The sequence below is a fragment of the Cohnella abietis genome (genome assembly GCF_004295585.1).
GTDB lineage: Bacteria > Bacillota > Bacilli > Paenibacillales > Paenibacillaceae > Cohnella > Cohnella abietis.
In genome coordinates, this window is record NZ_AP019400.1 from 1,567,915 (window position 1) to 2,029,287 (window position 461,373).

401 protein-coding genes, 3 rRNA genes, 3 pseudogenes, 2 riboswitches and 1 other annotated feature (2 of these 410 cut by a window edge) are annotated in these 461,373 nt (G+C 44.9%); of the genes and pseudogenes, 329 read left to right on the top strand and 78 right to left on the bottom strand.

The genetic code is table 11. From position 1 onward, the window contains the following. The 4 genes from KCTCHS21_RS06375 to KCTCHS21_RS06390 form a co-directional block, all read left to right on the top strand. Window positions 1–304, top strand: the 3' portion of a protein-coding gene (locus KCTCHS21_RS06375; RefSeq protein WP_130606008.1) for a carbohydrate ABC transporter permease. The gene continues 632 nt to the left of window position 1, outside the view; the window shows 304 of its 936 coding nt (coding positions 633–936); the start codon falls outside the window, past its left edge; its stop codon occupies window positions 302–304. A gap of 125 nt (window positions 305–429) precedes the next feature. Next, window positions 430–1,980 (top strand): ABC transporter substrate-binding protein, encoded by a 1,551-nt coding sequence (locus tag KCTCHS21_RS06380; RefSeq protein ID WP_130606010.1) that lies wholly within the window; start codon window positions 430–432, stop codon window positions 1,978–1,980. Window positions 1,981–2,096: 116 nt separating this feature from the next. Beyond that, window positions 2,097–3,857, top strand: a complete 1,761-nt coding sequence (locus tag KCTCHS21_RS06385; RefSeq protein ID WP_130606012.1) for a sensor histidine kinase — start codon at window positions 2,097–2,099, stop codon at window positions 3,855–3,857. Beyond that, window positions 3,850–5,463 carry a response regulator transcription factor gene (locus KCTCHS21_RS06390; protein WP_162309286.1) on the top strand — a complete coding sequence of 538 codons (1,614 nt, stop codon included), beginning with the start codon at window positions 3,850–3,852 and terminating at the stop codon, window positions 5,461–5,463. The genes KCTCHS21_RS06385 and KCTCHS21_RS06390 overlap by 8 nt, the downstream gene beginning before the upstream one ends. An 85-nt stretch (window positions 5,464–5,548) precedes the next feature. Here the strand turns inward: KCTCHS21_RS06390 and KCTCHS21_RS06395 are convergent, their stop codons facing one another. The 3 genes from KCTCHS21_RS06395 to KCTCHS21_RS06405 all read right to left on the bottom strand — a co-directional run bounded on the left by KCTCHS21_RS06395 (window position 5,549) and on the right by KCTCHS21_RS06405 (window position 7,911). Beyond that, entirely contained in the window at window positions 5,549–6,091 is a 543-nt protein-coding gene (locus KCTCHS21_RS06395; protein WP_130606016.1) for a DoxX family membrane protein, read from the bottom strand. A gap of 651 nt (window positions 6,092–6,742) precedes the next feature. Further along, window positions 6,743–7,603 (bottom strand): IS3 family transposase, encoded by an 861-nt coding sequence (locus KCTCHS21_RS06400; RefSeq protein WP_232058215.1) that lies wholly within the window; start codon window positions 7,601–7,603, stop codon window positions 6,743–6,745. 11 nt (window positions 7,604–7,614) lie between these two features. Continuing rightward, window positions 7,615–7,911, bottom strand: coding sequence for a transposase (locus KCTCHS21_RS06405; RefSeq protein ID WP_130606020.1), 297 nt, complete (start codon window positions 7,909–7,911; stop codon window positions 7,615–7,617). Between the two features lie 301 nt (window positions 7,912–8,212). Here KCTCHS21_RS06405 and tnpC point away from each other — a divergent pair, with 301 nt between their 5' ends. After that, on the top strand, window positions 8,213–9,661 hold the full coding sequence (tnpC, locus tag KCTCHS21_RS06410; RefSeq protein ID WP_157993967.1) for an IS66 family transposase: 1,449 nt from the start codon (window positions 8,213–8,215) through the stop codon (window positions 9,659–9,661). A 311-nt stretch (window positions 9,662–9,972) separates the two neighbouring features. On the opposite strand, the gene KCTCHS21_RS06415 is transcribed toward tnpC, so the two are convergent. Further along, window positions 9,973–10,458, bottom strand: coding sequence for a hypothetical protein (locus KCTCHS21_RS06415; protein ID WP_130606024.1), 486 nt, complete (start codon window positions 10,456–10,458; stop codon window positions 9,973–9,975). Between the two features lie 170 nt (window positions 10,459–10,628). Further along, window positions 10,629–11,540 (bottom strand): TetR/AcrR family transcriptional regulator, encoded by a 912-nt coding sequence (locus KCTCHS21_RS06420; RefSeq protein WP_157993968.1) that lies wholly within the window; start codon window positions 11,538–11,540, stop codon window positions 10,629–10,631. A 150-nt stretch (window positions 11,541–11,690) separates the two neighbouring features. Between KCTCHS21_RS06420 and KCTCHS21_RS06425 the strand changes: the two genes are divergently transcribed. Together KCTCHS21_RS06425 and KCTCHS21_RS06430 are read left to right on the top strand one after the other, a co-directional pair. Then, a complete protein-coding gene (locus tag KCTCHS21_RS06425) occupies window positions 11,691–12,419 on the top strand; it encodes an MBL fold metallo-hydrolase (RefSeq protein ID WP_130606028.1) in 729 nt (242 codons plus the stop codon). Next, window positions 12,419–13,546 (top strand): AbrB family transcriptional regulator, encoded by a 1,128-nt coding sequence (locus KCTCHS21_RS06430; RefSeq protein WP_130606030.1) that lies wholly within the window; start codon window positions 12,419–12,421, stop codon window positions 13,544–13,546. The genes KCTCHS21_RS06425 and KCTCHS21_RS06430 overlap by 1 nt, the downstream gene beginning before the upstream one ends. 130 nt (window positions 13,547–13,676) lie before the next feature. On the opposite strand, the gene KCTCHS21_RS06435 is transcribed toward KCTCHS21_RS06430, so the two are convergent. The 3 genes from KCTCHS21_RS06435 to KCTCHS21_RS06445 form a co-directional block, all read right to left on the bottom strand. Continuing rightward, entirely contained in the window at window positions 13,677–15,395 is a 1,719-nt protein-coding gene (locus tag KCTCHS21_RS06435) for an alpha-keto acid decarboxylase family protein (protein ID WP_130606032.1), read from the bottom strand. Window positions 15,396–15,635: 240 nt separating this feature from the next. After that, window positions 15,636–15,986, bottom strand: a complete 351-nt coding sequence (locus tag KCTCHS21_RS06440) for a hypothetical protein (RefSeq protein ID WP_232058104.1) — start codon at window positions 15,984–15,986, stop codon at window positions 15,636–15,638. Window positions 15,987–16,001: 15 nt separating this feature from the next. Beyond that, on the bottom strand, window positions 16,002–16,247 hold the full coding sequence (locus KCTCHS21_RS06445; protein WP_130606034.1) for a hypothetical protein: 246 nt from the start codon (window positions 16,245–16,247) through the stop codon (window positions 16,002–16,004). Window positions 16,248–16,353: 106 nt separating this feature from the next. Here KCTCHS21_RS06445 and KCTCHS21_RS06450 point away from each other — a divergent pair, with 106 nt between their 5' ends. Genes KCTCHS21_RS06450 through KCTCHS21_RS06460 form a run of 3 tightly spaced genes read left to right on the top strand, consistent with a single transcriptional unit; the run spans window position 16,354 to window position 21,590 of the window. Continuing rightward, window positions 16,354–21,036: a cation-translocating P-type ATPase gene (locus KCTCHS21_RS06450; RefSeq protein ID WP_232058105.1), complete on the top strand. Its 4,683-nt coding sequence runs from the start codon at window positions 16,354–16,356 to the stop codon at window positions 21,034–21,036. 45 nt (window positions 21,037–21,081) lie between these two features. After that, window positions 21,082–21,357 (top strand): DUF5132 domain-containing protein, encoded by a 276-nt coding sequence (locus tag KCTCHS21_RS06455; protein ID WP_232058106.1) that lies wholly within the window; start codon window positions 21,082–21,084, stop codon window positions 21,355–21,357. A gap of 8 nt (window positions 21,358–21,365) precedes the next feature. Next, window positions 21,366–21,590 (top strand): hypothetical protein, encoded by a 225-nt coding sequence (locus KCTCHS21_RS06460; protein ID WP_130606038.1) that lies wholly within the window; start codon window positions 21,366–21,368, stop codon window positions 21,588–21,590. Between the two features lie 149 nt (window positions 21,591–21,739). Here KCTCHS21_RS06460 and KCTCHS21_RS06465 read toward each other — a convergent pair whose 3' ends face one another. Beyond that, window positions 21,740–22,507 carry a hypothetical protein gene (locus KCTCHS21_RS06465; RefSeq protein WP_130606040.1) on the bottom strand — a complete coding sequence of 256 codons (768 nt, stop codon included), beginning with the start codon at window positions 22,505–22,507 and terminating at the stop codon, window positions 21,740–21,742. A 230-nt stretch (window positions 22,508–22,737) separates the two neighbouring features. On the opposite strand from KCTCHS21_RS06465, the gene KCTCHS21_RS06470 reads away from it, so the two are divergent. The 3 genes from KCTCHS21_RS06470 to coaD are packed head-to-tail and all read left to right on the top strand — an operon-like array spanning window position 22,738 to window position 24,350. Beyond that, the gene (locus KCTCHS21_RS06470) at window positions 22,738–23,328 is read left to right on the top strand and encodes a hypothetical protein (RefSeq protein ID WP_130606042.1); all 591 of its coding nucleotides are present in this window, start codon (window positions 22,738–22,740) and stop codon (window positions 23,326–23,328) included. Window positions 23,329–23,364: 36 nt separating this feature from the next. Next, window positions 23,365–23,874, top strand: a complete 510-nt coding sequence (locus KCTCHS21_RS06475) for a metallophosphoesterase (RefSeq protein WP_130606044.1) — start codon at window positions 23,365–23,367, stop codon at window positions 23,872–23,874. Then, window positions 23,871–24,350: a pantetheine-phosphate adenylyltransferase gene (gene coaD, locus KCTCHS21_RS06480; RefSeq protein ID WP_232058107.1), complete on the top strand. Its 480-nt coding sequence runs from the start codon at window positions 23,871–23,873 to the stop codon at window positions 24,348–24,350. The genes KCTCHS21_RS06475 and coaD overlap by 4 nt, the downstream gene beginning before the upstream one ends. Window positions 24,351–24,432: 82 nt before the next feature. Here the strand turns inward: coaD and KCTCHS21_RS06485 are convergent, their stop codons facing one another. Next, window positions 24,433–25,485 carry a DUF6786 family protein gene (locus KCTCHS21_RS06485; protein ID WP_130606046.1) on the bottom strand — a complete coding sequence of 351 codons (1,053 nt, stop codon included), beginning with the start codon at window positions 25,483–25,485 and terminating at the stop codon, window positions 24,433–24,435. Window position 25,486: 1 nt separating this feature from the next. Further along, a complete protein-coding gene (locus KCTCHS21_RS06490; protein ID WP_162309287.1) occupies window positions 25,487–26,170 on the bottom strand; it encodes a GntR family transcriptional regulator in 684 nt (227 codons plus the stop codon). Window positions 26,171–26,326: 156 nt separating this feature from the next. Here KCTCHS21_RS06490 and KCTCHS21_RS06495 point away from each other — a divergent pair, with 156 nt between their 5' ends. From KCTCHS21_RS06495 to KCTCHS21_RS06575, 17 genes are all read left to right on the top strand, one after another. Then, window positions 26,327–27,034 carry a PIG-L deacetylase family protein gene (locus KCTCHS21_RS06495; RefSeq protein WP_130606050.1) on the top strand — a complete coding sequence of 236 codons (708 nt, stop codon included), beginning with the start codon at window positions 26,327–26,329 and terminating at the stop codon, window positions 27,032–27,034. 31 nt (window positions 27,035–27,065) lie between these two features. Continuing rightward, the gene (locus KCTCHS21_RS06500; RefSeq protein WP_130606052.1) at window positions 27,066–27,842 is read left to right on the top strand and encodes an SDR family NAD(P)-dependent oxidoreductase; all 777 of its coding nucleotides are present in this window, start codon (window positions 27,066–27,068) and stop codon (window positions 27,840–27,842) included. A gap of 15 nt (window positions 27,843–27,857) precedes the next feature. Further along, on the top strand, window positions 27,858–28,205 hold the full coding sequence (locus tag KCTCHS21_RS06505) for a cupin domain-containing protein (RefSeq protein WP_130606054.1): 348 nt from the start codon (window positions 27,858–27,860) through the stop codon (window positions 28,203–28,205). After that, window positions 28,202–29,323, top strand: a complete 1,122-nt coding sequence (locus tag KCTCHS21_RS06510; protein WP_130606056.1) for a mandelate racemase/muconate lactonizing enzyme family protein — start codon at window positions 28,202–28,204, stop codon at window positions 29,321–29,323. Before KCTCHS21_RS06505 ends, KCTCHS21_RS06510 begins: the two co-directional genes overlap by 4 nt. A 36-nt stretch (window positions 29,324–29,359) precedes the next feature. After that, the gene (locus KCTCHS21_RS06515) at window positions 29,360–30,361 is read left to right on the top strand and encodes a zinc-dependent alcohol dehydrogenase (protein ID WP_130606058.1); all 1,002 of its coding nucleotides are present in this window, start codon (window positions 29,360–29,362) and stop codon (window positions 30,359–30,361) included. A 121-nt stretch (window positions 30,362–30,482) separates the two neighbouring features. Then, window positions 30,483–31,964 (top strand): SGNH/GDSL hydrolase family protein, encoded by a 1,482-nt coding sequence (locus tag KCTCHS21_RS06520; RefSeq protein WP_130606060.1) that lies wholly within the window; start codon window positions 30,483–30,485, stop codon window positions 31,962–31,964. 193 nt (window positions 31,965–32,157) lie between these two features. Further along, window positions 32,158–33,066 carry an ABC transporter permease gene (locus KCTCHS21_RS06525; RefSeq protein WP_130606062.1) on the top strand — a complete coding sequence of 303 codons (909 nt, stop codon included), beginning with the start codon at window positions 32,158–32,160 and terminating at the stop codon, window positions 33,064–33,066. Next, window positions 33,067–34,002 (top strand): carbohydrate ABC transporter permease, encoded by a 936-nt coding sequence (locus KCTCHS21_RS06530; RefSeq protein ID WP_130606064.1) that lies wholly within the window; start codon window positions 33,067–33,069, stop codon window positions 34,000–34,002. Window positions 34,003–34,066: 64 nt separating this feature from the next. Further along, window positions 34,067–35,740, top strand: a complete 1,674-nt coding sequence (locus KCTCHS21_RS06535) for an extracellular solute-binding protein (RefSeq protein WP_130606066.1) — start codon at window positions 34,067–34,069, stop codon at window positions 35,738–35,740. Between the two features lie 106 nt (window positions 35,741–35,846). Then, a complete protein-coding gene (locus KCTCHS21_RS06540; RefSeq protein ID WP_130606068.1) occupies window positions 35,847–37,898 on the top strand; it encodes a hypothetical protein in 2,052 nt (683 codons plus the stop codon). 162 nt (window positions 37,899–38,060) lie between these two features. Next, the gene (locus tag KCTCHS21_RS06545) at window positions 38,061–39,836 is read left to right on the top strand and encodes a sensor histidine kinase (protein WP_130606070.1); all 1,776 of its coding nucleotides are present in this window, start codon (window positions 38,061–38,063) and stop codon (window positions 39,834–39,836) included. Next, entirely contained in the window at window positions 39,829–41,289 is a 1,461-nt protein-coding gene (locus KCTCHS21_RS06550; RefSeq protein ID WP_130606072.1) for a response regulator transcription factor, read from the top strand. Before KCTCHS21_RS06545 ends, KCTCHS21_RS06550 begins: the two co-directional genes overlap by 8 nt. Before the next feature lie 232 nt (window positions 41,290–41,521). Continuing rightward, window positions 41,522–47,980, top strand: a complete 6,459-nt coding sequence (locus KCTCHS21_RS06555; protein WP_130606074.1) for an S-layer homology domain-containing protein — start codon at window positions 41,522–41,524, stop codon at window positions 47,978–47,980. A gap of 142 nt (window positions 47,981–48,122) precedes the next feature. Next, window positions 48,123–51,251: an alpha-mannosidase gene (locus KCTCHS21_RS06560; protein WP_130606076.1), complete on the top strand. Its 3,129-nt coding sequence runs from the start codon at window positions 48,123–48,125 to the stop codon at window positions 51,249–51,251. Between the two features lie 279 nt (window positions 51,252–51,530). Next, entirely contained in the window at window positions 51,531–51,899 is a 369-nt protein-coding gene (locus KCTCHS21_RS06565) for a DUF3992 domain-containing protein (RefSeq protein ID WP_130606078.1), read from the top strand. 26 nt (window positions 51,900–51,925) lie between these two features. After that, complete coding sequence (locus KCTCHS21_RS06570) at window positions 51,926–52,267, top strand: DUF3992 domain-containing protein (RefSeq protein WP_130606080.1); 342 nt, start codon at window positions 51,926–51,928, stop codon at window positions 52,265–52,267. 201 nt (window positions 52,268–52,468) lie between these two features. Beyond that, window positions 52,469–56,203, top strand: a complete 3,735-nt coding sequence (locus KCTCHS21_RS06575; protein WP_162309289.1) for an Ig-like domain repeat protein — start codon at window positions 52,469–52,471, stop codon at window positions 56,201–56,203. A gap of 129 nt (window positions 56,204–56,332) precedes the next feature. Here KCTCHS21_RS06575 and KCTCHS21_RS06580 read toward each other — a convergent pair whose 3' ends face one another. Together KCTCHS21_RS06580 and KCTCHS21_RS06585 are read right to left on the bottom strand one after the other, a co-directional pair. After that, complete coding sequence (locus KCTCHS21_RS06580; RefSeq protein WP_130606084.1) at window positions 56,333–56,665, bottom strand: S-Ena type endospore appendage; 333 nt, start codon at window positions 56,663–56,665, stop codon at window positions 56,333–56,335. 478 nt (window positions 56,666–57,143) lie between these two features. Next, the gene (locus tag KCTCHS21_RS06585) at window positions 57,144–58,949 is read right to left on the bottom strand and encodes a BclA C-terminal domain-containing protein (RefSeq protein WP_130606086.1); all 1,806 of its coding nucleotides are present in this window, start codon (window positions 58,947–58,949) and stop codon (window positions 57,144–57,146) included. A gap of 196 nt (window positions 58,950–59,145) precedes the next feature. Between KCTCHS21_RS06585 and KCTCHS21_RS06590 the strand changes: the two genes are divergently transcribed. From KCTCHS21_RS06590 to KCTCHS21_RS06695, 22 genes are all read left to right on the top strand, one after another. Then, window positions 59,146–60,168: a YbjQ family protein gene (locus tag KCTCHS21_RS06590; RefSeq protein ID WP_130606088.1), complete on the top strand. Its 1,023-nt coding sequence runs from the start codon at window positions 59,146–59,148 to the stop codon at window positions 60,166–60,168. Window positions 60,169–60,710: 542 nt separating this feature from the next. Then, the gene (locus tag KCTCHS21_RS06595) at window positions 60,711–61,688 is read left to right on the top strand and encodes a PHP domain-containing protein (RefSeq protein ID WP_130606090.1); all 978 of its coding nucleotides are present in this window, start codon (window positions 60,711–60,713) and stop codon (window positions 61,686–61,688) included. A 2-nt stretch (window positions 61,689–61,690) separates the two neighbouring features. Continuing rightward, complete coding sequence (locus tag KCTCHS21_RS06600) at window positions 61,691–62,653, top strand: PHP domain-containing protein (protein WP_130606092.1); 963 nt, start codon at window positions 61,691–61,693, stop codon at window positions 62,651–62,653. Window positions 62,654–62,661: 8 nt separating this feature from the next. Next, entirely contained in the window at window positions 62,662–64,014 is a 1,353-nt protein-coding gene (locus tag KCTCHS21_RS06605) for an MATE family efflux transporter (RefSeq protein WP_130606094.1), read from the top strand. 8 nt (window positions 64,015–64,022) lie between these two features. Beyond that, window positions 64,023–65,132, top strand: coding sequence for a 2-aminoethylphosphonate--pyruvate transaminase (phnW, locus tag KCTCHS21_RS06610; RefSeq protein WP_130606096.1), 1,110 nt, complete (start codon window positions 64,023–64,025; stop codon window positions 65,130–65,132). A gap of 7 nt (window positions 65,133–65,139) precedes the next feature. Further along, the gene (phnX, locus tag KCTCHS21_RS06615) at window positions 65,140–65,952 is read left to right on the top strand and encodes a phosphonoacetaldehyde hydrolase (protein ID WP_197726511.1); all 813 of its coding nucleotides are present in this window, start codon (window positions 65,140–65,142) and stop codon (window positions 65,950–65,952) included. Next, window positions 65,942–67,300 carry an aspartate aminotransferase family protein gene (locus tag KCTCHS21_RS06620; RefSeq protein WP_130606098.1) on the top strand — a complete coding sequence of 453 codons (1,359 nt, stop codon included), beginning with the start codon at window positions 65,942–65,944 and terminating at the stop codon, window positions 67,298–67,300. The genes phnX and KCTCHS21_RS06620 overlap by 11 nt, the downstream gene beginning before the upstream one ends. A gap of 137 nt (window positions 67,301–67,437) precedes the next feature. After that, entirely contained in the window at window positions 67,438–68,811 is a 1,374-nt protein-coding gene (locus tag KCTCHS21_RS06625; protein ID WP_130606100.1) for an extracellular solute-binding protein, read from the top strand. Window positions 68,812–68,908: 97 nt separating this feature from the next. Continuing rightward, window positions 68,909–69,841 carry a carbohydrate ABC transporter permease gene (locus KCTCHS21_RS06630; protein WP_130606102.1) on the top strand — a complete coding sequence of 311 codons (933 nt, stop codon included), beginning with the start codon at window positions 68,909–68,911 and terminating at the stop codon, window positions 69,839–69,841. A 22-nt stretch (window positions 69,842–69,863) separates the two neighbouring features. Next, window positions 69,864–70,694 carry a carbohydrate ABC transporter permease gene (locus tag KCTCHS21_RS06635; protein ID WP_130606104.1) on the top strand — a complete coding sequence of 277 codons (831 nt, stop codon included), beginning with the start codon at window positions 69,864–69,866 and terminating at the stop codon, window positions 70,692–70,694. Beyond that, entirely contained in the window at window positions 70,691–71,806 is a 1,116-nt protein-coding gene (locus KCTCHS21_RS06640) for an ABC transporter ATP-binding protein (protein WP_130606106.1), read from the top strand. The genes KCTCHS21_RS06635 and KCTCHS21_RS06640 overlap by 4 nt, the downstream gene beginning before the upstream one ends. A gap of 15 nt (window positions 71,807–71,821) precedes the next feature. After that, complete coding sequence (locus tag KCTCHS21_RS06645) at window positions 71,822–72,625, top strand: DeoR/GlpR family DNA-binding transcription regulator (protein WP_331871883.1); 804 nt, start codon at window positions 71,822–71,824, stop codon at window positions 72,623–72,625. Between the two features lie 178 nt (window positions 72,626–72,803). Next, the gene (locus KCTCHS21_RS06650) at window positions 72,804–73,829 is read left to right on the top strand and encodes a substrate-binding domain-containing protein (protein WP_130606110.1); all 1,026 of its coding nucleotides are present in this window, start codon (window positions 72,804–72,806) and stop codon (window positions 73,827–73,829) included. A gap of 267 nt (window positions 73,830–74,096) precedes the next feature. Beyond that, on the top strand, window positions 74,097–75,446 hold the full coding sequence (locus KCTCHS21_RS06655; protein ID WP_130606112.1) for an ABC transporter substrate-binding protein: 1,350 nt from the start codon (window positions 74,097–74,099) through the stop codon (window positions 75,444–75,446). A gap of 93 nt (window positions 75,447–75,539) precedes the next feature. After that, entirely contained in the window at window positions 75,540–76,460 is a 921-nt protein-coding gene (locus tag KCTCHS21_RS06660; protein ID WP_130606114.1) for a carbohydrate ABC transporter permease, read from the top strand. After that, the gene (locus tag KCTCHS21_RS06665; protein ID WP_130606116.1) at window positions 76,457–77,275 is read left to right on the top strand and encodes a carbohydrate ABC transporter permease; all 819 of its coding nucleotides are present in this window, start codon (window positions 76,457–76,459) and stop codon (window positions 77,273–77,275) included. Before KCTCHS21_RS06660 ends, KCTCHS21_RS06665 begins: the two co-directional genes overlap by 4 nt. Before the next feature lie 54 nt (window positions 77,276–77,329). Beyond that, window positions 77,330–79,813: a beta-mannosidase gene (locus tag KCTCHS21_RS06670; RefSeq protein WP_130606118.1), complete on the top strand. Its 2,484-nt coding sequence runs from the start codon at window positions 77,330–77,332 to the stop codon at window positions 79,811–79,813. A 39-nt stretch (window positions 79,814–79,852) separates the two neighbouring features. Then, window positions 79,853–82,060 carry a GH92 family glycosyl hydrolase gene (locus KCTCHS21_RS06675; RefSeq protein WP_130606120.1) on the top strand — a complete coding sequence of 736 codons (2,208 nt, stop codon included), beginning with the start codon at window positions 79,853–79,855 and terminating at the stop codon, window positions 82,058–82,060. Between the two features lie 26 nt (window positions 82,061–82,086). Next, window positions 82,087–84,306 (top strand): DUF6259 domain-containing protein, encoded by a 2,220-nt coding sequence (locus KCTCHS21_RS06680; protein ID WP_130606122.1) that lies wholly within the window; start codon window positions 82,087–82,089, stop codon window positions 84,304–84,306. 78 nt (window positions 84,307–84,384) lie between these two features. After that, a complete protein-coding gene (locus KCTCHS21_RS06685) occupies window positions 84,385–86,553 on the top strand; it encodes a hypothetical protein (RefSeq protein ID WP_130606124.1) in 2,169 nt (722 codons plus the stop codon). 1,170 nt (window positions 86,554–87,723) lie between these two features. Continuing rightward, window positions 87,724–92,331, top strand: coding sequence for an S-layer homology domain-containing protein (locus tag KCTCHS21_RS06690; RefSeq protein ID WP_130606126.1), 4,608 nt, complete (start codon window positions 87,724–87,726; stop codon window positions 92,329–92,331). 147 nt (window positions 92,332–92,478) lie between these two features. Further along, window positions 92,479–93,444, top strand: a complete 966-nt coding sequence (locus KCTCHS21_RS06695) for an Rpn/YhgA-type helix-turn-helix domain-containing protein (protein ID WP_130606128.1) — start codon at window positions 92,479–92,481, stop codon at window positions 93,442–93,444. A 107-nt stretch (window positions 93,445–93,551) separates the two neighbouring features. Here the strand turns inward: KCTCHS21_RS06695 and KCTCHS21_RS06700 are convergent, their stop codons facing one another. After that, complete coding sequence (locus KCTCHS21_RS06700; protein WP_130606130.1) at window positions 93,552–94,439, bottom strand: helix-turn-helix domain-containing protein; 888 nt, start codon at window positions 94,437–94,439, stop codon at window positions 93,552–93,554. A gap of 255 nt (window positions 94,440–94,694) precedes the next feature. Here KCTCHS21_RS06700 and KCTCHS21_RS06705 point away from each other — a divergent pair, with 255 nt between their 5' ends. The 16 genes from KCTCHS21_RS06705 (at window position 94,695) to KCTCHS21_RS06775 (ending at window position 121,622) form a co-directional block, all read left to right on the top strand. Continuing rightward, window positions 94,695–96,650 carry a glycoside hydrolase family 127 protein gene (locus KCTCHS21_RS06705; RefSeq protein ID WP_130606132.1) on the top strand — a complete coding sequence of 652 codons (1,956 nt, stop codon included), beginning with the start codon at window positions 94,695–94,697 and terminating at the stop codon, window positions 96,648–96,650. A 241-nt stretch (window positions 96,651–96,891) separates the two neighbouring features. After that, window positions 96,892–100,026 carry a carbohydrate binding domain-containing protein gene (locus tag KCTCHS21_RS06710; RefSeq protein ID WP_162309290.1) on the top strand — a complete coding sequence of 1,045 codons (3,135 nt, stop codon included), beginning with the start codon at window positions 96,892–96,894 and terminating at the stop codon, window positions 100,024–100,026. A 65-nt stretch (window positions 100,027–100,091) separates the two neighbouring features. Beyond that, window positions 100,092–101,696: an S-layer homology domain-containing protein gene (locus KCTCHS21_RS06715; RefSeq protein ID WP_130606136.1), complete on the top strand. Its 1,605-nt coding sequence runs from the start codon at window positions 100,092–100,094 to the stop codon at window positions 101,694–101,696. A gap of 115 nt (window positions 101,697–101,811) precedes the next feature. Then, window positions 101,812–103,344 carry an ADP-ribosylglycohydrolase family protein gene (locus tag KCTCHS21_RS06720; protein ID WP_157993969.1) on the top strand — a complete coding sequence of 511 codons (1,533 nt, stop codon included), beginning with the start codon at window positions 101,812–101,814 and terminating at the stop codon, window positions 103,342–103,344. A 133-nt stretch (window positions 103,345–103,477) separates the two neighbouring features. Then, window positions 103,478–105,274: a sensor histidine kinase gene (locus KCTCHS21_RS06725; protein ID WP_130606140.1), complete on the top strand. Its 1,797-nt coding sequence runs from the start codon at window positions 103,478–103,480 to the stop codon at window positions 105,272–105,274. A 28-nt stretch (window positions 105,275–105,302) separates the two neighbouring features. Beyond that, window positions 105,303–106,025 carry a response regulator transcription factor gene (locus KCTCHS21_RS06730; RefSeq protein WP_130606142.1) on the top strand — a complete coding sequence of 241 codons (723 nt, stop codon included), beginning with the start codon at window positions 105,303–105,305 and terminating at the stop codon, window positions 106,023–106,025. Window positions 106,026–106,183: 158 nt separating this feature from the next. Next, window positions 106,184–107,497, top strand: coding sequence for an ABC transporter substrate-binding protein (locus KCTCHS21_RS06735; RefSeq protein ID WP_130606144.1), 1,314 nt, complete (start codon window positions 106,184–106,186; stop codon window positions 107,495–107,497). 77 nt (window positions 107,498–107,574) lie between these two features. After that, window positions 107,575–108,465 (top strand): carbohydrate ABC transporter permease, encoded by an 891-nt coding sequence (locus KCTCHS21_RS06740; protein WP_130606146.1) that lies wholly within the window; start codon window positions 107,575–107,577, stop codon window positions 108,463–108,465. Further along, on the top strand, window positions 108,462–109,274 hold the full coding sequence (locus KCTCHS21_RS06745; RefSeq protein ID WP_130606148.1) for a carbohydrate ABC transporter permease: 813 nt from the start codon (window positions 108,462–108,464) through the stop codon (window positions 109,272–109,274). The genes KCTCHS21_RS06740 and KCTCHS21_RS06745 overlap by 4 nt, the downstream gene beginning before the upstream one ends. A 35-nt stretch (window positions 109,275–109,309) precedes the next feature. Then, a complete protein-coding gene (locus tag KCTCHS21_RS31915) occupies window positions 109,310–109,441 on the top strand; it encodes a hypothetical protein (protein WP_269472747.1) in 132 nt (43 codons plus the stop codon). A gap of 56 nt (window positions 109,442–109,497) precedes the next feature. After that, entirely contained in the window at window positions 109,498–109,872 is a 375-nt protein-coding gene (locus tag KCTCHS21_RS06750) for a hypothetical protein (protein WP_232058108.1), read from the top strand. A gap of 168 nt (window positions 109,873–110,040) precedes the next feature. Next, the gene (locus KCTCHS21_RS06755) at window positions 110,041–113,256 is read left to right on the top strand and encodes a glycoside hydrolase family 2 TIM barrel-domain containing protein (protein ID WP_130606150.1); all 3,216 of its coding nucleotides are present in this window, start codon (window positions 110,041–110,043) and stop codon (window positions 113,254–113,256) included. A gap of 351 nt (window positions 113,257–113,607) precedes the next feature. Then, window positions 113,608–114,522, top strand: coding sequence for a glycoside hydrolase family 130 protein (locus KCTCHS21_RS06760; protein WP_157993970.1), 915 nt, complete (start codon window positions 113,608–113,610; stop codon window positions 114,520–114,522). Next, window positions 114,515–115,270: an alpha/beta hydrolase gene (locus KCTCHS21_RS06765; protein ID WP_232058109.1), complete on the top strand. Its 756-nt coding sequence runs from the start codon at window positions 114,515–114,517 to the stop codon at window positions 115,268–115,270. The genes KCTCHS21_RS06760 and KCTCHS21_RS06765 overlap by 8 nt, the downstream gene beginning before the upstream one ends. A 9-nt stretch (window positions 115,271–115,279) precedes the next feature. Then, window positions 115,280–117,244, top strand: a complete 1,965-nt coding sequence (locus KCTCHS21_RS06770) for a glycoside hydrolase family 127 protein (protein WP_162309291.1) — start codon at window positions 115,280–115,282, stop codon at window positions 117,242–117,244. A 457-nt stretch (window positions 117,245–117,701) separates the two neighbouring features. Beyond that, complete coding sequence (locus KCTCHS21_RS06775; RefSeq protein ID WP_162309292.1) at window positions 117,702–121,622, top strand: S-layer homology domain-containing protein; 3,921 nt, start codon at window positions 117,702–117,704, stop codon at window positions 121,620–121,622. A 225-nt stretch (window positions 121,623–121,847) separates the two neighbouring features. Here KCTCHS21_RS06775 and KCTCHS21_RS06780 read toward each other — a convergent pair whose 3' ends face one another. From KCTCHS21_RS06780 to KCTCHS21_RS06795, 4 genes are all read right to left on the bottom strand, one after another. Then, window positions 121,848–123,284, bottom strand: a complete 1,437-nt coding sequence (locus KCTCHS21_RS06780) for an L-fucose/L-arabinose isomerase family protein (protein ID WP_130606160.1) — start codon at window positions 123,282–123,284, stop codon at window positions 121,848–121,850. Window positions 123,285–123,378: 94 nt separating this feature from the next. Then, window positions 123,379–124,593 carry a carbohydrate kinase family protein gene (locus tag KCTCHS21_RS06785; protein WP_130606162.1) on the bottom strand — a complete coding sequence of 405 codons (1,215 nt, stop codon included), beginning with the start codon at window positions 124,591–124,593 and terminating at the stop codon, window positions 123,379–123,381. Then, window positions 124,580–125,482 carry a sugar phosphate isomerase/epimerase family protein gene (locus KCTCHS21_RS06790; RefSeq protein WP_130606164.1) on the bottom strand — a complete coding sequence of 301 codons (903 nt, stop codon included), beginning with the start codon at window positions 125,480–125,482 and terminating at the stop codon, window positions 124,580–124,582. Before KCTCHS21_RS06790 ends, KCTCHS21_RS06785 begins: the two co-directional genes overlap by 14 nt. A gap of 790 nt (window positions 125,483–126,272) precedes the next feature. Beyond that, on the bottom strand, window positions 126,273–127,313 hold the full coding sequence (locus tag KCTCHS21_RS06795) for a LacI family DNA-binding transcriptional regulator (protein WP_130606166.1): 1,041 nt from the start codon (window positions 127,311–127,313) through the stop codon (window positions 126,273–126,275). A 298-nt stretch (window positions 127,314–127,611) separates the two neighbouring features. Between KCTCHS21_RS06795 and KCTCHS21_RS06800 the strand changes: the two genes are divergently transcribed. The 11 genes from KCTCHS21_RS06800 to KCTCHS21_RS06850 all read left to right on the top strand — a co-directional run bounded on the left by KCTCHS21_RS06800 (window position 127,612) and on the right by KCTCHS21_RS06850 (window position 143,423). Then, window positions 127,612–128,667 (top strand): LacI family DNA-binding transcriptional regulator, encoded by a 1,056-nt coding sequence (locus tag KCTCHS21_RS06800; protein WP_130606168.1) that lies wholly within the window; start codon window positions 127,612–127,614, stop codon window positions 128,665–128,667. Next, complete coding sequence (locus KCTCHS21_RS06805; RefSeq protein ID WP_130606170.1) at window positions 128,660–131,053, top strand: alpha-L-rhamnosidase-related protein; 2,394 nt, start codon at window positions 128,660–128,662, stop codon at window positions 131,051–131,053. The genes KCTCHS21_RS06800 and KCTCHS21_RS06805 overlap by 8 nt, the downstream gene beginning before the upstream one ends. A gap of 65 nt (window positions 131,054–131,118) precedes the next feature. Beyond that, complete coding sequence (locus KCTCHS21_RS06810) at window positions 131,119–132,459, top strand: ABC transporter substrate-binding protein (protein WP_130606172.1); 1,341 nt, start codon at window positions 131,119–131,121, stop codon at window positions 132,457–132,459. Window positions 132,460–132,536: 77 nt separating this feature from the next. Beyond that, the gene (locus KCTCHS21_RS06815; RefSeq protein WP_130606174.1) at window positions 132,537–133,415 is read left to right on the top strand and encodes a carbohydrate ABC transporter permease; all 879 of its coding nucleotides are present in this window, start codon (window positions 132,537–132,539) and stop codon (window positions 133,413–133,415) included. A 2-nt stretch (window positions 133,416–133,417) separates the two neighbouring features. Beyond that, on the top strand, window positions 133,418–134,251 hold the full coding sequence (locus KCTCHS21_RS06820) for a carbohydrate ABC transporter permease (RefSeq protein WP_157993971.1): 834 nt from the start codon (window positions 133,418–133,420) through the stop codon (window positions 134,249–134,251). 542 nt (window positions 134,252–134,793) lie between these two features. Further along, window positions 134,794–136,524 (top strand): sensor histidine kinase, encoded by a 1,731-nt coding sequence (locus KCTCHS21_RS06825; protein WP_130606178.1) that lies wholly within the window; start codon window positions 134,794–134,796, stop codon window positions 136,522–136,524. After that, entirely contained in the window at window positions 136,521–138,116 is a 1,596-nt protein-coding gene (locus KCTCHS21_RS06830; protein WP_130606180.1) for a response regulator, read from the top strand. The genes KCTCHS21_RS06825 and KCTCHS21_RS06830 overlap by 4 nt, the downstream gene beginning before the upstream one ends. Before the next feature lie 168 nt (window positions 138,117–138,284). Further along, window positions 138,285–139,811, top strand: coding sequence for an ABC transporter substrate-binding protein (locus KCTCHS21_RS06835; RefSeq protein ID WP_130606182.1), 1,527 nt, complete (start codon window positions 138,285–138,287; stop codon window positions 139,809–139,811). Between the two features lie 105 nt (window positions 139,812–139,916). Next, complete coding sequence (locus KCTCHS21_RS06840; protein WP_232058110.1) at window positions 139,917–140,846, top strand: ABC transporter permease; 930 nt, start codon at window positions 139,917–139,919, stop codon at window positions 140,844–140,846. An 18-nt stretch (window positions 140,847–140,864) separates the two neighbouring features. Next, a complete protein-coding gene (locus KCTCHS21_RS06845; RefSeq protein WP_130606184.1) occupies window positions 140,865–141,749 on the top strand; it encodes a carbohydrate ABC transporter permease in 885 nt (294 codons plus the stop codon). A 51-nt stretch (window positions 141,750–141,800) separates the two neighbouring features. After that, window positions 141,801–143,423, top strand: coding sequence for a glycoside hydrolase family 5 protein (locus KCTCHS21_RS06850; protein ID WP_130606186.1), 1,623 nt, complete (start codon window positions 141,801–141,803; stop codon window positions 143,421–143,423). A 200-nt stretch (window positions 143,424–143,623) separates the two neighbouring features. Here KCTCHS21_RS06850 and KCTCHS21_RS06855 read toward each other — a convergent pair whose 3' ends face one another. Beyond that, window positions 143,624–143,995 (bottom strand): hypothetical protein, encoded by a 372-nt coding sequence (locus tag KCTCHS21_RS06855; RefSeq protein ID WP_130606188.1) that lies wholly within the window; start codon window positions 143,993–143,995, stop codon window positions 143,624–143,626. A 1,018-nt stretch (window positions 143,996–145,013) separates the two neighbouring features. Between KCTCHS21_RS06855 and KCTCHS21_RS06860 the strand changes: the two genes are divergently transcribed. Then, entirely contained in the window at window positions 145,014–145,952 is a 939-nt protein-coding gene (locus tag KCTCHS21_RS06860; protein WP_130606190.1) for an AraC family transcriptional regulator, read from the top strand. Window positions 145,953–146,150: 198 nt separating this feature from the next. Further along, window positions 146,151–147,305: a glycosyltransferase WbsX family protein gene (locus KCTCHS21_RS06865; RefSeq protein WP_130606192.1), complete on the top strand. Its 1,155-nt coding sequence runs from the start codon at window positions 146,151–146,153 to the stop codon at window positions 147,303–147,305. A 153-nt stretch (window positions 147,306–147,458) separates the two neighbouring features. Here the strand turns inward: KCTCHS21_RS06865 and KCTCHS21_RS06870 are convergent, their stop codons facing one another. Next, entirely contained in the window at window positions 147,459–148,574 is a 1,116-nt protein-coding gene (locus KCTCHS21_RS06870; protein WP_157993972.1) for an acyltransferase family protein, read from the bottom strand. A 518-nt stretch (window positions 148,575–149,092) separates the two neighbouring features. Here KCTCHS21_RS06870 and KCTCHS21_RS06875 point away from each other — a divergent pair. The 13 genes from KCTCHS21_RS06875 to KCTCHS21_RS06935 all read left to right on the top strand — a co-directional run bounded on the left by KCTCHS21_RS06875 (window position 149,093) and on the right by KCTCHS21_RS06935 (window position 166,427). Further along, window positions 149,093–150,642, top strand: a 16S ribosomal RNA gene (locus KCTCHS21_RS06875). Window positions 150,643–151,015: 373 nt separating this feature from the next. Then, a 23S ribosomal RNA gene (locus KCTCHS21_RS06880) occupies window positions 151,016–153,929 on the top strand. 117 nt (window positions 153,930–154,046) lie between these two features. Continuing rightward, window positions 154,047–154,163: ribosomal RNA gene (gene rrf / locus KCTCHS21_RS06885) — 5S ribosomal RNA — on the top strand. Together the 16S, 23S and 5S rRNA genes form the textbook arrangement of a ribosomal RNA operon. Window positions 154,164–155,200: 1,037 nt before the next feature. Continuing rightward, window positions 155,201–156,157: an ABC transporter permease gene (locus tag KCTCHS21_RS06890; protein ID WP_130606196.1), complete on the top strand. Its 957-nt coding sequence runs from the start codon at window positions 155,201–155,203 to the stop codon at window positions 156,155–156,157. 39 nt (window positions 156,158–156,196) lie between these two features. Further along, entirely contained in the window at window positions 156,197–157,093 is an 897-nt protein-coding gene (locus tag KCTCHS21_RS06895; protein ID WP_130606198.1) for a carbohydrate ABC transporter permease, read from the top strand. A gap of 75 nt (window positions 157,094–157,168) precedes the next feature. Then, complete coding sequence (locus tag KCTCHS21_RS06900; RefSeq protein ID WP_130606200.1) at window positions 157,169–158,854, top strand: extracellular solute-binding protein; 1,686 nt, start codon at window positions 157,169–157,171, stop codon at window positions 158,852–158,854. Between the two features lie 90 nt (window positions 158,855–158,944). Continuing rightward, on the top strand, window positions 158,945–160,504 hold the full coding sequence (locus tag KCTCHS21_RS06905) for a response regulator (protein ID WP_331872309.1): 1,560 nt from the start codon (window positions 158,945–158,947) through the stop codon (window positions 160,502–160,504). 78 nt (window positions 160,505–160,582) lie between these two features. Continuing rightward, the gene (locus KCTCHS21_RS06910; protein WP_130616392.1) at window positions 160,583–162,292 is read left to right on the top strand and encodes a sensor histidine kinase; all 1,710 of its coding nucleotides are present in this window, start codon (window positions 160,583–160,585) and stop codon (window positions 162,290–162,292) included. Window positions 162,293–162,374: 82 nt separating this feature from the next. Next, window positions 162,375–163,133 (top strand): polysaccharide deacetylase family protein, encoded by a 759-nt coding sequence (locus KCTCHS21_RS06915; protein ID WP_130606204.1) that lies wholly within the window; start codon window positions 162,375–162,377, stop codon window positions 163,131–163,133. Window positions 163,134–163,332: 199 nt separating this feature from the next. Beyond that, window positions 163,333–164,199, top strand: a complete 867-nt coding sequence (locus KCTCHS21_RS06920) for a YitT family protein (protein WP_130606206.1) — start codon at window positions 163,333–163,335, stop codon at window positions 164,197–164,199. Between the two features lie 43 nt (window positions 164,200–164,242). Beyond that, window positions 164,243–164,935 carry a copper homeostasis protein CutC gene (locus KCTCHS21_RS06925; protein ID WP_130606208.1) on the top strand — a complete coding sequence of 231 codons (693 nt, stop codon included), beginning with the start codon at window positions 164,243–164,245 and terminating at the stop codon, window positions 164,933–164,935. Between the two features lie 128 nt (window positions 164,936–165,063). Next, window positions 165,064–165,501, top strand: coding sequence for an NfeD family protein (locus tag KCTCHS21_RS06930; RefSeq protein WP_130606210.1), 438 nt, complete (start codon window positions 165,064–165,066; stop codon window positions 165,499–165,501). Continuing rightward, window positions 165,498–166,427: an SPFH domain-containing protein gene (locus KCTCHS21_RS06935; RefSeq protein ID WP_130606212.1), complete on the top strand. Its 930-nt coding sequence runs from the start codon at window positions 165,498–165,500 to the stop codon at window positions 166,425–166,427. The genes KCTCHS21_RS06930 and KCTCHS21_RS06935 overlap by 4 nt, the downstream gene beginning before the upstream one ends. 52 nt (window positions 166,428–166,479) lie before the next feature. Here the strand turns inward: KCTCHS21_RS06935 and KCTCHS21_RS06940 are convergent, their stop codons facing one another. After that, window positions 166,480–167,019, bottom strand: coding sequence for a C40 family peptidase (locus KCTCHS21_RS06940; RefSeq protein WP_232058111.1), 540 nt, complete (start codon window positions 167,017–167,019; stop codon window positions 166,480–166,482). Between the two features lie 12 nt (window positions 167,020–167,031). Between KCTCHS21_RS06940 and KCTCHS21_RS31085 the strand changes: the two genes are divergently transcribed. Together KCTCHS21_RS31085 and KCTCHS21_RS06950 are read left to right on the top strand one after the other, a co-directional pair. Further along, entirely contained in the window at window positions 167,032–167,241 is a 210-nt protein-coding gene (locus KCTCHS21_RS31085; protein WP_130606214.1) for a hypothetical protein, read from the top strand. Window positions 167,242–167,303: 62 nt separating this feature from the next. After that, window positions 167,304–167,891 carry a guanylate kinase gene (locus KCTCHS21_RS06950; RefSeq protein ID WP_130606216.1) on the top strand — a complete coding sequence of 196 codons (588 nt, stop codon included), beginning with the start codon at window positions 167,304–167,306 and terminating at the stop codon, window positions 167,889–167,891. Between the two features lie 68 nt (window positions 167,892–167,959). On the opposite strand, the gene KCTCHS21_RS06955 is transcribed toward KCTCHS21_RS06950, so the two are convergent. Then, window positions 167,960–168,862: an AraC family transcriptional regulator gene (locus KCTCHS21_RS06955; protein ID WP_130606217.1), complete on the bottom strand. Its 903-nt coding sequence runs from the start codon at window positions 168,860–168,862 to the stop codon at window positions 167,960–167,962. Window positions 168,863–169,014: 152 nt separating this feature from the next. Between KCTCHS21_RS06955 and KCTCHS21_RS06960 the strand changes: the two genes are divergently transcribed. The 3 genes from KCTCHS21_RS06960 (at window position 169,015) to KCTCHS21_RS06970 (ending at window position 172,311) form a co-directional block, all read left to right on the top strand. Further along, complete coding sequence (locus tag KCTCHS21_RS06960) at window positions 169,015–170,148, top strand: Gfo/Idh/MocA family protein (protein WP_130606219.1); 1,134 nt, start codon at window positions 169,015–169,017, stop codon at window positions 170,146–170,148. Between the two features lie 143 nt (window positions 170,149–170,291). Then, window positions 170,292–171,428, top strand: a complete 1,137-nt coding sequence (locus KCTCHS21_RS06965) for a nucleotide-binding protein (protein WP_130606221.1) — start codon at window positions 170,292–170,294, stop codon at window positions 171,426–171,428. Beyond that, on the top strand, window positions 171,391–172,311 hold the full coding sequence (locus KCTCHS21_RS06970) for a TadA family conjugal transfer-associated ATPase (RefSeq protein WP_130606223.1): 921 nt from the start codon (window positions 171,391–171,393) through the stop codon (window positions 172,309–172,311). Before KCTCHS21_RS06965 ends, KCTCHS21_RS06970 begins: the two co-directional genes overlap by 38 nt. A 2-nt stretch (window positions 172,312–172,313) precedes the next feature. Here the strand turns inward: KCTCHS21_RS06970 and KCTCHS21_RS06975 are convergent, their stop codons facing one another. The 3 genes from KCTCHS21_RS06975 to KCTCHS21_RS06985 form a co-directional block, all read right to left on the bottom strand. Beyond that, window positions 172,314–173,789, bottom strand: coding sequence for a recombinase family protein (locus KCTCHS21_RS06975; protein ID WP_130606225.1), 1,476 nt, complete (start codon window positions 173,787–173,789; stop codon window positions 172,314–172,316). A gap of 12 nt (window positions 173,790–173,801) precedes the next feature. Further along, window positions 173,802–174,320 (bottom strand): ImmA/IrrE family metallo-endopeptidase, encoded by a 519-nt coding sequence (locus tag KCTCHS21_RS06980; protein ID WP_157993973.1) that lies wholly within the window; start codon window positions 174,318–174,320, stop codon window positions 173,802–173,804. Window positions 174,321–174,416: 96 nt separating this feature from the next. Then, the gene (locus tag KCTCHS21_RS06985) at window positions 174,417–174,773 is read right to left on the bottom strand and encodes a helix-turn-helix domain-containing protein (RefSeq protein ID WP_130606229.1); all 357 of its coding nucleotides are present in this window, start codon (window positions 174,771–174,773) and stop codon (window positions 174,417–174,419) included. Between the two features lie 150 nt (window positions 174,774–174,923). Here KCTCHS21_RS06985 and KCTCHS21_RS06990 point away from each other — a divergent pair, with 150 nt between their 5' ends. From KCTCHS21_RS06990 to KCTCHS21_RS30830, 40 genes are all read left to right on the top strand, one after another. Beyond that, window positions 174,924–175,142, top strand: coding sequence for a helix-turn-helix transcriptional regulator (locus KCTCHS21_RS06990; protein ID WP_130606231.1), 219 nt, complete (start codon window positions 174,924–174,926; stop codon window positions 175,140–175,142). A 269-nt stretch (window positions 175,143–175,411) separates the two neighbouring features. Next, window positions 175,412–175,663 (top strand): helix-turn-helix domain-containing protein, encoded by a 252-nt coding sequence (locus KCTCHS21_RS06995; protein WP_130606232.1) that lies wholly within the window; start codon window positions 175,412–175,414, stop codon window positions 175,661–175,663. A 2-nt stretch (window positions 175,664–175,665) separates the two neighbouring features. Beyond that, window positions 175,666–175,992, top strand: a complete 327-nt coding sequence (locus KCTCHS21_RS07000) for a hypothetical protein (protein ID WP_130606234.1) — start codon at window positions 175,666–175,668, stop codon at window positions 175,990–175,992. Beyond that, the gene (locus tag KCTCHS21_RS07005; RefSeq protein ID WP_130606236.1) at window positions 175,989–176,264 is read left to right on the top strand and encodes a hypothetical protein; all 276 of its coding nucleotides are present in this window, start codon (window positions 175,989–175,991) and stop codon (window positions 176,262–176,264) included. The genes KCTCHS21_RS07000 and KCTCHS21_RS07005 overlap by 4 nt, the downstream gene beginning before the upstream one ends. 13 nt (window positions 176,265–176,277) lie before the next feature. After that, window positions 176,278–176,703 carry a hypothetical protein gene (locus KCTCHS21_RS07010; RefSeq protein WP_130606238.1) on the top strand — a complete coding sequence of 142 codons (426 nt, stop codon included), beginning with the start codon at window positions 176,278–176,280 and terminating at the stop codon, window positions 176,701–176,703. A 14-nt stretch (window positions 176,704–176,717) separates the two neighbouring features. Then, the gene (locus KCTCHS21_RS07015) at window positions 176,718–176,897 is read left to right on the top strand and encodes a hypothetical protein (protein ID WP_130606240.1); all 180 of its coding nucleotides are present in this window, start codon (window positions 176,718–176,720) and stop codon (window positions 176,895–176,897) included. A 123-nt stretch (window positions 176,898–177,020) separates the two neighbouring features. Then, a complete protein-coding gene (locus tag KCTCHS21_RS07020; RefSeq protein ID WP_130606242.1) occupies window positions 177,021–177,884 on the top strand; it encodes a helix-turn-helix domain-containing protein in 864 nt (287 codons plus the stop codon). Beyond that, a complete protein-coding gene (locus KCTCHS21_RS07025; protein ID WP_130606244.1) occupies window positions 177,865–178,173 on the top strand; it encodes a hypothetical protein in 309 nt (102 codons plus the stop codon). The genes KCTCHS21_RS07020 and KCTCHS21_RS07025 overlap by 20 nt, the downstream gene beginning before the upstream one ends. Continuing rightward, entirely contained in the window at window positions 178,170–178,427 is a 258-nt protein-coding gene (locus KCTCHS21_RS07030; protein ID WP_130606246.1) for a hypothetical protein, read from the top strand. Before KCTCHS21_RS07025 ends, KCTCHS21_RS07030 begins: the two co-directional genes overlap by 4 nt. Beyond that, window positions 178,402–178,707, top strand: coding sequence for a hypothetical protein (locus KCTCHS21_RS07035; RefSeq protein ID WP_130606248.1), 306 nt, complete (start codon window positions 178,402–178,404; stop codon window positions 178,705–178,707). The genes KCTCHS21_RS07030 and KCTCHS21_RS07035 overlap by 26 nt, the downstream gene beginning before the upstream one ends. 239 nt (window positions 178,708–178,946) lie before the next feature. Further along, the gene (locus tag KCTCHS21_RS07040) at window positions 178,947–180,272 is read left to right on the top strand and encodes a PcfJ domain-containing protein (protein ID WP_157993974.1); all 1,326 of its coding nucleotides are present in this window, start codon (window positions 178,947–178,949) and stop codon (window positions 180,270–180,272) included. Beyond that, the gene (locus KCTCHS21_RS07045) at window positions 180,269–181,237 is read left to right on the top strand and encodes a DUF3102 domain-containing protein (RefSeq protein ID WP_130606252.1); all 969 of its coding nucleotides are present in this window, start codon (window positions 180,269–180,271) and stop codon (window positions 181,235–181,237) included. The genes KCTCHS21_RS07040 and KCTCHS21_RS07045 overlap by 4 nt, the downstream gene beginning before the upstream one ends. A 70-nt stretch (window positions 181,238–181,307) precedes the next feature. Further along, window positions 181,308–181,595 (top strand): hypothetical protein, encoded by a 288-nt coding sequence (locus KCTCHS21_RS07050; RefSeq protein ID WP_130606254.1) that lies wholly within the window; start codon window positions 181,308–181,310, stop codon window positions 181,593–181,595. Next, a complete protein-coding gene (locus KCTCHS21_RS07055) occupies window positions 181,588–182,289 on the top strand; it encodes a hypothetical protein (RefSeq protein WP_130606256.1) in 702 nt (233 codons plus the stop codon). The genes KCTCHS21_RS07050 and KCTCHS21_RS07055 overlap by 8 nt, the downstream gene beginning before the upstream one ends. Before the next feature lie 2 nt (window positions 182,290–182,291). Continuing rightward, entirely contained in the window at window positions 182,292–182,714 is a 423-nt protein-coding gene (locus KCTCHS21_RS07060; RefSeq protein WP_130606258.1) for a YopX family protein, read from the top strand. After that, complete coding sequence (locus KCTCHS21_RS07065; protein ID WP_130606260.1) at window positions 182,707–183,087, top strand: hypothetical protein; 381 nt, start codon at window positions 182,707–182,709, stop codon at window positions 183,085–183,087. Before KCTCHS21_RS07060 ends, KCTCHS21_RS07065 begins: the two co-directional genes overlap by 8 nt. A gap of 301 nt (window positions 183,088–183,388) precedes the next feature. Next, a complete protein-coding gene (locus tag KCTCHS21_RS07070) occupies window positions 183,389–183,820 on the top strand; it encodes a hypothetical protein (protein WP_145988926.1) in 432 nt (143 codons plus the stop codon). Between the two features lie 85 nt (window positions 183,821–183,905). Continuing rightward, window positions 183,906–184,538 (top strand): RNA polymerase subunit sigma-24, encoded by a 633-nt coding sequence (locus KCTCHS21_RS07075; protein WP_130606264.1) that lies wholly within the window; start codon window positions 183,906–183,908, stop codon window positions 184,536–184,538. Between the two features lie 259 nt (window positions 184,539–184,797). Then, complete coding sequence (locus KCTCHS21_RS07080) at window positions 184,798–185,388, top strand: tyrosine-type recombinase/integrase (RefSeq protein ID WP_130606266.1); 591 nt, start codon at window positions 184,798–184,800, stop codon at window positions 185,386–185,388. 212 nt (window positions 185,389–185,600) lie between these two features. Continuing rightward, window positions 185,601–186,365, top strand: a complete 765-nt coding sequence (gene terS, locus KCTCHS21_RS07085; protein ID WP_232058218.1) for a phage terminase small subunit — start codon at window positions 185,601–185,603, stop codon at window positions 186,363–186,365. Further along, entirely contained in the window at window positions 186,358–187,596 is a 1,239-nt protein-coding gene (locus tag KCTCHS21_RS07090; protein ID WP_232058112.1) for a PBSX family phage terminase large subunit, read from the top strand. Before terS ends, KCTCHS21_RS07090 begins: the two co-directional genes overlap by 8 nt. Window positions 187,597–187,607: 11 nt before the next feature. Further along, complete coding sequence (locus KCTCHS21_RS07095; RefSeq protein ID WP_197726512.1) at window positions 187,608–189,068, top strand: phage portal protein; 1,461 nt, start codon at window positions 187,608–187,610, stop codon at window positions 189,066–189,068. Next, the gene (locus KCTCHS21_RS07100; RefSeq protein WP_130606272.1) at window positions 189,061–189,267 is read left to right on the top strand and encodes a hypothetical protein; all 207 of its coding nucleotides are present in this window, start codon (window positions 189,061–189,063) and stop codon (window positions 189,265–189,267) included. Before KCTCHS21_RS07095 ends, KCTCHS21_RS07100 begins: the two co-directional genes overlap by 8 nt. Beyond that, window positions 189,264–190,961, top strand: coding sequence for a minor capsid protein (locus tag KCTCHS21_RS07105; RefSeq protein WP_130606274.1), 1,698 nt, complete (start codon window positions 189,264–189,266; stop codon window positions 190,959–190,961). Before KCTCHS21_RS07100 ends, KCTCHS21_RS07105 begins: the two co-directional genes overlap by 4 nt. Before the next feature lie 4 nt (window positions 190,962–190,965). Continuing rightward, window positions 190,966–191,220: a hypothetical protein gene (locus KCTCHS21_RS07110; RefSeq protein ID WP_130606276.1), complete on the top strand. Its 255-nt coding sequence runs from the start codon at window positions 190,966–190,968 to the stop codon at window positions 191,218–191,220. 182 nt (window positions 191,221–191,402) lie between these two features. Beyond that, entirely contained in the window at window positions 191,403–191,975 is a 573-nt protein-coding gene (locus KCTCHS21_RS07115; protein ID WP_130606278.1) for a phage scaffolding protein, read from the top strand. A 22-nt stretch (window positions 191,976–191,997) separates the two neighbouring features. Further along, entirely contained in the window at window positions 191,998–192,954 is a 957-nt protein-coding gene (locus KCTCHS21_RS07120; protein ID WP_130606279.1) for a major capsid protein, read from the top strand. Between the two features lie 12 nt (window positions 192,955–192,966). Continuing rightward, a complete protein-coding gene (locus KCTCHS21_RS07125) occupies window positions 192,967–193,335 on the top strand; it encodes a hypothetical protein (RefSeq protein ID WP_130606281.1) in 369 nt (122 codons plus the stop codon). After that, window positions 193,298–193,690, top strand: a complete 393-nt coding sequence (locus tag KCTCHS21_RS07130) for a phage head-tail connector protein (RefSeq protein WP_130606283.1) — start codon at window positions 193,298–193,300, stop codon at window positions 193,688–193,690. Before KCTCHS21_RS07125 ends, KCTCHS21_RS07130 begins: the two co-directional genes overlap by 38 nt. A gap of 1 nt (window position 193,691) precedes the next feature. Further along, window positions 193,692–194,057 carry an ABC transporter ATP-binding protein gene (locus tag KCTCHS21_RS07135; RefSeq protein WP_130606285.1) on the top strand — a complete coding sequence of 122 codons (366 nt, stop codon included), beginning with the start codon at window positions 193,692–193,694 and terminating at the stop codon, window positions 194,055–194,057. Further along, window positions 194,057–194,461 (top strand): HK97 gp10 family phage protein, encoded by a 405-nt coding sequence (locus tag KCTCHS21_RS07140; protein WP_130606287.1) that lies wholly within the window; start codon window positions 194,057–194,059, stop codon window positions 194,459–194,461. The genes KCTCHS21_RS07135 and KCTCHS21_RS07140 overlap by 1 nt, the downstream gene beginning before the upstream one ends. A 4-nt stretch (window positions 194,462–194,465) precedes the next feature. Then, on the top strand, window positions 194,466–194,894 hold the full coding sequence (locus tag KCTCHS21_RS07145) for a phage tail terminator family protein (protein WP_130606289.1): 429 nt from the start codon (window positions 194,466–194,468) through the stop codon (window positions 194,892–194,894). After that, on the top strand, window positions 194,891–195,082 hold the full coding sequence (locus KCTCHS21_RS07150; RefSeq protein ID WP_130606291.1) for a hypothetical protein: 192 nt from the start codon (window positions 194,891–194,893) through the stop codon (window positions 195,080–195,082). The genes KCTCHS21_RS07145 and KCTCHS21_RS07150 overlap by 4 nt, the downstream gene beginning before the upstream one ends. Then, entirely contained in the window at window positions 195,083–196,396 is a 1,314-nt protein-coding gene (locus KCTCHS21_RS07155; protein WP_130606293.1) for a phage tail sheath family protein, read from the top strand. Between the two features lies 1 nt (window position 196,397). Next, window positions 196,398–196,862: a phage tail tube protein gene (locus KCTCHS21_RS07160; RefSeq protein WP_130606295.1), complete on the top strand. Its 465-nt coding sequence runs from the start codon at window positions 196,398–196,400 to the stop codon at window positions 196,860–196,862. A 30-nt stretch (window positions 196,863–196,892) separates the two neighbouring features. Next, complete coding sequence (locus KCTCHS21_RS07165; protein ID WP_130606296.1) at window positions 196,893–197,318, top strand: phage tail assembly chaperone; 426 nt, start codon at window positions 196,893–196,895, stop codon at window positions 197,316–197,318. Window positions 197,319–197,548: 230 nt separating this feature from the next. After that, window positions 197,549–198,193, top strand: a complete 645-nt coding sequence (locus tag KCTCHS21_RS07170; protein WP_130606298.1) for a hypothetical protein — start codon at window positions 197,549–197,551, stop codon at window positions 198,191–198,193. Between the two features lie 53 nt (window positions 198,194–198,246). Then, window positions 198,247–200,751, top strand: a complete 2,505-nt coding sequence (locus tag KCTCHS21_RS07175; RefSeq protein ID WP_130606300.1) for a hypothetical protein — start codon at window positions 198,247–198,249, stop codon at window positions 200,749–200,751. Continuing rightward, window positions 200,748–201,452, top strand: coding sequence for a peptidoglycan-binding protein LysM (locus KCTCHS21_RS07180; RefSeq protein ID WP_130606302.1), 705 nt, complete (start codon window positions 200,748–200,750; stop codon window positions 201,450–201,452). The genes KCTCHS21_RS07175 and KCTCHS21_RS07180 overlap by 4 nt, the downstream gene beginning before the upstream one ends. A gap of 15 nt (window positions 201,453–201,467) precedes the next feature. Further along, window positions 201,468–201,632 (top strand): hypothetical protein, encoded by a 165-nt coding sequence (locus tag KCTCHS21_RS30830; RefSeq protein ID WP_157993975.1) that lies wholly within the window; start codon window positions 201,468–201,470, stop codon window positions 201,630–201,632. Here KCTCHS21_RS30830 and KCTCHS21_RS07185 read toward each other — a convergent pair. Next, window positions 201,627–201,881, bottom strand: coding sequence for a hypothetical protein (locus KCTCHS21_RS07185; RefSeq protein WP_130606304.1), 255 nt, complete (start codon window positions 201,879–201,881; stop codon window positions 201,627–201,629). The two genes, KCTCHS21_RS30830 and KCTCHS21_RS07185, sit on opposite strands and share 6 nt — an antisense overlap. Window positions 201,882–201,975: 94 nt before the next feature. On the opposite strand from KCTCHS21_RS07185, the gene KCTCHS21_RS07190 reads away from it, so the two are divergent. From KCTCHS21_RS07190 to KCTCHS21_RS07305, 24 genes and pseudogenes are all read left to right on the top strand, one after another. Continuing rightward, complete coding sequence (locus tag KCTCHS21_RS07190; protein ID WP_130606306.1) at window positions 201,976–202,935, top strand: XkdQ/YqbQ family protein; 960 nt, start codon at window positions 201,976–201,978, stop codon at window positions 202,933–202,935. Between the two features lie 3 nt (window positions 202,936–202,938). Then, complete coding sequence (locus KCTCHS21_RS07195) at window positions 202,939–203,235, top strand: DUF2577 domain-containing protein (protein WP_130606308.1); 297 nt, start codon at window positions 202,939–202,941, stop codon at window positions 203,233–203,235. Window positions 203,236–203,237: 2 nt separating this feature from the next. Then, window positions 203,238–203,639: a DUF2634 domain-containing protein gene (locus KCTCHS21_RS07200; RefSeq protein ID WP_130606310.1), complete on the top strand. Its 402-nt coding sequence runs from the start codon at window positions 203,238–203,240 to the stop codon at window positions 203,637–203,639. Next, window positions 203,632–204,711, top strand: a complete 1,080-nt coding sequence (locus KCTCHS21_RS07205) for a baseplate J/gp47 family protein (RefSeq protein WP_130606312.1) — start codon at window positions 203,632–203,634, stop codon at window positions 204,709–204,711. The genes KCTCHS21_RS07200 and KCTCHS21_RS07205 overlap by 8 nt, the downstream gene beginning before the upstream one ends. Continuing rightward, window positions 204,704–205,291: a putative phage tail protein gene (locus KCTCHS21_RS07210; RefSeq protein WP_130606314.1), complete on the top strand. Its 588-nt coding sequence runs from the start codon at window positions 204,704–204,706 to the stop codon at window positions 205,289–205,291. The genes KCTCHS21_RS07205 and KCTCHS21_RS07210 overlap by 8 nt, the downstream gene beginning before the upstream one ends. After that, complete coding sequence (locus KCTCHS21_RS07215) at window positions 205,288–205,572, top strand: ketopantoate hydroxymethyltransferase (RefSeq protein ID WP_130606316.1); 285 nt, start codon at window positions 205,288–205,290, stop codon at window positions 205,570–205,572. The genes KCTCHS21_RS07210 and KCTCHS21_RS07215 overlap by 4 nt, the downstream gene beginning before the upstream one ends. Then, window positions 205,572–206,477, top strand: coding sequence for a hypothetical protein (locus KCTCHS21_RS07220; protein ID WP_130606318.1), 906 nt, complete (start codon window positions 205,572–205,574; stop codon window positions 206,475–206,477). The genes KCTCHS21_RS07215 and KCTCHS21_RS07220 overlap by 1 nt, the downstream gene beginning before the upstream one ends. Before the next feature lie 23 nt (window positions 206,478–206,500). Continuing rightward, the gene (locus KCTCHS21_RS07225; RefSeq protein ID WP_130606320.1) at window positions 206,501–207,673 is read left to right on the top strand and encodes a hypothetical protein; all 1,173 of its coding nucleotides are present in this window, start codon (window positions 206,501–206,503) and stop codon (window positions 207,671–207,673) included. Window positions 207,674–207,737: 64 nt separating this feature from the next. Next, window positions 207,738–208,034, top strand: a complete 297-nt coding sequence (locus KCTCHS21_RS07230; RefSeq protein ID WP_197726513.1) for a hypothetical protein — start codon at window positions 207,738–207,740, stop codon at window positions 208,032–208,034. Window positions 208,035–208,047: 13 nt separating this feature from the next. Continuing rightward, a complete protein-coding gene (locus KCTCHS21_RS07235) occupies window positions 208,048–208,332 on the top strand; it encodes a phage holin family protein (RefSeq protein ID WP_130606322.1) in 285 nt (94 codons plus the stop codon). Then, window positions 208,329–209,915, top strand: coding sequence for a glycoside hydrolase domain-containing protein (locus KCTCHS21_RS07240; protein WP_130606324.1), 1,587 nt, complete (start codon window positions 208,329–208,331; stop codon window positions 209,913–209,915). Before KCTCHS21_RS07235 ends, KCTCHS21_RS07240 begins: the two co-directional genes overlap by 4 nt. Before the next feature lie 278 nt (window positions 209,916–210,193). After that, window positions 210,194–210,427, top strand: a complete 234-nt coding sequence (locus KCTCHS21_RS32075; RefSeq protein ID WP_157993976.1) for a LexA family protein — start codon at window positions 210,194–210,196, stop codon at window positions 210,425–210,427. Next, entirely contained in the window at window positions 210,417–210,614 is a 198-nt protein-coding gene (locus KCTCHS21_RS07250) for a hypothetical protein (RefSeq protein WP_130606328.1), read from the top strand. The genes KCTCHS21_RS32075 and KCTCHS21_RS07250 overlap by 11 nt, the downstream gene beginning before the upstream one ends. Next, the gene (locus KCTCHS21_RS07255) at window positions 210,611–211,015 is read left to right on the top strand and encodes a YhjD family protein (RefSeq protein ID WP_130606330.1); all 405 of its coding nucleotides are present in this window, start codon (window positions 210,611–210,613) and stop codon (window positions 211,013–211,015) included. Before KCTCHS21_RS07250 ends, KCTCHS21_RS07255 begins: the two co-directional genes overlap by 4 nt. Then, a complete protein-coding gene (locus KCTCHS21_RS07260; RefSeq protein ID WP_130606332.1) occupies window positions 210,999–211,265 on the top strand; it encodes a YolD-like family protein in 267 nt (88 codons plus the stop codon). Before KCTCHS21_RS07255 ends, KCTCHS21_RS07260 begins: the two co-directional genes overlap by 17 nt. A gap of 48 nt (window positions 211,266–211,313) precedes the next feature. Then, window positions 211,314–211,661, top strand: a pseudogene (locus KCTCHS21_RS07265) (CpaF family protein); the annotation flags it as partial. Continuing rightward, window positions 211,658–212,398: a type II secretion system F family protein gene (locus KCTCHS21_RS07270; RefSeq protein WP_130606337.1), complete on the top strand. Its 741-nt coding sequence runs from the start codon at window positions 211,658–211,660 to the stop codon at window positions 212,396–212,398. The pseudogene KCTCHS21_RS07265 and the gene KCTCHS21_RS07270, both read left to right, overlap by 4 nt. Further along, window positions 212,395–213,237 (top strand): type II secretion system F family protein, encoded by an 843-nt coding sequence (locus tag KCTCHS21_RS07275; RefSeq protein ID WP_130606339.1) that lies wholly within the window; start codon window positions 212,395–212,397, stop codon window positions 213,235–213,237. Before KCTCHS21_RS07270 ends, KCTCHS21_RS07275 begins: the two co-directional genes overlap by 4 nt. A gap of 58 nt (window positions 213,238–213,295) precedes the next feature. Next, window positions 213,296–213,472 (top strand): Flp1 family type IVb pilin, encoded by a 177-nt coding sequence (locus KCTCHS21_RS07280; RefSeq protein WP_232058113.1) that lies wholly within the window; start codon window positions 213,296–213,298, stop codon window positions 213,470–213,472. Between the two features lie 10 nt (window positions 213,473–213,482). Next, entirely contained in the window at window positions 213,483–214,169 is a 687-nt protein-coding gene (locus KCTCHS21_RS07285) for a hypothetical protein (RefSeq protein WP_130606343.1), read from the top strand. A gap of 33 nt (window positions 214,170–214,202) precedes the next feature. After that, window positions 214,203–216,503: a hypothetical protein gene (locus tag KCTCHS21_RS07290; RefSeq protein WP_130606345.1), complete on the top strand. Its 2,301-nt coding sequence runs from the start codon at window positions 214,203–214,205 to the stop codon at window positions 216,501–216,503. Next, window positions 216,466–217,416 carry a TadE family protein gene (locus KCTCHS21_RS07295; RefSeq protein ID WP_130606347.1) on the top strand — a complete coding sequence of 317 codons (951 nt, stop codon included), beginning with the start codon at window positions 216,466–216,468 and terminating at the stop codon, window positions 217,414–217,416. Before KCTCHS21_RS07290 ends, KCTCHS21_RS07295 begins: the two co-directional genes overlap by 38 nt. A 13-nt stretch (window positions 217,417–217,429) precedes the next feature. Beyond that, window positions 217,430–217,915 carry an A24 family peptidase gene (locus KCTCHS21_RS30835; RefSeq protein WP_157993977.1) on the top strand — a complete coding sequence of 162 codons (486 nt, stop codon included), beginning with the start codon at window positions 217,430–217,432 and terminating at the stop codon, window positions 217,913–217,915. A gap of 54 nt (window positions 217,916–217,969) precedes the next feature. Further along, complete coding sequence (locus tag KCTCHS21_RS07305) at window positions 217,970–219,499, top strand: DUF6382 and FHA domain-containing protein (protein ID WP_157993978.1); 1,530 nt, start codon at window positions 217,970–217,972, stop codon at window positions 219,497–219,499. A gap of 17 nt (window positions 219,500–219,516) precedes the next feature. On the opposite strand, the gene KCTCHS21_RS07310 is transcribed toward KCTCHS21_RS07305, so the two are convergent. The 3 genes from KCTCHS21_RS07310 to KCTCHS21_RS07320 form a co-directional block, all read right to left on the bottom strand. Next, window positions 219,517–220,422, bottom strand: coding sequence for a TIGR01777 family oxidoreductase (locus KCTCHS21_RS07310; RefSeq protein WP_130606353.1), 906 nt, complete (start codon window positions 220,420–220,422; stop codon window positions 219,517–219,519). A 22-nt stretch (window positions 220,423–220,444) separates the two neighbouring features. Next, a complete protein-coding gene (locus KCTCHS21_RS07315; protein ID WP_130606355.1) occupies window positions 220,445–220,858 on the bottom strand; it encodes a hypothetical protein in 414 nt (137 codons plus the stop codon). An 83-nt stretch (window positions 220,859–220,941) separates the two neighbouring features. After that, complete coding sequence (locus tag KCTCHS21_RS07320) at window positions 220,942–221,376, bottom strand: DUF2621 family protein (RefSeq protein ID WP_130606357.1); 435 nt, start codon at window positions 221,374–221,376, stop codon at window positions 220,942–220,944. A gap of 138 nt (window positions 221,377–221,514) precedes the next feature. Here KCTCHS21_RS07320 and KCTCHS21_RS07325 point away from each other — a divergent pair, with 138 nt between their 5' ends. The 4 genes from KCTCHS21_RS07325 to ppnP all read left to right on the top strand — a co-directional run bounded on the left by KCTCHS21_RS07325 (window position 221,515) and on the right by ppnP (window position 227,774). Further along, window positions 221,515–222,645, top strand: a complete 1,131-nt coding sequence (locus tag KCTCHS21_RS07325; RefSeq protein ID WP_130616396.1) for a deoxyribonuclease IV — start codon at window positions 221,515–221,517, stop codon at window positions 222,643–222,645. Between the two features lie 51 nt (window positions 222,646–222,696). Continuing rightward, complete coding sequence (purU, locus tag KCTCHS21_RS07330) at window positions 222,697–223,596, top strand: formyltetrahydrofolate deformylase (RefSeq protein WP_130606359.1); 900 nt, start codon at window positions 222,697–222,699, stop codon at window positions 223,594–223,596. Window positions 223,597–225,426: 1,830 nt separating this feature from the next. After that, the gene (tkt, locus tag KCTCHS21_RS07335; RefSeq protein ID WP_130606361.1) at window positions 225,427–227,439 is read left to right on the top strand and encodes a transketolase; all 2,013 of its coding nucleotides are present in this window, start codon (window positions 225,427–225,429) and stop codon (window positions 227,437–227,439) included. Window positions 227,440–227,459: 20 nt separating this feature from the next. After that, complete coding sequence (gene ppnP, locus KCTCHS21_RS07340) at window positions 227,460–227,774, top strand: pyrimidine/purine nucleoside phosphorylase (protein ID WP_130606363.1); 315 nt, start codon at window positions 227,460–227,462, stop codon at window positions 227,772–227,774. Window positions 227,775–227,880: 106 nt separating this feature from the next. Here the strand turns inward: ppnP and KCTCHS21_RS31640 are convergent, their stop codons facing one another. Then, window positions 227,881–228,279 (bottom strand): PilZ domain-containing protein, encoded by a 399-nt coding sequence (locus KCTCHS21_RS31640; RefSeq protein WP_269472764.1) that lies wholly within the window; start codon window positions 228,277–228,279, stop codon window positions 227,881–227,883. After that, a pseudogene (locus tag KCTCHS21_RS07345) lies at window positions 228,262–229,143 on the bottom strand (NAD(P)-dependent oxidoreductase); the annotation flags it as partial. The gene KCTCHS21_RS31640 and the pseudogene KCTCHS21_RS07345, both read right to left, overlap by 18 nt. Window positions 229,144–229,619: 476 nt before the next feature. On the opposite strand from KCTCHS21_RS07345, the gene KCTCHS21_RS07350 reads away from it, so the two are divergent. Then, the gene (locus tag KCTCHS21_RS07350; protein WP_130606367.1) at window positions 229,620–230,969 is read left to right on the top strand and encodes a glucose-6-phosphate isomerase; all 1,350 of its coding nucleotides are present in this window, start codon (window positions 229,620–229,622) and stop codon (window positions 230,967–230,969) included. Window positions 230,970–231,322: 353 nt separating this feature from the next. Here KCTCHS21_RS07350 and KCTCHS21_RS07355 read toward each other — a convergent pair whose 3' ends face one another. Further along, window positions 231,323–232,936, bottom strand: coding sequence for a helix-turn-helix domain-containing protein (locus KCTCHS21_RS07355; RefSeq protein ID WP_130606369.1), 1,614 nt, complete (start codon window positions 232,934–232,936; stop codon window positions 231,323–231,325). Between the two features lie 126 nt (window positions 232,937–233,062). Beyond that, a complete protein-coding gene (locus tag KCTCHS21_RS07360; RefSeq protein WP_130606371.1) occupies window positions 233,063–234,097 on the bottom strand; it encodes an ABC transporter substrate-binding protein in 1,035 nt (344 codons plus the stop codon). 1,989 nt (window positions 234,098–236,086) lie between these two features. On the opposite strand from KCTCHS21_RS07360, the gene KCTCHS21_RS07365 reads away from it, so the two are divergent. The 18 genes from KCTCHS21_RS07365 (at window position 236,087) to KCTCHS21_RS07450 (ending at window position 254,885) form a co-directional block, all read left to right on the top strand. Beyond that, window positions 236,087–236,869: a tyrosine-protein phosphatase gene (locus KCTCHS21_RS07365; protein WP_130606373.1), complete on the top strand. Its 783-nt coding sequence runs from the start codon at window positions 236,087–236,089 to the stop codon at window positions 236,867–236,869. 76 nt (window positions 236,870–236,945) lie between these two features. Then, window positions 236,946–237,701, top strand: coding sequence for a YveK family protein (locus tag KCTCHS21_RS07370; protein WP_130606375.1), 756 nt, complete (start codon window positions 236,946–236,948; stop codon window positions 237,699–237,701). Beyond that, a complete protein-coding gene (locus tag KCTCHS21_RS07375; protein WP_130606377.1) occupies window positions 237,685–238,365 on the top strand; it encodes a CpsD/CapB family tyrosine-protein kinase in 681 nt (226 codons plus the stop codon). Before KCTCHS21_RS07370 ends, KCTCHS21_RS07375 begins: the two co-directional genes overlap by 17 nt. Before the next feature lie 53 nt (window positions 238,366–238,418). Continuing rightward, window positions 238,419–240,257, top strand: coding sequence for a polysaccharide biosynthesis protein (locus KCTCHS21_RS07380; RefSeq protein WP_130606379.1), 1,839 nt, complete (start codon window positions 238,419–238,421; stop codon window positions 240,255–240,257). Window positions 240,258–240,295: 38 nt separating this feature from the next. Further along, window positions 240,296–241,645, top strand: a complete 1,350-nt coding sequence (locus KCTCHS21_RS07385; RefSeq protein WP_130606381.1) for a flippase — start codon at window positions 240,296–240,298, stop codon at window positions 241,643–241,645. Between the two features lie 2 nt (window positions 241,646–241,647). Then, window positions 241,648–242,775, top strand: coding sequence for a glycosyltransferase family 1 protein (locus KCTCHS21_RS07390; RefSeq protein WP_232058114.1), 1,128 nt, complete (start codon window positions 241,648–241,650; stop codon window positions 242,773–242,775). Beyond that, window positions 242,765–244,045, top strand: a complete 1,281-nt coding sequence (locus KCTCHS21_RS07395; protein WP_130606383.1) for a hypothetical protein — start codon at window positions 242,765–242,767, stop codon at window positions 244,043–244,045. Before KCTCHS21_RS07390 ends, KCTCHS21_RS07395 begins: the two co-directional genes overlap by 11 nt. After that, window positions 243,982–244,584, top strand: coding sequence for an acyltransferase (locus tag KCTCHS21_RS07400; protein ID WP_130606385.1), 603 nt, complete (start codon window positions 243,982–243,984; stop codon window positions 244,582–244,584). The genes KCTCHS21_RS07395 and KCTCHS21_RS07400 overlap by 64 nt, the downstream gene beginning before the upstream one ends. After that, the gene (locus KCTCHS21_RS07405) at window positions 244,562–245,800 is read left to right on the top strand and encodes a glycosyltransferase (RefSeq protein WP_130606386.1); all 1,239 of its coding nucleotides are present in this window, start codon (window positions 244,562–244,564) and stop codon (window positions 245,798–245,800) included. Before KCTCHS21_RS07400 ends, KCTCHS21_RS07405 begins: the two co-directional genes overlap by 23 nt. Then, window positions 245,797–246,834, top strand: coding sequence for an NAD-dependent epimerase (locus KCTCHS21_RS07410; RefSeq protein ID WP_130606388.1), 1,038 nt, complete (start codon window positions 245,797–245,799; stop codon window positions 246,832–246,834). Before KCTCHS21_RS07405 ends, KCTCHS21_RS07410 begins: the two co-directional genes overlap by 4 nt. A 25-nt stretch (window positions 246,835–246,859) precedes the next feature. Then, window positions 246,860–248,653, top strand: coding sequence for a sugar transferase (locus tag KCTCHS21_RS31920; RefSeq protein WP_130606390.1), 1,794 nt, complete (start codon window positions 246,860–246,862; stop codon window positions 248,651–248,653). Further along, on the top strand, window positions 248,650–249,336 hold the full coding sequence (locus KCTCHS21_RS07420) for an acetyltransferase (protein ID WP_130606392.1): 687 nt from the start codon (window positions 248,650–248,652) through the stop codon (window positions 249,334–249,336). The genes KCTCHS21_RS31920 and KCTCHS21_RS07420 overlap by 4 nt, the downstream gene beginning before the upstream one ends. A gap of 30 nt (window positions 249,337–249,366) precedes the next feature. Continuing rightward, window positions 249,367–250,545, top strand: a complete 1,179-nt coding sequence (locus KCTCHS21_RS07425) for an aminotransferase class I/II-fold pyridoxal phosphate-dependent enzyme (protein ID WP_130606393.1) — start codon at window positions 249,367–249,369, stop codon at window positions 250,543–250,545. Further along, on the top strand, window positions 250,532–251,434 hold the full coding sequence (gene galU, locus KCTCHS21_RS07430; protein WP_130606395.1) for a UTP--glucose-1-phosphate uridylyltransferase GalU: 903 nt from the start codon (window positions 250,532–250,534) through the stop codon (window positions 251,432–251,434). Before KCTCHS21_RS07425 ends, galU begins: the two co-directional genes overlap by 14 nt. 1 nt (window position 251,435) lies before the next feature. After that, window positions 251,436–252,779, top strand: a complete 1,344-nt coding sequence (gene tuaD, locus KCTCHS21_RS07435; RefSeq protein WP_130606397.1) for a UDP-glucose 6-dehydrogenase TuaD — start codon at window positions 251,436–251,438, stop codon at window positions 252,777–252,779. Further along, window positions 252,742–253,305: a VanZ family protein gene (locus tag KCTCHS21_RS07440; RefSeq protein ID WP_130606399.1), complete on the top strand. Its 564-nt coding sequence runs from the start codon at window positions 252,742–252,744 to the stop codon at window positions 253,303–253,305. The genes tuaD and KCTCHS21_RS07440 overlap by 38 nt, the downstream gene beginning before the upstream one ends. A 2-nt stretch (window positions 253,306–253,307) precedes the next feature. Then, window positions 253,308–254,114, top strand: coding sequence for a hypothetical protein (locus KCTCHS21_RS31465; RefSeq protein WP_179952663.1), 807 nt, complete (start codon window positions 253,308–253,310; stop codon window positions 254,112–254,114). A 138-nt stretch (window positions 254,115–254,252) separates the two neighbouring features. Further along, entirely contained in the window at window positions 254,253–254,885 is a 633-nt protein-coding gene (locus tag KCTCHS21_RS07450) for a YigZ family protein (protein WP_130606401.1), read from the top strand. Window positions 254,886–254,895: 10 nt separating this feature from the next. On the opposite strand, the gene KCTCHS21_RS07455 is transcribed toward KCTCHS21_RS07450, so the two are convergent. Next, complete coding sequence (locus tag KCTCHS21_RS07455; RefSeq protein WP_130606403.1) at window positions 254,896–255,297, bottom strand: secondary thiamine-phosphate synthase enzyme YjbQ; 402 nt, start codon at window positions 255,295–255,297, stop codon at window positions 254,896–254,898. 257 nt (window positions 255,298–255,554) lie between these two features. Between KCTCHS21_RS07455 and cysT the strand changes: the two genes are divergently transcribed. From cysT to KCTCHS21_RS07480, 5 genes are all read left to right on the top strand, one after another. Then, the gene (gene cysT, locus KCTCHS21_RS07460) at window positions 255,555–256,361 is read left to right on the top strand and encodes a sulfate ABC transporter permease subunit CysT (RefSeq protein ID WP_408621794.1); all 807 of its coding nucleotides are present in this window, start codon (window positions 255,555–255,557) and stop codon (window positions 256,359–256,361) included. After that, a complete protein-coding gene (locus KCTCHS21_RS07465; protein WP_130606407.1) occupies window positions 256,358–257,155 on the top strand; it encodes a sulfate ABC transporter permease subunit in 798 nt (265 codons plus the stop codon). Before cysT ends, KCTCHS21_RS07465 begins: the two co-directional genes overlap by 4 nt. A 1-nt stretch (window position 257,156) precedes the next feature. Further along, the gene (locus KCTCHS21_RS07470) at window positions 257,157–258,221 is read left to right on the top strand and encodes a sulfate/molybdate ABC transporter ATP-binding protein (protein WP_130606408.1); all 1,065 of its coding nucleotides are present in this window, start codon (window positions 257,157–257,159) and stop codon (window positions 258,219–258,221) included. Window positions 258,222–258,264: 43 nt separating this feature from the next. Next, window positions 258,265–259,347, top strand: coding sequence for a sulfate ABC transporter substrate-binding protein (locus KCTCHS21_RS07475; protein WP_130606410.1), 1,083 nt, complete (start codon window positions 258,265–258,267; stop codon window positions 259,345–259,347). Between the two features lie 150 nt (window positions 259,348–259,497). Continuing rightward, complete coding sequence (locus KCTCHS21_RS07480) at window positions 259,498–260,427, top strand: GNAT family N-acetyltransferase (protein WP_130606412.1); 930 nt, start codon at window positions 259,498–259,500, stop codon at window positions 260,425–260,427. Between the two features lie 96 nt (window positions 260,428–260,523). Here the strand turns inward: KCTCHS21_RS07480 and KCTCHS21_RS07485 are convergent, their stop codons facing one another. Then, complete coding sequence (locus KCTCHS21_RS07485; RefSeq protein ID WP_130606414.1) at window positions 260,524–261,327, bottom strand: Cof-type HAD-IIB family hydrolase; 804 nt, start codon at window positions 261,325–261,327, stop codon at window positions 260,524–260,526. 666 nt (window positions 261,328–261,993) lie between these two features. On the opposite strand from KCTCHS21_RS07485, the gene KCTCHS21_RS07490 reads away from it, so the two are divergent. The 8 genes from KCTCHS21_RS07490 to KCTCHS21_RS07525 all read left to right on the top strand — a co-directional run bounded on the left by KCTCHS21_RS07490 (window position 261,994) and on the right by KCTCHS21_RS07525 (window position 269,312). Then, the gene (locus KCTCHS21_RS07490; protein ID WP_130606416.1) at window positions 261,994–262,458 is read left to right on the top strand and encodes a hypothetical protein; all 465 of its coding nucleotides are present in this window, start codon (window positions 261,994–261,996) and stop codon (window positions 262,456–262,458) included. A 97-nt stretch (window positions 262,459–262,555) separates the two neighbouring features. Beyond that, the gene (locus tag KCTCHS21_RS07495) at window positions 262,556–262,996 is read left to right on the top strand and encodes a hypothetical protein (protein ID WP_130606418.1); all 441 of its coding nucleotides are present in this window, start codon (window positions 262,556–262,558) and stop codon (window positions 262,994–262,996) included. Beyond that, the gene (locus KCTCHS21_RS07500) at window positions 262,993–263,556 is read left to right on the top strand and encodes a stalk domain-containing protein (RefSeq protein ID WP_130606420.1); all 564 of its coding nucleotides are present in this window, start codon (window positions 262,993–262,995) and stop codon (window positions 263,554–263,556) included. The genes KCTCHS21_RS07495 and KCTCHS21_RS07500 overlap by 4 nt, the downstream gene beginning before the upstream one ends. A gap of 61 nt (window positions 263,557–263,617) precedes the next feature. Then, window positions 263,618–263,980, top strand: a complete 363-nt coding sequence (locus KCTCHS21_RS07505; protein WP_157993980.1) for a DUF3221 domain-containing protein — start codon at window positions 263,618–263,620, stop codon at window positions 263,978–263,980. A gap of 323 nt (window positions 263,981–264,303) precedes the next feature. After that, window positions 264,304–265,308 (top strand): hypothetical protein, encoded by a 1,005-nt coding sequence (locus KCTCHS21_RS07510; protein WP_130606424.1) that lies wholly within the window; start codon window positions 264,304–264,306, stop codon window positions 265,306–265,308. Between the two features lie 139 nt (window positions 265,309–265,447). Then, window positions 265,448–267,193 (top strand): B12-binding domain-containing radical SAM protein, encoded by a 1,746-nt coding sequence (locus KCTCHS21_RS07515; RefSeq protein ID WP_130606426.1) that lies wholly within the window; start codon window positions 265,448–265,450, stop codon window positions 267,191–267,193. Between the two features lie 19 nt (window positions 267,194–267,212). Continuing rightward, window positions 267,213–268,202 carry an L-glyceraldehyde 3-phosphate reductase gene (gene mgrA, locus KCTCHS21_RS07520; protein WP_130606428.1) on the top strand — a complete coding sequence of 330 codons (990 nt, stop codon included), beginning with the start codon at window positions 267,213–267,215 and terminating at the stop codon, window positions 268,200–268,202. 150 nt (window positions 268,203–268,352) lie between these two features. Next, window positions 268,353–269,312, top strand: a complete 960-nt coding sequence (locus tag KCTCHS21_RS07525; protein WP_130606430.1) for an acetylxylan esterase — start codon at window positions 268,353–268,355, stop codon at window positions 269,310–269,312. A 471-nt stretch (window positions 269,313–269,783) separates the two neighbouring features. Here the strand turns inward: KCTCHS21_RS07525 and KCTCHS21_RS07530 are convergent, their stop codons facing one another. From KCTCHS21_RS07530 to KCTCHS21_RS07550, 5 genes are all read right to left on the bottom strand, one after another. Beyond that, complete coding sequence (locus KCTCHS21_RS07530) at window positions 269,784–270,296, bottom strand: DUF5367 family protein (protein WP_130606432.1); 513 nt, start codon at window positions 270,294–270,296, stop codon at window positions 269,784–269,786. A gap of 78 nt (window positions 270,297–270,374) precedes the next feature. Continuing rightward, window positions 270,375–271,346 (bottom strand): type I phosphomannose isomerase catalytic subunit, encoded by a 972-nt coding sequence (locus tag KCTCHS21_RS07535; protein WP_130606434.1) that lies wholly within the window; start codon window positions 271,344–271,346, stop codon window positions 270,375–270,377. Window position 271,347: 1 nt separating this feature from the next. Then, window positions 271,348–271,749, bottom strand: coding sequence for a VOC family protein (locus tag KCTCHS21_RS07540; protein WP_130606436.1), 402 nt, complete (start codon window positions 271,747–271,749; stop codon window positions 271,348–271,350). A gap of 13 nt (window positions 271,750–271,762) precedes the next feature. Then, window positions 271,763–272,344, bottom strand: coding sequence for a tRNA 5-(aminomethyl)-2-thiouridylate-methyltransferase MnmM (locus tag KCTCHS21_RS07545; protein ID WP_130606438.1), 582 nt, complete (start codon window positions 272,342–272,344; stop codon window positions 271,763–271,765). A 1-nt stretch (window position 272,345) separates the two neighbouring features. Beyond that, window positions 272,346–273,305 (bottom strand): tRNA modification radical SAM protein MnmL/YtqA, encoded by a 960-nt coding sequence (locus tag KCTCHS21_RS07550; protein ID WP_408621769.1) that lies wholly within the window; start codon window positions 273,303–273,305, stop codon window positions 272,346–272,348. Between the two features lie 312 nt (window positions 273,306–273,617). Here KCTCHS21_RS07550 and KCTCHS21_RS07555 point away from each other — a divergent pair, with 312 nt between their 5' ends. Then, window positions 273,618–273,803, top strand: coding sequence for a hypothetical protein (locus KCTCHS21_RS07555; protein WP_130606440.1), 186 nt, complete (start codon window positions 273,618–273,620; stop codon window positions 273,801–273,803). A 69-nt stretch (window positions 273,804–273,872) separates the two neighbouring features. On the opposite strand, the gene KCTCHS21_RS07560 is transcribed toward KCTCHS21_RS07555, so the two are convergent. The 3 genes from KCTCHS21_RS07560 to KCTCHS21_RS07570 form a co-directional block, all read right to left on the bottom strand. After that, the gene (locus KCTCHS21_RS07560; protein ID WP_130606442.1) at window positions 273,873–274,682 is read right to left on the bottom strand and encodes a YitT family protein; all 810 of its coding nucleotides are present in this window, start codon (window positions 274,680–274,682) and stop codon (window positions 273,873–273,875) included. A gap of 138 nt (window positions 274,683–274,820) precedes the next feature. Next, entirely contained in the window at window positions 274,821–275,183 is a 363-nt protein-coding gene (locus KCTCHS21_RS07565) for a hypothetical protein (protein WP_130606444.1), read from the bottom strand. 173 nt (window positions 275,184–275,356) lie between these two features. Then, a complete protein-coding gene (locus KCTCHS21_RS07570) occupies window positions 275,357–275,785 on the bottom strand; it encodes a cupredoxin domain-containing protein (RefSeq protein ID WP_157993981.1) in 429 nt (142 codons plus the stop codon). Between the two features lie 288 nt (window positions 275,786–276,073). Between KCTCHS21_RS07570 and trmB the strand changes: the two genes are divergently transcribed. After that, window positions 276,074–276,868 (top strand): tRNA (guanosine(46)-N7)-methyltransferase TrmB, encoded by a 795-nt coding sequence (gene trmB / locus KCTCHS21_RS07575; RefSeq protein ID WP_130616399.1) that lies wholly within the window; start codon window positions 276,074–276,076, stop codon window positions 276,866–276,868. 105 nt (window positions 276,869–276,973) lie between these two features. Here trmB and KCTCHS21_RS07580 read toward each other — a convergent pair whose 3' ends face one another. Beyond that, window positions 276,974–277,498, bottom strand: coding sequence for a phosphatase PAP2 family protein (locus KCTCHS21_RS07580; protein ID WP_232058115.1), 525 nt, complete (start codon window positions 277,496–277,498; stop codon window positions 276,974–276,976). A gap of 831 nt (window positions 277,499–278,329) precedes the next feature. On the opposite strand from KCTCHS21_RS07580, the gene KCTCHS21_RS07585 reads away from it, so the two are divergent. The 5 genes from KCTCHS21_RS07585 (at window position 278,330) to KCTCHS21_RS31090 (ending at window position 281,901) form a co-directional block, all read left to right on the top strand. Further along, window positions 278,330–279,568 (top strand): glycosyltransferase family 2 protein, encoded by a 1,239-nt coding sequence (locus KCTCHS21_RS07585; RefSeq protein ID WP_130606448.1) that lies wholly within the window; start codon window positions 278,330–278,332, stop codon window positions 279,566–279,568. A gap of 329 nt (window positions 279,569–279,897) precedes the next feature. Continuing rightward, window positions 279,898–280,410 carry a translation initiation factor IF-3 gene (gene infC, locus KCTCHS21_RS07590; protein ID WP_130606450.1) on the top strand — a complete coding sequence of 171 codons (513 nt, stop codon included), beginning with the start codon at window positions 279,898–279,900 and terminating at the stop codon, window positions 280,408–280,410. A gap of 16 nt (window positions 280,411–280,426) precedes the next feature. Then, on the top strand, window positions 280,427–280,627 hold the full coding sequence (rpmI, locus tag KCTCHS21_RS07595; RefSeq protein ID WP_130606452.1) for a 50S ribosomal protein L35: 201 nt from the start codon (window positions 280,427–280,429) through the stop codon (window positions 280,625–280,627). Window positions 280,628–280,667: 40 nt separating this feature from the next. After that, window positions 280,668–281,027, top strand: a complete 360-nt coding sequence (gene rplT, locus KCTCHS21_RS07600; protein ID WP_130606454.1) for a 50S ribosomal protein L20 — start codon at window positions 280,668–280,670, stop codon at window positions 281,025–281,027. 550 nt (window positions 281,028–281,577) lie between these two features. Continuing rightward, complete coding sequence (locus KCTCHS21_RS31090; RefSeq protein ID WP_130606456.1) at window positions 281,578–281,901, top strand: hypothetical protein; 324 nt, start codon at window positions 281,578–281,580, stop codon at window positions 281,899–281,901. Between the two features lie 194 nt (window positions 281,902–282,095). On the opposite strand, the gene KCTCHS21_RS07610 is transcribed toward KCTCHS21_RS31090, so the two are convergent. Next, window positions 282,096–282,776, bottom strand: coding sequence for a helix-turn-helix domain-containing protein (locus KCTCHS21_RS07610; protein WP_130606458.1), 681 nt, complete (start codon window positions 282,774–282,776; stop codon window positions 282,096–282,098). A gap of 370 nt (window positions 282,777–283,146) precedes the next feature. Here KCTCHS21_RS07610 and KCTCHS21_RS07615 point away from each other — a divergent pair, with 370 nt between their 5' ends. Beyond that, on the top strand, window positions 283,147–283,431 hold the full coding sequence (locus KCTCHS21_RS07615) for a 50S ribosomal protein L33 (protein WP_130606460.1): 285 nt from the start codon (window positions 283,147–283,149) through the stop codon (window positions 283,429–283,431). A gap of 57 nt (window positions 283,432–283,488) precedes the next feature. Here KCTCHS21_RS07615 and KCTCHS21_RS07620 read toward each other — a convergent pair whose 3' ends face one another. Beyond that, the gene (locus KCTCHS21_RS07620; protein ID WP_157993982.1) at window positions 283,489–283,947 is read right to left on the bottom strand and encodes a GNAT family N-acetyltransferase; all 459 of its coding nucleotides are present in this window, start codon (window positions 283,945–283,947) and stop codon (window positions 283,489–283,491) included. A 504-nt stretch (window positions 283,948–284,451) separates the two neighbouring features. Here KCTCHS21_RS07620 and ilvB point away from each other — a divergent pair. The 25 genes from ilvB to KCTCHS21_RS07745 all read left to right on the top strand — a co-directional run bounded on the left by ilvB (window position 284,452) and on the right by KCTCHS21_RS07745 (window position 312,537). Continuing rightward, window positions 284,452–286,197, top strand: coding sequence for a biosynthetic-type acetolactate synthase large subunit (gene ilvB / locus KCTCHS21_RS07625; RefSeq protein ID WP_130606464.1), 1,746 nt, complete (start codon window positions 284,452–284,454; stop codon window positions 286,195–286,197). Further along, entirely contained in the window at window positions 286,194–286,679 is a 486-nt protein-coding gene (ilvN, locus tag KCTCHS21_RS07630) for an acetolactate synthase small subunit (RefSeq protein ID WP_130606466.1), read from the top strand. Before ilvB ends, ilvN begins: the two co-directional genes overlap by 4 nt. A gap of 148 nt (window positions 286,680–286,827) precedes the next feature. Then, a complete protein-coding gene (ilvC, locus tag KCTCHS21_RS07635) occupies window positions 286,828–287,820 on the top strand; it encodes a ketol-acid reductoisomerase (protein WP_130606468.1) in 993 nt (330 codons plus the stop codon). 129 nt (window positions 287,821–287,949) lie between these two features. Then, entirely contained in the window at window positions 287,950–289,500 is a 1,551-nt protein-coding gene (locus KCTCHS21_RS07640) for a 2-isopropylmalate synthase (RefSeq protein WP_130606470.1), read from the top strand. A gap of 21 nt (window positions 289,501–289,521) precedes the next feature. Next, window positions 289,522–290,721: an aminotransferase-like domain-containing protein gene (locus tag KCTCHS21_RS07645; RefSeq protein WP_130606472.1), complete on the top strand. Its 1,200-nt coding sequence runs from the start codon at window positions 289,522–289,524 to the stop codon at window positions 290,719–290,721. A 162-nt stretch (window positions 290,722–290,883) separates the two neighbouring features. Beyond that, entirely contained in the window at window positions 290,884–292,116 is a 1,233-nt protein-coding gene (locus KCTCHS21_RS07650) for an ROK family transcriptional regulator (protein WP_130606474.1), read from the top strand. Window positions 292,117–292,313: 197 nt separating this feature from the next. Continuing rightward, on the top strand, window positions 292,314–293,144 hold the full coding sequence (locus tag KCTCHS21_RS07655; protein ID WP_157993983.1) for a carbohydrate ABC transporter permease: 831 nt from the start codon (window positions 292,314–292,316) through the stop codon (window positions 293,142–293,144). Between the two features lie 118 nt (window positions 293,145–293,262). Continuing rightward, window positions 293,263–294,606, top strand: a complete 1,344-nt coding sequence (locus KCTCHS21_RS07660) for an ABC transporter substrate-binding protein (RefSeq protein WP_130606478.1) — start codon at window positions 293,263–293,265, stop codon at window positions 294,604–294,606. Between the two features lie 62 nt (window positions 294,607–294,668). Further along, entirely contained in the window at window positions 294,669–295,580 is a 912-nt protein-coding gene (locus tag KCTCHS21_RS07665; protein ID WP_130606480.1) for a carbohydrate ABC transporter permease, read from the top strand. Window positions 295,581–295,609: 29 nt separating this feature from the next. Continuing rightward, window positions 295,610–296,263 (top strand): orotidine 5'-phosphate decarboxylase / HUMPS family protein, encoded by a 654-nt coding sequence (locus KCTCHS21_RS07670; RefSeq protein ID WP_130606482.1) that lies wholly within the window; start codon window positions 295,610–295,612, stop codon window positions 296,261–296,263. Window positions 296,264–296,303: 40 nt separating this feature from the next. After that, the gene (locus KCTCHS21_RS07675) at window positions 296,304–297,335 is read left to right on the top strand and encodes a zinc-dependent alcohol dehydrogenase (protein ID WP_130606484.1); all 1,032 of its coding nucleotides are present in this window, start codon (window positions 296,304–296,306) and stop codon (window positions 297,333–297,335) included. Between the two features lie 30 nt (window positions 297,336–297,365). Then, on the top strand, window positions 297,366–298,826 hold the full coding sequence (locus tag KCTCHS21_RS07680) for a CoA-acylating methylmalonate-semialdehyde dehydrogenase (RefSeq protein WP_130606486.1): 1,461 nt from the start codon (window positions 297,366–297,368) through the stop codon (window positions 298,824–298,826). A gap of 52 nt (window positions 298,827–298,878) precedes the next feature. Next, window positions 298,879–299,925, top strand: coding sequence for a zinc-binding dehydrogenase (locus tag KCTCHS21_RS07685; protein ID WP_130606488.1), 1,047 nt, complete (start codon window positions 298,879–298,881; stop codon window positions 299,923–299,925). Between the two features lie 33 nt (window positions 299,926–299,958). Further along, entirely contained in the window at window positions 299,959–300,906 is a 948-nt protein-coding gene (locus KCTCHS21_RS07690) for a sugar phosphate isomerase/epimerase family protein (protein ID WP_130606490.1), read from the top strand. A gap of 217 nt (window positions 300,907–301,123) precedes the next feature. After that, on the top strand, window positions 301,124–302,203 hold the full coding sequence (leuB, locus tag KCTCHS21_RS07695; protein ID WP_130606492.1) for a 3-isopropylmalate dehydrogenase: 1,080 nt from the start codon (window positions 301,124–301,126) through the stop codon (window positions 302,201–302,203). Between the two features lie 129 nt (window positions 302,204–302,332). Further along, window positions 302,333–302,881, top strand: coding sequence for a peroxiredoxin (locus tag KCTCHS21_RS07700; protein ID WP_130606494.1), 549 nt, complete (start codon window positions 302,333–302,335; stop codon window positions 302,879–302,881). A 183-nt stretch (window positions 302,882–303,064) separates the two neighbouring features. Further along, a complete protein-coding gene (locus KCTCHS21_RS07705; RefSeq protein WP_130606496.1) occupies window positions 303,065–303,490 on the top strand; it encodes a hypothetical protein in 426 nt (141 codons plus the stop codon). Between the two features lie 161 nt (window positions 303,491–303,651). Beyond that, entirely contained in the window at window positions 303,652–304,455 is an 804-nt protein-coding gene (gene sigI, locus KCTCHS21_RS07710) for an RNA polymerase sigma factor SigI (protein WP_130606498.1), read from the top strand. Continuing rightward, window positions 304,452–305,660, top strand: a complete 1,209-nt coding sequence (locus KCTCHS21_RS07715) for an anti-sigma factor domain-containing protein (protein WP_130606500.1) — start codon at window positions 304,452–304,454, stop codon at window positions 305,658–305,660. Before sigI ends, KCTCHS21_RS07715 begins: the two co-directional genes overlap by 4 nt. A gap of 139 nt (window positions 305,661–305,799) precedes the next feature. Then, window positions 305,800–307,188 carry an ATP-binding protein gene (locus tag KCTCHS21_RS07720; RefSeq protein WP_130606501.1) on the top strand — a complete coding sequence of 463 codons (1,389 nt, stop codon included), beginning with the start codon at window positions 305,800–305,802 and terminating at the stop codon, window positions 307,186–307,188. Between the two features lie 45 nt (window positions 307,189–307,233). After that, complete coding sequence (locus KCTCHS21_RS07725; protein WP_130606503.1) at window positions 307,234–308,763, top strand: leucyl aminopeptidase; 1,530 nt, start codon at window positions 307,234–307,236, stop codon at window positions 308,761–308,763. A 35-nt stretch (window positions 308,764–308,798) separates the two neighbouring features. Then, the gene (locus tag KCTCHS21_RS07730) at window positions 308,799–310,091 is read left to right on the top strand and encodes an MFS transporter (RefSeq protein ID WP_130606505.1); all 1,293 of its coding nucleotides are present in this window, start codon (window positions 308,799–308,801) and stop codon (window positions 310,089–310,091) included. Window positions 310,092–310,259: 168 nt separating this feature from the next. Beyond that, window positions 310,260–310,652 (top strand): hypothetical protein, encoded by a 393-nt coding sequence (locus KCTCHS21_RS07735; RefSeq protein ID WP_130606507.1) that lies wholly within the window; start codon window positions 310,260–310,262, stop codon window positions 310,650–310,652. 476 nt (window positions 310,653–311,128) lie between these two features. Next, a complete protein-coding gene (locus KCTCHS21_RS07740) occupies window positions 311,129–311,425 on the top strand; it encodes a HesB/YadR/YfhF family protein (protein WP_232058116.1) in 297 nt (98 codons plus the stop codon). Window positions 311,426–311,568: 143 nt separating this feature from the next. Further along, entirely contained in the window at window positions 311,569–312,537 is a 969-nt protein-coding gene (locus tag KCTCHS21_RS07745) for an aldolase catalytic domain-containing protein (protein ID WP_130606508.1), read from the top strand. On the opposite strand, the gene KCTCHS21_RS07750 is transcribed toward KCTCHS21_RS07745, so the two are convergent. After that, complete coding sequence (locus KCTCHS21_RS07750) at window positions 312,525–312,776, bottom strand: hypothetical protein (RefSeq protein WP_130606510.1); 252 nt, start codon at window positions 312,774–312,776, stop codon at window positions 312,525–312,527. The two genes, KCTCHS21_RS07745 and KCTCHS21_RS07750, sit on opposite strands and share 13 nt — an antisense overlap. A 149-nt stretch (window positions 312,777–312,925) precedes the next feature. On the opposite strand from KCTCHS21_RS07750, the gene KCTCHS21_RS07755 reads away from it, so the two are divergent. Next, the gene (locus tag KCTCHS21_RS07755) at window positions 312,926–313,546 is read left to right on the top strand and encodes a hypothetical protein (RefSeq protein WP_130606512.1); all 621 of its coding nucleotides are present in this window, start codon (window positions 312,926–312,928) and stop codon (window positions 313,544–313,546) included. Here the strand turns inward: KCTCHS21_RS07755 and KCTCHS21_RS07760 are convergent. Further along, a complete protein-coding gene (locus tag KCTCHS21_RS07760) occupies window positions 313,543–316,044 on the bottom strand; it encodes an MMPL family transporter (RefSeq protein ID WP_162309294.1) in 2,502 nt (833 codons plus the stop codon). The two genes, KCTCHS21_RS07755 and KCTCHS21_RS07760, sit on opposite strands and share 4 nt — an antisense overlap. Before the next feature lie 101 nt (window positions 316,045–316,145). Continuing rightward, entirely contained in the window at window positions 316,146–316,475 is a 330-nt protein-coding gene (locus KCTCHS21_RS07765) for a hypothetical protein (RefSeq protein ID WP_130606516.1), read from the bottom strand. 90 nt (window positions 316,476–316,565) lie between these two features. Between KCTCHS21_RS07765 and pxpB the strand changes: the two genes are divergently transcribed. The 3 genes from pxpB to KCTCHS21_RS07780 all read left to right on the top strand — a co-directional run bounded on the left by pxpB (window position 316,566) and on the right by KCTCHS21_RS07780 (window position 321,318). After that, complete coding sequence (gene pxpB, locus KCTCHS21_RS07770) at window positions 316,566–318,323, top strand: 5-oxoprolinase subunit PxpB (protein ID WP_130606518.1); 1,758 nt, start codon at window positions 316,566–316,568, stop codon at window positions 318,321–318,323. 18 nt (window positions 318,324–318,341) lie between these two features. Then, on the top strand, window positions 318,342–319,070 hold the full coding sequence (locus KCTCHS21_RS07775) for a LamB/YcsF family protein (protein WP_130606520.1): 729 nt from the start codon (window positions 318,342–318,344) through the stop codon (window positions 319,068–319,070). A 127-nt stretch (window positions 319,071–319,197) separates the two neighbouring features. Further along, window positions 319,198–321,318, top strand: coding sequence for a putative bifunctional diguanylate cyclase/phosphodiesterase (locus KCTCHS21_RS07780; RefSeq protein ID WP_130606522.1), 2,121 nt, complete (start codon window positions 319,198–319,200; stop codon window positions 321,316–321,318). A gap of 13 nt (window positions 321,319–321,331) precedes the next feature. On the opposite strand, the gene KCTCHS21_RS07785 is transcribed toward KCTCHS21_RS07780, so the two are convergent. From KCTCHS21_RS07785 to KCTCHS21_RS07800, 4 genes are all read right to left on the bottom strand, one after another. Then, window positions 321,332–321,529 (bottom strand): hypothetical protein, encoded by a 198-nt coding sequence (locus KCTCHS21_RS07785; RefSeq protein ID WP_130606524.1) that lies wholly within the window; start codon window positions 321,527–321,529, stop codon window positions 321,332–321,334. 956 nt (window positions 321,530–322,485) lie between these two features. Next, entirely contained in the window at window positions 322,486–324,795 is a 2,310-nt protein-coding gene (metE, locus tag KCTCHS21_RS07790; protein WP_331872315.1) for a 5-methyltetrahydropteroyltriglutamate--homocysteine S-methyltransferase, read from the bottom strand. Window positions 324,796–325,033: 238 nt separating this feature from the next. Further along, window positions 325,034–325,164: riboswitch (cobalamin riboswitch) on the bottom strand. A 165-nt stretch (window positions 325,165–325,329) separates the two neighbouring features. Continuing rightward, window positions 325,330–326,373 carry a ribonucleotide-diphosphate reductase subunit beta gene (locus tag KCTCHS21_RS07795; RefSeq protein ID WP_130606525.1) on the bottom strand — a complete coding sequence of 348 codons (1,044 nt, stop codon included), beginning with the start codon at window positions 326,371–326,373 and terminating at the stop codon, window positions 325,330–325,332. A gap of 77 nt (window positions 326,374–326,450) precedes the next feature. After that, window positions 326,451–328,676 (bottom strand): ribonucleoside-diphosphate reductase subunit alpha, encoded by a 2,226-nt coding sequence (locus KCTCHS21_RS07800; RefSeq protein WP_130606527.1) that lies wholly within the window; start codon window positions 328,674–328,676, stop codon window positions 326,451–326,453. A 156-nt stretch (window positions 328,677–328,832) separates the two neighbouring features. On the opposite strand from KCTCHS21_RS07800, the gene KCTCHS21_RS07805 reads away from it, so the two are divergent. The 7 genes from KCTCHS21_RS07805 (at window position 328,833) to KCTCHS21_RS07835 (ending at window position 340,858) form a co-directional block, all read left to right on the top strand. After that, window positions 328,833–330,503, top strand: a complete 1,671-nt coding sequence (locus KCTCHS21_RS07805) for a copper resistance CopC/CopD family protein (RefSeq protein WP_130606529.1) — start codon at window positions 328,833–328,835, stop codon at window positions 330,501–330,503. A gap of 318 nt (window positions 330,504–330,821) precedes the next feature. Further along, window positions 330,822–331,676 (top strand): sensor histidine kinase, encoded by an 855-nt coding sequence (locus KCTCHS21_RS07810; RefSeq protein WP_130606531.1) that lies wholly within the window; start codon window positions 330,822–330,824, stop codon window positions 331,674–331,676. Beyond that, window positions 331,673–332,350, top strand: a complete 678-nt coding sequence (locus KCTCHS21_RS07815; RefSeq protein ID WP_130606533.1) for a response regulator — start codon at window positions 331,673–331,675, stop codon at window positions 332,348–332,350. The genes KCTCHS21_RS07810 and KCTCHS21_RS07815 overlap by 4 nt, the downstream gene beginning before the upstream one ends. A gap of 140 nt (window positions 332,351–332,490) precedes the next feature. Beyond that, window positions 332,491–333,105, top strand: coding sequence for a YcnI family copper-binding membrane protein (locus tag KCTCHS21_RS07820; protein WP_130606535.1), 615 nt, complete (start codon window positions 332,491–332,493; stop codon window positions 333,103–333,105). A 69-nt stretch (window positions 333,106–333,174) separates the two neighbouring features. Further along, window positions 333,175–333,446: a binding site (T-box leader), on the top strand. A gap of 48 nt (window positions 333,447–333,494) precedes the next feature. Continuing rightward, window positions 333,495–334,529 carry a phenylalanine--tRNA ligase subunit alpha gene (gene pheS, locus KCTCHS21_RS07825; protein ID WP_130606537.1) on the top strand — a complete coding sequence of 345 codons (1,035 nt, stop codon included), beginning with the start codon at window positions 333,495–333,497 and terminating at the stop codon, window positions 334,527–334,529. Window positions 334,530–334,632: 103 nt separating this feature from the next. Then, window positions 334,633–337,080: a phenylalanine--tRNA ligase subunit beta gene (gene pheT / locus KCTCHS21_RS07830; protein ID WP_130606539.1), complete on the top strand. Its 2,448-nt coding sequence runs from the start codon at window positions 334,633–334,635 to the stop codon at window positions 337,078–337,080. A 130-nt stretch (window positions 337,081–337,210) separates the two neighbouring features. Next, window positions 337,211–340,858, top strand: coding sequence for a hypothetical protein (locus tag KCTCHS21_RS07835; RefSeq protein ID WP_130606541.1), 3,648 nt, complete (start codon window positions 337,211–337,213; stop codon window positions 340,856–340,858). Between the two features lie 165 nt (window positions 340,859–341,023). Here the strand turns inward: KCTCHS21_RS07835 and KCTCHS21_RS07840 are convergent, their stop codons facing one another. Together KCTCHS21_RS07840 and KCTCHS21_RS07845 are read right to left on the bottom strand one after the other, a co-directional pair. Next, window positions 341,024–341,407: a cupredoxin domain-containing protein gene (locus tag KCTCHS21_RS07840; RefSeq protein WP_130606543.1), complete on the bottom strand. Its 384-nt coding sequence runs from the start codon at window positions 341,405–341,407 to the stop codon at window positions 341,024–341,026. 262 nt (window positions 341,408–341,669) lie between these two features. Beyond that, on the bottom strand, window positions 341,670–342,035 hold the full coding sequence (locus KCTCHS21_RS07845; RefSeq protein WP_130606545.1) for a phage holin family protein: 366 nt from the start codon (window positions 342,033–342,035) through the stop codon (window positions 341,670–341,672). A gap of 114 nt (window positions 342,036–342,149) precedes the next feature. On the opposite strand from KCTCHS21_RS07845, the gene KCTCHS21_RS07850 reads away from it, so the two are divergent. From KCTCHS21_RS07850 to KCTCHS21_RS07920, 15 genes are all read left to right on the top strand, one after another. Then, entirely contained in the window at window positions 342,150–344,513 is a 2,364-nt protein-coding gene (locus KCTCHS21_RS07850; protein WP_130606547.1) for an endonuclease MutS2, read from the top strand. A gap of 22 nt (window positions 344,514–344,535) precedes the next feature. Beyond that, window positions 344,536–344,955 carry a DUF350 domain-containing protein gene (locus KCTCHS21_RS07855; RefSeq protein WP_130606549.1) on the top strand — a complete coding sequence of 140 codons (420 nt, stop codon included), beginning with the start codon at window positions 344,536–344,538 and terminating at the stop codon, window positions 344,953–344,955. A 106-nt stretch (window positions 344,956–345,061) separates the two neighbouring features. Continuing rightward, window positions 345,062–345,607, top strand: a complete 546-nt coding sequence (locus KCTCHS21_RS07860) for a hypothetical protein (RefSeq protein WP_130606551.1) — start codon at window positions 345,062–345,064, stop codon at window positions 345,605–345,607. Between the two features lie 3 nt (window positions 345,608–345,610). Continuing rightward, the gene (locus KCTCHS21_RS07865; protein ID WP_130606553.1) at window positions 345,611–345,895 is read left to right on the top strand and encodes a hypothetical protein; all 285 of its coding nucleotides are present in this window, start codon (window positions 345,611–345,613) and stop codon (window positions 345,893–345,895) included. A gap of 742 nt (window positions 345,896–346,637) precedes the next feature. Further along, a complete protein-coding gene (locus KCTCHS21_RS07870) occupies window positions 346,638–346,862 on the top strand; it encodes a hypothetical protein (RefSeq protein ID WP_130606555.1) in 225 nt (74 codons plus the stop codon). 11 nt (window positions 346,863–346,873) lie between these two features. Continuing rightward, window positions 346,874–347,248 (top strand): spore coat protein, encoded by a 375-nt coding sequence (locus KCTCHS21_RS07875; protein ID WP_232058117.1) that lies wholly within the window; start codon window positions 346,874–346,876, stop codon window positions 347,246–347,248. 137 nt (window positions 347,249–347,385) lie between these two features. Next, window positions 347,386–347,877, top strand: coding sequence for an Lrp/AsnC family transcriptional regulator (locus tag KCTCHS21_RS07880; RefSeq protein WP_130616403.1), 492 nt, complete (start codon window positions 347,386–347,388; stop codon window positions 347,875–347,877). 31 nt (window positions 347,878–347,908) lie between these two features. Continuing rightward, window positions 347,909–349,132 carry an aminotransferase class I/II-fold pyridoxal phosphate-dependent enzyme gene (locus KCTCHS21_RS07885; protein ID WP_130606559.1) on the top strand — a complete coding sequence of 408 codons (1,224 nt, stop codon included), beginning with the start codon at window positions 347,909–347,911 and terminating at the stop codon, window positions 349,130–349,132. A 109-nt stretch (window positions 349,133–349,241) separates the two neighbouring features. Next, window positions 349,242–349,493 (top strand): aspartyl-phosphate phosphatase Spo0E family protein, encoded by a 252-nt coding sequence (locus tag KCTCHS21_RS07890; protein WP_130606561.1) that lies wholly within the window; start codon window positions 349,242–349,244, stop codon window positions 349,491–349,493. 181 nt (window positions 349,494–349,674) lie between these two features. Further along, on the top strand, window positions 349,675–350,274 hold the full coding sequence (locus KCTCHS21_RS07895; RefSeq protein ID WP_157993984.1) for a bifunctional adenosylcobinamide kinase/adenosylcobinamide-phosphate guanylyltransferase: 600 nt from the start codon (window positions 349,675–349,677) through the stop codon (window positions 350,272–350,274). After that, window positions 350,249–350,827: a cob(I)yrinic acid a,c-diamide adenosyltransferase gene (locus KCTCHS21_RS07900; RefSeq protein WP_130606565.1), complete on the top strand. Its 579-nt coding sequence runs from the start codon at window positions 350,249–350,251 to the stop codon at window positions 350,825–350,827. The genes KCTCHS21_RS07895 and KCTCHS21_RS07900 overlap by 26 nt, the downstream gene beginning before the upstream one ends. A 3-nt stretch (window positions 350,828–350,830) precedes the next feature. Continuing rightward, window positions 350,831–351,805, top strand: coding sequence for an RluA family pseudouridine synthase (locus KCTCHS21_RS07905; protein ID WP_130606567.1), 975 nt, complete (start codon window positions 350,831–350,833; stop codon window positions 351,803–351,805). An 18-nt stretch (window positions 351,806–351,823) separates the two neighbouring features. Further along, window positions 351,824–352,195, top strand: a complete 372-nt coding sequence (locus KCTCHS21_RS07910) for a Spx/MgsR family RNA polymerase-binding regulatory protein (protein ID WP_130606569.1) — start codon at window positions 351,824–351,826, stop codon at window positions 352,193–352,195. Then, window positions 352,192–353,379, top strand: a complete 1,188-nt coding sequence (locus KCTCHS21_RS07915; protein ID WP_130606570.1) for an aminotransferase class I/II-fold pyridoxal phosphate-dependent enzyme — start codon at window positions 352,192–352,194, stop codon at window positions 353,377–353,379. The genes KCTCHS21_RS07910 and KCTCHS21_RS07915 overlap by 4 nt, the downstream gene beginning before the upstream one ends. 38 nt (window positions 353,380–353,417) lie before the next feature. Continuing rightward, window positions 353,418–354,284, top strand: coding sequence for a 5'-3' exonuclease (locus tag KCTCHS21_RS07920; protein WP_179952685.1), 867 nt, complete (start codon window positions 353,418–353,420; stop codon window positions 354,282–354,284). Window positions 354,285–354,492: 208 nt separating this feature from the next. Here the strand turns inward: KCTCHS21_RS07920 and KCTCHS21_RS07925 are convergent, their stop codons facing one another. Beyond that, the gene (locus tag KCTCHS21_RS07925; RefSeq protein ID WP_130606574.1) at window positions 354,493–355,080 is read right to left on the bottom strand and encodes a transposase; all 588 of its coding nucleotides are present in this window, start codon (window positions 355,078–355,080) and stop codon (window positions 354,493–354,495) included. A gap of 252 nt (window positions 355,081–355,332) precedes the next feature. Here KCTCHS21_RS07925 and KCTCHS21_RS07930 point away from each other — a divergent pair, with 252 nt between their 5' ends. From KCTCHS21_RS07930 to KCTCHS21_RS07975, 10 genes are all read left to right on the top strand, one after another. Then, a complete protein-coding gene (locus KCTCHS21_RS07930) occupies window positions 355,333–356,085 on the top strand; it encodes an ABC transporter ATP-binding protein (protein ID WP_232058118.1) in 753 nt (250 codons plus the stop codon). Window positions 356,086–356,128: 43 nt separating this feature from the next. Then, on the top strand, window positions 356,129–356,929 hold the full coding sequence (locus KCTCHS21_RS07935; RefSeq protein WP_130606578.1) for an ABC transporter permease: 801 nt from the start codon (window positions 356,129–356,131) through the stop codon (window positions 356,927–356,929). Between the two features lie 36 nt (window positions 356,930–356,965). Continuing rightward, on the top strand, window positions 356,966–358,021 hold the full coding sequence (locus KCTCHS21_RS07940; protein WP_130606580.1) for an ABC transporter substrate-binding protein: 1,056 nt from the start codon (window positions 356,966–356,968) through the stop codon (window positions 358,019–358,021). Between the two features lie 28 nt (window positions 358,022–358,049). Then, window positions 358,050–359,168: an acyl-CoA dehydrogenase family protein gene (locus tag KCTCHS21_RS07945; RefSeq protein WP_130606582.1), complete on the top strand. Its 1,119-nt coding sequence runs from the start codon at window positions 358,050–358,052 to the stop codon at window positions 359,166–359,168. Between the two features lie 4 nt (window positions 359,169–359,172). Continuing rightward, window positions 359,173–360,540 (top strand): LLM class flavin-dependent oxidoreductase, encoded by a 1,368-nt coding sequence (locus KCTCHS21_RS07950; RefSeq protein WP_130606584.1) that lies wholly within the window; start codon window positions 359,173–359,175, stop codon window positions 360,538–360,540. A 12-nt stretch (window positions 360,541–360,552) separates the two neighbouring features. After that, window positions 360,553–361,920: an LLM class flavin-dependent oxidoreductase gene (locus KCTCHS21_RS07955; RefSeq protein ID WP_130606586.1), complete on the top strand. Its 1,368-nt coding sequence runs from the start codon at window positions 360,553–360,555 to the stop codon at window positions 361,918–361,920. 20 nt (window positions 361,921–361,940) lie between these two features. Continuing rightward, window positions 361,941–363,383, top strand: a complete 1,443-nt coding sequence (locus KCTCHS21_RS07960; protein ID WP_130606588.1) for a 4-hydroxyphenylacetate 3-hydroxylase family protein — start codon at window positions 361,941–361,943, stop codon at window positions 363,381–363,383. 20 nt (window positions 363,384–363,403) lie between these two features. Next, window positions 363,404–364,540, top strand: a complete 1,137-nt coding sequence (gene ssuD / locus KCTCHS21_RS07965) for an FMNH2-dependent alkanesulfonate monooxygenase (RefSeq protein ID WP_130606590.1) — start codon at window positions 363,404–363,406, stop codon at window positions 364,538–364,540. 267 nt (window positions 364,541–364,807) lie between these two features. Next, window positions 364,808–366,214 (top strand): glucuronate isomerase, encoded by a 1,407-nt coding sequence (gene uxaC / locus KCTCHS21_RS07970; RefSeq protein WP_130606592.1) that lies wholly within the window; start codon window positions 364,808–364,810, stop codon window positions 366,212–366,214. A 62-nt stretch (window positions 366,215–366,276) separates the two neighbouring features. Next, window positions 366,277–367,695 carry a phosphodiester glycosidase family protein gene (locus tag KCTCHS21_RS07975; protein ID WP_130606594.1) on the top strand — a complete coding sequence of 473 codons (1,419 nt, stop codon included), beginning with the start codon at window positions 366,277–366,279 and terminating at the stop codon, window positions 367,693–367,695. Here the strand turns inward: KCTCHS21_RS07975 and KCTCHS21_RS07980 are convergent. Both KCTCHS21_RS07980 and KCTCHS21_RS07985 read right to left on the bottom strand, forming a co-directional pair. After that, window positions 367,672–367,968, bottom strand: coding sequence for a hypothetical protein (locus KCTCHS21_RS07980; RefSeq protein ID WP_130606596.1), 297 nt, complete (start codon window positions 367,966–367,968; stop codon window positions 367,672–367,674). The two genes, KCTCHS21_RS07975 and KCTCHS21_RS07980, sit on opposite strands and share 24 nt — an antisense overlap. Window positions 367,969–368,027: 59 nt before the next feature. After that, the gene (locus tag KCTCHS21_RS07985) at window positions 368,028–368,324 is read right to left on the bottom strand and encodes a DUF3055 domain-containing protein (RefSeq protein ID WP_179952665.1); all 297 of its coding nucleotides are present in this window, start codon (window positions 368,322–368,324) and stop codon (window positions 368,028–368,030) included. Between the two features lie 176 nt (window positions 368,325–368,500). Here KCTCHS21_RS07985 and KCTCHS21_RS07990 point away from each other — a divergent pair, with 176 nt between their 5' ends. Beyond that, window positions 368,501–369,547, top strand: coding sequence for an HRDC domain-containing protein (locus KCTCHS21_RS07990; protein ID WP_162309295.1), 1,047 nt, complete (start codon window positions 368,501–368,503; stop codon window positions 369,545–369,547). 74 nt (window positions 369,548–369,621) lie between these two features. Here KCTCHS21_RS07990 and corA read toward each other — a convergent pair whose 3' ends face one another. Further along, the gene (corA, locus tag KCTCHS21_RS07995; protein ID WP_130606600.1) at window positions 369,622–370,557 is read right to left on the bottom strand and encodes a magnesium/cobalt transporter CorA; all 936 of its coding nucleotides are present in this window, start codon (window positions 370,555–370,557) and stop codon (window positions 369,622–369,624) included. A gap of 359 nt (window positions 370,558–370,916) precedes the next feature. Then, window positions 370,917–371,029: riboswitch (SAM riboswitch) on the top strand. 132 nt (window positions 371,030–371,161) lie between these two features. Here corA and metA point away from each other — a divergent pair. The 4 genes from metA to mqnC all read left to right on the top strand — a co-directional run bounded on the left by metA (window position 371,162) and on the right by mqnC (window position 375,728). Further along, window positions 371,162–372,094 carry a homoserine O-acetyltransferase MetA gene (gene metA / locus KCTCHS21_RS08000; protein WP_130606602.1) on the top strand — a complete coding sequence of 311 codons (933 nt, stop codon included), beginning with the start codon at window positions 371,162–371,164 and terminating at the stop codon, window positions 372,092–372,094. Window positions 372,095–372,111: 17 nt separating this feature from the next. Then, window positions 372,112–373,269 (top strand): PLP-dependent transferase, encoded by a 1,158-nt coding sequence (locus KCTCHS21_RS08005; RefSeq protein WP_130606604.1) that lies wholly within the window; start codon window positions 372,112–372,114, stop codon window positions 373,267–373,269. 22 nt (window positions 373,270–373,291) lie between these two features. Continuing rightward, window positions 373,292–374,464: a MalY/PatB family protein gene (locus KCTCHS21_RS08010; RefSeq protein ID WP_130606606.1), complete on the top strand. Its 1,173-nt coding sequence runs from the start codon at window positions 373,292–373,294 to the stop codon at window positions 374,462–374,464. A gap of 127 nt (window positions 374,465–374,591) precedes the next feature. After that, on the top strand, window positions 374,592–375,728 hold the full coding sequence (mqnC, locus tag KCTCHS21_RS08015; RefSeq protein ID WP_130606607.1) for a cyclic dehypoxanthinyl futalosine synthase: 1,137 nt from the start codon (window positions 374,592–374,594) through the stop codon (window positions 375,726–375,728). Window positions 375,729–375,790: 62 nt separating this feature from the next. On the opposite strand, the gene KCTCHS21_RS08020 is transcribed toward mqnC, so the two are convergent. Next, on the bottom strand, window positions 375,791–376,789 hold the full coding sequence (locus tag KCTCHS21_RS08020; protein WP_162309296.1) for a GGDEF domain-containing protein: 999 nt from the start codon (window positions 376,787–376,789) through the stop codon (window positions 375,791–375,793). Between the two features lie 216 nt (window positions 376,790–377,005). Here KCTCHS21_RS08020 and ytxC point away from each other — a divergent pair, with 216 nt between their 5' ends. The 19 genes from ytxC (at window position 377,006) to glnA (ending at window position 399,869) form a co-directional block, all read left to right on the top strand. After that, window positions 377,006–377,905, top strand: a complete 900-nt coding sequence (gene ytxC / locus KCTCHS21_RS08025) for a putative sporulation protein YtxC (RefSeq protein ID WP_130606611.1) — start codon at window positions 377,006–377,008, stop codon at window positions 377,903–377,905. Between the two features lie 527 nt (window positions 377,906–378,432). After that, window positions 378,433–380,373: a threonine--tRNA ligase gene (gene thrS / locus KCTCHS21_RS08030; protein ID WP_130606613.1), complete on the top strand. Its 1,941-nt coding sequence runs from the start codon at window positions 378,433–378,435 to the stop codon at window positions 380,371–380,373. Between the two features lie 594 nt (window positions 380,374–380,967). Next, on the top strand, window positions 380,968–381,489 hold the full coding sequence (locus KCTCHS21_RS08035; RefSeq protein WP_130606615.1) for an RNA polymerase sigma factor: 522 nt from the start codon (window positions 380,968–380,970) through the stop codon (window positions 381,487–381,489). A gap of 47 nt (window positions 381,490–381,536) precedes the next feature. Then, on the top strand, window positions 381,537–381,674 hold the full coding sequence (locus KCTCHS21_RS30840; protein WP_157993986.1) for a hypothetical protein: 138 nt from the start codon (window positions 381,537–381,539) through the stop codon (window positions 381,672–381,674). Window positions 381,675–381,831: 157 nt separating this feature from the next. Then, window positions 381,832–383,271 carry a methyl-accepting chemotaxis protein gene (locus tag KCTCHS21_RS08040; protein WP_130606617.1) on the top strand — a complete coding sequence of 480 codons (1,440 nt, stop codon included), beginning with the start codon at window positions 381,832–381,834 and terminating at the stop codon, window positions 383,269–383,271. Between the two features lie 797 nt (window positions 383,272–384,068). Then, window positions 384,069–385,067, top strand: coding sequence for a cell wall-active antibiotics response protein LiaF (gene liaF, locus KCTCHS21_RS08045; protein ID WP_130606619.1), 999 nt, complete (start codon window positions 384,069–384,071; stop codon window positions 385,065–385,067). Window positions 385,068–385,070: 3 nt separating this feature from the next. Further along, window positions 385,071–386,096, top strand: coding sequence for a sensor histidine kinase (locus KCTCHS21_RS08050; RefSeq protein ID WP_130606621.1), 1,026 nt, complete (start codon window positions 385,071–385,073; stop codon window positions 386,094–386,096). A 33-nt stretch (window positions 386,097–386,129) separates the two neighbouring features. Then, entirely contained in the window at window positions 386,130–386,804 is a 675-nt protein-coding gene (locus tag KCTCHS21_RS08055) for a response regulator (protein ID WP_130606623.1), read from the top strand. A gap of 50 nt (window positions 386,805–386,854) precedes the next feature. Further along, on the top strand, window positions 386,855–387,268 hold the full coding sequence (locus KCTCHS21_RS08060; RefSeq protein ID WP_130606625.1) for a YugN family protein: 414 nt from the start codon (window positions 386,855–386,857) through the stop codon (window positions 387,266–387,268). A gap of 167 nt (window positions 387,269–387,435) precedes the next feature. Further along, a complete protein-coding gene (locus KCTCHS21_RS08065; RefSeq protein WP_130606627.1) occupies window positions 387,436–388,944 on the top strand; it encodes a S1C family serine protease in 1,509 nt (502 codons plus the stop codon). A 127-nt stretch (window positions 388,945–389,071) separates the two neighbouring features. Next, window positions 389,072–389,758: a response regulator transcription factor gene (locus KCTCHS21_RS08070; protein WP_130606629.1), complete on the top strand. Its 687-nt coding sequence runs from the start codon at window positions 389,072–389,074 to the stop codon at window positions 389,756–389,758. Between the two features lie 2 nt (window positions 389,759–389,760). Next, window positions 389,761–391,257, top strand: a complete 1,497-nt coding sequence (locus tag KCTCHS21_RS08075; protein ID WP_130606630.1) for a sensor histidine kinase — start codon at window positions 389,761–389,763, stop codon at window positions 391,255–391,257. A gap of 180 nt (window positions 391,258–391,437) precedes the next feature. Next, window positions 391,438–392,397, top strand: coding sequence for a 4-hydroxy-3-methylbut-2-enyl diphosphate reductase (locus KCTCHS21_RS08080; RefSeq protein WP_130606631.1), 960 nt, complete (start codon window positions 391,438–391,440; stop codon window positions 392,395–392,397). A 37-nt stretch (window positions 392,398–392,434) separates the two neighbouring features. After that, window positions 392,435–392,926 carry a DUF2062 domain-containing protein gene (locus KCTCHS21_RS08085; RefSeq protein WP_130606632.1) on the top strand — a complete coding sequence of 164 codons (492 nt, stop codon included), beginning with the start codon at window positions 392,435–392,437 and terminating at the stop codon, window positions 392,924–392,926. Window positions 392,927–393,050: 124 nt separating this feature from the next. Beyond that, a complete protein-coding gene (gene aroF, locus KCTCHS21_RS08090) occupies window positions 393,051–394,112 on the top strand; it encodes a 3-deoxy-7-phosphoheptulonate synthase (protein ID WP_130606633.1) in 1,062 nt (353 codons plus the stop codon). 227 nt (window positions 394,113–394,339) lie between these two features. Beyond that, complete coding sequence (locus KCTCHS21_RS08095; protein WP_130606634.1) at window positions 394,340–394,897, top strand: glycerol-3-phosphate responsive antiterminator; 558 nt, start codon at window positions 394,340–394,342, stop codon at window positions 394,895–394,897. A gap of 26 nt (window positions 394,898–394,923) precedes the next feature. After that, the gene (glpK, locus tag KCTCHS21_RS08100) at window positions 394,924–396,417 is read left to right on the top strand and encodes a glycerol kinase GlpK (RefSeq protein WP_130606635.1); all 1,494 of its coding nucleotides are present in this window, start codon (window positions 394,924–394,926) and stop codon (window positions 396,415–396,417) included. Between the two features lie 127 nt (window positions 396,418–396,544). Beyond that, window positions 396,545–398,200 carry a glycerol-3-phosphate dehydrogenase/oxidase gene (locus KCTCHS21_RS08105; RefSeq protein ID WP_130606636.1) on the top strand — a complete coding sequence of 552 codons (1,656 nt, stop codon included), beginning with the start codon at window positions 396,545–396,547 and terminating at the stop codon, window positions 398,198–398,200. A 244-nt stretch (window positions 398,201–398,444) separates the two neighbouring features. Then, window positions 398,445–399,869: a type I glutamate--ammonia ligase gene (gene glnA / locus KCTCHS21_RS08110; protein WP_130606637.1), complete on the top strand. Its 1,425-nt coding sequence runs from the start codon at window positions 398,445–398,447 to the stop codon at window positions 399,867–399,869. Window positions 399,870–401,586: 1,717 nt separating this feature from the next. On the opposite strand, the gene thpR is transcribed toward glnA, so the two are convergent. Beyond that, entirely contained in the window at window positions 401,587–402,213 is a 627-nt protein-coding gene (gene thpR / locus KCTCHS21_RS32080; protein WP_130606638.1) for an RNA 2',3'-cyclic phosphodiesterase, read from the bottom strand. Between the two features lie 125 nt (window positions 402,214–402,338). Here thpR and serC point away from each other — a divergent pair, with 125 nt between their 5' ends. The 3 genes from serC to KCTCHS21_RS08130 all read left to right on the top strand — a co-directional run bounded on the left by serC (window position 402,339) and on the right by KCTCHS21_RS08130 (window position 404,425). Beyond that, window positions 402,339–403,427, top strand: a complete 1,089-nt coding sequence (gene serC / locus KCTCHS21_RS08120) for a 3-phosphoserine/phosphohydroxythreonine transaminase (protein WP_130606639.1) — start codon at window positions 402,339–402,341, stop codon at window positions 403,425–403,427. Window positions 403,428–403,540: 113 nt separating this feature from the next. Next, complete coding sequence (trmL, locus tag KCTCHS21_RS08125) at window positions 403,541–404,002, top strand: tRNA (uridine(34)/cytosine(34)/5-carboxymethylaminomethyluridine(34)-2'-O)-methyltransferase TrmL (RefSeq protein WP_130606640.1); 462 nt, start codon at window positions 403,541–403,543, stop codon at window positions 404,000–404,002. Window positions 404,003–404,182: 180 nt separating this feature from the next. Further along, window positions 404,183–404,425 carry an AbrB/MazE/SpoVT family DNA-binding domain-containing protein gene (locus tag KCTCHS21_RS08130; protein ID WP_130606641.1) on the top strand — a complete coding sequence of 81 codons (243 nt, stop codon included), beginning with the start codon at window positions 404,183–404,185 and terminating at the stop codon, window positions 404,423–404,425. A gap of 553 nt (window positions 404,426–404,978) precedes the next feature. Here the strand turns inward: KCTCHS21_RS08130 and KCTCHS21_RS30845 are convergent. Continuing rightward, window positions 404,979–405,131 (bottom strand): hypothetical protein, encoded by a 153-nt coding sequence (locus KCTCHS21_RS30845; RefSeq protein WP_157993987.1) that lies wholly within the window; start codon window positions 405,129–405,131, stop codon window positions 404,979–404,981. Between the two features lie 128 nt (window positions 405,132–405,259). Between KCTCHS21_RS30845 and KCTCHS21_RS08135 the strand changes: the two genes are divergently transcribed. After that, entirely contained in the window at window positions 405,260–406,384 is a 1,125-nt protein-coding gene (locus KCTCHS21_RS08135; protein WP_130606642.1) for an aminotransferase class I/II-fold pyridoxal phosphate-dependent enzyme, read from the top strand. Here KCTCHS21_RS08135 and KCTCHS21_RS08140 read toward each other — a convergent pair. Beyond that, window positions 406,381–406,689, bottom strand: coding sequence for a Rieske (2Fe-2S) protein (locus KCTCHS21_RS08140; RefSeq protein ID WP_130606643.1), 309 nt, complete (start codon window positions 406,687–406,689; stop codon window positions 406,381–406,383). The two genes, KCTCHS21_RS08135 and KCTCHS21_RS08140, sit on opposite strands and share 4 nt — an antisense overlap. Then, window positions 406,686–407,534 carry a DUF2161 domain-containing phosphodiesterase gene (locus KCTCHS21_RS08145; protein ID WP_130606644.1) on the bottom strand — a complete coding sequence of 283 codons (849 nt, stop codon included), beginning with the start codon at window positions 407,532–407,534 and terminating at the stop codon, window positions 406,686–406,688. Before KCTCHS21_RS08145 ends, KCTCHS21_RS08140 begins: the two co-directional genes overlap by 4 nt. Window positions 407,535–407,705: 171 nt before the next feature. On the opposite strand from KCTCHS21_RS08145, the gene KCTCHS21_RS08150 reads away from it, so the two are divergent. Further along, window positions 407,706–409,601, top strand: a complete 1,896-nt coding sequence (locus KCTCHS21_RS08150) for a PrkA family serine protein kinase (protein ID WP_130606645.1) — start codon at window positions 407,706–407,708, stop codon at window positions 409,599–409,601. A gap of 92 nt (window positions 409,602–409,693) precedes the next feature. Here KCTCHS21_RS08150 and KCTCHS21_RS08155 read toward each other — a convergent pair whose 3' ends face one another. Together KCTCHS21_RS08155 and KCTCHS21_RS31095 are read right to left on the bottom strand one after the other, a co-directional pair. Then, window positions 409,694–411,250 (bottom strand): glycosyl hydrolase family 18 protein, encoded by a 1,557-nt coding sequence (locus KCTCHS21_RS08155; RefSeq protein ID WP_130606646.1) that lies wholly within the window; start codon window positions 411,248–411,250, stop codon window positions 409,694–409,696. A gap of 128 nt (window positions 411,251–411,378) precedes the next feature. Then, a complete protein-coding gene (locus KCTCHS21_RS31095) occupies window positions 411,379–412,236 on the bottom strand; it encodes a sensor histidine kinase (protein WP_162309297.1) in 858 nt (285 codons plus the stop codon). A gap of 778 nt (window positions 412,237–413,014) precedes the next feature. Between KCTCHS21_RS31095 and KCTCHS21_RS31100 the strand changes: the two genes are divergently transcribed. From KCTCHS21_RS31100 to KCTCHS21_RS08190, 6 genes are all read left to right on the top strand, one after another. Further along, window positions 413,015–413,677 (top strand): hypothetical protein, encoded by a 663-nt coding sequence (locus KCTCHS21_RS31100; protein WP_130606648.1) that lies wholly within the window; start codon window positions 413,015–413,017, stop codon window positions 413,675–413,677. Next, entirely contained in the window at window positions 413,667–414,197 is a 531-nt protein-coding gene (locus KCTCHS21_RS08170; protein ID WP_130606649.1) for an accessory gene regulator ArgB-like protein, read from the top strand. The genes KCTCHS21_RS31100 and KCTCHS21_RS08170 overlap by 11 nt, the downstream gene beginning before the upstream one ends. After that, window positions 414,194–414,313 (top strand): cyclic lactone autoinducer peptide, encoded by a 120-nt coding sequence (locus KCTCHS21_RS08175; protein ID WP_130606650.1) that lies wholly within the window; start codon window positions 414,194–414,196, stop codon window positions 414,311–414,313. The genes KCTCHS21_RS08170 and KCTCHS21_RS08175 overlap by 4 nt, the downstream gene beginning before the upstream one ends. Before the next feature lie 30 nt (window positions 414,314–414,343). After that, window positions 414,344–414,733 (top strand): LytTR family transcriptional regulator DNA-binding domain-containing protein, encoded by a 390-nt coding sequence (locus KCTCHS21_RS08180; protein WP_130606651.1) that lies wholly within the window; start codon window positions 414,344–414,346, stop codon window positions 414,731–414,733. 164 nt (window positions 414,734–414,897) lie between these two features. After that, window positions 414,898–415,677 (top strand): class I SAM-dependent methyltransferase, encoded by a 780-nt coding sequence (locus tag KCTCHS21_RS08185; RefSeq protein WP_130606652.1) that lies wholly within the window; start codon window positions 414,898–414,900, stop codon window positions 415,675–415,677. A gap of 108 nt (window positions 415,678–415,785) precedes the next feature. After that, window positions 415,786–417,132, top strand: a complete 1,347-nt coding sequence (locus KCTCHS21_RS08190) for an MATE family efflux transporter (RefSeq protein ID WP_130606653.1) — start codon at window positions 415,786–415,788, stop codon at window positions 417,130–417,132. Window positions 417,133–417,206: 74 nt separating this feature from the next. Here KCTCHS21_RS08190 and KCTCHS21_RS08195 read toward each other — a convergent pair whose 3' ends face one another. Together KCTCHS21_RS08195 and KCTCHS21_RS08200 are read right to left on the bottom strand one after the other, a co-directional pair. After that, on the bottom strand, window positions 417,207–418,109 hold the full coding sequence (locus tag KCTCHS21_RS08195) for an SDR family oxidoreductase (RefSeq protein ID WP_130606655.1): 903 nt from the start codon (window positions 418,107–418,109) through the stop codon (window positions 417,207–417,209). Between the two features lie 136 nt (window positions 418,110–418,245). Next, a complete protein-coding gene (locus tag KCTCHS21_RS08200; RefSeq protein ID WP_130606657.1) occupies window positions 418,246–419,208 on the bottom strand; it encodes a hypothetical protein in 963 nt (320 codons plus the stop codon). 270 nt (window positions 419,209–419,478) lie between these two features. On the opposite strand from KCTCHS21_RS08200, the gene KCTCHS21_RS08205 reads away from it, so the two are divergent. Both KCTCHS21_RS08205 and KCTCHS21_RS08210 read left to right on the top strand, forming a co-directional pair. Continuing rightward, on the top strand, window positions 419,479–420,042 hold the full coding sequence (locus KCTCHS21_RS08205) for a Uma2 family endonuclease (RefSeq protein ID WP_179952666.1): 564 nt from the start codon (window positions 419,479–419,481) through the stop codon (window positions 420,040–420,042). Between the two features lie 123 nt (window positions 420,043–420,165). Continuing rightward, complete coding sequence (locus KCTCHS21_RS08210; RefSeq protein WP_130606661.1) at window positions 420,166–420,375, top strand: hypothetical protein; 210 nt, start codon at window positions 420,166–420,168, stop codon at window positions 420,373–420,375. A gap of 62 nt (window positions 420,376–420,437) precedes the next feature. On the opposite strand, the pseudogene KCTCHS21_RS08215 reads toward KCTCHS21_RS08210, so the two are convergent. After that, window positions 420,438–421,025, bottom strand: a pseudogene (locus KCTCHS21_RS08215) (SpoVR family protein); the annotation flags it as partial. 88 nt (window positions 421,026–421,113) lie between these two features. Between KCTCHS21_RS08215 and KCTCHS21_RS08220 the strand changes: the two are divergent. After that, window positions 421,114–424,218: a TrlF family AAA-like ATPase gene (locus KCTCHS21_RS08220; RefSeq protein ID WP_130606663.1), complete on the top strand. Its 3,105-nt coding sequence runs from the start codon at window positions 421,114–421,116 to the stop codon at window positions 424,216–424,218. 18 nt (window positions 424,219–424,236) lie between these two features. Here the strand turns inward: KCTCHS21_RS08220 and KCTCHS21_RS08225 are convergent, their stop codons facing one another. From KCTCHS21_RS08225 to KCTCHS21_RS30850, 3 genes are all read right to left on the bottom strand, one after another. After that, window positions 424,237–424,644: a hypothetical protein gene (locus KCTCHS21_RS08225; protein WP_130606665.1), complete on the bottom strand. Its 408-nt coding sequence runs from the start codon at window positions 424,642–424,644 to the stop codon at window positions 424,237–424,239. A gap of 423 nt (window positions 424,645–425,067) precedes the next feature. Next, window positions 425,068–426,477 (bottom strand): SpoVR family protein, encoded by a 1,410-nt coding sequence (locus tag KCTCHS21_RS08230; RefSeq protein WP_130606667.1) that lies wholly within the window; start codon window positions 426,475–426,477, stop codon window positions 425,068–425,070. Between the two features lie 235 nt (window positions 426,478–426,712). Then, window positions 426,713–426,886, bottom strand: a complete 174-nt coding sequence (locus tag KCTCHS21_RS30850) for a hypothetical protein (protein WP_157993988.1) — start codon at window positions 426,884–426,886, stop codon at window positions 426,713–426,715. A gap of 374 nt (window positions 426,887–427,260) precedes the next feature. Between KCTCHS21_RS30850 and KCTCHS21_RS08235 the strand changes: the two genes are divergently transcribed. From KCTCHS21_RS08235 to recQ, 4 genes are all read left to right on the top strand, one after another. Next, window positions 427,261–427,494 carry a hypothetical protein gene (locus KCTCHS21_RS08235; RefSeq protein WP_130606669.1) on the top strand — a complete coding sequence of 78 codons (234 nt, stop codon included), beginning with the start codon at window positions 427,261–427,263 and terminating at the stop codon, window positions 427,492–427,494. Then, window positions 427,495–427,776 carry a hypothetical protein gene (locus KCTCHS21_RS08240; protein WP_130606671.1) on the top strand — a complete coding sequence of 94 codons (282 nt, stop codon included), beginning with the start codon at window positions 427,495–427,497 and terminating at the stop codon, window positions 427,774–427,776. A gap of 250 nt (window positions 427,777–428,026) precedes the next feature. Beyond that, complete coding sequence (gene helD / locus KCTCHS21_RS08245; RefSeq protein WP_130606673.1) at window positions 428,027–430,369, top strand: RNA polymerase recycling motor HelD; 2,343 nt, start codon at window positions 428,027–428,029, stop codon at window positions 430,367–430,369. A 70-nt stretch (window positions 430,370–430,439) separates the two neighbouring features. Beyond that, on the top strand, window positions 430,440–432,254 hold the full coding sequence (gene recQ, locus KCTCHS21_RS08250; protein WP_130606675.1) for a DNA helicase RecQ: 1,815 nt from the start codon (window positions 430,440–430,442) through the stop codon (window positions 432,252–432,254). Window positions 432,255–432,344: 90 nt separating this feature from the next. On the opposite strand, the gene KCTCHS21_RS08255 is transcribed toward recQ, so the two are convergent. Next, a complete protein-coding gene (locus KCTCHS21_RS08255; protein ID WP_130606677.1) occupies window positions 432,345–432,953 on the bottom strand; it encodes a 3'-5' exonuclease in 609 nt (202 codons plus the stop codon). A 159-nt stretch (window positions 432,954–433,112) separates the two neighbouring features. Between KCTCHS21_RS08255 and KCTCHS21_RS08260 the strand changes: the two genes are divergently transcribed. The 16 genes from KCTCHS21_RS08260 to KCTCHS21_RS08335 all read left to right on the top strand — a co-directional run bounded on the left by KCTCHS21_RS08260 (window position 433,113) and on the right by KCTCHS21_RS08335 (window position 453,384). Further along, complete coding sequence (locus KCTCHS21_RS08260) at window positions 433,113–437,609, top strand: choice-of-anchor I family protein (protein ID WP_130606679.1); 4,497 nt, start codon at window positions 433,113–433,115, stop codon at window positions 437,607–437,609. Window positions 437,610–437,818: 209 nt separating this feature from the next. Further along, complete coding sequence (locus KCTCHS21_RS08265; RefSeq protein WP_130606681.1) at window positions 437,819–438,598, top strand: DeoR/GlpR family DNA-binding transcription regulator; 780 nt, start codon at window positions 437,819–437,821, stop codon at window positions 438,596–438,598. 2 nt (window positions 438,599–438,600) lie between these two features. Next, a complete protein-coding gene (locus KCTCHS21_RS08270) occupies window positions 438,601–439,599 on the top strand; it encodes a histidinol-phosphatase HisJ family protein (protein ID WP_130606683.1) in 999 nt (332 codons plus the stop codon). Window positions 439,600–439,607: 8 nt separating this feature from the next. After that, complete coding sequence (locus KCTCHS21_RS08275; RefSeq protein ID WP_130606685.1) at window positions 439,608–440,375, top strand: MgtC/SapB family protein; 768 nt, start codon at window positions 439,608–439,610, stop codon at window positions 440,373–440,375. A gap of 141 nt (window positions 440,376–440,516) precedes the next feature. Continuing rightward, window positions 440,517–441,182, top strand: a complete 666-nt coding sequence (locus KCTCHS21_RS08280) for a hypothetical protein (protein WP_130606687.1) — start codon at window positions 440,517–440,519, stop codon at window positions 441,180–441,182. 156 nt (window positions 441,183–441,338) lie between these two features. Continuing rightward, a complete protein-coding gene (locus KCTCHS21_RS08285) occupies window positions 441,339–442,766 on the top strand; it encodes a SulP family inorganic anion transporter (protein ID WP_130606689.1) in 1,428 nt (475 codons plus the stop codon). 965 nt (window positions 442,767–443,731) lie between these two features. After that, window positions 443,732–444,559, top strand: coding sequence for a lipase family protein (locus KCTCHS21_RS08290; protein WP_130606690.1), 828 nt, complete (start codon window positions 443,732–443,734; stop codon window positions 444,557–444,559). Window positions 444,560–444,781: 222 nt separating this feature from the next. Beyond that, window positions 444,782–445,705, top strand: coding sequence for a LysR family transcriptional regulator (locus KCTCHS21_RS08295; RefSeq protein WP_130606692.1), 924 nt, complete (start codon window positions 444,782–444,784; stop codon window positions 445,703–445,705). Between the two features lie 31 nt (window positions 445,706–445,736). After that, window positions 445,737–446,303 (top strand): NADPH-dependent FMN reductase, encoded by a 567-nt coding sequence (gene ssuE / locus KCTCHS21_RS08300; protein ID WP_130606694.1) that lies wholly within the window; start codon window positions 445,737–445,739, stop codon window positions 446,301–446,303. 372 nt (window positions 446,304–446,675) lie between these two features. Continuing rightward, the gene (locus KCTCHS21_RS08305) at window positions 446,676–447,428 is read left to right on the top strand and encodes an amino acid ABC transporter ATP-binding protein (protein WP_130606696.1); all 753 of its coding nucleotides are present in this window, start codon (window positions 446,676–446,678) and stop codon (window positions 447,426–447,428) included. Window positions 447,429–447,480: 52 nt separating this feature from the next. Beyond that, window positions 447,481–448,644 (top strand): amidohydrolase, encoded by a 1,164-nt coding sequence (locus KCTCHS21_RS08310; RefSeq protein WP_130606698.1) that lies wholly within the window; start codon window positions 447,481–447,483, stop codon window positions 448,642–448,644. A 14-nt stretch (window positions 448,645–448,658) separates the two neighbouring features. Beyond that, window positions 448,659–449,801: an N-methyl-L-tryptophan oxidase gene (gene solA / locus KCTCHS21_RS08315; protein ID WP_269472765.1), complete on the top strand. Its 1,143-nt coding sequence runs from the start codon at window positions 448,659–448,661 to the stop codon at window positions 449,799–449,801. Between the two features lie 13 nt (window positions 449,802–449,814). Further along, window positions 449,815–450,309, top strand: coding sequence for a DinB family protein (locus KCTCHS21_RS08320; RefSeq protein WP_130606702.1), 495 nt, complete (start codon window positions 449,815–449,817; stop codon window positions 450,307–450,309). 37 nt (window positions 450,310–450,346) lie between these two features. Beyond that, window positions 450,347–450,883, top strand: a complete 537-nt coding sequence (locus KCTCHS21_RS08325; RefSeq protein WP_130606704.1) for a GNAT family N-acetyltransferase — start codon at window positions 450,347–450,349, stop codon at window positions 450,881–450,883. Between the two features lie 18 nt (window positions 450,884–450,901). Next, the gene (locus tag KCTCHS21_RS08330; protein WP_130606706.1) at window positions 450,902–452,221 is read left to right on the top strand and encodes an LLM class flavin-dependent oxidoreductase; all 1,320 of its coding nucleotides are present in this window, start codon (window positions 450,902–450,904) and stop codon (window positions 452,219–452,221) included. 203 nt (window positions 452,222–452,424) lie between these two features. Then, complete coding sequence (locus tag KCTCHS21_RS08335; RefSeq protein WP_130616405.1) at window positions 452,425–453,384, top strand: DMT family transporter; 960 nt, start codon at window positions 452,425–452,427, stop codon at window positions 453,382–453,384. A gap of 936 nt (window positions 453,385–454,320) precedes the next feature. Here KCTCHS21_RS08335 and KCTCHS21_RS08340 read toward each other — a convergent pair. The 4 genes from KCTCHS21_RS08340 to KCTCHS21_RS08355 are packed head-to-tail and all read right to left on the bottom strand — an operon-like array spanning window position 454,321 to window position 457,830. Continuing rightward, complete coding sequence (locus KCTCHS21_RS08340) at window positions 454,321–454,986, bottom strand: CoA transferase subunit B (RefSeq protein WP_130606708.1); 666 nt, start codon at window positions 454,984–454,986, stop codon at window positions 454,321–454,323. Between the two features lie 23 nt (window positions 454,987–455,009). After that, entirely contained in the window at window positions 455,010–455,699 is a 690-nt protein-coding gene (locus KCTCHS21_RS08345) for a CoA transferase subunit A (protein WP_130606710.1), read from the bottom strand. Window positions 455,700–455,731: 32 nt separating this feature from the next. Beyond that, on the bottom strand, window positions 455,732–456,940 hold the full coding sequence (locus KCTCHS21_RS08350) for an acetyl-CoA C-acetyltransferase (RefSeq protein WP_130606712.1): 1,209 nt from the start codon (window positions 456,938–456,940) through the stop codon (window positions 455,732–455,734). Window positions 456,941–456,945: 5 nt separating this feature from the next. After that, window positions 456,946–457,830 (bottom strand): 3-hydroxyacyl-CoA dehydrogenase family protein, encoded by an 885-nt coding sequence (locus KCTCHS21_RS08355; protein ID WP_130606714.1) that lies wholly within the window; start codon window positions 457,828–457,830, stop codon window positions 456,946–456,948. 119 nt (window positions 457,831–457,949) lie between these two features. On the opposite strand from KCTCHS21_RS08355, the gene KCTCHS21_RS08360 reads away from it, so the two are divergent. The 3 genes from KCTCHS21_RS08360 to KCTCHS21_RS08370 are packed head-to-tail and all read left to right on the top strand — an operon-like array spanning window position 457,950 to window position 460,930. After that, window positions 457,950–458,858, top strand: a complete 909-nt coding sequence (locus KCTCHS21_RS08360; RefSeq protein ID WP_130606716.1) for a LysR family transcriptional regulator — start codon at window positions 457,950–457,952, stop codon at window positions 458,856–458,858. A gap of 37 nt (window positions 458,859–458,895) precedes the next feature. Then, window positions 458,896–459,576, top strand: coding sequence for a response regulator transcription factor (locus KCTCHS21_RS08365; protein ID WP_130606718.1), 681 nt, complete (start codon window positions 458,896–458,898; stop codon window positions 459,574–459,576). Window positions 459,577–459,607: 31 nt separating this feature from the next. After that, on the top strand, window positions 459,608–460,930 hold the full coding sequence (locus KCTCHS21_RS08370; RefSeq protein WP_232058222.1) for a sensor histidine kinase: 1,323 nt from the start codon (window positions 459,608–459,610) through the stop codon (window positions 460,928–460,930). 41 nt (window positions 460,931–460,971) lie between these two features. Here KCTCHS21_RS08370 and KCTCHS21_RS08375 read toward each other — a convergent pair whose 3' ends face one another. Further along, window positions 460,972–461,373 carry the 3' portion of an SDR family NAD(P)-dependent oxidoreductase gene (locus KCTCHS21_RS08375; protein ID WP_130606720.1) on the bottom strand. It continues 357 nt past the right edge of the window, so only the last 402 of its 759 coding nucleotides appear in the window; its start codon lies off the right edge, out of view; the stop codon is at window positions 460,972–460,974.

A 461,373-nucleotide genomic window follows, 5' to 3' on the forward strand; every position in this document is an offset into this window, starting at 1 on the left:
GTTAGCCACGATCGGTTTGTTCAGTACGCTAGGCTATTGGAATGACTGGTTCAACTCCCTGATTTTCGTCTCCGACGCTAAGTGGTATAGCTTGCAGTATGTCATGCAAAAGACGCTGCTCGACGTGCAGTTTCTATCACAGCATTCCAGTAGTGGAGGCACCTCTGCCCTATTAGCCGCCGTTCCGACAGAGACGGTCAGAATGGCGATGGCGATCATTGGAGCCGGTCCGGTTGTGCTTGCTTATCCGTTCTTTCAACGTTATCTGGTACAAGGTCTGACGATCGGCGCTGTGAAAGGCTAATACCGAATATGGCTTAACAGCTTGAGAGGGGGGATGCGGCAGAGTAGATGCAAGGGCGTATGGTGAATTTGAAAGTCGAATAGTGGAGATACGTGTTAAAATGATAACATTGGAGGGTCATATCCATGAAAAAGCAATTCGTCATCATTCTTAGTTTAGTCGTAATATTGGGTGTTATTTTATCAGGGTGCGGCGATTCGAAGAACAACAACGCTTCTAGTCCGGCAGCAAGTCCTGCGGAGTCATCAACTAGCCCGTCATCGTCCGAAGAGCCATCAGATTCGGTAAAGCTTGATCCTTATAAGCTGGTCATGGTTTATCCGGGAGGCAATCCTAAGGATCTTAAGCTCGTTGAAGAAGAGATGAGCAAATATTTAACAGAGAAAATTAATGCGACTATCGAACTGAAACCGATCGATTGGGGTGCATGGGCTGACAAATCGAATCTCATGTTCACATCCAACGATAAGTTTGACCTTATCTTTACGGCTGCCTGGTTGCAGTACAACTCCAACGTTGCGAAGGGCCAATTCCTGGAACTGGACAAGTTGATCGATCAGTACGGACAAGGCGCTAAGGAAACACTCGGGCCGGATTGGATCAAAGGTAGCCAGGTCAATGGGCATAACTACGGGCTTCCGACTTTGAAGGAGTTCGCAGGTGCTGCAGGGCTGCTCTTCCGCAAAGATCTAGTAGAGAAATATAATATAGATCTGAATGCGATCAATACGATGGACGATCTCACACCGATCTTCCAAACGATCAAGGACAAAGAGCCGGGTGTCACACCGCTAGTCCAATCGCTATCTCTTAACCTGCCAGGCTTGATTTCAGGCTATTCCCTTGATTATCTCGGCGATAGCTATGGGGTAGTTGATCCAGATAGTGGAGACCTGAAGGTTGTGAACATGTTCGAAACAAAGAAGTATACGGACGCAGTTCAACAGATGCGGAAATGGAACAAGGCTGGATTTATCAATAAAGATGCGTCTACGATTAAAGACGATCAGCTATACAACGTGATGAAGGCGGGTAAAGGATTCGCGTTTGCCGCATCCACCAAGCCAGGAAAGAATGCGGAAATGAGCACGCAGCTCGGTGTAGACCTGTTGCAAAAGGATTTGATCAAGCCTCAGACGACGACGAGCGAGGCATCGGGAGCGATGCTGGCGATCTCTCGGACATCCGGAAATCCGGAGCGTGCGATGATGTTCCTTAACTTGCTGTATACGGACCAATATTTGATTAATTTGCTCGACTTCGGTATCGAAGGTAAGCATTACGTGAAGAGCGCAGACAATGTTCTCGACTTCCCTGAAGGAGTTACAGCTCAAACGAGTGGTTACAATCCGGGTGCAGCTTGGATGTTTGGTAACCAATTAAATACGTACTTGTGGAGCAACGAGGACCCGAACAAATGGAATAAATTCAAGGAATTTAACGACAGCTCTACCAAATCACTGGCGCTTGGCTTCGTTTGGGATCCTACCAATGTCAAGAACGAAGTGGCGGCAGTCGCGAATGCAAGAACGGAATTTAGCGGGGCGATCCAGACAGGGACGATCGATCCGGACAAATTTTTGCCGCAGTTTAACCAGAAGCTGAAGGATGCGGGTCTTGATAAGATTATTGAAGAGAAGCAAAAGCAATTAGATGCATGGGCTCAAAATAAATAAGCGTGCCTCCTAATCGGTGCGGAAAGCGTGAATCCTCTATAGGTTCACGCTTTCCCCTTTTGCTTTTATAATGGAGTGGCTCGAAACGTTGGATAGGACAGGAGGAAGAGCTACCGGTGACCTTACGAATGAAAGTTATCCTTGGTTTTTGCGTCATGACGATTCCGCTTGTATGTTTTCTGATCTATACCAACTATTACTCTAGTAAGGTCGTCAGGGAGCAAGTCGCAAACTTCAACTCCGGTCTGCTGACGCTTTATGGGGATCAGATTGATCAGACGCTTGCGAACGACAATAGCTTCCTCTATAAGCTAGCCACGCAAGAGCCTCTCGTGCGTTCTTTGATCTACAATCTCAATAATGAGGATGAGTATTCGTTAACTCGGGCCGCTGTATCCAACAAATTATATACGGACGCGACTTATTACAATAGCTTTGATGTTTTATTTGCCTATGTCCCGAATAATCGGGATTTAATTGTGGCGCAGCTTTCCCAGAAAAGCTATGGGGAAGAGGTCCAGATTCAGAGCTTTCTAAGAGAGCTGTTTACCGATGACGGAAAAACGGAGAACCATGAGGCATATGACATCCGGTGGACGAATTGCCAGATTGGCGATGATCAATTTTTGTTACGAATCGTACGCACGGATACGAATACCTATATCGGGGCGTTGATTAAGAATAGCGATTTGATGCGGCCACTTCAAGTGATTTCAAAGGAACGTAATATTAACTCGTATTTCTTGCGAAACGACGGGCAATGGATTGATTCGGTGCTTCCTGATGCCTCGGATCAAGTAACAGCGGCGATCCGGAATGGTCGGAATGCTTATCAAACTGTCAAGGGGCATGAAAAATATTTGCTCGTTTACCACAGGATGAAGCTCTCCGATCTGGTACTTACAATAATGATTCCGGAAAATGAAATGCTTCAGCAGGTTCCATTGTTCCAACGGATTACCTATGTTATTCCTTTCGTAGCTGGAGCCTTGTTACTTATTTTTCTAATGTATTTACAGAAGCTAGTGATCAAGCCGATGCAGCATCTGATTAAAGGCATGAGGCAGATCGGTAAAGGGAATCTAGATGCCAGACTGTCTACCCGTGGCTCGCTCGAATTTACACTGATTGACGATACCTTCAACAACATGGTCTCACAAATCCAGGATCTGAAAATTCATGTTTATGAAGAGGAAATACGTTCGCACAAGGCAGAGCTCAAGCAGCTGCAATTGCAGCTAAATCCACATTTTTTATTTAATTCCCTCAATATTATTTATAATTTAGCGGAAACGAAGAAGTACGACCTCATCCAACAGATGTCCCGACATATGGTCAGTTATTTGCGTTTTTTCGCGCATCTCAGAGATAACCACATTACAGTTCAAGATGAAATGAATAATGTTGATCACTATATGCAGATTCAGAAGCTCCGCTTCCCGAAGCATCTGGAATACGAGTGGAGAGTAGAGGAGGCGGTCATGGCGTTTCCGATCCCTCCGTTATTAATCCAGCCGTTCGTCGAGAATGCTATTAAGCACGGATTCTCGACAAAGGACAACGTATTCCGGATCAACGTTCATGCGGGTGTTCGCTTGCAGCCGGATCGCGAGTGCGACTATTGCGAGATCAGGATAGAAGACAACGGACGGGGTCTGCCCTCTGAATTAACAGACAATCTGGCCGAACGGCTGGAGGATCGCACTTTTACGGATGAACATATCGGAATATGGAACGTATACAATCAGCTTAAGATGATGTATCGCGGCGAAGCCGAGATGGTATTCACCAATCTTGTACCACATGGAGCGCGCGTTACTATTCGGATTCCTATGTACAAAGACGATCGTGAAGGAGGCAAAGCTGTCGATGTTTAATCTGCTGATCGTGGACGATGAGATTTATGCTGTAGAAGGGCTAAAGTCGGGTGTGAATTGGGCGGGTGTCGGATTTACCGGAGTTTATGAAGCGTACAATATTAGGGATGCCCAGGACATACTTGTCAGCGTTCCGATCGATGTCGTCATTTGTGATATCGAGATGCCGGGAGGAGACGGCTTTGAGCTGATTGAATGGATTCGCCGCCACGATTCGGATATCGTAACGCTATTTCTGACGTGCCATGCCGACTTTCATTTCGCTCAGAGAGCGATCCAGCTTGGAACCCAGGATTATTTGCTTAAGCCAGTCGATTTTGCGGCGCTCGAGGAAACAGCACACAAAATCGTAGCCTCTATACAGCAAGAGTGGGATCGTAAGTCCGCCTATGATAAAGCGAATACGTTTTGGGAGTCGAAAAAACCGCTGCTTGTTGAACGTTTCTGGCAGGACGTGCTGGGATCGCGAATTCCGTCTGCTTCTGATCAGCTTCGGAAGGCAATCGCGGAATACGCAGTTCCGTTTGACCCTGACCGTATGGATGTATTGCCGATTCTGATCAGTGTCGAGCAATGGATGCAGGCATTTAATGAGCGGGATGAAGAGCTAATGGAATACGCGATCCGTAAAGTAGCAGAAGAGATTCTGTTAGTTGACGGTGCGGGCTGCGCCGTTCAGGAGCGCAATGGAGCTAATGTTGCATTCGTATACTTCGACAAGGCTGCTACACCGGATCCGAATGAGTGGGTCAGAAGATGTGAGGAATTTCTGCTATATTGCGAGCGTCATTTTTATTGCAAATCTTCCTGCTATATTGGTCAGAAGTCGGCTATAGAACGTACGAAGTCAAATTACGAAGCGTTATTGAAGCTGGAGTTCGATAATATTTCGAAATCGCGTTCGGTGCATTTACATAAGCCGGAGCGGGAAGAGGTCAATCGGCTACGGACCTTTGATTTGTCGGAATGGCCTGGACTGATCGAGCAAGGGGCGGAAGCTGCTTTGCGCGAGCGAATTGTTCAATCGCTGGCGATTCTAAAGATTGAAGGGGGTAACGCTGAAGCGTTGCTCATTTATTACCACAGCGTTCTTCAGGCGATCTATTCGGTACTGCACAAGCGAGGGAAAAGCGTGCAGGAGGTATTCGCTGAGGCGGAAGCTCTTGAGCCCGCATTCGTACCGAAAACGATCAGCCAAATTGAGCAGTGGAGTATACGAGTAACAGGGGCAGTCAGCCGTTACGTGAAGAAGGATGAAGATTCAATCGTGCAGAGGGTGAAAGAGTATGTGATTGCCCATTTGGACGATCGCATCGAGCGGATGGAGCTTGCTGATTTGGTACACTTAAACCCGGCATATTTATCAAGGCTGTTCAAGAAGGAGACGGGAGAGTCGCTCACCGAATTTATTCAGTCTGAGAAAATGAAGCTGACCAAGCAGCTACTACGCGGTAGCGACAAGCCGATCAGCGAAATCGCACAAGTGGCGGGTTATAGCAATATGTCATACTTTTCGAAAGCGTTCAAAAAAATGTATGATATGAGCCCCTTGGCTTTTCGGAAAGGTTCCCCATCTAGAGAGGGGAGGAGAGGGGAATGGAAATAAAGCAAGAAATGGCGATGCAAGGATAACCCTTGTACCGCCATTTCTTTATTTTGATACGATTTTTTCAAGTTATAACTAGGGTCTGCTATTTAGCCAAAATTCCTGTGCCGGTAGCCGGATCTTTCGGCTTGCGGTGGAAGAGTTGATCAAAGCCCTTGTGTAGCAGTGGAAGGACGTAACGGTCAAGTCCGAAGCGACCTGCGTTCGTTCCAGCGACGACAACCAGCAATCCGAGAAGCATTAGCCAAGGGTTAGTGCTTACTGTTCCAGCGAATAAAAACATGAAGTTCATTAAGAGTCCGAAGAATGCAGCCGTAACAGTCAGCGTACCAAGGATGAGACCAAGACCTACTAGGAACTCTCCCCAAGGAATCATGACGTTAATAATTTTAACGTTCGGTAATGCGAAGTGTTCTAGGAAGGCTAGATACGTAGGGTATACCGCCTCGCCTGTCGCCTTATCGACAATCGGATTATTAATGGCTCCGTTCAGAAATCCTCCAGCATTAAAAGGTGTTGCTCCGGTAATTTTATGCCATCCTGCGGTGATCCAAGCGTACCCAACTACGAAACGGACAATGGTGACAAGGATTGCAGCAATACGATGCTCTCTCCACAATTTCATCATGACAATCACTCCTCATTTAGTGTATATAAAGCGTTAATTATGAAAGTAACGATTTGTAGTTATCGGTGTATTGTAGTTATCGGTTTATTGTATTTCTCACCGATGTTTGAGATCGAAACCGTTTCATCGGGATCACCATCCTCGTTTGTTTTCTTGTCTTCTTGTTTTCTTGTTTTCTTGTTTTCTTGTCTTGATTATAAATCTAATTTCAATCAATTTATGTGAAATAAATCACAATATCAGAAAAACTTTATCACCTATTTAGGGGGTTATAATCTCCGATTAGTTACACCATGCAATAACGCACTGAGGGCTACTAAGGGAGGAGGAAATCCTCATTCACGCAGGAATAACGCACTGAGGGCTACTAAGGGAGCGGGAAATCCGTATTTGCGGAGGAATAACGCACTGAGGGCTACTAAGGGAGCGGGAAATCCGTATTTGCGGAGGAATAACGCACTGAGGGCTACTAAGGGAGCGGGAAATCCTCATTCGCGAGGGAATAACGCACTGAGGGCTACTAAGGGAGCGGGGAATCCGCATTCGGGAGGGAATAACGCACTGAGGGCTACTAAGGGAGGCGAAAATCCTCATTCGCGAGGGAATAACGCACTGAGTGCTCTTCTGTCAATAAAGTAGACACCAATTAGTTTAAGCCATGTTAGCGTAGTAAAGTTGCTCAAAGCACACCGGCGACATATAACCAATAGTGCTATTTGAGCGTTTCCGGTTGTAAAAGAATTCGATGTAGCGATAGAGTTTTTGCTGGGCTTCTTCCACTGTCTTAAACTTAGGCTTACTGTAGATGAACTCACGCTTTAATATGCTATGAAAAGCCTCGATACAGGCGTTATCATAGCAGTTACCCTTACGACTCATACTTGGCTTCATTTTGTAGTCCAGCAACTGCGTACGGTAATCTTTGGCGGCATACTGTGAACCACGGTCGGTGTGGTGAATCAACCCCTTGGGGGGCTTCTTGGCAGCGTACGCCATTTTCAGTGCATCCAGTGTAAGGTCAGTCGTCATTCGATCGCTTAGCTTCCAGCCCACAATTTGTTTGGTGAATAAGTCCAGGATACTGGCGAGGTACAGTTTCCTTTGACGGCACGGGATATAGGTAATGTCAGCCACCCACTTCTCGTTGGGTTTTGTGGCCTTGAAATCTTGCTGTAGTACGTTGGGAGCGATGGGCAGATCATGGTTGGAATCGGTTGTGGAGACTTTGAACTTGCGGGACATACAGGAACGCAAACCCTCTTCTCGCATGATGAGACCAACCGTACGCTCGGAGACGATCCATTTTTCCTTTACAAGCTCCCCGTGTATTCTCGGACTACCATAGCTTTCATCCGAGTCGTAAAAGTGCCATTTTACCCGCTCGGCAAGCTTGGCTTTGCGTTTTTTGAGCTCGGATACTCCGGAGGTCAGCCACTTGTAATAACCGCTCATAGACACCTCTAGAACGTCGCACATCTTCTTCAATCGAAACTCGGAGCGATGATTTTCGATGAACTGGAACCTTAGTTCCTTTCTCTGCTGAAGATGTGCATGGCCTTTTTTAGGATTGCAATCTCTTCTTCCATATCCTCGATTTTACGTTTCTGATCTTCGAGAAGTTGTGATTGTTGACGAAGGGTTTCTCCTTGATTTACGGGCTCGTTATCGAACTCTCGATACTTTCCAACCCAGTTACGCAAAGTGCCTTGATTAACGTTAAGCTCATCTGCAATCTGCTCTAACGACTTCCCCTGCTCTTGCACATACTTTACGGCCTCACGTTTAAATGTCTCATTGTAATGTTGCCTGTTCCCACCCATTTTCAACACCCTCTTCGTATGCTTTTTTTCATTATCTGTCTCTCACTAAGAGGTGTCTACTTTTTATTCTAATTGCAGAGGGCTACTAAGGGAGCGGAAAATCCTCATTCGCGAGGGAATAACGCACTGAGGGCTACTAAGGGAGCGGGAAATCCGCATTTGTGGAGGAATAGCGCACTGAGGGGTTACTGCTTAGGTCTCCCCATATTGCGGGAGATTTTTTTATGTTCTTTAAAGGATTTCTTCGCCTCATGTCGAATACATAATTATGCCATCTTCAACAACGAGGAGCGTGACCAAGATGCTAACGCCGCAACAAGTGAACACGATTTGCAAAGGAGATCAGGAGATTGCGGGTTACTTCAACGCGCTTCTCACCGTGATAGATAAGCAAGAAAAACAAATCGAGAAACTCGAGAAACGGGTTCATGAATTAGAACGCCAACTCGGTCAGAATAGTAACAACAGTAGTAAACCGCCTTCGAGCGATGGATTTCGAAAACCGACCAATCTACGTCAACCCGGCGGTAAAAAGGGGGCGCCTAAAGGGCATGATGGACATACGCTTCGCTTTAGCACCGACCCAGATGAGATTGTCATCCATTCGGTTTCTTCTTGCTCGAATTGCGCTTCCTCATTAGCGTCCGTGACGGCTACGCGCTATATTAAACGGCAAGTATTCGATTTACCGCTACCTCGTTTGGTTGTTACCGAACATCGTGCGGAAGAGAAATGTTGCCCTACATGCCGGACGCGTCAATCTGCCGCTTTTCCGACACGCGTCAACGCGCCCGTTCAGTACGGAGATAGTTTTACGGCTTGGACGGCGTATTTGAACGTGTACCAGCTCTTGCCGTTAGATCGCATTTCGCGGTTGTTTGCTGATTTGACAGGACAGCGTCCTAGCGAAACGACTTTGATCACGCAATTGAGCACAATGGCGGACGTTGCGTTGCGAATGGAGCCTGCCATTCGCGAACAATTGGTGAAGCAACCGGTTTTGCATGCCGATGAAACGGGGATGCGCACAAACGGTAAAAAACAATGGCTCCACACACTCTCCAATGACCAATGGACGCTACTCTCATTGGCGGAGAAACGGTGCGGGCAGACTTTGGTAGACATGGGCGTACTTCCTGTTTATGATGGCGTGCTCGTGCATGATTGCTGCTTGGCGTACTTCAAACCGGTGTTTAAGTTTTCTCACGCACTGTGCAACGCGCATTTGCTTCGCGAGTGCCAAGGCATTGCGGAGCACGACCGCCACAAATGGGCGACCCAGATGAAGGAGTTGCTCCAACGAAGCTGGGTGCTGGCTAAAAAGTCTCGCGCGGCTGACGTCGCTTTGACGGAAGAAGTCCTCACCGAAATCGATGTGCGCTACGACGCCATCCTGGCACTTGGGAAAACCGAGTGGGTAAAAGATGCCGTTCGCGCCAAAACAGGGCCAAAAGGGCGAAAATGTAAAAGCAAAGCAGCCAATCTCGGACAGCGATTCGAACAGCACAAAGTGTCGATTCTTCGCTTTCTTCGAGATGCCCGAATACCGTTTGACAACAACCAGGCTGAACGCGACATCCGCATGTCCAAGGTGAAGCAAAAAATATCCGGCTGCTTCCGTACCAACGAAGGCGGACAACGCTTTGCCAGCATACGCGGGTTTATTTCCACGCTTCTAAAACAGCAACTTCCCCTACATGCTTCGCTTGTATCTGCACTCCGCGGACAATTCCGATTTAGCACGACCTAAGTAGTAACACTGAGGGCTACTAAGGGAGCGGGAAATCCTCATTCGGGAGGGAATAACGCACTGAGGGCTACTAAGGGAGGCGAAAATCCGCATCCGCGAGGGAATAACGCACTGAGGGCTACTAAGGGAGGCGAAAATCCGCATCCGCGAGGGAATAACGCACTGAGGGCTTCTAAGGAATCTGCCCCCGAGCCGAGACGTGCATACACGGTGCAAACAAGATGAGTGGTTTTCGTCAATAAGCAGAAGATTTCATGAAATCTTCTGCTAGAGAATGGGGTTAAGTGTATTAGCGTGCTGCGAAAGTTGAGCTATTTATTTAATAATTTACTGCTTAGATTTGCGATTTTCTTGGTGATTTCATTATTTAGGGGATCATCATGCAATTGCTTCAGGGTTTCACGCAAGGTTTGGATAGTATCAGAATTAATAGTATTAATGATTTCTTGATTATTTTCGGGCTGGAGCAAGGCAATATAAAGACTATATAGAGATCCATTCAAAAGCTCATTCTCTTTTTCATATGAGGTCAATCTTGATAAGGCTGATACAGCAGATAGTTGGGAAATTAGTTTTGGGTATTCACGTAAAACATCGTTTGGTTCTGATAAGTCTATTCTATTAAGACTACTCTCGGTCTCACCAATCTGATAAATAAACGCTTGGTCAATTTGATTGTGAATATCATGTAGCTTTTTCTTGTTCTGTTGATTCGAAAAAATAAAAACTATAGTAAGAATAGCTAGTGCACCAATAAGAAAAATACCTGTAATATACTTTTTATTTTGGCTTTGCAAAGTATCAACCCCTTAAATAGGTTATTAGACAATATCAGAAAAGCCAGTCTCGCCTATGAGATTGGGCTGGCTTTTCTGATTTGTTTGCAGGGCAGTCGTGAGCCGAAGTCGAAAAGCTCGTTGCAGCTCTCGAAAGGCATTTCTCGCGAGATGGCGAGGGGGGAATTCCCCTATTGCTTATCATGTTGCATTGACGAACGGTTCAGCATAAGGACGAGCTGGTTTACATAAGGTCTCAACTCGCTGACGGTATCTAGGAAGGTGACGTAAACCCGCAAAAGGGTACTATTTGGCTTAGGTTGTCCAAGCTCGCGCTGCAGCAGATCGATTACCTCGAGCAGCTCATCCTGAATGCGTACTAGCTGGGGTAGCTCCTTGATTTTGACGACAACAAATTTCAGAAACTCTTCAAGATTGGCCTTTCGTGTTTCGTCATCCAACTGGTTGATGTCGTTGAAATAAGCACTCGAAGTCTTGAGAACTGGTTCCGCTTTGCTTGCGATTAAATCGCTGATGATCACATCCATCCTATCTGTGAGGAATCCGGCCAAATCAGCCATGGGGACCGCGATTACGGACTGTACCGAATGAGATAAATATTCCTTCAACATGCCGCGGAAGATAGCCACGGTATCTCCCAGATAGGGGGCAATGGGCGCGCCATATGCTTCAAGGAAGCAGTCGTGGTGCATCGTAAGCAGCGTGGCTCTTTTTTTACGCCATTCATGCAGAAAATTCTCGTTGCTTGTAAGCGGCAGCTCCTTGAATTCGCTGGTGAAAAAGTAGTTTTCGAGCATAAATTGCAGCTGAAACACGATCTTGCGGCGCAAAATTTCCTTAGGCGGATGCCCCTCCAACGTAAGCGTGCGATCAAGCGCTCGTGCTTCTTCGAACAGTGTCCGGTGTACCTCGACGAAGATCCCGGTAAATAAATCCTCTTTCGAGGGAAATACTTTATAGATGCTCGCTTTGGCCATGCCACAAGCTTCAGCGATGTCCTGCATGGAGGCTGCGAAATATCCTTTTTCCTTGAAAATTCGCATTGCCGTATCTATGATTTGTTTTCTTTTGAATTGTTCCATATTTTCCACCTCTACACATTCTGACATGCCCTAACCTGATGGTCAATAAAGGAATTGACGCAAAAACCTTAAAGTCATATAATGTACTCGTGAGTTTTATTGTCAGAAAATATAAGGAGGTGAGCCAGAGCAACTAAGCTTTGGCGCAACATGAAAATTAATGAACAGATTGAGATGCTAGAGATTACTCTTCAGATGGGCGAGAACCATATGGTCATCAACCCGACGGTCATCCGTGACGAGCAGGCTTACGTATTAATAGATACGGGAATGCCCGGTTGTTACGGTCCTATTACGGAGCTTTTGACTCAAGCGGGCATCGATCCGAAGGCCCCTCATTCCATTATTCTTACTCATCAGGATCTCGATCATGTGGGCGGTCTGCCGGAGTTTAAAAGTGAAAGTGTGGACGTATATGCGCATGCGGATGACCAGCCGTATATAGATGGTTTGAAGCCGATGATTAAGTTAAGCGAGGAGTTTAAGCAAGGGTTGATCGCGTCTCTGCCACAGGACCTTGCGTCTTCTTTTGAGACCGCCTTTTCGGGAAAAGTAAAAAATGTGACCCACCTGCTGGCGGACGGGGAGAAGCTACCTTTGGGTGGAGGACTTACAGTCATTCATACTCCCGGACATACGCCGGGTCATATCAGCTTGTACCATGAGCCTAGCAAAACTCTCATTGCCGGAGATGCGATGGTCGTTGATAATGGGAAGCTCCAAGGTCCCAATCCAGCAGTTACACCTGACATGCAAACTGCCCTTGCGTCGCTTCGCAAATTCAAGGCATATCCGATCGACAATGTAATTTGCTATCATGGGGGCTTATTTCAAGGCGATGTCCAAGCAGTGATTGACGAGTTGACAGAGAGCCTGTAATGGACGGCACCGGGCATTCACACCAAAGTTCATCATGGAAAGAGAGCAAGTGGATCCGGTTTTTGACGACTTGTGTCATTGCAGTTTTGGGGGGCTTTTTCTTTCAGCTGATTCATATGCCAATTCCCTGGCTGCTGGGCTCTATGGTTTTTGTCTTGATTGGCTCCAAAATATTTAGGGGCGTTACGTTCTACTGGCCCGCACAGATCCGCAATACCGGGATGATCATCATTGGTTACACATTGGGGCTATCATTCACCGCGTCGACCTTGGTGCAAATCGGTCGCCAGTTGCCGTCGATGGTTCTGTTTACAGCACTTTTGCTTCTGTGCGCTGGAGGCATCGCATTCATCATCTCATTGCTATCCAAAATTCCTTTTCCGACCGTGCTTATGGGGAGCATTCCCGGCGGGCTAAGCCAGATAGTCTCACTGGCAGAGGAAATGAAGGGTATCGATCTGACGATTGTTACCTTTTTGCAGGTATCCAGACTGATCATGATCATGTTCTTCGTACCGCTGCTTGTCTTCAGTCCGCTGTTTCATGTCACACTCAACGACGGAGCCGCAGTTGCTGCAGCAGCCGGATCTGGGTGGGATCCAGCGTTACTCCAGCATATTTGGCTATTCGCAGTCGTATGCGTACTGTTAGCGCTCATCGGCCAAAAAATCAAGTTCCCGACGGCATTTCTGCTGGGACCGATGATCGGAACAGTGCTGTTGAATTTGTCGGGTTATACAGGCCATTCATTGCCGACGTTCGTGCTTGACCTGTCGCAATTAATGATGGGGAGCTACATCGGGCTGCTGCTGAAGCCAGAAAACTTGAAAAACAAGCTCAAAATGGTGTCACTCGCACTATTGAACGGGGTGGCGCTGATCGGGTGCTCGATCTTGCTTAGCCTGCTGTTGACGCGAATGCATGACATCACTGTAGTCACGTCATTCCTTAGTCTTTCGCCGGGCGGCATGGATCAGATGGCGTTCATTGCCAAGGAAGTGAATGGAGATTTATCGGTTATTACCTGTTATCAGCTGTTCCGAACTTTGTTTATCTTTTTTGCGGTACCGCCTCTTCTGAGGTTGATCTTCCGGTCGGTGCTGAAGGAAAAAAGAACGGCCCAGTAAGTTACAACGTGCAGACCTAACTTAAACAGCAACAGCCCTTCACCACTGAACTAGATGGTGAGGGGCTGTTGCTATTGTTCGTCATTCATTATTTGAGTAACGGGTTATTACGTTTCTTAACACTTATTTTCTAATTCTGACTTCGCTGCTTCTCCTGCATTTCTAAATAATTGCGCATACGGCGCATATTTTCAGGAGCGTCCATTGGGTCCGCGGCGATCATTTCAATAATACAGAGTCTTTCGGCACGTTCCTTATCAGTTTGGATGATAGCCTGATCCAGCTCTCCGTAAGTCCGGACAGTCACAGCAAACGCGTCGCCTCCGAAAGCTTCGGCCAGCTTGGCATAAGACCAGCTCGGAATTTTATTATACTGCTGATCCTCTGTTTTAACATTTAAGTATTTCTCGATCGTATAACCGTCGTTGTTCAAGATAAAAATAATGGGCTTACATTTATAAAAGAACATGGAGCTGATCTCTTGGGCTGTTAGCTGCAAGGAGCCGTCACCAGTAAATAACAACACCCGTCGGTCCGGCGCAGCGATACTTGCACCATATGCCGAGGGAGTAGCATAACCGATGGCCTCCCAACCTCCCTGAGCAATGTACGTTACATTACGCGGCAGCCTCACCTGCGCCATCCCGTTGTAAAACGTACCGGTCTCGGCGACCACAATATCCCCCTCTTTCAGCATCTGCTGAAAACGAGGATAATAAATAGCAGCAGTTAGTGCATCATCGGCACTGCCGGTTATTTGGTCGTATGGGAATGTTACTTTTCCCGTTACACCGTGGCCCTTGTACCCAATCTTCTGCACCGCAAGCATTATTTCGGCTGCGACCACATTCGGATATACCGCTTCTGCGACCTTAACCATGTCCGGTTGAATATCGACTGTCACCAGAGGGTTTAGCTTCGCGGTGAAGTTCGCAGTGTTATTGTCCGCCAATACCATGCCTACCGCAATGATACAGTCTGCATTTTCTACCGTGGCCTGGACTTCAGAGCTTCCGAAAGAGCCTTCGTACATTCCAATATAATTAGAATGTGTTTCGTCGAATGCTCCCTTTCCGAACATCATTGTCGCAACAGGTACATTCATGGCATCGGCCAACTGCCGAACCGCTTTCTCTAAGCCGAATCGCATGGTTTTGACATCAACCAGAATGACCGGTCGGTGGGAGCGCTGCAGTAGCTGGCGGATATGTTCTGTTGCTGCCTGAAGGGTTTTCAAATTAGACGTTGGTCTCGGCGGTACCAACTCTTCTCGGGAAATGATCGGCTTAGTCACTAAATCATCAGCAATAACAAGGTATACCGGCTTTTTCTTTTCCTTCGCCATGCGAATGGCGGCAGGAATTTCAATTTCGGCGTTTTCAGGCGTCAGCACCGCGGTATAAGCCGTAAGGAGCTCATACACTTTGTGGAAGATGTCGAAATTCCCATTCATTAGAGTGTGGTGCATTAGCTTATGTTCCTTTTGATCCTTTTCAGGAGGTGCACCTACAATGTGAATCACCGGCACATGCTCGCTATTAGCACCCGCTATCGCATTACAGGCACTGAGCTCCCCGACCCCGAAAGTCGTAATAAGAGCGGACAAACCTTTGATTCTTGCGTAGCCATCCGCCGCATAACCTGAGTTCAATTCGTTCCGTCCACTAATAAACCGAATCTCGTTATACCGCTCGAGCGTATCCAATAGTGTAAAATTATAGTCTCCAGCAACGCCAAAAATTTCGGTAATGCCTTCCAGCTTCAGGCAGTCGAACAAATACTGGCCAACTGTTTTTTGAGCTGTTCCAGTGTGGGGGTTAGGGCTGCCGACCGCTATCATAGTTCCCATCTTTTGCTCACTCCCTGATCCGAGCTATGGTTTCTCAACGGATGAATAATTGCACTAATTTTTGAACCAGCGTCCAAGTCGTACTGTAACGAATAGAGATTTTATCCAATATTTTATCTTTTTCCGAATTATTCATATCGAAGCTGCTCCTTTTGGCAAAAATCGGTTCACCCGCCTTATAAAAAAATAAAGGTGGGTGAACCGATTTTTGTTCTTATAATTTAATTAGGTTAGTACTGGTTACAGGGCTTCATCTAATTTTTCGGCTACATTTTGTGTAATCCGATTGTTGACTAACATTTTTCCCGCCTCGCTACCGACCTTGCGCCCAAAAGTATGGCCAAGCAGTCCGCCGCAGACGGAGCCGAGAACAGTTCCGACTCCGGGCATGATCGATGTACCCAGAATCGCTCCATACTCAATTCCCGCCATAACGCCTAGAGCACCTGTTACATTTTCCGACGTTTGAACCGCATATTGCGATTTGTCCATCTGACCATTAGTAAGGCTTCGGGTGTCTTTAAGCTGAGAAATACCGCCCGATACTAATCCACCCCAAAGAGATCCCCCTTGGAATATTCCTTGAATCATTCTTCATTCGCCACCTTATTGATCAATATGAGTTTGTTCCGTTGAAAGTATGCCCGCTTTTTCTGCATGATTCTCATCCTTGCCGCTGAGAACATTTGCCAAATCAACTTCCTTTATGCCAGCCTTCAATTGATCGTTCATATCCAGTACCCATTCCGTTCCCTTGACAGCTATTTTTCTTACAGCTTTTCGAGCATTAGGGGAAACGGCGAGAATGATACCCGCTGCGGCAAGTAATAGGCTAATCGGCGATTTAAACATGGGAGAGACCTCTTTTCATGGGAGTTGTTACCTTTACTTTGTATAAAAAGGGAATGGATTATTCATATTAACAGCGTAGATTTCATGTTGAGGAGCTGTTGCCATAGTGCCCCAGGAAAAACAAAGATTCCTTCGTGTAATGTCGGGTCGAATCCGCATCGAGATTACCGGCCTTAAAGAAAATCCGATTACGACGGAGTTACTGCTGAGGCACTTTTCGACAATGAAGGGCATATCTCGAATTGTGCCAAATACCGTCTCTGGTCGAGCGTTGATCGAATACGACGAGACTATTATGGATGCAGGAGAGATTATTTGCGCCATTCACGAAGTTGAGCTTCTCTTGAACGATAGTGTTCGTTCACAATCCGAGCAAAAGGAGGATAATCGAGCGCCAGAGACAGTTTTAACGAAAGCGAAGGGAGAAGCAGCTTCTGCGGCTGAAATGATGTCGGATCAAGATCAGTTGAACCCACGTGCATCATTGCTTTCAATGCCAACTCCCGAACCGAAAGAGAAAGTTCCTATCACGCTTGCAATCGCTATGGGAGGGCTAGCCGTCTTGGGGGCTAAAAGGTTAATTACAGGTAGATCGGCTTTGGCCGGAAGCCCATTACCCTTTTATTTGTCAGGATTGGTTTCGATCGTCACGGGATATCCCTTCATTAAACGCGGTTTTGAATCGTTCTCTCGGACGAGGAAATGGAATTCGGATCTAATACTCGGAACTTCCGCCTTGGCGCTCGCCTTAGTCAGAGAAAACCTGGTTGTTCTTGCGGGACTCAGCGTGCTTCAATTCGTCAATTGGAAGCGAAGTCAGCTGGCGCTTGAACCGGGTCAAGAAAACAGGCTGCCGCCGGAAATTCAAAGCTACAGCGAGAAAGCGCCGAAATGGGGGCTGGTCGGGGGCGCCTTAACTTGGGCAATCACCCGTAATCCATTGCAAGGTATAGCTGTAATGTTAGCAGCGAATCCAAGGCCAGCCACTATTCCTGCACAGTTCGCATGGCAGCAAGCCGAAGTCGTTTCGCATGAGCGGAACTTTACAATGCCCACGAATAGCTCGCTATCGCAGTTAGCCCGTACAAAAACGATGCTTATCGAGGATACATCACTATTGTTCGAACAAGAGGAAAATTCGGAGGAGATTATCTTCTTCGGCGAAGAGGATTTTTCCGAGAAAGCCATATGCTACGCTGCTTCTTTAATGAAGAGCAGCGATCATCCTTGGAAGGAAGATGTGTGGGAGCATGCCAAACGAACATGCCGCACCATTCGGTCGGCCTTTCATGTCATTGAAGAAGAAAACGGCATAACGGGTAAAATCAAAGATATTTCTATCTACGTAGGAAGCCCATCTTATATGAACGAGCATGGGATCACATGCGATACTTACAATTTGGAAGCTAAGCGTATGGAGCGGAAGGGCTTCAACGTTCTTTTCGTTGCCAAATCCGGCCATAAGACTGAACCATGTATAGGGTTTATCGCACGGAAGGAGGAAACGGTCTTTAATGAATGGGGGAAACAAATATCCTCATTCACGGATAAAGGCTGGGAAATCGGCGTACTGCGAAATCAGTCAAATGTGAGTGAGGCAGCTCTCAAGAAAAAAGGCATCGATACAGGCTGGTTGTTCCTTCAGCAGGGTGAAATCATTGAAAGATTAGCTCATATGCAGCAGCAGGGGGAGCACGCGCTATTATTAGTCGATTCGCAATCGAGTCCAATAAACGAGTATATGGCGGGGGCAGGTATCCCTACAATTACCACGGATCAAATACCTCGGGTATTCCAAACCTTGGATTATGTGAAGCAAATGGATCGAACCGTTAACAAGCATTTTCAAATTACGAAGAGCTGGAATCTCTTGGGCTCCGTTCTAGCATCTCTTGGAGCGCTGAGCGCGCCTGTTGTCAACTTAGCTGCAGATGCGTTATCGCTTGTTTTTTTAACCAGATCGAAAAAGGCAAGCGAAACGAATGAGCCCCCTTTAGAGCATTCACTCGGCATTCAGGAAATTGCCGTAGCTTCCGAAAAACCTACATGGCACTCCTACTCGAAAGATGAGCTTATTAGCCGGTTCCAAGTCGATGAATTTTCCGGGCTATCAGCTGCTCATATAACAGAGCTTCAAGAACGATATGGCAAGAACCGTCTGGAAGGAAAAAAACCGACACCTTGGTTTGTTACTTATTTCGGACAGTTCAAGGAATTTACGACGCTTGTTCTGTTGGGGACGACAACAATCGCGTTTCTAAGCGGTGGTTTATTCGACGGTATCGCGATGGGGGCGATATTACTTGCCAACGCCGCTATAAGCACTATTCAGGAACGGAAAGCCGAAAAAGTCGTTCAGTCCTTGAATCAATTTCAGCCCCCGTCCTGCAAGGTTGTCCGCAATGGAGAGGAATGTGAGATTTCAGCGATTGAACTGGTTCCGGGTGATATCGTACATCTAGAAGCGGGTGATCGTATGCCGGCTGACATTCGCCTCTTGCACGCCTCGAACCTCCGTGTGAACGAAGCTGCTTTAACCGGAGAATCGCTTCCGATTGACAAAACCGCCATGTCCATTGATGAGGATCTCCCGCTTGCGGAACGAACCAACATGTTATATATGGGAACCGATATCTGCGGTGGAAAAGGCATAGGAATTGTCGTAAACACGGGAATGGACACGGAAATGGGTCATCTTGTTGCCCTTCTTAAGCAGGAGGATAAAGAGGTTACGCCTTTGCAGGAGAAAGTAACCTCCATAAGCAAAACGTTCTTAAAGGGCGCTTTGGCGGCAGGGGCTATCGTATTCGTTGCCGGCTTGTTGCGTGGTATTCCTTTGAACCAAATGGTGTCGACGTCCATCGCACTTGCGGCTTCCGCGATTCCGGAAGGTCTTCCGGTTACGATTACGATCGCTTTAAGCGCAGGGATTTTCCGTATGGCCAAGAAAAAAACGTTAGTTCGGAAGTTGTCCGCTCTTGAAACGCTGGGTAGAATTACAGTCATTTGCACAGACAAAACCGGGACGCTCACCCAAAATGAAATGATGGTTCGAACCGTTGCTTCTGTTAACCGGTCGTGGGCTGTTACAGGTGAAGGGTACGAGCCTAAAGGAGACATTCTGGAGGTAGGCGCTGAAGCTGCCGCAACTGCGTCCGCCGAGCTATATAAGGAAACCGAAGTCGTCGATTCGGGAATTGACGGCGACTTGAGGAGAATACTGGAAATCGGCATTCTCTGCAATAACAGCAAGCTGGATCAGCAGGAAGGGAAATGGATCATTAAAGGCGATCCGACGGAAGGCGCGCTACTGACGCTAGCTGCAAAAAAAGGAATGTGGTCGCATCATTTAAGCGGTTGGCATAGAAGTCATGAAGTACCATTTGACTCGAATACAGGTAAAATGAGCGTTGTATGCAAGGATGCTGCGAAGTCGAACAGCGAATGCTTTGTCCTTACGAAAGGCTCTGTAGAAGCCGTTCTTCGGCGATGCAACCGATATCAGGCAAATGGCGAAATATTTGAATTAAAAGAAGATCAAAAACAGCAAATTTTGCAGCAAAACGATCAACTATCCGCGGATGCACTCCGCGTGCTCGGTTTTGCTTACAATCCTATAGATGGAGATCGGGATGAGACGTACATTGATGAACAGAACTTAATTTACGTCGGGATGGTAGGCATGGCCGATCCCCCCAAGCCTGCGATTGTAGAAGGTATTCGGGACGCGCAAGCGCTTGGCGTAAAAACAGTGATGATTACCGGTGACCACCCAATTACTGCCGTTGCGATTGGGAAGCAGATAGGCATTTACGATGGGACCCAGAAGGTTTTGTCCGGACATGAGCTGGACCGTATAACGGATGAAGAGCTGACCGGGATGGTAGAGGATGTATCGATTTTTGCACGGGTGACTCCGGAGCATAAGCTTCGGATCGTCATGGCATTCCAGAAGCTTGGGCATAAAGTAGCGATGACCGGAGACGGCGTGAACGATACCCCTGCTATTAAGCAGGCAGACGTCGGAATTGCTATGGGTGAGAAAGGAACGGAAGTGACTAAACAAGCGGCCGATATGGTGCTTCAAGAGGATCATTTCGGATCCATTGTCGATGGCGTTAAAGAAGGAAGAACGATCATCGGTAATATTAGTAGGGCGCTAGGATGCTTGCTCACAGGTAATCTCGCTGAGATTATTGTAACGAGTGCGGCCGTTATTCTTGGTCTACCCATTCCGCTCGTCCCCGTGCAAATCCTATTAATGAATCTGTTAACTGATGCATTGCCGGCAATGGTGCTTGCGGTTAATCCAGGAGATAAAACCGGCACAACTGAACGAACCGATATCGTGAATGGAAAATTGTATCGGAAAGTGCTTGTTCGCGGTGTTTTGCTCGGACTGGGTTCGCTTGGATTGTTCGCAGCCAGCATTGCGACCGGAGCTCCTATTGCAGTCGCGCAAAGCATTGCGTTTGCTACATTGGTTACGGGTCAGTTGTTCCAAACCTTTTCTTGGAGGAAGGAAGGAACCGAACAAAGCTCTAGCGAGTGGAAGAAGGACCGTTTCTTGATCGGCGCGCTCAGCGTATCTTGGCTCGCGCTTATGGCGGCTCTGTATGTTCCTGCTTTATCCGGGTTCTTCCACACGGCGCCATTGTCGTTGACTCAATGGATTCCAGTATTGCTGGTGGCCGGTTCTGTTTCTTTATTTTCCAAACCAATCCTGTCCCTTGTGTTACGACGTACCGTTGAGACACCTAGCTTACAAACAATCGTTGCTGCGGCTTAATCCGCGGCATCGGTTTTACTTCCCAAATGGTCTGGAGGATAAATCATGCCAAGAAACATCGAAAAACTGATTATGGGAGCTGCTCTCGTCGCAGCCTCCTCAGTTATTCTGCCGATTGCAAAATCAACATTGCGTCCCTTGCTGGCAAGTGGATTAACGGCAGGGGAGGGGCTCATGAATCGTGCCCGATCCTATGTTCAAATCGCGAAGGAAGAAGTTGAGGATATCGTGGCAGAGGCTCAATTCGAACGAATGAAGAAGCAGCTCGATAAAGAAATTGCATTAATGGAAACAGATAATACAGTTGGTGCAGGGAGCTGATTTAGTTAATGGAGGAACAAACGGTCGATTTTCATTTGCAACAGGCATTGTCTCATCTTGATGCCGCATTGAACAAAAGTATAAAGCTTATTGTCGACAATCAAGAGGAAAAACGAATGGTCGGCAGCAAGTGGGAAAAGTTTTTGGGTGAATTCTTTGGACTGGTTCGCGAGAAAGGAAAGCAATCGAAAATGAATCTGCTTAGTTGGATTACATTTCCGCGTATTCGATAACTAAGATATTGCTTGCGTTTTATTATATGGTTCATTGATGCGCCTTTTTAAGTATAAGGGTTTGTTCTTATCGGAACGATTCCCACTATACTAAAGGCGCATTTTTTGTTTTAATCCAGATTGTGTTGACAAGACAAGAACGGGAAAATTTAATACTGGATGTATTTTATATCGTCCCCGGAAATTGTGTCTGAACTATCATCCATATAGGTAATATCAATCTGTTGTAACTGTACTTTCTTAATAGTACTATTATACCAAGCATTTTCCCAATAGTATTCTGAACCAAACGATACACCTGATTTAATAGGGCCCGTATCTTTAGCTCTAAAAGTACTACGTCCGCCAATATCACTGCTTACTATATCGCCAACTGCATTAATTGGAACAACATCAAAATATATATATTTAATAGTTTTATTTGATTTGTTTGTCCAATGAATATATAAGTCTACACCATCTGCAGAATTTGGTTTACCTGGGTAAACTTTAGAAACTCTAATGATTGCTCTAGCTTTTTCTTGTGCTCCTTTTGCAGCCTCAGCCTTTTTCTTATCCTCTTCAGCCTTTTTTTCGGCTTTTATTTTATTTAATTTATCGATACTTGATTTAGCTAGCTCTTGGGCTTCTTTGTCCTCTGGGCTACCATTGAAGTTTTCGTGTAAAGTTTTTGCTTTTGAAATTACATCCTGATACTGTTCATTTTCAAAGCTATTCTTAATAGTAACAAGTTGTTTCAGGGCACCATTTTTAATTTCATCTAATTCAGTACTCAAAGAATTTATCTCGGTCTGCAGAGTATTTACATTTGACTTTAATGAATCAATTTCATTGTTTTTTTCAGTAATTTGTTTTTGTAGATCACCAACTATTTCTTGATTACTACTATTACTACATCCGCTAAGTAATGAAAGCACTAATGCTGTACCAATTAATAATATTAGCTTTTTTATGATGAGTCCCTCATTTCTGATAGTAGTAGCTTGTCTGATTCACTAAGTTGTATTAGACATATCCTTGTTATCGAATAATGTTACTAAAAATTAACTGGGTCAGAAGTTCTAGGTAGTTTATACCATTCGATAAATAGCGGCAAAATCCTGCTTATCATTTCTGTTTGACGGAGCAAGCTATTAATTGGAGTAAAATGGATGGAGAGGCACAGATACTTGAATATGATGAGGTGAAAATGATGGGCTTTTCTGTTTCCATACCAACGATAGTCATTCCTTTCAAAGCTCAAGAAGAGCATGATTGGGTAAGAGGGATAAGGGATAATTGTTCTGATGAGTATTTAAGGAAGCTTGTTGATCGTAATAGAAATTTTTCGATCAGCGGGTTTGGTGAACATATTGCTGGAAAGTTCTATGAATCACTAGGCTATCGATATCTTCATAGATACGGTATTTTCGGAGGAAATCGTATCGGTACATTTCCAGAGGGAGACGAGGTTTTGAAGAGAAGATTTGGGGAGGATTTTTTCCTGAAAAGCAGAACGTTATATCCTTCGTTTAGTAAGGTTAAGTTTGAACTGCCAGATCTCCTAATATACAACGAAGATTGCTCTTATATAAAATTTGTTGAAGCGAAGCGATCATTTACAAATGATAAAATAAGAGAACCGCAGGCGAGAGGACTAACATTACTTGCAACGCTCCTTGACTGCGAAGTGGAAGTAGCAGAGGTATGTGAAGAGACTAGACTGTATGAAGCCGAATTTAATACATTTGAATTTTGATCCGAAGAACACACCACTATGAAATGAGGACTGACCATGCAAAAAGTATTTTTTATTTCAGATCATCATTTTGGTCATAAAAATATTATTGATTTTGAATCTAGACCGTTTAAAGAAGTTGATGAAATGACTACAGAAATGATTGCTAAATGGAACTCAGTAGTAGGGGAAAACGATAAAGTATTTCATTTAGGTGATTTTTCATTCTTAAATAAAGAGAAGACAAAGGCTATTGTTGATAAGCTTAACGGCTACAAGATTTTGATTTTAGGTAATCATGATAGGGGCAGATCAAGAAGCTGGTGGCTAGATGTTGGCTTTAATGAAGTTAGTGAATACCCGATTATTTACAATAATTTCTTCTTTCTCAGCCACGAGCCAATGTACATGAATAAACATATGCCGTTTGTTAATGTACATGGTCATATTCATGGACAGAAATATGAGGGTAAAAATTATTTCAATGTGTGTGTGGAGCATTGGGACTATACGCCGTTAACATTCGAGCAGATTCGTGATTCTGTTGTCGTAAGCGAGGAACAATGATGAAAGCTGTGTATGCTGGTAGTTTCGATCCAATAACTCTTGGGCATGTGTCTGTAATTGAAAGAGCAGCTAGCATGTTTGATGAAGTTCATATTGTTGTAGCTAATAATCGCGACAAGAAGCATTTATTTAATATCGATCAACGTACAGAAATGGTCGTACTTTCTCTTGAACTAATCAATAAGGTGAAGGTTATACCATTTGAAGGAATTGTTGCGGACTACATCAACCAAAATCAAATTGATGTTGTCATTCGTGGCATTAGAAATGCAACAGATCTAGAATATGAGCTGCAGCTAGAACAATATATTCGCAATACGACCAAGGCGGATACAATCTATTTGTCTCCTTATACACAAAATATGCAAACAAGTAGCTCTTTGGTTAGAATGTTTGTTAACTCTGATAAAATCGAATTGGCAAAAGCTTATATGGATGATAAAGCATTTGGGAAAATGGTGTTATACAGTAAATGAAAGTTGGAGAACGGCCTGCAGGTGCCGACTATAAACGTGTGCCGCTGTCTAAAGACGGAGGCACACGTTTTATTAGGTTATTCTACGAGTGAAAACCGAGAAATACTCTAGCAATTTCTTGAATGGCTGGCGTGTCACCTACAAAATAATACAGCTGTGAGACGTCTGTCGACTGGCCTTGAACATCGATGGGAAGGGCGGGGGAATGATATTCAAGCTCCGCAAAATGCCCTAACTGTCCCCCGTCGAAGTAGAATTGCATGCACGATCCTAAGTGATTAGGTTGATTAGGAGGATAATCCGGATAAATACCGGTAGGATTTACACTGAATTGCCGGACGATGAGGCTGCTTTTCTTATCGTTTATTTGGCGTAAATACCCGTATCTCCCTGTTGAGGATAGGGCGTCGATGGAGAGCTTAAAGCTGCTCGGACCTTTACAAGGGAGCTGTAGTCCATTGGGCAGTAAAGTCATTTCGATATTTTCCGTCTGGGAGAACATCGTTAATGGACGCACGGAACCGTAGGTTGGAGCCAGAATCGTTCCACCAGGCGGCACTTGCATAATACTCCATAGATTGCAGTAGCCAGAAGAGGAAGAGCTGTTGTCCGCGGGTGTTGAATTCCAATTAACGGGAGTCAGGTTCATCTCGGTACAGACTTCATATCCCATATAAGAAATGCTCGAACAATCTGGTAGGGTAGAAGACATATTCATAGAGAGTGGATTTGGCAGAAGCGTATAACGCTTCTCAAGATCGATCTTCACTTCCTTGGACGAAGAACAATGCCGCAGCTCACAGGTCATTCTCGCAATAGCTTGCGAGGGAGATAGCTGCGTTAGCTTCCAGCTTCCGGGATCCAAATGTGCAGGTATTTGATAATTACCGGAGCTGTCTTTGAAATATTCGAGCTCGGGACTTACCCATGTGCGATCACCACCTGAATTCCAATTGTCGTCGGCAGTGAGAGCGCTCGGATCTCGCCAGAAAGCGGAATCGGTTTCCTCAGCGGTGATCATTTCCAGAGCTCGTGCACCCTTCTCTAGAATAATTAGCCGTCCCCCATCTTCGTGGGACAGATCAGCATAGGTATGACCGAATTGTTGAAGCTGTGAAATAAGTGTATTGGACAAGTTAATCAGTTCCTTCTACAGATTCATTATGAAAACAGAGCAGGCAATCCTCATCTTGGATATGTCGGGTCCATAGCGTTTCAATCACTTCGGTCGACTCATTCTGAAGAGCTATCAGCAAAGCAGTATGATCTTCGACCACCTTCTGTAAATCTGTGAACTGGCTTGTGTTCTTAATGAAGTGCATACGAAGTCTATTCACAATGCCTGACCATATTTGCATCGTGTATGAAGTGTTGTCTAGGGTGAGGATATGCTCATGGAATTGAATATCTTCCTCGACTAAAGAAAGTAAGTCCCCATTGGCTGCTGATACCTTCATACGTTCAACAATACTTCTCAGATGCTCGAAGAAAGCTTCGTCTTTCTTGGCTACATTGTGCTTGAGCGCGAACAATTCCAGTTGAAGTCGGATAGGAATCAGTAAATCGACGACCTCTTCCTTCCTAACATCCGCCACCGTTGTTTCTCGATAGGGCGAGCTAACGACCAGACCCAGTGCCTCCAAATCTCGTAATGCCTCCCGAATAGGCCCTCTGCTTATGGACATTTGTTGCGAAATTTCCAGTTCTTTAAGCTTATCACCGGGCTTGAGATGCCCCTGGATAATTGCATTTCGTATATCGTTCATTACACGTTGACGCAGAGAGAGATTTTCCTGACTTTTGAAATGAAAGGTTTCCATTATTCGCCTCCTCAATCTATTTGATTCGTAAACCCATATCCCTATTATAGAATAAAAGAAATCTGCACACAAATGATTGTTATCGATTGATTGTTGACAATCTTTAATTCGGAAAGTATGATAGCGATAAAACCGATACACAGGAGGAAAATTCCAATGAATGTACTGGCTATCTGCGCACATCCAGATGATGCGGAAATCTGGTGTGGAGGGACGCTTGCGAAATACGCTAAGCGTGGAGACAAGGTGACGATCGCAGTTGTCACGAACGGAGAAGTTGGTTCGCCGTCGCTTCCTAAGGAAGAGATCGCAGAGATCCGTCGTTTGGAAGCGATTGCAGCAGCTGAAGTCATCGGAGCGGAGCTCATCTGGCTGGGCTTTCGTGATGAATTTCTGTTCGATACGGAGGAGACAAGACTGTCTATTATTGAGGCGATGCGTGCTAGTAAAGCGGAAGTTGTACTAACGCACTGGCCGGACGACTTGTATAATCCAGACCACACGATAACTGGCCAGGTTTCTAACGATGTTGCAATAATGACAACAGTTCCTAATATTGTGACTTCAAGTCCGCCTCTCGCAAAGATCCCGATCGTTTATTTTATCGAAAGCGTCGCAGGACTTGGCTTCCAGCCAGAAGAGTACGTGGATATTACGGATACGTTCGAATTGAAGCAAAGTATGCTTGCCAAGCATGAGAGTCAGGTTGGTGATTGGCTGAAGGATCAATATGGCTCGAATGCCATGGAGATGATCGAGGTTATCGCTCGTTTTCGCGGGATTCAGAGTGGTGTTCGTTACGCGGAGGGCTTTATCAGAGCCAAAGCTTATCCACGCAATATTACAGGATCATTGCTACCTTGACGCTATTTGAAATAGGTAAGGAGGACTTATCATGAATCGGTTTACAGATCAGACGGTTATCGTGACTGGAGGAGCGACGGGCATTGGATTGGCAACCGCCAAGCTTTTCGCAGCTGAAGGTGCGAATGTTGTTATCGCAAGCCGTGGCGAGGAGAATGGGGCGCGCGCATTGCTTGAGCTCAAGGCGATTGGCGGAAATCCAATATTTATCCGTACAGATATCAGTGACGAGGAATCCGTCCAGAACTTGATTAATCGAGCTATCGAACATACCGGTCGTATTGATGTCATGGTTAATAATGCAGCAATGTTTTACGAAAGTGACTTTTTACTGGAAACGACTGAGCGTTGGAAGGCCGTCTTCGATACGATCGTGAATGGAGCCTATTGGTGCTCGAAGTATGCTGCAGATGTGATGGTTAAACGGGAAATAGGCGGGGCTATCGTTAATGTCTCCTCCATTAATGGTTATCGCGCATTAAACCGATCGAGCCACTACAATGCCGCCAAAGGTGCGCTCGATCAATTGACACGTTGTACGGCATTAGAGCTTTCTCCACATGGCATTCGGGTCAACGGCGTAGCTCCGGGCTTTATCGATACAGAGCTCTCAGTCGTTGGTGGAGTGAACGAGCTGGAGACAGAATGGTTTAAGCAATATTATGTAGAGCAAAGAAGAATTCCACAGGCGAGAGCTGGAACCGTTAATGAGGTTGCTTCCGTCATTGCTTTTCTGGCTTCAGAAGCTTCGACCTATATTCAAGGAGCAATTATCCCAGTAGATGGTGGATTGTCGATTACTTTCTAAGGAGTGCATGATGAGATGTCGCAAGGTGAGTGGCAGCAAATATCCCCGAGTATTCGTCGCAAAATTTTACCGTCAGGCAAGCAGCTGATGAGTATGCTTGTTGAATTCAAGCAAGGGGGATATGGACCGGAGCACGCTCATCCCCATGAGCAGCTTGGATACGTCGTATACGGGAAAATAAAAATGATACTAGGTGACGAGGATGTTGTGTTGGAGACGGGGGAGCAGATTTGGGTTCCAAGTGACGTCCCACACTCCGTCATTGCCCTTGAGGATTCGCTCGTGCTTGAAGTCTTTACCCCTTTACGCGAGGATTTGTTAGCATCAATGCACGTAACTAATGAAACGGAGATGAGCTCATGAAAATTACAGAAGTTGAAGCCATTTATTTAAGAATACCCGACCTGGATGCCGCACAATGCGATGGAACACAGGATACGCTCGTTATTCGTATTCATACAGATGAAGGAATCGTAGGCGTTGGAGAGGTTGATTCATCACCTTTAGTCGCGAAGGCTGTCGTTGATGCTCCAGCTTCCCACTCGATCGCTGTCGGTCTTCGTAGTCTGCTGATTGGGGAAAATCCAATTGAAATCGAGCGACTGTGGGACAAAATGTATCGAGGTACGATTTACTTCGGTCGTTCTGGTCCTGCACTGCATGCGATTAGTGGTGTTGATATCGCCCTATGGGACATTCTCGGCAAAGCGATGAACCGTCCCGTTTGCGAGATGATGGGTGGCGTATTCAATCGGAAGCTGAAGGCTTATGCCAGCATGCTCATGCCGGAAACGATTGTAGAAGCGGCCCGCATGGGGGAGCAATACGCGAAGCAAGGGTATAAAGCAATGAAGTTTGGCTGGGGCCCAATTGGACGGGATGCTAAGTTTGACGAGGCGCAGGTGAAAGCCATACGCGAAGCCGTTGGTGATGACATCGATATTATGATTGATGCGGGACTTGCTTGGGATTTGAAGGGTGCGCTGCGGATGGCGGATATTTACGAGAAATACGGCGTGTACTGGCTGGAAGAGCCTGTTCATTCTAATGATATCGCGGGGTATCGTGAGCTTGCTGATCGGACGAAGATTTCCATTGCAGGAGGGGAGCAAGAGAGTGGAAGACTTGCTTTCCAACGACTGCTCGATGAAGGACATTTGGACATTATACAGCCTGATCTTGCTAGAGTCGGTGGATTGACTGAAGGGAAAAGAATTGCTTATTTGGCTTATGATCGTCATAAGAAGGTTGTTCCGCATGCCTTTAAGACTGGCGTTCTGGTAGCGGCTAGCACACATTTTGCTGCTGCGATCCCCAATGGCTTCATGATCGAGCATACGGTTTCGAAATCGCCGCTGGTTCGGGATTTGGTCAGCCGGGAAGTGGAATTCAAAGACGGATACGTTACTGTTCCTCTCGATCGTCCGGGACTTGGGATTGACATCGATGAAGAGGTTCTGAACCGTTACCGGGTCCGTTAAACATAAAGTCAGTCGTGCAAAGGGGAGCGTTATCCAATGAAAGCATTAGTCTATGAAGGTCCTCGCCTGATGAACATGAGAGAGGTCCCCACTCCAGAGTTGAAGCCGGATGAGGTACTCATACGCGTGGAACGAACGGGAATATGCGGCTCGGAGCTTGGAGGCTATCTCGGTCATAACTCCTTGCGCAAGCCGCCGCTTATTATGGGGCATGAATTCGCGGGTGTGGTCGAGCAGCTTGGAGATCAAGTATCCACGCTTCAACTGGGGGAACGAGTTACCGCAAATCCACTCGTAACCTGCGGCACCTGCACCTATTGCCGTAATGGACAATCGCAGCTTTGCGGTGCGAGGGCCTTACTTGGAGCACATCGACCGGGGGCATTCGCTGAATTCGTTGCAGTCCCAGCTAGAAACGTCTATCCTCTACCAGATCATGTATCAATGGACGAGGGGGCATTCGCAGAGCCATTTGCTTGTGCTATTCATATCTGTCGTTTGTTAGAGCTAACGCCTACCGATAGATTGCTTGTATATGGGGCCGGTCCGATTGGTCTGTTTGCCTTGCAGGCGGCTCAGGTATATGGTCTTCGGGATATCGTTATTATTGATTTGAATGAATCCCGGCTTGAGATCGCGAGAGAGCTAGGAGGCATCGCAGTCACAGGTTTGGACCAGCTGAAGCCGGGTTCTGAAGGCGAATTTGATGCTGTAATCGATGCGGTAGGAGCTGAGGTTACTAGGCGTAAGAGTATGCAGGCTGCGCGACCTGGCGGAAGAGTCATATTTACAGGCTTGCACGAGGCGGAGAGCAACCTACCTGTGAATGAGATGATTCGTAGCGAAACTTCGGTGAAGGGTGCATTTGCCTATTCGCAGGATGACTTCGATACAGCGGTGAAATGGATCGGACAAGGACGCGTGAACCTATTGGAATGGACCGAGACGGCTTCCTTAAGCGATGGCGGAGCCAGCTTTGAGAAGCTGATCGCAGGACCCGGGAAAGTAGCGAAAATCTTGTTGCGTGTGAATGAGTAGTAGGAGGAGCAGCTAGTTGAGAGTAGGTGACTTCTGCTCCAATAACAAAATTGATTGTTGATAATAGACGAGTACGGAAGTATGATGCCATTAATATACAATCATTGGCTGGTGAGAATTAATGAGAGTGGACACGTTACGTTTTCTAGCGAAGGCTGCAATAAATCTAAAGGCCGCGAATTTTCCGGTATTAACTGCAAGACGAAGAGCGCATAGTACTACCGATTTGGAAGTGCTGATGCTAGGGGATAGCCATGGGTGGGGGCAAGGATCACCAGGATATGACGTTATTTTCCCTGCTTATTCAACGCATATGTCCGTTCCCTATAGTAAAGGATTTTTTGCTGGATTAAGGGAGCATATCATTAGAAAATATGATTTTTATCCGGCAGCGATTTTACCTGGGAGAGGTAATCAAGCGGGTAATCGTAATCCGGTGAGCGGCATTTATAAGGAAATAGAAGTTGATGTGGTAGCGCCCGTATCTGCGGCAGGTTACTATGCACCTCGTCATGACGAACGACAGGCTGCGGCCAATCTAGGCTATCTTGCATTCAATAACAAGTTTAGTGAGAAGCTACTGATCCTAGCTCCTGATACTAGCGGGAGTGCTATGTTTCAGGTAGACATGCTCACTCATGCTAGTAAAGTATATATCGGAGTATTAACCGGCAGGAGTGGGGCGAAGCTAGAGGTTTACTTTGAGCAGAAGGGGATAGATGGTGGGTTTGTCCATGATCAGGGAACAGTGAGGAGAGGGAATACCGGAGGCTTCTTGTATCCGCAAGCCGATGGTTATCCGATAATTACAACAATAGAAAATGGCGAACATCGAGTGCCGATCCGAAATGAAGTTACGGTTACAGAATCAAGTGTTGTGATCGATACGTTCAATCCCGACGGCAATGAAGAGGTCGTGTATTGTATTGATTATGGACAGAAGCAGCTCGGGAACCTTTGTTTCACTTATGCAGGAGCGAACGCTGATGCTGTTGCATTTGAACATCCCGAGTGTCCTTGCGAGGCGCCTGATCTAAGACTAAGAGGAATCATCTTCGATGGAAACAATGTTCGTAATTTCTCCATGGGCGGACACACAGTGGGGCAGTGGCTAGGTGATGGGACTCCGAGCTTTAATGATCCTCCCTACCCTCATGTAGATGAGCTGCTCCGGTATGTCCCTTTCACTCCGCAGCTCACGATTATTCAAGCTCCGATCGTGAATGAATATTTAAGGCAGACTCCGATTGCTACCTTTACCGCCAATTTAGCTAGCTTACTCGACAAATTAAACCATCACTACAATCATGAAGGCTTGAAGGGGATGGACGTACTCCTATTTACGACGCCAGGAGATAAGGTCATAACCTATGAAGGAGGAGCGTCTGCCCCGATTGGTTATGGCGAATATTATGGTGCGGTTAAGGCATTTGCAATCAAGTATGGCTATGGGTTTGTGGATTTTGAACAGTATTTCCGAGATTGTGTGACAGCAGGGCTGCTAGATTATGAATTTCTATTCGATGATAATATTCATCCGGGTCCCTACGTGAATGAATTTATCCGTGAAATGCTTAGCGATATTATCGATTTAATGATGTGAATAGGGATACTTGTGCGAGATAAATTAGAAGCTATGATCATTGCGATCATGGCTTCTTTTATTCGTTTATAAAGATATGACAGTACTAAGTTTTGTCTATAGAAGCACTAATTTGCCTCCATATTGTAAGCGCTCTATAAAAATTATAATAAGTTAAGTCTTAAGACAAGGTTAGCTGAAGGAGAGAGAGAACATGCAGAAAGTACTTTTCAAGGAGGTAGCCAAGCATAAGTACATGTACCTTCTGGTTGCTCCAGTATTGGTTTATTACATCCTGTTCGCCTACTTGCCGATGTATGGCATCGTTTTGGCGTTTAAGGATTTTGATTATTCCAAAGGCATAACGGGCAGTCCATGGGTGGGCTTGAAACATTTCCAAGAGGTAATACAGTATAGCGATTTTTGGAATGCATTTAACAACACTCTTATTATTAGCTTAGGTCGATTAATATTTGAATTTCCTGCCCCAATCATTCTCGCTCTATTACTGAATGAAGTAACTAGGTACAGACTGAAAAAGTTTTTTCAAACTGTATTTACGTTTCCGCATTTCTTATCATGGGTCATATTGGGCGGAATCATCACGAATTTTTTGGGAGACTCAGGGGTATTTAACCAGCTGCTGGTATCTATCGGGCTTGAAAAAAGAAATTTATTGGTTGAGCCTTCAAGCTTTCGCTATTTATTGTTTCTTACCGACACATGGCGGGAAATTGGTTGGGGTGCGATTTTATACTTAGCTGCTATTGCAGGGATTAATCCTGAATTATATGAAGCCGCTCATGTGGATGGTGCCAATCGATTTCAGCAGCTGAAGGCAGTGACTTGGCCATCAATACGTTACACAGCATCTATTCTTTTCATTCTAGCAGTCGGGAATGCAATGAATGGCGGCTTCGATCAAATTTTTAATCTTTATAACTCCGTGGTTTATGATGTTGCAGATATTCTGGATACCTATGTTTATCGCTACACGTTCATCACAGGAGATAGCTTCAGTATTTCTACTGCTGTTGGTCTTATTAAATCGATTATTAACTTTGCACTCCTTATTGGAGCTAATTACTTGGTGCGTTATTTGGGTGAGGAGGGAGTAACTTAAATGGAAACAGATCAGCCAGAGTTGTCTAATGGGGCAATCGAGCATCGAACCCGGATAGCTGGAAAAGGAAAGAATCGACTGGTAGAGCTCATAATAACAGCATTCTTGGGTTTACTTGCGTGCATCTCGATTTTCCCTTTTTATAATGTGCTTATTACTTCATTTGGAGAGGCTTCCGCAATGGCGAAGCAATCGGTTTATCTTATTCCGACATCCTTTAATCTCACTGCTTATGAATACATTTTTAGCGGAGACAAGATACTGAAGTCCTTTCTAATTTCGTTTGTGGTCACGGTTGGCGGTACGTTCACTAACCTGCTTTTATCACTTTGCGGGGCGTATGCATTATCGAAAAGGACTATGCCAGGTCGGAATATCATGCTGTATATGATTCTATTTACAATGTTTTTTAGCGGAGGATTAATTCCCTATTATTTAACCGTTAAAGATATAGGACTTGTTAATAACATTCTGGTTATGATTGTTCCCTTGGCGGTCAATACGTTTTATCTAATAATCGTGATGTCTTATTTCCGTACACTGCCGCCTGCACTTGAGGAATCAGCCAAAATTGATGGGGCGAACGACATCCAAATATTAGCCAAAATCATTATTCCGATATCCATGCCTACTATTGCGGCTGTTGGCTTGTTTTATGCAGTAGATCGTTGGAATGAATGGTGGCATGCGATGCTTTTTATAAGTGACATTAATAAGTATCCTTTGCAATTGCTGCTGCGTCAGGTTTTAGTGAATTTTAACGAAATCTTGCAGAATGGTATTGCTAGCTCAATGGCTCAAAAAGCGGCGGGGATTTACCCAGATACGATCAAAATGGCAGTCGTGGTTGTAGCTTCTATCCCGATTTTGCTGGTGTATCCTTTCTTACAAAAGTATTTTACCAAAGGTATGATGCTAGGATCTATCAAGGGTTAGTAAACGTGTATGCTTTCTAAGCGTATTCTTTTATTATAAAATTAAGATTATGGGGGAATAGTCAATGCAAAAAACGAAAAAAGTAGTTTCAGTATTAATAGCAGCTTTGTTCATGGTATCCATGCTAGCTGCTTGCAGTAAGGGAAATGATAAAAATGCGGGGGCAACGAGCACACCATTGCAAACGGTTTCAAATGAATCGGCAACACCTGAAGAAGCTTTAAATCCAGAAGATAAATTTAAAGATCCTATGGAAATTTCAATTGGCTATTGGGAAATTGGTAGTGCATTTCAACAGCCAGATAAAGATGAGCTGCTACAATTTCTGCAAAAGAAATTTAACATTACAATGAAACCGCGGCAAGTAGGCTGGGCGGATTATATGGAGAAATATAAGGTCTGGGCTGCATCAGGAGAGTTACCGGATATCTCTTCTATTAATATTGCCAATGATAACAGAGCTTTGTATAACAGCTGGACCTCACAGGGAGTCGTTCGTACCCTCCCAGATGATTTATCCCAATATCCGAATTTGAGCAAAGGACTTGAATCTGCGGATGTGCAAGCAATGAAAACAAATGGCAAGTTTTATATGTATCCGCGGTTAACCTATCCAACTCCAGATGTATGGCAGGGAGACAGAGCAATTCTGGTTCGCAAGGACTGGATGGATAAGCTGGGCATTAGCGATCCGAAAAGCTTTGATGATTTTTCAAAAATGTTAAAAAGTTTTGCCGAGAAAGATCCTGATGGAAACAACAAACAAGATACTGTAGGCTTGGAATCTCATAGTATTAGCCATCTTACTTATCTAGCTATCTCCACATTACCACAGTTTGCTAGCACATCTTGGTTGCTGGAGGATGGAAAATGGATTCCGCCCTATGCGTCCAAACAATTTCCTGAGGTTCTAAAGCAATTGAGGCAATTGGTTACCGATAATGCGATTGATAAAGACTTTGCCATCTTAAAGGGTAATGAAGCCTTAGAAAAATTTGCTCAAGGTCGTGCGGGGGCATTCTCCTATGCAGTCTCACCACTTAATTTAAAAATTCTTGCCGATGCATGGGATAAATATAACCCGGACAAGAAATTTACAGATACGGTAAAGGTACTGCCGCTATGGCCAGCAGCAGATGGAAATGTGTATCATTTCTCGGTTACAACACCTTGGTCAGAAAGCTATTTTAGTAAGAATGTTGATGACAAGAAAATGGACCGTATCCTTAGCTTGTATGATTATTTAGTTTCGCCAGAGGGTCAAATTTTGACTACTTACGGAATTGAAGGTAAGGATTATACCAAAGATGGTGATACATTTGTTATCACTCGACCTAAGGATGAGAAAACAAATCAGCCTTTAGCTTTAGCGGCCTCTTATCCTTCATTAGCTGTATTAGGAACGTTAGTAACTTGGGGTCAGGAAAAATCTTATTTAGACAATGAGATTAACAAGGTCAATTTTGGAGCTGATAATCTAAAGTTCGCAATTGCAGAATATGATTACTTGACCAAGAACACAAAATCAATTGACCAAAATTTTGCGGTAAACGCGATATCCACACCAGCCAAAGATGGCCTCTCGTACAATGTTGGTGATGACGTCATTAAAATTATGCTGTCAAAAGAGGATCCGACTAAGATGTGGCAGGATTTAATCAAGGGCTATAATACCAAAGGATTAGCAGAGGCTATAACAGAATTGAATGCAAAAGTAGCAGAATTAGGAATTAAGTAGTCTTGCATCTAGCAGGCAACCGTAATGTCGTTAGATTGTGGCGATATTGCGGTTGCCTTAGCGATTTGTCGATCAAGCTCAAATTATAGTAAGGAAGAGGAAAAAAATGAATAATGGAGATAGCACAATTACAATACCGGAAGCTACACATACATGGAATAACACAATGCCCTTAATCGTTTCTTTCCCAGGGGACTTGGACGAGTGCTTGCAGCAATGTAAAGCAATGGGGATCGATCGGGTATTTCTCCTTGCGAATCTGATAGTTAATGGGGACGCGCCCACTATGGATGATTTTCGCAAGGATGCTCTTGTTCTGAAGGAGCGTATGGCGTTCTTCCGTGAAGCTGGGATAGATGTAGCCTACTGGGGCGGCAGCATCGGTCACGGAATGCATGAGGCGCATGACTTCGGGTTTCAGGAGATTGTCGGAAATTCACTGAATTCGGCACCGGGTCAGTTTTGTCCGCTCGATCCGCAGTTTCAGGCCTATCTCTGCGATGTATACAGTTTAATGGCGGGGACAGGTGTCGACCTGCTCATTCTTGATGATGACTTTCGTCAGCATTCCCATTCCGATCCGATGAGCTGCTTCTGCCCGTTGCACTTGAAGGAGTTCGCGCAACGAACGAACCGCGAGTGGACCGCGGATGAATTGATGGAGGCAGTATTGATCGGGAAACCCACACAATGGCGCAAGCCTTGGCTAGAGATGATGGGGGATTCGCTTTATGAGCTAGCAGGTATGCTTGAACAGGCCGTTCATGCTGTCAATCCGCAAGCCCGTCTTGGACTCTGTTCGTCTATGACGCACTGGAGCGGCGAAGGCGTGCGGATGCCGGAGCTGTTAAAGCGCCTTGCAGGACCGACACGCCCGTTTCTGCGGGTGAACGGCGCACCCTATTGGTCTAAGGAGCCGCATCATGCAGGCTGGATTGTCGAATACGCCTGCTTACAGAAACAATGGATGAGCGGCATCGACGTCGAAATCATTGCCGAAGGCGATACGTTCCCGCATAACCGGTTTTATACATCAGCAGCAATGTTACATGCATTTCATCAGGGACTGCGGGCTCAAAGCTTTCCTGGTGTGCTGAATTACGTGCTCAGCTATACGCTAATGCCGCAGCATGAGCAAGGCTACGTAAAGAAGCTGGCTGAGCAAAGAGAGCATTATGAAGCGATTTCGCGATTTATACCAGCGAATTACCGGACGGTCGGTGTGCGGCCGTATTACGTGCCGTACAACTTTGAGCATATTGTCTTGCCGGATAAGATAAGTTCGAAAGATTTATACTGGCGGGAAGAACCTTATGCGCTGCAATACTTGGCTCGACTTGGTATTCCGATGACATACTCAGATGATGAGGGTCCAGTACTAATCAGCGGGTACAATGGTATCGGGTTATCTAATAGCGAGCTGGAGAAGCTGTTGGATAAGGGTGCAATAATCGACGGAGTAGCTGCAGATTGGTTAGTGGAACGGGGCATTGATATCGGTGTTGTGCAAATTGCCAAAGTGGGAGCTCCTGCGTTCGAGAAGTTCGTCGATCCCGAGATATGCCCCGGAAACTGTGGTGAATCCGTCTGGCTTCCAGTGGCGCCGCGGGAACATGTATTTTATGATTGTAAACTGCATGAAAACGCAAAAATGGTCAGTGAATTTTATCGACTCAGTAACGAGTATGCCTATCCGGGCGTCATCCACTATGAATCGTCAAGTGAACGGCGAGTGTGCATCCTGCCGTTCGACTTAGGTGGTGTACGGGAAATGAAGCAGATTATGTACAATTATGTGCGTCAGGAACAGCTAGCCCGCAGCATCGCCTGGGTTGGTCGCCAACCATTACCAGCCACGATCCATCACCATCCGGATACGTATCTGATCTGTCGATTGTCTCCGAAAGGCGACAGATTGGTTATCGTGTTGCAGAATTTGAGCCTCGACCCAGTAGTTAACCCAATATTCCAGCTGGATCCTGCTACAGCTATCAATGGGAGTATGGAATTGCTTCTGGACGGTGCAACGGCTCCAGTGCCTGTAGGAGCTTACAAGTATACCAATGACAGTCATCACGGATATTTGGAGCTGGAGCTAGAACTGAAACCAATGGGTTTTATGGCATTGGCCCTACAGCTAGATTCTAGAACTAATTAAAGTTTAATTATAGTTAAGAGCCTCTCGAAGTTTTGAGAGGCTATAACTTTTTCATTTAATAGGTAGACCCTTACCTGGATGGCTCCACCCTAGCTTTCTATTTGATTCATCACGAGTTAGCTATAGAATATACTCAAGTGTAGATTGAAGCGGGGGAGAGAAATGAAGCTTTTCAAAAGATTAAGAATCAAGACACAGCTATTAATTATTGCGCTCTCCACGCTAACGGTCATGATATTTATTATTTTCTTCAATTACTTCAAAGTCGCTGATGTGGTTACAGTTAAAAACGACGAGAGCACAGCGGAGATGTTATTTCAATTGCAGCAGGCGCAAAACTCTGATTTTGATGTATTAAATCGTGTACTGACCAACGTGGCCTATAATAAATTAGTTCAACAGTATTTAACCGTATCAGATGAGCTTAACAAGTTTGAGCTTTTTCAACAGCTGAATAATTTCATTGTCAATATGATGGAAATGAAAGAAGGAATTCTTGATATCATCCTGATCGGCAGCAACGGAACTTCAATTAGTTATAATGGCAGTTCAACCTTTGCAAATGCATATATCAAAGACATTCCGTCAAATAATGTACCTTATTATTTGGGAGTTAAAAAGTACAAAAATTATAATAGCCTTATCGTTGGAACGAAAGTTTACTGGCTAGTGGATGCCAAAGAATACTATAAGGAGATTGGCACTCTTTTTCTTGTCGTTGATGTAAAGGCGATCTCAAATAAATTTAATCCGCGGTCCAATCAAAATGGGACCAGTCTATACCTGCTAGACCGCGACAATTATGTATTTTCCACCAATACGTCCTTAGAGGTTGGTTCGAAATTTCAACTGCTGCCTCCGGAATTGATTAAGGAAGTAGGCAAATTTGACACAAAGATAGATGGGGAAGAAGTAACCGTTCAAATACAACCGATTTCGCAGATGTCGGGGAAAATGATCAATGTCATTCCACGGGATTTTTTGTTATCAGATGTTGCAAAGATTCGTAGACAGGAGCTGTATATATTTCTGATAGCGATGTTCTTATTAGCAATCCCATTGATATATATTACGAATAATATTTTGCACCCGTTGAAAAAACTAATGAGCTTTATGAGCTTATTAAAAAACGGCAGTATAAAAAACTTGAAGAATCGGATTGCTTTGGAAGGGTATGCCGAAATGACGGTAGTGGCTGTAGAGTTTAATACCATGCTGAATGAAATTGACAACTTGGCTGGCAAGCTTTTGGAGACAAATTCCAGATATTATCTGCTTGAATTGGAGAAAAAACAGGCTGAATTTGCTTACCTGAAAAGTCAAATTAACCCTCATTTTCTTTATAATACACTTGAATCGATTAAAGGGATCGCTTCTGTTCGTGGTGTTGCCGAAATTCATGATATGACCCAATCCTTAGGCCAAATATTTCAATATAGTATTAAGGGTGAAGATAAGGTAGCTTTGCGGGAGGAGTTAACGATAGTCGAATGTTATTTGCAAATTCAGCAAATTCGTTTTATGAATAAGTTTATTGTACACATGAAGATTTCGGATCAAGCTAGCGCGTGTATTATACCCAAAATGATTTTGCAACCAATTGTCGAAAATGCGATTTATCATGGTTTGGAGCCCAAGCTGGGAAAAGGCAACCTATGGATATCTGCAGAGGTAACAGACACGAATCATTTAGTGATTTCTGTTAAGGAGAACGGGGTAGGCATTGAGAGTCAGGCTTTAGCAAACCTAGAAGCAAGGCTTGGGCAAGCGCAAGATCAGATTCTTACGGACAAAAAGGCTGGCATCGGCATGGTGAATGTAGATAAACGAATTAAGCTCGTTTGCGGTGACCATTTTGGGCTTAAGATTCACAGCATCGCGGAGGAAGGGACAGAAGTAATTTTGAGCCTACCGGCATGGAGGGCTGATCATGTATAGGGTTCTGATTGTTGATGACGAAAGCTGGATAATAGAGAGCTTGAAAAGCAGCTTGAAATGGGAAGAGCATGGTTTTGTAATTATTGGACAAGCAGGAAATGGGATTGAAGCCTATGAGATGATAGAGCGGCTTGAGCCTGATGTTGTTTTTACAGATATTCGCATGCCTGGCATGAATGGGATTGAGTTAATTAAGAAGGGCAAGGCACTTTCACTAAAAACGCAATTTATCGTGATTAGCGGATTTGCTGATTTTGATTATGCTCAGAAAGCGATGAATAACGGAGCCATTGGTTACTGTTTAAAACCTTTTAAGCAAACAGAATTACTTGAACTCTTAAATAAGGCAAAGCAGAATAGGGGTAAAAGCGCTCATTTTGAATTTACGGATATGTTAGATTTATTGGATAACAGGACTCCTGAGGGCTATGCGTATTTAGAGCAGACTTTAGAACAATATGGCCTGATTTCACAAAACGCTTTAGATTCGGATGGAAATATAACTGCAAGCCAATATTATTTTTTGGTTTCTATAGGGAGTGGAACAATTACATTTGCTGCGGATATACCCAATATTCCCTTTAAACTGGGTCGCTTCAAAAAAGCGTATTTGATTTCAAATGCAGCCATAGATTTACTCAAGGAAAATCTATTACCACAGATTGGTGAAGACATAACTTTTATTGGAATCGGTAATAGAGCGACACAATTAGAAGAAATAAAGGATTCACTCGAAGCTGCGAATTTAGCTGCTCAACAATATTTTATCACTGCTATTAAAGAGGTTTATATTTATAGGCTGGCTAATGATATTGCATTCGATGAACAGATTCAACGTATTGGTACAGGCCTTCGTGACGCTGATTTGGAGGAGGTTTCAAGAGGAATAGATACAATAGCTGCTTTATTTGATCAGGGTATAGGGAATATTAAATCGGCTTTTCGCGTGTATAATAGGCTTCAATCCTTTTCAAGTCGGACTTCACTAGAAGGAGAAGAGTCTTTTCTTTATAGCTGCGAGCAGCTTTTTACATTGTTCGAAGATGTAAGGAAGATGATGAGCTATCTAAAGGATAATATGATATCGAGCATCATAGCTAAACCTAGCGCGGATTACCATCATTCAAAAAATGAATCTATGCAGGAAATTCTGCATTATATCAACCGAAATTATCATGAAGGCGGAATTTCAATTCAATCGCTGTCAGAGAGGTTTTTTATGAATCCGACTTACATTAGTCAGCTATTTAGAAAAGAAGTAGGCGAGACCTTTACGGAGTACATAAGCAGGCTGAGAATCAATCATGCCAGTGAGCTGCTAAGGACGACTGATTTGCCAGTGAATGAAATCAGTGAAAGGGTCGGCTTTCAGGATTATTTTTATTTTTCCCGTATATTCAAAAAACTGACAGGCCAAACATCATCCCAATATAGGGATTCAAACCAAACTTAATGGAAGAAAAATTCCGATACTTTCAGCAATTGTGCGAGTTTATTAGAAGCTATGGTCATTGCGACCATAGCTTCTTTTTTTGCGGATAAAGGAATGACAGTACTAAATTTTGTCTATAGAAACACTAAGTTGTCTCCATATTGTAAGCGCTCTACTAAAACTATAATAAGCTAAGTCTTAAGGTAAGGTTAGCTGAAGGGTAGTAAAAACAATAGAATGGGGAGGCAGTTGTATGTTAAAAAAGGCATTACTCATTTATTTGATTGTAAGCGTTATCTTTACGGGATTTGGTACGTTTCTGGGGGGGACTGCTGGGGTTGCTTCGGCAGAGGAGCTGATCGAACATAATATACCAGACTGGGGATTCGGGGGTGGCGCGCAAGCGGACTATTCTCTTGATTCGAGTACGGCTCATGGAGGTACCTATTCATTACGTCTAAATAACCTCTCTCCGGCTGCGCCAAATGTATATTTCTTTGCGGTTCAGAGAGTTCAAGTAAAGCCGAATACAGACTATACGCTCAGTGCTTGGGTTAAGGCGGATAATGCTTCGACAACATGGTTTGGGGGAGGTCCGACTTGGCTGTTGCGAAATCATGTGGCAACGATATCGGAATCCTATGATTGGCGACATGAAACCATTTCTTATACAACTGGTCCTCAAGAAACGACTTTTGATTTTAGAATCCTGATGGATGGACCGGTAGATCATATTTGGTTTGACGATATTTCGATGGTTGAAGCGGGTACAACGAACAATATTATAAAGAATGGAGATTTTGAGAAGAAGAGTCTTCCGGTTGTTATTCTACCAGATGTTACTTCCAATCAGCAGGTGGGAGAGGTTCAATCGGGCACTTCTGTACAATTAAACAATTCGATTGCGGGAGCGACCATCCACTATACGACGGACGGGAGTGATCCGCGAACCTCAGTGACAAGTAAGATTTATATACAGCCCATCATCATTACAGAGGCGATAACGATTAAAGCATATGCTACAAAGCCAGAATCGCTTGATAGTAATGTTATTAACTTTGAGTATTGGACTATCGATCGTGATGTACAAGGCTGGCTATTCGGTGGTAATGCGCAAGCAGACTTTACACTGGATAGGAGTACCGTTCACAGTGGCAGCTATTCCTTGCGTTTGAACAATCAGACTTTACAAACGCCTAATATGTATTTTTACGTTGCTCAAGAGGCTGAGGTGGAGCCGAACACAACCTATGATCTCAGCGTTTGGGTTAAGGCCGATAACGCATCAATGACATGGTTCGGAGGCGGCCCTAGCTGGGGTTTGCGCATTTCCGTTGCAAATGATAAGGAAACTTATGATTGGCAATATAAAACGATTCAGTATACAACAGGTCCTGAAGAAACTAGCTTTGATTTTAGAATCTTGACTGAAGGTAAGACAGATCATATCTGGTTTGATGATGTTTCGATGGTTAGAGTAGGTACTACGGACAATGTTATCAAGAATGGTGGTTTTGAGAAGCCGCTACCGGACGTTACTTCCAGTCAGCAGGACGGGGAGGTTCCACTAGGAACGAATATACAACTACACAACGCGATAGTGGGGGCGGAAATTCGTTATACAACGGATGGGAGCGATCCACGAACCTCGGAGACAAAGATGGTTTATTCGCAGCCTATTACCATTTCGCAAGCGATGACAATAAAGGCGTATGCGACAAAGTCAGATTCACCAGATAGTAATGTTGTCAGCTTCGTATATTCGATTGGTAGTGTAGTCGCGGGTGAGAGCTTTCTGGATTTGGAGCAGTTCAACAATAAGTTAGGCGAAGGCAGAAAAGCACCGATACTGAAGGCGAACAATATTCAGATTGACGGAAATATGGATGAATGGTCTAGCTATACGGGCGTGAAGATTCCTGTTAATGAAAAACAAATCCCTATACCCGGGTGGGGCGGAGAAAGCGATTTGTCTGCTCTTGCCAAGTTTGCCTATGACGACGATTCTTTCTATATGGCTATAAAGGTAAAGGACAATGTGCACCACACTTTTCCAGATTCTCTCATGTGGCTGGGGGATAGTGTACAAATTGCCTTCAGTCAGGATGGAATGTATGGTCCTGAATACGCTTTTTCGTTAAACGATGGACAGCCGCAGGTTTGGAGATTCGCCGAGGGTAAAGCAACGCTGGATATAGATTCTCTGACCTATCAGGCGAAAAGAATCGGCGATGAAACGATGTACGAAGCCAAGATCCCTTGGCTGGCGATATTCGACACAAAGCCATCGGCAGGAGATCGTGTTCCATTTACCTTTCTTGTGAATGATAACGATAATGATGGCCGAGGTAGAAGGTGGATTGAATGGACTTCAGCCATTGGATTTGGTAAAGATCCGAAAGGACTGGCTGAGCTGCAGCTTGTTCCGCAACAAGATAACTGGAGTGTCTCCCTAGACGGAAATCAGAAATTTGCAGTCAATGATGCAAACCCTTTTACAATTTATGTGCCTAATTTCAGTAATCAACCCTTACAGGTAAAGGTAAACTCAGATTTCTTCCATCTCGTGAATAAGCAAGTGGTGGTTCCAGCTCAATCCATCTGGAAAAAAGACATCCCTGTAACGTTGCCAACGAGAGGAAGCTATACCGCTGATGTTTCTGTACTTGACGAAACAAGGGGCATTACGAAGCAAGATGCGCTTCAGTTTAGCGTATCTAGCAATCCCAATGAACTGCGTAATCGATTGAATGCGCTAGAACAGAAGCTTCCTGCTCTAGAAAGTCTGCTAGCTTCCGTTGAAGCTCAGAAGATTCCAGCAGATTACGAAAAAATAAACGTTACCATTCTTAAAAATTTCATTAAGTACGCCAAAGAGGATATCGATCATGACTATCTCGACCGTGCCACTTATAATACCGACGAGCTTGATAAGCTTTATGCAGATGCTGAAAGTAATTTACAAGCTTATTTAGAGGGGACAAAAACACCAATCCCAGTTCCCCGTTATATGAATGGAAATGTGCAAATCCAAGGAAATTCCTTTATTGCTGACACGAAGATCACAGGCGCTGATGAAATCGTGCGCAGGCCCGTTTTTTTCAACGGCTATGGCCACTTCGCACAGGTGAAACAGGATGTTCCGCAATTTACGGGTTATGGTACCAATATTGTTCAGATTGAGATTGGGCCGAATAGTGTAATCAGACCAAAGGGCTACTTCTCTGATTGGAGCTTGCATACCTCTGGAGGTGTTCAAGCCAGCGCACTACTGGATAGTACGATTAGTCATTCAGGGAAAGCTTCCTTAAGATTGAATAATACATCACCAAGCAGTCCGAATGTTTATATGCAAGTTTCGCAGACGGTACCCGCCAAACCTAATACGACCTATGAAATGAAAATGTGGGTGAAGGGCGAGAATGTGAATGGCGTATCGTTTACGGGCGATCCAAGCTGGGGGAACCGAGTCTCATTCCCTACAGGAACGTACAACTGGACGGAAGTAACGAATTCATATACGACTAAATCAGATGAAACACAGATTGGATTTGTTATCTTGTCTGAAAATGTAGTCGGTAACGTCTGGATTGATGATATTAGCTTGACCGAGCAAGGAGTAACGGGGAATTTATTGAAAAATGGAAATTTCGATCAGGATTACGTGGATTTAGGCAGCGAGGAATATGTAGGGGATACAACATCAATTAAAAATGACGTTGTTAGTGTGCTGCAAAACGCAGATGAGAATAATATCGCTGTCAATTTACTGATTTCACCGCATTATTTTCCGGGATGGGCGCTAGCGAAGTGGCCTGAATTAAAGAGTGAAAGTGTTAGTTTTATTCAATTTAATATTAACGATCCAAGAGCCAGAGCAATTATGGAAGACTATTTGCGTCTGCTTATCCCTCTAATTAAGGATTATAAATCGTTGCATAGCATCACATTAAGTAACGAAACGGTGTACCAATCCTACAGGGATGCGTTTAATTTGCCAAAATGGCAGCTGTACCTGCAACAAAAATATCCGAGCATTCAGCAGCTTAATGAAACTTATCAAACAACCTATCAATCGTTTAATGATGTACCTATGCCTGCTAATGTCACTCGTACACCACTTTTCTATGATTGGGTTCAATTTAACAACAATTTATTTGGAGAATGGCACCAATGGATGGCTGATATTATTCATGATATGGCGCCAGGTATTCCTTTGCACGCTAAAGTGATGAATGGAGCATTGAGTGATGTTACTGCTCTGACTTGGGGTGTTGATTCAGAGCAGTTTACGGAATTTAGCGAAATTAACGGAAATGACAGTCATAGCTACTATGGCGGGGGACCTGCGGGTTACACGGAAGAATTGAAATTTTATGATTTTCAAGCTTCCTTGAAAAAGGCACCCGTGTTCAACTCGGAAGACCATCTTGTTCCCGATGGTAGTGAGCAGTATATTCCCGAAATTGCTTCTCACGTAAATACTGTCTTATGGCAAGGGGCAGTTCATGGTCGTGGAGCAAGTACCATATGGGTATGGGAACGGAGTGATGATGTACCTGACTTTAAAGGAAGCATCATGAATCGACCAGATGTTGTAGCAAGGGTAGGTAAAACGAATCTTGACTTAAACCGGTTAGCAGAAGAAGTTACGGCATTTCAGAATGATGAAGCAAAAGCCGCCATCTTGTACTCGATGAACTCTATGATTTATAGTCGTGCTTATCCGAAAGCGATCAACGAAGCGTATAATGCGATTACTTACAGTGGTCTAAAGGTTGGATTTGTTTCAGAAAAGCAAGCGAGAAGTGGTGTTTTGGATGGAATTAAAGTCCTATTCGTTCCAGAAGCGACCCATATTAATGCAGACACCTTAGTAAGTCTTCAGCACTTTGTGGAGCAAGGAGGCAAGCTGGTCATTACCGGAAGTGATTCATTAAGTTTTGACGAATACAACAGGGCTTTATCTAATTCCGTTCGTAATCAAGTCATAAATAATGCTAACACAACACTTATTGCCTCCAATACGTTTGCTAAACAAATTCGTGAAACGGTGACTCCGATTTTCGCTGAGGTCGGATTAAATGAAGTGATGTTGATGGATACGGCGACAAACCTTCCGGTTTATGATGTGGAATGGCGCTCAGTCTGGCAGAATGACAGATTGTTAATTAATATCGATAACTATTCGTCAGTTGTGAAAAGTGTCTACGTTCAGGTCAACGGTCAACGAATAGGAAATTGGAAGGACCTGATAAGCTCTACAACGGCAGTTGCAGCAGATACACTTTTATTATCACCATTACAGCCCTATCTTTTATCGGTAGAGCCGACTGGTATTACACTAGACTCGGAAAGCTATACGATAAAAGTTGGAGAGACGCACGATACAGTCGTTCATGCAGCATTTGAAAGTGGAGTTAATCAACTAGTCACTTCAGCTTCAAGCTATGTTTCATCTCATCCAAACATAGCGACAGTAGATATTAACGGCAAGGTTACTGCAGTGGCTAAAGGAACAGCACAGATAACCGTTACCTACCACGGGAAGCAAGCGATTATTAGTGTGAATTCCGTTAGTGATGATACAACAGAAACGCCAAATCCACCAATTAACAATATTGGTGGTAGTAATAAGGACAACATAACTAAAGTCACGCTAGAGAACGGTAAAGCAGTAGCCAAGCTCGAGAAAAATCAGACGACGGCAACCGTTCCATTAACAGAGATTGGGGACCATCCTTTCCAAGTGCAGGCAGGAGCTGTAATGGTTAATATTGATCAGGTGCAGCTAAATGCTTTGAGAAATCAGGGCGGTAATGAGGCAGGTGCAACCATTGAGGTACAGCTCAAGCCAGTGGTCGAAACCGGTGGCATGAGTACTTCATCTCAAGGAACAGCAGCGCAGATCAAATTGGCAGGTCAGGTTTACGAGATTAGTGTGAGGTTGATAAAAGCAAACGGTAGCACAATTGAGGTTAAACAGATATCAGGTAGCGTAGACATTACATTACCTTATGATGCCAATGGTGTTGATTCAGAGCTTCTCGGTATCTACTACTACAATGAAACGACCAAACAATGGGAGTATGTAGGCGGACAATTGAACAGTAGTGCGAAGACAATGACGGTTAAGCTACAGCATCTAAGTAAATATGCAGTTTTGCAATATAGCAAAACGTTTAGTGATGTGCCGGCTACGCATTGGGCTGCAAGGACGCTGCAAATACTGGCGGCTAAGCACGTTGTGAACGGTGTGAGTGATAACTTGTTCCAGCCTGCAGGAGAAACGACACGAGCGGAATTTGTAGCACTCTTAGTTCGCGCCTTGAACCTTGAAGCAGCTGAAGATGTGAAGGCATTCAAGGATGTGAAATCAGATGCTTGGTATGCAGGAAGTGTGCAAGCAGCTGTAAAGGCGGGCATTGTTACTGGTGTTAGTGTTGATCGCTTTGCGCCGAATGCTCCGATCTCGCGCGCGGAGATGGCTGTGCTTATTGCCAGAGCGCTTGGATTAAAGGATGATGCGAGCGTAAAGGTCGATTTTGCTGATTCGAAGGATATCCCTTTATGGGCAATTTCTTCAGTGGCAGAACTGAAGAAAATGGGCCTCATTCAAGGCAACGGGCACAATAGGTTCAACCCGCAAGCCAATGCAACAAGAGCAGAAGCGGCCAAGCTGATTCTGGGTACCATTAATCAACTGAAATAAGCATGAAGGAAGGGGCTCTAGGGCTTAAATCGCCTTAGGGTCCTTTTCCTTTCAGTGGGATCAGATTAATAGAGCATGGCATGTTCTATATTTATATTGTACAGTTGGAATAGTTTAACAACTAAATGGAGTGTGACGATGGATGTTTTGGACAGAGGAAAAGCTAGAAGCGAGAGTTAAAGAGCTAGCGTCATGGCGTTATCGGGAGGCGCAGCGTATCGAGGTGTTTCGTGCGCTTGTCGATGAGGAAGGCGAAGTCGGGGTTCGTCCTCCGGAGGGGGGCCAGTGGCGTGACATGAAACAGGGCGACCGCTGGGAAGGAAGAGATCTTTATCTCTGGCTCGATGCCAACGTATCTATTCCAGCAGAGTGGACTAACCGCCGGGTTGTCGGCTTATTTGATTTCGGGCTTACTGGCGCAGGTAACAACTCAGGCTTTGAATCTTTACTCTATTTGAATGGTGTGCCTTACCAAGGCGTGGATTCAAACCATAAAGAGGTGTTTCTGCCTGAAGGTGCAGCGGGAACGACTGTCCGGGTCCAGTTCCGATTGTGGTCAGGACTCGAAGGGGGAGGCGAGCCTCAGCAGCAGGAGCATCGGCTTCACCGCGCTGAAATCGTGTGGCTAGACGAAGCAACGGATCGCTTCTATTATATGTCCAAAGCTGTGCTACAGACGATAAAGGTACTAAGCTCTGGCATCGCTGAGCGGACAGATCTATTAACGGCGCTTGATCGTTCCTTCCTCAGCATCGACTGGTCCCGACCAGGCTCGGAGCGCTTTTACGAGTCGATTAGTGCAGCAGAGGACGAGCTACGTCAGGCGATTGAGGCAATACCTCGCAACAACTCATCAGTGACGGTGCGATGCATTGGGCATACACATATTGATGTTGCATGGCTATGGCGGCTAAAGCATACGCGGGAAAAGTCGGCTCGCTCGTTCAGTACGGTACTAAGACTAATGGAGCTTTTTCCCGAATATGTGTTTCTCCAGACGCAGCCACAGCTCTATGAATATTTGAAAAATGATTATCCAGACATCTATGCTGCGCTGAAGGAACGGGTGAAGGAAGGTCGCTGGGAAGCGGCCGGAGGCATGTGGCTAGAGGCGGATTGCAATCTGACAAGCGGAGAATCTATTGTTCGCCAGTTACTATATGGTACAAAGTTTCTTCGGGAGGAATTCGGCACAGAATGTACCTATTTGTGGCTGCCTGACGTATTTGGTTACAGCTGGGCGTTGCCGCAAATTCTGCGGAAAAGTGGCATTAGCACCTTTATGACGACCAAGATCAGCTGGAACCAATATAACCGGATGCCGCATGACACGTTCCAATGGCGTGGTATTGATGGCAGCAAGGTGTTAACGCATTTCATCACGACACCTGAAGACAGTGATAATTGGTGGTATACGTATAATGGAGATATCACCGCTTCAAGCGTGCAAGGCATTTGGGATAAATATCGAGACAAAGAGGTTAATCGCGAGCTGCTCCTCTCCTATGGCTACGGGGATGGCGGGGGAGGTGTTAACCGCGAGCACTTAGAAATGCGTAGACAGCTAGCTAATATGCCTGGCTTGCCGAAGGTGGAGACAGGACGCGCGGATGAATACTTCGCTAAGCTACAGCAAACGGTTGAACAATCCGATCGTTATGTACATACGTGGGATGGTGAGCTTTATCTCGAATATCATCGCGGAACGTATACGAGTCAGGCGTATAACAAACGAATGAACCGCAAGCTGGAGCTGCTCTCACGTGATGCGGAGTGGCTGCAGGTTTGTCGTGCTGCGCTGAGTGGCGATTGGTCGAACTATCCGCAGGAACAGCTCGATGAAAGCTGGAAAATCATTTTGCGTAACCAGTTTCATGACATTATTCCAGGTTCGTCGATTCCTGAGGTTTATCATGACTCCAGAGAAGAATATGAGCAAGCGAAGGATACGCTAGAAGATTGCCGCGTACAGGCGATAACTGCACTTTCTGATAAGGGGACTGTAGGAGACGATGAATATGTCATCTGGAATGCCTCCTCCTGGTCTTACAATGGTTTAGTCGCCGTGGAGAACTGCGCGAAGGATACAGCTTGGCGAGATGCCGAGGGGCGTTTGCTAGTGTCCGAATTTGATGGTGAGCGCCATTGGGTAAAGGTACAGGATGTACCTGCATTAGGCTTCGTTACACTCCGTCGTGAAGATTCGCTGGAAGCGGAGACGAAGGGAGTATCACCATTTTCCATACGTGATCGCGCAATCGACACCCCTTTCTATGAACTGGAATGGAATGAAAAGGGTCAATTGACACGTCTATACGATCGCGCTGCAGGACGAGAGGTGCTTGCTCCCGGTAATCGTGCGAACGTACTTCAGGTATTCGAGGACAAGCCGAAGATGTTTGAAGCTTGGGATATTGATATTTACTATGGCGAGAAAATGCAGGAGATCGATGGGCTCGTTTCCAGTCAGGTTGAGGTGGGGCTGCTGCGTACTGTCGTCACATTCGTCTGGTCCTATATGGATTCTTCTATTCGTCAGCGGATGATTGTCTATGCGGACAACCGCCGGATCGACTTCGAGACAGAGGTAGATTGGCAGGAGCGTCAGCAGTTACTCAAGGTAGCTTTCCCAGTCGATATTCGAACGACAGAAGCGACCTATGATATTCAGTTTGGCAACGTTAAACGACCTACACATTGGAATACAAGCTGGGATTACGCGCGCTTCGAGACGGTCGGGCACCAATGGGTGGATCTGTCGGAGCATGGCTATGGCGTAAGTCTACTGAATGATTGTAAATATGGTCATGACATCAAGGATGGGGTCATTCGATTAACGTTGATCAAGTCAGCAACCTATCCTGATCCGGGAGCTGACCAGGGTGAGCATCTGTTCACCTATGCGCTCTATCCGCATGAAGGGGATTGGAGAGAGGGCCATACCGCACAGGCGGCATGGCAGCTGAATCAGCCTGTATATGCAACTGCTGGTCGCGCCCCGACACCAAAGTTCTCGTTGCTACGGCTTGTACAAGGAGATGCGATGATCGATGCTGTTAAACGTGCAGAGGATGGCATGGGGTTAATTGTCCGATTGCACGAGTACAAGGGCGGAAGAAGCCAGATTGCGCTCGCAAGCGATGTGCCGATTCAGTCTTGGCAAGAAACAGATTTACTGGAGCGGCCTTTGGAAACTGCTGCTCAGTCTGGTCCAATCATCTTAGATCTCTCGCCTTATGAAATTAAAACGATACGGATTTCGCTCAGATAAACGTATTAATTCTAGAATTGGATGAGGCCGCAACGTGAGTTGCCTGGAGAAAAGCAGAACAATCGCGTGGTCTCGTTATGGGAAGTTCAATAGCAATATTCGGATAATAAAAATACCGACCAACCTCACGGAAGTTTTTTCGTTGGGTTGGTCGGTTATTTTTGTATGTATTTAACCGTTTTACGATAGCCCAATATAGGTTCATCGGGCGGATGTCCAAGCGAGATTGTAGCAGCCTGCATTAACTAACTAGCAAATTAAATAAGGAGGTTGCACACTATGGGATGCAATAGTTCCTCGTCTGCATTAAGCTGTTGCCCAGATAAAGAGTACGTGCAAGATAAGGTTTGTAGCCCTTGGAGTGGAACAGGTGCTGTTGCTGCTGTTGATGTCATTGTATACAGCAATAATATTACACAGAATATCGTAGGTACCGGTTATTTGCAGTATGACACTGGTGTTGGCAACATTACCCTAGAGGTTCTGGACAGCGCAGGGGCAGTTATCGGTACTGCGATCACACTAACACCAGGAACAAGTGTAGCTTTTACTTATCGTAGGTTCAGCGCTATCCAAGTTGTCATTCCTGCAGCAGCGACAGGAACATTTCAGGGAGAATTCTGCATAACTACTCGTTATCCTATGTAATTACTACAGAATTAAGGAGGTTTACGATGAGCGCATGTACATGTACATCTACTCTAAGCTGTTGTGGCAATAAAACGATTGTTCAAGATAAAGTGTGTATTAACTGGGCGGTCGTTGCAGGCGGTACACCAACTGTTTATTCGGATAACATTTCCCAAATCATAAGTGCATCTGGGTACGTTAAACTAGAAACCGGAGCAGGACCGCTGACAGTTACCTTTTTAGAAAATGCTGCAACAGTTAAGACGATTACAATTCCAACGGGGGGAAGCTCCACATTTACGATTTCCAAATTTGATACCATTACATTATCTTCAGCTGCTGACACACAAGGAGAATTTTGCATAACCGTTCGATATACCCTGTAAATAACCTTAATGAATTGACATACTTGCCCACCGACCATGAGAGTTAATAAATAAATTATTCGCCCGGGAGCTGATTTGCTCTCGGGTTATTTTTGCTCTCTTCATCTTACGGATTTTAGAGGTTAATTTTCGATAAAATTCGCTATTTTATGTTAAGATTGTTATTACTAGATTATGGATAGATTTATAGGAGGATTGGGGATGAAGGAAAAAATTCAGAACGTTTTTTTGAACAGTTGGATTCGCGTGGCTACTATAGCGCTTTTTATAACGTTAATAGGTTGGTCGGCGGCGAGTGCTGATTCAACAATCCAAACAACAACCACTTTGACTGGAGCTGCCCAATCTACCTACGGGGACTCCGTTACAATCAATGCAGTTGTCTCTGATGATACGGAGAACACATACAATGTGCCTGAGGGGATTGTCGACTTCTATGCTGGGAACGATCTCGTGGGTTCAACGGAACTATTCGAGAACCTCCCGGTCATTAAAGAAAGGCCAAGTAAGAGTGCCCCACAGATCCCGGATGCTAAGCTTACATGTGGCTCTGAATGTCCTACGATAGAATGGGGAGGACTCACCTATTGGGCGTATTCATACTCCATCAATAATGAATTTACACTGCTAGTTGCTGTGGATGCCCACAATAACATTGTGAAGAAATGGGAAAAAGTAGATTCTAAGCCCGTGCGGTATGTTAACCAAATAGAACTCGATCCGGCTAATCGTACTGTCACCTTTACGGGGCAAGGTGGAACTTTCACCCTGTCATGGGCTTTTTTGAGTCATGCAAATGCCCAAGCATCCATCACGCTCCCGGAGCTACCTAAAGGCGTGTATGATCTCAAAGCGGTCTATCGGGCAGGAGAGGGATCTCCACATAGCGGCAGTACCTCAACTGGGATTATACATACGGTGGGGGGATTAAATTCACAAACCAACCTGAGTTCAAACTCCGTGACTGTGGAGTACGGGGAAGAGGTGATCTTCACTGCGAATGTGGCAGGCTCAGTTACTGGACAGCCTAAACCTACAGGTACGGTGACCTTTATGGACGGAGCGGACATACTGGATACCGTTACACTAGGTGGAAATGGTATAGCGAAGCTGGCTAAAAGTGACCTCCCGCTAGGTACACATCTTATTACGGCGGTTTATAGCGGTGACGATAAAATTTACAATACTAGCAATTCCAGTAGTCTTACGCAATATGTGGTGGCTATTAAGACTAAGGCAACACTGACTTACACGCCAGCAGCTCCGAAATACGGGGACAAGCTTACGCTGCAAGCGAAAGTTGCTAATCAGTCGAACAATCAACATTTGCCTAATGGAGGCAAGGTGATCTTCCTGGATGGAAGCACAGAGCTAGGCGACGCGACTGTGTTGAACGGTGAAGCATCCTTAGAAATCTCGACTTTGGGAGCAGGAGAGCATAGCCTACATGTAATCTACAACGCACAGCCGGGCGATTTATTTCACAGTAACAGTACCTCTGTAGACTACGAAGTGACGGTTGGCAAAGCTAGTAGTCATTCAAATCTCAGCTCGGACTCCGCGACTGTGGAGTACGGGGAAGAGGTGACCTTCACTGCGAATGTGGCAGGCTCAGTTACTGGACAGCCTAAACCTACAGGTACGGTGACCTTTATGGACGGAGCGGACATACTGGATACCGTTACACTAGGTGGAAATGGTATAGCGAAGCTGGCTAAAAGTGACCTCCCGCTAGGTACACATCTTATTACGGCGGTTTATAGCGGTGACGATAAAATTTACAATACTAGCAATTCCAGTAGTCTTACGCAATATGTGGTGGCTATTAAGACTAAGGCAACACTGACTTACACGCCAGCAGCTCCGAAATACGGGGACAAGCTTACGCTGCAAGCGAAAGTTGCTAATCAGTCGAACAATCAGCATTTGCCTAATGGAGGCAAGGTGATCTTCCTGAATAGAAGCACGGAGCTAGGAGAAGCGACTATATTGAACGGTGAAGCTTCCTTAGAAATCTCGACACTAGGAGCAGGAGAGCATAGCCTACATGTAATCTACAACGCACAGCCGGGCGATTTATTTCACAGTAACAGTACCTCTGTAGACTACGAAGTGACGGTTGGCAAAGCTAGTAGTCATTCAAATCTCAGCTCGGACTCCGCGACTGTGGAGTACGGGGAAGAGGTGACCTTCACTGCAAACGTGACGGACTCCGTTGCTGGACAGTCTAAACCAACAGGAACGGTGACCTTTAAGAACGGAACGGACATACTGGGTACCGCTACGCTGGATGTAGATGGTAAGGCGAAGCTCGTTAACAGCGACCTACCGTTAGGCACACATCTTATTACGGCGTTCTATAACGGAGATGATAATTACAACACAAGCAATTCCAGTAGTCTGACACAAGCTGTGGAGGCTATTAAGACTAAGGCAACGCTGACTTACTCGCCAGCAGCTCCGAAATACGGCGACAAGCTTAAGCTGATAGCGAAAGTTGCTAATCAGTCGAACAATCAACATTTGCCTGACGGAGGCAAGGTCGTCTTTATGGATGGGAGCACGGAGCTGGGCGGAGCGACTGTATTGAACGGTGAAGCATTCTTAGAAACCTCGACACTGGAGGTAGGAGAGCATAAGCTGCGGGTGATATACAATGCGGAGCCCGGCGATTCGATTCATAGTAATAGTACCTCAGTGGACTACGAAGTGACGATCGTCAATGACAGTAGTAACTCAAATGTCAGTCCGCCAACAACGAGCATCCCACCGGTAGCCAGCGATAACATTGTAGGCTCTGATGGTAAAGCTAATGCTGACCTGTTGATTGCGGCCCTGAAGGCAAATCCGAATGCAATTATCCATACAGCGTCGGAAACCGTCTACTTGCCCGCCAATGCCCTATCCTCTAGTCATGCGTTATCAATCTACAACGATACCGGTGTATCCATCACACTGCCCCTGTCCACGCTGAAGCTGGAAGAACTCACTCAAGCACTCGGGGTTGATGTGAAGGATTTGGTCATCCGTGTGGAAATGAAAAAGCAGACGGGAGAAGCGGCTTCGACTGTATCGAATGCAATAAGCGACATTGGCGCCAATCAGCTTGCTGATGCCATCGACTTTCGCGTTGTGGCAACAGCTGGTGATAAAGAGATTGTCATCAGTAACTTTGGTCAGCTTATATCCCGTACGATCCCTCTGTCATCAGAGGTCACGGCAATGGCAACTGCTGTTCTCTACGATCCGGTTGAGGATAAGCTTAGCTTCGTGCCGAGCACCTTTACAGTGAAAGATAATATTACAACTGTCACGCTAAAGCGAGACGGGACCTCTATTTACACGGTCATCCAGAGAAAGCCAACGGAATTTAACGATATGCAGCAACACTGGGCTAAAAATGATGTTGCGACGCTATCCTCGAAGCTAATTGTCGAAGGTACAGAAAATAACCTTTTTGAGCCGAGCCGTCAGATTACACGTGCCGAGTTCGCGGCTTTAATTATCCGTTCACTGGGCATTCAGCCGATATCGTCTCCTACGAATACGTTCAATGACGTGCTGTCGTCCAAATGGTATTCGGGAACAATAGCTGCGATTACGAAAACAGGTCTAATGCAAGGGGACGAGAAAGGAAACTTTAAACCAGATTCTCCGATTACCCGCAAGGAGATGGTCGCAATTGTCGTTCGCGCAATGGGGTATGCTGGTAAATCGATTAAGCTATCGACCGCTGCGGAAGCAGATGCGGCACTGGCAGGATTTACAGACCGTGCAGATCTTCAATGGGCAAAGGTCGAGTTCGCTTCGGCGGTCAAAGCCGGTCTGATTCAAGGTCAAACTGCGACGAAGCTGGAGGGCAACGCCATTGCCAGCCGTGCTGAAGCCGCAGCGCTGATTGCCCGCTATCTAATTAACGCCGGTCTAATAAACTAAACAAAAATAAGCCCTCTTCTAAACCGTGATTGTACGGGGAGAAGAGGGTTTTTGGTGTCTGTCGATGATTCTATGGTTCTAATTTTACAAATTGTTGACCATCCCAGCTTCCTTAAAGATAGACATCTATCATTCGTCATCGCAGCAATCTTCTATTAATCTAAAAGAAGTAGTCACGCAATATTTACCTTCAATATAGGTGTGGTCGCCTTCCTTGGCGGAAACCTGAATGGTTTTAACATTGTGACCTGTAAAAGTGCTGGTATTACCCGGATACACTTGTAGGCTTAGTTGTTCATTACCTGTAATTTTTACTTCGAGAAAGCTTGTACTGGAGGGACTATTGAAGATAGAGATTTGAGCGAGGTCAACACAGATACTTTCCCCAGCTCTCCATATTTCTTGAGACTTTGTTTGGTGACCTTGAATGAGAAAGTTACCACAGCACTCTTTATCCCACAATTTGCACACGCTCGAAAGGGGGGGATCTGGGGGATCTATGGGTACTGGAGTAGGTAACTTTGGAGGAATTGATGGGATAGGCTTAGGAGTAGGAGGTATGCTTGGAGAAAAAGGTTGTGTATGGGGGCGAAGATAGCAGCGTGAAGAGAAGGGCTTGAGAGTTGACCTTCCCCTTTTACACGTCACTTTTCGTATAGGCTTATCATCACATTTATGATTATAGGAAATTCGGATTTTTAAGCGACGGTTTCCTTTTTGTTTTTTTCGATTTTTCGAAGGGCCGTTTAGGAGTAGGGCAGTTATTAAGCCAGCAATGGCTTCTTTTGAAGAATAAATTCTCCTTTTCAGCGGAAACCCCTTCTTTCGTTAATACGAATAAGAAAGCTATCCTGTATTAAATGTAAGGAAGGGGCAAAGGGTTATTTTTTTTAGGCTTTTTCATAGAAACCATGTTATATGCCTAGTGGGGAATCTGGTTCTAACTGACTTGTATAATAGAAACGGTGGCCGCAGCTGTTCCTGCTCCAAGCGTAACTGTAGCAACTAAAGAAGCATTGGCTGTGACTCGTATTGTATCTCCTGCAGTAATATTGATAATGATTTGATTGAAAACCATCCCGATTCCAATAGCGGCATTTACCTGTGTCCCTGGTACAGCTGTCGCATTTCGAAATAATTGAAACGAGGTTAGAAGTGTAAGCGTTGGATACAAGGAATAAGTGATGTGATATCTGCCTGCGGTGTTAATCGTAAACGTATCGGCTGTTGGATTATTAACTGTAATACCAGCAGACAAATTCTGAGCATTGGGAAAGGGTATATTAACCGTAGGATTTAAAAGCGTGATTGCAAGTGTCGCTCCGTTAGTATTAACTGCTGCTCCAGCTTGCAATGATGGCCCCGTTGGCCCGGTGGGACCCGTTATACCAGTAACTCCGGTTGCCCCAATGGCACCAGTGGCCCCAATGGCCCCAGTCGGTCCAATGGCCCCAGTCGGTCCAATGGCCCCAGTCGGTCCAATGGCACCAGTGGCCCCAATGGCCCCAGTCGGTCCAATGGCCCCAGTCGGTCCAATGGCCCCAGTCGGTCCAATGGCACCAGTCGCCCCAACGGCTCCAGTCACCCCGGTCGCACCAGTCGGCCCAATAGCGCCAGTAACTCCCGTCGCGCCAGTCGGTCCAACGGCTCCAGTCACCCCGGTCGCACCGGTCTCTCCAGTAGGTCCAGTATGTCCAGTAGGTCCAGTAGGCCCAGTAGGTCCAGTAGGTCCAGTAACACCAGTAGCGCCAGTAGCACCAGTAGCACCAGTAGCGCCAGTAGCGCCAGTAGCGCCAGTAGCACCAGTAGCACCAGTAGCGCCAGTAGCACCAGTAGCACCAGTCAGACCAGTAGCCCCAGTCACTCCGGTCGTTCCAGTGGGTCCAGTCACTCCAGTAGCGCCAGTCGGCCCAGTAGCCCCAGTCGGCCCAGTAGCCCCAGTCGGCCCAGTAGCCCCAGTAGCCCCAGTAGCCCCAGTAGCCCCAGTAGCCCCAGTAGCCCCAGTAGCCCCAGTAGCCCCAGTAGCCCCAGTAGCCCCAGTAGCCCCAGTAGCCCCAGTAGCCCCAGTAACCCCAGTAACCCCAGTAACCCCAGTAACCCCAGTAACCCCAGTAGCCCCGGTAGGTCCGGTAGCTCCGGTCTCCCCGGTAGCTCCGGTAGCTCCAGTCGCACCAGTCGCACCAGTCGCACCGGTCGCACCAGTCGCACCAGTCGCACCGGTCGCACCAGTCGCTCCGGTCGCACCGGTCGCACCAGTCGCACCGGTCGCACCAGTCGCACCGGTCGCTCCAGTCGCACCGGTCGCACCAGTCGCACCGGTCGCACCAGTCGCACCGGTCGCTCCAGTCGCACCGGTCGCTCCAGTCGCTCCAGTCACTCCAGTAGCCCCAGTCGGCCCAGTAGCCCCAGTCGGCCCAGTAGTCCCAGTCGGACCAGTAGCGCCAGTAGCGCCAGTATCCCCAGTCACTCCGGTCGCGCCAGTAGCCCCAGTCGGACCAGTAGCACCAGTAGCACCAGTCAGACCAGTAACACCAGTAGCCCCAGTCGGACCAGTAGCGCCAGTCGGCCCAGTAGCGCCAGTAGCCCCGGTAGCCCCAGTCACGCATTTACTGGATATACCATCACAGCATAAAGAGCCACAGGAATTACAATTGGAGCCACAGCCGACACTACTGACACCAGAACATGAGTTGACGCCTGAAATAGGATTGGAATTATCATTTGCATCGCCGCAATAGGCTTGCATGACGCGTCTCCCCCTCCACAGTCACTCGTCCACTCTTCGTTAATGTCTATCACTAGTCCTATTTTATGAATGCGTATCTTCTATTGATTGCACGCTAGCCTTTTCGAATCGCCCTTGTCAGGTACAGTGTCAATAAACAAAGGTAAATGCTGTATAATGTCGAAATTGTTAATAAAACACAATTGGGGGTTTGGTCATGAGCAAAAAGAAAATGATAATAACTACAACTTCAACAATTGAAGGTACAGAAATACAGCATTATAAAGGTATTGTTTCAGCGAGGGTAGTTACGGGAACGGGGTATTTTGCTGATCTTTTTGCTGATTTTAGTGATGTTTTTGGGGGACGATCCAATACATATCAGAAACAATTGAAAAGTATTTATGACGAGGTAATCGAATTATTAACGGATGAAGCGAGAAAAGTGAGCGCCAATGCTATTATTGGTGTGAGAATTGATCATGATGAAATTTCCGGAAAAGGAAAGCAAATGTTTATGGTAACAGCAACGGGAACCGCTGTAGCAATCGATAATTCTACGCTTTCAAATACGGAGGAAGAAAGGACTATCGAAATCAATCATGAGAGATTGGAATATGAGATCAACAAATTGCAAGTAATAAATAATATCAGAAATGATTCCTCATTAATTTCACAGTACATGCCGTACTTCATACAGCACAATATCTTCGAAGTAATGAATGAAGTTGTTAACTATTATTTACAAACAGAGCTCTATGAAGAGTTTAGTGTAAAAGTAGTCGAATATATACAAGAATTAGAGGTATATTCGAGACCGTATTTATATAAGGAGATACTTACCTCTATGAAGCCTATCAGAATTCTAAATTTGCTTGCTAGGGCAAAAATGCTAGATTATTCCAAGGTTAATGAGTATATAAATGTGAGTTCATTTGAATTCCAAAAAGCGAGTTTAAAAAGCATAATGAGCCATCAATCCTCTTACGATTTAAGTGATATTGATAAAATGGAAGCGATGAAACAAACCTTGAAAAGTGTATTTACAAATAGAGGTAAAGTTTTAGATAGTGAGAAATGGGAATGCGAGTGTGGAAAAACGAATAAGGCTTCTAGCGTCTATTGCAGGTCCTGCAACAAAGATATCAGAGGCTTTAGTATGACGGATATAGACCCTAATGTAGTCATAAAGTTTATCGATGAACGACAACAGATATTAAAGCAAATACTCCTTAAGTAAAGAAAAATGCCTATGCCCCACTATTGAGTAAGTCCGCAAAATCCATAAAGTTAGTCCATGATATATTGAATGTACTAAGAAACCTCATCTCTTAAATGGTTGCTCGACACTTCCATTTGACTAAAGAGAGGTTTCTTTTTGTGTTTTTACTGGCCTTAATCGATAAGAAAAGAGGGGAAGTATCTCCTGTAGGAGCGAAGCGTTTGTCTTTGAGATCGTGAAATCTCCTTTTAAGAGTTTACCCATTCAGATTTCACGATCTCAACAACAACCGGAAGGAGATATTTCCCCGCAAAAACTATAATCGATAGACATAGCAAGAGGTAGCCCTCCCCCTTTATCTTAAATTTAACTCAAATAGAAGAAGACAAAAGGGTAATGTTGGATCATGTGCTTTGTTGTTTTATTAACTTTGTAAACGCCGTGTTAAATAACTTCAATTCGATTGAAACCTCTTATTTCTAGCTGTATGATGAACACAAACAACATGATTCAAACTGAAAACACATAAAACAATATTATCCACATGAGGAGGAATTGTTATGAAAAACAAAATTTACTTAGATGGCAGCAAGCCTACGTATAAAGGGAATTTGCATCTTCATACGACATGGTCTGATGGATCTCTTCCGGCAGCTGAGGTCGTTCAAGCCTTCAAGGAGAAGGGCTATCAGTTTATTTCTATAAGTGACCATGACATATATTCGAGAACGGACGAGTTCAATTCTGCGGATTTCATTACGATTCCTGGAATGGAAAGAGGCGGTCTGAATCCTGTGCTCGACAAAGATCCAGGCTATCATATCGGCGTAATAGATGACCCTACTGTTGAGCCCGAAGAAGAAAGATTCGAGCATTTGCAGACCTTCTCAACACCAATTCCTTGGGAAGGCGATCATTCTCCGCAGGTGCTGATTGATAAGATGCGAGCGCACGGCAATTTGGTTATTTTTAATCATCCGGAATGGCACTTAACGCGCTTCGAAGACATGGTCAAATATGATGGATTCTTTGCTATTGAAATCTATAACCACGCAACAGAATGGTCAACCTCGAGCTCCTATGGAGCAGCTTATTGGGATCATGCGCTACAAAATGGCAAAAGAGTATTCGGTATCGCGGGAGATGATTCCCATGAGCATAATCCGAATTGGAAGGTTCCTGAATACGGTGGAGGCTGGGTGAAGGTACAATCGGCTGCGTTAACGCATGTAGACATCGTGCAAAGTCTAAAGCAAGGACAATTCTATTCAAGCAGCGGTCCAGAAATCTATGATTTGCGAGTTGAGGATGGCCAATTATCAATAGAATGCTCACCATGTAAATTCATTATGTTCAAAGCTTTTCCTCTTAGAGGACCTTTCGTAGGCAACTACGAGAGCGGGGAGCCAGTGTCTCAGGCATCGATGGCAATCGAAGAGGATATGGAATATATCCGTGTGGAATGTATCGATTTTCAAGGTAATGTTGCTTGGTCTAATCCAGTGTTTGTAGCGGACTTAATTCAGGGAGGTGAGTAGAGATGGGAACTGATCCGATCATCTACTTGGATGGAAGTAAACGTAAGTATAAAGGCAATATTCATACCCATTCAACACGAAGCGATGGACAATATGCTCCTGAGGTTGTTATTAACGCTTATAAGAATAAGGGCTATGACTTCATGTGCCTGAGTGATCATGAGATTTATTTCAAGTCCAATGCGCATGACGATGATCATTTTATTATGTTGGATGGCTACGAAATGGCCTGTGAGATGAGCTGGCAGAAGACAGGGCAGCAATATCATGTTCATGGGCTGCTTGACGAGTCACTAAATTCGGACAGTGAATTCGAGCATGACGAAGAGCACGAGAAGCCTGATTATGAGGATTTAGGGACCATTCAAAGCATGATTGACGATATGCGGAACAGAGGGAACCTTATTATCATGAATCACCCGGAATGGTCTAGAAATAAGCTGGATGATTTATTGAAGCTTCAGGGCTATTTTGCCATTGAAATCTACAACCATCAGTCCGAGCTTGATGAAGCGGTTGGTTACGGTGTGAAGCATTGGGACTATTTATTGAAAAATGGTCGCAAGGTTTTCGGGATTGCTGCAGATGACGCTCATGGTGGGGATATGAATACCGCCATATCAGAGTTTTTTGGCGGTTGGGTGTGCGTAGAAGCAGAGAAGCTGCAGCAGCAATCGATTATTTCCGCCTTGAAAAGCGGTCATTACTATTCATCGAATGGTCCAGAAATCTTTGACCTTCGGGTTGAGGATGGCTTCTTACACATTGAGTGTTCCCCGGTAAAATTTATTAGATTCATTACCCATCCTTTTAATGGACGGACTTTATATCATAAGGATGCTTCTCTAATAACCAAAGGAAGCTACAGGGTTGAGGGGCTAGAGCAATATATTCGCGTGGAATGTGTTGATTTTGAAGGGAATGTGGCGTGGTCCAACCCTATTTTCCCATCTGAGCTGTATTAGGAGAAGGTATGAGCAGCTTAGAAACGCAATTTCGCAAAGATATGAAGAAGCTTGTCCTGCCCTCCATTTTACAAATGCTAATCGGCAATTCATTTTCGTTAATCAATACGTTAATGGTTGGAAGCTTAGGAGACATAGCTATTGGAGTTATGGCAGCAGCAGGACAGATCAGCTTCATCCTCAGTATGATTTTAACGGCGATATTCGGAATTACTGCCTTTATAACACAATTTTATGGCACAAACGACTATGTAAATGTGAAGAAAGCATTCGGTCTTATGCTCATTTCCAGTATCGTCATTACTTTGGTTGTATTTATTCTAGTTTCCTGTTTTAAGGCTCCGCTTCTCTCGCTTTTTATCAAGGACGAAGAGGCTATCGCTTATGGTGTTCAATATTTATCCGTTATCGTATTCGTTTTTCTCATTAATTCGATTAAGGAAGTATACGGTAACGCTCTCGGCTCCATTGGCAAAATAAAGCTAACATTAGTAGTTGGCATCATTGCGATGATAGTCAATATTGTTCTGGATTATATACTCATATACGGAAAATTCGGATTTCCTAGCTACGGTATTGTTGGGGCGGCATGGGCAACGTTAGCCTCATCATTACTAAGTACATTCTTACTACTGGGCTACGTTTATTGGAAAAGGTATTACGTAAATGTCACTTTGAAAGAAATTTTCTCATTTGATTGGCCATTTGTGAAAAAAGTCTATACCACAACACTCCCACTCATGTTCCATGAAGGTTTATGGGCGGTCGGAAATATGTTATATGCCGTTGCATTCGGACATTTGGGCATAGTGGCGCTAGCGACCTATCAATTGGCGAATACGTTCAATAGCTATTTTATGATGGGAATATTCGGCTTTGCTTATGCAGCAAAAGTAATGATAGGACAGAAGCTAAGTCAGGATGATCCGAGTGAAGCGATTATTTACGCTCGTAAATTTACCCGCATCGCATTGTATTCAGCATTAGCTGTAAGTGCAGTGGTGCTTCTCTTAAATCCGTATCTTGTTTATCTATTTCCTAACCTCAGCAGTGAGGTCCAATCGGCATTTCGTCATGTCGTCATTATTCAAGCTTTAGTGTTGGTTATGTTCTTCTTAAATAACTTATGGATTGTCGGCATGTTTAGAGCAGGTGGAGATAACCTGTACACGATGAATTTAATTTTGATTACAACCTGGCTTATAGCCCTCCCATTAGTGTTTGCGGGGGCGTATCTTTTCCACTGGCCGGTGGAGTGGGTTTATCTCATGTTTACACTCGAGGAAGTATCTAAGGCGTGTATTGGATTTTTCAGATACCGTTCAAATAAGTGGGCTAGAAATCTTGTTCGCGACATGTAGGAGGAATTATGGAGAAGCCTTATATATTACTAACGCCCGGTCCGCTAACGACAACATTATCTGTTAAAGAAGTGATGCTGAAGGACTGGTGCACATGGGACAACGACTATAAACAAATCGTTCAGTCGATACGACATAAGCTCCTTCATCTAGGTCAAGCATCCGAGGATTTATATACTTCTGTGCTGCTACAGGGAAGTGGAACGTTCGGCGTTGAGGCGACGATCGGCACGGCGATACCTATTAACGGAAAGCTCTTAATTATGGCTAACGGTGCCTATGGAATGCGAATTCAGGATATTGCACGTGTACTAGGAATCCAACATAGAACGATCATCTTCTCGCCGGATCAATTGCTTGATGTCGAACAATTAAATGCTGCTTTGGAGCGGGATGCTGATATTACACACGTTGCTCTCGTGCATTGTGAAACGACAACAGGAATTCTAAATCCTCTAGAAGAGCTACTTAAGGTTATCAAAAGACATAACAAAATCGCAATCGTTGATGCGATGAGCAGCTTTGGTGGCATGCCCATTGCTGTCGAGGAGTGGGGCATCGATTATTTAATTAGCAGCGCGAACAAATGTATTCAAGGCGTTCCGGGCTTCAGCTTTATTATTAGCCTTAAGAGTGAATTAGCGAAGTGTAAAGGAAATGCTAGGTCATTGTCTCTGGATTTGTACGATCAATGGCAGGTGATGGATAAGGAAGCTGGCAAGTGGCGATTTACTTCTCCCACGCATGTCGTTCGGGCGTTCTATCAAGCTCTTATTGAATTAGAGCAAGAAGGCGGAATCGAGAAACGTTATGCAAGATATGTTCATAATCAGCAAACGTTAGTGCGTTTAATGGAGCATGCCGGATTTACAGCTTTTTTACCTGAAGTGTTGCATTCGCCTATTATTACAACCTTTGAATATCCGAATAATGATCGATTTACATTTGAATCTTTGTATGAATTCCTCAAAGAAAAGGGCTTCGTTATATACCCAGGCAAATTAAGCGAGGCGGAGGTTTTCAGAATCGGTACCATTGGGGACGTCCATCCAGAGGATATTGTTAAGCTGTGTGAAGCGGTGTCGACCTACGTTACAACTACACTACGGGAGTGCTGATGCGATAATGAAAGTACAAGGAATTATTTTAGATTGGGCAGGAACAGCAGTCGATTATGGGTGCATGGCTCCGGTGCATGTATTCTTGGATATATTCAGAACAAAAGGGATCGAGCCGACGTTGGAGGAAGTACGGGCGCCAATGGGCTTTCTGAAATGGGATCATATAAAGACGATGCTGGAGATGCCGCGAATTGGCAAGCTATTCGAAGAGCAGATTGGGCGTCCCTATACGGATAGCGATGTCGATCAAATGCACGATGAGTTTGAACCGAAGCTACTAGCAATCTTACATCAATTTGCCGATCCAATTGAGCACGTGATTAATGTAGTCGATCAATTACGGCAGACAGGCTTGAAGATCGGTGCAACAACAGGATATAACGATGCCATGATGAATATTGTTGCCAGCAAGGCAAGCGAGAACGGCTATGCACCTGACTATTGGCTAACGCCGGATTCAGTGAACGGTAAGGGACGTCCTTCTCCCTATATGATCTATAAAAATATGATTCAGCTGGATATGGGGCTGGTCTCACAGGTTGTGAAGGTTGGAGACACAGCATCAGATATACAAGAGGCAAGGAATGCCGGAGTTTGGGCAGTTGGCATCGTTAAAGGAAGCTCGATGCTAGGCTTGACTCAGGATGAAGTTAACGCAATGGAAGATAGCAAGCTTAGCGATCTAATAGAAGCAGCTAAGCAACGTTTCTTACAATATGGAGCCCATTATGTAATAGAGGACATGTCTCAGCTACCCGACATTATTGAAGCGATTAATACCCGCCTTATCGGAGGGGGACATCCAAGTGGAAATTAAATCTTATTTAAGAACCGAAGGCGACATTAATATATCTCCGGAGCGTGGGCAATGGCAGGAGGCTCATTTGAGTGAGCAAACGATGGATGTGCTAGACAATGACAGCCGTTATTTTCTTCATCAATCGATGTCGACGCCATGCTTGAATGTCATTAAGAACGCGGAAGGCATTTATTTAGAGGATATGGATGGTCGCAAAATAATAGATTTTCATGGCAATAGTGTTCATCAGGTCGGATATAAAAATCAATATGTCATTGAAGCCGTTAAGAATCAATTGGATGAGCTACCTTTCTTACCGCGTCGATATACGAGCCCTATTGCCATTCAGCTAGCTCAGAAGCTAGTTGAGCTTGCCCCGGGTGATTTGAACAGGGTGTTATTAACACCTGGAGGAACGAGTGCCATTGGATTAGCGATGAAGCTTGCAAGGAAAGCAACGGGTAAGTTCAAAACAATATCTACTTGGGATTCGTTTCACGGAGCAAGCTTAGATGCCATTTCAGTCGGGGGCGAAGGAGTATTTCGCAACGATATGGGTCCGCTGTTACCGGGAACAGAGCATATGATGCCCTTCAATTCTTATCGCAGTATTTTAGGTGAGTGTGATGATGGTGGCATGAAGGGCTTAGATTACTTGGAGTATGTGCTGGAAAGAGAAGGTGATGTAGGGGCTATTATTATAGAGCCTATCCGCAGCACCGATGTACAAATTCCTCCTAAGGCTTACTTTCAGCGACTGCGCCAGCTATGTGATCAATTCGGTGTTCTGCTAGTACTGGATGAAATTCCGACAGCGTTCGGAAGAACGGGGAAAATGTTCGTGCATGAGCATTACGATATTGTGCCGGACATTGTTGTTATTGGCAAAGGATTTGGCGGTGGTGTTTTCCCGATGGCAGGGATCATAGCACGTGAAGGTCTTAATATTGCACAAGACATTTCCCTTGGACATTACACGCACGAGAAAAGCTCTGTAGGCTGTGCAGCGGCATTGGCGACTATTGAATACATCGAAAATAATGGCTTACTTGAGCATTCAGAGCAGATGGGTGTCGTCTTGAAAAATCGGTTAACACAGATGATGAGCAAGCATGAAATCATCGGAGATGTGCGCGTTATAGGTATGCTAGCAGCGATTGAGCTAGTCAGGAGCAGGCAATCTAAGGAAAAGGCAGTAGAGGAAACGGAGAAAGTCATGTACCTGTGTATGGAAAGAGGTTTGAGCTTTAAGGTTTCTAATGGCAATGTAATTACACTAGTACCACCGTTAATTACGACCCAGGAACAGCTAGAACAAGCATTAGATATTATTGAAGCCGCAATTTCTGAAGTTTCTTCGCAATAAAACAACGATATAACATATGAAACAACAATAAAACAAATAATTAACGTGGAATTAATCCTCCTTTTACACTGCTTGCTTATACTAATCTTGTACGAGAGAAAAAACGAGTGAAGAGACCATAAGGAGGATACAAAGAAATGAAGAAGCTTGTAGTTACTGCTTTAAGTGTGGTCATGAGCGTTGGTCTGTTAGCAGGCTGCGGAACGAAAAATGATTCTGGAAATTCAATTGCAACAGGAAGCGCCAGCAATGGAGACAACACGAAGGTAGTTACGATTTCTGTTCGTGAAAACACTTGGGGAGCACGTAAAGACAACTTTATCGAAGCTGAGAAGCGCTTGAATGAGCAGTTAAAGGCAGAAAATGTTCAAGTGAAAATCGATTGGTGGCCAGGAATTGACGATGATGAGTTGATTCTTCAATTACAAGCAGGTAAAGCAGCGGACATCTTCATTAATTCCAGTGTCGATATTGGTTGGCAGCTTGATGCGGGTCTAATTCAAAAGATCGACTGGGTTAAAGACTCTGAAGTATTCAAAAGCGTTCCGGACTCTTATACAAATATTATGAAATATGATGGTCATTATTATGGTGTCATTCAGGATATGGATGCTTCCCCGGTATTTATTAGCCGTAAAGCGTTACAGGGCTTAGGCTGGACGGACGAGCAGATCAACGGCTTAAGAGCGCGTGTTGATTCCGGAGATTTTACATTCGAGGATTTGGTAAATCTTGCGGACGAAGCTAAGAAAAAAAGCTTGGTTAAAATCGGATTTGCTGTAGAAGATACAAGATTCGAAGGCTGGAACTATGCGTTTAACAACTTTAACTACAACGCAGAGCAAAACAAATTAGTGCTTGCTTCGCAAGCCAAGGACGTATATTCCTTCTGGTCCGATGCTGTGAAACGCGGAGTAATTACAGAAGGCATTGCAGATATTGATACAGATAAGGCCGCTCCTATGTTCGTTAAGGGTGAGGTTTTCGCAGAATTTGCCCGCACGGAGTTTTACCAGATGATGCGTGAAACGAACGGCATGAAGGATGATGTTGAAGGCTACAACACATGGTTTAATGACAATGTGGTCTGGATTCCAGTGCCATCAGCAGCTAAGGGAGGAAAGCCTTCTTCCTATAGTAACCCGGCTCTGATGTTCGTTGGTCCGAAAGTGGACGATGCCAAAATGCCTTACGTACAAAAATTAATTGAGCACGTTCTTGATCCCGACCTGCAAATCAATCATACCATTGCGAGTGGTAAGCTGCCTGTAACACCTGAAGCTCAACAGGATGAACGGTTTAAGGCGATGGAATTTTACAAGGATCACGCCTATTTGGTTCAATTTACTCGCACTCGCCCGGCACAGCCAGATTATGCAGTATTTATTAAAGGCTACACTTTAGGTGTGGATTCCATCCTAACTAAAGGTAAATCAGCAGAAGAAGCTTACGAATTATTCAAAAAAGAAGTGAAGCAAAATGTTCCTGCAGATCATGTTGTTATTCAATAAATAAATCGACGCGGGCTGCGCTCTGCTGAAAGGAGCTCTAATCTCAGGTTAGAGCTCCTTTCCACTTATATGATTAGGAAGTGGGTGAGAGATCGGTATGGAAAGCGTAGTTCCTCCACAAAGATACAAAAAACCGTTAACGAAAAAGCTATATCCTTATTTTTTCATCATGCCGTTCGCGATACTCGTGTTCATATTTTTCGTTCTACCTGCCGTTGCAACGATAGTGATGTCCTTTACCGATTTGAACGCCTCTATGAAGCCTAAATTTATCGGATTAACTAATTTTACGAGAATATTCAATGATTACAATCTCCCGTTAATTTTATGGAACACAGCAATCTTTGCCATTCTATCGTTGCTCATCTCGTTGCTCTTTGCTTTAATCATCTCAATTGCCACACAGTATTTTCTTAAAGGCAAAGTGTCAGCTGTAATATACAGAGTGTTATGGCTTATTCCTAGTATTATTCCTGCTGTCGTCTATGTGACATTCTGGAAATATGTATTCGATCCTACCGAGGAAGGCTTCCTCAACAATATTATGCATCAACTAGGTATCGTATCTGATCCTGTATCTTGGTTTACGAAAGGCGCTATGGCCATTGTTATATTGGCAACGATCGTATCCACGATTTCAGGAGGAATGATTCTGCTGTCGGCAGCTATTAACTCGATTCCTGAGGATTTGTACAAAGCAGCTCGAGTAGATGGTGCAAGTGAGAAATCAGTTATTTTCAAAATTATCCTTCCAACCTTAAAATGGCCGCTAATGTATATTACGATATCGGAGCTCATTGGCTTTGTGTCCTCTTATTTCTTTATCATGCTGCTGACGAACGGCGGTCCAATGCGGGATACAACAACATTGTCCTTATACGCCTTTCAACAAGCGTTTAACTTGAAATATTACGGTTACGGAGCGGCTGTATCATTAATCGTCGTATTTATCTCTTTTATACTGACCCTATTCTTTTTACGCCTGTTCGATTTTAACCAAATGATTAAACCTTCAAGAATAGAAGATTAGCATGTAAGAAGGAGATAAGATCATGTCACCTAGCACACTGAAAAAAGCGCTCGTCCATACGTATATGACATTGTTTACGTTGCCGATTATAGCGATGATCGTTTGGTATTTTCTATCGGCAACAATGAACTTTACGACAGGGCAATTTACAATGGACAATTTCTCCTTCTTCAAGGAGCCTGTGGAATATGCAGGAGTAAAGCTGCCGTTAATTTGGCCGATCGTACTAAATACGATTATGTACTCGCTGTTAATTGTCGCCATTGAGGTAGCCATATCTGTGCCTACAGCGTATGCATTCTCCAGGCTGGACTTTAAGGGGAAGAGAGCGGCGATGAAGTTTCTGTTTCTTATGAGATCTTTTCCAGGCGTCACGTTAATTATCGCGACCTTTTTCATCCTCGTTCAAATGCACTTAGTTAATACCTATTTAGGAGTGCTGTTAGTAGCGATTACGGGCTCTCTCCCAGGTCGAGTGTATATTATGAAAGGCTTCTTCGACGAAGTGCCTTGGGATATTGAATGGGCTGCAATGGTTGACGGCTGTACTCGGTTTACTGCTTTCAAAAAGGTGTTAGTCCCTTATGTATTACCTGGAATCGGCGCGATTGCTGTATTCTCGTTTCTTGGTGCATATGGGGAGTGGTTCCTCTTCAAGCTACTCATATTTAATGATGACATGCTGACGCTAGCAGGCTACTTATCTAAATTAATAACGAAGGAAAATCAAATTATTAATTACGGATTAATTACGGCTATCGGATTGTTCTATACGCTACCGATCGTTGTGTTCTACATCTTCACCCAGAAAATATTCATGAAGGTTAATTTGGGAGGGGCTAAGCAGGTATGATTACTTTGAAAAACATCGTGAAGGAATACGACGGCAAGCAAGAAGGAAATAAGGCTGTTGATGGTCTGGATCTGGAGATTAATAAAGGGGAATTCGTAGCATTACTTGGCCCTTCCGGCTGTGGGAAGACGACGACCTTGATGATGCTTGCGGGGCTGCTTAAACCGACGTCGGGAGAGATTTATTTCGGTGATAGGCTGGTCAATCATGTCGAGCCAAAGGATCGTAACATCGGGATGGTATTTCAATCGTATGCGCTATACCCTCACTTGACGGTACGGGACAACATCGCCTTCCCTTTAAGAGAAAGAAAGATTCCTAAGCAAGAGGCTTATGAGCGTGCGAAAGAAACGAGCAAAATTTTGCAAATTGATCATTTGCTTGATCGTAAGCCTTCCCAGCTATCAGGCGGACAGCAGCAACGGGTTGCGATGGCTCGGGCATTGTCCAAAAATCCAGAAATATTGCTGCTGGATGAGCCAATGTCTAATTTAGATGCGAGGCTGAAGCTAGACGTGCGTGATGAAATTCGTAAAATACAGCTTAAATTAAATGTAACAACGATTATTGTAACTCACGATCAAGAGGAGGCACTCGCGATTTCTGATCGAGTTGCGATCTTGAATGGGGGTAAAATTCAACAATACGCACCACCGAACGAGCTATTCAACCATCCGATCAATTTATTCGTAGCCAGCTTTTTAGGTAACCCGCCTATGAACCTAATCATGGGAACAGTTGAAGAGAGGTCTGGTCATCAAGTTGTCGTCACAAGTGGCTTTGAGTTTGTTCTTCCTGAGGATAGAAGACTCGCGAAGTCGGATATGGGGAAATCTGTCCAATTCGGAATTAGGCCGCATGATATTTCGTTCTGTGATGAAACGGACAATCAAGCCATTAAGATGAAGGTTGATTTAGTTGAGCATTTAGGCAGCGGGAAGCTGGTAAAGGCAATTGATCCTCAGCAGAAGCTCGAAACAATGATTCGGCTACTAATTGGCAATGAAATTGAGGTTAATTCGGGCGATATCGTTTATATTAAGTTTAGGGCTAGTAAGTTTCACATTTTTGATATGACGAATAATGGTCTTAATCTTCTACAATATCGGTAAAGCTGCTGTTAAATTATGAGGGGGAAGAGTAAGGTGTCTCTTGCAGGTGAAGAAAGAAAATTAAGTATAATGAATTTGCTAAATGAAAAAGGGAAAGTAATAGCGAATGAGCTTTCTCAGCTTTTTGAGGTTTCAACAGAAACGATTCGTAGAGATCTTGATGATCTCGAAAAAGAAAACAAGCTTAAAAAGGTATACGGTGGAGCGGTTAAGTTTAAGGTGGAAGTGGAGCCCGCGCATTACGAAAGAGAGTCTATACACGCAGAGGCTAAGCGCAAAATAGGCTTCTTAGCTGCAGGACTAATCGAGGATAACGATGTTATTGTCGTGGATGAAGGAAGCACCGCTTTGCAGATCATTCATTTCTTAGAAAATAAGCAAAACTTAACGATATTGACGAGCTCGATACCAACGCTTATGCTGCTAATTGAATACAACAAGCGTGGAACCTTTGATGGTAAAATTATTTTTATCGGTGGGGAAGTTAACGCTAAGCATCTGCGGGTATCAGGGCCAATTGCTGAGAAAATAATGGAAGACTTCTATGTCAATAAATCATTCGTTTCTGTTGACGGTGTCTCATTGGAGAATGGTATTACCAGCTACGATTACGATCGAGCTGCGTTCACAAGAAAGCTCATCCGTTCTTCAGAGACGACAATAGTTGTAGCCGATCACTCTAAAATAGTTAAACGTACGGTAGCTAAGATTGCTGATCTGAAAGATATCCATATCATTGTATCCGATCAAGAGCCTCCTGAGGGATGGTCTGATACACTTAAAAGCTTGGATTTAAGATGGATTAATCCTTTGGATTAAATAGATATATGAGTATGCTAAACCAGCTCCTGTGTTCTTGGGGAGCTTTTTCTATGTTTATTTTCGAATATAATGATCTCGATATCTCTACTTACTGTTGATTTCAATTGACTGAACTTGACAGAATAAATGACTTGCGATAAGTTTTAAACAAATGAATGTTAATGGAGGAACAATAATGTCGATCAGAAAGAAAAAAGTAACGATGCAAGATATAGCAGATCGTTTGGGGATATCGAAGAATTCCGTATCTTTAGCGATTATGGATAAAAAGGGCATTAGCGATGAATTAAGAGAGAAGGTAAATCAAGTTGCAAAGAGTATGGGATATAAGTTTGCTGCTAAAGCAGATGAAAGTCAGAAAAATGTACTCATATTGGTTCCTTTTCGAGCGATGATCTATCAGGATAACGATCAATTTCAATATTATTACGATTTGGTATGGGGAATTGAGAAGAGCGCACGAGATCAAGGATTTAACGCCATCATTGCCAAAATTGATGAAGAGATGGAACGTAACCTAGAGCTTCCGAGCTTAATCTATGAAGTTCAATTTTCCAGCATTATTCTATTTGGTATCGTCGAGAAAAATTATGTGCGTACTGTATTTAATCTGGGTAAGCCATTGGTAATGCTGGACTCGTATTACATGGATATTCCTTGTTCATCCGTAACCTCGGAAAATACGGGAGGTGCTTACAAGGCAACGAAGCTATTAATTGATGCAGGACATACGGAAATTGGTTTTATTGGTCCTGTAAATTTGGCGAGTAGTCATGCTGAACGTTGGCTAGGTTATTGGAAGGCGCATCAGGATTGTGGGATTAAGCTAAATATGGATTATTGCTTGACTGAATCAGAAGATTATAACTGCAATCTGGAAGGTATCTCCTCGTTTTATGATCATCTAAAGCAGAAGCCGACTGCCTTTTTCTGTGGAAATGACAGTATTGCCTCTAATTTAATGGATGTATTACATACACGTGGAGTAGCGATGCCGGAAGAAGTATCGATTGTTGGATTTGATGATATTAAGATTGCTACGTTTACAACTCCGCAGCTCACAACCATTAAAGTGGATAAGATGGCGATGTGTGAAGCGACTATAGATTTGGTTCAGATTGTTATGAAAAAACCAGATACATTCATTAAGTGGCAGATACCTACACATTTGATTGAAAGAGACTCCGTTCTTTCTTTATGATTTTGTAAAGTTAAGTAATGTTGTTTACAAATGACTATAATTGCAAATATAGGCAAATAAAGTGGGTGCGAACCTGTTTTTTTTGCGTTTTTTTTCAATTTTTATTCGCTTGAACTGTTAATTACTGTGATAATACAGAATGACTCAAATATATTGTGTAAAAGTAATTAAAAGTAACGTTATTTTGGTTTACAAACAGCTTGACTGTTGATACAATGATTTCAGCGCCCTATAAGCGCTTACATTATCGTACTAGGGGGAAATTAGATGTTTAGCTCAAAATTCTTGAAACGTTCAACTGCTGTTGTAATTTGTACGATGCTTTTGTTCGTCATGGCTGCTTGTGGAGGAAATAATGATACGAAGAGTGAACCGACATCAACCAATGGAACGGAATCGCCATCAGCAACTGCGAATGAAAAGCCAGTAACCCTTCGGTTAATTGGGTGGAACAATGTCCCTACTGTGGAAGCGCTTAAAAAGCTAAACGAAAAATTTTCTGCTAAATATCCCAATATTAAAGTGGATATGAATATTGTGGATACGAATAGCTTCGGACAGCTAAAGCTTACCCGTATGACAGCAGGTGATGTAGACATCATTCAATCTGCCCCTTTTTATTCGCCACCAGTTGATTGGGCAGTGACAGATAAACCAACTTGGATCAGTGACATTGAGCAAGGAATGTATACGGATTTGAGTGGTCAGCCGTGGGTGGGTAACTACACTGAGGATGCACAGAAGGCAATGAGCTGGGAAGGGAAGATTTACGGCATTCCAACAGGCTCAATTGCTTCCAATGGGATTTTCTACAATAAAGACTTATTCGAGAAGAATGGCTGGAGTGCTCCTAAAACATGGGATGACTTTGTGGTACTAGTGGATCAAATAAAAAAATCAGGTATTAGTGCAATTACAATCGGAGGCAAGGATGGCTGGCCGGCTAATATGATGATGAATAATTTGGTGGGTACTGTTATCCCCAATTACGAGGATTTAGATCGTCAACTATGGACAGGTGAAAGAAAGTTTAATGATGAGCAGTTTATGAAAGTATGGGAGCGCATGGATCAATGGAATGGATTTTTCGATAAAGGAATTCTTGGTGTGGATTATAATGCAGCACTAAGTCACTTTGTCACAGGAAAAGCTGCGATGCTGGCGGATGGCTCTTGGCGGGCTAGCGAGATTTCGGGTGCAGACGCGAATGTCAATTATGGTTATTTTCCTTTACCGAACGATGCAGGCGATCAAGTGCTGCAAGGGAACTTTGACATCGGTTACCTGATCAATGCCAAATCGCCTAATCAAGATGCAGCATTAAAATGGCTCGCGTTCTTGAATGAAAAAGAAAATTATACAGAATTTGAAAATACACAAGGACTTATTCCAACGCAAATTGGCACTGTTATGGAAAGTGAATTCATGAAAGAGTTAGGTACTTCATTAAAGCTACACTATGAATCTCTTCATTATACTCCAAAGGGTGTAGGTAAGTATGGCTCTGCGACGGCTGGAGCATTGCTGAAATCGTTCGGAGGACCAATTGCTACAACGAAAGAATTGGCAGATTTGGTGCAAGGCGATTGGGATAAGGCACTGAAAAGTAATAAATAACTAATTTGGAATAAGGTTTGGTTTAAAAAGGGGTAAGACTCTATGCCTAGCAATGCGGGTGGAGTCTTATTCCTAATCATAGGGGGGAAATGAATGTCATCCAACTTTAGCGTGTGGCGCAAATGGTCTCTCATCTTATGGATGATTCCAGGTATCCTCATATATTTAGTCTTTTTTGCTGGACCATCAATTGCTACTGCTGTTTTGTCCTTTACCGATATATCAGGAACTCCAGGTGCGCCATGGAAATATATTGGATTGGATAATTATAAAGAATTCCTATTTTTATCAAACAAACGCGATGTTGTAGATGCATTAAGAAGAACGTTTATTTACACCATAGCTGTGGTCGTATTTCAAACCTCTATTGGTCTTTTGTTTGCGTTACTTCTGAACAATAAGTTTAAAGGTCAGTCAGTTGCGCGTACGATCATTTTTACGCCTGTTGTACTAGGTGTCACGGTAGTCGGTATTTTATCTACGCTATTACTATCTAATGATGGACCTATTAATGTAATCCTTGGCTGGTTTGGGACTAGCTCTACTTTCTTAAGCTCCTATGATGCGGCTTTTCCTACTGTAATTGCCGTTAATATCTGGATGTATGCTGGATTTACGATGATCATATTCCTTGCAGGCTTACAAACGATTCCTAAAGATTTGTATGAAGCGGGCTACATAGATGGCACAACTCCGTGGTCCAAATTCACCAAAATTACTTTTCCGCTACTGCTGCCTACCTTAATCACAAATCTATTGGTGACGATGATAGGTTCATTGCAAAATTTCCAAATTATATATGTAACAACCGGCGGTAGGTTTGATACTGTTACGCTACCGATGATGATTGTAAATGCCGCATTTGGGATGGGAGTTAGTTCATCGGGAGGGACGGGTTCTAGCTATCGTGAAGGTTATGCCGCTTCACTATCTATGTTATTGTTCGTCATTATTCTCGTATTTACGATACTAAGCCAGTACTATGGAAGCCGTAAGGAGCGTGAAATGTTTTGAGAAGCACTACGTTTTCTAAAGGCTTGATGTACTTTGTAATTGCTGTAATTGTCGTCGTGTATCTGTATCCGCTTCTCTATACCTTTAATATCTCTCTGAAGACCTCTAATAATTTTATGCTTGATCCTGTAGGACTGAGTGAATCTCTTCATTGGAAAAACTATTTAGATGCATGGAAGACTGGGAATTTTGGGAACTACATTATGAACAGTTTTATATATACGATACTCGTTACTGTGATGACGATATTGCTTAATATTTTCCTTGCCTTTCCGATCGCACGTCAATATATAAGAGGTGCGCAGTTTCTAACTCTATTTATGTTGGCTGCGATGTTTCTGCCAGATGGAACGATCCCGTTATTTCAATTGTTCTTAAAAATGAATCTGTATAACACGAGTTTGGGCTACATTATTACTTTGCTCAGCATTGGTGGCCTTACTTTCTATTTTTTCGTTTCCTATATTAAGGCGATTCCTAAAGACTTTGACGAGGCCTGTGCCATTGATGGCTGTGGTTATTTGAGATATATGTTTATGATCCTTATGCCGCTCATGAAGCCTGCTATTGCGACAATGATCATATTTAATGCTATGAATGTTTGGAATGATATTATCCGAGCTACCATTTTCTTGTCTAACGATAAACTATATCCCATTACTAAAGGACTGTTCGTATTCTTTGGGGTTCACAACAATAACTGGACGGTATTAACTGCAGCCTTAATTATTGTATCCCTACCGATTACTGCTTTCTATTTAACTTTCCAGCGCTATATCGTAGATGGTGCACTTGCCGGAGCTGTTAAATCTTAATTAGATAATCAGATAGCCAATTGTTACTTCGTAGAGATGAGAGGAACGGTATAAATGATAGAGCTTCAACAATCAAATTTACAAAAAATAAGCCTTAATGGGATTTGGAATTATAGGATGGTGGGCGATCCGGACTGGAAAAATGCAAACGTCCCCGGCACGTTACTTACCGATCTATTGTCGGCTAATGAAATTCAAGATCCTTTTGATAGGGATAATGATAACCTTCTCTTACCTCTGTTTGACAATGATTATGAGTATTCCCGTACTTTTGAGTGGAGTGGAGATAGCGCCCAAGGTCGCAAGCAATTTTTACAGTTTGATGGTCTAGACACGCTTGCAGAGGTTCGACTAAATGGAGCTTGGATCTTAGATACAGATAACATGTTTAGAACCTATAGGGTAGATGTTTCTTCCTTATTACAGTCTGGGACTAATGAATTGGTTATTCGCTTAAATTCACCTGTCCAATATATGAAAGAAAAACAAGCGAAAAAACCTTTATTCGGCATCCCGATGGTCGTGCCGGGTTTCACTCATCTACGTAAAGCGCACTATATGTCAGGTTGGGATTGGAGTCCGAAGCTTCCCGATTGCGGAATTTGGAAGGATGTTACACTCCTCAATGTATCACACGCCATGTTGAAGGATGTCTATATCCATCAAAGACATGAAGAGGGAAGAGTGAGGCTCGGATTTGATTTGGATTTAGAAAGATTTACGGATATTCCATTGGAAGCGAGTGTTGACATTGTTGCTCCAGACGGGACAAAGTGGCAGCTTTCGGATTCAATTGGTCAATTCTCAACCGGTGAAATTATTATTGAACAACCAGATTTATGGTGGCCAAGAGGTTACGGGGAACAATCTTTATATAAAGTTGAAGTCGCACTATGCAATGGAGATACCGTGCTAGATCGTAAGCAGTATAAGATAGGCTTACGCACGCTTACGGTAAATACGGATGCCGACGAATGGGGAAATCAATTCGCCTTTGAAGTAAATGGGATCAAGATTTTCTCCATGGGTGCGAATTACGTCCCGGAAGATAATCTATTAGGGCGTTTGACTAGAGAACGAACAGAGAGATTGATTAAAGATTGTGCGGAAGCCAATTTCAACACGATTCGGGTATGGGGTGGAGGATTCTATCCTGGTAATAATTTTTATGAGCTATGTGATCAATACGGGATAATGATATGGCAGGATTTCATGTTTTCCTGTGGCATCTATGATTTCTCAGAATCATTCATTGAGAATTCACTGAAAGAGATTGAGGATAACGTTAAGAGAGTTCGCCATCACGCTAGTGTGGGTTTATATTGCGGGAATAATGAAATCGAAATGTTCTTTGGTGATGGGCGGATCGAGAGTACAGATGAGAATAAAGACGGGTATGTCCGACTTTTTGAGAAAGAAATTCCTACACTTATGGCGACTATTGCGCCAGACACTTTCTATTGGCCGGGCTCACCTTCTTCAGGCGGCGATTTCTTAAATACGAATTCTGAGGATTACGGGGACGGTCATTATTGGGAGGTTTGGTTTGGCAATAAGCCCTTTACAGAATATCGCAAAACCTATTTCCGTTACATGTCTGAATTCGGATTTGAATCTATACCCGATATGAAGACGATAGAGGCATTTACAATTCCAGAGGACCGTAATTTATTCGCTTATGTCATGGAAAATCATCAGAAAAATCCATCGGGCAACCAAATCATGCTCACTTATTTATCAGAGACGTTTCAGTACCCGAAGGATTTCTCTTCCTTAATATATGTATCACAGATTATGCAAGCTGAAGCTATGCGTTATGGCGTGGAGCATTGGCGGCGTCATAGAGGACGTTGTATGGGAGCTCTCTATTGGCAGTTAAATGATTGCTGGCCGACCTTATCCTGGTCGGGTATCGATTCTTTTGGCCGCTGGAAAGCACTGCATTATTACTCCAGGAATTTCTTCGCACCGATTCTTGTTTCTGCTTGCGAGGAGGGTACACAAGTATCGTTGCATGTAGCTAACGAGACGAGAGATTCCGTTCATGGACAGCTCCATTGGAAATTACGTGATGCACAATCAAGTATTTTACTTTATGGAAGCAAGGAAATCGCCGTTAGTGCACTCACTTCAGAGGAAATAGTGTCACTGGAGCTGGCAGAGAATCTTGTTACGATGGATGACAAAAGAAATACGTATCTGGAGTATTATCTGGAGGTAGGGTCTGAGATCATCGGTCGGGCAACTGTATTGTTTGTCCCAGCTAAGTACTTTCAGTTTAAGAATCCAGGGCTGAAGTTTACTGTTACGGAACAGACGACCTTTTATGAAATCAGCCTAACGGCAGAGGCTTTTGCTAAATATGTTCAGCTTTCTTTGACGGATATTGAAGGTGTGTTTAGTGATAATTACTTTGACCTTTCTGCTGGTGATGTTAAGAAAGTTAGATTAAATAAAGCAGATCTGGACAATGCGACAGTCCAGTTAAAGGATATAATCGATTCCTTAAAGGTGCTTAGTATAGTAGATAGCTATTAATTGTATAAACGTCTTCGCAGAGATAGGGGAATGCCAATCATGAGCTTACTTCAATATGTGAATCCTTTGCAAGGAACGGATTCCACCTACGATTTTTCTAACGGTAATACGCTCCCTCTCGTCATGAAGCCATTCGGGATGGCTTCTTGGAGCCCACAAACAAATGAGAAGGGGAAGGGGTGGTTTTTTCATCCTAACCATCGCGTCTTCCAAGGAATTCGACTGACTCACCAGCCTAGTCCATGGATTGATGACTACGGACATTTGGTCATTATGCCGCAGTCTGGACCACTATGCTTATCTGCCTCCAAACGCTCCTCCTCGTTTAAACCAGAGGAGATGAGTGTTAAACCTGATCATTTTAAAATATCGCTGCAGCGGTACCCGATCACTCTAGAGTTAACACCAACCGATCGATGTGCCAGTATGAGAATCAATTATCGTGAGTTAGAGCTCTCGCGATTAATCATTGCGCCTATTGAGGGGGAATGTAATTGGAAGCTTGATTCTGATGCCCGCCGTTTAACGGGATATACAAGGGCGAAAGCTGCAGGAGCACCTGATAATTTTGCTACTTATTTTGTGTTTGAATTCGATTGTGAGATCGATTTAGCTAACAGCAGTACATTTAGCGGTAATGAACAAGTGGACAATGGATGGTCAAAGCCACAGGAAGCGCTAGGTGCGTTCATCGGGTTTCTTCCATCGGAGTCCGGAATCGTGAATGTAAGAGTGGCCACTTCATTTATTAGTGTAGAGCAAGCTGCGATAAATTTGCGGTCTGAAGTCGGAATTCGTAGCTTTGAGGAAGTACGTGCAGAAGCTTCTGAGACATGGGAGAAGACTCTGAATCGCATCGATATTGAAGCGGAGTTAGAAGATGATCGGCGTACGTTCTATACGTGCCTTTACCGCGTAAGTTTATTTCCACGTATGTGGTACGAGTACGACGAAGAGGGATCGCAAATTCATTACAGCCCTTATGACGGAAAAATATACCCAGGCCCTATGTATTCCGATAATGGGTTTTGGGATACGTATAGAACAACCGTACCGCTGTTCAGCCTGCTTTATCCAACTAGATTAGGTGAAATTCTGCAATCATGGGTGAATGCTTATAAAGAAGGCGGATGGATGCCGAAGTGGGTTTCACCGGGTGAGCGAAGTGTCATGCCGGGTACTTTAATTGATGCGGTATTTGCGGATGCCTATGTTAAGGGAATTCAAGGCTTCAATATCGAAACAGCCTATGAAGGATTATTGAAGCATGCCACTGTAAATGCAGACAAACCTGCGTTAGGACGTAGAGGCTTGGATGATTACAATCGGTTAGGTTATCTTCCCTGCGATACTTACCATGAGAGTGTAAGTAATACGCTAGATTACGTTTACGGTGATTTCTGTATCGCCCAGCTTGCTAAAGGCATGGGTAAAGAAGCTGATTATGAATTTCTAATCACAAGAGCGAAAGGCTATGCGAAGCTATTTGATCCGTCTGTTCGGTTTATGCGTGGGAAAAAAGAAGACGGAACATGGAACGAATTGTTCGATCCGTTAACATGGGGGGGAGAATTCTGTGAAGGCGGCGCATGGCAGAGCAGCTGGGCAGTGCCTCATGATTTATTGGGATTAGCCAACTTAATGGGTGGACGAGATGCTTTTGTGCAACGACTACATGAGCTGATGAATGAGCCGCCAGTCTTCAAGGTAGGAAGCTATGGCTTCGAAATTCATGAAATGTCGGAAATGGCAGCGATTGATTTTGGTCAATTTGCGATTTGTAATCAGCCTAGCTTTCACATTCCTTACATCTTCACAGCACTCGGACAGCCTTCCTCTACGCAATATTGGGTAAGAAAGGCAGCGGAGGAGCTGTTTAGTGCAGAAACAGATGGGCTTCCAGGGGACGAAGATAACGGGAGTATGTGTGCTTGGTATCTTTTTAGTGCTATGGGTTTCTACCCACTCAGTCCTGGAGCTCCGCAATATGTAATGGGCAGTCCCTTGTTTCAACGATTGACCCTGCATCTTGAGGATGGAAACGACTTAATTATTGAAGCAAGTGATAATGGGACGGCTAACAAATATGTGGAATCCGTACAGATGAATGAAGAGTCCCATAATCAGTTGTTCTTTACGCATGAGCAGCTACAATCAGGTGCGCATATCCGTTTCCAAATGCGGGGTACACCTTCAGAAAAGACCTATGAAGCTGAGGCATTGCCTTTTTCAATGTCGAAGATTTGATTTGAACATCTAAAAATAGAAAGGTAGTGGATCAATTGCATATTGAAAAAACAGGTTATCATTTTACGTTGGATGACGCAGCTGGCTCTCTAACCTCTTTCTCTAATGGGAAGAAGCAATTCATAGCTTTTAGTGGCGAGGTGCAGCCTTTATTTACAATTCGCTTCCGTGATTCTGTAGGTAATATCATTGATATACATGCTTCTGACTTCGGTTCGGTCGACATTGTTAATGAGGTAGAGAGTGCGGCAGAACGCATATTTATCCGTTACACACAGCTTGAAACACAGCAAATTACAGCTACTGTAACGATTCATTGTCCGAAAAATAGCTCGTTAACCTACTGGAACATTGCCGTCGATCATGAAACGGATTGGCTGATTGAATGGATTGATTTTCCAAAGGTCGTGGTACCCAACGATCTTACCGCGACAGGGGGAACAGGGAAAATCATTTGGCCGGGAAATGAAGGTGTACTTGTTGAGGATGTTAACATTCGCGAGTCGACTGGATTTAGATATATAGAGCCCAACTACCCTAGCCGAGGGGTTGCCGGCATCTATCCTGCGGCAGTACCTACACAATTCATGGCCTACTATTGTGATGAAGGCGGCTTGTATTTTGGAGCGCATGACGACCAAGGGCATGTCAAGGTTGTTGAGTATTTTCCAGATGAGAATGGGATATGCCTTCAATTTCGGTTATACCCTGGCGTTGAAGGTAACGGAAGCTGGAAGATGAGCTATGACATGGTGCTAGGTGTGTTCGAAGGAGATTGGCACAATGCGGCGGATATCTATCGAGATTGGTATCTAGCTTCTACCAAATATAAAGCAGTACCGATAGAAGAGAATCCCAATCTACCGGAATGGTATAAAGAATCTCCCGTAATTATTGCCTACCCGGTAAGAGGTAAGCAGGATATGGACACTATGGAACCGAACAAGCTGTTTCCTTATGTTCAAGCGTTGCCTCATTTAGAGAAATTGGCAGAGTCTTTCGATAGTAAGGTTATGGCTCTGCTTATGCACTGGGAAGGAACAGCGCCTTGGGCTCCACCCTATGTGTGGCCACCGTATGGAGGGGAAGAAGCGCTAAAGGAATTTTCCGACCGGCTGCATGATTCGGGTCATCTGCTAGGTGTTTATTGCAGTGGAATTGGCTGGACGGAACAAAGTCACTTGATTCCTGAATATAATCGCAAAGAGCAATTTGATCGGGAAAATCTTGCGGAAATCATGTGCTCTTCTCCTACAGGCGAGCTTCCTTATTCTGATATATGTACGGGTCAACGAAGCGGGTATGACATGTGCCCCTCACAGGATTTTACGGTAGACGTGGTAGCGAAGGAAGTCAAAGATATGATTGAGGGTGGCTGCGATTATATCCAGCTGCTCGACCAGAATCATGGTGGCACCTCTTATTTCTGTTACAGTAAAACCCACGGACATCCTCCTGTTCCTGGAAAGTGGCAGACAGATGCCATGACAGGCTTGTATGATCGCTTGCAGGAGGTTGCAGATCAAGCGGGGAAAAAGGTGATTTTTGGTTGTGAATCGGCGGCAGCAGAGCCATTCATTCCGGGACTTCTTTTCAGTGATCTCCGGCTCACGATTAATTACTTTATTGGTACTCCTATTCCGATCTATCAGTATTTGTACCACGAGTTTGTTAATAATTTCATGGGAAATCAGCACCCAACTCAGGGAATTATGGATTTCGAAAACTCTCCAAACAACCTATTGTATCGTCTTGCTTACTCCTTTAATGCGGGAGATATGATGACGGTTAGCCTGAAGGATGATGGCGATATAACTTGGAGCTGGGGGACGGATTGGAATAAGGTAAATCCGGATCAACAAGCCGTTGCTGATTTCATCCAAAATGCGAATTCGTGGCGCAAGGGGATGGGTAAGCCGTATTTGTTAAGTGGACGCATGCTGAAGCCATATGCTGTTCAAGCGCAAACGGACGAAATTCATATGCTTGATGGGCGACTTTTGAAAGTGCCAACACTTCTTACAAGCAGGTGGACTGCCAAGGATGGCAGCGAGGTACAGTTTGTAATCAACTATGCGAAGGAAGCGCAAGCCTTCACCATCGATTTATCTTCATTTGCGGGCAGGCCAATTAAGCTGCGGGAAAGCGCCGATGCGCAAGAAGAAATAACGGTACTTGTGGGTGATGATGGAATTTTAACGCATCAGATTAGTGCACTGCAAACGATATGGATTCGTTTAGTTTGAGATAAGTGGTGAATAATTTGAACAATAATATATGGAAGTTTCGAAGTGGGTTTCCGAAACAACTGGAGGAGGATTCTTATGGCCAACAATAATAATGCATTTGAAGTTTCAAGCTCCTTAAATAATCATGTGGATTTTTCTTATTCATTTGGTACGCCGCATCGTTTAACGGTTGCACTGCCTGATAGCAGTAATAAAACCTTACTTGACTTAGAAGCTGATCGTTTGAAAATGTTATGGACTTATGAGGATTTGACCGCGATGCCGCTTGGGAGCTATAAGACACCGTCGGACTATTGGCATGTTATGCTCGAGCCATCCGTAGACAACAAAACATTCAAAGAGAATAAATGGTCACGAGGAGAAGGGAGTCTACCCATTCTCGTCAATAACTTCCAAGATATCAAGGGAAAGATGAAGCTGGAAGTCGTAGGTGCTGCCGAAGCTGCGATTACTAAGATCGAGATCCTTAATACAGACAAAGAAGAGCATACTTACCAGCTTTTTTGTGGATTAGATGGAGCAATGAGTGCTTCTAATCCTAATTGGGTTAACCGTAACGAACCTTCTGATTTAATATTGGCAGGCTGGAGGGAACGTGCGGATCGGATTCTAGTATTCGGAGTAGGTAACTATACTTCGGAAACGAAGGCAGCGAGCTTTCGGCTAACCTGGCAATTAAAGCCCGGAGAATCTGCTGAGGCTTATGTGATTCGTCCTTATAAGGCTTATCGTGATGATTTTGAGTCTTTAAGATTAGTAAATTGGGAGCAGGAAGCGGAGAAGGCCAAACAGGTATGGAGAGACTTACTGGCCGAAGCTGTGCAGATTCACGTTCCTGAGGCTTCAATTCGAGCTTGTTTTTATGCATCGCTTGCTGATGTATTCATCATGAGGGAGCCTGTTGCACAGGGTTATATTGCACCGACTCCGGGAACGGAAATGTACCGGGCTCCAAACCCGGCGGAGCCTTTATTGGGATGCATTGCATTGGATCAGTTGGGAATGCACGAACAGTCAGAGCGTGGATTCAGAATGGCAGTGGCCCAGCAGGAGGATAATGGGGACTGGACGGAGCCCAAAGGCTGGATTCATCTTATTTGGGCAGCGAGCGGTTTCAAAGCTTGGACAGTGATGGAGCATTATCGTCTTACACGAGATCTGGCATTTCTGGCTGAAGTGTATCCGCGGATGGCGGCGAGCTCCCGCTGGCAGGAAGGGATGCGCGCCTCTACCAGAGTTCTCGTGGATGGGATGCGAACAACGGAATACGGTCTAATGCCACGGGGAATGGGCGATTGCGGGCTTATGAATGATGATGATCATTATGGTGTCTTCTATTCGCATAATTTTTACAGCTTGTTTGCGGATCGGCTGACTGCTGAAGCTGCAGAGATTCTTCAGAAGCCACAGGAAGCCGCAGAATTTCGAGGTTACTATGACAGAGCCTTGGTTGATTTGAAGCAGTCTCTGGAAGCGGGTGCGATACAAGAGGACGGCTACCGCTGGATTCCGGGGGTAGCGGGGAAAACCTCGGGTAGCCGCTGGGGTGCATTAAATGTATTAACGCCTTGTGGATTACTTGATGTAGACAATGAACTATTGCAGGGTACAATCCGTTACATGGAAGCAAGAATGAGTCCGGGTGGTATGCCGATACACACCGGTTGGATGGAAGATGGGATGTGGATCGCTGCAACTCTCGATAATGTAGCACAATTCCATCTGGCATGTGGCAATGGAGATGCTGCAATCTCTTACTTGTATAGCTCTTTGAATCACGGAACTCCACTAATTACCTGGTGCGAGGAACGCGGGCAGGAGCCGGGTACAACTGATTGCGCAGGGGATCGCCAGCATTTGTGGACTCCCGTTGCGGTACTTCGCTTATTAAGAGATTGTCTTGTAATGGAAGATGAAGTCGGCTTGCACTTGGCAAGAGGCACTCATCGGGAGTGGCTGACAAGCGGGGAAGCAGTTGGAATTACCAAAGCACCGACGCACTTCGGTACCATAAGCTATGAATTAAGGTACAATGCGGAAGCGCAACAAATTACAACTGAAATCCAGTTTCCTATGGACAGCACAGCGGAATGGGTAATTGTTCATATTCGCCTGCCTGCAGGGTATAGAATAAGCGGGATGACGGCTGCAGCCGGAATCGATGTGACGATAGAGGCAACTGAAATCCGTTGGAATAAGCCTAAGGGTAATACAACAGTAATACTGGAGATTGAGAAGCAATAAAAAATAGATTTGGCACAATCGTTGATTGTGCCAAATCTAATAAGTAGAACACGGAGGACTTGGGATGGGAAATCAAAATTATATTACTTAGTTGGAGCGCGAAAATAAGGGTTTTAGATATGGATCGGGGCTAGCCAATTTTGAGACCAATACACTCGATTCTGGAGAAGTGTGCGGAATACTTGAGCTCAGGCATCAGACGCAAGTGATTTCTCTTCTTATTCGAACTTGGTGCTGCAGCAATGCTAATACAGGGGAGGATTGGAATCCTACAAAAGGATTGAAATGTGAGTTGTGGGTGGAGATGAAAGTGCAGGGAATAAATCCGAATTAGCAAAGCAGCATCCCAATTGGTTTGTCTCCAGATACGGAAAGATCAAGGAATGCATATTGGATTTAGCAATCCCGGAGGTTAAGGCGCATGTGGAGGCCGAGATTATCAGGGTTATTGAACGCTAACAATTGGATAATGTGAAGGGTATTGTATTTGATGGCCCCGGAGGAAAGCTGGCTTGCAATGGAAACCATGGCATCTTGCTATGTTTATGGGGCGGCCATTAAAGGGGACAAATTCCGGATTTCATGTCAACCAGGATATATAGAAAAGGGCGGTTCTCCGGTTATAGCCAAGAGCATAGCTCCCCATTTGACTCATTTTGGCGGCAAGTAAAGAATGGGCATCCTAAGTCTTTATTACTGAAGTGAAAGGATCTCATTACCACCCGTCTATTGGGTGGTTTTTTCTGTATGCGCGGCAAGGCGTGTTGCCCCCACTGTAACATTACTATACATTATTTTTTTGGTAAAATATAATTATTAGTAATGTGTCTATTTTGCTATTTGGTATGCCTAATGAGTCTGATGGTAGTGTTTAATGGAAAATAAACTGGGTTAAACCTTTGAATTATGATTTAACAGCATTTTACTAGTTGTTTATCCTTAATAAATAATGTAATTAGTAATGTTAATTAATGTTATTTATATTTACAAAAAATGATTACGGTGATAGGATGAATAAATAAAATAAAGCGCTTACTTAATTTGGGAGGGAAGGTTATGCAGATCGTTTGTTGTTGAATATGCTCAAATAGACATTGTACATCCGATTTCAGAAGCCATTTAAATGCGCTTACAGTAAGTGTTTAATAAAAAAAATGGGAGGTATTTAGGATGAGGTCAAGATTTTTAATACTCGTATTAATCATTAGTCTCTTTTATTCAACGGTTGCTAATGCGGCAGCTGATATTCATGAAAATGGTTTTAATGCAGTGAATGATAACGGGAATGGAGTAAGAATTACGTCTGGCAACTATGTTTATGTGACTCCACCAAATGCTGGAAGTGGAAGCATACCCGATGTCGGGGAAAGTGGGCTGATTGACTTCTCGGAGGGCGCATTGACTGATGGGGATTCAACAACATTTGCATCCTGGAAGGGGAACGGAGTAGGCAGCAATCAACAGACAATCGTATTCGATTTGTTGAAGGATTACCCGCTTGATCAAATTAAAATAATCAGTAACGCTTTAGATGAATGGTATGGGATCAAGAACATTACGATTAAATACCGCGAGGAGTCTGTAAGTAATTACTACACACTACTCTCTCAGGATTGGTATGGAACTGTACACCCGCTGCCTGCAGAGGTAGTACGTGAAAACACGCTAACAGGCACGATGTCAGACCGGATGGCAAGGTATGTAATTGTACAAGTAACACGACTGCATAACTGGCAGTTCACTCCACTTATGGATGTTGAAATCTATCAGGGAACTGGACCAGTCGGAGTAGCTCCGGCGCCAGCATTATCTGCAAGTGATTTGCTGCAGGAAATAAGCAAGCCATCTAGGCCTCTACCCAATTTGGATCAGATCATTGCCGGCAACTATGTATATGATAATCCCCCGAATGGAGGGAATGATCCCGACAAAGGGGCGAGTGGTCTGATTGCTTTCTCGGAGGGCGCATTGACTGATGGGGATTCATCAACATTTGCATCCTGGAGGGGGAACGGAGTAGGCGGCAATCAACAGACAATCGTATTCGATTTGTTGAGGGATTACCCGCTTGATCAAATTAAAATAATCAGTAACGCTTTAGACGAATGGTATGGGATCAAGAACATCACGATTAAATACCGCGAGGAGTCTGCAAGCAATTATTACACACTACTCTCTAAGGATTGGTATGGAACTGTGCACCCGCTACCAGCAGGAGTAGAGCGCCAAAACACGCTAACTGCGCCTATGTCAGACAGTAAAGCGCGATTTATTATTGTACAGGTCACTCGGATGCATAATTGGCAATTTGCTGCACTTATGGATGTTGAGATCTATAAGGGTATAGGAACGGTCGGAACAGCATCGACACCTGCGCTGACTTCAAGTGAAATGCTGCAAGAAATAAACAAGTCATCCAAAGCAATGCCTAAAGAAGGACAGATTATTACTGGTAATTACGTATATGGTAATCCACCGAATGAAGGGAACGTTCCAGATAACGGGAACAGCAACCTGATTGCCTTCTCGGATGGGGTGCTGACCGATGGGGAAGCATCGACAAGCGTAACCTGGAGGGGAGACGCTGGAGGTATAAATAATACAGGAACAATTGTTGTTGATTTGCTGAAGGATTATCCGCTGAGTCAGATAAAGGTTTTTAGTAATGCTGGGTCCCAGTGGCATGGCGTTAAACAAATAACAGTTAAGTATCGTGCGGAAGCTGTAAACACCTATGCCATAATGTACAACAATGAATGGTACGGCACTCATTTTCCTGACCAGTCCGTTAGGGAAGCTAATCAAGAGCTGACTATTAATGCATCTGATAAGCTTGCAAGATTTATAATCATAGAGGTACATAAAGCGAATCCATGGCAGTCGTTACCCCTTTCGGATATCGAATTCTATCAAGGGAATGGAGCAGTGGGAAGTCATCCCGGAGCAGCCCTTACGGGTGAAGAGCTACTAGGAGAAACTGATCGCACGACACTCTTAGTGGATAAATATGGACAATATCTTTATCAGGAATGGCCTGGTAAGGTAACCTCAGATGAGCAACTGCAAAGTGAGGCTGAGATAGAGGCAGATCAATTATCAAAGGTAGCTCTAGATCTTGTGAAATATGATCAATATGGCGGTATGAAAAGTGAAGGTACTTATCAGGGGACAGGCTTCTTCCAATTGAAAAAAATAAATGGCATATGGTGGTTTCTGACCCCTGAGGGTCATAAGTTTTTCTTGAAGGGCGTTGATGTAACCCAATTAGATGAAGGAGGTTATACGACTCGCTACCTCAATCACGATGGAACTCCAAGAGATGTTTTTGAGGAGCTTCCTGACCCTGTTCTTTATGCAGATGCGTACTATAATCGCAGTAATAGCTGGGGGGATGGATTGGTAAGCTTCCTTAAAGCAAATGTTATGCGTAAATATGGCTCGGATTATAGAATGAAAAATGCAGATATTACGAAAAAACGACTCTTAGATTGGGGCTTTAATACGTTAAGTAAGTGGTCAAGAAATGTGGATCTCCAAATGCCCTATATCGATAATTTCGGTGTTCCTGCAGATACGATTAAAATATTATGGACACAAGACCCTTTCGATCCGAACTATCAACAAATACTGGAGGATAGCTTTGCTCAAAAACTAACACAATTAAAAGACGATCCCTACCTTATCGGTTATTTCTATGATAATGAAGCGGGATGGGATAATGAAGTGGTTGCGGAAGTGCTGAGAAGGGGAGTCGAGTCACCTGCAAAAGGTGCATTTGTAGCGTTCCTATCAGAAAAATATAATGGGGATATATCATTAGTAAATCTAAACTATGGAACAAATGTAACGAGCTTTAATCAATTGGTTAATATAGCGATTGACATTGACAGTTTTACGGCTGAGCAGAAAGACAATATCGCCTCTGATCTCTCAGGTTATATTCAACTGGCTTCCAAAAATTATTATTCCAAAGTGAATCAGGCGATTAAGAGTATTGATACTAATCATTTATTCCTTGGATCTGCAGTAATACCTGGATGGAGGACTTCTAAAGACTGGGATTTGGGAGGGCTAGAATATATAGATGCAATTTCAGTAGATGTATATTCAGATGATGCAAGTTATTTGGAAGGTTACAAAGCGGTTGATAAACCCTTATTAAATTTAGAATTTTCGTTCAACTATATGGACAGAGGACTAAGTTCTATTAATGGGGCTACTAGCTCCACCAGTATTGCGAATAGAGGGGAGAAGTATCAAGCGTTTATTGAGGCGCAAGCGATCAATCCAACGTTTGTTGGTTTTGGATGGTTTTTATACTATGATCAACCTCTCACAGGAAGACCTGATTCTCAAATCGTGGTGTCAGGAGAGAATTTCAATCATGGTTTAGTGAATCAGCAGGATCAACCCTATACGGATATGGTCAATATCATGAGAGTAGCGAACGCCCAAATAGAAGCTGTTCACAATTCAACAGTCATTTCGAATGCGGATTTGATTGGAATAACGGTAAACAAGGGTATATTAAGTCCGGAATTCATAGTGGATGTAACGGAGTATTCAGTTGATGTTAGCAACAGCGTCACTACACTGGACGTGACAGTCACCCGATCGGATAATCAAGCCTCCGTCATTGTGAACGGTAACCCAATAAGTGCAGGAACGCCTATTAAGATGAACAATCTGAATATTGGTGCCAATACGTTATCTATCTTAGTTGTCGCTAAGGATGGAGCGCAGAAAACGTATACTATCACCGTGAATCGAGCTGACAATCCAATTGAAAGCAAGCCTACCGAGGGCAGTGGCGGCAACTCGATTGTTCAACCGAAAGCTGGTACTATCTCCCTGTCTGCAGGGGGTGCGGGCTCTGTCAGTCTATCTGATGACATCGTCATTAATATCCCTAAAGGGGCCTCGTCCCGAGCGATGGATATTAGCATTCAGAAGCTTACTGATCCTAAGAGCTATACTACGGATGGAATGACTCTCGTAAGCTCCGTTTACGAGGTGATCAAGAGTATAGAGGGGAGCTTTGATCAGCCAGTCAGCATTAGTTTGCTGTTCGACAAGGCGGGGAAAGAAAATAAACGTTTAGTGATTTGCTACTATGATGAGGTTGCGAAGAAATGGATTGAGGTGGGTGGTACCGTTAATGGCAATCGAATAACGGCTACAGTTAATCACTTCACGAAATTTGCTGTATTTGCGATGGATGCTAAATCCACTGTATTACCTACCTTTACAGACACGAAGGGACACTGGGCGGAAAGAAAAATAGCTGAAGCAACTGTACTAGCATTCATTGATGGATACTCCGACAATACATTTCGTCCGAACCAAGCTGTAACGCGAGCGGAGTTTGTATCCCTATTAGTACGTGTTCTACCTATGCAGGATGAAGCTACGCTTACGTTCAAGGATGCAAACGAGATTCCATCGTGGGCAAGAAATAATATAGCTAAGGCAGTAAAAGCAGGTATTGTGAGCGGTTATGCAGACGGTACCTTCCAATCAAATCGCACGATTTCAAGAGCTGAAATGGCAGTCATGGTCACTCGTGCATTCGGATTTAAGAGTGACGCCGCACGACTGAAGGAAACACACTTTAGTGATGAGACTGCTTTACCTTCGTGGGCTCTTTCAGCGGCTCTGACCTTGAAGGATAATGGAATCATTCAAGGCCAGAGTGGTGATCGGTTTTCACCAAGCACCGCGCTCACTCGTGCGGAAGCAGTAATCGTTTTGTTGAATGCTTATGTGCTAATTGAATAGACGTTACTCTACATTCATGATACGATAATAGCAATTAGCATACTCGGACGTGAAGCACACGCCACTCGTTCTCCAATAGGGAGAACTGGGTGGCGTTTTGTGTTTTCTACGGCATATTTGTGGCTACTATAGGAGGTCGACATGTATATGGGTATTGATCACGATCGTTTATTCAAAGAATTGCTTCAAACCTTCTTCAAAGAGTTTATGCAGCTATTTTTTCCGCAGGCTTGCCCTCATATCGATTTCTCACATGTGACTTTCCTGTCTGAGGAATTGTTTACGGATGTGACAGGAGGGGCCACTGGGCGTGTTGATGTTCTTATTGAGACTAAATTGATGGAAGAGGGTGGTAATAATGATAATTTAGATGAACTTAGTAAGGCTTTGATTATTGTACATCTGGAGCCGCAGTCTTATTATCAAAGCAACTTCGCAGAGAGAATGTTTCTCTATTCTAGTAAACTATACGAGAAATACCGTCGGCGCATTTTACCTATTGCAATATTTAGCCATGACCGGGATATACAGGAGCCAGATAGATTTACCTGGAGCTTTCCGTTCTTAAATGTAATGACTTTTCGGTATTTTACAGTACAATTAAGTAAGCACAAATGGCGAACATTTCTTGACAAAGGTAACCCAGTGGCCGCTGCACTCTTGAGCAGTATGGGATATAATAAGAGTGAGCGTGTTATGGTGAAGCTTGAATTTCTACGTATGATGACTAAGATGCAGCTAGATCCGGCAAGAATGAAGATGCTCACGGTATTTTTTGAAACTTATTTGCAATTAACCCCTGCTGAAAGCATTCAATTACAGGAAAATATAGAACGAATATATCCGCACGAGGAGGAGAAGCTGATGGAGTGGATGACCTCATGGGAGAAGAAGGGCAAAGAGGAAGGAATTAAGGAAGGTCTTAAGGAAGGTTTGCTGAAAGGTAAAGAGGAAGGGCTGCTCAAAGGCAAACAGGAAGGTATACAAGAGGGCATACAGGAGAGTAAACAGGAAATAGCTCTAAAAATGCTTGAAAAGGGACTTGACCCGGAAATTATTGAAGAGATAACGGGTTTAAGCTCATCGCAAATCAGCAAGCTTCATAAACACTAATCATTAACACTTAAGAATGATTCACCGTTAAAATGTAGAGAAACCTTGATGCCAGATTTCTGGTCATCAAGGTTTTTTTGTTCTTTCATGGGCAAGTTGGGCCATTACTAAGTGTTGGATGATCGGTAGAAGGCATTGCGATAGTCGGTGGGGGTGACCTGTTCATATTTTTTGAAAAGCTTCATAAAGTACTTCTCGTCTTCAAATCCAAGCAAATAGGCAATTTCTTTAATACTCTGTCCTGTTTGGGTTAAAAGCTCCTTAGACTTAGACATTTTTTGCAAAATAATATAGTCGTGAATACTAGTACCCATCTGCTTTTTGAATATACGGGACAAGTAATCCTTGTTGTAGAAAAATTCCTCAGCTATTTCCGCAACGTTAATATTCCTTGTGCAGTTGATTCGAATATATTCTAAAATTTTCACAAGAGGTGCACGACCAACATTTGTCTCACTCTCCTGAAGAGAGCTTGAAATATATTGCTCCGAGAGCTCGATGAGCAGAGAGGTAAGCGTGTAGTTGACGGCTTGCTTTGTATAGTAATTGGCGTTAGCCACATGAATCAGCTGGCGGAAAATAATATGAATCCGATCCATATGCGCTGGAGTGGAAAAAATGGGCAAGTAGATATAGGAGGTTAGCTTGTTGGTAGGGTGAACATTTTTCAATAGAAGGATCTCCGCCCTCGCAACATCCTCATCGATAATCTCATACGAGCTCTGACAGTAAAAGTGCAGCCAGTTAAAATTAATTTCCTCTTTTGATGGAGCATAGCCTTTATGTTCTTGGTTAGGGAGTAGTAGTAGCACTTGATCTCGTCCAACCTGGTACTGATTATTGTTCTGCTCAATATAGGGAATTCCCTTAAGACCTATAATAATCTCGAAGCTGTCCATCGTCCGTGTGGGATGAATGAAATTTTCCTTGTAAGCAAAGTGATCACCAGAGAGAAAGAAAAGCGGATCGTGTAGGGTTGTTTTCAAAAATTGCATGTTCCGCAGCCCTCTTTCCTTAGGTGTATGTGGGTTATTTTAGATAAGTATAATAGAAGATTTCTTATTGCGGAAGTCTCAAGAGTGAACAGCTACAGCTTACATGGAGTAACCCAATAAAGGTCTGTATTTTCCACCTAATCTAATAATCAGACCACTGCTGGCAAATGGGTTTATAGATAAAATATGAACAGATACGAAAACCCCTGTGAAGGCTACAGGAAAACTATAACTATTATGCGAGGATGAGAGAATATGTTTAAAAAGCTTAATTCTGTGTCGTTCGATAAAGTGACGATTAATGATTCATTCTGGTCTGGGCGGATAGAGAGAGTCAGAGAGAAGACACTGCCTCATCTATGGAATAATTTCGTGGAAGACGGCTATTTCCGTAATTTTGACAAGGCAGCGGGGATTATGGAAGGAGAATATGAGGGCGAGCTGTTTAACGACGGACTATTCTATACAGGTCTGGAAGGGGCTTGCTGGATGTATAAGCAGCGTCCTACTCCCGAGCTAGCACTAATGATTGATGAGGCTGTTGATAAGGTTATTGCGATGCAGCAGCCAGATGGTTACTTGAATTCATTTATTACGATTGTTGCTCCAGATCAGAGATGGACGGATATCCTGTTCGGACATGAATTATATACGGCGGGTACCTTCTTCGAAGCTGCAGCTGCCCACTATGATGCGACAGGTAATACGAAGCTTCTAGACGCTGCGCGTAGATTTGCTGATCATATCGATGCTACATTCGGACATGGAAAGCGTCTGATCTATGAAGGGCACGAAGAAATTGAACTAGGGCTGATTAAGCTTTATATGGCGACAGATGAAATACGGTATTACAAACTGGCGGAATTCTTCGTAGAGATGCGAGGCAATCCTGAGGCTAAGGAACAAATGTACGGCGGTTGGTCGGCAATGACTAAAGGTGCTCTACAACTGGAAGCACTCCCTTTTGGAGTGCATGGCAGAGAGAAGTATATGCAGGCGCATGTGCCGGTGAAGCAGCAGGATACCATTGAAGGTCATGCTGTTAGAGCGACATATCTCTATGCAAGTGTCGCGGATATTGTTGAGCTGTCAGGTGATGAAGAATACGCCCTAGCGCTGGAACGAATCTGGGACAACATGGTTAACCGAAGAATGTACATTACCGGTGGCATTGGTGACACCATCCGAGGCTGGGAAGGCTTCTCCGAGGATTATGTTCTGCCTAACGACGAAGCCTATTGTGAGACTTGTGCATCGATCGGCCTTGTCTTCTGGGGCCAACGGATGAATAACCTTTATGGAGACGCTAAATATGCAGACATTCTGGAGAGAGTGCTCTATAATGCGCTACTTGCGGGAATTTCATTAGATGGGGAGAAGTTCTTCTACGTTAATCCTTTGGATAGTGACGCTAAGCACCGCAGACAGGCAAACTTTACATGCGCTTGTTGTCCCCCGAATGTGCTTCGCTTTTTCCCGAAGATGGGGGAGTACATTTACAGCAGCAAAGAAAATGACCTCTACGTCAACCAGTTCATAGGTGGAACGGTAGACATTGATATCGAGGGCACATCAGTTAAGCTTCAGCAGGAAACAAATTATCCAAACGATGGCGATATTAAACTGGTTATTCAGCCAGACGCGGCCAAGTCCTTTAACCTCTACATCCGAATTCCTGGATGGAGCAAGGGAGCTGATATTCGCGTAAATGGGGAATTAATAGCTGATTTAGTGTCGGACAAAGGCTATGTATGCATTAGTCGAGAATGGCAGCAGGGGGATACCGTTGAAGTATCGATTCTAATGACCATTAAACAAATCCAAGCTCACCCAAATGTGGAGTCCAATCGTGGAAAGCTCGCTCTAGAGCGGGGCCCAATTGTTTATTGTTTAGAGGCGACGGATCATGATGAAGATGTTACACAAATCTCACTCCCGCGCGGTACCGAGCTCCATGCGGTATATCAACCTGAATTATTAGACGGAGTTCATGTCATTCGGGGACTAGGATATACCTTCAGCGATAAGGACAAGGCTCAAAGGCAGCAATGGAGTGCTCAGCTTTATAGCGAGGCGTTACCACCAGCATGGCAGGGCAAAGAAATCGATATTACGGCAGTTCCCTACTACGCTTGGGCCAATCGTGATGCTGGCAAAATGGTCGTTTGGATTAATGAGTCGCTGCAGGTTGCTCCGATTAGCAATGACTGATACACGTTAAATAAATAGTTTTCAAATAGATCACTTCTTCACTTTATGCTGTCTTGGTAAAGTGAAGAGTGATTTTTTTGTTGTTCCAATTGCTAAAGAGAGTAATCACAAGACTATAAAAGTAAGGGTAAACCATTAACGGGCTTGAAAGATTATGAGAACATATTGTTTGTAAGCGGTATCAAAAACAATCTAGATGCCGCTTATAAATTATCCCATACTTAGAAGGAGCGAAAACAACATGAAAATCAGATTCAAAGTATCAGCTTTTTATTATGTAGTGTGTTTTAGTTTCGCGGTATTAGCAGTTATTTTATTTAGTGCACCCACTTCTGCGTACGCAGCAAATTATTACATCAGTAATAATAACTGTAGCAATACGAATACTGGTAATTCCGGAACACTCACGGGTGGCAATGAAGGTCCATGGTGTGATTTTACCCCTGTAAATACGAAGACATTTGCTGCAGGTGATGCGATTTACCTGGAACGGGGCAGCAGCTGGACGCAGGAATTCAAGCCAGCAGGCGGTTCGGGAACTTCAGCAAACTGGATTCTCGTTGATGCTTATGGAACCGGTGAGCGGCCTATCATCCGTGGGAATAATAATGCAACAGATAGGACGTTTACGCTTAGGAATGCTGATTATTGGGAAGTCCGCAATCTTGAGATTAGTCATGCAGGAATAGGACCGCAGTTTCTCTATTCAACGATTGGACATCAGGGCATTATTTTCAAAAACAATTATATTCATGACATGGTTGGAGGTCCAAATGCAATAGCGGTTCAGGTAAGAAGTGCGGATGTAGCCGCTCTGCCAACTGCTGGACAATGGCTAGTAAAGGATGTTGAAATTTCTGAAAATAAAATTGGTCCAACTTCATCCTATGGTGTAGTTGTTATGCATAATAATGCTGCGGCTCCTACCAATACCTTTCAAAATATCAAGTTGAATAATAATGATTTGCAAGACATATCAGCCAAAGCAATTGTATTTATGAATGTACAGGATTCTTATTGGACGGGAAACCGAATAGACCGTGCTGCAAATGTAAATCAAGCGGGTGGAACTACGGCGAGCTTCTTATTCGGCACAAAAAATATAACGATTGCCAACAATTTATTCTTGAATACGCCTGATACGGGATCGACGGATCAATCAGCGATTGATAATGAAGGGAAAAATGATGCAAACCATTTTAGAGGCAACTACTTTGCCAACAACTTTGGTGGTGCCTTGGAATGGCTCATGTGTAATTGCATAGTTCCAGACCGACTAGGTACAGACTTTAACAGCAACAACGAGGTGTTAGGAAATACCTTTGTAAATAACGGTCTCGGAGCATTATGGGCGACAAGTGATACAGGGCAATCTACGGGCACTATTACTGACAATTTGTTCTTTGAGAATGAATTCCTAAGAGACGAAAGCCGCTTCACAGCCTGGTCATCAATAGTCAATAATGTATTCGTTCCGTCACCTTCCAAAATCAATAATGCTGCCAACGATTTCGGAGCTGTTGGACATTCTGGAAATTGGTCGCAGCAATTATACGATGGCACCAGCTATACGAATCTGAACTATGACTCTACCGAGAAATGGTACGGAACTACCGGCGGCTATATTTCGCAGTTTAATCTACGTGCTTCTGATACAGCAACAGACTGGATTTCCAGAGCTTGGACAGCGCCTTATAGTGGCATTGTAAGTCTACGAGGGCAAGCCTTCATAAATAGTGTCGGTGGAGACGGGGTATTGGTTCGCGTAACTCAGAATGGTCAAGTTATTTGGCCTGTTTCCAGCAATTCGCAGTCCATATCATCCAATGACTATACAGGATATGCAACTAATTTGGATTCCATCTCTGTTGCTCAGAATGATGTTATCCGCTTTGAAGTAAATAATGGAGGAATTGATGGGGCAAATGATGCCGTTAGTTGGACGCCTACTATTGCTTATACTAGTGGAGGTCATAGTAGCGCTGATGAAGCATCAGTGCCTGGTCACATTACAGATCTTGCAGTTAGTTCAACTCAACATAATAAAGCTATATTGACTTGGACTGCATCAGGTAGCAACGGAGGCACAGGAACTGCTTCGCGTTATGACATTCGGTATTCAACTTCGCCAATTACCGAACAGAACTGGTCCACTGCAACAAAAGTAGTAGAGAGACCATTCCCACAAATATCGGGGACATCACAATCTGTTACTATCCCCCTTTTGGATGCAAATACTCTTTATTATTTTGCTATAAAGACAATAAATGAAATACCTAATGAATCTTCGCTGTCCAATGTAACAAGCTCTTCAACGAATGCAGATATAACCGAATTAGTGAATCCTGGGTTTGAAGAGGGAATTGTTGCGCCATGGGGTGCACAGGGTGCATCGATTGATGTGAGCAATATCTATGCGCACACGGGCAACTATTCGCTGTGGGCCTCTAATCGTTCTGATACATGGGCAGGGGCATTTCAGGATATTACAAGTTTATTAAATTCGAAGGGACAAGGAACCTATTCCTTCGGAGTGTGGGCCAAGTTTGCAAACCATTCTTCAGGTGGAATGGTAACGCTTAATATTACAGATAGTGCAGGCGCGCATTGGTACACGACTCCCATTACGATGATAAGTAGTGATGAGTTTACGAAAATTATAGGCATTAAAGATATTGCATGGACAGGTACGGTTACCCGCGCAAGTATATATTTTCAATCTGATAGCTCTATGGAAGATATTTACTTAGATGATTTCTTTCTCGATAGGGCAATAGAGACAACAAGTGCATCAACCTTAATGGGTGATCATTTGGTTAATAGTGATTCGGAATTTGAACTGACGTATGGTCTTGAAGGGATTAACGAGATTGGATTTGATCATATTTATGCCCAAGATCTAACGATCACTTTTGATTCCACCAAGTTAGAGTATATCTCCGTCTCTTCATTAAAAGCAGGATTTACTGTTATTAGCGATGAGGAGATTGCACCTGGGAAAGTAAGGATCATCGCGGTTTCAAAAGGCTCCAGTATAGCAGCCATTGGAGAATGGTTAAAGTTTGTTTTCAAAGCTAAAACCTTTGTTGTGCCAATGGATGTAACCGTTAATGTCAGCGCTATATTGATAGCCAACATTCAGGGTGATGAGCTCGAAATCGCTGGTTCTTCTCTAGCCTTTAAAATCCAAAACCGTGGGGACTTGAACGGAGATGGTCGCATTAGCATAGGGGATTTAGCAATTGCGGGCTCCTATTATGGAAAGACCTTCTCGGATCCGAACTGGAACAATATATACAAAAAAGCGGATATCAATCAAGACAATGTGATTGACATTGCAGATCTGTCAGCCATTGCTCAGCTTATTCTGAATTAATTGCGGGCTAAAGGGAGAGGGGACAGGGATCTCTCTCTCTCTGCTAAATGAAAGGAAGATATTGAATGAAAATAACGAGATGGATATCTCTATTTGCAGTAATTTCTTTACTTTTTACAACCCTCTTCTCCGTACATGTCTTCGCAGCTTCATCATCTTCTTACTCGTTGCAGCCCTCCTCTTCAACGATAATAGCGGGCGACGAGTTCACGATTACGATTAGTGGAAATAGGCTCATGGATCTGTTCGGATATGAAGTTAACGTATCTTATGATACTGGTCTCTTACAGTTTCAAGGAGCGGTAAATTCTATTGGAGGATTTGCTATTGAACCTATTGTGCAGCAAGGCAAAATTACATTTGCGGGTACAAAAATTGGTCAAGCTCAAGGTGACAGTGGGACAGCTACATTATGTACATTGCGTTTTAAGGCAGTGGCTTCGGGTATAGCCGACATTACGTTGACTTCAGTGAAAGAAATTAACAGCCAACTCATGTCTACTACACAGCTTTCTAATACGGCTACCAAAGTTACTGTTAACTCTGTTGAAATATCAACGCCCAATGATGGCGTGAGTGTCAGCGGTACAACTATTGTGAAGATACAAGATTCAATAGCCGTAGTGAATGTTGAAGCGAATCGAAGGTCAGTTTCTATTCCTATTCGCGAAATTGGAGAGTTACCGGTTAGTATTCGTACTGGCTCTCTGACAATTAACATAAAGGCGGAGTTGCTGAAAGCCTTGAAGAAGCAATTAGGCAATAGTGAAGGAGCCTTATTGGAGGTAATGTTCCCTCCAGTTGATAATATAAATGCTGTTGAAACTGTATTGAAGAAAAATAAGGCCAAGGTGAATATAGTCGGAGAAGTGTTTGACGTCAGTATCAGCCTTAAAGCGACTAATGGACACCAAGTAATCGCTGAACAAGTGGGGTCAAATGTAGAGCTAATATTCTCTTATAAGGGCAATGTGCTCGATGCTAAGCTTCTAGGTATATATTATATCAACAGCGATCTTACTAATTGGGAATATATAGATTCCATTGTTAATGCTCAAACAGAAACAGTTACTGCTACACTTACTCATCTAAGTCAATATGCGCTAGTGGAATATAATAAGTCTTTTAGTGATATACCTTCTACGCACTGGGCCTTCCGTACAATACAGATTCTGGCTGCTAAGCATATTGTTAATGGTGTGACGATTGAAGAGTTCAATCCCAATAAAGCAACGACTAGAGCTGAGTTCACTTCACTGTTAGTAAGAGCACTTGATCTTAAGGCATCAAGCTTTCAAGGCTCATCGTTCGTCGATGTTACTTCAGATGCTTGGTATGCTAAAGATGTTGAAGCTGCGTATACAACCGGTTTGGTCAATGGCGTATCCAAGGAGCGATTTATGCCGGACGCAGTGATGACGCGCGAGCAAATGGCCGCATCTATTTTAAGAGCATTTAAATGGAAAAATAAACAAGAAGTACAGCCCGTGAATGCACGTGATACCTTTAAAGATGATAGCGGCATATCCAGCTGGGCTAGAGAGGACGTACATATGGCTCTCACTACTGGACTCATGAAGGGTAAACCGGGAAATGTATTTCAACCCAAATCCGCTACTTCTCGAGTAGAAGCGGCACAGGCGATTATGAATTTACTGACAGTAAGGTGATACAACAGATTTCCGTACTCTGAAGACTATTAATGTAAGGTAAGACCATTATGACGTCGAAATGGATATGATAATATTTTATTTGAATGCGCTACCAATAGAAGGAGGAAAGACAGTGAAGCTAAGCTTACAAGACTACAGAAGTAAATTGGAAGGCTGTTGGCTAGGGAAAAATATTGGAGGTACATTGGGTGCTCCGTTTGAATGCAAACGCGGTGTATTCGATGTGTCATTTTATACGCAAGAACTATATGGTGAACCTCTGCCGAATGATGATTTAGACTTACAGCTCATATGGTTAAATGCAGCTGAGAAATACGGAACTGCAGTAAACGCTCGTATACTTGCTGAATACTGGATATCTTATATCTCACCTAATATGGGTGAATATGGTGCGGGGAAGAATAATCTGCGAGCAGGATTAGTACCTCCCTTATCTGGCTATTATCATAATCTTTACCGCGATAGCAATGGAGCGTTTATACGTTCAGAGATTTGGGCGTGTTTGGCACCAGGTCATCCGGAAATTGCTGCAAAATATGCCTATGAGGATGCAATTGTCGATCATAGTCATGAGGGTGTATATGCCGAGGTGTTCTGTGCTGCGATTGAGAGTGCGGCGTTCGTAGAAAGCGATACGTATCGTTTAATAGCAATAGGCTTATCTTATATCCCTGAGGAGTCTGGTGTTGCCAAGGCTGTGAAAACTGCAATTGAATCCTATCAATCAGGAGTTACCTGGCAGGAAGCAAGAATAAATGTATTAACAGCTGTCCCTGGAAGCTTCGGATTGCTTAGTACTTCGGCAATTGATCCACAACAGGATGATGTACCCGTTGGACCGATCGGTTATGATGCGCCAAGCAATGTAGGCATCATGATCATTGGCTGGTTATACGGAGAAGGGGATTTCGAAAAAAGCATTTGCATTGCGACTAACTGTGGTGAAGATACAGACTGTACAGCGGCAACAATTGGCTCCATTCTCGGGATTATTCTTGGCAAAGAAGGGCTCCCATCGAAATGGTTAGATCCCATTGGAGATACAATTAAGACGATTACCCTAAATGTATGTGATCAGGGTACACGAATCCCTACCACCGTTGGAGAGCTGACTGAGCGCGTACTCAGGCTTGCTCCTACATTCCTTGGTACAGAGTATTGTGATCTGCTTCATGCTGGAGAAGGCTATCAAGTTGAGATGAACGAAGGGGATCAACTGTTTGATCATCCTGTGCGCATTAATGCATGGAAAAATAAAAGCTTCAAGGATACGTTATCCCTAAGCCCATTTGGGGTTAAATACGATTTTTCCATATTTAATGCTTTCATAGATTATGGACAAGACCCCATAGTGAGTGCTGGGAAACCTCGTACATTCAAGTTAGTTATCGAAAATAATCTGTTCATGCAACAGTTTATCCAGGTGAAATGGCATGTTCCAGCAGAATGGGAAGTAACCCCTGGAACCCATCTTAGCGTTCCTCTGGAGCATTATCATTGCAACATTGGAACGACCGAAATAGAGTTTACACTAACGGCTCATCAATTAAATCAACCGAGATACGATCTCTTAATCGAAATGACATCTGTAGGGCGTCCTACGAAAGGGATCGTTCCAATCGTACTATTGAATACTGGTAATTAATTTTAACCTCATCTGATTGCTCGATATAAACGTGTACTACCGTCCTAAGGACGGCGGTATACGTTTTACTTAATTATTCACCAACTTCGTGGTTTAATAGATTAAACGATAAAAGCGAATAAAGAGGTGGATCGTGAAGAAGTTCAAATTTAGATTTTCCAGCTTTGGTATGTCTAAGAAGCTCGTTATTATTTTTGTTTTTATGTTGATTATTCCTATAACGATTTCTGCTATCGTTTCTTACAACTATTACAGGGAGTCCATTGAACAAAATACAGCTGATTATGTATCACAAACCTCCATGGAGGTTCTCAATAAAATTGAGGATTATATTGATGACATGAGAATGATCACGAAAATCCCCATGTACTCAAGTGAGCTTCAAAGCTATCTAGCATCTCCTGAAAAAGGCATTGAAAAGGATATCCGAATTGATTTCTATATTCGCCTGATGTCAGAGATGAAAAAAGGAACGAATGCGGTCTATATATTTGATAATTATGGAAACTCCTTTTATCACAACAGTCTTGGAAGCAACGAGGAAGCTGCTACACATTATGACAAGCTCAAGCAAATTGCTCGTAATCAGAGCGGTTCCGCTGTATTGATTAATACGCAAGCTGTTAAAACAGATTCAGGCAAAACCAAGTATATTCTCACGATGGTGCGAGATATTATCGATCTGACTACCTATCAACCAATTGGTTTTGTCGCTGTAGAAACGGATCTAAGTACGGTGGAAGCTTACTTCAAACATCTGGATCAGATTACGGGTGGCAAAACGATTATTGTAGATGAGCAAAATAGCGTCATTTTTGATAGCGCTTACGAAAATATCTCAAGTAATTGGAGAGATAAAGAAAGTATCGAGAAATCGCCGAATGCTTCGGGTAATTTTCATATCGAGAAAAATGGGGAGCAATACTATAGCATCTATCTATCTTCTCAGAAGCTAGGCTGGAAGGTATATGTCTATGTAAAAACAAAAGAGTTATTCAGCAAAGCGAATAAGATTCGAAACTCTACGATGATTGTTACATCCGTAATTCTTTTGGTTACCCTGCTAAGCTCCATATTGATTTCATGGGCGTTCACTAAACCGTTGCGGGTATTAACTGGCTTAATGAAGAAAGTGCAGGAGGGTGATTTCATGGTCAGTTTCCCTGTGCGGTTCTTGGATGAAGTCGGTATATTGGGCGTTAACTTTAATCGAATGATCAAGAAAATAGTTGAATTGATAAACGATGTCCAGGTTGCATCCTTTCGAAAACAGGAAGCCGAAATGGAAGCCTTGCAGGCGCAGATCAATCCTCATTTTATATATAACACTTTAGAGACATTGAGAATGAAGGCTTTAATTAATGAGGATAGAGAAGTATCTGAGATGGCCCTATTCCTAGGTAAATTATTGAGATATAGCATCATTAAAAGTGGTGAAATCGTAACCGTCAAACAAGAGCTAGAGCATCTGACCAATTACATTAAACTTCAAAATTATCGATTCAAAAATCGTTATCACTTAACTATCGCTATCGATCCTGAGCTTGAGAAATATGCCATGATAAAGCTGGTATTTCAGCCCATCGTTGAGAATGCGATCTTTCACGGCTTGGAGAAGAGATCAGGGCAGGGAACCATTACGATTTCGTCAAAAATGGAAGGGGAATATTACTACGTCTTATTTGAAGATGATGGTGTTGGCATCTCACCCGAGCAGGTAAAGAAATTGAATAGCCGAATTCAGCTGGGTAATGTGGCTCCTAACGACAAGGGAGATACGGGCAACGGGATTGGATTACACAATGTAAACGAACGTATTAAGCTTCATTATGGGACTAAGTATGGCTTAACTATTGAAAGTGAGTTGGATAAAGGTGTAATCGTATTTTTGAAGCTTCCATCTGTTAAGAGCCATGTATTGCTGAAGTAAGAAGATCAACTTAGAGAGGGGATACATCATGTTAAATATTGCATTGGTAGACGATGAGGACACCATCCTGTTCGGTATGACTAAGCTTATTAGCGAAATGAACGATAATTATCATGTAATTGCCACCTTTAATAACGGCCAAGAGGTATTAGATTCAACATTGTTGGGGCAATTTGATTTGCTTATTACAGATATCAAAATGCCTTGTATGGATGGGCTGGAGCTCATTAAGGAAGTCGTGCTCCATTATCCGGATTTGCCTTGTCTTATTGTTAGTGGCTTTTCTGAATTTGATTATGCCAGAACAGCCATGCGTTATGGAGTCATTGATTATCTTCTCAAGCCGGTAGATCCGGATGAGCTTAATGAGAAGCTATCAAGTATTCTTCAAGCAAAGCAGCCTTTGGTCATTACACAAATAGATGGAGATAAGAATAAGGCGATTAGATTGGTGAAAAATTGGATATCAGCTCACTATGATTCCGAATTGGACATGTCTGCACTGGCAGAGCTTGTACACTTAAATCCAAATTACCTGTCACGTCTGTTCAAGATTGAGACGGGCGAGAGCTTGACAGGATACTTAATCCATACGCGAATGCAGAAGGCGAAAGAGCTTCTCGTTAACCAACTGGAACTTAAAATTTACGAAATTGCAGAACGAATCGGGTACAATGACTCAACTTATTTCACCAAGCTTTTTAAGAAATTGAATGGATATACGCCATTAGAATATCGAAACAAACAATAAACTGCGACGGTTATTAGGGGATCAGAAAACGTGTAATCCGAGCAATATAAATGTAATTACAGACCATTATGGTTGCTGATTCGCTATGATAAAATTCAGTTGTAAGCGATACCATCCGGCCGAATGGATTGTTGCATAATAAAAAATGGAGGCTTTATATGAAAAAATCAATAAGCGCTGTAGGGACAACTATTCTAGCTTTAACTTTACTAACCGCTTGTGGTGGAAATAATGAAGCCGATAAGAATAAGCAAACAGCTAGTGCCAGTAACTCTCCTACCGAATCAGCATTAACAGCGGAAACATCAACTCCGACAGAGGCTGATACGATTAAAGGAAAGATTACATTTGCAATTAATCGTACGGATATGGACGACAAGCTCAAGGAATATGCGGATAAATTTCATGAGAAATATCCAAATGCTGAGGTTGTCATTGAACCCATTAAAGACTATGAAGGAACGCTGAAAATCAGATTGGCTTCCAATGAAGCACCTGACGTTATGTACATGAACACGATCATTACACCGAGCACTGATTTATGGCCTGATTTTTATGCCCCAATTGATGACTTGGGTTATGCTGGGAAGTCATATCTTCCTTTATCCGAGTACGAGGGACACGCCTACTCTATAAGTGAAGGTGTATATGTAACAGGTGTGCTCTATAACAAGAAAACATTTGCTGACGCAGGTGTTACGGAATCTCCAAAAACCTATGATGAATTCATTAGTGTATTGGAAACTTTGAAAGCAAAAGGTGTATTGCCAATCGGTAGTATGCTAAAAAGCAATTGGCCTTTGAGTACATGGGAGACTGTTGCTTTTGCACAAACAGCTGATTCTCAAGCAGTGTTTGAGCAGATGGTCAATACGAATACCCCCTATACAGATGAAAACTCTTTAGTGAAGGGATTTAAATTCGTTAGAGAGTTAGTTGATAAAGGCTACTTCGAGAAAGATTTACTTTCCAGTGATTGGGATGTTTTACGTAAACAGATGGCTTCAGGAAAAGTTGGTATGCTCTATTTGGCAAATTACGGGTTAGCCGCCTTGGATGGAACGCCAGCTGAAGATGTCGGATTTTTCCCCTTACCGATTGATAATTCTGGACAGCCCGTTACGATGATGACCCCCGGCTGGAATTTGGTCATTAGCAAGGGCAGTAAAAATATGGACACTGCTAAAGCCTTTTATAAATTCTGGATTGAGGAATCCGGTTATCAGGACCATAACGGGTTAATTCCTCCTCTTAAAGACATGAAATCTAAAAATGCACCACTTGCAGATTTCTTGTCTAATAATCCGCGAATTGTAAGTGTACTGCCGCCACAAGATAGCTACAATAAGATTCTTAATAAAGCTCAAATCGGAAATACGATGATTTTGCAAGAAATCATGCTCAATAAGGACAATAATATCCAGCCTATTCTGGACAAATACAATAAAAAGTGGGCCGACGCTAGAAAATAATAAGGGTGAGGTTGGGAACAGGCGGTCAGGCAATGCTTGATCGCCTGTTCCCAAGATAGCCGGAAAGGTTACTTCTTATGGGTGTTCTATCGTTTCGTACGCAAAAATTAATCATTCTGTGCTCATTTCTAATCCTTCCCCTTCTTCTGTTGGGTGTATTCACTTATTATCCCGCATTCACTTTAATAAGAATAAGCTTCACAGATTGGAACGGAATTTCGTTACACAAAATGGGGATTGGCTGGGAAAACTATACGCGGATTTTTAGTGATTCCAAGTATCTTGGTATCTTTAATCATAACTTGATCTACTTTCTTGTTGGGTTTATACAAATTGGATTATCGCTTTATTTTGCAGTTATATTGAACAGCAAGCTGCGCGGAAAGAACATCTTCCGTGCAATCATATTCTCTCCTTATATCATTAACAGTGTAGCTATTGCCTTCATGTTCACTTTTCTTTTGAACAGTGAAGTTGGTGCCTTAAACGTTGTGCTGAAGGAAACAGGTTTACATTTTCTTGCGAAGAATTGGCTTAGCGATCCGCAAATCATCAACTATACACTGGCTTTTATGGCAACGTGGAAGTATTTGGGTTTTATGATGGTCATTATTCTAGGTGCGCTTCAATCGATTCCTAATGATCTATATGAAGCAGCAAGTATCGACGGAGCTAATGGCTTTCAGTCTTTTCGGTTCATTACATTACCAAGCCTGCGTAGAATTTTGGAATTATGTTTCTTCCTAAACCTGAATGGTGCTTTAGCGGCATTCGAATTTCCTTTTGTTATTTTCCCGTCAGGCTCACCGCTAGGCATGAGTGATACCTTCGTGACGAATACACTTCTTACTTCTTTCCGTTACAGTGATTTCGGTCTAGCCTCAGCAATGGGTGTTTTATTGATGATTATTACGATCATTCTCGTGCTTACTCAAAGATTGGTTTTCTTCGGGAGGGATGAGAAATGATTCGATCTCTTAAATACATCAGCTTACTGATCGCTGCGGTTTGTATCTTGTTCCCACCCTACATCGTAATCGTTGCAGCATTCAAGTCTCCAACAGAGTTTGCCTTGTCGGATGCGTATGCACTCCCAAGCAGTTTTCTTAATTTTGATAATTTTGTAATGGTACTGGAGAAAGGGCGGTTTCTACTTTCCTACTTCAATATTTCTTATATCATAGTCCTCTCACTAGCCGGAAATATCCTATTAGGAACGATGGTGGCTTATGCACTTGGGAGATTTCAATTCAAATTAAGATCTGCAATTCTCGGAGCTTATGCAGGAGCACTAATTATTCCCGGTATTACGACACAGGTAGCTACATTCGGAATTATTAAGAATTTGGGGCTATTCAATACTCATTACTCCATTATTTTGCTATCACTCGGAGCAGATGTGATTCAAATCTATATTTACTTACAGTTTATTAAGAACATCCCGTATGAGCTTGATGAGAGTGCGTATTTGGAAGGAGCGTCCCTGTTCCGCATTTACCGTTCCATTATTGTTCCTCTTTTGACGCCCGCTACGGCAACCGTTCTTATTTTGAAGACGATAAGTATTTACAATGATTTGTATTCTCCTTACTTGTATATGCCCGCCCAGAAGCTGGGTGTTGTTACGACTGAATTGATGAGATTTTCGAACAGTTATGGCTCGTCTTGGACGTTGCAGTCTGCAGCCATTATTCTAGTAGCTATCCCAATGGTTATATTTTATTTGGTTTTACAAAAATATATCTTCTCAGGCATTGTTAACGGCGCGGTCAAATAGGAATTGAAATAGAAATTAAGTAGAGGATGTGTTGAATGTTTAAAAAGCTAAATGCGGTACCGTTTGATCAAGTGAAAATTCAGGATACATTCTGGTCGGGACGGATGGAGCGGATCCGCGAGAAGACGCTGCCGTATTTGTGGCAGAATTTCTGCGAAGACGGTTAACAAGATTTTCGCTATGCAGCAGCCGGATGGTTATCTGAATTCATTCTATACCATTGTTGCACCGGAGCAGAAATGGACCGATATTCTGTTTGGGCATGAGCTACACCTTGGCGACCTTCTTTGTGGAAGTGCGGGGCAATCCCCAGGCCAAGGCGCAAATGTATGGCGGTTGGACCGCATTGACCAAGGGCTTTATCGAGTTCGATGCCCTTCCGTTCGGTCTATACGGCAGAGATACATACATGCAGGCGCATGTGCCTGTGAAACAGCAGGATACGATTGAAGGCCATGCAGTAAGGGCGGCATATCTCTATGCAAGTGTCGCAGATATCGTTAAGCTGACGGATGATGCCGAATACGCACAGGCCTTGGAGCAGTACAGCGGCCCATCGCAGGCAGCGGAATTTCCCCTGTTCTTGCTGTCCGCCTAATGTGCTGCGGTTTTTTTGCAGTTTGTGCCTAATGAAGCTGGAATCAATCCAACAAATCCGGATTCCTCATGATAGGCTAAAAGTATAAGGTATGCCTCTTGAAATTTAAGTCTAGTTCAACTCGTTGAACTAGACTTATGATATTCGAATAAGGAGGAAAAGCAAGAGATGAATTTAAAAATGTCAGGTAACATTTGGCAAAACCCAAGCATCCAGCAATTAAATCGTGAGCCAATGCACAGTCCTTGGGGAGCTTATGCCTCAGAGGAAGAATCAACTCGCTGTGACAGGTTAACTTCATCAATATACAAACTGAGTCTTGACGGTGAATGGACGTTTAAACTGTATGAAAATCCGGAACAAGTTCCGACAGGTTTTTATGAAGAGAGCTTTGACTTGAACGGATGGGGAACGATACAGGTACCGGGAAGTTGGGAATTGCAAGGGCACGATAAACCGATCTATACCAATATTGTGTACCCATTCCCAATCGACGATTCGTCTGAACCGCACTTGCGTGATCATGATCCGGAAGAGCTTGGCGGTGTGTACCTGCCTCTTAATCCTCCATATGTGCCCCGTAAGAACAATCCAACGGGGTGTTATGTAACCGAATTTTTGTTGCCAGGTGATTGGGAGGGGCGGGAGACGTTCATAAACTTCGGATCGGTTGAATCGGCATTTTTCTTGTGGGTGAATGGCGAGTTTGTTGGCTACTCGCAAGACAGTAAACTGGATGCAGAGTTTCACCTAACGCCCTATGTACGTTTGGGTAAGAATCGGGTAGCCATGCAGATCATGCGATGGTCGGACGGAACCTATGTGGAAGATCAAGATTATTGGCATCTATCGGGCATTCACCGCTCCGTCAAGCTATTCAGTAAGCCATCCGTCCATTTGCGTGATATGCGCGTGCATGCTTTGCTTGATGACAGTTATCACAATGGGCGGCTTATTGTGTATGCCTATGTCAACCGCAGTGCGGATTACAGACGCTATTCTGTTCATGCCAGGCTTATTGACTCATCTGGATGTGACGTAATGGAAAAGCTTGAATCTCCGGTCGCAACGGCAACACCTATGTATGAAAATGGGGAGTGGCCACCAGAGGATGGTGCAGCAATCTTAATCGCTGACATCAACAACCCTCGTAAATGGAGCGCTGAAGAACCAAATTTGTATACGCTGACACTGACATTACTCGATCATGGCGGAAACATTGTCGACTACGAGAGCGCCAAGGTTGGATTCCGTCGTATCGATCGGTCGCCTGAAGGCGTTATCCTTCTTAACGGAAAAAGGTTGATCGTTCGGGGCATCAACCGACATGAGCACCATCCTGATACAGGAAGGACCATTTCGCCCGAACATATGCGTAAAGAGATTATTTTGATGAAGCAGCTGAACTTCAACGCTGTTCGCACTAGTCATTATCCTAATGACCCCGTCTGGTATGACCTGTGTGACGAGCTTGGCATATACTTGGTAGATGAAACGAATCTTGAAACACATGGTGTGCAAACTGCGCTTTCGAAAGATCCCGAATGGTCTGGTGTCTATCTGGATCGTGTTGTGCGGATGGTGCTTCGAGACAAGAATCACCCATCCATTTTGTTCTGGTCATTGGGCAACGAATCCGGTGTAGGAGCAAACCATGCAGCGATGGCTGGCTGGATTCGTTACTATGATCCATACAGACTTGTGCAATATGAAAGTGGAAATCCAGGTCCGGCCATTTCCGATCTGATGGTACCGATGTATCCGACTCTTTCATGGGTAGAATCGGTCATGGTAGATCCCAATGAAAAGCGGGCTATGATCCTGTGCGAATACGCATTCTCTAAAAGCAACAGTGGTGGAAACTTCTATAAATTCTGGGATATGGTCGATAAATACCCGCGTTTTCAGGGAGGGTTCATCTGGGACTGGGCCGATAAGGCGATTCGGATCAAACGGGCAGATGGTTCTTTTGTCTGGGGCTATGGCGGCGATTTCGGTGAAAGCGTGACAGACTCCGTCCTCGACATGTGCCTGAGCGGTGTTGTCTCACCTGATCTTGAGCTTAAGCCGGCTGCTCATGAGATCCGTACGATCCAGTCTCCGGTCACTTTTTCTGAAGTCAATACGGACGCTGGGCAGTTTAGCATACGCAATAAATTCGCCTTTACTGGTCTGGAACACCTTGAGCTTGTTTGGACGGTCTTAGCAGATGGCGTGGAAGTAAAATCCGGTTTAATGGCAATGCCGAACACCCTCCCAGGCTGCAGTGAAGCATTCACTTTGCCGGTAGAGGCAATCAGCGCTTGCTCTTCCTCAACTGGTTCGGAGCGGTTCATCAATCTGCTTGCGCGGTTAGTCGAAGATACCTTCTGGGCAAAGGGTGGACACGTGGTCGCCGCCTCGCAGTTTGCACTACCGATAATCAGAAGCAGTACAAACAACAAAGATAGGCTACCTCCATATGTTGTTCCATTTTTGCCACTTTATGTTACGGAGACGGAGCAGATACTAGCTGTTCGTGGTTCTACTTTTTCACTTACCATTGACAAGCGCACCGGTTTGCTTTCAAATTATACAGCCCAAGGCGTCAGCCTGATAAAATCCGGTGCGAGCGAAAACTATTTCCGTGCCCCAACAGGCATCGATCTAGGCTTGCGAAACGGCATCTCCTATGCCGAAGAATGGGAACAAGCAGGGCTTAACCACCTTGTTCGCCAAGTTCGTGGTTTACAAATTCACAGCATCAATAGCAATACGGATATGGCAAACCTCATATCGATTCAAGTTAAAGTGAATTGTGTTATCCATTCGGAGGGAGTGACCGGGGGATTCGAAAGCGAGGTCATCTACACAATTGGAGGGAACGGTTCCATAGAGGTGAGAAATCGAGTAGATGCCACCCCTGACGTATCTTTGCTGCCGCGTATTGGTCTTACGCTCGAACTGGATGGATCTTTAGACCAACTAGCATGGTATGGACGAGGCCCGCAAGAAAATTACTCGGATCGGAAACGAAGTGCTTTCATTGGTTTGTACCAGACCGTCGTGGATGAGGAACCATGTCCTTACATCGTCCCTATGGAATGGGGAGGGCGCGAGGATGTACGGTGGATGAGTCTGAAGAACATCTCAGGCGCCGGACTCATTATCGAAGCATTTGCTCCTTTCCATATGGACGTGCATCGCAACAGTATTATCGATTATGCTAAGGCACGTCATTTGGATGACTTACCGAAACGCGATCGCCTTTGGTTAAATATCGACCATATCCACAGCGGCCTTGGTGGCGATAACGGTTGGACGCGCAATATATACGAAGAATTTCAGGTGAAGCCGGGACGGTACGAGTTTAGTTTTACAATCAAGCCAATCACGATAGAGTAAAAGCTGGATAGTGAGGAGCAGGGATGTAATCTCATTCATCACCTGTCGACAATGCAAATAGCCGTTACCTTTGATATGGGGATTCGGAAACGTGTAAGCTGAACAATGTAAATGTAATTACAGACCATTATGCTGCCAACAGCGGTATGATACAATTTAGTTGTAAGCGATACCATTCGGCCGAATGGAATAGTTACTGAACAAAAATAATGAGACAATGCTAGAAAATAATAACGGTGATGTTGAAAACAGGCGGTCAGGCTTTGCTTGATCGCCTTGTGCTTTTCGAGTGGAAATGTATATTCTCGCGCCATATTTAATGAAGGCGTCAAATAAGAAAGGAAAATGAAAATGAAACCAAGAATTCTTACCAAATATGCGAATAATCCCATTATGTCACCCGCTCAAATGCCAATAGACGTTTTATACACGTTTAACCCTGGAGCGATTAAATATAAAGGCGAATACATCCTAATGATGGATGTCACGACCTTGGATGATATTCATCGGATATGGATTTCAAGAAGCAAGGATGGCTATCAGTTTGTTCCCGATCCTGAGCCGGTCAAATGGCCTGCGCCCGATCCGGCACATCCTGAAACCTGTACGTATGATCCGCGAATTACACAAATAAGTGAAAATGAATATATCATTTTATACGCTAGTGATTTATCTCAGAATGATGTGAGAATTGGAATTTTGCGTACATCTGATTTTGTTAATTTCGAACGTATTACAACTGGAAGCGAGCTTGGCAACCGAAATGGTGCGTTATTCCCTGAGAAGGTGGATAACCTCTATATCCGTTTCGACCGCCCATTCGGAAATGAACTGAATCCTTCCTATATATGGGTGAGTTATTCTCCTGATCTTGTTTTCTGGGGGAAAAGCAAGCCTCTTACTTATCAAGGAAACCCCTTTCGCGACGGTTACAAAATGGGGGCTGGAGCTGTACCGATCAAGACTGAGCAGGGCTGGCTCGAGATCTATCACACTGTTTCCCAAACGTGTAATGGTTTTATTTATAGGCTTAAAGCGTGCTTGCTTGATCTTGATGACCCCTCTCGTGTGATTGGTTTTACAAGAGACTTCTTGCTATGGCCAGAGCATGATTATGAAATGAAAGGTAGAGTATCGAACGTAGTATTCACTTGTAATGCCATTCTTGAGGATGACGGGATGGTTAAGATTTATTATGGTGCTGCAGATACAAATATTGGTCTGGCAGAGGGTAATCTTCAAGAGATTATACAAGCATGTGTTTGAAAATTATGATAGATTACGCCCCTTTATTGTAGAGTCAAATGTTCAGACAGGGGCAATCATTGTTTGTCCGGGCGGTGCATATGGGGGGCTTGCGGAATATGAAGGCGAGCCGATTGCCTTGTGGCTGAACAGCTTAGGTATTACCGCATTCGTTCTGGAGTATCGGGTTTCACCGCATAAATATCCAGCCCCTCTATTGGATGCTCAAAGGGCCATTCGAACTGTTCGTCATAACGCAGAGAAATGGAATATTAGTTCGGATCGGGTTGGGATTCTTGGTTTTTCAGCAGGTGGACATTTGGCCTCTATGGCAGCTACTCATTTTGATTTGGGAATTCAAGATCATGAGGATAGTGTTGAACGGACAAGCTGTCGTCCGGATGTATTAATAGCTTGTTATCCTGTAATAAGCTTCGGGGAATATCGCAATAATGCTTCCATGAATAATTTGCTGGGAACCGATCCAGAGGATCGCCTTTTGAAACACTTATCAAGTGAATTGCAAGTGACATCGCAAACGCCGCCAGCTTTTCTGTGGCACACAGCGGGTGACCAAGCAGTTCCTGTAGAAAACAGCCTGTTGTTTGCACAGGCTCTGAGTAAAAACAAGGTTCCGTTTGATTTGCATATTTACGAAAGTGGTCCACATGGGATGGGGCTTGCGACAGACGATGCACATGTTGGAGCATGGACAGCTTCTTGCTTAGAGTGGTTAAAAAAACGAGATTTTATTGGAAGTAAAATATAGATTGCGAGGGTGAATGGAGTGTTTAAAAAGCTAGATGCTGTACCCTTTGATAAAGTGACGATTAATGATACTTTCTGGTCTGGACGGATGGAAAGAATTCGGGAGAAGACACTGCCTCATCTATGGAACAATTTCCATGAGGATGGCTATTTTAATAATTTCGATATAGCTGCTGGAGTCATGGAAGGAACGTTTGAAGGCGCATTTTTTAACGACGGATTGTTTTATACGGGCTTGGAAGGGGCTTGCTGGATGTACAAGCAGAAGCCAACTCCAGAGTTAGCATCCATGATTGATGAAGCTGCAAATAAGATTATTACTATGCAGCAACCAGATGGTTACTTGAATTCATTTATTACGATTGTTGCTTCAGAACAGAGATGGACGGATATCTTGTTCGGACATGAATTATATACGGCGGGTACTTTCTTTGAAGCTGCAGTAGCTCATTATGAAGCTACGGGTACTAGGAAGCTGTTGGATGCCGCAATTAAATTTGCTGATCTTATTGATTCCATCTTTGGCCACGACAAGCGTTTAGCTTATGAGGGACATGAGGAGATTGAACTAGGCCTGATTAAGCTGTATCAAGCAACGAATGAAGTGCGTTATTACAACTTGGCGTTATTTTTTGTAGAAATCCGAGGCAATCCAGAAGCTAAAGAACAAATGTATGGCGGATGGACTGCTTTGACCAAGAACTTCATGGAGTTTGATGCACTTCCTTTTGGTTTATATGGCAGAGATAAGTATATGCAAGCGCATCTGCCTGTGAAAGAGCAGGATACTATTGAGGGTCATGCTGTAAGAGCAGCTTATCTCTATGCAAGTGTAACGGATATCGTTCATTTTACGGACGATGTAGAATACGCTAAGGCATTGGAACGGATCTGGAACAACATGGTCAATCGGAGGATGTACATCACAGGTGGAATAGGAGATAACGTGCGACAATGGGAGGGCTTCTCCACAGATTATGACTTACCTAACGACGAAGCCTATTGTGAGACTTGCGCATCCATCGGTCTTGTCTTCTGGAGCCAACGGATGAATAACCTCTACGGGGACGCCAAATATGCGGATATTCTGGAGAGAGTGCTATACAATGCACTGCTTGCGGGCATTTCATTGAATGGAGAGAAGTTCTTCTATACGAATCTATTGGATAGTAAAGAAACTCATCGTAGACAGGAAAATTTCTCGTGTGCTTGCTGTCCACCCAATGTACTTCGCTTTTTCCCGAAATTGGGGGAGTACATTTACAGCAGCAAAGAAAATGATCTCTACGTCAACCAGTTCATAGGTGGAACGGTAGACATTGATATCGAGGGCACATCAGTTAAGCTTCAGCAGGAAACAAATTATCCTAACGATGGCGATATTAAACTGGTTATTCAGCCAGACGCGGCCAAGTCCTTTAACCTCTACATCCGAATTCCTGGATGGAGCAAGGGAGCTGATATTCGCGTAAATGGGGAATTAATAGCTGATTTAGTGTCGGACAAAGGCTATGTATGCATTAGTCGAGAATGGCAGCAGGGGGATACCGTTGAAGTATCGATTCTAATGACCATTAAACAAATCCAAGCTCACCCAAATGTGGAGTCCAATCGTGGAAAGCTCGCACTAGAGCGGGGCCCAATTGTTTATTGTTTAGAGGCGACGGATCATGATGAGGATGTTACACAAATCTCACTCCCGCGCGGTACCGAGCTCCATGCGGTATATCAACCTGAATTGTTAGACGGAGTTCATGTCATTCGGGGACTAGGATATACCTTCAGCGATAAGGACAAGGCTCAAAGGCAGCAATGGAGTGCTCAGCTTTATAGCGAGGCGTTACCACCAGCATGGCAGGGCAAAGAAATCGATATTACGGCAGTTCCCTACTACGCTTGGGCCAATCGTGATGCTGGCAAAATGGTCGTTTGGATTAATGAGTCGCTGCAGGTTGCTCCGATTAGCAATGACTGATACACGTTAAATAAATAGTTTTCAAATAGATCACTTCTTCACTTTATGCTGTCTTGGTAAAGTGAAGAGTGATCCTTTTGTGGTTGGATTCGTACGTCCTTATATATAATTACTTTGTATTACAAATATATTTATTTGTAATGTTTATTATTGTGCGAATTAAGAGAGGTATAAACTTTATCAACTTAGTATGCGATTAGAACACAACTATAGCTAGGTGATATCAAAACCCTTAATAGACAAGAGTTAATAAGGGTTTTTCTCTGGTTTTTGCAATGTGTGTAAACAGTTTTTTTTGCTTGAAAAGGACGTTTTTGAATGAATTAACATTATTAATTACATTTAAATAATGTTATTAGTAACGTTAATTTATATGATTTATATTTACAAAATAACGTTGAGGTGATACGCTAATTAAGCGAGTAAAACGCTTACATAAAAAGGGAGGATGAATATTTTGAGAAAAAAGACTTTAATTATGATGGTAGTTGTTTTTAGTCTATTATTCGGTACTGCAACCGTCAGTGCGGGTCCAGAGTTCTTTATTACCTTAGGTTCAAACACGGAAAAAGGGGGACAATTGGGAACGAATCACTCCGGTAATCCTAAAGATTGGGATGCGCTGCATTCGCAATATAATGGCTCTATCGTTACATATCCAAGAATTGGAAATGCTTTGAATAGCAATATGACCTTCCTATGGACACGTGAGGAGGGGGACAATCAAGCATACAAAATGAAAACATCCTTTGATATTAATCGGGATACCGCTGTTCCTGTTGTTCTAGAGGTTGGTTTCGATCAAGTGTACAGCCATACACAAGTTGCTTGGCCGGGTGGTTATTGGGTATCGAATGACGTCTATTGGCAGAATCCACTTGATGCTTCCCCGAATGCTGCAGGAAGCTATACGTTAAACTCTGATGAGAAGAGCGTTATTGTCCCTGCGAATGTGAATAAGCTCTATATCCGGATTCGTGTGGCTGATACTGGAGCTGGGGGTTTCACACATATTACCAATGGAAGTATAAGCTTTACAGCTGTGGATTATTCAGACGAGGATGAGGCTAGTTCTCTACCCGAACGTAACGTAGTTACTGAAGGTGCTGACCCTACGGGAGTTGTAGATTCTACAAGCATTATACAAGCGGCGATGGATCAGGGAGGATCGATATATTTCCCTTCAGGTATATATAAAATATCTAAAACCTTAGTGATCACAAAGCCATATACGGAGCTTAGAGGTGGAAGAGGCAGCATCATAAAAGTTGCAGCTAATACTCCTGTGACAGCTATTAGCAATACCTTGTCTAAAGGAGTGTGGAACTTACATAACATTGTGATCAGAGATTTAACCATTCTGAATGACTTAAGTAACTCAGTACCTGGCGATAATCTACAATTCACACAAGGAATTTCATTCCAGGGAGTTAGAGATAGTCACATTGAAAATGTTGTTGTTAAAAACTTTCAACATGACAATATTTATATTGGATATAGCAAAAATATTGTAGTAGAAAGTGTTCAGACAGTCGGTGCTAGACATGGAATTACGGTTAATGGGCATTTTGATGGAGGACGTTATGGAGTTTGGAACGTTCAAATCAGCAACGCTCATACGACAGATACTTTTGATACGGGAATTGTTATCGGATTTTTCAGTCACTATGTAAGCGTATCTAATTCGATTATAGAAAACTCTTGGGCACATGGAATCGATATTTTTAACTCTTCACATATTGTTATTGACGGCAACACGATCAAGAATTGGAATGTACCCCATGGACCCAATAATGCACAAATCGGGCAAAGTGTCGGAGTATTCGTACACCCAGATTGGGGTATATCCACATTCATCCCGACCGAGGATGTTGTTATTACTGGGAATACGGTTATCTATGATAAACAACTTCCTGTAGGCATTACGCCAATAGGGATCGAGGTAACAGGAAATGTAGACACGGCATCAATTACTGGTAATCAGATAATTGGAGCATATCGCGGCTTTTATTTGCGTGAGCAGCCTTATGACATCTTCTATACCAATCGTCCAGATCAAAGGGTTGATGAGAATGCATCTATGGCGCCACGGAATGTTGTATTCAGCAGTAATGTGATCCGGGGACAAAAGAGCAGTGTGTTGAAGGTTGAATCAGCCATAGTGATGCCGGCACTGATTGCAAATAATATTTTTACGTCTAGTAGCACAGGTGCTGTTGAAATTAATGTTCCACTGAGCAGTAAGGTCGCCCTACAAGGTAATAGCTTCTATGGAGGGGGGCTAGATGAGATGAACCTTCCTACTGGAGTGAATTGGAATAATAATTTGATTTATGCGCCGCTTACACTGGAGCTTACAGCAGCACGAACAACAATTGTAAATCAATTATTGAGCTTTACGGCAACAGCTATCGGGGAAGCGGGGCGTACGTTAACCTATAGTGCAACGGGATTACCTCAAGGAGCGAGCTTGGATTCAGCTACAGGCGTGTTTACTTGGACGCCTACTGAAGGAGATCAAGGTCAAATATATCCGGTTATTTTCTTTGTATCGGATGGAACAAATACAGTATCGAAAACAGTGACAATCACGGTTAATAGCGATATTGCTCCTGTAGATGCAACAATAGCAGCAAGTATTACAGAGCCGACCAACAATGACGTCATTGTAACGATCAGCTATCCAACTGATGCAGCTACTAAAGAATACAAAGTAGGTACAAGTGGTGCTTGGACAGCATACACAGGACCGATCGCCATTTCTACCAATGATACGGTTTATACAAGAGGAACGAGTGCCTTAGGAAGTATGTCCAATATTACTAACCTTGTTGTAAGTAATATAGATAAGATAGCGCCTGTAAGTATCGCATCTGTAGGTCCTGATGCAACTATGGGTAGCAACGGAAAATATATTTCAGATGTAACGATAACTATAGCTGCAAGTGACGAGTTATCAGGCATAGTGAGAACAGAATACCGAATCAACAATGGACCATGGGCAATCTACACCGGCTCCATTCCTGCCTATGGTGATGGAATTTATACCTTTGAATATCGCAGTGTGGATCATGCCGGTAATGTAGAGACCATTAAGTCAATGGATTTTGAGGTTTCGAATAATAGACAGTCAACAGAACCAAGTACGGGTCCGATAACAACATCAACAGTAATCGTTGAACCAACGAGCACACCTAAATCAACGGGTGAACCGATTAAAGTTAAATCAGAAGTAACCTTCGATAAGACAACACATATAGCTACTTCCACCATTAATGCTGCGGATTGGGCTAAAGCTCAGCTAGAGGTAAAGTCTGATTCTACTGGGAAAACAACAATTCGTATTGAAGTAGATGCAGTTCCAGGTGCAAAAGAATATGTGCAGATACTGCCTTCCGAGGCGATCTCTAGCAACAATAAATCAGCTTCGATTGAAGTTGTAACCTCTTTAGCGTCGATGATTATTCCTAGTAATATGTTTCAAGAATTGCCATCAGGGGACGTTGGAATCCATATTTCTCGAGTGGATTCTAATACTCTAGATGATAAAACAAAGAAACAAGTTGGAGAATATCCTGTTTTTGAATTGAACATTCAAGCTGGAGGTAAAACCATACCTTGGAACAATCCCAATGCTCCGGTAACAGTGAGTGTACCTTATACACCGACTGCTAAGGAGCTTAAAAACCCTGAGCATATCGTCATTTGGTACATTGATGGCGAAGGGGAAATTCATGCAGTTCCAAACGGGAAATATGATCCTCTTACTGGGCATGTAAAATTTTCAACAACACACTTTAGTAAATATGCTATTTCTTATGTGGAAAAAACGTTTAATGATATCGTTACGGTAAACTGGGCAAAGAAACAAATCGAGCTGCTGGCGTCAAAAGGAATTGTTAATGGCGCTTCGGATAGTGAATTTATTCCGTTTCAAGCAGTTACTCGCGCTGATTTTCTAGTTCTGTTAGTGAGAACTCTTGAGCTGCAAGGAGCACTAGGTGATCCGTTTGCAGATGTGTCTGAGGACTCTTATTATAGTGAAGCACTGCGGATTGCCAGAAGCCTTGGTGTAGCAACTGGTGGTGGTGATAACCGCTTCGAGCCTCTAGCCCCGATAACAAGGGAAGATATTATGGTACTGACAGACCGAGCATTAAAGGCAGTGGGTAAACAACGGGCAACTGATTCAAGTGGAGATGTTCTAGGTGGGTTTAATGATACTGCGGACATTTCTGGATACGCGAAGGGTAGTGTTTCTGCTCTAATCCAAATGGGACTCATTCAAGGCACTGGTCAAGCTGTTCGTCCGAAGGAAACAGCTAACCGTGCGCAAACGGCAGTATTGATGTACAATCTCTATCAATATATCAAGTAGTGAAACGGTCATCATTATAAAAATCATCATAAAGTAATGAAGCTTGAACAAAATGCAGCCATCCTCCTATGAGGCTGGCTGCATTTCTGTGTAAAGCTGGAATAAGCAAAAGCTCATTATTGATTATTCGCTAATCGAATCACGTTCCATGAAAGCTTTGGCAGTCTAATAAGTAAACGACCATTCTTCAGCTCAGAAGTACCTCCTGAATGTGCTCCAGCTCTGTTATCCTTGACTAGGTGCTTCATGTCGATACATATTCCAACCCATGTACTTCCCGAACGCATCCTCGATGGAATCGGCAACTGTCGACATACTCGATGAGACGTGATGCTCAAAGCCACTATCACAAATATAACGAAGCAGCTTCTGAAACTTCGGCACCTGCACAACACCATACCCACCGAACGTCAGAAGTGGGTCGCGTGTGAATAGTCCCTCACCTGTATAAGCAGAGATACCACCGTTCAAATCATCCGTTGTAATGCCGCAGTAGGTGAAGGGGCTCGCTTTAATTCGCCCTTGTATCGTGCCGAGGGTATTTTCCCGGCCTACAGTAGCTGACAGAATTTCGTGGTAGTCCATACGAATTTCTTCGAAAACTTCCTTCGGTAGGTTACTGCAATGGAAAACAACACCTTTGTCTGGATCTTCCCCGTAATTATTGTTCCAGTCTAGCAGTGCGCTTGGTCTGCCTGATGCTTGCTGGAGTGCATACATACCGACAAGTCCTGTAATATCGACCTCACAAGCACTTGGAATCAGGCTGCTGCTTAGCATGCTCATGATTGTGCAAGGCACGACGCCAAAGTATTCCTCCATGGATGTCCAGCATTGTAAGGCCGTACCCGAAAGATCGTTATCGTTCATCCATTCCTCGACGACAACGCCGAGAGACGCCATTCGGACCAGATTATCCTTAGGAAACCCCTTTACATCAACATAAGCTGCGATTTCCTCTAGCTTACGTTTTACATCTGGATCATTTTCTTTGCGTTTGTTCGCTCGTCCGAATACTTCAGATAAATCCAGAGTCTCGATGGTAATACCCGAGCGCTCTAGAAGCTTCTCGCTGTAACGAACTGTATTGAAGGATGCTGGACGCGCGCCGATAGAACCAAGACGAGCATTGCGCAACGACTGGACCACACGACAGGTTCCTGCAAACCGACGCAGGTCAGCTCGAAAGCTCTCGCTATTAGGATCGACAGTATGTAGTGTGGTCAGAGTAAAAGGGATTCCGTACTGCTTTAGGTTGTTGCATACGGACATTTTGCCACAAAAGCTGTCGCGTCGGTCTTGGATGCCCATGTTGGTAATATTGTCATTAAAGGCATGGACGAGCACGGGGACGTTCAGGCCTGAGTAGCGAATACTGTTTGCGACAGCCTTCTCATCGCCGAAATTAGGAAGTGTAATAAGGATGCCATCAATTTGATCGCGGTTAGCTTTGAATAAATTTCCGCAGATTTTAGCGTCATCCAATGTCATGACTGCACCGTACTTGGTATCATTGATGTCCAGTATGACAGCATCAATGCCTTCCTCCTCCAGAATACGGAGAATTTCCACTCGCCCCGTTTCACACAGGTGACCTGGGAAGAACCCCCGGTTCCCTACAATTACACCAAGCTTTGTTCGTTTTATTTCTTTCCGTGCCATAGCTCGTATCCTCCAAAGGGAATTAATTCCCGGAATTTATAATGGTTCATTTATTTGAATATTGAATTATTGGTTTATTAGTCTGTTCTGTCCGTCATTTTGTCAATTTGTCTGCTGGTCCTGCCCATATCCCCGGCTTTTCTTCCCAGCTCCAGCCATTCAATTGCCTGCCGAGAGGGAGTCGCTCCCAGCCGGAACTAACTCTTGCTTGGATAGTCTCCCAAGGTTTGATACCGCTAGTTGCGCTTAGGTGCTCAACGCTAAAGGCACCGACCGCCACAGCTCCGTTCATCGTATCCTCAGGTCCCAGATTAAGGAGAAGACCATGAATGAAACCTGCGATTGTACAATCTCCGGCCCCAGTTGTGCCTGCTACTTGGGTCCGATAACAAGGCGCCCATAGCTCCCTATTGCTCCATTCGTCGTGCCATTCCGGTGTCAAATGGTTTGCGTGATCCAACAAAAGCTGCTGAGAAGTGCGCATATACAATCCCGATGCACCAAGCTTAAGCACAACCATGCCGCAGCCTAATGCGAGAAGACTATCGGCAAGCTCTTGAATCGTTTCCACAGATACCAAGTCGCAAAGCTCTTCGCCTGTGTGGGCTAATTGCTCATACAGCTCGCGATTAACCATCATTAGCATTTCTTCGAGGCTAGGCATGAAAACATCAACATAGGGAAGTGATTTCGTTAATATGCTGATCCAATCTGCTGACAAAGCGGCAGTTCCTTTTCCGGGCATCGCCATGTCAAGTGAGACGATCATTCCTTTTTCTTGAGCAGTACGAAGAATGCTGGACAGACGATCTCCACTGTCGGCATACATGCCCTTCATCAGTGGGGGATAGCCGAAATGGAAATGGCGGGCTCCATTACTCTGTTCCCAAGCAACATCAAGCTCTGAAAATGTATCATTTGTTCCAGGACAGTGTAGGAAAGTGCGATCTATTCCAGGAGGATTGACAACAAGAGTATAGGAGCTTGTTTCCCCAGTCGCTTGAATGATGCCCTCTGTAAGCACGGGATCAATACCTCTTAGCAAGTTAAGTGTCAAGCTTCCAAGGAAATCGTCACTTACCTTTCCATTGAGTCGAACATTCGTACCTAATTGATGCAGTGCGATACCCGTGTTGGACACAGAGCCGCCAGTACAGAATTGCGCCTCGCCTACTTCTATTAAGCTGCCTGGTGTTAATTGACTGCTACTAGGTTCACCTAAGCGGTGAAACCTCGGGATAATATCAACCGATATATGTCCACACACCAATACGTCCGTCGTTTCTGTTGATCGCTTATTGTTTGACATAGTTTCGCCAGTAAGCAACCGATTCCTGATGGTCTGGAATAATATTGAACTCCGTCGACCAAGCTTCACGGTGATAGATTTCAAATATGAGCTCTGCTTCTGTTGCACCGGATGCCTCGAGGGCTTCGATTACTTTATCCGCATGAATAATACCTATATCGTTGTAAGCTTTGGTGAATGGCCAATGCCTGCTTTGTCCAGCTTCCGTCTGCTGAAGATGAATAATAGGTGATTCACTGCCTAGCTCGCGGATCCAACGATACGGATCGCGATCGCTTGGATGTGGGGCATGACCTGGATCTAGACACAGCTTAAAAGGAAGACCTGCTCCATCGTTCAGTCTCGCGAGTAGCTCTCTCGTCTCTTCGACTGTGTTGGCGTACTCTCTAGGGATGGACATTGGCTCGAATATCATGCAAGTCATGCCGAGATCTCGACAAAACCAGCTAAGCTCTTGCCAATATTTAATGCCTTCAGCTGTTCTTTCTTCTCTACGAACAGGATCGTCATAGTCTGAGAAGGTTAGAATACCGGGGTGACCGCCAGTCATTTTGGCTCCCATCCGTGAGGAAATAACCGCAAACTTCTTGAACCAAGCAAGCCACGCATCTCGCTGTTTAGAATCTGGATGCATGAAGTGATTAACTCTAGTAAAAGAGCTTAGAAAGCTACTAGTTATAGACAGTCCGTATTTATCCGCATTCTCAATAATTTGCTCAGTCTGTTCCTCAACAATGTCGTCAGGCAAATAAACGTTAAGTAGATCGGCAACGAATTGAACATATTTGAGTCCCATTTCCTCGGCGACAATGCGAGTCCAAACCTTAGGCTCAGGATACTTGTTATTTGCAAATCCCATGTTAATTCCAAGCTTCAAATCAAGTGTCATAGTTGAATTTTCCCCCAGTAACTTCGATTACATTAACGTTAACATTAACGATAATGTAAATATAGAGTAGATTAGAATGTCTGTCAACGATTTCTGTTAGCGCGAAAGTTCTAATAGGAGCGAGTGTGTTTGCTGAACAAAATTCTCAAATAAGCACTCGGCTGTTGATCGACTTGTGCAGTGCGAAAATATCGAGCAACGGGGTTAGGGCAAGAGGTCCGGTATAGGCATGTTTGTTAAGAGATGTATGATTATTTCGAGCAACTGTGTTGGGAAGAGGCACGAATTGAGGTAGATGTACGATTATTTCGAGCAACTGGGTTTGGAGGAGGCACGGTAGAAGGTAGATGTACGATTATTTCGAGCAACTGTATTAGGAAGAGGCACGAATGGAGGTAGATGTACGATTATTTCGAGCAACTGTGTTGGGAAGAGGCACGATTGGCTGGAGATGTACGATTATTTCGAGCAACTGGGTTTGGAGGAGGCACGATTGAAGGTAGATGTACGATTATTTCGAGCAACTGTGTTGGGAAGAGGCACGAATGGAGGTAGATGTACGATTATTTCGAGTAATTGGTTTGTGGAAGGGCACGGTTTGGTTGTAAATATACGATTATTTCGAACTACGAGGTTGTGATAGGGCACGGTTGGTGGGGGAAATAGTGTTCGAACATACGAAAGTTCGCTAATGTTGCCATTTGCGGTCTGGCGGGTAAGATAAACTAGAATAAATGCCCCAAAAGCTTATCACTTTTGGAGCATCCATCCGCTGCTGAAAAAACGTGACTTATAGCAGAAGCGATTTTGTACTTTCACGGATAACGAGCCTAGTATCAACGACTTCGTGGTAGCGTACATCGGAATTTTGCTTATATATTCGTTTCAATAGAATTTCAAATGCTTTGCGGGAGGTTTTACCTTTGGAGTTGCTTACACTCGTTAGTGGAAAGGGAATGAACATCCGAGATTGAATGTTATCGAAACCGACAACGCTTATATTTTCCGGAACCTTGATATTATGCTTGTTCAGGATAAAAATAGATTCCCACGCCATCATATCGTTAAATGCGAATATGGCTGTGAACTCTAACTTCGACTTCAAGACTTCATTAAGCTCATTTCGAGAGCCACCAGAGATGTTAGATACCTCGCGGATAAGCTCAGACTTAACGGGGATTCCATATTCCATCATTGCCCGGGTATAACCTATCAACCGTTCACGCGCACTAGAAATCGAATGATGTGCATTAAGAAATAGGATGCTCTGATGACCGCGTTCCAACAGATGTATGGTGGCTAAGTAGCCGCCTTTTTCATCATCGCTCACGACATAGTCCATCGTATCGTTGTCCAAATGGCGCCCAAGTAGCACGAAAGGTGTTCCTGTGCGCTGAAGAATCTCCATATTATTGTCGCTACCTTGAGAAGGGCAAATGATGATGCCATCCACGTTCTTGGACAAAGCTGAGAATATCGCTTTTTTCTCAACCTCTTGATCCTCATAGGAGTTCAAGATGAATGTCGTATAATCCTGCGTCCTTGCTGCTCTCTCGATTTCCTTAACAGCAATAGAGAAGTGAGGATTCGATACATCAGCGACAATCACAGCGATTGTTTTAGTCATACCTGAACGCAGCGAACTGGCCAATGTGTTCCCGATATAGCCAAGCTCCTGCGCCTTTTCTTGGATCAGCTTAATAGTGGTCGCTGAGATATCCTCTTTATTCTTAAGCGCTCGGGAAACCGTGTTGACCGTAAAACCAGTCTGCTCAGCGATATCCTTTAATGTGGTAGCTTTGACGTTATGCCGCCCATTTTCCTCGCCCATTTCATCATTCCTTATCCCACGTTTCAGTTGTCAATATTATAGTTCTAAATATGCGTGACATAGAGCCTAATTGTCAATATTCGTGAGTACAGAGAAGACTATTGAGCAAGGAAGTGTGCTCGACAGTTACTGTAGAATTATATAATAGGTCAGTTCCTTCCCAGATGTAACAATGAACCAAAGCTCGCCTTAAGGTGGTCTTGAAAATAAAAATCTTTTTCTAATAAGGTACTTGAATTTTCCAGAGTATTTGTTTATATTGAAATGGTAACGCAACCATTTTGAATGGAGAACACAAATGGTAACCTTAAAAGATGTAGCAGAATTGGCAGGAGTTGCTCCGATCACGGTCTCGCGAGTAATTAATTATCCTCAATCCGTTAAAGAACGGACTCGCTTGAAAGTAGAGCGTGCGATCAAGCAATTAAATTACTCTCCTAACAATATTGCGCGAAGTCTGGTGACCAACCGTACGAATATTATTGGGGTACTGCTTTCCAATATAGCGAACCCTTACTTCTCAGAATTCATTCTCGGAGTAGAGACTAAAGCTAGGAAGCTTGGGAAGAGTATTATTATTTGCAATGCAATGGACTATGAGAGTGCGAAGAGTAATGTAAATCTATTATTGGAGCAACGAGTCGATGGTATGATCTTTACCTCGTTGGAGTTCGATTCCATTGCTCTCCAAGAGCAGCTTTTTAGAGAATTGGAAGAGATTAACGAGAATCGAAAGCATACCGTTCCAATTGTGCTCGTTGATCCTTTTCCTAGGCAGACGCTGCTTCCATCGATTCTGATCGATAACTATATGGCAGGATCTTTGGCGATGGAGCATCTCCACGAATTAGGACACGAAGTCATCGCCCATTTGAACTTGAATAGGGATGCGAATGTATGGATTGATCGTTTTAGGGCGTATAGAGATGCTCAGGCGAAAAAGGGGATTCAGCTTAACACGGGTCACATCGCCCTTATTGACAAGGAAGATGTCCGAGTGGCAGAAGAGGCCGCTTATTCCTTACTTCGGGCTGATCCGAGGCCAACAGCAATCTTTGCTGCTAATGATTTATTAGCTGTAGGAGCACTTCAAGCCGCTCATCGGATGAAAATCAAGATCCCCGAAGAGTTATCTATTATCGGTATAGACGGGAATGATATTGCTAAGCACAGCTATCCAAGAATGACGACGGTAGCTCATCCCCGTTACCAATTAGGAGAGTTGTCAGCGGAATTGCTGATCGATTTGATTAATGGGAAGGAAGATGTAGCGAGGCAAATGGTTAATTGCACACTTCAGGTAAATGAAAGCACAGGCCCCGTACTAATACAGCCGGAGGGAATTCATGAGTAGCAGGATAGATTGGCAAGCAAAATGGATATGGAGCTCGGGAGAACCGACAACTCTTATTGAAGGAAAGCATGAGATCGTTTATTTTCGGAGAAGCTTCACTGTAACGGATATTGAATCTGCCGAGCTTGTGTCGCATATATCCGCTGACAGTCGTTACCGGTTATATCTTAACGGCGTGTCAGCCAGCGTTGGTCCATCTAAGGGAGACCGGTTTACTCATTATTATGAGACTGTTGATTTGACGAAGCTATTGGTTGCTGGACTAAACACATTGGCGGTCAAGGTCGTACATTACACCCCTTATGAGCCATTCCGCTTAGGAGATGGAGGACCCGCGTCAGTATGGCGATCAAACAAGGGTGTTTTCTTATTCGAGGGTACTTTAGTGCAACAAAATGGTAACGCAACCATTTCTCTTTCAAGCAATGAAGAATGGGAATGTCTTGTTGATAATGCGATTAGCTTTGAAGCCGGTGAGCAGGAAACACTCTACGTTGGTGGAACGGAACGTGTGGACGGAGAGAAGCTGCCGTTCGGGTGGCAGAGGAATGAAGATGCCGCTACGGGATGGAAACCTTCAGTCGTTGTCTCGGATATTATGGATACGATGTTTGGACAATTAACTCCTTGGCCACTGATGCCAAGAACGATTCCTTCGATGTATGAACACAAGAGAGGATTTGTGGGTGTTAAGCGCATAAGCACGTCAAAAGCCGAGCCTGTGTTTCATCTGTTAAACAATCAAGTACAATCACAGTTTTGGGTAGTTGCACCCGGTGAAAAGTTTGTGGTTGAGCTTGACGCAGGGGAATTACTGACGGGTTACTTGACTCTGGACATATCTGGCGGAAAGGGCGCGAATATTGAAATCTTGTGCTCAGAGTGCTATGAGAAGGAGCCCGAATCGACGATCAGAAGGAACAAAGATATTCGTTATGATCCCGAAGGTCGTCAGCTCTTTGGAGAGAAAGACATCTATATTGCAGCAGGCGTAGGAAGCTTTGAACGGGGGATTATGGAATGTTACGAGCCTTTCGAGTTTCGTACCTTCCGATACGTCAAGCTCACGATTGAAGCAAGTGAGCAAGAGCTTCGACTGCACCGTTTTAACTTTCGGGAGACAGGTTATCCCCTTGAAGTCAAGGCATCGTTCCAATCCTCTGACGAAACATTCACACCCTTATGGGATATCAGTATCAACACCCTAAAAAGGTGCATGCATGAAACCTATGAAGATTGTCCCTACTACGAACAGCTTCAATATATTATGGATACCCGTCTACAGGCATTGTTTACATTCCAGCTAAGTGCGGATGACCGGCTTGCTAGAAAAGCCATTTTTGATTTTCATAGCTCACTTATGCCGAACGGTATGATTCAGAGTCGCTATCCATCTTTGTATCCACAAGTTATACCTGGCTTTTCCGTGTATTGGGTCATGATGGTTGCAGACCATTATCGCTATTTCGGAGACCTATCACTTGTTCGCAAATATTTACCAACTGTTGATGCGATCTTAGGCTGGTTCGATGCTAAAGTTAATGAGAATGGATTAGTTGGAAAATTGCCCGCGGAAGTATGGTCCTTCGTGGATTGGGTAGAAGAATGGCGTCATAGCCAAGGGGTGCCTAAAGCGAATGAAAGCGGTCCTCTAACTTTCTATAGTCTTATATATGCATCTGCCCTTCAGACAGCAGCGGATCTTAACTTACAGGTCGGGCGTCACTCAACAGCGGAAGAATACATATCACGCGCGGAAAATGTGAAGAGAGCAGTCCGGCAATATTGCTGGTCTGAGGATGAGCAAATGTTCGAGGATGGTCCAGGTACAGGATTATATTCTCAGCATGCACAAATCTGGGGAGTGCTTTCTGGAACGATTGAGGGAGTAGAAGCAAGCCAGCTAATGGATCGCATGCTGTCAAATCAACAATTGCCTGCTGTTTCATACGCCATGTCATTCTTCCTGTTTCGTTCTCTGGAGAAGACCGGGAGATATGAACGATCCTTTGAGCTATGGGATATTTGGAGAAAGCTCGCTGCGCTTGGGTTAACGACTTGGGTTGAGGATCCAGTATCGCAAAGAAGCGATTGCCATGGCTGGGGAGCGGTTCCTATTTATGAATTTACGAGTCAAATTCTCGGTGTACAGCCGGCTGAAAACGGTTACCAACGCATTCTCATTAAGCCGAATACAGGCAGCCTCTCTTGGGCAGAAGGTACGGTGGCAACACCTGTAGGTGAAGTTCAAGTCGCCTGGCGCAAAGAGGATAATGGAAATCTGAACCTTACGGTGTACAGTCCGAAAGGGATACCCGTGCGAATCGAGCTGCCGGATGGCAGCGTCCATGAATATGTTCATGGAGGAAATTGGAGTACAACATAACAGTAAGGTTTTTAATGTGCAAAGCATTGAAAATAAATGAATGAGATAAAGGGGAGTCATAAAAAATGAAAAAGATGGCTAAGTTTTGGGGAGTTTGGTCGATTTGTGTAGCATTAATTTTAATGTTAGCAGCGTGTGGTTCCGGCAATAAAGAATCGGGTACGAACGAATTACCGGATGCATCGAAAGCATCACCGTCTGGCGGTTCAACAGAGCAGGTAACGCTTAAATTTCTTTATATTTGGCCTGAGTACGAAGACAAGATGAACGAAACGATCAAAAACTTTGAAGCAGCGAATCCCAATATTAAAATCAAACCAGAAATCGTACCTTGGGATAAGGTCATCGAGGTTCTTCAAACCAAGGTTGCTTCTAAGCAAGAGCCTGATATTTCTTTCGGGTGGACACATTGGATGGCACCGTTCGTTAATGAGGTTGATGCAGCACTCCCATTAGATAAGTATCTGAACGAGGATGAGGCTTGGAAAAATTCGTTTGTCCGTAACGATCTGCTAGCAACAAGTATTGTAAGTCCAGAGAAGCCGTATATTTCCAACATTCCGTTTAAGCTCTCGTTCCAAGTCGTCATCTATAACAAAAAGATTTTCCAAGATAATCAGCTGCAAATTCCGCAAACGTTGGAGCAATTCGAATCGGTCATGTCAGCTCTATCCTCGAAAAATATCATTCCTCTTGCTGCCAGCGGTAAAGATGGAGGCCTAAGTATTCTTAAAGATTCATTGGCAGGTATGAACTTCTTACGCAATGGAACAGCGACCGGGGATTGGTTAAAGGGCGAGGAAAGCTATTCATCCCCCGAATATATTCAAGCGATGGAGCTTACGAAAAAATGGTTTAATCAGGGTTACTTTGGTAAGGATTCGTTCGCAGTTGGTGGAGACGAGGTTTCAAATCTATTGCTCAGCAAAAAAGCAGCTATGGTATTAGGAAACAACAATCAGATCTCAGCACTTCAGCCTCAAATCGACGATGAGCTCGGAGCCTTCTTGTTCCCTGCACAAGAAGGCATGAAAGCTCAAGCCCCACTTACTGCTGATGGTTTTTTCGTACTGAAGGCGAGTAAGTACCCAGAGGAATCGGTTACTTTCTTGAAATATTTGACGAGCAAGGAAAACCAGAAGCTTTGGGCGGAATCAACGCAAGCGATGCCAGTCTTGAAGGAACTGAAGACTGGGAACGAGACGCTTGATACGCTTATCGATCAAGTTGCATCTAGCGCATCAGATTATCCTAAGCAGCAGCTAAGCTACAATCCTGGTGAACTAGCTAAGCTATTACAGGCAAGCTTCGCTGAGTATTTGCTCAAGAGTGACGCAAAGGCGGAAAAGATTGCAGAGAAGATGGAGAAGGATCATCGCAACGCCATAAATTCAGCTAAACAATAGTTTTATATTTCCAAACGGTTAATGACTGGCAAGCTTGTACATGTTGCCAGTCTCACGTTTGTGACGAGGAGAACCACATGACAGAACGAAAAACACTGCTGGCCTACTTATTTTTATTACCGGCTCTGCTTTTATTCGCGGCTTTCTTTCTCTATCCGGTATCCACCAGCATCGTACGAAGCTTTACTGATTGGAACGGGTTCAATTCAGCGTTCAAATGGGTGGGGTGGAGAAATTACGAAACGGTATGGAGCGATACACACTTCTGGGAAGCGACTGGACGAACGCTTAAATTCGCTTTTATTACAACAATTGCCCAGACGGTTCTTGGATTTTTAATCGCCTACTTTATTTATTCGCTCGTGTCAGAACGTTGGAAAAAATTGCTGCGAATAGCCATTTATACACCGGTAATCTTGCCAGGAGCGGTTGTATCTCTGCTCTGGGTTAATATGCTTTCACCGAACTTCGGTATGGTAAACCAATGGTTAAACAAGCTAGGACTCGGGTCCTTTGCTAGAGGCTGGCTTGGAGATACCGGTACAGCAATGAATATGGTCATGGCGGTTAATACGTGGAAATTTATTGGTATGACGGTTACGTTCTACATCGTAGCGATGTTGACTATCCCTAAGGAAGTCATAGAAAGCGCAAAAATCGATGGTGCTGGAAAAGGCAGGATGATGTGGAACATCTTTCGCCCTTTATTGACGGGTATAACGGAAGTGAATTTCATTTTGTCGTTAATCGGCGGTCTTAAGGCGTTCGATCTCATCTATATGATGACGGGGGGCGGACCAGGCGACAGCACGACAGTGCTTGGAATTATGGTTTATCGGAGGGCATTCCTGTCCTTCAAATTCGGTGAAGCTATTACCATGGGAATTCTATTATTCATCATTATCCTTGTGCTGACGTTGATTAGTAGAAAACTTATGGCGAATCGAGAGGGATGAAGATGCTCAGAAACAGACTAGCACGATGGAGCAACTATGTGTTGTTGTCGCTTATTACTTTAATTATCCTTTACCCTATGATATATATGATTTTGAATTCATTAAGATCGACTAAAGAAATCATGTTATTTCCTACGCAGCTATGGCCTTCTGGGAAGTTTCAATGGACGAATTACGCAGATGCATTCCAAATTGGCAAAGTGTCGGTTTACTTTCTGAACAGTGTAACAGTTACAGGTGCGACACTGTTTTTCCAATTAATCGTCGTAACGCTTGCCGCGTATTCGCTCGGTAAATGGAAGCCGCCTGGTTATCGGATCCTGTTCTTTTTATTTTTAGCTACGCTGATGATAACCTCTGAGATGACAACAATTCCTGTATTCCTGATGCTTCGCCAATTTGATCTCCTAAATACGCATCAGGGTTTAATCCTGGCATATATAGGCGGAGGAATTGGAATGGCCATTTATTTGATTAAGAATTTTGTTGATACACTGCCGAAGGAGATGGAAGAGGCAGCTAAAATAGATGGGGCTGGTTTGCTACGTATTTTCTGGTCCATTGATCTTCCATTAATTGTTCCTGTGCTCGCAGTTGTCTCAATTATGAGCTTCGTTGGTGTTTGGAGCGAGTTTTTCTGGGCGTTGATCACGATATCAGAAGATAAGTTAAAAACATTGCCTCTTGGATTACTTAACTTTCAATCTCAGTACAATACCAATTATGGTGTTTTGTTAGCTGGTTTAACAATTGTCACGCTTCCATCTATGCTAGTCTATTTGCTGTTCTCCCGTTATTTTATCGAAGGGATGACTGCTGGCTCTATTAAAGGATAGCCTATCTGACATTTTTCAGGGAGCTGTCTATCGATTATAGTTTTTGCGGGGATGTATCTCCTTCCGGTTGTTGCTCCACCCCGTATAGTGAAGATAAGCTTTGTAGTCATTTCCGAATACTTTACGGGGACCCCGGGTTGAAATCGTGAAATCTGAATGGGTAAACTCGTAACAAGGAGATTTCACGATTTCAAAGGCAAGCGCTTCGCTCCTACAGGAGATACTTCCCCTCTTTTTCTAATCGAGTAGGACCAGAAAAATGCAAAAATAAACCTCTCTTTGGTCAAATGGGTGTGTTGAGCAACCATTTACGAGATGAGGTTTCTTTGTGCATTCAATATAGGCACAGGAATAACCTCCTGCGCCATCACCTTTTCGTTTGAACGTCATTCTTACTCAAAGTGAACTATTACATAAGTGATCTTAAAATTCACTTATGGGACAGCCTCTTCGTATACACAATTTATTGATGTTCAAGCTTTACTCTTGTAGACTGTTCACATGTTTAACATGAAATTCTAGAATCGGGTGAGGTAGCAGATATGATGAGCAGAAGTATTTCATCCAAAAAGCTTATTGTACTTATTATGATGATATTTACGGTTCCGTTTACTGGGTTTTTGTTGGTTTACAACTTTTACACCGTGAACATGCTGAATAACAGAATAGCGGAGACGAACCAGAGCCGTGTGGAGTTTAACCGTTTCTACCTAGAGGAGAATTTGCATAATGTCGAGAACTTCATGGCTAATCTCGTAGCTAATGATCGTAGCTATGGACGTCTGCGCTATGAGCTGACACCGCTTGATGCACACCTTAATACATTCAGTATTTTGGAAAAATTCAAGGATTTTCTCCCTACCCAGAAGACTGCGGCTGCTTTGTTTATCTACACCCCCAAAAATGAGCTATACCGAAAAGTGTTCCAAGGAGACATTAGCTCCGATGAACGTGAAGAGGTTGATCATTATCTGAGGAAGCTTGTTATCACCGAGACAGATCTGGGGCAGCGGGGATGGTTTACTCAACAGGTGGGCGCCAAAAACTATCTTTTCCGCATTCTCGGCGGCAACGGCGTGTTCACTATCTTCATGCTTGACCTGAGCCAAGCGACGACACCGGGCAATAGCTCTAAACAGGATAGTTCCAATGATATTTTCCTATATTCAACTACGCAGGGGGAAGCATTGACGTCCAAGAAGGTCGTTGGGGATGCTGGCATTGTTCTTAAAGGTAACAGCGATGCGTACTACATTTCTGGCAAGGCTGAGCGATATTTTATCGTACAGAGCTATAGTGAAAATGCGGGAATTAATCTCGTCTACGCCATGCGCTATCATAATTTTCTGGGTGCAATGAATCCACTGAGTCTCTCGTTGCTCATTGCTTCAATTGTGTTTATTATCCTGCTTTTTGTATGCTTCCGGTTACTGAAGCGCAATTTTTTTACACCGCTTAGTGAGCTCGTAAGCACTATTGAGCGTATTCGTAACGGCAATATCGAGGCAAAAATAAGCCCAGTAGGACGAATAGAGGAATTTGAGCAGGTAAGTGAGGCATTTAATGCCATGATGGACCAGATTAAGCGGCTCAAGATCGTTGCGTACGAGCAGAAGCTGGAGGCTCATCGAGCTAAGCTGGAGTATTTGCAAATTCAGATCCGTCCCCATTTTTTCCTCAATATTTTGAAAAACCTGTATGGACTGGCGGAGGCGGAAAGCTATAAGCGAATACAGAAAATGATACTCGTACTCTCGGATTACCTGCGCTTTATGATTCAGGAGCACGCCGTGACTATTCCGTTATCAGTTGAATTGCGCAATGTCGAAACGTATGTACTGCTACAGCAGATGAGCTTATCTGTGCCCATTAACTGCACAATCGATGTCGATACGGCCTTAAATGAGCTGCAGATTCCCCCGCTGACCATTCTTACCTTTGTAGAGAATGCGGTGAAGCATGCGACCGTACCGCATACGACGCTTAAGATTCATATTAAAGTCAGGCTGCTGCAAAATGAGGATGGAGAGTATATCAACATTACCATTCTGGATAACGGACCAGGCTTTTCAGATGAAGCACTAAGCTGGCTCAACGGGGGCAGCGATATTCAAACCGCCGCACAGCACGTGGGCATTGCCAATGTCCGCCGCAGGTTTGCACTTATCTATGAGAACAAAAAAATGTTTTACTTTGACCGTTCCAACGGTTCATGTGTGGAGATCTTTATACCGTACCGGAATGATATAGTAGGGACGGAGCAGCTTAGATGAAGCAAACAAAGGAGATGAAGGATATGGTCGTGCTTGTGGTGGATGACCAGACCAGTGTCGTTAGTGGCATTATCTTTGGGGTGAACTGGAAGGAAATCGGCGTTCGCGAAGTATTGAAGGCGTATAATGCGTTCGAGGCTAAGGAAATTATTATGAGGGAAACGGTGGATATTCTTCTCTGCGATATTGAGATGCCAGTGGAAAGCGGACTTGATCTGTTTCGTTGGATTAAGGATCAGCAGAAGACGATGGAGTGCATTTTCCTTACAGCGCATGCGGATTTTATTTATATGAAGCAAGCTATGCAATTGGGCGGGTTTGATTATATTTTGCAGCCGGCGCGATATAAGGATATTGAAAACGCGATTGAGCGTGCAGCACATAAAATTCAGGCCAATCAGGAAAGCCAGAAATATTATGACTATGGCAAAATGCTCTATCACGAAAAAGCACGGTTAGTTGATGCGCTGCTGCGTGGTTGGTTTACGGACAGGGAGATTCGGACTGAAACTCTGCTAGACGATTCCGCCAAGCTTGGCATTACCATAAGTGCTGACGGCAAGCTTCATCTCGTGCTGCTGAGCGTTAACAGGAGGGTATCCGAAGCGGATGATCTAGATGAACTGCTGCGAACGAAGGCTGCAGAGCTTTTTGCTCGCTATGGGCAGAAGATTCTTATTACACAGCTATCCAAAAAAGACTATGGGCTTGTCATCTATTCCGACACTCGATTCACAATGGACGAGCAAGGCCTAATGCGCCAGCTAGAGCTACTTATGGATGCCTGCCGCCAATACAATGGGTCCGATATCGCATGCTACGCAGCGAGTGTCACTTCCCATTCGCAGATTTCTGTGTGTGCCATGCAGCTTGAAGTGATGCGCAAAAATAATGTTTCCCTAACGAGCAAGGTGTTTATTGCCGGTTACGAAGGACATCACGATATAGAGAGTGTCGACATACCGAATATGAAAATCTGGGGAAGCCTACTGCTCAATGGAGGGGCATCAGCCGTTTGCGAGCAGGCTATTGCTTTTTTGGACGAGCTGTCTGCATCAGGTCAGCTCACAGCGCAGCTGCTCAGGCGCTTCTATCAGGAATTTATACAGATGCTCTACATGGTTCTTGAGCAGATGGATCGCTCCGTCAAGGAGATTTTTCCGGATGATGAGCTACTGGATATCGCGCTGACTCCCTATACGAGCATCGACGAAATGCACAAGTTCCTTCATTATATTGAAGATTATTTTGAAACGATGCCCTCGGGCGGCCAGAAAAACAAAAATCAGATCGAGCAGATCATTCAGTATATTCGTTCTAATCTGGACAAGGACATACGCCGCACCGATATTGCCGAGGCGGTATTTCTGAATCCTAGCTACATTTCCCGATTGTTCCGTCAGGAGACCGGGATGTCGCTAATGGAGTTTATTACGGAGGAAAAAATGAAGATGGCGCAGGCACTGCTAAAAACGACAGAATTGCCTATCAGCATGATCGCTATGAAAATGGGTTACGCTAATTTCTCTCATTTTTCCCAAGTGTACAAAAAACTCATCGGAGTGAGCCCTACGGAGGACAGAAAACGGTAAAGTAACAAATGGAATAGGATTAAGTTACTTATTGAACAATGTGTCCGAAATTCGGATAACAGATGTCATAAAGGGAACAAAACAGGGTATTAAAACAGCAGATGATGAAAGGGCTGTCCGCCATAATGAAAGGGAGGCAAATTACAAAACAGAAAGAGGGTCATCAGTATGAAAGCGCTTAAGAAATCGGTTTCAATGCTCCTAACTGCTGTGCTTACGGTAGTACTATTGGCGGCATGCAGCAACAATTCGTCTAACGAGTCAGCGCCTTCCAAGGAGCCACAGAGCTCAGCTACCGGACAGTCTGCTACAAATGCCGATGAGTACACGGTAAAAATCGTATTTGTTGGACCAGCAACAAGTGAAGCTATTAAAGAAGTGGCAGCAGCAGCGTCTGCTATTACGAAAGAAAAGTTCAATACGAATATTGAACTCGTTCGTCTGGATTATGGTTCCTTCCAGCAGGGAGTTAACCTAATGTTCTCCGGCAATGAGCAATTTGATCTGATGCCTAACTTTGCATTCAACACGGCAACCGCTGCTAACAGCGGCCAAATCCTAGACTTGGACGACCTGCTTGCCAAAAAAGGTAAAGACCTGTTGGAGCAGATCAGTGACGAAGACTGGCGTGCAATGACCGTTGGCGGCAAAATTTACGCTGTGCCTAACAATAAAGAAAAAGCACAGGGCTATGGTATCGCTATGGCTACTGAAATGTTGGAAGGCATTGGCTATGATGCATCGACAATCAAATCACAAGATGATCTTGAAGAGCTCTTTAAAGCCATTAAGGCTAAGTATCCAACTGTTCATCCACTCGTTTCGGACAATGGCCTAATGGGTCAAATGCCCGTGACCAAGGATGACTTGGGATATGATTTCGGAGTTCTAGAGAATGGATTAGATGCGTCCAATACAACTGTAGTTAACTGGTTTGCGAGCGAAACCTACAAAAAGCAAGTAGAGCTCCGCTACAAGTGGGCGAAGCAAGGACTCATTATGCCTGACGCTTCTACTAACACTGAAAGTGCTGGCAGCCTAATCGGCGCTGGCAAAGGTTTTTCTGCCTTTACGAACACGAAGCCAGGTATAGAGGCAGAATGGCAGCGTAAGGCGGGTAAGCCAATGACAGTTGTTGAATTAGTTAAGCCATTCTCGACAACCTCCGGCGTTTCCAACCAGTGGTATATCTCTTATACGAGTAAAAAGCCTGAACGTGCGATGGAAGTGCTCAATGAAATGTACATCAACCCTGAGCTAGCTGACATTTTGGTTAATGGAATTGAAGGCAAGCACTACGTTAAAGACACTACTGCTGGAGTTCTGTCCTACCCAGAGGGAGTGGATGCATCTAATACATCCTACTCTAGCGTTGCATGGGCTTGGCTGAACGAGCTGATCACTACCCCATGGGAAGCTGATGGAGCGAGTATTTGGAAAGATACAATCGCGTTTAATGAATCTGCGTCCCCCTCTGTAGCTAAGGGCTTTATGTGGAACAATTCTAATGTCCTTAATGAGATTACAGCTAGCAACAACGTCATCGCTAAATTCGCTAATGCGATAGAAAGCGGCATGCTTGATCCGGCAACGACGCTTCCTAAGTTTGTTCAGGAGTTAAATGATGCGGGCGTGCAAAAAATCGTTGATGAAAAACAGCTGCAGCTTAACAAATGGTTAGAAGAAAACAAGTAAGCTTTGTGAGCTTGCTGCAATATACGGTAAATAAAGCAGACAAAGAGGGCGAGCTAATCGCTCTCTTTGTTCCTTGCAACACCTGCCCACATGAGGAGGGAGCTTATGATACAAGCGTTTAGAAGATCACAGAACCGCTGGCTGCAGTTTTTTCCACTCTATCTCATGCTATTACCGGGAGCCCTCTACATTATTATCAACAACTATATTCCCATGGCGGGTATCATAGTTGCTTTTAAGAAGTTCAACTTTCGAGAAGGCATATGGGGTAGTCCATTCTCTGGGTTATCCAACTTTAAGTATCTATTTAACACGAATTCTGCTTGGACGATTACCCGCAATACAATCGGTTACAATGTGGTCTTTATCGTGCTTGGCACAATTATGGCTATCGCTGTGGCTATACTCCTGAACGAAATTCGTAAAGAGTGGTTTAAGAAAACCTACCAGACCCTTATTTTGCTACCCTTCCTCATCTCAATCGTGGTCGTTAGCTATCTGGTCTACGCATTTCTCAGCACAGAATCTGGATTTATTAACAACAGCATCTTAGAGCCGCTCGGCCTTGATCGGAAGTCCTGGTACTCCGACCCGACGTACTGGCCCATTATTCTGACTGTCGTCAATATCTGGAAATATTTTGGGTATAACTGCATTATATACTTCGCAACACTAGTAGGCTTCGATAGGTCGCATTATGAGGCTGCCGTAATCGATGGAGCTAATCGGTGGCAGCAAATTCGTTTTATTACGATTCCAAGCCTGACTCCTACTATTAGTATTCTTACGCTCATGGCAGTTGGTCGGATTTTCTACACAGATTTTGGTCTCTTCTATCAAGTACCAATGAATAGTGGCCCGCTTATGGATGTGACCAACACCATTGATACTTATGTGTATAGGGGCTTGATTGAGCTTAACAACATCGGTATGGCTGCTGCGGCGGGGCTCTATCAATCGTTAATGGGCTTTCTTCTGGTCGTAATAGTGAATGCAATTGTGAAAAAAGTTAGCGAAGATAGCGCGCTATATTAAGAAGGGGGGAGAGGCACAATGGTTGAATCCAACAAGTCCTTTCAGGTGGTAGCGCATACCATTATGGCGCTTCTTTCGTTGTTTTGTTTGCTTCCTTTCGTGTTGCTCATCGTGTCTTCTATTACGAATGAAGCGATGCTCATCCGCGATGGCTATTCCTTTTTCCCCAGGAGCATTGATTTTTCTGCCTACAAATATTTGTTGTTTGATTCGGGGAATGTACTCCGGGGATATGGGATTTCAATTTTGGTCGCTATTGTGGGAACCCTCGTAAGCCTTGTTCTTACGACACTGTTTGCTTACCCATTAGCACGTAAGAATTTGCCTGGCAAAGGACCAATTGCCTTTTTCTTGTTTTTTACTATGCTGTTTAACGGTGGGCTTGTACCTAGCTATATCATGTGGACGCAAACCTTCGGCATTAAGAATACGATTTGGGCACTTATCGTGCCTAATCTTCTGATGGCTGCATTCAATGTCATTCTCATGCGGACTTATTTTACAACGAATGTACCCGAGGCGGTAATTGAGGCTGCGAAGATTGATGGAGCGGGAGAATTCCGTACTCTGTTAAACGTTGTCCTGCCGATGTCTTTACCCGTCATCTCTACACTGGCATTGCTTGTCGGTCTTGGATACTGGAATGACTGGCTCAACGGCTTGTATTACATTAACAAAGACAATCTCTATAGCATTCAGGTGCTACTTAATAAAATGCTATTGGATACACAGTTTCTGAAAAGCACTGCAGCCGCGGGGATGAGCATAGACACAAGTAAGATCCCTTCGATCAGCATCCGTATGGCAGTGGCGGTTATGGGCACGCTGCCGATTATTATTGCTTATCCATTTTTCCAGCGCTTCTTTATTAAAGGTATTTCCATTGGTGCTGTTAAAGGGTAAGTGAATTGCAGTTATGTATATCCTCAGTGATAGAAAAGGAGATCGCTTATTATGTTTGAAAAGACGAAACGCGAGCTTGTCAAAGGATTTCTACGAGCAGATGGGAAGAAAGTCGTTAACGGAGCGGGCGAAGAGATTGTTCTTACCGGCTGGGGATTAGGTAATTGGCTGCTGAGTGAGGGGTATATGTGGCTGTCCTATACAGGCCGCTTTGATCGTCCTCGTCGGATGGAAGAGATCATTCGAGAGCTAGCTGGCAGTGAATACGCACAATCGTTCTGGACTCGCTTCCGCGAAAATTATGTGACTCGCGAAGATGTTAAACGTATGGCGGAGCTGGGCTACAACTCATTGCGCATCCCAATTGGCTGGAGAGTTCTAATGGAAGATGAGCCGGGCATTGCTTGGAAAGAGGAGGGCTTTGCCCTTATTGACCGGTGCTTGGACTGGTGCGAGGAGTTTGGTTTATACGCATTTCTAGACATACATGGGGCACCGGGTGGGCAGACGGGCTCCAACATAGACGATTCAGTTGATGATTTCCCACGTTTGTTTACTGATGAGGACAGCTGGAATAAATGTATTGAGTTATGGAAGGAAATCGCTCGTCGTTATCGTGATCGCTGGATTGTAGGCGGGTATGATTTGCTTAATGAACCTTTACGACCCGGCCTATGGGAAGACAAGCACCAATCCTATCTCGTACAGCGACTTGTCGCGTTCTATGAGGAAGTCATCCCTCAAATCCGTGCGATAGATCCTCACCATATGCTTAGTGTGGAGGGTCATCACTGGGCAACTGACATGTCGGTGTTCTATAAAAAATATGATGATAACATGGTCATCCACTTCCATCGTTATGCCTGTATGCCTAGCGTGGAGTCCCTTCGTGAATATTTGGAGGTGTCCGAGCGCTTAGACCAGCCGTTATGGCTAGGTGAAACGGGAGAGAGTATTCCCGAGTGGTATGCAGCATTATATCCACTAGCTGTCTCGCTGGACATTGGGTATAATCTATGGCCTTGGAAGAAGATGGAGTGCACCAATTCCCCGTATTCGATCAACAAGCCCGAAGGGTGGGATGAGTTCCTTGCTTACTCCCAAGGGGGACCGCGACCAGGATATGTACGGGTGCAGCAAATATTGGATCAGTTCCTAGAAAACATCAAGGTGGAAAATAGCGTGGCTCATCCGGTCGTAACCTATGCGACATTCCGTCAGCCGGGCTGCCGTGTGCGGGGTACGGATTTTGATGAGTTTCCAGGTAAGGGCATATCCTTCAGTGGTTTACGCCAGGAAGGTAATATCTATGCCTACCGCACACAAACGGGAATGCGCATAAACCCGATCTCCGATACGCCGGCCAAGAAAAAGTTTGTGTTCGACAGCGGTTGGGATTTACTCGCGTTGGAGCTGGAAGCGTGCGAGTTTGCTTCTTACACCTTCAGTGCCATCGTCGAGGGCTGTACTGTTGGGTTGGAACTCATATGTCGCGCGGATGCACAGATTTCTGTCCAGCAGGATGGGCGTGAGGTAATTGTGACAGACGTATCTGCCGGAGAAAATGTCTCCAAAGCCGTCATTGCAGCTCTTCAACCAGCAGATGAATCAGTGGTTAGAGTGAGCGTCCTGCGCGGCAGAATAGATCTGCATGCTGTTTGTCTTGACGTTTAACTTACAGCGTTTCTTATGTAGATATAGCGGTGCTGTCTCAAGGGTATTTCCTTCTGAGACAGCACCGTTTTTGTACGTCCAGTGTGGGGAGGGAATTTAGTCGGCGCCTCCGCCTAACTCTGCCCCAAACCGCTCCCAATGGTGATAATTAGTCGGCCCCTCCGCGCAACTCTGCTCCAAACCGTGCCCAGTGGCGGAAATTAGTCGGTGTCTCCCATTGTGGTTTTCGCCGAACCGAATTTTTGGGTCGCTTGCCCTGCGATGTGGCCAAACACATAAGCGAGAAACGAGTGATCTAAGTCGCGCCATTTGCGAGAGAGCTGCGCCGTACTAATGGAGGAGAGACCAACTGTCTTTTGAAGCTTCCTGTTTGTATTCAAAAGCAAGCTAAGACTGGCGTAAGATGGGGTTTGCATCAATTGGGCAAACACGAATAGTTGTAAGGCAACAAATGTATGAAACTTTTTGACGTAACGATCTAATCCGCGACTTTGAATGGAAGCCAATAAAAAATTGTGGTTTAACGGGGAAAGGTATTCCGTTATGACCGATTTTGTAGTATTCTTGTCCATGCGGAAGTTCCTTTAATTAGGATTTGGACAGGACACCCTCTCCCCTAATTATAGGAGCTTTTTTATTGTCTGATTAAATAAAATCATACAAATTTAGCACATTTTACTTCGTGGAAGTAACCTTGACAACCTGCTGAAAATTTAATGCAATGCTACTGGGTGTCTCCGCGTAACTCTGCTCCAAACCGCGCCCAGTGGCGGAAATTAGTCGGCGCCTCCGCGTAACTCGGCTCTAGACCGCGCGTACTGGTGAAAATTAGTCGGTGTCTCCGCGTAACTTAGCCCCAGACCGCACCCACTGGTGAGTATTAGTCGGTCCCTCCGCGTAACTCTGCTCCAAACCGCGCCCAGTGGCGGAAATTAGTCGGCGCCTCCGCGTAACTCTGCCCCAGACCTCGCGTACTGGTGAAAATTAGTCGGCACCTCCGCGCAACTCTGCTCCAAACCGTGCCCAGTGGCGGAAATTAGTCGGCGCCTCCGCGTAACTCTGCCCAGACCGCGCCCACTGGCGAAAATTAGTCGGCGCCTCCGCGTAACTCTGCCCAGACCGCGCCCACTGGCGAAAATTAGTCGGCGCCTCCGCGTAACTCTGCCCAGACCGCGCCCACTGGCGAAAATTAGTCGGCACCTCCGCATAACTCGGCCCCGTATCGCACCCACTGGTGAAAATTAGTCGGCACCTCCGCGTAATTCAGCCCCAGACCGCGTCCAATGGTGAAAATTAGTCGGCACCTTCGCGTAACTCAGCCCCAAACCGCGCCCACTGGTGAGTATTAGTCTGCCCCTCCGCGTAACTCGGCCCCGTATCGCACCCAATGGTGAAAATTAGTCGGCACCTCCGCGTAACTCTGCCCCAGACCGCGTCCACTAGCGCTAATTAGTCGGAGCTCCCGCACAACTCGCGGCTAGTTGTTTATCATTTTTTCGTATCGAGTGTGTAAATTTGTCCGATTAATAGTGACAGCGCCGCGCAAAACGTTGTAGCATAAAATGAACGAGTGCAATGGGGGGATAGAAGTTGAATCGATTACTGTCGCAATCTGTGAACTTCCAGACGTTAGCCCCTTATGTTCGATATATTCAGGAAATTTCTGACGACGATGATTACCGAGTTCCTCCCCGAGTTATATATGATCATGAAATTATCTATGTGCTGAAGGGTCAATGCGAGTATACGATTGAAGGACAGCCTTATCTGCTTCAAGCAGGGGACATCCATCTGATGCTTCCCCATGTCCGGCATTCCTGCCGAGTTCCTGCTCAACAAGTCTTTCACTATTTTGCGGTGCATTTCGACCCGATCTATATGGGAGAAGAACTGGACTTTTCCGCTGATGACGTCTATCTTCAGCATGATTATCAGCGATTGGATCGAATTCCGGATAGAGAGGACTTGTCAGAACGACCGAAAACCGAGTGGGGAGAAGTTAGCTTTCCTTATGTTATGAGTGCTAGGAATCCGAAGGCGTATGCCGCTTTATTTCGCAGAATGTTGAAAACGTTTGCTGATAAGCGTTACGGTTATCAGCTTGCTCTGCGTTCATGTCTCTTGGAAGTTCTATCGTTGATGGTAAGTGATCTTGCTATGGAAAAAGAGGAGGAAAGGGCAGCTCCAATACGATCAGAGATCGCTCAGGTTATTAATGAAATGGAGCTTCATTACTCTAAGCCGCTTCATCTCGAAGGGCTGGCAGAATTAGTTTTCTTGGCACCCAACTACTTGCGGAATTTATTCAAGCAAGAGACGGGACGCACTCCCGTTGAATATTTAACTCATATACGTTTAGGTAAGGCCAAGGAAATGCTGCTCACGGAGCCTTATACGATTGGTGAGATTGCGGAGAAAATCGGCTATCCGGATATTCATCATTTTAGCAAATTGTTCAAAAAATTCGAAGGCTTATCTCCCAAGCACTATAGGGAAACCTTGCAAAGATACTCCCCTAATTCCAAGTGAAATTGACAAATTAGGCAAGTATCTTCTTCATTATAGGTAAGTATCTTCTACATTAGATTCACGCATCTCTTTCATTAAATACAATATCTTCTTCATCAGGTACACATCTTTCTACATCTGCTACAAATACGCGTGACTCTTCCAACCGTATGATATCACTTAGATAGTGATCATCTAACTTAGAGGAGAAATGCACGAATGAATGATTCTATAAAGCGTCCTTATGAGATTGCCGTTTATTATTTTCCCAATTATCATGTAGATCCTCGTAACGAGAAGTGGCATGGAGCAGGCTGGACGGAGTGGGAGCTAGTGAAGCAAGCCCGTCCACGTTTTCCAGGACATCAGCAGCCCAAAGTACCTCTGTGGGGTTACCTGGATGAGTCCAAGCCCGAAACAGCGGAGAAACAAATTGCAACCGCAGCGGATCACGGGATAGATGCATTTATCTATGATTGGTACTGGTATGAAGATGGTGCTTATTTGAATGGCGCTTTGGATAAAGGTTACATGCATGCGGCTAACCGAGATAGATTAAAGTTCGCTTTGATGTGGGCTAATCATGACTGGCTTAATATTCACCCTTACAAAAGAAGCACAGACCCAACCGTTCTAGCACCGGGCACCGTTAATCATGATACCTTTGAAACGGCAACAGATCACATTATTTCTCATTATTTTAGCCAGTCCACTTATTGGCGGGTTGAAGGAGGGCTGTATTTCTCCGTATATGAGCTAATGAGGCTAGTAGAGGGATTGGGCGGTATCGAAAAGACGGCAGAAGCTCTACTTAGCTTTCGTGAGAAAACAAGAAAGGCCGGCTTAGGCGAGCTTCACTTGAATGCAGTTGTTTGGGGCATACAAATTCTACCTGGAGAGACAGCGGTCAGTAATCCCAATGAGATGCTAGAGAAGCTGGGATTTGATAGTGTTACTTCATATGTGTGGATACACAACATTCCATTCGAGCGTTTTCCGGAAGTTCCCTATTCAGAATTTGGCGATAAAGCCGTAAAGGATTGGTCGCGTCTGAAGGGTGAATATAAGCTTCCCTACTACCCGAATGTAACAATGGGCTGGGATTCAAGTCCACGTACTGTGCAAACTGACGTATACGATGAGGTGGGCTACCCCTTTATGAGTACTTTGTCAGAGAATACCCCAGAGCAGTTTGAGCGATATTTACTTGAAGCGAAGCAATTCCTTGATCATGAAACGAATAAATCGAGGATTCTAACGATCAATGCTTGGAATGAATGGACAGAAGGCAGCTATCTTGAGCCCGATACTGTTAATGGGATGGGATATTTGGAAGCGATACGAGCTGTTTTCGGAGTCTCTAGGAATAAATAACGACAAAATAAAACAACCAGTCCCTCGAAATATAGGGCTGGTTGTTTTTATAGGTTTGGGAGGAGCGCCTCAATGAGCATACAAGCATTTCGATATAGGGTACATGCCTTCTAGGATGGGCTCATAGCGGGGGAACAGCATTAGCACAATTTTTTAGCGGGTGCCTGCATGTGATAAATTCTCTTTAGGTTCTTGTCTTAACCGTACCTTGCTACCTAACAGTAATCTACTTAGCGTCATATTTCTTTTGATCACAAATTTAGATAGGAGAATGCTTAAGGCTAGTAAAATAATCGAAACTGCCGGCACGTATACAGCGTTAAAAAGGTAGCTGTTCGAAGCCAAAGTAGGAAAATCCCCTAAGTAGTGAGCCGCAATCAAATGAATGGCATAAATATCAAGTGAATACATACCGACATACGCCAGCCACTTATTTATGTTCCTTGCTTTAATGAAAGATATTAAAGTGAATGCCAAAGCGATTCCTGCAGCCGCTACAGTATAACGATAGGCATAATCCGCTATAGTAGAAGCAATGCCGCTTGAAAGAGTCATTTTAGAAACATAGATATAGTCCTTCTGCTCCCAAAATAACATCAAGACAGGAAAAACAATCAATGAAGCAATCTTAATGTAAGGAAGCGCTCGTTGCATGTTCGACTTGTATTTGGAAATGAGGTAGCCAGCAAGGAAAAAGGGCATTAGCCATTTGATCATATACAGGTCAAAATACTTATTCACAGGAATCAATAGAATGACACCATAAATGACTAAGTAACTTCCCACTCTTAATTTATGTTCAAATTTCCTGATAAGCAAAAGTAGTATATATAAGATAAGCAGCACCCATATAAACCATAATCCCCTGTCAGGAAAAATGATAAGAGCAACAATATATTTAGGAAGCTTTATTAAAGAATTGTCCATTAGGATAGCCCCTACCAAAAACTCTACCACTCCCCAGCATAGAAAAGGGATGAGAAGGGTGTTTATTCTACTTGTTACTATCGACTTATTTGATTTGTTTCCAATGCTGAAGTAGGCGACGTATCCACTGAGTAAAATGAAGAGGGGCATATGGAAGGAATATATGATTTGAAATAGAGGGTGACCAAAAAAATCGAAAACGTCATGAGATCCATATTGTATGGCATGTCCTATGACGACTAAGATGATCGCGAATCCCTTCAGGGCGTCGATAGTAATACTGCGCTCTTTCGGCTTTGAACCTTCTAGTCCCCTAGGTGGCAACTCTACATTGTTATTCAAATGTGCACCTCCGTCGAAATGTGTTTCGATTAGAACGAGTGGAATATAGCATAATGAATAGTTGTCTTTTGATTCCTATCGTATCATATTTACGAGTTTTATGATACATAATGTATCAATTACTTGCTGAGCCTATGAGAAAGTAGTTGCTGCGAGTTTGGTGATATCTATTTGTTTGAATCTAGCAAATTGGAAATTTTTGATTGTTGCAAGTAAGTAGAATTCGCGTTATGATATAAATCTTGCTTCGGAAATGAAGTAGGGCAAGCAACCGAGTCGGATGAGTTAATATCAACCGAATGAAAATAAGTGTTGCAATGTAATAGAGAGTATGATAAGATATAATTCTTGCGTCGGAAAAAGACGTAAACAAGAAATGACAAATTGTTCTTTGAAAACTGAACATTGAGCGTAAGAAAACGAAACAATCGTCGGAAGACAACTTCGGTTATCGGAAGACAAACCAGTTGTAAAGATTGAGCCTCAAAGGCTCTTTAATACGAAGCTTCGGCTTCACTATTATGGAGAGTTTGATCCTGGCTCAGGACGAACGCTGGCGGCGTGCCTAATACATGCAAGTCGAACGGATCTTGTTTAGAAGCTTGCTTCTAAACTTGGTTAGTGGCGGACGGGTGAGTAACACGTAGGCAACCTGCCCATAAGATCGGGATAACATTCGGAAACGAATGCTAAGACCGGATAAACAATTTGATCGCATGGTCGAATTGGGAAACGCGGAGCAATCTGCGGCTTGTGGATGGGCCTGCGGCGCATTAGCTAGTTGGTGGGGTAATGGCTCACCAAGGCGACGATGCGTAGCCGACCTGAGAGGGTGAACGGCCACACTGGGACTGAGACACGGCCCAGACTCCTACGGGAGGCAGCAGTAGGGAATCTTCCACAATGGGCGAAAGCCTGATGGAGCAACGCCGCGTGAGTGAGGAAGGCTTTCGGGTCGTAAAGCTCTGTTGCCAGGGAAGAATAAGGGTGAGAGTAACTGCTCATCCGATGACGGTACCTGAGAAGAAAGCCCGGCTAACTACGTGCCAGCAGCCGCGGTAATACGTAGGGGGCAAGCGTTGTCCGGATTTATTGGGCGTAAAGCGCGCGCAGGCGGTTCTTTAAGTCTGGTGTCTAAGTGCGGGGCTCAACCCCGTGATGCACTGGAAACTGGGGAACTTGAGTGCAGAAGAGGAGAGCGGAATTCCACGTGTAGCGGTGAAATGCGTAGAGATGTGGAGGAACACCAGTGGCGAAGGCGGCTCTCTGGACTGTAACTGACGCTGAGGCGCGAAAGCGTGGGGAGCAAACAGGATTAGATACCCTGGTAGTCCACGCTGTAAACGATGAGTGCTAGGTGTTGGGGGTATCATGCCTCGGTGCCGAAGTTAACACATTAAGCACTCCGCCTGGGGAGTACGGTCGCAAGACTGAAACTCAAAGGAATTGACGGGGACCCGCACAAGCAGTGGAGTATGTGGTTTAATTCGAAGCAACGCGAAGAACCTTACCAGGTCTTGACATCCCTCTGAATCCTCTAGAGATAGAGGCGGCCTTCGGGACAGAGGAGACAGGTGGTGCATGGTTGTCGTCAGCTCGTGTCGTGAGATGTTGGGTTAAGTCCGCAACGAGCGCACCTAAACTAGTTGCCAGCAGGTTAAGCTGGGCACTCTAGGTTGACTGCCGGTGACAAACCGGAGGAAGGCGGGGATGACGTCAAATCATCATGCCCCTTATGACCTGGGCTACACACGTACTACAATGGCCGGTACAACGGGCTGCGAAACCGCGAGGTGGAGCCAATCCCAACAAAGCCGGTCTCAGTTCGGATTGCAGGCTGCAACTCGCCTGCATGAAGTCGGAATTGCTAGTAATCGCGGATCAGCATGCCGCGGTGAATACGTTCCCGGGTCTTGTACACACCGCCCGTCACACCACGAGAGTTTACAACACCCGAAGTCGGTGGGGTAACCCGCAAGGGAGCCAGCCGCCGAAGGTGGGGTAGATGATTGGGGTGAAGTCGTAACAAGGTAGCCGTATCGGAAGGTGCGGCTGGATCACCTCCTTTCTAAGGAACCCTTCGGGGTTATAAAAGTCCATAGCTACTTCGGTAGGATGGCAATTCGTTTCTTACGCTCAAGTTCAGTTTTGAAAGAGCAATACGAAATCCCCAAAAAGTGAAGAAGAGCGTTGTAGCTTATTCCGAATACTTTATGGGGCCCCGTAGAACCTTTCAATAACATCTTGTACCTTGAAAACTGGATAGCGAAACAAAGCGCGAAAGAAGAGTAGTATCATCTATGCCTTACTAGTGTCTAATTATGTATGCGTAGGAATACCGTTTCGTACGACTTCTGTAGGCAGAGTGCTGTCGCCCATCTTTGATGGGAGCCTAGTCACTGCGAATACAGCATTAGGAAGAAACGGTATTCCGGAGCATTGGTTAAGCTAATAAGAGCGCACGGAGGATGCCTAGGCGCCAGGAGCCGAAGAAGGACGCGACGAACAGCGATATGCTTCGGGGAGCTGTAAGTGAGCTTTGATCCGGAGATTTCCGAATGGGGAAACCCAGCTACCGTAATGGGTAGTTACCCTCGACTGAATACATAGGTCGTTGGAGGCACACCAGGGGAACTGAAACATCTAAGTACCCTGAGGAAAGAAAAAAAGTGATTCCGTCAGTAGCGGCGAGCGAAAGCGGAGAAGCCCAAACCTAAGAGCTTGCTCTTAGGGGTTGTGGGACGTCTCACATGGAGTAAGAAAAGAGAGTATTAGGCGAAGAGGTCTGGAAAGGCCCGTCACAGAAGGTAAAAACCCTGTAGCCGAAAGTGCCCTCTCTCCGAGACGGATCCCGAGTACCGCGGGACACGAGAAACCCCGTGGGAATCCGGCAGGACCATCTGCCAAGGCTAAATACTTCCTGGCGACCGATAGTGAAGCAGTACCGTGAGGGAAAGGTGAAAAGCACCGCGGGAGCGGAGTGAAAAAGAACCTGAAACCGTGCGCTTACAAGAAGTCAGAGCCCGATCTAGGGGTGATGGCGTGCCTTTTGTAGAATGAACCGGCGAGTTACGTTCACGTGCAAGGTTAAGCTGATGAGGCGGAGCCGAAGGGAAACCGAGTCTGAATAGGGCGAATGAGTACGTGGTCGTAGACCCGAAACCGTGTGATCTACCCCTGTGCAGGGTGAAGGTGCGGTAACACGCACTGGAGGCCCGAACTCGTGAACGTTGAAAAGTTCTGGGATGACGTGGGGTAGGGAGAAATTCCAATCGAACTCGGAGATAGCTGGTTCTCCCGAAATAGCTTTAGGGCTAGCCTCGAGGTAAAGCATCGTGGAGGTAGAGCACTGATTGGGTGCGGGGCCCGCCAAGGGTTACCAAGTCCAGTCAAACTCCGAATGCCATGTATGTATACTCGGGAGTCAGACAGCGAGTGCTAAGATCCGTTGTCAAGAGGGAAAGAGCCCAGATCATCAGCTAAGGTCCCAAGTGTGTGTTAAGTGGGAAAGGATGTGGAGTTGCGAAGACAACCAGGATGTTGGCTTAGAAGCAGCCATTTAAAGAGTGCGTAATAGCTCACTGGTCGAGTGACTCTGCGCCGAAAATGTAACGGGGCTAAACACCACCGAAGCTATGGCATGACACTTAGGTGTCTTGGGTAGGGGAGCGTTGTATGCGGGTAGAAGTCAGACCGTAAGGACTGGTGGACTGCATAGAAGTGAGAATGCCGGTATGAGTAACGAAAAGACAGGTGAGAATCCTGTCCGCCGAAAGCCTAAGGGTTCCTGGGGTAGGTTCGTCCGCCCAGGGTAAGTCGGGACCTAACGCGAGGCCGAAAGGCGTAGTGGATGGACAACAGGTTGAAATTCCTGTACCACCGTAATCCGTTATGAGCAATGGGGGGACGCAGGAGGAGAACGACGCAGACTGATGGAATAGTCTGTCCAAGCAGTAAGAGGGAGTGTAGGTAAATCCGCACTCTGATACCTCAAGCTGTGATGGGGAGGGAAAATCACAGTACCGAAGGTCATGTACCACGCTGCCAAAGAAAAGCCTCTAGCCAGGAGAAGGTGCCCGTACCCGCAAACCGACACAGGTGGGCGAGATGAGAATTCTAAGGCGCGCGGAAGAACTCTCGTTAAGGAACTCGGCAAAATGACCCCGTAACTTCGGGAGAAGGGGTGCCCCGGTAGTGTGAATAGCACGAGGGGGCCGCAGTGAAGAGGCCCAAGCGACTGTTTAGCAAAACACAGGTCTGTGCGAAGCCGTAAGGCGAAGTATACGGGCTGACGCCTGCCCGGTGCTGGAAGGTTAAGAGGAGTGGTTAGGGGCAACCCGAAGCTATGAATTGAAGCCCCAGTAAACGGCGGCCGTAACTATAACGGTCCTAAGGTAGCGAAATTCCTTGTCAGGTAAATTCTGACCCGCACGAATGGCGTAACGACTTGGGCGCTGTCTCAACGAGAGATCCGGTGAAATTTTAGCACCTGTGAAGATGCAGGTTACCCGCGACGTGACGGAAAGACCCCATGGAGCTTTACTGTAGCTTGATATTGAACTTTGGTACGGTCTGTACAGGATAGGTGGGAGCCTTTGAAGGTGGAGCGCAAGCTTCACTGGAGGCGCCGTTGGGATACCACCCTGATCGTATCGGAGTTCTAACTCACTACCCTTATCGGGTAGGAGGACCGTGTCAGGCGGACAGTTTGACTGGGGCGGTCGCCTCCTAAAGAGTAACGGAGGCGCTCTAAGGTTCCCTCAGCGCGGTTGGAAATCGCGCGCAGAGTGCAAAGGCATAAGGGAGCTTGACTGCGAGACCTACAAGTCGAGCAGGGACGAAAGTCGGACTTAGTGATCCGGTGGTACCGAATGGAAGGGCCATCGCTCAACGGATAAAAGCTACCCTGGGGATAACAGGCTTATCTCCCCAAGAGTCCACATCGACGGGGAGGTTTGGCACCTCGATGTCGGCTCATCGCATCCTGGGGCTGAAGTAGGTCCCAAGGGTTGGGCTGTTCGCCCATTAAAGCGGTACGCGAGCTGGGTTCAGAACGTCGTGAGACAGTTCGGTCCCTATCTGTCGCGGGCGTAGGAAATTTGAGAGGGGCTGTCCTTAGTACGAGAGGACCGGGATGGACGCACCGCTGGTGTACCAGTTGTTCCGCCAGGAGCATCGCTGGGTAGCCAAGTGCGGAAGGGATAAGCGCTGAAAGCATCTAAGCGCGAAGCCTGCCTCAAGATGAGATTTCCCAATTCGTAAGACCCCTGGAAGAACACCAGGTTGATAGGCTCGGGGTGGAAGCGCGGTAACGTGTGTAGCTGACGAGTACTAATCGGTCGAGGGCTTATCCTAACGAATAGACACTATTACAAGCAAGATCACCACTCTTCTTCCTGCTTTGTTTCGCATCCAGTTTTCAAGGCGCAAGCTTTGTGAATGTATTTGTGACGACTGTGTCGACACAACTGGTCTGGTAATAATGGCGGAGGGGTTCCACGCGTTCCCATCTCGAACACGACCGTTAAGCCCTCCAGCGCCAATGGTACTTGGACCGCAGGGTCCTGGGAGAGTAGGACGTTGCCAGGCCAAATAGAAAGAAGCACTCAGCAATGGGTGCTTTTTTTGTGCTTTGAAACAAATAAGTTCCATGCTTTACACCTGTAACGTAACCTGCAGAAGCGATGAGAAACATCGCTAATCGGACCTCAAGCAGCCCGCCAAGCGAGAAGTAGAATGAAAAACATCATACTTACGCCTCCGCAGCAGTCTTTTGAGTAACATACCCCTCAGAAGCGATGTTTATCATCGCTAATCTATCTTCAAGTCCCTCGCCAAGCAGGAAGTAGAATGAAAAACATCGTACTTTCCTTGGCTCATTGTAGCGTTTTGCGACTTTGGCGGGGACTGCTCGGCTTTTCCTTAGCTCATTGTAGCGTTTTGTGACTTTGGCGGGGACTGCTCGGCTTTTCCCTGGCTCATTGTAGCGTTTTGCGACTTTGGTGGGGACTCCTCGGCATTTTCTTGGCTCATTGTAGCGTTTTGCGACTTTGGTGGGGACTTTGCGGATTTTCCTTGGCTCATAGTAGCGTTTTGCGACTTTGGCGGGGACTGCTCGGCTTTTCCCTGGCTCATTGTAGCGTTTTGCGACTTTGGTGGGGACTCCTCGGCATTTTCTTGGCTCATTGTAGCGTTTTGCGACTTTGTTGGGGACTTTGCGGATTTTACTTGGCTCATTGTAGCGTTTTGCGACTTTGGTGGGGACTCAGGGGATTTTTAGCTACCGCAGCAGTCCATTGAGTAACATACCCCGCAGAAGCGAAGTCTATCATCGCTATTCAGCCCCTAAGCCGCTCAGTGTCACCCCCCAACAGCCGCATTTAGCTCTGAGAATGAGTTAAAAGGTTCCTTCAACTAACCCTTCCACCAGCGCGCCATAGAGAAGAAGCAATGCCCCTTTTCCACCGAATGTTCCCCTCCGTCTCCCGCTTAGACTCTTAGCAATTTATACCCCTGCCAATCAAACTCATTTGCAAAGTATCAAATTTAGTTGGAAAAGCAACTTTTGCCGTTTTTCACAAACTAATAAAATTGAGATAGGAAGAAACGGCAGCAGGAGGGTGATTATGGCTCAGCTTTCTATCGAAGGGAATACGGTTAAGAAAAAGAACTCAAGCAGCCTATTCATCCGGTTTCTGAAGCAATGGGAAATTCAGCTCATGGTGCTTCCTGGGCTAATACTTATCTTTATATTTAGCTACATTCCGATGTATGGGGTACTTACGGGGTTTAAGGATTACAACATTATCAAAGGTTTTGTTGCTAGCCCGTGGGTTGGATTCAAGCATTTCGAGCTGTTCTTTAATAGTCCCGATTTTTCGAGAGTTATGCGTAATACAGTGCTGTTGAGTCTTCTAAAGTTTGTTATTGGTTTTCCTGCACCCATACTATTAGCGCTTATGTTAAATGAAGTTAAAAATATGTATTTCAAGAGAATTGTACAAACTGTCAGCTATCTTCCTTACTTTCTTTCTTGGGTTATTGTAGCAGGCTTTTTTACTTCAATGCTGGCCACTGACAACGGAAGTGTGAATATAGCGTTGGAGAAGGCCAATTTAATTGACCAGCCCATCAACTTTCTCTCGATTTCTAATTATTTCTGGACGATCCTGATCACGGCAAATGTCTGGAAGGACATTGGCTTCGCCTCAATCGTCTATCTGGCTGCTATCGCAGGAGTTGATCCCCACATGTATGAAGCGGCGGAAATGGATGGGGCGAGCAGGCTCAAGCAGATGTTTCTTATTACGCTACCCTCTATCATGCCAGTCGTTATTATTTTCATGATATTAGCCGTTGGAAATCTATTGAATGCAGGGTTCGAGGATATATTGCTTCTTGGTGTAAATCCTCTTCTCCGAGATGTGTCGGATGTCATAGATACATATGTGTACCGAGTCGGGATCCAGAATGGTAGGTATGCATACGCAACTGCAGTTGGCTTGTTTAAGGGAATCATCAGTGTTGGAATGCTAGTTATTGCTAACTACTTGGCTCGTAGATCTGGAAATAGCCTTTGGTAATATGCCAATCCAAATGAAGGGGAGGAAGCGTGGACATCCATGAAAAGACTTGGCTATGGTGATCGTACGATGGTAATTATCATTTATATTTTGCTGATGATGCTCGCCTTTACAACCTTTTACCCATTCTGGAATGCGTTTATTATATCGTTCAATGAAGGCAAAGATACCGCGTTAGGCGGGGTTACCTTCTGGCCAAGGCAGTGGACCTGGGAAAACTATGAGACCGTGTTTAAGGATAAACGTCTCATTGGTGCTTTCTCCATTACAGTTCTGCGGACGGTTGTCGGTACTATAACCTCAATATTCGCTACATCGATTTTCGCATATGGAATGACACATAAAGAGCTAATCGGCCGCAATTATTACATGGTTATATGCATTATTACCTTATATTTCGGTGGGGGGTTAATCCCAACCTACTTGCTGATTAGAGGACTCGGATTAGACAACTCCTTCTGGGTGTACATTATCCCTTCATTAATTAGCGTCTGGAACATGATTATATTTCGAACCTTTTTTAATAGCTTACCTGATGGATTACAGGAATCAGCGAAAATCGATGGTTGCGGAAGCTGGGGAACGTATTTCAGAATTGTGCTCCCGCTCTCTGGACCGGTTGTTGCAACCTTAGCTCTTTTTACAGCAGTGTATCACTGGAATGAGTGGTTCTTACCTAGTATCTACGTTACCAACGAGGATCTGATCCCCATTCAGACGCTTCTGAAGCAAGTATTGAACACCAATATTGTCACCGCCAACACATCGTCACTGGACACAGCCTCTCTAGCGATATTAGGGAAAATGCAGAGTATAACCAGCAAATCACTTTCAATGGCCATTATGATGGTAGCCACTCTTCCCATTGTATGTATCTATCCGTTCCTGCAAAAGTACTTCGTCAAGGGTGTGCTAGTCGGATCCTTGAAGGAATAAGAGGATTGTCTCCCGCGTTTAGAGCAATTTGCTTTAAACATAGATTATACTAAAAATGGAAGGGGAAGTAAGAAAATGAGAAGCACAAAAAAGGCTGTATTCGTTTCCCTCGCACTTCTGCTCATGTTAACGGTCGTACTATCGGCTTGCGCAGGTAAAAAAGAGAGTAAAGAAGGAAATAACCCGCCGTCCGAAAGCAGCAGTGAATCTACCTCAAGTGAGACTCCGGAATCAGGTTTGTATGAAGTCGGCAAAGAACCTCTAGAATTCAGCTTCTATGGTCATTATGATTGGTACTCGATGCCAAAATGGGGGGAGGATGTCGCCTCAAAGTGGATCAAGGAAAACAAGAAGGTTAACATTAAGGCGATTCAATCTGCGAATAATGCCAAACAGAAGCTGAATACGATGCTTGCCTCCAAGGATCTGCCAGACGTCATCTGGACAGACCGCCACTCCGCTGATATAAAGATGCTGCTCGATGCAGACATGCTCGTTCCATTCGATGATTACATTGATAAGTACCCAAACTTGAAGCAGTGGCTAAGTACAGAAGCAATTAATATGCTACGCAGTGATGATGGCAAGCTGTATCAGTTCCCAAATTGGTACACAAACCAACCGAACGGTAATGCTGGTTATATTGTGAACAAGAAGATTTACAAAGAGCTCGGTGAGCCTACGCTAGAAACGACAGAGGATTTGTACAGCTATCTGAAGGCAGTTAAAGATAAATATAAAAATGATATTGTTCCATTTGAGCCGGAGCTTGTCGTTGATGGTCAAGGGTTAGACGTTCTTTACTCCGCATTCGCGGAAAATGCATTAAATCGATGGGTCGGCAATCGTTCCGTACCTCAAGGAGACAGGTTGACTTCCATTTTTCTAGATCCAGCATTCCGGGAATCTATGCAGTATGCATCTAAGCTGTTCCGTGAGAAGCTGATGACACAGGATGCATTGACGCAGACAAGAGATCAAGTAAAAGAAAAGATATTGAACGGTAGAATTGCCGTATTCGCAAGCTCTAGTCCAACAGACTTTGCAGCAGAAGGCAATGGAATTCTATCTAAGAACGACCCAGATGCAGGATATTTTATGATTTGGCCAATTAGTAAGCCAGGATTAGATAAGAGCAAAATCTTCCCTGGTACTTATGCCAAATTAGGCTGGAACGTTAGCGTAATAACGAAAGCAGCGAAGAACCCAGAAGAAATCTTTGCTTTCCTTGACTGGTACACAGGACCTGAGGGTCAGCGTATTCTCATGTGGGGACCAGAAGGCGGGTATTGGGAGGGTTTAGAGGCTGATGGCATTACCCCTATATTTACGGATAAGTATACATCTGATCCCGAGGGACTTGCCAAGCTTCAAGCTGATTCTAACAATATCTTCTGGAATGGAAATACGGTTTTCCTAGATACGACCAAAGCGAAATACGAGGCTACATTACCAGTAGAGAAGCGGAATTGGACGACTCGTTGGCAGTATGAGATTACTTGGAAGACGCAAGCGGATGCAACAGAATACTCTGTAAACATGCAGCCGCCTAAGGACAGTGAGGCAGGCATTGCCTTCCAAGCCGTTGAAGATATTTTCGATGAGTATAGAGCGAAGGCTCTATATGCGAAGAATGATGACGAAGTCCTTAAAATTCTCGACACGGCAAATGAAAAAGCGATGAGTGTAGGCTACGAGAAATCGCTTGCTTGGCAAACAGACAGCTGGCAGGCAAATAAGAAAAAAATGAGTGGAAGCTAAGTCTCAATTGTGAAGGCAAGGAGGGTATACACAACTGTATACCCTCCTTGCCACTATTCATTTTCCAAGGAGTGAACACTATTGTATAAAGTGCTGCTTGCCGACGATGAAATATTGGATTTGGAAGGTATGCGAAAATTTATTCCTTGGAGAGAGCTGGGCTTAGAGGTTGTTGGGGCAGTTAATAATGGATTTGCTGCATGTGAGGTTATCGATAAACAGCAGATTGATATTCTGGTCACAGACATTAGAATGCCGAATATGTCAGGGCTTGAGCTTGCGAAAAAAGCGTTGGAGAAGCAAGAGAACCTTCGAATTATTTTTGTTAGTGGGCATCAGGATTTCAACTATGTTAAACAAGCCATCTCATTGAACGCGCATGGTTATGTACTGAAGCCGATGGATGATAGAGAGCTAATAGATTCTTTGAGTACACTTTGCCTGGAGCTGAATCGGAAGAAGAAGGATAGAGATACGGAAGAAGCGTTCAAGCAGATGGTCCCGATCGTTAAGAATGAATATTTAATGCAAATGCTCGATATTCCGACAGACGATATTTCCTCGGAAATTTTGGATAAGGAATATCAGTTGGATGGCATCATCTGGCCAGCTAGAGTAGCTATCGCAGAGATTGACGACTATTCATGGAAGCTAAATCCATACAAGATAGATGTAAGAAACAGTCTACTCAGTAGGTTCTATGGCGAGCTATCGACCTATTTTCAGCTGTATGGAATCGAGCATGTGTGCAAAATATCAAAACAGAGAACGGCTTTAATTTTCGACCAGAATGTTGGTCTTAATGTGACAGAAGAAATCGTAGCGCGAATCAAGGAAGCCTTCCCTTTTACGATTACAATTGGGCTAGGAGGCACAGTATCCAGCTTGCGCGAGTTATATATATCCTATGGGCAAGCCGTTGAAGCGATAGATTCTAAGATGTTCCGAGGCAAAGGAAAGCTAATTAATTACGATAAAGCTGGCAGCAGTGAGATTCAAGACATTAGAAAACTGGATGAGCATGCTGATGCCATGTTAGCTGGGATGTCACAATATGATTTGGTTAAAATTCATGATGAATTGCGTAATCTATTTCAAATCACATCGAGCATGGGATCTAAAATTACGATTCATAATTTTGTTATGTATTTAATTATGAAGCTGAATGAATATTTACGTGCCATGAAAGAAGATCTTTTTCAGCTTCTAGGAATGGAGCTTAAAAATCTCGATATTTTGCTACAGTTCGAAACAATAGATGATATACATAAATGGATGCGGAGCAGAGTATTTGAATTATCTGAAATGCTTTATACGAAGAAGCACAGCAAAAATGGCAAGCTCATCGACTCCATACTGGCAAGCATTGCTGAGCGACTGCAGGATAACATTACGCTGCGAGAGGTGGCGAACCAATTCTCATTTTCCCCCAATTATCTAGGACTATTATTCAAAGAAGAAACAGGTAAAAATTTCAGCGATTACATCATTTCTCTTAGGATGGAAAAGGCGCAGCAGCTACTGGTGAGCACTAAGCTTAAAATCTATGAAGTCTCGGGTCAGGTTGGCTATCGATACTTACCTTATTTCAGCAGGCAGTTCAGGGAGACGACGGGGATGACACCGCTAGAATACCGGAGAAAGCATTAAATCGTCATTAGCGGAAGGTGTGGATTGAAGGTGGAAGTGAAGACTGCCAGAAAATACATGCCATTCGGCTACAAGCTTATGCTTTCTTATTCAGCCTTTATTATTATACCGGTGCTTTTGGTTGGTTATATAGCAAATTCTATTTTTGTTGCTTCTTTCCGCGAACAAACTAGCAGCAATATTCAAGGTACGCTTCAGCAAATGAAGGACAACATTGTATATAAAATGGATAATATTAAACGAATATCCGACCTGCTGTACTTCGATGATACACTTGCTGGTCACCTTCATCATTACGAAATGGGTTGGGTTAATTATGAAGCCACTAAGAAGTATCTGCTACCCAAATTCCGGACAGCAATTGAGACAACGAGCAGTCGAGTATGGCTTTCCTTCTATTTTCACAATGAGTCTTTTAACGAAATTTATAATCTAAGTAATAATCTGGATCCTTTAATGATTAATACGCGCTTGTTGGATTGGTATTACATTAAACGAATTACTGAGAAAAGCTGGTATCGTCTATTCCCCGCAGAAAGCTATGGCGTTACGATGAAATGGCAAAGAATCGAAGATGATGAAAGCTACGGTCGCATTTCTTTGCTTAGAAGGCTAGTCGATATTACTCAAATCAATGTGAGCGAAATTGGATTTCTTAGGATAAGCGTCTATTTGTCTGATTTATTCGAGAGTGTGGATTTTCAGAAGATTGGAGACGGAACGACGATATTCGTGCTGGATGAAAGCCAGCGTATTGTAACATCTTCAGGTGTGTCAGATTTGCAGATAGGGGATATGTGGACGAAGGTCAATGCTAACAAGCATTTGGTTATTGAACAAAGCTTGCCCAACCTAAACTGGAAGCTTACAGCGCTAGTTCCTAATAAGCTAACCAATGGAGATACGGACAAGGTTCGCACACTGACACTACTGATCTGTTTGGCATGCTTTATTATCTTCTCAATTGCTGGATTTTTCATTTCACGATTTTTTTCCAAGAGGGTTTCAAAGATTGTGTCCGTATTAGACTCATTCCAGGAGGGTGAATTCCATAAACGAATTTTGTTCAAGGGAAATGACGAGTTTACGAGAATTTCATCTGCGCTGAACGAGATGGGACATAATATTGGAAGCTTGATTCGTGAGGTCTACATGACCAATTTGCAGAAAAAAGAGGCGGAGCTCGCGTCATTACAAGCTCAAATCAATCCGCATTTTTTATATAACACGCTTTCCTCGATTAGTCGATTGGCCAAATTCGGAGAAGTGGATAAGCTGCAGTGCATGGTGCTGGATTTGGCCAAGTTCTATCGATTATCGCTCAATAATGGAAAAAGCCACATCTCTATATACAATGAAATGGAACAGGTTAAAGCTTATATTGATATTCAAAAAACGAAATATGGAGAGAGAATGCAAATTCATTACGACATTAGCATGGACATCTTCTACTACGACACTATAAAGCTCATCCTACAGCCATTTGTCGAGAATATTCTAGAGCATGCTTGGTGCGGTGACAGCATTAATATTCGAATTACCGGTGTGCTTCAGAACGGACTAATTGTCATTCAGATAATTGATGATGGTGTTGGATTTCATGCGGACACGATTAAGCAAATTTTTGAAGCATCAGAGAGCTTGGCCCAAGTCGGCTATGGGATTCGAAACGTTGACCACCGCATTAAGCTGCATTATGGCAAAGAGTACGGGGTAATCATAGCAAGCAGGCCGGGAATTGGGTCAACGATTCGTATTGTCTTCCCTGCTAGGAGCAAACCGTTATAAATAAGGTGCAAATTCACCATACTACTCTGAGGCGTAAGAGCATCTTCCTTACGTAAAAGAGTGGAATGGGGAGATTAAAGAGATGTACAAATCGAAGCTAATCGTGACATTAGGAGGATTATTGCTGCTAATGACATGTGGATTCACAGTAGAACAGCCTGTCAAAAAAAACCGAGCTTATTATGAGGCGCGGGATGAAATCGTTTGGGAAGTGCCTATGAAGGAAAAGCTGGTCGCTCTAACCTTCGATGATGGTCCCAATTCGAGAACGACTCCCCAAATATTAGATTTATTATTACAAAATGAAACGAAATCAACCTTCTTTATAGTAGGCAAACGAGCGGAGCGCTTTCCCGATATCGTTAAACGCGAAGCATTAGAAGGTCATGAGGTCGCAAATCATACATATAGTCACATGTATTTGAACAGCAACGTAAGTGAGGCTAAGATAACTGATGAGCTCGTTCGAACGCAGAATAAAATATTTGAATTAACGGGCCAGAAGAGCCCTTGGTTTAGGCCGCCTGGTGGTGTTTATAATGAATCAGTCGTTCGGATTGCCCGCGAGAAGGGCTATAAAATGGTTCTATGGTCTTGGCACCAGGATACGAAAGATTGGAGAAGTCCGGGAACTCAAAAAATAATTAATAAGGTGCTTCATAATATCCGTAACGGAGATATCATTTTATTCCATGATCACGTTGATGGGTCGATTCAAACGGTAGAGGCACTTAAGGTTATTCTGCCGGAATTAAAGAAGCGAGGTTATAAGATGGTAACAGTGTCTGAGCTGATTCAGCACAGGCAGTCTAAGTCTATTCAAGTAAAGCCCCGTCATTAATAAAAAATGAATAATGTATCAAGAAGTTTGTACCCGTTATCGTGGTCAGGCTTCTTGATTGTGTTTTCTAAACATTAAATTTTTGTATTGGTTTTACCCATGCCTGTATTTAATTTATAATAGAAAAAGGAGGTTGGTTAGAAAGAGTTAATCATTCATACAGACAAGAAGCTTAGTTTAAAATGGAGGAACCTACTTAATGCCCAGATCCCACAAAAAGACTACATTTACTGACTACTTAAAAAGGTTTATTTTCATCACAATTGGCGCAGTATTAATGGCTGTTGCTCTAGAGGTTTTCTTAGTTCCTAATGAGATCATCGACGGAGGAATTACAGGAATTTCGATCGTATTGTCCAAAGTCACTTCCGTTTCTCTCGGGGTATTCATATTCGTCATCAACATTCCCTTCTTATACATAGGTTATAAGCAGATCGGTAAAACATTTGCAATATCTACGTTGTACGGGGTTGCAATCATGTCCCTCACGACAGTGCTGCTGCATCATGTTGAACCGTTTACGAATGAGAAAATATTAGCTGTATTGTTCGGCGGTTTGATACTAGGTTTAGGTGTTGGATTGGTTATCCGGTTTGGAGGAGCGCTTGACGGTTCCGAGATTGTAGCGATTCTTCTTTCGAAGAAACTCCGTATTCCAGTTGGGCAGCTTATTATGTTTATTAACCTGTTTATTTTTGCTGTAGCAGGTTTTGTATTCGGCGCTGATTCGGCGATGTATTCCATCTTTGCTTTTTATATCGCTGCTAAAGTAATGGATGTTGTAGTGGAAGGCTTGGATGAATCGAAATCTGCTACGATTATTTCCGGAGAATATGAGGAAATTTCACAGGCTATTATGAGCCGTCTAGGGAGAAATACAACTTTTATTTATGCTAAAGGCGGATACAACAAAGAGGATACTCAGATGATTTATTGCGTGGTCACTAGACTAGAAGTCGCAAAGCTGAAGTCCGTTGTACAGGAAATTGACCCTAAGGCCTTTATTTCTATCTCGAATGTGGCAGATGTTCTAGGCGGTAATATAGAAAAGAAAAGTATTCACTAAAATATGATTAGCCTCGTAGTGGAACTAACAGGAGAATAAATTTATGATTATAGAAGTTATCGCGACATGCTTGCAGGATGCTATAATAGCCGAGGAAAATGGTGCAAACCGGTTAGAGCTTATTACCTCCATTACAGAAGGAGGGCTTACGCCAGGCATTGGTATGGTTGAACAGGTTGTTCGGACGGTTAATATTCCTGTTCATGTCATGGTTAGGCCACACAGTAGGTCCTTTGTTTATGATTCTTATGATATTGTAACGATGGCTTCAGAGATTAAAGCTATTTCCTCAGTGGGAGCTGCGGGTGTTGTCATTGGGGCGCTAACGGCGGACAACTTAATTGATGAGCGTTTTTTAGAAACAATGCTTGGATTAACTGCGGGGATGAATGTGACCTTTCATCGTGCTTTTGACGAGCTGCAGGATCAAATCGCTGGAATCAAGACGCTTATGAAATATCCAGCCATTAACCGGGTTCTCACCTCAGGTGGTGTTAAGCCGGCCTTCGAGGCAATACCGGAAATCAGGCGGCTGGTGGAGGAAGTGAGAGGAAGTCATATGACGATTCTCGCAGGACATGGTCTGCAGGTGGAAGGTATTCATTCGTTTATTGAACAAACTAGTGTTACAGAGGTACACTTTGGCTCTGCAGTCAGAATAAATCGTAGCGGTCTTGAACCAATTGATTCGGTGCAGATGCGTTTATTAGCAGATAGCCTTCAGGCTAGGGCCTGATATTTTCTAGTAGTAGATGATAAGTTTAATGGCTTTCCTAGGGATTTTTGGTCCTAGGGAGGCTTTTTTTTGTACTAATGACGCCTATAATCTCGTAAAGATGTATGAGGGGGAAAGGGGCGAGGAAAATGGAATGGTGGGCCATCTGGCTAATCATCGGCGGCATATTGCTCATTGCGGAGATGCTAACATTTACATTTTATTTGCTCTGGCTCAGTATAGGGGCTGTAATTGCGGCATTGATCGCTCTTCTCGTTCCTGATTGGTTCGCATTGCAGGCATTATCAGGCGGCGCAGCGGCGTTAGTGCTTACTGTGTTTACTAAGCCATTAACACGGAGATTTCGAGAATCACGAGGTTATCGAGATGCAATTCAAGAGATGGTAGGGAAGCAAGGAGTCGTAGTGGAATCAATATCTCCAGGTTCTCCGGGAATTGTAAAAGTGGGCAATGAATTGTGGAGTGCCACCTCAATGGATACTCTAAGCAAAGATGACTCTATTAGGGTCATTAGTCGGGGCACTACAGTGCTGGAAGTTCAAGAATGGGGAGGCTCAAGGGAATGATCTATGTCGTTTTTTTGATACTTATCGTTATTATTCTTATCGTTATTTTGTCGATCAAGATTGTACCGCAGCAGCGGGTAGGCGTAGTGGAGAGATTGGGTAAGTTTAATCGCCTTCTCACACCTGGAGTTAACATTCTGGTTCCGTTCATTGACAATGTGCGTGTATACCACGATTTGCGAATTCAACAAGCGAATGTTCCCCCACAGACAGTTATAACGAAGGATAATGTTCAAGTACAGATCGATACGATTATTTTTTATCAAATCGTTGCCCCTGATCAGGCTACATATGGCATATCTGACTACGTCTATGGGGTTCGAAATATTACAACGGCAACGCTTCGTCAAATTATAGGTAATATGGAGCTCGATGAAACACTGTCTGGGCGGGAGAGAATCTCATCAAATATTAGGCTTGCTCTTGATGAAGCCACTGAAAAGTGGGGCGTACGGATTGAACGGGTAGAGGTTCTTGATATTAAGCCCCCAACGGATATCCAAGAGGCCATGGATAAGCAAATGAAAGCAGAACGTAGTAAACGCGCTGTCGTGTTGGAGGCGGAAGCTGCCAAACAGGACGTGATTTTACGCTCAGAGGGAGATAAGCAAAGTAAAATTCTCAAAGCTGAAGGGGAGAAGGAAGCCCGTATTCGTCAGGCAGAAGGTCTACGCCAAGCTCAAGAGCTAGAGGCACTAGGACAGGCGAAAGCCATTTTAGCCATAGCTGAGGCAGAGAAGGCTAGAATTGAATTGCTACGCTCGGCTGGACTGGACGAGAATGTTCTCGCATATCGCTCGTTTGAAGCTCTCAGTGAGATAGCGAAGGGTCCTGCAAATAAGGTGTTTCTGCCCGTAAGCGTAGTGGATACACTAGGAAGCATCGGAGCGATTGGAGAAGTATTTAAAGCCAAGAAAACCGACTAGTATGTAAAAGTTGAAACCCCGCCTGTCAATAAGAAAGCGGGGTTTCTTTAATCTAACCTACGCGTCTAGCTGTAATATACCGGCTTGAATATTTGCTTAGGTCACTGATAATAACACCGTTTACGGAGCCACCAATTGTATTCTGAATAAATTGACCATTGCCGATGTAGATTCCAACATGATTAATTTTTCCCGGCGTTGAGACGCTGAAGAACACAAGATCGCCCTTTTGCAGGTTTTTCTTGGCGACGTATACGCCTTGCTTACTTTGGGCCACTGAGCCCCACTTCAAACTAATTCCTTGAGATGCAAATACGTATTTTGTGAAGGATGAGCAATCAAACCATAATTTCTTAGTGTTATTGACTCCGAATTTATATTTTACTTTTCCCATGAGCTTTTTGGAAAAGGCGATAACAGCATCTTTCTTCTGCGCGGATGTCGCGCTAGCGGTAGCGACACTATTTTGTGTGACAGCGGATGTAGTCGCTGCATAGGAAGTTTGCTGTCCAGCAATACCACTTCCTGTTGCAATTATAATGAAGCATGTAGCGCCGACAATTATTTTTTTGATATGGGATTTATTAGTCATATCAAACCTCCTGTGGGTGTAATAGGTGACGAATGGAAGTATAGCATGCTGCTTGTCCCGCTATTGGATTTTAAGCGTTTCTTAATGTTGGGAATAAGTGGTCTAGCTTGTCCTGGTACAATTAAAAATGATGAAATCAGACGATTTCGAGAGGGAATGAGCGATAATCGGATTATTCTTGGCTCCCAATTGACGCTAAGTCATAATATCTTCTATAATTAATAATTATCGGATAATTCTGCATACTTAATGGATTCATCTTTTTTATTAAGGAGATGGTGCGGATGTACGAGCTAAAGGATCGGGACAAAATTATTGTCTTCACGGGGCCGGATGGATCAGGTCGAAAGTCAGTTGCTGAGGCAGTAGGACATACTTTTGGAATGGACAAAGTTATTTCCTTCGTCACGAGAAATCCACGGCCAGGGGAAGTGAATGGACAGGATTATCATTTTATTACTCATGAGGCGTACAGGGAGATGGAGCGGCAGGGAGAGTTTCTAGAAAGCGTCGAAATATCCGGTCATCTGTACGGAATTCGTAGTGTCGATATTGAGAATAACCTGTACCAGAAGGGCTCTGTTTATCTAATCTTGAATTATGAGGGCGCAAGTATACTAAAGAAGATTTATGGTGATAAAGTTATCCGATTATTCCTCTATGCCGATCGACGAACGGTAGAGGAGCGAGAGCGTAACGCGGGGTTAACGGAGGATGTAATCACTGCACATCTCAATTACTATGACCTGGAGATGGGGAATCGCACCACCTGCGAGCATGCATTTGAAAATTACGACTTGGGGCAAACAACCTACGAGATAACAAATACGTTGGAAGCCTATCTCCAGCGTGATTTGGTGGATAAGGACTAAATAGGAAACCGGGAATTCTGACGCTTTGCGTTGGAGCTCCCGGTTTTTTAATTATTCGAGTGGCGCAGTCAGAGAATATTGCACATCTTCCGATAGTCTCTTGGGGAAACGCCCTGCCATTTTTTGAAAGCATGACTGAAATGGTGCAGGCTCTCGTATCCAATATGTTTACCAATGAGCTCGACTTTCATATCCGATTCTCTTAAGCACCGTTTGGCTTCCTGATGGCGTAAGTGCTGTAAGTATTGGTTGGGGGTCATGCCATAGCTTTCCTTAAACAGCCGAATAAAATGATCCTCGCTTACACTGAGCCGACGTGCCATATCCGCATTAGCCCATGATAAATTCAGCTTGCTGCTTAACTCATCTCTTAGATTGGCTAATGCCTCGTGATAAATCGAGGGTAGGGATCGTCCCGCTACGGGCTGCTGTCTAATGAGAGCAGAAATGATAAGCAGCATTGTTCCTCTGCAAGCTAATTCAAATCCGGGCTTACAGGCATTAAATTCCTCATAGATGTATTCCATCCATTTCACAATTTCACCTGTAATAGATGGATAAAGGCGGGCAAAGAGGTTCTCACCGCTGCTACCCAAAGGCAAGCTACAGAATAGATCCGCATAAACTCGTTCCTCATCGACAACCATGTTAATATCCGAGGTCATTTCCAATTCGTCGTAAAAATCAAAATGGATACCTAAGAGCCTAGCTCCAGAATCAGGTACGATTTCAATACGATGCTCCGTAGCGGAATGCAGAAATAGAAGATCACCTGGATAATAAATGATTGCTTCTTGCTCTTCGTCGAAGATAACCTTCATCTCGCCAGAGATTACATACATAATCTCAAAGTCGTACAGACGCCGTGTTATACCATACATCTTAGTCACATGCTGATATTGTGCCCAATGAATGCTGGGGGAGATTTCACGGTTATTGAGGATGCGAGTTGGAAGATTATTGAATTCCATTTGGTAGTCCTTTCCTCTTGTGATAGAAAGTCGATATATGACAACTTTCTATCGAATACGAACAAATACTTCTTTATTATCTTATGATAGCATTTCATTAAGATTATCGACAATGAGTAAGTTTATATCATATAGAAAAAGGGGAAATGATCATGAAAATCGGTGTTATTGGCTATGGACTAAGGATTAGCAGCATCTTCGGGAATATATCGAAATCAGATCCCGACTGTCGAATAGTTGCAATTGCGGACCCCAATATAGAAGGAATTAAATCTAAGCTACCTGCTGGAGAGTCTGATGAAATTGTTTTTTTCGAGGATGCAGATGAGATGCTTCGAAGCATGAAGCTTGATGGTGTTATTATAGGGACTCGCTGTAATTTGCATACCGAGATGGCACTTAAAGTTCTTAAGTTAAATCTGCCTTTATATTTGGAGAAGCCAGTGGCGACGACCTATGAGGATCTATATCGATTGAAAACGGGCTTCGAAAACTCCAAATCAGAGGTTGTTGTCTCTTTTCCGCTAAGGAATACACCGCTTGTTAAGCTGGCTAAGGAAATTATCGATTCAGGCAAAATAGGAACAGTTGAGCATGTGCAGGCTATTAATAATGTGCCTTACGGTGGCGTATACTACCATTCTTGGTATAGAGACGACAGTATAACTGGCGGGTTATTTTTGCAGAAGGCGACACATGATTTCGATTATATTAATTATTTAGTTGGACATAAGCCGATTGCAGTATGTGCAATGAAATCGAAACAAATATTTAAGGGCAACAAGCCTGCAGGATTAAAGTGCATTAATTGTGATGAAAAGCATTCTTGTGAGGAAAGCACCATTAAGAAAGCTAATTTGGACCGCGGCGATTATTGCAGCTTTGCAGTAGATACTGGAAACGAGGATTCCGGAAGTGCACTCCTCCGTTACGAGTCAGGCATGCATGTGAATTATTCGCAAAATTTCTTTGCACGACGCGGGGCTGAGAAGCGTGGAGCAAGGCTGCTGGGATACAAAGGAACATTGGAGTTTGATTGGTACACCGGTGAGCTTAAAATATTTATGCATCACGAGCCGAGAGTTGAGACGCATCAGCTTGATATTAATGCCTTTGACGGACACGGCGGTGGGGATCATATGCTCGTTAATAATTATTTGCAAATTGTGCGTGGAGCAGAGAAATCTGTAACAACGCTTAACGATGGTCTCCTAAGCGCGTTGTTATGCTTGAAGGCTAACGAATCGGCAAACACGAATACTTTTCAAAATATAGAATGGAATTAACTGGGCATATTGACGAAATTGGAAACTCATGGTATCTTATCTCTACATCAAAAAAAGTTTAGCGGAAGCACCGCAAATTCTGACGTTCTGACGTCGGGGTTTGCGGTTTTTTTATATTTTTTGAGCTGGAGAGGGGGATGGCCATGAGAGTTGTGCTTGCTGCAATGCAACGTGAATATACCGCCAAGCTGGCCGATTATTTGCGGGAGGAAGAACCGAATTGGGATATTGCTGCTTTCACGCATGAGAGTGCATTACGAAGGGAGCTTCAGGGTAGCGGTGTTATTGATCTACTCATAGGACAGATCGATATGCTGCTTGAGGTGGCCTCATTAAGTGACAGGGTTGGGAAAATCGTAGCGTTGGTTGAAGAGAGGGATAAAAATCGCGGTGGCAAGTGGCAGGAAGTGGTTCAATATCAGCCATTGCCAGCGATTTTATCAGGCATCAGGGGAGGATTGTCTGGGGGGAACGTCTTGCCAGATTCCAGCTGTCAGGTTGTCACTTTATTTTCGGCCTCTGGAGGTGTAGGTAAGACTACAGTTGCCTTAAATTTAATTCGCCAAGCAGGGGAACGTGGAGTGCGTACCTTTTACTTGAACTTGGAAGCATTAAATGCAACCTCACTTCTATTTGGTAAAGGTGAGCCAGATAGCTTGTCACGATTACTCTATTCGTTGCAGGCATATCCAGAGAAGTGGGGGGAGATGCTTAAGGAGCTTTGCCGCCATCAGCCACAATTACGTACCGATTATCTCGACGCTACTGACCATCCCGGAGAACGACTAGCTTTGACCTCTGAGTTAATGATGACATTCATAGAAGGACTTAAGGCTACAGGAAAATATGATCTGATTGTCATTGATCCAGACTCTGGAGCGGGAGATTGGCATTGCAGCTTAGTTCAAATGAGCGATCGTGTCATTTGGCTGACGGCGGATGATGCTCAGTTAATGCTAAAGACAGAGAAGCTGCTTAACCATTGGCACAATAAGCTTGGAGAGAATATGAGCAAAATAATTTTTGCCCTTAATAAAGGAAACGGCAGCATGGTTAACCGTTGGAACCTACCTGGGGGTAAGCCTTCAGCGACCTTGCCGTACATTCCCCAATGGAAGACGGTTGATCAACCCGGAAGATTATTAGGCTCTCCGGCCTACTGCGGAGCGGTGGAACAGCTGCTTGCACTACTAAGAATTGAGAGCAGCACTGTTAATACCAAACGGAGAAGGGAGGAAGGACATGGAATTCAGCGGTCTCACATTAGGGGAGCTTGCTGAGTTAAGGGAGGCCGTAAGATCGCGGCTGTCATGGGACAGCTCTGTAACAGATGATGAGCTGCGCCAATTAATTGAGAGTGAGCTTTTCCGCAGGGAGCGGACACGCCGGATGACGGCAGGGGAACGGAATTCAGCTGTCACGAGGCTATTTCATTCCTTTCGTGGTCTAGATGCTTTGCAGCCTTTACTCGAGGATACCGAAATTACGGAAATAATGATTAATTCATACGATGAAATTTATATTGAAAGAAGAGGGGAGCTACAGCCGGTTAATCTCGGCTTCGAGAGCTCAGAGAGATTGGAGGATCTCATCCAGAGCATGGTGGGAAGGGTGAATCGAATTGTGAATGAATCCTCTCCTATCGTGGATGCTCGGCTACCGGATGGCTCAAGAGTGAATGTTGTTCTACCTCCAATTGCCTTGAAGGGACCGACTGTCACTATTCGTCGTTTTCCCAAGAACCCTCTAGGCATGAAGGATTTATTAGAGATGGAAGCCATATCCCAAGAAGCTGCCGATTTTCTTCAACAGCTAGTTGCAGCCAAATATAATTTGTTCATTAGCGGAGGGACAGGCTCTGGCAAGACTACTTTCCTTAATGCGCTATCTCAATGGATTCCCTCACATGAGAGGGTAATTACCATTGAAGATGCTGCCGAGCTGCAAATCCGAGGAGTGTCTAATCTCGTCTCGCTTGAGACGCGTAACGCGAATAGCGAGGGTAAGGGGCAGATCGGTATACGCGATTTAATTCGTACATCATTAAGGATGCGCCCTAATCGAATCATTGTCGGAGAGGTTAGAGGTGCTGAGGCATTAGATATGCTTCAAGCGATGAACTCTGGACATGAAGGTAGAGTATCGTGTATAAAAAGCATGTGATTTCATCTGAAAGAAACCTTAACAGTTGCCGGAAAATAGGCATTCTTTACACCCTTTACATTCTCCTCTTCAGTAATAAGGACTATTCTATCAAACATCACTCCAATGACTTGTTGCTTTTCTATGTCATTCATATCATCCCATAAATCAATTAGTTGGAATAATTGATCTGGAGTTTGGACACTTACTCCTGTAACGAGTTCCAATTTATTATTAATTCCTTGCTCTGCAATATGTTCTTCATCCATCCGCAACCGCAGATCGTTTTCATCAATTAAATCTTCCGCAAATGCATATTGCCACTTCTTGATTCGTGATTTTACTTTTTCAAGTTCTCGCTTTAATTTTGCTACCTCCTTCTTTTTTTCAGATTCACGTTCATCAATTTCGGTTTGATATTCTTTAACTTGATCCATCTCCACACGGATATTTTTAATATGTTCCTTAATTAAGTGTTCGACATGCTTCTGCCGGAACATTGGTTGATTACAACTCTTATTCTCCTTACGTTTAGCGCACCAATAAAATGTGCCCAACAATTCTTTACCATCCACACGACTCCGTTTGGTTGTTGATCTACCATACATTGAAGCACCACATCTACCACACCGCAGCACGCCATTAAACCAATAAATAGCTTTACGAGAGTTTCCTCCATTAGACCGCCTACGCATACGAAGAATATGTTCCTTAAACTCTTCTACAGTCCAGATGGCTTCATGAGATCCAATTACCTCAATAACATCAACCCGTTCCTCGCGCTTTCGCTGTGGATATTTACCGTTGGCCATCTTAGATCCAAATCTTATGATTCCGGCATAGAAGGGGTTCTCTAGAGTTAACGCTACATTTGTGGCGGTCCACTCCCCGTTCCTACGGACAATACCTTCATTAAACATTTGTGCTGCTATGGCTTGATAGCTCATTCCGGACATGTATAAGCTACGTACCATCTTAATATAGTTAGCTTCCTCCCCAATCAATAGACCAGTTGAGGTATACCCGAAAGGGTACTTCCCGCCAGGTCGCTTCCCTTCTTTTACTTTTTGCTCCATACCAAGGCGGACACGTTCAGCAATTAGCTCTCTTTCAAATTGAGCAAATACCCCGAGGATACCTATCATTGCACGACCCATAGCAGTGGTTGTGTCGAATTTCTCTTGCCGGGAGATAAACCCTACTCCATTAGATTGAAGGTCTTCTAATAACTCGTAGAGATCTTTAACTGATCGAGTAAAACGATCAAGTTTATATACCACAACTGCATCGATTTCTTTATTTTGAGCTAGAGTTAAAACCTCTTGTAAGCGCGGCCGCTTGGTGTTTTTTGCGGAGTATCCATCATCAATACATATTTTCACAATTTCATAACCATTAACTCGACAATAATCTATTAACTGATTTTTTTGAGCTCGGATAGAGTATCCTTCATTAGCTTGTTCTTCTGTACTAACCCGAATATATAAAACTACTCTCATATAAACAACTCCTTATGCATAGACACGCCATTGTGGTATGTATTTTCTTAAATATAGATATTCTTGTCCCATTCGACTAATAATGTGATCGACACGCCGTTCAGCCAACTCATATGGCACCTTAAATGTTTCTGCAATTATTCGAGCATATTCTTCCCAGAGAGGTACAGGCTCAGGCAGAAGATAGTAGGGCATTGCAGATATCAGCTGAAAGTGACCTGCTTGAATCTCTTGTAATTCTCTAAATAAATGTGGGAGCTCATCCTGATTACCTGCGTGCTTGGCTGGGTGACAGAGCTCATGGAAAAATGTTGCGCGGATATCTTGCTCGCGAGAACCCTTTGTAAGCATGATGACAGCACCTTCATCGTCCCACTGAGTGAATGGTCGTCCATCATAGAATTGAATATCAACCCCCCAAATAGTAGAGATCAGGTCTAAATCCATTTCCCCCGGATAATTAATTCCAAAAGCCTGATAAAGGTCACAAATAAAATTTTCCGTGTCAGGTGGTTTGTACCAATGCAGCATATAATTCCTCCTTAACTCCATAACAGAACATATGTTCTGTTTTATTTGAAAAAGAAAAGCCCGCATGGGCCTGTGATAATCAAAAATTTCAGCATCCTATTGTTTGTTCCTTGTATTCATGTTTGCTTCCATCTCTTTCTTACGCCTCCGCCAGTCCTCTACGGCAGCGTCAGCGAGCTTACGTTCATCATCTGTCCAGTCCGCACCCCCTCCGTAGTATGCGCGTCCGCTAGATTTAGATAGTGCTTGGTGGTTTTCTTCCGTTCGACCAACCATGTAGTCGAGTGAGACATCAAAAAAATCGGCTAACTTCGTGAGTGTTTCAGTATCTACATCTCGCTTGCCTGATTCGTAATAACCATATGCTTGACGGGTGATTCCCAAAAAATCAGCCATGTCCTGATGTGTTTTCTTTTTTTCTTTTCGTAATTGCTTAATTCTTTCACCTAACATGATAACCACCCCATACAGACATTATATAGCAACTTTTTGTTGCCTAAAAGTAAAGAAACAAAAAGTTGCTATTTAGTGGTTGACAGAAACATTATGTTGCGTATAATGATGAATATAAGGAAACAAAACGTTACCATGTGAGGTGAGAAAATGGAGCGTGAATGGTTGGAGCGCTTAAGGAAAGAGAAAAAAATGACTCATGAGCAAGTTGCCAATCGAGCAAAAATAACACGTCAATATTATGGCATGATCGCAAGCGGCGAACGTGATCCGCGCGTGGAAGTTGCAAAAAAGATTGGAAATACATTGGATTTCAACTGGACCCTTTTTTTTGACAAGGAAGGCAACAAAACGATTCCTTACAATTAAATGACAGAATAAGGAGGTTGCCCTATGAACAACCCAGGTTTAAGCCCAGAAGCATGGAATCAATATATTCGCTTGTTGGCGCAACTGAACATCAAGTATGGGGCTAAGGTTTCAGAAAGAATTCGTTTGCAGGTTGCCTAAAAAAGATAACCTGCAAACACGGCAGGTCGCAACATGGGGTGTGGGTAGCACCGGGTACAACATTAGATTAACATCATGACCACCCTTTAGTCTGTTGGAATTTCTATCAATGAGGGGTGGTGAGAAAAATGAATTATGGCGTGATTGTCAAGGCGTTGCGCGTCAGGAAGAAATGGAGCCAAGAGGAGTTCGCGGAAAAAATCCACGTATCGCGTAGCGCAATTAGCATGATCGAGAACGACAAGCAAACACTGGACGTGCCTACTCTTATGCAAATGGTACAAGTAACCAACGAGCCAGCTGTTGCAGTCGCAATCATCATGGGAATGGATGGTATCAATATTTTGCAAAACTTATTAAGTGCCGTTGGAGTGGGGTGATTGTGTTCATACCTATCGGAGATTTTATTCCAGCCCCGAAACCAGAATTTAAGCGTGGGAAACTTTCGCGACGTCAGCGCAGTGAATTGTCAGCAAAGGAAGTAAAACGACTACGCGAACGATCAGACGGCGTCTGTGAGAAGTGCGACAGCCAGAGAACGTCCGGCAAAGCACACCTTGAAAGGCGTTGGAGATCCGAGGAAAAACCAACTGCTGAAGATGTAGTAGATCTATGCACCGACTGCCACAAGTGGGCGGACGGAACTCCCGAGGGTCGCAGATGGTTTGAGGAAAAGAAACAACAATTACGAATGGAGGCAATCATTTGAATAATTCTATCGAAATCCAGAATTCAGTTGTACGTGTACTTGAGACGAACACCGAAGAACTGGCAGAAGCAATGAAGCGCTACGCCGGAAAGAGTCAAGTTGTGTTCAGTGCATTGTGGGATAAAAGTTGGGAGCTTCGCGGTCAATTGGAAAAGGAGCGTTACAAACTCCAGTGCATGAAGGCTTCGATAAGGAAGTCAAACCGCAATGATCGCCGCAATGATTTGGTTGCAGGAATGCGCAGTCCAGAACGTCGAGCTATTGGAGATTGAGGGGGTTAACGGTTTGAGGAGAAAATGGGTTTCGCAAGCGGATCTAAATCACAAGAAATATGGTTCCAAGTGGAACTTGACAAAAGCGAAGAAGTTTTTTAAGGCGATTTTCGGTACAGATAAGTTTGTTGAGCCACACCCGTTCAATGATCACTGTTTTTTCTTCAAAAATGATTTTGTTTGTTTTGAAGCTTTTGTTTTGTACGGCAGCTCGCGAATTCAACTACAAACCATCAATCCACATAACACCATCGGTTACTTTGATTTCGTTACTTATCAATTGGACAGAAACTACACATCGGAGGAGTCAGATCGTCGCTGGCAAGAGGTGAAGAAGGAAATTACCTACGACTATAAGGATCATTTGCACTCGCTTTCTATTCATAACACCAAACAATTTGAGAAAGAGATACAGAAAATCAAGGACCTTGATTTTTAGAGGGGGTGAAGAGGATGTCGAGGGAAGAAATTCAGATACGGATATCAGAACTGCAAGTAATGAGATGGAGGCTTAGTACGTTTCCGGGATATTCAGACCCTTTGGTCACTCCGGCCGCTATCGATCTTATTAATTCTGAGATATCTGAGCTGCTCCTATTACTAGATAGTCAAGTATTCAGGAAGACGGCATAAAAAAACTCTTTGGATTAAGGCTCCAAAGAGGTCAGGCGTATTACAAAATATTGTACCTCAATTATACCACATCTAAATATCGCTGGGAACAGGCTCCCATATGGAGGGGGTGATTATTCAAATATGGACCACAGCAGAGAGATATTCCTTTTTTACGATTGGCTCGAAACAAACTCCGTGACTGATTCTGGGATCAACCTATGGCATGCACTCATGCACATTAACAGTAAAACGGGATGGTCAGTAGAGTTTGCAGTAGCTATATCAACCCTAGCAACGAAAACGGGTATGAAGAAGGATGCAATCATTAGGGCTCGTCATCGCCTGCAGCAAGCTGGACGAATCGATTTCGTAAGCCGAACAGGTCAATTATCAGCGCTTTACCGTATCAACCCTTTTGAGTCGTTTAATCAGACACAAAGTGCAACACAAACGGATAGTGTCGTTCTAAACGACTCAAAGCCAGTCACAAACCGCGCACAAAGCCAGTCACAAACCGCGCACAATCCGCTTCCATTAATAAGTTCTAGTTCTTTAGGGATTGATAGAGAGAAAGAAAAAGATAGGCTGCTCCATCTCGTCAATACTCATGAACTAAAAAAAGTTGGAGCTGCAGGGCTGGATACGATATTCGCATATCTCGGAGTTGTTGAAACGGGAGTAATAGAGCTCGCCATTAAGACAGCAGAGAAAAAGCACCTTAATTATTTTGTTGAGACAATCAAGAATTGGATATCCGAAGGTAAGACCACTGTCGCACACGTCTTGGACATACCTGAGAAGGGTGAAAGACCACCAAGCGCAGGCAACAGCAAGTCATACAGCGGTCGCAACGCAGGCAGTGGCAAACCTAAGTTGCCAGTTGCTAAGGATAATGGACAAGCCACTGTCGTAACACCAGAGCAAATGGAGCAAATGCTACAGCTAGCCAGAGAGCTTAAAGGGACAGGACAGGGGGCAAGGTCAGATGGAATACCTACTCATTGACCCCAGACCCGATCTTCCTGACTCAAGACACTGGCAATTACTACTACGCTATATTCCATTGCTGGAGGACAAGTCTAGAGCCTACGATATTCACACGTTACTTTGGTCATTCCGCTGCTACGGCACAGTTTTGAAATACAATTCAAGCGGTCTTTTCTTTTTTCCAACACTTGATGAGAAATGCACTTTCGACAACCAAGAAGAGTTCAATGTGATGAAAGACAAGTGTTTTCGCCCATACAGAGATGAAATAGCACAGCTCCTGCGAAAGGTGGCGGGGAATGAATGAAAAACAAATATCGGTGCAATGACATGCAGGAAGTATGGAATAGTTTCGAATGGCTATATCGAGAAAAGTTACAGTCGCTTGATAATATGACTCGTCAAATGATCGGTGAAATGCAGAAGACAGGACTTAATCTTACACAAATCAGACGCTTCGTTCCCAAAGCATTTGCTGATCTATATAACCAAGTGGCTCAAGAGAACCGCGATAAAAACAAGGAGGGAAAACGGGATGGCAATAGCCAAGTTGAGGAATGAGATGGCTGAAAGTAAAGATCCGTATGTACATGTGATAGGGGACTTCTTAATTAGCCATGTAACCAAAAATCCGAATGATGCGGAGAAGATCCAAGCAGCTGATAAGACGATCATCAAAAGTTTGGGTGCGATGGCCGCCGAAGCCAGTAAGAAAAAGGTCGGGAATCATGCGGTATTAACGGATGCTGAGGGGTATGAGATCGTGCTGAAATATTTCGGTATCGAAGGATCGGCAGCGCCCAACACCACCTTGAACCTCGACGATATTTTGGGCTTATGATCATGGCGAAGATAATAGGCGCTGGACACTACCATGACTTCGTCGAACATTTCTCGCAGGAGATTAGCAAAGAGATAGCTGATTTCGCTATCAACACCGCGTTACTATGGAGCCGGTACTTATTCACACAAAGAGTGCAGGGCATCCAATTCGTTTACTGTACTCATTGCAAAGAAAGTTATATGACAGATCAAACATTAAAACACAACCAGGAGTGGGAATGCAAGAAGTGTAAGTCGATGTGCACCGTAAAAGCTAGTGGTATTGGTCGTAAAACATTGCACGATGAAGTGTATTTCGTTTACTACGAGAAATCTCGAATTAACCCAAAGGCTATGGTTGCTAGAGGTATCCATGCAATAAGAGATTACACGGGTGATTATTACAAGGTTGAAACCTCATACAAGGATGTTGCACACTATCTTTTTGAACCAGGCAAAGCAACAAAACGCGTTCGTTACTATTGGGCAAATGGCTGGGAAACACGCAAGGCAGTCACCACTGAGACTTTGAATATGATGAGATACAAACGTTGTTATTACTCTCCAGAGAGTATCGCAACAGCTGCACATGGAACGCAATTTCAATATAGCACATGGGAAAAGTACGATGCTGGCGATAGGGTTGAATTCTTTGCACTCGCAGCTAAGTATCCGTGTATTGAGTATCTAACAAAGCTAGGGCTAAGGAAAATTGTAGAGGATAAGTTGGTAGGTAATGACTTATATCGAACAATAAACTGGCGAGGCAAAACTTTACAAAAGGTCCTGAGACTCGATAAGAAAGAGATCAATGAAATCAGAACATCTAATCTTTCGATCGATGCATCTACCTTACGTTTTTACCACAAGTCTAAGCATCGGAGTAAAACACTTACTATAACTGAGGCTTATAAATTAAAGGATATTGATTACTGTGACTCAGAGCTCGAAGCGATGCTTAGTCGATTTTCGTTCGAACATGTTAAAAAGTATCTCCTCAAACAAATGGGTAATGGAAACCACTATCGATCAGGTTCACTCGTTCTAACCGCTTGGCGTGATTATATCAAAGACTGCAGGCACCTCGGGATAGAGCTAGACAAAGATCATATCTTCTTGCCGAATGATTTACACGCTGCTCATCAAAATACAATCCAGAAAGTGAAAATCAAAGCTGATCGATCACTGAATATGAAAATTGCTACTCGACTTAAGGATTTGGACAAGTACCGATTCGAGTTTGCTGGTTTCATCTTGAGGCCTGCGAAGAGCAGCAATGAACTCTTTGACGAAGGCAAGGTATTGCAACACTGTGTCGGTGGTTATGCGAAAAATTATGCCGAAGGAAAAACGGATATATTCGTTATACGGAAAGCAGACCGCCCAGAAACCCCATTTTATACAATGGAAATCCGAGAGGGCAAGATTATTCAGACATACGGGATGAAGAATAGCCCTCCAACTGATGAGCTCGCAGCGTTTATCGAAACATTTACTGCTTCAAAATTATCCAAGAAGAAGCGTAAGAACAAAGGTAAAACTAAAATAGCACAGCCGGATAACCGGCAGGAGGTTGCTGTATGACACAATTAGCAATGAGGACCGTTGATTTAATCGCGGTGGAGATCAACAGTATAAGAGATCAAGTTCAGAAGATGGCGCTTGTGGGAAGTATCGAAATCGGTCAACGACTTACCGAAGCTAAGGCATTGGTTGCTCATGGTGAATGGGGAGAATGGCTCGAACATTCTGTATCCTACTCGCAAAGAACGGCTAATAATTTGATGAAAATTGCAGAGGAATACGGCTCCAATCAGAATGTTCTTTTCGGTGAAAATCCAAATTCGCAAGCGCTTGCGAATCTTACTTACACGCAGGCTGTCGCCCTTTTAGGGGTGCCTGCAGACGAGCGCGAAGACTTCGTAAAAGAGCACGATGTAGAGAACTTAACCACTCGCGAATTGGAGCAGGCCGTTAAAGATAAAAAGGAACTGGAACGCTTATTGAAGGAGAGTAAAGACAAAGAGAAAATCGCCTTAGATGCTCATCAAAAGTTGTCCCAAAGACAGAAAGAACTCGAATCGAAAAGCAAAGAACTTAGCGAAACTGTCGATCGACTGAATTCTGAACTAGAGACTGCACAAGCTTCTGGTGATGAAGAAGAAATCGAGAAGGCTCAGGCGGAATTGAAGAAATTGAAAGAAGCTGAGAAGGCTGCGATGCTGAAAATAAAAGAACTCGAAACGGAACTCAAGAAAAAGCCGATCGATGTACCGGCAGTTACGGAGAAGATTATCGAAGTCACTCCGGATTCCGTTACAAAGGAGCTGGCTGACCTCAAAGAGCAACTTACGATGAGCGAAAGCAAACTAGCCAGAAGTAATAACAAGGCAATGGTTAAGTACGCGCTTCTCTTCGAATCGTTAGACAAGGGATTTAATGATCTAATTGGCGTGCTGGGGGAAATAAAATCGAGTGCCCCGGAAGCCTATGAAAAGTATAAGACCGCTACCTTAACGCTAGTCAACAAATATATCGAGAATGTTTAACACTTCGGGTCAATTCAAGCATAATCACAATCCATATAAATCATTAAATCATTTAAGGAGAGATGGATAGATGTTACAGGGATATAACAAAGAATCTGTGTACGACGAAGTTATCTCACCACTCATGCAACAAATCATAGAAGTTTGTAAACAAGAGCAAATTCCAATGGTAACGAGTTTTTACCTCGTATCTGCGGATGTTCATCCAAACGGCAAGGAGTTGTTTTGCACCACAACACTTCCGGTAAAGGGAAATACCCCCGATTGGATTAGGGATGTTATAGCGATGTATGAAGGACGAAGAGACCCCATCATAACGGCAACTATTACGATTACCAAGGAGGACTCCCATGAATGATCTCGTGATAAAAATGCCGAATAACATCCAGTTACTTCGAAGCGAAGACCACATATGGGCAACGAGGATAGGGGATAAAGGATTACCGATTACTACCGACCCCGAAATAGTCGCGGATGACCTAGAACAATATCTGAATGATCCTGAACCTCCAATGTGGAGAGAAAATCCAATCATGCGGGCGTTGATTGCCGAGATCCGATTGAACGTTGGAATGCAGAGGATCATTAATGAAAAACGGATGTCTGCCCCATTCAATCAGGGAGAGGCTGTCGGAACAGAAGTTTTGAGCAGCCAGCTCGTTGAAGAAGTGAAGTTACACGCAGAAACAGCCGCCCAGCTCATCACCATGAGGGGAGAAGCTACAAGGCTACGAGACGACATCACTGAAGCAATTAATATTTGGGAATGGATGACACCTGAAGATGATGGGATAGATACGATAGAACGGGTCATTCGGAAACTCAAGCAAGCCCTCTCCTCCCATACAGAGGATACAGGGATAAGGGAGCTAGAAGGCGCGGATAAAGTACGGAAGTTATACATGGAATGGGTTGATGAAAGAAAGAACCCTCGTGACGCGAATTTCCCAGGCTACGAAGGAATTGTTGAAAACCGGATAGCACAGATTGAAGAGGTTGCGGAGTTGCTCGGCATCACTATACCAGGCATTAACACTGAGGAGGGGCAGTAACAATGCATGAGATTAAGTTCAGGGGTAGACGGCTGGACAACGGCGAGTGGGTAGTAGCAGAAATGTACCAACGTTGTAAAAACCTATTCGCTAAAGGATATCTTTGCTTTGTAGGCAGTCATGCCGTTGACCCCAAAACAGTTGGACAATACTCCGGTGTTTATGACGGAGAAGACGAAGAGAATGAACTGTGCCACGGCGACATCATATCGGTTGAAATTGATGGTCAATCGATCGCATGCAAAGTTGTGTGCGAAACGCCTGGATTCATGGTCGTCTCAGATTCGTTTGAAGATGGTTATACATGGATTTCTGATCTAATGGAATGCGATAGCAATTACACATGGATACCAAATTCAAAGCGTATAGGCAACATCTTCGAACACCCACACTTACTCACTGGGGGGAATAAAGGACATGATTAAACTGGCATTGACCAGAGATGATGCCCGGAAGCATTTTGCCGATAGCGGTCTAACCTATGCCTCCATAGATAAAGCCAAAATCGAAGCTCTAAAAATAATCATCCAAAAGCATTTAGACGTCCGAAACAAGTATCAAGCAGATACAGAAATGAAGATTAACAAAAGGAATAAGAAAACGGTTTTCTCCGAGGATGGGAGTTTACTAGGATGCCAACTCACAATGAGGTGTCATTACTTTAATAGCCGCGAAGCAATCACATTCGGAACATCTGGATTCATAGGGTTCTGTGGCTGGGCTGATGATGTGAATGCGGCTCCACTCATATCGGCGTTTATAGAATGGGTTGATAAACTAGCTGGTCTAGAGGGATAGAGGGATAGAGTCTATCTGGCGTAGTAGACACATTAAACAAAGGAAGGTGAACGGCAGTTGAGCACTGTAATTAGGAACAAGGTTCATACGGCCAAAAAGTTCTATGAGTGTGATAGCTGCAGACGACAGATTTCACCTGGGATTAAGTATCGCAGAATTTTTGGATCGGCTTACGCGTCAGATCCGCTAAGAGAATTGAAGTTGTGTGGCGGATGTACGGATATCAAAGAAACAACTGGAGACGGACACAGCGACATAATGTTTGCAGGGTGATGCACATACCAAAGAAGCGATGTTATCAATGGAACAGGAATCTATTGATAGAAGGGAAGAGGATCCGTTGACCCAACCTAATGAGCAGTTAGACCGCGAAAAGAAGCTAGCAGAGATAAAATCATACGATGATTCTTGGTGGCTGCGGTATTTGGAAGAAAAAACAGTCTTTGATGCAGAAAACATAAAATCTCAAAAGGTTTGGTTAATTGAAGAATTAGAGTCGCTACTGGAAGAGAACAAACAGCTCCAACAAAAACTATTAGACTATGAAGGATGCAAAGGTGTTGAAGACTATTATCGCGTTCTTTCCGAACTGCGGGAAACTCAGGCAGAACTATCCGCAAAGGATAACAAACTCGAAGAAATAGAAAAGATTGTAGGCTCCATCGAACTAAACGATCAACCAAAAGACATAATCTATCAGATATCAAAGATACTCCCTATCATTAGGGGATAAGGAAAACCCCCGAACCTATGCTGGGGAGCTAGTCGGGGGTTTAGAACACATGCTCTTATTATATAACATAAGGGGTGTGTGGTACATGGGTGCATTAAAAATTGACCAATCAATCGAACAAGGTATCATCGATCAATTAAACGGGTACAAGAGGCTTTGTGGTAGAATCAAGGTTCTCGAGAAGCAGTCAGTTGGAATGGGTTATCAAATAAACGCTTTTGATGGGGACAAGCTGCAGCAGCTACACGCAAAACTAGATGGCATGCCGTCCTATATGTATCTCAATAAAAAAGAGCAACACCTAGAGACCATCGCTCATGCCTATCTGGAACATTACCCAGCCGGTACTAAATCACAACTCAACGAAATCAGAGATCAACGTGGCGTTGATGTAGATGACCGAAAAGACTTAAAAGATTTGGCTAGACGAGTCGAGAAAGTGAGGGAAGCCCGTCTAGGGACGTTAGAGGGAATTGACGCCATAATCGAAAAGGAAGCCCAACTACGCGACTTAATGGATCAGAGAGATGCAATATCAACGATCCTAGAAACGATGGGCGAAGAAAATCCTCAATACTCCAAACTCCTCGCTTCTCGTTACATTGACGGCAAGGACGTCTGGACTGTCGCTTCTTCCCTCGGAATTTCAAGGCGAACATTCGACCGTTGGAGAGCGAAATCACTAGAAGAATACGCTATTCTAGCGGGAATGTCGTAAAGTTGGCGCAAACGTGACGTTAAGAAGGCGCCACAAGCCAAAATTTCCGTGATATTATGCTAATGTGATGTAAATAGGCAGACACGCAAGGGGTTGTCCAAACGGGCAGCCTCTTTTCTTATGGAGGTGACATGATGCACAAGGTAAGAGTACCCCCGCCCATTCTTCAACCTGCTAAATGCGCTTCATGTCCATGGGGTACTTGGGCGGGATCGGTGCAGCTATGTTTGTTAGTTACCTGCGTCAAGGCGGTGCATAAATGAACGTTGTGCAGCCTATACGAGATCCAGAGGTGGTCGAAGCAATCCAGGACCATTTAAGGATAACAAGCGAACGAGATTATATATTTTTCAGTCTCGGGGTTTTCAGCGGACTTAGGGTTAGTGACTTACTGGACCTTCAAGTATGGGAAGTGCGCGGCACTCATGTTCATATCACTGAAGGTAAGACCGGGAAGCAGAAAAAGTTCATCATTCACACGGATATCCGGGACGATCTTGACGCTTTTATTTCTGGGAAGAAGGATGACGATTATTTATTCTCAAGCCGGCAGAAAAAGACATCGACAGGCTTAAAAAAACGCCCGATTGACCGCAGTCAGGCATACAAAATGCTTAACAAAGTGGCTCGAAAGTTCAACCTGAAAGAAATAGGTTGCCACACCATGCGTAAGACGTGGGGATACAGGCTCTGGATGGACGATGAACGAAATCTAACGTTACTAATGGAAATGTTCAACCACGACTCCGAACGGGTCACATTGCGCTATCTAGGGGTCACTCAGGACGCAATGGACAAGGCAATCTTGCGTATGAGTTACACAAAAAAAGGTAAAAGTCGCACTCGTTAAGCGTGACCGTTAATGAGCCCTAGAAAAGACTGAAAAAAGTGCCATTCAGCGAGTGCAACAGAATTATAGTTGTGGTTCACTCTAGTTACAATATTTAGGAGAAAAAGAGGTTTCAGAACTTGAGTGTACGAACCTCAAAAGCAAGAATGTAAAATAAATGGTAAAAAAATGAGAATTCCAACTTAAATCAACGTGGGGGTGAGGTGAATGCAATGTCGAGGGAACACAGCCCAGAATACAAACGAGCCTTAAAAATGTTCCTAAAAGACCGCTCGTTGAAGCCTAAACAAATAGCTGATGCAGTGGGTGTAACCTCAGCTCTAGTCCGTAAGTGGAAGAGCTTATATAAATGGGAGGGCATGGCAGAGCCGCGAAGGGGACCGCCTAGAGGAAGCAAGAACGCCATTGGAAATAAAGGTGGTAAAGGTGGCCCTCTTGGTAATGACCACGCAGTTAAGCACGGTGCATTCCGCAAGTTCATGCCAAACGATCCCGAGTACCTTGAAATCCTTGATATGGTGAAGGATATGAGCGCTCTCGATATGATCTACACGGGCATAGAAAACTCTTTTGTCGCGTTTGTTCGTCTTGAAAAGCTCATGTTTGTCTCTAGCAAAGACGAGATAATCAAAGAGGTAAAGAAACAGAAATACGAGATTCATAGTACTGGTAAAGGAGATAACAAGAAACTTCACCGAAAGCTCGTCGAGCAAGAATGGAATTTCCATTTTTCCTATGAACGCTATGAAAAGTATGCCAAAACACAAGCTTCCATTTACGCCAGCCTACGAGCTGGCATTAAACAGTTCTTGAACATTGCGCCAGAAGACGATGAGCGCCGCGCCCGCATCGCCCTTATCGAAGCCCAAACCGAACGTACTCAGCAGCAAATCACCATAGCTAAAGCGGAAGCCGATGAGAAAGCTAGTGAAAATAACCGACAGCCGGTAGTCATAAGGAATGATATCCTTGAGTGAAATCAGCCTGCAGCAAGTCGTTGGTAAGGGATATAAGAGCTTTTGGAATTTCAAAGGTCGGTATCGTGTAATTAAGGGCGGGCGTGGCTCCAAGAAGAGTGTCACAACGGCATTATCCATTATCACAAACATGATGGAATTTCCGCTATCCAATACGCTTGTCATTCGTAAGACATTTAACACCCATAAGGATTCTACCTGGGCGCAGCTAAAATGGGCATCGCGCCGTTTAGGGGTAGCCCACTTATGGCATTTTAAAAAGAGCCCGTTAGAAGCAATCTATAGACCCACTGGTCAGAAGATTCTCTTCCGTGGCTTAGACGATCCAATGTCCATAACCTCCATAACGGTGGATATGGGCTATTTGTGCTTCTGTTGGTTTGAGGAAGCGTACCAGGTACTCAAAGAAGATGATTTCGATAAAGTAGATATGTCCATCCGGGGGGAAGTGCCGGAAGGCTACTATAAACAGATAACCGTCTCGTTTAACCCATGGAATGAAAAACACTGGTTGAAGAAGCGGTTTTTTGATGAAGAGGATCCCGATACTTTAGCCATAACAACCACCTACAAAAACAACGAATTCCTTGATGATGCAGATAAAAAGCGGTTTAAATGGATGAAGAAGAACAGACCTAAGCGCTATAAGGTTGAGGGCAATGGGGATTGGGGCATATCTGAAGGTGCCATTTACGAAAACTGGCGGGAAGAGGAATTCAACCCAGACAAGATCGCCAAGCTTCCAGGCTATAAAGCGGTATTCGGCTTAGACTTTGGTTACAGACATGACCCGAGCGGCTTTGTGGCAGCTCTAGTTAATCCCGAGCTTAAAAAGCTGTATATCTATGACGAACACTACGAACAGGCCATGACCAATAGCGACATTGCCGAGATGCTTAAGCGCAAAGGTCATGCCAAGGAGCGTATTATTGCGGATTCCTCGGAACCTAAGTCAATCGATGAGATATACGGGCATGGGATTAACCGCATTCAAGGGGCTGAGAAAGGCCCAGATAGCATCAACGTAGGTATCCAGTACCTAGAGCAATATGAGATCATCGTTCATTCATACCGTTGCCCGAACACAGCAATGGAGCTGGCATCCTATTTATGGGCGCAGGATAAGACGGGCAAATTCCTTCAAAAACCAATCGATGAGTTTAACCACATTATGGATGCCTTGCGCTATGCGATGGAACAAATCCGTTACGGTGACAATTATACGTGGTAGGTGGTGTGACAATGAGGACAGAAACAACAGCCATTATAGCTAACATCGCAGCAAACGCACCGATGAATGAAATGGCAATCATCAAACAGGAGATTCAACACTGGTTATCCTCAGATCTTCGGAAAATGATGCTTGAAGGAAATCGATACTACAGGAACAAAACGGACGCTCTCAAACGAAAGCGTATGGTTATTGGTCAAGATGGGATTTCGGTTGAGGACAAGAACCTAGCAAATAATAAGATCGTACACGGCTTCCTGCGGAAGCTAACGGATCAGAAGGTTGGATATCTGCTCTCTAAGCCAATGAGCCTGAAAACAAAAAATGAAGCGTATCAAGCTTTGCTAGAAGAGATATTCAATAAGTCATTTGCTAGGACACTCAAGAACCTTGGCAAGAAATCAATCATCAAAGGCAAAGAATGGCTTCACCCTTACTACGACGAAGTTGGAAACTTCTCCGTTGAAATCATCCCTAGTGAAGAGTGCATTCCGCAATGGAAGGATTCAGCACATACGATCCTAGACGCCATGATCCGATTCTATGATGTCGAAACCTATGTCGCATCCGAAAAACGGATTGTTAAGAAAATAGAGTATTGGGATACAAAAGGTGTTCGTCGTTATATCGATAAAGACGGTTCAATTGTTCCAGACGCAGAAAATGTGGAATCCTCACACATGATGATCGGCGAAGAACCGTTCAACTGGAATAAAGTTCCGTTCATTTGCTTCAAGTACAACGATGAGGAGCAACCACTCCTTGAACTGGTTAAGTCCCTTATTGACGATTACGATAACAAGAAATCGGATAATTCCAACAACCTCGAAGATTTACCTAACAGCATTTTTGTAATCGAAAACTTCGATGGTGCAGATTTAGGAGAGTTCAGACGCAATCTATCCCAATTCAGGGCTGTTAAAACACGTTCAGGTCCTAATGGGGGTGGCGGTAAGGTAGATACGCTAAATCTTGAAATAGACACAGAGGCATTCAAGACGCACATGGAAATGACTCGTAAGAACATTTATGAGTTCGGGCGCGGCGTAGATATGGCAGCTGAAAAGTTTAATGGAGCTACAGGGGTAGCGCTCAAGCAGCTTTACAACGATTTGGACATGGACGCGAACGACATGGAGACCGAGTTCCAAGCCGCCCTAGAGCAGTTTCTGTGGTTCGTCAATCAACACCTGTTACTAATCACTAAAGGAGACTTTACCACTGAGTCGGTAGACGTCATCTTTAACCGGGACATTCTTACAAGCGAATCTGACGTCATCACAGATGGAAAGAACAGTGTCGGGCTTATCAGTAACCGCACAATCATTTCTAACCACCCTTGGGTAACGAATGCTGCCGAGGAAGAGGAACAAATGAAGAAGGAGAAGGAAGAGGCGTTTTTGGATGCTCAATCTTACGGTGGACTGAAAGAGGATGAAGCCCCAATTGATGGAGGTGGTGGCGATGAATAAACAAGCTAAAGCAAGCGTTGATCGACTCATATCTGCATTGGCTGACCAAGCAACAGAAACCATTCAAAAAGGGGAATCAACCCCAGTGGTTGCAATTGATGCCTTATCGCATCTACTTGAGGCCTATGGGAATCAGGCAAGTGGCGGCACAACCGCTATTGGCTTTTCTGCTCCTAGTAATGATGAGGATGAACCATGAAGTCCAATGCGTATTGGGGTAAACGGCTGGATGCACTAAATGAAGCCCAACTTAACAAAGCCGAACAGTACGTCGAGACGATGAACGAACAATATGGTAAGGCCATGTCGAAAATTGAGCGAGATATGAATGATTGGTACAGGCGCTTCGCTAACAACAATGGCATTATCGATATGGCTGAAGCTCGCAAGCTCCTAACCTCCGGAGAATTAAAGGAATTCAAGTGGACAGTCCAGGACTATATCAAGGCAGGCCGCGAGAATGCCATTGATCAACGGTGGATGAAAGAGTTAGAAAACGCATCAGCTCGCGTTCACATCAACCGTCTCGAAGCGAAGAAGATCCAGCTTCAAAACGAAATTGAGCAATTGGCAGGACAGAAACTTACCGGAACAACTGGTTTGCTAGGCGGCATCTACAAGGACAATTATCACCGATCAATCTTTGAGCTGCAAAAGGGTGCTGGAGTAGGCACAACGTTCACCAAGATGGACAGCAACCAAATCAACAAGATCCTATCAAAGCCGTGGGCACCGGATGGAAAGAACTTTTCTTCTCGTATTTGGAGTGATCGAACAAAGCTTATTGCTGAGATGACCACAACCTTAACGCAGAACCTAACAAGCGGTGTACCGCTCGACCAACTTATTAACACATTCGCCAAGCGTATGAATGTGTCTCGATCCGATGCAGAGCGTATTATTCTAACGGAGTCGGCTTACTTCTCTGGCCAATCTCGGATTGATGCTTATAACGAGTTAGGTGTAAAGGAGTATAAGTTCACCGCAACGCTTGATCGCAAGACATCAACCCTATGTAGGGATATGGACGGAAAGGTATTTCCGCTATCAGAGGCTCAGGCAGGCGTAAACTACCCACCACTCCATTCGCGCTGCCGTTCGACTACCATTCCTCATTTTGATGATAACGTTAAGGAGAGAGTCGCAGAGAGTGAGGATAAGCAAGTATACAGCGTACCTGGGGATATCACTTACAAAGAATGGGCTGAAAAGTACGCACCATACGAAACTGAGTTTTTGCCTAACCGAGATCCAATCAAAGTGATTGAACCACCAATAGTCAAAACAACAGAGCCAAAACCTTTCAAAATATGGTATGATGAGACAGGGGAGAACGGCCCTAAAATAGCCGACTTACCAACGGATGCATTAGATAAGCTTAAGCCGGACGTACCTCGAAAGCTTGGCAAAGCCAGCGAAGAGGAAGCGCTAAAGTACATGGAAGAAACAGAGCGTAAAATTAAAGCGGCGGCAGATGAACATGCACTTGCGATTTCCGATAAAGGCGAGATATTCCACGTTCGTGGAGATCGTAGCTCAGTCAATCTTGCTAACATCGGCCATCCAAGACTTAATAACAGTATTGTTACCCATAACCATCCAGACGTTGGTGGGGAACCGGGAGGCTCATTTAGCCAGGAGGATGTGTTTGCCTTCTTCGGTCTAAAACTCCGGGAATTGCGAGCGGTAGATAAAAAGCATAAGTACCGCCTTACAACAACCGCGCCCCTCACGCTCACAGACGATGAGCTCGGCTTCCTCCTCTTGCAAGCTGAGGATAATTACAAAGTTAAGCTAACGCTTGAACAGGCATTAGCGGGCTATGACGCCAAGCATTTAACGATGATCGAGCTAGCAGCTCTCGTCGAGTCCCTAATCTACGAAAGGGAGTAAAGCCATGCTTCGAACAAAAGAAGAAAATCGGATTGCTATAGCAGAGTTGTTCGCGGACAAGCGCGGGCATTTAGGTGATGAGAGATTTAATCAGCTAGTTGATGAAATTAGCAACGTTCGTCTTGAAGCGCTGCAGAAGCTCGACTCACTACCTAAAGCGCCTATTGGTGTATTAGACTCAAATGAAGCAGAACGATTGCGTCTGAGCAAGGAAGAAGACATGAAGTGGTTGTTGATTAAGCAAAAGTACGGCATCTGAAGCACTCTCTAAACCGGGAGTGCTTTTTGTATGCCTCAAAATCCCAAACGTTTGGGAATATGGTTAGGCTCTTGCTGAGACTGCATGGGCCTATTCGCCGTTTCGGTACTGTCGGCGCTAAACAACAGGACATCACCGGACGCGACCGGGACAACAAGCGAAGATGAATGGAGGAAATGACTATGAACAAAGAGCAATTTATTGCATTGGGATTACCAGAAGATTTGGCCGTGAAGGCTGCTGCAGCATCAACCGATGAGTTGAAAGGTTTTATTCCTAAGACTCGTTTTGATGAGGTAAACGCCGCCAAATTGAAAGCGGAGAAAGATGTTTCGGATCGTGACACGCAGATTACTGAGTTAGGAAAAACTGCCGGTATGTCCGAGGAACTGAAGGCGCAAATCACGAAGCTGCAGGGTGAGAACACAGTGGCTAAGGAAAAGCACGAAGCAGAACTTAAGGAACTGACGCTGACCACCGCCATTAAAACGGCATTGACGGGCAAGGTTCACGATGAGTCGCTTGCTGCTGGTTTGTTTGATCGCTCTAAGTTGGTCATTGACGGAGAAAAGGTTGTCGGATTAGACGATCAGCTTAAGGTTTTGAAGGAGTCTAAGGCATTCCTATTCAAACCAGATAACCCTAATCCAAATCCTAATCCCAATGGAGTTACGCCTCATGTCGGTAATTCAAACTCTACTCCACCAGTAGGGGCATCATTGAAAGATGCACTCGCCGCACACTACAGCAAATAAAAATTTATTGGAGGAATTGAATATGCCAGTTACACTCGCAGAAGCAAAAAAGAACGTACAGGATGACGTGCAAATCGGGGTCATCGACGAATTTCGGAAATCGAACTGGTTGCTCAGCAATTTGACCTTTGACGATGCGGTATCACCAACCGGAGGCGGAGCGACATTGACCTACGGATATACACGACTCATTACGCAGCCGACAGCCAACTTCCGGGCAGTAAACACAGAGTACACACCGCAAGAAGTTACCAAACAGCGCTATAACGTAGACTTGAAAGTCTTCGGCGGATCCTATCAAATTGACCGGATCATCGCAGGAATGGGCGGGATTGTCAGTGAAGTTGATATGCAGATGGCGCAGAAGATTAAGGCAGCTCAGGCATTGTTTAATGATACAGTCATTAATGGCGACAGTGCGGTTCAAGCTACTGCGTTTGACGGATTAGAAAAAGCGTTGGCAGGAAGTACAACGGAGCTTAACCCGGCTGCTCCGATCGATCTTTCGTCCTCGTCCGCGGTGGATAGCAATTACAAAGTGTTCTTGGATGAGATCGACGAATTTCTCGCGCTGCTTGATGGCAAACCAACAGGCTTGCTCATGAACGCAAAGCTATGGGCGAAGTTCCGTGCTTGCGCTCGTCGCTCCAGTTCGTTCACCGAAACGAAAGATGAGTTCGGTCGAAACATCACAGCATACGATGGCATTCCACTTGTTGATGTCGGCGAGAAGCCAGGAACCAACCAACTCGTTATTCCAACGGATCCCACGGCGAGGACAACTAGCCTATATGCCGTTCGTCTTGGCATGGATGGTTTCCACGGTGTTTCGATGGCTGGACAAGCACCGATTAAAACGTGGTTGCCTGATTTCGCCACGTCAGGAGCAGTTAAGACAGGCGAGGTTGAAATGGTTGCAGCCGTCGCACTAAAAGCCACAAAAGCAGCTGGCGTTATGCGCAAACTTAAAGTGGGATAAGGAGGAACGACGATGGCAAAGGTAATCGCACCAAATAATCAATATAACGGCGTTTCAGCCGGTGTTACTTTCATTCATGGATCGGGAGAAACTTCCGATCCATCTTTATTGGATTGGTTCCGCGAGCATGGGTATGAAGTTGAAGAAGTCCAAGAGGAAATCAAGCAACCGGCAACCGATAAACCATTGGACAAGCAGACCCTCCCTGAACTGAAGGATTATGCAGCACTACATGAAATCGACATTGGAGAGGCAAGTAAGAAAGAGGACATTCTGTCTGTGATCCAACTTGAAATATCCAAGCGGGAGGCTGCAAAGCAAGGCGCTGAGGGCGGTGGAGCAGGTGGCAATCAACAAAGCGGAGATCCTGACGCTAGTTAAGAAGCGTCTCGGCTTGCCTCTTAACGAAACGACTCATGACAGCCTGATCGACCTCTATTTAGATGAGATCGAGCAGCGCATCCTGAATTATTGTAATTTGCAAGAAGTACCGGATGGGCTTAAATACACATGGGCTGCAATGGTGGCTGTGGCCTTGACCAAGGAGCAATCAGCTATCTTGTTCCCACCCCCCGTTGTTGCTGAAGCATTTGAAATTAGCATTGGAGATACAACAGTCAAGGAAGTCAAAAACCCGGCAACTCCAATTATTGTCCGGCCATCCATTGCGATTGTGGATGAGGTTGTATTCGACTATCAAGGTGAGTTAAATAGTTATCGTAAGCTGAGGTGGTAGCGTGATTGATTATTCCAAGCATCGCGCAGCTATCGAGAAACTTTACGAGGACAAGGCGAAGATCATCCGATACACCAATGCCGAAGATCCTGTAAGTAAAAAGACGCGCAAGCAGCTCACGGTAATTTGCACCGATGAGCCTTGCCGTCTATCGCAAACGGGACTCACAAAAAACGGGCAGACAGAGGCGCAGAACAACATCGCCTCAGAGTCCAAGTTATTTATCTCTCCGGAGCTAGAGATTAGGCAGGGTGACGAGATTGAGGTTACTAAGGGCGGGGTTACACGCAAGTATCAAGCGGGCGAACCTTTCCCGCCTTATCCCACTCATCAAGAGGTCAGTCTACAGCGCAAGGATAAAGCCTAATGGCGGGCATGGGTAAGTTTGACACCAGGGAGCTTAAGGCATACCACAAGCGCCTAAAAGAAATGAATGAAGCCTTGCCAGCTTTCCGGATTGAATGCATTAAGGAGCTGGCAGCTCGCCTACTCGCTAAGGTTATTTCAAGGACTCCTGTGGGCCCAACGGGGGATCTTCGGCGTGGTTGGACGATTGGCGATATCGTAAAATCAGGGAACACATATCAGGTGGAGATTATCAACGCCGTGGATTATGCTCTGTATGTCGAATATGGTCACCGAACACCAGACCATTCCGGTTGGGTTGAGGGACGCTTTATGCTTACGGTGTCTGAAGAAGAGCTTGAACGCGAGCTGCCTAGCTTCCTAGAACGCAAGCATCAAGAATTTATGAGTAGGTATTTGGGGTGAGTCAATGATAACCGTCAATGACGTGCTGAACGGTGTGACACGAGCATTAGCCGAACACTTCCCGGATATGCCGCGATATGGAGAAGAGATCAAGCAGGGGCTAGATGCTCCCTGCTTTTTTATTAAGCTTTTTCCCACATCGCAGACACGGGAAGTAGGGCGGCGCTACCTGCGAACCCATACGTTCGACATTCACTATTTTCCTAATCCGGCGATAGACGAGAATGAAGATGCTCATGACATCGCAGAACAATTATATAGCAAGCTGGAGTATTTGCTGGTTGGTAATGGACAGTGCCGGGGGACGAGGATGCGCCATGAAGTCATAGACGGCGTGATGCATTTTTTCGTCAGCTATGATTTTCACATCATGCGCCCTGCACCTCAGTTACCTAAAATGCAATCAATTGAGCAGGAGGTTAAATTGCAATGACAAAACCAAGGGAAGAAACGCAACCAATTGCCGAACCCTCCTTTACCAAGGAACAATTTTTAGCATCGAAGCTATTTCACCCCGTACAAAAGGACGTTTTGAGCGTTGTGTTGGCAGACGGGGAGAGTTACACGATTCCGCAGGCCCAAAGTTTAATTAAAGAAACACTCGAAAGGAAGGCGAACTAAATGGCCGGAGGCACATGGGTTTCCCAAAACAAAATCAGACCAGGCGTTTATATTAATTTCGTTGGAGATGGTGGGCCGCTTGGAACCCTTGGGGAGCGAGGCATTGCAGCAATTGCATTGATATTGCCTTGGGGACCATCTCAGTCGATTATGCAAATCGAGGCGGGTGAGGACGTATTCGTTTTGCTCGGCCATGATATCGCGGCTAAAGACCTCCTGCTAGTCAAGGAGAGCTTGAAGCAGGCTAAGACGCTATTACTCTATCGACTTAACATAGGGACTAAGGCGACAGCCACAAGCGGCACATTGACTATCACAGCTAAACATGGCGGTATTCGCGGCAATGACATTAAGGTTGTCATTCAAGCAAATCTAGATGACAACGCGAAGTTTGACGTTATTACCAAGCTAGATGGTGTAACCAAGGACAAACAAGTTGTCGCTAATGTTGCGGAGTTGGTCGCCAATGACTGGGTAGTATTCAGTGGCACAGCAACACTTACTGCATCTGCTGGCATTCCTCTTGTTGGTGGCGCAAACGGCGCGGTTGTTAACGGAGATCATACAGGATTCCTTATGGCTTTGGAATTGCTCGATTTCCAAACGGTAGCTTACACGGGCGCTGATAGTGTGCTGAAAGGAATCTATTCCGCCTACGTCAAGCGACTCAGAGACGATGAAGGTAAGAAGGTGCAGGCAGTTGTCGCCAATTACCCTGCTGCTGACCACGAAGGTGTAATTAGTGTCAAAAACGGTGTTATCCTCTCAGATGGTACTAAGCTAACTGCGGAGCAAGCAACCGCTTGGGTAGCTGCAGCAACAGCGGCGGCAAGTGTGGCGTCCTCGTTAACCTTCCAAGGATACGATGATGCCATTGATGCTAACCCTCGTTATACTAACGCACAGATTGAGGCGGCGTTAGTTGCTGGCGAGTTTTTATTTACCGCTAATCGTGACCGCGCAATTGTGGAGCAGGACATTAATACCCTTACTAGCTTCACTCCCGACAAGACGCGTCCTTTTGCAAAAAATCGCATCATTCGCGTGCTGGACGGGATTGGCAATGACTTCAAGCGCATTTACGAGTCTTTCTATATCGGCAAGGTAGACAACAATGCCGATGGCCGAAACCTTCTGAAGTCGGAATGTATCAATTACCTAGACGCACTTCAACAAGCGGCCGCAATCCAGAACTTTGAGTCAGCGGATGTCATTGTCTTGCCTGGTGCCGATTCGGACAGTGTCTATGTGGAGCTACATGTACAGCCGGTGGATGCAATTGAAAAAGTATACATGAAAGTGAAGGTGAAGTAGGATGTCCTATTTAAAAGCGAACGACACGATTAACGGTCAAGAGGGTCGAGCTTATGCCACGATAAACGGTCTGGTAGAAGAAATGTTTTACATCAAATCACTTGAAGCCACTGTTGAAAAGGAAAAGGCTGAGATCAAGACGCTTGGGCGCCGTGGCACACAGCATAAAGCAACAGGATGGTCTGGCAGTGGTAGTATGACCGTCTATTATGTGACCTCCCGTTTCCGTAAATTGATGCTGAATTACATTAAAAACGGCGTGGATACTTATTTCGACATTCAAGTCGTAAATGAAGATCCGAATTCCACTATCGGAAAACAAACGGTCATGCTTAAAGGCGTTAACTTGGATAAGGTGATTTTCGCTAAGCTCGACACGGAGTCCGAAGCACTTGAAGAAGACCTGGACTTTACTTTCGAAGACATTGACGTCTTAGACTTTTTCGGTACACCAATACTCGGATAATAAAAACATCATCCTTAGGAGGACTATTCAATGAGTGAATTAAGCGCGTTTTACGCACAGAATGTGGCAACGGAAGAGACAGAGACGTTTATCGTCTCTGATCGGTTTAAGGACAAGGATGGACAGCCCGTGGCATGGCAGCTTCGCAGTATGACGGAAGCAGAAAACGAAGAATGCCGTAAAGCTGCAACACGGAAGGTAAAAGGTAAGAACGGGGCTCAGGTACCGGAAACTAATTCAGATGATTACCTTGCTAAACTTGCAGTTGCCAGTACGATCTTTCCAAATCTAAAGGACTCGGAGTTGCAAAAGTCGTATGGTGTGCTCGGCGCCGAATCTTTGCTGCGTAAAATGCTTCGGCCTGGGGAGTACGTGGGCCTCGTTCAAAAGGTGCAGCAGCTAAACGGGTTTGACAAGGATATGAACGAATTGGTCGATGAGGTAAAAAACTCATAACGGAGGGCGACAGTGAGGCTAATTACGCCTACTATGCCCTCCATGAGTTGCACATAATGCCACATGTCCTCATGCAGATGAGCCGTCTAGAGCAGGCGGCCATCTATGCAATGATCGACATAAGAGTGGAGCATGAACGAAAGAGCCGTCGAAAAACAAAGAAATAAAGGTCTTGTCTATGGTATACTCTGGTAAACTAGTAACTAGTAAGCGCAGAGGAGGAAATAGTTTTGAAGAAGACCTTAATGACATTAGCGTTGGGTATTATGATTGGTGCCGTAGCGATGATTGCCGTACCGGCATACGGAGCGGTGAAACAATATGTACTTACTGCGTTCGGGTCACCGGTACTTGTTAATGGAGTGGCTTACAAAGATGCCAACAATCCAATCTTAAGCTACAACGGACGCACGTACTTACCACTCGCTAAAATCGGTGATCTGCTAAACGTGAATTACAAGTGGAATGCAGAATTGAAGCGATTAGAGATTGGGGATTTATCTGCGCCCACATCCTCACAGGGAACGGGTGGGGATTACAAGGGGCATAAAGATAGTGAAGATGCTTCGATCCTTATTGCAAAGATTAACAACAACCCACCACCCCCTAAATTGAGTGAGGGCTGGATATCAAAAAGTTTATTATCTAAAATCGAAAATGTATATACCGATGATGATAAGCAATCCAAGGAAATTGTTTTTTATAAAGACTTTTCCACTATCCCCCCAAAAGAAGCATTTCGGTTGCAAGTGCCGGATGATTGGTTTGAGAGTGAATCAGGAGAGATCACTTCAAACGGCATAAGGGTTCTAAGGTACAGTAAGAGTAATTATTTCAACATCGCCGATCTAAAAGCAGCAAAACTAATTACGTGAAGCGCCCCTCGGGGTGCTTTTTTGTTTGATTGGCAAGGTAAGGAGGCGTAAGGATGCCAACCGTAAGCACAAGTTTGCAATTGTTCGACCAATTTAGCCAGACACTGAATAGTGCACAACAAGGGCTAGAGCGGGTCTTGGGTATTGCCGAACGATTCCGAACAGAACTCCAACAACGCATTTCTCTTGAGGTGGACGCAAGCGCTGCTGTCACTCATGTTGAAGATATAAGGCAGCGCATGCAAACCGTAGGGACAGACAGTGCAATCAGGGTAGTCATAGATGCCAATGATGTGACACAGGAGATCGAGCGCATTAGGGGGCAAGTCAGATCCGGGACCACGGCGGCAGCTATCGAGCTAACACTCGATCCCGCAAGGGCAGTATCCCAGGCGGAAACAGCGCGAACTGAAATCGTGCAACAGATCGGAACCATCCAAGCAAACATAGATTTGCAGACACCGGATGTCTCGACGATCTCACAACAAATTGGGTCGGTACAGGTGGATATTCAATTACAAGTGCCAGATGCAAGTGCTGCACGTTCTCAGTTAACGGCTGCATTAAGCGGTATCTCATCCGCCCTGTCCATTCAGCCGCAACTCAATGTCGCGCAATTCATGGCTGATATTGCCGCCCTCAAAGCTAAGACCTTAGCAGAGATCGGTACAATCAAAATGAAAATTCAGGCGCAATTACCCGCATCGTTGACCACGATGTTTACCGACATCAAGCGCCTTGTCATGCGGCTACTTGTAGCCATACGACAACTCAGTACGGTAAGCGCAAATACAAAACAACTAGAAAATGCTTTGGAACGTATTAAGCGGCTGGAAGAAAAAAACAACCAGTTGCAGCAACAGTTTAATGATCGGCTACAGCAAGGCGGTAGTAGCTCAAATAAACTGCTAAGTAACATCAAAGGTATGGTAGCGGCCTATTTGAGCCTACAAGTGGTAAAGGGGTTTGTTGGAGCTATTTACGGCGCTGTGACGGAGCAAATCCGGTCAGAGCAGCGATTACAGTCAATCATGTCGAATATCAATGGGATGACACAAGATGGAATCGATTTGGTTAAGCGCCGCGCTGAGGAGTTAGAGAAAACAACTGCGATTGGTGCAGCTGAAGGGATGTACGGACAATCACAGTTGGCCGAATACGTGTATGACCCGCGTAACATCGACATGCTCACGGAGTCCATGTATAACTTGGCCACAGAAACCTATGGCGTGAATGTATCTCAGGACAATTTAAAACAAACTGCTGACTTAATGGGTAAGGCTATGATGGGACAGATTGACGCATTGAGCCGTAACGGCTTTAAGCTCACGTCTATCCTCGACAAGGCGCAAATCAAAACGTTTAAGTATGGCACTGAGACAGAGCGTGCTGCAATACTGGTTAAAGTTTTGGATGAAAACCAAAGCAACCTCGCACGGTCGATGGCGCAAACGCCAGAAGGGCAAATCAAGCGGCTTAACAATGCGTGGGGCGACGTTATGACAACGCTCGGATATAGCTTGTTACCCATATTAAACCAAGTGGTTAATTTAATTATGGATAACATGCCCCAAATAAAAACAGTATTTGTTGGGACGTTTAATGTCATCGCCATAGCTATCCAATCCGTCATTCAAGGCTTCCAAATGCTTACCGGTTGGGTACAAAACCACTGGGATATCGTTCAGCCTATTTTACTCGCAATAGCCATGGTGCTAATTCCAATGATTATTGCCTCTCTCGTATCCATGGGCATTGCTTGGCTAGCAGCTGCGTGGCCCGTTTTACTTATTGTGGCAGTCATCGCACTGATAGTCATTATCCTTAAAAAGTTAGGGGTAACGACAGACCAAATACTTGGATACGTCGGCGCTTTGTTTGGTGTGTTGTACGGCGCCATCTACAATGAAATTGCTAAAATATGGAACTTCTTCGCTTTGTTCATTGAGTTTTTTGCAAATATGTTTAACGATCCTGTTTATTCGGCCAAAAAACTGTTTGTTGGTCTTGCGAACAGCGTGCTGGACATGGTGAAAAAGATTGCATCGGCGATTGATTGGGTGTTTGGATCAAACCTCGCCGGAAACATCACAGATTTACAGGGTATGATGGAAGATTGGGTTGGGGAAATGCCTGATGGTTATAAAGTCATTGAGCGGATGCAAGAAAAGGATGTCAACGAGTTAGCAAAACAAGGGTACGATATTGGGTCGAACCTTGCGGGCAACATGAGTGATGCGTTTTCCAGTATTCCGACTGGGCCCGACCTCGTGGGTAAAATGGGGAAAGGGGCGTGGAATGTTGACCCGAATATCAACAAGGTAGAAGAGGTTGGCAAAATTAAAAACAAGGTCGATATTTCTTCTGAAGACCTCAAGGTCATGCGAGAACTCGCAGAGATGAAGAACATCCAAAACTTTGTTAAGCTAACGCCGACCGTGCAAGTGAAGACCGGCGATATCAATAACGGTTACGATGTCGACACTGTTATCACGCGTATTACGGAACACCTGGAAAAGGAATTTGCTGCATCGGCAGAAGGAGTGTATGGTGGATGAGTGTTGCTATTTTTCTGTCGTATAACAATCAAGAAGAAGTGCTTCAAATACCAGTAAACCCCGAAAGCATTGAATTTAGTGATGGTCTCACAAGTAAAACCTATGAGGTTGTCGGACTTGGGGAGATTAACGTCATAAAAGGGATGAAACTGCAAGAGTATTCGTTCTCTAGCTTCTTCCCTGCAAAAGGAACCCGTCAATACTACAATACACTACTCAAGGACTCAGTTGATCCCTTGCTTGAGACTAGCTACGTTTATACACCCCAGAAATATGTGGAGTATATAAGGGGATGGATGGCGTCTAAATATCCAGCCCGGTTCACTTTTTCGGATGGTGATTTTAAAATAAGTGAAGCTGTTAGCATCGAAAAATTTGACTGGAAAGAAGTCGCTGGATCTCCCGGTGACATTGAGTACACCCTCACACTAAAGAAGTATGTTTTTTACGCCCCGAAACGAGTGACTGTGGTTACGAATCTAGTAACAGGGGCAAAGACGATCCAACAGAAGAGTGCGAGGCCTGACGAGCGTGTTAAGCCTACGACACACAAACTCGTTGCGGGTGAAAATTTGCTAATCGTAGCAAGAAAGTATTTAGGCAACTCCGGTCGATGGAGGGAAATCCAGAAGCTGAACGGTCTTACAGACGCTCAACTAAAGAATTTACAAGTCGGCTTAGTTCTTAAGTTACCAACATAGGTGGAGGTAGATACGATGGCTGTTAATTTTCAAGGTAAAAGTAACGCCGAGTTGGAGGGAGTGGTTAAGGAGATTATCAAGACACTTGGCCAACACGGCGTTACTTTAGGGGAAGCGAAAAAAGTCTTTGAAATCATTGAGACACTGTTGTTGGATCAGCCTATCAACCTTGAGTTATGATAGTTTGAAATTTTCAACAAACAACAGACCTTCGTAGGTTAGCCTGGCATCGTAGGATCTATATCCTGACAATCCATGAATAAAAGAAATGCCAGTAACGTAACCTAAATCTAATGCTTTTGAGAGTGCGTCTTCGCATTCTTGTTCATCGATTTGAAAGTCGAAATCTTTTTGATATATTCGCCCATCGCGGATGTTGACTAGGATCTTAAACATGGCAACTTCAAATTCTTTAGACGTTTTGAACATTGGGATCACCCCCTTCCTAAGTTGAGTGGTAGTTACGGAACAACTTCCATAATTCGACATATGAAAGGGGTTTTCCTTTTAAGGAGGGCTGTGATTGATTGAAATATTGCTCGACAATCGGGAAGGGATTTGGAATATCTCTAATGTCGTGTCGGCTGTAGAATGGACAACCGCAAGGATTGGTAAGGCGTCCAGCTTGAGTATTACCCTGATCAAGGGCGGGCTTTATCAAAAGAGCTTAAAAATAAACAATGGCGACACCATCCGCGTTACTAAGGATGGTGTTAACATGTTTTTTGGCTATGTGTTCGAAATTGGTTTTGGTAAAGATGAAGATGTGCAGATTAAGGCCTATGATCAGATTCGCTACCTACTCTCATCTGACACCTACGTTTTCAAGGGCCTAACGGCAACGGAGATCATCAAGCGCATCGCAAATGATGTTGGGCTGAAGACCTCAACTCTAATTGATACCAAATACAAAATTCCATCCATGGTCGAGGATGGGAAAAAGCTGATAGACACAATTTGGAAAGCACTAGACTTGACCCTGATCAACGGCGGGGGCAATTACGTGTTTTATGATGATTTCGGGAAGCTAGCACTAAAGGACTTATCGGCGGCGCTCCCAGATTTCTACATTGGCGATGGCAGCCTATTGACTGATTTTGATTTTACCCGATCCATTGATGCCGATACGTACAATTTCATAAAAGTTGTCCACGACAACAAAAAAGCCGGAAAAAGAGAGACATATATCGCCAAGGATAGTGCGAATATTGCAAAATGGGGGCGGCTGCAACTCTACCAATCGGCTGATGAGGGGTTGAATCCAGCCCAAATCAACGATTTATTGAACAGATTGGCAGCGGCGAAAAACCGAGAATCGCAAAAGCTGAAAATTGAAGCTATCGGGGATATCCGTGTGCGCGCGGGAAGTTATATTCAGATTATTATCGGTGAATTATCCATTAAACAGCCGATGGTGGTCGAAGAGTGTTCTCATACATTCGATGGCGACCATGTGATGTCTTTAGAATTGAGGGTGGTCTAACTTATGTCCATGTTAGATATCATTAAACGAGCTGGGGCGGGGGCCGTTTCAGCCGGGAGCCCCGTCTCCATCATTACAGGTAGTGTCATGCAAGCAGATCCGCTAGAGGTAACCGTCGACCAACGGTTCACACTTTCAGCGGATTTTTTAATTGTCCCGGAAAGCCTTGTTAAATACGAGGTAGATATCGGTCTACCGAATAAACTGCTTATTCGACGGGGGTTAGAAAAAGGCGACAAACTGATTCTGCTGCGCGTACAAGGCGGGCAACAATATGTCATTTTGGATCGGGTGATATAAACATGATACCTTCAGGTAGCTCAATCACAGCAGAAAAGCTGGAATCGGTACAGCAGCCAAGCCGGACATATCGATTAGATCTGATAAATAAGCGCATGGCAGGCGTTGTGGACGGATTAGAGGCAGTGCGGCAAGCCGTGCTTAAGATTTTACAGACTGATCGATTTGACCACTATGTCTACAGTGGCGATTACGGATCGGAGATATCTAGGCTTGGTGGGGGAACCCCCTTACTGATGCAATCTCAAATCGCCCACCGTATAAAGGAGGCGCTATTACAGGATGACCGGATATCTGATGTGATGGATATACAGATCACAGTTAGTGGTGACAATGCGTTAGCAACCTTTACGGTCGTAACTGATTTTGGGAATTTTACATCTGAGGTGAAAAGCAATGTATGAAGCTCAAACATATGAAGAAATCCTTGAGCGGATGTTGGACCGAATACCGGGAGATATAGATAAGCGTGAGGGTAGTATTATCTTCGATGCACTTGCACCGGCTGCAGCCGAAATCTCCCAAATGTATGCGCAGCTAGAAATGAACTATAACCTGTCGTTTGCAGACACAGCTTCCGGGGACTTTTTATCAAAGCGAACCGCTGAGTTTGGAGTTAATCGTAAAGCGGCCGCAAACGCTTTACGTCAAGGTTTATTTTTTAACAATAGTGATCAACCCTTTGACGTACCTATTGGCAGTCGTTATTCCATTGGCGGGATTAATTATATGGTGGTGTCACGCCTCTTTATCGGCAAGTTTGAGTTAGAGAGTGAAGAAGAGGGCAATGTTGGTAATCAGCAATTTGGGACACTACTTCCGATTGATTATGTTAATGGATTGGTTCGAGCTGAACTCACAGACATCATTGTCCCAGGTGCGGAAGCGGAGAGTGATGAATCACTTCGTACACGATTTTTAGCAGCTGTCAATGATAAGCCATTCGGGGGCAATGTGGCTGACTACCTGCAAAAAGTTGGCAGCTTACCAGGTGTCGGAGGCGTTAAGGTATTCCCGGTGTGGCAGGGGGGCGGTACAGTCAAGGTGACGATCGTTGATAGCACCTTCGATGCTCCGGCCGCAGGTTTATTAGACGATGTGCAAACCGTAATTGATCCAACAGCAAACGCAGGAGAGGGCATCGGATATGCGCCCATCGGTCACAAGGTAACGATTGCGGGCGCGGCCGGCGTGACCATTAATATTGTCACAACCATAACTTTGCGAGCTGGTTACACAATCGGACAGATAGAGGATGATATTAGATCGGCAATTACTCTTTACGCTAGGCTTTTGCGGGGGACGTGGGCAGCAGAGAGCGCCTTGGTGTTTCGGGTATCCCAAATGGAGTCGCGCATCCTTGGTGTGGAGGGTGTAGCAGACGTTACTAGCACAACACTAAATGGGATGACAGCAAACATTGAACTCGGAGTCGAGCAAATCCCTGTAATCGGGACGGTGACGCTTAATGAGTAATCCATTGATGACTTACCTTCCGGATATCTATCGTGAGGTAAAGGACTTTATTGAGCTAACCGCAACTGAAGATATGGAATTTGGCGGGATTGAGGTAGCAGTAAATCGCCAATTTGATGACCAGTTTGTTCTCACATCAAGTGAAGAAGCTGTTAGGCGTAGAGAGCGAATGCTCGAAATATTGGCTGATAGAAACACGGAATCTCTAGCCTTTAGGCGTACTCGGATTGTTAATAGATATGCTACTAAGCCCCCTTTTACAATTCGATATCTGCAGGAGCGCTTAGACTTTATAACGGGTGTACCAGGCTTAGTCATCGTAGAGATCGATGTACAAGGATTTATTTTACTAGTTAGAGTTGGTATAGATAACGCTGCTGTTTTACGAGAGTTGGAGTACACCATTAATAAGCTTAAGCCAGCTAATCTTGTATATCAACCGAAGGCGTATTACACGGAGCGCATAGGGGTTAGCCATAAAGCCGTTTCAATAAGACTGAATCGTCAGACGAAACTATCAACAACTTGGCGGCTTGGTATAACGCCGTTTGCTATTAAAAGGGAAGAGGTGCCGCTATGATCAAGCAAAGCTATCTGCACGAGCTGGCACAATATACAAAGGACAAGATTACAAAACTTGTAGTGAATGATGTGCTTGAAATAACTGATTTTAATCTTAAGGAAGTCGATGCAAATAACGTTGAGTTAGAAGCAGTCATTCCTTTTGGGGCTATGGCGACAGTGACAAAAATAGAACTTAAAGGCTCCATGAATGATGTCATTGCAACTAAAACGGTTTTTCTCCCAATCGTCGAAGATACAATCATCCAGCAAGTTATTACATTCGTGGAGGTGCTCTAATGGCTTACAACGCAAAGACAAATTGGAATAATAATGATACCGTGACTGAGCAGGATCTAAACAGGATTGAAAAAGGGGTTTCAGATGCTCATTCGTTTGATATAAACGATGTAACCATATCGGCATCAGAAGCACCTACAGGCAATACAGCGTCACCTAAAAAACTATTGAGTTGGATCATCTACATGATCAAGGCCATTACTGGAAAGAGCACATGGTATGCAACCCCGGCAACGACGCTCGAAGCCGCGAAAGCCCATGCTGATGATTTAGTGCGTCACATCACACCGGCAGAACGTACGGGGTGGAACTCCAAACAAGATGCAATTGGATTTACTCCTGAGAATGTCACGAATAAAGGTGAGTCCGGAGGATACGCCGGGCTAGATAACGGAGCTAAATTACTTACAAAAAATCTACCCGATTCGATCCTTGGCCAAGTGAAATATCAAGGAACTTGGAATGCGACATCAAACGTTCCTGCTTTGCCGGCTGCTTCTACCGCCAAAGGATATTACTTTGTTGTAGCAGCATCGGGAACTTACGGTAGCTTAGATTTTCAGATAGGGGATTGGGTTATAAGCAACGGTGTTGAGTGGCAAAAGGTAAATAATACGGATGCAGTGCCTACGGTATTTGGTCGAACAGGAAATGTTATTGCATCTAACGGTGATTACAAAGCTGAGCAAGTTGCGTTGAATAGTCCTAGTCTTGCTTCCACCAACGTAAAAACTGGACTGGAAGAGATACTCACCGGAGTACAAACCAAGGCCCCACTTGCATCGCCAGCACTGACAGGCACGCCAACAGCGCCTACACCAACGGCAGCGACTAACAATAATACTTTAGCCACTACCGCTTACGTTACGTCTGCTGTAGCTCTTGCACGTACCTATGCACCATAAAATGATATAAAGGAGTTCACCTTATGGCAACTCTTATAAAGGTTCCTGGGCGGTACGATTCCTCACAGTCTTGGACCACCCGTGCGGGACCCACCGATGAATTTGCTTCTGTATATGTGGGGGTAGTGGGTAACAGTGCAACATATCCTGCCCCTTTTTTGCGCTCGATAATTGTATACAAGCCCACTAACTACTATGGTAAGTTATCAGTAGCACTATACCGATACAACACCAAAGAATTCGTAGTTGAATCCCCCATAGTAAACGTGGTAGCTGGGGGTTTTGAAGTAGACATCCCATTTTCTTCTCCCATACCCTTAACTAGTGAGCAATATGCGGTTGTGGTGAAGAATCTAGGTGATACAGGTATGACCTTTGATATCTGGATGTACACCAACGCATGGGATAGCGGGGTAATTGGTGCGGGGACAGGGTGGTGGTATGGGCCCCCATCTAACCCATTCAAGAACTACTCTTCTTCATCCAAGTCAGGGGGCTTTGGTGCTACATTCTGGGACAGCAACCCGAACGCAGCCCCTAATGCACCAACAATGCTCTCACCGATATCTAACCAGGGGTCGTTAATAAATCCCCGACCGAAGGTCATTTTTAAAGTTACCGACCCAGAAGGGGACAAGGTGATAGCTCTAGCGCAAGTTGCAAGGGATGCCGCCTTCACCAATCTCGTGCTTTTCGAGGGATCAGATTCCTACCCCGCATCGTTTAGTCCTAGTGGCTGGATAAACTCGGGCAGTAACGTATATTGGACTCCTTCAGCAGATATAGCACCAGGCACCTACTACGTAAGGACCTGGGCCTATGATGGGGTATCTTGGGGGGCTTATTCGGCCACCGTAGTAATGACCATAGCAGCACCCAACTGGACCAATCCCACCATAAACGATAATGACCCAGGTATCCGAGCTACATGGATAACAGAGCTACGCACGCTAGTGAATAATACGAGAAGGGCTAGGGGCATAACAGTTGCAGCCTTCACAGATGCCACCGTCACGGCAAACAGTTCCAATGTGCGTATTGTACACATCAACGAGTTACGAACTGCCATAAATGCTTTACTGTCAGCCTCAAACCTAGCACCACCCGCTTACACGGATCCCACTCTTACTGCTAATGTCACTGAACGTAAGGGTATACACATCAAGCAGCTTAGAGATGCTCTTGCTAGATGTTGATATAGATATAGCACAGTATCAAGCTCCGCCTATGCGGGGCTTATTTTATTTGGGGGGTGGGGAAGTGGATACAGGAACAATCGCTACAGTTATTTCGGTGGCTGCAGCAATAAGTGGCATCATCATAGGTTGGTCAGGGCGATCACGCACAATACGTCATGACACAGCTTCTGACGCTAGTAACGATGCAACAATCCGCGCAGATATGGAATACATCAAACGCGGTGTTGATGATGTGAGGCTTGAGCAACGAGCGCATGGACAGAGATTTGACGCTCTATCTGAGCGCGTTACAAGAGTCGAAGAGTCTGCCAAACAGGCGCATTACCGAATTAACCGTATTGAGGACCAACACAATTAAGGAGATGGTTTGTATGGAATGGAACGCTTTTTTTCAATTGATCGATCCGCAATTATTCATTGTTGTTGCTGCATGTTGGGTGTTAGGGTTTTCTCTTAAGCGTACGCCTATAGTTGAAGACTGGACCATTGTCTATATCGTTACTATCGCGGCCGTGTTGCTAGCTGTGTGGCTGATTGGATTTAGTCCAGAATCTGTTATTCAAGGCGTGTTAGCCGGTGCATTTGCGGTTTATGGTCACCAAATGATTAAGCAAACTACTAAGGTCGCTGAGAATGAAAGTGAGGATTCACTATGATTAAACATAATCGCGTACGAGTCAAAAACAAGAAGCTAGAGGAAGGGCCGCTGCAATATAGCGGCTCTTACGAAAAGGCTAATGGCTGGACTGACATCAGAGTTTTGGATATTCAGCCAGCTGCAGTTATCCGGACAGAGTTGGTTATAGCTAAAGGTAAATCAGCATCGGCCATTTTAGCCGATCTAGTCGGTAAGCATGGCGGCAACTGGGTTGTTATTAATGCATCCTATTTTAATGCGTCTACAGGAGAGTTGTTGGGTAAGACGATCAAGGACGGCAAAGCGATATTCCCCGATGTTACTGGTAAGACAGAACAGAGGCCCCACCTTTTCCGTAAGGCAGGGCGTTTTGGGATCGGTCGATTGAATGATGTGGTAGGTGTTGATTGGGCTGTTGTTGGTGTACCTACACTTACAGCGGGAGGCAAGGCAATTAACCCGCTGAGGGTCGAGGAAAAGACGCCATCCGATGTGCCTGGCGTTAACCCCCGTATGATCGCAGGCATTAAATCAGATGGTACATTGGGTATTATTGCGGTTGATGGACGAGGCGTAAAAGACCGCGGGCTAACTGCGGAGGAAGCTGGCATTATGGCTGTGCATTTAGGTTATCTGGATGCAATCAATTTGGATGGCGGTGGATCTGCAACAATTGCTACAAATAACCGTCAGCTGCTTGATGCATTGGAGATCGATAAAACCAATAAAAAGCGCAATTACCATGTGAGTGACATTGGACAAAATCACGTGCAACGAATTATCCATCATGTTATTGCTGTCCAGTTTGATCCAGGTATTCTAATCCCAAAGCCAAAAACCCTGTTCGGCATTGATTGTGCTACGCCGTTGACAGGGACAACAGCCAAGGCGGTAGCTGCAGCAGGGGCACAGTTTGCAGTCCGCTATCTTGTTCCTGCGAATTATGCCTGGAAGCGTCTAGTGAGATCGGAGGCAAACGTTATTCAGGGGGCTGGCATGATGCTGGCATCTGTCTTTCAAAAGGGGACAGACCGCGTAACAGGTGGTAAGGGTGCGGGACAAGTGGATGGTAAAGAGGCATTAGCTGAAGCTAAGTTAATAAATCAGCCAACCGGTAGTGCTATTTTCTTCGCGGTGGATTATGATTCACAGCCGAAGGATTATGATGCAATCGAAGCATATCTCAGAGCAGCTCAAGCAGAGATACCCGGATATCATGCAGGCGTATATGGTCATTTTGGAGTGATCGAAGAGATGGCCAAACGGGGAGCCTGCAAATACTTTTGGCAGACCTATGCTTGGAGTGGAGGGAAAAAGAGTTCACACATCCACTTGTATCAATATAAAAATGATACCAAGCTCGGTGGAGCTTCCGTTGATCTGAATGAGGCTTATACAGATTCAATTTTTTGGGGGAAGGATGTAGTGCCGGTGGACAAGCCTGCTGAATCCTCGGAAGTAACTGCCATTGTATTTGGGCAGAAGATTGAGGGTGCCAAGCTTATTGATGGCGTTATGATGCTGCCTCTACGAGCTGTAGGTAATGCAATCGGTGGTAAGGTTACTTGGGATCAACAAACCAAGACGGCTACAATAGAATAGATTTTTGCCTGGGAGCTTCGGCTCTCGGGCTTTTTTTATTTAGTTCAGGAAAAGTTTCCTTACCTCTAAAATCATCAATACAACCAATTTCCCTAATTCCACGAAATTTTACAACCAAATTCCCAAACGTTTGGAGTTCAAGTGAAAGAAAAACACCGAGCCGTCCCTCATAACCATCATTAATGGTATATAATTGTTAATATTTTCTATGTACACGAACATTTGTTCTGTATATAATAAGGGAACAAATGTTCTGTTTTTTGGGGGGGTGAATGGTTATGAAGTCCGCAACAACGAAGCAAATGATTGTACTTGGAGAAATTATAAACTTCGCAATCCAGTATAATTACCCACCAACAGTCAGAGAGTTATGCAAGATCCTAGGGCTATCTCCAGCAACGACACATGGCTACCTTAACAGACTCAGATTACGGGGGTTCATCGACTGGGAACCAGAACGACCTCGAACGCTCAGAATATTATCAAGGGAGGTAGGAGCAAATGCAAATTGAAAAGTGTATCGGTCGAATCGTCGATATTATATACCAGGACGCTAAAGGTCGGATTACGCAGCGGACAATCCGGGTTAGAAAGATCGTCGATGGAAAAGCGATAGCATATGACTTTGACAAGCGAGCTCCTCGCCCTTTCAAAATCGATCGTATACTGGCTGCGCAGCCAGTAGGGAGGACTGCATGAAAGCCGCCACGATACCTTCCAAAGAAGAATTGTTTATGATTCGGGAATCGATCCTGCTGCCACACATGATGACGATGGTTGAGAAAAGCAGGATAGATATTGAGCAATCCTTAAACCCAATGCGAGATCTTATTAGTAGGTTTATGGTCGTAATGTTAGATACGATTAATGCCGACTTGGTCAAAATTAAAATCGCAATGAGTAAGGCTAATATAAAAGTATGGGACGAAGATCATCAAGGGGATGTTTTGTATTATCGCTATAGGTTTAGAGGATATGAGGAGAGTTTCGGAATGATAAGGGAAGTGATGCGAGCACAAATAAGTGTTGGGCTAGGCGAGTATGGTCGTAAATGCATAAACCTAAATCAGAGGAGCGACCACGATGCCCCCAATTGCTAAACCAAAAAAACAGTATAAAGATAAAAGACCAACAAGAGATGACGCTGTGCTCGAGGAAATAGGCGAGCAGCTCGTTGAGGCTTTAAAAGAAGAGTCACAAGTTGAGTTAACAGTTTGGGAAAATATTGAGATAGTGCGAGGGCAAGTTATTGGAATGGATTATAGGACAAAACTCATCTACGTACAAAAGCATGGCGAAACAATCAAAGTACCATTTATGGATATTATGAAGGTAGAAAGCCCCAAATGATTTTGGGGCTTTTTTTCTAGTTAAAATGATATGTCTAATATACACTAAGGCAGCTTGTCAACTGGGCATTCGAATGGTGCTCGGGACATGGTCTCTCGATTGGAGACGATGGTGCTTAGTGGAGCGGAATTACCAGTAGCAGTAGTACGCAAGCAGATCGCTTCTGCGGTCGATGTCATTATACATCTTAGCCGCTTCCGAGATTCTACACGTAGGGTAGCGGAGATTTGTGAAGTAACCGGAATTCGAGAGGGGGAGGTAGAGCTCAGTACATTGTTCCAATTCGAGGAGGCTGGAGAGTCAAATGGTCGAATCGTTGGTAAGCTACATCGGGCTGATGCGCTTAAAGACACTCGCAAGCTAAGCCATGCTGGTATAGGGGTGGCAAGCGAATGACTGAATATCGTGTTTATCACTTGAGCAAGTATGAGAGGCTATGGGCAATTGTACTAGGTTGTTCCTTTTGTTACATCGCGATTTGGTTAATGTATCGACAGGCTGTTATAGCCCTAATAGCAGCCCCCTTAGGATTGTTATATCCCCGTTATTATGCAAAAGCTTTGTGCAGAAAGCGGTTAGACAAGCTGAGATTACAGTTTAAGGAAGCTCTCCAGGCATTGTCTTCATTATTATCGGCCGGAAGGTCAGTCGAGAATGCATTCATGTCCTTGGAGAATGATCTAAGCCTGCTTATAGGCGATACACAATCCGACTTAATGATGGAGTTAAGGGCCATATCCAATCGCCTTCTTAATGGGGAGCAGCTTGAGGTATGCTTGCAGGATTTTGCAAGACGCTCGAACTTGGAGGAGGTGAGGAACTTCGCGGATGTGATAGCAATCTGCAAAAGAGCAGGTGGAGATTTGGTCGAGGTTGTCCGTAGAACCTCACAGCTCATAGGAGAGAAGCTAGAGGTGGAGCTGGAGGTTTCCGTACTTATTTCTCAAAAGAAATTTGAATCCCGGATCATGATGGGAATGCCCTTTGCCTTTGTTGGCGTTATCGGCTTTATGGCAGGAGACTATATGGAGCCACTTTATCAAGGAATGGGATTCGTTCTGCTGACAGTATGCTTGATTTTGTTAATGCTTTGCAGCTGGTGGATGTTTCGAATTATGGACATTAAGCTATGAGCAAATGGTTGATTTGTATAAGCACTGTGGTCTTGCTGCTGTTATACGCAGGACTTGTCTACCAAGCTTATAAGGGGAGAAGAAAGCGCAAGCTACTGCTTCAAGTTGATCCTTTTATCGTGCTCCTGCAATATCGTCCATTATTGAACAAAGTAGAACCTATTCTTCAGAGACAAAGGCTGTGGCTTGCACAGCTTAATGGTGGGGTATGCTCTCATGAATTGCTAATGGCTTGGGGAGCTGAAAGCTTGGGGCTAGCTTATATTACATTATCGCTGTCGGGATTGCTTGCCCTCATGTCCGGAAACTCTGCTCTATTCCTCATGGGTTTAGTTATCGCGGGCTGCCTTCCGGTACTGAGAACGAAGGATCTGACTAGTAAGGTGAATAAGCGTCGTCAGACCATCGTTATGGAGCTCCCTGAATTGCTGACTAAGCTCTTATTGATGGTGAATGCAGGCGAGAACGTAATGAGGGCCCTATCTCGAACAGTGGAGCAAAAGCAGGGAAGCGGGCATCCCTTGTATGTTGAGTTAAACGCAGCGATAGAGGGAATGAAGCGTGGGGAGAGCTTGGCGATTGCGCTTGAAGAAATGGGACGGAGATGTGCAGTCCCTGAAGTCAAATTGTTCTCCACTACATTGCTTATCAACGCTCGAAGAGGGGGAGAGGCTTTCGTTCCGGCTTTGCGGGAATTAACAAGGCAAATGTGGGATAAGCGAAAGGCAATCACTCGTACACTTGGAGAGCAGGCATCCTCCCGGTTAGCTTTTCCACTTGCTATCATTTTTTTACTCATCATGGTACTGGTTGGAGCACCTACAATGCTAATGATGTAAATAACATTTACTTACGAAAGGGATGAGCAGTTTGATGGGGAGCTTAGTTCAATTGGGAATGAAAGCAATGAAATCGTTGTGGCAGGATGAGGAGGGCATTGGCACGTTAGAGCTTGTCCTTATAGCTGCGGTGTTGATCGTGGTGGCTATATTATTTAAGGATTGGATTCTAGAGTTTATTGGAAATCTGATGGATTCCGTACAAGGCAAAGCGAAAAACATATTTGATGATTAGGGCAAGGGCTGTGAGCGGTTCTACTAGAGCCGGATGCTGGGGTAATTCGTCAGGCTCTATTACGCTTGAGGCATCCATGGTGTTCCCTTGGGTTTTTATGATGACCTTTTTACTGCTCTTATTTTCCCTATTCATCTCTCAAGGTGCATTTCTATATTATAGCTCTTCAATTATGGCAGAACGGACTGCTTTCAGCTGGTCCAATTCAGCTAAAGAAACGAGTACAGGGGCCTATCCATCAGGGCAATACGATGGTCTATATTGGCGGTTCACCGATGATAGCCTTGTTCAAGGATTGTTTGGTTTAGTATCGGACAATAAAGACTCAAGTGTGGTGATTGGCCCTGGAATTACCGAGGGTCGGGGTTCTAAGGCTGAGGACAAGCTTAGGAAGGTAGCCTTTGAGATGGTTACCTCTCGAAAGGTAGGGAAAGGGCAAATAAGCTATTTCAATGTCGGTGTTAAACGTAATATAAATGTTGATTTAACAAGTGGGTGGTTAGTCAAGCCATTAGGCTGGCTGCGCGGGCAGGATACGGCATCTGCCAGCGTATCTGCCTTAGTCGTCGAGCCGACGGAGTTTCTGCGGTCATTTGATCTGGTTCGCTATTACGCTGCTAAAATGAAGGTCGCTAAGGAAGGACCGACGGAATATCGCAACAAGATAGGGGATGTTCTTAAAAAACGTGGACTTTAAGCTATTAATCCAGTTAGTTAGGAGGCAGTAGGGGTGAAAGCTTCAAGAGATCAGAGGGAGCTCCCTTCCTACAGACAACAGCTGGAGGAGCGGGGCACGGCAGGATCGGTATCCATTTATTTTATTGCGGTTACTGCTGCTTTTATATTACTGACCGCTTTACTCATTGATTTTGCGAGAGTTGCGGCGTTTCGCAAGCAGGCAGAGCTGTCGGTCAAATCAGGTGTCCGTTCAGTATTGTCTTCCTATGACCCTGTTATTTACAAAAGATATGGCTTGTTCATTAGAGGTGGAGAATCAGCTAACGAGCTATTTCGTGAGACAGTGGAAGGGAACGTTGCACAGCTGGAAAAGGGAGGAGCGTTCCCTTTCTTGGATACGGTTTGGGGAGCCACTGACGTTACGGAAAGCCGTCCGCTAGCTAATCATGAAGTATTTCGCAGGCAAATACTCGAAGATATGAAGTACAAGGCACCAATCGATCTGACTTTGGAGCTGGCAGAACGTTTTCGAGGGGTGTCTGGAGCTATGAAAGAAGCTGCTTCAACAGTCGATCTATTGGAGAAAATGCGCAAAGCCTACGAGCGACGAGAAGCGGCATTGGATGACATTCTTGCTCTACAAAAAAAATACGGCAAGGAAATTCAAGGCAAGCTTTCGGCAGAAATCTCCTATCCACCAGTCGATATGAATACCCAACAATCTGCAGGCAATGCTCGTACAATTGCGGATATCGCGATGCAATACGAGGATTATGTAGGTAAACGACAGGAGGATGAAGCGAGAGTTATAGCTCTGCGGCTTAGAGAAGAAGAGAAAAGACGAAACCAAGCGAACGGAGTTAATACAAAGGATAAAAACGAGGTTGAATTAGAAGGACCACGCTATGGCGCAGTTATTAGTTCTTATGAATCTGGGGTGACTTCGACAGCGTCATCATTAGGTAATCGCTCGGTATCGATTAGGGAGAAGGTAGATGAGGCCACGGAAAAGGTAAATACGGCTTTTCTTGCAGCTAAGCAAGCTAATGAAGAGATGAAAGCTATCTTGGAGCAGGCTAAATCTACTCCTCCCGGCATCGTAGGAGAAGAGACGGCTAACGAGGGGGGCACGATTGATGCTGAACAGTTACAATCCCTGGCGGAGCTTCGCAAGACTACTGAACAGCTAATACTGGACCCCTTGTTTTTTCAACAATATGAGACTGAATGGGGGTTACAGCAAACCAAGGGTTTATTACTGGCGAACGAGGCTTCAGCATTCTCGTCGCTTGCCTCTAGTGTTCCGGGTTCAACTGGCAGGGGTCAAGCAGTAAGGAATGGAGCAGAGCGACTGCAAAGCTCTTATGCTGAATATGTGCGGGCTTATGGCTCTATCGGTGCTGTCTATTCTACTCGGGAGGCTACTCTCCAAGCCCATCGTTCTCATGATAACGCAACTAAGCAAGAGAATGAGAAAGCAAAAACAGAATGGTCCGGGGCTATGAGCTTTCTGGGAGCATTAACCGGTGTATCGGGCTCACCGGAGGAGAAAGCGGATTTCGAGAAAGTTAAGGGACTCTATGAAAGCAATAGGGAATGGAATCAGGCTGAGAAGGAGCAGGCCAAGGCGGTAAATAAAAAAGACCCTTCGGAAGGAAGGGATGAGGCAATATCCGCTTCTGGGGGCTTGTTGGATATGCTAGACGGTTCTTTAGTTGGTGCTAGAGATCAACTATACTTCTCTGAATATATCATTGCTAGAATGTCTCGATACGACTCGTCATTAGTCAAAAATATGCTCCACGGTGAAGATGCCCCCTTAAATGTTAGCCTACAGGAAACAGAATATATTCTATATGGCTTAAACAATCCGGCAGGCAATATTGCCGCTGCATATGGTGAAATCTTTGCTTTTCGGCTAGCCATTCGGACAATGGAAGGACTAATACAATGCCGTGCAATGGGCCACCCGTTACTAGTTCTCGCAGCAGCGCTTGTCTATGGGATTAGTAATGCTCTTAAAGATATGCAACGTCTCGTGGAGGAGGGCAAGGTCCAGCTTTCAAAATACATTAAAGTGGATACCGTGTATAAGGATTACCTCCGACTTTTTTTGCTGGCACATGGTGGATCAGCCAACCATCAGGCGAGAATGATCGCAGTTATGGAGCATGCCTCTGGGGTTTCCTTTCGCGGAGCATACACCTATGAGAGTGGAGAAGGAACAGCTTCGATTAAGCTATGGTTTTTTCCAGGCTTGCTGAAGGTGATGGGACGCTTTGGAGATTTAGGAGGGACGGTAAAGGGGAATCGCTATGAAGCAACTTATACCGCGGAAAGCTCCTATCAATAGTAATAGAGGTGTCACGCATTCTAACGGAGGAGTAACTTTAGAAACCGCGCTCGTCATGCCTGTATTTCTTATGTTTGTATTTTTCTTAATCTTCATCATACAGACAGCTGTGTATTCTATGGCACTGCATGGAGCACTATCCCAGACAACTAGGCAGGCTGCATCAGCTTGGTATCCGATTTCTCTAGCATTGGAGCAAGCAAGAGCCTCAGAAATCAATCAACAGGTCGAGCATTGGAATGACAAGTGGCTTAAAGTGGGGGAAACCGTAAGTGAGTATGGGAAGTGGCTACCCTCCCCAATCAAGGAATGGGCTGAGCAAGCTACGAGTGGAAATTTCTCACTAGAGCAGAATGCAGCTAAGCTAGCCTTTGGACAATTGATGCAGCCATTTGTGGATGAGCGCGTATTGAATTCTTCTAGAATTACCTTAACCTCAATTGGCTTACCGGACAATGATGACAGGGGCAAATCTTATTTAAGCGTTGAAGCTGAATATGCACTTCCCTTTCAAGTTCCATTTTTGAATCGTAAATTAGTTCTTCGTGAATCTGCAAGGGAGCGAGTTTGGATAGGGGGAAGTCCATCCAAATCACTACTCGTTGAGGATGGAAAGGAAGCATTTAATGTTACTTTCGTCTCCTTGGATCCAAACCCAGTCAAACCAGGTCGGAAAGCTACACTTGTTATTCGCACGAAGCCCGGAACAGCTGTTGATCTCTCTGTTATATACAAAAGTGGCCTTAGCCAAGCTAAGCATCTGGGCAGTGCGATTGCTGATGAATCGGGGCTGGTTTCATGGACGTGGCATGTATCAGGAAGGACGACTCCGGGAGAGTGGGGCTTTCAAGTTACCAATGGTAGTGGCGGAGTATGGCAACATACGTTTCAAGTGGAAGGCAAGCTGCACTAAAGGAGGGGGAAAGGTGAGTCTAGGGGTATTAATTATCGTAAGTCTTTTACTCGTATGTGCCAGCTGGACAGATTTGCGGCGTATGATAATTCCCAATGAGTTAACGCTTTTGTTTGCGGGAGGGGGATTGTTATTTCAATTTATCTCGCAAGGCATTACGGGTCTTGGTTGGGCAGTAGCAGGTGCTCTTGCAGGTATAATTCCGCTTTATATTATGAATCGTCTGGGAGGAATAGGTGGGGGCGACGTAAAGCTTTTTGGGGCATTCGGAGCCTGGATGGGCCCCATCTTAACCTTACAATTACTCGTTTTTTCGATCCTTTGTGCAGGTGGAATCGCCGGCTTACTGCTACTGCTTCGCCTTCCCGGTTTAAGAGCAATGGGAAAGAAAATGAAGTGGCCATGGGGCAACCATCCGCTTACAGCCGGACGAAGCACACAGTTTCCTTTTATGTTAGCGGTCGCTCCAGGATTTATAGCCTTGTTAGGGAAAGGGTAGGGAATGCGAATGGAACCTTTATCAGTTCGGTTTGAGCAAAGAAGAGGTCATTTCATGATTATCGAACGTAACCCTCCGGTCACACGTGAAGAGATAAATGAAACACAATTGCTAATGCTGAAAAAATGTGAAATTCCAGGACTGCTCCCCCTGGAAACAGAGGAATACGATGGACAGACATCACTGCGTTATTCATTGGCGGGTACTCGTATGCTATCGGAGGCTATGCGAGCATCGAATTGGTCAATGTCCGAAATGCTGGGCGCTTTGTGCAGACTAGCGGAAGTACTAGAGGAATGTCGGCTTTACTTGCTAGATGCCGATCGAATAAGGTTGCATGATGAGTTCATATTCGTTGGAGAGGATTGGCATGATCTGAGATTTACTTATATTCCAATTGATATGCCGACTCTCCATCAGGCTGATGATTTAGAGCGCCTTATCATTAGGTGGATGATGAAGGTTAAGGAGCCGGATGGACAGGTTATGCAAAATGTATTGCGAATGGTCGCTACTCCAGGGTTCATGCCGATTGTTCTCAGCCGTTATATAAGGCAGATTTTGTCTGGATCATCTGTAGATGTGAGCGAAGCACCGATACGTTCATCGCAGTCTCCAGTATTCGAGCTGCCTGAAGAATCTAAAGCAGACGCTGTAAAGTCATCTCGCTCATGGGATTTTTTGCACCCTATATCAGCTGATCTGCATTCCGTATCCGAAATGTGGGGCGATTTTCCAGAGCCACAGAGAAGGCAAGAGAACAATGAAGAAATAACCGGGTCAGACATGGAACAAAAAACGGAGCCAATGGATTTGGGCAAATGGCGTATTATTGTGGCTTGCGCTTCGTTATTCCTAGTCGCTATGACGTGGAGATTTCTCTACTTAAATGAGTCGAGCGAGCAAAAATTATTATTGTGCTTATGCGTAACGTTAGTGTCCGGTGCAGGAGTACTGGTCTTATGGAATGGTGTACCAGCTTGGGCCAAGAGAAAGCGCAAATCCCCGGAGCATTCGAATTTGGAGCGATATAGGAATAGGAACAGATCTGAGCCTGAACCAATAAGTAGGGTAGAACATCAGAGCATTGATAACGAACATCGGGGGGCTTCTAGATTTTCAATCCATAATTCGCTGCAATCAATGGAGCCTTTGGGAAGAGAGCCTACGCCTTTTGATCTAGCTGTGGACAATGGGGGTTCTTTTCCCAAGGAGACGTCGTGGATTACTGCTGCGAATGATCAAACTACATTCCTTGAGCAGAGGAATGTACCTAATCTTGAAGTCTTTTATTTAGTATGGAAAACAAAAAATGAGGGTAGTCGAATTCCATTGAAGGGTAGCTCGCTTGTTATTGGAAGATCGGCGGATGCTGCTCAGCATGTTGACCAGACAATGGGGATATCGCGCGCTCATGTAGAGCTTGTGAAGGTATCCGAGCAATGGAAGGTGAAGGATCTCGGCTCACGAAATGGCAGTCGACTCAATGATACACCGATGGCTCCTTATGAGCTGTATTCCTTGCAAATAGGAGATTGCATAACACTGGCTAACTCACAGTACCAATTTCAGCAGGCGAATTAACGTGTAATAAAGAAGCCCTAGCGGGTAATATCCCGCAGGGCTTCTTCTAGCTTAGGAAAAGCGAAGCTAAATCCTTGGTCCAACAGCTTCCGAGGCATTGCTTTTTGTCCGGTGAGCACAAGCGTGCTCATTTCTCCAAGGGCTTTTTTTAGGAACAGGCCTGGAACCGGAAACCAATGGGGCCGCTTAGTCACTCGGCCTAACATACGACCGAACTCGTCATTGGATACAGGATCAGGAGCAACAGCGTTAACCGGACCGGATATAGCAGGGTTATCCAGACAGAAAAGAATGAGCGAAACCATATCCTGCAGATGGATCCAAGGCAACCCTTGTTTACCGTTCCCTATGCGGCCGCCGCCGAAAAAACGATAGGGTAGCCGAATGATCGGGAATGCTCCCCCTTCGCCGGCACATACGATACCTATCCGAAGCTTAACAAGTCGCTCAACAGGAATGAGCTCAGCTGCCTGCTCCCATTTGACGACTACCTCGCCAAGGAAATCTGCAGGCATGGTCGGTGAGGATTCATCAAAGACCTGATCCACAGAATGACCGTAAAGTGAAATTCCGGATGCATTTATGACGACAGCAGGCGGAGAGCTCATCCGTTTTAGATTATCGGCAATCCGAGCTGCTGCTTCTATGCGTGAGGATAGAATTCTTTCCTTCGCCTTCTTGCTCCATCTCTGATTAATGGATTCGCCCGTCAGGTTAATAATTCCATCGAATTCCCCTAAACAGTCCGGATCAACGCTCCATTCCGTCCAAGTAACATAGTGAGGATGGGGGAGGGTGGAGTCGTGAGTGGGCTTCAAGGGTTTATTCCTCGTAATGATCCACACTTCGTCCCCTCGAGACAGTAGCGCATACGTTAGAGCTTTTCCAATGAACCCCGTTCCACCGCATAACAACAAGCGCATGTTGCCCCTCCTCACTCATCAGTTACTTTTTATCAATTGAAATGATAGTAAGCGGGTTAATTGTATTGCCATCAGTGTCTAACACAGCTTCTGTGTATTGAAAGACAACGGGATCTCCCTCAGTCCAGGAATCCACCTTTTCGGCAATTTCAGGGCTGATCTGGAAAGCAGTTGCTCCATTATCAGTCTTAATTTCAATCGTATGAGTATCCTGCAAACCACTGTATTCACCTGTACCGTTAAGTGTTTCAGCGGATGCGGTAGGACTTGCGCTCTCTGTTTCCGTAGCACCGCTAGCACTTGGGCTCGCTGTTAGGGAAGGGCTTGCAGATGGAGAAGAACTGCCGCTATTGTTGTTGCCGCAAGCTGTTCCCATCAGGACTAAGGTAAGTACCGCAACGCTCATTGCCATAGCTGTCTTTTTATTTTTTTTCATAAGTAACTTACACCTCCTATGAGGTTAAACGAAATAAACGGCTAAAGGTTTCGTTTATTAGTTTGTCCGTAAAGTGTCAGCCCTTATTTGAGCAAGTGATTGTATGCGGAATAATCGATCTGTTTCTTCTCCAGAAAGTCTTTTAAGCTGCGATGGTCACGAGGCGGAGTTGCCCGAATATAGCCTTCAATGCAATGTTCCTTGGTCACTTCTGATGATCCACTTTCTACTGCCAATTGTCCGATTTTGGCTGCAATAGAGTGGCTGGCAATATCTCGAAAAGGACCGGGAACCGGGGAAACCAGTGTATGTAGCATATCCTTGGAATCTTCGGTCCATAGCTCACGGCTGCGTTCCACCCAATAATTTTGCCAGTCTAGCTTAGATTTTCCATCGCTTTTGGGAAGTACCTTCAAAAACTTGCGGAACATAAAAAATCCGCCCACACACATGAACAAAATAAGCACGATGGTCCAAAACCCGATAAAATACATAAACCAGTCGGGAGCATTTTTCATATAGATCACCTCATGTTGAGATTATAGCTCATTTCTAGATTTATTTCGACGTTCGCGATACAATAAGGAGATGATTTCGATAATAGACCGTGACTATACTCGCGGGGTACGGAACGGAAAATGAAAGGAGCAATTATGATGCTGAAGATTGGATCACATGTATCTTTTGCCGGCAAAGGATTGTTGACAGCAGCTAACGAGGCTATTTCTTACGGGTCCGGTACTTTTATGATCTACACAGGTGCGCCTCAGAATACAAGAAGAAAGCCGATAGAAGAGTTATATATTCCCGAGGGCAAAGAGGTAATGGCGGCTAGTGGTATTGATAATATCGTTGTTCATGCTCCTTACATCGTTAACCTGGGCTCATATAAAGAGGATACTTTCCGTCTCGCCATTGATTTTCTTCAGGAGGAAATCCGTCGTACGCATAAAATTGGGGTGAAAAATATTGTTTTACACCCAGGAGCCTATACAGATAAAGATGCCCAATACGGGATTGAACGAATTGCCGCAGGCTTGAATGAGGTGCTCGAGGCCACTAAGGAAACAGACGTTAATATTGCTCTGGAGACGATGGCAGGTAAAGGCACTGAAATCGGACGCAGCTTTGAAGAATTGGCCCAAATTATTGAACGGGTTAATCTCAACAATCGATTGACAGTATGTATGGATACTTGCCATATTCACGATGCAGGATACGATATCGTTGGGGATGTTGATGGTGTCCTTCGTAAGTTCGATGATATTATCGGGCTCGATCGGATTGCAGTTGTTCATGTGAACGACAGCAAAAATCCGCTAGGGGCAGGGAAAGACCGTCACGCTCCTATAGGCTCAGGCTGGATTGGCTATGAAGGGATTGCTGGAGTTGTCGGGCATGAGCTTCTTAAGGACAAGCCTTTCATATTGGAGACTCCATGGATTGGGAAAAAGGAAACATCGGAGCGTCCAATGTACGAAGCGGAAATCGCGATGCTAAGCGGAACAACAATTGAGCGTTTTGGCGATGAATTTGCTGAAGATGTGGAACGATTACACTATTTCTTCGATAAGGTAGGAATTGAACCACGGCTATATGTGCTAAATACATGGGAGCTCCTTAAATCGGACGCTAAAGCAAGAAAAGCGGATCCACGGGAACCGATGGAAAGGCTTTACGATATGCTGATGGAAAATCGGGTTTTATCAGGCGACATAAGCGAAGAAGCAGTCAATCAACGATTGTTAGGCTTTCTAGCTGGTCCGGATTGGTTGAGTAGTTTATAAAATTAAGCGAGTAATTGAACACGGAGCTATGTGGAGAGGAAGTAAAGAACAATGAGTCACATTAAGCAATCTCAGGAAATTAAACGGATAGATGATAAAAGCATTCGAGCACGTATGCTTATCTCTTGTCCGGATCGCGCGGGTATCGTTGCGGCTGTATCGCAATTTTTATATGAGCAAGGTGCTAATATTATACAATCAGATCAATACACGATGGATCCCGAGGGCGGGATGTTCTTCATGAGAGTTGAATTTGATTTGGTGGATTTAGAGCAGCGCTTGCCGTCGCTTCAAGAGGATTTTGCCCGTATATCAGATCGTTTCTCGATGAGATGGAGCATCTTTCGTGCTGCTAGACGCAAGAGAATCGCGATTTTCGTATCGAAGGAAGATCATTGCTTAGTTGAATTGCTATGGCAATGGCAGGCTGGTGACTTGGATGCTGAAATTAGCATGGTCATAAGTAACCATGATGATATGAGAGGATTGACTGAATCCTTTGGCATTCCGTTCTATCATGTTCCGGTTACACCTGAAACGAAGGAAGAGGCCGAGCAGAAGCAAAGAGAGCTTACAGCAGGTAAAGTCGATCTTATCGTGCTGGCGCGGTATATGCAGATCGTTTCTCCTAAATTCATCGAGCAGTATCATAATCGCATCATCAACATTCACCACTCGTTTTTGCCGGCATTTGTCGGTGGAAAGCCTTATCAGCAAGCATACAACCGTGGGGTTAAGCTGATCGGAGCAACGGCGCATTATGTGACCGAAGAGCTGGACGGTGGGCCGATTATCGAGCAGGATGTACAACGCGTTAGTCATCGGGACAATGTAACCGAGCTAAAGCGGATGGGCCGTCATATCGAGCGCATCGTGCTTGCCCGCGCAGTTAAATGGCATGTTGAAGATAGACTGCTCGTCTATCAGAATAAAACAGTTGCTTTCATTTAGGTAAAGCTGAAATCATAAGTCGCATTATTGGGCCGTCAGGGGATTTCCCCTGGCGGTTTTCATATATGTTTGCCTGCAGCTCCTGAGCCAACCCATTAGTGAGCATTAGCCATACATTCTATGTCTAATGCGACCAGTAACCAGAATTAGTCGGTGTCTCCGCTTATCTCTTTCACAAACATGCCTCAGTTGCTCGAGTTAGTCGGTATCTCCGCTTATCTCCATCACTAACGGTTCCCAGTAACCAGAATTAGTCGGTCCCTCCGCTCAACTCCATCACAAACGTGCCTCAGTTGCTCAAGTTAGTCGGCCCCTCCGCTTACCTCCATCACAAACGTGCCCCAGTGCCCAGAATTAGTCGGTGTCGCCGCTTATCTCCTTCACAAACTTGCTCCAGTAACTCGAATTAGTCGGCGCCTCCGCTTATCTCCATCACAAACTTGTCCCAGTAACCCGAACTAGTCGGTGTTGCCGCTTATCTCCATCACAAACGTGCTCCAGTAACCAGAATTAGTCGGTGTCGCCGCTTATCTCCATCACAAACGTGCCCCAGTAACTCGAATTAGTCGGTGTCGCCGCTTATCTCCATCACAAACTTGTCCCAGTAACTCGAATTAGTCGGTGTCGCCGCTTATCTCCATCACAAACTTGTCCCAGTAACCCGAACTAGTCGGTGTCGCCGCTTATCTCCATCACAAACGTGCCCCAGTAACTCGAATTAGTCGGTGTCACCGCTTATCTCCATCACAAACTTGTCCCAGTAACCCGAACTAGTCGGTGTCTCCGCTTACCTCCATCACAAACTTGCCCCAGTAACCAGAATTAGTCGGTGTCGCCGCTTATCTCCGTCACACACGTGCCTAAGTAACCCGAATTAGTCGGTGTCGCCGCTTATCTCTTTCACAAACTTGCCCCAGTAACTCGAATTAGTCGGCTCCTCCGCTTATCTCTATCACAAACGTGCCCTAGTAACTCGAATTAGTCTATGTCTAATGAGCCCCAGCAGCCTCGTATCCGAGCATTAACCATACTTTCTATGTCTAATGCGACCAACACGTAGGGTACCGACAAACGGAGAGGAAGAGGGGGCAAAAACGGCGGTTAGTGGGGAGCACAAGCGAATGGGTACCGTCAAAAGCGAAAGGTTAATGGGGAGCACAAGCGAATGGGTACGGTCAAAGCTAAAGGTTAGTGGGGAGCACAAGCGAATGGGTACCGTCAAAAGCGAAAGGTTAATGGGGAGCACAAGCGAATGGGTACGGTCAAAGCTAAAGGTTAGTGGAGAGCACAAGCGAATGTGTACCGTCAAAAGCGAAAGGTTAATGGGGAGCACAAGCGAATGTGTACCGTCAAAGCGAAAGGTGTTATTGGGGAACATAAGCGAATGTGTACCGTCAAGCCAAGGTTAGTGGGGAAGCACAAGCGAATGCGTACCGTCAAAGCTAAAGGTTAGTGGGGAGCACAAGCGAATAGGTACTGTCAAAACCAGAGATGTGCACTAACTGCCCATACTTGGTTTCACTGTTTGGCATAAAGGATGGAAAAGGTTATTGTGTAGTGGTACAATATCTCACAGTATGCTGTCAATGGACTCATCTGGATGGATCAATAATGAGCATCGATAATAGTTGGTCCAGGCGGCAATTTAGTATGGATGAATTGGGTGAAATGGTTGCAGCTACTTGTACGGACATGCTGTGGTAATCCAAAAAAGTCCATGTTACAATGAACAAGATCCATAAATTTCGTTTAAAATGGAGTTATTACTGTACGTTTCTCTTCTAAATAGCAGTTAACGTACGTGAATAGAACATAGGAGGGTATTTTTCAATGACTGTTAGCACTAACGCAATTGACCAATTATCCGTAACGACAATACGTACGCTTTCTATCGATGCCATCGAGAAGGCAAAATCAGGTCATCCCGGTATGCCGATGGGCGCTGCACCGATGGGGTACCAATTATTTGCGAAAACAATGAAGCATAATCCATCACGTCCACAGTGGATTGACCGTGACCGTTTCGTTCTATCTGCAGGACATGGTTCCATGCTATTGTACTCGTTGCTTCACCTAAGCGGCTACGATCTTCCATTAGAAGAGCTCAAAAACTTCCGTCAATGGGGTTCTTTAACTCCAGGACATCCAGAATTCGGACATACGGCTGGTGTTGATGCGACTACAGGTCCATTGGGCCAAGGTATTGCAATGGCTGTTGGTATGGCATTAGCTGAGGCACAACTGGCTGCTACTTATAACCGTGATAACTATAATGTTATTAACCATTTTACTTACTCCATCTGTGGAGACGGCGATTTGATGGAGGGTATTTCTTCCGAGGCCGCTTCAATGGCTGGTCATATGAAGCTCGGCAAGCTGGTTGTTCTTTACGATTCCAATGATATCTCTTTGGACGGCGAATTAAATCTTTCCTTCTCTGAGAATGCTGGCAAACGCTTTGAAGCTTATGGCTGGCAGTATATTCGCGTTGAAGATGGCAACGATCTTGGCGCATTGGCGAATGCAATTGCAGAGGCGCAATCGGATCTTAGCAAACCAACACTAATTGAAGTGAAAACAGTAATTGGCTTCGGCTCCCCGAACAAAGGCGGCAAAGGCGGTCACGCTGGACCTCACGGATCTCCGCTTGGAGCAGAAGAAACCAAGTTAACGAAAAGCTTCTATGAATGGCCGCACGAGGAGTTCCATGTTCCAGAAGAAGTTCGCGCTCATTTCGCTGAAGTTAAACAAGCAGGCGAGCAAGCGAACGCGGCATGGGATACTCTGTTTGAACAATATAAAGCAGCTCATCCGGAGCTGGCTGCTCAATTCGAAGCTGCACTTGCTCGCGAATTGCCAAGCGGATGGGATGCAGACCTACCTGTTTATACGACAGAAGACAAACCGCTTTCCACTCGTGTTGCTTCGGGTAATGCGCTGAATGGTTTAGCGAAAAATGTTCCTTATCTTGTGGGCGGATCTGCTGACTTGGAAAGCTCCACAATGACTCATCTGAAGGATCTGTCTCTGTTCAAGCCGGGCAGCTACGACGGACGCAATATCTATTTCGGAGTACGTGAATTCGGAATGGCAGCTGCGATGAACGGAATTATGCTTCATGGCGGGTTGAAAGTATATGGAGGAACGTTCTTCGTATTCACAGATTACCTTCGTCCTGCAGTTCGTTTGGCTGCGATTATGGGTCTTCCGGTTGTATACGTCTTGACACATGATAGCATCGCGGTCGGTGAAGATGGCCCTACACATGAGCCGATCGAGCAACTGGCTTCAATCCGTATTATCCCAGGCTTGACAGTCATTCGTCCTGCTGACGGCAATGAAACATCTGCTGCATGGGCTTACGCGCTGCAAAACAACGATAATCCAGTAGCTTTGGTGCTTACACGCCAAAACCTACCGATTCTCGAAGGAACAGCTACTGCTCGTGAGACAATCTCTAAAGGCGGTTATATCGTATCCGAAGCAGCTAATGGACAGCCACAAGGTATCCTGATCGCAACGGGCTCGGAAGTACAGCTTGCTGTTGCTTCCCAGAAAGCATTAGCAGAGCAAGGCGTTCACGTTCGCGTCGTTAGCTTGCCAAGCTTTGATCTATTCGAGAAGCAAGATGCTAGCTACAAGGAAAGCGTCCTGCCTAAATCCATTAAAGCACGTCTAGCTATCGAGATGGCTCATCCATTCGGATGGGAGCGTTATGTTGGAGACAACGGCGCTATCATCGGTATCTCTACTTTCGGAGCTTCTGCGCCGGGCGATCGTGTTATTAAAGAATATGGCTTTACGGTTGAGAATGTTGTAGCTCAATTCACAAAATTACTGTAATAGAGGAGCCGGGGAAAACGATGCCACAATTCAACAATGTTTCTGTAGTTAAGAAAGCCAACGTGTACTTCGATGGCAAAGTAACAAGTCGTGCGGTTATCCTCGAAGACGGAACTAAGATCACTCTTGGAATTATGCTTCCAGGTGAATATGAGTTTGGTACTGCGCAAAAGGAAATAATGGATATTCAAGCTGGAGAGCTTTCCGTGCTGCTTCCAGGCAATGAGGAATGGCTCGTAATTACAGAGCCGACTAAGTTCGAAGTGCCAGCTAACTCCAGCTTCAAGCTGCAGATTAAGACGGTAACCGACTATATTTGCTCCTATCTCGACTAAGACTAATCTACTGAACACACACAGTAGACGATTATTAAATCAAAAAAAGTGGTGGTACAGGGTTAATCCCGTATCACCACTTTTTTGTTTTGAGCTATCTGGGCTATCAAGACTGGCTAGCAATGTACTCCTGCAGCTGAATACGCTGATAGAGAGGCAGAGCCGTTAACATGCAGCCGTATTTGAAGGAGCCATTATTTCGTTCGATGCGGATAATCTTAGCAGTCATTGGAGGCAGCTCCGACTTCTGAATGAAGTGGATAACGATGAACATATCTCTTTCAAGTGGGAAGTCCGATTCAATTTGTATTCCATCCTCGGATAAGTCACGTAAGTAGCCATTAACGGATTGGCCGGTGAACGCTCCATCTCCTTCCCATTGATAGATGGACATCATAAGAGGGATATCTAGCGGCAGCCGTACTTTTTTTCTTCTTTCGTCTACCTTTTTCTCATCGTTAACAGGTGCAGTAGCAGTAGCTGTATCCCCGATTTTTTTGCCAATCCAATTCTCATAAATGTACGCAAGCGCGGCAAGATCGGACTCCCCGTAGCCTGCTGCTTGTCCAAGCTGAAAGAGGCTCTTAGCCGATTCTAGCATAGGGGTGGATACGCCAAGACTATCCGTTAACACGGAGGACAGGCGAAGATCCTTAAGCATAAGGGAAAGAGAAAATTGGACGCTGAAATCGTGATCGATAATCTTTTGGCCTTTCAAATCTGCCTGTTTACTTGCAGCACCACCCGCCTGTACAACACGGAGGAACGAGGAGACGTTAATACCGCTCTTAGCAGCAATGGCCATACCTTCAACTAAACCGGCCGCATTAATTCCGACGATTGTATTATGGGCAAGCTTAGCAGTGGCCCCGCTTCCATGCTCTCCCATGTAAATAACCTCACGACCCATAGTTAGAAAAATATCCTGGTTGTCGTCAATCGTCTGCTTGTCGCCTCCTGCCATGAACAAGAGAGTACCGTCAATTGCTGCAGGCTTACTACCTGTTACCGGAGCATCAATGAAATCACAAAAGCGATTGGTCGCCTCAGTAGCTAATCTTTTAGCTAAGGTTGGAGAAATGGTGCTGTTATCGATGATAGTTGTTCCGGGCTGAAGCGTTTTAAAAATACCATTTTCACCGAAATAAACCTCTTCTATCGCCTGGTCATTACTTATCATTGTAATGATTACTTCGACTCTCTTTGCTACTTCAAGTGGGGAAGCGACAACGTCTGCACCGAGCTCAATCAGCTGCTCTTCTTTACCTGGGGTCCGATTGTACACGAGTACGGAATAACCTTTGCGTATGAGATTGGCAGCCATTGGCTCGCCCATCGTACCAAGTCCGATAAATCCGATTGTTTTCATCTAATCGTCTCCTTTTATGTACTATTATCCATTTCTTTCCCGAATTTCGGAAGGATAACATTTGAAATGCTCCATAAATAATCGCGTACTTGTTAAGTATTTGACAAAAGTTACCCCATTCCTTTTATGAAACAGTGTGTTCAAATAATTAGGGGTTTTGTTGAATTTGCCGGCCAGTGTCCCAATAGCAATATCCTTCATATAGTGCTCGTCGACATAATGAATAATGCGCTGGACGATATTTTTACTAACTGGGTTTATGGGAAATGTCCCTAAGGAATTAGAGGAAGCAGGATTAATCGATGAAGTATTTTATCAAAGGAATGGCTGATGGCGCGGTAAAAGGGTAGATAATTAGCAAATCCTGAGAATCTTCATCAAACCTTCATCGAACCTTGCTTGTGTCGGACTCATTTATTCAGTATTCTATATCTAACATGCATAGACCGCTTGTGGTCATGAAAGGGAGAATAGATGTGAGTAAAGATATTAAATTCGATTATTCCAAGGCGCTACAATTTGTAGGGCAGCATGAGATTGATTACCTGGCACCAGCAGTTAAGCTGGCGCATGAGCAATTACATAATGGAACTGGGGCGGGCTCTGATTATCTAGGCTGGATTAACCTTCCCTTCGATTACGATAAGGAAGAATTCGCACGTATTCAGAAATCTGCAAAGCAAATTCAATCCGACTCCGAGGCGCTTGTAGTCATTGGAATAGGCGGCTCCTATCTCGGAGCTCGTGCAGCAATTGAGTTCCTGCAGCATTCCTTCTACAACACACTGTCGAAGGAGCAACGCAAGACTCCACAAATCTTTTACGCAGGAAACAATATCAGCTCCACTTATGTAACTCACCTTCTTCAAGCCCTTGAAGGTAAGGACTGGTCCATCAATGTTATCTCGAAATCGGGAACAACTACGGAGCCGGCTATTGCTTTCCGTATTTTCCGCGAAGCGCTCGAGAAGAAATATGGCAAGGAAGAAGCTCGCAAACGTATCTATGCAACAACGGACAAAGCTCGTGGTGCATTAAAGGTGCTGGCTACTGAGGAAGGCTATGAAACATTTGTAATTCCAGACGATGTTGGCGGACGTTACTCTGTTCTGACAGCAGTTGGACTATTGCCAATAGCTGCTGCAGGCATCAATATCGAAGAGATCTTGAGGGGTGCTCAAGATGCGGCAACGAAATTAAACAACCCTAATTTGAAGGAAAACCATGCATACCAATACGCTGCTGTGCGTAACGCGTTGTATCGTAAAGGTAAATCGGTTGAAATTCTTGTTAACTACGAGCCGGGACTACACTTCGTATCGGAGTGGTGGAAGCAGCTTTACGGCGAGAGCGAAGGCAAGGACTTCAAAGGAATTTTCCCAGCAGCGGTTGATTTCTCCACGGATCTCCATTCCATGGGACAATTCATTCAAGAAGGTAACCGTATTATTTTCGAAACTGTATTGCAGGTTGGTGAGTCAGCCGAGCAAATTACCATTGAGAGCACCAAGGACGACCTTGACGGTCTGAACTTCCTGTCTGGTCAAACGTTGGATTTCGTTAACAAGAAGGCATTCCTTGGAACTCTTCTTGCACATACCGATGGCAATGTACCGAATCTGATTGTGAACCTGCCGGATTCGAGTCCATATACATTCGGATACTTGGTTTATTTCTTCGAAATCGCGTGTGGCGTAAGCGGATATCTGCTTGGCGTTGATCCTTTTGATCAACCAGGAGTAGAAGCGTACAAGAAGAATATGTTCGCGTTGCTTGGCAAACCAGGCTTTGAGGAACAGAAGAAAGCTCTGGAAGCACGGTTGTAGGATTTTATAGTAAAATTAGAGAAAAGCCAGAGGTTACCGGTATATTATCGGTAGCCTCTGGCTTTTTTACGGCCAATGGGGGAGTGTGCGGACAGAGCTAAGCGGAGATACCGACTAAATCGGGTTACTGTGGCACGTGTGAGAGGTAGATAAGCGGAGATGCCGACTAAATCGGGTTACTGTGGCACGTGTGAGAGGTAGATAAGCGGAGATGCCGACTAATTCTGGTTACTGTGGCAAGTGTGAGAGGTAGATAAGCGGAGGTGCCGACTAAATCCGGGTTACTGTGGCATGTGAGTGGTGGAGATAGGCGGAGAGGCTTGCTAAATACCTCTCCGTCGTTGTCATTCCCATTAAGCAAGCACGCGCAACACGTCATCAATTTTTTTGCCGTGGGAGAGGATCCCATAATTCATCCAACTGAGAAAATCGACCTCATAAACGTGGTTATGAATAACAGCAGGAAGCGACTGCCAAACAGAAGTGGCAAACAGCTTCTTTTTCGTATGCTCGGGTAATTCGAAGGTCACAAACAAGTGATCAGCATCCAATTGGGCGAGCAATTCTGGAGCTAACTCAGCTCTTCTTTCGCCGTTCGTTAATTGCTTAACGAGTGGATGTGGCGTCAATTCCAGATCCTTGTATAGAATTGGACCCGTGTAGCCCTTGTCCGGACCGGCATATAAAATAATGGACTCCGCGCTTATCCTCAGAAAAGCAACGGTTTGATTTCGAATGGCATTAAGCTTTTTTCGAGCTAACTCTGCTTTACGTTCATAATTATCAATAACCTCAGTTACTTTGATGCTCGTACCTATTCCGATCAGATCCGCAACCGTTCGCAAGGTTTCCTGCCAGCTCTCGCCGATATCGGGCATCCTGTATATGGGAACCTGCTTCTCGAAGAGATCGCAATTCCATTTTTCAGGAAAACCATGCTCGACCATAATAAAATCCGTTTTACAAGTTAAAGGGGCTTGAGGTTTATTGGACAGTACGACAGCAGGAATATGATCGAGTCCTAGATAGGATTGTGTCCCCCACTCAGAGAGAGAGGCTTGAAGGACTGGAGTTACGCCGAGAGCCAAGAGATAATCCTCCATAAAAGGGGCAAATACACGGATTTCCTCACGGTAATGACGACGATACTGACCCGGTGAGAGTCCGACAGTTTGTTTGAAACGGCGATTAAAATAAAACTCGTTGCCGAATCCGATATTCTGGGCGATATCGAACAATCGGTCGTCTGTTGCTTGCAAAAGATGCTTAGCCTGCTTGATTCGGATATCTGATAAGTACTGCAGCGGAACTTGACCTGTTATTTCCTTAAATAAACGTGTGTATTGCCAGCGGCCGATGTTGGCAGTTTCCGCCATCCGCTCCACCGTCCATATGTCGCTATAATCTCGCTGTAGCTGCTCGATCGTCGCCTCCACGATTTGACGACTATTTTCAACAAGGGAACTCGAGAGGTTATTCCGAAATATATAACGAAGCAGCTCTTGAAAACGTATATGCTGATCAAACAAGCCTAACTCATCGCTCGTTTCTGATTGGTAATAATCATAAAGTCCTTCAACCCATTCTAGGCAGCGGGAAAAAGGAACACATTCGACTTCTCCAACGCAAGGAAATGATGTACGCGACTGAAATTCCTCAGAAGATGATCTGAGCTTTCCGATATGCAGCACCTCGAATGTTAATTGATACCATTCAAGACCTTTCTTGCCCGCTTCGATTGAGACCGATGTTCCTGGTTCGACGATAAAGCATTTGCCTCGCTCTAGTGGGTGGCCTAGTTGGTCTAGGATGAGTCGCCCTTCACCAGATATGAAAACTATCAATTGATAGTTTTCATTCTTCTGCGCTCTAAGCTGCTGATGAGGTGCAAATTTCATATAATCAATCTCGGTTAAATGATAGATCGGGGTAGGAGAAACAGCCTTTTGCGATACTTCTTCATTCATAGATCAAACCGTCCTCTTGTATTGAGAAGTATTATCATTTAACCATTATAACGATAATAGAGAGAGCACTTCAACAATGAAGTTGAAGTGCTCTCTCGCTAAGTTAAATAAAGAGACTAAAACGGTTTATTTTAGCAGATACTTTTCCAAGTCTTTCAGCTTGAGGAGGTTGGCCGAGAAAGCCCCAGTTTGCCAGTAAGTGCGGTCCACTTGATACACATGACCGTTCTTAACTGCAGGAATGCTTTTCCAAATTGGACTATCCATTAAACCACTGACAGCCTCTTCATTCTCAGGTGATGACCATGCGCCATTGGAAGTTAGAATAATGATATGATCCGCACCAAGCTCAGGTAGCTTCTCCATGGATATGGTATCAATAAACTTGTCCATGTCAGCAACTAGCTTCGGCGGAGTCAAACCCAGTTCCTTGTATAAAATAGATCCTACAAATCTGTTTTTGATACCTAGTAAGTTGATATCTCGCTCACCTACATTAAGTCGTAGAACGGCAACGGTTTCGTTCCCGATTTTTGCTTGCAGCTTGGTTTTCATATCTGCAATTTTCTGATCGTAGTCCTTCAGCAATTCCTCTGCTTTTTCGGGCATACCGATAATATCCGCAATTTTGCTTAGGATTTCTGTTGTGCTGCCATTCTGAATATCGTCAGTCAATCGGTAAGTTGGAGCTACCTTAGAATACTTCTCGTATTTGGCCGCATCTGCGTAGCCATCAGATATAATAAGATCGGGTTCTGATGCAAGTAGCGCTTCAATATCACCTGTAATATCAAATTGAGGAACGCTTAGATTAAGATAATCTTGTTTTCCCCAGGTTGGATGATACCACTGTACTACCGGTTCAACGCCTAGAGCTACAAGATAATCCTCAAGATAAATAGCAGCTATACGCTTCGGTTTGACCGGAATCTCTACATCTCCAAATTGATCCGTAACGATTCGCGTTTCAACTGTGCTAGGCTGTTCGCTCTCTTTATTTTCCGTGTTTGTTTCTGTGTTACTTACATCCCCTTGATTCGTCGGTTCTGCAGCTGGCTTCTCATCTTGAGCTTTGCTGCATCCCGCGAGCGCCGTAATGACAATTAGAAGAGTAATTAATCCCTTCAGAATAATGTTGCGTGATCCTTCTAGTCTTTCCATGTTTGACACACTCCTATGTAAGCGTTGAAGTAACGAAATAATAAAAAATAGTAATGATTATCATTCTCATTTCGTTCATTGCTTATTATATCACCTTGTGCCAGCCGTTCAATGTCCATTCATTGGTTATTGTTTTATCCAAACGCGTGATTGATGGCTTGCAGAGTAGATAAAAGGAATAAGGGGTTAGTTTGTTCATGCTACGTATGGCTAACTCCCTCCGTGTGGATGGAGGGAAATGTACCCCTCGTAGCTCGAGTTAGTCGGTCTCTCCGCTTACCTCCACCACTCACGTGCCTCAGTAACATGAGTTAGTCGGTCTCTCCGCTTACCTCCACCACTCACGTGCCTCAGTAACATGAGTTAGTCGGTCTCTCCGCTTACCTCCACCACTCACGTGCCTCAGTAACCTGAGTTAGTCGGTCTCTCCGCTTATCTCCACTACTCACGTGCCCCAGTAACCTGAGTTTGTCGGCCTCCCCTCATATCTCCACCACTCATGTGCCCCAGTAACTCGATTTAGTCGGTCTTTCCTCTTATCTCCACCACTCTGGATTTTTTCGAACAACGAGGTCAGGACGAGGCATGTTTGATAAGAGATGTACGAAATTTTCGAGAAACGAGGTCAGGACGAGGCAAGTTTGATAGGAGATGTACGACATTATCGAGCAACTAGGTCAGGATGAGGCATGTTTGATAGGAGATGTACGATATTATCGAGCAACGAGGTCAGGATGAGGCATGTTTGATAGGAGATGTACGATATTATCGAGCAACGAGGTCAGGATGAGGCACGTTTGGAGTGAGATGTACGATAATATCGAGCAACGAGGTCTGAAAGAGGCAGGATTGGAGGGAGTAGTACGATATTTTCGAGTAACTGGGTCTGGATGAAGCACGATTGGAGGTAGATGTACGATATTATCGAGCAACGAGGTCAGGATGCGGCATGTTTAATAAGAGATGTACGATATTATCGAGCAACGAAGTCAGGATGCGGCATGTTTGATAAGAGATGTACGATATTATCGAGCAACGAGGTATGCGTGACATTGTCAACGCAAGGAAATAAGAGGAGAGTCTTGCCTGAGCGAAGGGGATATTGGTTCGAGTGGTTGAGTACAATTGGCTTCTAATGTGGTAAGTGCGGAATCATCCTTTCATTAAAGAGGCTAAGCAGAGTTTACTATAAACTGCTTGGCATCTTTATATCTGAAAGAATTCATAGAAATTTAACTTTCGCTTCTAACAGGTAGATAAATAATCCTGATTACGAGCTAAAGCTAGGACTATATTCCGACAAGGGCGGAATTCCTCCGTTTATATATTGTCGAGGTGTCGATGTCTTTAGGTAGACTTTAGATTGTCTTTAGGAAGACTTAATCTAGTTGTGATGTAGGCTTAATGTCGCCTTAACATTAGAGCACATAGTCACATGGGAAGGTGGGTGATGAAGAGTTATTTTACAGAAATTACAAGTTATCTAGGAGGTAAATGGCTCTCTGAACATGTAGGCCTATATCCTAAGCCTTGTATTAGAGGGTTATTAATTATTTCTAAGATAGAGTGTAGGGGGTGAGTGAAACACTTCGTCCATGCCGGAAGAACCATACAATAGAAAGAGGTGCCGTAAGTCCCTGCAAAGCAATTGGAATAATCGTCTAGTCAAGGCTGAAGAGTCGAGCTCGTACTAGGCTGTGTAAGCAAAAGACAAGTTTATGGCACCATTCCTCAGTCACAATTCCCTCACCCAATAAATTAACTAAATTATCCATTTAATGAATATGGTATAAGCTTACTCGGAAATAAAGCCCCCAGATATTGGATCAACTAATAGTTAGTATCCATCATTATTGGGCAATAACTCCTTCCCGCCGTTTTCTGAAAATAACCGAAATGATCTAAGGCGACCATGCCTTTCCTCTCTCTATTCATCCAAAAGATGTGTGACATAATGTTGGAAGGAGCCATTGGAAAGGGGAGTGACACTTGATCGATTTACACAGTCACCTATTGCCTGGGTTGGATGATGGACCAAAGACGCTTCAGGAATCGCTATTCCTGGCACATTCCGCAGCAAAGGAGGGAATTGAAATCATATATGCAACGCCTCATCACCTTCGAGCTCCATTCGATAATGGGCGGGATAAAGTCATTGAGGCGGTCGTCCAATTTAATATACATCTTCGCAAAGCCGGAATCCCTCTGCAGGTCCGCGCTGGTCAGGAAATTCGCGTATGCCCCGAGCTTATTCAAGAGGCTTACTCGGGACAGCTTCTTCCGTTGGAAGGCACATCTTATGTTTTACTAGAGCTTCCTTCGTCGAGCATCCCTGATTTTCTAGAGGATACATTGCATGAGCTAGCCGTATTAGGTTGGACACCTATACTGGCTCATCCCGAAAGAAACCGTGAAATTGCCGATAATCCAGAGCTTCTTCGCCCGTTGGTCGAATCGGGAGCATTATGCCAAATCACCTCTCATTCGCTTACAGGTGTATTTGGAACACGGACGGAATTGGCTGCTTTGAATATATGCAGAAAAGGTTTGGCTCATTTTATCGCTTCGGATGCTCATGATGCTGTGAAGAGACCCTTTCAGCTTAGAGCGGCTTATGAGAAGGTCGAGAAAAGGTTAGGGACAAGCTGGAAAAGCACTTATATCGAAAATGCAAGAAAACTAGCTGCTGGACAACAGATTGACAACATATCACCTATAGCAAGGTCGATGTCTATGTCCAAGCTGTTTGGTTGGATGGCACGGGCAAAGTAGATCTGAATTGAAATCATATGAAAGGGGTCTTGAGAAGAGGAGACTAAGGTACAGCAAGAAGATTGGAGGCTCAGCCGTGAATGTCGAGTTGGACTTGAAACAAGTGATGACCGTATTACGCAAGAAATGGTGGCTCGTCGCTTTGATTACGATACTGGGCACGTTAGCAGTTGGTATTTACTCGACCCAATTCGTAAAGCCAGTCTATAAAGCATCCACCAAGCTGATCGTGAATTCCGGCTCCGAGATTGGGGGCTTTAAGCTAGACCTAAACTTAATTAATTCGAATATTAGCCTGATCAGCACCTACAAAGAAATTATTCGCACTCCAGCAATTATGGATATTGTCGCAGAGCACCCTGAGCTTGGTACTACCTCGGATGAGCTCATTAGCAAGATCGGCTTTAATTCCGTTAATGGTACTCAAGTGGTCACGCTCTCCTATGCGGATCAGAATTATAAGAAGGCTGCCAAAATCGTCAACGAGGTATCGGCCGTCTTTCAGCAGGAAATTCCGAAAATCATGAAGGTCGATAATGTTTATTTACTCAATGAAGCTGATGTAAACAAGCAGCCTGTGCCATTCAAACCGAATAGTAAGTTCCAGGTGGCAGTTGGTTTCGTTCTTTTCCTGCTATGCGGTATTGGAACAGTACTGTTGCTCGATTTCTTCGACGATACGCTTAAGAATGCTGCAGATGTTACTGCTGTTCTGGAGCTACCAACACTGGTTGCCATTCCTACGATAAGGACTCCGAAGGAGCAAGCAGGATCGGGATTATCCAAGAACAAGAAGAAGGCGGGTGAAACATACGGTGTCACAGCTAACTGAAAATAAGAAAAAGCTGATCACGGACTCAGAGCCCAAATCACCTATTGCCGAAGCTTACCGAACCTTAAGGACGAACCTGCAATATTCCGGTTTGGATGAACCTATTCGGACATTGATGATCACTTCAGCTTCACCTAGAGAGGGCAAATCGACGACGATTAATAATCTAGCTATTGCTTATGCTCAAGCTGAATGCAAGGTACTGCTCCTTGATGCGGACATGCGCAAGCCGACAGTTCATCAAGCCTTCGGTGTATCCAACAGGAATGGATTAACAGGAGTAATGACAGGGCATTGCACAACAGATGAGGCTATTCAGAAGACGCACGTGAAGGGGCTATCCGTAATGACTGCGGGCTCAGTTCCTCCCAATCCAGCTGAAATGCTAGCATCGAATAAGATGGATCAGCTGCTTAGTCAACTGAAAGATCAGTTCGATCTCATTCTTGTAGATACGCCGCCAGTGCTCGCCGTGAGTGATGCGCAAATCATGTCTACCAAATGCGATGGAGTTCTTCTAGTAGTAAAGGCTGGAGAATTAAAGCGAGGTTTAGCGCTTCGAGCGAAGGAGCAGCTGTCATTCGTCAAAGCCCGATTGCTCGGCGTGGTGTTAAATCAAGTAAAAGGTATAGAAGCCGGCCCCTATTATTATTATGGCAATTGAAGCGCCTGTTCGGTCACTTCAGCCGCAGGCTATAAATCGGGAGGGGAAACAATGTGAGTGTATCCAAACGAGTGCCGACTTGGATCGTATTCGATCTCGTGGTTTTATGGTTGGGCGTATATTTATCATTCGTCATACATGAAGGAGGAACGTTAACGAGAGATATGGCTGCATTGGCGTCCGGTTACGGTATCGTCAGTGCCTTAACGGGAACAGCAGCAATGTTCGTCTTCGGACTGTATCGTCGCTTGTGGCAATATGCCAGCATAGGGGAGTTAACAGCCCTCTTTCAAGCAGCAGCTGTCAGTAACATTCTGGCATACGCCTTGACTGCAATAGCAGCAGGATCTCGTGTACCTCTATTCGCTCCGATCCAAAGCTTTATGATGACGCTCTTTCTAATTGGGGGCAGCCGGTTTATATGGCGTGTTGCTTGTGACCATTTCGGCAATCATCAGTACCGGAAAGGCAAGAAAGCTTTTCTGAAGAAAACATTGATAATCGGAGCTGGAAATTGCGGAACTCTTTTCGCGAAGGAATTGCTTAAGAATGAATCCTACCAAGCGAATCCAGTCGCCTTCGTAGATGATGATCCTTACAAGCATAAGCTGGAGGTGCTCGGAATTCCGGTGCTCGGGGGAAGACGAGATATTCCTTCAATCGTGACAGCTAAGGAAATTGAAGAAATCATTATTGCAATGCCGACAGCTTCAAAAACACAAATATCGGAAATCGTAAACATATGCAAGAACACAAAAGCCCGACTAAGACTTGTGCCACATCTTCAAGATCTCATCCAGGGGAAGGCAGCCGCTCAGCAAATTAGGGATGTCTCCGTTGAGGATTTGCTCGGCAGAGAATCAATCTGCACAGATTTGAAAGGAATAGCCGAATACGTCGAAGGTAAAGTCGTATTGGTTACCGGAGCGGGTGGATCTATTGGCTCGGAGCTATGCCGTCAAATTGCACCATTTAATCCGGATAAGCTCATATTGCTAGGTCATGGGGAGAATAGCATCTATTTAATCGAGATGGAGATGCTCACTGCTTTCCCGGGAGTGAAGCTGGAAACCGTTATTGCGGATGTGCAGGACCGTACGAGAATGGAAGAAGTTTTTCGTAAGCTGAATCCACAAGTCGTCTTTCATGCCGCAGCTCACAAGCATGTGCCGCTAATGGAACGCAATCCATCAGAGGCGATCAAGAACAACGTGCTGGGCTCCAAAAATGTAGCTGACTGCGCGGATATGTTCGGAGCTGAACGCTTCGTGCTTATTTCTTCAGACAAGGCGGTTAATCCGACGAGCATTATGGGAACAACCAAACGGATTGCTGAGATGTACATTCAAGGCTTGGATAAGCATAGTAAAACAAAATTTGTAGCGGTGAGATTCGGTAATGTTCTTGGAAGCAGAGGCAGCGTTATCCCTCGCTTTAAGCAGCAAATTGCTGCTGGTGGGCCTGTAACGGTTACTCATCCGGAGATGGTTCGTTATTTTATGACCATTCCCGAAGCGGTGCAATTGGTTATACAGGCGGGTGCGTTCGCTCAGGGTGGAGAAGTATTTATTCTCGATATGGGTAGTCCCGTCAAAATTTACGATTTGGCTGTCGATCTTATCCGTTTATCAGGCTTCGAGCCTGGTGTAGGAATGGACATCACCTTTAGCGGTATTCGTGAAGGGGAGAAGCTATACGAGGAATTGCTGACCAAGGAAGAAGGTCTAACCTCCACAAGGCATAATCGGATTTATGTGGGCAAGCCTTCTCAGATTAATCGGGCAGAGCTAGAATTTGAAATCCGTTTATTAGAGCGAGTATTAGGCAAAGACCCAGAAGAAATACGAAATACGCTAAGACAGCTCGTTCCGACCTACCGTAATGTCTCTTAACCAAGTTAACCTATTTGATAAAGGGGAGAAATAATGAAATGAAAGCCGCGAATGTGACGGTTCCGACCCCATCTTCGCATACCGTGACCCGCATATTGGCGCGAAAGGGCGGCACATCGTTCCTGATCAATGTTACGGGTATGATTATCGCTTTTCTGCTGCAGGTCATCTTGGCTCGTGAGCTTGGTGTCGACGGATATGGTCATTATTCCTTTGTTATGACTGTACTAACATTCCTGGTCTTTCCGGCGAAGCTTGGCTTCGATACAACGATCGTTAGATATGTATCTGCTTACCGCTCGCAGCAGGAATGGGGAGCCGTAAAGGGCTTGCTTCGATACTCGAACCAATGGTCCTTGGGTTTATCGCTAGCCGTTGTTCTCATTGGCTTTGGCATACTTTGGGCCAATAAGGGGAGTATGGATTCTGATTTATTCAACACCTTTACGATTGGGCTGCTTTTCGTTCCCTTTCTGGCTCTAGCGACGCTTAGGCAAAGTGCTTTACAGGCATTGAATGAGGTGCTCTTCGCTCAGATGCCTGAGAAAATCATACGTCCTATCCTGCTAATTGGTTGTCTGTACACAGCAGTATATGTATGGAGTGCTCCTTCTAAGGCTCCTATGGCGATGCTTCTATTCGGAGTTTCACTGGGCATTACCTATGCACTTGGCGCTTGGGTGCTCCGCAAGAAGACGAGCTCTCATCTGCGGAATCAAGAAGCTAAATTTCATTCCCAAGCGTGGATGAAGACATCATTGTCGCTCATGATGAACGCTGGCATCTATCTGATCCTCGGACAGATGGGAGTACTCATGATGGGGATGCTGCATGGCACTGATGAATCGGGCATTTTCTCCGCAGCGGTTCGCATTGCAGCATTAGTTACCTTCGCCATGACGGCGATTAACATGACGGCAGCGCCGCTAATGTCGGCAGCTTACGCACAGAAGGACATGAAACGGCTACAGAAAATATGCACGACCTCGGGTATAGCTTCACTTGCTTTTGCGGGAGGTGTGTTCCTTTTCCTCTTACTGTTCGGCAAGAAGGTAATGGCGGTATTCGGAGCAGAGTTCGAGGTTGGTTATGTACCGCTCCTTATTATGGCGGCGGGGCAGTTTGTTAGCGCATTGTGTGGACAGACCGGCATGGTTATGACCATGACAGGTCATGAAAGCATACTGACCAAAGCATTGGTTGTATCCGCGCTGTTGAATGTGGCATTGAATGCCATTCTTATTCCGTCCTACGGGATGGAGGGAGCAGCGGTGGCGACGTTCGTGGCGGGCTCTTTCTGGCCTATCGCGATGGTATTCGTCGTCCGTAGCAAGCTGAAGATTGATACAAGCGTACTTCAAGCCTTGGTAAATCGTAAGCGAGGGTGATAATGATGAACCGTAAAATTAAAGTACTTCACATGGTCGGTAAAATGCATCCAGGAGGTATCGAATCTCTGTTAATGAACGTGTACCGTCATATCGATCGGTCGCGTTATGAATTTCATTTCGGGGTGCAGACGGAGGAGAAGGCGTTCTACGACGATGAAATTGCGGCTCTTGGCGGAACTATCGTGAGGCATCCCCATCCTAACAAAGGCTTGTGGAATTTCCGCCGAGCATTAGCATCCAATTTGCAAAATCATGGACCTTATGATGCGGTACACAGTCATATTTTCGGATTTAGCGGGTACGTGCTTAAGATAGCCAAGGAGATGGGTGTACCGGTAAGAATCAGTCACAGCCACAATACGAATGATAGCAAGCGCGGCACATGGATTCGCACCCTGTACCGAGCACACATGCGCAGGTTGATTCGATCTAATGCGACAGGAATGCTTGGCTGCTCCAATGCGGCATGTGAATCGCTCTTCGGAACGAAATGCTGGGGAGATCGGAGGGTAACGGTATTTCCAAATGCCATTGATCTATCCGAATATGCCACATTACCTGTAAGCAGAATGAAGGCAAGAGAGGGACTAGGCCTGCCGCGGAACAGGTTCATCGTCGGACATATTGGGAGATTCAGCCGACAGAAAAATCATGCCTTCCTACTCGAACGATTCGAGGCATTCCTCTATGTTCGACCTGATGCGCATCTTTTACTTATTGGTGATGGCCCGCTGCGAGCAGAGATGGAAGCAAAAGCTATCGAACTGGGATTGGAGGATTATGTATCGTTCCTAGGCGTTCGCAAGGACGTTCCCGAGCTAATGGCAGCAATGGATTTATTTCTCCTTCCCTCACTTTACGAAGGGTTAGGAATCGTACTCATTGAAGCACAAGCCGCAGGCGTTCCTTGCCTAGTATCTGATCGAGTGCCGAAAGAGGCAGATTTGGGAATTGGATTGGTAGAACGACTTTCTCTGGATAAGGCGGGGGACTGGGCGGGACAGATGCTTAAGCTGGGCGCTCCAGAGAGTTCACCAACCTGGGATACCCGTTATCAGGCTATTCGGGATAAAGGATATGACATCGGACAAAGCGTTCTCCAATTGGAGCGGATGTATGGAGGTTAAGCGGGATGTTCGCCGTCGTCTGCTCATTATTATCTACACGGTGCTGATCTTCGCTGCTTCCGGCTTACTCTTTCAATGGGATACGGAAACAGGAATTATTTTATTCTTTGCGATGCTCATTCCACTTGTCGGATTGATGCGCTGGCCGAACTCTCCTAAGCTGCTGTTCATTGGTTTCGTGGTCATGGTGATCGGCAAGCTGGTTTATGTGCAGACGCTTAATCCGCTTAGAGGACCTGACGAAAAGCATTATTACGAGCAAGTGGTAGCTTTCGCGGATCTCGGCTCCTTCTTCAATTTTGCATGGGAGCACATCGTTACGAACTGGTCTAATGCGTCTGCCTATCCAGTCTACGGAATGCTCTACATGCCATTCTTCAAGGGAATGCAGATTGATCATCCGTTGACTATTGTCGTATTTAATACTTTGATCTTTCTAGTCGTGGTGCAACAAACCTATCAATTATGTCGAGATCATTTTAACTATCCATTGCCTGAGCTTACTGATAATAAATTTCGTTCGTGGATCATATTCGGACTACTCATTAGCCCGTCGTTCATGTTCATGTCGTCTCTATTCGCCAAAGATGTCACCTGCGCCTTGTTAGGAATGTATGGAGCTCTGCTGCTCATCCGAAAAAAGTATATATGGTTCATTATTGTGCTGCTATATGCGACGGGCCTCCGGGACTATGCCTTTGTTTATACAGTCGGGATTTACCTTCTCTATAAGGGTCACTTAAAAACAGCCTTTACTTTCACAGTCGGGGCTGCGGGAATCGTATTCTTATTCACCGGGTTTTCGGGAGTAATCAATGCGGGATTGCTTACGCTATTTCTCTTCCTTAGTCCCAACCCCTTTAATCCGGCCAATTGGGACCCTGTAATGATGTATCGAACCGCAGAGGCACTGTTCATGTCCTTATCTATTGCAGGTGCAGTAATGGTGTATATCAATGCGCCGGAAACTCGTAAGTTTTACAAAATTGTTCTGTTTGTCCTATTCACGTATGCCTGCACTCTCATCTTGGTCGGTTACGTCACGATTGTCACGCGAGAGCTGGATTACGGTGTGGGCACAATTGGAGACAACATGGTACGCAAGAAGCTACCGATATTACCACTGCTGTACGTATTCAGCGCTTATACAATGGTTTGGCTAGGCAAGCTGACAAGACCGAAGCGGGTTCATAAGGAGGTGCTTTCATGCGAGGAAGGGATAAGTTCCGGAGAGCTAAAGCCATACTCAGCATCATTACGTTCACCTTAAAAATAGTTCCGAGACCGCTTCTTCGGTGGCTATGGGTATTAAGCGATGGGCTTCCGGATGTGGTTGGAGTGTCGGTGCGTTATTGTCTGCTGAGAAGACAGGCTCTGCGCTGCGGAGATAACGTGCTTGTCGGGAGAGGGGTTGAAATCCGTTATCCAGAAAGGCTCGTTATCGGGAGCAATGTCAGCATTCACAAGCAATGCTACTTGGATGCTTTCGGAGGGATTGAAATTGAAAACGATGTTTCAATTGCTCATCAGACCTCATTAATATCATTCGAGCACACATGGAATGACGAAGCACTTCCCATTCGTGACAATCCGATTGTTACCGGCAAGATCCATATACGAAACGATGTGTGGATTGGCTGTGGCTGCCGGATTTTATCGGGGGTAGAGGTGTCAGGAAGATCAGTTGTTGCGGCAGGCTCGGTCGTCACACGATCGGTGTCAGCAGGCACGGTAGTTGGCGGAATACCAGCGAAGCTTATTAAAACAATTAAAGGAGGTGGAGGGTATGAACGTTCTGTGGGCTCATGATCATACGTTCTATTACAACGAGTCCGGCAAATTTTATTCCGGTGGAAAGCTCCCTTATAAAGTATGGCAGCGATATTTATCCGTATTCGACACTATGACAGTCGTCGGAAGAGGACGCAAGCTGCCGGCTGACGCCGATCCCGCTGGCAAAACCTTATCAAGCGGACCGAATGTTGATTTTCTCGTCATGCCTTCCCTGAGCAATCCCATCAATAAGCTGACTAAGAAAGGCTATGTTGACCGGATGCTGACGGATGCCATTTTACAGTCAGATGCAGTCATAGCAAGAATGCCTAGTGAGCTTGGTTCGGAGGTCATCCGAATTGCCCGGCGATATGGCAAGCCCTTTGCTGTTGAAGTAGTCGCCTGCGCTTGGGACGGGCTATGGAATTACGGCAACCTGCAAGGCAAGCTATATGCTCCATTTGCTTTTCATAAGACAAAATCTCTAGTGGCGAAGGCGCCATTCGCGATGTACGTAACGGACTCCTTCTTGCAGCAAAGATATCCTTGTCCTAACGGTCAAGTCGGAGTGTGCTCGAATGTTGAGATTACGGAATCCGGAGAGGAAGTGCTGGAACGTAGGCTTAAGAGAATTCATTCCTTGGATCAGCGAGAGAAGCTAGTCTTCGGTCTAATTGGTTCTCTTAATGGAAGCACCAAAGGAATTGATGTCGCAATGAAAGCATTAGCTCGGGTAAAAGGGAAAATTCCACCCTTCGAGTTCCGCATTTTAGGTGACGGCTCACAAGAGAGATGGATGAAGCTAGCTAAGGAATTGTCGCTAACCGATAGCGTCCGATTTGACGGAGTATTACCAAGCGGAAACGCGGTGCTGGACTGGCTGGACGAGGTTGATCTCTATATTCAGCCTAGCTTCCAAGAAGGCTTGCCCCGCGCAACGATTGAAGCGATGAGCCGAGGCTGTCCCGCAATTGGGTCAACAGCAGGAGGAATACCGGAATTGCTGGAGAAGGCGTGCCTTCACAAGCCAGGCAATGATCGGTTACTCGCACAACAGATGGCCGCTTACGCCAATAATCGCAAATGGATGATCAGGCAGGCCGAAAGGAATTTCGCCCGCTCCGCTGATTATTCGAAAATCAAGCTAGACGATAGAAGAGAACGGTTCTGGCAATCGTTCCGTGAATATTCTGAAGGATTTGTCGAAGCACGTACTAACGAGCTGGAGAGTGAAGGGAGAGGAATGGCATGACAATCCTAATAACGGGAGCCGCCGGCTTTATCGGCTACCATCTTGCCCATCGATTGTTATTGGAAGGTCGGCGTGTCATAGGCGTTGATAACATGAATGATTATTATGACGTGAAGCTTAAGGAGGATCGTCTTGCCAGAATACAAGATCATCCGAACTTCAGTTTTTACCGGCTCGATATTTGCGATATGGCTGCATTGGAAGAAGCGATAGCTGGGGAGAAAATAGAAGCCGTTATTAATTTGGCTGCACAGGCTGGAGTTCGATATAGTCTGGAAAATCCACGTGCTTATATCGATTCGAATTTAGTAGGTTTCGGCAATATTCTCGAGCTTTGCAGACACAATAGTGTCCCACATCTCATCTACGCTTCTTCAAGCTCAGTGTATGGCATGAACGCATCTATGCCTTTCTCAGTTCACGATAATGTAGATCACCCTGTGAGCCTCTATGCCGCAACGAAAAAAGCGAACGAGCTCATGGCTCATTCTTACAGTCATCTGTATGGCATACCGACGACGGGACTACGGTTTTTCACAGTATATGGACCTTGGGGTCGCCCAGATATGGCCTATTATTCTTTCACCAAGAATATTAGGGAAGGTCGACCGATTCCCGTCTTTAACGAGGGGAAGATGCGCAGGGATTTCACATACATTAACGACATTGTTGAAGGCATCGTTCGCATTATCCCTCTTGCTCCGGAGAGCAATCCAGATTGGGATAGAGAGCAAGCAGATCCAGGGAGCAGCAGCGCACCCTATCGGGTTTACAATATCGGCAACCACCAGCCAGTTCCGCTTATGACGATGATTCGGACCATTGAGCAGGCTGTTGGTAAACCAGCAGAAATCGAGTATAAGCCTATGCAGCCGGGAGATGTGACGGCAACCTACGCGGACATCGACGAATTGCGGCGCGATACCGGCTTCTATCCATCAACTCCTATTGAGGAAGGCTTGCGTCGGTTTGTTGACTGGTACAAAGAATATGAAGATGAGAGGGCGTTGGTCGCACAAGGTTCAGCCACTTAATTTACTAAGCTAAAGGAGGGAAATAATGAAGAAAATCGCCCACGTCTGTACGTCGGCAACGAGTCACAAAATACTAGTCGATAAGCTAGAGCTACTAAGAAATAACGGTTATGACGTGCATCTTATTTCCTCCAGTGAAGGGTATATCGATGAGGTCGTGGCGGGAACGAATCTCAAGCTTCATATTATTCCGATGAACCGGCAAATACGTCCTTGGGATGATCTGAAGTCCACTTGGCAGCTTCGACGTCTTTTCAAGAAGGAAAAATTCGATATCGTCCATACGCACACGGCGAAGGCTGGCGTCCTAGGAAGAATAGCAGCAAAGCTGGCAGGCATTCCGCTTATCCTTCATACGAGTCATGGTTTACCCTTCTTCGAGGGGCAATCTAGAAAGGCATTTCATCTATATCGGTTATTAGAGGCAATCGGCGCGAGATTCTGTCATGCCCTGTCCTCCCAGAACCGTGAGGATATACCGAAGCTGCGCACGCTAGCTCCAAACAAGCCCGTATTCTGGGAAGGCAACGGTGTTGATCTGGACAAGCTTACTAAGGAGCAGCACAAAATAACCGATCCATCCTTATCGCTACTGAGGACGGCATATGAAATACCGCCTGAGCGCGGTGTGCTACTGATGGCAGCGCGGTTCGAGCCAGTGAAGAACCATGCCATGCTGCTGTCAGCATTGAGCAGCTTAAAGTCGAAAGATCAGCTGAGCTTTATTACCCTGTTGGCAGGCAAGGGGCCGTTAGAGTCAACGATTAAGCAACAGATTAGTGAGCTTGGACTGAACAATGACGTTCTAATGATTGGGCATCAATCACCACTCTATCAACACCTGAAGTTAGCTGATGCTGTCGTTCTGACCTCCGATAAGGAGGGAATTCCCCGGATTGTAATGGAAGCAATGGCTTTCAGCAAGCCCGTTATTGCGACTAATGCACTGGGGACACGAGAGCTAGTAAAGCATGAGAAGACCGGAGAACTGATTCCATTAGGGAGAGCAGATTTGCTAGCAGATTCCTTAATGAGAGTGATGAACGATGTAGATCTGAGACAGCGAATGGGCAAGGAAGCTAGAGAGGTTATTAAGAGCGAATATACCGAACAGCTTGTTGTCCAACGGCTAAGCGCGATGTATAAGGAGCTTGATCCAGCAGCAGGCAAGGGACTTCTCTCTTGGAGGGATCGTCGTAGGAGAGCATTCGTCAAACGTGCCTTCGATCTTGCTGTTTCCGTTCCGGCCCTAATAGTTCTATCACCTGTCTATTTGCTTACAGCTTTACTAGTGAGATTAAAGCTAGGCTCACCTGTACTGTTTAAGCAGGAGCGGCCTGGATTATATGGTAAACCGTTTCACGTATTTAAGTTCCGAACGATGACGGACAAGAGGGATGCTTCGGGTCAATTGCTTCCTGATGGGGTTAGGCTGACAGCTTTCGGACAGCTACTGAGGCGATTAAGCCTAGACGAGCTGCCTCAATTGTTGAATGTCGTCAAAGGAGACATGAGTCTCGTCGGACCACGACCCTTATTAATGGAATATTTAGATTTATATACATCTGATCAGGCTAGGCGGCACGATGTTCGTCCGGGAATAACCGGCTGGGCACAGGTGAATGGACGCAACGCCATTTCCTGGGAGGAAAAATTCCGGCTAGATTGCTGGTACGTTGATAGGCAATCGTTCCTGCTAGATTTGAGAATTGTGATGCTGACTGCTCTAAAAGTAGTTAGGAGAGAAGGAATTGCACAGGAAGGCCATGCTACGGTTGGCAAATTTACAGGAGCTAGAACAATGGAGGGATCCTCATGACAGAGAAGGTACAATGGCTCATTATTATCGGCTCGGGCGGTCACGGTAAGGTTGCGGCAGATGCTGCTGTAGCCTCCGGTCGCTATCGAGTCGCAGCATTCGCTGATGACAAATATGAATCAGACCGGATTAAAGGCGGTATTCTCCACGCACCACTGGCTTCTATTCAATCCTTGCTCAACCAGATTGAGGATGCACGAGTTGTTGTAGCGGTTGGAACCAATTCCATCCGTATGCAGATAGTCAAACGGCTTAATTTGCCCGAAGAGAAGTACGCCACAATCATTCATCCCAAAGCAGTCATTAGTCCAAGCGCGAAGATTGGTCATGGCAGTGTCATATTTGCCGGTGCTGTACTAAATGCAGATGCGGTTATCGGCCAACACGCGATTGTTAATTCGAATGCGGTTGTCGAGCATGACTGTGTAATCGGGGATTTCGTTCATATTTCACCAGCAGTTGCAATGGCTGGAGGTGTCCATATTGAAATGGGGGCACACATTGGAATAGGTGCTTGCCTCATTCCCGGAGTATCGGTTGGAGCATGGAGCACGCTAGGTGCAGGTGCTGTCGCCATTCGCGATGTACCAGCCGATTGCACGGCTGTAGGTGTTCCAGCTTCGCATATTCGTGCCAAAAACGGATTGGTCCCAAGTGTCCATCTGAAGCTAGCAGGCGGTTAACTACAACAAGAAATGGAAGGGGAGAAAATAATGATTACAGAGCAACAGTCCCGTATTTATTTGTCCCCGCCGCATTTGGGCGAGAAGGAATTGGAATTTGTTCGAGAGGCTTTCAATACGAATTGGATTGCTCCCTTAGGACCGAATGTCGAGGGGTTCGAGAAGGATATCGTTTCTTACACAGGCTGCAACGGAGCACTTGCGCTAAGCTCCGGTACCTCGGCCATCCATCTCGCGCTGCGATTAGCCGGTGTAGGCTCTGGCGATCTTGTATTCGTCTCCTCGCTGACTTTCGTAGCTAGCGTGAACCCGGTTTTGTATTTGGGTGCAGAGCCGGTGCTAATTGACTCTGATGAAGAAACTTGGAATATGTCCTCGCAAGCGTTGGAGCGAGCGTTCACTAGCGCGGCTCGGAGGGGTAAGTTTCCTAAAGCGTTAATTGTCGTTAACCTATACGGACAAAGCGCGGATATGGACCCCATTATGGAGCTATGCAATCGATATGGAGTACCTGTTATCGAGGATGCAGCCGAATCACTGGGTGCGACTTATAAAGGAAGAGCGAGTGGTACGATCGGCCAATATGGCATCTATTCGTTTAACGGCAACAAAATCATTACAACCTCAGGCGGCGGAATGCTAATCTCTCAGGATGAGGTGGCGTTAGATAGAGCAAGACATTGGGCAACTCAGGCGCGCGACCCTGCTAGCCATTATGAGCACACCCAGCTGGGCTACAATTATCGGCTAAGTAACGTGCTTGCTGGCGTAGGACGCGGACAGCTCGAGGTTCTGAATGAACGAGTTGAAGCGCGGCGTGCCGTCTACAAGCGGTATGAAGATGCGTTCTCAAAGATTAAAGGCTTCAAGCTTATGCCCGAAGCCGCTTATGGTCAGTCTACTAGATGGCTCACAGCACTAACTATTAATCCAGAAGCAGCAGGTGTGACAGCAGATGAGCTTATAGAGGCATTAGCTGCTGAAAATATTGAGGCAAGACCAGTATGGAAGCCGATGCACAGACAGCCTCTGCTTCAAGGATGCGCTTATTATCCTCATTCTGAAAATGAGAGCGTCTCTGATCGGTTATTCGAGCAAGGAATATGCTTACCGTCAGGCTCAAGCTTGACCATTCGTGATCAGGATAGAGTTATCGCTTGTATTGAAGAGCGTATTAGAGGATGGAGGTTCCGACATGAAAGTGCGTAAAGCGATTATTCCGGCCGCAGGCCTTGGAACGAGATTTCTTCCCGCAACTAAGGCGCAGCCCAAAGAGATGCTGCCGATTGTAGATAAGCCGACCATTCAATATATCGTTGAAGAGGCGATTGCTTCTGGCATCGAGGATATCCTCATTATTAGCGGACGAGGCAAGCGGGCGATTGAAGATCATTTTGACAAATCGTTCGAGCTGGAAGAGACGCTTGGCAAGAAGGGTAAGAACAAGGAATTGGAGCAAATTCGCTCGATTTCCGAGATGGCCAACATCCATTATATCCGGCAAAAGGAGCCTAAGGGACTGGGGCATGCCATCTGGTGTGCACGTAGCTTCGTAGGCAATGAACCATTCGCCGTGCTGCTGGGTGACGATATCGTGCAATCAACTGAGCCCTGCCTTAAGCAGCTAATTCGTGTATTTTCTCGTTATAATTCCTCAGTCGTTGGGGTGCAGCGGGTCAGTGACGAGGACGTATCCAAATATGGGATTATCGCCCCTCGCGGTTCATCCATTGAGCCGTCGGTTTTCTTCTTGGATTCTCTGGTTGAGAAGCCGACGCGTAAAGCCGCACCGTCAAACTACGCCATTATGGGACGTTACGTCCTTATGCCTGAAATCTTTGACATTTTAGAGGTTCAGGAGCCGGGAGCGGGTGGAGAGATTCAATTAACTGATGCTATTAAGCGGTTGAACGAGCTCAAGACGGTCGTTGCTTACAATTTCGAAGGCTTACGGTATGACGTTGGCGATAAGTTTGGCTTTATTCGCGCCACGCTAGACTTTGCATTGGAGCGCGAGGATCTGAGAGACGACGTGTTGGGATACATCCAGGCAACTTACGAGCAGCAGCTCGCATTCTTGAATAAGGTGGCGAAATAGGATGCAGAAAATCGCGGTCATTGGTACGGGGTATGTGGGGCTAGTATCGGGAACTTGTTTCGCAGAGATCGGCAATCGGATCATCTGCTGCGACGTTGACGAGGTGAAGATCAATTCGCTTAAGAGAGGCGTTGTGCCCATCTATGAGCCAGGCTTAAAGGAATTGATCGATAAGAATACAGCTGCCGGACGGCTGCTCTTCTCCTCTAATGTCGGTGAAGCGATTGAAGCATCAGATATTATATACATTGCGGTAGGCACTCCTATGTCAGACACGGGTGAGGCCGATATGCGATATGTGAAGGACGTTGCTAAAAAAATCGGTGAGCATCTGAACGGATATAAGGTCATCGTTAACAAAAGCACGGTACCTGTAGGAACAGGCGAGCTTGTGCGGCAGATCATATCCAACCATCGCAAGTATCCAACTGTACATTTCGATGTCGTATCCAATCCAGAGTTTCTGCGGGAAGGATCGGCTATATCGGATTGCATGAACATGGATCGGGCCGTTATCGGCTCGACAAGTGATAAAGCAGCTAAGTTGATCGCCGAGCTTCATGCTCCGTTCGGGACGAGCATTTTCCAAACGGATCTGGAAAGCGCCGAAATGATCAAATACGCTGCTAATGCGTTTCTCGCTACGAAAATTTCTTTTATTAATGCAATAGCTAACATTTGCGAGCGGGTAGGAGCGGATGTTACTCGGGTATCTGAAGGCATGGGGCTCGACTCTCGAATCGGTGGGAAGTTTTTGCAGGCTGGGATTGGTTATGGCGGGTCTTGTTTTCCGAAGGATACATTCGCACTTGCACATATCGCGGATCAATCGGGATACGATTTCGAATTGCTGAAGGCAGTCATTCGCACGAATGATCAACAGCGCCTCCTCGTTACGGACAAGCTGAAGCAGGCCATTGGCTCTGCAGATGGGAAAAGAATCGCTGTACTGGGACTGGCATTCAAGCCGAACACGGATGATATGCGCTATGCCCCATCGCTGTCAATCATTCCAGAGCTCGTGGAACTAGGTGCAAGTGTACGTGCGTTTGATCCGATTGCGGTGGAGTCAGCCAAGCCGTTACTTCCAGAGGAGGTTCAATACTTCAACACGATAGAGGAGACGTTGGAGGGATGCGATGCTTGCATCATTCTGACTGAGTGGCCGGAGATCGTTAGTATGGATCTGCTGAAGGCGAAAAGGTTAATGAAGGAAACGGTTCTCATTGACGGACGCAATTGCATTCCGCAGCAATCTATTCAACAGCACGGCTTTACGTATCATTCCATTGGTCGCAGACCTGTCAATGTGGTGGGAAGTGGTCTTCATACGGCGAACTTCTAAATATTTTCTTCTATTACCTGTATTCCTGTGGTGTCTGTTGATTTTCACTCTGTCTCAGCAGACTTACTCGGAGCAAAGCATTGTGCCTTTCTTGCATAAGGTTGCGCCAAAGGAGGTGATTGCGGGATATTTACCTGACATGACGATTCATTATAACGGCGCTACAATCGTTGCCCGGCAAGATCCTTACCGATTCGTTGAGTTTTTGTTTCGCAAAGGTTCCCATCTTGGCGTCTATATGGTTTTGGCAGCAGCAGCAGCTTATGCCTTTATGGCTATTCCCGCATTACGGGTAAAAGGATGGGCTGTTCCGTCAGCAGTAGTTGGGTTTACGTTACTCGTGAGCATCTTAGATGAGAGACTGCAATCCGCATCGGGAATGCGTACCCCAGCGATACAGGATGTCATTATCGACTTAGTAGGTGCTACCGGGGGCTTGTTGATTGCAACAGGAACGAAACGATGGTGGGTGAATCGGAAGGGACGTCGGGAAAACAAAGAGCAACCACGTGGAAAGGAAGGATGACAATGAAGAAATGGTGCGGGATATTGGCCGCTTCAGTATTCGCGGCCGCAGTCTTCACGGGCTTTCAGCCTGGACAGGCATCTGCTGCAAGCGCGAAGGAAAAGGCTACAGCAAACAGCAAGGCATCAATACAAGCTGTTGTAAGCTGGTTGAATACCAAGGTGCTTCCAGCTATTGAAGACTGGGCGAAGAAAAACAAGCCGGGGAACGGTAACAACGGCAACGGCAATGGCAACAACGGTAATGGTAACAACGGAAACGGTAATAATGGCAACGGCAATGGTAACAACGGTAACAACGGTAATGGTAACAACGGTAACGGCAATGGTAACAATGGCAACAACGGTAATGGTAATAACGGCAATGGTAACAATGGCAACAACGGTAATGGTAATAACGGCAATGGTAACAATGGCAACAACGGTAACGGTAATGGCAACAATGGGAACGGTAATGGTAACAACGGAAATGGCAATGGTAACGGTACGCCGAGTAAGGAGGAGTACAATAAGATCACGACGGAAGCAACGAATAAGCTGATCTCCCTCCAAATCAATGCTCAGCATGAGTTAACTAGCATTGCGCTGCGATTCAAGCAGCTCAAGACTACGCATGAGAAATCGCTCTTGTACAAAGAGGGATCGGCTGCTTTTGCGGATAAGGAAACGACTTACACGGATATCATTAATGACACCATCGCCAAGCTCATTAAGGGCGGACACAGCTTGGATATTATCCGGCAGTATCAAGCTCAGTACCAGAATGATATTCTATTCGGGCAAACTCTATTGAAACAACTTGCAAAATAATGGCCAATGAGATGAGGGAAATTCCTCATCGATACGCAAGAGGGTCGACTTAAAGTAGATTTTACTTTAGGACGACCCTCTTTGCATATGTTAGAATCTATTGAGGTACCTCATGTAAGTTAGGAAGGAAGAGTGCAAATGCTACCACGTTATACAACAGTAAGAGAATATGGCAGTGAAGAAATCGTAATTAAGAAATCCCGTTTCATCGGTCACGCTAAGCCTGTTGAGACCGAAGAAGAAGCGGTTGCTTTCATAGAGGAATTAAAGAAGAAATATTGGAATGCCACACACAACTGCTCAGCTTACTTAATCGGAGAGCGGGATCAATTCCAGAAAGCGCTGGATGACGGCGAGCCTAGCGGAACAGCAGGGAAACCTATTCTTGAAGTCATCAAGCATCGCGGCATGAAAAATGTAGTCGTCGTAGTAACCCGTTATTTTGGCGGCATTATGCTAGGTGCTGGTGGTTTAGTTCGGGCATATACGGATGGTGCGGTTGCTGGTATTGATGCTGCACAACCAATTGTAAAAGTGCTGCATCGTGAGGTTATAGTCGATGTAGATTATACCTGGTACGGTAAGCTTGAAAATGTGCTGCGAGAAAGAGGCTTCCGAGTCGGTGAGGTTCTTTTTACCGATCGTGTACGAGTACAATGCCTGCCCGAAGCAGAAGAGGCGGAACGCTTTCAGGATTGGATTACCGATGTGACACAAGGCCAGGCAGTATTAGAGATCGGCGAGGAAACCTATTTTATCGAAGGCGAATAACCCGTTAACCTCAACCCTCAACAAATTTAAGCAGGTATTCACGATTCCGAGGTCCGTCGAACTCACAGAAGTAAATCCCTTGCCAACGTCCCAATAGCAATTTTCCGCCGGTTACTATAATGGTTTGCGAGGTGCCGGTTGTAATCGCTTTAAGATGGGAAGCCGTATTTCCCTCTGCGTGTCTATATTTGGGATGATTCCAAGGGTACACTTCATCTAGTCGCATGAGTACGTCTAATTTGACGTCCGGATCAGCATTTTCATTAATCGTAATACCTGCTGTCGTGTGAGGACTATATACAATAACGAACCCCTCCTGCATGCCGTGCTTAGCTACGAGAGACATGACCTTCCTAGTAATATCAATCATTTCGTCACGCTTGGATGTGCGCAGAGATTCTCGTAATAGCATGGACAACCCTTCCTCTCATAAGCAATTGCTAATTTAATTATACCTTCATAACTGTTCAACATCGAACTCATATCACAGCCCATAAGGCTAATGAATAGATTACATTAGATTTTTTAATAAAAAGGCGGATGTACTGCAGTTTTTTCATTGACGGGATAATCCGTTTTCTGGTAAAGTAGCAATACCAACTAATTTAATAGGAATTATTTTATATACAGCTCTCGAAGCTTCAGGAGGTACACGTCAACGTGAGTTCCATGGTGCAGGGTAGATGGTGGGGCTGGGGATTTCGCAGCGCTGTCATGCTTTATTTTATGATCTTGATTGTATTTCCTATTCTCGGTATTTATGGGAAATCCATGTCCGAGGGATGGTCGTCTTTCGTTAACAATGTAACGGAGCCATTAGCCTGGAAAGCCGTACTGCTAACGATCAAGCTGGCAATTATCTCAACTATTGTGAATGTGCTGATTGGAACGATGTCAGCATGGGTGTTAATCCGTTACCGTTTTCCGGGACGGCGTTTGCTGAACAGTCTTGTAGATTTACCGTTTGCGCTTCCGACTGCGGTGGCAGGCTTAATGATTTTGCTGCTGCTTGGTCCTCACAGCTTTGTGGGGGAGTGGGCTGAGAAGCTAGGCTTCACCATTTTATTTCATCAACCCGCAATTATTATCGCAATGGTGTTTGTGACATTTCCATTTGTCATCCGAGCCGTTCAGCCTCTGTTAGAGGAGATGGATGCTTCGGAGGAAGAAGCGGCTTATACCCTTGGAGCAACGAAGGCTGCGACCTTCTTTAAGGTTATTCTGCCGAACATGCTTCCTGGAATCTTAAGCGGTGCAATGCTTGCTTTCTCAAGAGCTTTAGCAGAATTCGGTGCTGTCGTCCTCGTAGCGGGTAATATTCCGGGCAAAACCTTGATTGCCTCCGTGTACATTTTTGGAGAAATTGAGAGTGACAATGCCATCGGAGCAACCGCGGTCAGTGTCTTGCTTCTAACCTTTTCCTTCATCATTCTATGGACGGTTAATTACGTGCAGATGCGGAGGAAAAACGGATGAGACGTCTTTGGATCGGATTAACGGTTGCTATATTCGGAATATTTCTTATTATACCGATTATACGAATTGCTATGGGCGCAATGAACGAAGGCTGGAGTGGGTTTACGACGGGGCTATCCCGACCAGAAACACTACACGCGCTATACATGACGGGATTAATTGTTGTCATTGTTACTGTAATTAATACGATGTTCGGAGTCATGCTATCCCTTTATCTAGTAAGAGCAACATGGCTAGGAAGACGGATAAAGCAATTATTAAATAGTATAGTAGACTTGCCCTTTGCCGTATCCCCAGTTATAGGTGGACTTATGATTGTGCTCCTGCTAGGACCAGAGACAGCACTAGGTGCTTTATTCAACAAGGCAGGAATTGACATCGTTTATGCTTTGCCGGGGATGATTATTGCGACTTTGTTCGTGACCTTCCCGTTAGTCGTCCGTGAAGTCATGCCTGTTCTGCAGGAGATTGGAAGTGCCCAGGAGGAAGCGGCATCGACATTGGGTGCCAGCGCTTGGACGACCTTCTGGCGAGTGACTTGGCCTTCCATTCAATGGAGCGTCGTTTACGGAGTTGTTCTTACAGTAGCTCGTGCATTAGGTGAATTCGGTGCAGTGCTTGTTGTATCCGGGAACATTCTCTTTAAGACTCAGACAGCAACAACTCTCGTTTATCAGGATGTCGAAAATTTTAATCTCACTGCTGCGAATTCAATTGCTTTAGTGCTGGCAGCGGGTTCAGTCACTTTGCTGTTGCTCATGGAATGGGCCAAATCGAGAAGGGGAGTGCATTAAGATGCATATTGAAGTTAGCGGTTTGAATAAGAAATTCGGCGAGTTCCAAGCGGTTAAGGATGTAAATTTCCAGATCGAGAAGGGTCAATTAATCGGCTTGCTCGGTCCAAGCGGCGGCGGTAAAACCTCCATTCTTCGCATGCTTGCAGGATTGGAATCCGTTGACGAGGGCGATATCGTTTTTCATGGCAAACGTGTTAACGATCTTCCTCCCCAAGAGAGAGGCATTGGATTCGTATTTCAGAACTATGCGCTATTTAAGCACATGACTGTAGAGGATAATATCGCATTCGGTCTAGAGGTCAAGAAGTGGTCAAAGGTGAAGATTAAAGCGCGTGTAGCTGAACTGGTCGAGTTGACAGGATTGTCTGGCTTCGAAAAGCGTTTCCCGCATCAGCTATCCGGTGGACAGCGCCAAAGAGTTGCGTTCGCTAGGGCTTTAGCTCCTGAACCACAGCTGCTTTTACTTGATGAGCCCTTCGCCGCTATCGATGCGAAGATTCGTCATGAGCTGCGTTCGTGGCTTCGTGATATGATCGATCGTCTCGGCATTACTTCTATCTTCGTAACGCATGACCAAGACGAAGCCATTGAGGTAGCCGACCAAATTATGATAATAAACAAGGGGCGCTTAGAGCAAAAAGGCACCCCGTGGGAAATATATAAAAATCCGCAGTCACCGTTCGTCGCTGGTTTTATCGGAGAATCAACTATTGTTGAGGATGTATCCTCCTTGCGTGGATTCGGCACTGCTTCTGATTGGCCGGGAACGAAAGCACTTATTCGTCCAGAATATGTAGAGGTTGGCAAGGCAGGAGATTTCAATCTGATATCCGCAACGGAAGAGGGTCGCGTTCGCCATGTGCATTTCCGTGGTAGCGAATGGTTAGTGGAAGTTGAGATTGGTCCTACACGTCTTGTTACCTATCGGTCGCTGGAGAAGGAAATTCTCCATCCGGGTGATGAGGTACAGGTGCTGATCCATCGCGCGTACTTGTTCAATGATAATGATAGCTGGGTAATGGAAAATAAGCTTAAGGAAGATCCGATGCCGGTTCATATTTAACGGGTTGGGCGGGAGCCTTCGAAGGTACCGCAGGAGGTAGGTAATGAATACGGGAAACCGGAAGCATTCATTTACGCGCAAGACCGGGTTATCCGGTTTACTTATAATGTTAGCAATCATCCTAATGTTGACTGGCTGTGGTGCTAGTAATCAGTCACAGTCAGAGCCTGAAGGCACAATTGCTCATGGAGACGTAACATTGGTGCTAGGCGCCTACTCGGTTGCTAAGGATGCGCTGCAGGATATATTGCCCGCATTTAAAGCAGATTGGAAATCCCGAACAGGGCAGACGGTAAGCTTTCAAGAATCCTATGAGGCATCAGGCACACAGGCCCGTTCTATCATTGGAGGCTTCGAGGCTGATGTTACATTGCTAGCTCTCGAAGGGGATATGGCAAAGCTCGTTAAAGCCAATATGGTCGGAAAGAATTGGAAGGATGACACCTACAAAGGAATGGTTACCCGTTCCATTGTCGTTCTTGGTACAAGGGTAGGAAATCCTCTAGGAATTAAAGATTTCGAGGATATTACCAAGCCGGGAGTAAAGGTGCTCTATCCGAACCCCAAGACATCTGGTGGAGCGCAATGGGATATCAATGCGATATATGGTGCCGGTTTGAAAAAATCGGAGAAGGCTACGGGAGCTAAAGATCCAGCTGCTGCGAAAAAGTTCCTTGAGGATGTTCACCGTAACATCGAGTCCATGGACAAAAGCGGTCGTGCTTCGATGGCGGCTTTTGAATACGGAGTAGGCGACGTCATTGTAACGTATGAGAATGAGCTGCTAGCTAGAATAGCCAAAGGTGTACAATACGATATCGTTGTGCCTAGCAGCACGATATTAATTGAAAATCCAGCAGCTGTTGTTGAGCGGAATGCAGATCGTCATGGCGTTCGTGAGGTAGCTGACGCTTTCGTGCACTATTTATATTCTGATGAAGCACAGAAGCTGTTCGCCAAGCATGGCTTTCGCCCTGTCGAGGATAAGCTTGCTGCGCAAATGCAGGATGATTTCCCCCAACCATCGGATTTATTCACCATTGATTATCTCGGAGGCTGGGATAACGTACGCGAAACCTTGTATTCTAAACGCGGAGTTTGGTATCAAGTATTAGCGGGACAGTGAGAAATTGAGGGAATAATTGGGTGAAAAACAGCTTTCACGGGCATGCTATTCTCGTGAAGCTGTTTTTTTTGTAATTATAGCGTATTTAGACAGGAATCAGCGTTTGTTTTGACGAAATTAAAGTATGACTGCAAATAGGGAGGACTTATATTGTTAAAACTACCAACGACAATTCGAGCATTGCGTTTTATTCTCTTCTTCAAGATTGCCCTTTTTATTATGGTTATGATTGCGTTTTTTAGAAACTCCGCTGAACCACTTTCGACATCATCTGCGATTAATATTAGTATCTCGTTTCTCGCAATGCTCCTTTTACTGTTTTCAATAAGTAAGAAAAAACACTTTCCTTCTATTATTATTTCCCTCGTCGTATTTTGGTTTTCTATTGATATGATACAGATTATGTTGTCTCTTGTTATCGTATTGCTGTTCTTCTTTAAATCGACGCGCTCTTATTTCCGTAGTGCTAACGCAATATCAGCCCCTTCCACAGATGAGGATGAAGCTCAGCTGGCAGAAGAAGCAGTTGATGAAGATGCTTCTGGTGAAGCGCAACCGAAGCTGGATGTGAACAAAGCACAAGCCAAATCTCGTAAGGATCCAGAGGTGTATATTCGCGAAGCGACACCTGAGGATGCGGATACTATCTATTCGTTAATGCACATTGCATTCGAGGAGTATAGAACGGCAATTCCTCCATCTAGTGCACTCGAAGAAACGGATGAATCCGTATTAAGCGCTCTTCGCGATCAAGGTGAGTCCGCAGCTATTCTCTATGAGGATGATACGGCTACAGCAATGGTCAGGTTTAAGTATGATAGGGATGAGATTTACTTTTTCCGTCTATCTGTCGTACCGGCACGGCGTAGAAGAGGTTATGCGAAACAATTAGTGAAATGGATTGAGAAGCAAGGAATAACGAAGGGGCTTAATGTTAGCCGCTGTAAGGTGAGACAGTCCATTCAAAATAATTTGGTACTTTATCAGGATATGGGCTATGAGGTTGTGAATCAGGAGCTAATCGTTCGTCCTGGAGGCACGATTAAAGAACTCACTTTGGAGAAGAGAATTGGGTTGTAATTAGTAAGAGCGGTTAGGGAAGGTCTGGTTGGACTTGCCTGTCCTTGAAAAGAAGAAGATCCTTTCCCTGATTAATAGGGGAAGGATCTTCTTTGACTATACATTGATAACGAATTTTTGGAGCGCATGAGCGACACCATCGTTGTTGTTGCTTAGGGTAACGAAATTTGCGATTTCCTTCAGCGCGGGAACTGCATTTTCCATGGCAACACCTAGACCTGCTGCTGCAACCATCTCATGGTCATTCATCGCATCGCCCATTGCTATCGTTTCTTCCATTGGAATGCCGTAATGAGCGGCAAGGAAACGTAAAGCGTGGCCTTTCGTGCCTTCGGGATGCATGAATTCCAAGTAGTTAGGCTTCGACTTAGTCAAATGCACCTTGGAGCCGAATAGCGCTTTAAGCTCAGGCAGCAAAGCATCCAAACGAGCGGGCTCGTCGATGATCAGCAGCTTTGTTTGTTTTTCATGCTTAATGATTTGACTGAAATCGGGTTCGATCGTATATGGAATATTAGATTGTTTGGCGTAATTTTGGATTTTTTCGCCGTCCGCTTGAACATACAGCTTGTCTGCGATATAGCTTTGCAAATGTAAGCCATGTGCCTGACAATATTCAAATAATTGCTGAGCCACATCAGTTGGCACGGAACGCTCATATAATACTTCTTCGTCCATCAAATTTTTGATCAGTGAGCCTTGGTAAGTAATGATCGGTACGTTCAGCCCAACTTGACGGGCAATTTTCTGGGCGGAATCAAACATTCTCCCAGTAGCAATAGTGAGATGCGCTCCTTTGGCGATTGCATCATTCAAAGCTTGGCGGGTTGTATCAGACACTGTCAATTCGTCAGTTAGCAGAGTATCGTCTAGATCCATAGCAATAAGGCGGTAAGGCATTGGTTTCTCCCTCTCTGTATGAAGCTAATTTATGATTACACTTATTATCGTACCATTGTAACCCATATCTCCAAAGTCGAAAAGCCAGCTATCCGTGTATTCGTAGTAGGAATGCCCGCGGGAGAGGGGAGATTTGGGTGAGAGGATTACTTTGGTGGTAGGTATTAGGGAAAGTAATGTTTCCATCGTCGCTCCCGCATAGGGAGCGACTCGATAGACCTCTTAATGTGTTTTGCATTATGGTGGTTTCAATCCACGCTCCCGCAATGGGGAGCGACAATGAAGCTTAGCTGAGTAAGGGATACGGGTGATTTTCCGCGAACCTTACTGTGAAAGGGATCATTTTCGGCTTCAGCCGTCTAAAGCCCTTGCTACATAAGGAGTGCGAACATCCTAGGGAATTGATGTGAGCTTGGGGTTCGCACTTAGCTTATGTTCATCATAATGCAAATTATATCAAGAAGTCTATCGAGCATGCTAAAGAGAATTAGATAATGTTTCATCTGATGCTAAGCCGGTAAAAGCTCATGATTTTGTGACCAAGGGGAACGAAAGAAGAGCCTTACATGATCTTTAATCTTGATAAAATGATGCCCAATATAACTGGGTAATTTTGCAACATTCCATAAAATTTTTACGTTTAAATGTCAGGAAGGAGGAGGTTATATGAAATATGCGTTTATTTTAATTCTAGTTTTTACTGTAGCCTGCACGCAAACTAATAGAGTTCCGAAAGAGGAAGATTTTGTTGTAACGGTGAAAGCGGTGGACGAGTCATTAAAAAGCAATGAAGGAATCGAAATAGTAGCTGGGCTAGTCAATAAATCAAAGAATAATATAAAGATTTTGCATGGTTCACCGTTGATTCATGTCCAAATTTACGATGAACAGAACAAGCCGCTTATCAGTATTTTCGCAATAGATCAAATTGGTATATACCATAACATACAGCCAGACGAGTTTTATAATGCTGATATCAAGAGCTTTAATGGTGGAAAGAGGATGATTAAGGTCGAAAAGCCTGGGAAGTATACATTGGTGGCAACAGCTTCTTTTTCAATTGAGCTAAGTGGAAAAGAACGAAAAGACTTTAAGGTGTTATCTGAGCCTGTTGAAATCATTGTTGAATGAATAAATGGGGGAAGGAAACTCCATCTTTTTTCCGTGTGATAGTGGAGGAGCTTGCTAATAGTGGGCTTCTTTTTTTAGACAAAAGGGAGGTGGGGAAATGAAATCCTTTATTCTGAGTCTGTGTGTGCTACTCACTATTATTACGGGGTGTTCAAATAGCTCAGAACAATTTGACAGTTCAACTAGTTGGGCGTATTACTTTGTATTGCTCAATGACACAATCTATATCCAAACGAGTGAGCAAGTGGAAAATGTAAATCAGCAATTGGGCACGATACAAAAATCAAGTAATGATGAAAGAACTCAAATGAATACTAACCAAACTTTTTCAAACTACCTCCCAAAAGGAACTAAGTTATACTCAATACCAGGGAAAAACCATGATGAATATATTGCTGTACGGAATAAAGATGGAAATTATGATGTATTAAAGAGCCAAGGAAAGTATGGATCGTCTTCCTCGAACTTAATTAGTGCAACAATTATCAATCTCAAAGAGTCTATATTAATATCCAAAAAAAGGAGATTAATAACATGAAAAAATTTTTTATTACAATTTCTATTTTCCTGCTATTCCTATTTACTGTAAATAATGTGACTTTTGCTAGTAATCCTAAGGGAGATACATTATTAGATAGAGCAATGAATGCGTATAATCCTGAGCTTAAGAATACCCATTTGAGAGTGGTGCAGGATAAAAAGGTTAAAGAGTTCAAATATAAGGAACAATTTATCCCAGTTAGAGATCTGTTTGGCCCATATGTCGATTCTATTAAATGGGATAACAAAACAAAGATAGCTGTTGTCTCTAATAATAGTTCTGAATTAGTGCTTAATTTCTCTGGGAAAAACATTGTTGCTAAAGAAAATCAAGTAGTTCTGCCAACGGAATGGATAAGAGTTAATAAAGGTAGAATTGAAATCAATGCTTTTGTTGTAGCATATTTATTCGATAAATATTCGGATTCTTACGGGGATAATGAACGGGACCAATGGGAAGAAGAACTTGCATTTTTAGATATTAAAGAATCAGAGGGTATTCCTGGTGTAAGAGATGGATATCTTCATGTGTATATACTCAAGGAACCATTAGTGTAATAAGGTGATTAACATATCACTTACTTTTAATCTAAAGGTCATACTAAAGAGGGGAAGAATATTGAAAAAGACGACAGTAGGAATAGTCTTAGCACTTTTTGTATGTGTACTTGCAGCCTGTAGTTCATCACCAGAAGCATTAAAGGGGAATTACATCATTGCAAAGCAAGAGCAAGAGCGAAGCATCTTAGTTGCTAAGGACATTTCTTGGAAGGATGCAAAAAGAAAGACCTTTGCTGATTTTAGAAAGAATAATGTGGAATTAGTTTTTTACATTGTAGAAGATTCACAACTTTTTGACGATCTTAAAGTAGGCGAAGCAGTGAAAGTAACTCCCAAAGCAAATGAAAATGGTGAATATATTGTAATGCAATCAGACCCTCCTCAAATTGTAGCTGGCAAAATAGAAAGAGAACAGCAATAAAATCTTATTGTGTGTAGTTAAGTTGCTTCCCCCACTGAAGCAGCTAAAGGAACACACACCCCATCCCCCACAACAAAAAATGCCCCGAGAAACCACCCGGTTCACGGGGCATTTCCCTCTTTTTACACCCTCCCAAATGTTCATATTCTAAGTCCGCACGCCGCCCCCACTCTAGACCATCTCGCTCAGAGGTTAAGAAAATTACATTACATTTTGCAACATAACATTGAACCATATCGTTTTAAGAAGTAGATAAGGACGAAGTTCCAGAATGTAGTTATTGCTACATGGTACTCAGTCTGTATAACAAGGAGGTCATTGCTTTGAAGCTTAGACATAATTTTATTGCGTCTGTTATTACTCTGTCTGTCGTTTTGACTGGCTGTGGAGCCAAAGGTGTTGATCAGGAAAGTCCATCTCCATCCGCTTCCTCAACGCCGGCCCCAACTGAAACCTCATCTGCACCGCCTACAGAAAATTCTGGAGAATTAATATTGAAGCAGTTTCAGAATCAAGTGGCTGCTAGTCTTCCTGCTAACGAATTGTTTACTGCATTTAAGGAAGGGATCGAGAAGGTACAGCCTGCTCAGGCAGATGAGCTTATTCGTTCGCTGGAAGCTTATTATGAGAAGAACCTGCCAGATATGGAGAAGAAATATGAGGACAATAAAGCTCAAAAGGCACTTATGTCATTAAAATGGCCCATTACTAAGGAACAAATTGAAGCCTTGAAGGACGACTCTATTCGTAATCTTGTTGAGGAAACGCTGGAAGGCGGCTATAAGCTGGAAACGGCTGAAGGCTTTATTTTCCCAATTGTTGATTATGGCCAATTGCTTTCGTACGGAGATCTAGCGTCGACAGCCATGAAATCCTACTTAGATCTAATGGCTATGGAATCCGATTCTACGACGGCTAGTGACGGTGGCTTGGTCATTTCTTGGGATGAATTGTCTTCTCGGACGCTTGCAGCTGAGAGCTATGTCGTGAATTTTCCAGACTCTCCAGAAAGAAATAAGGCTGAAACTCAGTATATTAATTATTTAAGCCTATACTTGATTGGACTAAGTAACACTCCGACTTTCGATTATGATACCTTCATTCTCCTTCCAGAGGTGAAGACCCAATATGAGCAAATGGTGAAAGCTCACGCCGGAACGGTTACCGGACAGCTCACGAAGCAATTTCTGGACGTGCTTAGTAAATCAGGAGATGCCTTATTCGTCAAAAATAAAAATGGAGAACAATCAAACATACCTGCTGTGAAGCAATTTCGCGACCAAATCGAATCCGCTGCACGCTCTAAGCTGCCTGCTGGCAAGAAATAATTAGCCAGTACGTGCGGAGGAGATAACTCCCCTAAGGATTAATGTTCAGCTCGTAAAAGGGCGTTCGTACGTTGGTTTATTCCTGTGGCATTTTCCGGTACAATATAGAGAATGCCTTACAAGGAAAGAGGAATTTATCATGAACGTCGTCATTGCGACGCTTAACGCAAAATATATTCATACCTCGCTCGCTCTGAGATATTTGAAGTCCTTCTCTCAGGGTGAGTTTGAGATTGAAATAGCCGAATATACAATTAAAGATCCCGCAATGAGCATTGCCGCTGATTTATTCTCGAAGAAGCCTGATGTTATCGGTTTTTCCTGCTACATCTGGAATATCGAAGAAACTATTGTTATCGTGGATATGCTTCGTAAGGTGATGCCAGATGTCAAAATCATGCTCGGCGGTCCTGAGGTTTCCTATGATACAGAGCATTGGATGAATCGACTGACCTCTGTCGATTTTATTGTCATGGGCGAGGGTGAAGAAACCTTTCGTGATTTGCTAAGACAAGTTTCGGGAGAGCAGAAATATCATTTTGTATTTGGTATGGCTTATCGCAAGGACGGCAAAGTCATTATTACACCGCCGCGCCCGAAGCTGGATCTGAATGTTATCCCGTCACCGCACCGATTTGAGGAAGATACGATACCGATGCGTAACCGTGTTGTCTATTTTGAGACGAGCAGGGGCTGTCCTTTTAGCTGCCAATTTTGTCTTTCTAGCATCGAGGTTGGCGTAAGGTATTTTGATATTGAGTGGGTAAAATCAGAAATAACATATTTAATTGATAATGGTGCTAAGCTAATTAAGTTTGTTGATCGTACCTTTAATATTAAGCGTGATTATGCGATGGAGGTTTTTCAATTTCTAATCGATAATCATCGGGGCTGCGTATTCCAATTTGAGATTACAGCGGATATTATGCGACCAGAGGTTCTCGATTTCCTTGCCGAAAATGCGCCTCCAGGTGTGTTCCGATTCGAGATTGGTGTTCAATCGACGAATGATCCAACGAACCTAGCGGTGCAGCGTCGCCAGAATTTTACGAAGCTGTCTCGTACGGTAATGAAGGTCAAGGAAAGCGGCAAAATCGATCAGCATTTGGATTTAATCGCAGGCTTGCCGCATGAAGACTACGATACGTTCCGTAAAACCTTCAACGATGTGTTTGCCCTAAGACCAGAAGAGCTTCAGCTCGGTTTCTTAAAAATGCTGCGGGGAACGGGTTTACGAATCGATGCTGCGAAATTCGGCTATGTCTACTCGGAGCGTGCACCTTACGAAATGCTTGGAAACGATCTGATGCCCTTTGGCGATATCGTTCGAATTAAGCGAGTAGAGGATGTTCTGGAGAAATTCTGGAACGCACATAGAATGGACCGGACGATGGAATATTTGATCGAGAAGGCTTATCCTTCTCCCTTTGATTTTTTCCAAGCGTTCGGGGATTATTGGGAGGCAAGAGGCTGGAGTCGAATTGGGCACCAGCTGGAGGATTTGTTCACGAGGCTATGGTCGTTCTTGGAAGAGGATGCCCAGCCGGAATTGGAACGCGATGTGGCCTTTGGATTGCTCAGAATAGATTATTATTTACAGCATAAGTATAAGCCGCGTAAGCTCTGGTGGGAGGATCGTCTGGAGAAAAAGGAATGGACGGCCGCACTGAGGTACGCCGCAGATAAGCTCGGAATGGATGAGCGAGAGCTGCAAAAGAAAGGGACTATTGATCGTCTTCCCTTTGATTATGGGGTTTGGTTGGAGGAAGGGCGCGTAGATTTGTCCAATCCGACGTTGCTCGTTTTCTTGTATTCAGGTGAAGAAGCTGGACCGCAGTTAGTGGCGCTGCCGCAGCCGGACGGGCGAGCAGCAGCTCTTAAATAAGTAGCGAGAGGTGACTGAGATGGTTTACAAAGCAAGCTCTGACCGTTATTCAACAATGAAATACAATCGAGTTGGGCGTTCTGGCCTGAAGATTCCAGCGGTATCGCTAGGACTATGGCATAATTTTGGCGGCATTGATTCATTCGAGAACGGCCGTGCTTTAGTTAGACATGCATTTGATTTGGGGATTACCCATTTTGACTTAGCTAATAACTATGGTCCCCCTCCAGGCTCCGCGGAGCAGATGTTTGGTCAGCTTCTAGCGACAGATCTGAAGCCTTATCGAGACGAGCTTGTCATCTCATCCAAAGCTGGATATTACATGTGGGAAGGCCCTTATGGTGAGTGGGGCTCCCGGAAGCAATTGATTTCCAGTCTCGATCAAAGTCTTAAGCGTATGGGATTAGACTATGTCGATATTTTCTATCATCATCGTCCAGATCCTAACACTCCGCTTGAAGAGACTATGAGAGCATTGGATCATATCGTTCGTTCGGGCAAAGCGCTGTACGTCGGTATTTCCAACTATCGTGCTCCTCAAGCGAAGGAAGCAATTGCTATACTTAAGGATCTAGGTACACCGCTTCTCATTCATCAGCCTAACTATAGTATGTTGGATCGCTGGGTTGAGGATGGCTTGCTGGACGTGCTCGAAGAGGGTGGCGTTGGTTCCATCGTGTTCTCTCCTCTTGCGCAAGGCTTACTTACTGATAAGTACCTTGGCGGAATACCGCAAGACTCTCGCGCAGCAGGCGCTTCTGTTTTCTTGAACGAAGGCAGTCTTACAGCGGAAAAGCTGGATAAGGTTCGTAGCCTAAATGATATTGCGAAGGAACGCGGTCAATCGCTGGCACAGATGGCGCTGGCTTGGGTGCTTCGTGGAGATCGTGTAACGAGTGTTCTAATTGGGGCGAGTAAGGTTAGCCAATTGGATGATAATGTGGCGATGCTGGATCGCTTGGACTTTTCCTCGGATGAGCTAGCTCGTATAGAAGCTATTTTAAAGTAAATTTAATAATAAAAATGTAGAAGATCAGAAAGCTCCGAAGTTTTTTTTCCAGGAGTCTTCTGATCTTCTTGTATATTGTAGAAATTGGAAAGTAGCGGCGGTATACTAGTAGAAATAGGAAGTTAATATAACGAAGGGGTTGTTAATACGATGAGTAATGCGATTTCAAGACGAATTGAAGAGCTTAGCAAACTCGCTCCGCCACTTACGGCGCAACCAGATTTAGAAGAGTATTGGGATCAGACGCTGAAGAGCTTTTCGACCAAACCATTGAATGCTAAAAGAACACTTGAGGAAACGCCATATACATACATGGATGTTTACAAAGTAGAATATGAAGGCTTCGATGAGACACCGATTTATGGCTGGTATTTGTTACCGCGTTATCGGCGCGATGAGAAGGTGCCTTGCATCGTCCATTTCCACGGATATGGTGGGAGCAAAGGGTATCCTGAGGAATACGCCTCTTATTTGTTGATGGGGTTTGCGGTATTTGCTATAGATGTGCGAGGCCAAGCTGGGGAAACGGGTAACTTGCTTGCTCACGAATATGGGGTAGCTAAAGGATGGGTTACACAAGGAATTCTGCATCGGGACACCTGCTATTATAAAGCGATTACAATAGATGCATTGAAGGCGTTCGAATGGGTTAGCGAGCAACCTGAAGTAGATTTGACCCGTATATGCTCAGCGGGAGGAAGCCAAGGTGGTGGAATAGCGATGATCGCGGCGGCTTTATCCGATATTCCGACAATTGCAGTGTGTCATATTCCGAACATGTGTCAGATGGATTTTGGAGTATTAAATTCAAGTAGCTCTTTAGCTGAAGCAGCAATTTTTATCGAGCGGTTCCCTGAGCACCAGGATACGGTATTCGAGACGTTGAGCTACTACGATAATATGAATCTAGCTCATCGTATTCGTATTCCGGTATTCGTGACGGTCGGGCTGAAGGACCCAGTGACAATGCCCGAAACCATATATGCGGCATATAACTTCATCGAATCGGAGAAAACAATTGTGCCGTATCCATTCTCGGGCCACACTGTAACAGGCGACCAACACCGCAGGGCGATGGATTTTGTCTCGGAGCATTTTGGTAGAGATTGAGCTTCAGAAAAGAATTTGAGTCGCAATAACGTTTGTAGTAACACTAGATCGAGCAGAACTCTTCGCGCTCCCGTTGCTAATAGTGCTTCTTATAGCAATTCTAGCATTCATCGCAGCCGTGGTAGTGAGTAATAAGAATATTTCGAGTAACTGGTCCTGAACAAGGCACGATTGGCAGGAGCTATACGAATATTTCGAGCAACGTGTCCCGGAAGAGGCATGATTGGAGAGAGATGCACGAATATTTCGAACAACGTGTCCCGGAAGAGGCACGATTAGAGAGAGCTATACGAATAATTCGAACAACGTGTCCCGGAAGAGACACGATTGGTAGGAGTTATACGAATATTTCGAGCAACGGGTCCCAGAAGAGGCACGATAGGCAAGAGCTATACGAATATTTCGAGTAACGCAACAAACCCAACAAAGCCAAAAGCGGCGAACCCCTAAGGATTCGCCGCTTCTGGCTTATTACACTTTTTCTGTTGGTGTTTCGGAAGTAAAGGGTTTAACCTCTAGCTCGTCTATTGGAATATCGGATTGGAGGCTTGACGCCTCGGGAGTCACGATGTTTTCGACCTTTTCCGGCTCTCTCACTAGACGATCGACGACTGCAGGTACTAGCAATGTTAATGCATAGGCGAGTGTCATCCAAACGGAGAAGGCATGATGCTGCCCCTCATTAAACTTAGGAAACACGGACTCGCGATGCCACAGTGTGAATGTGTTAAGCAGCATACCCACAGCAGCAGCTACGAAACCGAAGCGTGTAGCAGAACCGCGCTCCTTCAACAGTCGGAGTCTTACGATTAATGCCATACCGATTAACAGAAGGAAGCTAAGCATTTCAAGCAGAAACAGGGAAGATCCGAAATAAGGGTCTCCGACCTCAAGCACGACCCAATCGCCGAATAGTAGGAAGAATAGAGTAGGCACGGCCCATACTGCAACTCCTAATCCAGTTAAAATAACGCCTTGACGCACGAGAATCAGCCCCTTCCAATTTCTGCTTAATTAATGTGACCTTCTGTCATCTATTCGACAAACCTTGTCGTTTTCCTCTTAAGGCACTAAGCTACGCAAAACGGTCATTGAGCCATCAAGCGTGTATTGGCCTAGGTTAGCTGGTAATAGGAAGCAATCGCCTGCTTTAGCATCAACTAGACCGTTAGACCAACCAATGCTGCCGGAGCCCTCGCATACTATGAGAATGACAAAGCTATCCGACGAGGTGGAGAGAGACCATTGCCCGTTCACCACACCTTTGTCCGTTGTAAAGTAGGCAGAGGAGGCCAAAGTCAGCCATTCTCCAGGCTTCGCGCCGTCTGTATCCATTCGTGCAGCTCCGGAATCTCCATAGGAGGTTACATTTAATGAATCCTCGATATGTAATTCACGCGGGCTACCATCCAATCCAGGACGATTGTAGTCATATAACCGGTAGGTTGTGTCCGAGTTTTGTTGAATCTCCGCGACCACCACTCCAGCACATAATGCATGCACGGTGCCAGCTGGAATGTAGAAGGTGTCTCCAGCTTTAACACTTACTTCTTGAAGGCTATCCATAATACGACCTTCTTCGATGGCTTGAGCCATGCTGGCCCGATCGACTCCCGGCTTCAATCCATAGATGATTTTGGCATCTGGCTTTGCAGAGAGTACGTACCACATTTCCGTTTTGCCAATTTCGCCCTTTGGAAGGCCCTCGTAGTCATCGTTCGGATGTACCTGGATCGACAGATCGTCGTTGCAATCAAGCAATTTAATGAGTAGAGGAAACCGTCCATTGCTGGAATCACTGCCTTTGGATCCGAACCATACATCTCCGTACAATTCGCGAATCTCATCAAGGCCTTTGCCCGCTAACGCGCCATTCGTGACATGGGATACACCATTCTGGTGATCAGCAATCATCCAGCCCTCTCCGATAGCCCCTTTTGGTACGTCGAATCCGAATTGCTCAAGTGCACGGCCACCCCAAACTCTTTCTTTGAATTCCGGTTTAAAATGTAACGGATATGGTTGTATGCTCATGTTATTTAGCGCCTCCTCGTGTTGTTTGGAAAAATTCTATCGCTTCTTCATCCGGTCCACTAAAGAAGAAGTAACGACTGCCATTAGGCAAAGTCGTTAACTCCTCATCAAGTCCATTCACCTGCAAGGAACGAATCCGGCTAAATTCTTGTTCAATATCATCAACTGTAAAAGCGATATGGTGAACTCGCCCTGCTTTGGCTACTTCGCCTGTAAGGCCTTCAATTAATTCTACCTCGGTTTCTGAAGAAGAGTTAAATGATAAAAACGCTAATTTAACAACGCCATTCGTGTGGGTAATCGTCTCCGTGTGCTTTAGTCCGACTACGTTCTCGTAGAAGGAAATAGAAACCTCTAAAGAATTTACTATTATGCCAACATGCTCGAGTTTAGTCACAGCCATTCGGGTGTACCTCCTATTTTTTTATTAAACCTATAAGATAAGGAGCTGCTGCCTTCTGAGGAAATCGATAAACAATTGCCTGTGCGAGAGAAGGAGGAACGTTAGAAGCCCAAGATTCTACGGCAGCCGCTTCAGCTTGACCACCTTCATGTCCGGGATAGACAACAACAGTGAGAATGCCTCCACTACGAAGCAGCAACAGAGCAGCTTCCAAGGCAGCTAGTGTTGTGGATGTCTGAGTAATGATTGTAGATGCCGCCCCTGGGAGAAAGCCAAGATTAAACATGATTGCGGCAATCTGACCATGATGCTCTGCAGCGATATGGCTTGCCATATGCTCATGACCTGCCAGAAGGAGGTTCACATTAGCAAGCTGGTCTGGCTTAGAAGCTGTTGCTTGTAGCCGGGTCTGTGTTTGCGCTAAGGCTTCAGCCTGAATGTCAAAGACGTATACAGTCCCCTTAGCTCCGAGTAGTCCGGCTAGGAATAGCGTATCAGAGCCATTTCCTGCCGTCGCATCAACGGCAATGTCTCCAGCTCCTATACGTTCCTTAACCCAATGCTGGGCTTGGCTAATGACGAAGTGAAAACCCATGCTAAACGCCCTTCCATGCTTTTCCTTGCCAGCTATTCCGTCGAACTAACTCAGCGTCAATTGCATTGAGAACTTCCCACTTTTTCAGACTCCACATCGGTCCAATGAGCAAATCTCGCGGAGCATCGCCGGTTAGTCGGTGGACAATCATTTCAGGGGGCAGCATCTCTAATGAATCAATGACAAGGTCTACATATTCTTCTTGGTCTAGGAAGCGAAGCAAGCCTTCGCGCCATTGCCGGACCATAGGAGTTTTGCGCATAAGATGGAGCAAATGAATTTTTATGCCTTGAACGTCCATTTGTGCTACTTGTCTTACTGTTTCTAGCATCATTTCGCGTGTTTCGCCAGGAAGACCGTGAATGATATGGGCGCATACCCGGATGCCTCTTGCTCTTAGCCGACTGACTGCGTCTGTAAAGCAAGCCGTGTCATGGGCCCGATTGATGAGCTGAGACGTCGATTCATGAACGGTTTGCAAGCCCATCTCAACCCACAGATACGTACGCTCATTTAATTCAGCGAGATAGTCGACGACATCATCGGGTAAACAATCTGGTCGAGTCGCTATGGATAAGCCAACAACACCTGGCTGCTCGAGAATGACCTCGTAGTATTCGCGAAGCGTTTCTACTGGAGCATAAGTGTTCGTATAGGCTTGAAAGTAGCCGATATATTTGGCCTCCGGCCATTTCAAATGCTGCCGGTCACGAATGGTATTGAATTGCGATACGAGATCACTCCGCCGGCTGCCGGCGAAGTCCCCAGAGCCTCTAGTACTACAGAATGTACAGCCACCTGCGGCGATGCTTCCATCCCGGTTAGGGCAGGTAAATCCAGCGTCCAGCATGACCTTAAAGGTTTTAGTGCCGAATTGCTGGCGCATTTCATAATTCCACGTGTGAAATCTCTTATCGGCCCACAGGAGAGGGGCTTGTAAGTTTGTTTCTATTGCTGTCATCCATGCATCCGCCCCTTAAAGAAGTCAATACAATTGTAGCGAAAATTTGCCCAAATTGCGAGGGTGGACGTTCTCATCCCAAATCGTGATCGATTAAGCTCATTTCCATCCCAAACTAACATCGAAGTTTAGGCCTTGTTTCCAGTGTTTCCCCTTGTTATACCTAACATGGTGTGTTATATTAAAAGTGCGCCAAATCAATAAAAATATGTGACATAATACCTTATAGTCGTAGCATAATTTATACTCATACCCTGTTCTGGGCAAGCTAGAATCAATAATCAACAATAATCGATTGGAGATGTGATTCAAATGACTACTAGCGTACGAATTCCGCAAGGAGACGATACGGTTAAGGTTGAGTTAACGGTTAAAGAAGCAATGGCACTTGCAGGAGCTAAGTTCCCTAATAACCACAATATTGAAATATCTGCACGGAAGAAGCTCAATCTCGTCATCGACGATCATTATATCGAAGAACAACGTACAGTAAACTAAGAGAGTATTTAACAAAGGTCGGATGCCCGCAATGGGTATCCGACCTTTGTTGGTTATTATTAAGGTTTGTTACCGATGGGCAATGTGAGTAGCCACAGAGCATTCGGGATCTAGCCCCCTAATTTCTCGCATGATTCTGGGCTGTTCTAGGCGATTAACGGTATAGAGCATTAGCTTGCGTTGCCTAGTGCCCGTTCCTTCGGTATTTTCCAAGAAGACAACCTCCTTGCCGAACCTTGAACGGAGCACGTCACTAATTTCTTTGCCGCTCTCGCTTGAAACCCATACCATCCTGGTAAGATTAAAGCCATTCATTGAGAAATCTGTCATCCGGTAAGCAAGCAGGAATGCGATGATGGAATACATCGCTTCATCCCAACCAAATACGAAACCTCCAGCCAATAGGACACCGCCATTAAACACCCAAAGCCCTTTACCCGTTTTCCCCATATTTTTCGGCTTGGCAAGCATCGCTACACTATCCGAAGCGTCGACGAATCCTCCGTACCGAAGCACCATACCTATTCCAACACCTAGAGCTACTCCTCCTGCAACAGCTGCAGCAAAGGAATTATCAATAAGCGGAGGAGTAGGATGCAGGAAAAATGCGCCTAATGAAAGAATCGATAAGCCTCCGAAGGTCATTAATCGGGTTTGTGAGTCGAATTGTCGGTAACGAAATAGCACGAACGGCAAATTTAGCAAGAACAGTAACAAGCCAAGCCGCATTTCTGTGAAATAGGAGAAAAGGACAGAAACTCCTGTTACTCCCCCGACTAGCATATTGTGCGGTACGAGAAATAGTTCTAATCCAACTGCAGACAATAAGGATCCAATAATGACAAAAGGAATCCGGTATGAAACGCGCATGGTACTCATGACGATATTCACCCTTTCTTATGCATTATGAAGATTTTACCTTTTTTATGGTAACTTCAAGTATGATGTGATTTCTATGGTCGGCAGACAAAACAAATAAACCTCATCAAAATAGACGAAGGTCGATTAGAGTTGTCTTTAGGCACGTTCATAAGAAGTGGTTAACTTTAGGGGCATGAGTAGAATTTTACGCCAAATAAGCAGGATAAGGGGAAGAAAAGCAGATTTAAGCATGGGCATACTATAAGGATTGTATGCGCGGAAACGGAAGTGAGAGGCAAGTAAAAGCAAAGTGGAAAGAAGCAGCATTTTGCTGTTCAGTGATACTGTGGTTCTCTTGGTTGCTTTAACGCTGTTAGGCATATCATGGGAGAGGGAGGAGTTGTCAGAGGTTGCAAAATTCTCGCCAATAGATATCGTAGGCATGCTGAAAAGAACAAAAGCGGAGAGCAAAAATAGGACAAAAGCCAAGCTACGAAATGGCTGTACCGATTTTCTCATCCGTGTTCCCTCCTTCATTCCTCTTTACTATGATAACATACCGGATGTTGGAATCCCAAATCTCACTCCAATTTATTATGTAGGAAGATTGGTAATTCCGATATGAAAATAAGGGATTGGATGCAGTCCAAAATGGACGCTTCCAATCCCTTATTTTCCGATCAAAAAGTCAACTATTCAACAACGATAGTGCCCTTCATCTTCGTATGGCCCTGGCCACATTGAATGTTGCAATGGTACTCGTAAGTGCCTGCTTTATCAAGCTTAACTTCAACCGTTTCACCGTTTTTGATCTTCACATTCAGATCGCTAATTTCAATTCCGTGAACACCCTGATCATTTTTTAGAGTCAGTTTAAGCGTATCTCCTGTTTTTGCTTTAATTTCTGGCTGATCGAATTTCCAGTTAACTGCTGTAATCGTAATGTCCTTAGTTGCGCCGCCAGCTGCTTGTGATGAGGCTGGAGCACTTCCAGATGGAGATGCTGGTAAGCTTGGAGACGGTGAGCCTGTGTTCTTCGAGTTATTATTTCCACAAGCGCTTAGAGCGAGCATAGCTGCCAGTACGACAGTAGCTAGAAATAAACTGGTTTTTAGTTTCATAACGATGTATTCCCCCTGATGTGAATTTCTTCGTATTGAAGGCTGCGCTATTCGAGCAATCTTTGTCGTAATATTATGGATGTTAAACGGCTGGAAAATACATTGTTTTATAAACGGACATAAAAAAATTTGCTGTCCTTTTGAACCCCTTGAGAAAAATATCGTTCTCATATAGATGAAGATTTCTGTAACTATCCAGAATAGCCTTTACAAGCGTTAGTACATTCGGCAAAATAGGATTCATTGACGATGTGCAGCCAAGGGCTGCGGGAGGATACAAGAATGAGTATGAGACTACGCGGTAGAAAAAATATTCGGGAAAGCTTGGAGAAGCAGCCGGATCTTGTTGTGCTTGAGCCAGAGAAATTGAAGGGACGCTGGCATGAGTTTTTTGGCAATGATAATCCTATCCGTATTGAGTGCGGCATGGGTAAGGGGCAGTTCATCAGTCGGATGAGCGCGAACAACCCGGACATTAACTATATCGGAATGGATATTTACGATGAGCTGCTACGCCGAGGAAGTGAGAAGGCACGCGCCCTATGGAAAAGTGAGAAGGGTGTCGATGAGGTGCCGAATTTGGCGCTTGTTCGGGGGAATGTAGAGTTTCTTGAGAAAATGTTCGAGCCGGGAGAGCTAGAGCGGATTTATTTGAATTTCAGTGATCCATGGCCGAAGTCAAAGCATGGCAAACGTAGACTTACTCATCCTCGGTTCCTAATGAAATATAAGCATGTGCTTAGTGATATTGGAGAAATTCATTTTAAGACAGATTCGCTTACCTTATTTGAATTTTCACTTAATAGCTTCTCCGACATTGAATATCAGATGCGCAATATTTCTTTGGATTTGCATCGTAACGGAATACGGGATGATCTCGTTCTGACGGAATACGAAGCGAAATTCGTTGGGCAGGGAAAGCCGATATACAGGCTCGAAGCGGTTATTGGGGAGAAAATCCAGCAGGAGCATAGAACTCTTGTAGCTGAAGATTTGGCAGAGCAGGCTCGTAGAGGCAATACGCGGAAGAACGAGTCTGGCGAGGATATAGATTCTGATTCTGATTTGGATTCAGATGAATAAATTAAAATAAGCGGCCGTACCCAGCTGAGAGTTGGGTACGGCCGTTATAATAATCGTGTCTGCCAGTGGCAGGCACGTTATTTTTTGGGGAGACGTGCTCAATTCTTAAATCCAGTAGGAAAGGAGTAGGACGGTACTGCTGCCTAATAAAGCGCCGGCAACGGTATCGCTTGGGAAGTGGAGCCCGAAGTAGATGCGGGATAGAGCTACGCCTAGTCCAATGGGCAGCAGGATAGGAATTAATAGCGGCTGGGTAAGCATCCAAGGAGTTAGCATGGCGAATGCTGCTGTCGTATGTCCGGATGGAAAGGAAGGGTCCTTAAGCGGGTGACGATTTGTCTTAATTTGCGGCAATACCTGGTAAGGCCGAAGGCGAGGAGCACTTCTTTTGGCTATGGCGACAGGAATGTGGCTAATAATAACCGATGCGAAGGCAAGCCACCCGGCATGGCTCCAAGGCTGAGGTGCAAATAAACCGGCAGCTAACGAAATACAAAGGCTGAAGATTGCTCCTGCGATAAGCGATAAGGTATGAAAAAGCCAATCCAACGCGGTACGGTTCCAACGGACGTTGACATGCAGGAACAGCGGGCGTTCGACTTCCAGAAGCATGCGATAAATTCTACTCACGTTCACACTCTCCTTTTTAAAGGCAGGCAGACTAATTAACTTCTAAAGGCTAAATGATCTTTCTACAAATAGAATATAACTTGATTGTCACGCCAGTATTAACGCTCCTCTAACAAACCGTTAAGCGATGCCATTCTATATAGAAGAAAGGTAGTCCATGTTTGTCGAATGAGCGCGAAATTTGAATTGCTTTAGCTCTTGGCATTTATTTGTGTGAAATGTGACGTTTTACAATCTTCGATGGATGGGCAAGCTTTTATTGGAGATATTTACATTCGTTACACCGACCAGGCGCATAACATCTAGATGCTCACTTCAGTATTTTCTGGAGTGACTACGTAGAACGGGAGGGAAGAGATTTAGGGGCTAAAGTTGCATGTTAGCTAACGGTAAATATCACTCAAACGCTGATTATGAAAATAATGGATGCAACCTTATAATTTTCTCAGACGTTAACTTATTGTGAACAGAGCATAGGTCTGCGGATAGAAAAAGAATGAAAAACGATGAAAAGCAGTGCTGTGACGTAGAAATCGCCGCTACATACGATGCTCTGATACTCAGAACACCGCATCTTGGCTGTAAGCAGCGAAAATGGTTGTAATGCCCTTTTGACAAACTGGAGCAAACGGAAGAGAATCAAGATTATCTCTTTCGGAGAAAACTCTGGAAGGGAATGAAGGTACAGTTTTCTAGAGACAGAGACAAACAAAAAAACAGAGACAGAGACAGAGACAGAGACAGAGACAGAGACAGAGACAGAGACAGAGACAGAGACAGAGACAGAGACAGACAAAAAAAGAAAAAGGGATCTAGGGGGTACAACTGAATATGTTTAACAATTTTCTTTTGGTTATTCAGGTTTTGTTTTTTCTGGTTGGGGCGTATCAGGTTATTTTGTCTTTCTTCGGGTGGTACCGCAAAAAGGAACGGATTACGCACAAGCCAACCAAGACCTTCGCTTTGCTTATCGCTGCGCACAATGAAAAGGCCGTTGTTGGAGCTTTAATCGAGAATTTGCTTAAAATGGATTACCCTCGCGAGATGTACGATATTTTCGTCATTTGCGATAACTGCACGGACGGAACGGCAGACATAGTGCGCCGCTATCCGGGAGTTCATGCTTGCGAGCGTAATAACCCGAATGAAAGAGGAAAAGGCTTCGCAATTGAGTGGATGCTTAAAGAGCTATGGAAACATCCGAAGCAATACGATTCCATCGTTATGTTCGATGCGGATAATCTTGTAGCTACTAACTTCCTGCAATACATGAACGAAGATCTTTGCAATGGTCATCGGGTCATTCAAGGATACCTGGATACGAAAAATCCGAACGATTCATGGGTGAGCGCTGCTAACGGAATCAACTATTGGTTCTGTAACCGCCTGTGGCAAATGCCGCGTTACAATCTGGGACTATCCAACTTCCTCGGTGGTACGGGCATGTGTTTTGAAACAAAGCTGCTTAAGGAAATGGGCTGGGGTGCGACGAGTCTTGTAGAGGATTTAGAATTTACAATTCGATGCATTCAGCGTGGAATATATCCAAAGTTTAATTATGATGCTCGCGTCTATGACGAGAAACCAATTTCATTCAGAGCATCTTCACGTCAGCGTCTCAGATGGATGCAAGGACACTTCGATATTACCCGTCGCTATATGCTTCCAGTAATGTGGCAGGGGATTAAAGAGCGCAGCTGGGTTAAAATTGACGCCGGATTATATATCTTTAACGCCTACAACTTCTTGATTGGTTTCTTGATTACGGCTACGCTTTGGTTTGATTTGCTGCTACCAGGAGATCCACATTTTGATTCCATTTACTCCATCGCACCAGCGTGGCTGGCGATTCCAATTTCGCTTTATATCTATCTCCAAGTACCGCTTGCAATGATGCTGGAGAAGGTAAATTGGCGTATATACGTTAAGCTTATTATGTTTCCGATATTTTTCTTTACTTGGTGGCCTATCACGTTCTACGCCTTCTTCACTCAAAACAACAAAACGTGGAGCCATACGCAGCATACACGGGTTATTCGTTTAGAAGAAGTGCAAGGTAAACAGATGTAATTGGATTTGAGTCCCGGGCTTTGCCCGGGGCTGCAATTCAGCTAGATAGAAAGTTGTAATAACCTTTGTTGACACCGATGGAATGACATGGTATAGTGGTCGTTGTGACTGATTTATGTAAATTATTCAGCACGCTCAAGCAGAAGCACCCGCTTCTCACCTGATTGGCGAATGCTAACGGGTTTGCGTAGCCCACGATATACGGCGCTTGCAGAAACCTTGGTTTCTTGCAAACCGATAACGTTAGGACTAGAATGCGGGTCAATGCGACTCGTATTTTTTTGTTTCCAAATAACTTACTCGACAATTAATTTCGGAGGTGGAACATTATTAGCAAGGATCATCAACTAAACGAGGAAATCCGGGCGAAAGAAGTACGGTTGGTTGGCGCTGAAGGCGAACAAATCGGAATTAAACCTTTTCGTGAAGCAATGCAGATGGCGATTGACGCGAACCTTGACCTGGTTAACGTAGCACCACAGGCTAAACCGCCAGTGTGCCGCATTATGGACTATGGCAAATTCCGTTATGAGCAGCAGAAGAAAGAAAAGGAAGCCAGGAAGAATCAAAAAATCGTCGACCTCAAAGAAGTTTGGTTTCGTGCTAACATTGAAGAGAATGACTACCAGACGAAGTTTCGTAACGTCGTGAAGTTCTTAAATGAAGGCGACAAGGTCAAATGTTCGGTACGTTTTCGTGGTCGTGAAATCACGCACGCGAAGCTCGGTCAGAAGATCTTGGAACGGGTTGCGAATGAAGTAGCAGAATTATGTGTTGTTGAGCGCATGCCTAAGCTGGAAGGCCGCAGCATGATTATGATTTTGGCTCCGAAAGCCCACTGACAGGAGGATACAATTCATGCCTAAGATGAAAACTCATAGCAGCTTGAAAGACCGCTTCAAAATTACTGGAACTGGTAAAGTAAAGCGCTACAAAGCTTACAAAAACCACTTGTTGTCCCACAAATCGGGACGCGCTAAACGCGTACTTGCTGGTCAACCGTTGATGGCTCAAGGCGACGTTCGTCGTTTGCAGCAGCAACTTGGAAACCTGAAATAATAGTAGTCGTCATATGAACACTTCCGGGAGGTAATGAATCATGGCAAGAGTCAAAGGCGGATTCGTCACGCGCCGTCGTCGCAATAGAATGTTGAAGTTAGCAAAAGGTTACTGGGGCGCCAAGCATCGCCTGTTTAAGAAAGCTAAAGAACAAGTAATGAAATCCCTTATGTACGCATACCGTGACCGTCGTCAGACTAAACGGAACTTCCGCAGATTGTGGATCGTGCGTATTAATGCTGCAGCTCGCCTGAACGGCTTGTCTTACAGCAAATTGATGCACGGCCTGAAATTGGCTGGCATCGAAGTAAACCGCAAAATGCTTGCTGACCTAGCTGTTAACGACATCAGTGCGTTCAACTCGCTAGCTGGCGCTGCAAAAGAAAAAATCAACGCGTAAATTCATCGCGTAGACACGCCCCGGGCAACCGGGGCTTTTTCTATTGTTCAGACCCCTTGACGGCTGCCCGATTTGCTTCATGCTTCTTGGCAAACTTCTGTTAGCGAACTTTCGAACTTCTGTCCGCTAAACTGAACCATACTTCCGTTGACCACTCTCAACCCCAACTAATCTCGTCGACCAACCGAATTAAACTTCCGTTCACCAACCCCAGCTAAGCTTTCGTCGACCAACCCGAATTAAACTATTCTCTTCGACCAACCCCAATCAAACAAGTCCGCTAACCCTAACTAAACATTCTTTCACTAACCGCAACTAAACATTCTTTCACTAACCCCAACCAAACATTCATCCACCAACCCCAACTCCACGTCCGCCAAACTACTTAAGCTCCTATCCACTAAACAACGCACTGAGGGCTACTAAGGGAGCCGCAAAAACCCATCCGCGCCCATTTAACGCACTGAGGGCTACTAAGGGAGCCGCAAATACCCGTCCGCGCCCGAATAACGCACTGAGGGCTACTAAGGAAGCCGCAAATACCCGTCCCTTGCCGAATAACGCACTGAGGGCTACTAAGGGAGCCGCAATTACCCGTCTGCGCCCGAATAACACACTGAGGGCTACTAAGAGAGTTGCAATTACCCGTCTGCGCCCAATTAACGCACTGAGGGCTACTAAGGGAGCCGCAATTACCCGTCTGCGCCCGAATAACGCACTGAGGGCTACTAAGGAAGCCGCAATTCCCCGTCTGCGCCCGAATAACGCACTGAGGGCTACTAAGGGAGCCGAAAAAACCCGTCTGCGCCCGAATAACGCACTGAGGGCTACTAAGGGAGCTGCAAAACCCATCCGCGCTCGAATAACGCACTGAGGGCTACTAAGGGAGCCGCAAAAACCCATCCTCGCTTGAATAACGCACTGAGAGCTACTAAGGGAGCCACATAAACCCATCCACGTCCGAATAACGCACTGAGAGCTACTAAGCTAGTCTCAAGCTACACTCGTCGCATTCACTCATCTGCCTACGCCCCCCGCGAGCTCCCGTCCCCCCGCCCCACACCATCTTCAACAAAGCGCAGCTTTGTTGAAGATGTACTGTGTGAACCTTGATTTACCAGGAGAAGTCGAGGTCAATAGTCCTGCTCTGGCCAGGTTTAGGGTGCGGCGGGTTATTGTTACGCGATGCCAACCTAAATCCTCTGCAGCCTGCGAGGGGGTAAAGGGGGCGTTCCTGCGTGCTGCGTAATCCATTATCGCTCGATCCAAAGGGTTCTTAAGGGACTGGTTAGTTGGTTTTTCCAAGCTCCATTTGCCTTTAGTTTGCATTAGCAACTGCTGGCATCTGCGTGGGTGCTCCATGATATCGTCATAGGAAAAGCGAATAACAATCCAATCGTCGAAAATGAGGTGGTTTTGGCGTTGTAAATGATCGGCAAACTGCCAGCGGTCAGCGTTTCGCCAATGAGGACCGAACCCATCTATCTCGATCGCGATTTGGCCGCCAGCCAAAAACCAAGCAAAATCCAAATAGCGATAGCCATCCTTGAAGTCCCGTACCTCAAATTCCGCCATCAGGCCATTAAAGCTGTGAAATATCGGCCACCAAACTTTCACTAAAAATTGTTTTTGCGCATGATTCATTTCACTTAACAGTCTGCGTTTCCTTTCCCCACTGCTGACCTTCTCCTGATTCGCTGTCCACACCTCAAAAGCAGCTTCGAATTGTGCATCATTTTTAACAACCATAAATTCATGTCTCCCTCCTGAAATAAAATACGCCGTCCGCCCAGATGATCTGGAACGAACGGCGCGTGCTTCGCAACCTCATATATTTCATTCTAACTAATGCTAACTAAGATATTACAAAATGTGCTTCCTATCTACAAGCCCTATTTTCCAGTTGAAGGACAGAGGTACAAGCACACTCCGCTCCTAGTACATAGTTTATAGAACAACGGGGAAAACGATCAACTATTATGCGGATTGTAGCTTCGCCGTTTGCATTTGTATTGCACTGGTTTACATCGTTTGCATCTGTATTGCACTGGTTTACATCGTTTGCATCTGAAATGCACTTGTTTACATCGTTTGCACCCATGGAAGGAGTTGAATATTGATGGCACGCATTACTCGTTCGCAAGCTCAAAATCTAGTTGGTAAAAAGATTTATGCGGTCCGCAAAGATGGCTCTGTCGTCTCGGGCAAGCTTGTTCGTATTCTTGGTAATCAATTGGTGTTGGAGCAACCTAAAGGCAAGAAGGTGAGCACGAAAGCGATTCTACCGCTTGCGTTGTTCGATATACTAGCTATAGGGACATTTGATGGTGGCTTCGGATTTGGTGGAGGCTTTGATGGCGGCTTCGGTGGCGGCTTTGGTGGAGGTTTCGGTGGTTGGTGGTAACCTAATAGCGTAATATGAAACTACGAAACAACGGACCGAGATTTTCGGTCCGTTGTTTTAATTCCATCCTTCATCAGCTAAGGATTTGGCAAGCTCAATAAATCGCAGTTCGGGAAGCAATCGAACGATATAATAGCCGTTACGCTGGTAAAAACGGAGCGCGCGGGTGTTATTATCGTCTACATAAACACGCGCCATCGTACAGCCCTTTTTACGACCGTGCTGCTCAGCCCGTTTCATCAGCTCTGTTCCCCATTGTCGATTCTGATATTGGGAATGAACAGCTAATAAATTAATAAATAATATTTTGTATCGAAACTCCATCTGGAGGAAAGCTAAAGGTACGCTTCGCCGAGATTGAGCAATAACTAGCGTTGCGCCCTTTCGAAGACGGCGAGTAATTTCGTTATGCAGTCGCCTATCTCGCGGGTGCTGCCAAGGGGAAATGGGTACCAGCTGTGTGCGAACAAGATCAACAATTCCTTTGTCGTCCCGTGGTTGTTTCCAGCGAATCAAGAGGAGCACCTCCCCATTTTCAATTCGTCTTCCATAGCTTATTCGCATGGCAAGAGTCGATAATACAACGTATGAACAAGTTATTTGAACGGTAACGGCTAAGATGTGTATTGACGAATGGCTTGGTGAAGAATATAATGAATGCTAAATCGACTGAAATACAAATGGCCGTGATGAGGAAAAAGCGATGGGGCTCTTATGCTCAGAGAGTGTCGGATTAGCTGAGACCGATGCCTTAACCCCTGTACGCGAAGTCTCCTCGGAGCTGTTCGCCTGAACCGCCTAATAGGCACATTAGGGAGAATCGGATTGGCGCTCGTTATTGCGCTTAAAGTATGCATTGTCTCAGGATTTACTCTGAGGACATCTTACTTTATAAGGCCGTCATCGTGAGATGCGCGGCAAACTCGGGTGGTACCGCGGAAGCAACAGCCTTTCGTCCCAAGACAGCCATATTGGCGTTGGGATGAAGGGCTTTTTGATTTGTAGAAAGGAGGAATATGGATGAGTGCACAGAGTGTTACATTGAAATCCAAAGAAGAATTGATTGAAAAGTGGAGTAAGCCAGAAGTAATTACAGGTTCTGAAATACTGCTTCGTAGTTTGTTACTGGAGGGAGCAGAGTGCGTCTTCGGCTATCCTGGTGGCGCGGTATTGTTCATTTATGATGCTATGCATGGCTTTTCCGATTTCCAGCATCTTCTTACACGTCATGAGCAAGGCGCTATTCATGCCGCAGACGGATATGCACGTTCTACCGGTAAGGTAGGTGTTTGTATCGCGACTTCGGGACCGGGGGCTACAAACCTAGTCACAGGAATTGCGACTGCTTATATGGATTCCGTGCCGATGGTAGTCATCACCGGTAACGTAGCCACTAGTCTCATTGGTACAGATGCTTTCCAAGAAGCGGACATTGTTGGTATAACGATGCCGATTACTAAACATAGTTATTTGGTACGCAAGGCGGAGGATTTGCCACGTGTGATCCACGAAGCGTTCCACATTGCCAATAGCGGACGTAAAGGTCCGGTGCTCATCGATATTCCGAAGGATGTATCTGCTGAGAAGACGCTTTTCCAAGCAGTTTCAAAAGTAGATCTTCGTGGTTACAATCCAACGGTTCAGCCGAATAAGAATCAATTGGAGAAAATGATCCGTGCAATCGAGTCTGCCGAGAAGCCTATCATCTTAGCTGGTGGTGGAGTTGTATACTCGGGAGCTCACGAGGAGCTGCACGAGTTCGTAACGAAGACAGGAATTCCTACGACGACGACATTGCTTGGTCTAGGTGGCTTCCCAAGTGGTCATGAGCTGCATATGGGTATGCCCGGCATGCACGGAACATGGACAGCGAATACCGCTATCCAGACAGCCGATTTGCTCATCAACATCGGTGCACGATTCGATGATCGCGTAACAGGTAAGCTAGCTGGCTTTGCGCCGCACGCGAAAATCGTTCACATCGATATTGATCCGGCGGAGATCGGTAAGAATGTTCCTACGGATGTACCAATTGTTGGAGATGTTAAAGCGGTTCTTCAGCAGGCTAACCTTATTGCGAAGTACGCTAGCAAAGCTGATGCTTGGCGTAAGCAAATTCAAGAGTGGAAGGCCGATAAGCCTTTCAAATATGTTGATTCCGACGTTGAATTGAAGCCGCAATGGGTTGTGTCAATGATTCACGATACAACGAATGGCGATGCCATTGTTACGACTGATGTAGGTCAGCACCAAATGTGGGCAGCTCAGTATTATCCATTTAATAAGCCGCGTTCATGGGTTACTTCAGGTGGATTAGGGACGATGGGCTTTGGCTTCCCGTCCGCAATTGGAGCACAGATGGGTAATCCGGGACGTACGGTTGTATCTATTAATGGTGATGGCGGCATGCAGATGTGTGCCCAAGAGCTTGCTATCTGTGCGATCAACAACATTCCGGTTAAAGTAGCCATCATTAACAACCAGGTGCTTGGAATGGTTCGTCAGTGGCAGGAGCTAATCTACGATAATCGTTACAGCCATATTGACCTTGCTGGCAGTCCTGATTTCGTTAAGCTGGCCGAAGCCTATGGCGTTAAAGGCTTTAGAGCTTCGAACAAGGAGGATGCTCTTCGCGTTTGGAATGAAGCACTAGCGCATCCAGGTCCTGCTGTTGTAGAATTTGTCGTTCGTAAGAACGAGAACGTGTATCCAATGGTTACCCAAGGAAGCACGATTGATCAGATGATCATGGGGGACTCCGAATGAACCGTAAATATACGATAGCGATACTCGTGAATGACCAACCAGGTGTACTGCAGCGTGTTTCCGGCTTGTTCGGTCGCCGTGGCTTCAACATCGAGAGCATTACTGTAGGCTCCTCTGAAGAGCCGGGCTTATCCCGTATGGTCATTGTCACTACAGGCGATGATCATACGTTGGAGCAAGTTCAGAAGCAATTGTACAAGCTGATTGATGTTATTAAAGTCATTGATATCAGTGGTAATCCAATGGTCGGTCGGGAGCTCGGTTTGATCAAAATTGGGGCAGAGCCGTCTATCCGACCTGAAGTTCTAGGAATCGTAGAAACATTCCGTGCAGCTGTAGTCGATATCGGACCAACGACTTTAATTGTACAGGTAGTTGGAGATTCTGATAAAATTGATGCGATGATTGAATTGCTGAAGCCTTACGGCATTCGTGAGCTTTCACGCACAGGTGTGACGGCAATGAATAGAGGCACCAGATAGTGTAGAATGAAGTGATGTAGTTCTTGTCGCCTGCTCGGAGCGGGTATTCGAGGGGAGAAGCCGGCCGACTGGTCTCATTCTCCCTTGGAACGCCCGCTTCGAGGGTCGACAAAATCTTTTTTATTATATTAAGGAGGAACACAATCCAATGGCAGTTAATTTATTTCATGAAAAAGACGCTGATCTAGGCGTTCTTAAAGGCAAAACAATCGCGGTAATCGGCTACGGTAGCCAAGGTCATGCACAAGCTCAAAATCTTCGTGATAGCGGTCTTAGCGTTATTATCGGTCTTCGCGAAGGCAAATCCGCTGACAGCGCGCGTAACGACGGCTTCGAGGTATTCTCCGTTGCTGAAGCTACTAGCAAAGCGGACGTAGTACAAATCCTTATGCCAGATGAGACACAAGCAAGCGTGTATAAGAACGAAATCGAGGCTAACCTGAAAAAAGGCGCAGCGATCATGTTCTCTCATGGCTTTAACGTACATTTCGGCCAAATCGTAGCTCCTGCGGACGCTGACGTCCTTCTAATTGCTCCGAAATCTCCTGGTCACATGGTTCGTCGTACTTATGTTGAGGGCTTCGGCGTACCGGGACTAATCGCTATTCATCAGAACGGAACAGGCAAAGCATTCGATATCGGTATGGCTTATGCAAAAGGTATCGGCTGTACACGTGCGGGAGTTATCGAAACTTCTTTCCGTGAAGAAACAGAAACGGATCTGTTCGGCGAGCAAGCAGTTCTTTGCGGCGGTGCATCTGCACTCGTTAAAGCTGGATTTGAAACACTTGTTGAAGCAGGTTATGCTCCTGAGATGGCTTACTTCGAATGTTTGCATGAGCTTAAACTAATCGTTGACCTCATGTATGAAGGTGGACTTGCTTCCATGCGTAGCTCCATCTCCAACACAGCTGAGTACGGTGACTATGTTACTGGACCTCGCATCGTAACAGACGAAACGAAGAAAGAAATGAAACGCGTACTCGAAGATATCCAACAAGGTAAATTCGCTCGCGACTTCATTCTTGAGAACCAATCCGGACGCGCATTCCTTACGGCAACTCGCCGCAACGAATCTGAGCACCCAATCGAAGTTGTTGGCGCTCAATTACGTGGCATGATGCACTGGATCAGCAAATAATTAATCTTCTCATCTATACGAAACCTCGGCTATACTATGCCGGGGTTTTTGTTAAAGAACGACACATAATATGATATAATTTGTGCAAAAGTCATGAATGGCTTCAGGAGGTGCGGGGGCAACCCAACCATGAGAAAAATTTATATTTTTGATACGACGCTACGAGACGGGGAGCAATCTCCCGGTGTTAACCTGAACACTCAGGAGAAAGTAGAAATCGCACTCCAGCTAGAAAGATTAGGAGTGGACCGGATTGAAGCTGGATTTCCGGCAGCTTCCCCTGGAGATCTTGCAGCGGTAAGAGCTGTTGCCTTGGCAGTGAAAAATGCAACCGTTATCGGTCTAGCTCGTTCGCGTGAGCAAGATGTCGATGCAGTTGTTGAAGCACTTAAGGGTGCGAAGAATCCAGGCATCCATCTCTTTCTTGCGACATCGCCGATTCACCGTAAGCACAAGCTGCGGATGGAGAAGGAGCAAGTACTTGAAACGGCTGATCGGGTCATTCGTTATGCGAAGCAGTTTTTCGATAATGTTGAATTTTCACCAGAGGATGCTGGACGTACAGAGCTGGACTTCCTTTGTGAAGTAACGGAGATGGCGATTAAAGCGGGAGCGACTGTCGTGAACATTCCCGATACGGTCGGCTATTTGACGCCTTATGAATTCGGCAATATTTTCAAAACCTTAAAGGAAAAAGTGCCGGGAATCGAGACGATCCAATTGTCCGCACATTGCCACGACGATCTAGGTATGGCAACTGCCAACGCACTTGCGGCAATACTTAATGGTGCTGATCAAGTCGAAGGAACGATTAACGGAATTGGCGAACGCGCTGGTAATACTTCTCTGGAGGAAGTGGCGTTGACACTCGAGACTAGGGCAGAGTATTTCCAAGCCAAAACATCGCTTAATCTTAAGGAAATCGCTAGAACAAGTCGCTTAGTTAGTAAGCTGACGGGAATGGCCGTTCCGGGCAATAAAGCAATTGTTGGTGCTAATGCGTTCGCTCATGAATCCGGGATTCATCAGGATGGCATGTTGAAGGAGAAAACGACATACGAGATTATTTCTCCGGAAACGATCGGACTAAAGGATAGCAAGCTCGTTCTAGGTAAGCACTCTGGTCGTCATGCGTTCCGTGAGAAGCTCATTGATCTGGGCTATGAGCAGCTGACCGAAGAGCAAGTAAATGCGGCATTCGGCAAGTTTAAGGATTTGGCAGATCGCAAGAAGAACGTCACAGATGAAGATATTCGTGCCCTTCTTGAGGAGAAAATCATTGAAACACCGGAAATATTCGCGCTAGAACAGCTTGTCGTTTCCTTCGACAGCCATGCGACCCCGTCTGCAACAGTTACACTTAGAACTGCTGGTGGACTAGTGAAGCATGAGTCTGAGGGTAATGGCTCAGTTGATTCGATCTATCAAGCTATTGATGCGCTTTCGGGTGAAGTAGTTGAGCTTGACGATTATACGATTAAATCTGTAACCGATGGCACCGATGCCCTAGGCGAGGTGCATGTCGTTCTAAAGCAAGGCGATTCATCTGCGCAAGGACGTGGAGTTAGCACTGATATTCTGGAAGCTAGCGCTCGGGCATACGTGGATGCGCTTAACAGACTAATCGACAAGCGCAATGCTCCAGCTCGTAATCGTCGCGATAATGTCACATTGATCTAGTTAGGGAGTGGGGAACGACCGATGAACTATCAATTTTCCGCAAGATTGAGCACTTTCTCCTCCTCAGCGGTCCGTGAGATCCTTAAGCTGACGCAAAGGAAGTCTATTATTTCGTTCGCAGGCGGGTTGCCTGCCGAGGAGCATTTTCCGGTAGCTGCTATTGGAGATGCTTTTCAGCGGGTGTTAGCTGCAGGCAATAAAGCATTGCAATACGGTCTAACAGAAGGCTATTTACCTCTACGCGAGAGTATATGTACTTGGATGGGGAACAAGGGCGTAACGGTTACGCCGGAGGATATGCTCTTGACTACGGGGTCACAGCAAGCTATAGACTTGCTGACCCGTATTTACATCGATTCAGGCGATGTGATTTTAGTAGAGAAACCGACTTACCTTTCAGCTTTGCAGGTGTTCCGTTCATATGGTGCCACATTAGTGTCTGTAGATACGGATAAGGATGGCATGGATTTGGATGACCTTGCTGCAAAGCTAAAGCAATATCGTCCTAAGATGGTCTACGTCATTCCTACGTTCTCTAATCCTACAGGTAAAGCGTGGAGCTTAGAGCGACGTCTTGGCGTTCTTAAGCAATGTAGAGAGAGCGACACGCTCATTCTAGAGGATGATCCATACGGAGAGCTGAAATTTGGAGATGCTTCGGTTAACTATCCATCGTTGTTTTCTTTAGATCAGCATCCGACTGGCTCATGTGTCGTCTATACGAGTACATTTTCCAAAACAGTTGCGCCAGCGCTTCGGACGGGATGGGTAATGGCGGATCCAGAAATTATTCGTCATATGGCTCGGGCTAAGCAAGCAGCTGATCTGCATTCCAGCTCATTGGATCAGCAGACGTTGTACCAGCTAATGGAGCATTTCGATCTTGATGGTCACATTGAGTTCGTTCGCAAGGAATACGAAATCCGTATGCGCCAGATGGCGGATTTACTACAGGAGCAGCAGTGGCCTGGAGTTACTTGGAATGAGCCAAAGGGCGGTATGTTCTTCTGGCTGGAATTGCCTGAGTCAGTAGACACAGCTGAGCTACTTAAGACGGCAGTTGATCTGGGAGTTGCTTTCGTGCCAGGGATTTCTTTCTTCGCCGAGGAGAACGCCAAGAAAAATACAATGCGGCTTAACTTTACTCACAATGACTTTGAAGGCACCGTTAACGGCATGAAGCTTCTGAACAAAGCGATGGAAAGTGTTTTGGTTAAATAATTTTTAGCAATTTTTCATGGATAGAAGGGTGTGTACCACTTAGAGGGTGCGCACCCTTTTTGCTTAACCGTCAGCTTAGAATCATAATGACACCACGGGTATTATTTATGTAATGTGATTTTATAAAGTTATTTTATATAATGTGTAAAAAGTGTGCTACAATTGAATAATTCAAAATACCTAGAAGGACTTGTGATTCTTATGGCCGGTAATAATACGAAAATATTAAAAAAAGCAAATACGTATTTGGTATTAAACAGCATTATATCCGCGGAATCGATAACAATCGAAGATGTTGCGAAAAAAACGAAATTAAGCCGCCCTACAATAGTAAATATTGTGAAGGAGCTGACAGAGAGAGACATTATTTTTAAGTCTGGCTATGCGGAATATACGGGCGGTAGACTTCCGACTTTACTTTCTCTAAATGCCAATGCTTATTACACGATCGGAATCGATTTTGAATTTCCTCCAATACGAATGGTTATCTCTAATCTTAAAGGAGAAGTCATCGAGAAGAGAGGAATATCCGTTGATAAAAATGCTACCCGAAATGAAATTATTCAAGCTATGTTTGAGGAGCTGGATGATTTAATTGCTTCTTCGGGAATCGCCAAAGAAAAGTTTATTGGGATTGGGATTGGCCTACTCGGCTACCTGAAAGCAAACGAAGGAATTTCAATTGAAATTCTTCGGATACTTGATTGGAAAGATGTTGATTTCAAAAGCCTGGTCAAAGAGAGATATAATTTGCCTGTTTACATGCAAAATGATATTCATATGATGGCTTTGGCCGAGAAGAGATTATTTTTACCTCAGATTGAGGGGGATTTCGCTTATATCGGTATACGGCCAGGCATTCGGTCAGGGATCGGATTAGCTATGTATATTAATGGTTCTTTCTATGGCGGTACTAATGGTAACGCCCACTTACTTGGGCACATGACGATTGACTTAAACGGAGCCCCCTGCTTCTGCGGCAGTAAGGGATGCTTGGAGTCCATTGCCGGGGAACCTAATCTTGTCATGCGTTATAAGCGTCTGCTTGGAGAAGATTTAGACAATGTGGATATACACAGCATCAGGGATATTTACGCACGAGCGCTGGATGGAGAAGCAACGGCCAAGGACGTGCTGGATGAGGCTGGGAGCTCGCTCGGTATAGGAATTGCAAACGTAGTTAAGCTGTTTGGTTTGACAACTGTAGTTATCGGAGGCCCCGATAGCGAGCTTTATACGAGCATCATTCGGGATCATCTGAAGAAAAATATATTTAAATACATGGCGAATGATCTTGAGATTATCGTTGGACAGCTGCAAGAGGATTTGTTTCCATTAGGAAGCTGCTTCCTCGTCATTGATCAATTTTTCAAGGAGCCTAGACTGTATTTGTAATGGTATTTATAGGATAATTATTGATAAAAATTCCTAAATAGAGTGAAAATAGTCGGAGCCTTTGTGAGTGTAAACTACTCAACAAAGGCTTTTTTATCTTTTGTTAAATACTTTTACAAAATAGATTGACTTATTAAAAGATGGCTATTATGATAAAGCTACTCAAAGGATATCTGACATGCGGGGAGATATGTGAAATGGAAATGAGAAAGAAAAACAAGCTTCAAAATCGCGCGTTAAATGTTGTTACCGCATTCATTGTCGTAGCAAGCTTGCTTCCGTTGTTCTGGTTATTCTTAACCTCCATTAAGCCTCAGGTCATCGCATTCGCGTTGCCGCCTAAGTGGATTTTTACACCAACCTTCCAGAACTTTGTAAACGTTTTTACGGATGCGAGCTTTATGAAAAGCTACTCCAATAGCTTGATCGTTAGCTTAATGACAACAGCAATATCATTGTACTTTGGAGTTCTATCCGGTTACTCCTTGGCAAGATCCAAATCGATGGCTAGCAAGGTAATGGGATTATGGATCATTCTTGTTCGGATGGCATCTCCGGTCATGTTTATCCTCCCACTCTACATGATGCTGAGAGAGACAAACCTGCTTGACACGTACCTGGGACTATCACTTACTTATCTTTTGATAACGCTGCCATTCGTCACATGGATGATGTCGAGCTTCTTCAAAGGAATACCTGAAGAAATCGAAGAGGCTGCTCTGCTGGACGGCTGCGGAAGAGTAAAGGTTCTTGTAAGAATCAATCTACCTCTCGTGCTTCCAGGCATTGCAACTTGTGCAATCTTCACCTTCATTAGCGCTTGGAATGAATTCTTATATGCGCTGATCATATCAGGAAGAGGAACGCGAACAGCACCGGTAATGGTGCAAGGGTTTATCTCCTTCGAGGGAATTAATTGGGGCGAGCTATCAGCAGTAGGTGTGTTCGTTACTTTACCCGTACTCATCGTTTCATTCATCTTTCAAAAGGGTTTAGTGAAAGGGCTTACGGGAGGCGCGGTCAAGTAATAGGGAACAACATCATCATTGGCTGATTACGTTTTGGGAGGTGATGAGAGCAAGCTAATACTGGAACACAAATGAATGTGCGGGTTATCTTCATTTACTTCAGAGAGGGTGTCAGAGTATGAAAAAATTAAATATGTTCATTGCTCTTCTAATCGTCATTTCACTTGTTTTAGCAGGCTGCGGCGATTCTAATAAAACGGGCTCAGCAAGTGGTCAACCATCAGAAGGACAAACAGACAAGCCTTTTGCTGGTGAAAAAATAAATGTACTTATACTTAAAACTCCAGCTTGGGATGCTCTGGTCAGTAAGACAGCAGAATTCGAAAAAGCTACAGGAATGAAAGTCAATTTCGATTCGCTTCCAGAGAAATCATTCTTTCAGAAGCTAGATGTGTCCCTATCTGCAAGAACAGGTGAATACGATGTCGTCTGGGGAAACAACAAGAGCTTACCTTCTATGATCTCAGGCGATTGGATTGAGCCGATAGATTCTTATCTGAACGATGCTAGCTTGACGGAAGCATCTTATGAGTATAGTGATTTCATTCCTAAGCTAGCCAAGAACCTGTCTATGGATGGGAAAATCTACGGGCTGCCCGGTAACGGAGAAGCCAACATTCTTTATTACAACAAGAAAATGTTTGAAGAGGCTGGATTAACTGCACCGCCTAAAAATCTTACCGAGCTCAAGGAATATGCTAAACAACTGACTAAACCAGAGAAGAAGCAATCTGGAATTGTAGTTAGAGCAACAAGAGAAGGCAATGCAAACAGCTTCTCTTGGATCATGGTTTGGAAGATGCTTGGTGGAAACTGGCTTGAACAAGCCGATGCTCCATATGCTGTTCTAGATAAACAAGCAGCTATTGATGCAACAAATCTGTGGATCGAGCTAGTGAATAACTATGCACCAGAAGGAATTCACAGCTATGGCTTTAATGAATCTCTTCTTGCCTTCCAGCAAGGTAAAGCAGCGATGATGATTGATGTAAACACGTTCATGCCAGAAGTTGAAAACCCAGACAAATCCACAGTAGCTGGAAACGTTGGCTATAGCGTTCTTGAGGGTGTTGGCGACGAATATACGGTTGGTCCTACATGGGGAATATTTATGCCTAAAGACACAAACAAGAAAACAGCCGCTTGGGAATTTATGAAATGGGCAACAAGTAAAGAAGTTATGCAGGATATGGCAACGAAAAAGCAACGTTCTGATGCAACACGTACTTCAGTAATCGATTCTGAGGAATTTAAGAATAACTTTAATGCGGAATGGGGTGAAGCGAATAAAATAGCGCTTAACCATACGGATTTCGGTTATACGCCTCTTGTTCCTGAAGGCAGTGAGATTCGCGAAGCTTTATCCATCGCTATATCCAAGGCAGCAACAGGACAAGCATCTGTAGAGAAGGCCTTGAAGGAAGCGAACGATCGTATTAAGAAAATCATGGGTAATAAATAATTTTTTCTGCAGTGGGGGGAGAGACCTCTCTCCCCATTTAGAAAGGAGGCAAACAAGATATTATGGCAAATTATCAGCTACCGTTGCCTCGCGCAAACAAGAAAAGAAGCATGATGAAATCTCGAGACAGTATGGTTCTACTTCTACTAATCGCACCAGCTTTCATTATATTGCTTGTGCTTAGTATGGGGCCTCTCATGCACAGTATTTACACGGGAATGTTTTCTTCAAACCTAGCCAAATCAACAAAGACGTTCGTAGGCTTCGGAAATTACAAGGAAATCATGCAGGATACTTATTTCTGGAATGCGTTCTTTAACACTTTGTACCAGGTTTTTGGAACGGTGGGCATTCAATTACTTGTCGGTATGGGTATTGCACTGCTACTAGCAAGAACGTTCAAAGGGGTTAAGATTTTGCGATCCCTGTATCTTCTTCCTATGATGACGACGCCTATAGTTGTAGGGTTGGTCTGGAGAATGCTCTACAATCCGGAGCTCGGGCTGATCAACTACTATTTGGATAAGATAGGGATCTCAGGGCCGAACTGGCTTGGTGATCCGAGCTGGGCGATGCCGTCCATCATTCTAGCAGATGTATGGCTATCGACTCCGTTCTTGACCATGATCCTGCTAGCAGGACTTCAGACGCTTCCTACAGAGCCCTATGAATCGGCCGAGCTGGATGGCGCTAATCGCTTTCAAACCTTCTGGTATATTACAATGCCGCTTCTTAAGCCTTATATCTATATGGCGATATTGTTCCGCTTAATGGATGCTATTAAACGTTTCGATACCATCTACATCATGACGGGCGGCGGTCCAGGTAATAAGACGGAAACTCTCAACATCTATGTGTATCACCAAGCATTTGAGTTCCTAAAAACCGGATATGCTGCTGCTTTATCCAACGTCATGCTTGTATTCATTTTAGTTATCAGTATTTATTTCTTACGCAAGATACAGAAGTCTTAGAAATTAAAAATAGATAGGAGATTGTTATTATGCAGAAACCATGGGTTCAAGTCGCAATTGATACACTTAATGTAGAGAAAGCTCGTCAATATACTGAAATTGCTTTAAAGGCGGGTGCAGATTGGATTGAAGCGGGAACACCGCTTATCTACTATGAGGGCATCAATATTATCGGCAAAATGGTAGAGTTCAGCGGCAATGTACCCGTTGTTGCGGATTTTAAGGCACAGGATGGCGTTTATAAATACTTCGCTGAGGCGGCTAAACAAGGGGCAAAGGTTGCGACTGTCCTAGCGACTATGAATGATGGAAGCATTAAAGAGGCTGTAAGAGCTGGTAGAGAGACTGGTATTAAAGTGTGCGGTGATTTGTTCTCCGTTAAGCCTGAAAATTTGGTTGAGCGTGCGAAGGAAGTCGAAGCGCTGGGCGTCGATTATTTGCTTAAGCATTTGGGGATGGATGAAACAAGATATTATCCGGAGCGGAAATGTGCGGATTATGTGAAGGAAATTGTAGAAGCTGTGCAAATACCAGTGGGTGTATCTACCTTTACCATTGACGATGCTTTGGAATCCCTTTCTGTTGGAGCATCCTTCATTGTCCAAGGCGAGCCGATATTAAGCTCGGAAAATGCTTTGGAGAAATTGACGGACTTCATCAAAACAGTTAAGGCAGCCCAATAAAGATAAGCTTAAAACCTAATGACAGAGGGGAACGAGAGAAATGAAAGCAGCAGTCATTAAAGAACCTTATCGGTTTACAATTGAAGATCATCCAATACCGGAGCCGAAGCAAGGCGAAGTACGAATCCGAATTCACTCCGTTGGTATTTGTGGCTCCGATGTTCATGGCATGGAGGCAGATGGGGGAGCAAGACGTGTTCCTGGACTCGTTATAGGACATGAATCAGCGGGTCAGATCGAAGCAGTTGGACCAGATGCAGGACCATGGAAGGTCGGAGATCGTGTCGCTATTGATCCTCAGCTATCTTGTGGCTATTGCTATGCTTGTGAAAGAGGCTGGAAAAACCTATGCGAGAACGGCGTAACAATCGGATCCTCTCGTAAACAAATGACACATGGAACAATGCGTGAGTATATCACGGTTCCTACGAGACAGATTTATAAACTTCCAGACAATGTTAGCTTTGACGAGGGAGCGACTTTGGATTTCGTCGGAAATGCAGTTCACGTTCTTAATCGTGCGAACAGCAAGCTTGGTGACACCTTCCTAGTCATTGGTACCGGTGCAATTGGCTTGATCGCCGTTCAGCTTGCTAAGCTAAGAGGTGCAGGTAAGGTTATCGCAGTAGATACATCGCCTTCGAAGCTTAAACTGGCTGAGCAATTCGGTGCGGATAGAACGATAAATCCGATGTTTGAAGATGTACTACAGGTCGTTAAAGATGAAACGGGCGGTTACGGAGCGGATATTGTTCTAGAGATGGTTGGGTTGCCGTCTACGTATGAAACAGCGATACTAGCTGCCAAAATGCAAGGAACCGTTATGGCACTCGGCTTTGCGGCTAGTCAGGTAACAATCCCGATCCAGGCGCTGCTTTTCAGCGAAATAACGATAGTTGGCTGTACGGGGTTCTCCTTTGAAGGAGAGACTGTGCTTAAAATGATCAGTGATGGCAGAATTAATGTTAAACCACTTATTACACATGAATATCCGTTAGAAGAAATTGATAGAGGCTTTGAAGTTTTGCGTGATAAGACAGCTGACGCCATTAAAGTTATTATTCATCCCTAATTTGTTAAAACACATCGAGGTGCACAATTCATGGACATCAAGGAAACGGCAATTAAGTTAAGTAACTTTATTGATGGACAATGGGTACAATCGGCTTCTAACGACACTGAAGCCGTATACCAGCCAGCAACAGGAGAAATTATCGCCTACACACCTTTGTCCTCGCAGGAGGATGTGGATCGCGGTGTGCAAGCAGCGAAGAATGCATTCTCTTCTTGGAGCCAAACTCCAGTACCTAAGAGAGCTAGAGTTCTCTTCCGATACCAGCAGCTGCTCGTTGAGCATTGGGAAGAGCTTGCCAAACTCATTACGACTGAGAACGGCAAGAGCTATGAAGAGGCGTACGGAGAAGTGCTCCGTGGAATCGAATGCGTGGAATTCGCAGCTGGTGCCCCGTCTCTTATGATGGGCAAGCAGCTTCCAGATATCGCAAGCCGGATGGAGTCGGGCATGTACAGGTATCCAATAGGCGTTATCGGGGGTATTACCCCCTTTAACTTCCCGATGATGGTCCCTTGCTGGATGTTTCCATTAGCGATAGCGTGCGGCAACACATTTGTTCTGAAGCCTTCAGAAAGAACGCCGTTGCTCGCTAACCGTCTTGCTGAATTGACGAAGGAAGCGGGTTTCCCTGACGGTGTATTCAATATCGTGCACGGAGCGCGTGATGTAGTGAATGGACTTATTCATCATCCAGATGTTAAGGCGATCTCATTCGTGGGTTCACAGCCGGTTGCCGAATATGTACACAAGACTGCTTCAGCAAGCGGTAAGCGGGTTCAGGCGTTAGCAGGTGCTAAGAACCATAGCATTGTTATGCATGATGCGGATATGGATTTAACGGTTCGTCAGATTATTAACGCTTCCTTCGGATCAGCCGGAGAGCGCTGTATGGCTTGCTCTGTCGTTGTAGCTGTTGGGGACATTGCTGATAAGCTAGTAGAACGGATTAAAGAGGCAAGTGATGAGATTCGCATCGGTAATGGATTGGAGCCTGATGTGTTCCTCGGTCCATTGATCAGAGATTCCCATAAGAATCGGACACTAGAATACATTAAGAGCGGCGAGGAGGAAGGCGCATCCCTCATTAGGGACGGTCGTACTGCTCCAGAAGCTTCTGATAAAGGATACTTCCTTGGACCTACTATATTCGATAATGTGAAATCCGATATGAAAATATGGCGGGATGAGATTTTTGCACCTGTACTCTCTATTATGCGTGTGGAAAGCTTAGAGCAAGCAATCGGCATTCTTAACCAATCTGAATTTGCGAATGGAGCTTGTATCTATACGCAAAACGGAAGCTATGTTCGTCAATTCAGAGAGACTGTAGATGCAGGGATGCTTGGCGTAAATGTAGGCGTTCCAGCACCGATGGCTTTCTTCCCCTTCTCCGGCTGGAAGAGCTCGTTTTATGGAGATTTGCATGCGAATGGCTCGGACGGTGTGGAGTTCTACACACGCAAGAAAATGGTTACTGCACGCTGGTAGTCTGAGCACTTAAGTCATTCATTCGATTCCAACATAAGGTGGTTCACGCATCATGAAGATGAAAGCCTTGGTTCAATATGAAAAAGGCAGCAAAAAAGTACGCTTGGAAGAAATTCCGGTTCCTGACGATCTAGGACCCAAAGAAATTTTGATGCAGGTTCAAGCGGTCGGCGTTTGCGGCAGCGACCTTCATATTTATCATGGTACCAATGGCTTCTATGTTAAGCCTCGGCTTGTACTTGGGCATGAATATTCCGGAACTGTAGTTGAGGTAGGCTCAAGCGTCAAAATGTTCAAGAAAGGGGATCGCATCGTTAGCGAGACTCCGATCTATGTGTGCGATGCTTGCGTGTATTGTCGTTCCGGACAATTCGATCTTTGCCCTCACCGCTTGGCGTTCGGCGCTACAGCTGACGGAGGTATGGCGCAATACGTCAAAACCCGTGAGGGAATTTGCCATCATGTGCCTGATAGCATTTCATACGAGCAAGCTGCCCTTACAGAACCCGTTAGCGTTGCCTACAACGCAGTAGCTCATCATTCCCACATCCAGCCTGGAGATCATGTTGTTATCATTGGCCCAGGTCCTATCGGACTCATGTGCCTTCAGATGGCCAAGCTATCTTCTCCAGGACATCTAACCATCATCGGAACGAAGAGGGATGCTAAGCGATTAGAGCTTGCTAAGTCCTTCGGCGCAGATGAAGTTATAATAGTAGAGGAAGAGGATGCAGTAGCTAAGGTTACGCAGGTAGGAGACGGCTTTGGTGCTGACCTAGTCGTGGACTGCGTAGGAATAAGCGCTACCTTGCAGCAAAGCATGGAGATGGTGCGACAAGGCGGTCAGATCACGAAGGTAGGCTGGGGTCCGGCTCCGGTAGGATTTTCGCTTGACCCTATCATCCAGAAGGCGGTAAGACTTCAAGGCTCCTTCAGCCATAAGTACTATCAATGGGAGAACGTGCTGAAGCTGATGGACAAGAAAAAAATCGATCCAATGCCGATGACTAAAATATATGCAATGGATGATTGGGAGCAGGCTTTCGATGAAATGCATTCACTCGACCATGCCAAATCAATTATTTTACCGAACGCATAATTTAATTAGGGCTCTAGTTAGGAGGAAGGTACGTTGAAGCAAAATTTTGAGCTTAAGAACGATAAAATTCGCTCTCATTTTCTAGAGCTTAAGCAGCGTAATCCAGAGGCACTCAAGCAAGATTTGAATCTTTCATGGAGTAATTGGGGATTCGGGCTGGAAACACTGGACGAGTCGATGAGAAGGCTGCATGACTCGGACCTCCGATTCATTGAGCTGCACGGCAATCATTATGGGCCAGATCTGGGCTATAAGGCCAAAGACGTTCAGAAGCTGCTGCAAATTTATGGGATGGAAGTATCGGGCATATGTGGAATGTTCTCGAAGGACAATGATTTATCCAGCAATAGCGCGATACACAGACAAGCGGCCATTGATTACCTAAAGCGTGAGCTGGATTTCGCTGCAGCGGTGGGCGCCGATTATATTCTAGTTGTGCCTGGAGCGGTAGGACGTCCAACTGCTTACGATGACTCGGAATTCGAGCGAAGTGTGGAAACCCTGAATATCGTAGGTGACTTATTCGTTAAATACGGGATTAAAGCAGCTATTGAGCCTATCCGGTCAGCTGAGGTCAGCTTTATCCATACGATTAAAGATGCCAAGAGCTATATTAGAGCCGTAAATCATCCAGGAATCGCACATATTAACGGTGACATATACCACATGCAATCTGAGGAAGAGCATATTGGGGAAGCGATTATAGAAGCTGGGCCAAGGTTAGTAAACCTGCATCTAGCGGACAGTAACCGGAGCGCATTGGGACAAGGTGCAATGGATTTGGACATTATCATCATGAGCTTGTACTTGTTATCCTTCAACAGTAATGACAGATTTGTCACTCCTGAGCCGCTTGGCCCCGGTGGTGCCCCATATCCCGCTATGTATGGCAAGCCAAATAAGCAATTTTTGAATCAGCTTGTTAAAGATTCGGTTACTTATTTCCGCCAGCGTGAGGTTATTATTAAGCAAAATTTATAAAAAAATACGAAGAAGGGCTGTCTCCAAGCGTTAATTACTCTTGAGGCAGCTCTTTTCCCATTTCATATTGCTCATCCAACATATTGTCAGTATGATAATAGCTAACTCCTATAGAAACGATAGTTATTATCTATTTTGCCAATGGGGGTAAAATGTACTACAATTGAGAGAGAGTCTCAATGGACAACCTATACCTAAATTGGAGTGAATACAAATCATGTCAGAAGTTAAAAAAATTGCCGTCATCGCTGGCGACGGTATCGGACCAGAAGTAGTAGCAGAAGCTGAGAAAGTATTGAAACGTACGGAAGAGCTATTCGGCTACAAGTTTGAGCTTGAGCACGGCTTGTTCGGCGGTATCGCGATTGATGAAAGAGGCACGCCATTGCCAGAAGATACATTGGAAATGTGTCGCAAAGCTGACGCTGTTCTTCTAGGTGCTGTAGGTGGACCGAAATGGGATAACAACTCCAAGGAGCTTCGTCCCGAAACAGGATTGCTGGGCATTCGTAAAGCACTAGGGCTATTTTCCAATATTCGTCCTGCAGTCGTATTCGATTGTTTGAAAGATGCTTCTACCTTGAAGCCTGAAGTACTTGAAGGCACTGATCTGATTGTTGTTCGTGAGCTTACAGGCGGTATTTACTTCGGAGAGAAATTCCGTCGTGAAGGACCTCAAGGTGAAGAAGCAGTTGACACTTGCGTATACAATGTTACGGAAATTGAGCGTATCGTGCGTCAGGCTTTCGAAGTAGCTCAGAAGCGTAGCAAAAGATTGGCTTCCGTTGATAAAGCAAACGTACTTGAAACTTCCCGTCTTTGGAGAGAAACAGTTAATCGGATTGCACCGGAATATGCAGATGTTGAAGTGGAGCACGTGCTTGTAGATAACTGCGCAATGCAATTACTACGTCGTCCATCTAGCTTTGACGTTATCGTAACGGAAAATATGTTCGGAGACATTCTAAGTGATGAGGCTGCTATGCTGACAGGTTCTATTGGTATGCTCTCCTCTGCATCTTTAGGAGAAGGTAGCTTTGGATTGTATGAGCCAGTTCATGGATCTGCTCCTGACATCGCTGGACAAGGCATCTCGAACCCTATCGCTACAATTCTGTCGGTTGCGCTTATGTTCCGTTTGACTTTCGGCTACGAAGAAGCTGCAACAGCTATCGAAACAGCAGTTAAGAACGTACTTGATGCTGGTCATCGCACAGGCGATATCGCAGTAGATAAGAGCACAGCGATTGGTACGACAGCAATGGGCGACCTAATTGTGGCAGCAATCGTACGTTAATTATAATAATTATAAAAAAGGAATTGTTATTATCTTGACTAGCTTGTCCCTGAGTGGTACGATTTTTATCGAGAGTATTAAATAGAAAGCACTGGCATTAAGGCTGGGCTTATAGGAGGTATTTGGAAGATGGCAGAGCGTTTAGTTGGTCGTCCCGCACCGAGCTTTACTCTGGAAACAGCTACAGGAGACGGTAAGGATTTTGGTTCGGTTTCTCTTTCCGATTACCAAGGTAAATGGTTGGTATTTTTCTTCTATCCACTGGATTTCACTTTCGTATGCCCTACGGAAATTACGGCGCTTTCCGATGCTGCTGAAACCTTCAAAGGTTTGAACACAGAAGTTCTCGGCGTTAGCGTAGATAGCAAGCATAGCCACCGCGCGTGGATCAATACACCTAAGAACGATAACGGTCTTGGCCAATTGAACTTCCCACTAGCAGCTGATATTACAAAACAAGTCGCTCGCGACTATGGCGTTCTGATTGAAGAAGAAGGTATCGCATTACGCGGTCTGTTCATCATCGATCCAGAAGGCGAATTGAAATACCAGGTTGTTAATCACAACGATGTAGGCCGTAGCGTAGAAGAAACTCTTCGCGTGCTGCAAGCATTGCAATCTGGTGGCCTGTGCCCGATGAACTGGAAAGCTGGCGACAAGAACTTGGTCGCTAAGTAATAATTGCACAATGAACAACAGAAACTCCTCGGAAGTAAGTTCCGGGGAGTTTTTTGGACCATAAGGAAGGTTAAATTTCTATTTTACATCAACATATTGGTAAATCATTATGGCAGGAATTGTGTTAATGGATAGAGAATATAGTGAGAAGAATAATTAGTGTTGATGTGAGGAGGGAAGGCGATGAGCTTTTGCTGTGGAGCTAGCATGATTGGAACGAAGGGTACTTTAAAGCATTACCGGACACGGATTCATAATGTGCCGATTTTGTTTTGCCCCGTGTGTCACCGTATTGAAGTACACTACTTAGTGGAGAACGAATACGAAATTTTGGCCGAATATGCGCACGGCGATGGAGCATCCGAAGTCGATTTCCATGATTACGTGGACGAGTCGGACAAAGCCCTTCACGAAAATTGCGTCAACAATGAGGAAGAGGACCCGATGCAAATCGTGCAAAGCCAGATCGATATGTCTCTCGATTTGCTCACATTTGCCAAGGAAATCAGCGACACGGAATGGGAACAGCAGCTAAAGAAACGTCTTATCGTCTTGAGCCAAAGGCGTCATAAGCTGAAATTGAAACGAACGCCAGGGGGCACAATCTGAGCCTGTAGCTGGTTTAGCATAGGATGGAAATGAATCGAGGACTGCCTTTAAGTAGATCTCTTCTGCTTAGAGCGGTTCTTTTCTTTTTGTTTAATAAGTTTACATCGGTACCCCCTCAAAAATGAGGAGCTATCCGAATGTTATGATTGTGGGGTGAGCGCGTGCTACTCGTACTTTGGAAGAAGTGGCTGAATTCATCAAGCAAGAAGGTCCAAGCCTCGGATACTGGAGTTATGCCGGAGCATCTGGTGGAGCGAATCCACAACGGGGAACAAGAGCTACGAAATGAACTGATACGTCAGTATCATCCATATATATTAAAAACAACAAGCCGCTTTTTTCATCGGTACATCGATCCTAAGCAGGATGACGCATATAGCGTGGCTTTAGCTGCCTTCGACGAGGCGATTACCGGATTTTCTCCAGAGGGAGGCAGGCAGTTTTTGGGTTTCGCAGAAACAGTCATAAACCGACGGCTCATTGACTTCGTTCGTCAAGAGAGTAGACATGCTTCTGTCGTTCCTTACAGCGCATTTGAATTAGAGGCTGAAGACGGCGGCAACTCGATTAATCGGGTTGAGGATGCACAGGCGATGGAAGCCTACAATAAGCAACGAACAGCCGACGATCGCAAAGCTGAAATTGCCGCACTAACAGAAGAAATGGCTCTGTATGGTATTACATTCGGAGATTTAGTCGAGCATGCTCCCCGTCATCAAGATTCGAGAAGCATGTTAATGCGGATGGGGAGAAGGCTCGCTAGCGAGGAGAGGCTGTTTCGCTTTCTTCATGAGAAACGACAGCTGCCCATTAAAGAGCTGTGCGAAGCGGAGGCAGTTTCGAGAAAGACAGCTGAGCGTCATCGCAAATATTTGATCGCAATAAGCTTGATCGCTTATGGGACTTATCCTTTTTTGCAGGAATATATCGGTTTGGATCATTACGGAAAGGGGGGAACATCATGAAACGCGGAACGATTATGGCGATTGAGAAAAAGACTGTCGTCTTATTGACGGCAGAGGGGCAATTTATTCGAGTTAAGAAACAAGCGCACTTCGAGATTGGTGAGGAAATTACTGATTACGAGTCTGTCCGCGCAATACCTCGTATCCGTCAGCGTATGTTACAGACCGGTGTGTTCGGTGCCGCGTTACTGCTGATCATAATCTGTTTCCTGATGCTTCGAACACCCCCAGTTGTTGCCTACGTAACGATGGATGTTAATCCGAGTATAGAGCTTGGCTTAGATGCCCGAGAAAAGGTTCGACAGCTCCGAGCGTTAAATGAAGATGCAGACGCTATTGTTACAGGGGTGAAATACCGGGGACGTGATCTGGAGACGGTGATGAATGAGCTCGCTCATAAATTGGTAGATAAGCATATGCTGACCTCGGATGACGGGGAAATTGTTATAGCAAGCGTGCCCATTAAGCCGGTAGCAGAGCAATGGGAAAAACAAGTTACACAGACAATGACGCGAGTTCTAGATGAGGTAACGAAGCAGGAAGATTTAGAAGGTGCCAGTAAGCTAGAGGTGACAACTGTTTCTTTGCCTGTTGAAGTTAGGAATGAGGCTGAGGCGAATGGGGTTTCATCTGGTAAAATGGCCTTCTGGCTCATATCGGAAAGCCAGGGACATGAATTATCGTTGGAAACCTTAAAGAAGGATTCACTTAAGAAAATTGCTGCCTCTTGGGGAGGCGTCAATAAGGTGATGAGCCCGCATGAGAAAAAGAAGGAAAAGAAGCAGGATGATAAGAAAGACAATATAGACAAAAATAAAATAGATAAGAAGGACAATAAGGAAAACAAAAACGATAAGGACAAGAGAAATAATAGAGATAAGATTAAAAGAGATGAGAAAGACCAAATTAAGGGCGATAAGAAAGACGAGATAGACAAGAGTAATAAAAACAAAAACGACAAGCGTGAGAAAGATAAGAAAGAAAAGAGAGACAAAAGGAACAAAAACAATATCGATAAGCAAGAAAAGTGGAAGAAGCTTCTTGATGAAGCTAAGCAAAAGAATAAGTCTGAGAAGAGCTCTCCATCAGAGAATCGGCATCACTCCGGCAAAGAACACAAGCCATACAAAGAAAACAAAGAAGGCAAAAAACATAAAAGAGATAAAGAAAAACAGAATGATGATAGATCAAATCGCCGGGAATAACTAGCATTCAGCATAGACCAGCAGACCTATTCATTGTTCGCCATTGATCGACAACATCTCCCGTTGACAGTATTACTAATTAATGGCTATGATTTGATCACTGCTATTGTGACAGGCCTAGTAATAGGGGGATGTTTGTATGTATGGGTGGAAAACGAATTATTTTCCAGTACTTGCCGAATTTGTTCGTAATGGTGGACCAATTGTTCGTCCAGAAACCAAAAAATTGTGGCAAGAGGTCAGTCAATTACCAGTTGACGACATTCTAGAGCATCATGAAGAGAGCGTAAAGTTTTTACTTTCCTGCGCCGAGCCTGAAGACCGGATGACTTTCGTTCATCGGTCTCTTTTGTTTATCACAGAACTGCTCATTTCCTTACGCTTACCGGAAGGAAGCGCGGCAAGGGAGGAGGCTGACACAGATCCGCTTTTCCTAAGCGCAAGCGCAATCCATACGGCGCCGATGGAGGAAGAGCATCCCAATAAATTCGAGACCGTTCTCCAGCATATGGATACCGGTGTCGCACTGTTCGATACAGCTGGAAACCTAAGGTTCCTAAATGTTCAGATGTCCAGAATGCTGCAGGCACCAAGAAAATCTTTAATTGGCTGTACGCTCTATCAGCTCTTTTTCCACGGTAATCTTCAGCTATCTATTCGTAAAAACTTTTTGAGAATTTACAGAGAAATGTTGTTGTATCGGAAATTTCACGGTGAATTTCAGGGTGTGAACGGTCGATTCCTCCTCGTTAGCATATCTCAGATTGAAGAATTGGACGGAGATTATCTGATTAGTGTGAAGGATGTTTCGGAATACAAACAAATCGAACAGACTGCCTTTCAGAATGATAAGCTAGCGATGCTTGGCAAGATTGCCGCGGCGATAGCGCATGAAATTCGTAATCCATTAACTTCAATCCGAGGCTTTATCCAGTTATTACATCCTTTTCTGAAGGAGGTTGGAAAACAGGAGTATGGTCGTATCATTCTCTCAGAAATTGATCGAGCCAACGATATTATTTATGAATTCCTTAACTCTTCTAAGCCATCGGCTCCAATGAAGCAGAAGGTTCTTGTTGGACTTCTGATTAAAGAATCGGTGTTGCTTTCGGAAAGCGAAGCGCTGATGAAAGGCTGCGAGCTATATAGCGAGGTTTTTGATCTTACTTTAACGGTTTCTGTAGACGTGAAGCAAATCAAGCAAGTACTGCTAAACATTATGAAAAATGCTATGGATGCTATTTATGAGGTTAATGGTGAACGAAGAGGACGTATCGATATTACAGCAAAGCGTGAAGGTAAATATGCTCTTATTTCGATCAGGGATAATGGTAAAGGAATGGAGAGGGCGACCTTAAATCGGCTGTTCGATCCCTTTTTTACGACCAAAGATGAGGGGACTGGCCTTGGTTTGTCCGTTAGCTATCGGATCATTGTCAATCATGGTGGCACGATTCATGTTGATAGCCAGTTAAACGAAGGAACGGAATTTTTAATTTATTTGCCTTTTGCCGAGGGGAAAGAGTAGAATCTGGTTTAAGAACGAGATTTCTCTTAGGGTGGGACAAACCTCATGTTATGGACAGATTGGTCATTGAAGTGGACGACAACCGTCTCAAGGTCTGAAAATGCTCAGAATTCGGCTGAGTTAGTTATTGTATTCATCAATCAGGAAGAGATTGATGACAATCGGGAGCTATTGCATCCTGAGCTTGATAAGGCGCTACGGGACAGTGCTGAACGGGGTGTTTTTCAAGGGAAAGCAGGACATACGCTTTGGCTTTCTACTCTTGGATTAATTCCTGAGAGATATGTAGTATTTGTTGGACACGAGTCCTCGTCTCATGCCTCCAAAGCGTTACGAAATGCAATGGGTAGCTTAGGTGAAAAATTATTGAAGTATCAAATAAAAAAAGCTGTCTTTATCGTGCCTTCGAGCTTATACTCGGCAGAGCATCAATTTAAGACGTCTGCAAGCGCTTTAATGGAGGGCTTGCTGCTGGGACTATACCGAAGGAACAGCCTTTCGACATCGGGGAGAGCTACATCCTCTCTCGAAGAGGTCCAATTTGTTCTTAATTCAGAAGCGAGTGTCCGTGTTTGGGATGAAGGGCTGCAGCAAGGGCTCCAGATTGCTAATGGAGTGTGTTATGCGCGAGAGTTGACTAATGAACCGGCTAATCGGCTTACGCCAGAGCAACTGGGAGAAGAAGCGCGATTGCTTGCTGAGCAGTATGGATTAGAATATCGAATCTATGATGAGAAGGATGCGGTGCAAGAAGGAATGGGTGGTTTACTGGCCGTCGGTCAAGGAAGTGTAAATCCACCCAGAATGATTGTTATCCATCATAGAGGCTCGCCAGATTCGAAGATGACGCTCGGGATTATTGGTAAAGGAGTTACCTTCGATACGGGTGGTATCTCTCTTAAGAAGGCAGCAGGCATGGAGGAGATGATCTCCGACATGGGAGGTGCGGCCGCGGTTATGGGGGTTATGCGAGCGGTCGGAGAATTGAAGCCTGCTCTTAATATCGTAGCGGTCATTCCTGCGGCTGAGAATATGCCCTCTGGCAGCTCTTATAAGCCAGGAGATGTCATACGTACCTATAGTGGGAGAACGGTTGAGGTGCTGAATACGGATGCCGAAGGTAGAATTGTTTTGGCAGATGGATTAACGACTGCTATACGCCAAGGAGCGACAAGGCTAATAGATGTTGCAACCTTGACGGGTGCAGTCATGCATGCTCTGGGGGATTTAACGACAGGAGCGCTCTCCAATGAGGAGACGATGCTGCAGGATTTTCTTCAGTCTGCTCATATTGCAGGAGAATATGTATGGCCGTTACCTTCGCATCCAGAGTATCAACGCTTACTTAAGAGCGACGTAGCGGATTTGAAAAATCATGGCGGTTCATGGGCTGGTGCAATAGCTGGTGGATTATTCGTTGGCACATTCGCTGAGCAATATCCTTGGATTCACTTGGATATCGGGGGAACAGCCTGGATGTGGGAAGACAGGGGCTTCGAAAGCAAAGGTGGAACAGGTGTGATGGTTCGATCTCTGCTTGAATATATTCGGAGTGAGTCTAGTAAGGTGAATTAGGCTAAGGATTTTGGAACAACATGGGGGAACGATTGATGAGCAGTTTTTTCAGAGAGTTTAAGCAAACGCTTGCAATCCGTCAGAGCGAATCGGTAAATCGGAGAGCTTTACGTATTTCGCTAATTGAGGGTATACCTGCGAATATTTTAGCCAATTTGTTAGGTGGCCCTCTTCAAACCGTCTATTTAACTTATTTAGGTTTTACGGCTTTTCATATCGGTTTAGTATTGGCGATTCCCCCGTTTGCACTGCTTGTCCAGTTATTCATTGCGTTCGCCATGCAGAAATGGCATAATCGCCGATTTTTTGCAGCTCTGTTCGGCATCATGCATCGAACCTTGTGGGTTGGCACCGGGTTAATTCCCCTCACCTTTACAGAGGATACATGGATTCCAATATACATTGCTTTATGGCTAAGCTCTATGGTCTTTGCGCAGGCAGGTGGCGTTATTTGGACTTCACTAATGGCAGACGTCGTTCCAACCTCAATAAGAGGTAAATATTTTGGTATTCGGAATATGATTCATTGGGCCGTCGTATGTCTCACTTTGTTGATTGGCGGTCAGATTATGGAATGGCTTCCGGGGACTAGCGGCTTCGTCGTGTTGTTCTCCGTTAGTGCAGCTTGCGTTATCTGGAACGGATGGGCGTTATCCCAATACCCAAATCCTCCATTTCAGCCATCGCAGAGTGGTCAATCTTTTCGGATGTTATTCAGTCCTTTCAAAGACAGGAAGTTTCTTTCGGCTACGCTGTTTATTTCCGTATTTATTCTTATGATGAATATCGTTATCCCGCTTTTTTCCTATGTCATGCTGAAAATTATTAATCTAAGTACTAGCAAAGTAACGTTAATTATTATGCTGCAAAATTTAGTTATGATGATCAGTTATTATTATTGGGGTGTGTTAAACAGCAAGTACTCAACGAATAAGCTGCTATTGTGGACCTTCCCAATCATTGCGGCTTCTTGCGCGGTGTGGGCGGGAATGGCCATCCTACCTGTGATGCTTATGCTAATTATCGTACATGTTCTATTAGGCTTTGGCTTCGCCGGATATAATCTACTTGTTTTTAATTTTCTAATAGGAGATTCACCGAAGTCTGAGAGGCCGATGTACATTGCGGTATTCTCTGCGTTAACGGGTGTAGCGGGATTCATTGGTCCAATAGCGGGCGGCTGGCTTTACGATCAAGCCAAAGATGGACCGCTATGGATACAGACTTACGGGCTAACTACGTTTGCAGGTTTGGGTTTATTAATTTTAGCGCTAGTTCTGGCTCCGTTTGTATTTAAGAGTCGGCATGCATCATCTCCGCTTCGTTAGGTGAAGATCAGCTTGACAAAGATAACTGTAACTTGTATTATTACAGTACGGATCTGACATAAACGTTCTTTCGCCAACCTAGTAGTGGCGGTTTATGTCTAACTCAAATGTAAGGGATTTTGTTACAGTTTTGCGTGTATTATATTTTCCGGTTAGGTGGTGTAGAAGATGAAGGTTGAAGTTAGCGATTGGGTTCAAGCAACAACGAAAAACGGGGAATTCATTCATGGCTTTGTTGATGCGGTTGATGAGCAGCAAGGGATAGCTAACATATTCGTTGTCAATTCGGATAATGAGGAATCAGTGGGGAAACCAGTTGCGGTGCGAGAAAGATTGCTAAGAAAGCTGCCTGCGTATGTATTTGAGGATACTGATGCCATTCAAAGTCTAATTGATATTGCGTTATCGACTAAGGATGAGCAGTGGTTTAACGAGCTTTCCGAGAAGTGGAAGGACCTTCAACAAAGTAGAAGCAAGGAAGAAAGTCGTCCGGCTGTCTATCCATCTTCTACGAATCGTATCAACTATCCGGTATGGAATAGTGGTCGTAACAGGATATAAATAGGATTTGAACGTATCAAGTATCCGGTATGGAATAGTGGTCGTAACAGGATATAAATAGGAATTGAAAGTATCTCGGTATGTAAAGTAGTCGTAGTCGTAACGGGATGTAAACAGGATTTTGGCGTAAAAATGGTGGTGCAGTGGGTTTTGAAGTTTCGCCTTAGAATGGACATTGGAAAACCTTTGGGTTAAACCGGTGAAGCTCTAGGGGCACTTCAATATCCCCCGCACCGCCTTTTTTGTTGATGGTCGGTTACTATCTTCTCGAGCAATTATGGACAACCAATGAAATGTTTAAATGCTTGAGTATATTTCTTTTGCTGATTGTCCTACTTCGTTATAATAAGTACATAAGATGGTACCTTACTACTCCTTAGAGGGAAAAGTATACGACAGCGGAAGAGAAGTATACGACTCGAAGAGGTTATAGCGCTGGAGTAATTAATCAAGAGTTCAGCCAAGCAGGTACCTACATGAAAGATGAGGTGTTGGATTTGGAATTAATTGTTACGCCTGCCGCGCTTTCATGCTTTAAAAGGGAATGGGGATTTAGCGAGGGTGAAGTCATCCGGATATTCGTTCGTTATGTAAGCGGCGGAGAAGTGCCTTTTGCTTTTGGGATTACAAGAGATACTCCCCATGATGCAGCAGTTACAACCGTTGCGGAGCATCTTACCTTTTACATGGAAAGTAAGGATGTATGGTTTCTAGAAGGCAAGAGCCTGAAGCTTGATTGCAAGGGCGAGGAGCTTATATTCGATTTTGCGTGAGACTGTGATTGACTACTGTCTTGAAAGCCTCGGCTAATGGGCACAGTTGTAATAGAGGTAGCAAAGATAAACGGTTTGTTGTAAACTAATAATCATTATGTTCGAAAACCGCACATGCAGCAGAGAAAAGGAGATTTACGAATATGACAGTACACAACCAGACGAATCATTGCAAGATCGTGGATTGCACTATCCGCGATGGTGGACTCGTTAACAATTGGGATTTCAGCGTTGAGTTCGTGCAGGATTTGTACGAGTCTTTAAACGCAGCAGGCGTTGAATACATGGAAATCGGCTACAAGAACTCCCCTAAGCTTTTGAAGAGCGAAGGAACTGAGGGACCGTGGAGATTTCTTGATGATGATTTCCTACGCACAGTTATTAAAGAAAAGAAAAAAACGAAGCTTTCTGCACTAGTTGATGTAGGTCGTGTAGATGAGGCAGATGTGTTATTGAGAAGCGACTCTATGCTGGACTTGATTCGTGTTGCTTGCTACGCAAGGGACACAGCTAAGGCTATTGAGCTTGCGACATTGTTCCATGAGCGTGGATATGAAACAACGATCAACATTATGGCATTGTCCGGCGTTATGGATAACGAGCTGAATGAAGCATTGTCCATGATTAACGAGAGCCCGATTGATGTTGTATACATCGTTGACTCCTTCGGAAGCCTGGATCCAGACGATATGCGTTTCTTGGTTGAGAAATTCCGTCGCGCGTTGAAGAACAAGCGTTTAGGCGTTCATACTCACAATAATCTGCAGCTGGCGTTTGCTAACACCTTAACTGCAGCGCAATTGGGTGTAGAATTTTTGGATGCTTCCGTATACGGAATGGGCCGCGCTGCGGGGAACACGCCTACTGAGCTGCTGCTAGCTAAGCTTACTCGTCCAGAGTACAGCCTTCGCCCGGTGCTTGGCATGATTGAGAAGCACATGATTAAGCTTCGTGAGAAGGAAGAGTGGGGATATCTTATTCCCGACATGATTACGGGCACGTTGGATGAGCACCCACGCTCCGCGATGGGATGGCGCGCATCCGATAAACGTGACGAGTTCACGGAATTCTATGACAAAATGACAACTCCGGAAGTTTTTCACGGTAAATAAGCAACTGATTTAACGTATAAAGAAGCTGCCCCATAAGTGATTATGAGCAGCTTCTTTGCTGTTGCCGCTAGTTGAGCAGAAGGCCAGCCCTCTCGCGCCCACGGATCCCTTATCACCTCATCCAGCCCGTAAAAATTAACAATAGAGAACCCACAGTTCACTAACAGCCCATCCGGCCCGAAAAATGTAACAATAGAGAACCCACGGTTCACTAACAGCCCAACACCCCACTCCAGCACGCAGCCTTTTCAGCCACAAACCGAGTGCCTTTCTGCTCCAAATGCTCACTTTATGCCCAATAAACACTCCAAAATCAATTATTACTCGACAAATTTCATTCTTTAGGCTATTGTCTTGTCAAAAGATGGAATAAAAGGAGGGTGATGTGATGGAAGAGTTCAGGCGAGCTGAACGATTACAAAACTTGATTTCCAGTATTAGAAGTCGCAAAATCCCTTCTCCACTAACGCCGGAGCACTCATGGCTTCCAGCGTTAGATGAAGAAATTGCGGCAATATCGGAGGCTCAGCTAGCTCAGGGGTATCCAGACGGTGTTTTGTCTGCCCAAGCCTGGAAGGCTGCACTTTATCTATGGAATGACAGTCTTGATGCTGCACATAAGCTAGTTGAGCATCTGGAGACTCCGACTGGAGCGGCTTTACATGGCATGATGCATAGACGAGAGGGAGATTTTGATAATGCTCAATATTGGTTCCATCGCGCTGGGCATCATCCGGCATTCCACACCCTACAGTCTAGAGCGACTGATTTCTTGAGTAAGCAATTCATTCCTCGGGTGCCGATGGCTGAGGTATTTCATCAGATTGCCTCACAAGGAAGCTGGAATCCCTATTTGTTTAATAACGCGATTGCTATTCAAGAAAACCGTATAGGGGGAGAGGAAACCCGAACGTTACTTGAGCATCTGCAGCAGCTGGAGCTTGATGCGTTTATCCGTTTTCTCGAGGGAAGAATCGCATTAAGCACCTTTAGCTTTAGTATGAGTTAGTCTCTGTTAATAGGCTTACTAAGCTTCTGCTCACTAGCCGTCTTCTTGCTAAACATCTTTTTACTAGGCCACCAATTATTTTCTCCAAGCAAGAAAGCGAACGCAGGCACAATTAAAGTCATGAACAGAGTCGCGTAGAGAAGTAACCCGATGAAGGCACCTACTCCAATCTGTACCAATGTATTAATACCTGATAAACTGAGCGCGCCAAAGGATGCTGCCATAATAATAGCTGCTGAGCCAATGACACCGCCAGTTGATTTCATAGCTCTATTCATAGCCAGCGATGCTCCCCCAGCTTGATATTCTTCTTTGAAACGAGCCATTAAGAAGATGCTATAATCGACTCCCAGAGCCACGGTAATAAGGAATATAAAGAAAGATACCGTCCATGAAAGTCCTTCTAGTCCCAACACCTTCACGAACAACAACTCCATGATACCCATCGTAATCAAATAGTTAAAGCCTAGCGACAGCATGACATACAAAGGCGCAATAATAGAACGTAGTAAAAGCATAAGAACGAGTGTAATTCCAACGAGCATTAAGATTCCAGTACGAAGGAAATCACGATACGATATGCTACGCAACTCGTTGTATTTTGCCGAGATTCCGGTAACGAATATTTCAGGGTTAACAAGCGCCGTCGAACTCAGACTTTCACGTAGCTTCTGCGTAATGGCAGGTATAGTGTCCAAAGCATTTTTGGAATAAGGGTTTGCTGATAAAATAAGCTCGATTTTAGTCGTTAATCCATCTTGCGAGATATAGTAGTTCAGCGCTTGTTCGTGAGACTTGGCTGCGGCTCGCTGAGCGGCTAATTGTTCCTCTGTTTTCGCAGGTGGAGGGGTAGCGCGTTTAAGCCCACCAAGCTGGGATTCAATGAGCCTTACTAACCCTTTTTGCATTTTACTAATAGCTGGTAAAACACCGAGTAAACCCTGGCTTAAAGGAACCGCTCCGAGTGCTAATTCTTGCAGTCCTTCTACTAATGCCTGCTGATCTTTCATAACGGATTTTATGATTGAATCGACATTTAATTTATTAAGCTGACCAGAAACCGTTAGACTCTCTGGCTTATGCCCAAGCGGACGAACGGCACTTCGAACACTTTCTACTCCATCTATTGTCGTAAGATCCGAGCTTGCTTGCTCAAGCGCTGCAAGTCCTGAGGTGGTACGCATGGAGCTCGTGGAGGTAATAACCATAGTTGCTGGGAACACTTCCCCAGAGCTGTATGCCTTCTCAACCTGCCGAAGACCGATAACGGCGTCTATGTCCGGATTAATTTCGGAAATATCATCGAATGTACGTTTCCCATCGAACAGTAATGTCAGCGGTGATAGGAATATAACGGCGGTAAACAGAACGATAACGGAACGTTTAGCAGCCAAGGAGGCGAAAAAGCTCCAAAGCCGCGACTCTCTATTTGTAGGCGACTTCTTCAGGTTAATAGACCAAGAGATGGATTTTCCGAAAAGGAGCAGCAGGACAGGGACGAGTGTCATTGCTACGGTTACTGTCACTATAATGCCGATGGCGACACCTACAGCAGATTGGTACAAGCCAAACTCAGCGAATCCGATAAGAAGAAAAGCGACCAAAATTGTACTCGCGGAGGAAATAATTGTTTTTCCTACTCCATACATCATTCGGGATATAGCTGCAACTGGATTGGCGTCGCCGCCGGAGAGAAGCTCCTCTCGATATCTCTGAATCATGAGAATACAATAGTCGGTGCCTGCTCCGAATAAGACGGCAATGAGGAACGATTCGGTGAAATGACTGACAGGCATGCCGAAATGTGTAGCTAATCCAATTAAGGCTCGCGAAATAATTAGACTGATTCCTATAGTAAGCAGAGGAATAATCGGCGTAATTGGTGAACGAAATACGAATAGTAAAATAATGAGAACTAAGCCGATTGTCAGTATTTCAGTTCGATGTAAGCCGGATTCGGAGGATTGCTGAAAAGCCTGCGAAAGAGGCGCATTCCCTGTTAATGTTGCGAATGTTCCGCTAGGGGCGCTATCAAGCATTTGTTGCATTAGATTTAATGTTATTTTTGTTTCATCATTAAAGTCGGGTTTAGGTAAATTGATGATTGCCAGCAACGAAGAGCCATCTTTACTTAGTAGCCGTTGGGCTAGCTCTGGATGTGTTTGGGTGGAAAGTACACTTGTAATATTAAGCTCAGCTTTGCGGGAATCTAATTGCTCAAGCAGATCGCTCATCCAGACTTTGTCGGACTCCAGTAAGCCTTCATTACGGGTAAGCAAAATAATAGCTTCAGTGAGAGACTGAGCTGAAGAATGAATATTTTGTAACAGATGTGTGGCTTTCACAGATTCAGCATTAGCTGGCAAAAATTTCTGTTCTGTTTTCCGAACAATACTTTGTAAATCAGGCAACGCAAAAAAGGAGAGGGCAGCAACTGCAATCCAGCATGCGAGAATAGCCCACCGTAGCTTGGATAACCGAGCTATCCATCGATCCATGTTGTACCTCCGACTGTCCATTTCAATAAAAAATAGTTCAACCACAATAATGACTTATTGTGGAGGGCGATAAGTCACATATTGTGATTAAAGGCTATCTACTAACGTTTCCCGCTATTAAGTGGCTGCTCGTATCCTTGCAATGGACCGTCTCCCCGGATAGCAGCGGCGTGATGCTGTGGATTTGGATGGAAAAAAGCTCTCCCGTCCATTTTACGTCCCTCAATTGTTGCTGTTTGTACAGATACGCCTATTTCATCTGATTCCGCGAACTTATTTAGAAGCGCTTCATCGCTTAGTCCTTCTACATCAATAAACCAAAGTCGTGAGCCATATTCTGAAACAATCATCAATTTAGCGCTAGAGAAGCTGAGATTCCAAACTTCTGATCCTTGTGAAATGACCAGCTCTGATAATTCGAATGTTTCCACTTGTGAACCAATCCCTTCCTACCGATATTACAATTGTACCGTTATACTCGAAAGGGTTGCAAATAGATATTGTACAAGGGAGGACAGCTTATGCACAAACATAAGATTTCTAATTCTGTTCTTCCGCTAGGGGACCATGCATTTTTGCTTCGCTGGAATGAGCCAGTTACTAGTGCTGCAACTTTAGCAGCCATAGCACAGGCTATCGGACAGCTTGGTTTGGCATGGCTGCAAGAGATAGTACCGGCCTACCGAACGATCGCTTTTTATATAAGGCATTTGACAATTTCACCAGAGCAAGCGGCTGAAGAGCTGCTATATGCATTAGATTTAATAGAGGTGCAACAGCTTCCTCCACCACGGCAAATAGAGCTCCCGGTCGTCTACGGCGGAAAACAGGGGCCTGATCTTGCAGATTGTGCTAGGAGAAGCGGGATATCTATAGAACAATTCGTAGAGCGGCATTCAAAGGAAGCGTATATCGTCGCTATGCTAGGATTTGCACCGGGCTTTCCCTACTTAAGCGGTTTGGATGAAGCTTTAGCGCAGCCACGTCATGGAAGCCCCCGCCTGAAGGTGCTAGCAGGGTCTGTAGGCATCGCGGGTAAGCAGACAGGGGTTTATTCAGTTACGTCCCCGGGAGGCTGGCAGATCATCGGTAGGACGGCAAGAGCATTGTTTGAACCGACTGAGACGGCGCCTTTTCTTCTATCTCCGGGGGATATCGTGAGATTTGTTCCTGTTGAAGCGCATGAGGATGCTCAGCCAAACAAGCAGGCAACTATAAAAGATTTTCCAACTACCCCTGTAATTACTGTATTGAAACCGGGATTGCTAACGACGGTTCAAGATCGTGGCAGAAGGGGATGGCAAGCCTTCGGAGTATCGGTAGGAGGCGCTATGGATGATGTCGCCATGAGGGCGGCTAACCTACTGATTGGTAATAACGAAGATGAAGCCGTTCTGGAAATGACCTTGAGTGGAGGCAGTTATCTTTTCGAACGTAATAGTCTTATTTCTCTTTGCGGTGCGGATCTCGGGGCTTCCGTGAATGGCGAACGAATACCGATGAATAGACCTGTGTTTGTGAGTAAAGGTGCAACTTTATTTTTTAAGGGAGCTATATCGGGGTGCAGAAGTTACCTAGCGATAGCGGGCGGGATTGACGTGCCTTATTTGTTAGGGAGTCGCAGTACGGATTCCAGAGCGCAGATGGGTGGGGGCTTCGGCAGGGGGCTGCAGGAGGGAGATACACTAGGCTCCTTATATCCTTCCAAACGGGCGTTCAAGCTTCAAACGTTATTACAAGAGAAGGCAGAGGCAAGCGATGCTTGTTGGAGCTCAACAGGCTGGAGCGTGAATACAATTGGATGGCATGAAGGAGACACATACATAAAAAGTCCGTCTCTTCGTGCGCGTACAATCACTTTAAGAGTTCTTTTAGGAGCTGAATGGGAAGATTTTTCTTTGGAGTCACAACAAGTTTTATTCCGTAAGCCGTTTCGAGTGGAGCCTTCCTCTGATCGTATGGGGGTTCGAATAGCTGGAGAAGCTTTGCAAAGGAAAAATCACGAGGAGCTTGAATCACACGGAGTAGTTCCAGGGACAATTCAGGTTCCGCCAAGCGGGCAGCCGATTATTCTTGGTGTTGCCTGTCAGCCAACCGGAGGCTATCCCAAAATGGCCCATGTTATTAGCGTAGACTTAAGACTTCTTGCGCAAACCCTGCCTGGTGATTGGATCAAGTTTGAACTTACTGATAGTCAAACAGCTGAACAAGAGCTAAGGAAACGTGAGCGAGAGCTTGCGGTTATGAAGGCAGGGTTGTTGGCCCAACAACACATATAATTAAGGGGTTTGAGAGAGATGACAGCTATAGATTTGAACGCGGACTTGGGTGAAGGGTACGATGTTTATGAATGGGGATCAGACGATATTATATTGAACTATGTGTCTTCCGCTAATATCGCTTGCGGTTTTCATGCAGGGGATCCCCATACGATGCGTAAAGCTGTGGAAAGCTGCTTGAAGCTAGGAGTAGCAATTGGAGCGCATCCTGGGCTACCTGATCGGTTAGGGTTCGGACGCAGGGAAATGAGTGTTACACCTGAGGAAGCTGCAGATTTCGTGCTTTATCAAGTGGGAGCGCTTCAAGCCTATGTGAAAGCAGCAGGTGGAAGCCTCCAGCATGTTAAATTGCATGGAGCCTTGTATCATATGGCTGCTAAGGATGAGCGATTAGCCAATGCCATAGTCAAATGCATTTCTCAGCTGGATCCCACTTTACTGCTCTATGGACCACATGGTAGTCAATTGGAAGTAGCTGCTAAAGTTAAAGGGATTCGTTTTATATCAGAAGGCTTTGCGGACCGTGTTTATTTACCGGATGGTAGCTTAATGCCACGAAGTCAACCGGATGCTGTAATCGTCGAAACGGAAAATGTAGTTAATCAGGCGATTTCTCTTGCGTCAGCAGGTAAGTTTGAAACCTTATGTTTTCATGGGGATACACCGAAGGCACGAGAGCACGCCCAACAAATTGTCGAAAGAATGAAAAAATATGGTATTAACATACAACCTTTGGTTAAAGTCTAGACGAATTTTGTCGAAAACTTGTCGATTAATAAACAATGCAGCAGGAAACTGACTATTCATGTGGAAAATATAGAGAGGATCATAGAGTCTTTCTACCTAGAATAGGTATATCGTCGGAGGCGTAGTAATGTCGATTAATCGCACCGAAGTGAAAACCATGTGGATGGTTATCGCTGCTACATTGGTATTTAGTGGAATTCATTGGGGAAACGATTGGTTTGAACAGATATTTGTTCATATAAGCCGTCAAGCTGCACATACGATTCTCGAGTCGTTGGCCTTTGCAATCTGTTTTGCCATATTAATATTAGGTTGGATGATATTCGTTCGTACTTTATGCAGGCAACGTCTCATGACTGCCGCTTTGTTTACGGGAATTGGATTGTTGAGCTTATTGCATACGATCAGCGCTCCGGGCATGCCATTATATGATCCAAATGTAGGAGATACTCCGAGCATTCTTCTCAACTGGATATCACAATGGTTAGGTGCGATCGGTCTATTACTAGTCTTTTCATCAGTAAATCGGCTTGTTAAGCCTCAAGCACGTCTTTATGCGATTATTCCTGTTATTTTCGTTGTCACAATGGTGGCTTATTTTGTTTTCACAGCAGACCATTGGGATAAATCGATAATAGACAGATTAGCCCCTATTCAACAATGGTCTACCCTTCTCCTCTATGGTGCAGCTATATGCATCATCCTTTATCGCAATCGTATTGAAAGACCCGAATCCATGCTGACTATCGTACAAGCACTTGTTTGGCTCTATTTCGCCAGAGCCGAGGAGTCCTTTGGGACCGGTACGGATTCCCTTCAAAGTCTGTTCGCGGACGGCTTTAAGCTAGTAGGTTATTATTTCCTGTTGAAGGGTATTTATTTTGTACTCATAGAAGAACCATACAAACGGCATAAGAAAACAGAAGCCCGAATTAATTATTTGGCCTACCACGATGAGCTGACGTCGTTGCCTAATCGACGTTTGTTTGCGGAGCGGGTTAAGGCCGAAATGACGCGAGCAGAGCATAAAGGGAGTCGTTTCGCGCTTTTATGGCTGGACGTAGATAGATTCAAGACGATTAATGATTCTATGGGGCATTCGTTTGGTGATCGTCTGCTAATTGCCATTGCCCAACGATTGAGCAAATTTTCTACTAAGCCAGAAAATGTGTTTCGCTTAGGTGGAGACGAATTTACTATACTTATAAGTGATATTGGCGGGGTGAAGGAAGCCGAAGAGGCAGCCCAACGGCTAGTAGATGCATTCGAGCATCCGATTAAAATTGGTCCCTCTGGATTCCATATTACTAGCAGCGTTGGTATGGTGTTATTTCCTGACGATGGAAATTCACTGGACATCTTGCTCCAGAATGCCGATACAGCTATGTATAGTGCCAAAGAATCGGGAAACAGCTGGAAAAGATACGCCGTTCAAATGAATTTCAAGGCCAAAGAAAAGCTGCTTTTGGAAAACGATTTGCGCATCGCGCTTGAGCTGGGACAGTTTCATCTGGCCTATCAGCCATTGGTTGATCTGGAGCATGAGTATTTGGTCGGAGCAGAGGCACTGCTTAGGTGGAGCCACCCTCAGAAGGGAGAAATTCCTCCGTCTGAATTCATCCCTCTATGTGAGGAAAATGGCTTTATTTTGCCCCTTGGGGAATGGGTTCTTCGTCAAGCGTGTCTCCAAATGAAGGATTGGCAGAACAAAGGCTATTCTCCGATTATTATGTCCGTTAATCTCTCGATTCGGCAATTCCGTCAGCATGATCTATGCGAGCGCATTGAGAAGGTGCTGCTGGAGACGGGGCTGGCTCCACAGTGGCTGGAGCTCGAAATTACGGAGAGTATTATGGCTGATGTTACATTCGCTACAGAGATGCTTGAGAGGCTTAAGAAGCTAGGCGTTCGAATTAGTATTGATGACTTCGGCACAGGCTATAGCTCCCTATATTACTTAAAAAGATTCCCGATCGACAAGCTCAAGATTGACCGTTCATTCGTTAATGATGTATTGACCGATCGTAATGATGCGGCTATCGTATCCGGCATATCGGCTATGGCACGTAACCTGAATCTGACCGTAACGGCTGAGGGAGTAGAGAGCGCTGGCCAAGTAGCCTTCCTTAAGGAGCTCAAGTGTCAGGAAGCGCAGGGATATTTCTTCTCCCGCCCTGTGTCCCCTGAGAAATTCATCCCTTTGTTCGAATTGGATAAAGATAAGAAAAAGAGTGCAGTTAGCTTTTAGTTTGTTAGACTACTCAGTATCCGGCCGGCGTAGCTGCTGATGGAGTTGTAAGATAAATTCGAGTATCTCCACCAAATGAGCTATAAGTGGAACCCTGTTGTGCGACAAATTCGAGTATCTCCACCAAATGAGCAATAAGCAGAACCAGTTGTAAGACAAATTCGAGCATCTCCACCAAATGAGCAATAAGCAGAACCCAGTTGTAAGACAAATTCGAGTATCTCCACCAAATGAGCAATAAGCAGAACCCAGTTGTAAGACAAATTCGAGTATCTCCACCAAATGAGCAATAAGCGGAACCCTGTTGTAAGACAAATTCGAGTATCTCCGCCAATTAGTCCGCTGTCAACGGCTTGCAGTCTCCCGAACCGTGGTTTTATAGCAAATATCCCGCTGTGAGCGGCTTGCAGTCCACCGAAGCTAGGTTTTAGAGTAAATAGACCGTTGTGAGCGGCTTGCAGTCCACCGAAGCTAGGTTTTAGAGTAAATAGTCCGCTGTGAGCGGCTTAAAGCTCGCCAAACCTCGGATTCTGAGCAAATAGTCGGCTGTGAGCGGCTTAAAGCTCGCCGAGACTCGGATTCTGAGCAAATAGTCCGCTGTGAGCGGCTTAAAGCTCGTCGAGACTCGGATTCTGAGCAAATAGTCCGCTGTGAGCGGCTTAAAGCTCGCCGAGACTCGGATTCTGAGCAAATAGTCCGCTGTGAGCGGCTTAAAGCTCGCCGAGACTCGGATTCTGAGTAAATAGTCCGCTGTGAGCGGCTTAAAGCTCGCCGAGACTCGGTTTTAGGGAAAATAGACCGTTGTGAGCGGCTTAAAGCTCGCCGAACCTCGGATTCTGAGTAAATAGTCCGCTGTGAGCGGCTTAAAGCTCGCCGAGACTCGGATTCTGAGCAAATAGTCGGCTGTGAGCGGCTTAAAGCTCGCCGAACCTCGGATTCTGAGTAAATAGTCCGCTGTGAGCGGCTTAAAGCTCGCCGAACCTCGGATTTTGAGCAAATAGTCCGGTGTGAGCGGCTTAAAGCTCGCCGAGACTCGGATTCTGAGCAAAGCGGCTTACAGCCATCACTCCATACGAGCCGCCGCTCCAGCCGCAACAACGACATAGCAAAAAGGCAGAATCCAACTACGCAAGCATAGTTGGATTCTGCCTTTTCACATAATAAAGCTTAAGCGTTCGCTAGCTCCGCACGAGCTAGAACCGCGGCTTCAGCCATACGTTTCAGAGCTTCGATTGTTTCTGGCTCACCGCGAGTTTTCAGACCGCAGTCAGGGTTAACCCACAAGCGGTCAGCCGGTACTACTGCGAGAGAATCGCGGATAACAGCAAGCATTGTTTCTGTTTCTGGTACAACAGGGCTGTGAATGTCGTAAACCCCAAGACCAATACCGTTAGCATACGGTTGATGCTCAAGAGCATGGATTAAGGAGCCATGGCTTCTTGAAGTTTCAAGAGAGATAACGTCAGCATCCATTGCTTCTACAGCACCAATGATCTCATGGTAGTCGCAATAGCACATGTGCGTATGAATTTGAGTTTCGTCACGAACACCTGCAACACTACGGCGGAAGGCGTTAACCGACCACTCTAAGTACTCTGGCCATTCCCGGTGCTTAAGAGGTGCAATTTCACGAAGTGCAGGCTCATCAACCTGGATCATACCAATGCCAGCAGCCTCTAAACGCAATACTTCCGCATCAAGCGCGCGAGCGATTTGATCTGCGATTTCCTTAGGGGAAATATCGTCGCGGTAGAATGACCATGCAAGCATAGTAATTGGACCAGTAAGCATACCTTTAACTGGGCGATCAGTTAAGGATTGAGCGTACAGTGTGTCTTCGAGAGTCATTGCACCGCGGTCCATAACGTCTCCGTAAATAACAGGAGGCTTAACGCAACGTGAGCCGTAGGATTGAACCCAGCCGTTAGTCGTGAAGTGATAGCCATCCAGCAAGTGGGCAAAATGCTCAACCATGTCCGTACGCTCAAACTCACCATGAACAAGGACATCAATACCGTATTCCTCTTGACGACGTATCCACAGCTCGGTACGTTCTTGGAGCAATTGACGGTAAGCATCATCGCTCAGCTTGCCGCGACGCCATTCCAGCCGTGCTTTACGAATGTCCGCTGTTTGTGGAAGACTTCCAATCGTCGTTGTAGGGAGAAGAGGAAGCTTGAAACGTGAAAGCTGCAATGCATGACGTTCCGCGAAAGGAGAGCGTTCAGCGATGCTTTCTTCGCTTGAGCCTTGAGCTGCTGCACGATGACGAGCAGGATGACTACGAAGCGCTGCTAATGCGATACGGTTTTCTTCTAGGCGAGCAGGCAATGCTGTAGCTGCTCCACCATTCAAGCGAGCTTCCAACGCTTCGCTTAGTGCTACAACTTCTTCCAGCTTCTGGTCAGCGAATGCCAAAGCACCACGTACAACTGCATCGCCGCTAACTTCTACATTCACCGATACTGGGGAGTGTAGCAAGCTGGATGAAGGCTGAATGATCAGCTGTTCTGCTGGAATAAGAGAAGCTAATTCTTCAAGCAGGCCGAGAGCTTGATCTGGATCAACGCGCCAGATGCTGCGTCCGTTAACAACGCCGGCTCCGAGCTTCTTGCCTTTAGTCCAACCGAATTTCTTGATAGCATCTAAGTTATCAATTTTGCCCCGAACAAAGTCTAGTCCAATTCCATCGACTGGAAGGGAGAAGACAGCTTCAGGATGCTCAACCGCTCCAAAATACGTTTGCAGGTGAATAAGCAGCTTTGGATTAGAGGATTTCAGAGCGCCGTAGATCTCAGTGAGCAACGCCAAATGCTCTTCAGGAACATCGGTAACGAGCGAAGGCTCATCAATCTGAACCCAGCCAGCTCCTGCTTTAGCCAATTCCTCAAGCACAGTATTGTAAGCAGGGATAAACGAACGAACGAGCTCCGCAAAATTCTCGGAAGACACGCCTTTAGCCAATCGAACTAAAGTGTAAGGCCCGATAAGTACGGGACGAGTGAGTAATCCAGCTTCGCGTTTTGCTTCTGTAAAAGCATCCAACCAAGGATTGAATACAAGCTTTGGCTTTGGTTGTCCAGCAAGCTCAGGCACAAGGTAATGATAGTTTGTATCAAACCATTTTGTCATTTCGCATGCTGGTGCACCCTCGATGCCACGAGCCATTGCAAAATAAACAGCCAATGAATCGTTGGCACCCAAATGACGGAATCTGTCAGGAATTAAATCAAAGGCAGCAACGTGGTCGAGTACGGAATCGTACAATGTGAAATCACCGGATGGTACCCATGCAACGCCAGATTTTTTCTGTCTGAGTAATCTACGGATACGTAATTCCCGAATTTCTTTTTGAAAGCTTTCTTCGTCACGCTTACCGCCCCAGAATTCCTCAAGTAGCTTTTTCCATTCACGGTTTTCGCCGATACGTGGGTAGCCTACACCTGCTGTCGAGATTATTGCCATTGCAGTGTCCACATCCTTCAATTTTTTTCAACCTTTTTGCCAAACGCTTAGAATAAGCGGCTCTCGCCGCCCGGGGGATGGAGGATGAACGTTTATGTCGCAGGTTATTCAGAACGAACATGGTGTAACTTTGGATCTGAATAATCAAAAAAGCATGTTTCCCCTTTTTTATGGATAGATAAAAAAGGCAAACATGCTTGTGCATAATGCATTACATGCGCCGGATCATCCCTATCTACCGTAGGTTCCTTGGCTTTCCAAAACAATGGCAGGTATCTCTGGCTACGAATGATTAGCTAATCATTCGATACAGTGGCGGGACCGCGTCGGAATTGCACCGACTTCCCTATTAAGTCGCACACCGCTTGCTTGAGCTATTGCTACTAAGCAAACTGCGACGCCGTTGTTTCTACGTATGAGGTTGTTACATTAACTATACAGGATTTTTCGTCTAATATCTATACATTTTTGTGAATAAAAATTCAAATTATTAAAAAACCCTCAGAGCTAAAGAATAAACGCTCGGAGGGTTGGTAATCTTTTGTTCTACAGGTCGCCCCAATTTAAGTTGGATGATTTACTGTAGTTCGTAACCTTTTGCTCGAAGAAATCTGTTTTCATACCATTCATATTACTAAAGCTCTCTACCCAACGCATAGGATGCTCCGTAATTTCCGGATATAGAATTTCTAAACCAAGCATTTTAAGACGCTCATTGGACAAATATTTGATGTAGCTATCAATGATATCAGCTGTTAGACCGGGGATTTCGTTGTTCGTAATGGATTGGCCCCAAGAGATTTCTGTTTCTACAGCTGTTTTCATCATTTGACGCAGTTCCTCAATGAACTCGGCAGTGAACAATTCTGGATTTTCCTTACGGATTTCCCGGAAAATATTTTGGAACAACGCCAAGTGTGTCAATTCATCGCGCTGGATGTATTTGATTTCTGACACGGTTCCGAGCATCTTGCCTTGTCGGCCTAAAGCGTAGAAGAAGCTAAAGCCGCTATAGAAATAAATGCCTTCTAGAATGTAGTTGGCCATAATGGTTTTGAGCAGATTGCGGTGGGAGGAGTCGGCAATGAAATTCTCATATAGATCGGTAATGAACCTATTACGAGCTAGTAGCCTCTCATCATTACGCCATAGATTATAAATTTCATCACGCGCTTCCGCTGAGCAGACGCTATCTAGAATATAGCTGTAGCTCTGACTATGAACGGCCTCCTGAAAGGTCTGAACCGTAAGGCATAGATTTACTTCAGGAGCGGTGACATACTCATTTACGTTTGGTAAGTTCGCTGTTTGAAGCGAATCAAGAAAAATAAGGAAACTGATGATACGGTCGTAGCTTTTGCGTTCCGCTTCGGATAACAGCTTATAATCCTTTGCGTCTTGAGCAAGAGGAATTTCCTCGGGTATCCAGAAATTGTTCATCATCGTACGGTACATTTTCGTAGCCCATTCATATTTCACGTTGTTGAGCTCAATCAGGTTAGTGGTGTTTCCTCCAATAATCCGGCGTTTTCCCCAGTCCTGATCACCATGCTCGTTAAACAGCTTTTTCCGTTGCAATTGCTCATCCATTTCCCTAGTTCCTCCTGTTCATATCAAGCAGCGCATTGCGCAAATTCATTTTCTCCGATGATTGTTGAAAATGTAAGTTATGACGAGCAGCTCACGCAGTCCTCAACCTCAAGGCTTTGGTTACGGCAATAGTAGACGGTTTTAAGACCATTTTCCCATGCGGCCATGTACAGATCGAGAAATTCCTTGGCGCTGATTGTAGGTGTAACATAAAGATTAAATGATTGCGATTGGTCAATATGACGCTGGCGACGGCCGGCCGCCTTAATGCTCCATAATTGGTCAATATGGTGAGCTTCCTTATAAAACCACGTGTTCTGCGGAGAAAGATTTGGTGCAGTTTGAGGAATAATGGCGTTCTTCTTCTCCTCAACCCAGTACTTAGCAAAGATCGGATCGATGCCTGCAGTAGAACCACTGATTAATGAGGTGGAGCCTGTAGGTGCGATAGCGAATAACCAAGCATTGCGAAGGCCTTTGGAGGCAACATCCGCTTGTAGCTGCTTCCATTCATTACTTACATAATCGCGTCGTGTAAAGTATTCACCCGTTTGCCACTCGCTACCATCGAATTGAGAATAGGAGCCTTTTTCCGCTGCTAACTCCATGCTTGCTTTAATTGCACAATAGTTGATCCATTCATATAGCTCATCTGCAGCCTTAAGATGCTCTTCTGTCTCCCAAGAAATCTGATGATGGACAAGCCATTGATGATAACCGCTGGAGCCGAGACCGACGGCACGATACTTTTTGTTCGTAATTTCGGCTTGTGCACTAGGGTAGTGATTCAAGTCGATAACATTGTCCATCATGCGCATTTGAATCGTTACCGTCTCGCGGATTTCCTCTTTGGTTAGATTACGGCCTAGGTTAATAGAGGAAAGGTTACAGACGACGAAATCTCCCGCTTTGACTTGTGAAGTAATAATACCGTCTTCTTGTGTAACTGAGATCAGCTCGGCTGCGCTCATATTCTGGCAAATTTCTGTGCAAAGGTTAGAGCAGTATATCGTACCTTTATGTTTGTTAGGGTTAGCCCGGTTAACTGTGTCGCGATAGAAGACGAACGGCGTTCCCGTCTCGAAGCTGCTGGCGAGAAGCTTCTTCATAATATCGATAGCCGGAACCTCATCCCTCGATAAAGATGGATTCTTGACACATTCCGCGTACCGACGCTCGAATTCGTCCCCGTAGGAATCTTCTATAGAGTACCCCATCGTGGAGCGAATTTCATGTGGATCGAACAAGTACCATGTTCCACGCTCTTTAACAGTTTCCATAAACAGATCGGGAATGCAGACACCTGGGAAAATATCGTGTGCCTTCATACGATCGTCCCCATTGTTTGTTTTCAAGTTAAGAAAGTCGAATATATCCTTATGCCACACATCTAGGTAAACGGCAACCGCACCAGAGCGGACTCCAAGCTGGTCAACAGCAATAGCCGTATTATTGTAGTTTTTAATCCAAGGAATTACTCCCCCGGCGGCACCTTTGTACCCACGAATCGCAGATCCACGTGATCTAACCTTACCAACATAGATACCCATGCCACCGCCGAATTTAGATACCTGTGCGAAGCTCATGTCCGTATTGTAAATGCCCCACAAATTGTCCGGAACCGTATCAATGAAGCAGCTAGATAATTGATGGAACGGCTTGCGTGCGTTAGCCAATGTTGGAGTTGCAACGGTCATGCGCAAGGAGCTAAGAGCATCGTAAAACTTGCGAGCCCAATGAAGCTTGTCCTTCTCCTTCATCGCTAAATGCATGGCAACTCCCATGAAAAGCTCCTGTGGTAGCTCCAATGTTTCGCCCTGCAGTCCACGAATAGTGTAGCGGTCAGAAAGTGTCTTAATTCCGATATAGTTGAAGAGGTAGTCTCGTTCAGGTACTATATAATTGCCTAGCTCACGAATTTCTTCGCGGGTGTAATGCTCAAGTATATATTTGCCGTATTGGCCTTTGTCGGTTAGGTAAGTGATGAGGGAGTAGAAATCACCATATCCAAAATAGCCATACTTACGGTGCACTGCAGCTTCTTTATATAAATCGTATGCGTGAAGCTTAGCTGCAACAAATTGCCAGTCAGGCTCCTCTGCGGTAGTTTTTTCTACGGCGACACGAATGAGTGTGGATTGGATTTCTTTTGTCGAAATGTTGTTGCGGAAATGAGGTAGAAGAGCCGTTTCAAGCTCCAGGGGATCGCAATGGGGATACCCCACGCATGCGAAATCGATGACCTTCTTCATTTTAGAAAAAATAAGCTCTTCCACTTGACCATTACGTTTAATTATGTTCAAACTATTACACCCTCCGTCCATTGGTAACACAATATATTGTTTCCGTATGAAGAAACTATAACAATATATAGCGAGTGTCAAGGGGACATGACACAGTGGTTCAAGAGTCCCAATCATGAAGGAATTAGAAGGTAGAGGAAGCAGGAGGTTGTTTTTATGACATATTCAGATAGGATTCAACGTTATTTGCGGACTAATTTTCATGGAAAAATATTTAGAATCATGATGATATCCATAATTGTCACATTTTCCATAATCTATGCGATAGGACGAGTTGATGCTCATGCTGCTTTGGAGCAAACAAAGCCAGCGGCAAATTCTCGATTGGACGTTAGTCCGGAATCCGTCGAGATCATATTTAATGAGAGGCTGGACAGCGGGGGAGCTAAGCTTCAAGTCCTCAACGAATCTTCTCGGAATATTGCAAAGGGAAAGCTAGAAACGATTAATGAAGGCAAAGGATTGCGGGTAGCCGTTCCTAAGCTGGGTGAGGGTCACTATACGGTTTCGTATTCTGTCATTTCTGCAGATGGGCATCCTATATCTGGTGCATATATATTTACAATAGGTAATCCAGCTCCGCTGACAGATGCGAGCCAGTTAGATCCGCATCAGCAGGTTGGACATTCCCATGAAGGAAAGGGTGGCCTAACACAGCAATCCTTCCTCTTGTATACTGCTAGAATTTTATATTATGCGGGTCTTCTCTTGGTGGCGGGTCTCGCTATGTGGAGCTTGCTTCGTAAAGCTTCGCCAATTGTACGGGAGGCTCATACTAGGTCATTGGGGCTTGCCGGTAAGTTTGCATTACTCGCAACGTTAGTTTACGTGTTCTTCAGTCTTCAGGACCTGGGGCGGGGGGAGCCGCTTTCCGAGTGGGGACGTATATTAATGAACACGACAATCGGGAAGCTGTATTTGGCTGAGCTGCTGCTGGCGGTAGCGGCGCCTTTACTCCCTTCAATGGGCGTAGTGGTAAGGTTGTTCTGGGTTGCGGTTGCGCTGTTCGTGGAGTCATGGTCTGGACATGCCGCTGTGTTCGAGCCGATCGCTTATACGGTCGGGTTGGATTTCCTACATTTGGCCGCAGCTGCCCTATGGGGAGCAGGGCTCGTGCTGTTATTGGTTATTTGGAGGAAGGAAAGGCCGGAGGCTGGTAGATTTGCGCTCATTTTCTCGAAGTGGGCACTCATCTCGTTCGTTGTTTTGTGGGTAACGGGAATTTTATCTACGCTTAGCTTTCTTCCATCGCTTGACTATTTGTACTATACGCCATGGGGGACATGGTTATTGGCGAAGGCTGTGTTGACTGTTCTTGTGGGGATAACGGCATTCTTGATCCGATTGCGATTGAGAAAAGGAGACCTCCCCCGTGGAAGCTTGATTAAAATTGATGTCAGCTTGTTAGCAGCTATTGTGCTGTGTGTTGGAGTGTTAACCTATCAAACCCCTCTGCCAGCAAACAAAGAGTTGAACTATCATAAAATGGGCACTGAAATGCATGTAACGCTCAAGATTTCTCCTAATACGCCGGGGGACAATCAATTTAGTCTCAAAATCTGGCTACCCGTACAGAAGGGCGAAGGGATTCCTAAAAAGGTACAGCTTCGTATGCTCCCAGTCGACAAAGAAGGCGTAGGCTTTATCGATGTTCCGCTGGAACCTTATGAGGATACGGAAATGGATGCATTTCCTGATTATACGAAATCCACATATAAGACCCAAGGACCTTACATTCCTTTCGCAGGACAATGGAAAGCGCAAATCCGGGTGACAGACTCCGAGGATACGGAGAGAGTCGAGGAGACGACTTACCGGATTTACTAAAATCACAGTTATATAGAAGCGGAGGGAGCTGTCACATAAGGATTATGTGCAGCTTCTTTTGCTTTTTTTCTATTTAGTGACCCGGAAAAAGTAACATTAGAGAACGCACGGTACATTAACGCCCCCAGCCAGCTGCGAGTGCCCTAATTAATCAACCGTTGTTTCTGGATACGTTGTACGTAGCCGAGCTGTGAGCAGGTTTGCCGAGAGTGAAAATTGAGATAGCCCTTGCTTTCGTGATGATAATATCAGATTCTTATATAATAGAAAGGCTTTTAGAGCAATACGGATATCATCCTCACGGAAGAGGTGTGAAATATGGATAATCGAAGGAATGACCAGCGAATTAAATGGCTTATTTTACTCATTCCTACGCTAACAATCGGACTTTGGGAATATGTGCGGCATGCGTTCTTGCTTCCTTATTTATCAATGGACCTGGGTAATTTGCTTGCTCCTTTTATCGTGCTGGCCGTAACATTGACACTCGTTAGAGGCTTGTTCTCCCGGCTTGAGCAATCCCAGCAGGCGCTGCAAAATGAAAAGTCAACGAATGCAGCTCTCGAGGAGCGTGAACAGCTCGCTAGAGAATTGCACGACGGCATCTCTCAATCCTTGTTTCTTCTAGCAGTTAAGCTTGATCAATTAGATGAAATCCAAACGAATGAGCCTGTGAAGCAATTAGGAGCGGGTCTCAGAGAAACAGTAAGGGTCATGCATGAGGATGTACGACAAGCCATTGCTAGCTTGCGTCTTCCCCCTTCACCGGCAGCTGCTGCTTGGGTTGTGCCACTAAAGGAATTGCTTAGTGAAACTGCAGCTATAACAGAAGCGCAGGCTGAGTTTATTTGGAACATACCGGATGCAACCTTGACTGACAAAGAAAAGGTAGAGCTCCACGCTTGTTTGCGGGAGGCGCTTTTTAACGTTAGAAAGCATGCTAAGGCATCGAGGGTATTTGTAATTGGTGAACCAGATGACACCGGAGGATTTCGATGCGCGGTTGAGGACGATGGAGAAGGCTTCATTGGTGATCCGTTGTTTGCACCGGGAAGGTTCGGTTTAAGAATGGTAAGAGACCGCGCACACGGTATGGGATGGACCTTCAACGCTGAACGCCGCGGTGATCATACAGTTGTGGAGCTGCTTAAGCTGGGAGGAAAGAGCACATGAGCGATCCTATTCGTATTTTGCTTGTCGACGATCATCGTCACGCACGGGAAGGGATGCGGACTATTGTTTCCGCTGTTCCAGATTTTTTGATCATTGGGGAAGCCGCCACAGGAGAAGAAGCGCTACTATTGATGGACGAGCTGTTACCTGATCTCATTTTAATGGACATTAATATGCCAGGAATGGGTGGACTTGAAGCCGTTAAAATCATAAAAAGCGCGCACCCAAGTGTGAAAATAATAATGGTAACTGTGTCCGATGACGTTTCCCATTTATTCGAGGCACTCAAGAAGGGGGCGCAGGGGTATTTGCTTAAAAACCTTAACCCTTCCGCTTGGCGGGACTATCTTCGCGCGGTAGCATTTGACGAGGCGCCGCTCAATCCGGAGCTGGCTATGTCTATTTTGCGTGAATTCGCAGATGCAAAGGCGAAGAACTCACCGGCCTTCGTTAAAGAGAAGGAACACGAAAGTGACGGATTGACTCCACGGGAGAAGGGGATTTTGCAGGAGGTTGCGCGTGGGCAAAAAAACAGGGACATTGCGGTGTCCTTGGGCTTGTCGGAGCATACCGTTAAAAACCACCTGAAGAACATTTTGCAGAAGCTGCATTTAAATAACAGGGTCCAATTAACTCGCTATGCCTACGAACAGGGAATGGTAGAGACTGAATAGTGTAAATCCTTGATGGAAGACGCATGATTGTCACAAAAGCTATAGGCATATGACTCTTTCGAGTCATGTGCTTTTTATTAGGAGAAGCTATACTAGGGGATATCATCAAACTTTGGAAAAGAAAGGTCGGAATATATCCCATGAAAAAAAGCTTGGCGCTCACTCTTGTTTTATTATTCTCGATTGGTTTTGCTGGTCTGGCCAGCGCACACGTAACTGTCCAACCTAAAGAGGTTCCGGCAGGCTCCTATCAAGTATTCACGGTTCGTGTTCCATCTGAGAAAGATTCTGCAACGACTTCTGTAAAACTTGCTATTCCGGACAATGTTGCTGTAAGCCGCATTGAGCCTAAGCCGGATTGGACTTATGAGATTGAGAAGGGCGCGGAAAATAAATTCGTTAGCGTCACTTGGAAAGCAACAGGAAGCGGACTTGGCGCAACTGAATTCGGTGAATTCCGCGTACAGGGTAAAGTGGCTGACGATGCTAAGGAATTAGTGTGGAAAGCATACCAAACATACGCAGACGGCGAAGTTGTGGAATGGACTGGCGCTGCTGATGCAGACAAACCAGCCTCGGTAACTGCTGTAACAGCAGCTGCTGGCGGTGGCGATGGTCATGGTGCAGCAGGTGCTGGTACGGACAAAGATCATGATGGAGAAAGCCGCGATACGTTAACATTATCGCTTGCTATTGCAGGTTTGGCTGCTGGTGTATTGGCTCTGCTCATTGCTTTGTTCCGTAAGCGGGCGTAAAGAATATATATTTGTTTTGCCATACGGCTTGCTTGAACACTTTGCTTACCCTATAATGATCTGTAAATGTGAAATGCATTGATGGAGAAGAGTAAGCAGTGCCTTCTTTCAGGGAGGGAGCGCCGTAGACTGGGAGCGTTCCTAAGAAAATAGGCTGCTGAAGTTCGCTCCGGAGCAGTCCTTTGAACGATCGGCACGCCGATAAGTAGAAGGAACCGGCTGACGGCCCGTTACGCCGTATTAAGCGGGAATGTCTATGACGCGTAAACGTCTTTCGCAGCTCAATTGAGCCGTAGCGACATTTCAACAAAGGGTGGTACCACGGTCTTTTCGTCCCTTACGGGAGAGAAGGCCTTTTTCTATTTTAATACGATAAGGAGAGAATCGGAATGAAAGAACGATTAGAGGCTCTGCGACACGAAGCGTTGGAGCAGCTTCACAAGGTGGCGGATGCCGCAAGCTTAAATGATCTTCGCGTTCAATATTTGGGTAAAAAAGGACAGCTAACGGAAATATTGCGTGGTATGGGAGCATTAAGCGCTGAGGAACGTCCGATTATTGGGCAAGTTGGTAATGATGTTCGTGCTGCAATCGAGGCTGTCATTGCGGAAAAGCAAGACGGATTTGATCGCGCTGCGACTGCGCATCGTCTTCAAGCGGAGACGATTGATGTTACTTTGCCAGGCAAAGCAGTGAATTTAGGATCTGTTCATCCATTGAACAAGGTCGCTCAAGAAATTGAAGATATTTTTATCGGGATGGGGTACTCCATTGCTGAGGGTCCTGAAGTAGAAACCGATTTTTTCAACTTTGAAGCACTGAACCTGCCTAAAAACCATCCCGCACGCGATATGCAGGATTCCTTCTATATAACAGATGAAATTTTGCTTCGCACGCACACGTCTCCCGTTCAGATTCGCACGATGAAAGCGATGAACGGTCAAACACCAGTTAAGATCATTTGTCCAGGTAAGGTTTACCGTCGCGATGATGATGATGCAACACATTCGTTCATGTTTAATCAGATTGAAGGCCTCGTAATCGGACCGAATATTCGGATGAGCGATTTGAAGGGTACGCTGCTGCAATTCGTTCGTGAGATGTATGGACCGCAAATGGAAATTCGTCTTCGTCCAAGCTTCTTCCCGTTCACTGAGCCAAGTGCAGAGGTTGACGTGACTTGCGCGCAATGTAGCGGAAAGGGCTGTCGGATGTGTAAGCATACAGGCTGGATAGAAATTCTTGGCTGTGGCATGGTTCACCCGAAGGTTCTTGAGCACGGCGGCTACGATCCGAATGAAGTGACTGGCTTTGCCTTTGGAATGGGTGTGGAGCGTATTGCTCTGCTTAAATACGACATTGATGATATTCGCCACTTCTACGCTAACGACACGAGGTTTTTAACACAGTTCGCTAAGATTTGAGTGAATGAATTGCAGGATAGTATGACTAAAGAGAATTAGTAAGTTGAGTAAGCAGTTAGGGAGTAAAGGGCAATTACTTTGTGGAAAATGAGGGGAGTATCCCATGAACGTATCTTATCGGTGGTTATCCGATTATATCGATTTAAGCGGCATTACTCCGCAGCAATTGGCGGAAATGATGACTCGCGGAGGAATCGAAATAGATTCTGTACCGTCTAGAAATGCAGGTGTTAGTGGAGTTGTAGTCGGTTATGTAAAGACAAGAAACAAGCATCCTGATGCTGACAAGCTGAGTGTTTGTACGATTGATGCAGGTACCGGCGAAGATTTACAAATCGTGTGTGGGGCTTCGAATATTGATGCGGGACAGAAGGTTCCAGTAGCAATGGTAGGTGCGAAGCTGCCTGGAGGCTTGGACATTAAGCGAGCGAAGCTACGCGGTGTAGAATCTCAAGGTATGATTTGTTCAGCACGCGAGTTAGGTATTAACGATAAGCTGCTGCCTAAGGAGCAACAAGAGGGCATATTAGTGCTACCTGAAGAGACCGAAATCGGACGAGACATCTTAGATGTGCTTGCGCTGAATGACTCTATTTTGGAGCTTGATTTGACGCCTAACCGTTCCGATTGCCTAAGCATGCTGGGCGTTGCTTATGAGGTTGCAGCCTTGACTGGACTTCCGTTGGAGCTGCCAGATCCGAGTAAGGATCTGTTTGCAACAACTGAGCTAACATCCGACCACGTGAAAGTATCAATTAGCGCGACTGAGTTATGCTCCATTTATACAGCGCGTTATATTAAGGGTGTACAAATTGGACAAGCGCCACAGTGGATCCAAAATCGACTCATTGCTGCGGGAGTTCGTCCAATCAATAATATCGTAGACATCACTAACTATGTCATGCTGGAATATGGTCAGCCGCTTCATGCATTCGATGCTGCGAAGGTTGCTGGTGGTAAAATAGAGGTTCGTCAGGCAGTAGAAGGCGAAATACTTGTGACGTTGGACGACCAAGAGCGCAAGCTTGAGCCACAAATGCTCGTTATCGCGGATGCTGAGAAGGCGATTGCTTTAGCTGGTGTTATGGGCGGGGCGAATTCTGAAGTGACTGCGAGCACGACAGATATTATTTTGGAATCGGCCAAGTTTGAAGGTGGAACGGTTCGTCGCACATCACGGCAATTGGGATTGCGGTCTGAAGCATCGGTACGATTCGAGAAAGAAGTAGATCAAGCTAGAGTAAGGGCTGCACTTGATCGTGCTGCAGGCTTGATCGCTCGTTATGCTTCCGGTTTAGTAACAGAAGGTATAGTGGAGTCTGAGGTTTCAACTGTTGAGCCGGTTAAAGTTGAGCTGTCCTTATATCGTGTTAACGGAATGCTCGGCACTGAGCTGTCTTCCCTTGAGATCAAGACGATCCTTTCTCGCTTGCAGTTTGAGGCAGATACTAGCGGAGACGGCAGTTGGACTGTTACCGTACCATCACGAAGAGGGGATATTACCCGTGATGTCGATTTGGTTGAAGAAGTAGCTCGTTTGCATGGATATGATGAAATTCCGACCACTCTTATAGAAGGTCCTACAACAGCTGGTTCTCTAACGAAGCCGCAAGCGATTCGACGTGAATTGAGAAAAATAATGACAAGCGCGGGCTTACAAGAGGCGGTTTGTTATTCTGTTACTTCTCTTCAGCGTACGACTTTGTTCAAAGAGCTATCCGGCTCGGCGAAGCCAATTGCTTTAGCAATGCCGATGAGTGAGGAACGTAGTGTACTGCGTACGACTTTACTACCGAGCTTACTTGAAGCGGCAGCTTATAATCTCACTCGCAAAAATAATGACTTGGCGCTACTCGAAATCGGAAATGTATACCATTCTGATGAAGCTGTGCTCACGCGTCTTCCACAGGAGAAGCCACGTGCGGCGCTACTGCTTAGCGGGAATCGTCGTTTAGCTAGCTGGAATCGTTCTGCTGAACCGGTTGATTTCTATGATGCTAAAGGCATTTTGGAGAAGGCTTTCGAAAGATTTGGTTTGTCCGGAAAAATTGCTTATGCAGCAGCTCAGCCTGAGGGCTTCCATCCGGGAAGAACGGCATCTATTACGATTCAGACTGAAAGAGGCACTGAATCAATAGGTTTTGTAGGACAGCTGCATCCGGAGCTGCAGCGTGAGTTTGATCTTCCGGATACGTATATCGCGGAAATTGAGCTTACCCCTATTTATGAATATGCAGATAGTCAAATCAAATATCGTACGCTGCCTCGATATCCAGCAATGGAAAGAGATATCGCTATCGTAGTTAATCGAGACGTATCTGGCGGTGCATTAACAGAGGCCATTACCGCTGCTGGCGGACCATTACTGGAGTCTGTAAAGGTGTTCGACGTGTATACAGGAGATCGAATTGGCAATGACAAGAAGAGCGTTGCATTGGCCCTTGTATACCGTCACGGAGACCGCACATTAACGGACGAGGAAGTTACGGAAGCTCATGCCCTAGTTTTGACTCAACTGGAACAATCTTTCGGCGCGGAACTTAGAAAATAGGCAGGAAACAGTAAGGGAGGCAGCGAATACATCAAGACGCCGATTGGCTGAGATGGTTCGCTGCTTTTTTTTACCTACAAATTATTATAAAATGGAACATTAACTACGAACGCAATGGGGGGATCACGCTATGGATATTAATGACAAAACGCGTGTGACCGTTGACATATACGGAACGCAATATACTCTAACGGGCCACACCAGCACGGAATATATGAAACGGGTTGCCGCTATGGTCAACGAGCAGATGAGCAAAGTTAATAGCGGTTCACCTCGATTAGACTTACCTAAATTAGCGGTTCTTGCAGCTGTAAATATGGGCGATGAGCTCATGAGGCTTCGACGGGAAAGCGAACGGTTATTGCTGGAGGAGACTGAGCGTAAGCGATTGGCTGAAGAGCTGGAAAAATTGAAAGCGGAATCGGCTGAGGAGCTTATTAAAGTAAGGCAGCAGGCTGCGGAAGAGCTGAGCTCGGCTAAAGCCGAAGCGGTTGATGAGCTGGAGTTTCTTAAGGCTCAATCAGAGGAAGAGCTAGAGGACCTGAAGTCGAAAGCTGCAGAAGCTAAAGCGAAGATATTACAAGAGCTGGAACAGGTGAAGGCTGAGTCTGTACAAGCTAAGGCAAGGACTTCAGAAGAGCTAGAGCTAGTGAAGTCGCAGTGGAAGGAAGAGCTCGAAGCTCTGCGGGCTGACACCTCGGAAGAGCTCAATCGTGTGAAGGAGCAATCGGAGAACGAGCTTCAGGATGAGAGGGAGAAGGCAGCAAAAGCGCTTGAGGCTGAGAAGGCGAAAGCAGAACTAGAATTTGAAGAGGCTAAAATTAATGCGGAGCTTGAGCTTGAGAGCGTGAAGGCACTGACCTCCAAGGAAAATGAGAGTATAAAAGTAGAATCGGCACAGCAGCTAGAAGAGCTGAGAGCACAGTCTGCATTAGAGCTTCAAAGGGTGAAATCTGAAGCAGGACAGATCAATCAACGTTTGAAGACGGAAGCAGCTCAAAATATTGAGGCTGTGAAGTCACAGCTAACAGAAGAGCTCGAGCTCGTGAAGTCACAGGCAGCTCTTGATGTGGAGAGCGCACGGGAAGAGGTGTCTGGACTTGCTAACCAATTAGCGACGGAGAAAGCTGATTGGTTTAACAAGCAGACGGAGCTTAAGAATGGTTTTGCATCGGAAGTTGATACGTTGAAACAGAAGCATTCTAGTGAACTAGAAGAGCTGCTAAGCATTCACATCGTTGAATCTGAAGAACAAAGGCAGAAGCATGCTACTGAGATGGAAGCTGCTGAAAGCCGTAGATTAGCTGAAATAGAAGCTTTAGAGAGTCGAAGGAATGCGGAGATTGAAGCGATTGAGAATAAGAGAATAGCTGAAATCACATTGTTCGAAAATAATAAAGAAGCTGAAATTCAAGCGATAACAAGTAAAATGCAAGCTGAGCTCGACTCGTTGGAGAGCAGGACGAAAGAGGAAATACAGACTCTGGAACGGAAGCAGCAAGAGGAAGTTGAGTTGCTGGAAATGGAGAAGCAGCTTGAGCTCGAGGCTCTTAGAGAAGAGAAGCAAGCTGAGCTTCAAGCGTTGGAAGATAAGAGACAGGCTGAGATTGAGGCGCTGGAGAACGAGAAGAAGACTGAGCTTCAGGCTTTGGAAGGTAAGAAGCAGGCTGAGCTTGAAGTGTTGAGAGAAGAGAAGCAAGCTGAGATTGGTTTGCTGAAGAATGAGAAGCAAGCAGAAATTGAGGCGTTGGAGAGCAAGAAGCAGGGCGAGATTAAGTCGCTGTTAGAAGAGAAGCAAGCTGAGCTTGAGCTCTTAGAAATAGAGAAACAAATTGAGTTCGAGACGTTAGAAAGTAAGATGCAGGCACAGATTCAGCTGCTGAAAAATGAGAAGCAGGCTGCACTCGAGGCGCTGGAGAGCAAAAAGCAGAAAGAAATTGATTTACTGCAGGCTGAGAAGCAGGCAGAGATTGATACGCTGGAGAATGAGAAGCGGACTGAGATAAAGTCGCTCTTAGATGAGAAGCAAGCTGAGCTTGAGTCATTGAAAGAAGAGAAGCAAGCTGAACTTGAGTTGTTGGAAATAGAGAAACAAATTGAGTTTGAGTCGCTAGAAAGTAAGCTGCAGGCACAGATTCAGTTGCTGGAAAACGAGAAGCAGGCTGCGATTGAAGCGCTGGAGAGCAAGAAACGGGCAGAAATTGAGTTGCTGCAGGCTGAGAAGCAGGCAGAGATAAAGTCACTACAAGAAGAGAAGCAAGCTGAGCTTGAGTTGTTAGAAATCGAGAAACAAATAGAGTTTGAGTCGCTAGAAAGTAAGCTGCATGCACAGATTCAGCTGCTGGAAAACGAGAAGAAAACCGAACTCGAGGCATTGGAGAGTAAGAAGCAGGCAGAAATTGATTTGCTGAACAAAGAGAAGCAGATTGAGATAAAGTCGCTGTTAGAAGAGAAACAAGCTGAGCTTGAGCTCTTAGAAATAGAGAAACAAATCGAGTTTGAGTCGTTAGAAAGTAAGCTGCATGCACAGATTCAACTGCTGGAAAACGAGAAGCGAGCTGAGCTTCAGGCTTTGGAGAATAAGAAGCAGGCAGAAATTGATTTGCTAATTAACGAGAAGCAAGCTGAGCTCGAAGCGTTAGATAGCAAAAAGCAGGACGAAATAAAGTCGCTGTTAGAAGAGAAGCAGTCTGAACTCGAGTTATTGGAAATGGAGAAGCAGATTGAGCTCGAGACGTTAGAAAGCAAAAAGCAGGCAGAAATTGATTTGCTGAAGAAAGAGAAGCAAGCTGAGCTCGAGGCCTTAGAAAGCAAAAAGCAGGTAGAAATTGAGCTACTTGAAATCGAGAAGCAGAACGAGCTTGAAGCGTTGGAAAGTAAAAAGCAAGCTGAGCTTGAATTGTTGAAAGACGAGAAACAAGCTGAGCTTGAAGCGGTTGAGAGCAAAAAGAAAATTGAAATCGAATCTACAATTAGCCAGATGCAAGTTCAATTCGATGCATTAGAAAGCAAAACACGAGCGGAAATGGAAACATTGAAAAACCAATCAAGTCTCGAGCTACAACAGGTACAAACGGAGCTTCAAGATTTAGAAGCAATGTATACAGATGAGCTTGAAACAGTGAAATCTAATCTCGGGGCTCTTGTTGGAGAGCGTGAAGATTGGCAGACTAGAAGTCGTGAGTGGGAAAAATTACAAGAAAAGCTAGAAAACGATGTCGCACACTGGACAAGAGAAGCAGAGGATCAGCGGCGGACTGTCATCGAGCAGCAGGAAATGCTGCAAGATGTGGAAACGCAAACGACTGAACGGCTTAAATTGCTTGAATCAGTGCGCGATAAAGTTGAGTTAGAGCGGGAAGAGCTTGTCCGCCAGCTTAGCGAGCGGGACGACTGGGAGAAAGCGTGGAGCGACTCGATGAAGGAGCTGCAAGCGCGTCTCGCGTTGGCGCAGCAAGAGGGTAACGCCGCCACCGAGCGTGAGGCGGCATTAGAAGCCCGCCTAGCCGAGCTTAGCCAGGCAGAGAAGGGCTTGCGCGAAGCCGCGCAGCGTGCATCGCGCGAATTGGAGGCGGCGCGTACTGAGGCGGCCGCTGTTGGATCTCGCGAGGAGGAATTAACCGCGTCGCAGGAAGAGCTTCATGAGCAGGCTACGCGAGCAGATCGTTTGCAAGCTGAGCTTGAACAGCTTAAACAGGAGCATTTTGAGCTTAGCAATGAATATGCGAAGCTGCAGGTCGAGTACAATGAATGGATTGATCTGTTGGAACAATCCTAATATAAAAATCTATTTAACACACCGTGCACCTCTAATGACAGATATAGACTTCGAGTCTGTATTCGTCAATAGAGGTGCTTTTTCCACATAGTTGGAATACAAAAAAGGACTGCTACCCGCGATATCGCATGGTGACAGCCCTTGACCTGTTGTAAGTTAATTTAATTAGCTAACGACTAATTTCGCCTTCATTTGGTTATGACCGGCGCCGCACATGATGTTACATTTAATTTCATAGGTACCAGCGGGTAAATTGATTACTTCCGATTTGTTCCCTGTGATTTTAATGTTCTGACCGACAATTTCAATTCCGTGGGCACCCTTTGTGTTTTGCAGAGTGAGCTTAACAGGTGTATCTTTCGGAATCGTGTATTCCGCCTCATCGAATTCCCAAGAAGTAGCGGTAATGATGACTTCCGTCGATGCCGATTCAGTTGAGGCTGGTGATGGTGAGTTGCTACCAGATTCGGAATTATTCTTGCCACCACAAGCAGCAAGAGCAAGCATCAAGGCTGTTAGTGTTAGAAGAAGAGCGAGCTTTTTGTGCATTTTAATTTCCCTCCGTACCTATATGTTGCAGAAGGTGTTCGTTGTCATATATTTCTACTTGACCATCCCCTGCCCGTAAATATTGTACCATATGTCATTCGCCAAACCCATGTCAGAAGCATGACATTATTCCCTTTCCACGTGCGGAAACTCTCCCCCCGAAAAAAATGGTAAGGAATATGCTTCAACGTGAAAAACACCCTCCCCGCCGCGAGGGCAAAGGAGGATGCTTTGAGGTGAAAACAAAAAACGGTAAGCCTTCCTAGTCCCGATGCTTGTTATGTGAAGCAGCTTCATACGGGTTGGAAACGGGAATGAACAAGTCGATGATCCCGATCACCAATGCTGCTAACAAAGCGCCGATTACTGAGACATGTACATTTCCTACTACAAATTGAGCCAACCAGATTACAAGCGCACTCGAGAGAAATCCAACGATTCCTCGACCAAATGGAGTAACCCTTTTGCCAAAAATTCCTTCGATAATCCATCCCATTACAGCAATGACGACTGCGAGCATAAGTGCGCTCCAGAATCCGCCTACTGAAAATTGGGGCACTAACCATCCAACCACCATAAGCACGATGGCTGAGACGATAAAGCGAACAATTGTCCCAAGAAAATTCATCTTATCGACCTCCTTGACCGTTAGTGTATCCTTAGTTTCAATCTATATGAGTGGAAGGTTTCTCAAGTTCAGTCTATTCGGCTATAATATAAGGCGAAGGAGTTGAATTTCGCCGTGAACGCTAAGGCCTTACATACATTAGAGTACGATAAAATAATTAATCAATTAAATGGTCTAACCTCGACCAGCCTCGGAAGGGAGCAATCCGAGAAGCTTTCTCCATCGCGCGAATTGCCTATTGTCGTTCGTCGACTTGCTGCTACAGATGAAGCTGTAAGGGCGACAACCTTTAAAGGTGCTCCGCCTTTTGGAGGAATTACGGATATTCGGTCATCGCTGTACCGTGCCAAGCTACAAGGCATTCTTCAGCCTCCGGAGCTTATGGATACTGCACAATTTATTATGGGCTCCCGTCGTTTAAGTCGGTATATTGCTTTGGCAGGAGAAGAGACGGAGTTACCACTGCTAAGTGATCTGTGTGAGCCTTTAACGGATTTCAAACCACTTGAGGATGAAATACGTAGATGTATTGATGAACAAGGAGACGTTCTTGATTCAGCAAGTCCAGAGCTTGCCTCTGTTCGTCGCGATATCCGAATTAATGCTGGTCGTGCTCGGGAGAAGCTGGAAAGTCTAATTCGATCAAGCTCAGTTCAAAAAATGCTCCAGGATGCGCTGATCACAATGAGAAATGATCGTTATGTTATTCCTGTTAAGCAGGAATACCGTGCGCATTTTGGTGGTATCGTGCATGACCAATCGGGTAGCGGTGCGACTTTGTTTATTGAGCCAGAAGCAGTTGTACAAATGAATAACAAGCTTCGTGAGCTAAAAATAAAAGAACTAAATGAAGTCGAACGTATTTTACGCAGGTTGAGTGAGCAGGTAGGTGAGCGTGCCGAGCTTCTAGCAGGAGATGCAGAAATTCTTGGTTTGATCGATTTTATTTTTGCCAAGGCCTCACTTGCACATGCACTTACCGCTACGCTGCCTGAAATGAACGATGAAGGTCGACTACATTTGCGCAAAGCACGTCACCCCCTCATTGATATTAAACAAGCAGTTCCCATCGATATTGTTCTGGGAGAAGAGTATGCCTCTATCATTGTTACCGGACCTAATACGGGTGGTAAAACGGTTTCACTAAAAACAATCGGTCTACTCAGCTTGATGGCCATGTCGGGGTTGTTTATCCCTGCTGAAGACGGAAGCCGATTGTGCGTTTTTGATGGGATTTACGCAGATATCGGAGACGAGCAAAGCATTGAACAAAGCTTAAGTACTTTCTCCAGCCATATGACCAATTTAATTTCTATGCTGAGCCAAGTCACACATCAGAGTTTGGTGCTGCTCGATGAGTTGGGTGCAGGAACGGATCCGGCCGAGGGCTCTGCGCTGGCAATCGCTATTTTGGAGCATCTGCAGAAATTAGGCTGTCGGTTAATCGCCACGACCCACTACAGTGAACTAAAGGCATATGCCTACAATCGTGAAGGTATCATTAATGCAAGCATGGAGTTTGACGTGGCAACTTTGCGTCCGACTTACCGGCTTCTTGTGGGAGTGCCAGGTCGTAGTAACGCTTTTGCTATTGCGGAGAGACTTGGACTGCCGAAAAGTATTATTGATCATGCGCGTGGTGAAGTCAGTGAGGATGAGCTGAAGGTCGATTCGATGATTGCATCGCTTGAACAGGATCGTCTTCTTGCGCAATCCGAACGACAAGCAGCTGAGAGACTTCGCCGTGAAGCGGAGAAGCTGCAGAATGATATTCAGGTGGAACGTGATAAGCTGCAGGAGCAGAAGATAAAGGTGCTAGAAAGCGCAAGAGAAGAAGCGCGTTCAGCGATTGCCAAGGCCAAGAGAGAGGCTGAAGAGATCATCAATGATCTACGCCGTTTAGCATTGGAAGAAGGAGCATCTGTTAAGGAGCACAAGCTAATTGAGGCACGCCGTCGATTAGAGGATGCTGTTCCTTCCCCAGTAGCCAATACGAATCGATCCTCGAATGCGAAGCAGGGTAAAATCGAGGTAGGTGATGAAGTGAAGGTGCATAGCCTCGGGGGACAAAAGGGGCATGTAGTTGAACTGACAGGAAGCTCAGAAGCAATAGTGCAGCTTGGAATTATGAAAATGAAGGTTCCTCTCACTGAACTGGAGCCACTGCGTAAAACGGCAGCGAGCAAAGCTCCTAAAGCGCAAGCGACCATCGTTAAGCGCACACGTGATGAAAGCATACGCACTGAGCTGGATTTGAGAGGCATGATGCTTGATGAAGCGATTATGGAGGTGGATCAGTTTTTGGATGAGGCGTTTCTATCCAATCTGGGTCAAGTCTATATCATTCATGGCAAAGGAACTGGGGCATTGCGCACAGGCGTTCAAGATTTCCTACGTCGACATAAGCATGTGAAGAGCTATCGGTTGGGCCAATTCGGAGAAGGAGGCGCGGGGGTATCCGTAGCCGAGCTTCATTGACATTGACAGGAGGTAGTCAGTCATGCAAAGTCTAGTTGATTCCTTAATGTCGCATCGTTTTACTGCGGTTCTGGCTTACTTCTCTGTGGGTATACTTGCGCTCATCGTATTTCTAGCCTGTTTTGAGCGGGTTACGAAATACGATAGCTGGAAAGAGATCCGCAAAGGAAACTTATCAGTAGCTATGGCGACTGGCGGCAAAATATTTGGAATATGTAATATTTTCCGTTTTTCTATTGAGGCCAATGATACGATTTATCAAAGCCTACTCTGGGCTGGAGTCGGATTTATGCTACTTCTTGTTGCCTATTTTTTATTCGAGTTTCTCACCCCGGTATTTAAAATAGATGATGAAATTGAGCGGGATAACCGGGCTGTTGGTTTCCTTGCTATGGTTTTGTCAGCTTCCTTATCCTATATTATTGGCGCTGCTGTGGTCTAAAACGGAGGGTATACGTATGAAATATTTGTGGGGAACACTTTTTGCACTGGCAGTTGTGTTCGTTGTTATTGGTGTTATTTATATGATGAGGGAGGCGTAACCTGATATGGCTGTTGTAATATGTCCATGGTGTCAAAGCGAGATTATGCAGGAAGAAGGCCAGGAGCCTGATAAAATATGTCCAGTATGCGACAACGAGATTGATGGTTACCGCACTTTGAAGCTTAATATAGGTGAGTCCGAGGAAGAGCTAGAGGACGAGACTGAAGAAGAAGCTGTTAGGCTGTCCATCGATGAAGAAGTAGATTGGTCTGAAGAAGATGATGATGGACTAGGTAATACGAGCGATGAGTTAGTTCAATTTGAAGAAACAGTTGAACAGCTACTTAATGAGCAGGAGCTTGTTCCAGAATGTCCGTTATGCCATGAGTATATGGTTGAAGCGGGAGAGCAGCTCGTTTCCGCTGATCATTTTCGTCCAAGAGTAACTGATGTATTGGGAGAAGCTATAATCGTTGCGCCATTCACGCTATCGATGTACATTTGCCCTTCCTGCTTCGTTACGCATTCTCTATTAGGTGATTCTTATCGCCAGCATCTCGTCCGCCGCTTTAGTCAGAATGTTACTGATTTAGGCAGTAAGCGGAATTAAGCATTGAGCGTAGCGTCTGGTTTATTTAGCTGGACCATCCAAACAGTTATAATCAATTCGGATGGGAAGCTGGGTGCATTTGTCGCTACGGCAGGCACTGGCGGTGCAATTAGGGGTACTGGCGAATCGTTGCGTCCAGCCTACAGCCCTCACAGTTTATATTGCCGTTGTGGAGCTGTCAGAAACGCCTTATGCTATCTGGTGGTCAACCAGGGCTCCATAACTAGCAGGGACAAGCCTGGGGGCGAGGATGCCATTCATCCAACGCAGCAGCTAGCCCTAAAATAGTAATAATAAAACAGAGGCATTCGCATACATTGCGGATGTTTTTTTGTGGCTGAAAGAAATTTCTGCGAAGAACCCAGGCGAATTAGACCAGCTATTGAACCGGATACCTACTGCCGACCGCACCCCGAGTAACGTATTCCACTGCTCCACCCTATTCTACTACCAACCGCCTCCTCGCCTTCTTGGGAGGTGTGTTTCTGGCTAACGAACTGTATTGAGCTTAATACCGTTAAAATGGCTTCTAATTTATTCTAACGAACCCCATTGGCTTTATTGAGTAATTATTAGGAGGAATGGAGCTATTTTGGTGGATATAAGGTGTCTAGAGTTTGTTACAATATAAAACCATTAGATTTTGAGCAAATAAGAGTTACTGGGTTCGTAAGCTGAATGTTCAGTTATGAGCAGATGAGTTTCAGACTTCTAGCTGATGGGGAGGGATGAATAACATTGAATAACATCGTTAATCGAACGGCTAGCCCGGCACCAAGTAACCAGTACGGTTAAAAACAATTAAAAACATCGTAATTCGCTACTCCAGTTGCAGCAGGTACTTAAAGTAATTAGCCTCGTCGGAGCCACAGCCACAGTCAGATATCGCTTTCCCTCATGATAACCTGCAGCCTCAGCCGAACCCAGCCACTTCCAAAAGCCACATACCACTTTTCCTCATGCATAACCCGCAGACTGTCAAGACAGACTAACACCTGATGTCTAATGATCGCATAGGAGGAAACAACACATGATGCAAGCTATGACGGCCAAGGAGTTAGAATATGTTGCCGACTCCATGTCCAATGAAGACCTGTTGATGAAACAATGCTCAATAGCAGCCGCTTCTATTACGAATGTTCAGCTTCAACAAGCGTGCTCCCACATGGTTGACGTACACACACAGCACTACAGCACTTTGCTAAACGCGCTGCAACAGCATCAGGCAATGGCACCTACCCAACCCCAATCCTAAGGAGGATGAATATGCTCAACCAATCGACAGGCCACCCGGCTTTAACGGATGAGGATTTGGCATCGACGATCCTTTCGGATCTCAAGAGGGTGACGCGAGAATATGCGACTGCCGCTACAGAATCGGTTTGTCCGGAAACCCGACAAATGTTTACTCAATTAATGAATACAACGCTCACAATGCAAGGTGAACTCTATACGGTTATGCAGCAAAATAATATGTATAATGCATCTTCTCCAGCCTTAAAGCAGGAAATAACGAAGCAATTACAGCAATACCAGCAAACGCAGCAAAAAACATCTCAATTCATCCAGCAAACACAAATGGCAAATAGCCAAATCCCAGCTAACCCAGCAGGTCAGATGACGACTCCAGCGTATCAATAACTGTTAATAGCACCAGATAATCCTGTCCCCGATCGGTGTTTTTTCCGATACGGGGATTTTTTAACAGCTTCCCTTATTTCGCTTTTCATGGAGCCTGTTTTTGATGTATTATGAAGAGTAATTCAGGAGGGATCATGATGAACGAATTTAAATTAAGCATCTTGGATCTGCTCAAGGAAGACGCCCGATTGACTGCCACTACTATTGCTACGATGTTAGGTGCAGAGCAAGAGGACGTTTCCGCCGCGATCGCGGAGATGGAGCAGGATCATGTCATCGTAAAATACGCAACAATCGTTAATTGGAGCAAGGTTGACGATGAGAAAGTAACAGCGCTTATCGAGGTGGAATGCACACCGGAGAGAGGTCGCGGCTTTGAGAGCATTGCTGAACGCGTTTATTTGTATCCGGAAGTGAAGTCCGTTTATTTAATGTCGGGCGCTTATGATTTATTGGTCGAGATCGAAGGGAAAAACCTGAAGGAAGTCGCATCATTCGTCTCCAACAAGTTATCCACGATTGAGTCGGTAATATCAACGAAAAGCTTCTTCATTCTTAAGAAATATAAACAGGACGGTATTATATTCGAAGAATTCGAGGATGATCATCGCCTGCTCGTATCACCATAAATGGCAGTCCATCGTAAAGGAAGAATGACCCATGATAAAAGATGAGCAAAAGCCGCAAATTCAAGATCGAGCACGTAGCGGCGGGATGAATGAATACTTGGCTTCCCATGCTCGCGCGATTCAACCGTCGGGAATCCGGCGCTTCTTTGACTTGGTTAGTGCCAGCAAAGATAAAGACATCATCACGCTAGGGGTCGGAGAGCCAGATTTCGTTACTCCTTGGCGTATTCGGGATGCGGCGGTTTATTCTCTTGAGAAGGGAAAAACGCAATATACATCCAATGCTGGGATGCCGGAGCTACGTGAAGCTATCGGACAATACTTAGATAATCAATTTCACGTGTCCTATGACCCGGCTAAGGAAATTATTGTTACCGTTGGGGGCAGTGAGGGTATCGATCTTGCGTTGCGTGCGCTCATAGAGCCAGGAGATGAGATACTCGTTCCCGAGCCGAGCTATATTTCCTACTCACCGATTACGGCTTTAAGCGGTGGCGTCGCTGTGGGTATCGAAACCTTTGCTAAGGATCAGTTTAAGCTAACAGCCGAAAGTCTGAAAGCAGCTATTACCCCTAAATCCAAGATTCTAATTCTTTGCTATCCGAGCAACCCAACTGGTGCTGTCATGACTTATGATGAGATGCTGCCGATTGCAAAGCTTGTAGAAGAAAATGATCTTATTGTGATTTCAGATGAAATCTATGCTGAGCTTTCCTTTAATGCTAAGCATGTTAGCTTTGCTTCTTTGCCTGGCATGAAAGACAGGACTATTCTTGTCAGCGGATTTTCCAAAGCATTTGCAATGACAGGATGGCGGATGGGCTACGCCTGCGGACACCCTGATTTAATTAGCGTAATGCTTAAAATACATCAATACACAGTGATGTGCGCACCAATAATGGGTCAGGTAGCTGCGTTGGAGGCTTTAACTAAAGGCGGGCTTGAGGAGAAGGACCGCATGGTCGAATCCTACAATCAAAGACGTCGGCTAGTTGTTCAGGGCTTCCGTGACATGGGGCTGGAATGCCATGAGCCGCAGGGTGCATTCTATGCATTCCCTTCTGTTCAATCTACGGGTCTTACCTCAGAGCAATTTGCCGAAAGGCTTCTGCTGGAGGCGAAGGTTGCTGCGGTTCCTGGGCATGTTTTCGGCAAAGGCGGGGAAGGTTTCTTGCGCTGTTGCTATGCAACTTCTGTTACTCAGCTAACGGAAGCAATGGAGCGTATTAACCTATTTATTAGAAAATTAGAATAAAAATTCAAAAGTTTGAAAAATGATGTTCAATTGTATTGTGTTTTGCTATAATAACCATGGTTTTCAACCCGCTAAGCATCGTGTTACGTCATGAGAAGGGGGAATGTACATGGCCGAGGCAGAGCAGGATTCTCTATCTTTGACATCATTATATGCCAACGCATCTATCATTTCTCATCACCCTACCGAGGTTACGGATTTAGTAGAGGAAATTGATAGATTACGTAAGGCAATGACAGAAACTTTCTTGCACGAGCATTCACTAATCGCAGATTCAGTTGTGGAGCTTAGCCGACAGCTGGATCTAAAAATTAATGAATATATGAAGTATGTACGCTTGAGCCGGCAAGAGGTTCGGTGACTTGTTCACCGACCTCTTTTTTTTCAATATGTGACTGCGTACAACGGTAACGGTGTCCTTAAGACGCAGTTACCGTTTTTCCATCTTTCTTGAATAACCTCCGACAGCTGTTTAAGCCTTCTTTTAGAGAGAAAAGCGTTTGTGCTATAGTTAGCTTATGAAGGGGAAAGGGGGCCGAGCGATGCTATGGTTAATTACGGGTGGAATCGGCTGCGGGAAATCTGAATTCGCACACGAGCTGGCTCTGACAGTGGGGCGTGAAGGTATTCGATTGTCATGTCCCCCTTTTCCTGAGGGACGAACGCGAACTAAGCATCGGGATGTGGATAACGAGCCCCATTTTCCTTGGACATACACAGATGCCGATGAGACGCTGGCGAATAAGCTGAATGCCATCAATATGGAATCGAATATTTTTCGAGCAGATCGACGCGTTATCGTAATGGATAGCTTATCTGGCTGGCTCCGTGGTTTGTATGAACAAATTCAAGAGGATACCCCAGAAGCGGATAACCGAATAGATAGAGCTTGGCAAGAGGTGTTGGCGGCTATTCTTTCTTTTGAAGGAAAAATGATTGTGATAACGGAGGAAATTTCAGCAGGATTATCGATGAGCTTGCGGGAACAAGGCTATGCCTACAGACTAGCGGCTGCTAACCGCAGGCTGCTGGAGGCTAGCACGACTCTATATCGCATGACAGCCGGCATGGCGACTGAAGTTAAAGGTTATCGATTGAAACGGGGGACATTAGTGGATGAAAATATATACACGGACAGGTGACGAAGGAAAAACGTCGGTCATAGGCGGACGCGTCATGAAGGACGATATTCGTGTTGAGGCTTATGGAACAATTGATGAATTAAACAGCTTTGTCGGGCAAACGATATCCGTCTTAGTCAGGGAGACGACGGTCGATTGGGTCGATCTACTCGAACATCTTACACTCATTCAGCACGAGCTGTTCGATTGCGGCTCTGATCTTTCTTATGCAGAACCCATACCCGAGAAAATGAAGGTCACGCCAGTGATGACGGAGCGATTGGAAGCTTTGATTGATCATTATGAAGGGCAAACCCCGCCGATAACGAGATTTATTTTGCCAGGGGGCAGTGAGCCTGCTTCTCTATTTCACGTATGCCGAACTGTATGCCGTCGCGCGGAGAGAAGGCTAGTGTCGCTGGCCGCTGAGCAAGACTGTCCGGAAGAGGTTGGCAAATACTTAAATCGACTATCTGATTTTTTCTTTACTGTTGCACGGGCGGCTAATGCCCGCCTTGGTCATCTTGACGTGGAGTACGAACGAGGTGCGCAAGTTTTTAGGCGGGGGTCTTAAACAATGTCTTCCGAAGATAATGGAAATACCAGCTATTATGCTCCAATTAACATCATTGCCAATGCTTCCGATGAGGGGCGACAATTAAGGGACATCCTCCGGAAAAGGATCGGCATTTCTAGACGACTAATGGTGAAGCTGAAGACGTCGGATGAAGGGCTGCTGGTTAACGGACAGAAGGTTTGGCCGAACCATCAGATTTCCGAAGGGGACGTCATTAGCCTGCGCATGGAAACAGAAGTATCCGAGACCATATTGCCTCAGCCAATGGAGCTCGACATCGTTTTCGAGGATGAGCATTTACTAGTATTGAATAAGCCGGCTGGCGTTATTGTACATCCGACAACGGGACATTACTTGAATACTCTCGCTAACGGGGTTATGCATTATTGGCAGGAGCGAGGAGAAAGAATTCGATTTCGTCCCGTACACCGCTTAGATGAGCACACATCAGGTTTAGTTATTATAGCTAAGCATTCTCTAGCACAGCAGCAATTGTCGGCTCAGATGATGGAGGGCACCGTAACGAAGGAGTATCGGACATTCGTCTATGGTCGTCCGGCTGAGCTTGAAGGTGAAATTAACGGGCCAATTGGCAGACAAACGGAAGATCCCCATCGTCGTGTCGTAAGGGAAGATGGAGCTCCTTCACTGACATTCTATAAAGTAACGGATACGTATCTCGATCAAGCTAGTGCGGTTGATATTCGCTTGGGGACCGGGAGGACGCATCAGATTAGGGTTCATATGACCTCTATAGGCTGTCCGATCATCGGAGACAGCTACTATACGGACGAGAAGTGGCTGGAAACTGAGCTTGCCTCTAGTCTATCTGAAACAATTACACGCCAGGCGTTGCACGCTGCTCGGCTCGGCTTTAAGCATCCGATTACAGGGGAAGAAATGGTGCTGGAGGCAGCTTTACCAGAGGACATGAAGCGGCTGGAGCGGGAGCTGGAAAAGCTTGTACATACTTAAAATAAAGGGGTTTAGGACGTGGCTGATCAGTTAAAGATTTACCATTTGCCGACTTGCAGTACTTGCAAGAGCGCTATCAAAGCATTAAAACAGCAAGGCTATGAATTGGAGCTACAGGATATTAAGACTAGCCCTCCAACGGAGGAAGAACTATCTAAGCTCATTTCTATGAGTGGCTTGCCCATTGGTAAGTTTTTTAACGTATCCGGTGAAGCTTATCGAGAGATGGGGCTTAAGGACAAGCTTCCCAAGTTGACGGAAGAAGAGAAGATAAAGCTGCTTGCCTCCAATGGGATGCTAATTAAACGTCCTATCGTAACGGATGGCAAAAGTAAAATATCCATTGGTTTCCGGGAACTGGATTTCGGTCCGGTATGGTACAATTCATGAAGAAGCAATCGTTTCGCTCCACGCGGCTTGATCGGTTAGGCTCCGCGATATTCGCCGAAGTGGCGCAATGGAAACAAGAAGCAAAGAGTAAGGGCTTGACCATTATTAATCTAGATATCGGCAGCCCGGATCAGCCCCCAGTAGAGGAGCTCCGCTCCGCTCTTGCGAATGCTAGCCTACGGTCCGATACTTATCGTTATCCGGGAACGGAAGGCACCTTAGCATTCAGGCAAACGGTTGCTAAGTGGTTCCAGCATCGTTTCGGAGTAGAGCTCGATCCACACGAGGAAGTGCTCTCGTTAATGGGTACACAGGATGGGCTGGCTCACTTGCCGCTCGCGATCAGCGATCCTGGGGATGCCGCGTTATTGCCTGACCCAGGTTATCCGGTTTACGGTGCTGGACTAGCCGTCGCCGGAGTCGAAGCGATTCCGTTGCCATTGCTAGAGGAAAACGGCTACTTACCCGACTTCGAGGCCATTCCTCAGAGCATATGGGATAAAGTTAAATTCATGATATTGAACTATCCAAGCAATCCCTTATCAGCTACAGCAGATTTGGCGTTCTTTGAACGTGCGGTACATACCGCTCGCAAGCATGGCGTGCTGCTCGTTCACGACAATGCATACAGCGAGATGGCCTTCGATGGTCAACGTCCTCCGAGTGTGCTTGAAATACCGGGAGCTTTCGATATCGCAATAGAGTTTCATTCCCTATCCAAATCGTATCACTTGGCGGGAACACGTCTAGGCTTCGCGGTAGGCAACCGGGAGGTACTATCCTCGCTTCGTGCTCTGAAGAATAACATCGATTTTGGCGTATTTTTAGGGGCACAAGAGGCTGGCATTGCAGCATTAGAAATGGATATTCGTGATTCCAAGCCTATAGCCAGAGTTTACGAGAGTCGTAGAGATGTATTTGTTAAAGCTCTGCACGAGCAAGGATGGAATGTTCCGACACCTTCAGCGACGATGTTCCTATGGGCTCGGGTTCCTGAGGGGTGGTCATCGCGGGCGTTCTCGCAATCTTTACTTACTTCAACAGGGGTTGCATCTATACCAGGCAATGCCTTTGGTAGTTTGGGAGAAGGATATGTACGGCTAGCAATGGTGGAGCCTGAGCATGTGTTGCTAGAGGCTGCACAGAGGATTGGTGGATTTATCCGCACGGCACAACCGGAATAATGAAATGGGGGGAATAAACAGTGGCTGAAGAGAGAGTTATGCTTGTCGATGGGATGGCTTTATTGTTTCGTGGATACTTCGCAAATTCATATGGAGGATATATTCGCAAAACAAAAGCAGGCTTGCCGACCAACGCGGTATTCGGCTTCGTGAAATATTTACTGGATGCTTGCAAAACCTTTAATCCGACGCATATCGTCTGCTGTTGGGATTTAGGCAGCAAAACCTTCCGTACAGATAAGTTCGATGGTTATAAAGCTAATCGCCCTGCAGCGCCGACAGATCTGATTCCGCAATTCGATTTGGTGAAAGAGGTTGTTACAGGCTTTAATATTCCGAATATTAGTTTCCCTGGGTATGAAGCGGATGACTGTATAGGCACCTTATCCAGACAATTGAGCGAGCATATGGAAGTGCTCGTTCTGACCGGAGATCACGATATGCTGCAGCTGGTAGACGAGCGTGTGAAGGTCATTATTATGAAAAAAGGTGCGTCCAACTACGCTGTTTACGATGCGGAGAAGCTATTGGAAGAAAAGCAGCTGACTGCCAAGCAATTCATTGATCTCAAGGGGCTCATCGGAGATACCTCGGACAATTACCCGGGTGTGAAGGGGATTGGTGAGAAAACGGCGACTAAGCTGCTAGTTGAATATGTTTCTATAGAGGGCATTCTCGACAACCTTGAGCAGCTACCGAAAGGTGTAAAGGCCAAGATCGAAGCCGAGATCGATATGCTACATCTTTGCCGTGAATTGGCTACAATTAGCTGTGACGCGCCGGTAAGCTGTTTGCCTGACGATTGCTTCTGGCAGCCGGATCATGCAAAAATTTTCACCATGTTCGAGGAATTGGAATTCAATAGTCTCGTTAAAGACGTAAGTCGGTTTATCGCTGTATCGTGATAATGGAATTACTCATAGGGTGATATTGAAAAAGTGTTGGTACAGGGATTTCTTGTACCAACACTTTTTTTGTTAATTAACCGCTAATGTCATGTTTCGAGGGAAGGTTATTCTTGAGAAATAAAAAAATTTTTTGTTAAAGAATCTTTAAGCTAAATCCATGCTATGTGAAGAGGTCAAGTTGGACACGAAATCGCAAAAAATAAGTTTAATGATATCCGCCAAATACGTCCATCCAACCGTTCTGTATTTTCAGCTTAGACACTTCATTTTCCCGAGTCGATCTTTGCTGCTGCTCCATCCCTAAGCCTGCGAAGAGATAAAGAGGAAGCTGCTTCATCTCACTTAAATGGTCTACGAGCTTGGATTTTCGGGAGGAAGTATGATTCATCTGATAATACAGCGTTGACCGGCTCAGTCCGAGAAGGGCTGTTTGGGTTCGGATAGGTAAGCTTGTTTCGTCTTTATTAATGAACTCGTTACGGTCTTCCTTAGATAATCTCGATATCGTTGCCTGCTTCAGCCACTCAAGCTGCATAGTTAATTGATCGATCTCCGCCTGCATTTCCGCGAGCTGCTGCTCATGGTCGGATTTCAGCTTCTCTTGCTTCTTATGATCGTTCTCGAATAGTTTGGATAGATTATCCAAGGCATGCTTTCTCCATCGACCTAACACTAGAGGGTGGATGTCATATTCCAAGGCTAACTCGGTGATACTGCTTTGTTCCTCAAGAAGCTTGGATATAATGTGCGCCTTTTGCTGGGGTGTAAATCTTCTTCTGTTAGCTGCCGCCATATTTATATCTTCCTTTCTGTGGTCCAAATTTCATGTCATTTTGCTTCAAAACGACTCATTATATTCCTAATAATATTGCAAATAGGAGTGAAGTACAAGTGTTATTCCTACTTGACACATAGGAATTTGGTGGATTAAGATTCCTAGTATCCTATAGCGGATATTCGCCGCTTTAGGTAGCAACACTGACCAGACAAACTGGAAGAATATTGACATAATCGAACACTGCTGTTGGCAAGGAGTGATGTGAAAGTGGAGGTTCTTGGACTAAAGAATGTTTCCAAAACGTACAGGAATGGAACGGTTGCCGTCCAAGAAGCAAACCTAAGTATTCATGAAGGGGAGTTTGTATCCTTCGTAGGTCCTTCCGGCTGCGGAAAGTCGACGATATTTCGCATGGCAGCGGGTTTGTCGCAACCGACAGCAGGACAAATTGATATTTTGGGAGGCACGCCAGAGCAAGCAAGAACGAGCAATTCGATTTCTTGCGTTTTCCAAGAAGCAACGCTGCTCCCTTGGGTTTCGGTCAGCGAGAACATAACGCTGCCCTTACAGCTTCGAAAGCAGCCGCGCAAGCAACAGCTGGAAGAGGCCGAGCGGGTGTTGCAGCTAGTAGGTCTGCAGGATTATGCGAAGGCGCTACCTCGGGAGCTTTCAGGTGGAATGAAGATGCGTGTCTCAATCGCGCGTGCACTCGTTGCCAAGCCCAAGATTTTATTCATGGACGAGCCGTTCGGAGCGCTAGATGAAATTACAAGACAGACGCTGCAGGAAGAGCTGCTGACGATCTGGCAGAAAACCGAGCAAATGACGATTTTATTCGTCACGCACAATGCTTTCGAGGCAGTGTATCTATCGAATCGGATTATGGTTATGACACCGCGACCTGGTCGGATATCCGATGAGATCGCGATTAATATTCCTTACCCTCGCGGCGAGCAGTTCCGCGCTCATTCGGACTTCAGCAATTATGTCCGTCAAGTGAGCGAGTCGCTTAGACATTGATAGGACGCAGATGTAAATGATTTGAGAGAGGAGGACAACTCCATTGAATAGGCTTAGAACGGGAAGCTTTAGTCGTATTTTCCCACCTTTCGCTGCATTTGTCGTATTCGTTGGCTTATGGCAGCTCATCGTTGCGCAAGCGGAAATTCCGCCATATTTACTGCCTAAGCCATCCGATATCGTTGAAGCGGTCGTCTCCAACTGGAGAAGCTTGCTGGGCTCGGTGTATACGACAACACTCGAAACGATTCTAGGCTTCTTGTTCTCCGTTGTCGGAGGAGTGCTAGGCGCGATTCTGCTCGCCAGCTCTAAGATGATAGAGAGAAGTATTTACCCCTATGCAATCGTATTGCAGACGATTCCGATCGTAGCGGTGGCTCCGATTATTGTTATTTGGTTCGACGCCGGACTTCGGTCCATCGTCATAATCGCGTTTCTGATCGGTTTCTGCCCAATGCTGTCTAACACTTTAATCGGGCTGAACTCCACGGATCAGAATCTGAAAAACCTATTTCATCTCTATAATGCTTCGAAATGGCAGACGATGTGGAAGCTACGAATTCCTGCAGCTCTCCCTTACATCGTAGGAGGCTTGAAAATTTCCTGCTCCCTTTGTGTCATAGGCGCTATCGTCGGAGAATACGTAGCTGGTGTCGGTGGCGGTCAGGGAGGACTCGGCTATGCAATCACTTACGCGGCTATGCGTATCCAAACACCGTATTTGTTTGCATGTGGTCTTATGGCATCAGTGCTTGGGATTGCTTTCTATCAGCTCGTAAGCTTTTTCTCCCGCAGACTGCTTGGCTCATGGCATGAATCTGAGCTGAGAACGGATATGGATTAATCGTTTAATAAACCCATTTGAGAGGATAGATGAGAAATGAAAAAAGCTTCAATACCATTCATATTGATGATAATACTGGCGATTGTAGTTGTTGCCGGATGCGGCAATAACAAGAACACGGATAGCAAACCTGAGGCGTCTTCAGAATCTCCAAAAGCTTCTGAAGCAGTGTCTTCCCCTGAGTCGGCTTCCCCAGAAGCTTCCAAAGAGCTTAAGAAAATTACAGTTCAGCTGGGATGGTTCGCTGAGCCGGAGTATGGCGGAGATTACGCTGCTTTAGTTAAAGGCTACTTTGCAGAAGAGGGCTTGGACGTAACGATTAAATCAGGCGGACCGAAGGTAAACGGCAGACAGATCGTAGCTTCTGGAAATGCGGACTTCGGGTTCGCGAGAGCCGATGCCGTATTGCAAAATCGCGAAGAGGGACTTCCAATCGTATCGGTAGCTGCCGCGCTACAAAGCTCCCCGCAGGCACTTATTTTTCATAAGGATCAGAACATCAAAACATTCGAGGATTTGAACGGTCGCACGGTATTTTTCGTTCCGGGAGTGCCGGCATATGAGTACGTGAGGAAGAAATACAACTTAACGTTGAAAGAGCAAGTTACAGACGGTACGCTAGTGCGTTTCTTAGCGGATAAGACATCTCTCCTCCACGGATTCGCGACTTCGGAGCCGATCACATTGAAAGAGCAAGGAGTAGATGCTGAACCGTTCCTGCTGTCCGAGTCCGGTTATGATCCCTATGAAATCACGATCATTACCTCTGAAAGCTTCTTGAAGAGTAATCCGGAAGTCGTTAAAGCTTATTTAAGAGCCGTGAAGAAAGGTTGGGCGTATTACTTCGACAATGCTGAGGAAGTTAACGCAAGAATTCACGAGGATAACAAGGAGCTACCTATTGACGCTATGAATAAACAGGCAGTTGCTTATAAACCGTACGTAACAGGTGGAGATGCAGCTACTGAAGGCTTTGGAGTCATGAAGGAAGCGCGCTGGGAAGAAAACAAGAAACAGCTGCTGGAAGTTGGATTACTGAAAAAAGACGTCAACGTCAACGAAGCATTCACTACCGAGTATTTGCCTAAATAACAAGGAAGCATGACGGAGGTAAAAGCCAATGAGTACCCTGACTTCACCAGAGAAGGAACAATATTGGATCGATGTAGCGGTGGAGCTGTCAGCGCAATTTGCACTGACAGCAGCCGAGATAGATCGCAAGGCAGAGCTGCCAAAGGATAACCTACGGCTACTGTTTGAACGAGGCTTGGACACAGCGATATTGCCAGAAGAGAAGGGCGGCGCGGGAATTTCTTACGCCACGTTCGGGCGTATCGTCTTTGAAATTGCGCGAGGATGCTCGTCTACGGCTTGCATATGGCTAATGAACACATCTGCAGCGGAATCTCTTATTACTTTATCCAATCCCGATACATCGGAGTTTTATTTGCAGCAATGGAAGCAAGGAAAACGCTTTGCAAATGCGCTAAGTGAGCCAACCTCCGGGAACCTGTTTCTTACTCCTGTACAGGAGGCGAAGCCGCTCGGAGACGGTGATTGGAGCTTGGACGGCGCGAAACGATTCGTCTCCGGAGCCGAATTAGCAGACTTTTTTCTAGTCAATGCGAGCATTGATGGGGCTCCCGCTTTCTTCGGCGTAGAACGTGATGAAACGGTTGAAATTCACGAAATTTGGGATGCGCTTGGTATGAGAGGCACGAGAAGCCAATTGATCGGGTTTAACCAGACGCGGTTGAAGGCAGCGAATCGATTCGGCCAAGTTGTCTCTAATCGCCAGAATTTGATTGCACTCGGACTTCCATGGCTTTCTCTAGGTATCGCTCAAGCGGCATACGATGCACTGAAAGTACAAGCCGCAGGGAAGAAGCTGTCTGACGGCAAGCCTTTGACCCATGTCCAATGGATTCAATACGAGACGGCAGAGGCTCACGTTAAACTGAAGGCGGCCAAGCTATTGGCGCAGCATCTGCTGGAGCTGGCAGACGCAGGATCTGAGCAAACAATCGTTGTTTCGATGGAAGCGAAAATATTGGCTAATCAGGTAGCCAAAGAAGTCGCGGACCTTGGGCTTCGCGTTGGCGGAGGTCTTGCATTCACTCGGTCGTTGCCATTCGAGCGGCATTTGCGTGACGCACAGGCGGGTGGTTTAATGGCGTACTCCAGCGAGATGTGCAAGCTGTTCGTTGGTAAGTTCGAGCTGAACGTAAGGGATGAGTAGGCCTATGGCAAAGCAAATTAGACTTAACGCTTTTGACGTGAATGCGGCCATGCATAACTCACACGGCTTGTGGAAGCATCCGGAGAGCGAGAGATATCGGTATAAGGATTTGAAATATTGGGTTGAGATGGCTCAATTACTAGAACGAGGTTTGTTCGATGCTCTGTTTCTTGCCGATGTATATGGCTTCTATGATATTTATCGTGGAAGCCGAGATGCTGCCCTCCGGGACGCTATTCAAGCGCCAATTAACGACCCATCGCTCATTATCCCTACGATGGCTTACGCAACAAAGCATTTAAGCTTTGCTGTGACCGTTCCGACAACTTATGAGCAGCCCTATGCCCACGCTAGGAGAATGACTACGTTAGATCATCTGACGAACGGCCGAATTGGCTGGAACGTAGTCACCTCCTTCTTACCTAGCGCGGCTCGCAATTTTGGACTCGATAAGATGATTAGCCACGATGAACGCTATGATATTGCAGATGAATATTTGGAGGTCGTCTACAAGCTGTGGGAAGGTAGCTGGGAGGATGAAGCTGTAATAAGGGACGCTGTTAGAGGGATTTACACGGACCCTTCCAAGGTTCATGAGATCCACCATGAAGGCAAGCATTATCGCGTGCCGGGCCCTCATCTTAGTGAGCCGTCCCCTCAGCGTACGCCCGTCTTGTATCAAGCCGGAGCATCCCCTAGGGGAAGGGCATTCGCGGCGAAGCATGCGGAATGTGTTTTTATTGACGGACATTCCTATGAGAGCATGAAATTTTACGTCGATGATATTCGAGCGCAGGCCGTTGCTTACGGTCGACATCCTGACGATATTAAAGTGTTTATGGCACTCAGCACAATTGTGGGAACGACGGCTAAGGAAGCAGAAGAGAAGCTCCGTGAGCTGACTTCGCTTAGTAGCGAGGAAGGGCCGCAGGCGATCTATGGTGGCTATACAGGCATCGACTTGTCTAAGGGTGATCCGAATCAGATTTTGACTTTTCAGGCTACTGATCATGGGCAAACCGTATTAGCACGTTATACGAAAATGTCTCCCAAAGAAATGACATATGGGGAAGTTATTGAGTCGGTTAAGAAAATCGGTGGCAGGGCGGTTGTGCTAACTGGCTCCGCTGAGCAGGTCGCAGATCAGATGCAGACCTGGATGGAGAAAACAGGCATCGACGGATTTAATTTAGGTCATCTTGTGACACCAGGCAGCTTAAAGGAAGTCATTGATTTAGTTGTTCCGATTTTACAGGAACGAGGGGTATACAAACGGGAGTATGAGCAAGGTACGATGCGAGAGAAGCTATTTGGGGCTGGGCAAAGCCGGCTGTCTGAGCGGCATCCTGGCGCTAGCTACCGATATAAGTGAGGGAATGCAATCATGGGGAAGAAAATACTGCTGAATGCTTTTGATATGAACACGGCTATGCACGGCGCTCACGGATTGTGGAAGCATCCGGCGAATCAGCGCCATCGCTATAAGGATTTAAACTATTGGGTGGAGCTGGCGAAGCTGCTGGAGCGGGGGAAATTCGATGCCTTGTTTCTAGCTGACGTACTAGGCTTTTATGATATTTTTGGTGGTAATCGCGATGCGGCATTACGTGATGCAGTTCAAGCACCGGTTAATGATCCATCCTTAATTATTCCTACAATGGCTTATGCGACTGAGAATTTGAGCTTTGCTGTAACGATACCGACGACTTACGAGCCGCCCTATGCGCATGCAAGGAGAATGTCGACGCTCGATCACTTAACAAATGGACGAGTAGGCTGGAATATCGTCACTTCCTTCTTACCGAGCGCGGCATTGAACTTTGGATTAGACCGTATGGTTACTCATGACGAAAGGTATGAGGTTGCGGATGAATATTTGGATGTCGTCTACAAGCTCTGGGAAGCCAGCTGGGAAGATGATGCCGTCATCCGCGATGCGGCACGAGGCATCTATACAGACCCTTCCAAAGTCCATGAGATCAATCATCAAGGCAAATATTACAACATACCGGGCCCACATTTAAGTGAGCCCTCCCCTCAGCGTACGCCCGTGCTTTATCAGGCAGGTACATCCGCTAGAGGAAGAGAGTTTGCGGCGAAGCATGCGGAATGCGTGTTCATCGATGCTCATAATTTCGAAAGCTTGAAGTTTTATGTAGATGATATTCGAGCAAAAGCGGTTTCTTACGGGCGCAAGCCGGAAGACGTGAAGGTGTTCATGGCGATCAATTCGATCGTTGGGCGCACCCGAGCGGAAGCGGAGGAGAAGCTACGAGAGTACACGGCTATTCGAAGCGATGAAGCGCCTCAGGTGCTTTACGGAGGGTTCAGCGGTATCGACTTGTCTAAGTACGATCGTTCTGATTACTTGTCTTATTATGCGTCCGATCATGGTCAGGCGGCTGTTGCCCGGTTTACGACAATGTCGGAGAAAAAGATGAATGTCGGAGAAGTTGTGGACGAGATTGTGAAGATAGGCGGAAGAAGCGCGTTGCTCTTCGGATCGGGCGAGGAGGTCGCCGATCAAATGCAGCAATGGGTGGAACGTACAGGAATCGACGGGTTTAATCTGGCACATCTCATTACTCCGGGCAGCTTGGAGGACATTATTGATTTGGTTGTTCCAATCTTGCAGGAACGAGGATTGTACAAGACAGAGTACGCGAAGGGAACAATGCGCGAGAAGCTGTTCGGTCCTGGAGAGAGCCGTCTTCCAGATAGGCATCCCGGTGCGGCGTTCCGCCGACGCTAATGATAAGGAGTGAATGGGATATGGCCTCTAGAGGCAAACGTTTTTTAGATAGCTTAAACGACGGCCGCAGCGTATGGGTCGATAACGATAGAGTGAACGATCTCCCTACTCACCCAGCATTCTCTGGAACGCTTAATACGATAAGCCAATTGTTCGATTTATTGGACGATGTGAAGATTAGAGACCAAGTGGGATATTCGGTAGACGGGAGCGATAAATACGCTCATAGCTCATTTCTAGTTCCTTATAGCGCAGAGGATTTGGCGAAGAGAAGCCATGCATTTTCTTATTGGGCCAAAGAAACGAACGGTGTCATGAGTCGATTATCAGATTATGCTCGCTCGCTTGTAACGGGTTGGTACGGTTCTCGGAAGCAGCTTGGAAAGCTAGATTCAAAGCTAGAGTCCAAAATAACGGCTTATTACGAAGAAGCTAGAGATAACGATCTATTCCTAACGACTTCGCTTCTGGATCCTCAGATTGATCGATCCAAAGGTCTCGATGATCAGCGGATAGCCGAAAGGTATTTGCATGTCGTCAAGGAAACCAAAGAGGGTATTGTCTTAAGTGGAGCCAAAATGATCGCTACAGGTGCTCCGTACACAAATGACTTTCTGATCTTCTCGTTTAATAAGCTGGACACTCGCCATAGTAAGCATGCGCACGCCTTGATCGTGCCTGCGGGGTCAAAAGGCTTGCATATTGTATGTCGTGACTCGTTCGCTGAAGCTGACGTTCAGAACTATCCGCTAAGCGCCCGTTATGACGAGATGGATGCTGTCCTCTTATTCGATGAAGTTCTTGTCCCTTGGGAACGAGTACTCATTAATGGGGATGCGGATGCGGTTTGGAAGCTAAGATCCCACGTGCCCTCCAACACGCTCGCTTTTCATCAGACGGTTGTTCGTTTTGTTGCTAAGCTGGAGTTTGTAACAGGAGTGACCTTCGCTGTCGCAGATGCGATCGGAGTAGATGGGTTTTTGCATGTACAGGAAAAATTAGGTGAGCTCATTACACAGATCGATACGATGAAGGCTCTAGTCATTGCTGCTGAGGTGCAGGCAAAGCTTGACCCAGTCTCAGGGATGTGGCTGCCAGAGGCTTCTTATATTGATACGGCAAGAAGCATAGGAACGAAGCTTTATCCTAGAGCGATAGAAATTCTTCAACAGATCGGTGGAGGCGGATTTGTGCAGACGCCTGCGAGAATAAGCCAGTTCGATGGGCCACTAAGCGATTTGCTTAACCGCTATTTCGAAGGGGTATCTATTAACGCGGAAAACAAAGTTCGTCTGTTCAAGCTAGCTTGGGATCTCATAGGCAGCCCTCTTGGTTCAAGGCATGAGCTGTATGAACGATTCTATGCTGGAGATCCGGTACGAAGCTTCGCCAATCAGTATTTAAGCAGCGATAAGTCCGCGTTGGTCGATCCGATATGGAAGCTTCTGCGACAGTCACGTTAGTATAGGAAGGGGCATTAAAGATGGAAATATTTTGGTTTATTCCTACGCATGGGGATGGAAAATACTTGGGGACGGGCCATGGTGCACGTGCAGTAGATTTTGATTATATGACGCAAATCGCTAAGGCTGCGGACAGCTTAGGCTTCGGTGGCGTGCTTCTCCCGACGGGTAAATCCTGTGAGGACCCTTGGATAGCGGCTTCTGCTCTAATTCCGATGACTCAAAGGCTGAAGTTTCTCGTTGCGGTACGTCCAGGGCTGATGTCTCCGACGATAGCTGCAAGAATGGCTTCGACGTTCGATCGGATTTCGGGCGGGAGATTGCTGATTAACGTTGTAACCGGAGGAGATCCAGTAGAGCTGGCGGGTGAAGGCCTTCATCTTTCTCACGATGCCCGTTACGATATGACGGATGAATTCCTCACGGTCTGGCGCAAGGCGCTCCAAGGAGAAGAAATTGATTTCGACGGCGAGCATATACAGATCACAGGTGGTAAAGTGTTATATCCGACTGTGCAGCAGCCTTATCCGCCGCTGTATTTCGGGGGCTCCTCGGATGCGGGGCACAAGGTGGCGGCTAATCATATCGATGTGTATTTGTCTTGGGGAGAGCCACCAGAGCAGGTGAAAGAGAAGATCGATGTCGTTCGTAAGCTTGCTGCTGAGCAGGGAAGGACTGTACGATTCGGAATTCGACTGCATGTTATCGTCAGAGAGAAAGAAGAGGATGCGTGGAAAGCAGCTGATGAGCTTATTAGCTACTTGGATGAGGATACGATTGCGAACGCGCAAAAAATATTAGGGCGGTTCGATTCGGTCGGACAACGACGCATGATGGATTTGCATGGAGGAAGAAGAGAGGATCTGGAGATCAGTCCGAATTTGTGGGCGGGTGTCGGTCTTGTGCGCGGAGGTGCTGGAACTGCGTTAGTCGGCGACCCTCAGACGGTCGCGGATAGGATGAAAGCCTATGAAGAGATCGGTATCGATACCTTCATTCTCTCCGGCTATCCGCACTTGGAGGAAGCCTACCGGACAGCAGAGCTCCTGTTTCCCCTTCTACCAGTAGCTGGCAAGCAAGAGAAAAGGGCAGGAAATTCTTATATTAGCCCATTCGGAGAAATGATAGCGAACAACGAAATTCCTAAAGCGAAGTAGCTCCTTCTGAATGCTATAAAGACCCACAATCAAATAACAAGGGAAAACGTGTTTATGCCAATGAAGCAAAAGCTAATCGCTTATGCTACATTGGAGGGACAGCACGAGGAACCTTACAATAATCCCGGGCGGAAGCTCGGGTTATTTTTTGTAGACTATCAGAAAGTATAAATTTCTATGTCTATATACTCATCTGATAGCTCGATACAAACGTGTATAGCCGTCCTAAGGACGGCAAAGCCGTTTTACTTGGGAGGGGTAACTGAAATGAAAGCTTTTATGGATGATAACTTTCTATTACAGAATAAGGTGTCTGAACAGCTGTATCATGATTACGCGGTACACCAGCCCATTATAGATTACCATTGTCACTTGAATCCGCAGGAAATATATGAGGACAAGCGGTTTAACAATTTAACTGAAATTTGGCTTAACGGAGACCACTACAAATGGCGGGCGATGCGTGCGAACGGGATATCTGAGCCTCTCGTTACTGGGGGACCGGGAATAAGCGATTATGATCGTTTTAGCGCTTGGACGAAGACCGTTCCAACAACGATAGGTAATCCTTTGTATCATTGGTCCCATCTAGAGCTAAGAAGATACTTCGGTATCGAGCTGACGATTAATGAAAAAAACGGACCAGTGATCTGGCAGAAAGCGAATGAAGTGCTACGCTCTGAGTCATTTTCTGTCAGACAGCTTATTCGTGATCAGCGAGTACGAGTCATTTGCACGACCGATGACCCTACCGATACGCTTGAATTTCACGAGGGAATCAAAGAGGTTAAAGATTTCGATTGTGCTGTTCTCCCTACATTTCGACCGGACAAAGCGCTAGAAATACGCAGGGACACATTCCTGCCATGGGTGAGGAAGCTCGAGCATGCCGCTGGCATACCGATTGTCGGTTATGAACAATTTCTAGCTGCTATAAATAATAGGATGGAGCATTTCGCTAAGGTTGGCTGCAAAATTTCCGATCATGCGCTTGATCAGGTTCATTACGTGGAAGCCACTTTAGACGAGGCTTCTGTTGTTTTCTCCAAAGCATTGAATGGTCAAACGCTTACGCTGGAGGAGGAACAGAAGTATAAAACCTACACATTCATTCATCTGGGCAAGAGGTATGCGAAGCTCGGATGGACGATGCAATTGCACATTCATGCTTCAAGGAACAATAATAGCCGAATGTTTAATCTATCAGGCCCTGATACAGGATTTGATTCTATTCATGATGGCCAATTGGCGTATCCTCTGACGAAGCTCTTAGATGGTATTGAAGCTTCCGGGGGATTGCCCCAGACCATTTTGTACTCTCTGAACCCGAAGGATTATTATGTTCTGGGCACATTGATGGGTAGCTTTCAAGACGGAAATACTCCTGGAAAAATTCAACTAGGATCTGCATGGTGGTTCAATGATACAAAGGATGGGATGCTGGAGCAGATGAACGCGCTCGCCAATCTGGGCCTTCTCAGCCGATTTATTGGGATGCTTACAGATTCCCGAAGCTTTCTTTCCTATACCAGACATGAATATTTCAGGCGAATTCTATGTAATATGCTTGGGGAGTGGGTCGTTCGTGGTGAGGTGCCTCACGATATGGAGCTGCTAGGAGGAATGGTCGAAGGTATTTGTTACAAAAATGCAAAAAATTACTTTGAATTCTAAACATTCGGTATCTATATTCCGAAGAAATCACTATTCGAAATATAGAGAGGTTGTTATTCATCATGTTCAGCATCATGTCCAGCAGTATTCGTCAAACAGGTAAAATCATTTTAATCATGGTCGTAATTATAAGTATGCTTTGGGATACTTCCTATGCAGAAGACAATACATCTGATAGCGCCGATGGGGCTTCCACAGTCGTATGTCCAACAGAAGTCGTTAAGCTTCCTCTTAACAATAAGAAAAGCATCGCCTCGATGTATTCCTTCATGAACGATCGTACTTACCAAGTAAATAAACCTAAGATCGTAAGCGTCACTAGGAGTGGGCTCCTTGTTCCTCTGACTAAGGGGACAGCCCAACTGACGGTTACAAAGATTGCCGATACGGCAGCAATGGGAAGCGGTGAAGCTGCTGCAGACGCGGTTCCTTCCTCTTGTACTCTCCAGCTTCAAGTGGTGGATGCCGCTCCATATAAGGGTACTTTTAAGCCTAAGACAGAGATCCGTAAAGTGAAGGTTGGCAGCAAAAGCTTTTCCGTTCAGACGATAAGCATCCCTAAAGGGCTACCGGTTGATATCGGGCTAGCGAAGAATACAGTAGGCAATGTGGAAGAATTGAAGTCGATGGCTTCTCGTCGTAATGCAGATTTTGCGATTAATGGTACTTATTTCGAAGCTTACGGCGGTATTCCCGAGCCTTATGGGACCTTAATTGCGAATGGAGAGCTCATACACGTCACTCAGAATGGCACAACTGTAGGCTTTACTGCCGATGGTTCGGCGAAAATGGATACACTTAGGTTGAAAATCGAGGGAGGAACGGATGGCTCCTACGATTACAAAAACAATTGGTATGCTGTATTCGTTAATCGCACGCCAACAGCGGGTGGCAATAGCTCGATTGTGTTTACTCCCGAAAGAGGAGATCGGATCGGCTTTGCGTTCGGCAAGGCTATTGTCGTCAACAATGGAGTCGTCGAAAAAATAACCGAAAACGAGAATGTGAAAATACCCCGGGACGGTTTCGTCATTGTATTAACGGGGAGCGTAAAAAAAAGCTTGGAGAAAAAGTTCGAAGTGGGCAAAAAGGTTCATTACCGCTTAAAATATTTCAATGCTGATGGGAAGGAATTAGACTGGAGTGATGTTGTTACTGCAGTCGGGGCAGGACCAAGGGTGCTGAAGGATGGAAAAGTGTTCATTCAGGCGGAGCTGGAAGGCTTTAAGCAAGCCAAAATATTATCGACCCCCGCAGCGCGTAGCGGTATCGGAATTAAGGCGGACGGAAGCGTCGTTCTAGTTACGGTGGGGGGTGCGACAATTAAGGAGCTTGGAGAAATTCTTCGCTCGTTAGGCGCGCAGCAGGGCATGAATCTAGATGGCGGTGCCTCATCCGGCATGTACGCCAATGGGAAATTACTCACGACACCGGGAAGATTGCTTAGTAATTCTCTTCTATTCGGTGTCGGGTTGAAGTAGCTCTGATTCATCGCTTCCGGATAAGTCATGAAGCTGGTGATCTCCTGGGTAATCACGGTCTAGTCCTGCATGCAGCTCGCGATTCTCGTAGCTGAAGCGGTTAGGGGGACGCTGATCCTCTCGCCATGGCGTGCTCTTGCCTAGAGATTCCTTTAGTATCATGGAGCCGTAGGATCCCTCGGGAAATTCCTCAGGAATGAGGTCATTACGTTGCGATTCTACTGTTGCGAGGTCTGTGGTCGGTTGCTTTTTCTCTGGGAGAAATGGAGACATGCTGGAATCCTCCTAATGGATTGGCTAATTTCCATTAGAATGTCCGATTCATCCAGCAGTTAGTCTGTAAAATTTACAGCGCCGAGCACTAGTGTGAGGAATTGGGCAAGCTCCGCTGCCTCTTCCTCGTTAATCTGAAATACAGATTCAAGCACGCCCTCAGCTTCCAAATCGTCTGGTCCAAGAATAGCGCTACGACCAAACATTAGATCGGTTACGAGCTTCTTGCCGTAAAACCGACTTGTGGATAAAATCGCAAGATCAAATCGCTTAAGACCAGGTGTCACGAAGGTGACAAAACGGGTCGTTGTTTGTTCAGTGGAGTCTGATAAAAAATCAAAATCGGCTATGTTCATCGGTATAGATCCTCCTTGATGTCGTGCTTATTTCATTATAAATCATTGGAGGGGTCTTGCCTAACCTGGATAATTTTGATAATCTATAGCTGTTCATGTTTGCATGTGTGAGGAAGCACCTCATCGCCGCCCGGCGAGAGGTGCTTTTTTTGCGTTTCCAGGGCCGGCTTTGCTGCTTGAACGATGATAATATTGCCGCAGAGACGGCCTTGGGAGGAATTGGGATGCAGGTAGTTTTTTTGAATCAGTTTGAACGCATTAGAGGTCAAACGGAGGAAAGAGCACAAGTATTCATTGGAGAGCTGCAAGGAATATGGAGTGCAGGCTGGCGTAGCATTCAGCTCGAAGCTTCTTCAGTTGAAGATGTGTGGTATGAAGGGATGAGCTGGGAGGAGCTGTTGGCTGCATTCCGGCATGGGGTTGCTAGTAAAATGAGAGAAGGCTTCCGGCCATTGCTCGACGGTATGTTGGAGGAAATCCCTTTCTGGGAGCGGCGTCCAGCCCTTCCGATGCTGCTTCAATGCTACGCTGATTTACAAAATGTAGAGGAGACGGCAACAGGACTCCGTGTTTGGCGGAGGGCCAAATCAGTGGAGGAGAAGAAGTCAGCTTACTTAATAGCAACTAATCGTGAGCTTCAGCTATTGGCCGTATACATTCCTCAGACATTAGAGGAGCTAGGTCAAATTCCAGGCTTCGGCAAAGTGAAAACAGAACGCTATGGAAATGATCTCATCGAAATTCTTAAGGGTAAGGAAAGAACACATACGTTCCCGCTAGAGGAGTGGGTTTCTAAAGAAATTGGTGAAGAGCAGCTATCCTCCTGGATGTTCCAGCAGAAGGAGGAGAAATACGGTAAAGCATTGGCAACGGTGCAAGAGAAACGTACGCTTCTACTAGGGATTAGGGAAGGGAGAACACTTGGAGAGCTGGAAGGGGAGTTGAATTGTCCAAGGCGCAAGCTGATGGAAAGAATTGAACGTCTTGATGAAGAGGGCTATGATGTTCTTCCTGTTGTAGAGAAGGAGCTGTTAGAGCTTACCCCAGAGGAATCACTTCAGATTGAGACAGCTATACAGCAGCTTGGCGATCGTTACTTAAAGCCCTTACAACGTAAAGTGTATGGTGAAATTGAGTCTAACGAGCAAGAGGTTGAGCGTCAGTATGAGAAGCTTCGGATGGTGAGAATTCGTTACCGTCGCCTAAGCAAGGCAGTCGTTTAAGGCAAAGAGATTGAGGGTATCTCTCTCGTGGTCTTACAGCTGCTTCTGGCAGCCAGAGAGAGATACCCTTGTTCTCATAGCCAATCCTTCTTCCGGAAGAAGTAGAACATCCCGAATCCGATAACAGCCATACATACAAGCAATACTATGGAGCCGAAGCTTTCATGCATACCTGGAATGTAATCAAAGTTCATTCCATAGATCCCGGTGATGAATGTCAGCGGCATGAAGATTGTTGTGAGGGCGGTAAATACGCGCATAATTTCATTGGCTCTGTTAGCTACGCTTGACTGATAAGCCTCTCGTAAGTTGCCCATCAGATCGCGGTACGTTTCGAATGTTTCATAAACCTTAACCGCATTTTCGTGAATGTCTCCGAAATACTTCTGGAGCTCATTGTCGATAAGCCGTAAATCCTTTTTGTTCAATGTTGCGATGAGCTCCCGCTGTGGTCCAAGAGCCTTCTTGAGCCATAGAATTTCGCTTCGGAGTCCAATGATTTCAGTTAGGTGGGATTTCTTTGTATGCATAAGAATATCCTCTTCAAGGCTTTCAATACGGGCTTCGATTCGATCGCCGACTGTGAAATAGTTATCAACAACGATATCGATAAGGTGATAGAGGAACCGGTCTGCGTGATTAACCTCTTGCTCCCACAGTATGGGCTTAACACTGCGTAATTCGTTAATTTTCTGTCTGGTAACCGTAATCAGATAATGGTGACCGAGAAAAATATTAAGGGCACGCAGAAAAATCTCTTCGTCATCGAAGCGAATGCTATTAATAACAAGAAAGTATTGGCTTTCATAAATTTCTAGCTTTGGCCGTTGCTCTTCTTCCGACAAGCAATCCTCTACAGCAAGATCATGGAGACCAAATAAAGGCTGAAGAACAATAAGATCATCCACGTCTGCATCGATCCAATAGAAGCCATTAGCGGGCGCGATTAAAGTATCATTGATGCTTTCTATTGGCGTAAATACGCCATCATTAACTAATCTAATTTTCATGGGATTCGCTCCTTTGCATGTCCGTTCTGGTTCATGCAGGACGCTCTCCACTGGTAAAAAAATCTTAGCCGGAGAAACCGGACAAAGAAATGATTCCCGCTGCGGAACACCATCCTGCGCTAGCTATGAGATTGGTCTTGGGCCTGGGTGTATCGCCTTCCATGTCCGGCTCCCCCCTTTATAGTCGAGTAATTATGGTGTCGATTAGACGCTATTAACGTGATAAGTATAATCCCCACCCCATGCACCTTTCAAGGAGAAAATAAGACAGCGGTTTTTAGGACACTAAACCTTGACTGTTAATGTGTTTTCATGTACATTAGTATTAGTTTTACCCAAACAATCGAATAGTTTTTGCCATCTTATCAAGAGCAGGCGGAGGGACTAGCCCTATGAAGCCCGGCAACCGACGTATTCCTAATACGCACGGTGCTAATTCTTGCGGAAACAGTATGTTTCTGACAGATGAGAGGGGCGCGCGTACGATCGATTACACGACCCTATCTCATTTTGGGGTCGTTTTTTGTTTGCACAATTTACAATACCCTGACAATAAAGCGCTGGAAAAATACAGCGATTTGTCGAATCAGAGGAGGAATGTACAATGCCGATTAAAGTGCCTGATCATTTGCCGGCGAAGGAAGTACTGGCCGGGGAGAACATTTTCGTTATGGATGAAAGTGTAGCTTACCATCAAGATATTCGGCCATTAAGGATTGCGATCTTAAATTTAATGCCGACGAAGGAAACAACAGAAACCCAGCTTCTTCGGTTAATTGGGAACACTCCACTGCAGCTGGAAGCGGTGCTGCTACGTCCCCAATCGCATCTATCGAAAAACACTTCTGCCGAGCATCTGGAGAGCTTTTATAAAACGTTCGATGAGATTAAGGACCAACAGTATGATGGTTTAATTATAACTGGAGCTCCAATTGAGCATCTGGAGTTCGAAGAAGTGAACTATTGGGAAGAATTAGAGGAAATCATGGACTGGACAGTCGACAATGTAACTTCAACAATGCACATCTGTTGGGGGGCTCAGGCGGGACTGTACCATCACTATGGAGTGCCAAAATATCCGCTTTCAGAAAAAATGTTCGGTGTATATCCGCATGGAATTTCCAAACCGAACGTTCAGCTATTGCGAGGATTCGATGAAATGTTCTTCGTACCGCAATCCCGTCATACGGAAGTGCTGCGCTCTGATATAGAGAAGGTTGCTGGCTTGGATATATTGTCCGAATCAGAAGAAGCAGGCGTATATATCGCAGCAACAGCGGACGGTAAACAAATATTCGTCACAGGTCACTCTGAATATGATCCGCAGTCACTGAAATGGGAATACGATCGTGACGTAGCCAAAGGCTTGCATATCGACATCCCTAAAAATTATTATCCTAATAATGACCCAACTCGCTCCCCGGTATCGACATGGAGGGCGCACGCCAACCTACTGTTCTCTAACTGGTTGAACTATTATGTTTATCAAGCCACACCTTATGAATTGGGCAAGGCAAACAAAAAAACGTTGCGATAGGGAGGTCATTTAATTATATGAACATCGAGAGTCGTTTGGCCCAAATTGGATCACAGAGTGATCCGCAAACAGGAGCGGTTAGCTTTCCGATCTATCAATCAACTGCTTTCCGCCACCCCCGTCTTGGACAAAGCACGGGATTTGATTATTCTCGTTCTAAGAGTCCTACTCGGGCTGTGCTTGAAGCGGCTGCGGCGGATCTAGAGAGCGGAGATGCAGGCTTTGCCTGTAGCTCCGGTATGGCCGCCCTGCAAACAGTCTTCGCTTTATTTAGTCAAGGGGATCACCTGTTGGTTTCGCTTGATCTATATGGTGGCACATACCGTCTGCTTGAGAGAATTATGTCCCGTTTTGGGGTAACTGCATCCTACGTGGATACGAATGACTTAGATGCTCTGGAATCACATCGGACGCCGAATACGAAGGCGATATTGATTGAGACACCTACGAATCCGCTTATGATGGTTACAGATATTGCGAAAGTAGCAGCTTGGGCGAAACAAAAGCAGCTTCTTACGATCGTAGACAATACATTGCTGACTCCGTTCTTTCAGCGTCCAATTGAGCTCGGAGCGGATATTATTGTTCACAGCGCCACTAAATACTTAGGCGGTCACAATGATGTTCTAGCAGGCTTAATTGTAACTAAAGGCGAGAAGCTGTCGGAGGAAATTGCTTTCCTTCACAATTCGATTGGCGCTGTACTTGGACCACAGGATTCCTGGCTGCTTATGCGGGGAATGAAAACATTGGCGCTTCGTATGGAGCGGCATCAATATAACGCAACTAGATTGGCAGCCTGGCTGAAAATGCACCCTTCCGTCGAGGAGGTCTACTATCCAGCGCTTCCGCATCATCCGGGGCATGAAATACAGAACTCGCAATCTTCTGGAAACACGGGTATTTTCTCGTTCAGAATGAAGGATTCCCGGACGATCGAGCCCATTCTTCGTCATATTCAACTGATCGCTTTCGCAGAAAGCCTTGGTGGAGCGGAGTCGTTACTAACGTACCCTGCGGTTCAGACACATGCGGATATTCCAGTAGAAATCCGTCGTGCAGTCGGTGTGGATGATCGTTTGCTGCGTTTTTCCGTCGGAATTGAGCATGTTGATGATATTATGTTTGACCTTAAGCAGGCTATTGAAGCAGCGGAGCGGGAAATTAACGGATAATTAAAATCGGAGGCTTACAGCGATGAAGCATGATTTTGATAAAATAATCGATAGAACAAACACAGCCTCTTATAAATGGGATCAATCTGAGAAATTGTTCGGTCGATCCGACATCCTGCCTCTGTGGGTAGCAGATATGGATTTCGAAGCACCTAAGGAAGTTGTCGATGCGATAACTCGCCGAGCGGAGCAAGGGATATACGGCTATACAGTAAGAACGCAAGCCTTCTACGATGCCATTATTGGGTGGCTCTCAAGAAGACATGGCTGGAATATTGAGCAAGAGTGGATCTCCTCAAGCCCTGGAGTCGTTCCGGCACTGAGCCTAATGGTGCAGGCCTTCACAGAGCCTGGAGACGGTATTATCTTGCAATCACCGGTATATTACCCTTTCTATGACGTCATTAAGATGAATGGACGTACGGTTGTGGACAACCCTCTCATCTTAGAGAACGGACATTATTCTATTGATTTTGATCTACTAGAGCAGCAGGCAAAGAATGGTGCCAAGATGCTGCTTCTGTGCTCACCGCATAACCCAGGTGGACGCGTGTGGAAACGGGAAGAGCTGGAACGGATAGGTGAAATTTGTGCGCAATATAACCTATTAGTCGTTGCTGATGAAATTCATCACGATCTTGTGTTTTCTGGTCATAAGCACGTTCCGTATGCTTCCTTGTCAGAAACGTTTGCACAGCATTCGCTTACTTGCGTTGCAACAAGCAAAACGTTTAATTTAGCAGGTCTGCAAGCAGCGTCGGTTATTATTCCGAATGAGGGATTAAGACGTAAATACAATGCGTTGCTCAAAACTTTGTCTATACACATGGAGAGCTATTTTGGCTTGACGGCAATTGAGGCTAGTTATACTCATGGAGACGAATGGCTGGATCAACTGCTTGTGTATCTGGAAGGTAACCTTAACTTTCTATTGGAGTTTGTCGAGAAGAATTTGCCTCAGGTGAAGGTCATTAAACCGGAAGGTACTTATCTGGTGTGGATGGATTGCACTGCAATTTCGAATAAGCCGCTTGAGCTCAAAGAGCTAATGTTCAACAAGGCGGGGGTAGCCTTTAGTGAGGGATCCGTTTTCGGTGGACAAGGGGCTGGATATTTACGGGTAAATATTGCTTGTCCTCGCTCCATACTAACGAAAGCTTTGGAGAAATTTGCATTGGCCGTCAATTCTATATAGTAGCTCAATTGCGTTTTTAATATAGCCGCGGTATTGTCACCTCTTAGGTGACTACCGCGGTGTTTATATGTTACGATGGGGTAAGCTTAATGGTGGACTAAAGTCTCGTATGGAGGAGGGTCCAATTATGAAACAGGTGGACCGAATTTTAGAAGGATCGTTGCAAGGAAAACGATTGGAATTAGAAGATATCGTTGCTTTGTTTGAGAGCGATGAGATAGAGAAGCTAGGCCACACAGCAAACCAAATAATGCTGAGAAAACATCCCGATCCCATTACAACATTCGTGGTAGGACGTAATGTTAACTATACGAATGTATGCGATGTTTATTGCAGATTTTGTGCCTTTTATCGTCCGCCGGGCTCCTCAGAAGGTTATGTTCTTCCCGATGAAGTCATCTTTCAGAAAATTCAAGAGACGATTGATGTAGGTGGAACTGAAATTCTGATGCAGGGCGGTACAAATCCTGATTTACCATTTAGCTATTATTTGGATTTGCTTAGAGCGATTAAGGTGAAGTTCCCTAGCATTACTATGCATTCTTTCTCTCCAGCAGAAATCCGTAAAATGCAGGTAGTGGCTGGCAATATTCCGCTTGAGGATGTTGTTCGTCAGCTATATGAAGCTGGATTAGATTCGCTGCCTGGTGGCGGAGCTGAAATATTAGATGATAGAACTCGCAAGAAGATTAGTCGTCTAAAGGGTACTTGGCGTGATTGGATGGACGTTATGACCACAGCGCACAAGGCGGGAATGAATACAACAGCGACTATGGTTATTGGTTTTGGCGAGACGATGGAGGAAAGAGCATTACACCTGCTACGCGTTCGAGAAGCACAGGATGAATGCTTAAATAATAACTATCCTTCACCAGGTTTTCTGGCATTTATTCCATGGACGTTCCAACCAGAAAATACGAATATGAAACGTATTAAAGCGACGCCTGAAGAATACTTAAAGACCCTTGCGATTAGTAGAATTGCATTGGATAATATAGATAACTTCCAGTCCTCATGGGTTACAATGGGGCCTGATATCGGGAAATTATCCCTTTCTTATGGCTGTAATGACTTCGGTAGTACGATGATCGAGGAAAATGTCGTTTCTGCGGCGGGTACAACTCATAAGGTTAACATTGAGCTTATTCTTAAATTAATTCGTGAATGTGGTAAAATTCCTGCTCAGCGCAATACGAAGTATCAGACGATCAAGGTATACCATGAGAATGATATGGTTGAGAAGGATTACGTCATGCAAAACTAAAATTCAGCATATACAAAAAAGTCTCCAATCCACCATATGTGTGGGTTGGAGACTTTTTTACACTATTCTACTTGTGCTGAAGCAGCGATAACTGTGCGATTTTTGCCGGAATGCTTCGCTTCGTATAAAGCCGCATCTGCCCCTTGGAAGAAGGCTTCTTTACCCATACCTGGAAAATAGGGGTTGAGTCCAATGCTTACAGTAACGGTTAAACTCTTTAAGGCTTCATGCTTGGTTGCTGCAATAGAAGTCCTGATCTCCTCAACAATATCATATACTTCTTGAAAGCTCTTCTCCGCGAAGAGCAATACGAATTCTTCCCCTCCATAGCGGGCGACGATATCATTGCTTCCTGTCTTTGAACGAGCAATTGAGGCGACTTTCCGAAGCACGACGTCCCCGGCTTTGTGCCCGTAAGTATCGTTTATTAATTTGAAATTATCAATATCAAGTATGGCTAAGTGAAGCGAGATTCGTCCGTTGTCAGCTTGCTCGACTAAATTATCCTTGAATTCATGGTAAGCCATATGATTGTAAGTATCCGTAAGAGCATCTGTTTTGGCAAGCTTGTCCATTACAATGTTACGAACGAGCAGCTCCTGATTGGACTCATAGGACGTACGCAAGTGCATCAATACTTCTCTGCCGCGTGCTATAGTGCCAAACGCAATACAGCTGTAGGCAGTCAGAATACATATCATAGAAAGTAATCCAACGGTGGACATTCCTTGATGCATACTTTCAATATTGGTGAATAGGAAGGCTATCGCAATAGCTGTATTTAGAATGGCGTAAAGCAATTTCTTGTACTGGAAATAAAAAATGCTAATCATTATGGGGAAAAAGAGAAAAAACAGGAGATACTCCAATGAGGAATGAATAGCAATGGCTGTTGATGCGAGCAGAGTCCCTGAAGAGATGAGCACATAATCTTGAAGCTTAGGCAAAAATCGAACTCCAATTTCAGCGAGTAGCACGATTGAGGCCATAATGATGGTCGGTTTTACAATATATAAACTGATGAAATCCTTCGTCGAAACCTCAGTTACAAATAAAAACATGCATTCTAATAATATGGATATGAGGAATAACGCCCAGTAGCTTAGCAGGAGCATTCGATTCCAGCGTTCTCGATTAACTTCTAAAGAGGGAAAAGACATAATGACTTCCTTTCAGGATCAAACTCCATAAAATATACCATATCTAATAACCCATCGTATATCCCTTTTTGGGCCACCATATAGTAAGTATCAAGCTTGAAGGATGGAGGTGAGGAATTGAAGCAGGTACGATTTGTAGTGGAGTATGTACAGGATCATCCTTCGTTAGAACGATTGGCAGGAATGCTGAACCGTACGTTTGTAGGTACCGATAATCCTGTTGACAGCGTCCAATGGGAGTTGTCTAGGGAAGACGGGTTCATCCGTTGTCAATTTCCGCTTGGGCCAGGACCGCAAGATAAAAAAAATTATTGCCTTCGAGTTGGCCGAGTGCTGGCAGAATATACATTGTCGGATCTAGAGCCCACATTGCTTCGCAGTCTTTTTCACATGAGATTTGGTCTTAAGGATGCCGTAGAAATGGATGCTTTAATTGCTGAAGCTGTTTGTTTATTGGATGGGGAGCCAGAGCTTGAAGAAACTTGGGTAGGACGTGGTAGGGAACGTCGATTGCACAAGCTGGCCTCCCGTTTCTCTCTTTACTTAGAAGATCATGAACGCTTACATCTAGATGGCTTTCTTCGGTTTCGGTTAAGTGATTATCGTGCTGAGGTTCAGGAGGCTGCAGAAACCGCGATTGAAGAAAGATTGATGGAAAAGCAATATCAGGAGTTTATGATTTTGCTGAAATCAATGGTGGAGTGGCAAGAGACGAGAACGTCAGCCGTGCATGTGTTACATTCAGGCGGTCATGCATTCCGTTTGCTGGATGAGGAAATGCGTCCGCTTGAGCAAGACATAATGGATATAAGTGATAGCTCGGTTAAGGTAGATGCAGATGTTTTAGATATACAGGAGGAGCAAGAGGAGGAAAGCAGAGTAGTAAGTCGATTGCTGGCCGCTTCTCCGCGCCATCTGTATATTCATACACCTGAGCCGGATTCACAAGTGATCCGCACCATTATTGGGATTTTTGGAGATAGGGCTGCTTTGTATCCGGATTTGCCGGCACATTAACGCTCGAGGTGTTACATGGACTCCCGGACTCCCCTGTTTCAAGGGGCTAGCTTGACTGATTCCCCTTGAAATAGGTATAATAACTCATATCAATCCACATTTAGAAGCGTTGAGAAAGACACCAATGTTAGAAATGGACGGTACAGAGAGAGGAACCTTGGCTGCAAGTTCCTTCCGAAACCAACTGGCATTGACCCCTTTCGAGCTGCAGAGTTGAATTCGTAATCACCAACGTGAGTGCGTTAGTATTCCCTGCCGGGTCATGACCGTTATACATGCCTGAGAACTGGTTGTTATCTATTGCCAGTTGATGGAGGGTGGAACCACGGGCCGCATACAGAGCACCCGTCCCTTTCGGGACGAGGTGTTTTTTTGTACGCCAGAATAGTATAAATTTCAATGTCTTTATACTCATCTGATCGCTCGATACAAACGTTTACCTCCGTCCTAAGGACGGTGAATCCGTTTTACTTGTACGCCGGAAAAGGTATAAACTTTATGTTTTCACATTAAAGGGAGGAAGAGAAATGTCTGTTCAAGTAACATTGCCTGATGGAGCGGTACGGACTTATGATGCAGGTGTAACTGTTGAGGATGTAGCTTTTTCTATAAGTCCTGGACTTAAGAAGGTTGCGGTTGCGGGAAAAGTAAATGGGAAGGTAGTAGATGTCAGTACACCGATTTCTGAAGATGTAGCGCTTGAAATCGTTACATTGGATAATGCTGAAGGTCTAGAGGTTATGCGCCACAGTACGGCTCATTTGCTCGCACAAGCGATTAAACGAATTTATGGTGCTGACAAGGTGAAGCTCGGAATTGGTCCGGTGATCGAGGATGGCTTCTATTACGATATCGATTTGGAGCAATCCATTACTCCTGAGGATCTTGTGAAAATCGAGAAGGAAATGGATAAGATCGTTAAAGAGAATTTGCCCATCACAAGACGTGAGGTTAGCAGGGAAGAGGCTCTTCGCATATTTGAAGAAGCTTCGGATCCCTTAAAGCTTGAGCTGATCCGTGATTTGCCTGAAGGCGTAGCGATTACCATCTATGATCAAGGGGAGTTTTTCGACCTTTGTCGTGGACCTCACCTACCATCAACTGGACGAATTAAAACGTTTAAGCTGCTGAGTGTTGCGGGTGCCTATTGGCGTGGAGATAGCAAAAACAAGATGCTGCAGCGGATTTACGGTACAGCTTTCGCGAAGAAAACGGAGCTGGAGGAGCATCTTCATTTTCTGGAGGAAGCTAAGAAGCGGGATCATCGTAAGCTCGGCCGTGAGCTGAAAATGTTTACTTTTTCCCGTGAGGTAGGTCAAGGATTGCCGTTATGGCTTCCATATGGAGCGAAGGTGCGTCAAACGCTTGAACGTTATATCGTAGATTTGGAAGAAAGACTTGGATATAGTCATGTATATACGCCTGTGTTAGCGAATGTTGATTTATATAAAATATCTGGTCACTGGGAGCATTATCAAGAGGATATGTTTCCTAAAATGACTTTGGATAACGAAGAGCTAGTTCTTCGTCCAATGAACTGTCCGCACCATATGATGGTATACAAGAGTGATATGCGCAGCTACCGCGATCTACCTGTCCGTATTGCTGAGTTGGGCACTATGCACCGTTATGAAATGTCTGGAGCGTTAACAGGCTTACACCGGGTACGTGCAATGACGCTAAATGATGCTCATATCTTTTGTCGGATGGATCAAATTAAAGAAGAGTTCACTCGCGTAGTAAATCTTATTCGCCAAGTGTACGAGGATTTCGGCATTAAGGAGTACCGTTTCCGTCTGTCTTACCGGGATCCGAAGGATACTGAGAAGTACTGGCCGGACGATGAAATGTGGGATACAACGCAAAGAATGCTGCGTGAGGTAGTGGAAGAGCTTGATTTACCTTTCTTCGAAGCAGAAGGTGAAGCGGCATTCTATGGTCCGAAGCTTGATGTGCAAATTAAAACTGCGCTAGGCAAGGAAGAAACATTGTCGACTGCGCAGATCGATGTTCTACTTCCAGAACGCTTTCAATTGGAATATGTCGGGGAGGATGGCAAGAAGCACCGTCCTGTCGTTATTCACCGAGGTATCATAAGCACAATGGAGCGCATGACAGCATTCCTGCTGGAAAACTTCGCAGGTGCTCTGCCATTGTGGCTGTCGCCGGTACAAGCTAAGCTCATTCCTGTAAATCCAATCTATGAGCCTTTTGTTAAAGAGGTTGAGGAGAAGCTACAGCGTGCGGGTGTACGAGTAGAATCGGATTTACGCAATGAGAAGCTCGGCTACAAAATTAGAGAAGCGCAGCTTGAGAAAATACCGTATATGCTTGTTATCGGGGAAAATGAGTCGCTTAACGGAACTGTATCTGTTCGTCGTCGTGGAGAAGGCGATCTTGGCGCTCAAGCGGTTGAAGAGTTTGTTACTCGTATTACCGGTGAAATAGCATCTAAACGAATTGACTAAGGACTCTATTGTCCCTTTAGGTAGTTAGATGAGGTTGCCCTTAAGTTTATGACTTATGGGCGCCTCTTTTTCTTACAATATAAGAAATTATAAAATCAGTACCCTATTTAAGCGATGCCAGACAGTTTATAACCTACCGAATTCCACTACTTCTGCTACAATCTGCATACCGATTACGATCTTGCTTGCGGCAGCTCGTGTCCTAGCTAACGAACCGTATCGTGCTTATTACCGAAAAATTAACTACTAATTTGTTCTTACGAACTGCATTGGCGCTATTGAGTAAAATATAGGAGGAACGACGCTACTTTACTGGATATAAGATGTCTGGAGTTCGTAAAAATATAAAACCATTAGATTTTGATCAAATAAGAGTTACTGAGTTCCTAAGCAATATGTGACGCAATTCATTTCTAAATAACCTCCGACATAAACGTTGAACGCAGTGAAAAGACGGCGTCAGCCGTTTATGTTTGTGTATAGCGTATGTATGTCGTTTATTTTCTAGTAAATGTAAATTATTCTCTTTTTCTCGCGTTTATGATAGAATGAGAGATACTTCAAATATGCATCCTTTTAGGAGTGGCTGGATACATGAACTTCCTCCGTGATTCTAATTTACCGGAAGCATTCTGGTCAGAAGATGAAGTGTTGGGCGAGCTATATACTCAGATGTTAAAGGTCGTTCGCCATAAGCTGTGGCACAAGAGCGACGCGGGTGATGTGGTGCAAGAGGCTTGGGTGCGTATTCTAGAAAAGAGGTCTACGCTCCGTCACAAAGAAAAGCTAATTCCATGGGCGAAAGCGATTGCTTCTAACCTTGCCTCCAATGCCAATCGGGCAAGGCGCCATGAGAAGATGTTCGATCACCTAGAGGATGAGTTTGCCGGAACGACACCAGTCTTTGATTCAGAATCGATGATGGAGCTGTCCGATTTGTTAGGACGGTTGGATCCAGTGACAAGAACGCTGCTTCTTTACAAATTTTATTATGGGTTGAAGGATGCTGAAATCGCTTCAGCACTCCAGTTGCCGGTGGGGACGGTCAAAGCCCGAATCCATCGTGGTAAGGCCAGATTAAAAACTCAGGCAAAAGCAGAAGAAAGCCATACATAATCCCATTACTCACTGTTCATGATAAAGTCATGGAGGTGAGAACAACAATGGCAAAGAACAAAAAGCAAAAAGCCGGTAATGCAAATGCCAATGAGTTTCAGACAGAGTTTGCAACCGAATCCAATGCGACTAACAGCAGCGGTACCAATAAAGCTGCGCAAAAAAATTCGCAATCCAATCGATAACGAACAATTACTGCGTCACGTTTAGGTCAGGTTAATAACTGAATAACACGATTAAAGAGAGGATCCTCAAGGGGATCCTTTCTTTTTGTCGAAAAACGGTATATAATGTTAGAAAATCTAACGTAATTTGACAAATAACATGTCGGAGTGATGAGTGATGGCGCAATGGCAACGGTGGCTTCGGAGTTACGGGAAGGGATTAAATAAAATTCAGAGACCGAATCAATCAAATGTTTCCGCGCTGGAAGACAATGCTTCCACTAGCGCAAATCCGGAAACGCTCCGCCATATGGTGGAGGAAGCTGTAGTCATATCGGATCGTCTTCAGGCAGCCGTATCAGAAGTGGACTCAAGTATGGGTCAATTGAATATTATTGCCGATCGAGTAACTGAGCAGGAAGAGAAGCTGAGGGAAAACAGCAAAACTGCGATGACTCGATTAGATGAAGCCTTCTCCTCGCTGCAAGAGGTAGCAGCTGCATCACAAGAAATTCGTGGTGTTACGGAGGAGTTAAATTCGCAAAGCCGGAAGACTAAGGATGTTGTTATTGATGTATGTCGTTCGCTTAATCATACCGACGAAGTGATGAACGATCTATCCAAAAATCACGGCACGATGGAGGAGCGGGTAAATGGATTAATTGCCCAAGCATCTAAAATCGGTGAAATTAATGAATTGATTCAGGAAATTGTTACCCAGACATCGCTACTTGCTCTCAATGCAGCAATCGAGGCAGCGCACGCTGGAGAACACGGCCGTGGGTTTGCCATAGTGGCTCAAGAAATCCGGAAGCTGGCTGAGCAAAGCGGACAGGCTGTTAAGCGCTCGACCAGCATAGTTCAAAATATCGAGTCGGGTATTCGCCAAGTCGTTAGCTCAGTTGAACGTGAAAAAAACTCTGTATCCCTCGGTTTGGAGGAAATGAACAAAACGCGGGAGAAGATGGATATTATCTTTAACTCCTTCTCGGAGGTCGATGTACACGTTAGTAAAACATTGGAATTTGCAGTTGGACAAGCGAATCTAACAGCTGCAACGAATACGATGCTTGAGCAGGTTGTCGAATCTGTGGGTTTGACTATGGGCAGCGTGGATGATACTTTGGCTCAGAACAAACAGCAAAGAACGGAAATCAACAATCTTGGACGAGTATCGGAGCAGCTTAAGGAATCAGCTGATGAGCTGGTAAGCGCTATACAAAGCACTGGAGGGCTTGTATGGGAGGGTGCTGTCGCTACGGATACTTCGCGTTGGACCGAGCTATTACGTACATTAACTTCTAATCCTGATCTTGCTGGGATGGCTATGGAAGTGCATCGTGAAGTTTTGGGCAGTTGTCTTACGCGGACTACGGGCATGGAGGCGATATGGTCAAACCGAAGCGACGGCTCGTTTGTTTATTCTGAGCCGGCGGCGGGATTGCTGAATGCAAGAGGGCGCGAATGGTGGAAGCGGGCAATGGCTGGGGATATTTATATTTCTGAGGTCTACATATCTGCTATAACGAAACGACCATGCTTAACCGTCTCAATGTCACTACGGAGTAATGATGGAGTGGCTATTGGAGTCATTGGCATTGATATTGTGGTTTCTTAACCATGTCATGGCCAACGAATCAAACAGAGCTTTCCTCTCTGCGGGCAAGTTGCTCGAAAAATTAGCGCAACTCGCCCCAAGAGTGCCCCACTGCGAGCGAGTAGCTCAAAATATTCGTACATCTCGCCCCAAGCAAGCTCTCTGAGGGCGAGTAGCTCGAAATATTCGTGCATCTCGCCCCAAGCAAGCTCTTTGAGGGCGAGTAGCACGAAAAATTAGCACAACTCTCCCCAAACATGCCTCACTGTGGGCGAGTAACTCGAAATATTGGCACATCTCGCCCCAAGTAAGCTCTCTGAGAGCGAGTAGCACGAAAAATTAGCACAACTCTCCCCAAACATACCTCACTGCGAGCGAGTAGCTCGAAATATTCGTACATCTCGCCCCAAGCAAGCTCTCTGAGAGCGAGTAGCACGAAAAATTAGCACAACTCTCCCCAAACATACCTCACTGCGAGCGAGTAGCACGAAAAATTAGCACAACTCTCCCCAAACATACCTTACTGCGGGCGAGTAACTCGAAATATTCGTACATCTCGCCCCAAGTAAGCTCTCTGAGAGCGAGTAGCACGAAAAATTAGCACAACTCTCCCCAAACATGCCCCACTGCGTGCGAGTAGCTCAAAATGTTAGTCAAGCAAGGGACAGCCGCTCTGACTTACCCCTTAATGTTCAATCAATCACCTCGGTCTGTAGACCGAGGCAAACTTACAACTCGCGCCGCTGTTAATTCTTGTAGTTTATTCGGTATACTGATTACAATAAGAAATAAGTAAAGTTGTAACGGAGGATAAAGCTATGCAATCATCGACCATGCATAGAATGCTATGGGGAATTGTTGTCGTCATTATCGGAGTCGTCTTCTTATTGAACCAAACAGGACTAGTAAGTATTAACATTGGACAATTGATGTCGACTTTCTGGCCGGTCTTACTAATTGTGTTCGGGTTTCAAGGGCTAGTTCAGCAGCGTGGAAACGCTTATTTGTGGAATTTACTAACGGTTATTATCGGATTTTTGTTTTTGGGGCGGAATATGGGATGGATGGATTGGAGCTTCTCCGATATGTTCCGGTTTATTGGTCCGATTGCCATCATTATTTGGGGCTTTAACATGATTTTTTGTGGTAATCGTCGTAAGAATAAGCGGCGTGATGAGGAGAGCAAGGAGCAGTGGAGCCACTTCACACCCCCTACTTCTTCTGCACCTCCAGGACCTCCTCCAGCACCTCCTGCTTGGGATGAATTTGACCGGAGGGAATCAGGAGAATTTAGCCAACAGCCTAAGCAGTCTTATTCAGAGCAATCTTCGTCCACTAGTGAAGGGCAGTCGAATCCCAAGAAGGCTTCCTTCTATGGATGGGAGCAGAGGCATGAGCATCGAGACTGGTGGAAGGCCAACGATTGGCATAACCCGAATCGGGTGAACCATAGTCGGTTTATCGGGGATGTGCATCTTGGCAATGATTATTGGGAGCTTAAACCAATGAGCATTTCACATTTTATAGGCGACACAACTCTTGATTTAACTAAAGCGCAAATTCCGATTGGCGAAACAAGGGTATATGTTTCCTCATTTATTGGGGATGTGAAGGTATATGTTCCTAATGATCATAGCGTAGGGCTGCAGATTGTATCTAGCTGCTTGATCGGAGATGTTAAAGTGCTAGATCAAAAGCGCGGAGGTTTTTTTAACCAAATGTCAGTGGAAACACCAAGATATGCAGATACCGATAAACGCGTAGTGCTTATCGTCAGCAGCTTTATTGGCGATGTACGCGTGACGAAGGTAGGCTAAGCGATGTTGAAAACGGTCCGTACTAGTAAATGGGCTTCATCTATCTATGCAGGATTGACAGCATTTGCTTTGATGGTGCTGCTGTACTATTGCTGGGTTAACCAAACTGATAATCCTCCTTCAATTAGAACTTGGCTGGGCTGGACCAGTATAATCGCGCTTGGACAGATGGCTATTTCTTATGGTTTTGCTCAAAGCACACAACGGAAGCTTGATCAAATGCAGCTTGTCATGAAACAAGCTTCTGCAGGGCATTGGGATTTACGCTTACCAGAGGTTGAAGGAGATGCCTTCACTGGGGCGAATCGAGAGCTAAATCATTTGCTTAAACAGCTAGAATCCAAGCTCAAGCTTCTCCAGCAGCTAGGCGAAAGAGAGGCGCTGGTAGAAGCATCCTCTCAGGAAGCTGCTGTGCTTGAGGAAAGAAGACGGCTTGCCAGGGATTTGCATGACACAGTTAGCCAGCAATTGTTTGCCTTACACATGTCGGCCTCTGCCTTGCCAAAGCTGTTGGAGCGAGATGCTGATCAGGCGCAGAGGGTAATGGAGCAGCTAATTGCAATGTCTTCCTCTGCGCAACGTCAAATGCGTGGGCTCATTGCTCAACTAAGGCCTATGGAATTGCAAGGTAGAACGCTTGAAGAAGCGTTAGAACGTTGGTTTCCCGAGTATTGTAGACAGAATGGGCTTCAAGGAACACTTGAAATCCAAAAAAAAGGCTTGTTATCTGAAGCGATTGAGCATCAGTTGTTCCTTGTTATTCAAGAGGCGATGGCCAACGTGGTTAAGCATGCGGAAGCGCAGGCCGTTCGCCTGTTTCTGGGAGAAACGGATAGTCAAATTTCCCTCACTATAGAAGATAATGGCTCGGGGTTCAGGGGAGAGCAGGTTAGAGAAGGGGCTTACGGCTTGTCTACTATGCGCGAGCGTGCTCAGAAGCTTGGCGGTGAAGCGGAGATTGTCACTAAGCTGGGCTCAGGTACCCGCGTAAGGGTTTGGTTCCCGAAATTTGAATCAGAATCACTATAATAATAAGCTAATTGGGCATAGGAGCGTATGGAGATGACAGAGCTACCGGGTTCCCCATGGAAAGTACTTATCGTGGATGACCATGAGATGGTTAGAATGGGCTTGCGTACTTATTTAATGCTAGATTCGAGATTTGAAGTCATAGGGGAAGCTGCGAGTGGTAAGGCTGCTATAGAATCATTAGAGATCGGTGGCTACCAAGGGGCAATGCCACAAATTGTGCTAATGGATTTAATGATGCCTGAGATGAATGGCGTTGATGCTACGCGAATTCTCATTAGTAAATATCCTGAGCTTAGAATCATTATTCTTACGAGCTTCCTTGAGGATGAGAAGGTAGTGGCAGCGATTGAAGCGGGAGCAGTCAGCTATGTGTTGAAAACGGTATCTGCAGAGGAGTTAATCTATGCCATGCAGGGGGCCGTTAAGAACATGCCGGTTATGAGTAGTGATGTCTCACAAGCTCTAACACGCGGGCTTCGTAAACGTTCTACAAGTCATGAGGTTGAGGGTTTAACGGAGCGAGAGCGTGAGGTTCTTCTCCTTATAGCAGAAGGGAAGTCCAATAAGGACATTGGTGATGAACTGCACATTAGCATCAAAACAGTAAAAACACACGTCAGCAATCTGCTTATGAAATGTGATTTAGAGGATCGAACCCAGCTTGCAATCTATGCTCATCGAAAAGGATGGGCGAAAGAGGAATAAATATTGGACTAATGGAAACGATAGTAAGAAAAAAAGGGGATTTTCACAGGATGCACGCTATTCCCTCCACACTAACCTCGCAGGTGAAGGACTTTGTAATTACAAAAAATGCATTATCGGAAGTGGGATTTACTTTAGGTGGTAATTGGGATTATGTCCACGGCTCGTTCGATTGTGCTTTGGACGATGCGAATAAAGTATGGCTACGCTTGCCGTTTAATGTAACCGTCGGCGATCTGGACAGCGAATCTCAAGAGAGCGATGCAGAAATTCAGTTTAATGAGCCGTATGTTCTAAAGCATGTATATAATGAAGGTTTAGACCATGAGGCTCAGCCACGTGCAATGGGGGCATTATTCGATCAGTTTTCCGATCCAGTGGATTCTGATGATGAAATCGAGTCGCATTGGATCGAACAAGCTAAGAAGAAGCTGGCTAGTGTAGAAGCGATCTATCCGCAATAAGACAAGCGGCACGCAGGTGCCGTTTCTTTATTGTCTCTGGAGACATTTTTTCTCCGCTTTTACTTCATCTTCATTTAAGTTTAAGATAGTTTTAAGGTAACTGGTTTAATATACAGATATGAAATACAGAACAACGTCAGCCTTAGCTGCGCGAGGAGGCAATAATTATGGAAGATCAGAACAAAAAACCGGAAGAAACGAATGGTTTCACATATGATCAGGAGAAAAGGGATGATCCTTACGCGGATGTCCGTAGGGAATCTGCTCCCTATACATTCGGTCCATTCGGACCCAATCAAAGCTATGATACGAATGGACAATCGAATCCAGATCAGCCGGCGAGAGCGCTGGATGTAACACCTACCTCTACGAAGGAATACCGTCCTTTCACCGTTTCGGGTGGCCCAGCTCGCAATGACTGGGGGAACAAGCCCCCTCGGCGTACTTCGTTCCGTGCAATCTTTGCTTCATTTTTAGTGGGGGTTCTTGTTGTTGGTGGACTGATGTTTACAGCTGATAGGCAGAACTGGTTTTCTTCCGAGTTACTCGGTGGGACTACTCAAGTGAAAGATACTTCTGTTAAAGCAGCGAGTAACCCAATCGCGAATACAAGCGATATCGTTCGTCCGAACAATATTGCTACAATTTTCAAGCAATCATCTCCTGCTGTTGTTAAGATTGAAACCTTTGCAAACGCGCCGAAGAGCAGTGGTGGCGGGATGCTAGACGATGACTTTTTCCGTCAGTTTTTCGGTGATGATAGCGGAAGCAGCAGAGGTGGCAACAATGATGATTCGAAAGGTGAGCTACAACCAAACGGTATGGGCTCGGGATTTATATTCGACTCTACGGGATACATTCTAACGAATCAGCACGTTATTGCGGGTGCTAAAGAAATTAAAGTCACGATAGAAGGATACGAAAAGCCTTTAGTTGCACAATTGCTTGGCTCGAGCTATGAGCTTGATCTAGCTGTACTTAAAATTGAAGGCAAAGAATTCCCAACCTTAAAGCTCGGTGATTCAAGCAGCTTGAACATGGGAGATTGGGTTGTAGCAATCGGGAACCCGTATGGATTTGAGCATACCATTACTGTAGGTGTTTTGAGCTCCAATGAGCGTAAGATTAGCATACAAGATACGGCTGGAACTCGTAATTACGAGCATCTCTTGCAAACGGATGCTTCTATTAATCCAGGCAACTCCGGCGGTCCCCTTCTTAATCTAAAGGGCGAGGTTATAGGGATCAATACGGCCGTCAGCACACAGGCACAAGGTATTGGTTTTGCTATTCCGACTAGCACGATTACAGAAGTGCTTGAACAATTGAAGAGCAATACGAAAATTCCGCAAAAGCCAGCACCATTCATCGGCGCTAGTCTTACTGATGTGACGGCGGATATCGCTAAGCGTTTAGGTCTTGATCTGGAAACAAAGGGCTCCTTCGTGACGGAGGTTCTGTTCAACACTCCAGCTTATAAAGGGGATCTCAGACAATACGACGTTATTACCGGGATAGATAATACGAGCTATAACACGTCTACAGATTTAATTGCTGCGATTAAGAAGAAGTCTGTTGGAGACAAGGTTGCCTTAAATGTACTACGCGGAGAAAAGAAAATAGATGTGACGGTTGAAATTGGGGATAAGAATGAATTCCAAACTCCAACTAAGTAAATAAATGTGGTGTTTTCAAAGCTGTAACCTATAATGAAAAATATATGAAATGTGGCGGGAAACCGGAATGAGGTTGTCCCGCCCTTGTTGTTTTTGCTTGTGTTAATTGTACAGGAGGACGAGCCCAATGAGACCCCATATCGCTGTTATTGATGATGATGAGAAAATTACTGCCCTGCTAAGGAGAAGCTTGGCATTTGAAGGCTACGAAATATCTACAGCTCCAGACGGCTCGGAGGGATTGAAGCTTCTTAATCAAAGGCAGGTAGACCTCGTTATTCTTGACGTGATGATGCCGAGAATGGATGGATGGGAAGTATGCAGACGACTTCGTGAAGCGGGGTTAACCTCGCCTATATTATTGCTAACTGCAAAGGATGAAGTGACGGACCGGGTTAAGGGATTGGATTTAGGTGCGGACGATTATCTCGTTAAGCCATTCGCCCTTGAGGAGTTAATGGCACGGGTGCGTGCTTTGCTGCGCAGACGTCCTGATAAGGCGGAAGAAGGGGGCAATTTCCGCTATGAGGATCTCCTGCTTGATGTGGATGGTCGGGAAACACTACGAGGAGATCGCAGAATTGAGCTGACGGCTAAAGAATTCGATTTACTGCATCTTTTTATGCAAAATCCTAAAAGGGTGCTTTCAAGGGATCTCATCATGGAGCGTATATGGGGATATGATTATAGCGGGGAGTCCAACGTGCTGGAGGTTTACGTCGCCATGCTAAGGCAGAAGCTGGAGGACAGCGGTGAAAGGCGATTGATTCAGACGGTGAGAGGCGCAGGATACGTTCTGAAGGGAGACAGCTAAGCATGTCCATCCGGCTACGATTAACCTTATGGTACTCGGGACTGTTCGCTGTCGCATTCGTGTTTTTCGGCATTATTGTATACAATGTGATCTACCATAACACGATGAATGATCTGGAGAGACGAATAACGCAGGTGGCAACTAAAGTCCAAGCAACAAGAACAGGCTTCTCCCAGTTTAATCTAAATTCTTCCGCTCCCGGCTTTAATGCCTCCATCATTGGCATTCAGCTTACCACTTATACGAAAGACCCGACTGGTATTGTTTCGGGTAAGTCCAACAATCTAGTCAATTGGAATATTACGTTTCCGTACCCTGATTATCAGCATGTCCATGAAAGATTTGTATCGCAAGATGTAGAGGGTGCGACATTCTTTATCTATGAAATACCTGTTGTGGATGATTCCCGCAATGGTGTAATTGGGTTGTTGCAGGTTGGAGTTTCCATCTATAACGAAATGAATTTATTTAATCAGCTGAGAACAATATTATGGATATCTGGAATCGGTGGATTGATTGCTGCGTTTGGGCTAGGCATGTTTCTTTCTCGCAAAGCGCTAATGCCGATCAACAGGGTTACAGAAGCTGCGGAGCGAATCCAGAGCGGCTCGGGGCTTGGTTTAAGAATTCCCCGGGAGAAGCCTAATGATGAGATCGGCAGGCTGACGGATACGTTAAATGGAATGCTTTCAGGTATGGAAAGGGCATATAAAAACTTGGAGGATTCCAATGCTGCGCAAAGAAGGTTCGTTTCCGATGCGTCTCATGAGCTTCGTACACCGTTAACTACCATTCGCGGTAACGTCGATTTGCTAGAGAAAATATGGCTTAACGACAAACGATTGAATCCAGATCATGTTGAAGAAGATCAAGAAAAGCAAGAGAGAGGCGCTTTGTCAGCAGTTGATATTCAGCAAATGTCTCTGGAATCGATAAGGGATATTGCTGATGAGGCGAGGCGGATGAGTGGCTTAGTCAATGATTTGCTGAGCTTAGCCAGGGCTGACGCTGGGTACTCCATGGAGATGGAAAGCTTGTCGTTGCGCGCCCTAGTGGAAGAGGCATCGCGCAGGGCTTCGTTCTTACCACGGAAATCGGAATGGGTGGTAGGTCCGATAGATGCTCTAGATGGTGTAGAGGTTCGGGGCAATCGGGACTACTTACTGCAATTGTTATTTATACTCATTGAGAATGGCTTTAAGTATACGCCATCTGGCTTCGTGCGCTTGTATGCTGTGCAATCTGCTGAGTATGTAGGTTTAACGGTTGCAGATACTGGAATTGGCATTAGTGCCGAGGAAGTACCTCATATATTCGAAAGATTTTATCGTGTCGATGTGTCGCGTGGTGAAACATCAGGAACGGGCTTAGGACTTTCCATTGCCAAGTGGATTGCCGATATGCATCAGGCCAAGCTCGAGGTCACGACCCAGCTTGGGGAAGGCACAGCTTTTACGCTGTGGCTGCCAATTATTAAGAGAGCTCCAGTAGAAGTGTAACACTATAAATTGAAGCAGCAGAACCGATAATCGGGACTGCTGCTTCTTTGACGCTCAGGTTACATTCAGGTTGCCTTTTCCCTGTCTCGGTAATAAGCTATAATAGAGTAAGAGTAGCTAAGCCCATCGCTCTCCTTGAAGAGATGATTCGTAATTTGGGCGGGAAAGCAGGCGTGTGAAATGGAAGTTGTAAAAATATCTCCTAGGGGCTATTGCTATGGCGTAGTAGATGCAATGGTGTTGGCGCTACAGACAGCGCGTAACCTTGATCTGCCTCGGCCTATCTATATACTAGGTATGATTGTTCATAATAGCCATGTAACGGAATCATTTAAAGCAGAAGGTGTTATTACGTTAGATGGAAGTGACCGTCTGGAAATTCTAGAGCAGATTGAGCAGGGCACAGTTATTTTTACAGCACATGGCGTCTCCCCTGAGGTTCGCAGAAGAGCGAAGGAGAAGGGCTTAACGTTAGTAGATGCCACTTGCCCGGACGTGACCAAAACCCATGATCTTATTCGGGAGAAGGTTTCTGATGGCTATGAGGTTATCTACATTGGTAAGAAAAACCACCCAGAGCCTGAAGGGGCAATAGGGATTGCGCCTGGTCATGTTCACTTGATTGAGCGTGAAGAGGATATTCTGAAACTAGAGCTTGCAACTGAGCGTATTATTATAACAAACCAAACAACCATGTCCCAATGGGATATTAAGCATTTAATGGCATTGCTATTGTCAGCATTCCCAACGGCTGAAATCCACAATGAGATATGCCTTGCCACGCAGGTTAGGCAAGAGGCGGTTGCGGAGCAAGCAGGGGAAGCGCAGTTATGTATAGTGGTCGGTGATCCGCGAAGCAATAACTCAAATCGGCTGGCGCAGGTATCCCAGGAGATCGCGAATGTCCCGGCTTATCGTGTTGCAGATGTTTCAGAAATTAAACAGGAATGGTTACAGGGACTACAAAGGGTTGCGGTGACATCGGGTGCCTCAACGCCTACTGCGTTAACCAAGGAGGTCATCGCTTATATAGAGCAATATGAGTCGGATAAACCCGAAACATGGCCTATCAAGCGGACGGTAAATCCAAATAAGCTGTTGCCTAACGTTAAGATAAGATCGGTAGAAGCGAAAGCATAAAAGCTTGTGTGATCCGATGGAAGGAGCAATAGCAACCATGCATCGACTTCGAAAGGCACAACGTTGGTTGAAATATAAATATATGATGCTGCTCCGGGAAAAGGGCGGTGCTTCTATTGTTGCAATGGGATTTGCGATTGGATTAGCGGTAGAAATGTTTACTTTGCCGACACTTGGATTTGCTTTCGTACTCATTTTTCCTTTATGTTATATGCTTAAAGGTAATATCCCTGCTGCTTTAATCGGCTTCGTAGTTGGTAAAATCATTTATATTCCGATGATGTATCCCAACTCCAAAGTAGGGGGCTGGATTCTTCCGAAGCATCTAAGTATTCATCTTCCAGTCGTTCCAGAATGGATCAACGAGCTTCTGCTTGCGAACCTGAAGCTTATTGTTGGGGGTATGGTTGACGGTGCTATCCTAGGACTAATCTGTTACTTTCCGATTAAATACAGTCTTGATACCTACAAAGCTAAGCGTAAGGATAAGCGGAAATTAAAATTAGAATTAAAAAATATGGTAGATTAATGGGGAAATCGTCTTGTTGATTGTGTTGACAAAGACGATTTTTTCATCTATATTTACTTTAGTGCTTAAAAGCGTATAAGCGTTGAAGCGTATACGCGTTAAATCAAATGGGAGCGTGAGGGTCATGATCGTTATTACATCCCCGCATATTGCGGAAGAGCGCATTACGGAGATTGTCCGTCAAATTGAACAATCAGGCGTGCAAGCGCACGTTTCACGCGGGACTGACCGCACAGTTATCGGAATTATCGGCAAAGCTGAGCCAACGTTGGCTGAACATATTCGTTCCATGAGTGGTGTAGAGAATGTAATCAAGATTTCCAAATCCTATAAGCTTGCTAGCCGGGATTTCCATCCAGACGATACAATTATTGAAGTGAAGGGTGTTAAGATCGGCGGAGATAATCTCGTTGTCATGGGCGGACCTTGCGCGGTGGAAACACCAGAGCAAATCGACGAGATTGCACGATTAGTAAAAGCTGCTGGTGGACAGGTGCTGCGTGGAGGTGCGTTCAAACCACGTACTGGCCCTTACAGCTTCCAAGGTATTGGTATTGAAGGCTTGAAGTGGATGAAGGATGCAGGGGATAAATATGGCTTACTGACGATTACAGAGGTTATGGCTCCTGAATTCGTTGATGTATGCGCTGAGTACGCTGACATTATGCAAGTCGGAACCCGCAATATGCAGAACTTTGATTTACTGAGAAAGCTGGGTACGATCAAAAACCCTGTACTTCTCAAGCGTGGATTCAGCTCTACTTATGATGAGTGGCTTAATGCGGCGGAGTACATTCTTGCTGGTGGCAATCCTAATGTTATGCTATGCGAGCGTGGTATTCGCACGTTCGAAACTTACACTCGCAACACATTTGATTTAGCTGCTATTCCTGTTATTCAACAGCTGTCACATCTGCCAGTTATTGCTGATCCGAGTCATGCGACAGGACGCCGCGAGCTCGTTGAAACGATGACGAAGGCTTCGTTAGCCGCTGGTGCGAATGGCTTAATTATCGAAATGCATACCGATCCTGATAATTCAGCTACTGGAGATGGCGTTCAATCGCTGTTCCCTGATCAGTTTGCTAACCTGCTTAAGGAGCTTGAGCAGCTTGCACCTCTTCTCGGTAAGAAATTTGATACAGAGAAAGCCCCTGCAGAAGCATTCAAGACTTGGATTAAATAGGTGCGAGATTTCATGCACGAGAGATTAACGCGTTGACACCGCATTTATTACGCGATACAATTACAACAAGTTAATATCCGTGATGGAGAACAAGGAGAATCACATCGTTTGCTATCGGTTAACCGAATGGCAATGATGTGATTCTTTTTTATACGATTACACAGTATAAATTTCACTTATCCGGTTCAGAAAACCAAAGGGATTATACTTGTGGAGGTGAGGTAAATATGGCATTTCATCAGCAACAAATATTACCGGCTGTCCGCAAAATGAAGGATTTAGAAAAACTCATTTCCTCTTCCTATGAGTATCTTGTTCTGCTTGATAGTCATATCAGTCAATTGAGTAGCATTGTTGACCTTGCTAGATCCCATGGGAAAAAGATGCTGCTTCATGCGGATTTGATTGAAGGGCTCAAAAACGATGAATATGCTGCTGAATTTTTGTGCCAGGTTATTAAGCCTGCTGGTTTAATTTCTACTAGAGCTAATGTTATCATCAAGACAAAGCAAAATGGCTTATTGGCTATACAGCGTTTATTTTTACTAGATACGAATGCTCTTGAGAAAAGCTATTCATTACTGGAAAGAACTAAGCCGGATTTTATTGAAGTGCTTCCAGGTATAATGCCGCATATCATTCAAGAGGTTCATGAGCGTGCAGGCATCCCTATTTTCGCTGGCGGCTTGATTCGTTCGGTTGAAGATGTGGAAAACGCTGTATCAGCCGGTGCGACGGCAGTTACGACATCAAGGGTGGAGCTATGGAAGCATTACGCGCCATGAATTCCCCTAGCTAGAAGGAGAATCCTATGAGTGACACTTATATCTTATCGTTGGACCAAGGGACGACTAGCACTCGAGCCATTATATTCGATCATGATGGGCATATCGTTGGAATAGCTCAGAGGCCAATTAAGCAAATCTACCCACAGCCTGGCTGGGTTGAGCATGATCCTATTGAGATTTGGGAATCTGTACGCGAGGTAATGGATGAGGTGTTTATCTCTGCTAGCATTAAGCCATCACAAATTGCTGCCATCGGCATTACGAATCAGAGGGAGACGGCAGTTGTCTGGGATAAGACTACTGGGCAGCCCATTTATAATGCGGTTGTCTGGCAATCCCGGCAAACTACTGAGGTTTGCGATAAGCTAAAGCAGGGTGGACATGAAGCTATTATTCGTGAGCGTACTGGACTCCGGATAGATCCTTACTTTTCGGGTACTAAGGTTGCATGGATACTGGATCATGTTGATGGTGCGAGAAGTCGTGCGGAGAAAGGTGAGCTGCTATTCGGTACAATCGATACTTGGTTGATCTGGAATTTATCGGGAAGACTTGTACACGTAACAGACTATTCTAACGCTTCACGCACGCTGCTTTACAATATTTTCGAGTGTAGCTGGGATAAAGATTTATTAGAGATACTGGATATTCCGGCTTCGCTATTGCCGAAGGTGTCATCATCTTCAGAAGTATACGGCTACACGGATCCTGCCTTTTTTAACGGTATAGCGGTACCGATTGCTGGAGCGGCGGGGGATCAGCAGGCTGCCTTGTTCGGACAGCAATGCTTCGAGCCTGGTATGGCGAAAAACACATATGGTACTGGATGCTTTATGCTAATGAATACAGGAGAGACGGCTGTTCGCTCGAATCACGGCTTGCTTACAACAATCGCTTGGGGTATAGATGGGAACATTGAGTATGCATTGGAAGGCAGCGTATTTGTTGCAGGCTCCGCTATACAATGGCTACGTGACGGTCTGGAGCTGATTGAGTCAGCTGCTGAAACAGACGCTTATGCGAGTGGGCTGGATTCAACGGAAGGTGTATACGTCGTTCCTGCATTCGTTGGACTTGGGACTCCTTATTGGGATAGCGATGTACGAGGGGCTGTATTCGGACTGACGCGGGGAACTGGGAAAGCGCATTTGATTCGGGCTACGCTTGAATCCATCGCCTATCAGACTAAGGATGTCGCTCTGGTCATGGAAGAGGACTCAGGAATTCCGATTAGCAAGCTTAGAGTGGATGGCGGAGCGGTAGGGAATGAGTTTCTCATGCAATTTCAATGCGATATGTTGGGAGTTTCGGTGGAGCGTCCGACGGTTCAGGAAACGACCGCGCTGGGAGCTGCCTATTTGGCCGGTTTGGCTGTAGGCTATTGGAAGGACCGGACAGCTTTAGTCGGTCAGGCTAAGGTGGACAAGAGGTTTGAGCCAATGATTAGCGAACAGAAGCGTAAACAATTGCATGAGGGCTGGATTAAAGCTGTTAATGCAGCCGCTGCTTTTAAATAAATGGCTTAAAATTACAAGTTAATATAAAGGTTGGAGACTGGGAGACAACCACGACTGCTCTTAAGGCATACTATATGCCACAAGAGCTAGTTCGTGGTTTTTTCTTTTATAATAGGGAGGAAACAAAATGAGTACATTATTTTCGGCTAACAGTAGAATAGATACCTTGCGGAGTATGTCTGAGCAGCAGTTGGATTTACTAATAATCGGCGGAGGTATAACCGGAGCGGGAATCGCCTTGGATGCTCAAACTCGTGGGATGAAGACAGCTCTTGTAGAAATGCAGGATTTTGCATCGGGAACCTCTAGCCGCTCCACGAAGCTTGTGCATGGTGGGTTGCGCTACTTAAAACAGCTGGAAATTGGTGTCGTTGCTGAAGTGGGAAAAGAGAGGGCGATTGTGTATGAGAATGGTCCACATGTGACTACACCTGTACGTATGTTACTGCCGCTATATAAGGGAGGCACCTTTGGCAAATTCAGCAGCTCAATCGGGCTTGCTGTATACGATTTTCTGGCAGGGGTTAAGAAATCAGAACGCAGGAAGATGCTAAGTATTACAGAAACCCAACATAAAGAGCCATTATTAAAAAAAGATAGCCTTCTCGGAAGTGGTTATTATGTGGAATATCGTACGGACGATGCGCGCTTAACGATTGAAGTCATGAAAAAGGCCGTTGAAAAGGGTGCGCTTGCTGTCAATTATACGAAGGTAACAAGCTTAATCTACAAAGAGGGCCAAATTGCTGGTGTTATGGTGGAGGATCAAACGAACGGTCAAGTATACAAGCTTCTTGCTAAAGTCGTTGTGAACGCGGCCGGCCCTTGGGTGGATACGCTACGTGAGATGGATGGCTCTAAGCAAGGGAAAACCTTACATCTGACCAAAGGCGTGCATTTGGTATTCGACGGTAAAAGATTTCCGTTGCGTCAAGCTATCTATTTCGATACACCGGATGGGCGCATGGTGTTCGCAATTCCCCGGGATGGCAAAACCTATATAGGAACGACAGACACGAATTATAATGCAGACAAAGCGAATCCTAGAATGACTGAAGAGGATAGACGATATTTGCTTGATGCGGTTAACCCGATGTTTCCAGAGCTACGCCTAACGGCTGATGATGTGGAATCGAGCTGGGCCGGACTTCGACCGCTCATTCATGAGGAAGGAAAGAATCCTTCGGAAATTTCCCGCAAGGATGAAGTGTTCCAATCGAAGACGGGATTCATATCCATTGGTGGGGGCAAGCTAACCGGATATCGCAAAATGGCGGAGTCGGTAGTCGATCGGGTAGCTGATGCTCTAGGTCGCCAGGCGTTCAAGTCGTGCCAGACGCGTACAATTCCCATTTCTGGCGGAGATGTTGGGGGTTCTGCTGCTTTTACAGCTTTTGTTCAGAAAAGCATAAGCGATGGTATACGTGCGGGGTTATCGGAAACGGAAGCCGAGAAGCTCACGCATAAATATGGCACTAATGTTCAGCGAATATATGAGCGGGTAATTAAATATGCTGATGAGGCGAAACAAGCGGGAATACCGATTGAGATTTATGCAGAGCTGCTCTACGCTATGGATGAGGAGATGACATGTACCCCTGCGGATTTTTTTGTTAGACGAACAGGGAGACTATTTTTCAATATTAGTGAATTACGACAATGGCAAGCTGCAGTCATGGAAGCTATGTCAGTAAAGCTAGGCTGGAGCAAAGAAAAGCAAGAAAGCTATAGGCTGGAGTTGAAAGCTGAGATCGACGCAGCGGTAAATCCTTCCTCTATGTGAACTTCTCATACGGATAAAGGGCGACAACTGGCTAAATAGCGGGCTGTCGCTCTTTATTTTGGGAAAATCATTTATGAAAATTGTATGACGTTGTAAGCAATGCTCACATAACCACAAAAAATACCTGACATAAGTATTGACGCTAAAATTGTGGGGTTTTATAATAACTTCATAAGATCGATGAAAACTTGAACGATTGATCGGTTACAAACACTTAATGTTCGGAAATGGGGAGGAAATTCAAATGTCTGTACAACAAGTATTGGATTTAATTAAGGAAAAGAACATCGAGTTTGTTGATTTCCGCTTTATCGACCTTGCAGGTCGCGCCCACCACATTACTTTACCAGCTACCGAAGTCGATGCAGAAACTTTCGTTAACGGGGTAGCATTTGATGGTTCATCAATCACGGGGTTCCGGGGTATTGAAGAATCAGATATGGTTATGATGCCTGATACAGGCACTGTGTACGTGGATCCTTTCACAGCTCATTCCACATTAATCGTTGTTAGTAACATCCATACGCCAGATGGCGAGCGTTACGAGCGTGATCCTCGCTCAATCGCTCACAAGGCGGAAGAATTCCTTCAGAAGTCTGGCGTAGGTACAACTGCTTACTTCGCTCCTGAATCCGAATTTTTCATCTTCGATGATGTCCGTTATGAATCCACAATGAATTCTTCTTCCTTCTTTGTTGATTCCGAGGAAGCAGCTTGGAACACAAACCGCAAAGAAGAAGGCGGAAACCTAGGCTTTAAGATTGGTGTTAAGGGCGGATACGTTCCCGTTGCTCCAGTTGATTCCCAACAAGATATCCGTAGCGAAATGGTTCGCCTGATGCAAGAAGCTGGTCTTCGTATCGAGCGTCATCACCATGAAGTAGCAACGGCTGGTCAAGCGGAAATCAACTTCCGTTTCGACACTCTTACAACTACTGCTGATAATCTTATGAAATACAAATATATCGTTCATAATGTAGCTCGCCAATATGGTAAAGTTGCTACATTCATGCCTAAACCTCTTTTCGGAGATAACGGTAGCGGAATGCACGTGCATTCTTCCATCTTCAATGATGGTGTGCCTTTGTTCTACGAAAAAGGTGGATATGCTAACCTGAGCGAAATGGCGTTGCACTACATCGGTGGTATTCTCCACCATGCGCCAGCTTTGATCGCGATCACGAACCCGTCCACGAACTCGTTCAAGCGTCTGGTTCCTGGTTATGAAGCTCCAGTTAACCTAGTTTACTCCAAAGGTAACCGTTCTGCTGCTGTTCGTATTCCAGTTGCAGCAGTTACTCCTAAAGGCTGCCGCATCGAATTCCGTACACCGGATTCCACGGCTAACCCTTACCTCGCTTTCGCAGCAATGCTGATGGCAGGTTTGGACGGAATCAAACGCAAAATTGATCCATCTGCACTTGGTTATGGACCTTTCGATACGAATATCTACGAGCTTTCCGATGATCAGAAGAAAGAAATCCGCAGTGTTCCAGGCACCCTAGACGAAGCTCTTGATGCTTTGGAAGCTGATTATGAGTTCTTGACTGAAGGCGGAGTATTCACTAAAGAGTTTATCGACAACTATGTAAATGTTAAACGCGCTGAAGCTAAATCAGTTGCAATCCGCATTCATCCTCATGAGTATGGCCTATACTTTGATTGCTAATTGATCGTAAAAAGCTCCCCATTCTTGGGGAGCTTTTTTGCGATAATATGGTGTGAGACCACTCAACTGACTAGTGGTCCTGAGTAACGTACACATAACCTTCCCGTCGCCCCAGAGTAACATAGATCCATTTCCTAGCGCTCCTGAGTATCGTACACATTAACCTTTCGTCGCACCTGAGTACCTTAGTTCCATTGACTAGTGCTCCTGAGTAACGTACACACAACCTTCCGCCGCACCCGAGTACCTTAGTTCCATTGACTAGTGCTCCTGAGTATCGTACACATAACCTTCCGCCGCACCCGAGTACCTTAGTTCCATTGACTAGTGCTCCTGAGTAACGTACACATAACCTTCCCGTCGCCCTTGAGTAACATAGATCCATTTCCTTGCGCTCCTGAGTATTGTACACATAACCTTCCCGTCGCTCCTGAGCAACATAGTTCCATTGACTAGTGCTCCTGAGTATTGTACACATAACATTTCCGTCGCCCTTGAGTAACATAGATCCATTTCCTAGCGCTCCTGAGTATCGTACACATTAACCTTTCGTCGCACCTGAGTACCATAGTTCCATTGACTAGTGGTCCTGAGTATCGTATACATAACCTTCCGCGCCTTAGTACCTTATTCAAACTACCCACCCCATCCACAGTGTTCTGGCTAACGAATCGTATCGAGCTAATTACCTGAAAAATGACCAATTATTTTTTCTAACGAACTTCATTAACGTAATTGAGTAATAAATAGGAGAAAAAGTGCTATTTTACTGCTGATAGGATGTTTAGAGTTCGTTACAAAATAAAACCATTAGAATTTGAGTAAATAGGAGCTAATGAGTTCGTTAGCCATACGATTAGCCGGTCGCCAAGCAGGAAGTGCGATTAGAAACATCGTAGTTTCTTCGGCGTGTACAGATGTGAAGAATGTTATTTTTTCTGATTGACCGGAGGGATTATCGTGTGCGGGGTCCTAGGAATAGTGTGTTTATGGGGATGGCGGGTTGAAGCGATATTGAGGTTTTGTGTAGAAATTAAGAGGAGAAGGCGACTAATTCTGGGTATCGGTGGGGTTTGAGATAGGAGTTAGAACGAGATGGCGAGGGTTGAGGTAGGAGTTAGAACGAGGTGGCGACTAATTCTGGGTATCGGTAGGGTTTGAAGTAGGAGTTAGAAGGAGATGGCGACTAATTCTGGGTATCGGTAGGGTTTGAAGTAGGAGTTAGAAGGAGATGGCGACTAATTCTGGGTATTGGTGGGGTTTGAGGTAGGAGTTAGAAGGAGGCGGCGACTAATTTTGGGTATCTGCGGGGTTTGAGGTAGGAGTTAGAAGGAGATGGCGACTAATTCTGGATATCAGTGGGGTTTGAGGTAGGAGTTAGAAGGAGATGGCGACTAATTCTGGGTATCGGTGGGGCTCGAGGTAGGAGTTAGAAGGAGATGGCGACTAATTCTGGGTATCGGTGGGGTTTGAGGTAGGAGTTAGAAGGAGATGGCGACTAATTCTGGGTATCGGTGGGGCTTGAGGTAGGAGTTAGAAGGAGATGGCGACTAATTCTGGGTATTCGTGGGATTTGAGGTAGGAGTTAGAAGTAGACAGCGACTAATTCTGGGTATTGGTAGGGTTTGAAGTAGGAGTTAGAAGGAGATGGCGACTAATTCTGGGTATCGGTGGGGTTTGAAGTAGGAAATGAGAAGAGATGGCGCCTAAAGCACAGCTACTTTAGGCCTAAGGGGTAGTTGCTTATTGGCTCGTAGCTGGGGCGTTGGCCGAGATGGGTGAGGAACAGTGTGCAGCTGTCGACAATCCATGATGGGTGGGCTAAGGGAGGCGCTTCTGGCTGCGAAGCGCTGGAAGGCGGCATGGCGCACACTTTGTGCCATGCCGTTGCCATTGCCGCCGGATTGAACCCGGCGGCGCCTCCTCGCGCGAGCGTCACGTGCGCGCGAAAGGGCCTCGCCTCCGTGGCGAAGCCGGAGGCGGAAAGGCGCGCGCCAAGCGCCGCGTGCAGCGCGGCTAGCGCGCCCCCGCTTGGTGCGGCCGGCTCGGCCAGGCCGCACCAAAGCACGCGCGGCGTTGACGGCGGGCCGAAGGTGCCCGCCTCCGTCAGCGCAAGCGCGAATGGCGCCGTATCGGCTGCGACTTCAGCCGCTAAGGCGCCAAGGGCATGCATCTGCGATGATGATGTGTCGCCTATAAAATGAAGAGTCACATGCAGGTCGGCAGGATGCGTCCATTTCCGAAAGCTTAGGCCTGCTTCTGCAAGATTCGCTATTTTGCATTTAAGGAACTCAGTTACGCTCTCAGACAAACGTAATCCTAGAAAAAGACGAAAATTTTTCACTTATGACACCGCTTTCGTTCGGAATTTCACCATTTTAACGAATTATATGGGCAGTTAGTGGTTGCTCTTGGATGTATAGCTTGTTATGATAAGCCTATTATGAATTTGAATAAGGTGGGGACAAGATGGCTAACCGCGCTTATAATTTCAATGCAGGCCCAGCGGCGTTACCGTTAGAGGTACTGCAAAGAGCTCAAGAGAAATTTGTCGAATTCGAAAATAGCGGTATGTCTCTGATGGAAATGTCTCATCGAGGCGCTATTTATGAGAAAGTTCATTTCGAAGCTGAAGCCCTTCTAAGGGAGCTACTCTCTATTCCGGATGGGTATAAGGTATTGTTCATCCAAGGTGGAGCAAGCACGCAATTTGCTATGATCCCGATGAATTTACTTCGTTCTGGCACAAAAGCGGCATATGTCGCAACTGGAAGCTGGGCAACTAAAGCGATCAAGGAAGCGAAGCTGTTCGGTGAAACTTCAATTGCTGCTTCGTCTGAAGCGGCCGCTTACAAGCATATTCCTTCGATCAGTGAATTGAAATACGATTCCGATGCGGCGTATGTACATGTAACCTCGAACGAAACCATTGAAGGAACTCAGTGGGCTGAATTTCCTGACACGGGAAGTGTTCCTCTAATTGCAGATATGTCGAGTGATATTCTGTGTCGCCCGATTGATGTTTCTAAGTTTGCTGTCATCTATGCTGGAGCACAGAAAAATCTAGGGCCTTCAGGTGTAACTATCGTTATTATTCGCGAGGACCTGATAAATAAACCTACGACTCCAGTGCCTACAATGTTGCGTTACGATACGCATGCAGATGCGGATTCGTTGTACAACACTCCTCCTACTTTTGCGATTTACATGATGAGTGAAGTATTGAAATGGATTAAAGAAAATGGCGGGGCAGCAGGTATGGAAGCTCGTAACCGTGAAAAAGCCAACCTGCTATACGAAGCGATTGATAATAGCAACGGGTTCTATCGCGGATTTGCAGAAATCGGCAGCCGTTCATTGATGAATGTAACCTTCACGCTTGCAAACGAGGAGCTGGAGAAGAAATTCGTCAAGGAATCGGAAGCACAAGGCTTTGTTGGCTTGAAAGGACACCGTAGTGTTGGAGGCTTAAGAGCCTCGATCTACAATGCAGTGCCAATCGAGAGCGTTAGCGCATTAGTAAGCTTCATGGGTGATTTCCAAAGCCGCAACAGCTAAGAAAACATAAGTAAGAAATAATGTATAATGAAAAATAGCGGTATAATGCCGCTATTTTTCAATTTGCCAATTGATCAGCAGTGATCCTTGGCTAGAGGCTAAGGAGGAGTAACATGCCTTTTCATATTGTATTAGTGAATCCGGAAATACCGGCCAATACAGGAAACATCGCTAGAACCTGTGCTGCCACGGGCACGCATTTGCATCTCGTTCGTCCACTTGGCTTTTCAACTGACGATCGTGTTCTGAAGCGAGCGGGCTTGGACTACTGGCATGCTGTTAACATTACCTACTATGATTCTTTCGAAGAGGTTAAAGCAGCAAATTCGGAAGGACGTTTTTTCTTCGCGAGCACTAAAGTAACCAAAAGATATACGGATTATGAGTTTCGTGATGGAGATTTTTTTGTTTTCGGAAAAGAGACGGCTGGACTACCGAAAGAGTTACTAGATCAGCATACAGAAACAACGATGCGAATTCCGATGACGGACAAGGTACGTTCCTTAAATCTTGCCAATTCGGCTGCAATTGTAATTTATGAGGCGCTTAGACAAAATGATTTTCCAGTCCTTTAAAACTACACAATTCGACAAAATCCCTTTTTATGTGAGAAATATTGTCGAAAGTTTGCATAATTTTAAGCAAATCGAGTAGAAAGAAGGTAATTAAGCTTTAATATAGAACGGTATAGAGTGGTTAAAAGGTTTCGTGATAACTATAACTAGCTAGAATAGCATATGAATGGAGGTACTGCATTGAAACCTGCAGGTGTAGTTCGTAAAGTGGATCAATTGGGTAGAATCGTATTACCTAAGTCGTTGCGTAAACGATATCAAATGAATGAAGGGGATCCGGTAGAAATACTGGTCCAAGGCGATCATATCATTCTTGAACGTTATCGGCCCCGTTGCGTGTTCTGTTCTTCGATGGAAGGCGTCGGAGATTTCAAGGAGCGTTATGTGTGCGCTTCTTGTTTGAAAGATATGCACGGGCTATAAACATAACCCGCAACAAGAGACCGTCCAATTGGACGGTCTCTTTGTTAACATATGATATATCTCCGACATAAACGTTGAACGCAGTGAAAGGACGGCGTCGTCAGTCGTTTATGCTTTTGCCCAGCATGAGAGCCACTACTTCAAGGCGACCTTACAAGATCAACATGTCTCATCGACAAGAGCAACACAAACTAAACAACGATGAAAATCATTCTAATCCGTACCCAATGACCGTCTTCAAGCCACAAATACGATTCAAAACATCGTAGTTGCAGGCTTGCAGGAGCTATCTAGGCATTATTTTTAGTAACAACGATGAAATTCACCGTAATTGATCAATGCTGCGAACGCTTTTACTCCAAGTACGATATATTTGATCGCTATTGAGCGTTCAACTTGAGAAAGCATTCATTCATGGATTCATTCATTCTTCGGCCGACCACAACCCCAAGACGAATTAGCTACCCCTATAAATGGATAAAAGCCGGGTACCCACTGAGATGTGAGTATCCGGCTTTCGCTTTGGCTTTATTGCCCTGTTGTTCGTAGCTTATTACAGCCCTTTGGTTTTGTCTTCATTATAAGAAGATGTCAGAATGGACACGACGAACAAAGCCAGTACAATCATAATAATCCAGAACCTATTGGACATTCCAAACAACTGAAATTGCTCTGCTGCTTTTGCAGCTGTTTCAGCAAGAAACATGCTCCACACCTCCACTTAACTCTTTTTATTATAACCAACACCCAGAAAAAAGAAAACGCAAAATGTTGTGAACAATCATTGCATATAAATGAATCAAGGCCAACATCGTCGATGGGGAGGGGATCGCCTTGAGCTCAATTATTAATTGGATGGGTGGATGGCCTAAGGAAGGGCTAATATCCGCTTCTGATTGGGAGGAACGGGTTGAGGCAGCTGCAGCATCTGACCAGCTCTTGGGGGCTGAGAGAAAGCCTAGGCTTCATGGTGAGGAGAAGCTGCGGGGTCAATTAGCACATGGAATTCTAAAGGGAAAGACGGGTGGTCATAGCAGTCAGGTTATTCTGACGTCAGGGGCAGACGGTGCAATCAATTGGTTAGTGGACAATGTGCTTGTGCCGGGGGATACCATACTTACCGAGAAGCTGACTTCTAGATCAGCGCTTCAGACATTTCGGAAGGCGGGGATGAACGTTGAGGTAGTCGAAGGTGATAGAAGAGGAATGAACCTAGAGTCTCTTACGACGGCTCTGTATCGTTTTCGGCCTTCAATGGTGTATATTTCTCCATCCTGTTCAGATCCTGAAGGAGTTAGCTGGAGTACAGAGGTTAGATCAGCGGTTCAACTAAGATGCAGGGAAGCTGGTGTCTTACTCGTTACTGATGACAGGCAAGAATTACTTTTATTCGATACGGAGGAAAAATGGTCACATAAACGATTAGAGCCTGGCGTAGTATCTATTGGACAGCTTCCGCCAGGGTTAATTGCTGGGCTGCGTTTGGGTTGGATTGTGGGCACCTCAGTAACGGATCTCATTACAAGACCGAGCAGCGAGGGCATTGGAAAAGAAACAGGAGTCAGCTCAATAGAGCAGATGGCATTATCTCTTCTCATCGATGAGCAGCCGCTGGAGCCTTTGCTCGAAATGCTCAGAGTGCAATGCCAAGAGAGGCTTAGAAGGATGACGGAGCAGCTGGAGCAGCTGGCAATTCCGGATTTGACTTGGATCACACCCAAGGGAGGACTTCACCTCTGGGTCATATTGCCACCAGGCTTGGAAGGGGAAGCCTTGCTCCGCGGAGCCTGGTTGAAGGGACTTATTTTCCAACCGGGAGCTCCGTTCTACGTCAAAAACTGTCACAGTAACACTGCAAGACTTACACACGCATTCGCTAATGAGCGGCAATTGAAGCAAGGGCTTGCAAGACTGGCGGAAAGCATTGAAGAATTTACGGGAAGATGGTCGCGAAGTTAATCGATACTTCCCGCTGCGTATAAATGGTTGTCCCGAACACTAACCTTCCGCTGCACTAGGCATTCATCAGAATCATTCAAGCATATTCCGGTTTCTGCATCGAACGTCCAGAAGTGCAGCGGACAGAATAGAACATCATTAAGGGGGCGGATTTCTCCCCCTGCGTGGGGACAGATGGCCATCAATAGGCGAAATCCTCCTTCAGAGGTCCGGACAAGCCAATAAGGCGTAAGCTCTAACGTAACCTCTGTGGGAAATGTCGTAAAGTCATCCAAAGATCCGAGATCGATTTCTAGCTCGTTCATCCGTTAGCTTCTCCTTCTATAGTTAACTTGTCCGAGGCTTTAAGGTACTGACTAGCCCAAGGGAATTGGTTTGCCCATACAGCAGTCACATCAGCATATTCATGCAAAGCTGATTTTCCAGCAGGTGTAAGCTCGTATACGCCTTTCGCAACCCGTTTGAACCAGGCATAATAATTTTCCCGAAGGACAGCGCCTGCAGTAGGACAATGGGTCCAATCCCTAACCTGACGAGGAGCGGACGGTCCGTGGCAATCCAGTGCTAAAGCGCATTGAATGGCTCTCTCTCGATAAGCGGTAATAAGCTTACGTTTCGTACTCCCTCCAATGTTGTAATCACCGCTACGGGCGGTAAATTCCTTAAGGAGCTTAGTCGCTTTAGCTTTGCTGCGACGGCCGCCAGTGACCGTCTCATAGGGCTGCACAGCTTCTGCTGCGAGTGAGTCACGTACAAGGGAAGTAGCTGCTGAAGCAGATTGACCTGCGGGTTCACACCAAACGTCAATAATCGGCGATTTTGTTCGAAAGAAAGTAACGGTAAGAAATCCAAGACTTAGGCGTCTGCAGAGTGCTGTAATTTCATTGAAACGTTGATTGTGGGCTCCCTTTTTTGTGCGGTTGCGTTCAACAGCTAACCAGACGGAAGCGCCTGTTTTTTGGCGATCAATACCTTGCAGCAGCAGAGGTAAGGTGAATGTTTTTTTCATTTCCACAATAGTTGGCTGCGTAAGATCTGGGCGCAAGGCGACGAGATCACAACCGCGAATTTCTGCTTTAACTTCATAGCCCCGTTCAGTAAAAAAGGTTTTCACAGGCGGGTATAGTTCGGTTTCATATTTAACGGCCACCGGTTCTCCTCCTGCTACATCCGCGTACCGAATTCATTTATCGTCATTATATCACACTGCTTTCTGATGAATTATGCAATTACGCAATGTCAGGTCAAATTCGTCCGCCTTCCCGCATAAGTATGTAGTACGTTAGATAAAGCGCAGAGAAAGTAGCGAGGAGGAAGCGGCATGGACATCTTCAGTCGAATCTCAGAATATCAGGCCGAGAGTGAAAAGCTGAGCTGGTCGGGGACATTTCGGGATTATATCGAACTACTTCGCCGCGACAATACTCCGGCGATGACCGCACATGCCCGGGTTTACGACATGATCGTTTCCCATGGGGTAGAAGAGAAGGGCGGGAGTAAAAAATATAATTTTTTCAACTCGGAAATTTTCGGATTGGATCACACGATGGAGAGGCTTGTGGAGGAGTATTTTCATTCCGCAGCCAGACGATTGGACGTTCGTAAAAGAATATTATTGTTGATGGGTCCGGTTAGCGGTGGGAAATCTACGATAGTCACATTGCTGAAAAAAGGGCTAGAGCAATACTCACGGACGTTTCGAGGTGCGGTATACGCCATTAAAGGCTGCCCAATGCAAGAGGACCCTCTACATCTCATACCCGAAGAGCTGCGCCGGGAGGTGGAGAAGGAGCTGGGTGTTCGCATAGAGGGGGATTTATGTCCTTCCTGCGCAATGCGCTTGCGAACGGAATTTGACGGGAATATAGAGCAGGTGCCGATTGAACGGGTACTTATTTCGGAGAAAAACCGGGTCGGAATCGGTACTTTCAGTCCATCTGATCCTAAATCACAAGATATTGCAGATTTAACCGGCAGCATCGACTTCTCGACGATTACGGAATATGGCTCGGAGTCTGATCCTCGAGCTTATCGATTCGATGGGGAATTAAATAAAGCTAATCGTGGACTAATGGAATTCCAAGAGATGCTCAAGTGTGATGAGAAATTTCTGTGGAATCTTCTTTCCTTAACGCAAGAGGGAAATTTCAAAGCGGGCAGATTCGCATTAATTAGTGCGGATGAATTAATTGTGGCACATACGAACGAATCTGAATACAAGGCGTTTATCTCAAACAAGAAGAATGAGGCGCTCCAATCGAGAATGATTGTTATGCCTGTTCCTTATAACTTGAAGGTGTCGGAAGAGGAAAAAATTTATACGAAGCTAATCGGTCAGTCTGATATGAATCACGTGCATATTGCCCCGCATGCGCTACGTGCGGCAGCGATTTTCTCCATTCTGACAAGATTAAAGGAATCAAAGAAGCAGGGCATGGATTTGGTTAAAAAAATGCGGATGTACGATGGCGAAGAGGTAGAAGGGTATAAGGAAGCGGATTTGAAGGAGATGCAAAACGAGTTCGCAGAGGAAGGTATGTCCGGTATCGACCCGAGGTATGTAATTAACCGGATATCTAGCGCCTTAATTAAGCATAATATGCCTTGTATCAATGCCTTGGATGTATTGCGTGCGCTCAAAGACGGGCTAGATCAGCATCCTTCGATTACGCGAGAAGAGCGGGAGAAGTATTTGAACTTTATTTCTGTCGCGCGTAAGGAATACGATAATCTAGCCAAGAAAGAAATTCAGAAAGCATTTGTTTATTCCTTCGAAGAATCAGCTCGTACTTTATTCGATAACTATCTCGACAACATTGAGTCGTATTGCAACTGGTCAAAGATTAAGGATCCGCTCACAGGCGAAGAAATGGATCCCGATGAAAGGCTTATGCGCTCAATAGAAGAGCAAATTGGCGTTTCTGAAAACGCGAAAAAGGCGTTCCGTGAGGAAATACTGATTCGAATATCGGCCTATTCACGTAAAGGGAAGAAGTTCGATTACAGCATGCACGATCGCTTAAGGGAAGCGATTGAGAAGAAGCTGTTTACGGATCTGAAGGATATTGTTAAGATTACGACCTCCACCAAAACGCCAGACGAGAGCCAATTGAAGCGAATTAATGAGGTAACCAAGAGGCTTATGGATGAGCACAACTATTGCCCTGTATGCTCGAATGAGCTTCTGCGCTATGTTGGGAGCTTGCTGAATCGGTAGAAGGATCCGTTAAAAAGTTAGAGTTCAAAAAATAAACGGCTCCGTGAGTGGTCATTGAATGATCACACACGGAGCCGTTATTATTTTCCCAGCTACTTCAAAGAAGAGACCAGCTTATTTAGTAGGGTACGATTAAAATCCTGGCTTAATTCCCAGACCATTGCTCCGGCTAATCCTTTGGCTTTGATGTACTCAGCTTTGTAGGAGATAGATTCGGGATCTTCGTAGGTAATGAAGGTGCCGGTTGATTTATTATACAGCCAAGGGACCTTGGCACTATCGCTCCAGTAGCGGACAAACCCATTTTTGTTAATCAAGCTTTGTTTCTCTAGATTGCCATATTCATGTACACCGGCAGCAATAGCTCCTGGGGCTACTCCATTGCAAGCTTGATAGAGCCCCATATTGGTTGCTCCACAATTCGTCCAGCTGCGTCCGTACATGGGAATGCCTAGCACGAGCTTATCAGAAGGAACCTTAGCATTAACATAAGTTTTGACTGTGCTATCGATGTTGGACGTGGTGCTGCCTTGATCTTTGGGATCTGCATAAAGAGGTGCATTATGATTGCTATTTTTCTCCCAGCTGCCGTGATAATCATAGGTCATTAGATTAATCCAATCGACGGCGGCAGCGACCTTGGAGATTTCGGTATTGTTAACGTATTCAGGGAATGCTCCTGCCGCAATAGTAAGTAAGTATGTTTTACCGTCTTTAAGCTGAGCAGCATTTAGTTTTTCTCGAATGGTTTGGAGCAGCAATGTGAAGTTTTGTTTGTCCTGAGGCTTAGAATTGTTGGATGCCAGTCCACCAGAAACGGGATATTCCCAATCAATATCAACACCATCAAATCCGTGATCACGAATAAATTGAACAGCGCTGTCCGCGAATCTATTTCGTGAAGAGGTAGATAGAGAGACATCCGAAAATTGGCTGGACCAAGTCCACCCTCCAACACTAATTAATGTTTTTAGCTTGGGATTATTTTTTTTAAGCTGGCGGAGCTGCTCAAAATTACCTTTATCGGCTGTTGAATCGCCCATTACAACTGTACCGTTACTAATATTAGCAAAGGCATAGTTGATGTGGGTAATATTAGCCGCGGGAATTTGTGATACTTCGAATTTCTGATAGGTTGCCCATGACGGATAGTAGGCAATAACCTTGTTGGATTTTGTCGGAGGTTCCGGAGGCTGTTGCTCCGAGGTGTCCGTTTTTTTGCTAATCATGATTGTATTCGATGCTTGATCCCATGATAGATTATGGTTCGTAAGGGTTGTGATGGGACGTACAGGAAGAAATAGTGTTGCTCCGATCTTGATCGGTGCGATGGCAATAATCGTTTTTTTGTTATTAACATATACGGTTTGACTATTAACTTCCATATCAATGACTAGATTAGGATTGAACAGTCTAAATTTGGTATTGTTCAACCAACTGACTTGTAGTCCCAGCTTCTGAATAAAAGGTCGTGTTTCAACGTATGTATTTCCATTACTCAATACTGGCTGCGAATTAAAAATGATCTTATTACTGTCGTAGGTGACTTTAATCTCGTTTCCCGCGTGACCGGCCGGCATGGGTATCACTGTAAACCCGATCACGATAAGAAGCAGAATGAGACGGAGTCGGGTCATTTTATGTATCATATGTGGCTGTCCCTCCGTTGTAGACTTTCTTAGATTCAGGAAGTCTACTAAAAATAAGTATGTTTCTCTTTATTTTCCGGGAGAGGTCGATTTAAGTAAATGCAAAGAATATGGCAATAGAGGCAAAATTAAATAGACTGGGGGAGTGAAATGCGGAATATGGTGCTGCCGGAGTCTGCATCTGACTGGACATCTAGAACGCCGTTATAGTGCTTTACACGTTCTTGAATAATAGCAAGTCCTAGACCGGAATGACCTGTACCTTTAGTAGAATAGCCGGGCAGAAACATTTTTTCTTGTTCTTTGGCGCTAATGGGACGTCCTTTGTTGGAAACTTGGAGCTCAATCATATTATTTTCTTTGATTATGATTGAGGCATGAGTCTGTCTTTGATCAATTGGAAGGTTTTCCGTTTCGTCAAAAGCATTATCGACGAGATTGCCCATAATTTTGATAATATCAATAACTTTAATTGTAGTGCTCTCAGTGTTCCAATTGTCGGGTAATTCGTAGGTAAATGAGACACCCTTGCCAAGAGCCACTGTCATCTTTGCTTGCACGAAAGCTGCTAATGCAGGTGAGGAATGATGGACTATCTCGCTAACATCACGCGTTTCTTTAACTAAATCTGCCACGTACGACTTTAACTGTTCTGTTTTGCCCATCTGGGCCATTGTATGGATAACTTGGACATGGTTAAGAAAATCATGTCTTTGACCACGAATCGAAGTAAACATATCGTTGATTTCTTCTACATATACCTCCTGGGTCATACGAACTGCTTGCTCCCGGGTACGGACAAGCAGACGAATGATGGAGATTAGGGCTAGGAAGCTAAAAGATATAGTTGCATATATTAAGATAGAGTTAAGTGTTTTGTTGTACTTGTCGGGTGTAATTTGGATAAGCTGCATGAATCCTAGTAAAGCGAATTGGATGACAATGAATGCGATTACTTTATTTAAAATGCTTTTATCACTATCCATGACTATAGAGAATATCTTTTTACCTGAGAGGAAATTCCTCTTACGGATAAACCACGAGGCTATTAGGATAATCATAAATTGAGGATATGTAATTTTAATAATCTGAGAAACGTCGTTTCGAATCATATCAGCATGTGATGAAATTCCGGCTCCATAAATAATGTAAACACTAGTAATGACATCAGATAACATCCCAAATAAGTACCAAAAAGTTAAAAGATATATTTTTTGTTTTAAAGTGAATTCCTTAAACAAAAAAGACATTAGAATAGCAGCTGCAAAAACAGAGTTAATAATGTGTAAAGGGAGCGGTAAAAACAAAATGAAAATGTCTGTATAGAGTGAATGAATTACAGTGAAAATTGCTAACCTCTTAAACAATTTTGGAGGCTGCGGATTTAAAAATGAGAAGCAAAACAATAAGGTTATAAAAGTTTGTGGTTGTGCAAGTAAGAGATCAAGCTTTATGAAATCTATAAAATGATGCATGTCTTTAGTCTCGCTCCCATGGTGACAATTGAAGTACTTCATTTATAACATTAAATATAGGAAAAATGTACCTAAGATTTTGTGGTTAAAATTTAATGATTAGTCATTTTTATCCTAGTAATGAGTTTCACAGTGTGTTTACACAGGATACCTTTCATTTTTTTATAGTAGTAAAAGCTTAGAATTATCAAGAAAATGAAGCTTAAATGAATATTATTTATTCTTTTTTTTTGTTAATATAGAATTATATATACCTATCATCGGTCATTTGAGTCGGAGGCTCGTGAAAATGCAGTTTATACAATTTATCTCTGCTTCAATGTTTGAGTACATTACATTTTCAATTTTTGCCATGTTATTATTTCGATTTCCTGTTAAAGAGTACATAGCTAAATTTTGTTTATCATCGTTTATTCTTGCTCTTGTTTCTAACACTCTTCAAGTAGAATCTTTACAAAATATTTCGCCACTAATTAATGTGTTTTTATTGATTTTTCTGCTATCCATTATTCTTAGAATTAGATTATTCCATTCGATTATTATGGTAGTTATCTCCTATTTAACGTATACATTAGTGCAGTGGTTGCTGCTGACGATATTTATTAAGCTTGGTTTATATGAAGAAATAAAACCATATACATCTAGTGGATACGTTCTTCAAGCTGCATCCGGCATTTGCTTAGTTTTGATTTCCTTGTTTATCTATTTTACTAAAGGCGGGTTCAGTTATATTCAATCTAGTAGTCGCTTTTTTAAAGATGAGATAAAGGGAAATCGAATGTTCACCGTAACTTTAGTTCTCTCTTTGTTTGTCGTTTTCGTAGTGAACGGAATGTACATTGGTTCTGTAGGCTTACCCTATTATTTTTACACTATTTCTATTATAATATTGTTAATCCTTGTCATATTAATTTATTTTTCGGTCCGAAAGGATAATAAAAATGATAAATAAATTATCAATGGCAATTGCCAGCTATCTTAAAAAAGTCGATTCGGAAAACACACCAAGTATTGATGTCATGAAATATTCTCTTTATGTTATTTTACATAGTTTGTTTACAATAATATGTATTTTTATCGCCTCTTTGCTGCTTGGTGAAGTAGCGGCTACTTTAGCAGGATTAGTTTATTTTATTCTATTGAGAATTTTTGCTGGCGGATTTCATTTGCATTCTTCGACTTGGTGCACTGTTTTATCCATTTCATTAATTTGTTTGGCTCCATTCATTGAATTTTCTCAAACATGGATCTTAATTATTAATATAGTGGCAGTTGGAATACTGTTCTTTTATGCACCAAGGAACTTTAAAGGGTACGCAAGAATTCCAGAGAAGTACTATCCCATTCTCAAGATAGTTGCTGTCCTTATCGGTGGAAGTAATTTTTATTGGCAAGATCCAACATTAGCGGCAATTCTAGTTTTACAATCCATATTGCTCATACCTAAAGAGAAGGGAGGGGAAGGACGATGAAGAAAAAATTATTGGTCCCAATTGCAAAGCTCCTAGGTTTGTTTGCAGTTGTATTCGTTAGTACTGCTTGCCTGTGGATTATGCACCGTCCAGAAGTGCCAGAAGAATTAAGATAACAATAATCTGAGGTAGAAGGAGATGAAATCATGACACAACAAATCCGATTATTGGATCGTGATGGGAATCCATGTACTGTAAATATTGAGGATTTAATCACGATAAAACCGACGTCGGATGGTCCTGTGTTCTACACGAAGGACGGCATGTATTTCTATCCGACCACATTGGATGAATTGCTTATCTTGTTTAAGGAAATAGGGTTCGAGCGTCTAGATCGAACGAACTTGGTTAATTTGAACCACGTTAAGGCTTTTGATCCTAAAGCTCGAAAGGTTTACTTTGAACAACCATGGAGTAAAGACAGCAAGTTTGCTACCGTTTCGGAAGCGAATATGAATAAAGTGGAACATCTGGCTAAAGAAGAAAATGCGAAGTACAAAGCATTTCCAAGACCATCCTTGTTCTGGAAAAAGTGAATCATATAGGTATACGGAATCATGAGCCAAACCTCCAAGGTTTGGTTTTTTCATGCTATTAACATAGATGTAACCTATAAAGTTTATAAATTTTATATATTTAACTTATAAGTGCCGACGTGATATAACAAGGATAATAACAATACTAAGGGAGATGATCGTAAATGGTGGATGCTAATGGGAAACAGAAGGTACATTGGAATGCAGATGGTTATGATGAATCGATGAGCTTTGTATCTGAGTACGGTGAGGGTATCATGAAAATGCTTAATCCTCAAAGGGGAGAAGCGATAGTTGATTTCGGATGTGGAACAGGGGATTTGGCAGCGCAAATTGCCGCTGAGGGAGCGAAAGTGAATGGCATAGATATTTCCCCGGAAATGATCGAAAAAGCGCGAAATAAATATCCTCACCTCAGCTTTCATTGTACGGACGGAATGCGCTGGGTACCGGAGCAAACCTATGATGCAGTATTCAGTAATGCCGCATTACATTGGATGAAGGATGAAAAAGCAGCAGTCTCTAGCATGACTGCTGCACTCAGAAGCGGTGGGAGGTTAATTGCAGAGTTTGGAGGACATCGTAATATAGAAGCAATTATTAGCGCGGTTAAGGAGACATTAATCAATCACAACCGTGAGGATGCATTTTTGATGCCATGGTATTTTCCGACAATCGGACAATATTCTTCATTGCTTGAGCTATTTGGAATGGAAGTACGAAGTGCTCAGCTATTTGATCGACCGACTCGACTTGAGAATGGGGAGAAAGGAATGCAAGTTTGGTTAGAGATGTTCGGATCAGCAATGTTCCCACAAGCGACGGTGGCAGAATCAGAAGATTGGATCGCCGAGGCTGTTGAACGATTGAAGGAGAAACAATATGCGCAAGGGACATGGATTGCAGATTATCGGCGAATACGAATATCTGCGATTAAATTGTAAATGGCTTTAGCACAATGGGATATAAATAACACTTTTTAGATCATTGACTTAGTCCATCAATTCAGGGAGAATGGGAACATCTTAGCTTAGTTGGGACGGTATAACATCATGAAACTTCTTAAAAGCTGGTATGGAATTCTAATACTAGCACTACCATCTTTATTTGCATTTGCAACACAAACCTTAACGGGTACGATAAACCTAATCATGGTAGGCGATCTTGGCTTTATAGTCATTGCCGTGGTTGGGGTTTCGAACATAATTATGTACAATGTGTTTGCGATTTTCTCGGGCATAGGTCATTCCGTTAATTACTTGGTCGCTCAGAATTTTGGTAATAATGATATGAAAAAAGGGATGCAGAGAACCTATCTGGCGCTTTTCGTCAGCTTTGGAGTAGCCCTTCTCATTGCTTTAGCCGGATGGCTAGCTGCTGATAGCGTTCTGAGATTAACCGGGGGATCAGAGGAATTGCTATCTACCGGTAACGAGTATTTAGAGCTACGGTTCTATGCAATGGCATTCGGTATTATTAGCTTCGTGTTTCATGGCTTCTTCCGTGGAGTTGGAGACACCAAAACATCCATGATTGTTTCCATTTTTGCAAATGTGCTAATGATTGGATTAACTTATGGGCTTACTTACGGTCACTGGGGCTTGCCTCAAATGGGATTGATAGGCGCTGGTTATGCGTTGCTGATTGGTGAATCGCTTCAGCTTCTCGTCTGTTTGATCGTATTCTGGGGGCCGATGCATAAGCGTTATCATACGAGATCGTTGCCAAAGCCAGATTTGCAGGAGTTAAAGCTTATTACACGTGAGAGCGGGAAGCTTGGCTTACAGGAATTTTCTATGAGCATTTCTATGTACATTTTCACGATATTCGTCTTGAGGCTTGGTGATCTTGCAGCAGCGGCTAACGAGGTGGCTTTGAGCGTTATGTCATTTGGGTTTATGCCGGCATTTGCGTTCGGATCTACTGCAACGATCTTGGTCGGTCAAGAGATTGGTCAAAGAAGACCGAAGCTAGCGAAAGCAGCGGGTACGAACACGGCGATACTCGGAACTATTTTCCTGATTGCTTTAGGAACTGCTGAACTAATATGGGCTGTCCCAATTGCGAAAATGTATAGTGATGACCCGGGAGTATATGAATTGGCCGCTTATCTTATTCAGATTTCAGCTTATTTGCAGCTCTTTGACGGGTTCTACAATTTCTACGCAGGCGGGTTGAGGGGAATAGGGGATACAACTTTCTTGATGAGAGCCTCGTTCGTGTTAAGTATCTTTATGTTCATTCCTTTAACCTATTTGTTCGTTATGGTTTTCGAATGGGGCAGCATAGGGGCTTGGCTTGCGCTGTATTCCTTCTTAGTCGCACTGGGAGTGGCGGTTATGATTCGTTATTACCGAACAGATTTCAACTCCGTAAGATTGACAGAAGCGCACGGGTAAAAAATAAAAAAACAGCTGAGATAAAAAAACAGGCCGTTCTCCACTGGAGAGCGGCCTGTTTTGAAGACTGATAATTAACCGTTTACGATTTCGCCACCATTGACATGCAAAACCTGACCAGCCATATAGGAGGAGTCTTCACTAGCTAAGTATACATAAGCCGGGGCGAGCTCGTCTGGCTGACCTGCACGTTTCATTGGAGTATCCGCTCCAAACTTGGCTACCTTCTGCTCATCAAAAGTCGAAGGGATGAGTGGTGTCCAGATAGGCCCTGGTGCTACGGCGTTTACGCGAATACCTTGTCCAATAAGATTAAGAGCGAGTGAGCGAGTAAAAGCAACCTGCGCTCCTTTCGAAGAGGAATAGTCCAGCAGTGTTGGATTACCGCGATAGGCTGTTATCGAAGTCGTATTAATAATCGTTGAGCCGGCGGACAGATGAGGAATCGCTGCTTGAGATAGATAGAACATGCCGAATACATTGGTTCGAAATGTTCTTTCCAGTTGGTCAGGGGTAATTTGCTCAAGCTTGTCCTGTGGATGCTGTTCAGCTGCATTGTTAACTAGGATGTCTAGGCGCCCTAGTTCATTAACAGTCTGATCAACGGCTCTTGTACAAAATGCATTATCACCGATATCTCCTTTAATGAGCAGGCATCGCCGACCTTCGGCTTCAATTTGCCGTTTAGTTTCTTCTGCGTCGACATCTTCATTTAAATAAACAACGGCTACATTTGCGCCTTCTTTGGCATAGATGATGGAAACTGCACGTCCAATTCCGCTGTCTCCTCCGCTAACGAGTGCGACTTTACCCTGCAATTTACCTGAAGGGCGATATAAAGGAGACTCGGATTCAGGTCGGGGATTCATGCTTTGTTCTATACCGGGCTGTTGGTTCTGGTGCTGCGGAGGAAAAGATGTCGGACGCTGAGGCTCACTGTTAGTGTTGGCGAACTGATTTTTTTGAGCATTCGTCATTTTTAACACACTCCCTTCTATATATAGGTAGGTTAAACCAATCGTCCAATACTTACACATTTTGAATTGAAAAAAGCAATCCGTTTGGCGGACTGCTTTTTCTGGCTTATGATCTATGGGGGAAGTCTGGAATATCTTAAACTGAGGTGTCACTTATCAGTTCACGTGCAGTAAATGATTTCAATATTTTCCCCTGTAACACAAAATTAATTTGTTCTTGACCTTCAATGATTCGCGAATACGCTTTATCCCCTAACAGCAAGGTTTTTGCCCAACTTCTTAATAATCTGTCCCTTTGTATTTCATCTTTAGGAAGAAAGTCCTCCTGCAGTTGAATCCCAAACGTGAATTGATCTGAATTCTCCTCTGTTACACTTTCATAAAAAACTTCTTTACCTTCTTTGTCTGAATATCCCGCAAAATAATTCAATTCGCTTTGTTTTATAAGATTGTATCGGTCTACCTTAAAAAGTTCTTCAAAAAAAGCTAATGAGTAGAAATGAATGGAATAAATATCAGTATGCTGATGAGGGTAACTGCCTTTAAAAGATTCTTTAGTAGAACCGTCTTCAAGCGTCGTGAAGATAATCAATGCATGGTCCTCATAATTCTGATCAATGGAGGTAGAATTTTTAAATAGCGTTTCTTCAATAACTAAGTGCTGTTTGTCGACATACTTGGTTGTATAGGTACTGATAATTCTTGTTCCCGTTTCAGAAGGGAGTTCAATGATTAAGTCCAAATTGGCATTGGATGTAATATTAAAGGAATACCTCTCAATAACTTTCCCGCCTAAACGAATCGATTCACTTCTTAACCAATCGTCCACCTCTGTTAAGGGTTTAGTTACCTCATACTCGTACAGTATATAAGATGCATCGGCATCAGAATGATTAAGCTCCCTCAATGGTAGAGACCAGGACTGTAAGGCGTAATCTTTGAATGTTACATTTTCAACCTTAGTAGGAGTCGATGATGGAACTGGAGTTGTAGCGGGAGTAATTTGGGACGATGGTACATCGGGAGAAGCTGTATTACCCTTGCCAGCACAACCCGTTAAAGCTATCAATACTATTCCTATTAATGCTATTCTATTCATCTCAGTATTCCCCCTAATTTATTTCCATCATTGTCAAATATATATGATTACCCATTATTATACATTGAAAATAGAAAAAATGGCGGCCAATGTGGTCGCCATTGTTGAAAGGATATGAGTTAAACAACTTTCCAATGCCTTTATAGGTGAAACACTGCTAATAATCGGGTAATACTGTTGATAATGAACGATGAAAATTAGCAACGATCCGTTTGATCATGATACAATTAGTAAAAGTTCACACGCAAAATCAGAAGGAGGTCGAACATTGTGTCAAATCCAGATGAGAAGAAAATTCATACCTATCAAGATTGGCTGACATGGGACGGAACGTGGGAGTTAATTAACGGCAAAGCCTATACTATGTCTCCAGCTCCGACCTCATTGCATCAATTTATTGTAGGAGAGCTTCATTTCGCCCTACGGAATTTCTTCCAGAATCGGAGCTGCTATGTGTTCGTTTCTCCATTTGATGTGTTCTTCAGTGAGAGTGAAGATTATCAGTCACTTGATCACGTAACGCAGCCCGATCTCTCAGTCGTTTGCTCGAAGGAACAAATATCCAAGAATGGCTGTTATGGTTCACCGACCATAATCATCGAAGTGCTGTCACCATCCACTGCATTGAAGGACTTTAATGAGAAGTTCAACTTATATCAAAAGCATGGGGTACAGGAATATTGGATTGTCGATCCTGGGAATCGAACGGTTCATGTATATGCTCTGCAGGATGGCAGTTACCAAGTGCGTCATTTATATACGGAGCAGGAAACGGTCCAATCCATCGTCTTTAAAGATTTACAAGTGCCTATGAACACGCTATTCAGTCTATAATAACAAATACAATAAGCCGGCGAGATACACTCTCGACCGGTTATTTTTTGTTCCCCGAGAACAAAGCACCCTTACGAAACGAAGCCCAGCCTTCGTTCATGACTGCGATAAGGTGCACATAGTTTGAAAAGAGTAGCATATGTTCTTTCTCAACTTGTTCATTTTGATGACGCAGCAAAATGTATTGAAAAGGTAGCGGAGATTTATATTACAAGGTTGGGGAACCTGAGAGAGGCTTACATGTGTTATGCGCTCGCAAAAGATTATTACGGTGATGCGGGATGTTGGGCTTTCATTTCAAAAGGAAATGAATACAAAGCGAAGTTTCAATAATGTAAACACAAAAGGACATTCCGAGTAATGGTCGGATTGCCCTTTTGTGTTTTGAATTAGTATCACACACTCTTCCGACTAGTCTTCTTGCCATCACAGCTGAATAGTATTTTTTTATCGTCAGAGATTGTCTCTAAGTGAACCTGTTTGCCCCATAGCTGAACCAGATAAGGGAGAGTGCGCTCAATATACTTGAGATCCAGCTCAGTTCCTTCAAACCTGTGGGTAATGTAAAGCTCACCGTTGCGCTGGAAGTCCCCATCGGTCACCTCTAAGTAGGGGTAACCACCGTTAACCCGAGAGTAAACAAGCTGATCGCGTATCGTTTCCCACGTTTTATCGGTAATTTTCCACTCCTGCCCCTTCTTCTCGAAAATATAGAGATCCAGCTCCTCCGTTAGCTCCTTGGTCAAGTAATTACGCAGGAAGGAGGGATCTGAATCAACCTCCCGAACCTCGAAAATCTTTTCTTGCCCGAATCTCTTCTCAATGTCCTCGAAGATCTTTAATCCGAGATAATAAGGATTTAAAGAGTGACGTGACGGTTGAACAACCGCGGAATTAAGCTTGGCATATTCGATAGTCTCTTCACTCGTAAGCGGAAGCTCACGCATGATTTTCTGGTGCCAGTAGGAAGCCCAGCCTTCGTTGCGCTGAGGTGCTTAATCTAAAAGAAGGAAACAGAGGTTTTTGTGTCGAATAATGTAAAAATATACAGGGTGAGGGGGAGAAGCGCAAATGAGCGTTAATTTTAGCAAAGGATCTGAGTGGAGAAGATGGGACCTTCACGTACATACCCCAGAGTCCTATCAACAGAAATTCGGTGAAAACTGGGAAATTTACGTTGATGCTCTAAAGGACAAAGCTGTGTTACACGATGTAGAAGTAGTTGGCATTACTGATTATTTTTCTGTCGATGGTTATGACAAACTAAAAAGAGAATTTGCAAATGGTGAAACTTATTTGTCATTGTCAAACGGAAAAAAATTGTTCTTGATGCCCTGCATTGAATTAAGAATTGATGCGTTTGACACACGTGAGAATTCAATCAATTTGCATTTGGTATTTAACCCCAAACTAGAAGCGATAACAATAAAAAGTGCACTCCTCGATAATTTGAATGTAAAGTACCAAGATAATACTTTGAAGTGTAAACATGAAGATCTAATAAAGATTGGTTATGCTGAAGCCCATGGAGGTTCATTTCAGATTAATTTGGATTTAACACAAATTGATTTGACTGACCAAAAAAAATATAAAAAAGTGGCACTTGATATGATTACTATCTCTATGGAAAATTTAAAGGAAATTATGTCTAATAGTGGAATATCGAGAGATGATTACGTTATTTTAGTTGCGTATAAAGGACATGGTTCTTTAAGCAATATGCCATGGAGTGATCAGAATAATTTCACGGGTCGGTTAGGTAACATCAAACAGACCCTGTTAAACCAAGCAGATATGTGTTTTACTCATAACTCAGCAGATATAAATTTTCTTTTAGGTAAATCAACACATGCGCCTGTAGAAATGTTTCATAGACGGTTCCGATCATTAAAACCTAGTATTTGGGGTTCAGATGCTCATGATTTAAATAATCTATTTCATCCTTCAAATGGAGCTAGTCAACACTATACTTGGATTAAAGCTGATCCTACATTCGAAGGCTTGAAACAAATTGTTAATGAACCCGAAGAAAGAGTATTTATCGGTATCAAACCACCAAAGTTAAAAAACGTTCTTGACAAAAGGACAAAATATCTACGATCTATAGAGATTAGAAAAAAACCTGGTTCTATGCTAGTCGAAACTTGGTTTGATAATGAACTTCAACTTAATCCAGGATTAGTAGCTGTAATTGGCAATAAAGGCAGTGGGAAAAGCGCCTTGGCTGACATACTCGGCTTATTGGGTGACACCTCTCATAGTTCATCCTTTTCTTTTTTGACGGAAAGTAGATTTAAGCAGAAAAAGGATAATAAAGCAATTAATTATGAAGGAACATTGATTTGGGAAGATGATACAAATATTAAGAAAAGTTTGAACGATTCAATTAATTCAACTTCTGTTGAACGGATTAGATATATACCTCAAAATTATTTTGAAATAATTTGTAATGAAATGGCTAGTGGAGAAAAGAGTGTGTTTGACTCCGAATTAAAAAAGGTGATTTTTCAATATGTTTCAGAAATTGATAAATTAAATAAAGAATCATTGGACGGCCTAATCACGTATAAGACAATTGAACTAAGAGAGTCTGTTCAACTTCTAAAAGTTGAGATTGGTAAGTTGAACTCTGAGGTTGTTGATCTAGAGAATAGGGCATCGACCAAGTTTATTTCTAGTTTACAAAGTCAACTAAAAATCAAGCAAAGTGAATTAGTTTCCCATGAAACAGCAATTCCTAAAGAGGTCATCAAACCAAATATTGATCCAATAATTGAAAGCTCAATATTAGCTAAGCAAAGTGAATTAAAGGAAATTGACAATTCAATAAATGTTTTAAGGACTTCTTTGTCAACAAATGAATTAGCTATCGCAAGTAGTGATAAACTATTGAATAAAGTTACAAATATTCAAACGAGACTAGAAAGTTTCAAAAAAGAATGTCAAGAAGAAATGGATATTTTGGGAATTCAATTTGAGGATGTTTTTAATTTTGTAATACAAGAAGAACCCATTAGTACAAAGAAAGCAGCGTTAATGCAAATAAAGCAACAAATTATGGAGAAGTTAGACCCTGAGATTGAGACATCATTGCTGAAACAAAAAAATACAATTGAAAATGAAATTTCTATTTTCCAAGATCAATTGGATGCACCAAATAGGGATTATCAACTGTATTTAAATGACTTGAATAAATGGATTGAGGCTAAACAAGCCATTACTGGTGAAATCGATGTTCTAGGATCATTAAAATATTTAGAAGCAAAATTGGAGGAAATCAATTTAATTCCAGCAACATTACAACATCTAAGCCAAAATCGAAATGAATCATTGAAGAAAGTTTACACTAAGATCAAGGAAGAGGTTCTTTTGTATCAGAATTTATACGGACCTATTCAAGATATTATCCAGACCAACGTAATACTTAAAGAATCACTAAAATTAAGATTTGAAGTTAGTGTTACAATAAGTAATTCTTTCCAAGATAACTTTTTAAAGCGATTAAATAGACGAGCAAAAGGGTCATTTAATGGAGTTAACGAAGGAGATCAAGTGTTAAGAAATTTAATTGATCGCTTCGAATACAACACTGAAGAAGGTGTTCTTGGATTAATTAATGAATTAATCAGTCACCTTCAATTTGATAGACGTTTTGACGACCCTCCAAAAATGGAGATAGAAGAGCAGTTACGCCAAGGTGAATCCGTACAAGAATTGTACGATTTTATTTTTTCGCTTTCATATCTTGAGCCCAAATATTTATTGAAATTAAATGACAAGGAGCTATCTGAATTATCGCCAGGGGAAAGAGGAATAATCCTGTTAATTTTTTATCTATTATTGGACAAAGATGATATTCCACTTGTCATTGATCAGCCAGAGGATAATCTTGATAATCAGACTGTGTATAATCTCTTGGTACCATGTATTCGTGAGGCTAAAAACTCCAGACAAATTTTCATTGTTACTCATAATCCTAATTTAGCAGTTGTTTGTGATGCCGAGCAGGTTATTTATGCCTCAATAGATAAAACGAATGGAAATCAAATGATATACGAATCTGGTTCGATTGAAAACCCCAACATCAACAGACGACTTGTAGATGTATTAGAGGGTACTAGACCTGCATTTAATAATAGAGATGCCAAATATTTACCGGATATAGTCACAATCTGAATTACAAACATCCCTCAGTTAGAATTGCTGAGGGATGTTTGTAATATATAAATTCGTTAACGGTTGAAAAAGTGTTTCTTTGTCACAAAGAATTACCGGAATCTGGTTAGATGCTATAAATATTTTGATTTTTTGCTTACCATGCTGATTGTCATATAGACATTCTTCATTATGGCAAATAATAAAATCACAATCGTGAGCAACGGTCCATTTCATTAAGTCTAATAACCGTCTACGGGTAACGAATAAGTCATTCAATAATAAGTAGTTTTTAGTATCAACGAATTTTTTGAGTATTTTTGAATTATAACTAGTAGCGAGATTTGTTGCCTTTTGAATTTGCTGTTCAAGCGTAATATTTTCATTATTTTGAATGCCATAAAATACTCCCTTTTTACTTGATCCTAAGATCATATCTAAATGCATATTCTCATCCTCCCTGCTTCTTAAGAACATGTCTATGATTAGATACTATCAACTAGACATTAAGCTTACCTTTTTAACACTCCAACGACCGAGATAGTCTAGTAGATTGCTAAGAAAGAAGTTTGTTTTGTACATTTTTAGATTCGCCAGTCTTTCTCTTCTCATAGATCCACCCAGGTTTCTTTCCATTCATCTAAGCTCAAGATGGGATCTATTAAATCACTTTTTACCATCATCCAGTTATCGATTGGAGTTATCGAGTTTCTAGAGCCTGCGGGCTTGCGATGATGAGTAATGTAGTAAATAAAGGGAATTGAACAAATAAGGGATCGTATCATTATTGGGAGCTCTAAAACAATAATGTAAACACAAAAGGACATTCCGAGTAATGGTCGAATTGCCCTTTTGTGTTTTGAATTAGTATCACACACTCTTCCGACTTGTCTTCTTGCCATCACAGCTGAATAGTATTTTTTTATCGTCAGAGATTGTCTCTAAGTGAACCTGTTTGCCCCATAGCTGAACCAAGTAAGGGAGAGTGCGCTCAATATACTTGAGATCAAGCTCAGTACCTTCAAACCTGTGGGTAATGTAAAGCTCACCGTTGCGCTGGAAGTCCCCATCGGTCACCTCTAAGTAGGGATATCCGCCATTAACCCGAGAGTAAACAAGCTGATCGCGTATCGTTTCCCACGTTTTATCGGTAATTTTCCACTCCTGCCCCTTCTTTTCGAAAATATACAGATCCAGCTCCTCCGTTAGCTCCTTGGTCAAGTAATTGCGCAGGAAGGAGGGATCAGATTCAACCTCCCGAACCTCGAAAATCTTTTCTTGCCCAAATCTCTTCTCAATGTCCTCGAAGATCTTTAGTCCGAGATAATAAGGATTTAAGGAGTGACGCGACGGTTGAACAACCGCGGAATTGAGCTTGGCATACTCGATAGTCTCTTCGCTCGTAAGCGGCAGCTCGCGCATGATTTTCTGGTGCCAGTAGGAAGCCCAGCCTTCGTTCATGATTTTAGTCTCAATCTGTGGCCAGAAATAAAGCATTTCCTCGCGTAGAATACTCATAATGTCACGTTGCCAATCCTCCATAGCGGGAGAAAACTCTTGAATGAACCAGACGATGTCTTTCTCCGGATTCAGTGGGAATTTGCGAGCTTCGGCTACTTCGTCAGCGTTATTTTTGGTAGGATTAGTGGTCTCAAAGCTCTCCAGATCCCAGAGATCTTCATAAGGGGAAGCAGGTCGGCTGTTGCCTTTGTCCTTCGATTTATCGCGCCTTAGCTGGAGCTCCATATAATGCTTTTTGTCGAGACCATAGGGCTTAAAGAGACTAGGATCAACATGCTCCTGAATGGCCATGACCGCATCAAGGAAACGCTCCACCTGAGCGGTACCATGTTCAACCTCATACTGGCTGATTCTTTCGGCTGCTGCTGACATGCTTTCCACCATATTACGATTAGATATAGAGAAACGAGCGTTGTTCTTGAAAAAATCGCAATGAGCAAGCACGTGAGCGACGATGAGCTTATTTTGCACCAACGAATTACCGTCAAGCAGGAAGGCATAGCAGGGGTTTGAGTTAATGACGAGCTCATATATTTTGCTGAGACCAAGATCGTATTGCATTTTCATCTTATTGAAGGTTTTTCCGAAGCTCCAATGGCTGAAGCGTGTCGGCATCCCATATGCACCGAAAGTATAAATAATGTCCGATGGGCAAATTTCATAACGCATGGGGTAGAAGTCCAGTCCGAATTGTTCGGCAATTAACGTAATATCTGAAATGGCGACTTCTAAATCCCGTTGTTCCTCATCACGTGGCATATCAAGCTGAGCCCCCTATTATAAACAAAGATTCCACCACATTATGTATATGAGGGAACTAGCGGGAGTGTGATGATAATTTAATTATCTGTAATTTAATGCATCCAGTAAAGGGACTTATGAGGGGTTGAAATGTTGAGAAGGAGAGGAGTAGGAAACTTTAAGCCTATGGGAAAGGTCTAAACCGGAAGCAAGAGATTATCTACTAGCTAGTATGGCTTTTGATCGTCATCATTTATTTTTTATGTATGATTTCAGACAACAGAACGGCAAATTCCTCTTCGTTGTCACTGTAGGTTGAGATGGCTTCCTGCCGGTCCTTTTCCGCTTGGGAAAGCTGATAGATGACGTCGGCATCATTGAAAATAAAAGTGGTAAGTAATAAACGACCTAGATTTTCAATTTTCATATTTCATTACACCTCGTAATCCTTCAAGTGTGTGAATTTCCATTGTACATTTGACATGTGAGATACGTTAGGATTTGTAGCTTAGCATATTGATCGGGATAAATTTTACGAACTTCTCCAAATAAATAGCTATTTCTAGTTTACCAGAATATAAGTTTCAACAGTAATGATACTCCCTAGTCTGTAGAAGAATAATCCACAAACTAGGCACGATGAAACCGAAAAAATTTAGTAGATGTTACAGCAAGATTTCGGGAGGGGCAGCCTTATAATTACATCTTTATCTTGTCGAACATCTTCCCGACTCAGTGCCGACTTGTTACAGACTAAAGACTTATTATGTTATAATTCAAAGGTAAAGGAGAGTGAAGATCATGCAATTTAGTCTAAAAGGTCCTGATGGAACGGTCATTGTGTCTTATCGTAAAGACCGCAAAGAATTCATTCGTATAGCAGGCAGCGAATATGAAGTTTATAATCCTGTTTTTGATCTGGATTCAGACCCCGAAATTAGACAGATGATCGAAGCTTCTGAGAAAGACATTAAGCAAGGAAAAGTATATTCTACAGATGAGATGGTTGAAGCGATAAAGCGTGGTGAGTTGTAATTGATCGTTCAATGGACCGAAACAGCAAGACTTCGATTCCAACAAATTAAGAGCGATCATTACACACAACAAGAAACGATTGAATATAAGATCAATCTAATTCGTCGGGTGGAAGAAAAAGTAGTCAGTATGGGAACAATAATGCCATCGCGTGAATATCGCAATACCTATTATTGCTTAGTCGATCGTTATGTCGTGTCCTATAAAGCGTTGGATCAGGGCGAGCGATATTTGATTACTTCTTTCAAACACGGAGCAATGAAACGCAATCTTAAATATTAATTGGAAGCCGCTTCAAATACATGAGTCGTTTTTTTTATGCACTAAAAACAACAGCCACATGGAGAGTAACAACTCCACGTGGCTGTTGTTTTATTAGTAAAAGAGGAATGGTGCTTCTTCAAATACAGGTTTCGCACATATTTATTTGATAACAATAGGTTATTGAGTTAGGGTTTCTGAGAGCTCTTTTTTCTGTGATATAATAATGAAATCAAACTGGTTTTTCGTGTAGGGAAAGGAAGAGAGTGTGTTGAGTAGCAATCAAACACCTCGTGACGAGGAAGAAAAGCGGCTGCTTACCGTGCTTGAGCAGGTAAGTCGGCGGATGCGCAAGGAAATGGCATTACTCGGAGATCGGCGCGGAGATGTAGTCGGAATCCGCCAAGAATTCTGGGATGATGTGAGGATGAACTTCTCGGACTCCACTGAGGTCGGGGAGACATGGAGTAGTATCGTACAGCAGGCTGAACTGCTTGCAGAACGTGAACGTAGCCATAGGGTTGCGTCGGAAGCTGTTGAACGACTAACTAAACAGTTTGACTCCCCGTACTTTGCCCGGATTGATTTCGCAGAGACAGGTATGGAGTCAGAAATTATATATATTGGTCGTGCTTCTCTCGTTGGAGAGGATGGCGAAACCTTCTACGTATACGATTGGCGTGCCCCTGTATCTAGTTTGTTCTATGATCAGGAGCCGGGACCTGCTGCTTACCGCGTTCCAGATGGGAAAATGGAAGGCGAGCTACAGCTAAAGCGTCAGTTCGTCATTCGCGGTGGACAATTAAAGCTTATGTTCGATACTTCTGAGACTGTAGGGGACGAAATCCTACAGGCCGTATTATCCGAAGGCTCGGATACCTCGATGAAAAGCATTGTTGCAACGATACAGAAGGAGCAAAACTGGATCATCCGAGACGAGAAGCATAAGCTGCTCGTAGTGCAGGGAGCGGCAGGAAGCGGGAAAACGTCAGCAGCACTGCAGCGGATTGCTTATTTGCTATACCGTTATCGGGAGACGTTAGGCCCTGATCAGATTATTCTTTTCTCCCCAAATCCTGTGTTCAAGGGATATATATCCAACGTATTGCCTGATCTAGGCGAAGCGAATATGCGGCAAATGACTTTCCGTGAGCTGATCGAAGCTCGCTTGGGCCGCAGATTCGAGGTAGAGGATTTATTCTCGCAGACAGAGGCATTGGCTGCTGCTGATGGGACCGCAGAGGGAGAAGCTCGGGAGAGTTCTGTTAGGTACAAGGGCTCCGAGCATTTCTTTATTACGGTTGAAAATTATTTGAAACGACTTGAGCTGGACGGAGCGCGGTTTCGTCCTTTACGATTCCGCAGCATGACGATTGTCTCCGCGGAGGAGATGTCACAGCAATTTTACGGCATTCGTGCAGCTGATGGTTTTGGCAATCGGGCTGCGGGATTACGAAGATGGCTTCTAGAACGTTTAAGAACCTGGATTGACTCTCAGATGAATGAGCCTTGGTTGGAGGAGGCTGCTGAGCTTGTAGATAGTGAGGATATCCAGCGAGCTTATGTTGATGTGAGACGGAGTGGCGGCTTCCATGAAGAGGTGTTCGATGATGAGGAGCAAATGAGCATTAGGCTAAGGCGAAGAGTTGCAGAGGAAACTTTGGCTCCGCTTATTAAAGCGGTTCGAAGCTACCGCTTTCTGGATGCTGTAGCCACTTATCGTGAATTGTTCGAGAGCCGGACACTGTTCACAGCTTGCTCTCCTGATGGTAAGCTGCCAACGGGATGGGAATGGATGCTGCAACGAGTAGAAGAGACAATGGGGCGCAAGGTAATCGATCATGAGGATGCTACACCGCTCATGTATGTCTCGGAAGCATTAGAAGGCTTCCGCCGAGTAGAAGGCGATATTCAGCATGTATTCGTCGATGAAGCGCAGGATTATTCGCCATTCCAAGCTGCCTATCTGCGTCGGCGTTATCCGCGGGCCCGAATGACCGTGCTTGGGGATTTCAACCAAGCGATTTACATTCAGTCCCAGGCAAATGGCGGATTCGGCGGATGGACCCGGCTAATGGCACCAGAAGCGACCTCTGTTCTACGCTTGACGACAAGCTACCGTTCGACTGAGCCTATCGTTGAGTATACGAAGGGCATATTGGCAGCAGAGGATGCGGTTGGCATCATTCCTTTCCACAGGAAAGGAGAAGCACCACGTGTAATAGCATGCAAGGATAACGGGCAGCTCAGTGAGCAAATTGCAGCAAGCATTAACGAATTGCTGGCACAAGGGTACGGAACAATTGGGGTCATTTCCAAGACAGCGTACGAATCCGGTAACGCCTCAGCCTTACTGAAGGAGCTGCTGCCGGATGATGTTCCAGTTACTCTTGTAACTGGTGGCTCTGCTGAATTGCCGAAGGGTGTGTCAGTGCTACCGTCTTACTTGGCCAAAGGGATCGAGTTCGACGCCGTACTCGTATGGGATGCTTCCGAAGTGCGTTATGGCAAAGAGAAGGATCGTAAGCTTCTTTACACCGTATGCACTCGCGCCTTGCACATTCTGTACATTTTTCACACAGGGACTGTTTCTCCGTGGCTTCCGAAGCCATAATGTTGCGAGCCAATGGCTCTATTTTACCAGTAGAGAATTGCCCCAATGTAGGGTTGTCAGGGAGGTCGAAATGAATTCAGCAGCGATAGAGGCTTTACGTACTTATTACGGTTATGACCAGTTTCGTGCGGGACAAAATACATTAATTGAAGCTATTCTTGAAGGTAAAGATGTTCTAGGCATCATGCCGACAGGAGCGGGGAAATCAATTTGTTATCAAATCCCTGCGATATTACTGCCAGGGGTTACTTTAGTTGTCTCGCCGCTCATTTCACTCATGAAGGATCAGGTCGATGCGCTGAATTCGGCGGGTATCGAGGCAACGTTCATTAATAGCTCGCTTTCTGTAAAAGAAACGAACGAGCGAATGAGGCATGTGGCGGCAGGTCACTATAAGCTTCTTTATGTTGCTCCAGAAAGACTAGAGTCTGAGTACTTCCGCGAGATGGTGAGGCAGCTTGAAATACCGCTCATTGCTGTGGATGAAGCGCATTGCGTCTCACAGTGGGGACATGATTTTCGTCCGAGCTATATGACAATAACGAGCCTGCTGCGCGACATTGAGCCGCGTCCGGTTATGGCAGCATTTACAGCGACTGCAACAGATGTTGTCAAGGATGACATCGTTGGCCGGCTTAGATTGCGCGAGCCTGTTAGAGTTACAACTGGTTATGCTCGTGATAACTTGGCGCTAACCGTTGTTCGTAATGCAGATAAACGTGATTATGTAGCTAGGTTTATTCAGGCGCATCCCGATCAGGCAGGAATTATATATGCATCAACCCGCCGCGAGGTGGAAAGTGTTTTTTCTTTCATTCATTCTTTGAAAATACCTGTTGGAAAGTATCATGCAGGGCTCCCCGAAGAGGAGCGTGCACAAACTCAGGATGCCTTTCAGAAGGATGATGTGCAAATAATAGTGGCTACGAATGCATTCGGGATGGGGATAGACAAATCTAACGTCAGATTTGTTATTCACAACAATATGCCGAAAAATTTGGAGGCTTATTATCAGGAAGCGGGTCGCGCTGGTAGAGATGGCGATCCGGGGGAGTGTGTGCTGCTCTTCTCTCCGCAGGATGTCGTAACGCAGAAGTTTTTTATTGATCAAAGCGAGGCAGGCGAGGAACGGAAAAAGAACGATTATCGGCTGCTTAATGAGATGGTGCAGTTCGCGCATACCGAGGATTGCCTTCAGCAGACGATCGTTACCTATTTCGGCGAGCAGGACAGTAAGCCATGCGGAACATGCGCCAACTGTACAGATTCGCGGGAGCTGAAGGATGTCACGGAGGAAGCGAAGTATATTTTCGCTTGCGTGTCGGAGATGAAGCAACGCTTCGGAATAACCTTAACAGCTAAAGTACTGCGTGGCGCAAATGATGCGAAAATCCGGCAGTTTAACTTCGACCGCCTAAGAACATACGGATTGCTGAAACATATTCCTGAGAAGCAGCTTACGCAGCTCATTCATGCCTTTGTTGCGGATGGTTACTTGCGAATGTCGGATACGGCTTATCCTGTCATTCAATTGACGGAGAAAGTACTGGATGTGATGAAAGGAAAAGAACTCGTCCATCGCCGGATAGAACCGGAGGCTCCAGCTGTTACTCGTAGCAGTAAATCGCGTTATGGTAGCGGTTCTTCTACATCCTCAGATGCTGTGACCAATACCGAGCTATTTAATGCTCTTCGCCAGCTGCGTAAACGAATCGCGGACGCTGAAAACATGCCGCCTTTCGTTATTTTCCACGATGCTACGCTTCGAGAAATGTGCCAACAAATGCCTCGGACGGAGAATGCCATGCGGGCTGTTAAAGGAATCGGGGACGCGAAATATACGAAATATGGACATGCCTTCCTAGAGCTCATTAAGCAATATTAATTTATCTATTCTATAGAAAAGGGACTAACCACAGGGTCTTCTCAGACCTAGAGGGTTAGTCCCTTTTCTCATGCGCTGGAAAGTATGTATTTAAGCATATTTAATCTCAATCGGGACGATGCTCGCATGCTGGGGATACCATTTGGGTACTCCATACTTTTTCATGTACCCAAGCACGTTTAAGTCTTTCTCCACGCTTTGTTCCTCATTCATCTTCTCAAGCAGCTTCCAGCAGGCATAGACGTCGTTGAGGGAGCGGTGCGCACCTTCTAGCTCGATGCCGTAGCGATTGCACATTTCTTTCAAGTTATGCGGATATGTATGACGGGCACGTGAGATCGTTAGCGTATCCAGAAACGAGTTGTTAAAGGATCGGTTAGCTAGTCTCAGTAAAGTATGGTGTAGAAAGCTTAGGTCAAACATAGCGTTATGAGCGACAATCGTGCTATCACCAATTAGTCGATTCAGAATGCGAAAGGCTGTTTCTTCATCCATGCCATTCACGAGATCCGCAGAGGTAATGCCTGTAATCTCGGTTATTTTAGGGGGGAGATTGCCATCGAAACGAATAAGCGTATTAAATTGGCTGACGATTTCGCCACCATAGCAACGGATGGCAGCCATCTCGATAACCCGGTCGCGGGCGGGATCCAATCCACTCGTCTCAAAATCGAGCACAGTAATGTTATCCAGCTTCACTTCTTATTTTCTCTCCTATCCTATTAACTAGTTCAACTTAAATATAGCTCTGTAAGAATATACATTACCATAATTAACAATCTCTTTACACAGCACAGGCAACAGAGTTTACGCAGCATCGCTATACTAAGTAAAACTATTAGAATAGGGGTGTAAAGCTTGAATCATTTTAGCCAGAAGAGCATGTCTCTATTGTTATCTGTAGCTGTACTAGTAGGAACCCTGTTTACGGGAACTGCGGCCACCGCTGCTCCTACAGCTCCATCGCCAACTGCAGTGCCTGGTACGCCTTACGATGAGAATGGGGTATATGACGTAACAGTTCCCCATGTCATCATTAACCAAGTATATGGCGCTGGGTTAGTTGCAGATATTGGTAATGAATATTTTACACATGGGTTTATTGAATTGTACAATCCTACGAATATCGATATTAGCTTGAATGGTTGGTCTATCCACTATGCGGATCGTGGAAGCAATGCCATTTCTGGTCCTACGGGAGATTGGATGAAGCTGACTCTGGATTCCGCTGCTGTCATTAAAGCGCATTCTTCCTATCTCATTACCGGAGCACCGACAGGTGCAACACCTCCTCCAAAAATCGATTTGTCGATAAGCGATAAGCAGTGGAGTGACAGATATATTAATAATAAAGGTCTTAAGGTTGTTCTTACGAGCAACAGCGCAGATCTGATAGGTAAAAATCCATTCCTTACTAAATCCGCCGCTTATGTCGATATGCTAGGAACAGCTGCGAATGAAACAAAAAATGAAACTGACATTGACGGCTACGAGGGAATACAGTATAGCAATAGCTATCCTAAAGGAGATGGAGGCCCTTCTAAGAAGAAAGCACTCCGTCGCGTCAATTTCATAGATACGGATAACAATGCTGCTGATTTTGTTCCTGTTAACTATGAAGATGCGATCAAGCTCGCTAATTCAGCGCTGCTCGCTAGCATTAAGCCCCGTAAAGGAGCAGACAATGCGTGGTTTGTTCCACTTGGTATTAGCAACATAACATTACCTGCGGCAGCGATTGGTACTGCTTATTCCTATTCGGTTGCAGGCTCTGTATATGGCGGACATTCGCCTTATGACATTAGCGTATCCGGTTTACCTGCAGGTCTATCTTATAGCAATGGTAAAATAATTGGTTCGCCCTCAGTAGGGACTTCCGGAACGGTAACGGCTGTGCTTCAAGTAACGGATAGCCAATCTGTGTCCGTAAGCAAAGCATTAACACTGGCAGTAGCTCAAGCCATTGATAATCTCGTCATTACATCAACTAGCTTGCCAACGGCAACGATTGGCCAACCTTATTTGGTTAATGTATCGGTTACCGGGGGGAATGCCCCTTTAACTTTTACAGCGACGGGTTTACCTTCAGGACTCACGATAGATGCTGCAACTGGTCTGATTACAGGAATTCCGGCAGAGGGCAAGGCTGGAACGATAAAGGTAAAGGTTACGGTGACGGATAATGCCTCATTCGTAAAAACAGCAGATCTACCGCTCACTGTATCACCAGCAGTTATTAATTACGTAGATACACTTAACGTGACCAAAATCGGTGGATACTCCGTAGGCACAACGAATGCGGACGGTGGCGTCGCGGAAATCGTTAAATTTAACAAGGATAATGGAAAGTTTTATTTGGTAAACGGCTCCACTACTCCTCCAACCTTGGATATTGTTAGCTTAACTACTAGCTCTACCTTAACTAAGGATAAGAGTATTAATGTTCAGGAACTGTCAGAAAGAGGCGGTAATTTCACTTACGGAGATTTGACTAGTGTTGATATTAACACGACAGTGAAGCGGATTTCCGTCTCCGTTCAGGAGAAGGATTACTCTAAACCAGGTAAAATTCTTGTTTTAGATTATGAAGGAAACTTGATTAAATCATACAATGCCGGTGTACAACCAGATATGATCAAGACAACACCGGACGGTAGATATATACTGACGGCGGACGAAGGAGAGCCGCGCTTAGGTTCAGGCAATGGCATCGTGGATCCTGAGGGCTCTATTACTATCGTAGATACGGTAACGGACTCGGTTAGTTTGGTAAAGTTCAATAATCCTGCTGTTATTGACGATGATGTTCATGTTCGCGGACCGGCGGGTGCTGACGGGATGATTACAACGAAAGGCACGAAGGCGGATGCTATTCGTGATTTCGAACCCGAGTACATTGCTTTGTCGGGTGATTATAAGAAAGCTTATGTGTCCTTACAGGAGAACAATGCTATCGCTACGATCGATATTGTGAATAAGGTCGTCGTTTCCGTTAAATCTCTTGGGTTTAAGGATTTCAATCAAACTAAGAATGTCTTAGATTTAGTTAAGGATGGCGCAATTAAGCTGGAAAATGTACCTTTCAAAGGTATGTATATGCCTGACGGTATTGCGACACATACCATTAACGGTAAAACATACTTGTTCACGGCTAATGAAGGTGATGCTACGGAATGGCCTGTAGAGAAACCATTTACGAGAACAAGTGCAACGACTGTAGGGGCAATTAAGGGTAAGCTGGACCCTGATTCAGAAGCTGCTAAATTCCTAGCGGATAAAGCTAAGATATATGATAAGGTCGAGGTTCTAAGCGATATGGGTACGGATAGTATCTATATGTACGGTGGACGCTCATTCTCAATTTGGGATATTGATACATGGTCTCAAATCTATGACAGCGGAAGTGATTTTGAGAGAATAACGGCTGACCGTCATGCTCAGTACTTCAACGCGGGACACAATAATCTAGAGCTTGATAGCCGGAGCTCCAAGAAGGGACCGGAGCCTGAGGATATTAAGACAGGTAAAGTCGGTAGCAGAACCTTCGCATTCGTCGGTTTAGAGCGTATCGGCGGTATTATGACTTATGACGTTACAGATCCAGCTAATGCGACCTTTGCAAACTACATTAATACTCGTGAATTTAATAGCAGTAACGTGCTTGGAACGGACACAGGACCTGAGGGGATTGATTTTATTCCTGCAGTCGACAGTCCAACGGGTCTGCCATTGCTGTTAGTTGCCTATGAGGTCGGTGGGACAGTAGCGGTATTGCAGCTTAATGTGACGAAGGTAGAGCTGGACAAAAAGGTAATTTCTACGAAGGTTGGGAATGCTTCAACGAAGATCATTCCAACGGTCACACCGGTTGGAGGGGGAGCGGCCACGGTAACGTGGACTTCTTCTGATAAAGCAGTTGCCACTGTTGATGTTAATGGAAATGTAACCCCGGTATCTGCAGGAAAAGCTACGATAACGGCATTGAGTGCTGATGGGTATGGTGAAGCGCAGGCTAACGTAACGGTAACTGCGGCAACGAACGGTAGCGGTCCCGGGGCGGGTAACCCTGGAACAGGGAATAGCGGGAATGGGAATACTGAAACCCCTAAACCACCAGTAACTTCAGGTGAGGTCACTAAAGCTGTTGTAGAAATCAAAGCAACTAAGGATAAGTCAGGAGCAGCGGAAGCCACTTTCACAGCTAAGCAAATAGCTGAGATTCTTGAGGCATTGAACAAGGCAGCGGCAAATGGGAAAACAGCGATACTGGAGTTAAAAGCAATCGGCACTGGAGATGCAACACAAACAAACATCCACATTGCGGGAGATTCATTAGCTCAAATTATCGCCAGCCAAGTATCTGAGGTAGCGTTAGATGGTTCTATTGGCTCGGTAACTTTGGACAAAACGGCGCTTTCCAGCGTCTTAGCAGCATCGGGTAAGGATGAAGTAATCATCACGATCAAGAAAACGGATGCTTCATTGGTCACCAAGGATCTTTCTCAAGCATCTAAAGATGCCATAGCGGCCGCAATCGGGACTAAACCGGTATTTGATTTGACGGTTAAGGCAGGCGGGAAGCAGATCACAACCTTCGGCGGTGGATGGGTCACAGTAAGTGCACCATATACGCCATCAGCTAGTGAAGATGTACATGCAATTGTGATCTACTACATTTCCGACCTGGGTGAGTTGATCATGGTACCTAACGGTGTTTATGATTCTGCCACTGGAAAAGTAACCTTTAATGTGAAGCATTTCTCCAAATATGCAGTGGGCTATAACAAGCTAAGCTTTGGTGATACAGGTTCGAGCTTTGCTAAGGATTTTATTACTTATCTATCGGCTAGAAACATTATTGGCGGGGTAGGCGACAACAAATTTGCTCCGACGAATCGGATAACCCGTGCGGATATTACTGTTATTCTGGCTCGCATGGCGGGCGCCGATCTTAATAAGTACACGGGCTCTAGCTTCTCAGACGTGGATACCGGCGCCTATTATTCCAAGTCTGTAGAGTGGGCAGTTGAGCAAGGGATTGCGAGCGGGATTGGTTCTGGATTGTACAATCCGAAGGCTTACGTTACGCGTGAGCAGCTAGTAACAATGATTGCGCGTTATGCGGCAGTTATGAAGTTCAAGCTACCTAATCATGTGGAAGCTATATCCTTCTCTGATCAGAGTAAAGTACCTGCTTATGCAGTAAGTGCATTGAAGGCAGTGCAGCAAGCAGGAATAATAAGCGGTAAAGCATCCGCAGGACAATCAGGAATTTTCTTTGCTCCTAAGGATAATGCTACGCGTGAGGAAGCTGCAAAGATATTAGCAACGCTGATGCAGATTATGAATAAATAGACACCGTATAAGTTGAATTGCGGACCTAGCGAATATTGCTGGGTCCGTTTCTTTTTGTGGGATTGTAGTTTCATACATGTTAAATTCAACATAAAACAAATAAATAGAAGATAAATTTTTGGTTTTATGTTGACTAAGTTGTTTGTAAGCGCTTATAATTTTCCTGTGGAGATATAATACAACATAAAGCCAAAAATAGGGTGAAGCTTATGTCGCTGTCATTTGAGAAGAGAAAGAAAAAAATATTAGAGTACTTGAGCAGGGAAGGCAAGGTTGAGGTTGTTATCCTTGCCGATGAGTTCAATGTGTCTACTGAAACGATCAGACGTGATTTAGAGCGTTTGGATAGCGAAGGAAAGCTGAAGAAGATTTATGGGGGAGCAATCAAAGTTAGGGCGGATTCTTTAGAGCTCCCTTTTGATCAGAAAACCTTAATCAATGCGAACGAAAAGGCGGCAATCGGTAAATATGCGGCATCCATGATCAATAATGGGGACACCGTCATGCTTGGCAACGGCACGACAACAATGGAGATTATCCGGAATTTAGCGACTCACAAAGACGTTACTATTGTTACACACTCTGCTCCGGCGATGCTGCTCGCTATGGAGATTTTTCCGGGACGTATTATATTTATAGGCGGAGAAGTGAATAAGCACCAGCAGACGACATCAGGGCCACTTTCAGATATGATGTTAAACCAATTGAGAGTGAATAAAACGTTTATTTCCGCTGGTGGAGTTTCATTGTTAGACGGCATTACGGATTATGAGCTTTCGGAAGCAACGATTTCACGGAAAATGATGGATCGGGCAGATGAAACTATTTTTCTGGCTGATTCAACTAAGTTCGGTAAGGCTACATTCGCCAATATTTGCTCATTGGATGATGTCTATACTGTTATATCGGATAGTCAATGCACTGATGAATGGAAACAATATATGAAGGATAGAGATATTACAATACTCATCGCAGATAAGGAGGACTAGTAGTGAAAGTTGATTTTCATTTCCACCTAGAGGAAGGACCTTACTCCTTCGGCTGGCTGCAAAGAACAGCAAGAGCATTAGAAATCGTACCGCAAGAAATGAAAACAAGCAGTGAACGAAATACCTTGCCTTGGATGGAGCATACTTTAGATCGGTTGAAGCTACGGTTAGAAGAAGGCTGTTTCTCAGAGAGGTGGCTGGAAGCTTATTTCGTGCAAGGGCAGAAGAAGGGCATTCAACGATTCGGCATGGTAGACCATTTGTACCGGTTTGATGAATTCCGCGATTATTACGAGAAATATATTTTGATGGATGATAGCGAGCTCGGGCGATTACAGAGGTATTGGTACGACAGGGTTCGAATTGGTTCAATTGATGATTTCCTAAATGCCGCACGGAAAATGCAGGCTAAAGGCTATCCGTTATCCATTGGTGTAGAAGCCGATTATTTCCCAGGCGGGGAAGCGGAGCTTAAGGAATTACTTGATAAGTATGAGCTGGATTATGTTATTGGGAGCGTTCATTTTCTAAATGGCTGGGGCTTCGATAACCCTGAGACTAAAGAGACTTATGAGAGCAAGGATTTGCTTGATCTGTACAAACATTTATTTGAGCATGTGAAAAGCGCGGCAAACTCGGGTTTGTTCGATATCATTGCCCATCTTGATAATTTGAAGGTGTTTAATTATAGACCGGATGAGCAAGCGATGATTGGTCTGTATGATGATGTAGCTGCAGCTTTGAAAAAGGCAAATGTGGCGTCGGAAATTAATACGGGACTAGCTTATCGTTATCCGGTTAAGGAAATGTGCCCAAGCCCAACCTTCTTAAGTAAATTATATGAGCATGGAGTACCGATAACTCTCAGCTCCGATTCTCATTATCCTGATGATATAGGCACTCTGCTGGATGAGGCTATCGTTTTAGCGAAGCAAACCGGGTATAAGGAAATTGTTTATTTTGAAAAAGGTAAAAGAATAAGCAGTCCGTTGGAAGATTGAGGCTGACTATGACAATTACTCCTGGTATTTGGGAAATTAGCCATGTCGAGCTTACAATTCGAATCGTATGTGCTCTAGTTATCGGCGGTTTAATTGGACTTGAGAGAGAGTGGGGAGACCATGCGGCAGGTTTCCGCACCCACATTCTCGTGTGCCTTGGCTCTGCTTTAATTATGCTTTTATCTATTTACGGGTTTAGCCAGTTTGCTTATGAAGCTAATGTACGAATGGATCCCGCGAGGTTAGCTGCACAAGTGATTAGTGGGATCGGGTTCTTGGGAGCAGGGACGATCCTTCGTACAGGTATGTCGATCTCAGGCTTGACGACGGCTGCTTCTCTTTGGGTAGTTGCAGCACTTGGTTTGGCTGTAGGAGCGGGCTTCTACTATGGTGCTTTGTTAACTGCCTCTCTAGTGCTGATCAATTTGTTTTTTTTGAATAAGCTTGAGAAGCTCTTCACACGGAAAAGAAAAATAATAGAAGCCAAGCTCACAATGAAGGACTCTTCAGGGCAATTGCAGCTGGTAATGGGGAAAATAGAGCATTATGGCGCAGCCATAATCAGCATAACAGCGGATTCAATTAAACAGGATAAAGAAGAGCCCTTGCTGCAGCTTAATCTAAAGCTAAAAGTCGAAAAATTCAAAAAAATCCCTCAGCTTCTGGATGATCTAAGGCTCCTTGATGGAGTGTCTCAGATTAGCTACCAGCTAGTGGATGCTAAAGTGCATAAAACAGCAAAAGCGAGCAAAAAGGAATCCAATGCTCAGTTCTGAGGCGCGGGAATATAAGCTTGTTTTTATTTCGTTCCTATTTGTTGACTCTTTTTCTTCGTGATGATACAGTAGCTACTGCTCTTTCGCCTATTATGGGATATAATAAGAGTTAACGCGTTTCAGTCTCGAGGAGGATTACCTTTGAATCAAACGATTACGATTAATAAAAAAGAAATAGCCGTAAGCTTTACGAACTATTTCGATTCTGAGCTTGGAGAATTTCTGTTCAAACAAGTCATGTGCGATGTATATATGCCTGGGAACGAGGTTGTTCCGATTGCGGTAGAGAAGGAGCAAATCAAGCGCGTGGTCGAGGGGTTCAAGAACCGTCCTGAGCTACATGACGAAATCCCTAAAGAAAATATTAAAGGAAAATCGTATTATGTTATTAATACGAGGATGCGTCATGATCTTGATTGGCTTAAAGGAAACAAGCCTGAGCGACCGATTTCACTTGCTGAGCATGAGAAGCTTAAAGCCGACGAAGCTCGTGGCATTAAGCCTGCTGCAGTGAAGCCTGTAGAAACGATAGAGCCGTCAGAGCCTGAGCCGGTTGAGCTGAAAGCGCCTGAGTATACAGACAACAGACGCAAATTTCTACTAGCCAAAGGCTTCAAGCATAATCTTGCAACGAACAATTGGGAAATTAAAGATATCCGGTTTCCCGATTCGAAGATAGATAAATCAAATTCTGATGAAGAGTTCGCCGACGGTATGAACCGCTTGCTTGACGCATCTTATCAGAACCACCTTAAGCGCAAGGCTAAGCCTGCTGCTAAGACGAATGAAAGCAAAGCTTCTGAATAATTTCAATAATGCCGTTTCCTCAGTTCGCTGAGCGAGGCGGCTTTCTTTTTTATAGAAGTTTAGTGTAATCAGTAAGGTAGACGGATGCTGCAATCCGGGGTATCATCAACAAGTGCATTTATAGGCATTTAAAGCAGCTAGAGAAGGAGCAGGACCATGCTTGAACGAATACGATTTAATTGGTTTTCTAACGTACGAGCAGACGTGTTAGCAGGAATCACGACTGTACTAGCATTAATTCCGGATTCGCTGGCATTTGCTTTTATCGCGGGTGTAAATCCCATGATTAGCATCTATTCGACGATTAGCATACTAGTGCTAATTTCTATATTTGGTGGAAGACCGGCGATGGTTTCTTCGACTGCGGGATCTATGGCTGTATTAATGACGGCACTTGTCGCACAGCATGGCGTAGAGTACCTGTTCGCAGCTACCATCCTTACAGGGGTCATTCAGCTTGGAATGGGATTGCTGAAGATGGGGAGATGGATGAGCTTTGTGCCGCACTCCGTCATTACTGGATTCATCAATTCGCTGGCCATTCTTATTTTTGTTTCACAGCTTCGCTATTTCGAGGGTCAGTCATGGATGATGTACGCTATGGTCGCCGCGACTTTAGCTATTATATATATTTTACCGAAATTCACTAAAGCTGTGCCTTCACCTTTGGTTGCGGTCGCATTTATGACTATTGTCGTCGTATTTATGCAGTTGAATTTAAGCACGGTAGGCAGTCTAGCTAATATCGAGCCTACAATCCCGTTCCTGCACATTCCTAGCATCCCCTTCACGCTGGATACGCTGTGGATTTTACTGCCGACCTCTCTATCTCTGGCTATCGTCGGATATTCAGAAACGCTTCTGACGCAAACGATTATTGATGAGATGACGGAGGAGAAAACAAGCAAGGACAAGGAGATGAGGGGACAAGGTATAGCCAATACAGTTACAGGCTTCTTCGGTGGAATGGCTGGCTGTGCGCTGATTGCGGAATCCGCTATTAACGTTAAGGTCGGAGGGCGGGGAAGGCTCTCTACTTTAGTTGCTGGTTTAGTGCTGTTTATACTGGTATTCGTGCTGGATGATGTGTTGAACAGTATTCCGATTGCGGCGCTAGTTGGCGTTATGATGATGGTGTGCATTGAAATTTTTGACTGGAATTATTTCCGAAATATTCGCAGCAAGCCGGTAGCCCACACTGCAATTATGCTTATCACAGTAGCAATCGTTGTTGTGACCCGCGACTTGGCGATCGGTGTTATTGTCGGAGTTATCCTGAGCGTGCTTGTTTATGCTTACCGTTCCGCCACTCAGCTCGAAATTCACGAAGAGCTTGACGGAGACGAGAAAATATACAGAGTGCGGGGGCAGCTATTCTTCGTCTCCAGCGATACACTCCTTGACCGAATCGACTTTAATGACGATAACGATAAAGTGTGCCTAGATCTAACAGCTACTCACGTCTGGGACCACACGGCCGCCAAAACCTTGGACAAGATTGTCGATCGGCTTAAGAGCAAAGGCAAAGATGTCCGTGTGCTACATCAAGTCAGTAAGCCGAAACTAGGGATAAAGAGTTCGTAGGTCGCTCCGCTTAACTCTGTCTCAAACATACCTCAGTAGCATGAATTAGTCTGCCACGCCGCTTAACTCTGTCTCAAACGTGCTCCAGTGGACGGAATTGGTCGTAGTCGCCGCTTAACTCTGCCTCGAGCGTGCCCCAGTGGACGGAATTAGTCGTAGTCGCCGCGTAACTCTGTCTCAAACGTGCCCCAGTGGACGGAATTAGTCGGAGTCGCCGCGTAACTCCACCTCAAGCATACCCCAGTAGTAGTAATTAGTCGGTCCCCCCGCGCAACTCCGGCTCAAACATGCGCCAGTAGCAGCAATTAGTCGGAGTCGCCGCGTAACTCTGTCTCGAGCGTACCCCAGTAGCATGAATTAGTCGGAGTCGCGGCGTAACTCTGTCTCAAACGTGCCCCAGTGGACGGAATTAGTCGTAGTCGCGGCGTAACTCTGTCTCACACGTGCCCCAGTGGACGGAATTAGTCGGAGTCGCCGCGTAACTCTATCGCAAACGTGCTCCAGTGGACGGAATTAGTCGTAGTCGCGGCGTAACTCTGTCTCAAACGTGCCCCAGTGGACGGAATTAGTCTGCCACGCCGCGTAACTTTGTCTCGAGCGTACCCCAGTAGCATGAATTAGTCGGTCCCCCCGCGCAACTCCTGCTCAAACATACCCCAGTAGCAGCAATTAGTCGTAGTCGCCGCGTAACTCCGTCTCAAACGAGCACCAGTAAGCAGCAATTAGTCTGCCACCCCGCTTAACTCTGCCTCGAGCGTACCCCAGTAGCAGCAATTAGTCGTAGTCGCGGCGTAACTCCGTCTCAAACGAGCACCAGTAGCAGCAATTAGTCGACCACGCCGCACTAGCAAGCCGTCATACTTGCGGGATATACCTTGCATGTTGAAATTCCAGTGTGCATGTATGCACCATTTGCCTAAATTCTTAATAAAGTATGAGAATAGAAGCAAGTGGAGGTTGAACATATGGCAAATAGCGGATTTGATAACCGGACAGCCATTTTCCTAGCTTCCGTCTGCAGCCAAACTTACGCGCAATTTAATAATCCTGATGGCTATTTCGTAGTGCCGGCATATTATGAGGTTGTATCCACATTTCGAGCGAATTCTTTAGCTGGTGCAGCAGAGAAATTCGGATTTATTATTCAATCAGCGAGTGATATCATCGTAGCATTCAGGGGTACGAGCTCGACAACGGATTGGATTGCCAACGCCATTGCCAGTCAGTCGAAATACAAATGTGTAAAAGGTGCAGGTCAAACTCATCGCGGGATGTCGAGTATTTATTATTCCGCCCGCAATCAAATCTTGGGTGTCTTAAACAAGCTTGATTCGTCAAAAGCATTATTCATTACTGGTCACAGCCTTGGAGGGGCACTTGCCACTTTATGTGGACTTGACGTTGCGGTGAATTCCCCTTTTCGCAATCCAGTCGTATACACCTTCGGCTCGCCACGAGTAGGTGATCCGACATTCGCGAAAGCATTTTCAGGTGAGGTTCAGCACAGCTATCGGGTGAATAACCGATTTGACGTCGTTACGCATTTGCCACCACAAGTCTATAGTCCTCCGAAGAGTGATGCTACTTACCACTACATGCATGTTCGAAATTCCGAGCCTCTTTCCTTCAATAATGGTTCCGTGCCGAACAACCACATCATTAGTAGCTATTATTCGGAGCTCTCCAAACAGAGCCCGCTATACTCAGAGGAGCTTAGTATTCGGAATCCCGGTCTTTGCCCAGTAACGGATAGAATGTACCCGCTAGGGCTTGGACAATTCGGAACATTCTGATTAAGCCATTTATCAACAACCGTTCTCTAGTGAATAGGGGACGGTTTATTCTGTTACGCAAGAATTTATAAGCATCACAAGTATCCATTCCTGAATCTTTCGCTAATCCAAAGGACATCGGTAGATGCTTCTACTTGGTGTAGACAGCAAATTCGTTCATTATTATCTTTACATTATACCTATTCCGAGTTATCCTATTGGATAAATAAAAAACTTCGTAGTGTGAACGAAGGAGGTTTTTTTGTTAATATAGAAAATATCGAAGCATTTGTTTATGTCGTTTACTGTGGAAGTTTTAATAAAGCCGCAGAAGCGTTATACTTATCACAGCCATCTGTTACTGCTCGCATCCAATCTCTAGAACGGGGGCTGGATTGTAAGCTGTTCGATAGACAGGCTAAGCAAGTCCAGATTACCGAGGAGGGCAAGCGATTCCTGCCTTTTGCACAGCAGCTTCTATTGACCTACCAGAAGGGGAAGTATCAGGTTAACCAAAAGAAATCTCCCCCTGAGGAGTTCAGAATTGGCTGCACGGTGTCGGTGTCTAATTACATTTTTCCAGAATTAATTGTCCGTTTGAAAAGCAAGTTCCCTAATACTAACTATAGGATCGTTACAGGCATTACTGATGAAATCGTAAGTAAGGTGCTGAACAAGGAAGTTGATATTGGTTTTGTGCGAAACGTGACTCATCCTAGCCTTCAATCCATTAAATTTTACGAGGATCCCATATCTCTTTATGTTTATGAGGGGCATCCCTTTCTACTAAATGAGCGCCTTACAGTTGAAGAGATTGCCAAAGAGCCTCTCGTATTTTTTCAATGTGGCGCATTGGATTGGTTTAGAATTCATCGCTTGTTCGAGAATCTTGATCAGCCACCCAACATTCAGGTTCAAACCGACAACTCAGAGATGGCCAAAAAGCTAGTTATTCAGAAGGTGGGAATATCGTTCCTTCCGAGTGTATGTGTCCAGCAAGAGGTTGCTGAGGGTAAGCTATTTCCGATTCACGTTCCAGAGACGGATGGCATTACGATGCAAACAAACATTGTCATTGGCCATGGGGAGCACTCGCAATATTTGAATACAATTATTGAAACAGGCAAAGAGCTCATCATAAATAGATTAGCACCCGCAAGTAAGTAATCATTAAACCTACAAAATGGAGGAATTAACTATGAGTCACATTGTAATTATTTCAGGTAGTCCAACACCGGGATCCCGTTTGAACGGATTAATCGACCACGTAGAAAGCAAATCTGCTGAGAAGGGTATTAAGATCAGCCACATTCGTGTTTCTGAGCTGCCAGCAGAAGCACTGCTTCATGCGAATTTCAAGGACGAGCAAATTTTAGCTGCGCTTGCTTTGGTGGAATCAGCTAGTGGCGTAGTCATCGCTAGCCCGGTATATAAGGCGTCCTTTACGGGAATTCTGAAGGCTTTCTTGGATCTGCTGCCACAAACCGGCCTAAAAGGGAAGGTTACATTGCCATTATTTATCGGTGGAACTATAGCCCATTTACTTGCCTTGGATTATGCCTTGAAGCCTGTCCTTTCCGTTCTAGGCAGCAGAAATATTTTGGGCGGCGTATATGCGATCGATCAGTGGATTGAGAGACGTGATGGTGGAGGATTTGAGCTGTCAGAGGAGCTGCAGGAGCGTTTGGATCGTTCTGTTGAGGAGCTTTCCGAGGAAATTAATTGGTTGGAAATTCGCTCCAAAGACACTGCCGTCAACTCGTAATAATTCCGGAGTATGAATAGAAAAAGGGGCTGCCTAAAAGTCGATTAGACTTTGGTAGTCCCTTTTCTTGAACTCATAACAACTAGTATCATAAATTATTGGATAGTTGTATCCACCTATAAAATATCTCTATAACCAAACGCATTGACGGCTTAAAGGATCAGATGTTATGTTATTCTCAATATAAATTCTTACTTATCCACTAGGAATTATAAGTTTAATAAGTGGGTTTAGCGGAGCACAGGATTGCCGCTTTATCATAGAACATTTTGGCGGAGAGTTTTCATTGGTCGCTTCATACGGTGCCGATACCGATGATTTAAAGTCTACCTTGAGAAACGAATTAACCTTTATAATCGTTGGGGGTGTAGCATGATTAAGCTTACAAATATATCGAAATCCTTCGGACGTAATCAGGTGCTTAATAGAATAAACCTCAAGGTTGATAAGGGGGAAGTCGTTGCTATTCTTGGTCCAAGCGGCTCAGGGAAGACAACACTGCTCCGATGCATTAATTACTTGGAGAAACCTAACGATGGAGAAATTTCAATTGATGATTTCAGTGTAAATTGCAGAAGACCTGCTAAGAAAGATATTCATGCGCTTAGGCAAAAAACGGCGATGGTATTCCAAAATTATAATTTGTTCCGACATAAGACTGCCCTTGAGAATGTGATGGAGGGCTTGGTTATTGTTAAGAGGCTGTCGAAGGAGGAGGCGCGTAAAAAAAGCGTTGAGCTGCTTGAAAAGGTAGGGCTTGGAAATAAGCTTGATTCCTATCCGAGCCAGCTTTCAGGAGGTCAGCAGCAGCGGGTAGGTATTGCAAGAGCGCTTGCTCTAAACCCTGAGGTTATCCTCTTCGACGAGCCGACGTCTGCACTTGATCCTGAGCTTGTAGGAGAAGTGCTGTCTGTTATTCGTAAAATAGCTAAGGAAGGCATAACGATGATAATCGTGACACATGAGATGGGGTTTGCTCAGGATGTAGCCAGTCACGTGGTGTTCATGGATCAAGGCTTTATCGTCGAGGAAGGTCCTCCTAAAGTGATCTTTCAAGCCCCTAAAGAAGAGAGAACAAAGCAATTTCTGGCACGAATTACCCCGGAGAGTTCTTATTCGATTTAGCTAGAGAAGCGAGCGAGAATTATAAATAATATAGAGCTAAGGAGGGGTATCGATGGGTTCATTAACGACCGAGCAGTTCGAAGAGCAGCTCGTAGCATTCAGACGTCATTTGCACGCCAATCCAGAGCTGTCCCACGAGGAATTTGAAACGACGAGCACGATTCGCACATGGCTTACAGAGGCGGGAATTCGTATTGCGGAGTATCCGCTCAAAACCGGTGTCATCGCTGAAGTCGGAGGCTTGCAAGAGGGCCCAATTATTGCAATTCGCGCTGATATTGATGCACTTCCGATTCATGAGGAGACGGGATTGGCATTCGCTTCACGAGTTCCCGGTAAAATGCATGCGTGTGGGCATGATTTGCATACGGCAATAGTACTGGGTGCGGCTATTTTGCTTAAACGACGGGAACATGAGCTGAAAGGAACAGTACGGTTTATATTCCAGCCGGCAGAGGAGAAGGCGAAGGGCGCTTCTCTAGTTATCAATAGCGGTGCTTTAGAAGGCGTCAAAGCAGTATTTGGCTTACATAATAAGCCTAATTTGCCGGTAGGTACAATTGGCATTAAGCCGGGTCCGATTATGGCGGCAGCAGACGGCTTTATTGTGGAGGTTGAAGGGCGAGGAACGCATGCTGCAGTACCCGAAGCGGGAATCGATCCTATCGTTACTTCCGCACATATTATTACGGCGTTGCAATCAATAGTCAGCCGTAATGTAAGTGCTCTGGATAGTGCAGTCGTTAGCGTTACTCGTCTAAACAGCGGTACGGCATGGAATGTCATCGCGGATAAAGCTGTATTCGATGGCACGTTGAGAACCTTCGATGAAGGTGTTCGTTTTAGAGTCCGTGAACGATTCGAGCAAATCGTCGTTGGCGTTGGGCAAGCTTTAGGAGCTGAAGCAAATGTGAAGTGGCTTGAGGGTCCACCTGCAGTTGTTAATGATTCTAGGTGGGCTGAGCAGGCAACGAGAACGGCTGAATCAATTGGATTACAGGTTGTAGAGCCGACTCCTTCATCAGCTGGTGAGGATTTTGCCTTCTATTTGCAAGAAACACCGGGTAGCTTTTTCTTCTTAGGTACATCTGGACCGCAAGAGTGGCATCATCCGGCCTTTGATGTTGATGAGAGAGCTTTACCAATTGGAGCCTCGTTCTTTGCCTCACTTGCAGTTGATGCATTATATCAATTATCGGAGACGAAGAAGCTCTAGAGGGAGGCTGTAATATTCGAAAATTATACGATGTTATTGTTGTAGGTGCAGGTTCGATGGGGATGAGCGCTGGCTATGAGCTTGCCCGTAGAGGAATAAAGACGTTATTAATAGACGCCTTTAATCCCCCGCATTCCAATGGCAGTCATCATGGTGATACCCGCCTGATCAGGCATGCCTATAGCGGAGGTCCTGCTTATGTGAAGCTGGCGCTTCGTGCGGATGAGCTATGGCGTGAGCTTGAGGAAGCAACTGGCGAGAAGCTTCTTGAGAGAGCGGGAGTACTTAGTATTACTGACCCTGCTATTTATTCCTACGAGAGTAGGTTTCAAGTTGCGGCCGATCATGGTGTATTTATTGAGGATCTCAGCGCACAGCAAATTAAGGAACGTTGGCCCGCTGTTCAAGTTGGTGAGCATCATCGAGCGATGTATGAGCCATACGCAGGTTATTTGTATAGTGAAAAATGTATATCGACCTATAAGAAAGAAGCTCTGCAAGCAGGAGCGACGTTATTAACGAATACTTTTGTGACGAAAATAGAACCAGAAAAATCCTCTGTAACAGTATCTACTGCAACAGACAGCTTCATAGCCAATAAAGTTATTCTAAGCGCCGGAGCCTGGTTTAAGACTCTAGAGCCGTTCGTCCAATTACCTATTCGTGCAGTCCGCAAAGTTGTGGGATGGTTTGAGCCCAGTCATCATTCATTTAATGCTGGTCAATTCCCCGGATTTACTTTGGAAACGAGTAATGGAGGCTATTACGGGTTTCCTAGCATAGGGGGAGCAGGTATAAAGATTGGTCGTCATGAGACAGGAGTGGAATGGCAGCCGGGAGAGAAGCTTGCGCCGTTCGGGACTTATCCGGAGGATGAGGGAGATTTGCGAGGGGCATTGGATGCATTCCTACCTGGTGCCGCGGGCAAGCTGCTGAGGAGTGCGGTTTGCAAATACGAATTCACACCGGACGACAGCTTTATTATTGACACCCATCCAGAATATTCAAACGTGCTACTAGCAGGAGGTTTCTCAGGACATGGCTTTAAGTTTGCGAGTGTCGTAGGAGAGATACTGGCGAATCAAATCGAGCTTGGCAAATGGGGGCAGGACGTGGGGCTATTTTCCGCAACACGGTTCACGCAGCCTGCAAAATAGAGGAGGAAATAGGATGAGTCAATCTATTGTTGACATTGATACTTATTTGTACACTTATGAGCAATTGTTAGCTGCTATTGAAGGTTTAACTGACTCTCAGCTAAAATGGAAAGCGACAGATGCGCAATGGAGTGTTACTGAGGTTCTTGCCCATCTAGCAGATCATAATATTATCGTCTCCTTCCGTATTCGTGAAATACTGGCCAACTCTGAAGCTCGATTGCCAGCGTTCAGCCAAGACCCGTGGGTAGCTGGACAGAAATCTAATGAGGGTAATGCGTCGGATATTTTAGAAATTTTCAGAAGCTTGCTCTTGTATAATAGCTTGTTGTTCCGTCGTCTATCGTCGGAGGAGTGGAGCAAAACAGGTGTTAACTTCAAAGGAGAAACAGTCACCCTAGAGGCCATTATTCTAGCCTTTATTGCACACGTCCAAGTTCATTTAGCGCAGATTGATCGGATTAAAAAGGGAGAAATAAGCTCGCAAAATTCTAGCTGCACAATATAGAAAAAGCTATCCCTTAACTAGAAAGCAGGTGGAGGAAATGCCGGATAAGAAGGTTGTCATTCGCAAGGCAGAGGATTCTGATCATGAAGCTATTATCGGGGTGCTGCTAGATGCGTATGAGCAATATGAACGAACGTTTTCCGCTGAGCGCTGGACGCAATATAAAACAAGTATCCTACAGTCTATAGAAGCTACAACAACGAAGGAGAGACTTGTTGCTGAGCTAGACGGTGAGATTATAGGCAGTGTGTTCATCTACGATTCATCGGAGACTGCTTATGGAGATAATCCGAAGCTGGACATTCATAACCCTGTCATTCGTTTGCTTGGAGTGTCACAGAAAGCACGTGGACATGGAGTTGCAACGGAATTAATACGAGCTAGCGCAAAGCTGTCGTTGGAGTGGGGGGCAGATCAACTTCACCTGCATACCTCTGACATGATGGACTCGGCCGTTAGGCTTTATGAGCATCTTGGTTTCGAGAGAGATTATGATAAACAATTCATGAGTGGAGATTTACTGGTTAAGAGCTACCGACTAATCCTGCGGGAGACATCATTATTAAATGCCTGAACTGAGGAGGGGTTTAAGATGGCAAAGCGTTCCATTAAGCTTGGCGCACTTGTTCATGGAGTTGGAGGGAATGTGTCTGGCTGGCGGCACCCTGAAGTACTGCCGGATGCTAGTGTTAACTTTTCCTATTACAAGGAGCAGGTTCAACTTGCGGAATCAGGTAAATTTGATCTCGTGTTTATCGCTGATGGTCTGTATATTACTGAAAAATCAATTCCCCATTTCCTGAATCGTTTCGAACCGATTACGCTTCTGTCTGCATTAGCTTCGGTCACAAGTAAAATTGGTTTAGTTGGCACACTCTCTAGCTCCTACAGTGACCCCTTCACGGTTGCGAGGCAATTCAGCTCTCTCGATCATTTGAGTGGTGGGCGTGCAGGCTGGAATTTGGTGACCTCTCCTCTAGAGGGCTCAGCCAAAAATTTCGGAAAGACAGAGCATCCGACGCATGATGAGCGCTACAAAATTGCAGAGGAGCACTTGGAAGTAACGCGAGGCTTATGGGATTCATGGGAAGACGATGCGTTCGTTCGCGACAAGGAGACAGGAGTCTTCTTTGATCCGTCGAAGCTTCATCGCTTGGATCATAAGGGTGCTTATTTTAACGTACAAGGACCGTTGAATATTGCCCGTTCCAAGCAAGGTCAGCCGGTCGTCTTCCAAGCAGGCTCCTCTGAAAGTGGCAAGAAGCTTGCTGGCAAAGGGGCAGACGCTGTCTTTACAGGTCATGAGAACATAGAGGAAGCGAAGGCTTTCTATGCGGATGTTAAAGCAAGAGCGGTAGCCAATGGTCGCTCTGCCAATGATATCGTCATTCTGCCGGGGATTGCGCCGATTATAGGTAAAACGCAGGAGGAAGTTGAGCGTAAGTATGAGGAAATTGCCAGCTTAGTTAATATTCAGAACGCGCTTGACTATCTTGGTCGGTTTTTTGACCACCACGATTTCTCGCAGTATCCGTTGGATGAGCCGTTTCCCGAGCTTGGGGAGTTAGGCAGCAACAGCTTCCGCAGCGGCACTGACAAAATCAAGAAAACGGCTAAGGAGCAAGGCTTGACGCTACGTCAGGTTGCGCTGCAATCGGCTACTCCTCGCGGACAATTTATCGGCACACCGGAGAATATCGCTGATCTCATTCAGAAGTGGCATGAAGAGGAAGCGGGCGACGGATTCATTGTTTATTCTGCTCTGCCTAGCATCCTTCGGGATTTCGTTGAGCTAGTTATTCCGATTCTGCAGGAGCGTGGCATTTACCGAACAGAATATGAGTCAGATACCCTTCGGGGCAACTTGGGATTACCGATTCCAGCCAATCGATATACAGCTGTTAAAACCTAAGGTTTTATTCTATATCTCATGGTACGCAGTATAGGCTTTTATTTTCTTTGTTTAGAATATGTATTCGAATATTAGACCGCTTGCTCTGTCGAGAAGGAAAGACTTGGAGCAGCGGTTTTTCGTATGTTTTGCCCTATTGATCGTCTGCATGCTATATAATAATCCGTGCACGTCTTTCAAAAGGGGTTTAACTATTGAAAACAATGACAGAGAAAATATTTACTCATCCATTAGGCATTATAGCGGCCGCAGCGGGGGCGACTTTCCTGTGGGGAAGTGCGTTTCCATTTGTGAAATTAAGCTATGCGGAGCTGAACATTGGTAAGGAGGACGTATTTGAGCAGATTTTGTTCGCCGGATACAGGTTTGTTCTTGCGTCTATTTTGATCCTTGTACTGATGAAGCTTATTGGCAAAAAGGTAGCGTATCAACGGGGAACGTTGCTAAAGGTTGGGCGGATAGGCTTGTTCCAGACATTGCTGCAATATGTACTTTTCTCCTACGGTATAAGTAGTACGACCGGTGTGCAGGGATCAATAATTGCAGGTACGACGTCATTTTTCCAAATTATATTGGCTCATTACATGTATGCAAGTGATAAAATTTCACTTCGTAAAATGATAGGACTAGTCGTTGGCTTTGCTGGGGTCATTCTTGTTGGCATCTCTAAGGGCTCGTTAACTTTGCACTTTGGCTTAGCGGAAATTTGCTTGCTGCTTGCGATGTTCTTCGGGGCACTTGGAAACGTGATGTCGAAGAAGGAATCCGAGCATCTTGAAGTTCTTTACATGACCTCTTATCAAATGCTGCTCGGCGGACTTGCGATCATGGCTATCGGTGCATCAGGAGCAGGCTTGCTCCCATTCGAAATGACTTGGAGCACAACGTGGATGCTGCTTTACTTAGCGTGCATTTCTGCGCTGGGGTTTGTGGTGTGGAATACGGTCATGAAGTACAACAAAGTCGGAAGCATCTCGATGTATTTGTTTCTAATACCGGTATTCGGAGTGTTCCTGTCCGGGGCAATGCTCGGCGAGGAGCTCCATATGTTCGTATGGGCGGCGCTCGTCCTTGTCGTCAGTGGCATCGTAATCGTCAACGGCAAGAGGACGAAGGCTCCCACAGCAGGTAGCGAAACCCCCGGACAAGAGCTGACTCAGTAAAATAACACTAAACCGGTAACACGCAATAGAGTAGCTCTCATTATTAGCAGCTACTCGAAGATATCGAACAACAAGCCCCAGAGGAGCCTTCACCGAGAGCAGTTACTCGAAAATATCGAACAACGCGCCCCAGAGGAGCCTTTGCCGAGGGCGGTTACTCGAAAATATTGAACAACGTGCCCCAGTAAAGCCCCCACCGAGAGCAGTTACTCGAAAATATCGAGCAATGTGCCCTAGAGGAGCCCCCACTGAGGGTAGTTACTCGAAAATATCGAACAATAAGCCCCAGAGGAGCCTTCACCGAGAGCAGTTACTCGAAAATATCGAACAACGTGCCTTAAAGTAGCCTTCGACGAGAGTAGTTACTGGAAAATATCGAACAACGTGCCTCAAAGTAGCCTTTACCGAGAGAAGTTACTCGAAAATATCGAACAACGCGCCTCAAAGTAGCCCCCACCGAGGGCAGTTACTCGAAAATATCGAACAACGTGCCTTAAAGTAGCCCTCATGGAGAGCAGTTACTCGAAAATATCGAACAACGAGCCTCAAAGTAGCCTCCATCGAGAGCAGTTACTCGAAAATATCGAACAACGAGCCTCAAAGTAGCCTCCATCGAGAGCAGTTACTCGAAAATATCGAACAACGAGCCTCAAAGTAGCCTCCATCGAGAGCAGTTACTCGAAAATATCGAACAACGAGCCTCAGAGGGGCCTCCATGGAGAGCAGTTACTGGAAAATATCGAACAACGTGCCCCAGACGAGCCTTCACTGAGAGTAATTACACGAAAATATCGAACAACGTGCCGCAAATGTGCCTTCACCGAGAGCAGTTACTCGAAAAATTCGAACAACACACCCTAGACGAGCCTCCACTGAAAACACGGCCTGCTACGATGAGGACGCGGCCCGGGAACTACGAGCCGCACCGCGCACTCATTAATAAGCCTCCATCCGAACATGCTCCGATACTATCAATGATGGCTCGGTCGCCTCACGAATTTCCTCTACCGTAAAGCCGGCAGCAACCTCTACAAGGAGCAAGCCCTCGTTCGTGACATCGATGACAGCGCGATCCGTGATGATGCGATTTACGACTCTTTTGCCGGTTAGTGGAAGGCTGCAGGTGCTTAATATTTTCGGCTGTCCAGCCTTGTTGACATGATCCATGATGACGACGATTCTCTTTGCCCCATGCACCAAATCCATCGCGCCGCCCATCCCTTTGACCATCTTGCCTGGAATCGTCCAATTGGCCAAGTCTCCTGCTTCAGACACTTCCATGCCGCCTAGAATAGCGAGATCAATATGTCCACCCCGTATCATGGCAAAAGATTCTGCACTACTGAAATAGGTTGCCCCTGAAATCGCCGTCACCGTCTCTTTACCTGCATTTATAAGATCGGGATCGACTTGATCAGCTGTAGGGTAGGGGCCGATGCCAAGCAATCCGTTCTCTGATTGCAGCACAACCTGCTTATTGGGTGATATATAGTTAGCCACTAAGGTCGGAATACCAATACCAAGATTAACATAATATCCGTCCTGTAATTCCTTTTCCGCACGCCAAGCAATGCGCTCCCGAACCGTCATAGAATGACCCATCGTCATCTCCTCCTTTCGCAAATTTATTGTTTTGTAGTTAGTCGCTCTATTCGTTTCTCCTGCGCGCCCACGATGATTTTTTGTACATAAATGCCCGGGGTTTCGATAGATTCAGGATTTAAGCTACCGATCTCTACAAGCTCCTCGATTTCAGCAATTGTTACTTTTCCTGCACTCGCCATAATCGGATTGAAATTGCGGGCTGTTTTGTTATAAACGAGATTGCCCATTCGATCCCCACGAACTGCGCGAATTAAGCTGAAGTCAGCGGTTAATGCGTGTTCAAGAATATATTCCTTATTGTTGAAAAAACGAGTCTCACGTCCATCAGCCAAAGGAGTCCCGACTCCCGCAGGCGTATAAAAAGCAGGTATGCCTGCACCTCCAGCTCGGATTCGTTCAGCAAGAGTTCCTTGCGGTACTAGCTCTGCCTCGATTTCTCCGCTCAGCACTTGGCGTTCGAACTCCTTATTCTCGCCAACATAGGAGGCTATGATTTTCTTGATTTGTTTGTTTCTAAGCAGGAGACCAAGTCCCCAATCGTCGACTCCGCAATTGTTGGATATAACGGTCAGGTTGCTGACTCCACTGTCAGCCAACGCCTTAATTAACTGCTCCGGAATGCCAACGAGGCCGAAGCCGCCAACCATCAGCGTAGAACCATCCGGAATCGCTTGAACAGCTTCTGTGAATGAGTGCAATATTTCCTTCATTTGAAAGCCTCCATCCCCATACATATGTAAATTTACTTAACGTTCTCTACAATGGTTGCGATCCCCTGACCGCCGCCGATACATAAGGATGCCAGCCCTAGATGTGAGCCACTGCGCTGCATTTCATGAAGCAGTGTGACAAGAACTCTGGCACCGCTAGCCCCAATAGGGTGACCTAGCGCAATTGCACCACCGTTGACGTTAAATTTTCCAGGGTCAAAATCGAAATGCTTTCCATACGCTAGCGCCTGAGCGGCGAAGGCTTCATTTACTTCAAGCAAATCGATATGCTGCATCGTTAAACCAGCTTTCGCTAAAGCCCGCTCTGTTGCCGGAACCGGCCCGAGCCCCATCATCGACGGCTCCACGCCTGCAGAAGCATGGGAGCGAATGATTGCAAGCGGCTTAATGCCAAGCGCCAGCGCACGTCGCTCGGACATGATGACGAGAGCAGCAGCACCATCATTAATGCCAGAAGCGTTTCCAGCAGTTACAATGCCTTCCTTCTTAAATGCAGGCCGGAGTCTCGCAAGTGCTTCTAATGTCGTATCCGGGCGAGGGGCTTCATCCTTGCTAACTAAGAGGTGCTCACCTTTCTTCTGCGGAATACTTACAGACACGATCTCGTCATCGAATTTTCCCGCCTCAATCGCGGCTTTGGCTTTTTGCTGGCTATCCCAAGCAAACTGGTCAAGCTGCTGACGTGTGAAGCTATAATGCTCAACTATATTTTCAGCGGTAATGCCCATATGATAGTCGTTTGTTGCACACCAGAGCCCATCCTGGATCATCGTATCTACAACGGCTTGGTTTCCCATCCTGTAACCGGAACGGGCACCTGGAAGCAAATAAGGAGCAAGCGACATATTTTCCATGCCGCCGGCAACGATAATTTCGCTATCTCCACTACGTATGGCGTTAAAAGCTAAATTAATCGCTTTCATCCCCGAGCCGCATACTTGATTAATAGTCATCGCGGGCGTGTCAACGGACAACCCTGCGGTAAGTGCAGCCTGCCGTGCTGGATTTTGGCCAAGGCCGGCTTGCAGGACATTGCCCATGATGACTTCGTCTATTTGCCCGGCTTCAATGCCAGCGCGTCTAACCGCTTCAGCAATGACAACAGAGCCAAGACGAATAGCAGACACATCCTTGAAGATTCCGTTAAAGCTGCCAATAGGTGTCCGTACTGCACTGGCTATAACAATGTTGTTGTTCGTCGTTGCATGGGTCTCGACCATATCAATCATTCCTCCTGAGTGCTCTTCCTTGTGAATGAAACCAATTGCTGCAAGCTTTCTGCCATTTGCTCTGATGCTTTGCTTGGGTCTGCATACTCGTAATAGCCTCCGCCGCTTTTGACACCAAGCTTGCCTTTGTGTACATTTTGCTTAATAGATTCAGGGGTCTCAGAGCCGTTAGACAGTTCTGGAAAGAGGTGACAGGTAACTTTAGCCCAGATGTCTAATCCGCCAAGATCAGCGATTTCGAATGGACCCTTGAGTGCCCAGCGTAAGCCTAGTCCTTCCGTCACAACGGTATCGATCTGGGCAGCATCGGCTACACCATTTTCTAACAAATAGCTTGCTTCTCTCATGAGGGCGGCTTGTAGGCGATTGGCTATAAAACCGGGAATATCTTTGTTTAATACAACAGGTGATTTACCGCATTGCTGCAATAAAGAGAAGACCTCATTTACAATGTGCGGAGCGGTTGAAGGTAACCCGACAATTTCAACAAGAGGCACAACATCTGCAGGATTGAAAAAATGAGTAATAATCATTCGATCAGCAATGGTTAAGTCAGCGACTAGCTCCTTTAGAGAAAAAGTTGAAGTGTTGGAGGCGACGATAGCTGAAGGTGGGAGATAGGCTTCCAATTTTCGATAAACCTCTAACTTAATATCCAATTGCTCGGGAACGGCCTCTACAACTAGATCTGCGCTCGTAACCGCTTTCTCTAATTCGCTAGAGATAACGATGGATAGCTCTTCGGCTGCATGAAGCGACGACTCCGGAAGCGCCTGGATATTCGGATCGAACAAAGACACTTGAAAGCCGTGCTTGGCAAATAGGCGAGCGATTCCCATCCCCATAGTACCGGCTCCCAGAACGGTTATATTAGTAATCATGCGAAGCCTCCTTATTTGAATCTATAATCTCATTTTACTTGCGCTATACTTATGAGTAAAATACATATATTGAATATCATTTATTCCATACATCTATATATAATGGGGGCGAAAATACGATGGATATGCGTCAATTAGGCTACTTTCTAGAGGTCGCGCAGCATGCAAGCTTTTCGAAGGCTAGCCAAGCTATTCATCTCTCACAGCCAACGCTTAGTAAAATGATCAAGAACTTAGAGGTAGAGCTTGGTGTTGTCTTATTTGATCGTTCTACACGTCGAGTAGAGTTAACGGAGGCAGGTAAAGTTGTTCAAGCTCATGCCCAAACGATTATTAATGCCTCACAGCAGCTTCTTGTTGCAGTAGAGGATTTGACGGAGAAGCGTAAGGGACAATTTACGCTGGGGCTGCCTCCCGTAATTGGAGCAAGCTTTTTCCCAAAGGTCATTGCGGATTTCCATCAGCTGCATCCGGACATTGCGATTAAGATTGTAGAGGAAGGCGGCAAAAGAATTGAACAGCTGCTCCTCGAGGGTAAAATCAATCTGGGGGTTGTTGTGCTGCCCGTTGATGAGCGACTATTTGAAGTTGTTCCTATTGTGGAGAGACATCTTAAGCTCGTCTTGCCGCTTACGCATGCGCTAGCCCATAGAGAGGAAGTGCATCTCGCAGACTTGAAAAATGAGCTATTTATCCTCTTCCGCCAGGAATTTAATTTGCATGATCGTGTGAAGGAAGCCTGTATTCGTGAGGGCTTTGAGCCTCAGGTTGCTTATGAGAGCACACAATGGGATTTCATCTATGAATTGATCTGCGCTAATCAAGGAATCTCTTTGCTTCCAGAAACGATATGCGCGAAGCTTGATCCGGGTAAGGTAAGTGTTATTCCACTTGTTAAACCGAGCATCCACTGGGATTTGGCGATTATCTGGAATAAGAGTGGCTATGTATCTCATGCAGCTCAAGGCTGGATCGAGTTTGCTCAGAAGGTATTGTTCACGAGCAGCACCAATGAGGATTCCGCTTAAGTATGCCATTTTGTTACATAAGAAAGGATGCTTTACGATGCCGAAGGTATTAGTAGTAGATGACGATAGATATATCCGTGAGCTGATCCGTCTTTATTTGGAAGATGAAGGCTTTGAGGTTGTGGAGAAGTCCAACGGAGCAGAAGCACTTGAATATGCGGAAAATGATACGGTTGATCTCTTTGTCTTAGATATTATGATGCCTAAGTTGGATGGCTGGGAGCTATGTCTCAAGCTCAGGAATATTGGCGATGCTCCTATCTTAATGATTACAGCGAAGGGGGAAGCTGCCGACCGCATTAAGGGATTCCAGCTGGGCACGGATGATTATTTGGTAAAGCCCTTTGACCCTATGGAGCTCGTGCTTCGAGTGAAGGCACTATTGAAACGATACGGAGTTTCGACTTCTCAAACGATAAAGCTCGGAAGTATTTCCTTAGATCGAAAGAGCTATCAAGTCATCCATAATAACAACCAGTTAATTACACTACCTATGAAGGAGTTTGAATTGCTCTATAAGCTAGGCAGCTATCCTGGTCAGCTTTTTACTAGGGTTACTCTTATCGAGGATATATGGGGAATGGACTACGAAGGGGATGAACGCACGGTTGATGTTCATATTAAGCGGCTTCGAGAACGTTTCGAAGCTTTGGAAGCTGAATTTAAGATCGTAACAATCCGAGGGCTCGGCTACCGGTTGGAGGTGGGTTCCAATTAAATCATTATATACACGCGTCATTTTGATTTTCGTGGGTACCGTCATTGCCAGTCTCATTCTTGCTTTCGTTATTGCTTCCTTGCTTTACCGCAGCCAAATTCAACAAATGATCAGCGATAACCTAGTTACTAATGGCAAAAAACTTATTCAAACCTACCAGTCTATATCCACAACGCAATTGGAGCCTTTCATGAATGGTATATCTGGGCTTTCTAATAGTCGAATCCAGATCTACAACCAAGCTGGAGAACAGATTCTTAAGGAGCAGCACGAACCATTAATCATTGATCCTCTCATTGTGAAACGGGTAATTGCGGGTAGTGTAATTAGAGACTTGAAAAATCGTAAAGATGGTCAAACGATCGTTGGGCTCCCTTTTCAAGATCAGAATGGAAATTACGCTTTGTTCCTCATGGTGGAGGCAAGCGGTCTTGAGAAAATGTTCCAGAACACCGTTAGAACCATTCTTTTTATTATTCTGTTGATCGGCAGCGTGTTAATTTTCTTTGCAGCAGGGTACATCGTGAAGCCTATTCGAAGGTTAACAAAAGCAACAAGGCGGATGGCTAAAGGAAATTTCAATGTGGGATTGAGAACCAAGCGGAAGGATGAAATCGGCCAACTAACCACAAGCTTTAATGAAATGGCCATAGAGCTCTCCAAGCTGGATAGAATGAGACAAGAATTCGTTACGAATGTTTCGCATGAAATACAAACTCCCCTAACGTCTATTTCGGGCTTTACGAAGGCGTTGAAGCACAAAAACATGAGCGAGGAGAGCCGCATTCATTACTTGAGCATCATTGAGGAGGAAAGCGAGCGGCTGTCACGATTAGGTCAGAATTTGCTGCATTTGTCGCAGCTTCAACTAGAAGATCTTCCTTTAAAGCTTAGCACTTTCCGATTGGACGAGCAGCTGCGGAAGATTGTCATTGCCCTAGAGCCTCAATGGTCAGCTAAACAATTAGTAATCGAATTGGAGCTTCTTGAAGTAATCGTTCAAGCGGATGGAGACCAGCTCGGTCAAGTGTGGATTAATTTGCTTAGCAATAGTATCAAGTTCACGCCTCAGCAAGGCACAATTCGCATTGGTACAGCAATAAGTTCTCATGATGCGGTTGTTACCATTTCTGATAGTGGAATTGGCATTCCAGTAGAGGAGCGAGTGGATATTTTCAAACCGTTTCACATGGTGGACAGAGCGAGAGATGGTTCTCAGAAAGGGAACGGACTCGGATTATCCATTACCAAGCAAATTATAGACCTTCACAATGGAGATATTCAGGTAACTGGAAACCCGGGAGAAGGTACTACCTTTATCGTGCGTATCCCTCAGAGCTTTAAGAATCAATAGCTACAAAAGAGGCTGACCCTATGGGTCAGCCTCTTTGCTTTTTACTTGGCCGTTAGGCCGCCATCGACGATAAGTCCCGTGCCTGTAATCGCACTGGATTCGTCTGAAGCCAGAAATACAGCGGAGTTGGCGATTTCGATCGGTTTGATCGTTCTGCCGATCGGATGGATATCATCGATCATCTTAAGGACCTCATCTCTGCCGCCATACAAATCGCAGTGCGCGTCGTTGAAGGTCGTGTCCACCCATCCTGGGCAAATACAGTTCACGCGTATGTTATCTTTGGCGAAATCAAGAGCCATCTGCTTGGTTAGCATCAGTATCGCACCTTTGGAGGCGACATAGGCAGACAGACGAGGTTCGGCGACATAGCTATTGCCGGAGCCCATATTAATGATGTTTCCCCCACCATTTTGCTGCATCAGTGGAATGGTGGCCCGGGA

What these genes read in the sequence shown, in the direction of transcription:
- KCTCHS21_RS06380 (WP_130606010.1), top strand. Translation starts at nt 430, where the DNA reads ATGAAAAAGCAATTCGTCATCATTCTTAGTTTAGTCGTAATATTGGGT.
- KCTCHS21_RS06390 (WP_162309286.1), top strand. Translation starts at nt 3,850, where the DNA reads ATGTTTAATCTGCTGATCGTGGACGATGAGATTTATGCTGTAGAAGGG.
- KCTCHS21_RS06395 (WP_130606016.1), bottom strand. Translation starts at nt 6,091, where the DNA reads ATGATGAAATTGTGGAGAGAGCATCGTATTGCTGCAATCCTTGTCACC.
- KCTCHS21_RS06405 (WP_130606020.1), bottom strand. Translation starts at nt 7,911, where the DNA reads ATGGGTGGGAACAGGCAACATTACAATGAGACATTTAAACGTGAGGCC.
- tnpC (WP_157993967.1), top strand. Translation starts at nt 8,213, where the DNA reads ATGCTAACGCCGCAACAAGTGAACACGATTTGCAAAGGAGATCAGGAG.
- KCTCHS21_RS06420 (WP_157993968.1), bottom strand. Translation starts at nt 11,540, where the DNA reads ATGGAACAATTCAAAAGAAAACAAATCATAGATACGGCAATGCGAATT.
- KCTCHS21_RS06425 (WP_130606028.1), top strand. Translation starts at nt 11,691, where the DNA reads ATGAAAATTAATGAACAGATTGAGATGCTAGAGATTACTCTTCAGATG.
- KCTCHS21_RS06430 (WP_130606030.1), top strand. Translation starts at nt 12,419, where the DNA reads ATGGACGGCACCGGGCATTCACACCAAAGTTCATCATGGAAAGAGAGC.
- KCTCHS21_RS06435 (WP_130606032.1), bottom strand. Translation starts at nt 15,395, where the DNA reads ATGGGAACTATGATAGCGGTCGGCAGCCCTAACCCCCACACTGGAACA.
- KCTCHS21_RS06440 (WP_232058104.1), bottom strand. Translation starts at nt 15,986, where the DNA reads ATGATTCAAGGAATATTCCAAGGGGGATCTCTTTGGGGTGGATTAGTA.
- KCTCHS21_RS06445 (WP_130606034.1), bottom strand. Translation starts at nt 16,247, where the DNA reads ATGTTTAAATCGCCGATTAGCCTATTACTTGCCGCAGCGGGTATCATT.
- KCTCHS21_RS06455 (WP_232058106.1), top strand. Translation starts at nt 21,082, where the DNA reads ATGCCAAGAAACATCGAAAAACTGATTATGGGAGCTGCTCTCGTCGCA.
- KCTCHS21_RS06460 (WP_130606038.1), top strand. Translation starts at nt 21,366, where the DNA reads ATGGAGGAACAAACGGTCGATTTTCATTTGCAACAGGCATTGTCTCAT.
- KCTCHS21_RS06470 (WP_130606042.1), top strand. Translation starts at nt 22,738, where the DNA reads ATGGATGGAGAGGCACAGATACTTGAATATGATGAGGTGAAAATGATG.
- KCTCHS21_RS06475 (WP_130606044.1), top strand. Translation starts at nt 23,365, where the DNA reads ATGCAAAAAGTATTTTTTATTTCAGATCATCATTTTGGTCATAAAAAT.
- coaD (WP_232058107.1), top strand. Translation starts at nt 23,871, where the DNA reads ATGATGAAAGCTGTGTATGCTGGTAGTTTCGATCCAATAACTCTTGGG.
- KCTCHS21_RS06490 (WP_162309287.1), bottom strand. Translation starts at nt 26,170, where the DNA reads ATGGAAACCTTTCATTTCAAAAGTCAGGAAAATCTCTCTCTGCGTCAA.
- KCTCHS21_RS06495 (WP_130606050.1), top strand. Translation starts at nt 26,327, where the DNA reads ATGAATGTACTGGCTATCTGCGCACATCCAGATGATGCGGAAATCTGG.
- KCTCHS21_RS06500 (WP_130606052.1), top strand. Translation starts at nt 27,066, where the DNA reads ATGAATCGGTTTACAGATCAGACGGTTATCGTGACTGGAGGAGCGACG.
- KCTCHS21_RS06505 (WP_130606054.1), top strand. Translation starts at nt 27,858, where the DNA reads ATGTCGCAAGGTGAGTGGCAGCAAATATCCCCGAGTATTCGTCGCAAA.
- KCTCHS21_RS06510 (WP_130606056.1), top strand. Translation starts at nt 28,202, where the DNA reads ATGAAAATTACAGAAGTTGAAGCCATTTATTTAAGAATACCCGACCTG.
- KCTCHS21_RS06515 (WP_130606058.1), top strand. Translation starts at nt 29,360, where the DNA reads ATGAAAGCATTAGTCTATGAAGGTCCTCGCCTGATGAACATGAGAGAG.
- KCTCHS21_RS06520 (WP_130606060.1), top strand. Translation starts at nt 30,483, where the DNA reads ATGAGAGTGGACACGTTACGTTTTCTAGCGAAGGCTGCAATAAATCTA.
- KCTCHS21_RS06525 (WP_130606062.1), top strand. Translation starts at nt 32,158, where the DNA reads ATGCAGAAAGTACTTTTCAAGGAGGTAGCCAAGCATAAGTACATGTAC.
- KCTCHS21_RS06530 (WP_130606064.1), top strand. Translation starts at nt 33,067, where the DNA reads ATGGAAACAGATCAGCCAGAGTTGTCTAATGGGGCAATCGAGCATCGA.
- KCTCHS21_RS06535 (WP_130606066.1), top strand. Translation starts at nt 34,067, where the DNA reads ATGCAAAAAACGAAAAAAGTAGTTTCAGTATTAATAGCAGCTTTGTTC.
- KCTCHS21_RS06540 (WP_130606068.1), top strand. Translation starts at nt 35,847, where the DNA reads ATGAATAATGGAGATAGCACAATTACAATACCGGAAGCTACACATACA.
- KCTCHS21_RS06545 (WP_130606070.1), top strand. Translation starts at nt 38,061, where the DNA reads ATGAAGCTTTTCAAAAGATTAAGAATCAAGACACAGCTATTAATTATT.
- KCTCHS21_RS06550 (WP_130606072.1), top strand. Translation starts at nt 39,829, where the DNA reads ATGTATAGGGTTCTGATTGTTGATGACGAAAGCTGGATAATAGAGAGC.
- KCTCHS21_RS06555 (WP_130606074.1), top strand. Translation starts at nt 41,522, where the DNA reads ATGTTAAAAAAGGCATTACTCATTTATTTGATTGTAAGCGTTATCTTT.
- KCTCHS21_RS06560 (WP_130606076.1), top strand. Translation starts at nt 48,123, where the DNA reads ATGTTTTGGACAGAGGAAAAGCTAGAAGCGAGAGTTAAAGAGCTAGCG.
- KCTCHS21_RS06565 (WP_130606078.1), top strand. Translation starts at nt 51,531, where the DNA reads ATGGGATGCAATAGTTCCTCGTCTGCATTAAGCTGTTGCCCAGATAAA.
- KCTCHS21_RS06570 (WP_130606080.1), top strand. Translation starts at nt 51,926, where the DNA reads ATGAGCGCATGTACATGTACATCTACTCTAAGCTGTTGTGGCAATAAA.
- KCTCHS21_RS06575 (WP_162309289.1), top strand. Translation starts at nt 52,469, where the DNA reads ATGAAGGAAAAAATTCAGAACGTTTTTTTGAACAGTTGGATTCGCGTG.
- KCTCHS21_RS06585 (WP_130606086.1), bottom strand. Translation starts at nt 58,949, where the DNA reads ATGCAAGCCTATTGCGGCGATGCAAATGATAATTCCAATCCTATTTCA.
- KCTCHS21_RS06590 (WP_130606088.1), top strand. Translation starts at nt 59,146, where the DNA reads ATGAGCAAAAAGAAAATGATAATAACTACAACTTCAACAATTGAAGGT.
- KCTCHS21_RS06595 (WP_130606090.1), top strand. Translation starts at nt 60,711, where the DNA reads ATGAAAAACAAAATTTACTTAGATGGCAGCAAGCCTACGTATAAAGGG.
- KCTCHS21_RS06600 (WP_130606092.1), top strand. Translation starts at nt 61,691, where the DNA reads ATGGGAACTGATCCGATCATCTACTTGGATGGAAGTAAACGTAAGTAT.
- KCTCHS21_RS06605 (WP_130606094.1), top strand. Translation starts at nt 62,662, where the DNA reads ATGAGCAGCTTAGAAACGCAATTTCGCAAAGATATGAAGAAGCTTGTC.
- phnW (WP_130606096.1), top strand. Translation starts at nt 64,023, where the DNA reads ATGGAGAAGCCTTATATATTACTAACGCCCGGTCCGCTAACGACAACA.
- phnX (WP_197726511.1), top strand. Translation starts at nt 65,140, where the DNA reads ATGAAAGTACAAGGAATTATTTTAGATTGGGCAGGAACAGCAGTCGAT.
- KCTCHS21_RS06625 (WP_130606100.1), top strand. Translation starts at nt 67,438, where the DNA reads ATGAAGAAGCTTGTAGTTACTGCTTTAAGTGTGGTCATGAGCGTTGGT.
- KCTCHS21_RS06630 (WP_130606102.1), top strand. Translation starts at nt 68,909, where the DNA reads ATGGAAAGCGTAGTTCCTCCACAAAGATACAAAAAACCGTTAACGAAA.
- KCTCHS21_RS06635 (WP_130606104.1), top strand. Translation starts at nt 69,864, where the DNA reads ATGTCACCTAGCACACTGAAAAAAGCGCTCGTCCATACGTATATGACA.
- KCTCHS21_RS06640 (WP_130606106.1), top strand. Translation starts at nt 70,691, where the DNA reads ATGATTACTTTGAAAAACATCGTGAAGGAATACGACGGCAAGCAAGAA.
- KCTCHS21_RS06645 (WP_331871883.1), top strand. Translation starts at nt 71,822, where the DNA reads ATGAGGGGGAAGAGTAAGGTGTCTCTTGCAGGTGAAGAAAGAAAATTA.
- KCTCHS21_RS06650 (WP_130606110.1), top strand. Translation starts at nt 72,804, where the DNA reads ATGTCGATCAGAAAGAAAAAAGTAACGATGCAAGATATAGCAGATCGT.
- KCTCHS21_RS06655 (WP_130606112.1), top strand. Translation starts at nt 74,097, where the DNA reads ATGTTTAGCTCAAAATTCTTGAAACGTTCAACTGCTGTTGTAATTTGT.
- KCTCHS21_RS06660 (WP_130606114.1), top strand. Translation starts at nt 75,540, where the DNA reads ATGTCATCCAACTTTAGCGTGTGGCGCAAATGGTCTCTCATCTTATGG.
- KCTCHS21_RS06670 (WP_130606118.1), top strand. Translation starts at nt 77,330, where the DNA reads ATGATAGAGCTTCAACAATCAAATTTACAAAAAATAAGCCTTAATGGG.
- KCTCHS21_RS06675 (WP_130606120.1), top strand. Translation starts at nt 79,853, where the DNA reads ATGAGCTTACTTCAATATGTGAATCCTTTGCAAGGAACGGATTCCACC.
- KCTCHS21_RS06685 (WP_130606124.1), top strand. Translation starts at nt 84,385, where the DNA reads ATGGCCAACAATAATAATGCATTTGAAGTTTCAAGCTCCTTAAATAAT.
- KCTCHS21_RS06690 (WP_130606126.1), top strand. Translation starts at nt 87,724, where the DNA reads ATGAGGTCAAGATTTTTAATACTCGTATTAATCATTAGTCTCTTTTAT.
- KCTCHS21_RS06695 (WP_130606128.1), top strand. Translation starts at nt 92,479, where the DNA reads ATGGGTATTGATCACGATCGTTTATTCAAAGAATTGCTTCAAACCTTC.
- KCTCHS21_RS06700 (WP_130606130.1), bottom strand. Translation starts at nt 94,439, where the DNA reads ATGCAATTTTTGAAAACAACCCTACACGATCCGCTTTTCTTTCTCTCT.
- KCTCHS21_RS06705 (WP_130606132.1), top strand. Translation starts at nt 94,695, where the DNA reads ATGTTTAAAAAGCTTAATTCTGTGTCGTTCGATAAAGTGACGATTAAT.
- KCTCHS21_RS06710 (WP_162309290.1), top strand. Translation starts at nt 96,892, where the DNA reads ATGAAAATCAGATTCAAAGTATCAGCTTTTTATTATGTAGTGTGTTTT.
- KCTCHS21_RS06715 (WP_130606136.1), top strand. Translation starts at nt 100,092, where the DNA reads ATGAAAATAACGAGATGGATATCTCTATTTGCAGTAATTTCTTTACTT.
- KCTCHS21_RS06730 (WP_130606142.1), top strand. Translation starts at nt 105,303, where the DNA reads ATGTTAAATATTGCATTGGTAGACGATGAGGACACCATCCTGTTCGGT.
- KCTCHS21_RS06735 (WP_130606144.1), top strand. Translation starts at nt 106,184, where the DNA reads ATGAAAAAATCAATAAGCGCTGTAGGGACAACTATTCTAGCTTTAACT.
- KCTCHS21_RS06740 (WP_130606146.1), top strand. Translation starts at nt 107,575, where the DNA reads ATGGGTGTTCTATCGTTTCGTACGCAAAAATTAATCATTCTGTGCTCA.
- KCTCHS21_RS06745 (WP_130606148.1), top strand. Translation starts at nt 108,462, where the DNA reads ATGATTCGATCTCTTAAATACATCAGCTTACTGATCGCTGCGGTTTGT.
- KCTCHS21_RS31915 (WP_269472747.1), top strand. Translation starts at nt 109,310, where the DNA reads ATGTTTAAAAAGCTAAATGCGGTACCGTTTGATCAAGTGAAAATTCAG.
- KCTCHS21_RS06755 (WP_130606150.1), top strand. Translation starts at nt 110,041, where the DNA reads ATGAATTTAAAAATGTCAGGTAACATTTGGCAAAACCCAAGCATCCAG.
- KCTCHS21_RS06760 (WP_157993970.1), top strand. Translation starts at nt 113,608, where the DNA reads ATGAAACCAAGAATTCTTACCAAATATGCGAATAATCCCATTATGTCA.
- KCTCHS21_RS06780 (WP_130606160.1), bottom strand. Translation starts at nt 123,284, where the DNA reads ATGGCACGGAAAGAAATAAAACGAACAAAGCTTGGTGTAATTGTAGGG.
- KCTCHS21_RS06785 (WP_130606162.1), bottom strand. Translation starts at nt 124,593, where the DNA reads ATGTCAAACAATAAGCGATCAACAGAAACGACGGACGTATTGGTGTGT.
- KCTCHS21_RS06790 (WP_130606164.1), bottom strand. Translation starts at nt 125,482, where the DNA reads ATGACACTTGATTTGAAGCTTGGAATTAACATGGGATTTGCAAATAAC.
- KCTCHS21_RS06795 (WP_130606166.1), bottom strand. Translation starts at nt 127,313, where the DNA reads ATGGGCGAGGAAAATGGGCGGCATAACGTCAAAGCTACCACATTAAAG.
- KCTCHS21_RS06800 (WP_130606168.1), top strand. Translation starts at nt 127,612, where the DNA reads ATGGTAACCTTAAAAGATGTAGCAGAATTGGCAGGAGTTGCTCCGATC.
- KCTCHS21_RS06805 (WP_130606170.1), top strand. Translation starts at nt 128,660, where the DNA reads ATGAGTAGCAGGATAGATTGGCAAGCAAAATGGATATGGAGCTCGGGA.
- KCTCHS21_RS06810 (WP_130606172.1), top strand. Translation starts at nt 131,119, where the DNA reads ATGAAAAAGATGGCTAAGTTTTGGGGAGTTTGGTCGATTTGTGTAGCA.
- KCTCHS21_RS06815 (WP_130606174.1), top strand. Translation starts at nt 132,537, where the DNA reads ATGACAGAACGAAAAACACTGCTGGCCTACTTATTTTTATTACCGGCT.
- KCTCHS21_RS06820 (WP_157993971.1), top strand. Translation starts at nt 133,418, where the DNA reads ATGCTCAGAAACAGACTAGCACGATGGAGCAACTATGTGTTGTTGTCG.
- KCTCHS21_RS06825 (WP_130606178.1), top strand. Translation starts at nt 134,794, where the DNA reads ATGATGAGCAGAAGTATTTCATCCAAAAAGCTTATTGTACTTATTATG.
- KCTCHS21_RS06830 (WP_130606180.1), top strand. Translation starts at nt 136,521, where the DNA reads ATGAAGCAAACAAAGGAGATGAAGGATATGGTCGTGCTTGTGGTGGAT.
- KCTCHS21_RS06835 (WP_130606182.1), top strand. Translation starts at nt 138,285, where the DNA reads ATGAAAGCGCTTAAGAAATCGGTTTCAATGCTCCTAACTGCTGTGCTT.
- KCTCHS21_RS06840 (WP_232058110.1), top strand. Translation starts at nt 139,917, where the DNA reads ATGATACAAGCGTTTAGAAGATCACAGAACCGCTGGCTGCAGTTTTTT.
- KCTCHS21_RS06845 (WP_130606184.1), top strand. Translation starts at nt 140,865, where the DNA reads ATGGTTGAATCCAACAAGTCCTTTCAGGTGGTAGCGCATACCATTATG.
- KCTCHS21_RS06850 (WP_130606186.1), top strand. Translation starts at nt 141,801, where the DNA reads ATGTTTGAAAAGACGAAACGCGAGCTTGTCAAAGGATTTCTACGAGCA.
- KCTCHS21_RS06855 (WP_130606188.1), bottom strand. Translation starts at nt 143,995, where the DNA reads ATGGACAAGAATACTACAAAATCGGTCATAACGGAATACCTTTCCCCG.
- KCTCHS21_RS06865 (WP_130606192.1), top strand. Translation starts at nt 146,151, where the DNA reads ATGAATGATTCTATAAAGCGTCCTTATGAGATTGCCGTTTATTATTTT.
- KCTCHS21_RS06890 (WP_130606196.1), top strand. Translation starts at nt 155,201, where the DNA reads ATGGCTCAGCTTTCTATCGAAGGGAATACGGTTAAGAAAAAGAACTCA.
- KCTCHS21_RS06895 (WP_130606198.1), top strand. Translation starts at nt 156,197, where the DNA reads ATGAAAAGACTTGGCTATGGTGATCGTACGATGGTAATTATCATTTAT.
- KCTCHS21_RS06900 (WP_130606200.1), top strand. Translation starts at nt 157,169, where the DNA reads ATGAGAAGCACAAAAAAGGCTGTATTCGTTTCCCTCGCACTTCTGCTC.
- KCTCHS21_RS06910 (WP_130616392.1), top strand. Translation starts at nt 160,583, where the DNA reads ATGCTTTCTTATTCAGCCTTTATTATTATACCGGTGCTTTTGGTTGGT.
- KCTCHS21_RS06915 (WP_130606204.1), top strand. Translation starts at nt 162,375, where the DNA reads ATGTACAAATCGAAGCTAATCGTGACATTAGGAGGATTATTGCTGCTA.
- KCTCHS21_RS06920 (WP_130606206.1), top strand. Translation starts at nt 163,333, where the DNA reads ATGCCCAGATCCCACAAAAAGACTACATTTACTGACTACTTAAAAAGG.
- KCTCHS21_RS06925 (WP_130606208.1), top strand. Translation starts at nt 164,243, where the DNA reads ATGATTATAGAAGTTATCGCGACATGCTTGCAGGATGCTATAATAGCC.
- KCTCHS21_RS06930 (WP_130606210.1), top strand. Translation starts at nt 165,064, where the DNA reads ATGGAATGGTGGGCCATCTGGCTAATCATCGGCGGCATATTGCTCATT.
- KCTCHS21_RS06935 (WP_130606212.1), top strand. Translation starts at nt 165,498, where the DNA reads ATGATCTATGTCGTTTTTTTGATACTTATCGTTATTATTCTTATCGTT.
- KCTCHS21_RS06940 (WP_232058111.1), bottom strand. Translation starts at nt 167,019, where the DNA reads ATGACTAATAAATCCCATATCAAAAAAATAATTGTCGGCGCTACATGC.
- KCTCHS21_RS06950 (WP_130606216.1), top strand. Translation starts at nt 167,304, where the DNA reads ATGTACGAGCTAAAGGATCGGGACAAAATTATTGTCTTCACGGGGCCG.
- KCTCHS21_RS06955 (WP_130606217.1), bottom strand. Translation starts at nt 168,862, where the DNA reads ATGGAATTCAATAATCTTCCAACTCGCATCCTCAATAACCGTGAAATC.
- KCTCHS21_RS06960 (WP_130606219.1), top strand. Translation starts at nt 169,015, where the DNA reads ATGAAAATCGGTGTTATTGGCTATGGACTAAGGATTAGCAGCATCTTC.
- KCTCHS21_RS06965 (WP_130606221.1), top strand. Translation starts at nt 170,292, where the DNA reads ATGAGAGTTGTGCTTGCTGCAATGCAACGTGAATATACCGCCAAGCTG.
- KCTCHS21_RS06970 (WP_130606223.1), top strand. Translation starts at nt 171,391, where the DNA reads ATGGAATTCAGCGGTCTCACATTAGGGGAGCTTGCTGAGTTAAGGGAG.
- KCTCHS21_RS06975 (WP_130606225.1), bottom strand. Translation starts at nt 173,789, where the DNA reads ATGAGAGTAGTTTTATATATTCGGGTTAGTACAGAAGAACAAGCTAAT.
- KCTCHS21_RS06980 (WP_157993973.1), bottom strand. Translation starts at nt 174,320, where the DNA reads ATGCTGCATTGGTACAAACCACCTGACACGGAAAATTTTATTTGTGAC.
- KCTCHS21_RS06985 (WP_130606229.1), bottom strand. Translation starts at nt 174,773, where the DNA reads ATGTTAGGTGAAAGAATTAAGCAATTACGAAAAGAAAAAAAGAAAACA.
- KCTCHS21_RS06990 (WP_130606231.1), top strand. Translation starts at nt 174,924, where the DNA reads ATGGAGCGTGAATGGTTGGAGCGCTTAAGGAAAGAGAAAAAAATGACT.
- KCTCHS21_RS06995 (WP_130606232.1), top strand. Translation starts at nt 175,412, where the DNA reads ATGAATTATGGCGTGATTGTCAAGGCGTTGCGCGTCAGGAAGAAATGG.
- KCTCHS21_RS07015 (WP_130606240.1), top strand. Translation starts at nt 176,718, where the DNA reads ATGTCGAGGGAAGAAATTCAGATACGGATATCAGAACTGCAAGTAATG.
- KCTCHS21_RS07020 (WP_130606242.1), top strand. Translation starts at nt 177,021, where the DNA reads ATGGACCACAGCAGAGAGATATTCCTTTTTTACGATTGGCTCGAAACA.
- KCTCHS21_RS07025 (WP_130606244.1), top strand. Translation starts at nt 177,865, where the DNA reads ATGGAATACCTACTCATTGACCCCAGACCCGATCTTCCTGACTCAAGA.
- KCTCHS21_RS07030 (WP_130606246.1), top strand. Translation starts at nt 178,170, where the DNA reads ATGAAAAACAAATATCGGTGCAATGACATGCAGGAAGTATGGAATAGT.
- KCTCHS21_RS07035 (WP_130606248.1), top strand. Translation starts at nt 178,402, where the DNA reads ATGGCAATAGCCAAGTTGAGGAATGAGATGGCTGAAAGTAAAGATCCG.
- KCTCHS21_RS07040 (WP_157993974.1), top strand. Translation starts at nt 178,947, where the DNA reads ATGTGCACCGTAAAAGCTAGTGGTATTGGTCGTAAAACATTGCACGAT.
- KCTCHS21_RS07045 (WP_130606252.1), top strand. Translation starts at nt 180,269, where the DNA reads ATGACACAATTAGCAATGAGGACCGTTGATTTAATCGCGGTGGAGATC.
- KCTCHS21_RS07050 (WP_130606254.1), top strand. Translation starts at nt 181,308, where the DNA reads ATGTTACAGGGATATAACAAAGAATCTGTGTACGACGAAGTTATCTCA.
- KCTCHS21_RS07055 (WP_130606256.1), top strand. Translation starts at nt 181,588, where the DNA reads ATGAATGATCTCGTGATAAAAATGCCGAATAACATCCAGTTACTTCGA.
- KCTCHS21_RS07060 (WP_130606258.1), top strand. Translation starts at nt 182,292, where the DNA reads ATGCATGAGATTAAGTTCAGGGGTAGACGGCTGGACAACGGCGAGTGG.
- KCTCHS21_RS07065 (WP_130606260.1), top strand. Translation starts at nt 182,707, where the DNA reads ATGATTAAACTGGCATTGACCAGAGATGATGCCCGGAAGCATTTTGCC.
- KCTCHS21_RS07070 (WP_145988926.1), top strand. Translation starts at nt 183,389, where the DNA reads ATGGAACAGGAATCTATTGATAGAAGGGAAGAGGATCCGTTGACCCAA.
- KCTCHS21_RS07075 (WP_130606264.1), top strand. Translation starts at nt 183,906, where the DNA reads ATGGGTGCATTAAAAATTGACCAATCAATCGAACAAGGTATCATCGAT.
- KCTCHS21_RS07080 (WP_130606266.1), top strand. Translation starts at nt 184,798, where the DNA reads ATGAACGTTGTGCAGCCTATACGAGATCCAGAGGTGGTCGAAGCAATC.
- terS (WP_232058218.1), top strand. Translation starts at nt 185,601, where the DNA reads ATGTCGAGGGAACACAGCCCAGAATACAAACGAGCCTTAAAAATGTTC.
- KCTCHS21_RS07095 (WP_197726512.1), top strand. Translation starts at nt 187,608, where the DNA reads ATGAGGACAGAAACAACAGCCATTATAGCTAACATCGCAGCAAACGCA.
- KCTCHS21_RS07100 (WP_130606272.1), top strand. Translation starts at nt 189,061, where the DNA reads ATGAATAAACAAGCTAAAGCAAGCGTTGATCGACTCATATCTGCATTG.
- KCTCHS21_RS07105 (WP_130606274.1), top strand. Translation starts at nt 189,264, where the DNA reads ATGAAGTCCAATGCGTATTGGGGTAAACGGCTGGATGCACTAAATGAA.
- KCTCHS21_RS07110 (WP_130606276.1), top strand. Translation starts at nt 190,966, where the DNA reads ATGCTTCGAACAAAAGAAGAAAATCGGATTGCTATAGCAGAGTTGTTC.
- KCTCHS21_RS07115 (WP_130606278.1), top strand. Translation starts at nt 191,403, where the DNA reads ATGAACAAAGAGCAATTTATTGCATTGGGATTACCAGAAGATTTGGCC.
- KCTCHS21_RS07120 (WP_130606279.1), top strand. Translation starts at nt 191,998, where the DNA reads ATGCCAGTTACACTCGCAGAAGCAAAAAAGAACGTACAGGATGACGTG.
- KCTCHS21_RS07125 (WP_130606281.1), top strand. Translation starts at nt 192,967, where the DNA reads ATGGCAAAGGTAATCGCACCAAATAATCAATATAACGGCGTTTCAGCC.
- KCTCHS21_RS07140 (WP_130606287.1), top strand. Translation starts at nt 194,057, where the DNA reads ATGGCGGGCATGGGTAAGTTTGACACCAGGGAGCTTAAGGCATACCAC.
- KCTCHS21_RS07145 (WP_130606289.1), top strand. Translation starts at nt 194,466, where the DNA reads ATGATAACCGTCAATGACGTGCTGAACGGTGTGACACGAGCATTAGCC.
- KCTCHS21_RS07150 (WP_130606291.1), top strand. Translation starts at nt 194,891, where the DNA reads ATGACAAAACCAAGGGAAGAAACGCAACCAATTGCCGAACCCTCCTTT.
- KCTCHS21_RS07155 (WP_130606293.1), top strand. Translation starts at nt 195,083, where the DNA reads ATGGCCGGAGGCACATGGGTTTCCCAAAACAAAATCAGACCAGGCGTT.
- KCTCHS21_RS07160 (WP_130606295.1), top strand. Translation starts at nt 196,398, where the DNA reads ATGTCCTATTTAAAAGCGAACGACACGATTAACGGTCAAGAGGGTCGA.
- KCTCHS21_RS07165 (WP_130606296.1), top strand. Translation starts at nt 196,893, where the DNA reads ATGAGTGAATTAAGCGCGTTTTACGCACAGAATGTGGCAACGGAAGAG.
- KCTCHS21_RS07175 (WP_130606300.1), top strand. Translation starts at nt 198,247, where the DNA reads ATGCCAACCGTAAGCACAAGTTTGCAATTGTTCGACCAATTTAGCCAG.
- KCTCHS21_RS07180 (WP_130606302.1), top strand. Translation starts at nt 200,748, where the DNA reads ATGAGTGTTGCTATTTTTCTGTCGTATAACAATCAAGAAGAAGTGCTT.
- KCTCHS21_RS30830 (WP_157993975.1), top strand. Translation starts at nt 201,468, where the DNA reads ATGGCTGTTAATTTTCAAGGTAAAAGTAACGCCGAGTTGGAGGGAGTG.
- KCTCHS21_RS07185 (WP_130606304.1), bottom strand. Translation starts at nt 201,881, where the DNA reads ATGTTCAAAACGTCTAAAGAATTTGAAGTTGCCATGTTTAAGATCCTA.
- KCTCHS21_RS07195 (WP_130606308.1), top strand. Translation starts at nt 202,939, where the DNA reads ATGTCCATGTTAGATATCATTAAACGAGCTGGGGCGGGGGCCGTTTCA.
- KCTCHS21_RS07200 (WP_130606310.1), top strand. Translation starts at nt 203,238, where the DNA reads ATGATACCTTCAGGTAGCTCAATCACAGCAGAAAAGCTGGAATCGGTA.
- KCTCHS21_RS07205 (WP_130606312.1), top strand. Translation starts at nt 203,632, where the DNA reads ATGTATGAAGCTCAAACATATGAAGAAATCCTTGAGCGGATGTTGGAC.
- KCTCHS21_RS07210 (WP_130606314.1), top strand. Translation starts at nt 204,704, where the DNA reads ATGAGTAATCCATTGATGACTTACCTTCCGGATATCTATCGTGAGGTA.
- KCTCHS21_RS07215 (WP_130606316.1), top strand. Translation starts at nt 205,288, where the DNA reads ATGATCAAGCAAAGCTATCTGCACGAGCTGGCACAATATACAAAGGAC.
- KCTCHS21_RS07220 (WP_130606318.1), top strand. Translation starts at nt 205,572, where the DNA reads ATGGCTTACAACGCAAAGACAAATTGGAATAATAATGATACCGTGACT.
- KCTCHS21_RS07225 (WP_130606320.1), top strand. Translation starts at nt 206,501, where the DNA reads ATGGCAACTCTTATAAAGGTTCCTGGGCGGTACGATTCCTCACAGTCT.
- KCTCHS21_RS07235 (WP_130606322.1), top strand. Translation starts at nt 208,048, where the DNA reads ATGGAATGGAACGCTTTTTTTCAATTGATCGATCCGCAATTATTCATT.
- KCTCHS21_RS07240 (WP_130606324.1), top strand. Translation starts at nt 208,329, where the DNA reads ATGATTAAACATAATCGCGTACGAGTCAAAAACAAGAAGCTAGAGGAA.
- KCTCHS21_RS32075 (WP_157993976.1), top strand. Translation starts at nt 210,194, where the DNA reads ATGAAGTCCGCAACAACGAAGCAAATGATTGTACTTGGAGAAATTATA.
- KCTCHS21_RS07250 (WP_130606328.1), top strand. Translation starts at nt 210,417, where the DNA reads ATGCAAATTGAAAAGTGTATCGGTCGAATCGTCGATATTATATACCAG.
- KCTCHS21_RS07255 (WP_130606330.1), top strand. Translation starts at nt 210,611, where the DNA reads ATGAAAGCCGCCACGATACCTTCCAAAGAAGAATTGTTTATGATTCGG.
- KCTCHS21_RS07260 (WP_130606332.1), top strand. Translation starts at nt 210,999, where the DNA reads ATGCCCCCAATTGCTAAACCAAAAAAACAGTATAAAGATAAAAGACCA.
- KCTCHS21_RS07270 (WP_130606337.1), top strand. Translation starts at nt 211,658, where the DNA reads ATGACTGAATATCGTGTTTATCACTTGAGCAAGTATGAGAGGCTATGG.
- KCTCHS21_RS07275 (WP_130606339.1), top strand. Translation starts at nt 212,395, where the DNA reads ATGAGCAAATGGTTGATTTGTATAAGCACTGTGGTCTTGCTGCTGTTA.
- KCTCHS21_RS07280 (WP_232058113.1), top strand. Translation starts at nt 213,296, where the DNA reads ATGAAAGCAATGAAATCGTTGTGGCAGGATGAGGAGGGCATTGGCACG.
- KCTCHS21_RS07295 (WP_130606347.1), top strand. Translation starts at nt 216,466, where the DNA reads ATGAAGCAACTTATACCGCGGAAAGCTCCTATCAATAGTAATAGAGGT.
- KCTCHS21_RS07305 (WP_157993978.1), top strand. Translation starts at nt 217,970, where the DNA reads ATGATTATCGAACGTAACCCTCCGGTCACACGTGAAGAGATAAATGAA.
- KCTCHS21_RS07310 (WP_130606353.1), bottom strand. Translation starts at nt 220,422, where the DNA reads ATGCGCTTGTTGTTATGCGGTGGAACGGGGTTCATTGGAAAAGCTCTA.
- KCTCHS21_RS07315 (WP_130606355.1), bottom strand. Translation starts at nt 220,858, where the DNA reads ATGAAAAAAAATAAAAAGACAGCTATGGCAATGAGCGTTGCGGTACTT.
- KCTCHS21_RS07320 (WP_130606357.1), bottom strand. Translation starts at nt 221,376, where the DNA reads ATGAAAAATGCTCCCGACTGGTTTATGTATTTTATCGGGTTTTGGACC.
- KCTCHS21_RS07325 (WP_130616396.1), top strand. Translation starts at nt 221,515, where the DNA reads ATGCTGAAGATTGGATCACATGTATCTTTTGCCGGCAAAGGATTGTTG.
- purU (WP_130606359.1), top strand. Translation starts at nt 222,697, where the DNA reads ATGAGTCACATTAAGCAATCTCAGGAAATTAAACGGATAGATGATAAA.
- tkt (WP_130606361.1), top strand. Translation starts at nt 225,427, where the DNA reads ATGACTGTTAGCACTAACGCAATTGACCAATTATCCGTAACGACAATA.
- ppnP (WP_130606363.1), top strand. Translation starts at nt 227,460, where the DNA reads ATGCCACAATTCAACAATGTTTCTGTAGTTAAGAAAGCCAACGTGTAC.
- KCTCHS21_RS07355 (WP_130606369.1), bottom strand. Translation starts at nt 232,936, where the DNA reads ATGAATGAAGAAGTATCGCAAAAGGCTGTTTCTCCTACCCCGATCTAT.
- KCTCHS21_RS07360 (WP_130606371.1), bottom strand. Translation starts at nt 234,097, where the DNA reads ATGGAAAGACTAGAAGGATCACGCAACATTATTCTGAAGGGATTAATT.
- KCTCHS21_RS07385 (WP_130606381.1), top strand. Translation starts at nt 240,296, where the DNA reads ATGAAAGCCGCGAATGTGACGGTTCCGACCCCATCTTCGCATACCGTG.
- KCTCHS21_RS07390 (WP_232058114.1), top strand. Translation starts at nt 241,648, where the DNA reads ATGATGAACCGTAAAATTAAAGTACTTCACATGGTCGGTAAAATGCAT.
- KCTCHS21_RS07395 (WP_130606383.1), top strand. Translation starts at nt 242,765, where the DNA reads ATGGAGGTTAAGCGGGATGTTCGCCGTCGTCTGCTCATTATTATCTAC.
- KCTCHS21_RS07400 (WP_130606385.1), top strand. Translation starts at nt 243,982, where the DNA reads ATGCGAGGAAGGGATAAGTTCCGGAGAGCTAAAGCCATACTCAGCATC.
- KCTCHS21_RS07405 (WP_130606386.1), top strand. Translation starts at nt 244,562, where the DNA reads ATGAACGTTCTGTGGGCTCATGATCATACGTTCTATTACAACGAGTCC.
- KCTCHS21_RS07410 (WP_130606388.1), top strand. Translation starts at nt 245,797, where the DNA reads ATGACAATCCTAATAACGGGAGCCGCCGGCTTTATCGGCTACCATCTT.
- KCTCHS21_RS31920 (WP_130606390.1), top strand. Translation starts at nt 246,860, where the DNA reads ATGAAGAAAATCGCCCACGTCTGTACGTCGGCAACGAGTCACAAAATA.
- KCTCHS21_RS07420 (WP_130606392.1), top strand. Translation starts at nt 248,650, where the DNA reads ATGACAGAGAAGGTACAATGGCTCATTATTATCGGCTCGGGCGGTCAC.
- KCTCHS21_RS07425 (WP_130606393.1), top strand. Translation starts at nt 249,367, where the DNA reads ATGATTACAGAGCAACAGTCCCGTATTTATTTGTCCCCGCCGCATTTG.
- galU (WP_130606395.1), top strand. Translation starts at nt 250,532, where the DNA reads ATGAAAGTGCGTAAAGCGATTATTCCGGCCGCAGGCCTTGGAACGAGA.
- tuaD (WP_130606397.1), top strand. Translation starts at nt 251,436, where the DNA reads ATGCAGAAAATCGCGGTCATTGGTACGGGGTATGTGGGGCTAGTATCG.
- KCTCHS21_RS07440 (WP_130606399.1), top strand. Translation starts at nt 252,742, where the DNA reads ATGTGGTGGGAAGTGGTCTTCATACGGCGAACTTCTAAATATTTTCTT.
- KCTCHS21_RS31465 (WP_179952663.1), top strand. Translation starts at nt 253,308, where the DNA reads ATGAAGAAATGGTGCGGGATATTGGCCGCTTCAGTATTCGCGGCCGCA.
- KCTCHS21_RS07450 (WP_130606401.1), top strand. Translation starts at nt 254,253, where the DNA reads ATGCTACCACGTTATACAACAGTAAGAGAATATGGCAGTGAAGAAATC.
- KCTCHS21_RS07455 (WP_130606403.1), bottom strand. Translation starts at nt 255,297, where the DNA reads ATGCTATTACGAGAATCTCTGCGCACATCCAAGCGTGACGAAATGATT.
- cysT (WP_408621794.1), top strand. Translation starts at nt 255,555, where the DNA reads ATGGTGCAGGGTAGATGGTGGGGCTGGGGATTTCGCAGCGCTGTCATG.
- KCTCHS21_RS07465 (WP_130606407.1), top strand. Translation starts at nt 256,358, where the DNA reads ATGAGACGTCTTTGGATCGGATTAACGGTTGCTATATTCGGAATATTT.
- KCTCHS21_RS07470 (WP_130606408.1), top strand. Translation starts at nt 257,157, where the DNA reads ATGCATATTGAAGTTAGCGGTTTGAATAAGAAATTCGGCGAGTTCCAA.
- KCTCHS21_RS07475 (WP_130606410.1), top strand. Translation starts at nt 258,265, where the DNA reads ATGAATACGGGAAACCGGAAGCATTCATTTACGCGCAAGACCGGGTTA.
- KCTCHS21_RS07485 (WP_130606414.1), bottom strand. Translation starts at nt 261,327, where the DNA reads ATGCCTTACCGCCTTATTGCTATGGATCTAGACGATACTCTGCTAACT.
- KCTCHS21_RS07490 (WP_130606416.1), top strand. Translation starts at nt 261,994, where the DNA reads ATGAAATATGCGTTTATTTTAATTCTAGTTTTTACTGTAGCCTGCACG.
- KCTCHS21_RS07495 (WP_130606418.1), top strand. Translation starts at nt 262,556, where the DNA reads ATGAAATCCTTTATTCTGAGTCTGTGTGTGCTACTCACTATTATTACG.
- KCTCHS21_RS07500 (WP_130606420.1), top strand. Translation starts at nt 262,993, where the DNA reads ATGAAAAAATTTTTTATTACAATTTCTATTTTCCTGCTATTCCTATTT.
- KCTCHS21_RS07515 (WP_130606426.1), top strand. Translation starts at nt 265,448, where the DNA reads ATGAACGTCGTCATTGCGACGCTTAACGCAAAATATATTCATACCTCG.
- mgrA (WP_130606428.1), top strand. Translation starts at nt 267,213, where the DNA reads ATGGTTTACAAAGCAAGCTCTGACCGTTATTCAACAATGAAATACAAT.
- KCTCHS21_RS07525 (WP_130606430.1), top strand. Translation starts at nt 268,353, where the DNA reads ATGAGTAATGCGATTTCAAGACGAATTGAAGAGCTTAGCAAACTCGCT.
- KCTCHS21_RS07535 (WP_130606434.1), bottom strand. Translation starts at nt 271,346, where the DNA reads ATGAGCATACAACCATATCCGTTACATTTTAAACCGGAATTCAAAGAA.
- KCTCHS21_RS07540 (WP_130606436.1), bottom strand. Translation starts at nt 271,749, where the DNA reads ATGGCTGTGACTAAACTCGAGCATGTTGGCATAATAGTAAATTCTTTA.
- KCTCHS21_RS07545 (WP_130606438.1), bottom strand. Translation starts at nt 272,344, where the DNA reads ATGGGTTTTCACTTCGTCATTAGCCAAGCCCAGCATTGGGTTAAGGAA.
- KCTCHS21_RS07550 (WP_408621769.1), bottom strand. Translation starts at nt 273,305, where the DNA reads ATGACAGCAATAGAAACAAACTTACAAGCCCCTCTCCTGTGGGCCGAT.
- KCTCHS21_RS07555 (WP_130606440.1), top strand. Translation starts at nt 273,618, where the DNA reads ATGACTACTAGCGTACGAATTCCGCAAGGAGACGATACGGTTAAGGTT.
- KCTCHS21_RS07560 (WP_130606442.1), bottom strand. Translation starts at nt 274,682, where the DNA reads ATGAGTACCATGCGCGTTTCATACCGGATTCCTTTTGTCATTATTGGA.
- KCTCHS21_RS07565 (WP_130606444.1), bottom strand. Translation starts at nt 275,183, where the DNA reads ATGAGAAAATCGGTACAGCCATTTCGTAGCTTGGCTTTTGTCCTATTT.
- KCTCHS21_RS07570 (WP_157993981.1), bottom strand. Translation starts at nt 275,785, where the DNA reads ATGAAACTAAAAACCAGTTTATTTCTAGCTACTGTCGTACTGGCAGCT.
- trmB (WP_130616399.1), top strand. Translation starts at nt 276,074, where the DNA reads ATGAGACTACGCGGTAGAAAAAATATTCGGGAAAGCTTGGAGAAGCAG.
- KCTCHS21_RS07585 (WP_130606448.1), top strand. Translation starts at nt 278,330, where the DNA reads ATGTTTAACAATTTTCTTTTGGTTATTCAGGTTTTGTTTTTTCTGGTT.
- rpmI (WP_130606452.1), top strand. Translation starts at nt 280,427, where the DNA reads ATGCCTAAGATGAAAACTCATAGCAGCTTGAAAGACCGCTTCAAAATT.
- rplT (WP_130606454.1), top strand. Translation starts at nt 280,668, where the DNA reads ATGGCAAGAGTCAAAGGCGGATTCGTCACGCGCCGTCGTCGCAATAGA.
- KCTCHS21_RS07610 (WP_130606458.1), bottom strand. Translation starts at nt 282,776, where the DNA reads ATGGTTGTTAAAAATGATGCACAATTCGAAGCTGCTTTTGAGGTGTGG.
- KCTCHS21_RS07615 (WP_130606460.1), top strand. Translation starts at nt 283,147, where the DNA reads ATGGCACGCATTACTCGTTCGCAAGCTCAAAATCTAGTTGGTAAAAAG.
- ilvB (WP_130606464.1), top strand. Translation starts at nt 284,452, where the DNA reads ATGAGTGCACAGAGTGTTACATTGAAATCCAAAGAAGAATTGATTGAA.
- ilvN (WP_130606466.1), top strand. Translation starts at nt 286,194, where the DNA reads ATGAACCGTAAATATACGATAGCGATACTCGTGAATGACCAACCAGGT.
- ilvC (WP_130606468.1), top strand. Translation starts at nt 286,828, where the DNA reads ATGGCAGTTAATTTATTTCATGAAAAAGACGCTGATCTAGGCGTTCTT.
- KCTCHS21_RS07640 (WP_130606470.1), top strand. Translation starts at nt 287,950, where the DNA reads ATGAGAAAAATTTATATTTTTGATACGACGCTACGAGACGGGGAGCAA.
- KCTCHS21_RS07645 (WP_130606472.1), top strand. Translation starts at nt 289,522, where the DNA reads ATGAACTATCAATTTTCCGCAAGATTGAGCACTTTCTCCTCCTCAGCG.
- KCTCHS21_RS07655 (WP_157993983.1), top strand. Translation starts at nt 292,314, where the DNA reads ATGGAAATGAGAAAGAAAAACAAGCTTCAAAATCGCGCGTTAAATGTT.
- KCTCHS21_RS07660 (WP_130606478.1), top strand. Translation starts at nt 293,263, where the DNA reads ATGAAAAAATTAAATATGTTCATTGCTCTTCTAATCGTCATTTCACTT.
- KCTCHS21_RS07665 (WP_130606480.1), top strand. Translation starts at nt 294,669, where the DNA reads ATGGCAAATTATCAGCTACCGTTGCCTCGCGCAAACAAGAAAAGAAGC.
- KCTCHS21_RS07670 (WP_130606482.1), top strand. Translation starts at nt 295,610, where the DNA reads ATGCAGAAACCATGGGTTCAAGTCGCAATTGATACACTTAATGTAGAG.
- KCTCHS21_RS07675 (WP_130606484.1), top strand. Translation starts at nt 296,304, where the DNA reads ATGAAAGCAGCAGTCATTAAAGAACCTTATCGGTTTACAATTGAAGAT.
- KCTCHS21_RS07680 (WP_130606486.1), top strand. Translation starts at nt 297,366, where the DNA reads ATGGACATCAAGGAAACGGCAATTAAGTTAAGTAACTTTATTGATGGA.
- KCTCHS21_RS07685 (WP_130606488.1), top strand. Translation starts at nt 298,879, where the DNA reads ATGAAGATGAAAGCCTTGGTTCAATATGAAAAAGGCAGCAAAAAAGTA.
- leuB (WP_130606492.1), top strand. Translation starts at nt 301,124, where the DNA reads ATGTCAGAAGTTAAAAAAATTGCCGTCATCGCTGGCGACGGTATCGGA.
- KCTCHS21_RS07700 (WP_130606494.1), top strand. Translation starts at nt 302,333, where the DNA reads ATGGCAGAGCGTTTAGTTGGTCGTCCCGCACCGAGCTTTACTCTGGAA.
- KCTCHS21_RS07705 (WP_130606496.1), top strand. Translation starts at nt 303,065, where the DNA reads ATGAGCTTTTGCTGTGGAGCTAGCATGATTGGAACGAAGGGTACTTTA.
- KCTCHS21_RS07715 (WP_130606500.1), top strand. Translation starts at nt 304,452, where the DNA reads ATGAAACGCGGAACGATTATGGCGATTGAGAAAAAGACTGTCGTCTTA.
- KCTCHS21_RS07720 (WP_130606501.1), top strand. Translation starts at nt 305,800, where the DNA reads ATGTATGGGTGGAAAACGAATTATTTTCCAGTACTTGCCGAATTTGTT.
- KCTCHS21_RS07725 (WP_130606503.1), top strand. Translation starts at nt 307,234, where the DNA reads ATGTTATGGACAGATTGGTCATTGAAGTGGACGACAACCGTCTCAAGG.
- KCTCHS21_RS07730 (WP_130606505.1), top strand. Translation starts at nt 308,799, where the DNA reads ATGAGCAGTTTTTTCAGAGAGTTTAAGCAAACGCTTGCAATCCGTCAG.
- KCTCHS21_RS07735 (WP_130606507.1), top strand. Translation starts at nt 310,260, where the DNA reads ATGAAGGTTGAAGTTAGCGATTGGGTTCAAGCAACAACGAAAAACGGG.
- KCTCHS21_RS07740 (WP_232058116.1), top strand. Translation starts at nt 311,129, where the DNA reads ATGAAAGATGAGGTGTTGGATTTGGAATTAATTGTTACGCCTGCCGCG.
- KCTCHS21_RS07745 (WP_130606508.1), top strand. Translation starts at nt 311,569, where the DNA reads ATGACAGTACACAACCAGACGAATCATTGCAAGATCGTGGATTGCACT.
- KCTCHS21_RS07755 (WP_130606512.1), top strand. Translation starts at nt 312,926, where the DNA reads ATGGAAGAGTTCAGGCGAGCTGAACGATTACAAAACTTGATTTCCAGT.
- KCTCHS21_RS07760 (WP_162309294.1), bottom strand. Translation starts at nt 316,044, where the DNA reads ATGGATCGATGGATAGCTCGGTTATCCAAGCTACGGTGGGCTATTCTC.
- pxpB (WP_130606518.1), top strand. Translation starts at nt 316,566, where the DNA reads ATGCACAAACATAAGATTTCTAATTCTGTTCTTCCGCTAGGGGACCAT.
- KCTCHS21_RS07775 (WP_130606520.1), top strand. Translation starts at nt 318,342, where the DNA reads ATGACAGCTATAGATTTGAACGCGGACTTGGGTGAAGGGTACGATGTT.
- KCTCHS21_RS07780 (WP_130606522.1), top strand. Translation starts at nt 319,198, where the DNA reads ATGTCGATTAATCGCACCGAAGTGAAAACCATGTGGATGGTTATCGCT.
- KCTCHS21_RS07795 (WP_130606525.1), bottom strand. Translation starts at nt 326,373, where the DNA reads ATGGATGAGCAATTGCAACGGAAAAAGCTGTTTAACGAGCATGGTGAT.
- KCTCHS21_RS07805 (WP_130606529.1), top strand. Translation starts at nt 328,833, where the DNA reads ATGACATATTCAGATAGGATTCAACGTTATTTGCGGACTAATTTTCAT.
- KCTCHS21_RS07810 (WP_130606531.1), top strand. Translation starts at nt 330,822, where the DNA reads ATGGATAATCGAAGGAATGACCAGCGAATTAAATGGCTTATTTTACTC.
- KCTCHS21_RS07815 (WP_130606533.1), top strand. Translation starts at nt 331,673, where the DNA reads ATGAGCGATCCTATTCGTATTTTGCTTGTCGACGATCATCGTCACGCA.
- KCTCHS21_RS07820 (WP_130606535.1), top strand. Translation starts at nt 332,491, where the DNA reads ATGAAAAAAAGCTTGGCGCTCACTCTTGTTTTATTATTCTCGATTGGT.
- pheS (WP_130606537.1), top strand. Translation starts at nt 333,495, where the DNA reads ATGAAAGAACGATTAGAGGCTCTGCGACACGAAGCGTTGGAGCAGCTT.
- pheT (WP_130606539.1), top strand. Translation starts at nt 334,633, where the DNA reads ATGAACGTATCTTATCGGTGGTTATCCGATTATATCGATTTAAGCGGC.
- KCTCHS21_RS07835 (WP_130606541.1), top strand. Translation starts at nt 337,211, where the DNA reads ATGGATATTAATGACAAAACGCGTGTGACCGTTGACATATACGGAACG.
- KCTCHS21_RS07840 (WP_130606543.1), bottom strand. Translation starts at nt 341,407, where the DNA reads ATGCACAAAAAGCTCGCTCTTCTTCTAACACTAACAGCCTTGATGCTT.
- KCTCHS21_RS07845 (WP_130606545.1), bottom strand. Translation starts at nt 342,035, where the DNA reads ATGAATTTTCTTGGGACAATTGTTCGCTTTATCGTCTCAGCCATCGTG.
- KCTCHS21_RS07855 (WP_130606549.1), top strand. Translation starts at nt 344,536, where the DNA reads ATGCAAAGTCTAGTTGATTCCTTAATGTCGCATCGTTTTACTGCGGTT.
- KCTCHS21_RS07860 (WP_130606551.1), top strand. Translation starts at nt 345,062, where the DNA reads ATGGCTGTTGTAATATGTCCATGGTGTCAAAGCGAGATTATGCAGGAA.
- KCTCHS21_RS07870 (WP_130606555.1), top strand. Translation starts at nt 346,638, where the DNA reads ATGATGCAAGCTATGACGGCCAAGGAGTTAGAATATGTTGCCGACTCC.
- KCTCHS21_RS07875 (WP_232058117.1), top strand. Translation starts at nt 346,874, where the DNA reads ATGCTCAACCAATCGACAGGCCACCCGGCTTTAACGGATGAGGATTTG.
- KCTCHS21_RS07880 (WP_130616403.1), top strand. Translation starts at nt 347,386, where the DNA reads ATGAACGAATTTAAATTAAGCATCTTGGATCTGCTCAAGGAAGACGCC.
- KCTCHS21_RS07885 (WP_130606559.1), top strand. Translation starts at nt 347,909, where the DNA reads ATGATAAAAGATGAGCAAAAGCCGCAAATTCAAGATCGAGCACGTAGC.
- KCTCHS21_RS07890 (WP_130606561.1), top strand. Translation starts at nt 349,242, where the DNA reads ATGGCCGAGGCAGAGCAGGATTCTCTATCTTTGACATCATTATATGCC.
- KCTCHS21_RS07895 (WP_157993984.1), top strand. Translation starts at nt 349,675, where the DNA reads ATGCTATGGTTAATTACGGGTGGAATCGGCTGCGGGAAATCTGAATTC.
- KCTCHS21_RS07900 (WP_130606565.1), top strand. Translation starts at nt 350,249, where the DNA reads ATGAAAATATATACACGGACAGGTGACGAAGGAAAAACGTCGGTCATA.
- KCTCHS21_RS07905 (WP_130606567.1), top strand. Translation starts at nt 350,831, where the DNA reads ATGTCTTCCGAAGATAATGGAAATACCAGCTATTATGCTCCAATTAAC.
- KCTCHS21_RS07915 (WP_130606570.1), top strand. Translation starts at nt 352,192, where the DNA reads ATGAAGAAGCAATCGTTTCGCTCCACGCGGCTTGATCGGTTAGGCTCC.
- KCTCHS21_RS07920 (WP_179952685.1), top strand. Translation starts at nt 353,418, where the DNA reads ATGCTTGTCGATGGGATGGCTTTATTGTTTCGTGGATACTTCGCAAAT.
- KCTCHS21_RS07925 (WP_130606574.1), bottom strand. Translation starts at nt 355,080, where the DNA reads ATGGCGGCAGCTAACAGAAGAAGATTTACACCCCAGCAAAAGGCGCAC.
- KCTCHS21_RS07940 (WP_130606580.1), top strand. Translation starts at nt 356,966, where the DNA reads ATGAAAAAAGCTTCAATACCATTCATATTGATGATAATACTGGCGATT.
- KCTCHS21_RS07945 (WP_130606582.1), top strand. Translation starts at nt 358,050, where the DNA reads ATGAGTACCCTGACTTCACCAGAGAAGGAACAATATTGGATCGATGTA.
- KCTCHS21_RS07950 (WP_130606584.1), top strand. Translation starts at nt 359,173, where the DNA reads ATGGCAAAGCAAATTAGACTTAACGCTTTTGACGTGAATGCGGCCATG.
- KCTCHS21_RS07955 (WP_130606586.1), top strand. Translation starts at nt 360,553, where the DNA reads ATGGGGAAGAAAATACTGCTGAATGCTTTTGATATGAACACGGCTATG.
- KCTCHS21_RS07960 (WP_130606588.1), top strand. Translation starts at nt 361,941, where the DNA reads ATGGCCTCTAGAGGCAAACGTTTTTTAGATAGCTTAAACGACGGCCGC.
- ssuD (WP_130606590.1), top strand. Translation starts at nt 363,404, where the DNA reads ATGGAAATATTTTGGTTTATTCCTACGCATGGGGATGGAAAATACTTG.
- uxaC (WP_130606592.1), top strand. Translation starts at nt 364,808, where the DNA reads ATGAAAGCTTTTATGGATGATAACTTTCTATTACAGAATAAGGTGTCT.
- KCTCHS21_RS07975 (WP_130606594.1), top strand. Translation starts at nt 366,277, where the DNA reads ATGTTCAGCATCATGTCCAGCAGTATTCGTCAAACAGGTAAAATCATT.
- KCTCHS21_RS07980 (WP_130606596.1), bottom strand. Translation starts at nt 367,968, where the DNA reads ATGTCTCCATTTCTCCCAGAGAAAAAGCAACCGACCACAGACCTCGCA.
- KCTCHS21_RS07985 (WP_179952665.1), bottom strand. Translation starts at nt 368,324, where the DNA reads ATGAACATAGCCGATTTTGATTTTTTATCAGACTCCACTGAACAAACA.
- corA (WP_130606600.1), bottom strand. Translation starts at nt 370,557, where the DNA reads ATGAAAATTAGATTAGTTAATGATGGCGTATTTACGCCAATAGAAAGC.
- metA (WP_130606602.1), top strand. Translation starts at nt 371,162, where the DNA reads ATGCCGATTAAAGTGCCTGATCATTTGCCGGCGAAGGAAGTACTGGCC.
- KCTCHS21_RS08005 (WP_130606604.1), top strand. Translation starts at nt 372,112, where the DNA reads ATGAACATCGAGAGTCGTTTGGCCCAAATTGGATCACAGAGTGATCCG.
- KCTCHS21_RS08010 (WP_130606606.1), top strand. Translation starts at nt 373,292, where the DNA reads ATGAAGCATGATTTTGATAAAATAATCGATAGAACAAACACAGCCTCT.
- mqnC (WP_130606607.1), top strand. Translation starts at nt 374,592, where the DNA reads ATGAAACAGGTGGACCGAATTTTAGAAGGATCGTTGCAAGGAAAACGA.
- KCTCHS21_RS08020 (WP_162309296.1), bottom strand. Translation starts at nt 376,789, where the DNA reads ATGTTTTTATTTGTAACTGAGGTTTCGACGAAGGATTTCATCAGTTTA.
- thrS (WP_130606613.1), top strand. Translation starts at nt 378,433, where the DNA reads ATGTCTGTTCAAGTAACATTGCCTGATGGAGCGGTACGGACTTATGAT.
- KCTCHS21_RS08035 (WP_130606615.1), top strand. Translation starts at nt 380,968, where the DNA reads ATGAACTTCCTCCGTGATTCTAATTTACCGGAAGCATTCTGGTCAGAA.
- KCTCHS21_RS30840 (WP_157993986.1), top strand. Translation starts at nt 381,537, where the DNA reads ATGGCAAAGAACAAAAAGCAAAAAGCCGGTAATGCAAATGCCAATGAG.
- KCTCHS21_RS08040 (WP_130606617.1), top strand. Translation starts at nt 381,832, where the DNA reads ATGGCGCAATGGCAACGGTGGCTTCGGAGTTACGGGAAGGGATTAAAT.
- liaF (WP_130606619.1), top strand. Translation starts at nt 384,069, where the DNA reads ATGCAATCATCGACCATGCATAGAATGCTATGGGGAATTGTTGTCGTC.
- KCTCHS21_RS08050 (WP_130606621.1), top strand. Translation starts at nt 385,071, where the DNA reads ATGTTGAAAACGGTCCGTACTAGTAAATGGGCTTCATCTATCTATGCA.
- KCTCHS21_RS08055 (WP_130606623.1), top strand. Translation starts at nt 386,130, where the DNA reads ATGACAGAGCTACCGGGTTCCCCATGGAAAGTACTTATCGTGGATGAC.
- KCTCHS21_RS08060 (WP_130606625.1), top strand. Translation starts at nt 386,855, where the DNA reads ATGCACGCTATTCCCTCCACACTAACCTCGCAGGTGAAGGACTTTGTA.
- KCTCHS21_RS08065 (WP_130606627.1), top strand. Translation starts at nt 387,436, where the DNA reads ATGGAAGATCAGAACAAAAAACCGGAAGAAACGAATGGTTTCACATAT.
- KCTCHS21_RS08070 (WP_130606629.1), top strand. Translation starts at nt 389,072, where the DNA reads ATGAGACCCCATATCGCTGTTATTGATGATGATGAGAAAATTACTGCC.
- KCTCHS21_RS08075 (WP_130606630.1), top strand. Translation starts at nt 389,761, where the DNA reads ATGTCCATCCGGCTACGATTAACCTTATGGTACTCGGGACTGTTCGCT.
- KCTCHS21_RS08080 (WP_130606631.1), top strand. Translation starts at nt 391,438, where the DNA reads ATGGAAGTTGTAAAAATATCTCCTAGGGGCTATTGCTATGGCGTAGTA.
- KCTCHS21_RS08085 (WP_130606632.1), top strand. Translation starts at nt 392,435, where the DNA reads ATGCATCGACTTCGAAAGGCACAACGTTGGTTGAAATATAAATATATG.
- aroF (WP_130606633.1), top strand. Translation starts at nt 393,051, where the DNA reads ATGATCGTTATTACATCCCCGCATATTGCGGAAGAGCGCATTACGGAG.
- KCTCHS21_RS08095 (WP_130606634.1), top strand. Translation starts at nt 394,340, where the DNA reads ATGGCATTTCATCAGCAACAAATATTACCGGCTGTCCGCAAAATGAAG.
- glpK (WP_130606635.1), top strand. Translation starts at nt 394,924, where the DNA reads ATGAGTGACACTTATATCTTATCGTTGGACCAAGGGACGACTAGCACT.
- KCTCHS21_RS08105 (WP_130606636.1), top strand. Translation starts at nt 396,545, where the DNA reads ATGAGTACATTATTTTCGGCTAACAGTAGAATAGATACCTTGCGGAGT.
- glnA (WP_130606637.1), top strand. Translation starts at nt 398,445, where the DNA reads ATGTCTGTACAACAAGTATTGGATTTAATTAAGGAAAAGAACATCGAG.
- serC (WP_130606639.1), top strand. Translation starts at nt 402,339, where the DNA reads ATGGCTAACCGCGCTTATAATTTCAATGCAGGCCCAGCGGCGTTACCG.
- trmL (WP_130606640.1), top strand. Translation starts at nt 403,541, where the DNA reads ATGCCTTTTCATATTGTATTAGTGAATCCGGAAATACCGGCCAATACA.
- KCTCHS21_RS30845 (WP_157993987.1), bottom strand. Translation starts at nt 405,131, where the DNA reads ATGTTTCTTGCTGAAACAGCTGCAAAAGCAGCAGAGCAATTTCAGTTG.
- KCTCHS21_RS08140 (WP_130606643.1), bottom strand. Translation starts at nt 406,689, where the DNA reads ATGAACGAGCTAGAAATCGATCTCGGATCTTTGGATGACTTTACGACA.
- KCTCHS21_RS08150 (WP_130606645.1), top strand. Translation starts at nt 407,706, where the DNA reads ATGGACATCTTCAGTCGAATCTCAGAATATCAGGCCGAGAGTGAAAAG.
- KCTCHS21_RS08155 (WP_130606646.1), bottom strand. Translation starts at nt 411,250, where the DNA reads ATGATACATAAAATGACCCGACTCCGTCTCATTCTGCTTCTTATCGTG.
- KCTCHS21_RS31095 (WP_162309297.1), bottom strand. Translation starts at nt 412,236, where the DNA reads ATGGATAGTGATAAAAGCATTTTAAATAAAGTAATCGCATTCATTGTC.
- KCTCHS21_RS31100 (WP_130606648.1), top strand. Translation starts at nt 413,015, where the DNA reads ATGCAGTTTATACAATTTATCTCTGCTTCAATGTTTGAGTACATTACA.
- KCTCHS21_RS08170 (WP_130606649.1), top strand. Translation starts at nt 413,667, where the DNA reads ATGATAAATAAATTATCAATGGCAATTGCCAGCTATCTTAAAAAAGTC.
- KCTCHS21_RS08175 (WP_130606650.1), top strand. Translation starts at nt 414,194, where the DNA reads ATGAAGAAAAAATTATTGGTCCCAATTGCAAAGCTCCTAGGTTTGTTT.
- KCTCHS21_RS08180 (WP_130606651.1), top strand. Translation starts at nt 414,344, where the DNA reads ATGACACAACAAATCCGATTATTGGATCGTGATGGGAATCCATGTACT.
- KCTCHS21_RS08185 (WP_130606652.1), top strand. Translation starts at nt 414,898, where the DNA reads ATGGTGGATGCTAATGGGAAACAGAAGGTACATTGGAATGCAGATGGT.
- KCTCHS21_RS08190 (WP_130606653.1), top strand. Translation starts at nt 415,786, where the DNA reads ATGAAACTTCTTAAAAGCTGGTATGGAATTCTAATACTAGCACTACCA.
- KCTCHS21_RS08195 (WP_130606655.1), bottom strand. Translation starts at nt 418,109, where the DNA reads ATGACGAATGCTCAAAAAAATCAGTTCGCCAACACTAACAGTGAGCCT.
- KCTCHS21_RS08200 (WP_130606657.1), bottom strand. Translation starts at nt 419,208, where the DNA reads ATGAATAGAATAGCATTAATAGGAATAGTATTGATAGCTTTAACGGGT.
- KCTCHS21_RS08220 (WP_130606663.1), top strand. Translation starts at nt 421,114, where the DNA reads ATGAGCGTTAATTTTAGCAAAGGATCTGAGTGGAGAAGATGGGACCTT.
- KCTCHS21_RS08225 (WP_130606665.1), bottom strand. Translation starts at nt 424,644, where the DNA reads ATGCATTTAGATATGATCTTAGGATCAAGTAAAAAGGGAGTATTTTAT.
- KCTCHS21_RS08230 (WP_130606667.1), bottom strand. Translation starts at nt 426,477, where the DNA reads ATGCCACGTGATGAGGAACAACGGGATTTAGAAGTCGCCATTTCAGAT.
- KCTCHS21_RS30850 (WP_157993988.1), bottom strand. Translation starts at nt 426,886, where the DNA reads ATGAAAATTGAAAATCTAGGTCGTTTATTACTTACCACTTTTATTTTC.
- KCTCHS21_RS08235 (WP_130606669.1), top strand. Translation starts at nt 427,261, where the DNA reads ATGCAATTTAGTCTAAAAGGTCCTGATGGAACGGTCATTGTGTCTTAT.
- recQ (WP_130606675.1), top strand. Translation starts at nt 430,440, where the DNA reads ATGAATTCAGCAGCGATAGAGGCTTTACGTACTTATTACGGTTATGAC.
- KCTCHS21_RS08265 (WP_130606681.1), top strand. Translation starts at nt 437,819, where the DNA reads ATGTCGCTGTCATTTGAGAAGAGAAAGAAAAAAATATTAGAGTACTTG.
- KCTCHS21_RS08275 (WP_130606685.1), top strand. Translation starts at nt 439,608, where the DNA reads ATGACAATTACTCCTGGTATTTGGGAAATTAGCCATGTCGAGCTTACA.
- KCTCHS21_RS08285 (WP_130606689.1), top strand. Translation starts at nt 441,339, where the DNA reads ATGCTTGAACGAATACGATTTAATTGGTTTTCTAACGTACGAGCAGAC.
- KCTCHS21_RS08290 (WP_130606690.1), top strand. Translation starts at nt 443,732, where the DNA reads ATGGCAAATAGCGGATTTGATAACCGGACAGCCATTTTCCTAGCTTCC.
- ssuE (WP_130606694.1), top strand. Translation starts at nt 445,737, where the DNA reads ATGAGTCACATTGTAATTATTTCAGGTAGTCCAACACCGGGATCCCGT.
- KCTCHS21_RS08305 (WP_130606696.1), top strand. Translation starts at nt 446,676, where the DNA reads ATGATTAAGCTTACAAATATATCGAAATCCTTCGGACGTAATCAGGTG.
- KCTCHS21_RS08310 (WP_130606698.1), top strand. Translation starts at nt 447,481, where the DNA reads ATGGGTTCATTAACGACCGAGCAGTTCGAAGAGCAGCTCGTAGCATTC.
- KCTCHS21_RS08320 (WP_130606702.1), top strand. Translation starts at nt 449,815, where the DNA reads ATGAGTCAATCTATTGTTGACATTGATACTTATTTGTACACTTATGAG.
- KCTCHS21_RS08325 (WP_130606704.1), top strand. Translation starts at nt 450,347, where the DNA reads ATGCCGGATAAGAAGGTTGTCATTCGCAAGGCAGAGGATTCTGATCAT.
- KCTCHS21_RS08330 (WP_130606706.1), top strand. Translation starts at nt 450,902, where the DNA reads ATGGCAAAGCGTTCCATTAAGCTTGGCGCACTTGTTCATGGAGTTGGA.
- KCTCHS21_RS08335 (WP_130616405.1), top strand. Translation starts at nt 452,425, where the DNA reads ATGACAGAGAAAATATTTACTCATCCATTAGGCATTATAGCGGCCGCA.
- KCTCHS21_RS08340 (WP_130606708.1), bottom strand. Translation starts at nt 454,986, where the DNA reads ATGGGTCATTCTATGACGGTTCGGGAGCGCATTGCTTGGCGTGCGGAA.
- KCTCHS21_RS08345 (WP_130606710.1), bottom strand. Translation starts at nt 455,699, where the DNA reads ATGAAGGAAATATTGCACTCATTCACAGAAGCTGTTCAAGCGATTCCG.
- KCTCHS21_RS08350 (WP_130606712.1), bottom strand. Translation starts at nt 456,940, where the DNA reads ATGGTCGAGACCCATGCAACGACGAACAACAACATTGTTATAGCCAGT.
- KCTCHS21_RS08355 (WP_130606714.1), bottom strand. Translation starts at nt 457,830, where the DNA reads ATGATTACTAATATAACCGTTCTGGGAGCCGGTACTATGGGGATGGGA.
- KCTCHS21_RS08360 (WP_130606716.1), top strand. Translation starts at nt 457,950, where the DNA reads ATGGATATGCGTCAATTAGGCTACTTTCTAGAGGTCGCGCAGCATGCA.
- KCTCHS21_RS08365 (WP_130606718.1), top strand. Translation starts at nt 458,896, where the DNA reads ATGCCGAAGGTATTAGTAGTAGATGACGATAGATATATCCGTGAGCTG.